This is a genomic window from Mesorhizobium humile, from assembly GCF_033977215.1.
Taxonomy (GTDB): Bacteria; Pseudomonadota; Alphaproteobacteria; order Rhizobiales; family Rhizobiaceae; genus Mesorhizobium; species Mesorhizobium humile.
Genome location: NZ_JAVIIV010000004.1, coordinates 55,959 through 421,878 on the forward strand (window position 1 = coordinate 55,959; position 365,920 = coordinate 421,878).

At 64.4% G+C, this 365,920-nt stretch carries 400 protein-coding genes, 3 tRNA genes, 3 pseudogenes and 3 riboswitches (1 of these 409 running past the window's edge); of the genes and pseudogenes, 214 read left to right on the top strand and 192 right to left on the bottom strand.

Going from position 1 to position 365,920, the window contains the following annotated elements; all coding sequences use genetic code 11:
* On the bottom strand, positions 1-856 hold the 5' portion of the coding sequence (locus RFM52_RS07855) for a LysR family transcriptional regulator (protein ID WP_320296338.1). It extends 23 nt beyond the left edge of the window; 856 of the gene's 879 nt are visible here — the first part of the coding sequence; its start codon is at positions 854-856; the stop codon falls past the left edge of the window.
* A gap of 117 nt (positions 857-973) precedes the next feature.
* On the opposite strand from RFM52_RS07855, the gene RFM52_RS07860 reads away from it, so the two are divergent.
* From RFM52_RS07860 to RFM52_RS07895, 8 genes are all read left to right on the top strand, one after another.
* Positions 974-1,771, top strand: coding sequence for an alpha/beta fold hydrolase (locus tag RFM52_RS07860; RefSeq protein ID WP_320296337.1), 798 nt, complete (start codon positions 974-976; stop codon positions 1,769-1,771).
* 86 nt (positions 1,772-1,857) lie between these two features.
* Entirely contained in the window at positions 1,858-2,847 is a 990-nt protein-coding gene (locus tag RFM52_RS07865) for a 3-oxoacyl-[acyl-carrier-protein] synthase III C-terminal domain-containing protein (protein ID WP_320296336.1), read from the top strand.
* Positions 2,848-2,851: 4 nt separating this feature from the next.
* The gene (locus RFM52_RS07870) at positions 2,852-3,835 is read left to right on the top strand and encodes an NAD-dependent epimerase/dehydratase family protein (RefSeq protein WP_320296335.1); all 984 of its coding nucleotides are present in this window, start codon (positions 2,852-2,854) and stop codon (positions 3,833-3,835) included.
* Positions 3,832-4,656 carry an MBL fold metallo-hydrolase gene (locus RFM52_RS07875; RefSeq protein WP_320296334.1) on the top strand — a complete coding sequence of 275 codons (825 nt, stop codon included), beginning with the start codon at positions 3,832-3,834 and terminating at the stop codon, positions 4,654-4,656. The genes RFM52_RS07870 and RFM52_RS07875 overlap by 4 nt, the downstream gene beginning before the upstream one ends.
* On the top strand, positions 4,653-5,909 hold the full coding sequence (locus tag RFM52_RS07880; protein ID WP_320296333.1) for a F390 synthetase-related protein: 1,257 nt from the start codon (positions 4,653-4,655) through the stop codon (positions 5,907-5,909). Before RFM52_RS07875 ends, RFM52_RS07880 begins: the two co-directional genes overlap by 4 nt.
* Positions 5,906-7,048: a GNAT family N-acetyltransferase gene (locus tag RFM52_RS07885; protein WP_320296332.1), complete on the top strand. Its 1,143-nt coding sequence runs from the start codon at positions 5,906-5,908 to the stop codon at positions 7,046-7,048. The genes RFM52_RS07880 and RFM52_RS07885 overlap by 4 nt, the downstream gene beginning before the upstream one ends.
* Positions 7,045-8,040: a Rieske 2Fe-2S domain-containing protein gene (locus tag RFM52_RS07890; protein WP_320296331.1), complete on the top strand. Its 996-nt coding sequence runs from the start codon at positions 7,045-7,047 to the stop codon at positions 8,038-8,040. The genes RFM52_RS07885 and RFM52_RS07890 overlap by 4 nt, the downstream gene beginning before the upstream one ends.
* A gap of 36 nt (positions 8,041-8,076) precedes the next feature.
* On the top strand, positions 8,077-8,358 hold the full coding sequence (locus tag RFM52_RS07895) for an addiction module antidote protein (RefSeq protein WP_320296330.1): 282 nt from the start codon (positions 8,077-8,079) through the stop codon (positions 8,356-8,358).
* 198 nt (positions 8,359-8,556) lie between these two features.
* Here RFM52_RS07895 and RFM52_RS07900 read toward each other — a convergent pair whose 3' ends face one another.
* The 3 genes from RFM52_RS07900 to RFM52_RS07910 all read right to left on the bottom strand — a co-directional run bounded on the left by RFM52_RS07900 (position 8,557) and on the right by RFM52_RS07910 (position 11,367).
* Entirely contained in the window at positions 8,557-9,717 is a 1,161-nt protein-coding gene (locus RFM52_RS07900) for an ATP-grasp domain-containing protein (protein WP_320296329.1), read from the bottom strand.
* 108 nt (positions 9,718-9,825) lie between these two features.
* The gene (locus tag RFM52_RS07905; RefSeq protein ID WP_320296328.1) at positions 9,826-10,326 is read right to left on the bottom strand and encodes a DUF995 domain-containing protein; all 501 of its coding nucleotides are present in this window, start codon (positions 10,324-10,326) and stop codon (positions 9,826-9,828) included.
* Positions 10,327-10,455: 129 nt separating this feature from the next.
* On the bottom strand, positions 10,456-11,367 hold the full coding sequence (locus tag RFM52_RS07910; protein ID WP_320296327.1) for a glycoside hydrolase family 26 protein: 912 nt from the start codon (positions 11,365-11,367) through the stop codon (positions 10,456-10,458).
* Between the two features lie 569 nt (positions 11,368-11,936).
* Between RFM52_RS07910 and RFM52_RS07915 the strand changes: the two genes are divergently transcribed.
* From RFM52_RS07915 to RFM52_RS07925, 3 genes are all read left to right on the top strand, one after another.
* Positions 11,937-13,820, top strand: a complete 1,884-nt coding sequence (locus RFM52_RS07915) for a glycosyltransferase family 2 protein (protein ID WP_320296326.1) — start codon at positions 11,937-11,939, stop codon at positions 13,818-13,820.
* 25 nt (positions 13,821-13,845) lie between these two features.
* Entirely contained in the window at positions 13,846-16,272 is a 2,427-nt protein-coding gene (locus RFM52_RS07920; protein WP_320296325.1) for a sulfatase-like hydrolase/transferase, read from the top strand.
* A gap of 234 nt (positions 16,273-16,506) precedes the next feature.
* Positions 16,507-16,911 (top strand): hypothetical protein, encoded by a 405-nt coding sequence (locus RFM52_RS07925; protein ID WP_320327839.1) that lies wholly within the window; start codon positions 16,507-16,509, stop codon positions 16,909-16,911.
* A 134-nt stretch (positions 16,912-17,045) separates the two neighbouring features.
* Here RFM52_RS07925 and RFM52_RS07930 read toward each other — a convergent pair whose 3' ends face one another.
* Together RFM52_RS07930 and RFM52_RS07935 are read right to left on the bottom strand one after the other, a co-directional pair.
* A complete protein-coding gene (locus RFM52_RS07930) occupies positions 17,046-18,122 on the bottom strand; it encodes a glycosyltransferase family 2 protein (protein WP_320296323.1) in 1,077 nt (358 codons plus the stop codon).
* Between the two features lie 5 nt (positions 18,123-18,127).
* Positions 18,128-19,045, bottom strand: coding sequence for a lysylphosphatidylglycerol synthase domain-containing protein (locus tag RFM52_RS07935; protein ID WP_320296322.1), 918 nt, complete (start codon positions 19,043-19,045; stop codon positions 18,128-18,130).
* Positions 19,046-19,313: 268 nt separating this feature from the next.
* Between RFM52_RS07935 and RFM52_RS07940 the strand changes: the two genes are divergently transcribed.
* Both RFM52_RS07940 and RFM52_RS07945 read left to right on the top strand, forming a co-directional pair.
* A complete protein-coding gene (locus tag RFM52_RS07940; RefSeq protein WP_320296402.1) occupies positions 19,314-19,496 on the top strand; it encodes a hypothetical protein in 183 nt (60 codons plus the stop codon).
* A 328-nt stretch (positions 19,497-19,824) separates the two neighbouring features.
* A complete protein-coding gene (locus tag RFM52_RS07945) occupies positions 19,825-20,316 on the top strand; it encodes a DUF995 domain-containing protein (RefSeq protein ID WP_320296321.1) in 492 nt (163 codons plus the stop codon).
* Between the two features lie 256 nt (positions 20,317-20,572).
* Here the strand turns inward: RFM52_RS07945 and galE are convergent, their stop codons facing one another.
* From galE to RFM52_RS07965, 4 genes are all read right to left on the bottom strand, one after another.
* A complete protein-coding gene (galE, locus tag RFM52_RS07950; RefSeq protein WP_320296320.1) occupies positions 20,573-21,700 on the bottom strand; it encodes a UDP-glucose 4-epimerase GalE in 1,128 nt (375 codons plus the stop codon).
* A complete protein-coding gene (locus tag RFM52_RS07955) occupies positions 21,697-22,755 on the bottom strand; it encodes a UDP-glucuronic acid decarboxylase family protein (RefSeq protein ID WP_320296319.1) in 1,059 nt (352 codons plus the stop codon). The genes galE and RFM52_RS07955 overlap by 4 nt, the downstream gene beginning before the upstream one ends.
* A gap of 496 nt (positions 22,756-23,251) precedes the next feature.
* Complete coding sequence (locus tag RFM52_RS07960) at positions 23,252-23,599, bottom strand: hypothetical protein (RefSeq protein ID WP_320296318.1); 348 nt, start codon at positions 23,597-23,599, stop codon at positions 23,252-23,254.
* Positions 23,600-23,840: 241 nt separating this feature from the next.
* Positions 23,841-24,314 carry a carboxymuconolactone decarboxylase family protein gene (locus RFM52_RS07965; RefSeq protein WP_320296317.1) on the bottom strand — a complete coding sequence of 158 codons (474 nt, stop codon included), beginning with the start codon at positions 24,312-24,314 and terminating at the stop codon, positions 23,841-23,843.
* 135 nt (positions 24,315-24,449) lie between these two features.
* Between RFM52_RS07965 and RFM52_RS07970 the strand changes: the two genes are divergently transcribed.
* From RFM52_RS07970 to RFM52_RS07980, 3 genes are read left to right on the top strand one after another with little or no spacing between them, the layout of a single operon-like run.
* Positions 24,450-25,067, top strand: coding sequence for a TetR/AcrR family transcriptional regulator (locus RFM52_RS07970; protein WP_320296316.1), 618 nt, complete (start codon positions 24,450-24,452; stop codon positions 25,065-25,067).
* Between the two features lie 42 nt (positions 25,068-25,109).
* Positions 25,110-25,736 (top strand): hypothetical protein, encoded by a 627-nt coding sequence (locus RFM52_RS07975; protein WP_320296315.1) that lies wholly within the window; start codon positions 25,110-25,112, stop codon positions 25,734-25,736.
* Between the two features lie 58 nt (positions 25,737-25,794).
* On the top strand, positions 25,795-26,643 hold the full coding sequence (locus RFM52_RS07980) for a 23S rRNA (adenine(2030)-N(6))-methyltransferase RlmJ (RefSeq protein WP_320296314.1): 849 nt from the start codon (positions 25,795-25,797) through the stop codon (positions 26,641-26,643).
* A gap of 109 nt (positions 26,644-26,752) precedes the next feature.
* Here RFM52_RS07980 and RFM52_RS07985 read toward each other — a convergent pair whose 3' ends face one another.
* On the bottom strand, positions 26,753-27,508 hold the full coding sequence (locus RFM52_RS07985; protein ID WP_320296313.1) for an AraC family transcriptional regulator: 756 nt from the start codon (positions 27,506-27,508) through the stop codon (positions 26,753-26,755).
* 178 nt (positions 27,509-27,686) lie between these two features.
* Here RFM52_RS07985 and RFM52_RS07990 point away from each other — a divergent pair, with 178 nt between their 5' ends.
* The 3 genes from RFM52_RS07990 (at position 27,687) to RFM52_RS08000 (ending at position 29,081) form a co-directional block, all read left to right on the top strand.
* Entirely contained in the window at positions 27,687-28,109 is a 423-nt protein-coding gene (locus tag RFM52_RS07990) for a VOC family protein (protein WP_320296312.1), read from the top strand.
* A 34-nt stretch (positions 28,110-28,143) separates the two neighbouring features.
* The gene (locus RFM52_RS07995) at positions 28,144-28,521 is read left to right on the top strand and encodes a DoxX family protein (protein WP_320296311.1); all 378 of its coding nucleotides are present in this window, start codon (positions 28,144-28,146) and stop codon (positions 28,519-28,521) included.
* Positions 28,522-28,628: 107 nt separating this feature from the next.
* Positions 28,629-29,081 (top strand): hypothetical protein, encoded by a 453-nt coding sequence (locus RFM52_RS08000; protein ID WP_320296310.1) that lies wholly within the window; start codon positions 28,629-28,631, stop codon positions 29,079-29,081.
* A 225-nt stretch (positions 29,082-29,306) separates the two neighbouring features.
* On the opposite strand, the gene RFM52_RS08005 is transcribed toward RFM52_RS08000, so the two are convergent.
* The 3 genes from RFM52_RS08005 to RFM52_RS08015 all read right to left on the bottom strand — a co-directional run bounded on the left by RFM52_RS08005 (position 29,307) and on the right by RFM52_RS08015 (position 31,725).
* Entirely contained in the window at positions 29,307-30,554 is a 1,248-nt protein-coding gene (locus tag RFM52_RS08005) for an RNA polymerase sigma factor (RefSeq protein ID WP_320296309.1), read from the bottom strand.
* Positions 30,551-30,955, bottom strand: coding sequence for a YciI family protein (locus RFM52_RS08010; protein ID WP_320296308.1), 405 nt, complete (start codon positions 30,953-30,955; stop codon positions 30,551-30,553). The genes RFM52_RS08005 and RFM52_RS08010 overlap by 4 nt, the downstream gene beginning before the upstream one ends.
* Before the next feature lie 179 nt (positions 30,956-31,134).
* Positions 31,135-31,725, bottom strand: a complete 591-nt coding sequence (locus tag RFM52_RS08015) for a TetR/AcrR family transcriptional regulator (protein WP_320296399.1) — start codon at positions 31,723-31,725, stop codon at positions 31,135-31,137.
* 104 nt (positions 31,726-31,829) lie between these two features.
* Between RFM52_RS08015 and RFM52_RS08020 the strand changes: the two genes are divergently transcribed.
* From RFM52_RS08020 to RFM52_RS08035, 4 genes are all read left to right on the top strand, one after another.
* On the top strand, positions 31,830-32,360 hold the full coding sequence (locus tag RFM52_RS08020; RefSeq protein WP_320296307.1) for a DinB family protein: 531 nt from the start codon (positions 31,830-31,832) through the stop codon (positions 32,358-32,360).
* A gap of 401 nt (positions 32,361-32,761) precedes the next feature.
* The gene (locus tag RFM52_RS08025; protein ID WP_320296306.1) at positions 32,762-33,148 is read left to right on the top strand and encodes a hypothetical protein; all 387 of its coding nucleotides are present in this window, start codon (positions 32,762-32,764) and stop codon (positions 33,146-33,148) included.
* Positions 33,149-33,420: 272 nt separating this feature from the next.
* Complete coding sequence (locus tag RFM52_RS08030; RefSeq protein WP_320296305.1) at positions 33,421-34,017, top strand: glutathione S-transferase; 597 nt, start codon at positions 33,421-33,423, stop codon at positions 34,015-34,017.
* A gap of 100 nt (positions 34,018-34,117) precedes the next feature.
* On the top strand, positions 34,118-34,492 hold the full coding sequence (locus RFM52_RS08035) for a TfoX/Sxy family protein (protein ID WP_320296304.1): 375 nt from the start codon (positions 34,118-34,120) through the stop codon (positions 34,490-34,492).
* Between the two features lie 94 nt (positions 34,493-34,586).
* On the opposite strand, the gene RFM52_RS08040 is transcribed toward RFM52_RS08035, so the two are convergent.
* On the bottom strand, positions 34,587-35,228 hold the full coding sequence (locus RFM52_RS08040; RefSeq protein WP_320296303.1) for an outer membrane protein: 642 nt from the start codon (positions 35,226-35,228) through the stop codon (positions 34,587-34,589).
* A gap of 410 nt (positions 35,229-35,638) precedes the next feature.
* Here RFM52_RS08040 and RFM52_RS08045 point away from each other — a divergent pair, with 410 nt between their 5' ends.
* The 6 genes from RFM52_RS08045 (at position 35,639) to RFM52_RS08070 (ending at position 40,541) form a co-directional block, all read left to right on the top strand.
* Positions 35,639-36,403 carry an SDR family oxidoreductase gene (locus tag RFM52_RS08045; protein WP_320296302.1) on the top strand — a complete coding sequence of 255 codons (765 nt, stop codon included), beginning with the start codon at positions 35,639-35,641 and terminating at the stop codon, positions 36,401-36,403.
* Entirely contained in the window at positions 36,400-38,484 is a 2,085-nt protein-coding gene (uvrC, locus tag RFM52_RS08050) for an excinuclease ABC subunit UvrC (protein ID WP_320296301.1), read from the top strand. Before RFM52_RS08045 ends, uvrC begins: the two co-directional genes overlap by 4 nt.
* A 165-nt stretch (positions 38,485-38,649) precedes the next feature.
* Entirely contained in the window at positions 38,650-39,246 is a 597-nt protein-coding gene (pgsA, locus tag RFM52_RS08055) for a CDP-diacylglycerol--glycerol-3-phosphate 3-phosphatidyltransferase (protein ID WP_040984724.1), read from the top strand.
* Positions 39,247-39,251: 5 nt separating this feature from the next.
* Positions 39,252-39,509 (top strand): molybdopterin converting factor subunit 1, encoded by a 258-nt coding sequence (gene moaD, locus RFM52_RS08060; protein ID WP_041001878.1) that lies wholly within the window; start codon positions 39,252-39,254, stop codon positions 39,507-39,509.
* A 1-nt stretch (position 39,510) separates the two neighbouring features.
* On the top strand, positions 39,511-39,990 hold the full coding sequence (locus tag RFM52_RS08065; protein ID WP_320296300.1) for a molybdenum cofactor biosynthesis protein MoaE: 480 nt from the start codon (positions 39,511-39,513) through the stop codon (positions 39,988-39,990).
* A gap of 134 nt (positions 39,991-40,124) precedes the next feature.
* The gene (locus tag RFM52_RS08070) at positions 40,125-40,541 is read left to right on the top strand and encodes a YbaY family lipoprotein (RefSeq protein WP_320296299.1); all 417 of its coding nucleotides are present in this window, start codon (positions 40,125-40,127) and stop codon (positions 40,539-40,541) included.
* A 33-nt stretch (positions 40,542-40,574) separates the two neighbouring features.
* On the opposite strand, the gene RFM52_RS08075 is transcribed toward RFM52_RS08070, so the two are convergent.
* The gene (locus RFM52_RS08075; protein ID WP_320296298.1) at positions 40,575-41,054 is read right to left on the bottom strand and encodes a cupin domain-containing protein; all 480 of its coding nucleotides are present in this window, start codon (positions 41,052-41,054) and stop codon (positions 40,575-40,577) included.
* Positions 41,055-41,156: 102 nt separating this feature from the next.
* Here RFM52_RS08075 and RFM52_RS08080 point away from each other — a divergent pair, with 102 nt between their 5' ends.
* From RFM52_RS08080 to RFM52_RS08095, 4 genes are all read left to right on the top strand, one after another.
* Positions 41,157-41,573 (top strand): MarR family winged helix-turn-helix transcriptional regulator, encoded by a 417-nt coding sequence (locus RFM52_RS08080; RefSeq protein WP_320296297.1) that lies wholly within the window; start codon positions 41,157-41,159, stop codon positions 41,571-41,573.
* Between the two features lie 36 nt (positions 41,574-41,609).
* Positions 41,610-41,672: riboswitch (Fluoride riboswitch) on the top strand.
* A 97-nt stretch (positions 41,673-41,769) separates the two neighbouring features.
* Complete coding sequence (crcB, locus tag RFM52_RS08085; RefSeq protein ID WP_320296296.1) at positions 41,770-42,183, top strand: fluoride efflux transporter CrcB; 414 nt, start codon at positions 41,770-41,772, stop codon at positions 42,181-42,183.
* Positions 42,184-42,201: 18 nt separating this feature from the next.
* The gene (gene crcB / locus RFM52_RS08090; RefSeq protein ID WP_430700519.1) at positions 42,202-42,609 is read left to right on the top strand and encodes a fluoride efflux transporter CrcB; all 408 of its coding nucleotides are present in this window, start codon (positions 42,202-42,204) and stop codon (positions 42,607-42,609) included.
* A 115-nt stretch (positions 42,610-42,724) separates the two neighbouring features.
* Positions 42,725-43,069: a DUF190 domain-containing protein gene (locus RFM52_RS08095; RefSeq protein WP_320296294.1), complete on the top strand. Its 345-nt coding sequence runs from the start codon at positions 42,725-42,727 to the stop codon at positions 43,067-43,069.
* 15 nt (positions 43,070-43,084) lie between these two features.
* Here the strand turns inward: RFM52_RS08095 and RFM52_RS08100 are convergent, their stop codons facing one another.
* Positions 43,085-43,234, bottom strand: coding sequence for a hypothetical protein (locus RFM52_RS08100; protein WP_320296293.1), 150 nt, complete (start codon positions 43,232-43,234; stop codon positions 43,085-43,087).
* A gap of 129 nt (positions 43,235-43,363) precedes the next feature.
* Positions 43,364-43,786, bottom strand: a complete 423-nt coding sequence (gene ndk / locus RFM52_RS08105; RefSeq protein ID WP_041010781.1) for a nucleoside-diphosphate kinase — start codon at positions 43,784-43,786, stop codon at positions 43,364-43,366.
* 177 nt (positions 43,787-43,963) lie between these two features.
* Between ndk and RFM52_RS08110 the strand changes: the two genes are divergently transcribed.
* Positions 43,964-44,197: a hypothetical protein gene (locus RFM52_RS08110; RefSeq protein WP_320296292.1), complete on the top strand. Its 234-nt coding sequence runs from the start codon at positions 43,964-43,966 to the stop codon at positions 44,195-44,197.
* Positions 44,198-44,200: 3 nt separating this feature from the next.
* Here the strand turns inward: RFM52_RS08110 and RFM52_RS08115 are convergent, their stop codons facing one another.
* The gene (locus RFM52_RS08115; RefSeq protein WP_320296291.1) at positions 44,201-44,497 is read right to left on the bottom strand and encodes a DUF1905 domain-containing protein; all 297 of its coding nucleotides are present in this window, start codon (positions 44,495-44,497) and stop codon (positions 44,201-44,203) included.
* A gap of 21 nt (positions 44,498-44,518) precedes the next feature.
* On the bottom strand, positions 44,519-45,211 hold the full coding sequence (locus tag RFM52_RS08120) for a glutathione S-transferase family protein (protein WP_320296290.1): 693 nt from the start codon (positions 45,209-45,211) through the stop codon (positions 44,519-44,521).
* Between the two features lie 54 nt (positions 45,212-45,265).
* Between RFM52_RS08120 and RFM52_RS08125 the strand changes: the two genes are divergently transcribed.
* The 3 genes from RFM52_RS08125 to RFM52_RS08135 all read left to right on the top strand — a co-directional run bounded on the left by RFM52_RS08125 (position 45,266) and on the right by RFM52_RS08135 (position 47,983).
* On the top strand, positions 45,266-45,778 hold the full coding sequence (locus tag RFM52_RS08125; protein WP_320296289.1) for a DinB family protein: 513 nt from the start codon (positions 45,266-45,268) through the stop codon (positions 45,776-45,778).
* Positions 45,779-46,107: 329 nt separating this feature from the next.
* Positions 46,108-46,698, top strand: a complete 591-nt coding sequence (locus RFM52_RS08130) for a hypothetical protein (protein ID WP_320296288.1) — start codon at positions 46,108-46,110, stop codon at positions 46,696-46,698.
* 499 nt (positions 46,699-47,197) lie between these two features.
* Entirely contained in the window at positions 47,198-47,983 is a 786-nt protein-coding gene (locus tag RFM52_RS08135; RefSeq protein ID WP_320296287.1) for a GGDEF domain-containing protein, read from the top strand.
* Between the two features lie 179 nt (positions 47,984-48,162).
* Here the strand turns inward: RFM52_RS08135 and RFM52_RS08140 are convergent, their stop codons facing one another.
* A complete protein-coding gene (locus RFM52_RS08140) occupies positions 48,163-48,582 on the bottom strand; it encodes a hypothetical protein (protein WP_320296286.1) in 420 nt (139 codons plus the stop codon).
* Between the two features lie 181 nt (positions 48,583-48,763).
* On the opposite strand from RFM52_RS08140, the gene RFM52_RS08145 reads away from it, so the two are divergent.
* On the top strand, positions 48,764-49,579 hold the full coding sequence (locus RFM52_RS08145) for a sterol desaturase family protein (protein WP_320296285.1): 816 nt from the start codon (positions 48,764-48,766) through the stop codon (positions 49,577-49,579).
* Between the two features lie 60 nt (positions 49,580-49,639).
* On the opposite strand, the gene RFM52_RS08150 is transcribed toward RFM52_RS08145, so the two are convergent.
* The 3 genes from RFM52_RS08150 to RFM52_RS08160 all read right to left on the bottom strand — a co-directional run bounded on the left by RFM52_RS08150 (position 49,640) and on the right by RFM52_RS08160 (position 52,439).
* Positions 49,640-49,942 (bottom strand): DUF982 domain-containing protein, encoded by a 303-nt coding sequence (locus RFM52_RS08150; protein WP_320296284.1) that lies wholly within the window; start codon positions 49,940-49,942, stop codon positions 49,640-49,642.
* Between the two features lie 141 nt (positions 49,943-50,083).
* Complete coding sequence (locus RFM52_RS08155; protein WP_320296283.1) at positions 50,084-52,165, bottom strand: ATP-dependent helicase; 2,082 nt, start codon at positions 52,163-52,165, stop codon at positions 50,084-50,086.
* 106 nt (positions 52,166-52,271) lie between these two features.
* On the bottom strand, positions 52,272-52,439 hold the full coding sequence (locus RFM52_RS08160) for a hypothetical protein (protein WP_320296282.1): 168 nt from the start codon (positions 52,437-52,439) through the stop codon (positions 52,272-52,274).
* A 134-nt stretch (positions 52,440-52,573) separates the two neighbouring features.
* On the opposite strand from RFM52_RS08160, the gene RFM52_RS08165 reads away from it, so the two are divergent.
* Complete coding sequence (locus RFM52_RS08165) at positions 52,574-52,747, top strand: hypothetical protein (protein WP_320296281.1); 174 nt, start codon at positions 52,574-52,576, stop codon at positions 52,745-52,747.
* Positions 52,748-53,006: 259 nt separating this feature from the next.
* Here RFM52_RS08165 and RFM52_RS08170 read toward each other — a convergent pair whose 3' ends face one another.
* Entirely contained in the window at positions 53,007-53,975 is a 969-nt protein-coding gene (locus tag RFM52_RS08170) for a LysR substrate-binding domain-containing protein (protein ID WP_320296280.1), read from the bottom strand.
* A gap of 112 nt (positions 53,976-54,087) precedes the next feature.
* On the opposite strand from RFM52_RS08170, the gene RFM52_RS08175 reads away from it, so the two are divergent.
* The 5 genes from RFM52_RS08175 to RFM52_RS08195 all read left to right on the top strand — a co-directional run bounded on the left by RFM52_RS08175 (position 54,088) and on the right by RFM52_RS08195 (position 57,377).
* The gene (locus RFM52_RS08175) at positions 54,088-54,921 is read left to right on the top strand and encodes a hypothetical protein (protein ID WP_320296279.1); all 834 of its coding nucleotides are present in this window, start codon (positions 54,088-54,090) and stop codon (positions 54,919-54,921) included.
* The gene (locus tag RFM52_RS08180) at positions 54,921-56,063 is read left to right on the top strand and encodes a DMT family transporter (protein WP_320296278.1); all 1,143 of its coding nucleotides are present in this window, start codon (positions 54,921-54,923) and stop codon (positions 56,061-56,063) included. Before RFM52_RS08175 ends, RFM52_RS08180 begins: the two co-directional genes overlap by 1 nt.
* Complete coding sequence (locus RFM52_RS08185; protein WP_320296277.1) at positions 56,053-56,265, top strand: hypothetical protein; 213 nt, start codon at positions 56,053-56,055, stop codon at positions 56,263-56,265. Before RFM52_RS08180 ends, RFM52_RS08185 begins: the two co-directional genes overlap by 11 nt.
* A 356-nt stretch (positions 56,266-56,621) precedes the next feature.
* Complete coding sequence (locus RFM52_RS08190; RefSeq protein ID WP_320296276.1) at positions 56,622-57,062, top strand: Ros/MucR family transcriptional regulator; 441 nt, start codon at positions 56,622-56,624, stop codon at positions 57,060-57,062.
* Between the two features lie 3 nt (positions 57,063-57,065).
* Positions 57,066-57,377, top strand: a complete 312-nt coding sequence (locus tag RFM52_RS08195) for a hypothetical protein (protein WP_320296275.1) — start codon at positions 57,066-57,068, stop codon at positions 57,375-57,377.
* A 97-nt stretch (positions 57,378-57,474) separates the two neighbouring features.
* Here RFM52_RS08195 and RFM52_RS08200 read toward each other — a convergent pair whose 3' ends face one another.
* The 3 genes from RFM52_RS08200 to RFM52_RS08210 all read right to left on the bottom strand — a co-directional run bounded on the left by RFM52_RS08200 (position 57,475) and on the right by RFM52_RS08210 (position 59,119).
* A complete protein-coding gene (locus tag RFM52_RS08200; RefSeq protein WP_320296274.1) occupies positions 57,475-57,675 on the bottom strand; it encodes a hypothetical protein in 201 nt (66 codons plus the stop codon).
* Positions 57,676-57,972: 297 nt separating this feature from the next.
* Positions 57,973-58,683 (bottom strand): lysozyme inhibitor LprI family protein, encoded by a 711-nt coding sequence (locus tag RFM52_RS08205; RefSeq protein WP_320296273.1) that lies wholly within the window; start codon positions 58,681-58,683, stop codon positions 57,973-57,975.
* 199 nt (positions 58,684-58,882) lie between these two features.
* Positions 58,883-59,119: a hypothetical protein gene (locus RFM52_RS08210; RefSeq protein ID WP_320296272.1), complete on the bottom strand. Its 237-nt coding sequence runs from the start codon at positions 59,117-59,119 to the stop codon at positions 58,883-58,885.
* Between the two features lie 135 nt (positions 59,120-59,254).
* Between RFM52_RS08210 and RFM52_RS08215 the strand changes: the two genes are divergently transcribed.
* The 8 genes from RFM52_RS08215 to RFM52_RS08250 all read left to right on the top strand — a co-directional run bounded on the left by RFM52_RS08215 (position 59,255) and on the right by RFM52_RS08250 (position 68,856).
* A complete protein-coding gene (locus RFM52_RS08215) occupies positions 59,255-61,132 on the top strand; it encodes an ABC-F family ATP-binding cassette domain-containing protein (protein WP_320296271.1) in 1,878 nt (625 codons plus the stop codon).
* Positions 61,133-61,252: 120 nt separating this feature from the next.
* Positions 61,253-61,447 carry a zinc ribbon domain-containing protein gene (locus RFM52_RS08220; protein ID WP_320296270.1) on the top strand — a complete coding sequence of 65 codons (195 nt, stop codon included), beginning with the start codon at positions 61,253-61,255 and terminating at the stop codon, positions 61,445-61,447.
* Positions 61,448-61,623: 176 nt separating this feature from the next.
* Positions 61,624-63,729 carry a molybdopterin oxidoreductase family protein gene (locus tag RFM52_RS08225; protein WP_320296269.1) on the top strand — a complete coding sequence of 702 codons (2,106 nt, stop codon included), beginning with the start codon at positions 61,624-61,626 and terminating at the stop codon, positions 63,727-63,729.
* Positions 63,730-64,211: 482 nt separating this feature from the next.
* The gene (speB, locus tag RFM52_RS08230) at positions 64,212-65,015 is read left to right on the top strand and encodes an agmatinase (RefSeq protein WP_320296268.1); all 804 of its coding nucleotides are present in this window, start codon (positions 64,212-64,214) and stop codon (positions 65,013-65,015) included.
* A 74-nt stretch (positions 65,016-65,089) separates the two neighbouring features.
* Positions 65,090-65,866 carry a 4-hydroxy-tetrahydrodipicolinate reductase gene (gene dapB / locus RFM52_RS08235; RefSeq protein WP_320296267.1) on the top strand — a complete coding sequence of 259 codons (777 nt, stop codon included), beginning with the start codon at positions 65,090-65,092 and terminating at the stop codon, positions 65,864-65,866.
* A gap of 173 nt (positions 65,867-66,039) precedes the next feature.
* Positions 66,040-67,053: an ABC transporter substrate-binding protein gene (locus RFM52_RS08240; RefSeq protein ID WP_320296266.1), complete on the top strand. Its 1,014-nt coding sequence runs from the start codon at positions 66,040-66,042 to the stop codon at positions 67,051-67,053.
* A gap of 103 nt (positions 67,054-67,156) precedes the next feature.
* On the top strand, positions 67,157-67,966 hold the full coding sequence (locus RFM52_RS08245; protein WP_320296265.1) for an ABC transporter ATP-binding protein: 810 nt from the start codon (positions 67,157-67,159) through the stop codon (positions 67,964-67,966).
* 11 nt (positions 67,967-67,977) lie between these two features.
* The gene (locus tag RFM52_RS08250) at positions 67,978-68,856 is read left to right on the top strand and encodes an ABC transporter permease (RefSeq protein ID WP_320296264.1); all 879 of its coding nucleotides are present in this window, start codon (positions 67,978-67,980) and stop codon (positions 68,854-68,856) included.
* A 28-nt stretch (positions 68,857-68,884) separates the two neighbouring features.
* Here RFM52_RS08250 and RFM52_RS08255 read toward each other — a convergent pair whose 3' ends face one another.
* Together RFM52_RS08255 and RFM52_RS08260 are read right to left on the bottom strand one after the other, a co-directional pair.
* Positions 68,885-70,258, bottom strand: a complete 1,374-nt coding sequence (locus RFM52_RS08255; RefSeq protein WP_320296263.1) for a sensor histidine kinase — start codon at positions 70,256-70,258, stop codon at positions 68,885-68,887.
* Positions 70,255-70,932: a response regulator gene (locus RFM52_RS08260; RefSeq protein WP_320296262.1), complete on the bottom strand. Its 678-nt coding sequence runs from the start codon at positions 70,930-70,932 to the stop codon at positions 70,255-70,257. The genes RFM52_RS08255 and RFM52_RS08260 overlap by 4 nt, the downstream gene beginning before the upstream one ends.
* 483 nt (positions 70,933-71,415) lie before the next feature.
* On the opposite strand from RFM52_RS08260, the gene RFM52_RS08265 reads away from it, so the two are divergent.
* From RFM52_RS08265 to RFM52_RS08285, 5 genes are all read left to right on the top strand, one after another.
* Positions 71,416-71,655 carry a DUF680 domain-containing protein gene (locus tag RFM52_RS08265; protein ID WP_320296261.1) on the top strand — a complete coding sequence of 80 codons (240 nt, stop codon included), beginning with the start codon at positions 71,416-71,418 and terminating at the stop codon, positions 71,653-71,655.
* A gap of 54 nt (positions 71,656-71,709) precedes the next feature.
* Positions 71,710-71,916, top strand: coding sequence for a DUF680 domain-containing protein (locus RFM52_RS08270; protein WP_320296260.1), 207 nt, complete (start codon positions 71,710-71,712; stop codon positions 71,914-71,916).
* Between the two features lie 54 nt (positions 71,917-71,970).
* Positions 71,971-72,177 carry a DUF680 domain-containing protein gene (locus RFM52_RS08275; RefSeq protein ID WP_320296259.1) on the top strand — a complete coding sequence of 69 codons (207 nt, stop codon included), beginning with the start codon at positions 71,971-71,973 and terminating at the stop codon, positions 72,175-72,177.
* A gap of 321 nt (positions 72,178-72,498) precedes the next feature.
* A complete protein-coding gene (locus RFM52_RS08280; protein WP_320296258.1) occupies positions 72,499-72,705 on the top strand; it encodes a DUF680 domain-containing protein in 207 nt (68 codons plus the stop codon).
* A gap of 275 nt (positions 72,706-72,980) precedes the next feature.
* On the top strand, positions 72,981-73,229 hold the full coding sequence (locus RFM52_RS08285) for a DUF680 domain-containing protein (protein WP_320296257.1): 249 nt from the start codon (positions 72,981-72,983) through the stop codon (positions 73,227-73,229).
* 70 nt (positions 73,230-73,299) lie between these two features.
* Here RFM52_RS08285 and RFM52_RS08290 read toward each other — a convergent pair whose 3' ends face one another.
* From RFM52_RS08290 to purM, 4 genes are read right to left on the bottom strand one after another with little or no spacing between them, the layout of a single operon-like run.
* Positions 73,300-73,815 (bottom strand): SixA phosphatase family protein, encoded by a 516-nt coding sequence (locus RFM52_RS08290; RefSeq protein WP_320296256.1) that lies wholly within the window; start codon positions 73,813-73,815, stop codon positions 73,300-73,302.
* Complete coding sequence (locus RFM52_RS08295; RefSeq protein ID WP_320296255.1) at positions 73,806-73,985, bottom strand: hypothetical protein; 180 nt, start codon at positions 73,983-73,985, stop codon at positions 73,806-73,808. The genes RFM52_RS08290 and RFM52_RS08295 overlap by 10 nt, the downstream gene beginning before the upstream one ends.
* Before the next feature lie 20 nt (positions 73,986-74,005).
* A complete protein-coding gene (gene purN / locus RFM52_RS08300) occupies positions 74,006-74,713 on the bottom strand; it encodes a phosphoribosylglycinamide formyltransferase (RefSeq protein ID WP_320296254.1) in 708 nt (235 codons plus the stop codon).
* Positions 74,710-75,789: a phosphoribosylformylglycinamidine cyclo-ligase gene (purM, locus tag RFM52_RS08305; protein ID WP_320296253.1), complete on the bottom strand. Its 1,080-nt coding sequence runs from the start codon at positions 75,787-75,789 to the stop codon at positions 74,710-74,712. The genes purN and purM overlap by 4 nt, the downstream gene beginning before the upstream one ends.
* Positions 75,790-75,981: 192 nt before the next feature.
* Here purM and RFM52_RS08310 point away from each other — a divergent pair, with 192 nt between their 5' ends.
* From RFM52_RS08310 to hdaA, 3 genes are read left to right on the top strand one after another with little or no spacing between them, the layout of a single operon-like run.
* Positions 75,982-76,614, top strand: coding sequence for a CDP-alcohol phosphatidyltransferase family protein (locus tag RFM52_RS08310; protein ID WP_320296252.1), 633 nt, complete (start codon positions 75,982-75,984; stop codon positions 76,612-76,614).
* Positions 76,511-77,776 carry an AI-2E family transporter gene (locus RFM52_RS08315; RefSeq protein WP_430699260.1) on the top strand — a complete coding sequence of 422 codons (1,266 nt, stop codon included), beginning with the start codon at positions 76,511-76,513 and terminating at the stop codon, positions 77,774-77,776. The genes RFM52_RS08310 and RFM52_RS08315 overlap by 104 nt, the downstream gene beginning before the upstream one ends.
* 1 nt (position 77,777) lies before the next feature.
* Complete coding sequence (gene hdaA / locus RFM52_RS08320) at positions 77,778-78,482, top strand: DnaA regulatory inactivator HdaA (protein WP_320296398.1); 705 nt, start codon at positions 77,778-77,780, stop codon at positions 78,480-78,482.
* A gap of 128 nt (positions 78,483-78,610) precedes the next feature.
* On the opposite strand, the gene RFM52_RS08325 is transcribed toward hdaA, so the two are convergent.
* The 5 genes from RFM52_RS08325 to RFM52_RS08345 all read right to left on the bottom strand — a co-directional run bounded on the left by RFM52_RS08325 (position 78,611) and on the right by RFM52_RS08345 (position 82,550).
* The gene (locus tag RFM52_RS08325) at positions 78,611-78,871 is read right to left on the bottom strand and encodes a hypothetical protein (protein ID WP_320296250.1); all 261 of its coding nucleotides are present in this window, start codon (positions 78,869-78,871) and stop codon (positions 78,611-78,613) included.
* 379 nt (positions 78,872-79,250) lie between these two features.
* Complete coding sequence (locus RFM52_RS08330; protein ID WP_320296249.1) at positions 79,251-79,973, bottom strand: LCP family protein; 723 nt, start codon at positions 79,971-79,973, stop codon at positions 79,251-79,253.
* A 60-nt stretch (positions 79,974-80,033) separates the two neighbouring features.
* Positions 80,034-80,110 (bottom strand) — tRNA-Pro (locus RFM52_RS08335).
* Between the two features lie 159 nt (positions 80,111-80,269).
* Entirely contained in the window at positions 80,270-81,445 is a 1,176-nt protein-coding gene (locus RFM52_RS08340) for a flavin-containing monooxygenase (RefSeq protein WP_320296397.1), read from the bottom strand.
* Positions 81,446-81,581: 136 nt separating this feature from the next.
* Positions 81,582-82,550: an NAD(P)H-dependent oxidoreductase gene (locus RFM52_RS08345; RefSeq protein ID WP_320296248.1), complete on the bottom strand. Its 969-nt coding sequence runs from the start codon at positions 82,548-82,550 to the stop codon at positions 81,582-81,584.
* A gap of 248 nt (positions 82,551-82,798) precedes the next feature.
* Between RFM52_RS08345 and RFM52_RS08350 the strand changes: the two genes are divergently transcribed.
* The 5 genes from RFM52_RS08350 to RFM52_RS08370 all read left to right on the top strand — a co-directional run bounded on the left by RFM52_RS08350 (position 82,799) and on the right by RFM52_RS08370 (position 84,014).
* On the top strand, positions 82,799-83,104 hold the full coding sequence (locus RFM52_RS08350; protein WP_112101520.1) for an ETC complex I subunit: 306 nt from the start codon (positions 82,799-82,801) through the stop codon (positions 83,102-83,104).
* Between the two features lie 54 nt (positions 83,105-83,158).
* Positions 83,159-83,235, top strand: a tRNA-Arg gene (locus tag RFM52_RS08355).
* Positions 83,236-83,319: 84 nt separating this feature from the next.
* Entirely contained in the window at positions 83,320-83,598 is a 279-nt protein-coding gene (locus tag RFM52_RS08360) for a type II toxin-antitoxin system RelE/ParE family toxin (RefSeq protein ID WP_320296247.1), read from the top strand.
* 27 nt (positions 83,599-83,625) lie between these two features.
* Positions 83,626-83,934, top strand: coding sequence for a HigA family addiction module antitoxin (locus tag RFM52_RS08365; RefSeq protein ID WP_320296246.1), 309 nt, complete (start codon positions 83,626-83,628; stop codon positions 83,932-83,934).
* Between the two features lie 7 nt (positions 83,935-83,941).
* Positions 83,942-84,014, top strand: a tRNA-Thr gene (locus RFM52_RS08370).
* Between the two features lie 82 nt (positions 84,015-84,096).
* On the opposite strand, the gene RFM52_RS08375 is transcribed toward RFM52_RS08370, so the two are convergent.
* Complete coding sequence (locus tag RFM52_RS08375) at positions 84,097-85,023, bottom strand: hypothetical protein (RefSeq protein ID WP_320296245.1); 927 nt, start codon at positions 85,021-85,023, stop codon at positions 84,097-84,099.
* A 140-nt stretch (positions 85,024-85,163) separates the two neighbouring features.
* On the opposite strand from RFM52_RS08375, the gene RFM52_RS08380 reads away from it, so the two are divergent.
* Positions 85,164-86,006 carry an FkbM family methyltransferase gene (locus RFM52_RS08380; protein ID WP_320296244.1) on the top strand — a complete coding sequence of 281 codons (843 nt, stop codon included), beginning with the start codon at positions 85,164-85,166 and terminating at the stop codon, positions 86,004-86,006.
* Between the two features lie 87 nt (positions 86,007-86,093).
* On the opposite strand, the gene RFM52_RS08385 is transcribed toward RFM52_RS08380, so the two are convergent.
* Positions 86,094-86,879, bottom strand: coding sequence for a hypothetical protein (locus tag RFM52_RS08385; RefSeq protein ID WP_320296243.1), 786 nt, complete (start codon positions 86,877-86,879; stop codon positions 86,094-86,096).
* Between the two features lie 467 nt (positions 86,880-87,346).
* Between RFM52_RS08385 and RFM52_RS32790 the strand changes: the two are divergent.
* Both RFM52_RS32790 and RFM52_RS08395 read left to right on the top strand, forming a co-directional pair.
* Positions 87,347-87,562: pseudogene (locus RFM52_RS32790) on the top strand (DapH/DapD/GlmU-related protein); the annotation flags it as partial.
* A 112-nt stretch (positions 87,563-87,674) separates the two neighbouring features.
* Positions 87,675-88,640 carry a glycosyltransferase family 8 protein gene (locus tag RFM52_RS08395; protein WP_320296241.1) on the top strand — a complete coding sequence of 322 codons (966 nt, stop codon included), beginning with the start codon at positions 87,675-87,677 and terminating at the stop codon, positions 88,638-88,640.
* Between the two features lie 287 nt (positions 88,641-88,927).
* On the opposite strand, the gene RFM52_RS08400 is transcribed toward RFM52_RS08395, so the two are convergent.
* Complete coding sequence (locus tag RFM52_RS08400) at positions 88,928-89,170, bottom strand: DUF982 domain-containing protein (protein WP_320296240.1); 243 nt, start codon at positions 89,168-89,170, stop codon at positions 88,928-88,930.
* Between the two features lie 273 nt (positions 89,171-89,443).
* Between RFM52_RS08400 and RFM52_RS08405 the strand changes: the two genes are divergently transcribed.
* On the top strand, positions 89,444-89,608 hold the full coding sequence (locus RFM52_RS08405) for a hypothetical protein (RefSeq protein WP_320296239.1): 165 nt from the start codon (positions 89,444-89,446) through the stop codon (positions 89,606-89,608).
* A gap of 148 nt (positions 89,609-89,756) precedes the next feature.
* Here RFM52_RS08405 and RFM52_RS08410 read toward each other — a convergent pair whose 3' ends face one another.
* Positions 89,757-90,002, bottom strand: a complete 246-nt coding sequence (locus RFM52_RS08410) for a DUF982 domain-containing protein (RefSeq protein ID WP_320296238.1) — start codon at positions 90,000-90,002, stop codon at positions 89,757-89,759.
* A 107-nt stretch (positions 90,003-90,109) separates the two neighbouring features.
* Entirely contained in the window at positions 90,110-90,304 is a 195-nt protein-coding gene (locus tag RFM52_RS08415; protein WP_320296237.1) for a hypothetical protein, read from the bottom strand.
* A gap of 428 nt (positions 90,305-90,732) precedes the next feature.
* Between RFM52_RS08415 and RFM52_RS08420 the strand changes: the two genes are divergently transcribed.
* The gene (locus tag RFM52_RS08420; protein ID WP_040988334.1) at positions 90,733-91,092 is read left to right on the top strand and encodes an ArsR/SmtB family transcription factor; all 360 of its coding nucleotides are present in this window, start codon (positions 90,733-90,735) and stop codon (positions 91,090-91,092) included.
* Positions 91,093-91,570: 478 nt separating this feature from the next.
* Here the strand turns inward: RFM52_RS08420 and RFM52_RS08425 are convergent, their stop codons facing one another.
* From RFM52_RS08425 to RFM52_RS08445, 5 genes are all read right to left on the bottom strand, one after another.
* A complete protein-coding gene (locus RFM52_RS08425; RefSeq protein WP_320296236.1) occupies positions 91,571-92,377 on the bottom strand; it encodes an ABC transporter permease in 807 nt (268 codons plus the stop codon).
* A gap of 5 nt (positions 92,378-92,382) precedes the next feature.
* Positions 92,383-93,216: an ABC transporter permease gene (locus RFM52_RS08430; RefSeq protein ID WP_320296235.1), complete on the bottom strand. Its 834-nt coding sequence runs from the start codon at positions 93,214-93,216 to the stop codon at positions 92,383-92,385.
* Positions 93,217-93,233: 17 nt separating this feature from the next.
* Positions 93,234-94,349 carry an ABC transporter substrate-binding protein gene (locus tag RFM52_RS08435; RefSeq protein ID WP_320296234.1) on the bottom strand — a complete coding sequence of 372 codons (1,116 nt, stop codon included), beginning with the start codon at positions 94,347-94,349 and terminating at the stop codon, positions 93,234-93,236.
* A gap of 71 nt (positions 94,350-94,420) precedes the next feature.
* Entirely contained in the window at positions 94,421-95,515 is a 1,095-nt protein-coding gene (locus RFM52_RS08440; RefSeq protein ID WP_320296233.1) for an ABC transporter ATP-binding protein, read from the bottom strand.
* 368 nt (positions 95,516-95,883) lie between these two features.
* A complete protein-coding gene (locus tag RFM52_RS08445; RefSeq protein WP_320296232.1) occupies positions 95,884-96,780 on the bottom strand; it encodes a LysR substrate-binding domain-containing protein in 897 nt (298 codons plus the stop codon).
* Positions 96,781-96,862: 82 nt separating this feature from the next.
* On the opposite strand from RFM52_RS08445, the gene RFM52_RS08450 reads away from it, so the two are divergent.
* From RFM52_RS08450 to RFM52_RS08460, 3 genes are all read left to right on the top strand, one after another.
* Positions 96,863-98,458, top strand: coding sequence for a zinc-binding metallopeptidase family protein (locus RFM52_RS08450; RefSeq protein WP_320296231.1), 1,596 nt, complete (start codon positions 96,863-96,865; stop codon positions 98,456-98,458).
* 32 nt (positions 98,459-98,490) lie between these two features.
* On the top strand, positions 98,491-99,423 hold the full coding sequence (locus tag RFM52_RS08455; RefSeq protein ID WP_040988460.1) for a dimethylarginine dimethylaminohydrolase family protein: 933 nt from the start codon (positions 98,491-98,493) through the stop codon (positions 99,421-99,423).
* Positions 99,424-99,591: 168 nt separating this feature from the next.
* Complete coding sequence (locus RFM52_RS08460; RefSeq protein ID WP_320296230.1) at positions 99,592-100,314, top strand: 3-keto-5-aminohexanoate cleavage protein; 723 nt, start codon at positions 99,592-99,594, stop codon at positions 100,312-100,314.
* A gap of 146 nt (positions 100,315-100,460) precedes the next feature.
* On the opposite strand, the gene RFM52_RS08465 is transcribed toward RFM52_RS08460, so the two are convergent.
* The 4 genes from RFM52_RS08465 to RFM52_RS08480 all read right to left on the bottom strand — a co-directional run bounded on the left by RFM52_RS08465 (position 100,461) and on the right by RFM52_RS08480 (position 104,044).
* Positions 100,461-100,862 (bottom strand): GFA family protein, encoded by a 402-nt coding sequence (locus RFM52_RS08465; protein WP_320296229.1) that lies wholly within the window; start codon positions 100,860-100,862, stop codon positions 100,461-100,463.
* 107 nt (positions 100,863-100,969) lie between these two features.
* Positions 100,970-101,962, bottom strand: a complete 993-nt coding sequence (add, locus tag RFM52_RS08470) for an adenosine deaminase (RefSeq protein WP_320296228.1) — start codon at positions 101,960-101,962, stop codon at positions 100,970-100,972.
* A gap of 136 nt (positions 101,963-102,098) precedes the next feature.
* A complete protein-coding gene (locus tag RFM52_RS08475) occupies positions 102,099-103,157 on the bottom strand; it encodes a Gfo/Idh/MocA family protein (RefSeq protein WP_320296227.1) in 1,059 nt (352 codons plus the stop codon).
* Between the two features lie 101 nt (positions 103,158-103,258).
* Positions 103,259-104,044 carry a ThuA domain-containing protein gene (locus RFM52_RS08480; protein WP_320296226.1) on the bottom strand — a complete coding sequence of 262 codons (786 nt, stop codon included), beginning with the start codon at positions 104,042-104,044 and terminating at the stop codon, positions 103,259-103,261.
* A gap of 212 nt (positions 104,045-104,256) precedes the next feature.
* Between RFM52_RS08480 and RFM52_RS08485 the strand changes: the two genes are divergently transcribed.
* Positions 104,257-105,015, top strand: coding sequence for a bestrophin-like domain (locus tag RFM52_RS08485; protein WP_320296225.1), 759 nt, complete (start codon positions 104,257-104,259; stop codon positions 105,013-105,015).
* Positions 105,016-105,017: 2 nt separating this feature from the next.
* Here the strand turns inward: RFM52_RS08485 and RFM52_RS08490 are convergent, their stop codons facing one another.
* Both RFM52_RS08490 and RFM52_RS08495 read right to left on the bottom strand, forming a co-directional pair.
* Entirely contained in the window at positions 105,018-106,265 is a 1,248-nt protein-coding gene (locus tag RFM52_RS08490; RefSeq protein WP_320296224.1) for a glycosyltransferase, read from the bottom strand.
* A gap of 246 nt (positions 106,266-106,511) precedes the next feature.
* Complete coding sequence (locus tag RFM52_RS08495; protein WP_320296223.1) at positions 106,512-108,044, bottom strand: tlde1 domain-containing protein; 1,533 nt, start codon at positions 108,042-108,044, stop codon at positions 106,512-106,514.
* 574 nt (positions 108,045-108,618) lie between these two features.
* On the opposite strand from RFM52_RS08495, the gene RFM52_RS08500 reads away from it, so the two are divergent.
* Together RFM52_RS08500 and RFM52_RS08505 are read left to right on the top strand one after the other, a co-directional pair.
* Complete coding sequence (locus RFM52_RS08500; RefSeq protein WP_320296222.1) at positions 108,619-110,139, top strand: multicopper oxidase family protein; 1,521 nt, start codon at positions 108,619-108,621, stop codon at positions 110,137-110,139.
* On the top strand, positions 110,136-110,699 hold the full coding sequence (locus tag RFM52_RS08505; RefSeq protein WP_320296221.1) for a cytochrome c: 564 nt from the start codon (positions 110,136-110,138) through the stop codon (positions 110,697-110,699). The genes RFM52_RS08500 and RFM52_RS08505 overlap by 4 nt, the downstream gene beginning before the upstream one ends.
* A gap of 12 nt (positions 110,700-110,711) precedes the next feature.
* Here the strand turns inward: RFM52_RS08505 and RFM52_RS08510 are convergent, their stop codons facing one another.
* On the bottom strand, positions 110,712-111,194 hold the full coding sequence (locus RFM52_RS08510) for a DUF2127 domain-containing protein (RefSeq protein WP_320296220.1): 483 nt from the start codon (positions 111,192-111,194) through the stop codon (positions 110,712-110,714).
* 38 nt (positions 111,195-111,232) lie between these two features.
* Here RFM52_RS08510 and RFM52_RS08515 point away from each other — a divergent pair, with 38 nt between their 5' ends.
* From RFM52_RS08515 to RFM52_RS08530, 4 genes are all read left to right on the top strand, one after another.
* Positions 111,233-111,775: a phosphatase PAP2 family protein gene (locus tag RFM52_RS08515; RefSeq protein ID WP_320296219.1), complete on the top strand. Its 543-nt coding sequence runs from the start codon at positions 111,233-111,235 to the stop codon at positions 111,773-111,775.
* 94 nt (positions 111,776-111,869) lie between these two features.
* Complete coding sequence (locus RFM52_RS08520; RefSeq protein ID WP_320296218.1) at positions 111,870-112,094, top strand: hypothetical protein; 225 nt, start codon at positions 111,870-111,872, stop codon at positions 112,092-112,094.
* Positions 112,095-112,202: 108 nt separating this feature from the next.
* On the top strand, positions 112,203-112,349 hold the full coding sequence (locus RFM52_RS08525) for a hypothetical protein (protein ID WP_320296217.1): 147 nt from the start codon (positions 112,203-112,205) through the stop codon (positions 112,347-112,349).
* 536 nt (positions 112,350-112,885) lie between these two features.
* A complete protein-coding gene (locus tag RFM52_RS08530) occupies positions 112,886-113,083 on the top strand; it encodes a hypothetical protein (protein ID WP_320296216.1) in 198 nt (65 codons plus the stop codon).
* Between the two features lie 132 nt (positions 113,084-113,215).
* Here RFM52_RS08530 and RFM52_RS08535 read toward each other — a convergent pair whose 3' ends face one another.
* Positions 113,216-113,632, bottom strand: a complete 417-nt coding sequence (locus tag RFM52_RS08535) for a winged helix-turn-helix transcriptional regulator (RefSeq protein ID WP_320296215.1) — start codon at positions 113,630-113,632, stop codon at positions 113,216-113,218.
* Between the two features lie 101 nt (positions 113,633-113,733).
* Between RFM52_RS08535 and RFM52_RS08540 the strand changes: the two genes are divergently transcribed.
* Positions 113,734-114,321, top strand: coding sequence for a dihydrofolate reductase family protein (locus tag RFM52_RS08540; RefSeq protein WP_320296214.1), 588 nt, complete (start codon positions 113,734-113,736; stop codon positions 114,319-114,321).
* A gap of 91 nt (positions 114,322-114,412) precedes the next feature.
* Here the strand turns inward: RFM52_RS08540 and RFM52_RS08545 are convergent, their stop codons facing one another.
* Together RFM52_RS08545 and RFM52_RS08550 are read right to left on the bottom strand one after the other, a co-directional pair.
* Positions 114,413-114,637, bottom strand: coding sequence for a hypothetical protein (locus RFM52_RS08545; RefSeq protein ID WP_320296213.1), 225 nt, complete (start codon positions 114,635-114,637; stop codon positions 114,413-114,415).
* Between the two features lie 151 nt (positions 114,638-114,788).
* Positions 114,789-116,054, bottom strand: a complete 1,266-nt coding sequence (locus RFM52_RS08550; protein ID WP_430699259.1) for a cytochrome-c peroxidase — start codon at positions 116,052-116,054, stop codon at positions 114,789-114,791.
* Positions 116,055-116,260: 206 nt separating this feature from the next.
* On the opposite strand from RFM52_RS08550, the gene RFM52_RS08555 reads away from it, so the two are divergent.
* Positions 116,261-117,793, top strand: coding sequence for an acid phosphatase (locus tag RFM52_RS08555; protein ID WP_320296212.1), 1,533 nt, complete (start codon positions 116,261-116,263; stop codon positions 117,791-117,793).
* 73 nt (positions 117,794-117,866) lie between these two features.
* Here the strand turns inward: RFM52_RS08555 and RFM52_RS08560 are convergent, their stop codons facing one another.
* On the bottom strand, positions 117,867-120,299 hold the full coding sequence (locus tag RFM52_RS08560) for a putative bifunctional diguanylate cyclase/phosphodiesterase (protein WP_320296211.1): 2,433 nt from the start codon (positions 120,297-120,299) through the stop codon (positions 117,867-117,869).
* 250 nt (positions 120,300-120,549) lie between these two features.
* Here RFM52_RS08560 and RFM52_RS08565 point away from each other — a divergent pair, with 250 nt between their 5' ends.
* The 4 genes from RFM52_RS08565 (at position 120,550) to RFM52_RS08580 (ending at position 124,494) form a co-directional block, all read left to right on the top strand.
* Positions 120,550-120,972 (top strand): OsmC family protein, encoded by a 423-nt coding sequence (locus RFM52_RS08565; RefSeq protein ID WP_320296210.1) that lies wholly within the window; start codon positions 120,550-120,552, stop codon positions 120,970-120,972.
* Between the two features lie 4 nt (positions 120,973-120,976).
* Entirely contained in the window at positions 120,977-121,501 is a 525-nt protein-coding gene (locus tag RFM52_RS08570; RefSeq protein ID WP_320296209.1) for a carboxymuconolactone decarboxylase family protein, read from the top strand.
* Between the two features lie 265 nt (positions 121,502-121,766).
* The gene (locus RFM52_RS08575) at positions 121,767-122,510 is read left to right on the top strand and encodes a 2OG-Fe(II) oxygenase (protein WP_320296208.1); all 744 of its coding nucleotides are present in this window, start codon (positions 121,767-121,769) and stop codon (positions 122,508-122,510) included.
* Between the two features lie 361 nt (positions 122,511-122,871).
* Positions 122,872-124,494, top strand: coding sequence for an ABC-F family ATP-binding cassette domain-containing protein (locus RFM52_RS08580; protein WP_320296207.1), 1,623 nt, complete (start codon positions 122,872-122,874; stop codon positions 124,492-124,494).
* Positions 124,495-124,503: 9 nt separating this feature from the next.
* Here the strand turns inward: RFM52_RS08580 and RFM52_RS08585 are convergent, their stop codons facing one another.
* The 3 genes from RFM52_RS08585 to htpG form a co-directional block, all read right to left on the bottom strand.
* Positions 124,504-125,631: a serine hydrolase domain-containing protein gene (locus RFM52_RS08585; protein WP_320296206.1), complete on the bottom strand. Its 1,128-nt coding sequence runs from the start codon at positions 125,629-125,631 to the stop codon at positions 124,504-124,506.
* A 24-nt stretch (positions 125,632-125,655) separates the two neighbouring features.
* Positions 125,656-126,336 (bottom strand): type 1 glutamine amidotransferase, encoded by a 681-nt coding sequence (locus RFM52_RS08590; protein ID WP_320296205.1) that lies wholly within the window; start codon positions 126,334-126,336, stop codon positions 125,656-125,658.
* Positions 126,337-126,459: 123 nt separating this feature from the next.
* The gene (gene htpG, locus RFM52_RS08595; RefSeq protein WP_320296204.1) at positions 126,460-128,346 is read right to left on the bottom strand and encodes a molecular chaperone HtpG; all 1,887 of its coding nucleotides are present in this window, start codon (positions 128,344-128,346) and stop codon (positions 126,460-126,462) included.
* 504 nt (positions 128,347-128,850) lie between these two features.
* Between htpG and RFM52_RS08600 the strand changes: the two genes are divergently transcribed.
* Entirely contained in the window at positions 128,851-130,275 is a 1,425-nt protein-coding gene (locus RFM52_RS08600) for a coiled-coil domain-containing protein (RefSeq protein WP_320296203.1), read from the top strand.
* 36 nt (positions 130,276-130,311) lie between these two features.
* Here RFM52_RS08600 and RFM52_RS08605 read toward each other — a convergent pair whose 3' ends face one another.
* From RFM52_RS08605 to RFM52_RS08615, 3 genes are all read right to left on the bottom strand, one after another.
* Positions 130,312-131,205: a hypothetical protein gene (locus RFM52_RS08605; protein ID WP_320296202.1), complete on the bottom strand. Its 894-nt coding sequence runs from the start codon at positions 131,203-131,205 to the stop codon at positions 130,312-130,314.
* Between the two features lie 94 nt (positions 131,206-131,299).
* Positions 131,300-132,958, bottom strand: coding sequence for an acyl-CoA synthetase (locus RFM52_RS08610; RefSeq protein ID WP_320296201.1), 1,659 nt, complete (start codon positions 132,956-132,958; stop codon positions 131,300-131,302).
* Positions 132,959-133,060: 102 nt separating this feature from the next.
* Positions 133,061-133,759: a helix-turn-helix transcriptional regulator gene (locus RFM52_RS08615; RefSeq protein WP_320296200.1), complete on the bottom strand. Its 699-nt coding sequence runs from the start codon at positions 133,757-133,759 to the stop codon at positions 133,061-133,063.
* Positions 133,760-133,879: 120 nt separating this feature from the next.
* Between RFM52_RS08615 and RFM52_RS08620 the strand changes: the two genes are divergently transcribed.
* The 3 genes from RFM52_RS08620 (at position 133,880) to RFM52_RS08630 (ending at position 136,845) form a co-directional block, all read left to right on the top strand.
* Positions 133,880-134,284, top strand: a complete 405-nt coding sequence (locus RFM52_RS08620; protein WP_320296199.1) for a VOC family protein — start codon at positions 133,880-133,882, stop codon at positions 134,282-134,284.
* Positions 134,285-134,445: 161 nt separating this feature from the next.
* Entirely contained in the window at positions 134,446-135,546 is a 1,101-nt protein-coding gene (locus tag RFM52_RS08625) for a KamA family radical SAM protein (protein WP_320296198.1), read from the top strand.
* A gap of 423 nt (positions 135,547-135,969) precedes the next feature.
* Positions 135,970-136,845, top strand: coding sequence for a BA14K family protein (locus tag RFM52_RS08630; protein WP_320296197.1), 876 nt, complete (start codon positions 135,970-135,972; stop codon positions 136,843-136,845).
* Between the two features lie 226 nt (positions 136,846-137,071).
* Here the strand turns inward: RFM52_RS08630 and RFM52_RS08635 are convergent, their stop codons facing one another.
* The 3 genes from RFM52_RS08635 to RFM52_RS08645 all read right to left on the bottom strand — a co-directional run bounded on the left by RFM52_RS08635 (position 137,072) and on the right by RFM52_RS08645 (position 139,047).
* Positions 137,072-138,457 carry an FAD-binding oxidoreductase gene (locus RFM52_RS08635; protein ID WP_320296196.1) on the bottom strand — a complete coding sequence of 462 codons (1,386 nt, stop codon included), beginning with the start codon at positions 138,455-138,457 and terminating at the stop codon, positions 137,072-137,074.
* A 150-nt stretch (positions 138,458-138,607) separates the two neighbouring features.
* Complete coding sequence (locus RFM52_RS08640) at positions 138,608-138,799, bottom strand: hypothetical protein (protein ID WP_320296195.1); 192 nt, start codon at positions 138,797-138,799, stop codon at positions 138,608-138,610.
* A 41-nt stretch (positions 138,800-138,840) separates the two neighbouring features.
* Positions 138,841-139,047 (bottom strand): hypothetical protein, encoded by a 207-nt coding sequence (locus RFM52_RS08645; protein ID WP_320296194.1) that lies wholly within the window; start codon positions 139,045-139,047, stop codon positions 138,841-138,843.
* Positions 139,048-139,344: 297 nt separating this feature from the next.
* Between RFM52_RS08645 and RFM52_RS08650 the strand changes: the two genes are divergently transcribed.
* The 7 genes from RFM52_RS08650 (at position 139,345) to RFM52_RS08680 (ending at position 141,600) form a co-directional block, all read left to right on the top strand.
* On the top strand, positions 139,345-139,779 hold the full coding sequence (locus tag RFM52_RS08650; protein ID WP_320296193.1) for a hypothetical protein: 435 nt from the start codon (positions 139,345-139,347) through the stop codon (positions 139,777-139,779).
* 57 nt (positions 139,780-139,836) lie between these two features.
* Positions 139,837-140,193 (top strand): hypothetical protein, encoded by a 357-nt coding sequence (locus tag RFM52_RS08655; protein ID WP_320296192.1) that lies wholly within the window; start codon positions 139,837-139,839, stop codon positions 140,191-140,193.
* A 66-nt stretch (positions 140,194-140,259) separates the two neighbouring features.
* Complete coding sequence (locus RFM52_RS08660; RefSeq protein ID WP_320296191.1) at positions 140,260-140,496, top strand: hypothetical protein; 237 nt, start codon at positions 140,260-140,262, stop codon at positions 140,494-140,496.
* The gene (locus RFM52_RS08665; RefSeq protein WP_320296190.1) at positions 140,493-140,819 is read left to right on the top strand and encodes a hypothetical protein; all 327 of its coding nucleotides are present in this window, start codon (positions 140,493-140,495) and stop codon (positions 140,817-140,819) included. The genes RFM52_RS08660 and RFM52_RS08665 overlap by 4 nt, the downstream gene beginning before the upstream one ends.
* Positions 140,816-141,091, top strand: coding sequence for a DUF1488 family protein (locus RFM52_RS08670; RefSeq protein WP_320296189.1), 276 nt, complete (start codon positions 140,816-140,818; stop codon positions 141,089-141,091). The genes RFM52_RS08665 and RFM52_RS08670 overlap by 4 nt, the downstream gene beginning before the upstream one ends.
* An 81-nt stretch (positions 141,092-141,172) precedes the next feature.
* Positions 141,173-141,355: a hypothetical protein gene (locus tag RFM52_RS08675; protein ID WP_320296401.1), complete on the top strand. Its 183-nt coding sequence runs from the start codon at positions 141,173-141,175 to the stop codon at positions 141,353-141,355.
* 95 nt (positions 141,356-141,450) lie between these two features.
* On the top strand, positions 141,451-141,600 hold the full coding sequence (locus tag RFM52_RS08680) for a hypothetical protein (RefSeq protein WP_320296188.1): 150 nt from the start codon (positions 141,451-141,453) through the stop codon (positions 141,598-141,600).
* A gap of 307 nt (positions 141,601-141,907) precedes the next feature.
* Here the strand turns inward: RFM52_RS08680 and RFM52_RS08685 are convergent, their stop codons facing one another.
* Both RFM52_RS08685 and RFM52_RS08690 read right to left on the bottom strand, forming a co-directional pair.
* A complete protein-coding gene (locus RFM52_RS08685; protein ID WP_320296187.1) occupies positions 141,908-142,156 on the bottom strand; it encodes a DUF982 domain-containing protein in 249 nt (82 codons plus the stop codon).
* Between the two features lie 452 nt (positions 142,157-142,608).
* Positions 142,609-143,043, bottom strand: a complete 435-nt coding sequence (locus RFM52_RS08690; protein WP_320296186.1) for a hypothetical protein — start codon at positions 143,041-143,043, stop codon at positions 142,609-142,611.
* A gap of 262 nt (positions 143,044-143,305) precedes the next feature.
* Between RFM52_RS08690 and minC the strand changes: the two genes are divergently transcribed.
* The 3 genes from minC to minE all read left to right on the top strand — a co-directional run bounded on the left by minC (position 143,306) and on the right by minE (position 145,411).
* Positions 143,306-144,220 (top strand): septum site-determining protein MinC, encoded by a 915-nt coding sequence (gene minC / locus RFM52_RS08695; protein ID WP_320296185.1) that lies wholly within the window; start codon positions 143,306-143,308, stop codon positions 144,218-144,220.
* A gap of 106 nt (positions 144,221-144,326) precedes the next feature.
* On the top strand, positions 144,327-145,142 hold the full coding sequence (gene minD, locus RFM52_RS08700; protein ID WP_042638294.1) for a septum site-determining protein MinD: 816 nt from the start codon (positions 144,327-144,329) through the stop codon (positions 145,140-145,142).
* Entirely contained in the window at positions 145,139-145,411 is a 273-nt protein-coding gene (gene minE, locus RFM52_RS08705; RefSeq protein WP_042638296.1) for a cell division topological specificity factor MinE, read from the top strand. The genes minD and minE overlap by 4 nt, the downstream gene beginning before the upstream one ends.
* Positions 145,412-145,816: 405 nt before the next feature.
* Here minE and RFM52_RS08710 read toward each other — a convergent pair whose 3' ends face one another.
* The 4 genes from RFM52_RS08710 to RFM52_RS08725 are packed head-to-tail and all read right to left on the bottom strand — an operon-like array spanning position 145,817 to position 150,906.
* On the bottom strand, positions 145,817-147,589 hold the full coding sequence (locus RFM52_RS08710; protein ID WP_320296184.1) for an ABC transporter ATP-binding protein: 1,773 nt from the start codon (positions 147,587-147,589) through the stop codon (positions 145,817-145,819).
* Positions 147,586-148,617 (bottom strand): glycosyltransferase family 2 protein, encoded by a 1,032-nt coding sequence (locus tag RFM52_RS08715; protein ID WP_320296183.1) that lies wholly within the window; start codon positions 148,615-148,617, stop codon positions 147,586-147,588. Before RFM52_RS08715 ends, RFM52_RS08710 begins: the two co-directional genes overlap by 4 nt.
* Positions 148,618-148,657: 40 nt before the next feature.
* Positions 148,658-149,767: a glycosyltransferase family 2 protein gene (locus tag RFM52_RS08720; protein ID WP_320296182.1), complete on the bottom strand. Its 1,110-nt coding sequence runs from the start codon at positions 149,765-149,767 to the stop codon at positions 148,658-148,660.
* On the bottom strand, positions 149,764-150,906 hold the full coding sequence (locus tag RFM52_RS08725; RefSeq protein ID WP_320296181.1) for an acyltransferase family protein: 1,143 nt from the start codon (positions 150,904-150,906) through the stop codon (positions 149,764-149,766). Before RFM52_RS08725 ends, RFM52_RS08720 begins: the two co-directional genes overlap by 4 nt.
* Before the next feature lie 511 nt (positions 150,907-151,417).
* Here RFM52_RS08725 and RFM52_RS08730 point away from each other — a divergent pair.
* The 3 genes from RFM52_RS08730 (at position 151,418) to RFM52_RS08740 (ending at position 154,073) form a co-directional block, all read left to right on the top strand.
* Positions 151,418-152,305: an EamA family transporter gene (locus RFM52_RS08730; RefSeq protein WP_320296180.1), complete on the top strand. Its 888-nt coding sequence runs from the start codon at positions 151,418-151,420 to the stop codon at positions 152,303-152,305.
* 375 nt (positions 152,306-152,680) lie between these two features.
* Positions 152,681-153,187 carry a hypothetical protein gene (locus RFM52_RS08735; RefSeq protein ID WP_320296179.1) on the top strand — a complete coding sequence of 169 codons (507 nt, stop codon included), beginning with the start codon at positions 152,681-152,683 and terminating at the stop codon, positions 153,185-153,187.
* 370 nt (positions 153,188-153,557) lie between these two features.
* Positions 153,558-154,073, top strand: a complete 516-nt coding sequence (locus RFM52_RS08740) for a hypothetical protein (protein WP_320296178.1) — start codon at positions 153,558-153,560, stop codon at positions 154,071-154,073.
* Between the two features lie 106 nt (positions 154,074-154,179).
* Here RFM52_RS08740 and RFM52_RS08745 read toward each other — a convergent pair whose 3' ends face one another.
* The 3 genes from RFM52_RS08745 to RFM52_RS08755 all read right to left on the bottom strand — a co-directional run bounded on the left by RFM52_RS08745 (position 154,180) and on the right by RFM52_RS08755 (position 156,937).
* Complete coding sequence (locus tag RFM52_RS08745; protein ID WP_320296177.1) at positions 154,180-154,824, bottom strand: response regulator transcription factor; 645 nt, start codon at positions 154,822-154,824, stop codon at positions 154,180-154,182.
* Positions 154,821-156,218 (bottom strand): sensor histidine kinase, encoded by a 1,398-nt coding sequence (locus tag RFM52_RS08750; protein ID WP_320296176.1) that lies wholly within the window; start codon positions 156,216-156,218, stop codon positions 154,821-154,823. The genes RFM52_RS08745 and RFM52_RS08750 overlap by 4 nt, the downstream gene beginning before the upstream one ends.
* A gap of 422 nt (positions 156,219-156,640) precedes the next feature.
* Positions 156,641-156,937, bottom strand: a complete 297-nt coding sequence (locus RFM52_RS08755; RefSeq protein ID WP_320296175.1) for a hypothetical protein — start codon at positions 156,935-156,937, stop codon at positions 156,641-156,643.
* Between the two features lie 333 nt (positions 156,938-157,270).
* Between RFM52_RS08755 and RFM52_RS08760 the strand changes: the two genes are divergently transcribed.
* The gene (locus RFM52_RS08760) at positions 157,271-157,654 is read left to right on the top strand and encodes a hypothetical protein (RefSeq protein WP_320296174.1); all 384 of its coding nucleotides are present in this window, start codon (positions 157,271-157,273) and stop codon (positions 157,652-157,654) included.
* Positions 157,655-157,673: 19 nt separating this feature from the next.
* Here the strand turns inward: RFM52_RS08760 and RFM52_RS08765 are convergent, their stop codons facing one another.
* The 3 genes from RFM52_RS08765 to RFM52_RS08775 form a co-directional block, all read right to left on the bottom strand.
* On the bottom strand, positions 157,674-157,856 hold the full coding sequence (locus RFM52_RS08765; RefSeq protein WP_320296173.1) for a hypothetical protein: 183 nt from the start codon (positions 157,854-157,856) through the stop codon (positions 157,674-157,676).
* Positions 157,857-157,985: 129 nt separating this feature from the next.
* Positions 157,986-158,363, bottom strand: a complete 378-nt coding sequence (locus RFM52_RS08770) for a YkvA family protein (RefSeq protein ID WP_320296172.1) — start codon at positions 158,361-158,363, stop codon at positions 157,986-157,988.
* Positions 158,364-158,422: 59 nt separating this feature from the next.
* Entirely contained in the window at positions 158,423-158,605 is a 183-nt protein-coding gene (locus RFM52_RS08775) for a hypothetical protein (RefSeq protein WP_036258067.1), read from the bottom strand.
* A gap of 254 nt (positions 158,606-158,859) precedes the next feature.
* Between RFM52_RS08775 and RFM52_RS08780 the strand changes: the two genes are divergently transcribed.
* Entirely contained in the window at positions 158,860-159,009 is a 150-nt protein-coding gene (locus RFM52_RS08780; protein WP_140831573.1) for a hypothetical protein, read from the top strand.
* A gap of 55 nt (positions 159,010-159,064) precedes the next feature.
* Here the strand turns inward: RFM52_RS08780 and RFM52_RS08785 are convergent, their stop codons facing one another.
* Complete coding sequence (locus RFM52_RS08785; RefSeq protein WP_320296171.1) at positions 159,065-159,400, bottom strand: hypothetical protein; 336 nt, start codon at positions 159,398-159,400, stop codon at positions 159,065-159,067.
* Between the two features lie 138 nt (positions 159,401-159,538).
* Positions 159,539-160,441 (bottom strand): GNAT family N-acetyltransferase, encoded by a 903-nt coding sequence (locus RFM52_RS08790; protein ID WP_320327840.1) that lies wholly within the window; start codon positions 160,439-160,441, stop codon positions 159,539-159,541.
* A gap of 412 nt (positions 160,442-160,853) precedes the next feature.
* Here RFM52_RS08790 and RFM52_RS08795 point away from each other — a divergent pair, with 412 nt between their 5' ends.
* Together RFM52_RS08795 and RFM52_RS08800 are read left to right on the top strand one after the other, a co-directional pair.
* A complete protein-coding gene (locus RFM52_RS08795; RefSeq protein ID WP_320296169.1) occupies positions 160,854-161,111 on the top strand; it encodes a metal-sensing transcriptional repressor in 258 nt (85 codons plus the stop codon).
* A gap of 8 nt (positions 161,112-161,119) precedes the next feature.
* A complete protein-coding gene (locus RFM52_RS08800; RefSeq protein WP_320296168.1) occupies positions 161,120-162,460 on the top strand; it encodes a cation diffusion facilitator family transporter in 1,341 nt (446 codons plus the stop codon).
* A gap of 55 nt (positions 162,461-162,515) precedes the next feature.
* Here the strand turns inward: RFM52_RS08800 and RFM52_RS08805 are convergent, their stop codons facing one another.
* Both RFM52_RS08805 and RFM52_RS08810 read right to left on the bottom strand, forming a co-directional pair.
* On the bottom strand, positions 162,516-163,463 hold the full coding sequence (locus RFM52_RS08805) for a DMT family transporter (protein ID WP_320296167.1): 948 nt from the start codon (positions 163,461-163,463) through the stop codon (positions 162,516-162,518).
* Between the two features lie 228 nt (positions 163,464-163,691).
* Complete coding sequence (locus RFM52_RS08810) at positions 163,692-164,096, bottom strand: VOC family protein (protein WP_320296166.1); 405 nt, start codon at positions 164,094-164,096, stop codon at positions 163,692-163,694.
* A gap of 102 nt (positions 164,097-164,198) precedes the next feature.
* On the opposite strand from RFM52_RS08810, the gene RFM52_RS08815 reads away from it, so the two are divergent.
* Positions 164,199-164,831 carry a TetR/AcrR family transcriptional regulator gene (locus RFM52_RS08815; RefSeq protein ID WP_320296165.1) on the top strand — a complete coding sequence of 211 codons (633 nt, stop codon included), beginning with the start codon at positions 164,199-164,201 and terminating at the stop codon, positions 164,829-164,831.
* Between the two features lie 85 nt (positions 164,832-164,916).
* Here RFM52_RS08815 and RFM52_RS08820 read toward each other — a convergent pair whose 3' ends face one another.
* The 3 genes from RFM52_RS08820 to RFM52_RS08830 all read right to left on the bottom strand — a co-directional run bounded on the left by RFM52_RS08820 (position 164,917) and on the right by RFM52_RS08830 (position 166,600).
* Positions 164,917-165,540 (bottom strand): hypothetical protein, encoded by a 624-nt coding sequence (locus RFM52_RS08820; RefSeq protein ID WP_320296164.1) that lies wholly within the window; start codon positions 165,538-165,540, stop codon positions 164,917-164,919.
* 6 nt (positions 165,541-165,546) lie between these two features.
* Positions 165,547-166,287, bottom strand: coding sequence for a CbtA family protein (locus RFM52_RS08825; protein ID WP_320296163.1), 741 nt, complete (start codon positions 166,285-166,287; stop codon positions 165,547-165,549).
* Positions 166,288-166,390: 103 nt separating this feature from the next.
* Positions 166,391-166,600 carry a CbtB domain-containing protein gene (locus tag RFM52_RS08830; protein WP_112100494.1) on the bottom strand — a complete coding sequence of 70 codons (210 nt, stop codon included), beginning with the start codon at positions 166,598-166,600 and terminating at the stop codon, positions 166,391-166,393.
* Positions 166,600-166,745, bottom strand: a riboswitch (adenosylcobalamin (AdoCbl) riboswitch). Its footprint overlaps the gene before it by 1 nt.
* Before the next feature lie 84 nt (positions 166,746-166,829).
* Here RFM52_RS08830 and RFM52_RS08835 point away from each other — a divergent pair.
* Together RFM52_RS08835 and RFM52_RS08840 are read left to right on the top strand one after the other, a co-directional pair.
* A complete protein-coding gene (locus RFM52_RS08835; RefSeq protein ID WP_320296162.1) occupies positions 166,830-167,405 on the top strand; it encodes a histidine phosphatase family protein in 576 nt (191 codons plus the stop codon).
* A gap of 145 nt (positions 167,406-167,550) precedes the next feature.
* On the top strand, positions 167,551-167,823 hold the full coding sequence (locus tag RFM52_RS08840; protein ID WP_320296161.1) for a PilZ domain-containing protein: 273 nt from the start codon (positions 167,551-167,553) through the stop codon (positions 167,821-167,823).
* A gap of 231 nt (positions 167,824-168,054) precedes the next feature.
* Here the strand turns inward: RFM52_RS08840 and RFM52_RS08845 are convergent, their stop codons facing one another.
* The gene (locus RFM52_RS08845) at positions 168,055-168,576 is read right to left on the bottom strand and encodes a DUF6428 family protein (RefSeq protein ID WP_320296160.1); all 522 of its coding nucleotides are present in this window, start codon (positions 168,574-168,576) and stop codon (positions 168,055-168,057) included.
* Between the two features lie 42 nt (positions 168,577-168,618).
* Here RFM52_RS08845 and RFM52_RS08850 point away from each other — a divergent pair, with 42 nt between their 5' ends.
* Genes RFM52_RS08850 through arsC form a run of 3 tightly spaced genes read left to right on the top strand, consistent with a single transcriptional unit; the run spans position 168,619 to position 170,100 of the window.
* A complete protein-coding gene (locus RFM52_RS08850) occupies positions 168,619-168,969 on the top strand; it encodes an ArsR/SmtB family transcription factor (protein WP_320296159.1) in 351 nt (116 codons plus the stop codon).
* 34 nt (positions 168,970-169,003) lie between these two features.
* On the top strand, positions 169,004-169,696 hold the full coding sequence (locus tag RFM52_RS08855; RefSeq protein WP_320296158.1) for an MIP/aquaporin family protein: 693 nt from the start codon (positions 169,004-169,006) through the stop codon (positions 169,694-169,696).
* A complete protein-coding gene (gene arsC, locus RFM52_RS08860) occupies positions 169,693-170,100 on the top strand; it encodes an arsenate reductase (glutaredoxin) (RefSeq protein WP_320296157.1) in 408 nt (135 codons plus the stop codon). Before RFM52_RS08855 ends, arsC begins: the two co-directional genes overlap by 4 nt.
* 8 nt (positions 170,101-170,108) lie before the next feature.
* Here the strand turns inward: arsC and RFM52_RS08865 are convergent, their stop codons facing one another.
* Positions 170,109-170,627 (bottom strand): GNAT family N-acetyltransferase, encoded by a 519-nt coding sequence (locus RFM52_RS08865; RefSeq protein ID WP_320296156.1) that lies wholly within the window; start codon positions 170,625-170,627, stop codon positions 170,109-170,111.
* A 46-nt stretch (positions 170,628-170,673) separates the two neighbouring features.
* Between RFM52_RS08865 and RFM52_RS08870 the strand changes: the two genes are divergently transcribed.
* Complete coding sequence (locus tag RFM52_RS08870) at positions 170,674-171,867, top strand: MFS transporter (RefSeq protein WP_320296155.1); 1,194 nt, start codon at positions 170,674-170,676, stop codon at positions 171,865-171,867.
* A gap of 322 nt (positions 171,868-172,189) precedes the next feature.
* Here RFM52_RS08870 and RFM52_RS08875 read toward each other — a convergent pair whose 3' ends face one another.
* The 13 genes from RFM52_RS08875 to RFM52_RS08935 all read right to left on the bottom strand — a co-directional run bounded on the left by RFM52_RS08875 (position 172,190) and on the right by RFM52_RS08935 (position 186,302).
* On the bottom strand, positions 172,190-173,140 hold the full coding sequence (locus tag RFM52_RS08875) for a S1/P1 nuclease (RefSeq protein ID WP_320296154.1): 951 nt from the start codon (positions 173,138-173,140) through the stop codon (positions 172,190-172,192).
* Positions 173,141-173,347: 207 nt separating this feature from the next.
* Positions 173,348-173,632: a hypothetical protein gene (locus RFM52_RS08880; protein WP_040980340.1), complete on the bottom strand. Its 285-nt coding sequence runs from the start codon at positions 173,630-173,632 to the stop codon at positions 173,348-173,350.
* An 82-nt stretch (positions 173,633-173,714) separates the two neighbouring features.
* Positions 173,715-174,128, bottom strand: a complete 414-nt coding sequence (locus RFM52_RS08885) for an MAPEG family protein (protein ID WP_320296153.1) — start codon at positions 174,126-174,128, stop codon at positions 173,715-173,717.
* Between the two features lie 58 nt (positions 174,129-174,186).
* On the bottom strand, positions 174,187-174,672 hold the full coding sequence (locus RFM52_RS08890) for an SRPBCC family protein (protein WP_320296152.1): 486 nt from the start codon (positions 174,670-174,672) through the stop codon (positions 174,187-174,189).
* Positions 174,669-174,986: an ArsR/SmtB family transcription factor gene (locus RFM52_RS08895; RefSeq protein ID WP_320296395.1), complete on the bottom strand. Its 318-nt coding sequence runs from the start codon at positions 174,984-174,986 to the stop codon at positions 174,669-174,671. Before RFM52_RS08895 ends, RFM52_RS08890 begins: the two co-directional genes overlap by 4 nt.
* Positions 174,987-175,105: 119 nt before the next feature.
* Positions 175,106-175,429 carry a DUF2934 domain-containing protein gene (locus RFM52_RS08900; protein WP_320296151.1) on the bottom strand — a complete coding sequence of 108 codons (324 nt, stop codon included), beginning with the start codon at positions 175,427-175,429 and terminating at the stop codon, positions 175,106-175,108.
* A 115-nt stretch (positions 175,430-175,544) separates the two neighbouring features.
* Positions 175,545-176,654 (bottom strand): mandelate racemase/muconate lactonizing enzyme family protein, encoded by a 1,110-nt coding sequence (locus RFM52_RS08905; protein WP_320296150.1) that lies wholly within the window; start codon positions 176,652-176,654, stop codon positions 175,545-175,547.
* Between the two features lie 53 nt (positions 176,655-176,707).
* Positions 176,708-179,146, bottom strand: a complete 2,439-nt coding sequence (locus RFM52_RS08910; RefSeq protein WP_320296149.1) for a GcvT family protein — start codon at positions 179,144-179,146, stop codon at positions 176,708-176,710.
* Positions 179,147-179,289: 143 nt separating this feature from the next.
* Entirely contained in the window at positions 179,290-180,288 is a 999-nt protein-coding gene (locus RFM52_RS08915) for a L,D-transpeptidase family protein (RefSeq protein ID WP_320296148.1), read from the bottom strand.
* 307 nt (positions 180,289-180,595) lie between these two features.
* Positions 180,596-180,823, bottom strand: coding sequence for a hypothetical protein (locus RFM52_RS08920; protein ID WP_320296147.1), 228 nt, complete (start codon positions 180,821-180,823; stop codon positions 180,596-180,598).
* 110 nt (positions 180,824-180,933) lie between these two features.
* Positions 180,934-181,305 carry a response regulator gene (locus RFM52_RS08925; protein WP_320296146.1) on the bottom strand — a complete coding sequence of 124 codons (372 nt, stop codon included), beginning with the start codon at positions 181,303-181,305 and terminating at the stop codon, positions 180,934-180,936.
* On the bottom strand, positions 181,262-185,293 hold the full coding sequence (locus RFM52_RS08930; RefSeq protein ID WP_320296145.1) for a chemotaxis protein CheB: 4,032 nt from the start codon (positions 185,291-185,293) through the stop codon (positions 181,262-181,264). The genes RFM52_RS08925 and RFM52_RS08930 overlap by 44 nt, the downstream gene beginning before the upstream one ends.
* An 85-nt stretch (positions 185,294-185,378) precedes the next feature.
* Positions 185,379-186,302 (bottom strand): transcriptional regulator GcvA, encoded by a 924-nt coding sequence (locus RFM52_RS08935; protein ID WP_320296144.1) that lies wholly within the window; start codon positions 186,300-186,302, stop codon positions 185,379-185,381.
* 135 nt (positions 186,303-186,437) lie between these two features.
* Here RFM52_RS08935 and RFM52_RS08940 point away from each other — a divergent pair, with 135 nt between their 5' ends.
* The 3 genes from RFM52_RS08940 to RFM52_RS08950 all read left to right on the top strand — a co-directional run bounded on the left by RFM52_RS08940 (position 186,438) and on the right by RFM52_RS08950 (position 188,153).
* Positions 186,438-186,899 (top strand): VOC family protein, encoded by a 462-nt coding sequence (locus RFM52_RS08940; RefSeq protein ID WP_320296143.1) that lies wholly within the window; start codon positions 186,438-186,440, stop codon positions 186,897-186,899.
* A gap of 35 nt (positions 186,900-186,934) precedes the next feature.
* Positions 186,935-187,666 (top strand): SDR family oxidoreductase, encoded by a 732-nt coding sequence (locus tag RFM52_RS08945; RefSeq protein ID WP_320296142.1) that lies wholly within the window; start codon positions 186,935-186,937, stop codon positions 187,664-187,666.
* Between the two features lie 154 nt (positions 187,667-187,820).
* Positions 187,821-188,153: a hypothetical protein gene (locus RFM52_RS08950; RefSeq protein WP_320296141.1), complete on the top strand. Its 333-nt coding sequence runs from the start codon at positions 187,821-187,823 to the stop codon at positions 188,151-188,153.
* An 11-nt stretch (positions 188,154-188,164) separates the two neighbouring features.
* Here RFM52_RS08950 and RFM52_RS08955 read toward each other — a convergent pair whose 3' ends face one another.
* Positions 188,165-189,058: a LysR family transcriptional regulator gene (locus RFM52_RS08955; protein ID WP_320296140.1), complete on the bottom strand. Its 894-nt coding sequence runs from the start codon at positions 189,056-189,058 to the stop codon at positions 188,165-188,167.
* Between the two features lie 172 nt (positions 189,059-189,230).
* Between RFM52_RS08955 and RFM52_RS08960 the strand changes: the two genes are divergently transcribed.
* Genes RFM52_RS08960 through RFM52_RS08975 form a run of 4 tightly spaced genes read left to right on the top strand, consistent with a single transcriptional unit; the run spans position 189,231 to position 192,351 of the window.
* A complete protein-coding gene (locus RFM52_RS08960; protein ID WP_320296139.1) occupies positions 189,231-190,430 on the top strand; it encodes an MFS transporter in 1,200 nt (399 codons plus the stop codon).
* On the top strand, positions 190,427-190,894 hold the full coding sequence (locus tag RFM52_RS08965; protein ID WP_320296138.1) for a cyclophilin-like fold protein: 468 nt from the start codon (positions 190,427-190,429) through the stop codon (positions 190,892-190,894). Before RFM52_RS08960 ends, RFM52_RS08965 begins: the two co-directional genes overlap by 4 nt.
* A 19-nt stretch (positions 190,895-190,913) precedes the next feature.
* Positions 190,914-191,309 (top strand): (R)-mandelonitrile lyase, encoded by a 396-nt coding sequence (locus tag RFM52_RS08970; protein ID WP_320296137.1) that lies wholly within the window; start codon positions 190,914-190,916, stop codon positions 191,307-191,309.
* A gap of 25 nt (positions 191,310-191,334) precedes the next feature.
* Positions 191,335-192,351 carry a zinc-dependent alcohol dehydrogenase family protein gene (locus tag RFM52_RS08975; RefSeq protein WP_320296136.1) on the top strand — a complete coding sequence of 339 codons (1,017 nt, stop codon included), beginning with the start codon at positions 191,335-191,337 and terminating at the stop codon, positions 192,349-192,351.
* 18 nt (positions 192,352-192,369) lie between these two features.
* Here the strand turns inward: RFM52_RS08975 and RFM52_RS08980 are convergent, their stop codons facing one another.
* Positions 192,370-192,909, bottom strand: coding sequence for a hypothetical protein (locus tag RFM52_RS08980; protein WP_320296135.1), 540 nt, complete (start codon positions 192,907-192,909; stop codon positions 192,370-192,372).
* Between the two features lie 79 nt (positions 192,910-192,988).
* Here RFM52_RS08980 and RFM52_RS08985 point away from each other — a divergent pair, with 79 nt between their 5' ends.
* Complete coding sequence (locus RFM52_RS08985; RefSeq protein WP_320296134.1) at positions 192,989-193,519, top strand: cupin; 531 nt, start codon at positions 192,989-192,991, stop codon at positions 193,517-193,519.
* A 131-nt stretch (positions 193,520-193,650) separates the two neighbouring features.
* Here RFM52_RS08985 and RFM52_RS08990 read toward each other — a convergent pair whose 3' ends face one another.
* The gene (locus tag RFM52_RS08990; RefSeq protein WP_320296133.1) at positions 193,651-194,010 is read right to left on the bottom strand and encodes a hypothetical protein; all 360 of its coding nucleotides are present in this window, start codon (positions 194,008-194,010) and stop codon (positions 193,651-193,653) included.
* 189 nt (positions 194,011-194,199) lie between these two features.
* On the opposite strand from RFM52_RS08990, the gene RFM52_RS08995 reads away from it, so the two are divergent.
* Complete coding sequence (locus RFM52_RS08995) at positions 194,200-194,514, top strand: EthD family reductase (protein WP_320296132.1); 315 nt, start codon at positions 194,200-194,202, stop codon at positions 194,512-194,514.
* Between the two features lie 210 nt (positions 194,515-194,724).
* Here RFM52_RS08995 and RFM52_RS09000 read toward each other — a convergent pair whose 3' ends face one another.
* The 4 genes from RFM52_RS09000 to RFM52_RS09015 all read right to left on the bottom strand — a co-directional run bounded on the left by RFM52_RS09000 (position 194,725) and on the right by RFM52_RS09015 (position 196,406).
* Entirely contained in the window at positions 194,725-194,904 is a 180-nt protein-coding gene (locus RFM52_RS09000) for a hypothetical protein (RefSeq protein WP_320327841.1), read from the bottom strand.
* Positions 194,905-194,911: 7 nt separating this feature from the next.
* The gene (locus RFM52_RS09005) at positions 194,912-195,229 is read right to left on the bottom strand and encodes a DUF2934 domain-containing protein (RefSeq protein WP_320296130.1); all 318 of its coding nucleotides are present in this window, start codon (positions 195,227-195,229) and stop codon (positions 194,912-194,914) included.
* Positions 195,230-195,292: 63 nt separating this feature from the next.
* A complete protein-coding gene (locus RFM52_RS09010; RefSeq protein WP_320296129.1) occupies positions 195,293-195,844 on the bottom strand; it encodes a DNA-3-methyladenine glycosylase in 552 nt (183 codons plus the stop codon).
* Positions 195,834-196,406, bottom strand: a complete 573-nt coding sequence (locus tag RFM52_RS09015) for a TetR/AcrR family transcriptional regulator (protein WP_320296128.1) — start codon at positions 196,404-196,406, stop codon at positions 195,834-195,836. The genes RFM52_RS09010 and RFM52_RS09015 overlap by 11 nt, the downstream gene beginning before the upstream one ends.
* A 185-nt stretch (positions 196,407-196,591) precedes the next feature.
* Between RFM52_RS09015 and RFM52_RS09020 the strand changes: the two genes are divergently transcribed.
* Positions 196,592-197,044 (top strand): hypothetical protein, encoded by a 453-nt coding sequence (locus tag RFM52_RS09020; RefSeq protein ID WP_320296127.1) that lies wholly within the window; start codon positions 196,592-196,594, stop codon positions 197,042-197,044.
* A 69-nt stretch (positions 197,045-197,113) separates the two neighbouring features.
* Here RFM52_RS09020 and RFM52_RS09025 read toward each other — a convergent pair whose 3' ends face one another.
* The 3 genes from RFM52_RS09025 to RFM52_RS09035 all read right to left on the bottom strand — a co-directional run bounded on the left by RFM52_RS09025 (position 197,114) and on the right by RFM52_RS09035 (position 200,379).
* Positions 197,114-198,100 carry an NAD-dependent epimerase/dehydratase family protein gene (locus RFM52_RS09025; RefSeq protein WP_320296126.1) on the bottom strand — a complete coding sequence of 329 codons (987 nt, stop codon included), beginning with the start codon at positions 198,098-198,100 and terminating at the stop codon, positions 197,114-197,116.
* Positions 198,101-198,181: 81 nt separating this feature from the next.
* The gene (locus RFM52_RS09030; RefSeq protein WP_320296125.1) at positions 198,182-199,330 is read right to left on the bottom strand and encodes an amidohydrolase; all 1,149 of its coding nucleotides are present in this window, start codon (positions 199,328-199,330) and stop codon (positions 198,182-198,184) included.
* Positions 199,331-199,401: 71 nt separating this feature from the next.
* A complete protein-coding gene (locus RFM52_RS09035) occupies positions 199,402-200,379 on the bottom strand; it encodes a GNAT family N-acetyltransferase (protein ID WP_320296124.1) in 978 nt (325 codons plus the stop codon).
* A gap of 180 nt (positions 200,380-200,559) precedes the next feature.
* Here RFM52_RS09035 and RFM52_RS09040 point away from each other — a divergent pair, with 180 nt between their 5' ends.
* The 3 genes from RFM52_RS09040 to RFM52_RS09050 all read left to right on the top strand — a co-directional run bounded on the left by RFM52_RS09040 (position 200,560) and on the right by RFM52_RS09050 (position 205,482).
* Positions 200,560-202,518 carry a putative bifunctional diguanylate cyclase/phosphodiesterase gene (locus tag RFM52_RS09040; protein ID WP_320296123.1) on the top strand — a complete coding sequence of 653 codons (1,959 nt, stop codon included), beginning with the start codon at positions 200,560-200,562 and terminating at the stop codon, positions 202,516-202,518.
* Between the two features lie 130 nt (positions 202,519-202,648).
* The gene (locus tag RFM52_RS09045) at positions 202,649-204,805 is read left to right on the top strand and encodes an ATP-binding cassette domain-containing protein (RefSeq protein ID WP_320296122.1); all 2,157 of its coding nucleotides are present in this window, start codon (positions 202,649-202,651) and stop codon (positions 204,803-204,805) included.
* 341 nt (positions 204,806-205,146) lie between these two features.
* Positions 205,147-205,482: a nucleoside hydrolase gene (locus tag RFM52_RS09050; RefSeq protein ID WP_320296121.1), complete on the top strand. Its 336-nt coding sequence runs from the start codon at positions 205,147-205,149 to the stop codon at positions 205,480-205,482.
* 68 nt (positions 205,483-205,550) lie between these two features.
* Here RFM52_RS09050 and RFM52_RS09055 read toward each other — a convergent pair whose 3' ends face one another.
* From RFM52_RS09055 to RFM52_RS09065, 3 genes are all read right to left on the bottom strand, one after another.
* A complete protein-coding gene (locus RFM52_RS09055; protein WP_320296120.1) occupies positions 205,551-206,087 on the bottom strand; it encodes a hypothetical protein in 537 nt (178 codons plus the stop codon).
* Positions 206,084-206,917, bottom strand: a complete 834-nt coding sequence (locus RFM52_RS09060) for an SPFH domain-containing protein (protein WP_140804921.1) — start codon at positions 206,915-206,917, stop codon at positions 206,084-206,086. The genes RFM52_RS09055 and RFM52_RS09060 overlap by 4 nt, the downstream gene beginning before the upstream one ends.
* A 99-nt stretch (positions 206,918-207,016) precedes the next feature.
* Complete coding sequence (locus RFM52_RS09065; RefSeq protein WP_320296119.1) at positions 207,017-207,529, bottom strand: hypothetical protein; 513 nt, start codon at positions 207,527-207,529, stop codon at positions 207,017-207,019.
* Positions 207,530-208,128: 599 nt separating this feature from the next.
* On the opposite strand from RFM52_RS09065, the gene RFM52_RS09070 reads away from it, so the two are divergent.
* The 8 genes and pseudogenes from RFM52_RS09070 to RFM52_RS09105 all read left to right on the top strand — a co-directional run bounded on the left by RFM52_RS09070 (position 208,129) and on the right by RFM52_RS09105 (position 214,517).
* On the top strand, positions 208,129-208,551 hold the full coding sequence (locus tag RFM52_RS09070; protein WP_320296118.1) for a DOPA 4,5-dioxygenase family protein: 423 nt from the start codon (positions 208,129-208,131) through the stop codon (positions 208,549-208,551).
* Positions 208,552-208,893: 342 nt separating this feature from the next.
* On the top strand, positions 208,894-210,933 hold the full coding sequence (locus tag RFM52_RS09075) for a hypothetical protein (protein ID WP_320296117.1): 2,040 nt from the start codon (positions 208,894-208,896) through the stop codon (positions 210,931-210,933).
* A 55-nt stretch (positions 210,934-210,988) separates the two neighbouring features.
* A complete protein-coding gene (locus RFM52_RS09080) occupies positions 210,989-211,516 on the top strand; it encodes a hypothetical protein (protein ID WP_320296116.1) in 528 nt (175 codons plus the stop codon).
* Between the two features lie 50 nt (positions 211,517-211,566).
* A pseudogene (locus RFM52_RS09085) lies at positions 211,567-211,875 on the top strand (DOPA 4,5-dioxygenase family protein); the annotation flags it as partial.
* A gap of 242 nt (positions 211,876-212,117) precedes the next feature.
* A complete protein-coding gene (locus RFM52_RS09090; RefSeq protein ID WP_320296114.1) occupies positions 212,118-212,393 on the top strand; it encodes a PepSY domain-containing protein in 276 nt (91 codons plus the stop codon).
* Entirely contained in the window at positions 212,371-212,967 is a 597-nt protein-coding gene (locus tag RFM52_RS09095) for a cytochrome b/b6 domain-containing protein (RefSeq protein ID WP_320296113.1), read from the top strand. The genes RFM52_RS09090 and RFM52_RS09095 overlap by 23 nt, the downstream gene beginning before the upstream one ends.
* Before the next feature lie 126 nt (positions 212,968-213,093).
* Positions 213,094-213,630: a cytochrome b gene (locus tag RFM52_RS09100; protein WP_320296112.1), complete on the top strand. Its 537-nt coding sequence runs from the start codon at positions 213,094-213,096 to the stop codon at positions 213,628-213,630.
* A 281-nt stretch (positions 213,631-213,911) separates the two neighbouring features.
* Entirely contained in the window at positions 213,912-214,517 is a 606-nt protein-coding gene (locus RFM52_RS09105) for a flavodoxin domain-containing protein (protein ID WP_320296111.1), read from the top strand.
* 105 nt (positions 214,518-214,622) lie between these two features.
* Here RFM52_RS09105 and RFM52_RS09110 read toward each other — a convergent pair whose 3' ends face one another.
* The 4 genes from RFM52_RS09110 to RFM52_RS09125 form a co-directional block, all read right to left on the bottom strand.
* Entirely contained in the window at positions 214,623-214,868 is a 246-nt protein-coding gene (locus RFM52_RS09110) for a MoaD/ThiS family protein (protein ID WP_224513361.1), read from the bottom strand.
* A 172-nt stretch (positions 214,869-215,040) separates the two neighbouring features.
* Complete coding sequence (locus RFM52_RS09115; protein WP_320296110.1) at positions 215,041-217,305, bottom strand: xanthine dehydrogenase family protein molybdopterin-binding subunit; 2,265 nt, start codon at positions 217,303-217,305, stop codon at positions 215,041-215,043.
* A 2-nt stretch (positions 217,306-217,307) separates the two neighbouring features.
* Entirely contained in the window at positions 217,308-217,784 is a 477-nt protein-coding gene (locus tag RFM52_RS09120; protein WP_320296109.1) for a (2Fe-2S)-binding protein, read from the bottom strand.
* The gene (locus RFM52_RS09125; protein ID WP_320296108.1) at positions 217,784-218,644 is read right to left on the bottom strand and encodes an FAD binding domain-containing protein; all 861 of its coding nucleotides are present in this window, start codon (positions 218,642-218,644) and stop codon (positions 217,784-217,786) included. Before RFM52_RS09125 ends, RFM52_RS09120 begins: the two co-directional genes overlap by 1 nt.
* A 197-nt stretch (positions 218,645-218,841) precedes the next feature.
* Here RFM52_RS09125 and RFM52_RS09130 point away from each other — a divergent pair, with 197 nt between their 5' ends.
* Positions 218,842-219,678: a tetratricopeptide repeat protein gene (locus RFM52_RS09130; protein WP_320296107.1), complete on the top strand. Its 837-nt coding sequence runs from the start codon at positions 218,842-218,844 to the stop codon at positions 219,676-219,678.
* Between the two features lie 70 nt (positions 219,679-219,748).
* Here the strand turns inward: RFM52_RS09130 and RFM52_RS09135 are convergent, their stop codons facing one another.
* Positions 219,749-220,462 (bottom strand): hypothetical protein, encoded by a 714-nt coding sequence (locus tag RFM52_RS09135; protein WP_320296106.1) that lies wholly within the window; start codon positions 220,460-220,462, stop codon positions 219,749-219,751.
* 99 nt (positions 220,463-220,561) lie between these two features.
* A complete protein-coding gene (locus RFM52_RS09140; protein ID WP_320296105.1) occupies positions 220,562-221,095 on the bottom strand; it encodes an imm11 family protein in 534 nt (177 codons plus the stop codon).
* Positions 221,096-221,280: 185 nt separating this feature from the next.
* Between RFM52_RS09140 and RFM52_RS09145 the strand changes: the two genes are divergently transcribed.
* On the top strand, positions 221,281-222,261 hold the full coding sequence (locus tag RFM52_RS09145) for a GlxA family transcriptional regulator (protein WP_320296104.1): 981 nt from the start codon (positions 221,281-221,283) through the stop codon (positions 222,259-222,261).
* 61 nt (positions 222,262-222,322) lie between these two features.
* On the opposite strand, the gene RFM52_RS09150 is transcribed toward RFM52_RS09145, so the two are convergent.
* Together RFM52_RS09150 and RFM52_RS09155 are read right to left on the bottom strand one after the other, a co-directional pair.
* Positions 222,323-223,021, bottom strand: a complete 699-nt coding sequence (locus RFM52_RS09150) for a hypothetical protein (RefSeq protein ID WP_320296103.1) — start codon at positions 223,019-223,021, stop codon at positions 222,323-222,325.
* Between the two features lie 57 nt (positions 223,022-223,078).
* Positions 223,079-223,924: a coiled-coil domain-containing protein gene (locus RFM52_RS09155; protein ID WP_320296102.1), complete on the bottom strand. Its 846-nt coding sequence runs from the start codon at positions 223,922-223,924 to the stop codon at positions 223,079-223,081.
* A 723-nt stretch (positions 223,925-224,647) separates the two neighbouring features.
* Between RFM52_RS09155 and RFM52_RS09160 the strand changes: the two genes are divergently transcribed.
* The 5 genes and pseudogenes from RFM52_RS09160 (at position 224,648) to RFM52_RS09180 (ending at position 229,837) form a co-directional block, all read left to right on the top strand.
* Positions 224,648-225,967, top strand: a complete 1,320-nt coding sequence (locus RFM52_RS09160) for an aspartate aminotransferase family protein (RefSeq protein ID WP_320296101.1) — start codon at positions 224,648-224,650, stop codon at positions 225,965-225,967.
* 17 nt (positions 225,968-225,984) lie between these two features.
* Positions 225,985-227,157 (top strand): NAD(P)/FAD-dependent oxidoreductase, encoded by a 1,173-nt coding sequence (locus tag RFM52_RS09165; protein WP_320296100.1) that lies wholly within the window; start codon positions 225,985-225,987, stop codon positions 227,155-227,157.
* A gap of 212 nt (positions 227,158-227,369) precedes the next feature.
* Positions 227,370-227,651, top strand: coding sequence for a hypothetical protein (locus RFM52_RS09170; protein WP_320296099.1), 282 nt, complete (start codon positions 227,370-227,372; stop codon positions 227,649-227,651).
* Positions 227,652-227,746: 95 nt separating this feature from the next.
* Positions 227,747-228,064 (top strand): annotated as a pseudogene (locus RFM52_RS09175) (EamA family transporter); the annotation flags it as partial.
* A gap of 222 nt (positions 228,065-228,286) precedes the next feature.
* Entirely contained in the window at positions 228,287-229,837 is a 1,551-nt protein-coding gene (locus tag RFM52_RS09180) for a bifunctional AfsR/SARP family transcriptional regulator/alpha/beta hydrolase (protein ID WP_320296097.1), read from the top strand.
* Positions 229,838-229,856: 19 nt separating this feature from the next.
* On the opposite strand, the gene RFM52_RS09185 is transcribed toward RFM52_RS09180, so the two are convergent.
* From RFM52_RS09185 to RFM52_RS09205, 5 genes are all read right to left on the bottom strand, one after another.
* Positions 229,857-230,312, bottom strand: coding sequence for a MaoC family dehydratase (locus RFM52_RS09185; RefSeq protein ID WP_320296096.1), 456 nt, complete (start codon positions 230,310-230,312; stop codon positions 229,857-229,859).
* Positions 230,309-231,604: an NAD(P)/FAD-dependent oxidoreductase gene (locus tag RFM52_RS09190; protein ID WP_320296095.1), complete on the bottom strand. Its 1,296-nt coding sequence runs from the start codon at positions 231,602-231,604 to the stop codon at positions 230,309-230,311. Before RFM52_RS09190 ends, RFM52_RS09185 begins: the two co-directional genes overlap by 4 nt.
* A gap of 11 nt (positions 231,605-231,615) precedes the next feature.
* Positions 231,616-232,842: a flavin-containing monooxygenase gene (locus RFM52_RS09195; RefSeq protein WP_320296094.1), complete on the bottom strand. Its 1,227-nt coding sequence runs from the start codon at positions 232,840-232,842 to the stop codon at positions 231,616-231,618.
* 61 nt (positions 232,843-232,903) lie between these two features.
* Positions 232,904-233,482, bottom strand: a complete 579-nt coding sequence (locus tag RFM52_RS09200; protein WP_320296093.1) for an OsmC family protein — start codon at positions 233,480-233,482, stop codon at positions 232,904-232,906.
* 233 nt (positions 233,483-233,715) lie between these two features.
* Positions 233,716-233,964 carry a DUF1127 domain-containing protein gene (locus RFM52_RS09205; protein WP_320296092.1) on the bottom strand — a complete coding sequence of 83 codons (249 nt, stop codon included), beginning with the start codon at positions 233,962-233,964 and terminating at the stop codon, positions 233,716-233,718.
* Positions 233,965-234,220: 256 nt separating this feature from the next.
* Between RFM52_RS09205 and RFM52_RS09210 the strand changes: the two genes are divergently transcribed.
* Positions 234,221-234,436 carry a hypothetical protein gene (locus RFM52_RS09210; protein ID WP_320296091.1) on the top strand — a complete coding sequence of 72 codons (216 nt, stop codon included), beginning with the start codon at positions 234,221-234,223 and terminating at the stop codon, positions 234,434-234,436.
* A 58-nt stretch (positions 234,437-234,494) separates the two neighbouring features.
* Here RFM52_RS09210 and RFM52_RS09215 read toward each other — a convergent pair whose 3' ends face one another.
* Genes RFM52_RS09215 through RFM52_RS09230 form a run of 4 tightly spaced genes read right to left on the bottom strand, consistent with a single transcriptional unit; the run spans position 234,495 to position 238,518 of the window.
* On the bottom strand, positions 234,495-235,652 hold the full coding sequence (locus RFM52_RS09215) for an ABC transporter ATP-binding protein (RefSeq protein ID WP_320296090.1): 1,158 nt from the start codon (positions 235,650-235,652) through the stop codon (positions 234,495-234,497).
* Complete coding sequence (locus tag RFM52_RS09220; RefSeq protein WP_140804969.1) at positions 235,645-236,787, bottom strand: ABC transporter substrate-binding protein; 1,143 nt, start codon at positions 236,785-236,787, stop codon at positions 235,645-235,647. The genes RFM52_RS09215 and RFM52_RS09220 overlap by 8 nt, the downstream gene beginning before the upstream one ends.
* The gene (locus RFM52_RS09225; RefSeq protein WP_320296089.1) at positions 236,784-237,626 is read right to left on the bottom strand and encodes an ABC transporter permease; all 843 of its coding nucleotides are present in this window, start codon (positions 237,624-237,626) and stop codon (positions 236,784-236,786) included. Before RFM52_RS09225 ends, RFM52_RS09220 begins: the two co-directional genes overlap by 4 nt.
* A 13-nt stretch (positions 237,627-237,639) precedes the next feature.
* Complete coding sequence (locus RFM52_RS09230; protein ID WP_320296394.1) at positions 237,640-238,518, bottom strand: ABC transporter permease; 879 nt, start codon at positions 238,516-238,518, stop codon at positions 237,640-237,642.
* A 176-nt stretch (positions 238,519-238,694) separates the two neighbouring features.
* Here RFM52_RS09230 and RFM52_RS09235 point away from each other — a divergent pair, with 176 nt between their 5' ends.
* Positions 238,695-238,988 carry a hypothetical protein gene (locus RFM52_RS09235; RefSeq protein WP_320296088.1) on the top strand — a complete coding sequence of 98 codons (294 nt, stop codon included), beginning with the start codon at positions 238,695-238,697 and terminating at the stop codon, positions 238,986-238,988.
* A 32-nt stretch (positions 238,989-239,020) separates the two neighbouring features.
* Here the strand turns inward: RFM52_RS09235 and RFM52_RS09240 are convergent, their stop codons facing one another.
* From RFM52_RS09240 to eglC, 3 genes are all read right to left on the bottom strand, one after another.
* Entirely contained in the window at positions 239,021-240,337 is a 1,317-nt protein-coding gene (locus RFM52_RS09240) for an HlyD family type I secretion periplasmic adaptor subunit (protein WP_320296087.1), read from the bottom strand.
* A gap of 3 nt (positions 240,338-240,340) precedes the next feature.
* Positions 240,341-242,062 (bottom strand): type I secretion system permease/ATPase, encoded by a 1,722-nt coding sequence (locus RFM52_RS09245; protein ID WP_320296086.1) that lies wholly within the window; start codon positions 242,060-242,062, stop codon positions 240,341-240,343.
* 133 nt (positions 242,063-242,195) lie between these two features.
* The gene (gene eglC / locus RFM52_RS09250) at positions 242,196-243,644 is read right to left on the bottom strand and encodes an endo-1,3-1,4-beta-glycanase EglC (protein ID WP_320296085.1); all 1,449 of its coding nucleotides are present in this window, start codon (positions 243,642-243,644) and stop codon (positions 242,196-242,198) included.
* 578 nt (positions 243,645-244,222) lie between these two features.
* Here eglC and RFM52_RS09255 point away from each other — a divergent pair.
* From RFM52_RS09255 to RFM52_RS09265, 3 genes are all read left to right on the top strand, one after another.
* Positions 244,223-244,666 (top strand): SRPBCC family protein, encoded by a 444-nt coding sequence (locus RFM52_RS09255; protein WP_320296084.1) that lies wholly within the window; start codon positions 244,223-244,225, stop codon positions 244,664-244,666.
* An 85-nt stretch (positions 244,667-244,751) separates the two neighbouring features.
* A complete protein-coding gene (locus RFM52_RS09260; RefSeq protein ID WP_320296083.1) occupies positions 244,752-244,982 on the top strand; it encodes a hypothetical protein in 231 nt (76 codons plus the stop codon).
* 70 nt (positions 244,983-245,052) lie between these two features.
* Positions 245,053-245,283: a hypothetical protein gene (locus RFM52_RS09265; protein ID WP_320296082.1), complete on the top strand. Its 231-nt coding sequence runs from the start codon at positions 245,053-245,055 to the stop codon at positions 245,281-245,283.
* A gap of 44 nt (positions 245,284-245,327) precedes the next feature.
* On the opposite strand, the gene RFM52_RS09270 is transcribed toward RFM52_RS09265, so the two are convergent.
* From RFM52_RS09270 to RFM52_RS09280, 3 genes are all read right to left on the bottom strand, one after another.
* Complete coding sequence (locus tag RFM52_RS09270) at positions 245,328-246,032, bottom strand: SDR family oxidoreductase (protein ID WP_320296081.1); 705 nt, start codon at positions 246,030-246,032, stop codon at positions 245,328-245,330.
* Positions 246,033-246,266: 234 nt separating this feature from the next.
* Entirely contained in the window at positions 246,267-247,505 is a 1,239-nt protein-coding gene (locus RFM52_RS09275) for a patatin-like phospholipase family protein (protein ID WP_320296393.1), read from the bottom strand.
* Between the two features lie 136 nt (positions 247,506-247,641).
* Entirely contained in the window at positions 247,642-248,541 is a 900-nt protein-coding gene (locus RFM52_RS09280; RefSeq protein ID WP_320296080.1) for an SMP-30/gluconolactonase/LRE family protein, read from the bottom strand.
* 101 nt (positions 248,542-248,642) lie between these two features.
* On the opposite strand from RFM52_RS09280, the gene RFM52_RS09285 reads away from it, so the two are divergent.
* From RFM52_RS09285 to RFM52_RS09315, 7 genes are all read left to right on the top strand, one after another.
* Positions 248,643-249,362, top strand: coding sequence for a FadR/GntR family transcriptional regulator (locus RFM52_RS09285; RefSeq protein ID WP_320296079.1), 720 nt, complete (start codon positions 248,643-248,645; stop codon positions 249,360-249,362).
* Positions 249,362-250,564: a mandelate racemase/muconate lactonizing enzyme family protein gene (locus RFM52_RS09290; protein ID WP_320296078.1), complete on the top strand. Its 1,203-nt coding sequence runs from the start codon at positions 249,362-249,364 to the stop codon at positions 250,562-250,564. The genes RFM52_RS09285 and RFM52_RS09290 overlap by 1 nt, the downstream gene beginning before the upstream one ends.
* A 23-nt stretch (positions 250,565-250,587) precedes the next feature.
* Complete coding sequence (locus tag RFM52_RS09295) at positions 250,588-251,565, top strand: sugar ABC transporter substrate-binding protein (RefSeq protein WP_320296077.1); 978 nt, start codon at positions 250,588-250,590, stop codon at positions 251,563-251,565.
* A 79-nt stretch (positions 251,566-251,644) separates the two neighbouring features.
* Positions 251,645-252,622, top strand: a complete 978-nt coding sequence (locus tag RFM52_RS09300; protein WP_320296076.1) for an ABC transporter permease — start codon at positions 251,645-251,647, stop codon at positions 252,620-252,622.
* A gap of 3 nt (positions 252,623-252,625) precedes the next feature.
* The gene (locus RFM52_RS09305; RefSeq protein ID WP_320296075.1) at positions 252,626-253,357 is read left to right on the top strand and encodes an ATP-binding cassette domain-containing protein; all 732 of its coding nucleotides are present in this window, start codon (positions 252,626-252,628) and stop codon (positions 253,355-253,357) included.
* A 12-nt stretch (positions 253,358-253,369) separates the two neighbouring features.
* Complete coding sequence (locus RFM52_RS09310; protein WP_320296074.1) at positions 253,370-254,125, top strand: SDR family oxidoreductase; 756 nt, start codon at positions 253,370-253,372, stop codon at positions 254,123-254,125.
* Positions 254,126-254,133: 8 nt separating this feature from the next.
* Positions 254,134-254,985 (top strand): aldose 1-epimerase, encoded by an 852-nt coding sequence (locus tag RFM52_RS09315; protein ID WP_320296073.1) that lies wholly within the window; start codon positions 254,134-254,136, stop codon positions 254,983-254,985.
* A 109-nt stretch (positions 254,986-255,094) separates the two neighbouring features.
* Here RFM52_RS09315 and dinB read toward each other — a convergent pair whose 3' ends face one another.
* The 3 genes from dinB to RFM52_RS09330 all read right to left on the bottom strand — a co-directional run bounded on the left by dinB (position 255,095) and on the right by RFM52_RS09330 (position 257,533).
* Positions 255,095-256,357 carry a DNA polymerase IV gene (dinB, locus tag RFM52_RS09320; RefSeq protein WP_320296072.1) on the bottom strand — a complete coding sequence of 421 codons (1,263 nt, stop codon included), beginning with the start codon at positions 256,355-256,357 and terminating at the stop codon, positions 255,095-255,097.
* A 333-nt stretch (positions 256,358-256,690) separates the two neighbouring features.
* The gene (locus RFM52_RS09325; RefSeq protein WP_320296071.1) at positions 256,691-257,071 is read right to left on the bottom strand and encodes a cupin domain-containing protein; all 381 of its coding nucleotides are present in this window, start codon (positions 257,069-257,071) and stop codon (positions 256,691-256,693) included.
* A gap of 264 nt (positions 257,072-257,335) precedes the next feature.
* On the bottom strand, positions 257,336-257,533 hold the full coding sequence (locus RFM52_RS09330) for a hypothetical protein (RefSeq protein WP_320296070.1): 198 nt from the start codon (positions 257,531-257,533) through the stop codon (positions 257,336-257,338).
* A gap of 352 nt (positions 257,534-257,885) precedes the next feature.
* On the opposite strand from RFM52_RS09330, the gene RFM52_RS09335 reads away from it, so the two are divergent.
* A complete protein-coding gene (locus RFM52_RS09335) occupies positions 257,886-258,176 on the top strand; it encodes a polymerase (protein WP_320296069.1) in 291 nt (96 codons plus the stop codon).
* Positions 258,177-258,205: 29 nt separating this feature from the next.
* Positions 258,206-258,442, top strand: coding sequence for a hypothetical protein (locus RFM52_RS09340; RefSeq protein WP_320296068.1), 237 nt, complete (start codon positions 258,206-258,208; stop codon positions 258,440-258,442).
* Positions 258,443-258,468: 26 nt separating this feature from the next.
* Here the strand turns inward: RFM52_RS09340 and RFM52_RS09345 are convergent, their stop codons facing one another.
* Positions 258,469-259,686 (bottom strand): TadE/TadG family type IV pilus assembly protein, encoded by a 1,218-nt coding sequence (locus RFM52_RS09345; RefSeq protein WP_320296067.1) that lies wholly within the window; start codon positions 259,684-259,686, stop codon positions 258,469-258,471.
* Between the two features lie 350 nt (positions 259,687-260,036).
* On the opposite strand from RFM52_RS09345, the gene RFM52_RS09350 reads away from it, so the two are divergent.
* The gene (locus RFM52_RS09350) at positions 260,037-261,230 is read left to right on the top strand and encodes a pilus assembly protein TadG-related protein (RefSeq protein ID WP_320296066.1); all 1,194 of its coding nucleotides are present in this window, start codon (positions 260,037-260,039) and stop codon (positions 261,228-261,230) included.
* A gap of 17 nt (positions 261,231-261,247) precedes the next feature.
* Positions 261,248-261,676 carry a TadE/TadG family type IV pilus assembly protein gene (locus RFM52_RS09355; RefSeq protein ID WP_320296065.1) on the top strand — a complete coding sequence of 143 codons (429 nt, stop codon included), beginning with the start codon at positions 261,248-261,250 and terminating at the stop codon, positions 261,674-261,676.
* On the opposite strand, the gene RFM52_RS09360 is transcribed toward RFM52_RS09355, so the two are convergent.
* Positions 261,673-261,840 (bottom strand): hypothetical protein, encoded by a 168-nt coding sequence (locus tag RFM52_RS09360; protein WP_320296064.1) that lies wholly within the window; start codon positions 261,838-261,840, stop codon positions 261,673-261,675. The two genes, RFM52_RS09355 and RFM52_RS09360, sit on opposite strands and share 4 nt — an antisense overlap.
* Positions 261,841-261,851: 11 nt before the next feature.
* Between RFM52_RS09360 and RFM52_RS09365 the strand changes: the two genes are divergently transcribed.
* Together RFM52_RS09365 and RFM52_RS09370 are read left to right on the top strand one after the other, a co-directional pair.
* On the top strand, positions 261,852-262,223 hold the full coding sequence (locus tag RFM52_RS09365; protein WP_320327842.1) for a TadE/TadG family type IV pilus assembly protein: 372 nt from the start codon (positions 261,852-261,854) through the stop codon (positions 262,221-262,223).
* Positions 262,224-262,396: 173 nt separating this feature from the next.
* Positions 262,397-262,687, top strand: coding sequence for a hypothetical protein (locus tag RFM52_RS09370; protein WP_320296062.1), 291 nt, complete (start codon positions 262,397-262,399; stop codon positions 262,685-262,687).
* 77 nt (positions 262,688-262,764) lie between these two features.
* Here RFM52_RS09370 and RFM52_RS09375 read toward each other — a convergent pair whose 3' ends face one another.
* The gene (locus tag RFM52_RS09375) at positions 262,765-263,043 is read right to left on the bottom strand and encodes a hypothetical protein (protein ID WP_320296061.1); all 279 of its coding nucleotides are present in this window, start codon (positions 263,041-263,043) and stop codon (positions 262,765-262,767) included.
* A 363-nt stretch (positions 263,044-263,406) separates the two neighbouring features.
* On the opposite strand from RFM52_RS09375, the gene RFM52_RS09380 reads away from it, so the two are divergent.
* Positions 263,407-264,162: a hypothetical protein gene (locus RFM52_RS09380; protein ID WP_320296060.1), complete on the top strand. Its 756-nt coding sequence runs from the start codon at positions 263,407-263,409 to the stop codon at positions 264,160-264,162.
* A gap of 575 nt (positions 264,163-264,737) precedes the next feature.
* Here the strand turns inward: RFM52_RS09380 and RFM52_RS09385 are convergent.
* A complete protein-coding gene (locus RFM52_RS09385) occupies positions 264,738-265,280 on the bottom strand; it encodes a J domain-containing protein (RefSeq protein ID WP_320296059.1) in 543 nt (180 codons plus the stop codon).
* 486 nt (positions 265,281-265,766) lie between these two features.
* Between RFM52_RS09385 and RFM52_RS09390 the strand changes: the two genes are divergently transcribed.
* Together RFM52_RS09390 and RFM52_RS09395 are read left to right on the top strand one after the other, a co-directional pair.
* Positions 265,767-266,732: an AraC family transcriptional regulator gene (locus RFM52_RS09390; RefSeq protein ID WP_320296058.1), complete on the top strand. Its 966-nt coding sequence runs from the start codon at positions 265,767-265,769 to the stop codon at positions 266,730-266,732.
* Between the two features lie 274 nt (positions 266,733-267,006).
* Positions 267,007-267,990: an AraC family transcriptional regulator gene (locus tag RFM52_RS09395; RefSeq protein ID WP_320296057.1), complete on the top strand. Its 984-nt coding sequence runs from the start codon at positions 267,007-267,009 to the stop codon at positions 267,988-267,990.
* Positions 267,991-268,274: 284 nt separating this feature from the next.
* On the opposite strand, the gene RFM52_RS09400 is transcribed toward RFM52_RS09395, so the two are convergent.
* Positions 268,275-269,090, bottom strand: a complete 816-nt coding sequence (locus RFM52_RS09400) for a GGDEF domain-containing protein (protein ID WP_320296056.1) — start codon at positions 269,088-269,090, stop codon at positions 268,275-268,277.
* Positions 269,091-269,733: 643 nt separating this feature from the next.
* Between RFM52_RS09400 and RFM52_RS09405 the strand changes: the two genes are divergently transcribed.
* Complete coding sequence (locus RFM52_RS09405; protein ID WP_320296055.1) at positions 269,734-270,141, top strand: heme-copper oxidase family protein; 408 nt, start codon at positions 269,734-269,736, stop codon at positions 270,139-270,141.
* 81 nt (positions 270,142-270,222) lie between these two features.
* Here the strand turns inward: RFM52_RS09405 and RFM52_RS09410 are convergent, their stop codons facing one another.
* Positions 270,223-270,570, bottom strand: a complete 348-nt coding sequence (locus RFM52_RS09410; RefSeq protein WP_320296054.1) for an exopolysaccharide production repressor protein — start codon at positions 270,568-270,570, stop codon at positions 270,223-270,225.
* 269 nt (positions 270,571-270,839) lie between these two features.
* Positions 270,840-271,670 (bottom strand): DUF1236 domain-containing protein, encoded by an 831-nt coding sequence (locus RFM52_RS09415; RefSeq protein ID WP_320296053.1) that lies wholly within the window; start codon positions 271,668-271,670, stop codon positions 270,840-270,842.
* Between RFM52_RS09415 and RFM52_RS09420 the strand changes: the two genes are divergently transcribed.
* From RFM52_RS09420 to RFM52_RS09430, 3 genes are all read left to right on the top strand, one after another.
* On the top strand, positions 271,669-271,866 hold the full coding sequence (locus RFM52_RS09420; protein ID WP_320296052.1) for a hypothetical protein: 198 nt from the start codon (positions 271,669-271,671) through the stop codon (positions 271,864-271,866). The two genes, RFM52_RS09415 and RFM52_RS09420, sit on opposite strands and share 2 nt — an antisense overlap.
* A 49-nt stretch (positions 271,867-271,915) precedes the next feature.
* On the top strand, positions 271,916-272,215 hold the full coding sequence (locus RFM52_RS09425) for a DUF1236 domain-containing protein (protein ID WP_320296051.1): 300 nt from the start codon (positions 271,916-271,918) through the stop codon (positions 272,213-272,215).
* 211 nt (positions 272,216-272,426) lie between these two features.
* The gene (locus tag RFM52_RS09430; protein WP_320296050.1) at positions 272,427-272,648 is read left to right on the top strand and encodes a hypothetical protein; all 222 of its coding nucleotides are present in this window, start codon (positions 272,427-272,429) and stop codon (positions 272,646-272,648) included.
* Positions 272,649-272,818: 170 nt separating this feature from the next.
* Here RFM52_RS09430 and RFM52_RS09435 read toward each other — a convergent pair whose 3' ends face one another.
* The gene (locus RFM52_RS09435; RefSeq protein ID WP_320296049.1) at positions 272,819-273,124 is read right to left on the bottom strand and encodes a DUF982 domain-containing protein; all 306 of its coding nucleotides are present in this window, start codon (positions 273,122-273,124) and stop codon (positions 272,819-272,821) included.
* Positions 273,125-273,383: 259 nt separating this feature from the next.
* Between RFM52_RS09435 and RFM52_RS09440 the strand changes: the two genes are divergently transcribed.
* From RFM52_RS09440 to RFM52_RS09450, 3 genes are all read left to right on the top strand, one after another.
* Positions 273,384-273,683, top strand: coding sequence for a DUF1236 domain-containing protein (locus RFM52_RS09440; RefSeq protein ID WP_320296048.1), 300 nt, complete (start codon positions 273,384-273,386; stop codon positions 273,681-273,683).
* Between the two features lie 126 nt (positions 273,684-273,809).
* Positions 273,810-274,019, top strand: coding sequence for a hypothetical protein (locus RFM52_RS09445; RefSeq protein WP_320296047.1), 210 nt, complete (start codon positions 273,810-273,812; stop codon positions 274,017-274,019).
* Between the two features lie 109 nt (positions 274,020-274,128).
* Positions 274,129-274,374 carry a DUF2934 domain-containing protein gene (locus tag RFM52_RS09450; protein WP_320296046.1) on the top strand — a complete coding sequence of 82 codons (246 nt, stop codon included), beginning with the start codon at positions 274,129-274,131 and terminating at the stop codon, positions 274,372-274,374.
* Positions 274,375-274,616: 242 nt separating this feature from the next.
* Here RFM52_RS09450 and RFM52_RS09455 read toward each other — a convergent pair whose 3' ends face one another.
* Positions 274,617-274,826: a hypothetical protein gene (locus RFM52_RS09455; RefSeq protein ID WP_320296045.1), complete on the bottom strand. Its 210-nt coding sequence runs from the start codon at positions 274,824-274,826 to the stop codon at positions 274,617-274,619.
* A gap of 203 nt (positions 274,827-275,029) precedes the next feature.
* On the bottom strand, positions 275,030-275,374 hold the full coding sequence (locus RFM52_RS09460; protein WP_320296044.1) for a hypothetical protein: 345 nt from the start codon (positions 275,372-275,374) through the stop codon (positions 275,030-275,032).
* A gap of 208 nt (positions 275,375-275,582) precedes the next feature.
* Positions 275,583-275,695, top strand: a riboswitch (TPP riboswitch).
* Here RFM52_RS09460 and RFM52_RS09465 point away from each other — a divergent pair.
* From RFM52_RS09465 to RFM52_RS09480, 4 genes are all read left to right on the top strand, one after another.
* A complete protein-coding gene (locus RFM52_RS09465; RefSeq protein ID WP_320296043.1) occupies positions 275,686-276,294 on the top strand; it encodes a YkoF family thiamine/hydroxymethylpyrimidine-binding protein in 609 nt (202 codons plus the stop codon). (Overlaps the previous riboswitch by 10 nt.)
* Before the next feature lie 152 nt (positions 276,295-276,446).
* Positions 276,447-277,220, top strand: a complete 774-nt coding sequence (locus RFM52_RS09470) for an ABC transporter permease (protein WP_320296392.1) — start codon at positions 276,447-276,449, stop codon at positions 277,218-277,220.
* Positions 277,217-277,990: an ABC transporter ATP-binding protein gene (locus RFM52_RS09475; RefSeq protein WP_320296042.1), complete on the top strand. Its 774-nt coding sequence runs from the start codon at positions 277,217-277,219 to the stop codon at positions 277,988-277,990. The genes RFM52_RS09470 and RFM52_RS09475 overlap by 4 nt, the downstream gene beginning before the upstream one ends.
* A complete protein-coding gene (locus tag RFM52_RS09480; protein ID WP_320296041.1) occupies positions 277,987-279,000 on the top strand; it encodes an ABC transporter substrate-binding protein in 1,014 nt (337 codons plus the stop codon). The genes RFM52_RS09475 and RFM52_RS09480 overlap by 4 nt, the downstream gene beginning before the upstream one ends.
* A 586-nt stretch (positions 279,001-279,586) precedes the next feature.
* Here RFM52_RS09480 and RFM52_RS09485 read toward each other — a convergent pair.
* Together RFM52_RS09485 and RFM52_RS09490 are read right to left on the bottom strand one after the other, a co-directional pair.
* Positions 279,587-280,462, bottom strand: coding sequence for a DUF2167 domain-containing protein (locus RFM52_RS09485; protein ID WP_320296040.1), 876 nt, complete (start codon positions 280,460-280,462; stop codon positions 279,587-279,589).
* A 135-nt stretch (positions 280,463-280,597) separates the two neighbouring features.
* Entirely contained in the window at positions 280,598-281,230 is a 633-nt protein-coding gene (locus RFM52_RS09490) for a LexA family transcriptional regulator (RefSeq protein ID WP_320296039.1), read from the bottom strand.
* Between the two features lie 161 nt (positions 281,231-281,391).
* On the opposite strand from RFM52_RS09490, the gene RFM52_RS09495 reads away from it, so the two are divergent.
* From RFM52_RS09495 to RFM52_RS09510, 4 genes are all read left to right on the top strand, one after another.
* Positions 281,392-281,685: a hypothetical protein gene (locus RFM52_RS09495; protein ID WP_320296038.1), complete on the top strand. Its 294-nt coding sequence runs from the start codon at positions 281,392-281,394 to the stop codon at positions 281,683-281,685.
* 107 nt (positions 281,686-281,792) lie between these two features.
* Positions 281,793-282,590, top strand: a complete 798-nt coding sequence (locus tag RFM52_RS09500; RefSeq protein WP_320327843.1) for a GcrA cell cycle regulator — start codon at positions 281,793-281,795, stop codon at positions 282,588-282,590.
* Positions 282,591-282,756: 166 nt separating this feature from the next.
* A complete protein-coding gene (locus RFM52_RS09505) occupies positions 282,757-283,353 on the top strand; it encodes a DUF6456 domain-containing protein (protein ID WP_320296036.1) in 597 nt (198 codons plus the stop codon).
* A gap of 81 nt (positions 283,354-283,434) precedes the next feature.
* Positions 283,435-284,307 (top strand): NmrA family NAD(P)-binding protein, encoded by an 873-nt coding sequence (locus RFM52_RS09510; protein WP_320296035.1) that lies wholly within the window; start codon positions 283,435-283,437, stop codon positions 284,305-284,307.
* A 330-nt stretch (positions 284,308-284,637) separates the two neighbouring features.
* Here the strand turns inward: RFM52_RS09510 and RFM52_RS09515 are convergent, their stop codons facing one another.
* From RFM52_RS09515 to RFM52_RS09530, 4 genes are all read right to left on the bottom strand, one after another.
* On the bottom strand, positions 284,638-285,903 hold the full coding sequence (locus tag RFM52_RS09515) for a DUF763 domain-containing protein (RefSeq protein ID WP_320296034.1): 1,266 nt from the start codon (positions 285,901-285,903) through the stop codon (positions 284,638-284,640).
* A gap of 136 nt (positions 285,904-286,039) precedes the next feature.
* A complete protein-coding gene (locus RFM52_RS09520) occupies positions 286,040-286,354 on the bottom strand; it encodes a hypothetical protein (RefSeq protein WP_320296033.1) in 315 nt (104 codons plus the stop codon).
* Between the two features lie 125 nt (positions 286,355-286,479).
* Entirely contained in the window at positions 286,480-286,821 is a 342-nt protein-coding gene (locus RFM52_RS09525; protein ID WP_320296032.1) for a hypothetical protein, read from the bottom strand.
* 169 nt (positions 286,822-286,990) lie between these two features.
* Complete coding sequence (locus RFM52_RS09530; RefSeq protein ID WP_320296031.1) at positions 286,991-287,305, bottom strand: hypothetical protein; 315 nt, start codon at positions 287,303-287,305, stop codon at positions 286,991-286,993.
* Positions 287,306-287,559: 254 nt separating this feature from the next.
* Here RFM52_RS09530 and RFM52_RS09535 point away from each other — a divergent pair, with 254 nt between their 5' ends.
* Together RFM52_RS09535 and RFM52_RS09540 are read left to right on the top strand one after the other, a co-directional pair.
* Positions 287,560-289,590, top strand: a complete 2,031-nt coding sequence (locus tag RFM52_RS09535; RefSeq protein WP_430699258.1) for an AI-2E family transporter — start codon at positions 287,560-287,562, stop codon at positions 289,588-289,590.
* A gap of 724 nt (positions 289,591-290,314) precedes the next feature.
* Positions 290,315-290,668 carry a cupin domain-containing protein gene (locus RFM52_RS09540; RefSeq protein ID WP_320296030.1) on the top strand — a complete coding sequence of 118 codons (354 nt, stop codon included), beginning with the start codon at positions 290,315-290,317 and terminating at the stop codon, positions 290,666-290,668.
* 52 nt (positions 290,669-290,720) lie between these two features.
* Here the strand turns inward: RFM52_RS09540 and RFM52_RS09545 are convergent, their stop codons facing one another.
* The 4 genes from RFM52_RS09545 to RFM52_RS09560 form a co-directional block, all read right to left on the bottom strand.
* Positions 290,721-292,709: an acyltransferase family protein gene (locus tag RFM52_RS09545; RefSeq protein ID WP_320296029.1), complete on the bottom strand. Its 1,989-nt coding sequence runs from the start codon at positions 292,707-292,709 to the stop codon at positions 290,721-290,723.
* Positions 292,710-292,975: 266 nt separating this feature from the next.
* A complete protein-coding gene (locus tag RFM52_RS09550; protein ID WP_040980560.1) occupies positions 292,976-293,197 on the bottom strand; it encodes an alkylphosphonate utilization protein in 222 nt (73 codons plus the stop codon).
* Between the two features lie 87 nt (positions 293,198-293,284).
* Complete coding sequence (locus RFM52_RS09555) at positions 293,285-293,770, bottom strand: RidA family protein (protein ID WP_320296028.1); 486 nt, start codon at positions 293,768-293,770, stop codon at positions 293,285-293,287.
* Between the two features lie 304 nt (positions 293,771-294,074).
* Positions 294,075-294,296 carry a hypothetical protein gene (locus RFM52_RS09560; protein WP_320296027.1) on the bottom strand — a complete coding sequence of 74 codons (222 nt, stop codon included), beginning with the start codon at positions 294,294-294,296 and terminating at the stop codon, positions 294,075-294,077.
* Positions 294,297-294,531: 235 nt separating this feature from the next.
* On the opposite strand from RFM52_RS09560, the gene RFM52_RS09565 reads away from it, so the two are divergent.
* From RFM52_RS09565 to RFM52_RS09575, 3 genes are all read left to right on the top strand, one after another.
* On the top strand, positions 294,532-295,464 hold the full coding sequence (locus tag RFM52_RS09565) for a hypothetical protein (RefSeq protein WP_320296026.1): 933 nt from the start codon (positions 294,532-294,534) through the stop codon (positions 295,462-295,464).
* 176 nt (positions 295,465-295,640) lie between these two features.
* Entirely contained in the window at positions 295,641-295,736 is a 96-nt protein-coding gene (locus RFM52_RS09570; protein ID WP_320296025.1) for a putative RiPP precursor, read from the top strand.
* Positions 295,737-296,559: 823 nt separating this feature from the next.
* On the top strand, positions 296,560-296,682 hold the full coding sequence (locus RFM52_RS09575) for a hypothetical protein (protein ID WP_263497842.1): 123 nt from the start codon (positions 296,560-296,562) through the stop codon (positions 296,680-296,682).
* A 46-nt stretch (positions 296,683-296,728) separates the two neighbouring features.
* On the opposite strand, the gene RFM52_RS09580 is transcribed toward RFM52_RS09575, so the two are convergent.
* Positions 296,729-296,956, bottom strand: a complete 228-nt coding sequence (locus tag RFM52_RS09580; protein WP_320296024.1) for a hypothetical protein — start codon at positions 296,954-296,956, stop codon at positions 296,729-296,731.
* Between the two features lie 515 nt (positions 296,957-297,471).
* On the bottom strand, positions 297,472-298,371 hold the full coding sequence (locus RFM52_RS09585) for a LysR family transcriptional regulator (RefSeq protein WP_320296023.1): 900 nt from the start codon (positions 298,369-298,371) through the stop codon (positions 297,472-297,474).
* Positions 298,372-298,503: 132 nt separating this feature from the next.
* On the opposite strand from RFM52_RS09585, the gene RFM52_RS09590 reads away from it, so the two are divergent.
* Positions 298,504-299,991: an MFS transporter gene (locus RFM52_RS09590; protein ID WP_320296022.1), complete on the top strand. Its 1,488-nt coding sequence runs from the start codon at positions 298,504-298,506 to the stop codon at positions 299,989-299,991.
* 108 nt (positions 299,992-300,099) lie between these two features.
* Here RFM52_RS09590 and RFM52_RS09595 read toward each other — a convergent pair whose 3' ends face one another.
* Positions 300,100-300,501, bottom strand: a complete 402-nt coding sequence (locus tag RFM52_RS09595; protein ID WP_320296021.1) for a low affinity iron permease family protein — start codon at positions 300,499-300,501, stop codon at positions 300,100-300,102.
* 318 nt (positions 300,502-300,819) lie between these two features.
* On the opposite strand from RFM52_RS09595, the gene RFM52_RS09600 reads away from it, so the two are divergent.
* The 5 genes from RFM52_RS09600 (at position 300,820) to RFM52_RS09620 (ending at position 305,990) form a co-directional block, all read left to right on the top strand.
* Positions 300,820-301,014: a hypothetical protein gene (locus RFM52_RS09600; RefSeq protein ID WP_320296020.1), complete on the top strand. Its 195-nt coding sequence runs from the start codon at positions 300,820-300,822 to the stop codon at positions 301,012-301,014.
* 127 nt (positions 301,015-301,141) lie between these two features.
* Positions 301,142-301,450 carry a hypothetical protein gene (locus RFM52_RS09605; protein ID WP_320296019.1) on the top strand — a complete coding sequence of 103 codons (309 nt, stop codon included), beginning with the start codon at positions 301,142-301,144 and terminating at the stop codon, positions 301,448-301,450.
* Positions 301,451-301,636: 186 nt separating this feature from the next.
* Positions 301,637-303,004, top strand: a complete 1,368-nt coding sequence (locus tag RFM52_RS09610) for an NfeD family protein (RefSeq protein WP_320296018.1) — start codon at positions 301,637-301,639, stop codon at positions 303,002-303,004.
* The gene (locus RFM52_RS09615; protein ID WP_320296017.1) at positions 303,001-303,759 is read left to right on the top strand and encodes a slipin family protein; all 759 of its coding nucleotides are present in this window, start codon (positions 303,001-303,003) and stop codon (positions 303,757-303,759) included. The genes RFM52_RS09610 and RFM52_RS09615 overlap by 4 nt, the downstream gene beginning before the upstream one ends.
* 311 nt (positions 303,760-304,070) lie before the next feature.
* Positions 304,071-305,990: a diguanylate cyclase gene (locus RFM52_RS09620; protein WP_320296016.1), complete on the top strand. Its 1,920-nt coding sequence runs from the start codon at positions 304,071-304,073 to the stop codon at positions 305,988-305,990.
* Positions 305,991-306,034: 44 nt separating this feature from the next.
* Here RFM52_RS09620 and RFM52_RS09625 read toward each other — a convergent pair whose 3' ends face one another.
* The 3 genes from RFM52_RS09625 to RFM52_RS09635 form a co-directional block, all read right to left on the bottom strand.
* Positions 306,035-306,523 (bottom strand): hypothetical protein, encoded by a 489-nt coding sequence (locus RFM52_RS09625; protein ID WP_320296015.1) that lies wholly within the window; start codon positions 306,521-306,523, stop codon positions 306,035-306,037.
* A gap of 66 nt (positions 306,524-306,589) precedes the next feature.
* Positions 306,590-306,979, bottom strand: a complete 390-nt coding sequence (locus tag RFM52_RS09630; RefSeq protein ID WP_320296014.1) for a VOC family protein — start codon at positions 306,977-306,979, stop codon at positions 306,590-306,592.
* A 38-nt stretch (positions 306,980-307,017) separates the two neighbouring features.
* Positions 307,018-307,227 carry a hypothetical protein gene (locus tag RFM52_RS09635; RefSeq protein WP_320296013.1) on the bottom strand — a complete coding sequence of 70 codons (210 nt, stop codon included), beginning with the start codon at positions 307,225-307,227 and terminating at the stop codon, positions 307,018-307,020.
* Between the two features lie 223 nt (positions 307,228-307,450).
* Here RFM52_RS09635 and RFM52_RS09640 point away from each other — a divergent pair, with 223 nt between their 5' ends.
* Positions 307,451-307,828: an SgcJ/EcaC family oxidoreductase gene (locus RFM52_RS09640; protein WP_320296012.1), complete on the top strand. Its 378-nt coding sequence runs from the start codon at positions 307,451-307,453 to the stop codon at positions 307,826-307,828.
* Between the two features lie 100 nt (positions 307,829-307,928).
* On the opposite strand, the gene RFM52_RS09645 is transcribed toward RFM52_RS09640, so the two are convergent.
* Entirely contained in the window at positions 307,929-308,858 is a 930-nt protein-coding gene (locus RFM52_RS09645) for a LysR family transcriptional regulator (RefSeq protein WP_320296011.1), read from the bottom strand.
* Positions 308,859-308,957: 99 nt separating this feature from the next.
* Here RFM52_RS09645 and RFM52_RS09650 point away from each other — a divergent pair, with 99 nt between their 5' ends.
* Positions 308,958-309,968 (top strand): zinc-dependent alcohol dehydrogenase family protein, encoded by a 1,011-nt coding sequence (locus tag RFM52_RS09650; protein WP_320296010.1) that lies wholly within the window; start codon positions 308,958-308,960, stop codon positions 309,966-309,968.
* Between the two features lie 148 nt (positions 309,969-310,116).
* On the opposite strand, the gene RFM52_RS09655 is transcribed toward RFM52_RS09650, so the two are convergent.
* Positions 310,117-313,782: an autotransporter outer membrane beta-barrel domain-containing protein gene (locus RFM52_RS09655; protein ID WP_320296009.1), complete on the bottom strand. Its 3,666-nt coding sequence runs from the start codon at positions 313,780-313,782 to the stop codon at positions 310,117-310,119.
* Between the two features lie 222 nt (positions 313,783-314,004).
* On the bottom strand, positions 314,005-314,952 hold the full coding sequence (locus RFM52_RS09660) for an AraC family transcriptional regulator (RefSeq protein WP_320296008.1): 948 nt from the start codon (positions 314,950-314,952) through the stop codon (positions 314,005-314,007).
* 293 nt (positions 314,953-315,245) lie between these two features.
* Here RFM52_RS09660 and RFM52_RS09665 point away from each other — a divergent pair, with 293 nt between their 5' ends.
* The 3 genes from RFM52_RS09665 (at position 315,246) to RFM52_RS09675 (ending at position 318,137) form a co-directional block, all read left to right on the top strand.
* The gene (locus RFM52_RS09665; protein WP_320296007.1) at positions 315,246-316,391 is read left to right on the top strand and encodes a LuxR C-terminal-related transcriptional regulator; all 1,146 of its coding nucleotides are present in this window, start codon (positions 315,246-315,248) and stop codon (positions 316,389-316,391) included.
* A gap of 110 nt (positions 316,392-316,501) precedes the next feature.
* The gene (locus RFM52_RS09670) at positions 316,502-317,344 is read left to right on the top strand and encodes an outer membrane protein (protein WP_320296006.1); all 843 of its coding nucleotides are present in this window, start codon (positions 316,502-316,504) and stop codon (positions 317,342-317,344) included.
* A 73-nt stretch (positions 317,345-317,417) separates the two neighbouring features.
* Positions 317,418-318,137, top strand: coding sequence for an outer membrane protein (locus RFM52_RS09675; RefSeq protein WP_320296005.1), 720 nt, complete (start codon positions 317,418-317,420; stop codon positions 318,135-318,137).
* Between the two features lie 87 nt (positions 318,138-318,224).
* Here the strand turns inward: RFM52_RS09675 and RFM52_RS09680 are convergent, their stop codons facing one another.
* From RFM52_RS09680 to RFM52_RS09690, 3 genes are read right to left on the bottom strand one after another with little or no spacing between them, the layout of a single operon-like run.
* Entirely contained in the window at positions 318,225-320,519 is a 2,295-nt protein-coding gene (locus RFM52_RS09680) for a xanthine dehydrogenase family protein molybdopterin-binding subunit (RefSeq protein WP_320296004.1), read from the bottom strand.
* Positions 320,516-321,499: an FAD binding domain-containing protein gene (locus RFM52_RS09685; RefSeq protein WP_320296003.1), complete on the bottom strand. Its 984-nt coding sequence runs from the start codon at positions 321,497-321,499 to the stop codon at positions 320,516-320,518. Before RFM52_RS09685 ends, RFM52_RS09680 begins: the two co-directional genes overlap by 4 nt.
* Entirely contained in the window at positions 321,496-321,957 is a 462-nt protein-coding gene (locus tag RFM52_RS09690) for a (2Fe-2S)-binding protein (protein WP_430699262.1), read from the bottom strand. Before RFM52_RS09690 ends, RFM52_RS09685 begins: the two co-directional genes overlap by 4 nt.
* A gap of 561 nt (positions 321,958-322,518) precedes the next feature.
* On the opposite strand from RFM52_RS09690, the gene RFM52_RS09695 reads away from it, so the two are divergent.
* Positions 322,519-323,115: a TetR/AcrR family transcriptional regulator gene (locus tag RFM52_RS09695; RefSeq protein WP_320296390.1), complete on the top strand. Its 597-nt coding sequence runs from the start codon at positions 322,519-322,521 to the stop codon at positions 323,113-323,115.
* Between the two features lie 15 nt (positions 323,116-323,130).
* Here the strand turns inward: RFM52_RS09695 and RFM52_RS09700 are convergent, their stop codons facing one another.
* Positions 323,131-323,403, bottom strand: coding sequence for a hypothetical protein (locus RFM52_RS09700; protein WP_320296001.1), 273 nt, complete (start codon positions 323,401-323,403; stop codon positions 323,131-323,133).
* 223 nt (positions 323,404-323,626) lie between these two features.
* Between RFM52_RS09700 and RFM52_RS09705 the strand changes: the two genes are divergently transcribed.
* Entirely contained in the window at positions 323,627-324,457 is an 831-nt protein-coding gene (locus RFM52_RS09705) for an aldo/keto reductase (protein WP_320296000.1), read from the top strand.
* Positions 324,458-324,464: 7 nt separating this feature from the next.
* Here RFM52_RS09705 and RFM52_RS09710 read toward each other — a convergent pair whose 3' ends face one another.
* The 5 genes from RFM52_RS09710 to RFM52_RS09730 all read right to left on the bottom strand — a co-directional run bounded on the left by RFM52_RS09710 (position 324,465) and on the right by RFM52_RS09730 (position 328,707).
* Positions 324,465-326,549 carry an alpha/beta fold hydrolase gene (locus RFM52_RS09710; RefSeq protein WP_320295999.1) on the bottom strand — a complete coding sequence of 695 codons (2,085 nt, stop codon included), beginning with the start codon at positions 326,547-326,549 and terminating at the stop codon, positions 324,465-324,467.
* Positions 326,550-326,633: 84 nt separating this feature from the next.
* Complete coding sequence (locus RFM52_RS09715; protein ID WP_320295998.1) at positions 326,634-326,993, bottom strand: hypothetical protein; 360 nt, start codon at positions 326,991-326,993, stop codon at positions 326,634-326,636.
* A 125-nt stretch (positions 326,994-327,118) separates the two neighbouring features.
* Positions 327,119-327,418, bottom strand: coding sequence for a hypothetical protein (locus tag RFM52_RS09720; protein ID WP_140831796.1), 300 nt, complete (start codon positions 327,416-327,418; stop codon positions 327,119-327,121).
* A 175-nt stretch (positions 327,419-327,593) separates the two neighbouring features.
* Positions 327,594-328,379, bottom strand: a complete 786-nt coding sequence (locus RFM52_RS09725; RefSeq protein WP_320295997.1) for a DUF2270 domain-containing protein — start codon at positions 328,377-328,379, stop codon at positions 327,594-327,596.
* Positions 328,380-328,500: 121 nt separating this feature from the next.
* The gene (locus tag RFM52_RS09730; RefSeq protein WP_320295996.1) at positions 328,501-328,707 is read right to left on the bottom strand and encodes a hypothetical protein; all 207 of its coding nucleotides are present in this window, start codon (positions 328,705-328,707) and stop codon (positions 328,501-328,503) included.
* Positions 328,708-329,047: 340 nt separating this feature from the next.
* Here RFM52_RS09730 and RFM52_RS09735 point away from each other — a divergent pair, with 340 nt between their 5' ends.
* The gene (locus RFM52_RS09735) at positions 329,048-331,342 is read left to right on the top strand and encodes a cation:proton antiporter domain-containing protein (RefSeq protein ID WP_320296389.1); all 2,295 of its coding nucleotides are present in this window, start codon (positions 329,048-329,050) and stop codon (positions 331,340-331,342) included.
* Between the two features lie 65 nt (positions 331,343-331,407).
* Here the strand turns inward: RFM52_RS09735 and RFM52_RS09740 are convergent, their stop codons facing one another.
* Complete coding sequence (locus RFM52_RS09740) at positions 331,408-332,616, bottom strand: MFS transporter (protein WP_320295995.1); 1,209 nt, start codon at positions 332,614-332,616, stop codon at positions 331,408-331,410.
* A gap of 436 nt (positions 332,617-333,052) precedes the next feature.
* On the opposite strand from RFM52_RS09740, the gene RFM52_RS09745 reads away from it, so the two are divergent.
* Positions 333,053-333,472: a VOC family protein gene (locus RFM52_RS09745; protein ID WP_320295994.1), complete on the top strand. Its 420-nt coding sequence runs from the start codon at positions 333,053-333,055 to the stop codon at positions 333,470-333,472.
* A 3-nt stretch (positions 333,473-333,475) separates the two neighbouring features.
* Here RFM52_RS09745 and RFM52_RS09750 read toward each other — a convergent pair whose 3' ends face one another.
* A complete protein-coding gene (locus RFM52_RS09750; RefSeq protein WP_320295993.1) occupies positions 333,476-333,904 on the bottom strand; it encodes a DUF1127 domain-containing protein in 429 nt (142 codons plus the stop codon).
* On the opposite strand from RFM52_RS09750, the gene RFM52_RS09755 reads away from it, so the two are divergent.
* A complete protein-coding gene (locus RFM52_RS09755) occupies positions 333,896-335,350 on the top strand; it encodes a LuxR C-terminal-related transcriptional regulator (protein ID WP_320295992.1) in 1,455 nt (484 codons plus the stop codon). The two genes, RFM52_RS09750 and RFM52_RS09755, sit on opposite strands and share 9 nt — an antisense overlap.
* Here the strand turns inward: RFM52_RS09755 and RFM52_RS09760 are convergent.
* On the bottom strand, positions 335,347-335,940 hold the full coding sequence (locus tag RFM52_RS09760; RefSeq protein WP_320295991.1) for a DUF922 domain-containing Zn-dependent protease: 594 nt from the start codon (positions 335,938-335,940) through the stop codon (positions 335,347-335,349). The genes RFM52_RS09755 and RFM52_RS09760 overlap by 4 nt on opposite strands.
* Before the next feature lie 117 nt (positions 335,941-336,057).
* Here RFM52_RS09760 and RFM52_RS09765 point away from each other — a divergent pair, with 117 nt between their 5' ends.
* The 3 genes from RFM52_RS09765 to RFM52_RS09775 all read left to right on the top strand — a co-directional run bounded on the left by RFM52_RS09765 (position 336,058) and on the right by RFM52_RS09775 (position 338,384).
* Entirely contained in the window at positions 336,058-336,291 is a 234-nt protein-coding gene (locus RFM52_RS09765) for a hypothetical protein (RefSeq protein ID WP_320295990.1), read from the top strand.
* 86 nt (positions 336,292-336,377) lie between these two features.
* The gene (locus RFM52_RS09770) at positions 336,378-337,475 is read left to right on the top strand and encodes a flavin-containing monooxygenase (RefSeq protein ID WP_320295989.1); all 1,098 of its coding nucleotides are present in this window, start codon (positions 336,378-336,380) and stop codon (positions 337,473-337,475) included.
* 279 nt (positions 337,476-337,754) lie between these two features.
* Positions 337,755-338,384 carry a glutathione S-transferase family protein gene (locus RFM52_RS09775; RefSeq protein WP_320295988.1) on the top strand — a complete coding sequence of 210 codons (630 nt, stop codon included), beginning with the start codon at positions 337,755-337,757 and terminating at the stop codon, positions 338,382-338,384.
* A gap of 31 nt (positions 338,385-338,415) precedes the next feature.
* Here RFM52_RS09775 and RFM52_RS09780 read toward each other — a convergent pair whose 3' ends face one another.
* From RFM52_RS09780 to RFM52_RS09790, 3 genes are all read right to left on the bottom strand, one after another.
* Entirely contained in the window at positions 338,416-339,417 is a 1,002-nt protein-coding gene (locus tag RFM52_RS09780; RefSeq protein WP_320295987.1) for an aldo/keto reductase, read from the bottom strand.
* Positions 339,418-339,483: 66 nt separating this feature from the next.
* Positions 339,484-340,767: a D-tagatose-bisphosphate aldolase, class II, non-catalytic subunit gene (locus tag RFM52_RS09785; RefSeq protein WP_430699257.1), complete on the bottom strand. Its 1,284-nt coding sequence runs from the start codon at positions 340,765-340,767 to the stop codon at positions 339,484-339,486.
* Positions 340,764-341,741 (bottom strand): tagatose kinase, encoded by a 978-nt coding sequence (locus RFM52_RS09790; protein ID WP_320295986.1) that lies wholly within the window; start codon positions 341,739-341,741, stop codon positions 340,764-340,766. The genes RFM52_RS09785 and RFM52_RS09790 overlap by 4 nt, the downstream gene beginning before the upstream one ends.
* 286 nt (positions 341,742-342,027) lie before the next feature.
* Here RFM52_RS09790 and RFM52_RS09795 point away from each other — a divergent pair, with 286 nt between their 5' ends.
* From RFM52_RS09795 to RFM52_RS09810, 4 genes are all read left to right on the top strand, one after another.
* The gene (locus tag RFM52_RS09795; RefSeq protein WP_430699256.1) at positions 342,028-343,341 is read left to right on the top strand and encodes an ABC transporter substrate-binding protein; all 1,314 of its coding nucleotides are present in this window, start codon (positions 342,028-342,030) and stop codon (positions 343,339-343,341) included.
* Between the two features lie 252 nt (positions 343,342-343,593).
* Complete coding sequence (locus tag RFM52_RS09800) at positions 343,594-344,364, top strand: L-iditol 2-dehydrogenase (RefSeq protein WP_320295984.1); 771 nt, start codon at positions 343,594-343,596, stop codon at positions 344,362-344,364.
* Positions 344,365-344,460: 96 nt separating this feature from the next.
* Positions 344,461-345,471: a zinc-dependent alcohol dehydrogenase family protein gene (locus RFM52_RS09805; RefSeq protein ID WP_320295983.1), complete on the top strand. Its 1,011-nt coding sequence runs from the start codon at positions 344,461-344,463 to the stop codon at positions 345,469-345,471.
* Positions 345,472-345,575: 104 nt separating this feature from the next.
* The gene (locus RFM52_RS09810; protein ID WP_320296387.1) at positions 345,576-346,586 is read left to right on the top strand and encodes a LacI family DNA-binding transcriptional regulator; all 1,011 of its coding nucleotides are present in this window, start codon (positions 345,576-345,578) and stop codon (positions 346,584-346,586) included.
* A 47-nt stretch (positions 346,587-346,633) separates the two neighbouring features.
* Here the strand turns inward: RFM52_RS09810 and RFM52_RS09815 are convergent, their stop codons facing one another.
* The 3 genes from RFM52_RS09815 to RFM52_RS09825 form a co-directional block, all read right to left on the bottom strand.
* Positions 346,634-347,131, bottom strand: a complete 498-nt coding sequence (locus RFM52_RS09815; RefSeq protein ID WP_320295982.1) for a GNAT family N-acetyltransferase — start codon at positions 347,129-347,131, stop codon at positions 346,634-346,636.
* A 343-nt stretch (positions 347,132-347,474) separates the two neighbouring features.
* The gene (locus RFM52_RS09820; protein ID WP_320295981.1) at positions 347,475-348,755 is read right to left on the bottom strand and encodes an FAD-dependent oxidoreductase; all 1,281 of its coding nucleotides are present in this window, start codon (positions 348,753-348,755) and stop codon (positions 347,475-347,477) included.
* Complete coding sequence (locus RFM52_RS09825; protein ID WP_320295980.1) at positions 348,752-350,284, bottom strand: glucosamine inositolphosphorylceramide transferase family protein; 1,533 nt, start codon at positions 350,282-350,284, stop codon at positions 348,752-348,754. Before RFM52_RS09825 ends, RFM52_RS09820 begins: the two co-directional genes overlap by 4 nt.
* 246 nt (positions 350,285-350,530) lie before the next feature.
* Between RFM52_RS09825 and RFM52_RS09830 the strand changes: the two genes are divergently transcribed.
* Together RFM52_RS09830 and RFM52_RS09835 are read left to right on the top strand one after the other, a co-directional pair.
* Positions 350,531-352,624, top strand: coding sequence for a GumC family protein (locus tag RFM52_RS09830; protein WP_320295979.1), 2,094 nt, complete (start codon positions 350,531-350,533; stop codon positions 352,622-352,624).
* Position 352,625: 1 nt separating this feature from the next.
* A complete protein-coding gene (locus RFM52_RS09835; protein WP_320295978.1) occupies positions 352,626-353,945 on the top strand; it encodes a VpsF family polysaccharide biosynthesis protein in 1,320 nt (439 codons plus the stop codon).
* Between the two features lie 30 nt (positions 353,946-353,975).
* Here the strand turns inward: RFM52_RS09835 and RFM52_RS09840 are convergent, their stop codons facing one another.
* A complete protein-coding gene (locus tag RFM52_RS09840) occupies positions 353,976-355,178 on the bottom strand; it encodes a TCR/Tet family MFS transporter (RefSeq protein ID WP_320295977.1) in 1,203 nt (400 codons plus the stop codon).
* Positions 355,179-355,360: 182 nt separating this feature from the next.
* Between RFM52_RS09840 and RFM52_RS09845 the strand changes: the two genes are divergently transcribed.
* Positions 355,361-355,999 carry a TetR/AcrR family transcriptional regulator gene (locus tag RFM52_RS09845; RefSeq protein WP_320295976.1) on the top strand — a complete coding sequence of 213 codons (639 nt, stop codon included), beginning with the start codon at positions 355,361-355,363 and terminating at the stop codon, positions 355,997-355,999.
* A gap of 40 nt (positions 356,000-356,039) precedes the next feature.
* On the opposite strand, the gene RFM52_RS09850 is transcribed toward RFM52_RS09845, so the two are convergent.
* Both RFM52_RS09850 and RFM52_RS09855 read right to left on the bottom strand, forming a co-directional pair.
* Positions 356,040-357,311, bottom strand: a complete 1,272-nt coding sequence (locus tag RFM52_RS09850) for a glycoside hydrolase family 5 protein (RefSeq protein WP_320295975.1) — start codon at positions 357,309-357,311, stop codon at positions 356,040-356,042.
* Positions 357,308-358,495, bottom strand: coding sequence for a DUF1972 domain-containing protein (locus RFM52_RS09855; RefSeq protein ID WP_320295974.1), 1,188 nt, complete (start codon positions 358,493-358,495; stop codon positions 357,308-357,310). The genes RFM52_RS09850 and RFM52_RS09855 overlap by 4 nt, the downstream gene beginning before the upstream one ends.
* Positions 358,496-358,844: 349 nt before the next feature.
* On the opposite strand from RFM52_RS09855, the gene RFM52_RS09860 reads away from it, so the two are divergent.
* From RFM52_RS09860 to ligD, 5 genes are all read left to right on the top strand, one after another.
* Positions 358,845-360,029 (top strand): glycosyltransferase family 4 protein, encoded by a 1,185-nt coding sequence (locus RFM52_RS09860; protein WP_320295973.1) that lies wholly within the window; start codon positions 358,845-358,847, stop codon positions 360,027-360,029.
* Positions 360,026-361,333 carry an MATE family efflux transporter gene (locus RFM52_RS09865; RefSeq protein WP_320295972.1) on the top strand — a complete coding sequence of 436 codons (1,308 nt, stop codon included), beginning with the start codon at positions 360,026-360,028 and terminating at the stop codon, positions 361,331-361,333. Before RFM52_RS09860 ends, RFM52_RS09865 begins: the two co-directional genes overlap by 4 nt.
* Positions 361,334-361,342: 9 nt before the next feature.
* On the top strand, positions 361,343-362,572 hold the full coding sequence (locus RFM52_RS09870) for a GNAT family N-acetyltransferase (protein ID WP_320295971.1): 1,230 nt from the start codon (positions 361,343-361,345) through the stop codon (positions 362,570-362,572).
* A gap of 96 nt (positions 362,573-362,668) precedes the next feature.
* Entirely contained in the window at positions 362,669-362,893 is a 225-nt protein-coding gene (locus tag RFM52_RS09875) for a hypothetical protein (RefSeq protein WP_320295970.1), read from the top strand.
* A gap of 246 nt (positions 362,894-363,139) precedes the next feature.
* Positions 363,140-365,638, top strand: a complete 2,499-nt coding sequence (gene ligD / locus RFM52_RS09880) for a DNA ligase D (protein WP_320295969.1) — start codon at positions 363,140-363,142, stop codon at positions 365,636-365,638.
* Positions 365,639-365,920 lie beyond the last annotated feature (282 nt).

The following is a 365,920-nucleotide window of genomic DNA, read 5'->3' on the forward strand; positions in this document are numbered from 1 at the left end:
ACGCCTTGGCCGCCGGTCCGTGCGGTTTGTCGCGCCGCCGGACAGCGGCGACAGTCTCGGTGCGGCCGGGGATATGCCGGCCGGCGATCGAGAGCAGTCGTCCGTCGCGCAGCTCATCCTCGATCAGCCATCCCGGCAGATGACCCCAGGCGAGCCCGTGCAGGATCAGTTCTTTCTTCATCGCATGATCGGGCACGGAGCAGGAATGCGCCCCGTCGAGGACGAAGAAGTTTTCCGATGAGGGACGCCGCGCGGTGTCGCGGATCACGCATTGGGTAAAGGGCCGCATCGCTTCCGGCGTGACGTCATGCCCGATTTCGAGCGGCAGGAACCCGGGCGCCACCACCGGCATGAAGGCGACTTCACACAGATCGATCCGCTCGAGGTGCGGGTCGGACGGGTTGGCGCGATGGAAGACGAGATCGGCCTCGCCGTCCATCAATCGCTCGACCGGCCCGCTGATCGCTTCATAGTCGAGATGCAGGCGCGTGCGCGGCCGCCCGGCGAAGAAGCGGCTGAGCAGGCCGAGTATTCCGGGTCTCGGGCAGACGTCGCCAATGACGACGCGCAAAATGGTTTCCTCGCCGCTCGCGAGCTGGCCGGCATAGTCCTTCAGATGCTCGACTTCGCGCAGCGCCAGTTGCGCGCGGCGGTGGAACAGGCGGCCTTCTTCGGTGAGGTTCACCCGGTATCCGCCGCGGTCGAGCAGGGTCAGGCCAAGCTGCTCCTCCAGCCGCGCGACCGCGGCGAAGATAGAGGGATGCGTCCGGTGCAGCGTCTGGGCCGCGGCCTGGAAGCTGCCGCCTGTCGCGACGGCATCGAAACATCTGAGATCGTGAAGCTTCAAATCGTCCATAGTCGAAAAATCCTACAGAGATTGTCAAATCATAGTAATTTTCTTCGATGATCGCCAGTCTTAGCTTTGCCCCATCGAAAGCTGCGGGAGCTACCCGCCAACCACGATGAGGATCAAATGACCGACACACTTCACTTCACGGCGGGCGATGGCGCCCGCATCGCCTACAGGTTGGACGGTCCGGAGGATCGGCCGGTGCTGATGCTCTCCAATTCCATCGCCACGACGTTGCATATGTGGGATGGCCAGGTTCCGGAACTCGCCAGATCCTTCCGCGTGCTGCGCTATGATTTTCGCGGCCACGGCGGCTCCGACGCGCCGGCCGGCGCCTATTCGCTCGACCGCCTGGGCCGCGACGTGCTGGAACTGCTCGACTTTCTCGGCATTGCTCGCGTGCATTTCCTCGGCCTGTCGCTTGGCGGTTTCGTCGGCCAGTGGCTGGGCATCCATGCGCCGGAACGCATCGATCGCCTGATCCTCTCCAACACCTCGCCGCATCTCGGTCCGGCGTCCTATTTCGACGAGCAAATAGGCAATGTGCTTGCGGCAAGCAACCTGTCGGCCACGGCGGACATGTTCATGCGCAACTGGTTCCCGGCTTCGATGCTGGCCGCTCAAAACAGGACGGTCGAGCCGTTCCACGCCGCGATCCTGGCCATGTCGCCACAAGGGCTGGCGGGATGCTTCGCCGCGGTCCGCGACGCCGATCTGCGCCGTCCGATTTCCTTGATCACCGCGCCGACGCTGGTGATCGGCGGCGAGGACGACAAGGTGACGCTGGCAAGCCACAGCGAGGCGATCGCGGCGACGATCCCCGGCGCCGAGCTTCTGCTTCTGCCCGGCGTCCATCTGCTCAATGTCGAGCGTCCGGCGGAGTTCATGGAGGCGGTGGTGGGATTCCTCCGGAGCCGATGATCCGGCAGTGCGGAATGAGTTTGGGAAACGTCGCCTCAAATCGCTTTTTGCGCTAGATAGGGCCGAGCTCATGCGGCGGGGGGAGAATGCGGATCAGGATCGTCGGAACCGGCAGGGCGGTACCGGCTGAGCGCCTCACCACGCGCGCCCTGGAGGCGAAGCTGAGCCTCGGCGAGGGCGTGCTGGAAACCGTCACCGGCGTCGTCGAGCGGTATGTCTGCAATGCCGAATCGCAAATCGATCTCGCCTGCGCCGCGGCCACATTTGCGCTTGCCGATGCCGGCATCGAGTCCGGCGCCGTCGACCTGATCATCGGCGGCTGCGGCGTGCCCTACCAGCCGCTGCCGGCGACCGCGCCCCTGGTCATGCAGCGCCTCGGCCTGGCGGACGGCTCGGCCGCGGCTTTCGACGTCAACAGCACCTGCCTTGGCTTCCTTACCGCTTTCGAGACTGCCGGCCGCATGATCGAGGCCGGGCAATGCGAGACGGCGCTGGTCTTTTCGTCCGAAGTCGCCTCGCGCGCCTTGCCGTGGGGCGACGCGCCGGAAATCGCCGCGCTCTTCGGCGACGGCGCGGCGGCGGCTGTGCTGCGCAAGGCCAAGCCAGGTGAGGGCAAGGTGGCGGCGAGCCTGATGCGCACTTATCCTTCAGGCTGGGAGGCTTGCGGCATCGGTTCGGGCGGCACGCGCTTCGATTTCCGCAAGGAGCAGGAAGCATTCGCCGCGCACAGCCTGTTCCACATGGACGGCAAGGAATTGTTCCGGCTCACCGCGCGCCACTTCAACGGCTTCGTCGATGCTCTGCTCGATCGCGCCGGCTGGCGGCATGACGATGTCGACCTCGTCGTGCCGCACCAGGCGAGCCCCTTCGCGCTTGCCCACATGGCGCGCCAGACAGGCTTTGCGGCGGAAAGACTGGTCGACATCTCCGCCCGCTTCGGCAACCAGATCGCGGCCTCCATACCTTTCGCGCTGGACGTCGCGCGCCGCGAGGGCCGTGTCGCGCCGGGCACGAAGCTGCTCTTCCTCGGCACGTCGGCCGGCGTCTCCTTCGGCGGCATGGCGCTGGAGGTCTGAGGCGATGGCCGTGCTCGTCACCGGCGCCAGCGGTTTCTTGGGCTCGCATGTGCTCGAGCGGCTGGCCGCGTCCGGCACGCTGGCGCTCGGGCTCGGCCGCGATGAAGCACGCTGCGCCGCGCTCGAGCCCGCCGGCCATCGCATCATCCGCCACGACCTGACCGAGCCGCTCGACGGCACGCTCGATCCAAGGCTCAGCAGGGTCGAGCGGATCATCCATTGCGCGGCGCTCTCTTCGCCCTTCGGTCGCCTCGCGGATTTCGAGACGGCGAATGTGACGGCGACGCGAAACCTCGTCGATTTCGCCAGGCGGCAGGGCGTCAGCCGCTTCCTCCACATCTCCAGCCCGTCCGTCTGCTTCGCCTTCCGCGACCAGGTTGGGCTCAGCGAGGACGCGGCTTTACCGGAGCCCGTCAATCACTATGCCCGCACCAAGCGCGAGGCGGAGAAAATCGTGCTCGGCCAGCCCGCCATCCATCCGGTGGTGCTGCGGCCGCGCGGCATTTACGGCGCGGGCGATCGGGCGCTGCTGCCGCGGCTGATCAAGGCCGCGAGGAGCCGGCCTTTGCCGCTGTTTCGCGAAGGCCGGGCGGCCATCGACCTCACCCATGTCGACGATGTCGTCGACGCGGTGATGGCGGCGCTCGCGGCGCCCAGGGAGGCGGAGTGCCAGATATTCAACATTTCCGGTGGCGAGATGCTGCCGGTCCGCCGCATCGCCGACGAGGCCTGCAGCCGCGCCGGTCTCAAGGCGCGCTGGCGGCCGACGCCGCTGATGCCGGCGATGCTGGCGGCGGGCGTGATGGAAGCGGTGGCGCTTCGGCTGCCCGGTCGGCCCGAGCCGCCGGTCACCCGCTATGGGCTTGGCCTCTTCGCCTATGCGCAAAGCCTCGATCTTTCCAAGGCGAAGCGGATGCTCGACTGGGCACCGAAAATCTCGTTCGGACAAGGGCTTGACCGCACGTTCGCCGATGAGGCCGGGTCATGAAGATCGTCTTCGCCAACAGCGCTTGGGTGAGCGCCGCCGAGCGATTGATCCTGCGCGGCGGCGGCTGGCAAAGTGTCAGGCTGCGCGTCCGCTACGGACTGATCTTTCACCCGGCTGCCGGGCCGGTGCTCATCGACACCGGTTACACACCGGAAGCACTGAGCGACGATCGGCGCGGCCGGATGCTGCGGCTCTACGGCGCGTTGCTCAAACCGCAGCTCAACGCCGAGGAGCAGGTCCTGCCGGTGCTGCGGCGCTTCGGCCTGTCGCCCGATGATATCCGCACAATCATCGTCACCCATTTTCACGCCGACCACGTTTCAGGCCTGTCCCTGTTCCGCAACACGCGCTTCATCGCCAGCGATGCCGCCTGGGCGCGGGTCAAGGCGCGCGGCCCGAGGCAGAATCTGCGCCATGGCGTCTTCACCGAACTGTTCCCGGCGGATTTTGAGGCGCGGCTGGAGGGCCTGTCCTCGAAGCAGTGGGTCGAGGCGCGCGAGGATGTACCCGGCGGCGCCGATCTCTTCGGTGACGGCAGCGTGATCGCGGTCGATCTTCCTGGACATGCCGATGGCCAGTTCGGCCTGTTGTTTGCCGGGCTCGATCGCCCACTACTCTACGCCGTCGATGCGCAATGGCTGCTCACAGCCCTGACCGAGAACCGCACGCCAGGCTTCCCGGCCACTCTGATCGCCGAGGATGCCGCGGCAATCGAGCCGACCAGCGCCATGCTGCGCCGCTTCCTCGCCACCGGTGGCGAGGTGATGCTTTGCCACGATCCCGCGCCGACATCCTATGATCTCGCGCCGGAGGCCGCATGAACGGGCTGGCGGAAGCGGCAGGCTCCTTCGCCCTGACACGTTGGGTCTCGCGCAAGACCCGGCCCGGCTTCGAACGCTGGCAGGCGGCCGCCTTGCGGCGCTTCCTCGACCGCGACCTGCCGCGCGCGCCCTTCTACGGCAAGGCGCCGGCGCGCCTCACCGATCTGCCGGTCATCGACAAGGCGCTGCTGATGGCGCGCTTCGAGGATTTCAACGTCCACGGCCTCACCGCCTCGCTAGCCTGGGCAGCCCTGGCGCGCGATGGCCGGGCTGGCGCGCTCACGGTCGGCGCAAGCACCGGCACGTCGGGCAATCGCGGCCTGTTCGTGATTTCGGAAGCCGAGAGATATCGCTGGCTGGGCGCGATCCTCGCCAAGGCGACGCCCGATCTTCTGTGGCGCGGCATGCGCGTCGCCGTCATCCTGCCGCAGAACACCGGGCTTTACGACAGCGCCCGCAAATCGCGGCTGATCAAGCTCGCCTTCTTCGATCTGACGCTGGGACCGGAAAGCTGGCGCGGCGCGCTCGAAATGTTCGACCCCACGATCATCATCGCGCCGCCAAAGATCCTGCGGCATTTCGCGGCCGAGAACTTTGGGCTTCGGCCGAAGCGCGTCTTCTCCGCCGCCGAGACGCTCGACCCCGTCGACCGTCCGGTGATCGAAGCCTTCTTCCGGCTGCCGCTCGACCAGATCTACATGGCAACCGAGGGCCTTTTCGCCGTGACCTGCCGGCAGGGCGGGCTGCATCTCGCCGAAGACTCCGTCTTCTTCGAATTCGAGCCGGCGGGTGAGGGGCTGGTGGCGCCGCTGGTGACGGCCTTCCGCCGCCAAACCCAGATTATGGCGCGCTACAGGATGAACGACCTGTTGCGCCTCTCGGACCAGCCGTGCAAATGCGGTTCGCCGTTGCGCTGTGTCGACGAAGTTGTCGGTCGTATGGACGATGTCTTCCGGCTTGGTTCGGCGGACGGGCCGATCCTCCTCACGCCGGATGTGCTGCGCAACGCCGTGCTCAAGGCCGATCGCCGCATCGATGATTTTCGCCTCGTCCAGATCGGGCCTGACAGGGTCGAGCTCGGGCTTCCGCCGACGCTCGCGGACGATGCGGCGGCTGCCGCTCGTCAAGCGGTGCAGACATTACTGGACACACGAAAGGCGGTCGTCACCGTCACGCTCGTCCGCGCGCCGCTGCCGCTGGAGACAGGCCGTAAGCTGCGCCGTGTCGAATGCCGCCTGGAGCAGGCGCGATGAGCCGCGCCGCGACGATGAACAGGCCCGCGCAGCAGGCCGACCGCGTCGAGAACAAGCCGGCAAAAGTCGAGGCTTTCGTGAGGCTTTTCAACGAGATGCCGGTGCGCAATCTCATTGCCAACCTCAAGACCAAAGTGGAGGTTTTCGAAGTCGCCGGCCGCGTTTTTCCGCTGACGTTGAACGAGAGTGAGGCGCCCAACTGCTATATCTGTTGCCCGACCAGCGCCTATATCGATTACGCGATGGACGAGACACGCAACTTCGCCGCCCGCCCGCTGCTGCGGCGCGCGCTCAACGTGCTGATTGGCGCCTGCGCGCCGCTGGTCGGGGCAAGCGGCCTCGACCATCAGGCGCAGCTCAACAACTGGCTCTATTCGACCAATCCGGTTCCGCTGCTCGACCGGCCGGCGGTCGCGGCGCTGCGCGCGGCCCTGGCCGCGCGTTTTCCCGATCGCGCTATCGTCATCCGCTCGCTGAACGATATCGCCGATCCGGCGACCATTGCCGCCTTGAAGGCCGAGGGGTTCCGCATGCTGGCGGCGCGTCAGATCTACATCTTCGCCGACCGCAGCGCGGCGCCGGCGATGACGCGCGACATGAAGCGCGATCGCGCCCGCCTGCGCGCGACACCGTTCGAGTGGGTCGGCGATGGCGATTTCGCCGAGGCCGACTATGCCCGCGCCGAGCAGCTCTACGATATGCTCTACCTCGACAAATACACGCCGCTCAATCCGCACTACACCGCCCGCTACATCGCCGAGATGCACCGGCGCGGCATCATCAGCCTGGCGGGGCTGCGCAGGCCGGGCGGCGAGCTGGTCGCCGTCACCGGCCTGTTCGAAAACGGCGGCACGCTGACCCAGCCCATCGTCGGCTACGACACGGGCCTGCCGGTGGCCGATGGGCTTTATCGCATGATGATGGCGGTGGCGCAGGACCACGCCACGGCACGCGGCCTGTTCTTCAACATGAGCGCCGGTGCCGCTGGTTTCAAACGGCGGCGCGGCGCGGTCGCCGCGATCGAGTACAACGCCGTCTATGCCGGGCATCTTCCGCTTCGCCGGCGGATAGCGGTCCGCGTCATGGAGACGGTGCTGGCGCTGGTCGGCATTCCCCTGCTCAGGAGGTTCGAACTGTGAGCGAGCGCCGCGGGGAGGATCATTGGCAGGCGGTGGCGTTGTCCGCCGACATCGGCAGGCGGCCGAGGCGCATCCTGTTCGACGGTCAGCCCGTGGTGCTGTTCCGCTCGGCGCATGGCATCGCCGCGTTGTTCGACCGCTGTCCTCACCGGCTGGTCGAGCTGTCGACCGGCAAGATCGTCGGTGGCGAGATCGAATGCCCCTACCATGGCTGGCGTTATGACGGCGAAGGCCGTTGCACCGCGATCCCAGGCCATGTCGGCGCCATGCCGCATTACCGCGTCCGCCGCTACGCGGCGATCGAGCGCGACGGCGTGGTCTTCATCTCGTCCGGCGCGCCCGAAGGCGAACCTTACCTGCACTGCATGCAGGGCAGGGACATCATCGTGCGGCGGGTGCGCTCATCGACCCAGTCGACGGTGATCGACGCGGCGGAAAACATCCTCGATGCCACCCACACCCACTTCACCCATAAGGGCCTGCTGCGCGGCCTCACCTCCAAGCGCCACCTTGTGCGGGTCGAGGTGACCGGCGGCGAGGGCTGGGTCGAGGCCAGCTATTCCGGCGAGGACCGCCAGCAGGGTCTGATCAGCCGGCTGCTGGAAGGTGAGCGTGCGAAGACCATCGGCCGCTTCCGTCATCCCGGCATCGCCGAACTCGAATATTGGGGCAAGGACGGACTGGTTTTGGCCACCACGTTCCATCTTCGCCAGGCAGACGAGCGCACCGTCGAGGGCATCGGCTGGCTGATCGGCCGGCGCCAGGGCCTGCTCGGCGAGCTGAAGGCGCTTGCCTTCAAGCCGCTCTTCACCATCGCCCTGCATCAGGACCGCCGTGTGTTGAAATCGGCCAGCGACAACGCTCGGCTGCCGCCGCAGGCCTTGCCAGTGATCGGCCCGCTCGATTTCCTGCGCCGCGATATCGCCGCGATCATGGAGGGGAAGATGCCGGGGGCGGCGAGCGAGTCGAGGGTGTATGAGATCGAGCTTTAGATATAAGCTAAGGTGCGAGGAGCTGGAGATAGTGCGATGCCCCTTGAGACGACACGCTTCGATATTCTTGATTATCTCAAGACCCCCGAAGACCGCCTGGCTTTTATCGAGACGGCATTTGAGGATGGCGAGTCCGTCGGTGTCGCCCATACCCTAAGCAGTGTGGCACGCTCTATCGGCATGAATGCCGTTGCAAGAAAAGCTGGAATGACACCGGAGGCGCTTGACGAGGCTTTGAGCGACAGCGACCCACCGCTCAGTACATTGCTGGCGGTGCTCAAGGCGTTAGGCCTACAGCTTTATGTGAAGCAGGGTTGATACGACGGCAACGTTGCATTCCTTCACACCCCCCTCTGTCCTGCCGGACATCTCCCCCGCAAGGGGGGAGATTGGATGTCGCGACCGCTTTCGCCAATCATCGACGTTGCAGGAAAGGCGCCGTCGGCGGAGCTGCTGATCTCCCCCCTTGCGGGGGAGATGGCCGGCAGGCCAGAGGGGGGTGCTGTCCCGCCGACGTCACCGATTCGTCCCGTTCCACTCGATATCCCGCGTCGACGCCGACTGCAGGCTGATCCCTTGGCGCAACGCCACGCCCGCGATCTCCGCTAGCGCCGCCCATTGCGCCCTGACCGGCGCTGAATCGCCAGGCCAATCGAGCAACTCCTCGCCCTCGCGCATCGCCTTGCGAAAGTGGGCGAGGCCGCCTGAACGCAGCGCCGCCGGCAATCCATAAATCCACATCGCGAGTTGCACTGTTTGCGGCGCGGTGACGTCGGGCGTGACTTCCGGACCCTCGCCGAGCGCGGCATCCACGAAGCGCGCCGGATCGCGGAAGAAATGCAGGCCGCTCACGGCGCGCGGGTTGCATTCGAGCGGCAGCACGCGGCCATCCGCCTCGCGCATCAGGTCGAAGGAGATCTGCCCGGTCCACGCGGTGCCCGCGACGACGCGCTCGACAAGCTCGCGCGCGGCCGCGTCCTCGACCCGCTCGAAGAAGATGCCGGCACCCTTGCCGGCGCGATAGAGTGAGCGGTAGAGCGCCAGCGCCTTGAGCTGACCGTCGCGCGCCACCGCATAGGCGCTGATCTCCTCGCCCTCGACGAAACGCTGCGCCACCCAGGGCATGGCGGGCGAGGGCGCGATCGCATCGAGGAAATCCGGCGTCGGACGCAGCAGAACGTGGCTGGCGAAGCGCGACCAGACCGGCTTGAACACCAGGTCGCGCGAGCGGCCACGCACCGCCTCCAGATCGTCGCGGGAATTGAGAAGCGTGGTCTCCGGCACCGCCAGGCCAAGCTGTTCAGCCAACCGGATGAAGCCGTGCTTGTTGTGAACCTGCGCCAGCAACCCGAGATCGGGGGCGAACACTCTTGTCGGCATGGTCCTGCCGCGCCAGGCGAGCGCAAGGTGAAAGACTTCCTCGCAGGTCGGGATGACGAGGCCGATGCCCTCAGCCCGTATCAGCGCCTCCACCGCGTCGGCATAGCTCCGCGGCTCGAAGCGCGGCGGCGGCAATCGATGATAGCGCGCGCAGGCCTTGCTCGCCGCCGCGATGGGCCGTGCCGGCGTGTCGGCCAGGATAACCCTATGACCCGCGCCGTGGAGAAGGCGCGCCAGATGCAGCGCCACCGGCGCGCGTGCCCCGGTAATCAGCACTGTCTCGTTAGCCCCCGGCATCAGCTCATACGGTCATTTCAGCCGCGACGACCGTTGCGCGAAATCGCCGTGCTCGGCAATTGCGCTATTTCGCGCCGACAGAGATGCGTGTTTCCGTGTGGGGAGAGATTAGAACTTCGCCTTGAAGCGTTTCACCTTCCTGCTGGCGTAGTCGCCATTGCGCAGGTCCGATTTGCCGTGTCGGTCCCTGAACTCATACCAATCTCCGTTGGCAGATTTGCGCTGGTAGATCACCTTGCCGGCCTGGCGATGCTCGAAGCAGCTCAAGGACGTCTTGGCGCCCCATGAGCCGTGCCAAGTTGCCCGGAAACACAGCTTGCCGCTACCGGGGATGAACCAGATACCCTCGCCGTAGCTCTTGCCACCTTGAGTGGACCAGGCCGTGAACTGCCGTTTCTGCACTGCAAAATATGCCGCGCCGTGATTGCCCCAGCGCCAGGAACGGTTCTTGTAGAGCTGATAGACGCCTTCGTCAGAAACGGCGGCGGCCTTCGCCGCCTTGTCGTCGATCCTGTTCGCGGCCTTGGCCATTGCCGCACCCTGCAGGCCGACAACAAAAACGGAGCAGGCGAGCGCCGCTCCGACAAACTTCCCCACTGCACTTTTCACGATTTTACTCCGCGGACTGATTACGCAACACTGTTCACCCACCACCGAGCCAGCTCGGCGGCAACCCACTTTAACACCTTTAGCTGGAGCCCGTCCCCACCTGACCGGGACGGGCATGCTTGCCATGCCCTATGGCAGGACGTGCTGCGTCACCCGCCAGTCGGGTAGCCCATAGCCTCCCAGCCACGGCCACACTTCTTTCTGGTTGAAGTAGACGACCGAGGTCAGGGCTGGGAACTCCGCGTAGGACTTGCGGGAATCATCCGCCCATTTCGAAACATAGTCCTGCTTGCCGACATAGCCGAGCTCGGCCACGACCACAGGCTTGTTGAACTTGGCCACGCGGTCGTAGCCCGGCTTCAACGTTTCCTCGAAGGTCCGGTCGCGGCCGACTTCGTCATTGTCCTTCTTCTGCAAGCCGAACACCGACAGGCCGATGACGTCGACGTAGTCGTCGCCGGGATAGTATTTTTCAAGGCCCTCGATACCCTTGGGCGACCACATGTATTTTGCTGCGGGCGCGGCCTTGCGGCAGAGATCAACCTCGCGCTTGTAGGCGGCGATCCAGTCCTTCGGCGCCCAGTTGGCCCAGGTAAAGCGGCCATTGGTGTCTTCCATTTCCTGGGCCCAGCGGATGGTGACCGGGCTCTTCATCTGCCCGACCAGGTTGCAGATCGCCTGCATGTTGGCGTCGTATTTGCCGCCCAATATGCCGTTGCGCAATTCAGGCGGTGTGATGCGCCAGTCCTTCGACCAGGTCCACGGCTCGATGGTGATCAGCAGCGAGCGGCCGCGTTGCTGCGCATAGGCGTCCGCCAGCGGCAGCGTCGACAAATCGACGTCTTCCCAAGGCAGGAACAATTCCTCGATGCTGGCCGACTTGTCATTGCTGAAATCGCCGTAAGGATCGTAGGAGCCGAACGCCGACGCGGCCGAGCTCGTCTTGATCGGGTCCGTCCCGGCCGGCGATCCGGCCGATGCCGGTAAGGCCACGCCGAGAATGAGCGCCGACACAAGCGCGGTTGCTGTGGAGAGTTTCATATCCGCCTCCCATGGCTTCAACATCCCGCCGGACCTTGAAGCTTGCCACGACGTGCCGACCCAAACCGGCACGCAAACCCAAATATCGGTCTGCCGACGTGAAATGCGGGTTTTCTGAGCGACTGGGACTGGCGCGTTTCACGCTGTGCCGTCCACTATTGCGGTCTCCCAAGCCCTATACCTGGACTTTGAGACGATGTCGCCGCGATACTCACAAATTCGCGTCAACGTTACGATATTAACCCTTCCTCATATAAGAGCCTATGCTCGATCAGAGTCAAGCGCAATTAACCGTTACTTAACCTTATCGCCGCCGGCATGGTTAATAACGGAGATAGTCTGCCGCCCGGCGTGGGGATGGTGCTTGTTCAAAGCCGGCAAAGGTTGGCCGCCACGGCATCGCCCGGTAGGGCAAAAGGGTGTGGAGGCAAGGGGTTAGGTTAACCAGTTCCCAATAAGCTTGGTTAACGAAAGACTAATTTTGTTGACTCTGCATTAGCGCTCACTGATTCTATGGCGGGGTAAATGCGTTCGGCCGGCTTGGTCGGGCGAGCAGGGCGGCGGGTAGTATGGGCGTATCTGCGGATGCCGTTGTTGTCGGCGGCAAAACGAGGTCATTGGACCGGGCTGCCGAGGTTTCGACCGGACTTGGCCCCAAGGGTCCTTACCTTGTGCCTGTTCTTACCCCCCGCCAGGAACTGTTCTTGCGGCTGGGCCTCGGTTTCTGGTTCGTCACGCTGATCATCTTCTGGTCCTGGTGGCTGCGACCCGCGCATATCGACCATGTCGGGCCCTTTGCCTTCGCCACCATAGTGTTGGCCTGGCTCACCCTGATGCCGATGTATTTCCTGCTCAACGTCCATGCCTCGAGGAAGTCGTCGAAGCTGCACACGATCCCGAAGCGTTCGCGCGTCGCCATGGTGGTCACCAAGGCGCCGTCCGAGCCCTTTGCGGTGGTCCAGCGTACGCTGGAGGCGATGCTGGCGCAGGACTATCCGCATGACACCTGGCTTGCCGACGAGGATCCCGGCGAGGAAACGATTGCCTGGTGCGACGCGCATGGCGTGCTGATTTCGACGCGCCGCGGCCGCGAGGACTACCACCGCAAGACCTGGCCGCGGCGGACCCGCTGCAAGGAAGGCAATCTGGCTTTCTTCTATGATCACTACGGTTACGAGCGCTACGACTTCGTCGCCCAGATGGACGCCGACCACGTGCCCACGCCGACCTATCTGAGGGAAATCCTCTATCCATTCGCCGACCCCGGCGTCGGCTATGTCTCGGCGCCCAGCATCTGTGACAACAATGCCGACGAAAGCTGGGCGGCCCGTGGCCGACTGTTCCCGGAAGGCATGTTCCACGGCCCCTTGCAGTCCGGCCACACAGGCGGCGGCGCGCCACTCTGCATCGGTTCGCACTACGCCGTCAGGACGCGGGCGTTGCGCGAGGCGGGCGGCCTTGGCCCGGAACTGGCCGAGGATCATTCCACCTCGATGCTGATCAACGCCGCCGGGTGGCGCGGCGTGCATGCCATCGACGCCATCGCCAACGGCGATGGCCCGCAGACCTTCGCCGATCTCGTCACCCAGGAATTCCAGTGGTCGCGCAGCCTGGTGACGATCCTGCTCGAATACACGCCGAAATACTTCGCCAAGCTGACGCCGCGGCTGAAGTTCCAGTTCCTGTTCTGCCAGCTCTGGTATCCGCTGTTCGCGGTCTTTGCGCTGATGATGTATGTGATGCCGATCTATGCGCTGTTCACGGGGCGCAATTTCGCCAACGTCATGTATGCCGAATTCGTCTTCCACTATGCGCCGAATTCGGTGGCGCTGGTCGGGCTGGTGATCATGCTCAAGGCCTTCGGCCTGTCGCGGCCGACGACGGCAAAGACGCTGAGTTGGGAAGGCACGCTGTTCCTGTTCTTCGCCCGCTGGCCGTGGGTGCTCTGGGGCACGCTGTCGGCTGTGCGCGACTATATCACCAGATCCTTCGTCGATTTCCGCGTCACGCCGAAGGGCAGCGGCCCGAAGCAGCTGCTGCCCGCGCGCGCTTTCGCGCCCTATGTCGTGCTGGCGATTGGCGCGGCCCTGCCGGTGCTGCTGGTCAAACATCCTTTCGATGCCACCGGCTTCTACTGGTTCGCCGCCTTCAATGCCTTCCTCTATGGCCTGCTCGTCACGGTGATCATTGCCAGGCATGTTCGTGAGAACGGGATTTCGCTGCGCGCCAACGCCGCGAAACTCGCCCTGCATGCTTGTCTCGCGCTGATCGCGCTCGGCGTCCCGATCGCGGGTTTCTACGATCGCGGGCTTGAGGGTATCTATGGGTTGCAGCAGGGGGCCGGCGGTTTTCGCATCGTCAGGATCGCCTATGTGATATCCGGCGCCGGCATGGGCGACATCGGCTCGCGCAATTTCTATTTCGAGCCCGGCTGGGACAACAACTCCAGGTAGCTCGTTGGCACGAGGGCCGATGAAAATGCATAACCAGTCCGTGGACAAAATGCGCTTTGCCCGCGCCAGTTCGATTGTCGTCTTCACCGTGCTGTTTGCGTGGCTGCTTCTCGGTGCTTTCCGAAGCATGGTCGTCGACCCGCAGACAACGCTTCAAGGGTTTCTGAAAGCGGTTCCCCTCGGGGTGGCCTCAAGCTACCACGACCAGATTTTCCTCGCGAGCCTGACCGCGGTCGCTCTGTCGTGCCTGTTTGCCGCGAAAGCCAGCCGATGGGCAACTGGCGCTATCCTCGCTCTGTTCTACTCTGCGCTGGTCGTCTCGATCTGCTGGGGATTCGCAAACATCAATCTGGTCAAAATCCTGGGTGAGCCGTTCACCTTCCAGTGGCTGGTCTACGGCGATTTTCTCCAGAATGAGGACGCCAAGAATGCAATGGGGGATGCGTTCAACCTGTTCGATCTCTCGATCATATCCATCTCGGGGCTGTTGACGCTTGCCCTCGGGCAGGCGGCCGCCCGACTTTCACTCAAGCTTGCGCCGATGATCCAACGGGTCGTGCTTGCCGCGGTCGTCGTGTGTTTCGGCGCCGCGCTCTACAGCACGCGCTCCTACGTGACGGCGGAAGCCCTGCCGGCCGCGAAGATCGAGAACCCGATCGTCCATTTCGCGGAATCGGCCATGTTCAACGAGACGCCCGTCGTCCTGACCATGAAGACGAGCACCGACAACACCGATGTCGCCACGGTCGGTGAACGTCCGCCCGAAACATCGCGCTTCAAGGCGCCTTCACCGAATTCGATAAAGAACGTGCTTGTTTTCATGATGGAATCGGTGCCCGCGCGATATGTGGAGACCTTCGGAGGCAAGTATCCTGTCACGCCGACCATAAAGAGATATGCCGATAGATCGATTCGCTTCGACAATATCTATGCGAATGCGCCGTCCACCAATTATACGTTATTCTCGCTGTTTAGCTCGATGTACAACGACATTTCGTACTACGGAATGACGTACAGTCACCCATACCTCCGGCTAGATTCTATCTCCAATACGTTGTCGACAAGCGGCTTTCGCACGGCCTTCTTCTGGAGTGCGGATTCACGCTTCCAGCGCGTCGATGAGTTCCTGCTCAATAAAGGTCTTGACGTCGTCCAGGATTTCAGAGGGCAGAAGTGTGCCGAGCCTACATTCAAGCTCAGTACGAAGGAATGGAAGAATTTCGACTACATCAGCGACTTCTGCTCCGCGCAATCGATCTCCGACTGGATGAATGCCGATCCGGAGAAGCCGTTCTTCGGCATCATGTTCACGGCGATGACCCACTACCCCTACATCGTCAACAATCCCATGTTCTCGGCGCGCGCACTCTCATCCGTATCCGGCACTGAGACGCACTATGCCGACGACGAGAAGTTCAATGCATATCTCAATGCGTTGAAGATAGGCGATGCAGCACTCGGAAATGTCCTCGATTCCCTCGATCGGTCCGGCAAGCTGGATTCGACGCTCGTGGTCATCTTGGGAGACCATGGCGAGGCGTTCGGCGAACATGGCACCTACGTCCATGCCAGCGCGCTCTACGACGAGAACGTCCATATACCACTCATCATGATCAACAGGCATCTGTTCCATGGCGACCTCGATCATTCGGTCGGCGGGATCATCGACATCGCGCCCACGATCCTCGACATCCTTGGCCATCCGCTTCCGAAGTCATGGCAGGGCCGCAGTCTGTTCAGCGAACAGCGCCCGAACAGGACATTCTTCTTTGCGCCTTGGAACGGATATCAGTTCGGCTATCGCCAGAACGACAGCAAGGTCCTCTTCAATTCCTCCACTGGGAAGCTCGAACAATATGATCTCAAGTCCGATCCCGGTGAAAAGGCCAATCTTTTCACCGGTGACGTGGGCGCCCGCGACGCCTTGATCCAACCGATCGCACGATGGGTGCAGTCGCAGAGGCGTCGAGTTGCCGACATGGTTGCCTTCCAGAAGAAAGACACCTCACGTTGCGCCGCTACCAATATCGAGTTCGACGCTGCCGGCACGAACTATCGGGGACCACCGACGCTTGACGTCCTGGTCAACGGCAAGGTCATCAGCCGGTTGGATGTCCCGGGCAAGGAGAGCACGGCATCGACACCCCAAGCCATCGTCAAGGAGCTGCAGGAGGCTTCCTCCCATACCACGCCATTTGACGTCGATATCAGCAGCGTGCCGGATCCCCAGAGGATCGAGCTTCGCTTTGTAAACGACCTTTGGGCCGGAGACGCAAAGGGCGGTGACCGCAACATTTTCATCAAGGATGTCAAAATAAACGGACAAGTACAGGCTACCGCCAAGCTCCATATCGAGGAGAAAGATGCAGGCTCCATCGACGACATCGGAGCCAGCCTCTACGGCAATGGTGCGATATGGTTCGATGGTCCGTTCGTCGAGGCCTGTCGCTAGAACAATTGTTCGCGCAACGGCCGGGTCGCCTTGCGCAATAGTTCAAATTTGAATCGTATCCGATGTTGCGCCGCAAGATCGCGCTCATCATGTCGTTTGCGCGAAATTTAATAAGTACCGTCTAATATTAAGCCACGATGCGGATGGCTTCTGGCCGTTCGCGCCGCGCGAAGGCCAAGGAAAGAGAAGTATATCCGCGCTGAAGAAACGCCTATTTCGTGGCAGGGGACGAGAATGAATAATTTCATGAATGCAGAAGTGACTATCGGCAAAAGGTATGCTTGCGCCATTGTCGCCATTGCACTGGCCTCGATGGTGTCCGGTTGCCAGAGCATGGACACGATGAAGACCAGTTCGGTCGGCATCACCCCGGCAGCCCACATCGCCGCCAAGAAGGTGCGATACCTCAAGCAGCAGCGCTTGCATCGCGTTCACCGCAAGTCGCTGACGCAGATGTCCAGTGTGATGCGCATCCGCGAGGAGGCCTATGCCGCCTTCGTGCGGCCGCAGCGTGCTCGCCTGCCCGTGCCGGTCAAGATTTCCTACAACATGGGCGGCGTCGGTCCGCTGCTTGGCCACTCGCCGTGGATCTGCGGCCCGAGCGGCTTCGGTCAGCGCTCGGCCTGCCGGGCGCGCTAAATTAGGCCGGGCAGTTTCGCAGCCCCGGTGTCACGACGTGATCGTGGCGCACGGGCACGGTTCGCCGTCAGCGTGCCACCTCTTGCCCTCCGGTCGCCCGCGCGTTGCGGTGCCGGCGGACGGGCGGTGGGAAATCATTTCCGGCGCGGCGTCGCCTTGACGGCCGCCGGCTTGCTCGGCCAATGCCAGCCGTCGCCTTCGCCATGCGAGGGCTGTGGCCGCGCCACATAGGCGAGCGCGCCATTGGCCTCGAGATAGACTCTCGACAGCATTTCGGCGAGCACGCCCGACGTCACCGCCTGCAGCCCGGCGATCACTAGGAAGAAGCCGGTGATGAGCATCGGCCTGGTGCCGATATCCTGTCCCCAGAAAACCTTGATCGCAAACAGATAGGCAAGGATCAGCGAGCCAAGCACGCCGAGCACGATGCCGATGCCGCCGAAGAAATGTCCGGGCCTGGTGCGGTAGCGCAGGAAGAAGAACATGAAGACGAGGTCCAGCACCACGCGGAAGGTGCGCGAGATGCCGTATTTCGACTGGCCGTGGATGCGGGCGTGATGCGTCACCACTTCTTCGGAGATGCGGCGCGGCGTCGTCACCGTCGCGAGCCACGCCGGGATGAAGCGGTGCATCTCGCCATAGAGCCGCACGCTGCGGATGACGCTGCCGCGGAACACTTTCAGGCTGCAGCCATAGTCCTTGAGCTTAACGCCGGTGACGCGCGCGATCAGCCTGTTGGCGATGCGCGAGGGCAGGCGCCGCATCCAGAACCCTTCCTTGCGGTCCTTGCGCCAGCCGGCGACCAGGTCGAGATCCTCGGTCAGCAGGCGATAGACCATGCGGGGAATGTCGAACGGATCGTTCTGCAGGTCGCCGTCGAGCGTCGCGATGACGTCGCCGCGCGCGACGTCGAGGCCGGCCTGCATGGCGGCGGTCTGCTTGTAGTTGCGCACCAGCTCCACGCCATGCACATGCGGCCCATATTGGGCCGCCAGCCGCCGGATCTCGGCGGGAGTGGCGTCGGTGCTGCCGTCGTCGACCAGCACCACTTCCCAGGGCTGGCTGTAGTTTTCCATCGCCTGATGGATCCGCACCAACAGCGGCTCGACATTGTCGGCCTCGTTGTACATCGGGATGACGATGGAGAGCTTGTGTTCGGGCATGACGGCGCCCTCGGGCAATCCGGAAGCCGGAATGGGAAGCACGTTCATGGCGGTCATTTCCTTGCCGGTCCCGCCGTCGGGGTTTCCGGCAGCGTCGATTTCGAGGGAAACAGCCAGGCGATCGCACCGGTTGCGACCGCCGAGCAGAGGATGAAGAGATGCAGCGCCAGCGCCGCCTGCAGGCCGTCCTTCATGGCGATGCCGGAATAAAGCAGTGCCGCCGCCGCGCCCGCCTCATAGGTGCCGAAGCCGGCGACGCCCTGTATCGGCAGGATGGCGGCCGCCTCCGCACCGACAGCACCGGGAAAGGCGGTCTGGAACGAGGTGTTAAGCAGCATGGCGAGCAGCCAGCCCTGCACGCCGAGCTTCAGCGCCCAGTTGGCGATCGTCCACCACCAGCCATAGCGCGAGCGTCCCGTCGCTTCGGTGAAGATGTCGCGCAATTTGCCGAACTTCGAGACGACCCCGCCGCCGGCCGTCCAGTTATGCGGCCCGCGTGCCCAGCGCGGCAGATACCAGGCGACGGCGATCAGCGCCGCGATGCCGGCGGCCCTGAGCGCCGGATGCAGGCCCGGCCAGACCAGGCAAGCCAGCACGCCGACGACGAAAGCGTCCTGCAGCCTGAACCATAGGAGCGAGGCGCTGGCGCGCGTGATCGATACCCCGAACACCTGGCGCAAGAGGATCGGGAAGGCCGTCTCGCCGCCGCGGAACGGCACGACGTTGATCATCGCATTGTGGATCAGGATGACGCGAAGCACGGCGCCGAAGCGGCCGTTCACGTCGTCGCGGAACTCGTCGCAGACGCGCAGCGCCCTGAGCACATAGGTGACGAACAGCGCCGCCGCGACCGCCGCGAAAGCGCCGGGCGTGATGCTGGCGAAGGCATCGCCGACCATCTTCCAGCGTTGGTCACTGGCAAGCCACGCCAGCAGCGCCAGAGTGACGACTATCGATATCGCTCGCTTCAACCAATTCTCCGATGGCGCCACCGCCGCGTTGGTGCGGCTTGTCCGGTGGCTCGACAATTCACGCCTTTATCGCGGATTGCTTCGCCGGCGCGCCTTGAGCGGCGCGCCGTCACGGGGCGCGTGATCCTATAGACCAGCATCGTATCCGAATCCACAAGCTTGGTCGCAGTCTTGCCAAGGTGGTCGATCATCCCGTCATGATGTTTTACGCCAGCATCGATGGATCAGGCAGCAACGACCTGTCGATCATCGCCCAAGGCATCAGCGCATGGGCGAGCGCGGCCGCATGCGCATGACCTCGTCCCAGCAGAGCGCGGTCAGCCTGTGCAGCGAAAACACCGTCACCATGTCGAACAGCGGGCGTCACCTGTCATCTAAGGCCGCGCCTCTGGTCGAAGTTGTTTTGACGCAACACATCGCCAAACAGCGTCACAACAACACAGGATTGTAATATCCGTGGTCAGCTAACGGTGTGCGGCGACCACTTAGACTTGGAATGAGTTGACATCGCAACGCGCGCCGCTGTTAATAAGTTCAAGGGCGCTGACCGCGCCGCCATCGGGCCGACAGGCCCGGGCATCGTGACGGATCGCGGAAAGCCCGAAGAAACTCTTCCAGATCATGATTCCTCGACCTGGCCTTGTCAGGGTCGAGAGGGGGCTATGGATATGCGAGCAATCATCGTGACGACAGCCAGGACCACTTTGCCATCCAAACCGGGTTCGGTCGCGCCGGGCAGGGGCGGCAAGCCTATCAGGCGCGTTTGGACGGTTTTGCTCATGGCCGTCTGCGGCCATCTTGCCTTGTTCAGCACCGCCGAAGCGACCAAGAGCAATGCGCCTGTCGAGGTGGCCGCCAAGCCGGACATCGCTCCGACGGCCTTCGAGTTGCAACTGCTCTACGCCGATCGCACTTGGAACTGGGAAAATGGCGCGGCCTATTTCGGGATGGATCGACACCTCCAGGCATGGACGGCTGGACAGGACTCATCCGCGGTCGCCGAGGGCCGCTGGCTGGTGACCGACACCGGCAAGATGTGCATGGAGCTTGCCTGGAGATCCAAAACATACAAGACCAAGCCGCGGCGCACCTGCTACAGTCACCGTGTCGAGAACGGCAATATCGAGCAGCGCAAGGACCCGGACGGCGCCTGGTACGGTTTCAAGCACGCCAAGGACGATCCCGCCGACGAACACAGGAAGTTCGAGGCGGGCAACACCAAGGGCGCGCAGTTCGATGAGACCCGCAAGCTCATCGACACCAAGGGCTAATGCATGCCGCTCAGCGGTCTGGGGCAACGACATGCATCAAAACAAAGACTTAAAGCGCGTCGCCTGAATCCGGTTCAGCGTGACGCGCTTTAGAGCAATTCCAGGAAAAGTGTGATCGGTTTTCCGTTCGGAATTGCGTAAAAACAAAGAGATAAAGCGTTTCGCCGTTTCCGTGAAACGGTGAAACCTTCTAGGGTCGAGGAAGGCGCAGGGTGAGCCCCGGGACCTCCAAAAATGGTGGCTCGCTGAGCCGGCCTTAGCCGAACTCAGCGAGCCCACGCCCCGACACATTACTCACAGGGCCGACCGCCGGCCTTGCGGGCCGGCGTTTCTGATTGACGTTCGCGCCACGCGGCACGCGCAATGCGCGCGGTAGGGCGGCCGAAGCGCCGGAATTGAGCAAGGCCGGGCCGAGCCCGAAGAAGGGGGCGGCCGTCCTGACGATGGTGTCGATGTCGGAAAGTTGTGCCACAAAGCCCAGCTGCTCGCGGGCAAGGCTGGGGTCGGCGAAAAGCCCTGCCGGGTCGCCAGGACGGCGCGCCTTGTACGTGACCGGGACCGGCCGCGATGCGATCCGCTCGACCGCCTCCATGATCTGCCTGATCGAGACCCCGCGGCCGGTGCCGAGGTTGGCCGCAAGGCTTTTGCCGCCGGCCTCGAGATGCTGCAGGGCCTTGAGATGCGCCCGGGCGAGGTCGCTGACATGGACGTAGTCGCGCACGCAGGTGCCGTCCGCGGTCTCGTAGTCGGTGCCGAAGACCTCGATCGCCTCGATCATGCCGGACGCCGCCATCAATACCCTGGGGATGAGGTGGGTTTCCGGCGTGTGCCATTCGCCAAGCTCGCCGTCGGGGTCGGCGCCGCTGGCGTTGAAGTAACGCAGGATTGCGTATTTCGTGCCGTAAGCCGAGGCATGGTCCCTGATGATCTGTTCGCCCATCAGCTTGCTACGGCCGTAAGGGCTGATCGGGTTCTGCGACGAGGTCTCGCGCACGGGCAGCGTCTCGGGCATGCCATAGGTCGCGCAGCTGGAGGAGAAGATGATGTTGCCGATGCCGTTCGCCCGCGTGGCCTCGAGCACGGCGATCGTGCCGGCGACATTGACCGAATAATAATCCGCGGGATCGCTGACCGACTCGCCGACATAGGCAAGCGCGGCGAAATGGATGACCGCCTGCGGCCGGTGGATGGCGATGGCTCGCTCGAGCGCGTCGCGGTCGCGGATATCGCCGACCACCAGTGGGCCCCAGGCCACCGCCTTCTCGTTGCCGCGGCTGAGATTGTCGTAGACCACGGGCAGATAACCGGCCGCGGCCAGTTGCTTGCAGGTATGGCTGCCGATGAAGCCTGCGCCGCCCGTCACCAGGATTGGGCGGCCACTCATAGCGCCAAAGCCTCGCCGGAGGACAAATGGCCTCCGCGGGAGGTCCCGGGCTGCTGGCGGCCCAGCAGGGCTTCGAAATAGCCGGCGGTGTAGGCCAGCCCCTCGCTCAGCGCGATCTTTGGCTGCCAGCCGAGCTGTTGCTCGGCAAAGGTGATATCGGGCCTGCGCTGCCGGGGATCGTCGACCGGCAACGGCCTGTGCACGATCCGCGAGCGGGAATTGGTGTAGTCGAGGACGAGTTCGGCCAGTTCCATGACGGTGAATTCGCCGGGGTTTCCGAGGTTGACCGGATGTTTCGGCGCCGCCGGCGACCGCATCAGCCGCACGAACCCTTCGATGAGGTCGTCGACATAGCAGAAGGAGCGCGTCTGCGTGCCGTTGCCATAGACGGTGATATCGTCTCCGCGCAGCGCCTGGACGATGAAGTTGGACACCACGCGTCCGTCATCGGGCTGCATGCGCGGCCCGTAGGTGTTGAAAATGCGCGCGACCCGGATATCGAGGCCGTAGGTTCGCGAATAATCGAAGAACAGCGTTTCGGCCGAGCGCTTGCCTTCGTCGTAGCAGGCGCGCGGGCCATGGGTGTTGACGTTGCCGAAATAGCCTTCGGGCTGCGGATGCACCAGCGGATCGCCATAGACCTCGGAGGTCGAAGCCTGGAATATCTTGGCGTTGTGGCGCCGGGCGAGTTCCAGAAGGTTGATCGCCCCTAGCACGCTGGTTTTGAACGTGTGGATGGGATCGGCCTGATAGTGGGGCGGCGAAGCTGGACAGGCAAGGTTGTAGATCTCGTCGACGGCGATATCCATCGGCAAGGTATCGACAACGTCGTGGCTGACGCAGGTGAAAGAGGCGTCTCGCGCGATGCCGGCTAGATTGTATCTTTTGCCGGTGTGGAAATTGTCCAGGGCGATGACTTCATAGCCGTCCGAAAGCAGCCGCTCGCACAAATGAGAACCCAGGAACCCCGCTCCGCCGGCGACCAGGGCCCGGCCACGATCGATACTCTTTCGACCCGACCGGACTGGTTTCAGAACTTTGATGACCTTATTCATGGCAACCTCGTACGCACACACGCTACCGCTCCGGGACGGGCCTTGCCCGACCAGGTCACAAAGGCGATTCCTCCGCATATGCGGAACCGCCTGCACTGATGTGCGTCGTAAGTTTCTGAGTTTTGCGGGGCTTGTTGCTCTACGGCTTGTCTCCGCCGCTAAGCGTCCCTTGCGCCCCTAAGTCGCGATCCACGAGTCGGTTGCCACCACCGCAGACTGCTCGCCCAAATTGCACACCCAACACATACAAAGATATACCTGTGTCGAGGGTAGTCAACTAAATTAGCGTTTCGTTAACCTCGCAGCTTAGCGAGTGGTTAACCGTGAAGGGTGTTCACCTGGTTCGTTAGCGATGAAAAGCTGCTTCCAGGCCGCCTTGTGACCGGAGCCGCGTTCCATCGAATTGCGCAAGCATGTCGGGAGAGGCCTTCGGCCTCATGCTCCGAGCCTCGAAGCAACACCACTAAGACGCGTGGTCGAAATTGTCTCGTCGTGTCTAGATGTTCTCGGCAGGCGCCCCGGCACTTCTAGCGAAGCAATGCGATTGCTGTCCAAAGCCGCTCGGGCCGCAGATAAAAGCAGCGTTCCCAAGATAAGGGTTGACCCTTACCACGGGGCGAGACAGGTTCTTTGTCAGGGTGGGTCGGGTTGGTTTCAAGTCGATCAAGGCGGCGTTGCCGCTTTGCGATACGTTGAATGTAGTCGACTGGCCGAAGTTGAAGTATTGGCAACCGGAAGTTGCCACCAACGTTCCCAAAACAAAAAGACGGGGCAGGGCCTTGGTCGGCATGCGAAAATTCTTGTTGGGGTAGGGCCGGCTTAAGCCGCGATAAGCCATGGGCATGAAGTAGTATCCCCTCAGCAAGTGGCGCTTATGTTCGAATCATTGATCAGCCACCCACCCAACTCATTATGGCAAAGCTGGTTAATTTAGCGATAGCTGTTTTGAGCTCTTCCACGGATTTTCTGTTGCCGCAAGAGGGTGGGACGCTTGAAGAGCGGACACGGGGCTGGCCGCGGCCAGAAAAAATGGCCCGCGTGGCCGCGGGCCATTTCGTCATCTCCGGTGTCTGGCGTCTGAGCCCTTACTGCCCGCCCATCTCTTTCTTGAACTGGTCGAAATCGACCTGCATGCCGTTGAAGATGGTGCTCCAGTGGCGCGTCAGCGCCGACATGGCGACGGCCTCCTGGATCTCCTGGTCGGTGGCGCCGGCGTGCTTGGCGTTCTCGGTGTCCGACCAGATGCAGTAGCTGCACGGGATCTGCGCCGCGACCGCCAGCGAGATCAGCGACTTTACCTTTGGTGTCAGCGCTGTCTTGTCGCTGAGCTCGATGGCCTTGACCTCGGCCCAGGCGCCGGGCAGACCGGCTTTCGGGAATTGTTTCACGAAGCTCGGCACGCCGCCCATCGTCGACTGGATATCCTTGAGGGCGGTGTCGTAATCATCGGCCCGGGCCGGCGCGGAAGCGAACACTGTGGCAAACACGCCCGCGGCGGCGATGAGCGAGGCGGAACGAAGGCAGGAATGCACGGTTGAGACGATGCGAATGACTGACATGATGTTCTCCTCTGGTTTTTGTTAGCCTTACGATGTAAGGTATGTGGAAGATGAACCTTACAGTGTAAGTTGTCAAGCGCAGCCATGGATGCATCGAGCAAAAAAAAGCGGCCCCGCGGAAAGCTGTCCCGCGAGATGATCGAGGACGCCGCCTTCGAGGTGATCGAGCGGGAAGGGCTTTCCGGCTTTTCGATGCGCAAGCTCGCCGCCAGGCTCGGCTGCGAGGCGATGAGCATCTACCACCACTTCCCCTCGCAGGCGCATCTCTACGAGGCGCTGGTCGACCGGCAGATGAGCGGGCTCGTCATTCCCGACGACAGCCTGCCCTGGCGCGAGCGGGCCCGCGTCGGCATGCAGGAGTTCCGCCGCGTCGCCACCGAGCATCCGGCCTTCGCGCCGTTCATCGTCGTCTACCGCATGAATTCGCCGCCCTGCCTCGCCAAGCTCAACGCCATCATCGGCCTGTTCGAGGATGGCGGCTTCGGCCCCGAGCTCAGCGCCCGCCTATTCCGCGCCGCCGGCTATTATCTGATGGGCGCGATCCTCGACGAGACGGCCGGCTACGCCAAGGGGCCTTCGGCGGTCACCACCGTCAGCGCCGAGCAGTTGGCGCGCGACTATCCGAGCGTCGTGAAGGCCGGTGCCTATTTCGGCACCGGCGGCTTCGACAAGACTTTCGAGCTTGGCCTGGAAATGTTTCTGGACGAGATGGAGCGGGTTCGCGAAGCTGCCCGAGACAAAAACCGCTCGTAAGGGCGGCAGCCGCCAGCCGAAAGAAAACAGCCAAGGGTTTGAATGCGCTTCCTCTCAGTCCTTCTCCTCATCGCCGGTGCCGCCATCGGCATCTTCTATCCCTGGGCGATGAGCAATTTTTCCGGCCATGCGATCGGCATTTACCGCGTCTATGAGGGCGGCCGCTTCCGGCCCGCCACCGTGCAACTCGCCGCAAGCGACGCTCCGGTGCGGGTGCTGGTCGACTTGACCGCGCGGGCCGAGCGCGTCGCGGGCCAGCAGCGCACGGTGCTGACGCTGACCGCGGCGAGCGGCGGCCGCACCGCGCTGGCATCGGCGCTCTCCTTCAATCACACCGACAATCCGCGCCAGGCCAGCCCGCAACTGCCCGACAAGATCTTTCGCGACGCGGCCGGCGTCATCGATAAGGTTACGCCCGGTCCTTACGTCTTCACCGTCGGCCCCGGCGATGCCGACGGCATCGACATGCGCGCGGTCGATCTCATCCTGCGCGCCGGCACCGGCTCGATCGACGAACGCGCGCAGCCGGCAGGCTATACGCTGATGGGTGTCGGCCTTGCCGGGCTGGTGCTGTCGCTGCTCTTTGGGCGCCGCGGCGGCGGCCGTCCGCAAAATCCCAATTCACAGCCGCCGCCGCGCTGGGGCCGCAACGGTTCGCCACGAGCATGATGCCGAAAAGTGTGAAGCGGTTTTCGGTCGACATCATGCTCCTTAGAGGTCGGCGCGCATGAACTATCGCCACGCCTACCACGCCGGCAATTTCGCCGATGTCGTCAAGCATGCCGTGCTCGCGCGCCTCGTCGAATATCTCAAGCAGAAGGACAAGGCGTTCCGCGTCATCGACACCCATGCCGGCATCGGCCGCTACGATCTTGCCTCGGTGGAGGCCGGCAAGACGGGCGAGTGGCAGGGCGGCATCGGCCGGCTGGCCGAGACGACGCTCGAGCCAAAAGCGGCGGTGCTGCTCCAGCCCTATCTGGAGGCGGTGCGCGCGCAAAATCCCGGCGGCGGCCTCAAGCGCTATCCCGGCTCGCCGCTGATCGTGCGCCATCTGCTGCGCAACCACGACCGGCTGACCGCGATCGAATTGCACCCCGCGGATGCATCTCGCCTGAAATCGGTTTTCGCCGGCGATTTCCAGGCAAGGGTGATCGAGCTCGACGGCTGGCTGGCGCTCGGCGCGCAGCTGCCGCCGAAGGAAAAGCGCGGCCTCGTCCTCATCGATCCACCCTTCGAGGAGGAGGGCGAGTTCTCCCGCCTCGTCGAGGGCCTGCAGAAGGCGCATCGGCGCTGGCCGGGCGGCATCTATGCGCTCTGGTACCCGATCAAGGATCGAAGGGCGGTGACCGCTTTCCGCGCGGCGCTGAAGGATACCGGCATCCCGAAGCTGCTCGACATCGCCTTCGAGATCCGGCCTGCCTCGGACGAGCCCAGTCTCGATGGCAGCGGGATGGTGGTGGTCAATCCGCCCTACACGCTGGAAGGCGAATTGAAGCTCCTGTTGCCCGCCCTCCACAAGGTGCTCGCCGTCCGGCAACCGTCGCGCTGGTCGCTCGAGTGGCTGGCGGGCGAGTAGGGTCGACCGCGCCGCTTAGAGCAATTCCAGGAAAAGTGCGTAGCGGTTTTCCGTCCGGAATTGCGTAAAAACAAAGACTTAGAGCGGTTCGGCGATTCCGTGAAACGCTCTAAGCCAGCGCCGTCGGCGTCACACCGGTCAGCCGCCGGCTTTCGCGGATCAGATGCGCCTGGTCGGCATAGCCGGCCTCGATGGCGAGCAGCGCGGTCGAGGCCTCGCCCTGCTGCCGCTGCAGGCGCCGGAAGCGGTGGAAGCGCAGGATGCGGTCGAGCGTCTTCGGGCCATAGCCGAAGGCGCCCTCGAAGCGGCGTCGCAGCGTCCGTTCGCTCATATGCAACTGGCGCTGCAGGAATGGAACCAGGGGCGTTTCCGGCGACAGGCCCTCGTCGAGGACACCAAAGGCCCGATCCATCTGCGGGTCGAGCGCATTGCCGCCTTCGGTGCGCATGCCGACCGTCTCTTCCAACTGCCGCAGCATGGCCGGCAGATCGGTCGCAGCCTTGATGCGATCCGACAGTTCGCGGGCACGCGTGCCCCATAATTCCTGGAGGTCCAGCCGCCCGCCGACGATTTCGCTGGCCGGCACGCCGAGCCAGCCGGCGGCCGCGCCTGGCCGGAAGCGGAAGCCGACGATCACCGCGCCGGCCGGCGGCGTCTCGATCTGCGGCTCCTTGTCCGGTCCGGCCACGCGGAAGCGGCCGTCGATCCATTGCAGGTCGATCGTCGCGTCAGGCGTGATGACGATGGGCGGAACGGCGCGCTCGTCCATGCGGTGGACCCAGATCGCCGAGAAGGCATCGGCCAGGCCTTTGCCGGCGGGCCGTTCCCGGAAGAAACCGGTTGTCTGCGCCAGGACCGGTTGCATCTCTTCTCCGATCTGCTCCGGCGGATGCCGGGTCGGTGCGGGTCATTTGGCCGAAATCTTCAAGGCCGGCCATGTCATCCATGGCAAAACAGACGCAACCTGATGGCGCCCATCGGCGCGTTTGCCAACCAGGTCCGATTTCGGACGTTGGTTTCGAATATAGAAAGGAGTGAGAGAAATGAAAGCTCGCATCACTGTATTGACGCTCGGCGTCGATGATCTGGAGGCCTCGCTCAAATTCTATCGCGACGGCCTCGGTCTGCCGACCGAAGGCATCATCGGCCGCGAATTCGAGCATGGCGCCGTCGCCTTCTTCGATCTCGCCGGCGGCCTGAAATTCGCCATCTACGAGCGCGCCAACATCGCCTGGGATGCCGCGGTGCCGCAGAGCGGCCGCAGCCCGACCGAGCTCACCATCGGCCACAATGTCGGCAGCGAGGCCGAGGTCGACGCGGTGATGGCCGAGGCCGTCAAGGCCGGCGCGCGCGTGGTCAAGCCGGCGCAGAAAACCTTCTGGGGCGGCTATGCCGGCTACTTCCAGGATCCCGACGACCATCTGTGGGAGGTCGTCTACAACCCGGCCTTCGTCCCCGAGGACTGAACAGAGCGACGCACGTCGTCGAAAGGAGGCCGCCATGCCTGTTCAAACCGTTCAAGCGCTTGGCGCTCTGCTCATCGGCGGCGTGTTCGTCTTCGCCGGCACCGAGCATTTCCTGAAATTCGGGGCGATGCGCGACTATCTAGCCGCGCAGAAATTTCCGGCTCCGGCCTTGATGCTGGCCGTCGGTTCGGCTGTCGAGATCATTGCAGGCTTCCTGCTTGCTGTTGGCATGGCCCGGCCCTTCGCCGCCGGGGCGCTGATCATCTTCACGCTGGCGACGAACCTCATGCTGCTGCGTTTCTGGGCCAGCGAGGAACCTGAGCGCCAGGTGCTGCGCAATGCGTTCCTGATCAACATCGCCGTCATTGGTGGGCTGCTGCTTGCCGGCACCATCTCAATGCAACTCAATTAGCCGGCGACTTTCGGAACGAAGTTTTGCGGGAACCATTGTTTTGCCGCCCGCTTGACCGCCGCCGAGCGAATCCGCACAGTGCGTGCAATCGATCCTGAGAGGCTGTCATGACTCGCTTCGCCCATTCCGCTCTTGCCGCGCTGGTTGCGCTGTCCACTCCCGTTGCCGCGCCGCTGGGCTTCACCCAGGCGGCTGAGGCCGCCGATCTGTCGACCTACAGCGGCGATGATGGCAGCGTCTGCGGCGAAAGCTGGGTGCTGAGCAAGATCACCGACCGCTTCTCCTACCAGGTGCATCACGTGCCGCATCTGCCTGACGTCGCGATCACCGATTTCCGCAACATCCGCCAGCATCGCTACGAGCCGGCGAGCGACGAATGGCCGATCGGCCGCCACTATTGCCGCGCCACCGTCAACCTGTCGGACGGCCGCGACCGCTCGATCTTCTACCTGATCGAGGAAGGCCAGGGCTTTGCCTCGATCGGCGACAATGTCGAATTCTGCGTCTCGGGTTTCGACCGCTGGATGGTCTACAACGGCCGCTGCCGCGTGCTGCGATAAGGGGAGAGGCGCTACCGCTGAAGCTGCCAATCTCCCCCCTTGCGGGGGAGATGCCCGGCAGGGCAGAGGGGGGTGCTGTCCCTCCAGCCTTGTTCGTTTGGCTTTTTACCAGCGACGACAACGCCCTTTGAACGGCGGTCTCAAAGCTCGGCGATCCTTCACACCCCCCTCTGTCCTGCCGGACATCTCCCCCGCAAGGGGGGAGATCGGATAATTGTGCTGGCCTCAGCCGATCGCTCCAGCCCGCGCCAGCAGCAGCTCACGCTCCCGCTCATTGCCGGTCAGCGCGGCGGCGCGGCGGAATTCGGCACGGGCTTCCTCTATCCGTCCGAGCTTGGCCAGAAGGTCGCCGCGCACCGTGGGCAACAGATGCGTATCCTTCAGGCGCGGTTCGTCCCGCAGCGCATCGGCGATCGCCAGTCCTTGCGCCGGCCCGAACGCCATGCCGGCGGCGACCGCCCGGTTGACCTCGACGATGGGCGAGGGAGCAGCCAGCGCGAGCGCCTGGTAATAGGCGGCGATGGCGATCCAATCGGTGTCGGCCGCGCTCACCGCGCGGGCATGGCAGGCGGCGATCATCGCCTGCAACTGATAGGGGCCGGGCGTCGGCGTGAGCGCCATCGCGTGTTTCAGCCCGTCGAGGCCGCGCTGGATCAGCGACCAGTCCCAGCGGCCGCGGTCCTGGTCGAGCAGCAGGATCGGGTTGCCCGCTCCATCGGTGCGGGCGCTGAAGCGCGAGGCGCCGAGCTCCATCAGCGACAGCAGTCCGATCGCCTCCGGTTGCTCCGGCATCAGCGCCACCAGCAAGCGGCCGAGGCGCAGTGCCTCGTTGCTGAGATCGGCGCGCAGCCAGTCCGGTCCGGAGGATGCGACATAGCCTTCGTTGAAGATCAGATAGATCACCTCCAGCACGGCGCCCAGGCGCTCGCGCCGCTCCTGCCCGCGGGGCGGCTCGAAGGTGATGCCGGCGTCGCGCAATGTCCGCTTGGCGCGCACGATGCGTTGGGCGACGGTGGCCTCAGGTACCAGGAAGGCGCGTGCGATCTCCGCCGTCGACAGCCCGCCCAGCATCCGCAGCGCAAGCGCCGCGCGCTGCTCGGCCGGCAGCGCTGGATGGCAAGACGTGAAGATCAGCCGCAACAGATCGTCGTCGATATCCTCGTCGAGCGCAGCCTCGACGTCGGGCATCGCGCGCTCCAGCTCGGTGAGATCGACGGCCAGCTGGCGATGCTTGCCGTCGATCAGCACGGTGCGGCGCAGCCGGTCGAGCGCCCGGTTGGTGCCGACCCTCGTCAGCCAGGCGGCAGGGTTGTTCGGTATGCCGTCGCGCGGCCAGCGCTCCAGCGCCTGAACGAAGGCATCCTGCACCACCTCCTCGGCCAGCCCAACATCGCGCAGCATGCGGGTGAGCCTGGCGGCGAGCTTCGGCTGCTCGATCCGCCAGACCGCCTCGATCGTCGCAGCCGTGGTCAATCCTTGAGCTCGTCGAACCCGTCGACGACCTTCTGGACGTCCTCGGGAAAATCGTTCATCTCGAAAACGCGCCGGACCTCGATGACGTCGTTCTCGCCGGCGGGGCAGCGGCGCGCCCATTCGACGGCTTCCTCGGGCGAGCGCACGTCGATCATCCAATAGCCGCCGAGCACTTCCTTGACCTCGGCGAACGGGCCGTCGGTGACAGTCGGCTTGCCGCCCTTGAAGGAAACCCGCGCGCCCGAGGACGGCGGATGCAGTCCGTCAAGAGCGAGCAAAACGCCGGCCCGCTTCAGCTCTTCATTGTATTTCATCATCGTCGCCACGGCCTCGGCTTCTGGCCTGACGTCGGGAGCCGCGGTGGCGTAGCCGCCGGGGATCATCAGCATCATGAAACGCATCTCGAATTCCTTCGGTTCGGTTGGTTGCGATGATACGACGAACGAGGCACGGCGGAATCGACAGGCGGTGCGCAAATTATTTGCGGCGCCGGTGGTCGGTCGAAGACGCACGGTGGCGCGCAGGTCGGCGCCGGCCTCTTCTGCTTGCGCTCACTCAGGCTGGCTTGCCGCCCGATGGGTCAGGTAGCCCGGCTACCTGACAGATAAACCTCGATCAGCTCGACGAGCTGCTTCTGCAATTCCGGCGCGTCGAGCATGTTGCGGCGCGCCGCGTTGTGGATCACGCCCTCGATCGCCGAGGAGAGCACGCGCGCCATCGTCTCGGTATCCTTGCGGCGCTTGCGATACCGCGCGACGGCCGCCGCATAATGTTCGAGATAGCGCGTCTGGAACGAGGCATGAGCGGCGCGTGAGCCACGGTCGCCGGGCGCCTCGTCGAGCAGCACCTGGTGCAGCGTCGGATGGATCGAGTGCGCGCCGATCATGCCGCGCACCAGCTCGCGCGCGAATTGCCTCAGCGGCTTCTCGTCGGCCGCCGCTTCGCGAATCACCGACAGCACATGATCGAAGTGACGGCGCCGTATTGCTTCGACCAGAGCGAGCTTGTCGGGAAAATATTGATAGAGCGAGCCGATGCTGACGCCTGCGGCCTCCGCTACCTTGTTCGTGGAAAAGCCCGCCCAGCCGAGCTCGCTCAGAACGTGAGCACCGGCTTCGATGATCGCCTCGACGGTGGCGATCGAACGCGCCTGGCGCGGCTGCTTGCGCATGCGTGCGGCCGGCTTTGCAATGCGAGTAGACATGCTGGCCCGTCTCCCGAGAATATAAACAGGATACTCACATTCATTTCACCAACGCAAATGGGGCCGCGAAGATGAGTGCCAAGACCTTGCTGAAGGGCATGCTTGCCTATCAGGCCCGGGCGAATGATGAGCTCGCGGAGAAGCTTGCCGGATTGGACCCGTCGAGCAATGCCGGGGAACGCCACGCTGCGATCCGTCTTATGAATCACATCCATGTCGTGTCGCAGATCTTTGCCGCGCACTTGAAGGGCGTTGCCCATGGCTATGCGAGCGACAACACGCCGGACACGCCCGAACCGGGCGCGTTGCGCACCGCCTTGGCCGAGGTCGATGGCTGGTATCTCGACTATCTCGGAACGATTGCGGAGCAAGAGCTTGCCGAACCGGTCGCCTTCACCTTCACCGATGGCGACCAGGGCTGCATGACGAGGCAGGAGATGCTGACCCATGTCGTCCTGCACGGCGGCTACCATCGCGGCGAGATCGGCCGCATGCTGGCCGGGATCGCGGTTTCGCCGCCCTGGGATACCTACGCCGTCCATCTGCATCGCGTCGAGCCGGCGCGACGCCTGCAGCGCGGTCGCCGACCGGCGGACGTTTAATCACGGCATCTGAATATGAGCTTAAAGCTCACTTTGCGCACCGCAAGCTTTCGCCCGTTCGCCTGCCCGGTTCATCTGTAGATGTTTTTGCTGGACAAGATGAAGCGAACGCTCGGCCGGTCATTCTTTATTGTGAGCATTGCGCTCACATTCCGATATAAGGTTATGCTGTGAGCCCATGGATGATCGGGCGATAGAAGCAGCACGAAAATCTGTGCGGCGGGCCGTCACTTCGAAAGTGATAGATTCGCTCACAATTTTTCAGCGGGATGCGTTTCCCGTAACCAAAATTCAATAACTGAAAATCATTGTGTTGCTTCGCTGGCTAGACAGTCGCGAGTCAGATATGCATAGACACGCCGGGTCACTCACGACCATAGGCAAAACGCAAGGGGCATCGCATGGCAAAGACGACAACCAAGGCGCCGGCGGCGAAAGCGCCGGCAAAGAAGCCGGCAGCTAAGGCTGCCGCGAAACCTGCAGCAGTGAAGAAGGCAGCGGCACCGAAGGCAGCCGCCAAGGCTCCGGCCAAGGCAGCAGCGAAGCCGGCGGCCAAGGCGGCAGCGAAGCCGGCCGCCAAGGCTGCGGCTAAGCCGGCCGCGAAGGCCGCGGCGAAGCCTGCCGTCAAAGCAGCGGCAAAGCCGGCGGCTAAGCCTGCCGCCAAGAAGCCGGCAGCCAAGGCCGCGGCCAAGCCCGCCGCCAAGGCTCCGATGAAGGCAGCCGCCGCCAAGGCGCCGGCCGCTGTGAAGAAGGCCGCTCCGGCGAAGAAGCCGGCCGCCAAGAAGTAATCGCGTAGCTTCGCTTGGCTGGCGCAACAGGTGAGGGCGGGTGCCACCCGAGCACCCCTCTCGCCAATTCGGTGTCAGAGCGAGCGAAGTCGGAGCGCACGCTCCTCCTAAAGCTCTCGGAAATTTTGCCGCCAGGCAAAAACTTCCGGGAGCTTTTTCTTTTCAGGTGCCCGCGCCTGCAAGACGCATCGGCCAATCCGGATTGGCCGGCTGGCCGTTGCCCTTCGGACCCTGATCGGTCAACAGTGCCGTAAACAACTGGGAACCCGATCATGCCGAAACTGCTCTACGCTTCCACGTCCCCCTACAGTTCGAAGGTCCGCATGGCGGCGCTGTATGCCGGCATCGCCGTCGACCTCGTGCCGGTCAAGACGGAGGACAAGCCCGCCGAACTGATCTCGGCCAATCCGCTCGGCAAGATCCCGGTGCTGGTGCTGGAGGACGGCCGCGCGATCCATGACAGCCGCGCCATCACCCAGCATCTCAACCGGCTGTCGAAGAACGCGCTCTTCCCGCGCAATCCCGACAAGCGGCTCGAGGCGGAGGTTCTCGAGGCGCTGGCCGACGGCATCTGCGACTGCGCGCTGTCGATGGTCTATGAGCGCCGCACGCGGCCCGAGGCTTTTGTCTACCAGCCCTGGCTCGACCGCCAGTGGACCAAGATCGCCACCGCGCTCGACCTCATCAACGCCAACCCGCCGAAATTGCCGAAGAAGATCACCGCCGGCCACATGGCGCTGCGCGCCACTCTGGGCTATCTCGCGTTGCGCTTTTCCGGCCAGTGGGAGAAGGGCCGCAGCCGGCTCGTGCGCTGGGCTGCACGCTTCGACGAGAAGTTTCCGGAATTGAAAGGCAGCGTGCCGGGGTGAAGCATCTCCCTTCTCCCACAAGGAGAAGGGGAGGACGCACCACCTTGAACCCCGTCCGCTTCCATGCTTGCCTGACATCATCGAAGTCGGAGTGGTGAGCATGGCAAAGCCCTCAGCCAGCGTCGCGCCGGACCCGATGGTCGCACGCCTGCGCGCTGCCCTCGGCCGGCGCGCCTTCACCGAGCAGAAGATGTTCGGCGGCACCTGTTTCATGATCGATGGCAACATGCTGATCGGCACCTCGAAGCGTGGGCTTCTGGTGCGCGTCGGCAAGGGCGCGCATGCGGCCGCCGCGGCACATCCTCATGCAAGCCCGATGGAGATGGGCGGGCGCTCGATGGAAGGCTACATCCGCGTCGCGCCGGAAGGGACGGCAACCGACGCCGATCTTGCCGGTTGGCTCGAGCGCGCGCTGGCTTTCGTCGAGACGCTGCCGGCGAAGGCGAAGGTGAAACCGCCGAAGCGCTCGAAATGAGGACCGACTGAGGAGTTCGCAGCCCTTCTGTTTTTCGCGGACACAAAAAAGCCGGGCGCAAGGCCCGGCTTTTCCGTGTCGTGGCTTGGACGACTTAGAACTTCATACCGACGCCGAACGTGACGCGGTTGTCCGAAGACTTGACCTTGCCGACGTTGTCGAAGTTCTTGCTGCCGTAATCGGTGTAGCGGTACTCGACGCGGCCGAACACGTTGTCCGTGATCTTGATGTCGGTGCCGGCGCCGGCCGTCCAGCCGAACATACCCTTGCTCTCGCTGGAGATGCCGTCATCGATCTTCTGGTTCTTGGCTGCGAGACCGCCGGTGCCATAGAGCAGGATTTCCGGGGTCACGGCATAACCGAGGCGGGCGCGCAGCGAGCCTTCAATGCCCGACTTGGCGCTGTAGAGAGCGGTCGAACCCTTGGTGCCGTTGTAGCCGAGATCGGCTTCAGCACCGTACACGAAGTTCTCCTGCTGCCACTGATAGCCGCCGAACACGCCGCCGACGAAGCCCTTGGTCTTTGCATCGTCGCCCAACGCCTTGGCATGGCCGCCGAAGCCATAGCCGGCGCTCAGACCGACATAGGGGCCGGCCCAGGAAGCAACCGGAAGCTCGGCGACCGGGGCGGGAGCCGGCGGCTCTTCGGAAACGACGTCGGCCGCGAAGGCGGTACCAGCGAAGGCGAACAGCCCGAGCGCAGCGGCAAGCGGCGCGAATTTAAGATTGGTCTTCATGTTATACTCCTTAAGCCACAAGACACTTAGGCTTGTTTGTTCATGAAACGCCCCGGCCCGTCCGGGGGGATAAACGGGCTTGGCGTTCAACGGTTCCAAATGTCGTGCTGAAATGCGGCTGAAGCGAACCTGAACTTGGGTCATTCCCCGGCGCGAATGAGGCCGAAAGTTGACGTTGCATCTTCGCAACAGCGAATGTCAGCAGGCTAAATATGTTGCGCTGCACACCGCTTGGTTCAAGGGGTCCGGCGACATATATTGCCAAGAACGATGCCCCGAATCCGGCGGGGCGGACGCGCGTCCGGGCCGCTTCGCCACATTCCTGCCCCAGGTGGAAATGGCATTTAACGCTTGGCCCGTCATATTGTGCCGGCTTCCCGGAATCGTGAAGCCGATTGAGGATTGACAAGATGAGACAAGCCACGGCCGTCGCGCTGGTGACGGGTGGAGCAAGACGGATCGGCAAGGCGATCGTCGAGGATCTGGCCGACAATGGCTTCGCCGTCGCCATCCATGCCAACCGCTCCGGTAACGAGGCTGAGGCGCTGGCGGCGAAGATCGTGGGCGAGGGCGGCCGCGCCGCCGTGGTCGCCGCCGACCTTACCGACATGGATGCCGTCAGCGATCTTGTCGGCAGATCAGAGGCCGCGCTCGGACCTGTCACGCTGTTGGTCAACAACGCTTCCCTGTTCGTCGACGATCGTGTCGAGGATTTCGACTGGCAGGCCTGGGACCGCCATTTCGCCATCCATGTGAAGGCGCCGGCGCTTCTGGCGCAGAATTTTGCCCGCGCCCTGCCGGAAGGGCAGGAAGGGCTGATCGTCAACATCATCGACCAGCGCGTCTGGCGGCCGACGCCGCGCTATTTCTCGTATGCGCTGTCCAAATCGGCACTGTGGACGCAGACCGAGATGCTGGCGCAGGCGCTCGGGCCGCGCATCCGCGTCAACGCCATAGGCCCAGGCCCGACATTGAAGAACAAGCGTCAGGACGACGATGATTTCGAAAGCCAAGTCGAGGGCCTGATCCTGAAGCGCGGCCCGCAATTGTCCGAATTCGGCGCCACCATCCGCTATCTCTGGCAGGCGCGCTCGGTGACCGGCCAGATGATCGCGCTCGACGGCGGCCAGCATCTTGCGTGGCAGACGCCCGATGTGACAGGCATGGTGGAATGAGTCCCGCAGCTCAAAGACATGGACGCAACGGCCCCGCCGACGATCTGCCGCCCGATCTCGACCCCGATATCGAGGACGAGGCGGCGGAGGAGATCGTCGAGCCCGAAGCTTTGCCGACCGGCCCCGATGTCGCCTTCACCGCGATAGACTGGACGCCGCATGCCGGCGATGCCGACGGCATGGTCGGCGCCGAGGTGATTCAGACCTTCGTCAAGCGGCTGCCCAACCAGCCCGGCGTCTACCGCATGATGAATGCCGCCGGCGACGTGCTCTATGTCGGCAAGGCGCGCAGCCTGAAGAAGCGCGTCACCAATTACGCTCAAGGGAGGTTCCACACCGCCCGGATCGGCCGCATGGTGCGCGAGACGGCGACGATGGAATTCGTCGTCACCCGCACGGAGATCGAGGCGCTGCTGCTCGAGGCCAACCTCATCAAGCGGCTCAGGCCCCGTTTCAACGTGCTGATGCGGGATGACAAGTCCTTCCCCTACATCCTTTTGACCGGCGACCATGTCTCGCCCGGCATCTACAAGCATCGCGGCGCGCGATCGCGCAAGGGCGACTATTTCGGCCCCTTCGCCTCCGCCGGCGCGGTCGGCCGCACCATCAATTCGCTGCAGCGCGCCTTCCTACTTCGAAGCTGCACCAACTCCTTCTACGAGAACCGTACGAGGCCCTGCCTGCTCTACCAGATCAAGCGCTGCGCCGGTCCCTGCACCGGCGAGATCTCGCATGAGGGCTATGCCGAACTGGTCGCGGAAGCCAAGGATTTCCTCTCAGGCCGCAGCCAGAAGGTGAAGACCGAAATCTCGGCCGCCATGCAGCAGGCCTCGGAAGAGCTCGATTTCGAGCGCGCCGCCATCTACCGCGACCGGCTTGCGGCGCTGTCGCATGTGCAGGCGCATCAAGGCATCAACCCACAGACGGTCGAGGAGGCCGACGTCTTCGCCATCCACCAGGAAGGCGGTCAGACCTGCATCCAGGTGTTCTTCTTCCGCACCGGCCAGAACTGGGGCAACCGCGCCTATTTTCCCAAGGCCGATCCGGCGCTGGAGCCGGCGGAGGTGTTGGGTTCGTTCCTGGCGCAATTCTATGACGACAAGCTGCCGGCGCGCACGCTGCTGCTCTCTCACACGGCGCAGGAACAGGAACTGCTCGCCGAGGCGCTCTCGACCCATGCCGGCCGCAAGATAACGATCTCGGTACCGCAGCGCGGCGAGAAGAAGGATCTGACCGATCACGCCCTGCAGAACGCGCGCGAGGCGCTCGGCCGCAGGTTGGCCGAGACCTCGACCCAGGCACGGCTGCTCTCGGGCTTCGCCGAGACCTTCGGCTTGCAAAAGCCGCCGGTGCGCATCGAGGTCTACGACAACTCGCACATCATGGGCACAAACGCGGTCGGCGCGATGGTCGTCGCCGGGCCGGAAGGTTTCGTGAAGAACCAGTACCGGAAATTCAACATCCGCTCGACGGAGATCACGCCGGGTGACGATTTCGGCATGATGCGCGAAGTGATGCAGCGGCGCTTTTCGCGACTGCTCAAGGAGCATGGCGACGTCCAGCCCGGCTCTGCCGTCGAGGATGAAGCCGGCGAGGAGGATCTGATCGCCGGCAATGGCGGCTTCCCGGCCTGGCCCGACGTCATCCTGATCGACGGCGGCCAGGGCCAGATGACGGCAGTGCGCCAGATCCTGGCCGACCTCGGCGTCGAGGACCGGGTGGTGGCCATCGGTATCGCCAAGGGGCCGGACCGCGACGCCGGCCGCGAGCGCTTCTTCGTCAAGGGCAGGGACTCTTTCATGCTGCCGGTGCGTGATCCGGTGCTCTATTTCGTCCAGCGCCTGCGCGACGAGGTGCACCGCTTCGCCATCGGCTCGCACCGGGCGCGGCGCAAGAAGGAGATGGTCAAAAGCCCGCTCGACGAGATCGCCGGCATCGGCCCCGGCCGCAAGCGCGCGCTGCTTCACGCCTTCGGCACCGCCAAGGCGGTCAGCCGCGCCGCGGTCGAGGACCTCGTCAAGGTCGACGGCATTTCAGAGCATGTGGCGAAGCTGGTCTACAATCACTTCCACGAGAGCTGAGGGCTGGTCGCGAGCACGCAAGGTTGACTTGTTTTGACCACGAGCCGCAGAGGCCCGGGCCGATACAAATGCTATTTTTGCCTGGTCAATCGAATCTCGACTGTTGACCCCCTACATTGGCTTCTGATTTGAGTACGTCTGGCGGAGGAGATTTCCCGAGACGACATGGCACAGCGCGCGTTCAACCTGCCGAACATCCTTACCTATGCCCGCATCGTCGCGGTGCCGCTGGTCGTGCTGTGCTTTTTTCTTGAAGGCCATCTGAAGTCGTCCGACTTCGCCCGCTGGTCGGCGCTGGTCATTTTCCTGCTCGCCTCGATCACCGATTACTTCGACGGCTATTTTGCCCGCGCCTGGCAGCAGACCTCCAACATCGGCAAGATGCTGGATCCGATCGCCGACAAATTGCTGGTCGCGACCTGCCTGCTCCTGCTTGCCGCCGACACCGACCGCCATGGCGGCATCGCCGGCTGGTCGCTGTGGGCGGCAATCATCATCCTGTGCCGCGAGATCCTGGTTTCGGGCCTGCGCGAATATCTGGCCGCCTTGAAAGTCTCGGTGCCGGTGACCCAGCTCGCCAAGTGGAAGACCACGATCCAGATGGTCGCCATCGCCTTCCTGCTGGTCGGCCCGGCCGGCGACAAGATCTTTCCGCTGACCACCCAGATCGGCCTGGTGCTCTTGTGGGTCGCGGCGCTCGTTACGCTCTACACCGGCTACGACTATTTCCGCGCCGGCCTCAAGCACATCATGGACGAGTGAAGACAATGTCCACGAAGCTCATCTATTTCGCCTGGGTGCGCGAGCGCATCGGCAAGCCGGAAGAGGACGTCGAATTGCCTTCCGGCATCGAGACGGTCGCCGATCTGCTGCGCTGGCTCAAGTCGCGCGGCGAGGAGTACGAGAACGCGCTGCAATACCCCGACGTCATCCGCGTCGCCATCAACCAGGAACATGTCGGCCACCGCGAGAAGATTGCGGGCGCGCGCGAGATCGCCCTGTTTCCGCCAATGACCGGAGGCTGAGATGGCTGGCGCCGTCGTGCCCGCCATCCGCATCCAGCGCGAGGATTTCGACGTCGCCGCCGAGATCGCCGGCCTGACGAAGGGCCGCGCCGATATCGGCGCCGTGGTCACGTTTTCCGGCCTTTGCCGCGACGAACAGGGCGCGCTGTCGGCGCTCGAGCTCGAGCACTATCCCGGCATGGCGGAGGCCGAGATCGGCCGCATCGCCGCCGAGGCTGTCTCGCGCTGGCCGCTGCAGGGGCTCACCGTCATCCATCGCCATGGCAAGATAGCGTCGGGCGAAAACATTGTGCTGGTGGTCGCGGCCTCGTCGCATCGGCAGGCGGCCTTCGAGGCGGCGAATTTCCTGATGGATTATCTGAAGTCGCGCGCGCCCTTCTGGAAGAAGGAGCACCTTGCCGACGGCTCCCAGGGCGGCTGGGTCGACGCCAAGGAAGCCGACGATCACGCGGCGGATCGCTGGAAGAAACAAGGCGAATAATGCATGTCGCCCAGAAGTGTGCAGCGGTTCTGGGGCAACGACATGCATCAGAAAAAACTCCCGTTCGGCCATCGAACGACCGCAATCCTTTCCAAGCTTGCCGCTCGGTTTGATTTGCTTGGCGGAGCAATCTCATGCTGGACAGGATCGCGGAGTTCTTCATCTTCGGGCTGGCGCCATTGGTCGTCGGCGTGCTTGCCGTGCCCGAAGTGACCAAGGCCGGCGAAAAGACGATCGCGGGCGAGGTCACCTATCGCGAGCGCATCGCCCTGCCGCCCAACGCCGTGCTGATGGTCGAACTCGCCGATGTTTCGCTGGCGGATGCGCCGGCAACCGTGATCGCCAAGCGCAGGATAGCGCCCGCCGGCCAGGTGCCGATCAAATTCGAGATCGGCTTCGACCCCAAGGCGATCCAGAAGGGCCGGACCTATGCGCTGCAGGCGCGCATCACGGTTGATGATCGGTTGCTTTTCGCCAACGATGTCCGCCACCATGTCGATCCCTTGAACGGCAAGTCGCAGACCGTCGTGCTGAAGATGGCGGCGAGCTGAGCTTCACCAAGCGAACTCGGGCATCTGCGAAGATCAAGCCTGCGGCGGCGGTGCCGGCGTCAGGCCGTGGCGAAGCATGATCTCCATCATCTTCGCGCGGTCAGGCGGGCCGGCCATGGCAGCGTTCAACAGCGCGAAGGTTTCGCGGAAATACTCCGGTCCGATCGCCGCCGGCGTCACCACACAGAGCACCTTGGCGGCCTTTTCGCCGTTGTTGTCGAAACGATGGACCGCTCCGCGCGGGATGCACAGCGCTTGTCCTGGGCCGACATCGTGCCGGTGGCCGTCGACTGTCCAGGTAAGGGTTCCCTCTACACCGTAGATGGTTTCCTCGTAGCGGTCGTGACTGTGAGCCGGGGCGAGCAGGCGCTTCGAGCCCGGCACCGTCACCTCGAATGCCGCTATGCTTCCATTGGACTGCTGGCCCGTGAGCAGGAAGCGCACGATCACTCCGTCATGGCTGAACGTCTCGTCCGCTGGATTGATGTGGACCTGGCTGGCTTCGTCTAGCATTGCATCCTCCCATGTGGTAAACGTAATTTACCAAATGAGTAAACTCAATTTACTAGAGTGTCAATGCCGCCGCTTGATGAAAGTCCGCTGAAGAAGCCTCCCTTGATCGGCGCGTTGCTACGCGTGCCGGCGATGGCCATTCACCGCAGGCTGATCCGCGAGCTTAGGGCGTCCGGGTTCGATGATCTGACTCCGCCGCATATGGCGGTGATCCAGTATCCCGGACCGGATGGTATGCGGCCGAGCGCGCTTGCCGAGCGTGCGGCAATGAGCAAACAAGCCATGAACCAGTTGCTGAAGACGCTGGAAGGAATGGGCTACATCACCCGCGGAGCGGCACCTGGAGACGCCGGCGGAACCGTCGTCAGCTTCACGGACCGGGGCAGGGCCGCCTACCAGAAGATGGCCGACATCCTGCTCGACATCGAACGCGAATGGGCCGAGGTGCTTGGACCGAAGCGCTTCCGTGAACTGAAGGCGCTGCTCGGCGACCTCTGGGACACGCCGCTGGTTCGCTGACCTGATTGACCCTGCAGAAGCGAGCCCTTAGGTTGCCGTAAAAATGGGGATGGGGTTCCCCCGAAACCGCCCTTATGGGCTGATGACTCCTGCCAGGCGTGCCCTTGCGCGGCAGGATTTGTTTTTCCCGCCCGTATCATGCCTGATTTCGTGAAGTGATTCCGTCTGGAATCGCGTTTGGAAAGGCATTGAAGCGATGACCCTTGCGGCTTGCGCCCTGGTCCTGATCGGCGGGTTCCTCGGCGGCATTTCCCGCTTCTTCCTCTCGGGCGTGGTCGGCCGCGGTATCGGCGAGACCTTTCCCTGGGGCACGCTGGCGGTCAATGTTTCCGGTGCCCTTGCCATCGGCGCCTTCGCCGGCGCGGCGCGTGCGGTGGGCGGCGTCTTCGCCAGCGATCTTGTGCGCGACCTGATCGTCGTCGGCCTGTTCGGCGGCTACACCACCGTGTCGTCCTTCTGCCTGCAGACGCTCAACCTCGCGCTTGACGGCGAGGGCCGGCTCGCCGCCTTCAACGTCGTCGCTTCGTCGGTGCTTTGCGTGCTGTTCGTCGCCCTCGGCTTCTGGGCGATCGTCTGGGTTTCTGGGCTGGCCACCGGCATGGCGGGCTGAACGATGACGGACAGGCGAATGGCGATGCGGCTTTATCTGGCGGTCGGCTGCGGCGCGGCGATCGGCTCGCTGTCCCGCTTCCTGTCGGGCTATGTCATCGTCTCGCTGCTCGGCCTGAACGCGCTTTGGTCGACCGCTTTCGTCAATGTCGTCGGCTCGTGGATCATCATGGCCTTCGCCACGTTGACCGGGCCGGACGGGCGCATGATGGTCGGCCCGGCCGCGCGCATCTTCGTCATGGCCGGCTTCTGCGGCGGCCTCACCACGTTTTCGGCGATGAGTCTCGATACCTTCATCCTGCTGTTCGAGGGCGACTGGCCGCTGGCCGCGACCTATCTCATCAGTGTGGTCGGGCTTTCGCTCGCCGCCGCGTGGCTGGGCTATCTCATGGCGTCCAGGCTCAACCGCTTGCCGGTCGCCAAGTGATCAGAGCATGATCCCGAAAACTGGGAACCGGTTTTCGGAGAAGATCATGCTCCAACAGAGAGTTAGGATCAGGATGGCGATTCAACGAAACGTCATCCTGATCTAGGAGGAAAACATGGAACTTCCCGCGCAATGCGCGCTGCTCAGGATCTTTTTCGGCGAGGACGACAGGTCGGCCGACGGCAAGCCGCTGCATGAGGCGATCGTCATCAAGGCGCGTGAGACCGGCATGGCTGGCGCCACCGTGCTGAGAGGCCCGCTCGGCTTCGGCCGCTCCAGCGTGCTCCACACCGCCAAGATCCTGCGCCTGTCGCAGGATCTGCCGATCGTCGTCGAGATCGTCGACGCGCCCGAGAAGATCGACGCGCTGATCCCCGAGATCAAGGCGCTGACGAAGGCAAAGAGCTGCCTGATCACCAGGGAGAAGGTCGAGATCATCCGCTACGGCGACGGAGACTGACCCTGCCGGTGCTGGTCAGCCGGCGCGAAGACGGCGGCCGATCGTCGCTTCGTCGAAGGTACCCGCGGAAAACAGTCTCATGGCCTCTATCGCCAGGTCCGATGCCGCAGGGCTTCCCGCGGTGATGCCGCGCCCCTTGCAGACCTGGTCATAGACACGCTTCAACAGGACGAGATCGTCCGGATAGGCAACGCCGCTTTCAGATACATGAGGTTTGGTCGTCCACCCGAAAGCAAAGAGGCGACCCGGCCGGGCCGGGTCGCCTCTTATCTTGAAACCGGAATTATCTTCCGCTCAGCCGACGATCTCGGTGTCCGAGAACCAGTACTTGATCTCCTGCGCGGCGGTCTCCGGCGCGTCCGAGCCGTGCACGGAGTTCTCGCCGATCGACAGCGCATGCACCTTGCGGATGGTGCCCTCGGCGGCATTGGCCGGGTTGGTTGCGCCCATCACTTCGCGGTTCTTGGCGATGGCGTTCTCGCCTTCCAGCACCTGCACGATTGTGGGGGCTGACGACATGAATTCCACCAGCTCGCCGAAGAACGGGCGATCCTTGTGGACGGCGTAGAAACCTTCGGCCTCGCGGCGGCTCATCCACACGCGGCGCGATGCGACGACGCGCAGGCCGGCATCTTCCAGCATCTTGGTGATGGCGCCGGTGAGGTTGCGTCTGGTCGCGTCTGGCTTGATCATGGAGAAGGTGCGTTCGATCGCCATAGGGTCGTCCTTGTTCTGGGAATGGAAATTGGAGTGGCGGGCTCTATACAAGTCGCCCGGCGGCTTGCCAAGGGGAGGCGGCTTCTGGTCAAGGCGAGCGCTTTGCGGGATAATTAGGCGGCTGCCAACGCTCGTCGCATGGAAGTCCGGGGCGTTGCGGCAGCGGAGCCTAAGGCGATGAACTGGCCCTATCTCACACGCGGCGATATGGCTGGCCTTCTTTTCGTGGCCGTATTTTTAGCCGCTGTCGTCCTTGCCCTGCTTTTCTTCCCACACCGCGCAGAGCAGAATTTCGGCTTCGGCCCGGAATGGCAATGCGTGCGCATGGAGCAGGGCGATCCGATCTGCGTGAGACTGTCCGATAGCAATGCGCCGGACGGCGACGCGCGTGATAAGGGCGCGTCAAAGTAGACTCTAAAGCTCGATCTCGATGGTCACTGTCGGCGCGTCGCCGGCCCCGAGGCCTTCGCGCTGGCGCACCGAGGTCTTGACCGGCAACAGCAGGCTGCCGGACGCCTTGTCAGGGAAGAGCGATGTTTGCCACCTGGTTTTGCCAGTGCTCGCCGTGACACCGAGCGAGCCCCAAGGGCGCGCCAATCCCACCATCGCAGCCTTGATCCGCGTCGCGACGTCCGTCGGCACCGTCATGAAATGCCAGCCGCCCTTACCGGGATAGACCCAGATCTCGGCCTGCATCTCGTAGCGCAACATGGCAGCTCGGTGCTCGGGTGTTTAAGCCGCGGCCGCGACCTGCCGGCCGATCCCGCCATGCAGGTCGAGGCAGCGCTCGAACCAGCGGGCGACGCCGTCGTCGTCGTCGAGCAACTGGAAAGGCGATGCGATGCGCCCCCATTGCAGCGCCCCGAACACGATGTAGTCGGCAAACAGCGGCGTCTCGCCGCCGAGGAAGGGTTGATAGGTGAGCGTGGAGCGCAGCGGCTCCAGCGCGGCGCGAAACCCCGAGAGCCCGGCATCCCGGTTGGCCACGACGTCTTCCAGCCGCTTGCCGTAACGCTGCTCGCGGCTTTCGCGGAAATAGGCGGCGTTGGGCTCGTCTTGCATGTCATGCAGGTCGGTCAGCGCCACCGTCGCGACGTAAGGATGGATGGTGAGCTGCGACCATCGCTCGATGAAGCGCGCCATCGCCTTGCCGCCCTCGCCGGAAAACAGCGTCGGCCGATCCGGATAGGCCTCGTCGAGGTAAAGCGCGATGGCGAAGGAATCGGCCACCACACGCTCGTCGTCGCGGATCACCGGCACCGTCTTGGACGCGCCACCCTCGACTTTCGGCACCTCGAGGAAGCGCGTCGGCACCTTGGTGGCGGCGAGCCCCTTATGCGCCAGCGCCATCTTCGTCTTCCAGCAATGCGGACTGAACGGGCGTTGGCTGTCATGGCCGACGAGATCATAGAACAGAATGGTCATTGCGGTTCCTGCGGGTTACGAAGAGCGGGGATTCGTTGCGAGCCGGATGTAAGAATGAAACAGCATTTCATGATGTTTGCGGCCTACAATCAATGGGCCAACGGTCGCATCTACGATGCCGCTGCCGACCTCGGCGACGAGGAATTCAACCGCGACACCGGCGCCTTCTTCGGCTCGATGATGGGAACGCTCAACCATATCCTGACCGCCGATCGCATCTGGATGAAGCGTTTCACTGGTGAGGGGCACGCACCATCGTCCCTTGACGCCATTCTCTACAAGGCGTTGCCACCTTTGCACAGCGCGCGCGAGGCCGAGGACAAGCGGATCATCGACTGGGTCGGTGGCATGAGTGAGAAGGCGCTCGCCGGCCGCTTCTCCTACATGACGCTCTCCGACATGCGCACCGTCTCGCAGCGCCTTTCCCCGGCGCTCAGCCATTTCTTCAACCACCAGACCCACCATCGCGGCCAAGCGCACATGGTGCTGACCGTGCTTGGCCGGCCCTCGGTGTCGCTTGACCTGGCGCTGTTCCAGCGCTCCGAGGAAGGTCGCGCCTACGCGTGAAGGTACCCAGGCAGAAGGGGTGTCTTCAACCGGGCGCTGTGCCTAGCGAAAGTCGAACAGTCCCGCGATCGCCCCTCTGTTCGGCTGTAGTTTCAATTGAGGTTTTACACTGGTCTAGCATTCCTCTCAAATTTTAAATATTTAAATAAAGTAGCGTATATTTTTAAATCTCCGGTATATATTTCAAAAACTACAACTTATTCTTGCAAATTCGGGCGCGAAACCGGAGTGCCATCTTGCGCGTAGGTATTTATGCGCCAAGCACATGCGAAACATTAGTTTTGGCACGATGCAGCGCAGCAAATAATGAAGTCAAAGAGGAGAGTGTCATGTCTAGTATTTCTAAAAATATCGCTAGGGCTCTGTCCTGTGGATCGATTATCGTTATTTTGGCAGTTCCAGCGAATGCTGCAAGTCTCGGGCTCGGCGGCCTCGGCGGCGCGTCCGTCGGAGGTAACGGCGCCAGCGCCAATGTGGGCGGCGCAAGCGGTGCCAATGCGGACGCTTCGTTTGGTGGAAGCAGCACCAGTGCAACGGCTTCCGTCGGCGGCACCGGCGGCACCGGCGGCGCCAACGCCGCCGTTTCGCTTGGCGGTGGCCAGTCAGCGGACGCGGCCGTGTCCCTCGGCGGCGCCAGTGGCACCGGAGCCACCGCGTCGATCGGCACCAACGGCGCCAATGTCGGCATCGGCACGCTTGGAGCTTCTGCCGGTGTGGGGGTCGGTATCGGCACGCCAGGCATAGCGGGAGTTCCGGGTACCCCCGGCACACCAGCCACCATTGGTCAACAACGTGCCATCGCACAGATGTCGAGCGCTCAGCTTACGCGCATGAAGAAGCGCTGTGCCGATGTGCTGTCCAGCGAAGGGACTTACGACTCCGATCTGAGGGCGCTTTGCCTGATGATCGCGCGTCGCTGAATGCATGATCCCAGCCGAGGTTTCGGCAGGATCATGCGCCAGGTCAGAGTGCCATGCTGTTCCTGACGCCGCGAGGCAGTGCAGGTAACGGCTCAGCCGGGAGTGTCCAACAAGGCCGTGAGGCTCTACGGCACTCTCCTACCGTGTCGCCGGTCGCGGCTGACGACACGCTGACGAGAACCTCCGGCCAGTCGGAAAGCCCGCCACATCCGTGGTGGGCTTTCTGGTTTTGTGTTGGCGGCGTTGCCCGATCGGCGTGGCCGCCCGGCCTAGAGCAAGTCCAGGAAAAGTGTGAGCGGTTAGGCTCGGCGACTTCGGTGTCGCTTCCGTCGGAATTGCGTTAAAACAAGGAGATAGAGCGGTTCGCCGTTTCCGTGAAACGGTGAAATGCTCTGGCGCCGCTGGCTGAGAATTAACCAAGTTCGCAGGGCGGCGCGTGTATTAGCAGTTCGTTTGCCTTCCTCGCGGCATGATGGCCCGACGTAACGGGAGCAACGGCATGCGCATCGATTTGTCCCCGACAAGTTGGGGCAGGGTCGTGGTGGTCACCGCCGCCGGCACCGCCTTTTTCATTGCCGCCGCCTTCTTCGTCGATTCCTTCAATTTCCCCTCGCTGTCGCCGCAGGCGCTGCTGTGGGCGCAACTCACGGACCTGTTCCTGCCGCTCATCCTTGGCGGCTCCTTCCTGTTCTTCCTGATGTGGAAGATGCGCCAGCTTGCCATCACGCAGAAGGAACTCAGCATCATTGCCGCGACCGACAGCCTGACGGCGGTCTTCAACCGCGGCGCCTTCTCGATGCTGGTCGAGGCCTATCTCGATCGGGCGCGCGGCCAGACGGTCGCCGATGCCGGCGCGCTGCTGATCGTCGATGCCGATCACTTCAAGTCGATCAATGACCGCCTCGGTCACGATTGCGGCGACCAGGCGCTCAGGTTGATCGCCGCGACGATCAAGGGGCAACTGCACGGCGCCGACATTGTCGGACGCATCGGCGGCGAGGAATTCGCGGTCTTCCTGCCCGGCGCCGACGCCGCGCGCTCCTTTCTGGTCGCCGAATCCATCAGGCGCCGCATCCGCGAGGCCGAGTTTGCACCCGGCGGGCGGCCCTGGCCGCTTTCCGTGAGCATCGGCGGCACCGCCTTCAGCGGCCCGACCACCTACCATGACATGTTCCAGGTCGCCGACCGCCATCTCTACAGGGCCAAGTCGAATGGCCGCGACCAGGTGAGCTTCGAGAGCCCGCGCGGCGGACCGGCGGGCGACGCCGCTGGCACGGTCCACTAAAGCGCTTCGCGCTGAAACGGATTCAGGCGACGCGCTTTAGGTCATTTGTTTGATGCATGTCGTTGCCGCAAAACCGAGGTCACTTTGCGCGACATGCATTAATCAATTCCAGGAAAGGTGTGATCCGCTTAGGCTCGGCGACTTCGCCGTAGCCGTCCTTGCGGCCTTGGAAGCCAGGGTCAACGGTGGCTGCGGTTGAGCAGCGGCCTGTGCTGGCGGATCAACTGGCGCTCGACATCGAGATAGGGCCTGATCAGGCCCGCCGCGGTCGGGGTCGGTTCCGGCCGATGCACCACCGCGGTCAGCATGCCGTGTTCGGTGAGCACGTTCAGCCACTTCAGCGCTTCCCATTTGGGCGTCGCGCCACCACGACCGGCCAGGCTGCGGTTGATATAGCCGGGATAGGAAAGCAGGCGCTTGCCCGCCGAGGCACCGCAGGTGCCGATCCTGACCGGCTTGCCCCCTGTGGTGATCCAGGCATAGACGGCCTCGCCGAGTTCGCACAGCTTGGGGTCGGTTATCGCCACGCGGATCGACGATCTGTCCCGGCTGAGCCGCATTTCGGCTGCCGGCTTGAAACGCTCGCGATCGAGAAACATCCAGCCTCCTTGCCGCGCGTCCGCACTGACATGGGGAACGCGAACGGTCCGTGCGGTGTTTCACGCAGCGGTCGAAAAGTTTCACGGGATGTCGCGGCGCCGCGCATGCCTGCCGTCAACGGTCCGTTCATCCTTTGACGGCTAGTGTCGGTGGCTGACCTCAGCCGATCCGCGAGCGACCGTGTTCGATCTTATCGACTTCAAGGCGGTGCTCGTCATCGCCCTCATCTTCATCCCGCTCGAGCAGCTCCTGCCGCTGCATGCCGAGCAATCGGCGACGCGCCGGCATTGGCTGAACGACGTTGTCTACCTGCTCTTCAACGGCATCGTCATCAAGCTCGGCATGTTGCTGGTGGTCGGCGCGGAGATGCTCCTGGCGGAGCGTTTCGTTCCCGAAGCGCTCACCGCCGCCATCCAGTCGCAGCCTTTATGGCTGCAGGCGATCGAGGCTCTGCTCATCGCCGATATCGGCTTCTACCTTGCCCATCGCGCTTTCCATGCGGTGCCGTTCCTGTGGCGCTTTCACGCCATTCACCACTCGATCGAGGAGATGGACTGGCTGGCCGCGCACCGCGTGCACCCGGTGGACCAGATACTGACCAAGTCGGCTTCGTTCCTGCCCCTGTTCACGCTGGGTTTTTCCGGCGAAGCGGTTCTCATCTACGTGCTGATCTATCACTGGCAGTCGGTGTTCATCCATTCCAACACACGCATCAAGTTCGGGCCGCTGAAATGGCTGATTGCCTCGCCGCAGTTCCATCACTGGCACCATGCCAACGAACGCCAGGCCCATGACAAGAATTTCGCTGGACAGTTGCCCGTTCTCGACCTGATCGGGGGCACCTTGTTCATGCCGCAACGAATGCCGGAAAAATACGGTGTCGACGAGCCGGTGCCGCAACTCTACCACCAGCAGCTCGTCTATCCCTTCGTCGCCACGGCCGAACCGGCCGCGCCGATCGTCGAGGCCGCGCCCGCCGCCGCCAAGCCGGACTGACGGCACGGAAAAGCCCGCCAGGGCGGGCCTTTCCGGGAGGGTCGTCCTTTGCCGTAAAATTCAGGCGGCGAAGCCGCCATATCCGCGCGCCACCGGCTTGACCGAGACGACCGGCAGCTCCGAGGGCCAAAGCACGCCGGCCGTCACCGCGAAGGTGATCAGCGCATCGCGCGCGGCCTCGACCGAGATTTCCCCATTGCGCGCGGCCTCGCAGGCCTTCACCGCGGCGCCGTAGCTGAGGCGGCGGCGCGACGGCGGAAACTCGATCAGGAAGTCATGCATGTCGAACAGCGAGGCGATCATGCGCTTGTGGCCGGCGCCGACGCTCAGTGCGACCGGTGTGAAGAACGTCCTGTCGTACATTCGGACCTCGTCTATTGGCAGTGGAAGCGGCGGAGCTGCCGCCTCCGGTCTAGGGGAGGGACGCCCCACAACGCGGCTTGCGGCGACAGGTTCCGCGCGTGCCGATTTTTCCGTATTGGACTTGATCCGCCGGACAGGCGGCTATTTCCACATCCCGCGCATGCGGGCGCCGAGATCGACCTTGACGCCCGGCTTCTGGCGCGGGTCGTCCTTGAGCGCGGCGCTCGCCCAGGACGACTGCTCGAAGGCCGAAAGCATCGAGGCCGGGATGAAGCGGGTGCGCGAGGCATAGACATGGCGGTCGCCGCGCGCCGGCTGGTTGTGCGGATAAAAACGCTGCGGCACGACGAGATGCAGGCTGTCCTTGGCCCTGGTCATCGCCACGTAGAGCAGGCGTCGCTCCTCCTCGATATCCTCCTTGGTGCCGACGCCGAGATCGGCCGGGATGCAACCGTCGACGGTGTTGAGCACGAAGACGTTCTTCCACTCCTGGCCCTTGGCCGAATGGATGGTCGACAGGATGAGGTAATCCTCGTCGCGATGCGGCGGGCCGGCCTGATCGCTGGTGGCGTCGGGCGGATCGAGCGTCAGCTCGGTCAGGAAGCGCTCGCGCGACGGATAGGTCGACGCGATCTGTTCGAGCTGTATGAGGTCGGCCCGGCGCGTGATCGCGTCCTCATGGATGCGTTCCATATGCGGCTCGTACCAGAGCCTGATCCGCTCGAGGTCGGCCGGCCATTTGGCGCCGGCGCGCAGCCCGCTATAGATGTCGAGGAACACCGGCCAGGCTTCCGCGGTGCGTTGCGGCGGGCGGAAGCGAGCAAGGCCCAGCGTCTCGTCCAGCGACGTCGCCATCGCGTCCACGATCTGCGAGGCGGCGGATGGGCCGATCCCCGGCATGAGCTGCAGGACGCGAAAACCGGCGACGCGGTCGCGCGGGTTCTCGGCGAAGCGCAGCATCGCCAGCATGTCCTTCACATGCGCGGCGTCGAGGAATTTCAAGCCGCCGAACTTGACGAAGGGGATGTTGCGGCGCGTCAGCTCGACCTCCAGCGGTCCGCTGTGGCTTGAGGTGCGGAACAGCACCGCCTGCGCCTTCAGCGCCGTGCCGGCCTCGCGCTCAGCCAAGATCGCCTGGCAGACATAGTTGGCCTGCTCGGCCTCGTCGCGCACACTCACGAGCTGCGGCTTGTGTGATGACCGGCGCTCGGTCCACAGGTTCTTGGTGAAGCGCTCGCTGGCCTCGCCGATGACCTTGTTGGCGGCGGCCAGGATCGTCTCGGTCGAGCGGTAATTGCGCTCCAGCATGACGATCTCCGCGCCCTGCGCGAACTGCTTCGGGAAATCGAGGATGTTGCGCACTTCCGCCGCGCGGAAGGAATAGATCGACTGCGCGTCGTCGCCCACGACGGTCAAGCCGGCGCCGTCGGGCTTCAGCGCCAAAAGGATCGAGGCCTGCAGCCGATTGGTGTCCTGGTATTCGTCGACCAGCACGTGGTCGAAACGGCTGCCGAGGTGGGAGGCGATCTCCGGTTCCGACGCCATCTGCGCCCAGTAGAGCAGGAGGTCGTCGTAATCGAGCACGTTCTGCGCCTGCTTGGCCTCGACATAGGCTGCGAACAGCTCCTTCAGCTGGTCCGCCCATGCCGCGCACCATGGGAAGGCTGCGCCCAGCACTTCGCAGAGCGGCGCCTGCGCATTCACTGCCCGCGAATAGATCTGCAGGCATGTGCCTTTCGTGGGAAAGCGGCTTTCGGTCTTGGAAAAGCCCAGCTCGTGCCGGGCAAGGTTTATCAGGTCGGCGGAATCCTCGCGGTCATGGATGGTGAAGGCCGGATCGAGGCCGATCTGCTCTGCATAGTCGCGTAAGAGTCGCGCGCCGATACCGTGGAACGTGCCGGCCCAGGCGAGCGCGTCGGCGATGATTGCGGCGTCGCGCCCCAGAACCTCGCCGGCGATGCGCTCGACGCGCTTGGCCATCTCGGCAGCGGCACGGCGTGAGAAGGTCATCAGCAGGATGCGGCGCGGATCGGCGCCCTTGACGACGAGATGGGCGACGCGATGCGCCAGCGTGTTGGTCTTGCCGGAGCCTGCGCCGGCGATCACCAGCAGCGGCGTGGTCACCTTGCCGTCGCCATGCACCACCGCCAGCCGCTGCTCGTCGTTCAGCCGGGCAAGATAGGCGGGCGTTTCGAAGGACGAATCACGAGCGGCGATGTTCATCGCCCATCAAGCATCGTTTCCGCTTTGTTCGCAATACAGCTGATCTTGCCCTGGTGCTCGTGATCGGTGAAAGCCGGCGAGATAGCTGACCTCCCCACGGCTAAAACTACCGCCTCGGCTCCACTCCCATCGCCGCCGACTGGCGCCGCAAATTGCGTCTCTCGTCGCCCGGCATGTCCAGCGGCGCGATATCGCCGGGCACCTCGTCGATAATCCTCACGGCGACACGATAGGCGGTGTAGGCGAACAGACCTGTAAGCAGCAGGCGTATCATGATCGTCTCCTCGTACGGTTCGGTGGGTTCAACCGAACTCACGCCGGTTGGTTCCCCACCCCACGCAACCAAACTGTAGCCGCTTCGTTGCCTTTGAGATCTTGAGATCAAGGAGCGAACGAGAGGAGGTCGTTATGATGAAGCTTCCTGCGCTGCTGGCTCTTGCGGCAGGGCTCGCGGTCGCTGCCTGCGACAACAGCGTACCGCCCACCAAGGCGCCCGCCGATCAGAACCCGCAGGTCGACAAGAATCCGGTGCCGAAATCGACCTCCGGCGGCGACCAGCCGGGCACGCCGCAGCAGCAATAGCGACTTACAGGTCTGGCGGATTCTCGTGGGCTGAACGAAGAAGGCCGGCGCTGCTTGGGAGGAAGCTCGATAGCGCCGGCCAAGCGGGAAAGTCAGGCCCGCCGCACAATAGAAGATAGCTGAGTCTCCCCCTTGCGTCATGGTGCGATCGCGCTAGCCGGCTACGCAACTGCGGAAAATCACCGGAAAATCCTGAAATTCTGCAAAGCCCCGCTGCGGTGGGTGTCCGTCGGTTCAGCGTTGATGGAGGAGTAACCCCTCACGCCATGGCCGAGCGCCGCACCGGGGCGTTGGCGATCTCCAGGTCCAACTGGCGCTGCGTCAGCGCCGCCTCGGCCATGATCCACTGCTTGAACAGCTCCACCTTGCGGGCGCCGAGCGCCTTGATGGGGCTGACGAAATACCAGCCGGCCGTGTTGGGGTGGTGGACGGCGAAGGGCGCCACCAGCCGTTCGGCACGGATGTCGCTTGCCATGTAGGCACGGTTCGCGACGGCAAAGCCCATGCCCGCATTGGCCGCCTCGTAGGACATCATGCAGGAATCGAAATAGACGCTCCTGGTTTCGCCAAGCACGAAGCTCGCGCCGGCAAAGCCCAGCCAAGACTGCCAGTTCTGCGTGCACGTGTCGGAGTGAAGCAGCGTGAAATAGCGCAGATCCTCCGGCGTCACCTTCGACAGCGGTTTGTCGCCCAGCACGTCGTGAAACAATTTGCGGCTGCACACCGGCGTCAAATCCTCCCTGAACAGGAGTTCGGCGGTGAGGCCGGGGAAATTGCCATCGCCATAGCGGATCTCGAGATCGTATTCCGAGGTCGAGAATTCATGCGTGGCATAGGAAGTCGACACCCGCATCTCGATGTCCGGATACTGGCGCTGGAAGGAAGACATCCGCGGGAACAGCCAGCGTGCCGCGAAAGTCGGCAGCACGCAGATCCGAAGCACATGCGCCTGCGACTGGCCGGTGGCCTCCATGCTGGCCGCCACGATCCGCTCCAGCGCCTCGCGCACGCGCGCCACATAGGTCTCGCCCTCCGGCGTCAGCGACACTGCATTGCCGCCGCGCTCGAAGATCTTGAAGCGCAACTGGTCTTCCAGGCTCTTCACGCGCTGGCTGACGGCGGAAGCGGTGATGAATTGCTCTTCACCGGCGCGCGTGAAATTCCTGTGCCTCGCGGCGCTCTCCACGATTTTCAGCGAGTTGAGGTTGACCTGACTGAGCAGACGCACGGGCTTTCGACCTTAAGCTGCGCTTACGCTACCATCAGCATTCCTAAATTTACAGGGGTAGGCGTTTAAATGACTGCTAACCAAGTGTTGCCCCCACCTTGGAGAAAGTAGAATGAACGCCCATACAATTCCCGAACTGCGTTGCGCAATGAGCCGCGAGGCCATCATTGGTCATGAGACCTCCTGGAAAGTGTCGGGTTTCGGCGTCGCCCAGTATCGTCACGGTTACGACCCCGCTCTGCTTGCCGCCATCGAGGAAGCCGCCCTGAAGCTGAAGGCCAGCCATGCCGTGCACAAGCACCTCGACCTCACCTTCATCACCGGCGCCGACCGCTATATCCCGGAGATCAAGGAGCTCTTGCATGACAAGCTGCGTCTGGAAAGGCTGTCCGACATGATGGGCACCAAGCTCGAGCCGTATCCGCTGTCGATCGTCGGCTCGACCGTCACCTTCATGAATCCCAAAGACGGCGCGGTCGAATGGCATTGCGATGGCGTTCCGGTGACGGAGCTCATTCCGCTGTCGATCAGCGACCCGCTCATCGGCGGTCACCTTGAAATCTATTGCGACGATTCCGAGACCGGCCGCTCGATCCTGGAATCCGGCCGCGACCTGCCGCGCAACAAGATCATGCGCATCGACCACAAGATGAACTACGCCACGCTCGGCCAGTTCCTCGGCGTGCTCCATCGCACCGCGCCGATCCAGCTCGGCGAGCGCGTTACGCTGGTGCTCAACCAGCGCTCGGCGACCAAGCCCTATGTCGACGACAACCGCATGTTCTACCTTGCCGCCGACAACGACCATGACCGTGCCTGGGTGAACGAGCTGGCCGAGGATGTCTGGACGAACCAGTTGCCCGCCTACCGCCGCTATGCCGAGGAGCATCCCGTGCCGCAGCCGACGGCGGAAACGGTTGCCGGCGGGGCGAGGGAGTCGTGGTAATGAGCCACGAACCGGTCGAGCGTCAGCCGCCTTCAGTGTCGCTGCGCCTCGGCCCGGTCGTGCCGGAAAGCCAAGGCCGTTCCGGCGCCGCCCTCGGGGCGGCGCTTGCCTTCGCCCTCGGCGCCGTGGCGCTGTGGGCTACCAACGCCCTGGTCGGCAAGACGCTGCTTGCCGCCTATCCGGTATCGCAAGTGCAGTTCCTGCAATTTTGCGGCGCGGCGCTGGTCTTTGCGCTGATCCGGCTGACGAGCGCTTCTCCTTCCCCCCTTGCGGGGGGAGGTGGATCGGCGCGTAGCGCCGAGACCGATGAGGGGTGTTCCAGCGAAGTGAGACGTTGGCGTTCCCTGGAACACCCTTCATCCGACCTCGCTTCACGAGGCCACAGCCCGGAGGCGAGACCCGCGGCTCGCCCCGTCCTTCGGACCCCACAAGAGGAGAAGGGGAGATCCGCGCTTGCCGCCTACGCCGTTGGCTTCATCGGCCTGGTTGGCACGATGGTCCTGCAATATATCGGTTTCGCCTCGATGCCGGTTATCGAGGCCAACCTTGTCGCCTACACTTGGCCGCTGATGACCGCTGCGGCGGTTATCGTGCTTGGCCGTCCGCGTCGGCCGCTGTTGCTCGGGCTGGCGGCGGCGCTGGGCTTCGTCGGCGTTGTGCTGGTGATTTCCGGCGGCCGGGCGCAGAGCTGGTTCGAAGGCAGCCTCGTCGGCTATCTCGCCGCTTTCGGTTCGGCGCTCTGCATGGCCTTCTACTCTCTCGCCGTCGGCCGCCTTGCCGTGTCGCCCGAGCGGCTGCTTTTGCCCTCGGCGCTGATCGGCGTCGCGCTCACCTTTGCCTGGTGTTTGCATGACGGCGTCGTACGCCCAAGCGGCGCGCACCTTCTGCTCGGCCTCTATCTCGGCGCCGGCCCGATGGGGCTCGGCTACTATTGCTGGTCGCGCGCGGCAAAGCTCGACCACGGCGGCAGGATAGCGGTCGTCGCTTATCTCACGCCGATAGCTTCCACGTTTCTGCTGACGCTCTCGGGCGAAAGCCTGTCGATGACGGCGGTTGCCGGCGCCGTCCTCGTCATCGGCAGCTGCCTTGCGGTCGGCATCGAAGGTACGGAGACCAGGCACGATGTCCAAAATGACCGTTGACGAGGATGAACGCCGCGCCAGGCAGGAGGCGCACTGGCTGGTCAGGGAGTTTGGCGCGGAGGCGCCGCTCTATGCGGCCATGAAGGCCGAAAAGGCCATCGAGCAGAAGGATTTCGGCCGCTGCGCGCGCTGGAAGCGCGTGCTGGAGATCCTCGCGGACGAGCCGCCCGTCGAGCTCAGGCGCGGTGTCAGCGCCAGATAGCGATTTGCCATGGGGCCTCCGAATCGCGCATGGTCGACTATCCGGCCGGCGGATTATCGTTGCCGTGCTGGAACTTGGCCTGAACTTCGATTTTTCAGCAACTTCCATCGCAAATCGAAGTGCTATAGCGCATTTTACGCATCCAGGCGGACCGCCGGTGCTATAGAATGTTGGCTATAGCTATTAGAATTCCTAACTTGCGCGTTTCCAGTCCGCGTAGAAACATCACCCGGTATTGAGTGTCGTAGCTTTACTGACTCTGGACGGTCCGTTGGGGGACATTTGTCCAATTCGATACACCGACGAAAGTCTTAAAAAAGAGCTGGCGATTTGAGGGCCAGCAGAAGGTGAAAAAATTGTCCAACATCGACGACAAGACTGCAATCGAACTGACCGCCGACATTGTCTCGGCCTATGTCGGCAACAATCCGCTCCCCGCCTCCGGCCTGCCCGATCTGATCGCCAGCGTCAGCGCCGCGGTGCGCAAGCTCGCCGGCGGCAGCGTTGTCAAGGAAGCGGTGGCGCTGACGCCCGCCGTCAACCCGAAGCGCTCGGTTTTCCCCGACCACATCGTGTGCCTGGAGGATGGGAAGAAGTTCAAGTCGTTGAAGCGCCACCTCGCAACCGATCACGGCCTGACGCCGGACGAATACCGCGCGAAATGGGGCCTGCCCGCCGACTATCCGATGGTGGCGCCCAGCTATTCGGCGACACGCTCGGCGTTGGCCAAATCGTCCGGCCTCGGCCGCAAGCCGGCCGGCGACGCGGGCAAGGGCAAGCGCAAGGCCAAGGCCTGAGGCGTGCCCGCAACGGATGACGTCGCGCCATGGCCATGGCGCGACCATCCGGCTGCCCTCGGCGCTTTGCGCCGCGGGGTAGCCGTCCAGTCCTCGGTGGATGCGGCTGACGGCGTCAAGGCGCGGCGCATCCTGTTTTCGCTGGGAGAGCCCTCCGGCGAAATACTTGCCGCGCTCGACGCGCTAGACCGGTTCGAGCGCACCATCGTCGAATGCGACAACCCGTCGGCCATCGAGACGCGCAGGCTGAACTGCCTGGTCATTCTGGATCGCCTTGCAGCTAAAGGGTCAGTCGCGCGCGAGCTGTTAGATTAGAGCAATTCCAGGAAAAGTGTGAGCGGTTTTCCGTCCGGAATTGCGTCAAAACAAGGAGATAGGGCGTTTCGCCGTTTCCATGAAACGGTGAAACGCACTAGCGGCGGGCCTGAGGCGGCTTGACCGGCAGGGTGCGCTTGGAATCTGGCTCGCCGGCAAGGCTCTCCGCCTCGACAGCTGTCATTTCAAGAAGATAGACAAGCATCTGGTAGCGCGTGCGCGAGAGCATTTTTGCCAGCTTGCGCGTGATTTCCGCGATATATCTCAATGTTCTTGAGTCGCTGGGCGCTCCATCCATCGTGAGCTCCTGACAGGCCAGCTATTTGGGCCAAGTTACGTGAACCAAGTTATCGTTGGCGCCTACTCGCGACTCACGGCGCATCTACAGGTTTGCAGGTTTGCGATAAAACTGAAATCAATTTTGATAAGCATCGTGCTTGGTCAGGAAGATTTTGCCGTCCTTTTTTGGTGGCATCGCCACTTGCCACGTCAATATTGCACCAAAGCGCGACTTGCGGTTGTCTTGCCGCCCCGGGTTGATCTTCCGCCAGGAAATGTTGATCGCAACAGGTTGGCGACGGGCGGTCAGAGCCGTTCAGTCTTTATAGGCGGAGCAGAAGGCCGGCGGGTTGTCGTTGCCGATCATGGCGCAGCCGCGCTTGATCTCGTCGATCATCATGCTGCAGGCATTCTGCCCGTTGCAGGGCGGATTGGTTGCCGGCGACACCTGGACGCATTGCGAGACATACTGGTCCGACTTCGCCTTGCCGGCGGATTGCACGCATGGCCGCGTGTCATTTTGGCTTGCCTGGGCAGGGGCCGCAGGCGCGGCCTTGGCGGGCGCGGCCTTCGCAGGCGCGGCACTGCCGCCGCTTTGCCGCACGCAGGAGAGGTCGCCTTGCGGACACTGCAACTGGTGCTGCAACTGCGCCAGCCGCGCCTTGGTCAACTCCGTCTTGCAGGTCGCGACGAGGGTCGAATACACCGAGCCGCCGGCATAGGGCTGGGTGCGGAAGGCGCACTCCTTGTCGCGGAACGGGATCCAGGCGCGTTGCGCGTCGCGCAGGCGCTCGAGGTCGGCGGGAGCGAGCCGTCCTGCCAGCGCCTTGTAGACGGCGTTGAGCCCAGCGTCGGCCGAAGCGGCATTCCCGGCCGTGCAGGTAGCAAGGTCGGCCTGCGTCTTCGCTGCCGCGCAGTCGATGGCCGCACGGGCCGCAGGGGTGGTGAGAAGAATGGCTATCCCGGCGGAGACTGCGAAAATCGCGACCGCCAGCAAGGTCGATAGGAACGAGGTCTTGCCCGACATTCGATCTACCCTGTGTTTTGAATCGGCCCTGCCGCTCGCCAGCCTAGGTTGAGGCAATAGGCCAAACCTGTGACGTGGCAAGCAAAGTGTGACCTTGATCGGCGAAAGCGAGGAGCGAACAATTTCCCCTTTGTGAGGGAGATGCCCGGCGGGGTAGCGGACGCGCTGCGCCAGGGACTCAGTGATTCATAGGCGAAGCCTAAGATGCTTTTCCTGAATAGATTTGGATCAACAGGTGTTCCGGCTCCCGCGTCTCTGGCCGGCTCGCTATCTGTCCCGATTGGGGGGAAGTTAGTTGGACCTGCGGCACGCTCTCGGATTCAGTGGGGAGGGTAACATGAGCGGTTTCGTCCTCGAACAGAACCACCTGCGTCGCCAGCGCGGTTGTGGTGGCGACCTGGAAGAAGATGAAGGCTAGGGCGAGATAGCGGATCACGGGCCTCCAAACGCTTCGGCCGGCAACTGGTTCCAGCCTATCAGGCTTTTTTTGACGGATGGCCGCGGTTCTGCGCGCCGGCCTCATCGGGCCTGGCTCTTGCGAAGCGCCGATCTCCCGTGCAAAAGCCCGCTTATGCTTATCATCAACGACCTTACGCTGCGCATGGCGGGGCGGCTGCTTCTCGATCATGCCTCATTGACCCTGCCGGCCGGCACCAAGGCCGGCCTCGTCGGCCGCAACGGCACCGGCAAGACCACGCTGTTCAAGGCGATCACCGGCGATTTCCCGTCGGAGACCGGCTCGATCAGCCTGCCGAAGAACACCCGCATCGGCCAGGTGGCGCAGGAAGCGCCCGGCACCGAGGAGCCGCTGATCGAGATCGTGCTGAAAGCCGATGTCGAGCGCCAGGCTTTGCTCGAAGAGGAAAAGACCGCCACCGATCCGCACCGCATCGCCGAGATCCACACGCGGCTGGCCGATATCGACGCGCATTCGGCCGAATCCCGCGCCGCCACCATCCTCGCCGGCCTCGGCTTCGACGACGCCGCGCAGAAGCGTCCGGCTTCGGCCTTCTCCGGCGGCTGGCGCATGCGCGTGGCGCTGGCGGCCGTGCTCTTCTCCGAGCCCGATCTTCTGCTGCTCGACGAACCGACCAACTATCTCGACCTCGAAGGCACGCTCTGGCTGGAGAACTATGTCTCGAAGTATCCGCACACGGTGTTGCTGATCTCGCACGATCGCGACCTGCTCAACCGCGCCGTCAACTCGATCGTCCATCTCGACCAGAAGAAGCTGACTTTCTGGCGCGGCGGCTACGACCAATTCGAGCGTCAGCTGACCGAGCAGCGGGAACTGCAGGAAAAGAGCCGCGTCAAGCAGGAAGCGGCACGCAAGCACATGGAGTCCTTCGTCGAGCGTTTTCGCGCCAAGGCTTCCAAGGCCAGGCAAGCGCAGTCGCGCATCAAGGCGCTGGAGAAGCTGAAGCCGATCGCTGCGATCGTGAACGACACGGTGCGCCCGTTTTCTTTCCCGGAGCCGGTGAAGACGGTGGCCTCGCCGATCGTGGCGCTGAACGGCGTCAATGTCGGCTATACCGAGGGCAGCCCTATTCTGAAGAAGATGACGCTGCGCATCGATGCAGACGACCGCATCGCGCTGCTCGGCGCCAACGGCAACGGCAAGTCGACCTTCGCCAAGCTGCTCGCCGGCCGGCTCAAGGCCGAGACCGGTTCGATGACGGTCGCGCCGGGCCTGAAGGTGGCGATCTTCGCCCAGCACCAACTCGACGATCTGCGCCCCGAGGAAAACCCCTACGAGCATGTGCGCCGGCTGATGCCGGACGCGCCGGAATCCAAGGTGCGCGGCCGCGTCGCCCAGTTCGGCCTGTCGACCGAAAAGATGAACACGGCGGCGAAAGATCTGTCCGGCGGCGAGAAGGCGCGGCTTTTGATGGGCCTGTCGGCCTTTGAGGGGCCGAACCTTTTCATCCTCGACGAGCCGACCAACCATCTCGACATCGACAGCCGTGAATCGCTGATCCATGCGCTGAACGATTTCCCAGGCGCGGTGATCCTGATCTCGCACGATCGGCATCTGCTCGAAGCCACTGCTGACCGCCTCTGGCTCGTCAAGGACGGCGCGGTCAATCCTTATGACGGCGACCTGGAGGACTATAAGACGCTGGTCACGGGCGTCTCGTCCAACCGCCGCGAGCAGAAGGAGGCGGACAAGGCGTCCAAGGCCGACCGCCGCCGAGAGGCGGCCCAACGCCGCGCAGCACTTGAGCCTTTGGCCAAGGAAATCCGCGCCACCGAGGCGCTGATGGACCGCATCCGCAAGCGCATCGACCTGATCGAGGACGAGCTCGCCAATCCGGCCGTCTACGAGAAGGATCCCTCGACCGCGACGCGGCTGGCCAAGGAGCGCTCGCAACTGGCGCAGACGCTCGCGCAAAACGAGGACAAGTGGCTGACCATGTCGGCCGAGTATGAAGAGGGGATCGCGGAGTAGGGGGGGTCCCCTTCTCCCCTTGTGGGAGAAGGTGGATCGGCGCGCAGCGCCGAGACGGATGAGGGGTGTTGGACGGAGTGAGGCGCTGGTAAATTGTGTAAAGGGGCGCAGGAAACTTCGATGTCCAGGGAATTGTGGATCAAAGCAGGTAGCCTTCTGGCAACCGACCCGAAGGCAAGTATCAAATGTCCGGAATGCGATGAGGCGGACCTTGAAGTCTGCGACACCAAAGCAGGCGATGATCATGTCGAGCGACACATGCGCTGCCCGAAATGCGGCGCGTATAACGCGCTCTATAAAAGCATCGCCGAGTAGCCGATCTTAGGAGTGCTGCAGGCTTGGCAGTTGCCTCGCAAGGAACCGTCTCACTCCGTCACCCACCCCTCATCCGTCTCGGCGCTATCGCGCCGATCCACCTTCTCCCACAAGGGGAGAAGGGAAGGCTCCATCTGGCCCTACACCTCTCCGCCAAAACCCGCTAAACACCCCGCATGAACCAGCACGCCAAGCTCCGGATCGGCCATTCGGCCTGTCCGCATGATTGCCCCTCCACCTGCGCCCTCGAAGTCGAGCTGCTCGACGACAACCGCATCGGCCGCGTCCATGGCGCCAAGTCGAACAGCTACACGTCGGGCGTCGTCTGCGCCAAGGTCGCGCGCTATGCCGACCGCGTCCACCACCCCGACCGGCTGCTGAGGCCGCTGGTGCGGGCGGGCGGCAAGGGGGAGGGCGTCTGGAAGGAAGCGAGCTGGGAAGCCGCGCTCGACCTCGTGGCGGAAAAATTCATAGCCGCCGAGGCGAAATACGGCTCGGAGACGGTCTGGCCCTATTTCTATGCCGGCACGATGGGGCTGGTGCAGCGCGACGGCATCGAGCGGCTGCGCCACGCGAAAAAATACTCGGGCTTCTTCGGCTCGATCTGCACCAATCTGGCCTGGACCGGCTGGATGATGGGGGCGGGCGCCTTGCGCGGGCCCGACCCGCGCGAGATGGCCAAGGCCGACTGCGTGGTGATCTGGGGCACCAATGCCGTGGTCACGCAGGTCAATGTCATGACCCATGCGATGCGGGCACGCAAGGAACGCGGCTCCAAGATCGTCGTCATCGACATCTACGACAATGCAACGATGAAGCAGGCCGATCTCGGCCTGGTCTTGAAGCCCGGCACCGACGGCGCGCTCGCCTGCGCCGTCATGCATGTGCTGTTCCGCGATGGGCTCGCCGATCGTGCCTATCTCGAAAAATACACTGACGACCCGCGCGGGCTGGAAGAGCATCTGCGCACCCGCACGCCCGAATGGGCGGCCGCCATCACGGGCTTAAGCATCGCCGAGATCGAGGCATTCGCGCAGATCGTCGGCACGACGAAGAAAACCTACTTCCGTCTTGGCTATGGCTTCGCGCGGCAGCGCAACGGCTCGGTCAACATGCACGCCGCCTCCTGCATCGCCGCCGTCACCGGCGCATGGCAGTATGAGGGCGGCGGCGCCTTCCATTCCAATTCCGGCATCTTCAAGCTGAACCAGGATGTGCTCGAAGGCACCGCGATGCGCGACCCGAAGGTGCGCTATCTCGACCATTCGCGCATCGGCCCGGTGCTGACCGGTGCGGCGGACGCGCTCTATGGCGGCCCGCCAGTGACGGCGATGCTCATCCAGAACACCAATCCGGCGAATGTCGCCCCGGAGCAGCGGCTGGTGAAACAGGGTTTTATGCGCGAGGACCTGTTCACTTGCGTGCACGAGCAGTTCATGACCGATACGGCCAAGCTCGCCGATGTCGTGCTGCCGGCGACGATGTTTTTAGAGCATGACGACATCTACAAGGGCGGCGGCAACCAGCACATCACGCTCGGCCCCAAGCTGATCGAGCCGCCGGAAGGGCCGCGTACCAACCACTACGTCAATGAGGAACTGGGCAAGCGGCTGGGCGTCGGCGACCGTCCGGGCTTCGGCCTGACCGAGCGCGAGCATATCGACATCATCCTCGGCAAGCGCGGGATCGGCAGCTTCGACAGCCTGAAGGAACAGAAGTGGGTCGACCTGCAGCCCGATTTCGACGACGCGCATTTTATCAACGGCTTCGGCCATGCCGACAGGAAATTCCACTTCCGGCCCAACTGGACCGGGCAGTCGGCGCCCAACCGGCCGCCGAAAAGCATGGGCCTGTTCGGCCCGGTCGGGCGACTGCCGGAATTCCCCGACCATGTCGAGCTGATCGAGGTGGCGGACGAGGAGCATCCGTTCCGGCTGGCGACCTCGCCGGCGCGCAACTTCCTCAATTCCAGCTTTGCCGAGACGCCGGTATCCAAGGCCAAGGAAGGCAGGCCGGAGCTGCTCATCCACCGCGAAGATGCCGAAGCGCTCGGCATCGAGGATGGCAGTCGCGTCGAAGTCGGCAACCGGCGCGGCGACCTTGTGCTGCACGCCAGGTTCTTCGACGGTGTGAAGCGCGGCGTGGTGATCGCCGAAGGCATCTGGCCGAACAGCGCGCATGAGCGCGGCGAGGGCATCAACGTGCTGACCGGCGCCGATGCGCCGGCACCCTATGGCGGCGCCGCCGTCCACGACAACAAGGTGTGGCTCAGGGCGCTTTGACGCGTTCTTGAAGCAATTCCAGGAGGGTGATGGCGAGGTTTCAAGCAACCTGCCCATTAATGCATGTCGCCCAGAAGTGTGCAGCGGTTCTGGGACAACGACATGCATCAAAACAAAAGCTTAAAGCGCGTCGCCTGAATCCGTTTCAGCGCCACACGCTTTAGTCCGTTTTTTCGATTTGCCTTGTTTTTCGGCGTATACGGCCTAATGCGTCCAGAACCCTCAAGCGCTTCAACGGGATCCCATCATACTCTGTAAGAGAACGGCGACCGCCGCGATCTACGACGGTCAGCACTGCCCCGGGCCTGCCTCTGTTGACATAAAAAGCAGCTAAGAAGCTCCGGAAGTCAGTCGCCTCTGCGCCGTTTTTCTTGCAGAATTCGGGAAAGGCTTGCCCGAGATCTGGCCCAAGCGCCTCTCGTCGCGCCCGCCAGCTCCGGCGTCTATAGAGGCTCCTTGTCTCGGCAACGAGGGAGGATGTCGTGGCCAAGGTCTCGCTTCTGGGTATTCCGCATGACGAGAACTCGTCCTATCTGCGCGGCCCGACCGAGGCGCCGCCGCTGATCCGGCGCGAGCTTCACAGCGACGCCTACAGTTCCTGGACCGAAACCGGCTTCGACCTGACAGGCCGCTTCATCGATCACGGCGACATCGATTTCAGCCAACCCGGCGACCCGTGGCAGCGGATCGAAACCGAGGTCGGCCGTGCGCTCGACGCCGGTCACCCGCTGATCTCGCTCGGCGGCGACCATGCGATCTCCTGGCCGGTGCTGCGCGCGGTGCGCCGTCGCCATACCAGCCTCACCATCGTCCACATCGACGCGCATCCGGATATCTATCATTCCTATGACGACAACCCGCGCTCGCACACCTCGCCCTTTGCCCGCATCATGGAGGAGAAGCTGGCCGACCGGCTGATCCAGATCGGCCTTCGCACCGTCAATGATCACCATCGCGACCAGTTCAAGCGCTTCGGCGTCGAGGTGGTGGAGATGCGGCATTTCAGGGAAGGCCTACAGCTCGACCTCAAGACGCCCGTCTATATCTCGATGGACATCGACGCTCTCGATCCGGCCTTCGCTCCCGGCGTCTCTCACCGTGAGCCGGGCGGCTTCACCACCCGTCAGGCCATCGGCCTGATCCAGGCAATAGACCAACGAATAGTCGCGGCCGACGTCGTCGAATACAATCCGCGCCAAGACCTCTCCAACGTGACGGCGCTGGTCGCCGCCAAGCTGGTCAAGGAAATCGCCGGCATGATGCTGAAGAGCAACGGCGCCGCCTGAAGCAACGCCTGAATCAATTTGCCAAAGCGGCGTGCTAGAGGATTGTTCCGAATAAGCTTTCGAAAAGGATTGTCATGCCGCAGCCGCTCAGGATAGCCATCGCCGGCGCGCTCGGCCGCATGGGCCGGCAGATGGCGGAGACCATCGCGGCCGATCCGCGGCTGCAACTCGCCGGCCGCTTCCATCGACCAGGCAGCACGGGCGAGGGACTGGTGCGGCGCGACGAAGCGCTGGCGCTTGCCGATGTGGTCGTCGATTTCACCACGCCCGCGGCGTCCGCCGAACTGGCAACGGCCTGTGCGTTGCGCGGCGGCCCAGCGCTGGTGATCGGCTCCACGGGTTTCGATGGCGCTGAACTGGAAGCGATTGCCGAAGCCGCGAAGACAATCGCCGTCGTGCGCTCCGGAAGCTATTCGCTGGGGCTCAACATGCTGACCGGGCTGGTCGAGCAGGCGGCGAGGGCGCTTGGGTCCTACGATTGCGACATCGAAATCCTCGAAGCGCATCACCGCATGAAGGTCGACGCGCCGTCGGGCACGGCGCTGATGCTGGGCGAGGCGGCAGCGCACGGGCGCGGCGTCGAGCTGGACGATGTGGCGAAGCGCGCCCGCGATGGCCTCGTCGGGCCACGCTCAACCGGCGAGATCGGCTTCGCCGTGCTGCGCGGCGGCAGCATCGTCGGCGAGCACAGCGTCAGCTTCCTCACCGAAGGCGAGACGCTCACGCTCTCGCATGCTGCTGCCGATCGCTCGATGTTCGCGCGCGGCGCCGTTGCGGCCGCGCTCTGGATCGCCGGCCGGCCGCCCGGCGAATACGACATGCGCGACGTGCTGGGGCTCATCGGCTCGTGACCGGCAATTTCGCCAGATTCCATTTCAACGGTCGCTAAAATGGCTGAAAGCCAGCTGAAAGCTTGGCCATGCCATGACAGTTTTGTGGCGCTCGCCACGTGATCGGCCTGGGAGGGCCGGCAGGAGGAAATGCGGTTCAGCCGGACGGCGGCCGCCAAGGTGGAGGAAGTTACGTGACCGGTTTCATCTCTAAATGCGCCCTGGGCTCGGCGCTGCTGACGCTTGCCACGCTCGCCGCGGGCGCAACGACGGCATCGGCCGCCGACAAGATCTCGATCATGGTGGGTGGTTACGAAAAGCAGATCTACCTGCCCGCCAAGCTTGCCGAGGCGCTCGGCTATTTCAAGGACGAAGGCCTCGACGTCGAACTGCTCAACGAGCCGGCGGGTGTCGATGCCGAAAACGAGATGCTGGCGGGCGCCGTGCAGGGCGTGGTCGGTTTCTACGATCATTGCATCGACCTGCAGGCCAAGGGCAAGTTCGTCGAATCCGTCGTCCAGTTCAGCCAGGCGCCGGGCGAGGTCGAACTGGTCTCTTCCAAGCATCCCGAGATCAAGTCGCCGGCCGACTTCAAGGGCATGAGCCTCGGGGTCACGGGCCTCGGCTCCTCGACCAATTTCCTGACCGAGTATCTGGCGGTGAAGAACGGGTTGAAGCTCGGCGAGTTCACTTCGGTGCCGGTTGGCGCCGGCAACACCTTCATCGCCGCCATGCAGCAGGACAAGATCCAGGCCGGCATGACGACCGAGCCGACGATCACCCGGCTCTTGAAGACCGGCGAGGCGGCGGTTCTCATCGACATGCGCACGATGGAAGGCACGAAGGCCGCGCTTGGCGGAACCTACCCGGCCGCTTCCCTCTATATGCAGACCGAATGGGTCGATGCGCACAAGGACACGGTCCAGAAGCTCGCCAATGCCTTCGTCAAGACGCTAAAGTTCATCAACACCCATAGCGGCGCCGAGATCGCCGAAAAAATGCCGAAGGACTATTATGTCGGCGACCAGGAAGGCTATGTGAAGGCGCTCGACGCCGGCAAGGCGATGTTCACCGCCGATGGCGTGATGCCGCAGGGCGGCCCCGAAACGGTGCTCACGGTTCTCTCGGCCTTCAAGAAAGAACTGCAGGGCAAGCAGATCGACCTTTCGAAGACCTACACCACGGAATTCGTGAAGAACGTGAAATAGCGATCAAGCCGGCACGAGGTTCAGGCTTCGTGCCGGCATCCTGATCTGTTTTCCACGCCCGGCGATCCCCGCGCGGCGGTCGCCCGCTATTGGAGTTCCAACCATGGCTGTCGAAAAGACCGCTCCGGCGATAGAGCTGATCAATGTCAGCCGCCGCTTCCTTTCCCCCACCGGCAAGTCGCTGACGGCGATCCGAGATTTTACCATGACGGTCGGGCGCGGCGAATTCGTCGCCGTCGTCGGCCCGACTGGCTGCGGCAAATCAACGACGCTCAACCTCGTCACCGGGCTCGCCAGGCCGAGCGCGGGCGAGGTCCGCGTCATGGGCGCGCCGGTCAAGGGCATAGACCCGCGCATCGGCTTTGTGTTCCAGACCGACGCGCTGTTTCCGTGGCGCACCGTCATCGAGAACGTGATGGCCGGACCGCTGTTTCGCGGCAAGTCGAAAGCGCAGGCCCAGGCCTCCGCTCGCGACTGGTTGGCTCGCGTCGGCCTTGCGCGCTTCGAGCAGCACTACCCGCATCAGCTTTCCGGTGGCATGCGCAAGCGCGTGGCGCTCGCCCAGACCTTCATCAATGGTCCCGAGATCCTGCTGATGGATGAGCCGTTCTCGGCGCTCGACGTGCAGACCCGCGTGCTGATGCATGAGGAGCTTTTGCGCCTGTGGTCCGAGGCGAAGGCGTCGGTGGTCTTCGTCACCCATGACCTCGAGGAAGCGATCGCGCTGGCCGACAAGGTCTATGTGTTGACGGCCGGGCCGGCGACGGTGAAGTCCGTCTACACGATCGACCTGCCACGCCCGCGCGTCGTCGCCGACATCCGCTACGAGCAGAGCTTCATCGACTATTCGCGCACCATCTGGGCCGACCTGAAGGAAGAGGTCGAGACCAGCTACGCCCGCGCGGCCGCTTAAAGGAACCCGATATGACAGACGCCACCGTCAATATCTCGACCGCAAGCTTCAGGCCGGGAACTTCGGACGCCGAGATCGAGGCAGCCGCTGCCAAGGCCGCCGCGCATCGCCGCCACGCCGTCATCTTCTGGCGGCTCGCCATCCTCATCATCTTCCTCGGCCTGTGGGAGATCGCCGGCCGCATGGCCTGGATCGATCCTTTCTTCTACGCCATGCCGAGCACCATCGCCGGGCGGCTCTATGAATGGACCACGCAGGGAACGTCGGAAGGGCCGCTCTGGTACCACCTCTATGTCACCATGGAGGAATCGGTACTGGGCTTCGTAACGGGCTCCGTCGCCGGCATCGTCATCGGCGTCGCGCTCGGCCGCAACCGCATGGCCGCCGACATCTTCTCGATCTACATCAAGGTGATCAACTCGATCCCGCGTGTCGTGCTGGCGCCGATCTTCATCATGATCCTTGGCCTTGGCCTTGCCTCGAAGGTGGCGCTGGCCTTCGTCATGGTGTTCTTCGTCGTCTTCCACAACGCCTTCCAGGGTGTGCGCGAGGCCGACCGCGCGATGATCGCCAATGCCCGCATCCTCGGCGCCTCCGACTGGCAGCTGACGCGCTCGGTCATCGTGCCGTCGGCGATGAGCTGGATCTTCGCCAGCCTCCATGTCAGCTTCGGCTTCGCCATCATCGGCGCCATCGTCGGCGAGTTCGTCGGCTCGCGCTACGGCATCGGCCTGCTGATCAACATCGCCAAGGGCTCGTTCGACGCCGCCGGCATGTATGCGGCGATCGTCATCGTCATGGTGGTGGCGCTCGGCGCCGAGTACCTGATGACGCTGGTCGAGAGCAGACTGGCGAAGTGGCGGCCGCAGCCGCTGCACGAGACGCAGTGATGGCCGCGGCAGGTTTCACAGCTGGATATTAGCCGCCAGCCAGCGGCAGCCGCACCTCGACGATCAGCCCGCCGGCCGCGCCATCTCCAAGAGTGACGCGGCCGGCGGCGTTCTCGACAACCTCGCGGACGATGGCGAGCCCAAGCCCGCTGCCCTCCTCTGTCGTTCCGGCAACGCGGTAGAAGCGCTCGAACACATGCTCGCGCTCGTCCGCGGGAATGCCGGGTCCATCGTCGGCGACCGTGAGCTGTGCCTCGCCATCGACGGCCGCCAGCTTCACCGTGACGCTGCTCCCGGGCGCTGAGTAGCGCAGCGCATTGTCGACGAGGTTGACGATCATCTCGCGCAGCATGGTGCCGTCGCCGATGACCGGCACGGGCCCGGTTTCCTCCAGGCCGAGATCGATATTGCGACCAACGGCGACCGGCGCATGAGTTTCGAGCACTTGCCGCGCCGCTTCGGTCAGGTCGATGCGATCGGCGCGCGGCCGCCTGCTCCCGGGCTCCGCCCGCGACAGGGTGAGCAACTGCTCGGCCAAACGCGCCAGGCGACCGGAACTTGCCTGCAGGGCCACAAGCGCTTCATGTCGGGCATCGGGGACAGTCTCCCGCAAGGCATAGCTTGCCTGCGTCGACAGCAGCGCCAGCGGCGTGCGCAACTGATGCGCCGCATTGGCGATGAAGCGGCGCTGCGCCGCCATCTGGGCCCGCACACGCGCCATATAGGCATTGAGCGCCTCGATCAGCGGCCGGATTTCGGTTTGGGCGCCCGAGACCTCGACCGGATCCAGATCGCTGCGGCTTCGCGAACGCACGGCGTCGCGCAGCCGCAGCAGTGGCGCGAGGCCTCGGCGCAGGCCGAGCAGGACGAACACGCCGGCAATCACCACCAGCGCCAGCTGCTGGCCGAAGGCGCTTAACCACAGACGCCTCACCATCGCGTCATGCCCGGCGAGAGTCACGCCGACTGTGACCGTGATCGGCGAATCCTTCCCGGCGCCGATTACGGCATGGCCGAGCGTCGCGAGCCGCAGACGGTGCTCGCGAAAGCCGGTCTCGATGCTGCCGCGCTGAGTCGCCTTGGGCAGGTCGGGATAGCCGGTAAGCAGGCGTCCGCCCGCGGTCTCGACATGGTAGTAGACTCTGTCGCGGTCGCCGGTATCGAACATTTCGATCGCCGCCGGCGGAATTGTGGCGTCAAGCACGCCGTCCTTTACCGCGACCTGCTCGGCGATAGCGCGCGCCGACGCCATCAGCATCCGGTCGGTAATCAAGTCGGCGGTCGCGAGCGCATTGCCATGGCTGGTCCACAAATTGATGGCGGCGAGCCCGGCCAGCGGCAGCACCACCCAGGCCAGCAATTGCAGGCGAAGGCTGCCGATCCGAAACCTGCCGATCCTCATGGCGCCGGATCGTGGTGACGCAACAGATAGCCGAGGCCGCGCAAGGTGGCGATCTGGACGCGCGATCCCTCCAGCTTCTTGCGCAGCCGGTGCACGTAGATCTCGATGGCGCTGGGATCGGCGTCGGTTTCGAAGTCGTAGATCGCCGTCGAGAGCGCCGCCTTGCTCACCGTGCGGCCGGCCTTGACGACGAGTTGTTCCAGCACGGCGTGCTCGCGCGGCGTCAGCGACAGCGTCGCGCCGGCAAGCGAGAACAGGCGTGTGTTGGTGTCGAAGACCAGATCGCCGCAGGAAATGACCGGCGCCGTGCGGTCGTTGGCGCGGCGCAACTGCACGCGGATGCGCGCTTCCAGTTCCTCGATCTGGAAGGGTTTCGCCAGATAGTCGTCCGCGCCTTCGTTGAGGCCCTTGACCCGGCCGTCGAGGCTGGCATTGGCGGTGAGCACGATCACCGGCACAGGATTGCCGCGCGCCCGCAGCCTTTTCAGCACCTCCATGCCGCCCATGCGGGGCAGGGCAAGGTCGAGGATGATCAAGGCATGGTCGCCCGCGGCCAAAGCATGCTCGACATCCTCGCCGTCATGCACGACGTCGACGACATAGCTCGCCTGGCGCAGCGTCTTGCTCAGCCAATCGGCCAGTTCGCGATTGTCCTCGACAAGCAGCAGCCGCATCGTTTGTCGCTGTTTCCTCCCAATGGCGTCGACCGTCGCCATAGGGCGGCAGGCGGCGTCCGAATTGGTCCTCAGACCAACCGATAGTATCGATCCGCGCGCAAGGCAAACGTGGTTTGCCGGCGATCGCCATCCTGGTCGTGGCGCCTGCCTAGCCCCTTGTTCGGTCCGGCAAGCGATTAAATCGAACCGTTCGGTTCAATTAATGTTGACGGTTCGTGCAACCAGGGTGAACACCGGCAGCCCGCATTAGGGTGCCGCATCTCAAGGCGTTCGCCGTAACCAGTTGATATCAAAAGATAAGAATGTGGCCGCCGCGTCACTCGCATAATTTCAAGATCGAACCGAACGGTTCGGTTCACAACTTTTCGTGATTGGAAATGGCAACAGGGCCGACCCATTTCGGGGTGGTCCGAGCGACGCGAATTTCCATCAAGGCACGCCACTAGACGGACATGACTTTTGAAATCTGGAGTACCTAAAATGAACAAGATTGCTTTTGCCGCCGCCGCTTTCCTCATTGCCACGGGCAGCGCTTTCGCCGGCAGCGACCATTATGGTTCCGACAACGTCAACCAGCCGGCCGTCACCGCTCCCGCGGGCAAGGTCGACAACACCGTCACCGGCTCGATCCGCAAGCTCGACAAGTTCGAACAGCGCGACCTCCACATCACGCCTGATCAGAACCAGCCGCAGTCGGGCCAGGGCATCTGGGGCCGTTAATCGGCCCCTCCTGATCCGCTTCAAACCAACAACCTTGAATCTGGAGTAACTCAAATGACCAAGATCGCTCTTACCGCCGCCGCCCTTCTCGTTGCCACCGGTGCCGCTTTCGCCGGCTCGGACAACTACGGGTCGGCCAATGCCAATCAGCCGGCCGCTTCGGTCGACACCTCGTCCACCGCTTCGATCACGAAGTCGGACGCGGATGCCCAGAAGCCGGTCGTCACGGGCGCCAACCACGACCTGTTCGGCAACCGCTAAGCGGTTCGCCACGCGAACCTTCAATCGACAACCTTCAAATCTGGAGTAACTCAAATGACCAAGATCGCCCTTACCGCCGCCGCCCTGCTTGTCGCCACTGGCGCCGCTTTTGCTGGGTCCGACCACTACAACCCCAACGAGGCCAACCGGCCGGCCGCGTCGGTCGACACCTCGTCCACCGCTTCGATCACGAAGTCGGACGCTGATGTCCAGAAGCCGGTCGTCACGGGCGCCAATCACGACCTTTTCGGCAATCGCTAAACGGTTCTGTCCTCGACGGACCTCAAAGCGGCGGGCTTGTCCCGCCGCTCTGCTTTTGTGGAGCCGGCTACTCCCAGGCCGCCTCCTAGGTTTGATCAAGCATTTATCACGAAGCGGTGATGCCTGTAACGGGACCCCCCGGTGGCTCCGAAGTGGAGGCAAGGGCCGATAGACGGGGCCGATCCAGGGAAATTCAAACGAGTGCAGCGAGCGGGCAGCCCCGGGCGATGTCGGGGGCCGTCCTGTACCGATCCACTGGGTCATCGGATCGTCAATCGCTCCCGATCGATAACGGAACAACCCGGAACAGGAGTATTTGAAATGACCAAGATCGCACTTACCGCAGCCGCCATTCTCGTCGCCACGGGCACTGCTTTCGCCAGCTCCGACCATTATGGCGCTGCCAACGCAAATCAGCCGGTCGTCACCATCGACCGGACTGTGACGGCCTCCATCACGAAGTCGGATACGGATGTCCATAAGCCGGTCGTGCAAGGCACCAACCACGACCTGTTCGGCAACCACTGATCCGGTCCGAAAGGTACCAGGCGGCGGGCTTTGTCCCGCCGCTTCGCTTTTGTGAAGCCGGCTACCGGCAACATCATTCACTTCACACGTATGTGTATCACAAGTATTTGTAATCGTTTTCCTTTTCCCGGGCGAAGTCGAATCCGACGCTGCCGTGGCCGCTGAAAACAGCGGCGCGCCGGGAATAAATCCTGGCTACCTCAGGTCTTCTCGGCAGCGGGGCCATCCTCCCAAGGCTACCGCCGATGAAACGACACGGAACAAGGAAATCGAACATGACCAGGATTGCATTCGTCGCGGCCGCCATACTTGTCGCCGCCATAGGCACCGCATCCGCCGGCAGCGATCACTACGGCGCTGACGGCGTCAACCAGGCAGCCATCGGCGCTGACACCAGCGTCACGGCTTCGATCCCGAAGCACAAGATGGCCAAGCCGGCTCCCAATGTCGACACCGCGATGAAGACCGGAGCGACCGACCCTGCGAATTGGCCGGGTCCGCCTGCGGATAATTGGGGCAATTGATCAGCTTCTCTGAAAATACTGAAGGCGGCGGGCTCGCCCGCCGCCTTTTCGGCAAGCTTCTGGCTCTACCCTAGTCTAAGTCTTTCGGCCTCACGCAATGCGTCAGCCGCGCGCCGCGAAAGTCGAGGTCCGCCCAATCCTCGTCCAGCGTGAATCGCGCGAGCGCCGCCGTCGGGAACTTCGCTTCGATCTTCTTGAAGACAGCCTCGTCCGATCCGGCGCCGGCCAGCCGCAGCACAAAATGCTGCAGGCCGGGATTGTGGCCGATCACCAGCAGGCTCGTCGCCTTGGCCTGCCGCACGCGCGCCAGGATTGCGCCGGCCTCCGCCTCATAGAGTTCCTCGGCAAATTGCGCCGGCACGTTCTTCGGCAGTTCCTGGGCGACCAGTCGCCATGTGTCGCGGGTGCGCAGCGCCGGCGAGACCAGAGCGAGGTCGGGAAGCCAGCCGCGCCGCGCCAGCTCCCGCCCCAGCAGCGGCGCCGTCTTCAAGCCGCGTGGGGCCAGCGGCCGGTCGAAATCGGCAAGTGCGGAATCGTCCCAGCTCGACTTGGCATGGCGCAGGATGAGCAGCTGTTTCACGGGCATCGATCAGGACCAGGGAAACCAATGAGACGAGCGCGAGCCTTCTCTTTGATTGCCTCGATGTCAAAATCATCGAACGGATCGCTGGCCAGCCCGTCTTCCCAAGCCTTGCGCAGTCGGTCTGCTTCAGTTCGGCTTTGCGGTTGGTTCGTCGGTTCTGAGTTGATCGCCATACTGCTGCTTCCAGCCAAGGCTACGGCGTGATCCGCGCCAGCTGTTCGAGGTCCGTCTCCTCGCGCAGCGGGTCCGGCGCCATTACGACCGAGCTGGCGTTGTCGGCGTCGTCGGCGAAATGGGCAAGCACGGTGTGACCCTTTTCCATGGACGCCTTGCCTTCGGCGACGAGACCCAGCGCCAGCGGGTAGAGCCGGTGCTCCACCTTGAGCACGCGCGCGGCCAAGGTGTCCTCGTTGTCGCCGACCATCACCGGCACGGCGGCCTGCGCGATGATCGGACCGTCATCCATTTCGGGCGTGACGAAATGCACCGAGCAGCCATGGATGCGAACGCCGGCGCGGATGGCGCGCGCGTGCGTGTCCAGCCCCTTGAAGGCCGGCAGCAGGGCAGGGTGGATGTTGACCATGCGCCCCTGCCATTTCTCGACGAGGCCGCGGCCGAGGATGCGCATATAGCCGGCCAGGGCCACGATGTCGGCGCCGAAGCCGGCGAGCGCGGCATCGACCGCGGCGTCATAGGCATCCTTGCTCGGATGGTCGGCGCGCTGGACCACCTTCGTGGCGATGCCGCGCGACTGGGCGATGCCGAGGCCGGCCGCGTTGGCGCGATCGGAAATGACGCCGACGATCTCCGCCGGATAGCTTGGATCGCTCGCCGCCGCGATCAGCGCCGTCATGTTGGAGCCGCGTCCCGAGATCAGGACGACCGTGCGTTTCCTGCTCATAGGCCGATCGAGCCCCTGTAGATGACGCCGGCATCGCGCCGCGGCACGATGCGGCCGATCGGCGTCACCGTCTCGCCGGCTTCCTGCAGCACCGCCGCGACCTGCGCCGCCTGGCCGGAGGCGACGGCGAGGATCATGCCGATGCCGCAGTTGAAGGTGCGCATCATCTCTTCCGGCGCGACGCCGCCGGTCTTGGCCAGCCACGCGAACACCGGCGGCACGTCGATCGCCTCGAGGTCGAGCTCGGCCGAAAAATCCTTCGGCAGCACACGCGGAATGTTCTCCGGAAAACCGCCGCCGGTGATGTGGGCGAGCGCCTTGATGCCATGCGTGTTCCGGATCGCCTTGAGGATCGACTTCACATAGATGCGCGTCGGCTCGAGCAGCGCCTCGGCGAGGCTTAGTTCGTCGTTGAACGGCGCTGGATCGCTCCAGCTAAGCCCGCTTGCCGCCATGATGCGGCGCACCAGCGAGAAGCCGTTGGAGTGCAGTCCGGACGAGGCCAGGCCGAGCAGAACGTCGCCCTCGACGATGTCGTCGGTCGGCAGCAACTGGCCGCGCTCGGCAGCGCCCACGGCGAAGCCGGCAAGGTCGTAATCCTTGTCGTGGTACATGCCGGGCATTTCCGCCGTCTCGCCGCCGATCAGCGCGCAGCCGGCCTGCCGGCAGCCTTGCGCAATGCCGCCGACGATCGCAGCGCCCTGATCCGGGTCGAGCTTGCCGGTGGCGAAATAATCGAGGAAGAACAGCGGCTCGGCGCCCTGCACGACGATGTCGTTGACGCACATGGCGACGAGGTCGATGCCGATCGTGTCGTGCTTGCCGGCGTCGATGGCGATCTTGAGCTTGGTGCCGACGCCGTCATTGGCCGCGACCAGCACCGGATCGGTGAAGCCTGCGGCCTTCAGGTCGAACAGACCGCCGAAGCCGCCGATCTCGCCGTCGGCGCCCGGCCGGCGCGTGGCGCGCACCAGCGGCTTGATCTTCTCGACCATCAGGTTGCCGGCATCGATATCGACGCCCGCCTCGGCATAGGTGAGCCCATTCTTGCGCTTGGCCTGGTCGCCCTTGCTCATTGCCGGCTCGTCCCTGTTTCCATTGCGGGCTCTTCGCATGAATGGTTTCGGGGAGCAAGGATGACGCGCGGGTGAGGGAGTTTGTTCCCGAGGAAAGTGCGGGGGTGATTGGCAGCTTCGCCGCTCCGCTACTTGCGCCCACCTCCCATCTCCCTCATCTTTTTCCCAACAAAAGACACGACGGGACCTCATGTGACCCTTCCCAACATGATCACGATCATGCGGCTGCTGCTCGTGCCTGCGGTGGTGCTGGCCATGCTGCAGTCGCTTTGGGGCTGGGCCTTCGCCGGATTCCTCGTCTCCGGCATCTCCGATGGTGTCGACGGCTTCATCGCGCGCCGCTGGAACCAGTCGTCGCGCCTCGGCGCCTATCTCGATCCGATCGCCGACAAGCTCTTGCTGGTCTCGGTCTTCGTCGTCATGGGCTTTGCCGGCGAACTGCCGCTCTGGCTGGTGGTGACCATGGTCTCGCGCGACGGGCTGATCGTCTGCGCGGTGCTTTTGTCCAGCGTGATGAGTCATCCGGTCGAGATGAAGCCGCTCTTCGTGTCGAAGGCCAACACCGCCGCGCAGATCGTGCTGGCGGCGCTCGTGCTGGGCGAACTCGCCTTCTCCGTGCATCTCGGCGCGCTGCGGACCGCTCTCATATTGCTGACCGGGGTCTTGACCGTGGCTTCGGCCGCGGCCTATCTCGTGGCTTGGCTAAGGCATATGAGCGGCTATGGCGAAGGCTCCCGAACGAGCAACTCCCAGAACGACGACATCAAGACCGGCGACAGCAAGTCGGGCATCGGCAAGTCGGGCGGCTCCTGCACGGACGCCTGACAATGACGGCGCGGTGATCGCCGCTGACGACGGCTCGGGCGGGCTTCGCCGCCAGGTCTTCTTCTGGCTGGCGACGGCAGTCCTGCTGGCGCTGTTCCTCTATCTTTTCTCCGGTATCCTGCTGCCGTTCGTGGCCGGCATGGTGCTCGCCTATTTCCTCGACCCGGTCGCCGACTGGCTGCAGCGGCTCGGCCTCTCGCGCCTGATGGCGACGGTGGTGATCCTGATTGCCTTCATCGTCGTCGTGGTGCTGGCCTTCGTCATCCTGGTGCCGGTGCTGGCCACCCAGATGGCCGATTTCGCCCGCAAGCTGCCGGAATATCTCACGCGCCTGCAGTCGCTGATCACCAGCTTCGATCCGAAATGGCTCGAGCAGCGCTTTGGCGTCAACGCCGCCGGCCTGCGCGACGGGCTGAATTCGCTGCTGACGTCCGGCTTCAGCCTGCTCACCACCGTCTTCACCTCGATCTGGAGTTCCGGCGTCGCACTGGTCTCAGTGGTGAGCCTGTTCGTCGTCACCCCGGTCGTCGCCTTTTACATGCTGCTCGACTGGGACCGCATGGTCGCCGAAGTGGATGGCTGGGTGCCGCGCGACCATGTCGAGACGGTGCGCGCGCTGGCCCGCGACATCAACACCGCCACCGCCGGCTTCGTGCGCGGGCAGGGCACGCTCTGCCTGGTGCTCGGCGCCATGTACGCTACGGGCCTGACGCTGACCGGCTTGAACTTCGCCATCCTCATCGGCTTCTTCGCCGGGGTGATCTCCTTCATCCCCTATGTCGGCTCCTTGACCGGGCTGGTGCTCGCCGTCGGCGTCGCCTTCGTCCAGTTCTGGCCGGACTGGACCATGGTGGTGCTGGTCGCCTGCGTGTTCTTCGTCGGCCAGTTCATCGAGGGCAACATCCTGCAGCCGAGGCTGGTCGGCAAAAGCGTCGGCCTGCATCCGGTATGGCTGATGTTCGCGCTATTTGCCTTCGGCGCGCTGTTCGGCTTCGTCGGCCTTTTGATTGCCGTGCCGGCCTCGGCCGCGATTGCCGTGCTGGTGCGCTTCGCCATAGCCCGCTATCTCGAATCGCCGCTTTACAAGGGCCACGCCGCCCAGCCCGTGCCGCCATTGCCGGCCGATCGTGGCGGCGGCCATCGTTCGAAGCCGCGTGGCTGACGTGTCCGCAGAGCGATCCGATCCGCCGCGCCAGCTGCCGCTCGACCTCGGCCACGGCACCGGCTATTCGCGTGACGAGCTCGTCGTCTCGGGCACCAACGCGCAAGCGGCATCGCTGATCGACCGCTGGCCGGACTGGCCGTCGCCAGTGGTCGTGCTGGCAGGGCCGCCCGGTTCCGGCAAGACCCATCTCGCCCGGATATGGCAGGATCGGACGCATGCCGTCGCCATCGATCCAGGCCGGATCGGCGAGCACATTGCCGGACTCGGCACCAGGCCTGCGCTCATCGACGATATCGACAAGGGCCCGATCGACGAGCAGGGCCTGTTCCACCTGATCAACGCCGTGCGCGGCGCGGGCTCAACGCTGCTCTTGACAGCGCGGCGTTTCCCCTCGGCCTGGCGCGTCGTGCTGCCCGACCTCATTTCGCGGCTGAAGGCGGCGGCGACGGTCGAGATCCACGAGCCCGACGACCTTTTGCTGGCCGGCGTCATCACAAAGCTGTTCGCCGACCGCCAGGTCGAAGTCGAGCCGCATGTGGTGCAATATCTGGTGCGCCGCATCGAGCGCTCGCTCGGCACCGCCATGCGCATCGTCGAGCGCCTCGACCGCGCGGCGCTGGAACGCAAGACGCCGATCACCCGCGCTTTGGCCGCCGAGACGGTCAGCGCCATGGACGAAGGGCAGGGCGAGTTCGATATCTAGAGCAATTCCAGGAAAAGTGTGAGCGGTTTTCCGCCCGGAATTGCGTAAAAACAAAGAGATAGGGCGTTTCGCCGTTTCCGTGAAACGGTGAAACGCACTAGAGGGAGACCCCGCTCGCGGCGCGCCCTTTACGCCCATAGCCTGGCCAGATGCCGGGCCAGCAGATAGACGCCCATATGCGCCGTCACATAGCAGGCGGCGACAAGGATGAAGAACATCAGGCTGGCGGACCGCGACCGGGCTACGCCATTCCTCTTGCTGGGCCGGTTGTTCCAAACCCAAAGAGCAGCGCACAGAATGGCCCAGACGACTGCGACCGGAACCGTAAAGCCGTAATAGGCCAGATAGGCCGGGCCGATCAGCGACAGCAATGCCTCCAGGACAGGCATCGAACCCCCTTTTGTCCGAAGTCTAGACCGGCGACAAAGTTGGAAGCGAGGAGATTATTCGATTCGCCCAGGCGTTCCGTGATCAACTCGTGGGAGCATGCGGCGTAGCTGTCCCATTCCGGAGCAGCCTTTCAGGCATCGTTCTTGCAACGCAGACAATGCCGGTTGATCCCGGTCCCGGTCGCGTTCCAGATCGGGTTGTAGGCTCGCCGGGCTCGAGGTGTTGGGGTTCTCGCCCGGCGGGTTTACCGTCGATGCGACCGCGCCGTTGGAATGGCTAATGCATGTCGCGCAAAAGTGACCTCGGTTTTGCGGCAACGACATGCATCAAGCAAGGCGCTAAAGCGCGTCGCGTGAATCCGTTTCGACGCGACGCGCTTTAGTCCCGCTTCATCTTGAGCCTGTCCCGCAGCCGGCGCAATTGCCGCCGCCACCATGGCTTCGGCTTGCGCGGGACCAGGACCATCTTGCCATCGATGACGGCGTCATCCACCCAGTCATGCACCTGCATGCGCCAACTGGCGCTGACCCGGGCAAGCAGCGGCAACGGATCCTCGCCAGCGACGCGCACCAGCTCCGGATTCTTCAGCGCCGAGCGGAAATCGAAACCCTGGGCGATGAGCGCGCGCAGGAACACGATCTGGCGCTGCATGCGATGGAAGTCGGTGCCCTTGCCATTGACCATGCTGCGTGCGCCGATCCACTGATGGAGACGCACGCTCGTGAGTGTCTCGACGGGCGGGCGGAAGGAAACCTGTTGGCGCCCGTCCTCGAGGCAGCTCGTCGGCGTCAGCGGATACCAGAAATCGAGCGGCTCACTGACCGGCACGTTCACGCGGGCGCCGGCAAGCGCAGCCTCGCTCGCGCCGCGCCTGAGGCAGACTGCGCTGCGCGCCGAAAAGCCCAGTCCCGCAAGCGCATCGAGCAGCAATCTGCCGCCACCCATGGCGAAGGCCGCGTTGACGCGGTCGCTGATGAGGGGAGACCACAGATCGCGCGGCACCCATGTCAGCCGCCGCCTCGAAACGTCCACGACGACGATGATGTCGGTGTTGGCGTTCCAATTGTCCCTGTCGAGGATCGCTACAACCACGGCTGCCAAGATATGCACCCTCCGGTCGGGCTTACGGGGCCGGCCTGGTTGTCTCTGGGGAAGAAGCGATGGTCGGAGTGGCGTGATTCGAACACGCGACCCCCTGATCCCAAATCAGGTGCGCTACCAGGCTGCGCTACACTCCGACGTCCCGCGGCGTATAGGGGGCGCACGCCCGGAAGGCAACACAAAAACGGAGGCCTCGCAATTCGGCCGATGCCGCAGTGTTGAAGAGCGCCGGACCGCGGTTTCGTTGACAAGGCAACAGCGCTGCCTTCTTGGACAAATGACCGTCGGGCTGCCGATCAGCGCTTCTGAGAGGCGATCTTCCTGGCGATCGCAGCGGCCTGGATTATTGAATTGGCAAAGCAGCCGCGAATGCTCGGCCGCATGCCGGTGAACCAGAGCCCGGGCAGGTTCGGGTCGTTCGCGGCGCCGTTGAACAGCGGCACGCCCCTGGCGTCGAGCACACCGAGCCGGCCCAGCATCGTCTCCAGCCCGGTGCGGTAGCCGGTGGCGGCAATGACGATGTCGGGCGCGATCACCTGGCCATTGTCCAGCACGACGCCGTCGCGCTTGAATTCGCGCAATTGCGGCACCACGATGATGCGCCCGGCCTTGATGGCGTCGACCGCGCCGTCGTCGGCGGCGATCGCCGTGTAGTCGGAGCCGAGCCGGCTGGCGCCGCCCGCCGGGGCAGGGGGCAGGCCGTAATTCGTCAGATCCCCGAACACCAGGCGCTGCGTCGCCGCCATGACCGCATCCGCGAGCCTTGTCGGCAGCCTCGCCATGAGCGGCGATATGCGATGCACGGCGATCTTGCCGATACGCTTGGGCAGCAGCGAAGGTCCGTTGCGCGCCGAAAGCCACATCTGGCCCGTCTCCACGCGGGAAAGATGGTTGAGCGCGTCGAAGCCGGAATTGCCGGCGCCGACCACCAGCACCTTCTTGCCGGCATAGTCGCTTGCCCTGCCGAAATCGGCCGAATGGATGATCTTGCCTGAAAAATCCTCCATGCCCTTCCAGGCCGGGATGAAGGGTTGCCGGTCGCGTCCGGTGGCGATCACCACATGCCGCGCCGCCTTCAGGCCGGCGCTGGTCAGCAGCAGCCAGTGATCGCCGCGAAATTCGATCTCGTCGACCTTGACGCCGAAGGCGATCGGCAGCCGGTGCGTCTCGGCGAAATCGTTGAAATGGCGGATGACGGCACTGCGATGCGGGAAGGCCGGCGTTCCCGCGGGATAGGAAACGCCCGGCAGCGAGGAGAGGTCGCGATGCGTGTTGAGGTGCAGGTTGTCGTGGCGGCGATGCCAGGGCTCGGCCAGCCGCTGCTCGCGTTCCAGGATCTGCGTCGTCACGCCGGCCTTGGCCAACGCATAAGCGGCGGCAAGCCCGGCGGCGCCCGCGCCGATGACAATCGCGCCTTCCAGTATCGCTGGCTCGCCGACCCCCGACGGCAAGACTTTCGCTTCCGCGTCCATCCGTGTCTTTATCGTCGTCATCATGCCTTTAACTGGCACGACCATGTATCTGACATATGCCGCCCACGGGCCAAAAGGAATAGGCCGATGTTGCAAAGACTTCCGACATTGTGTCGCGGATTTTTGCAAGCGCCGGCTAATGAACCGGGTCGGCGTGGCGATGCACCAGCTTGAACGCGCCATCTTCCAGTCGGAACACTTCCGTCACTCGCAAGGTCATATCGGTCGCCTCGCCGTTCTTGCCCATGCGCGCCTTGGCATGCTGCAAGCCGCTCCAGAAGGCCAGATCGCCGCTTGCCGACGCCTGCAGCACCTCAAGATCGGTGTTGCCGCCCTTGTGGAAGCTCGCCGCGTCGCGTTCGTAGCGGCCGGCAACCGCCTCGGCGCCTTCGAGGTGGTCGCCGCGTGGCGAGAAGAACGTCGCCGGCCCGGCGCGGGTGACGATCGCCTTAAGCGAGGTGGCATCGCCATTGACATAGTCCTCCGCGATCTTCTCGCGCTGCTTCATGAAAGCATCGAATGATGAGCCACCAGGATGCATCGTCCTGATCCACATCTCCAGGCTGGTCATGAACTTCTCGAGGAAGGCGGCGGTGTCGGCGTTGGTCACCGCGCCTTTGTCGTCCAGCAACTCCGTGACATTGCCGATATAGGCCTCCGGCTGCTGCATCACCGGCATGTCGAGGAAGGCGAAGGTTTGCCTGAGCGCATGGTTGGCGCCGAATGCGCCGAGCTGGTACGGCGTGACGCTGACCACGCCGGCCGGCAGGCCCTTGAACACGCTCTTGCCCGAGGGGCGCGAGCCGACATCGAGCGCATTCTTCAGGCAGCCAGGGATTGAGCGATTGTATTCCGGGGTGACGAACAGCACCGCGTCACACTCGCGTATCGCCGCGCGGAAGCCCGACCACGCCGCCGGCGGGCGGTCGCCGTCCAGGTCTTCGTTGTAGAGCGGCAGGTCGCCGATCTCGATGAAGCGGCAGCGCACGGAGTCCGGCGCGCGGGCAGCGAGCGCCTTGGCGATCTTGCGGCTGAAGGATTGGGCGCGCAGACTGCCGACAAGAACGGCGAGCTGCAGGACGGCGTGTTCGGTTGCATTGGTCATGGCGAAACGTCCGTTTTGGCAGTGGCTCACGGGGAGAGGCGGCACGGGGTCTGCCCGCCCGACATTCCGATAATGTCGCCGGCGCGACGAGGTTCCCTGCGCCGTGGGGGCGCAGGGGACGCTTGCGGCCTTGCCGCCGCGGTCATTGCACAGTAATGACGGATTGGCGCAAGATCGGGGTTTCCCGCAGAATCCCCGGAGACGGCGCTGAACGAGGTGCCCGGTCTTCGGGCGGCAACGAGGTGGCCATGTCCGCGCGCATTTTCAGTCCAGCCAAAACCGCGATGCAGTCCGGCAAGGCCAAGACCGGGCATTGGGTGCTGGAATTCGACCCCGCCCAGCGCAAGAAGATCGACCCGCTGATGGGCTACACTACCTCGGGCGATATGCTGAGCCAGGTGAAGCTCACCTTCGACACGAAGGAAGAAGCGGTGGCTTATGCCGAGAAGGAAAAGATCGCCTATCGCGTCGAAGAGCCGAAGGAAGCCAAGCGCCGGCAGATTTCCTATTCGGACAATTTCCGCTATGACCGCAGGACGCCCTGGACGCACTGACTCCTATCTTGCGTCGCCTGGCGTAACGCGTATCAGCCGGCCCGGTCGGCCGACGGTCCCGTAGCTCAGCTGGATAGAGCACCGGCCTTCTAAGCCGATGGTCGCAGGTTCGAATCCTGCCGGGATCGCCATTCTTTGGCTTTCTTGTCGATTGCAAATGTACGCTTTTTGCTTACGCGAGCTTGACTTGTGTACGCTATCTGCTTACGTGAGGCATGATCAAGTCATTCAAGAGCAAAGCGCTGGCCGATTTGTTCGAGACCGGGAAAACCGGAAAGATTGACGTTAAGATGCATAAGCGCATCCTAGTCAGACTTGACCGTCTCGAGGCTTCCGAGCGGCCGGAAGATATGAACCTGCCAGGATTTGATTTTCACGCGCTGAAAGGCTTCGACCCGACCCGCTATACGGTTCACGTGAACGGCCCGTGGTGCATCACATTTGAATTCGACGGCGAAGACGCCGCCCGCGTCGATTTCGAGCAGTATCATTGAGGCGGACAGACTGGGGAAGTTTGGTTGATGAGCGAGCACAAGCCGAAGCGTCCGATTGAGCGTTGCCCGTCCCACCCGGGAGCGCTGCTTGAGGATATCATCCCGGCGACTGGAAAGACTAAGGTGGAAATTGCCAGGCTGCTCGGAATCTCGCGACAGCAGCTCTACGATATCGCCCGGGAACGGAAGCCGGTTTCGCCGGCCGTTGCGGCTCGGCTCGGAAAAATGTTCGGCGACGGCGCTGCAATCTGGCTTCGAATGCAGGCGGCCTATGATGCCTGGCACGCCGAACGGGAAGTGGATGTGAGCGCTATACCGACCTTGCACGCGGCTTAACAAAGTTTGCTCGGCGGTCCCTTAGAGCACCGGCTTTGTAAGCCGATGGTCGCAGGTTCGAAATCCTGCCGGGATCGCCATTTTCAAAGCTTGCCCGGAAACGGCCGTGTGCATCACAAGCTGCTGCATGGCGTGTTTCGGGCAGACAGGCCCGCGTAGCGCCTAGAAATCTTGGGCTACCCTGCCACTCGTGCCGCCAAGGTATGTATTCCAGACATAGTCGCGGATCAGTTCTCGATGGTCAGCTGTTCTGCGGTGATAACTGGGACGGTCAGGATAGGATACCCCGGCAACATGGAAGAATGCGTCCTCGATGATCTCATGGTGCCCAACCGCCCCTGCCATCGTCATCGGGTTCTCCCGAGAGGCAGCTATGCCAACGTCACGTGCCCTATCCAAATGCGAGTAAAGGACGTTCCAGTTTGCGCCGCCAGTATCGAGCCCCATGTTCAAGCGGGGTTCGAAGTTCAGCTTTCGCCCCGCCGTGGCGGAGAAGCGATAGAAGCAAAAGCCCGCCCATAAATTCCAGTGCCGATCGGTCGGCTTCGGCTGGTGGATATGATTTCGACCTGGAAGGAACAGCTTGCCGTAGACAGCCTTGCCGTCCATCCTGGCAGGGATGTCAAATGGCACCACCGGGAAACAGTCATGATCAATGAAACCGAATAACTCGGGCTCCAGGTGCCGTATGATGTTGTGATAGGCCCAGCTTATCGCGGTTCCGTGCGATCTGGACAGATGTTTTTCCACCCGCATCGGAAGCGCCAAATAAGGCACGTCTCTCACCTTGCAGATGCTTTCTATCGCTTCTCTCGATGCCTGATCGGTCGAATTGTCGACAACTGCCAGGGTCATTCCCGGCGGGTGCATTTCCCAGGCCTTGGCCAGTGCATCTATGACCCAGGGCGTATTGAACGCCACCGTAAAGCAGATACGCGATGTATCACTAGCCTTGAGGCGATCTGCAAAAGCGCGTCCAGCAGCTCTGCCGCGATGCTCGAAGGCCTTGTATACTAAGCCATTTCTGACTTCCTTCGTCGCGATGACTGCCGGCGCTCTGGTTATGATATCGACAATCTTCAAACCCATTTGGCCTGCATAACTTGACGTCAGGAGAAAGGGAAGTCCGCCTTTCAATCCCTTGATGTCGGACGTTATGTGACGGCTTGGACAGAGCCGTTGTGCTTGAACGCTTGCCAACAGGGGAATGGCATTCAATAAGCAGCCGCATGAAGATTTTCGTGCCAGTAGAAGAAGCGATTCGTCGCTTCCGCGACGGTTTGTTCGCACGACTCCGGTCCTTCGACTGGTTTCAAACTGCCAGCCTGTTGGCCCTCAAAGACGACATCATTCTCGTTACGAAACAGTTTGATGATCACATTCTAATGTTCTCGCCGCGAGAAACCATCGGCAAGGACCTGTTCCGGAAGGGGCACTACCAGCGCGATTTGGCCAATCGGGTTCTTGACCTTGTCGGAGTTCCGAAGGGGAAGGTATTGCTGGAACTCGGCGCGAATATCGGCACGCACACCGTCTATCTGATGCGCAGCGGCAAATTCGATCGAGCCGTCTCTGTCGAGCCGGACCCACGCAATCTGAAGCTACTGAAGCACAATCTGTCGCTCAACGAGCTTTCGAATGCGGTGACTGTCTTTGAATGCGCCGCCGGTGACAATGAAGGGTCGATCGACCTCTATTTCGGCGATCACAATTTTGGCGCGAGCAGCGTGATCAAGCCAAATGGCAGCTCACGATCGGTTCGGGTGCCGCTTCGTCGTGTCGACGACATTCTGGCTGAGGCCAAAGTTAGTCCTGGGGATATCGGTCTGGTGTGGATGGATATCGAAGGTGCGGAGTCGGAAGCACTAAAGTCCATGGCTGAATTGGTGCGACTTCAAGTGCCCATTCTCATGGAATACGGTCCTTGGCGGTATGGACCAGAAAGAACTGATGAGATAGCCGAATACCTTGCCAGCCACTACAGACGATGCATCGTCTTCGGTGGCAAATCCGAAAGGGAAATGGATATTCGCAATGTGCTGGATCAGCGAGACATTCTTCTTCTACCGTAAGCCACTCTTTGGACCAAATACCTTAGGCGTCGATATTTTAATGCCTAAGCGTCTCGTCGTGCCGGTGAGAATTTGGCAATAGCCGAATTACGGCGACTGCCTATGCCGCTGGCGCCATACGTCCAAAGGATTTCGCCAGAGCCGGTACCGACCAGCTCGCCTGATTTGCTCGGCCATCGGCGCGTCACCATGTGTTTGGAAGAACTGTAGGACGCGTGGGCCGGCAAACGCCTTCTTGCCTCGCGTGTTGTAGTTTCTGATTGGCAGTCGATGCGGGCTGATAGCCCGGCCATTCTGGGATAGAGCTATTCCAATGCAGAACTGTTCCGCGGCATCTATCTTTGCAATCTCATGGACGGCGATCATCGGCGGGTAAGCGTCGATCAAGGCGGCAAGATTGTCCCTGTGGACGCCCAAGATGCCGCTATTCCACATCGGCTCATGGCCTGTCAAAACGTAGTCGCCGATCCGAACATCTTTGCCTTCCAGTCGCGGGCACCACGCATGCGGTCCCTCGCAGAGGCGCATGATCGATTGGCGGGGCGCAATCCTTTCGAATGATCGGGAGATGTTCCCGACTGGATACATGTCAGTGTCCATGAAAAGCAGGCGGTCCGCCTGCTTCAGGATCTCGATTAGGCACCTAGCCTTGATGCCGAAATGATAGCGCCAACCGAAAGACATCACCTCTTTCTGGTCGGCGGTTATAGTAATCGTCTCGATGGGGTATCGGCGAAAAAGCTCAGGCCTGTCGGTAGCGACGATTATTCTGGCGCCAGGGCAATTGTCCAAGAGCTTAAGCGCGCTGAGCAGCGCGCCAAAGTGATAGACCTTGTTATCGCCATACGCGATATAACCAAAAACGTCGTTCATTCGATCAATGGGGGATGTGTCAGGGACGCTCCAACTACCAACACACGCATCTGCAATCCACTCGAAACTTCACCAACGCCGGCGCGCGGTTTAGCGGATTCCCGTGGATCTGGTCCTGTAGCCGTCCAAAGTTCCCAGTTGATGGTTCTACCGGTCCGAGGCTATGTCGCAGGAGCGTTGGGGGAGGGATCTGAATGTCGACATTTTCCAAATGGCTGAGGGAAGTCCGTTCCAAACTGCCGGAGCATGTGACGGTTGGCCGTCACACCTACGGCGTGAAATGGCAGAAGGTCATGTTTCCCTCGAAGGACGCTCCGCTGAAAATCGGAGCCTTCTGCTCCATCGCGGGCCAAGTGCGTTTCATGTGCTCTGGCCAGCATCAGACCGACAGCGCAACGTCGTTTCCGATCTACAGCCGCTTGCTGAAGCAGCCCGAGCCGATCCCCAATGGCGGCAAGCCGGCTGGCATTACCATCGGCAACGACGTCTGGATCGGCAATGGCGCGATGATCCTGCCGGGTGTGGAGATCGGCGACGGTGCGGTCGTCGGCGCCGGTGCCGTCGTTACCAAAAATGTGCCGCCCTATGCCATCGTCGGTGGCTCTCCGGCCAGGCTGATCAGGTACCGCTTTTCGCAAGACGTCATCTCACAGCTGCTAGCCATCCAATGGTGGCATTGGGATGACGAGAAGATCAAAGGCGAGGCGGCTGCGCTGACAGGTCCCATAGAAACTTTCGTAGCCAGGCATTCTGTGGCAAGCACCGCCACCAAGCCGGTCGGATAGACGAAGACGAATGACGAAATCCTGTTTTTTCATAGCGGCCGACGCCACGTATTTTCCTTATGCCTGCCTGGCGGCGCGCCGGATATTGGACGTTTCGCAAAAACCAACGGACGGTTTCATTCTTCATCTCGGAGCAAGCGAGGCTGACAAGAGCGTCGCCGACCGTCTGTTGGGAGGCCGCATTCAACTCATTGACGTAACGGAATTCATGGCGGCCTCCGGGTACCGTTTTCGCCCGGGCAGCGTTGCCACTTTCATCCGGCTCTTTGTCGATCAATTTGCGGAGTTCGCGTCTTACGACCGCATCGCGCACGTCGATTGCGATGTTCTTTTCAACCGGGACATAGCCGACTTGGTGGAGCAGCCCATTCAAGCGGCGCTCCTGGCGGCGCATGACGACTACATGTATTTCCGGCCATCTTATCGGCAAAAAATGTCCATGCAGCCGGGCGCGCCTTACTTCAACGCTGGCATCATCGTGTTCAACATGGCGCCGGTGCTCGAACAGGGGCTTATGAAGCAAGCCCGGAAACTCGCCGTCGAAGGTCAGATGAACGATCAGAACGCGCTCAACATCGTCTTCGAGGGCAAATGGCAGACGATGCATCCGAACTGGAATTTGCAATCGCTGGGAACCAGCGAGTTCCGCTTCTCGCAAGCCTGGGCAAGGCATTTCGCCGGCGGCAAGCCGTGGGGCAATCAGGTCGGGGTCGAGCTCGAAGCGCTGTGCATCTGGCGCGACCTGGCCAAGGACACGCCCTGGCAAAAGCCGTTCGAGCAGCGCATACCTTTCGAGCGCGGCGTGATGAAGCGTTTCTTCCGGCGCTTCGATGCTGTTGCCGGTCTTTTGGGCAAGGACGTGCAACGCCGCCGGGCCAGATATGACGGCACGAAGATGCATCGGATCTACGCCCGGCAGGCGGACGAAGGAGCGATGGCGGTCCAGTTTCCGGAAGTGCTTGGCGGATTTGGCTGATCGGTCCGCCGCGACGCCTGTGGATAGTAACCCCTCGTTTACCACGCGCAGGCGCTCGCGTTGCGGCCCGGCATCCGACTCGCCGAAATGGAGCGGCCTGAATCCGTCAGGCAACCCCGAAGCCCAGCGGCCGGCGTTTCATGTGCCCCAAGGGATGCGTGCTTGAACGTGTTCCGCAGTATGCGCCGGCCGTCGCTTCGCCCTCATGGAAAACAAAAGCCCGCCGCGGCAATGGGAAACCGCGACGGGCTTGGCGCCCACGATGGGACGCCATGGGGAAATCGAGGCTACGCCAGCAGGCCGGCGACCTTGGCCGCCTTACGCAGCGTCTTGCGGGCTTCCACCGGGCTGCGCAGACCGTCGAGCGCGTCCCGGCAGACGCGGCTCGCCGAACGCCAGGCGCCGTCGCGCGCCCGTCCGGGCCAGCGTTGGTCGAGGCATTCCATCGCCTCGAAGCAACTCGAAACCTTGCGCTGGCCGTTTGGCTGGAAATCAATCATGACCGGTTCGGAAAACCAGACATCGTTCATCACTTTCTCCGTTTCTTATGATCGTCTTTTGGGCAAGCAAGCGGCGCTGGATGGCGCCGATGCAGGCCGAGGGCGATTGCCAACCCGCGCGTTAACCAATCGCCGCCCATTAGGTTCCGAAGAATTTTCACGGCGAGGGCGGGCTGCGCCCCAATGGCTTATGGACCGACGAATCCGCGATAGCTGAAAAATTGCGTGACCAAAGTCACTGACGCACCCTCGCGGGCGGCGCTAATGAATCCGGCAGGCTGATGAAACGCGGGAAGACCTCTCATGCTTATCGCCGTGCTCGCATCCACCATGACAGTCGCCACCTTGATGGCGACCGCTTTCGGGCTCTACGAGGAAGCGCGGCTGAGCCGTGCGCAGGCTGAAGCGGATCGTGCGCGCACGTTTCGAACGGCGTGTCGGTTTTCCGTCAAGTCGCGAGATCGATAGGTCCGACACCGCCAGGCATGTTCACGCCGCTTCACTTGGCCATGTGCATCTTTCGGGCCGGAATCCTGCTTTCGCCGGCGGTGTTCGCGGTGCTGGTGCTGTTATGGCTTTACTATCGATAGGCGGGCCTTGGAACGCCGCTAATGCTCTATTCCACCAGCACATGCGCCTCGCGCGCTGCGATGACGAAAGCCTCCCTGGCGTTGTCCGCCGCGACGTCGCCGCGGATCGCCCGCCGGCAGGCGCGCAGCGCGGCGCCATGCGGCGCGCTGCCGGCATCGCGCCATTGGCCGGTCAGCAGTTCGACGGCTTGCTCGGCGTTGGATATGTGGCGGATCGAGCCGGAAACGCCGACGGCGACTTCAACTGGCTTGGAAAACCATCCCTGGATCATAGTGAAAGCTCTCCCGAAATATGTCGGAACACGATATTTTACCGCATGGTTCCGATCCGAAACGTCAACTTAACGTGAAGCCATCTCACGAAGACGACTTATGCTGCTCATCGCCCAAGCGGCCTCCGCGAAAGCTCGATCAGCTCCGCCTCGTCGGTGATGCCCGCCATGTAGTTGGCGATGATGCGCGAGGCGCGCGCTTCCTTCTGCTCGGCGGTCTCGCCCTCGACATTGCCGTTTTCATAGACCCGGCCAAGCATGGCCGTCTCGTCGGGGGTGAACGTGTTGCGTATGACGGACATGGCTTCCTCCTCCAGCCCGGTCCCTTTGCCCGACTAATACTAGCACGCTTCGAGATCGGGAGTGAGTCGCGGCAACATCGCGGCCGAGGTCTCTTCGTCCGGGCACGTCGTCTGCTGTGCTTGCTTGCCTGCGGTTGGCCGCTGCTTTGCCGGCCTCGTTATATTCTTGCCGAATGAGCGCTTCGCTGATACGCATTAGCAGCGTGGAATTTTTCCGAGTCTGCATTGACTTGCGCCCAGAAAAGCGCCGCGCGTTCTGTCCGAGACCAACAACCTCGACGTGGTGGCAACCGGGTTACGAAGGGGTTCTGGTTGAAAAGAAGCAGGGCAGGTCCCGTGTGCAAATCGGGGCATGCTCACCAACGCTCTGGAACTCTGAAGCCATTGCCCCCATGGCCTTCGGAAGAGCATGAAGCATGGGGAAATCGATGGTCACCAAGAAACTTACCGCCAACGCAGAAAGCGCGGCAGCCTTTCTCGCGGTGATGGGCAACGAAAAGCGTCTGCTCATCATGAACTACCTGGCCGAGGGCGAACTCTCTGTCGGCGTGCTCGCTGACAAGGTCGAACTCAGCCAATCGGCGCTGTCGCAACACCTGGCCAAACTGCGCAGGTTTGGCCTGGTCGAAACCCGCCGCGATCGTCAGATGGTCTATTATTCCTGCAAGTCTTCGGCAGCGCGCGAGCTTTTGGCGCTGCTCGACGGCCTGCTGGCCATGGACAAGCCGCTTGCCGGACCGGCAAGGCAGGCATTTGTCGAGAGGATGCGGCGGCCGCAAGCCGCCTGAACTGACTGCTACGCACGGACGAGGCCGGGGGGCCTTCGTCCGGCGCGGTGCCTCGATGGCGCAACACCACGAACAAGAGCCGCACGGCGGTGCCGCTGATACTTTCCTGCGCCTCAAAGCCGAATCCGCCGCGCCGCTTGTAGGACGGACGGTTCATCACATTTGTTTGAGAGACGAGCCTCAAAGTTTCGGAAAGCTCATTTTAAGCTATTGGTATAGAATGATTTTCTTGCGAAAGTCGGCGCCGGATCCGGCCCAAGATTACAGATTCGTAAGTCGCCTCGCAGGCCTCCGCTGGCTAACCTTCTGAGTCGATCCACACCCCCGGATCATGACGGGCCTGGGCATCGCTATCGAGCCGGGGCAGCTGGTCATAACCGGCACTTGCGTTAAGCCGATAGAGGTCGAACCCGGCGATGAAGTCACCGGCGACCTCGGGAGATTTGGCCGCGTTTCGATCAGGTTTGTCTGAGCCGTTTCAGCGTGCGGCGCGCTGCCTCGTGACGACGCTGCGCACGGCGAGCACCAGCACGGTGATGATGATCAGGATCACCGAGAGTGCCGCGATCGCGGGATCGATGTTGTCGCGCAGGCCCATCCACATCAGCCGGGGGAGGGTGATGGCGTTGACCGAGGTGATGAACAGCGTCACGCCGATCTCTTCCCAGGAAAGCACGAAGGACAGCAGCGCCGCGGTGACGATGCCGAATTTGATGTTGGGCATGATGACGCGCGTCGCGCGCTCCCACACGCTGGCGCCGAGCCCGCGCGCGGCAAGGTCGATGCGCCGGTCGAGTTGGCTGAGCGACACCAGGATGAGCACCGTGGCGAAGGGCACCGTCATCACCGAATGGGCCATGGCGACACCCAGCCAGGTGTCGTAGCCGAAGAACGACGTGAGACCGGAGACCGAGGTGAGCAGGAAATAGAGCGTCACCGCCGAGACCACAGGCGGCACCACCATCGGCAGCAGCACGAAGCCGACGAGGGCAGCGGTGAAGCGTGGCTGGAACATCCACACGCCAAGGCTGAAGGTGAGGGCAAGCGCGGTGGAAAGGATGCTGCTGACGATGCCGATCCTGAGCGAAAGCAGGATCGACTCCAGCCAGCGCGGATCCTCGATCAGCGAGCGGTAGTGGCGCAGCGACAGTTCACCCGTCGGCATGGTCAGCATGCGGCTCGGCGTCAGCGACACCGGGATGACGGCCAGCAGCGGCATCAGCAGGAACAGCGCCACCAGCACGGCCAGGATCAGCGAAACGGGGCCGGGGCGATAAGTCGGCATCTTGGCTACACCAATTGCTTCGGTTTGACGTAGCGGAACATAAGCGCCATCAGCGCGCCGACGAACACCACCAGCACGACGCTGATCGCCGCGCCCAGCCCCCAGTCGGGACTCTGGAAGATGCGAAGATAAATCAGCTCCGCGATCATCACACTGCGGCCGCCGCCGAGGATCGCCGGCGTGACGAAGAAGCCGAGCGAGAAGACAAAGGTGATCAGCGCCGAGCCGATGATGCCCGAGCGCGTCATCGGCACGAACACCGTCCAGAAGGTGCGCATGCGGCTGGAGCCCAGGCCGCGCGCCGCGAGCAGCACGCGCTCGTCCAGGCTGCGCATGGCCGATGCCAGCGGGAACACCGCGAAGGGGATGAGGAAATGCGACATGCCGACAATGACGCCGAACTCATTGCGCACCAGGGTCAGCGGCTCCGAGATGAAGCCGATCGATTGCAGCCAGGTGTTGATCAGGCCGCGGTTGGAGAGCAGCGCCACCCAGCCGAAGGCGCGCGTCAGCACCGAGATCCAGAACGGCACCAGGATGCAGAACTCGGCGAGCACGCGCTGCGCCGGACTGCCGCGCACCCACACCACGGTGATGGCATAGGCGGCGGTGACCGAAACCACGGTGACGATCGCCGCGATGCGCAGCGTGCGGATGAACACCGACTGCACCAGATCGTCGGTGAGCAAAGCGTGATACTGGCCGAGCCCGGGCGTGGGGAGGGTGAAACTCCACTTCACCACGCCGAGGAACGGCCATGCATAGGCGAGGACGAGGAACAGGAGCAGCGGCGCCATCAGCAGCGCCGCGCCCGTCCTGTCGGAGAGGAGGCCTCTCATTAGAAGCTCTCGGCCGGTCAGGCCGAGATGATCTTGGTGTATTCGTCGAGCGCTGCGCCGTAGTTCTTGGCGTACCACTCCATGTCGAGCGGAATCTGCTTCTTCATGTTTTCCGGATCGACCGGGTTGATACGCTTCTTGTCGGCCGGGATCAGCGCGTCGGTCGCCGGATTGGCCGGGCCTTGGCCAAGCTTGTCGAACATCACCAGTTCCTTCTGCGGATCCTGGGTGCTGGCAATGAACTTCATCGCCGCGTCCTTGCCGCCGGGGTTGTTCTTGAGCACGGCGAGCGCGCCGGGCGAGATCAGGCCCTGGTCCCAGATGAACTTGATCTGGCCGCCGGAATCCTGCTCGATCAGCGAGGCGCGCGTCGACCACACGATCGCCATCGAAGCCTCACCGTTGAGCAGCACGCTCTGGCTTTCGGCCCCGCCGCCCCAATAGGAGACGACGTTTTCCTTGAAGGCGGCGATCTTGTCATGTGCGCGCTTCAGATCGAGCGGATAGAGCGAGGCGGGTGCTACGCCGTCGGCCAGAAGTGCTGCTTCCCAGCTCGACACGCCCCATTTGTAGAGCGAGCGCTTGCCGGGGAATTTCTTGACGTCGAAGAAGTCGGCCATGCCGGTCGGCGCATTGGAGCCGAACTTCTGCGAGTCGTAGGCGATCACATAGGAGAAGAAGTAGGTCGAGGCGGCATATTCCCAGCCGAAACCCGGCCGCATCTTGCTCTTGTCGACGATCTTGTAGTCGATCGGCTCGAGCATGCCCTGGCCGCCGAGCGTGATGGCCGAGAACGGGTCGACGTCGACCAGGTCCCAGGTCGGCGCGCCGCTCTTGTACTGCGCGGCGATCGCGCCTTCGGTCGGGCCCGAGCCGTCCATCTTGACCGGGATGCCGGTGTCCTTGGTGAAGGCCTGGCCGTAGGCTGCGTCGTAAGCCGTGATGGCGTCGCCGCCCCAGTTCACCAGCACCAGCCCTTTGGTCTCGGCGAAAGCGCCGGTCGAGCGCAAAAGCAGCGGCGTGCCGGCGAGCACGAGGCCCGCAAGCTGTGCGAACTGGCGTCGTGAAATCTCACCGCGCTTCGCCCGCTCGGCGAGGTTTTCCATTGCCTGTTTCTTCGTATCGTTCGTCATGTCAGTTCCCCTTGTTGTCGTTGATTTGAACCGGAAGCCGATGCGGCCGAATTCGGGCCGCAGCGGCGCTCTCATTGTCCTCCGTCCGGAAGGAGGAAACCCTTTTCGGCCGGCCATGTCAGCCAGACGGAATTGCCTTTGCTCAAAGCTGCCGCCGCGACCTCGTTCGGCACCGAGACGGTTACCTTGGCGCCCTGGCGCGTGGTGAGGTCGAGCTTGGTCGCAGCCCCCAGATAGGTCGAGGCGACAGCGGTCGCGGCGATGCCGTTCTCGTTGACTGACGCTTCCGGCGCGATCGACATGTCCTCGGGGCGGATGGCAAGAATGGCGTCGCCCTTTATCACTTCGGCCTTGCAGCGCATGTTGACCGCGCGGTCCTCGCAGAGGCCCGTGGCGCCATTGTCGGCGGGGCGAACGCCCTTCACCGGCAGCATGTTGATCTCGCCCAGGAACTCGGCGACGAAGCGGTTGGCGGGCCGGTCATAGACCTCATCCGGCCTGCCGACCTGCAGAAGCTTGCCGTGATTGAAGATGGCGACGCGCGACGACAGCGCCAGCGCCTCGCTCTGGTCGTGCGTGACGAAGACGAAGGTGGTGCCGGTCTCCTGGTGCAGCCGCTTCATCTCGGCCTGCATCTGGCCGCGCAGGCTCTTGTCGAGCGCCGAGAACGGCTCGTCGAGGAGCAGCACGCCCGGTTCGAACACCAGCGCGCGGGCCAGCGCCACGCGCTGCTGTTGGCCGCCGGAAAGCTGCGCCGGCAGCTTCTTCTCATGGCCGTTGAGGCCGACGCGCTCAATCATCTCGCCGACACGGCTTTTGATCTCGGCGGCCGATTTCTTGCGCACCTTGAGCGGGAAGGCGATGTTCTGTTCCACGCTCATATGCGGAAACAACGCGTAGCCCTGGAACACCATGCCGGCAGCGCGTTGCTCGGCCGGCCGGTTGGTGATGTCGACGCCGTCGCTGAAAAGCTTGCCTTCGCTCGGCTGCACGAAGCCGGCCAGGATCATCAGGAAAGTGGTCTTGCCGGAGCCGGAGGGTCCGAGCAGCGTCAGGAACTCGCCGCGGCCGATATCGAGCGACAGATTATCGAGCGCGCGGAACGAGCCGAAGCTCTTGCCGATCCCGTTCGCCTTGATTTCTGCGGCCCGGCCGGGTTGCTGCATCCTGGCTCCTTCCTCAGTTCCCAGAGAAATCGTAGGCATGGCGCGCGTTCACCGCAACCGAATAGTTTTCGCCTGATCGGCAAATTTGATTCACGGGTGGCCGACATTGGCGGGTGATTGGGGCGTCTATGGACGCGGGCCTTCGGCGCTCACCGGCGTTCGCGATTGGCGAAAGCGTTCACGCCGTCGTCATTCCAGGGCGGAGCAAGGAGCGAAGCGACGCGCGCAGACCCTGGAATCCATGCCGTGACCTTATACGCGTCGCAACGGTGCAGAATTCTGGTCCGCCGTGTTCGACGGCAAACGTCACGGCATGGATCCTCGGGTCAAGCCCGAGGATGACGAAAGCGAAGGGCACTCGCCCCGCCTCAATACTTCGCCAGGCTGCTCTCCGACAACTTCGCTCGCAGCCAGTCACTGAAGGCGTTGAGCACCGGGTGTCCGGCCTTGGCGTGTTCGAACACCAGGAAATAGGCGCGCGGCGAGGGGACCGACGCTTCGAACGGCTTGACCAGCCGGCCCTCGCTCAGCGCCCTGCGGCCGGTCAACTCGTCGCCGAGCGCAATCCCCTGGCCGGCGATCGCCGCCGAGAAGACGAGGTTCATGTCAGAAAAGAAGATGCCGCCTTCGGTATCGGGGTTCTCCACCTTGGACAGCGCCAGCCAGCGCGCCCAGTCCTCGGTGTCGGAAAGATGCAGGAGATTGGCGCGCAGCACGTCGGCGGGTTTGGAAAAGCCGCCGATCTTGTTGAGCAGCGTCGGGCTGCAGAGCGGTGTGAAGTGGACTTCGCAGAGCAACTCCACCGCCCGGTTCGGCCAGTTGCCGACGCCGAAGGCGATGAAGGCGTCGGCCTCCGGGTTGGAGACGTCGTCGAGCCGCCGCGGCGTGAGCACCGAGAGCGCCACATCCGGATACATCTGCTGGAATTCGCCGATATGGGTGCACAGGAACATCGAGGCGAAGCCCGGCGGGCAGGAGATGCCGAAGGAGCCGCCGACGCCGGCGCCGCTGTTTTGCGTTCCCGCGTCGCCGAGCACGGTCAGCGCCTTGCGGACATCCGCCGCGTAGCGCTGGCCGCGCGGCGTCAGCGCCACACCCTTGCCGATACGCTGGAGGAGATCGAAACCGAGATCGCGTTCAAGCAGCCTCAGCTGGTGCGAGACAGCGCTGCGGGTGAGGTGGAGCTCGTCGGCGGCGCGCCACACGCTGCCATGACGGGCGAAGCTGTCGAGGGCGCGTAGCGCCTGTGTGGAGGGTATTCGCAAGGGACCTCAGGTGAACCGAATTTGCACGAACCGGGAAAACATATCACTTTTTGATGAGCCGCTTCACTGCTTTCTTGGGTCCATGGAGAAACCGGTGACGACCCCGGCGCAAGAAACCGCGCTTGCCTGTATCGACAGCATCCAGCCGCTGCTGTCGGCCTGGACGCGCACCATCTTCGATTTCGGCGAGACCGCCTGGCGCGAGTACCAATCGGCCGCCTGGTATGTGGACCGGCTGAAGCGCGAGGGCTTTTCGGTCGAGGAAGGCTCGGGCGGCATGCCGACCGCCTTCTGCGCCCACTGGACCAATGGCGACGGCCCGGTGATCGGCATGTATGGCGAGTATGACGCCGTACCCGGCAACTGCCAGGACGCCGCGACGGTCAAGCGGCCGCGAGAAGGGTTGGGCGTCGAGGCCGGCGGCCACACCGATCCGCATTCGGGGCTCGGCATCGGCAGTCTCGGCGGGCTTCTCGCCACCAAGGCGGCGATGCTGGAGCACGGCATCAAGGGTACGCTGCGCTTCACCGGCGAGCCGGCCGAGAAGGTGAGGGGCTCGAAGCCGATCCATGCCGCGAAAGGCTACTATGACGGCCTCGCCGGCATGATCTCCTTCCATCCTTTCTACATGCTGCCGCTCTGCAACACGGCGCGCTGGGACACGCATTGCGGCGCCGCCTATTCAATGATCTACCGCTTTGTCTGCGACGAACCGGAGAACTGGACCCGCGCGGCAACCGATGGCGCGCCGATCCCGCAGGCGCATTCGGCGGTCAGGGCGCCGGGCGCCAACGACGCGCTGATGATGATGTACATGGCCTCCAAGGCGCTGCGCGATTCCATGCTGACGCATCAGGGCGGCTGGTCGATCAGCGAGGCGATCCTGACGGCCGGCCAGGCGACCGCCGACAATTTGCCGGCCGGCCTCGCCGAGATCCAGTACATGATCCGCGTGCCGACGATCGCGATGGCCGAGCAGGTGAGCGCCGTGCTCGATCGCAATGCGGAAGCAGCGGCGAAGATGAGCGGCTGCCGCTACGAGCGCCACTGGGTCTCGAAGTCGCGCCCGGGATTGGCCAACCACGCCATGGCCGACATCACCTACGCGGCGCTCTCCACTGTCGGCGCGCCGCGCTGGGACGAGGCAGCCAAGGCCATCGCTCGCGAAATCCAGGTCAATGCAGGCGGCGAGCTGGCGGAAAACCCGTTCATCGACGAGCTGGAGCGGCTGATTTCGCCGCAAGAGGCCGAGGCGATCCTGCGCCGCGACCTGCCGCCATCGCAGGTGAACTCCACCTCCGACGACTACACCGACATGAGCTGGCACGCGCCGACGTCGCGCTTCTACGTTGCCCGTCCGGCGCTACGCGCGGCCAAGGGCCATACTTATCCGGCCTGGGTGATGAACGCGCTGGGCGGCATCCCCGCCACCATCGATCCGATGGTTACCTGCGCCGCGAAGACGGTCGCGCTCACCGCGCTGCGCCTGCTGGAAGACAAGGCCGCGCGCGATGCCGCGATGGACGAGTTCGTCAAGCGAACCGGCGGCGGCGTCGGCGGCTCGAACTGGATCGCGCCGCTCTGCGACTATGAACCGCCGATCCATTTCCGCTGGCCGGAATATGTCACCACGCCGCGCGGGCGCGACTGGTGGATTCCGGCCGCTTTGACCGCATAACCGATCAACAGAACAGTCCAGAGGAGAACACCATGACCGTCCATGACCGCATCGTCGCCGAGCCGTTCTCGCTGCAGCGCCGCAACCCCAATGGCGGCACCAAACCGCTGACCGCCTGGGGTTTCGCCAACGAAACCGACGTCTTGACCGACGTGCTGCTCGGCTCGCCCAATTTCCTGCGCCATCTGTCGACCAGCTCACTGTCGCGGAAACATCTGCGCGAGGCGCCCTGCAACGTCCAGATCGCGCAGGCGCAGCACAAGGACCTCGTCGCCGCCTACGAGCATTTCGGCGTCAACATCCACTGGCACGAGCCGACGCCGGAACTGCCGATGCAGGTCTATTCGCGCGACTCCAGCGTCATGACGCCTTACGGCGCCTTCATCACCGCCATGGCCAACTGGTGGCGGCGCGGCGAGAACTACGCCGCCATCCGCACCTATGAAAAGCTCGGCATCCCGATCTACGACATGGTGACGGCCGGCACCTTCGAGGGCGGCGACTTCAACGTCATCGAGGAGGGCGTGGTGCTGATCGGCTGCGGCGGCGCCCGCACCCAGGAAGAGGGCGCCCGCCAGGTGCAGGACTGGTTCGAGAAGGAAGGCTGGGAGACACGTCTTGCCTTCATCGACGAATATTACGTCCATATCGACCTGATGGTGGTGCCGATCGCCGAAAAGCTCACTGCCGTCTGCCTCGCCTGCACCGAGCCCGGCATCGTCGACTGGCTGAAGGGCAAGGGCCACGAGATCATCGACGTGCCCTTCCAGGACACGATGGCGCTCGGCTGCAACTTCATGTCGCTCGGCAAGGACAGGGTGATCGCGCCGACCTCCAGCAAGACGCTGATCGAGAAGCTGAAGGCTCAAGGCTTCGAGGTCGCGGCCGTCGACATGAGCGAAATCTCCAAGACCGGCGGCGGCATCCACTGCATGGCTCAGGCGCTGAAGCGGGTGCCGGCGTAACGGACTTTCGAACTTCGGCAATCGTCCACGATGAAAGCCAATCCCTCTGGCCGACAGGCCAGGGGGATGTTTCTTGCGCGGCTTGTCAGGAAATTTCCGTCTCTCCGGTTCCGGCCAATCCGATCCTGCGCTAGGCTCCCCGCCAGCCGAAACAGGATTGCCGCGAAGATGATCGTCCAGGCGTGCATCAACGGCGCCCGCCCCGCCGATTTCCATCCCGCGCTGCCGCTCGATCCTGAGGCGATGGCGCGCGACGCCGCCGCCTCGATTGCGGCGGGCGCCGCCGAGCTGCATGTGCATGCGCGCGGCACTGATCGCCGCGAGAGCTTGGCGCCGGAAGCGATGGACAGGACGGTCGCGGCACTCCGCCGCGCCTGCCCGGGCACGCTGATCGGCGTCTCCACCGGCGCCTGGATCGAGAAGGATGATTTGCGCACCCTGGTCGCCATCTCCGGCTGGCGCGAACTGCCCGATTATGCCTCGGTCAATCTCAGCGAGACGGCGGCGCCGGAAGTGATGGAGGCCCTGCGCGGCCGCGGTGTCGGCATCGAGGCTGGGCTTGCCTCGATCGGTGATGCTCTAAGGCTCGCTAGCCTCGACCATGGCGGCCGGGTGCTGCGCGTGCTGATCGAGATTTCCGAGCAGGCGCTGGACGAGGCCTTCGCCGTCGCCAACGGCATCGGGAAGGTGCTTGAGCGCGCCGGCATCCGCCGCTCCATCCTGTTGCATGGTGAGAACGCCACGGTCTGGCCCTTCGTGGAGAGGGCGGCGGCGAGGAAACTTTCGACGCGGGTGGGGCTGGAGGACGGCAAGGAATTGCCGGACGGCAGCATAGCCGATGGTAATGCCGCGCTGGTGGCGGCGGCGGTCGGGATTTATCGCGGAGCGTGACCCTGATTCCTCGCCCCACGCAGTGGGGAGAGGTGGCTCGGCGAAGCCGAGACGGAGAGGGGAGCACCCTACGAAGGCCCCCGCTCCGTCCGCTTCGCGGACACCTCTCCCCCGCCGCTGGCGGGGGCGAGGAACCAGCTCAGCACTCAGCCAATTTTCGCCAAAGGCTCGGCTTTTATCTCGACCCACTCGCAGCGGCGGCTGTCGTGGTAGAAGGACTGGAAGGGCGGCGGAAACGACGGGTCCGCGAACGCGCCTACCGGAATGGCGGTAAGGCCGGGTTGCGTGTCGATGCGATAGTGGACGGTGGTTCCGCAGTCCGGGCAGAAACTATAGATGACACGGCCGCCCAGCTCGCCGACGCGCGTAAACTGTGCCGACCGCCCCTCTATCGAAACGTCCGCCTCGGCAAATCGCACATTGTAGCTGAAGGCGCTGCCGGTGCGCCGCTTGCAATCAAGGCAATGGCAAACCGAAATGCGCACCGGCTCGCCCGAACAGGTGGCTGACAGCTGACCGCAGGAACATTCGGCGCGACGCGTGACCATGCTGGCTCCCTTCAGCTCCTGCTTCCCGGTGGGACCAATGAGCAACAGCTTATTCAGCTCTACGGCGCGGCGAAAGGACGTGCCGGCCGGTCAGTCCGCCCGGTGCATCACGCCTGCCAAACCGCCAGATCCGCCAGGATGCGCGCCTTCACGCCAGTGTCGGCATAGCTCGCGTGCACCGATGTCGCGGCGAGCTGGCGGATGGTTTCGCCATCCCAGGCGAAGGTCTCGGCGCAGGCGGCGTAAGAGGCTTCGAGCGTGGTGTCGAGCAGCGCCGGATCGTCGGTGTTGATCGAGACGGGAACGCCGGCCTTGCGCAGCGCGTCGATCGGGTGCTCGGCAAGCGATGGATAGACTCCGAGCGCGATGTTGGAGATCGGGCAGATGCCAAGTGGAATCTTCCTCTGCGCAAGCAACTCGACCAGGGCCGGCTCCTCGATTGCCCGCACGCCATGGTCGATGCGGTCGGCGCCAAGCAACTCGATCGCGTCGCGGACACCTTCGGGGCCGCTCGACTCGCCAGCATGCACGGTTCGGCGCAGTCCGGCCGCGGCCGCGCGGCGAAACGCCTCGGCGAAGCGCGGACCAGTGCGGCCGGCGGCCGCCTCGTTTCCGTCGATCGAAAGGGCAACGACCCGCCGGTGCCTGATCCTGCTCAGCAATTCCACCAGCTCAATGGCGTCTTCGGCAGACTGGGTGCGCAGAAGGCTGACGCAGAGCCCGACCGGCGGGTATCCGTCCTGCTCGGCGGCCGCGAAGCCAGCGTCGAAGGCGTCGATCATCCCGGGGATGTTCCGATGCCAGTGAGGCCAGTGGGTCGGGTTGACGATGGCGTCGGCGTAGCGCACGCCGCTCCTGGCCATTCGTGCAGCAAATTTGTAGGCAGCGACAGCCAATTGCTCGCGCGTGCGGAACGTGCCGCACACCCAGTCGAGCATCTCGAGGAAGCTTTTCAGGTCGTGTGCTTCGAAGAGCCTGTCGCGCGGCGCGCGCAGCAGAATGCCGGCCTGCTCGCAGTTGCTAATGACGTCGTCGGCCTCGAAGCAACCCTCGATATGGATGTGCACCTCGGCCTTCGGCAATGCGACGTAGTCAGTCAATGAAGCCTCCTCCCGAACCCGTGGCGTATCCAACCACGAAACACCGGGTGCACGCTTCAAGAAATGCTTGAAAGATTTGTGTGGCGTCGCGCGTGAGCTGGTTCCTGTCCCTGCTTGGTGGGGGGCAAGGGAGGGGCTACTGCGTATCCGCGTTGGCCCTCAACTCGGCGCGTTTCTCATCCGACACCACGGCGAGGTCCAGCACCTTCTGCAGGCCTGCCGCGTGGCGGAAGGTCGGTTCGGTCTGCACGCCGCTCTTCACCGCTTCGACGAAACGCTGGTAGTTGGTCGGCACGGAGCCTGCATCGAGCTCCTCCCATTTGGCGCTCTCTATATTGTCGCCGATACAGGCCCTCAGAGCCGAGCCTTCGAGATTGTGCACCACCTCGATGCCGCCCTTGTCGCCATAGATGCGCAGGCGCAATTCGTTCATATGGCCGGTCGCCCAGCGGCTGGCATGCACCACGCCGAAGGCGCCGTTAGCGAAGTCGAGCGTCATCGCAAAACTGTCATTGGCGTCGAGCTGGTACTCGCCGATGCGGTTGCCCGGCGCCTTGTCGAAGGCGCGCAGCCGGCAGAAGACGTGGTCGATGTCGAGCGCCGCGCCATAGCTGGCGAAATCGAGGATATGGATGCCGACATCGCCGAGCACACCGTTGGAACCGTGGCGGCGCGACAGCCGCCACAGCCATTTCGGATCGGTGCGCCAGTCGCCCCAGAATTTCGACACCAGCCAGCTCTGCAGATAGGAGGCTTCGACATGGCGAACCGTGCCGATCTCGCCGGCCTGCACCATCTGGCGCGCTCTCTGCAGCGCGGCCACGTTTCGATAGGTGAGGTTGACCATGTTAACGACGCCGGCGGCTTCCGCGGCATCGGCCATTTCGCTCGCCTTGCCGAAATTTTCCGCCAGCGGCTTCTCGCACAGCACCGGCTTGCCGGCGGCGACCAGGGCCATCGTGGTCGGGTGGTGGATGCGGTCCGGTGTGACATTGGCGACCGCGTCGAAGTCGCCCCAGTCGAGCGCCGCCTCCAGCGAGGTGAAGCGGTTCGGGATCTTGTAGGCGTCCGCGTATTCATCGACGCGGGCCGCATCGACATCGACCGCGCCGACGATGTCGATGCCCTCGATGGCGCCGAAGCGGCGGGCATGTTCCTGCGCCATCCAGCCGGTACCGAGTATCAAAAGCCGCATTTTGCTTCCTTGAGCGATTTGGTTCGATTCAATCGTGTGAGATGAATGTGACCCAGGCGCTGTTTCCGCGCAATCCCGCACGAAGTAGGCAAGCGCCTTTTTTAGCGGAAGCCGGCCTCGCCATGCGCGTGCAGCTTGGCTCCGCGCTCCTCGATCGGCTCCAGCGCCTTCTCCACCGGCACGTTCGGCGCATCGAGGATGGCTGGCTTCGACCCTTGCGGGTTGTGCGCCCATTTCACCGCGTTGCGCAGCACCTTCTGCACCGTAGCATCGTGATAGGTCGGGTAGGTTTCGTGTCCGGGGCGGAAGTAGAAGACATTGCCGGCGCCGCGCCGGTAGGTCAGGCCGGAGCGGAACACCTCGCCGCCCTGGAACCAGGAGATAAACACGGTTTCCAGCGGCTCCGGCACGGCGAACTGCTCGCCATACATCTCCTCGTTCTCCAGTTCGAAGAACTCGCCGACGCCTTCGGCGATCGGATGGTTGGGGCTCGTCACCCAGAGCCGCTCGCGCTCGCCGGCTTCGCGCCATTTCAGCGTGCAGGGCGTGCCCATCAGCCGCTTGAAGATCTTCGAGAAATGGCCGGAATGCAGCACGATCAGCCCCATGCCCTGCCAGACGCGGCGAGCGACGCGCTCGACCACCTCGTCGGCCACCGCGCCATGGTCCTTGTGGCCCCACCAGACCAGAACGTCGGTTTCGGCGAGGCGGGATTGCGGCAGGCCGTGCTCCGGCTGCTCCAGCGTGGCTGTCGAGGCGGAGATCGCCTTGTCCGTGTTCAGCGCCTTGGCGATGGTCGCGTGCATGCCTTCCGGATAGATGGAGGCGACCACCTCATTGGTCCGCTCATGGATGTTCTCGCCCCAGACGACAGCGCGAATTGTCATGGATTGCCTCGTGAGTGATTGGGAGCCGCCCCGCGCCATAGATAGCGCCTTCGCCCGGTATTGAAAGCGGTTTTCGAGCGCCGCCCCGATGCACCTGGAGCCTGACACGAAAGTCTCCATGCCGGCCAACGACATAGGCCGTTATGCTTCGATGTTGATTCAACCCTGATCAGCCAATTGGCAAGCGTCGTGCCTCGGCTACAATGTCAGCTATGGGCGAAGTGCTTGTAGGGATAGCGATTTTTGCGTGCCTGGCCGGGGCCTCGCTGGTCAGCTTGATGATGCATGAGCGATTCCCCGCCCACCACCTTGGGGACGACACCAGCGCGGTGATACGGCTTGCCGCGAACCTTTTCGTGGTGATGTCCTCGCTTATGCTCGGCCTGATGATCAACTCGGCCAAGAACACGTTTGAGTCCATCAACGGCAACGTACACACTTTCGCCACCGAGATCATTCTGCTCGACCGAACGCTCCGGCATTACGGGCCGGAGGCCGACAGCGCCCGGCAGTCGCTTGCCGCCTATGTCCAGCGCGTCGTCGACACCTCCACCGCCAACAGCGACACAACCGTCGTTCCGAACAGGCTGTCGGAACTGCTGCTCAATCAGGTCGGAGACATCCTGGCGGGATTGACGCCCATGGATGCCAGGCAGACCGCCGCCCAACAGGCCGCGGCGCAGCAACTCCAGAAGCTGATCGAGCAGCGCTGGATACTGGCCGAGCAGTCCGAGGGCGCCATCCCTGCGCCGCTGATCGCGCTGCTCGTGGCATGGCTGACGCTTATCTTCGCCAGCTTCGGCTTCAGGGCGCCGACCAATGGCACCGTCGTCTTCACATGCCTCATTTCCGGAGCGCTGGTGGCGGCAGCGGTCTATTTGATCATCGATATGGACAGTCCCTTCTCAGGCCCGATCCAGGTCTCGCCAGCGCCCCTGCAAAGGGCGCTGGCGGAACTGACGGCACAATGAGGTCACCGGCTGGATTGCCCCACCAATTCAATCAGCCGCCGCGCCGCCGCCTCGGCGCCGTCGGTGCGGATCATGCCGGCCACTGCCGCTGCACGAGCGCCGGTCTCGGCCGCCAAGGCCACCTCCAGCGCCGCCGACAACGACTCCATCGTCGGTGCCGGACCGTCATGCGCGGCGCCTATCCCCAGTTCGGCCGCCCGCTTCGCCCAATAGGGCTGGTCGCCGATCTGCGGCACGATCACCTGTGACGCTCCCGCCCGCGCCGCGGCAACGGTCGTTCCGGCGCCGCCATGGTGGATGACGGCGGCGACGCGGCCGAACAGCGCCTGCTGGTTGACCTCGCCGACGGCGAAGCAGTCGCCGCCATTGTCGATGCAGCCGAGCCCGGCCCAGCCATGCGCGATGACCGCGCGAAGGCCATTGGCGCGGATCGCTTCGATGGCCGCGCGGCCGGCCTCGCTCGCGACCGATATCGAGCCGAAGCCGACATAGACCGGCGGCGGTCCGGCGGCGAGGAATGCTTCGAGATCATCGGGGAGGGCCCGTTCGTCCGGCAGGATGAAGGCGCCGGTCTGAGCGGCATCGATCAGGTCCGAGCCCGGCCAAGGCCCCAATGTCGGGTCGCAGGCGAGCAGGACCCTCTTGCCATAGACATAGTCCCGGACGTTTTCCACCGGGGGCAGTCCGAGCGACGCGCGCTGGCCGTTGATCGCCTCGCCGAAGAGGGCGTTCTTGGTCCGGACATCCATCTCCCACAGCAGGCGGTTGTCGGTCACGCCGGGCGGCAGCGGATGGCTTGGATATTCATGCGGCCGGTTGTGCGGCGACGGCAACCAGATGGGACAGAACGTGCCGAGCATGTAGCGCATGCCGCATTGCTCAGCGACCATCCGCGCGGCGGCGCAGGATGGGAAGAGACCGAACGCCACCACGGCGTCGCAGCCTTCGGCGGCCGCGCCGAGCGCCTCATATTGCCTGGCGACGATCTCGGCCGCCTGGCCGGCAATGAGCCTGGCCCGGTCTTCGGGCGACGCCGATCGCGACCGATTGATCATTTCCTTCGCCCATTCGCGCACAGGCGAGAAGGCCGGGGCCAGCGGCACGCCGGCGCGGGCCAGGAGGGCGGCAAACTCGGTGTCGCCCGGCGCGCTCACTTTGGCCTCGACGCCGTGCGCCTGCAACGCCGCGCCCAGCGCCGCCAGCGGCTCGACATCGCCGCGCGAGCCGTAAGTCGATAACAAGATCCGCATTCCATGCTCCGTTATGGTTTTTCGGAGCAGCGTTGATACGCCATGGCCGGGGGCTTGCCGCAAGCCCGGGCTGCGCCATATCTATATCCTGGGAAGGGTCGTTATCGCTTCCTCATGCGAGGCAGCGATTGTTGCCATGGCTGGAAGCGACGGCAAACACCCGGGCGCGTCTTGGCGCCAGGCCCTTCGGATCAGCAAGTGGGGATCGATAACAGCCGGCGACCAGCGCGCCGGCTTATGTAAGGCTTAACCCTGGCGGCCTTCCTGGGCGACCCGGGTGGGGGAGCTTGTCAGGCGCGGGACCACGACAAGGCGCTTGATCTTGCCGTTTTTGTAGGCGGCGAGGAAGCGGTGATAGTCCTTGAAGACGACGCAGCCATTCGACTCGGCGCGCCCGCCGCGCAGCATGTAGGTGTGGGCGAGCAGGCCGTTGCGGCCATATTTGTTGCTGCCGCTGGTCGGCGTCAGCCGGATCGCCTCGACGCCGTGAAAGCGCGATTCACGCATCGACAGATTGTAGGTGTCGGGCGGCGTCGGGCCGACATTCTTCTTGTTGACGAAGCGTGGCTGGTCGACCATCGAGCCCAATCCCGAATGCGCCTCGAGCCTGGAGCCGTCCGGCATGTAGACCGTCTTGGCCGAGATATCGTAGACGGCGACGCCATTGCCCGTCGAGGGTCCGTTGAAAAGGTTGCGGAACGCACTGCCGAGCCCGCCGCGCTCCGGCGTATCCGGCTTGGCATAGGCGAGCATTTCTGACGCCTGCGCCTTGCGCTTGCTGGGCTTTGAGTCGGCCACGACCGGCTTCGAGCCGGCTACGCCCGGTAGGGCCTGGTCGCCGCTTCTCGGCGAGACGGCCGTCGGTGCGCTTTGCGCGGTGTCGGCTGCGGCCGGCTGCGGCTTGGCCTTGGCGGCCTGCGGCTTCGTGGGTTCGGGTTTCTGCGCCTTGGCCGCGTTCTGTTCGGGCGTCTCGGTGGCGCGTTCGAGCGTCGTGCGTGGCCGAAGGCCGGGCACGGCAATCGCGTCGGGCAGATCGTCCTGCGGCGGCAGCGAGGCGACCTGGTACTCGCCCTCCTGGCCCTTTTCCGTATTCTCGGCAACATCGGGCGCATCGCTGTTTTGCAGCGCGACGGCAGTCGGGACGTCCGCCGTATCTTCAGGCGCGATGTTGGCAAGCGCCAGCGCCAAGTCGGAAGCGCCGCCGATTTCGGCCGGCTGCGAACCGAAGCGGGCTTCGATCGGGGCGTTCGGCTGCGCGCCGCCGAAGCGGCTCGCCGAAGGCAGGCTGGCGAGCAGGAACGGCGCCTTCTCGGCGCGGGCAAAGGCATCGGCAAGCTTTTGCGGCGAAAGCGCCGCGCGCTTCACCACGCCGTCGAAACGGTCGGCGGCTCCGGCCGCCGAAGCCACCACCACGACCTTTTCCTGCGCGACGCTGTCCGGCGACGGCAACTTGAGGCGCGCCATCTTGCCGTCGAGGCCTTTATTCTGCAGTTTTTCAGCTGCTTGGCTGTCATGTCTGAAGCTTGTCGCGAGGCTGAAGCAGCCTGCGTCGCAGCTGCCGATGAGCGAGCCTGCCTGGTAGCCGCCGTTGGCGGCAAGATGCGGCGCCCAGGCATTGGCGAGCTGCCGGCGCTGGTCGCCAAGCCCGATGCTACGCCCGGAAAGCAGGCCTTGCGGCAATCCGTTGGAAGCTGCGGTCAGCGAGGTGCTCACCGAATAGAGCCCCGCCAAGGTGGCGACGGACCATAGGGCGAGGGCGGCGCCGATAGCAGGCACCACGACCCAACGATGACCAGACTTTTTCGAAGTTACCTCCCCATGAGGAGCGTCACCCCGGATTTTCAAACGCAAAAACGCCATACGACCACTCTCAATCGGCATGCCGGTTTGCGGACCTGGCACCCGTCACGATCACAGTTCGCTGGTGCCCCCTGCACCTACTCGCGTCTGTTGCCGATTGATTCAAAAGATGGACAAAGTTGGTTAACCAATCCCTCCACCAATCGCCGATTTGGCGACGGTCCATACGAAAAAAGAGCCCTCCGTGGTCTTTGCCACGGTAGAAATGCTCTCCCTCACCCGCTTGCTGCCCGTTTTTCCAGCCTCTGTCAAGAAAACGTGAGGGCTGGAACCGCAGCGTCTTCAGCCGGCTAGAGGGCGATTGGGGTTAAAAAACGGCGGCGTGAGCATGTGGCGGGGCTGTCCCGGCATTTTCTTTTGGGCGAAGCCAGACACGGACCTCGGCGTACCTGCCTGCTCGATTTTCGCTTGACCTTCCAGTTGCTGGAACCCGTAGCGTGTTGGAGGGTCGTCCAGGCGGCGCCCTTCCCAAACACGATCGAGGAGACGGAAAATGCACCGACGCGGCTTTCTGATGGCTGGCCTGGCAACGGCTCTGTCGGGTTCTCGCGCGCTGGCGCAGATGAAGATGGACAGCATGTCCGGCATGGACTCGATGCCGGGAATGGGCAGTCATGCGGGCCATGACATGGGCGCCATGGCGCAAGCGCCCGTCACGCTGGCCGAGGGCGAGGGGCTGCGCCAATTGCCGCTGCTTGCCAACGAGGCCGGCCGGCCCGGGCTGTTCCAGGCGAGGCTGACGGCGGAGGCGGCCACGGCGCGCTTCGTCGAGGGCCAGGACACGCCGATCCTTGCCTATAACGGCACGAGCCCGGGGCCGCTGATCGTGGCCTATGAAGGCGACCGCGTCGAGATCACCTTCGCCAACCGGATCGCGGGCGAGCAAAGCACCATCCACTGGCACGGCATGCCGGTGCCGGCAGACCAGGACGGCAATCCGATGGACCCGGTGGCGGCGGGCGCCGACCGTGTCTACGCCTTCGAGCTGCCCGAGGGCTCGGCCGGATCCTACTGGTATCACCCGCATCCGCATGGCCGGACGGCCGAGCAGGTCTATCGTGGCCTTGCCGGCGGCTTCGTCGTCAAGGCCAAAGCCGATCCGATCCCGGCCGCCTATGGCGATACCGTGCTCATGTTCACCGACCTTCGCCTTGCCGCGGACGGCTCGATGCCCGACAACACCATGACCGACCTGATGAACGGCAGGGTCGGCGATCATGTGTTGGTCAACGGCCAGAAGAACCCGAAGCTGGCGATGGCGCGTGGCGCGAAGCGGCGCCTGCGGCTCTACAACGCCACCAATGCGCGCTTCCTCAGGCTCGCTTTCGCCAACGCCGCGATGACCGTGATCGGCAGCGACGGCGGTCTCCTGGAGGCGCCAGTTGTGGCCGAGGAGATATTGCTCAGCCCGGCCGAACGTGTCGAACTGGTCGCCGCCTTCGACCGGTCGGGCACTGCCACCCTCACCACGCTCGACTATGACCGCGGCTGGATGGGTCCTGGCCGGCCCACGGACGCCGGGCTGACGTTGCTGACGGTCGATGTCTCCGACGCGCCGGCCGAGGCGATGCCGCCGCTGCCCGAGCGGTTGAGGCCGATCGCGCCGCTAGGGGCTCCCACGGTCAGCCGCCGCCTCGTCTTCACCGAGACCATGGCGATGAACGCCACCGGCATGGAGATGGGCTTCCTGATCAATGGCAAGGCGTTCGACATGGGGCGCGTCGACATCGTCGCCAGGGCCGGCGACACCGAGCTCTGGGAAATCGTCAACCAGGCCGACATGGACCATCCGTTCCATATCCACGGCACCCAGTTCCAGGTGGTCGAACGCGAACGCGACGGCAAGGTCGCCAAGCCGCCTTATCTAGCGTGGAAGGACACGGTCAACGTAGCACGCGGCGAGACGGTGCGGCTCCGCACGCGCCAGGAACGGCCGGGCACGCGCATGTATCACTGTCACATCCTCGAGCATGAGCAACTCGGCATGATGGGCATCGTCGACGTGCAGGCATGAGGTTGCGCGTCGCTTTCGGGGCGGCGATGCTTGCGCTCGCCGGCCCCCTGGTCCTTGCCCCAACGCTGGCAGCGGGTCCGGGCGATACCATCGTGCCGGCGCGCCAGGCCTCGATGAAGGAGATGGCGGCCGCCGCCAAGGCGATCGCCGAAATGTTCGGCGGCAAGCGCGGCTATGAGCCGGTGGCCTTCAAGGCAGCCGCGGACACGCTCAGCGCCCGCACCGGCGCCGCCCTGGTCGCCGAATTCCCGCAAGGCACGCTTGGCGCGCCGTCTGGCGCCAGGCTGGAGATGGAGGAGGCCCGGCCGGAGTTCGAGGCGCTGGCACGCCATATCGGTCGGCTCGCCGACGCGCTCGCCGCCAAGGCCGCGAACGCGCCGGCCGGGATCACCGCCGACATGCGGATGACCGGCCCGCCGATGGATGGCGGCAGCCTGCTCGGCAAGCGCCCGGGCGCCGTCGAAGCCGATCCGGCAACGATGCCGGCGGAACATCTCCTGCACCTCATCCTGCAGGATTGCACGAGCTGCCATTCGAAATTCCGGCGGAAAATCGAGTGAGGGCCGGCGCGATCAGGGCGCGATATGGCGGCGCACCGTCTTCCACTCCTGCCAGACCAGCCACATGACGATCGCATCGAAGACGGTCAGCACGAGCAGGCCGGGCGAATGCGTGTAGGAGTAGCGGTAGACCTGATAGGCCATGAAGGCGCCGAGTGCCACCAGCGAGGCCGGGTAGGACCAGAGCTTGCCGCGCAGCAGGCCGATGACCAGCAGAAGCTTAATCAGCCCGTGGCTGAGCAGGTAGAAGGCGTAGAACTCCTTGCTGTCCAGCGAAAACTGGCCGGCCATCCGCGACAGATAGCCAGCTATGAAATCGTTCGGATCTTCGATCAACTCTTCCTGGGTGAACATGTTGACCCAGGAAGCGATGGTTTCGGTGGTGACAACGTAAAGCAGGATGCCGCCGACGCACTCGATCAAGGCATGGGCACCTTTTAGCCATACGCTGACCTCAAAGAGTTGGTGAATGCGGTGCTCGCCGGCGGGCTTCAACGATCGACCTCACAATAGACCAGGGAAATCAGGCTAGAATGGACGTTTCTCTCACGCACTGGATCAATTCAGCTGCCGGCATCAGCCCACCCCTTGATAGGACAATGATCGCCATCTCACAAATCGGTGTGCCGCTGATGGTGATCGTGGTGGCCCTGCAATGGTGGTCGAGGAGCGACCGCGCCCATGTGCGCCATGCCTGCCTGTCCGCCGGCCTTTCCTTTCTGCTAGGGTTGGCGATCAACCAGGCCATCCTGCTGTTTGTCCACCGGATCAGGCCATACGATGCCGGCGTCACGCATCTTTTGATCGCGCCCAGCGCCGACTGGTCGTTCCCGTCCGACCACGCGACCGCCAGCATCGCCATCGTCGCCGCCTTCGCCATGCAGGCGCTGCCGCGCCGCACGCTCGCCTTGCTCGTCATGGCCGTGCTGATCTGCTGGTCGCGGCTGCATATCGGCATCCACTATGCCGGTGACATCGCCGGCGGCGCCGCTACCGGGATTGCGGCCGCTATGGTCGTTCGGCTTTGCTACCGCGAAAATTCACGGCTGGACGCTTTCGCCACTAAAATTCTCTAGAAAGACTGGCTCCGACTCCATCGGCGCATCACAAAAGTGACGCGCTCGACCCGCTATATGCTAGGCTCCTGCCGCCAAAACAGGGCTCATCGTCATGGATGCCAACGAATTGCAGGCCATAGGTGATACGCTGATGCGCGTCGTCACCCCGGATATGAAACCGAAAGACCTGCTCAAGGCGGTGCGAAAACTGCATCCGGATGCCAAGAAAAAGGATATCGCCCGGGCGGCCTTCCACGCCATCATCGCCAACGCCGACCAGGATCCTGGCAAGTCGCGCAATCTCCAGGCTTTTGCGCTTGCCGAGCGCACCCAGTAGTCGGAATAAATTGCCGCGAATTGTAGCGTTGGGCTTGCCGGAAACTTAATAAGCGACTTCTAATTTAATGGACCAGCCGGCAGCTAGCCCCCAACCGGTAATGAGTTCATGACCAAAAACCTCGGCAATGCCAAATCCAGCGCTCCTGCCAAGGAGATAAACCCCTCGCTGTTCAGCAGGGCGGCGCCGGCGCTGTTTCCGTTGGTCGTGGCGGCGCTCGGCTATCTCCTCGGTCGGCATTTCTTGGGCTTTTGACGCGGCCGGCGTTCGGCACGTTTCTTCCCAGTCGTCAAAGCGCAACTGGTCCTGTCGGCCATGTCCTTGCAGCTTTGGTCCTAGGGCCTAGGTCGTTCTTGTCCTTGGCTGAGCCCGAGCGCATGTTTATGACAGCCGGCGGCCTCGCAAACTCCGGTCAGGCCCGGCCGCCGAACCCAGTATCACCCCCCAAGGCGACCGGGCCGCAGCCGCGCGGCGAATTCGTTCGCGCTCCCGCCCGCCCAAGCGCCAGACTGCGCAATCTGCAAGTCCGCTCAGACGCTTTCGAAATGCGCTGCCGTATCGTATCGCAGACCGAACTCGATATCGAAGTCGAATTCCAATGAGCTGGGGCGCAACGGCATCCCTTCGTCTCCATGCTCGTTTTTGTTCATCACGATCCGCAAATATATCGGATATTGGCGAGTACCCTTGCACTAAAGACTAATAAGCCCCGCTTTCCGGCAACTCCAGGCGCTCTAGATCGTATTTGGTCGGAGGCAGGAAGTTCTTCGAGCGATGAGCAGGGGCTGTATATGGTAACAAGCGAGCCAGACAGTGTCCGCGTAAAAACCCTCAATGGCCAATGGATAGTGCGGGTCGTCGATGGCGGCAGGCTGACGCAGCAAGTGTTCGACATTCACGCGCAGGCCGAGATATTCGCCGAGGAGGAGCGGCTGCGACTGGGGTTGCCCGGGGAGCCGCCGGCCGAGGAGCCGGTAGGGCTGCAGTGACACGGACGGCCTCGCTGACAGGCGAGGGGGGATTGTTGTCCAATGTTTGTCGATCGGCTCGCGGACAGCCGACGCTGGCGGCCGCCTCGCCGCAGCATTGGACGGCCGGTGCGCCGACAGCACGCCGCCCCGTTACCCCAGATGCTCGGTTTTCAGCTTTTCTTTCATCTGCTCGAGCGCCGGCTGGCCGCCGGCCGCGAGCTCACCAGCGATCCGGGCGAGGTCGTTGTCGGCCTTGCGATATTTGCTGCCCCAGGCGCCCAGTGCCGCCAGCATCGGCAAAAGGTCGATGCCGGCATCGGTCAGCCGATAGATCGCCTTCAGCCCATGGCTCGGGTCGTCGCTGCGGGTGAGGACGCCTTCGTCGACCAGCGTCTGCAGCCGCTCGGCCAGCGTGCGCGACGAGATGCCTTCGGCGGATTGCAGGAACTCGCGAAAATGCCGTTTCCCGGCAAAGGCCAGGTCTCGGATGATGAGCAGCGTCCAGCGGTCGCCGAGCAATTCGAGCGAGAGGCTGATCGGGCAGCCGGACCGTCCCTTGGTCGACATCGGTATGGTTCCATTTTTAAATCACTCTACTATTGACATCATTTCCCGATCTGGGTCAAATGGTTCCGAAAGTAAAGCAATTAAGCGCGAGGGGACCGGACATGAAGAAGCTCATCCTGCAGATGCAGATGTCGGTCGACGGTTTTGTCGGCGCCGACGAGGGGCATCGCTGGCAGCTCTGGGAATGGGGCGATGACAGCGCCTGGGACGAGGAGCTCAAGCGGGACTTCAACGCCGCCTTTGCTTGTATCGACACCATCCTGTTGAGCCGCAAGATGGCTGAGGAGGGGTATCTGACCCATTGGGGCAACGCGGCGAGGAAATTTCCGAAGGACCCTTTCTACGCCTTCGCGCAGCGCATCTTGGAGGCTGAGAAGGTTGTGGCGAGCGGCAAGCTCGAGGCATCGCGCTGGGAACGCACGCGGCTCGTCAGCGGCGACCTGCCACGCGAGGTCGCTGCGCTGAAGCAAGGCGAGGGCGGCGACATCGCCGTGTTCGGCGGCGCGGGCTTTGCCGCCGCGCTGATCGCCGCCGGCCTGGTCGACGAGTTCCAGCTCTTCGTCAATCCTGCGGTTCTGGGCAGCGGCCGCCGCATCTTCGACGAGGGCGGTTTTGGCAGGCTGAAGCTCCTCGGCTCGAAGCCCTATGCCAGCGGCATGGTGGTGAGCCGCTACGCACCGGCGCAATGAGGGCAACACCGAAGTCGCGCTGCCCTGAATCAATCCGCTTGAATCAATCCGGCAGCGCGGCTTCTCAACCGCCTGTTTGGCCGTGCCTTTCCTAGATCGGCTGCGAGCCGCCTCCGCTGACCAGCCGCAGTTGCGCGGCTGGCCGGCCGGGCCGTGGCCAGGCCGCCTGGTCGTTGCCTGCGGCAACGAACCAGCTGGCCTCGCGCGATGTCAGGCCGATAAGCACCCGGCCGGCATATTCGGCCGGCGCGCCATTGCCCGCATCGAACACCGCCCAACTGCTGCCGGGCGGCTCCTGCACCGCGACGAACCTCATCGGAGACTCCATCTGTGAAGAGATGGGCAACATAGCAGACGCGACTTGGCGTTCCTATGACGTGGCTCACATTGGCACACATTTACGGTGGATAGACGGCCCCGGCTGCAAGCATGCCGTGCGCCCCCATCAATCGCCTTGGCCGCTTGCCTTACTGCCCCGCCTGGTCGGCGTCGGTCAGCGTGCCAAGGAAGGCGACGATGTCGTCGATCTCGGCGTCGCTCAGCGCCGGCTTGTCGCCGGGCTTTCTACCGTTGAACGGCGGGTCGGTGTTGAGGTTCGGCCAGTAAGCCTTTGGCAGGTCGTCGAATTTGTCGACCGTGCCGTCCGCCATCGTCGGATACCAGCGCGCCGGATCGCTGTCGCGGCTGGCGTAGAAGGCGACCGCCTCGCGCAGGGAGTGGAAATAGCCATTGTGGAAGAAGCTTTTGCGCAAGGCCACGTTGCGCAGGGTCGGCGTCTTGAACAGGCCGCAATATTCGGCGCGTCCCTTGAAATCAGTGCGCAGCGGACCGCACAGGCCAAGGTCGACGTAATTGGGATCAGCATTGGCGGGGATCGCCGGGTTGCGCGGCACGCCAATCGCGATCAGGCCGTAGTCGGTGAATTGCGGCGGCTCGCCGTCATTGGCCGGCTCGCTCAAGTGACAGCTTGCGCAATTGCCCTTGGTCTCGTCCTCGAACAGCATGCGGCCGCGCAGCTCCTGTGCGGAAAGCTGCGCCTTGCCGGCGAGGAAGGCGTCGTAGCGGCTGGAATAGGGATAGAAGTCGGCGCTGCTCTGCTCGAAGGTGCCGAGCGCATCCACCGCAGCCTCGAAAGCGTCCTGCGGATGGTCGAAGACATCGGCGCCGAACGCCGCCTTGAAGGTGCCGGCATAGGAAGCCTTGCGCAGGCTGGCGGCCACCTGGGCCTCGTCCTTGTTGCCCATCTCGAAGGGCGACAGCAGCGGGATCCTCGCCTGGTCCTTGCCGTGATCGGCGCGGCCGTCCCAGGTCAGGCCGCCGGTCGGCCCATTGTCGACGCTCTCGTCGCCTTCATCCTCGGAGTCGTAAAAATGCTCGGTGAAGGCCGGCGCCGCCTGCAGGTAGCGCAGCGATGGGACAGTGCGGACGCCCGGCTGGTCGAGCTTTGCCCCGCCTATCTCGACCGGCGAAGCCGAGGCCGGTCCGAAGGCGTGGTTGGGATCGTGGCAGGACGAGCAGGCCTGCTTGCCCGAGGCCGAGAGCGAAGGGTCGAAGAACATCTGCCGCCCGAGCGCAGTCAGCGCGTCGGCGCGGGCAAAAGCGTCCTGGCGCGACATGGGGCCGGGATGGACGCCGGAAGGTTCCGCGGTGTTGGCAGGCGCGGTCAAGCCGACCGTCAGGGCAGTCAGAAGGGCGATCGTGTGATTTTTCCGTCCCATCGTCTGTGGCGACATCCCTGATTTCCTTCGCCAGATTTCGTTCGCGACGTAAGGATCGAGTGCAACGGATTGATGACCGGCGTATTCGCTCACGAAACCGTGTTCGGCCGGGGCGGAACTGTCACAAAGGTGACAACGCACCGAAGTAGCTGGGCATAGATGCAGGTTGCTTGCCTGCATTGCCGTCCTCCAGCCATTCCCAAGCCACGAGGCATTTCCCGATGACCCGGTCCTTTCTCTCGCTCTGCCTCGCCTCCACGGCGCTGGCATCGCTCTCCGTTGCTGCCCACGCGGCTCCTCCCGGCTACGACAAGATCGACACCGTCGTCGTCATCTACGCCGAGAACCGCAGCTTCGATAACCTCTATGGCGGCTTCCCCGGCGCCAACGGCCTGGCCAATGTCTCGCTCGACCAGGCGCGCCAGCTCGACCGCGACGGCAAGCCGCTTTCGGAATTGCCGCCGGCATGGGGCGGACTGACCGGCAAGGGCGTCACCCCGGCGGTGACGGAAGCGCAGAGCGCGCATCTTCCCAATGCCGCTTTCGCGATCGACGACCCCAAGGGCTTCAACGAGAGCACCAACGTCGTCACGCACGACCTCTGGCACCGCTTCTACCAGGAGCAGATGCAGATCGACGGCGGCCGGAACGACAAGTTCGTCGCCTGGGCCGATTCCGGCTCGCTGGTCATGGGCCATTACGACGGCTCGAACCTGCCGATGTGGGCGATCGCCAAGAAATACGTGCTGGCGGACAACTTCTTCCAGGGCGCCTTCGGCGGCTCCTTCCTCAACCACTTCATGCTCGCCTGCGCCTGCGCGCCTTACTATCCGAACGCCGACACCAGCCCGGTGAAGGGCCAGATCGCCGTCGTCGAGCCGGATGGCGTGACGCTGAAGCCGGCCGACAATTCGCCGCCCTCGGCGCTTGGCGGCGTGCCGAAATTCGCCAATGACGGCGCCATCACGCCCGACTTCTACGCCGTCAACACCATGCAGCCGCCTTACCAGCCGAGCGCCAACAAGCCGGCGGAGGGTGGTAACAAGGCGCTGGCCGATCCGGCGCAGCCGACCACGCTGCCGCCGCAGCACGAGATCACCATCGGTGACCTACTGTCGCTGAAGGGCATTTCCTGGGCCTGGTATTCGGGCGCCTGGCAGGCGGCGCTCGACGGCAAGAACGCGACGCCCGTGCCGAATTTCCAGTTCCACCACCAGCCCTTCAACTATTTCGCGGCCTATGCGCCGGGCACGCCCGCTCGCGCCGAGCACATCAAGGATGGCGGCCTCGACGGCGTCGAGTTCATCAAGGCGATCGACGACGGCAAGCTGCCGGCCGTCACCTTCTACAAGCCGCAGGGCAACCTCAACGAGCACGCCGGCTATGCCGATGTGACCTCTGGCGACCAGCATCTGGCCGACCTCGTCGCGCATCTCGAAAAGAGCCCGCAATGGGCGCATATGCTGGTCGTCGTCACCTATGACGAGAATGGCGGCTTCTGGGACCACGTCGCGCCGCCCAAGGCCGATCGCTGGGGCCCGGGCAACCGCATCCCGGCCTTCATCATCTCGCCCTATGCCAAGATGGGCATGGTCGACCACACGCAGTACGACACCACCTCGATCCTGCGCTTCATCACCAACCGCTACAACCTGCCGGTGCTGCCGGGCATCGTCGCCCGCGACAAGGCGCTGCGCAACAACGACCAGCCGCCGATGGGCGATCTGACGGCGGCGCTCGATCTGACGAAGTAGGCGTTGAACACCCAACGAAAAGGCCCGCCTCGGCGGGCCATTTCGTTGGCCTGGCGCCGGACCGCTGAACCACCTATGCGGTCAAGGCTGCGTGCTGCTCGAAAAGCACATGCAGCTGGGAGGCCGGCATAGGCCGCCCGAACAGCCATCCCTGGACATCCGTGCAGCCGTTCTCCCTGACCAGCAGATACTGGTCTTGCGTCTCGACGCCCTCCGCCGTGGTCGTCATGCCGAGCGTGCTGCCGAGTTCGGCGACGGCCTTGACGATAGCCCGGCTTTCGCTGCTCTCGCACATCAGGCTGACGAAGCTGCGATCGATCTTGATGCGGTCGAACGGAAACGACCGCAGGTAGCTCAACGAGGAGTAGCCGGTGCCGAAGTCATCCATGGCGATGCTGACGCCAAGGTCGCGCAGGCCGTGCAGCGTTTGGATCGTATGCTCATTGTGGGCCAACAGCACCGACTCCGTGATCTCTAGCTCCAGCCGTGACGGCAAGAGATTGGACGTGGCGAGCGCCGAGGCAACCTGAAGCGGCAGACCCTGCTGCTTGAACTGGGCCGGCGAGAGATTGACGGCGATCTTGACCGGCTGAGGCCAACTCGCCGCGTCTGCGCAGGCTTGCCGCATGATCCACTCGCCAAGCCCTTCGATAACCCCGGTTTCCTCCGCGAGCTGGATGAATTCGCCCGGCGGCAGCAGGCCGAGCCGCGGATGGTTCCATCGCACGAGGGCTTCGAAGCCGGTAAGCTTGGAGGTCTTTGCGTCATGCAGAGGCTGATAGTGCAGCACGAACTGATCCTGCGCCACGGCAAGCGCCAGTTCCGCTTCGAGCAGGCGACGCTCCTGCAGGCGCGCATCCATTCCCGGCTCGAACGACCGGCAGGTGCCTCGGCCTTCCATCTTGGCCTTGTAGAGCGCGAGGTCGGCGTTGCGGATGAGGATTTCCGAGCTGTCGCCGTCGTCGGGAAACACAGCGATGCCGACGCTGGCGCCGATGCCGATCTTGTGTCCCTGGATCACGAATTCCGCCGAAAGCGCGTGAATGGCCCGGCTGGCCAACCCGCCGGCCTGCGCGTCGCTGTCAAAAAGCAATTGAATGACGATGAATTCGTCGCCGCCGACCCGCGCCACCATCGCGGTTTCGCCGGCCTGCTGCCTGAGGCGCTTGGCCACGGCCACGAGAAGCTCGTCGCCCACCGGATGGCCGAGCGTGTCGTTCACCGGTTTGAACCGGTCGAGGTCGATGCAGTGTACCGCCAACTTTTCGCCGTCCCGCAAGCTCCGCAGCGCGTCGTCCATCGTCTCGGCCAGCAGGCCGCGATTGGGCAGTCCGGTAAGAATATCGTGTGTCGCAAGATGCTGTATCTCGGCGGTGCGTTCCTCCACGCGCCGCTCCAGGGTTTCGGCAGCCTCCGCCTGCATCGACATGCTCCGCGCGATCGCATACCAGCACGCCAGGGCGAGCAGCGTGACGACGGCAATGGCGGCGTAGCCCGCCAGCTCGAATTGCTTCACCGACTGGACATCGACGTCGCTTTCGAACCGGCTGTTGGGAAAGCCGGCCCACAGCCGCCATGCGCTTCTGGGATCGTTGAGCGAGAGCGGAATGACTTCGGAATAGATCAGCTTGGAATCTGGCGCCGTGAACGATTTTGTGTCGGCCGCCAGGGCTGTCGAAAGCCGGTGCTGGTCGGATTCGAAGCCATAGTCGGAATTGACGATGACGTAGTCGCTGCTGGGCAGCAGCTTGCGCAACGCCGAGGTCAGCATGATCGCCGAGACCGAGCCGCGAAGGGTGCCGTCGGCCGCGAAAACGGGAACCGAGAGGATGAAGCCCGAGCGGTCGGCATCGTTGCCGCTGTGGATGAAATCGGTGTTGTCGCAGGTGATCAGTTCCTTCGTGCCGATGATCGGCACGTTGAGACCGTCGATGCCACTTGAATCCGGATAATTCGCCTTCAGCCAGGCAAGCTGCTTGGCAAGTTCGTGGTACTCATAGGTCTCGACCTCCTCCGCCGGCCGCTGAAGCGATTGATTGTCCAGCTTCCTCGGCTTTCGATCGTCGGCATCGGCCCTTGCCCTGGCGTTGACGATCAGCTGGTCGAACTGAAGGATCGGCTCCTCGAGCTTGCCTGTCACCGGATCGAAGCGGTCGGGGTCGAAGTCCAGCGGCAGGAAGTAGACTTCGGAAATGGAAACGTTGCTGGCCAGGTTGTTGTAGATCTGCTGGATCGTGGCACGGCCCTCGTCGCCGAGGTTGGTGCCATGCCGGTCGAGGTTTTGAACGCTGGGCAGATAGGTCAGCGTCCGGACATTCTCGTAGATCGATCGCAGCGCATCCTCGACGGTTTTGGCGGTCGCCCTGGATCCGGCCTGCGAATTCTCAAGGTAGCGTTGCTTGGCAAGGGCGAAATTGCGCTCGGAGTCGATGCGCAGCGCGGCCAGCGTCACAGCCCCTGTCAACAGGATCAGCACAAATCCGGCCATTCGCCTGAAGGCGCTCATCGACGACTCCACCGCTAATCCGCAAGGCATACCCCTTTGCGGTTTAGGAAGCGCTAATGATCCGCTGCCGTCGGCGCGGCGGGTGGACGATTTTCGCGCGCCGGACTGGCACGAGGGTGGCTGAAATCCATCTTGTGCGAAGTAAGGGATACAATATGAAGTGCGAAGGCACCGTCATGAAGTGCGAAGGCATCGGCGCGCCTGGGCGTGGAGCGCCCTCGCGGCGGCCCCGGGGCGGAAAGGACAGTTGATGAGTGGGCTCAAGGTGAGGACCAGAACGACCGGTGCGCTGGCGGCCCTCCCGCCTGGTAGGTTGCCGACGGTGACCACACCAACCGGTGGCACTGTCGATGTGGTGACGTCGGTCAGCGCTCCGGGCTTCAATCCGCTCGACCTGCTTTACGCTTCCCTGGCCGCCTGCATGGTGCTCAGCGCCCGCATCGCCGCCAATCGTCTCGGCGTCGCCGACCGCCTGGGCGAGGTGAGGGCGGAGGTCACCGGCGAGAAGGCGAAGGACGAGCCGTCACGGGTCGAGACATTCGCCGTCAGGTTGGAGATTGCCGGCGACCTCGACGCCGCGACGAAAGAGCGGATATTGGCGGACGCCGAGGACATCTGCACCGTCTCCAACACGCTGCGCGGCGCCCCGACGCTTCACGCGACGCTGGGGTGAGCGCATGGCGCATCTATCCCCTATCGACTACGCGACCGCCTCCGAAGAAATCCGCGCCGAGCACGACCGCGAGCTCGCGCTGCGCGGCCGCATGACCAACATGAAGCGCGTCTTGCTGCACTCGCCGGCCGCCCACCGCATCTACGCCGAATGGTTCACGCTGCGTGACCTTCTCAAGCCCACACTCGACGACCGCGCCATCTGGCTGTTCTCGAAGGTGATCGCCGAGACGATGCGCGCCGAGATCCCGGTCACCTTCTTCCGCCGCGCGCTGATCGAGAACGGGGTCGATCCCGAGGGGATCGAGCCGTCGGCCGACGAGACGCTGCTGATCGGCTTCGGCAAGGCGGTCGCGGCCGACGCGAATGCCGTCCCGGACGAGACCTGGGCCGCGTTGAAGGCCCGCTATGACGAGACGCTGTTGGTCAACCTCACCGCCTTCGCCGGCATCATGGTGGCAACCTGCGTGTTCACCAATGCGGTGAAGGTGGAGCTTGATCCGGAGTTGGAAGGATATCGCAAGCGGTGAAACGCGGCCTTTCCTTCTCCCCTTGTGGGAGAAGGTGGATCGGCGCGATAGCGCCGAGACGGATGAGGGGTGTTCCAGCTTGGCAACAAGTGTGAAATTGCCGCCGCCTCATTGCTTCCAACACCCCTCATCCGACCTCGCTTCGCGAGGCCACCTTCTCCCACAAGGGGGAGAAGGGGAAGTCGGCGCGTCGCCATCTTGTCATGTATCGGGTGGTTCCAACGTCGCCTCCGCCCCACTTTGACACCAAGCAAAGGAGGCGCCCATGACCATCCATTCCCTCAACACCAAGCGCGCCAGCCGCTCGGCCGAATCCCGCGTCGCGGCGCAGGATTGGCGCGCGCTGGTGTCAGATCTCAATGCCCAGGGCTGCGCCGTCATGCCCGGCCTGATGTCTTCGGAAGAATGCGCCGATGTCGCCAGCCTCTATCCGCATCAGGAGCATTTCCGCAGCCATGTCGTGATGGCCCGCCATGGCTTCGGCAAGGGTGAATATCGGTACTTCAAGTATCCGCTGCCGGACCTGATCGAGGGCCTGCGCACAGCCCTCTATCCGCGCCTCGCCACGGTCGCCAATGACTGGAACGAGAAGATGGGTGTCGCGCAGCGCTATCCCTCCGACCACGCCGCCTTCCTGAAGCGCTGCCACGACGAAGGCCAGGTGAGGCCGACGCCGCTCCTGTTGCAATACGGCCCCGGCGACTTCAATTGCCTGCACCAGGACCTCTACGGCGCGCTCGCCTTTCCGCTGCAAGTGGCAATCCTGTTGTCCGAGCCGGGCGAGGATTTCACCGGCGGCGAGTTTGTGCTCACCGAGCAACGCCCGCGCATGCAAAGCCGCGCCGAGGTGGTGCCGCTCAAGCGCGGCGATGCGGTGATCTTCGCCGTGCACAATCGGCCGGTGCAGGGAACCAAGGGGTATTACCGGGTCAACCTGCGCCACGGCGTGAGCCGGTTGAGATCAGGACAACGACACACCGTGGGCATAATCTTCCACGACGCGAAGTAGAGTGATGCGCCAAAGCTGCTGATCTCCCCTCAAGTGGGGAGATGCCCGGCAGGACATAGGGGGTGCTGTCCCGCCGGCCTTGAAGGCTTGGGTTCCTCGCCCCCGCAAAGCGGGGGAGAGGTGTCCGCGAAGCGGACGGAGAGGGGGCCTTCGTAGGGCGTTCCCCTCTCCGTCTCGGCTTTGCCGAGCCACCTCTCCCCCACCTTCGTGCGGGCGAGGAACCTTGATCCTGCTGCGCCGCGTTCCATCGGCAAATGCAAGGAGGCGCATCTGCGGCGTTTGCGCTCTTCCCCTGCCGCCTGCATTCGCGTACACGCCCGGGCAAATCCCGCCACGTCAGCGCAGTTTCCCGGACCGCCCCATGATCCGTCTTGAAAATATCGGCAAGCAGAACGGCCGACAGATCGTCTTCATCGAAGCCTCGGCCGCCTTGCAGAAGGGCGAGAAGGTCGGGCTGGTCGGCCCGAACGGCGCCGGCAAGACGACTTTGTTCCGCATGATCATCGGCCAGGAACAGCCGGACGAAGGCCAGGTCTCGGTCGATCGCGGCGTCACCATCGGCTATTTCAGCCAGGATGTCGGCGACATGGGCGGCATGAGTGCCGTCGCCGAAGTCATGGAGGGCGCCGGGCCGGTGAGCGCCGTGGCGGCCGAGATGCGCGAGCTCGAGCACGCCATGGGCGATCCCGACCGCGCCGACGAGATGGACGCAATCATAGAGCGCTATGGCGAATTGCAGCACCGCTTCGAAGAGCTCGACGGTTATGCGCTCGACGGCCGGGCACGCGAGGTGCTGGACGGCCTCGGCTTCAGCCAGGAGATGATGGACGGCGACGTCTCAAAGCTCTCCGGCGGCTGGAAGATGCGCGTCGCGCTGGCCCGCATCCTGTTGATGCGGCCCGACGTCATGCTGCTCGACGAGCCGTCGAACCATCTCGACCTCGAAAGCCTGATCTGGCTGGAGAAGTTCCTCAAGGATTACGACGGCGCGCTCTTGATGACCTCGCACGACCGCGAGTTCATGAACCGCATCGTCAACAAGATCATCGAGATCGATGCCGGCGCGCTCACCTCCTATTCCGGCAATTACGAATTCTACCAGGAGCAGCGGGCTCTCGCCGACAAGCAATTGCAGGCGCAATTCGAACGCCAGCAGGCGATGCTGGCCAAGGAGATCGCCTTCATCGAGCGTTTCAAGGCGCGCGCTTCTCACGCAGCTCAAGTGCAGAGCCGGGTGAAGAAGCTTGACAAGATCGACCGCGTCGAGCCGCCGAAGCGCCGCCAGACGGTGACCTTCGAGTTCCAGCCGGCGCCGCGCTGCGGCGAGGACGTGGCGACGCTGAAGGGTATCCACAAAGCCTATGGCAGTCGCAATATCTATTCCGGCCTCGACTTCCAGATCCGACGCCGCGAGCGCTGGTGCGTGATGGGCGTCAATGGCGCCGGCAAGTCGACGCTGCTGAAGCTGGTCGCCGGCGCCTCCGAGCCGGACACGGGTACCGTCGCGCGCGGCCCGAGCGTCAAGATGGGCTATTTCGCCCAGCACGCCATGGAACTGCTCGACGGCGAGCGCACCGTCTTCCAGACGCTTGAGGATAATTTCCCGCAGGCCGGCCAGGCGCCGCTCAGGGCTTTGGCGGGCTGCTTCGGCTTTTCCGGCGACGAGATCGAGAAGAAGTGCCGCGTGCTCTCGGGCGGCGAGAAGGCGCGGCTGGTGATGGCGCTGATGCTGTTCGATCCGCCCAATTTGCTGGTGCTCGACGAGCCCACCAACCACCTCGACATCACGACCAAGCAGATGCTGATCGAGGCGCTGTCGCAATATGAAGGCACGATGCTCTTCGTCTCGCACGACCGCCATTTCCTGGCGGCGCTGTCGAACCGCGTGCTGGAGCTGACGCCCGAAGGCATCCACACCTATGGCGGTGGCTACACCGAATATGTCGCGCGCACCGGCCAGGAAGCGCCAGGGCTGAGGAGCTAGAGACGTAACTCAAAGCGCGTCGTAGACGGCGTCGATCAGGGCCTTGCGGCGCGGGTCGACATCGTCGAACCCCACCATACGGTTGGTGACGTAACCGAACCCCACGCCGGCGTCGGGGTCGGCAAAGCCGATGGCGCCGCCCCAGCCGGTATGGCCGAATGCTTGCGGCGATGCGCGGCCGGCATAGACAGGATCCTCGATCTGAAAGCCGGCAGCGAACGCGGCTGGCAGCGCGAAGCTGTCGTCCATGCCGCGAAAGCGCGGCATGGCGGCTTCTTCGATGGCCGCGCGGCCAATCAGGGCCCTGCCCTCAAAGGTCCCGCCCGCCGCCATCATGCCGTAGATACGCGCCAGCGCAGGCGCCGTGGACTGGCCGTTGCCGCCTGGCACCTCGGCGGCGCGCCAGGCGCGGTCGTTGGGCGCCAAGGCGCGGGGCGTTGGGTTGTCGCATGCGTGGGGAAAGGGCGAAGCGCGCACGAAGTCGACCCAGTCGGAGGTCTTCGGTCCCTCGATCATCTCGGCGGCCCGGGAGTCCTCGGCTTGGGGCAGGCCGACATGGAAATCGGCTCCAAGCGGATCCGCGATCTCTTCTGCGATGAAGCGGCCTATGCTGCGCCCGTCGACACGCCGCACCAACTCGCCGGCAAGATGGCCGTAGCTTAGGGCGTGGTAGATACAGCGGCTGCCGGGTTCCCATAGCGGCGCCATGGCGGCAAGCGCGTCGATATAGGGCGTCCAGGCGAGCATGCCTGCCTCGTCCATCGGCACGGCGAGACCGTTCAGCCCGGAGCGGTGCGACATCACCTGGTCGAGCGTGATGCGCTGCTTGCCGCCGGCCGCGAATTCCGGCCAATAGCGCGCGAGCGGCGCGGCATAGTCCAGCTTGCCGCGCTCCACCAGCATGGCGATCGCCAGCGCCACGACGCCCTTGGTGGAAGACCAGACATTGACCAGCGTGTCGCGCCGCCACGGCCGGGTGCGCGCGGCATCCGCATGGCCGCCCCAAAGGTCGACGACGGTCTTGCCTTCGGCCACGACCGAGATGCCGTCGCCATGCTCGAGGCCTTCAGCGAAACACCAGGCGAACGCGTCGCGCACCCCGGCAAAACGCGGATCGCAGACACCCTCTATGTTCATAGGCGAATTCCCACCAAAAGCGCCTTAGCCGAACAGCTTGGTCACAAAGCCGCTGAACCAGGCAAGTTGCGCCGCGTGGTGGGCTTCCATCAGCCGGTCCTGTTCGTCCCGGTCCTGCGCGCCGAGCGTTCCGTAGGGCGCGCCTTGCCGGTCCTGCCAGCGCCGGAAACCCGGCGGGCCTTGCTCGGCATGGAACTGCAGCGCATAGGTCTTGTCGCCGATCCGGAACGCCTGGTTGGGGAAGGTCTCGCTCGAGGCGAGGTGCACGGCGCCCGCCGGCAGGGCGAAGGTATGGAAGTGGTTTTGGGGCAGGAAGAGCGGCCGATCGAGGAAGTCGCCGGCCTCGGCCGTCGGCCTGATCTCGAAATAGCCGAACTCCCTGATGCCGCTTTCCACCGGCCCGACATCGGCGCCGAGGTGCCAGGCGATCTGCTGCGCGCCCTGGCAGATGCCGAGCAGCGGCAGGTCGTTCGAAAGGCAGTGCTCGATGAGCCCGGCCTCGTGGTCGAGGAATGGATGTTCGTCGGTGTCGAAGACGTTGAACGGGCCGCCATAGATCACGGCCCCGTCGACAGCGTCGAGATCGATCGCCTCGCCCTTGAACGGCATTGCGGTCGTGACCGCATGGCCGTTGGCCATGAGGGTCGTCTGGACATGGTCGTCGCCCGGTTCTTCCGAGTGCCTGACGAGAACGATGCGCTTCATCGGGAGGCTCCTGCCGCTCACTCCACCGGGGAATACCCGATACAGCTTAGCGGCCTGTCGGAAATGTGCCAGCGCCCAGTTACCGCTGGACGCCGGCAAGCCGCTCAAGCGTTGCGCCGGGGCTCACCCCTTCGCCAAGCCGCGATCGATCAGCCGGGCAAGGCGCGCCGAGAAGGCCTTGGCGTCGGCCGGCTTGTCGCCGTCGAGCACCCGCGCTTCGTCGTAGAGCAGATGCGCGGCGTCTTCCTTGAACGGCTTTTCGTCGTCGCCGAGCTTTGCCAGCGCCGCGACGCGCTCATGGCGCGGGTTGATCTCGAGGATCGGCTTGGCGGCCTTGTCGAGCCGGCCGGCGGCGTTGAGCAGGCGCTCGAACTGGCGGTCGGGGCCATGCTCCGGCGCGACCAGGCAGACGGCACTTTCGGTCAGCCTGTCGGAGGCTTTCACGTCCGACACCTCCTCGCCAAGCGTCGTCTTCACGAAGGCGAGGAACGCCGCGATGTCCGATGACGTCTCGGCATCCGGCTTCGCCGCATCCTCGGGCAACGGGACATCGGCAAGCTCGGCCGCGCCCTGCGTCACCGACTTGAACGGCTTGCCGTCGAATTCCGGCGTCATCGTCACCCAGAAACTGTCCACAGGATCGGTGAGGAGCAGCACCTCGATACCGCGCGCGCGAAAACCTTCGAGCTGCGGCGAGGCCTCAAGCCGGGCACGGTCGTCGCCGGCCATGAAAAAGATCGCCTTCTGGCCTTCCTTCATCGCCGCCACATAGTCGGCAAGGCTGCGCCAGCCTTCGCCCGAAGCCGTCGAACGGAAGCGGGCAAGCTTCAGCAACTGCTCGCGCCGCTCGTAATCCTCATAGAGGCCTTCCTTCAGCACGACGCCGAAGTTCTCCCAGATTTTCGCATAGGCTTCGGCATTGTTTTCGGCGAGTTTTACGAGATCGCCGAGCACGCGGTTGGTCACGCCCTTGCGGATCGAGGCGAGCAGCGGGCTCTCCTGGATCATCTCGCGCGAGACGTTGAGCGGCAAGTCGGCCGAATCGACCAGCCCGCGCACGAAGCGCAGGTAGCGCGGCAGCACGTCGGCGTCGTCGGTGATGAAGACGCGCCGCACATAGAGCTTCATGCGGCCCGTGCGGTCCTGGTCGAACAGGTCGAACGGCCGCGATCCAGGCACGAAGGCGAGCACGCTGTATTCCTGCCGGCCTTCGGCGCGGAAATGGATCGTGGAAGCCGGCTCGTCATACTGGCCGGCGATGCTGCGGTAGAAGTCGGTATATTCCTCGGGCTTGATCTCGCTCTTCTGCCGCACCCACAGTGCCGTGCCGTCGGCGATGTCGCGCGGCTCGGCGCCGGGTTTTTCGACAAGCGTGATCGGCACCGGCACATGGCCCGACTGCGTCTTCGCCAGGCTATCGAGCCGATAGGGCGTGGTGTAGGAGGAAGCGTCTTCCATCAGGTGCAGCACGACTCGCGTGCCGCGCTTGGGCGCCGCCTCGAGCGGCGCCGGCGCGATTTCGTAGGTGCCCTTGCCGTCGGACGACCAGCGGAAGGCCTCGTCGCTGCCGGCCTGGCGGCTGATGACGTCGACCCGGTCGGCGACCATGAAGGCCGAGTAGAAACCGACGCCGAACTGGCCGATAAGCTGCGTGTCAGCCGCCGCCTTGCCGGCCTCGACGCGCTCCATGAAGGCGCGCGTGCCGGAGCGCGCGATGGTGCCCAGTGCCTCGGCCATCTCGTCGCGGCTCATGCCGATGCCGTTGTCCTCGACGACAAGCTCCTTGTTGTCCGGATCGGCGGCAATCGTGATGCGCGGCTTGGCGTCGTCACCCAAAAGCTCGGGCCGGCTCACCGCCTCGAAGCGCAGCTTCTCGCAGGCATCCGCCGCGTTGGAGATCAGCTCGCGCAGGAAGACATCCCGGTCCGAATAGACCGAATGCACCATCATGTGCAGCAGCCGCGAGACGTCCGCTTCGAATGTCCTGGTTTCCGTTTTCTGATCCGTCATCTCGACTTTCCCAAATCTCCACTCTGCCTGACGCGCCGGGGCGTTCAGGATCTCATCCCACGATTGTTCAATTATCTCGCGGCCCGCGCGGGACCGGCTTCGGCAGGACAATATCGGGATGGCAGGCGAAGGCAACAAGAGGCGGCGAGAGTTAAGTGGAAAGGCCGATTCCATCGAACGCTCCACGGTAGGGTCGATAGGGGAGCTCTGCCTTTATGCTCGTTTGCGGCTTTTAAAGTCTTCGCATCGGTCATGTGAATGATGACAAGCAGCTCATTGTCTTTCTCTTTTGCGGCGCGTGGTTTCAGCCCATACCCTGAGAGAAGATTGAGATACGCCAGGAGCGGAAGAGGGGATCACTTGGCAGCGGATCCGCATAAGATTGGGAGCGGCGATAACCTTAATTTCGGTTTCTTTTACAGAGGCTTTCCGAGCGGAAGGTAAAGGGATAAATTAGCAATTCGTTAAGTACGACTTGGGGGCAAGCGTAAGGGATGTGCCGTGATGAATTTCAAGTCTCTGATCAAGCGGGCCGAGGACGTCGATAAGGAATTTCAGGAGCTCCAATCGGATCTGGCGGAAGCATTCGAGGACGTTCTTGCCGATGAGGAAAAGGCACCGTCGGAGGACGATGCCGTTGCCGGTCAGGAACTGGTGGCAAGCGACGAGAATCCACCGCCTGAACAGCAGCCCGACGCAGCTCCATCGCGGCTGACGCCGCATACCCAGACGCGGCTGGCCGCCCTGGAGGCCGTTGCCGGGCTTTTCCGAGATGGGCAGGGGCATCTGCAGGAGATCGAGGCGAAGCTTGCCGAGATCGCGACCGCGCATCACATGACGCGTGAGGTCCTCAACGTCTTCCATCGCGACGTGTTGCGCTCCAACGAACTGGAACTGGCAAACCTCGCTCTTACCACCGAGCACAAGACGCTCTCGGAACAATTGCTCGAGGCCGGCCGTAGGCAGCGCGAACGCGACGGCGCGGCCGAGGCCTGGCAACAGCGCGAGGCGAGCCTCGTCCAGGACCGGGAGCAACTGCGCTCGGCGCTTGCTGCCGTGCGGCTGGAGCTGGTCGAGACGGGCAATGAGAGCGCCAGGCGCGAGACCGAGTTCGGCGAGATCGTCAAGGCTCTGACGACCAAAACGGTAGAACTCGACAGACGCGGCGCCGAGAACAAGCTGCTGCGCGAAAAGCAGGTCGGCCTGTCGGTCGATCTGGAGCAGGCGCAAAAGCGCGAGGCGGAAGCCCGGCACAAATTCGACGAGTTCGCGGCAACCCACGCCAGCGAAACCGCCCATATCGCCGAGCTGATGGCCCAACTCGGCAACCATGAAAAGGAAGAAACCCGACTGCAGAAGACGCTGGAGGCGACGCAAGCCAAGCTTGCCGAAACAGCCGAAGCGGCGCGGATCGCCGAAAGCGACAGCATCGCCGAATTGGCGCGCAGCCAGGCGGAAATGCGCGGTTTGCGTGCCGAGATCCGGGAACTGCAGTCGCGTCTGGATCAGGTCTCGTCCGCTAATGGCGAAGCCACGGCCGAGATCGTCGGGCTCAAGGCGCAGTTGAGCGATGCCGTCACCGAACGCCAGATTGCGGAGGAAAGGCTGGCCGTTCTCAAGGAAGAGAGCGAAGCCGACAAGAAGAGCCTCTCGGTGGTCAGCACCAATCTCTCACAGCTTTCGATGCAGCAGGCGTCCGAGCAGATCCAGCTCGATATCCAGAAGCAGGAATGCGAGGATCTGCACGCCGAGGTTGAAGCGCTCAATGCCCGCATCCGGGAATTGCTGCCTTACGAGCGGCTGCACCGGGTGACGGACGCCAGATCGCGCAAGGATGCCGCGCCTCCGGCCAACGGGATCATCGCGGAGGCGGGACGTCCCGCTCCGCGGCGTGTCCCGCGACGGAACCTGCGTGCCAACGCGAGCTGAGAAAAACCGCCGCGTACCTGTAACCGGTCTGGCGGACTATTTGCCCGCCATGCCGTCGGCAAGGTCCTGCGCCTGCTTGAGCAGCGCCGGAAAGGACGGATCGCCGGGCAGGCGCTTTGCCATGCAGGCGCGGTAGTCGGCATCGCCCTTTTCCCAGGCGGCGTTGGCGGGGTCGGAAGCCGAGCCGTCGTCCTGGTTCGCATCCTGATCTGTCTGCTGGGCTTTCTGCGCGGCGGCGTCCGCAGCCGCCCAGATCGAATCACATTCGGCGATCTTCGGCACCGCCGGCGAAGCGGACGCCTCGGCGATCAGCACGCGGTCGCCTTTGACGACCGCCACCACGACGCGCTGGTCGTAGATCGGCCCGATGTCCTGTGTCCAGCCGCCGAGCCGGGCGACCACCGCATCGGCGCCATCGGGCTTCTTCAGTGAAAAGTCGAGCGTGCCCGAGAAGGCCGCGTCGCTGCCGATGGCCTGGGTGTAGAAACTGTCGAGCTTCAGCGCCGCGCCGATATCGGCGGGCAGCTTGAAATCCGCTTCCGCTTCGGCCGATTTGGATTTCAGCCAGCGCTCGGTCAGACCGCGTGTCGAGGCGACGATGCTCGGGCTGTCGTCACTCTGGGCATATCGCAGCCCGTCGAGCATGCCGTAGCCGATGTCGGAGGAGTTGAGGCTTTCGATATTGTTGACGCCGGTCGAGGGAAAACCCTTGACCGACAGCGGGCCGAGGATGGCGGCCAGGCGCTGCTGCAGATCGGCAAGGGCCTTTTCGTTCTGGGCATCGATAGTTTCGATCGCCGTGTTGGCGCTTGCCTGCGCGGTGATATCGGCAATCGCCTTGTCGCGTGCGGCGATATAATCGTCTTCTGGCGAGGCGGCGAGCGCCGTGCCGCCCGCCAGTGCAAAGAGAAGCGTTAAGACCAACCGCATGCTGCAACCCCAAGATTAGCGATCAAGAGTCCCTGGCAGCCATCGCCCGACTTGGCGGCTTTTGCGTGGCGGAAATCAGGGCTGCGGCAAATCTTTATTCCGTCTTGCGCTTCTCCACCTCGGCCTTTCTCAGCAGGAACCGCTGGATCTTGCCGCTCGGCGTCTTCGGCAACTCGCCGACGAACTCGATCTCGCGCGGATAGGAATGCGCCGACAGCCGCTTCTTGACATGCTGGGCGAGCTCTTCGGCGAGCGCCTCGCTGCCCTTGAAGGCAGGCGCCAGCACCACGAAAGCCTTGACGATCTCGGTGCGCTGCGGATCGGGCACGCCGACCACCGCTGCCTCGTTCACCGCCGGATGCTCGATCAGCGCGCTCTCGACATCGAACGGCCCGATGCGGTAGCCGGACGAGGTGATGACGTCGTCGGCGCGGCCGATGAAGGAGACCGAGCCGTCCGGCTCGTATTCCACCGTGTCGCCGGTGCGGTAATAGCCGCCGGCGATCGCCGGCGTCTCCGCCTGGTGATAGCCGCCGAACCAGCGCAGCGGCGATCTGGCGATATCGACGGCGAGCACGCCCGGCTGGTTGGGGCCGAGTTCGTTGCCCGCATCGTCCAGCACCACCATGCGGTAGCCCGGCATGGCGAAACCGGCCGAGCCCGCGCGGACAAGATGCTTAAGCCCGTGATGGTTGTTGACCATCATGCCGTTCTCGGTCTGGCCGTAATGGTCGTGGATCGGCGCGGCGAGGTTGGCGTCGAACCAGCGGATCACTTCCGGGTTGAGCGGCTCGCCGGCGCTGCTCACCACGCGCAGCCTGCCTTTGACGCGGGCCGCCGCCTCCGGCCCTTCCGCCATCAGCAGGCGATAGGCCGTCGGCGAGCCGGCAAGGCTGGTGACGCCGAGGCGCTCGATGATGTCGTAGGTCGATTTGGCGTTGAAGGCGCCTTCGTAGAAGGTGGTGGCGATGCCCAACTGCAGCGGCCCGGTGATGGCGTAGTAGAGCCCATAGGCCCAGCCGGGATCGGCGATGTTCCAGAAGATGTCGTCGGGCGTAAGCCCGATTGCGTCGCGCATATAGGCGCCGAAGGCAATCAGCGCGCTGAGCGGCACCGGGACGCCCTTCGGGTGCCCGGTCGTGCCGGAGGTCGACATCATCATGAACAGGTCCGAGCCCTTGCGCATGACCGGCTCGCAGCCGGGGGAGGCGGCTGCAATCGCCGCGCGGAAGTCGATGTCGCCGGCGGGCAGCGTGTCGCCGGGGCCAAGGATGGTGGCGATGCGCGGACGGTTCTCCACCTCGTCGAGCTTGCCGCGATTGGCGGGGTTGGTCACCACCAGCTTCGCCTTGCTGTAGCTCAGGCGATGCTCGATGGCTTTCGGCCCGAAAGCGGTGAACAGCGGCTGGTAGACCGCGCCGACGCGCCATGTGCCGAGGATCAGCGCCACCAGCTCGGGAATGCGCGGCAGCATGCCGGCAACGACGTCGCCGGGGCCGACGCCGAGCTCCTTGAGCATAGTGCCGACGCGGCCCGACATATCGGCCAGATCATCGAAGGAGTATTCCCGCAATTCGCCGCCGGCCGAGATCGCGCGCAGCGCCAGCCTGTTTTGGCTGGTGTAGCGGCCGCAGCATTCGACATAGGCGTTGATGCCGGTGGCGGGATCGCCGTGAAGGCGCGCGATCTCGTCCTCGATGCGGAATTGCGCAACGGCATCCTCATAGCGCGGCAGCGCTTGCGTGCTGGTCATGGCATCCTCCCTCGGCGGTGGATCATCTCCCCAAGATCGCCGCTGGGAGAGATTGCCTGAAAAGAGGGCGCTGGTCGATTGCGGCGAAAGTCGGCCCCTGGCTCAAGGCAGACGCACCCCTTGCGCCTGCATGTGCCGTTTCCAGCGGTTGCGCAACTCGGCGGGACGGCAGCCGATACGCTCGTCGAGAAAGATCGCGGCGGATATCCGGTCGGTGCGGAAATGGCGGAAATCTTGGCGCAACTCGCACCAGGCGGCGAGCAGGCGCACCGTCTCGGCATAGCCGATCATGGTCGGCCAGATGACGCGTTCGCTCTCTTCGTCGCGTTCGTTGCGGTAGCGGATCCGGATCTTGTGACCTTTGCGGATCGATTCTCGCGCCCGCGAAATATCCAGCCCGTCCAGCAGGCTCGCGCGGCTGAGCGGCGCGCCGACGGTTGGATTGCTGACGAAGGGGCGCAGCCGCTCGGGCACGACGGTGGCAATCTTGGCGATCAGGTCGCGCGCGGCGCTGGCCAGCACAGCGTCGCCCTTGTCGGCCACCCATTGCGCGCCGAGCACCGCCGCTTCCAGTTCGTCCGGCGTCAGCATCAGCGGCGGCATGTCGTAGTCGCGGTCGAGCACATAGCCGAGGCCGGCCTCGCCCTGGATCGGCACGCGCTGTCCGATGAGATCGGCGATGTCGCGATAGACCGAGCGGCGCGAGATTTCGAGCTCTTCGGCAATCTGGCCGGCGGTGATCGGCCGGCTCGATCGCCGCAGGATCTGGATGATCTGGAACAGTCTGTCGGCACGGCGCAAAGCATGTCTCCTGTTGCCACTATGGTGGCAGCAGGCCTGGTCCACAAGTCGGGGCAGGGCGCCTGAACGGGCGCGTCCAGCCGCGGAGATGTCCGTCGGCCAGCCACGGAGAAGACTTGGATGAATTTCGTTTCAACCCGTATCATCACCGCCGACGTCAAGCGGCTCGTCGCCTTCTACGAGACGGTCACGGGCATCAAGCTCACGCTCTACACCGAGGATTTCGCCGAGCTCGTCACGGGAGCCGGCACGCTGGCGATCGGCAGCACGCGCACGCTCCGGCTCTTCGGCGGCGACCACGTCGCGAGCCCCGCCGAGAACCGCAGCGCCATCGTCGAGTTCCGCGTCGCCGATGTCGATGACGAGTACCGGCGGCTGGGCGATTTCATCGACGGCGCGCTGGTGCAGGCGCCCACCACCATGCCCTGGGGCAATCGCTCGCTGCTGTTTCGCGATCCCGACGGCAATCTGGTGAATTTCTTCACGCCTGTGACGGCGGAGGCGATTGCGAAGTTTGAAAGGTGAGGGTGTTCCAAGTAAGAGCCGGTGCCGAAGCTGCCAATCTCCCCCAAGAGAGGGAGATGTCCGGCAGGACAGAGGGTGCGCGAAGGAACGCGGCGTAACGTGGTAAGCGGTTGACCACATCGACCATCCGGCCGATAGGGACGGCGAACCAGAGAGCCGCGATGACCACCGACCTCAAACAACCGGCCCCCGACGCCGCCTGGCAGGACGACATCCGCGCCGGCGTGCGCCATGTCCGCGACCTGGCGTCCCTGCCGCTCTCGCCGGCCGAGCGCGCCGCCGCGCAGGAAGCCGCGGCCGCGCACAAGGTGCGCGTGCCAAAGCCCTATCTCGACCTCATCGACTGGAACGACCCAGCCGACCCGATCCGCGCCCAGGTGATCCCATCGCCCGACGAACTGGTCGCAGCGGAGGGCGAGCTCGACGATCCGATCGGCGACCACGCCTTCAGCCCGGTGCCCCGCCTGACCCACCGCCATGCCGACCGCGTGCTTCTGTTCCCGACCTATCAGTGCGCCGTCTATTGCCGCTTCTGCTTCCGTAAGGAGTCGCTGACATCGATCGGCCGCGGCTATACGCTCGAGGCGCTGGAGCCGGCGCTGGCCTACATCGCCGGGCACCCGGAAATCCGCGAGGTGATCCTGACCGGCGGCGATCCGCTATCTCTGCCCGACAAGGCGCTGGCCGAAATCCGCGCCCGCCTGGAGGCGATCCCGCATCTCAGGCTTCTGCGCATCCACACCCGTGTGCCTGTGGCGCTGCCGTCGCGCATAACGGCTGGCCTGGTCCAGGCCTTGCAGGGCCGGCTGATGGTAACGGTGGTGACCCACTTCAACCACGCGCGGGAAATCACACAAGCCACAGAGGCGGCCTGCCGTACCATGCGGCAGGCGGGCTTCGTGCTGCTCAACCAGAGCGTTCTGCTCAAAGGCGTCAACGACAAGGTCGAGATGCTGGAGGAGCTCTGCCGCGAGCTGATGTATCGGCTCGGCGTAAAACCCTATTACCTGCACCATGGCGACCTCGCGCGCGGCATGGCGTACCGCCGCACAACGATTGCCGAAGGCCAGGCGCTGGTCGCCGAGCTGCGCCAGCGCCTCTCCGGCATATGCAACCCCACCTATGTCATCGACCTGCCGGACGGCGGCGGCAAGGTGCCACTGGCGGCGAGCCATATCGAGGGCCGAGACGGCGACACCTGGCGGATCAGAGGCCAGGACGGCAGGGTGCGGGAGTATACCGAGGTGGTGGTGGACTCATGAAAGGAGGGCCGGGCGCCGCTAGCAAGCGGCCCGACAGCTCTGTTTCGGGGGAAGGTGCTGGGTGGCCGGGCCTAACCGGCGGCATGAACGCTGGCTAAACAAGCTGAATCCGACCCGTCAATGCTGCGCCATGTGAACGAAGTATTTGCTGTTCCTTCGTTCGGAGGATGCGGCGGTCCAGGAAAAGTTCGACACTGACGATGATCCTCTTGATCATCGTTGATCCTGTTGGGATCATCAAAAGTCTACACAGTGAGAGTCCCCTGCCAGGTGCCTTCCTGGCGATCCTTGGGCCCCGCCTGCTTCTCCCCGGAGCACGCGGGGCCTCCCGTTCAACGCGGCCTGGTCGCAACATTGCCCTCTTCCTGTGGGAACCGGGTTCCTCGCCCTGCATTCTATGAGCGGGAGCTGAAGGAGCGTTGCGTGAAGGCTTTGTTGGGAATTGCCGGCGGCTTCGTGCTGACGCTCATCGTGTTTGCCAGCGGGCTTGCCTTCGCCACCTGGCTGCTCGCCGCCAAGCCGGTGCGCCAGGCAACGCCCGCGATCGGCGTTTCCGAGCTCTGGACGAAGGATGCGCAGCCGGTCGATCAGCAGAAGCAGAACCTTGAACGCATTCCCGCCCGGCAGCTTGCGGCTGCACCCGCCAAGACTGGCGACAAGACTGGCGAACCGGCCCCAGGCCAATCGATCAAAACGGATAGCGGAGCGCAGACCACCGCGCTCGCAGCGCCGGCGCCTGCGGTAGCGCCGCGACTGCAGCCATTGCCCAACGTCTCTGGCCCGGGCCAGCCCACGCCCGATGCCGGCGCGGCCCAGCGGCCGGCGACAGTCGACCAGCAGGCCGAGCCGCAACTGCCCGTTGCCCATCTGCAATGGTGCGCCGCGCGCTACCGCAGCTACCGCCCGGCGGAAAACAGCTACCGCTCCTATGGTGGCGAGTTGCGTCCCTGCATCTCACCCTACTACGACCCTGGCGGCGACCGCACTGCCTCGACCGGCCAGAACGATCAAGCCGACGATCAGGCAGCAGCGAACGATCGCCAGAACGCCACCACCGACGACTGGACGGGCGATGATCAGGCCGAGATGGAAGGCTACGCCCCATCACGCGGCGGCTACGCCACAACCTATGGCGGCCCGCCGGAAGAAATCTCGCCGGAGGCTGAGGCCGCCCAGGCGTCGGGCCGCGCTGTCTCGGGCGACCACGTCGATTACTGCTTCAGCCGCTACCGCTCCTACGATCCGCAAGACAACACCTACCAGCCCTTCGACGGCGGCCCACGCCGCCAGTGCGAGTAGGGGAGGAGTCGCGTTTCTGAGATGCTGGCGCGAGGCGCCCCCTCTGTCCTGCCGGACATCTACCCCGCTTGGGGGGAGATTGGCAGATCCGACGCCGCGCTCACCTCTGCAGCGTCGGTGATTGGCGAAATCCGGCGTGACATCCGATTTCCCCTCTTGTGGGGGAGATGGTCGGCAGATCAGAGGGCGCGCTGTCCCGCCAGCCTCTCGCGCCAACCCGCCAACATCACCCCACAACCTTCCCGGGATTGAGGATGTTGTTGGGATCGACCAACTGCTTGATCGCCTTCGCCAAATCCTGCTTCACGGGATCCGCATGCCGCTCATAGGCGTCGCGCTTGTCGAGTCCCACGCCATGCTCGGCCGAGAATGAGCCGCCGGCCTCCCGCAGCCCCTCGTAAAGCACGTCCTCGATCGCCTCGTGCCGCTCGTGCGAGACAGGGCCGTCGCAATTGATCGATATGTGCAAATTGCCGTCGGCGAGATGGCCGTAGACATAAGGCGCGTAAGAAGCGTCGACCTGCTTCAGCCCCGTCTCGATGCGCGCCACGTAGGCGTCCAGCCCGCCGCCGGGCGCCGATACATCGAAGGAGGGCGCCATGGGATGCGCGCGCTCGATCTGCTCCGTCTCCTCGCGCAGCCGCCACATCGCGGCGGCTTGCGCCTCGGAGCTCGCGACCAGCCCGTCGATGATGCCTGCCTCTTCCCAGATCGCCGCCAGCCCGTCCTCGAGCGCGTGTCGCGCCGCCTCGATATTGTCGGCGCCGAGCCCCAGCACCAGAAGGCACGGCGCCTCGAGCGGCAGGCTGCCCGGCGCATAATTCAGCGCCCGCTGCATCAGCGAGGCAAAACTACGCCACAGGATTTCGGCAGCGGTGAGCCGGGCGCTGGTCGAGGCCAAGAAATGCCGCACGATCCGCTGCGCGCTGGCCGCATCCGGCACGCCGACAAGCGCGGTGGCGCTGGCCCTGGCCACCGGGTCGAGCCGCACCGCCACGCGTGTAACGATGCCGAGCGTGCCCTCGGCGCCGATAAAGAGATGTTTCAGGTCGTAGCCGGCGCTGGTCTTCAGCACCCGGGTGAGATCGGAAAACACCCGCCCGTCCGGCAGCACGGCCTCCAGCCCGAGCACGCGGTGGCGCATCGTGCCGTTGCGAAACGCCATGATGCCGCCGGCATTGGTGGAAACCATGCCGCCGATGGTGGCGCTGCCGCGCGCGGCAAGGTCGATGCCCGGGTCGAGCCCATGCTCAGCCGCCGCTTCCTGCAGCGCCCCCAGCGTCACGCCCGCCTGCACGATCGCCACGCGCGCGAACGGGTCGATCTCCTCGATTTGGTTGAGCCCGCCGAGGTCGCAGATCACCTGACCCGCTGAAGTCGCCGCCCCGCCCGCCAGCCCCGTGCGCCCGCCCTGCGCGACAAGGCTGACGTTGTGCTCCGTACAAAAACGCACCAGGGCCGCGACTCCCTCGACATCGCGCGGCCGCACCAGCGCCGAAGCGCCGAAATTGCGGGCATCGAAGCCGGGATCGCGGGTAGCGAGTTCGGTGGCGTCCCAGATGGTGGCGGTGGGGAGGGCGGCGCGGAGGGAAGATAAAAGGCCGTCGCTCACGCTGGCGGACTCCTTCTGAAGCTGAGCCTCCAACCTATAGAGGCGGTGGCGCGGTTGAGCCACACTCGGACAATGATTGCAGGGCTAAATTTCGCTCGTGCCAGCCGCGCTGCTTCGATTGCCGTGTGGCAACTTTCGCATCGACGCGGATCAGGATGTTCTGCCGGCCTGTTCGCGCCTTTGGGCATCCAGGCTATTCAGCTTGGCAACAAGCTTTTCCGCGCGCCGCGTCCTGATTCCAACCGTCGGCTTCTGCTCGAACTCGGCAGGTTGGCCGGTAAAGACATCGAAAACGGTCCAACTGTTCGGCTCGTCCATCCTCAGTGCGTAGCGGTTTGCCATGCTTGCATCCTTCTGGTCTCGCGCCGGCTAGACGAGCCCGCTCAGGCCCGTAGGACAAATACCGACGCCAGCACAGCTGCAATCCACAGCGCAACATAAAGCGTCAAGGCGAGTCGTCCGTGTGCGAAAAGCGCTCCGCGCATTGTCTCCGCGGCATTTTCCATGCGTTTCGATCTGGCCGGCTTCACCGCGGCCTGAGGCTCCGTCGCGCCAAACTTGCCGAAGCCACGGGAGATCCGCTTGGCCATGGATACGACCTCGAATGTTGTTGCAATGCCGGAAGTGGAGAGCGGAGCGGCGGACGACCACATAGCGGCTATGTGCTCGGATTTCTCGATGGCCTTTTCGGGAAAAGCCTGCCGTCTTATAGATGGCTTTGGATGTGGCGGATAGGAGTGAAAAAATAATTACAGGGAAGCCCAAAAATATTTGGGTGAAATAATTTGAAGATTTCAGCGCTTGCAAATCGATTTACCGCTGTTTCAGGCCCGGATTTGTGATTTCTATTTATCCGGGAAAAAAATATTTGGCGTGTAAGTCTTGCTTTGAGCGCAATTGAGGCGCATACAAAAAGTGTTGATTTGGTTGAGTTTGGCTTTCGCCCCGTCGGAGCCGCGCCAATCCTTTCCGAATTTTCGATAGCGAAGCGTTGCGTCGTTCCGGCGCGGCAGCTTGCTCGTTTGAACCCTGGAACGATGCAGGGCGCTGACCACGGATGTACTGGCAGCACCGCAAACCGTTCCAGCGGTTCGACCGAAATAATGCGGAAATCCATCCTGGCATGTTTTCACAGGAAAGCTGCAATCGTGGCCATTCGCGTCGTTCGTCGCTTCGGCTCTGCCGCTTCAGACGGGCCGCAACCGCAGGGTATTTTGCTGATCTCGACGAAAAGGCCTGGAAGGGTCTTTCCCGCGCCGCGCAACGCGGCCGCTTTCATTCACCTGCCGGCGATCGTCCGCACTGTGGGGCTCGCACGGTAAAAGTATCGATCAACCGGCCTCTCTCGAGGCGGCGCTCGATGACGACCGGAGACAATCATGACAAGCCTTATGCAGCGCAACACACGGCCGATACGGCACGGCGCCCCGCCGCGGTTGTTCGACATCGGACAGGCGGTCCGTCTGAAGGGAGATTTCCGGACATCGACCGCGGAAGTCTACCACGTCACCGGCACGCTGCCGCCAAAAGAAAACTCGCCGCAATACCGCATCCGCAGCGACACCGAACCGCATGAGCGGGTGGTGACCGAGGACAGGCTGGAATCGGCCGGAACCCCGGCGTCGGACCTCGGCCTGATGCTGATCGAAAGGACGTTCGGACATGGCCAAGGGACAGCAGCGCTCCAATCGCGAGGTGAGGAAGTCAACGCAGGAAAAAGTTCCGACCAAGCCTGAGAGCCCGTTCAATCAAGGTACTGGCCTCAGCGCGAAGGGCTCGATGCCGTCGCGCGGCGGGTCTCGATGACGGTCGTGATCGAATTCTATCGCACGCGCCTCACCGACGACGCGCATGCCGTTATCGGCCGCGAGACGGTGCTGGCAACCGATCTCGACGATGCAATCGAGATCGCGCGGCTTCTGGCGAGGACGCTGAACATGCCGCAGTGGCCGGACGCGGTCACAATCTCCGAAGCGGACGGTGCGGCGCTTTATTCGGAGATTATTGCCGCGCAGGAACGCGAGGAAAGACCGGTATGAACAGCCCCATGGCCAATGGCGAAATCGAGGCCGGTCGCAAGGCCGTATCCGGCTGCTCGCAAAGCGATGGAGGCCTGTCAGCCTACGTCTTCAGGGATCGTCAATACGGCCGCCGCGTCGAAGCGGATCATTCCTGGACGGTCTACCATGTCTTCACTGGAATTCCAGCGCATGTCGACGGCGCTCCGATGGTCGGGCTAACGCGTGCGCATGCGACGAAGAGCATGCTGGATCTCAACCGTCGCAATGTCGAGGCTCGAAAGGAATGGAACAGAGCCCGGCCGGCAACTGAATATGCCGAAATAAAGGTGGGCAACCCATGACGCTCTCCTTTCCAAATCCCAGCCGGAGCTTCGATCAAACGCGCCACGCCGTCTGCTTCATTGGCCATGACGGCATGTTCCAGGTTCGCTTCTTCGTCGAGGTCGAGGCCCTTGGGACATTTAACGACAATGCTGGGGGTGGGGAAACGGCCGAGACGGCATACCTTTCGGCATTCGACGCCCTGCGCAGTTCCATCCAGGACGCCGCCAGCAAAGCATATGCGCGCGAGCGCCGAAACTCCTACACGCTCACTGCTTCCGGCTTCCGATAGGCAGGAAGCCAATATCGCACGAAAGAGCACGCAACCGCGAATAGCCTTAGCCCTTGGCTGCTATAAGAAAGGATAATGCTGATGCGTTCCATGAAAACTCCCGAGTCGCCGCCGGCCGCGATGAAGCCGAGCGTCAGGCCGTCAAGCATCATGTCCGCACGGCTGACGATCAGGAAGGACGAAGCAGCAAGGCGCAAGCTCGCTGACACCGACGGCACTGTGCGGCGGGCACGCCAGATCGCGGAACGCAATCGCCTGATTTGACGTACGGCCACCGACAAGTGTCTCGGGAGCTGGCTTTCCCGGTCCTAGGCATGTCCAATCCCAAGGCGTTCATGCCCTAACCCGGGAGAAATACCATGGCGATAAAGCCCAACTATCGATACGAGCGCAGTCAACGCGACAAGGCGAAGGCGGCAAAGAAGGAAGCCAAGCTCGCGGCCAAAGTGGCGAAAGAGAAGGTAGCGGAGCGGCAAAGCGAGCGGGAGCAGAGCACTGATAGCGGATAACGTCGCGTTAGGCCGGCCGGCCTTGGAACCGAAAATGACAAAACGAGAGTCGGATCACTTCGAAATCGATGTGGAATGCCCTCGGTGTCGGCACCAGGCGAAAACGCGCGTGGGCTGGATCCGTGCTCACACCCAGATGGAGTGCGAAAATTGCGGCGAGATCATCGACATCGAAAGTAGGAATTTCAGAGCACGCGAACAGCCTTAAAGCATGTCTCCCGAAAGTGGGGCCCGGTTTCGGGACAAAGACATGCTTAAAATCAAAAACTTAAAGCAGGTAGCGTGATCCATTTTCACGCGAGCTGCTTTAAGGCGTCACAAGAATGGCCGCCTCGCGGGCTGCGGCAATGAATGCCTTGCGCGCGAATGAAGCTGGTCGGCGTCCGCTGTTTGTATCTGTGCAGGCCTGAATGGCTGCACGGTGCTTATCGCTTCGCTTGCCGCGCCATCGTCGCAGCAGGAAGTCCAGGCAGGCGGCCGCATCGCCGATTGCCTCCTGTCCGCCGGCCGGATCAGCGATGATCGTTACCGGCTGGTCGAATTTTTCATTTGCCATCACTGCGCTTAGGCCGGGGCGCGCAACATAGCAAGCGCCTTTGTTTCCTGTGTGGCCAGTGGAACCGCTGAAAATGAGAGCCGTTGAGTATCAAGGGGTGCCTTATGGCGAACGATTACGGTCAGCCGCTTGACGAGATTGTCAAAGCGGCTGATGAAGCAGACGGGCATTACCGAGGCTCAAGCGCTTGAGCTTGTCTATCGTGTTGGCTTGAATTGGCCGTCTCTCGTTAGACAGGCGAAGGCGCTTAAAGTCGGGAAATCATAGCAGCGTCTCTCAGGGTGCGCCTGGAATTGAATGCGCGAAGCAGATGCTGAAAATTGTGATGCGGCCCGCGACAAAATTAGTCGCGCCGTTTCGTTGGCGATTCCGAGCCCTGACGCCGGTACCCTAGCCGTCCACTGCGACCTCTTCAGAGGTTCGATCGCATCGGCAATTCGGTTCCCTAATTCCTAACCCGCCCAGATCGAGCATCCCACCTTCTGCCCCGTAGCCGCGTCCCGCGTCGCTTTCGCGAACACCCGCCGCAGCCCAACCCTGTTGGCCTTCACTTCATCGCTGGCGAGGTAGGTCGGATCGCCGATCTCCCAGTGGTAGCGTGTGTTGGCCGGCGCGCGCCTCCAGGTGAATTTCGACAAGTAGGCCACCTGTCCCGGCGTGGTGTCGGCGAAACGACAGTCGATGGTCGCCGGCATCAGGCCTTTCGCGCTCATCGCATTGACGACCTTGTCGGCGTCGGCCGTCGCCAGCCATTGGTCGATGCCGCTCGTCTGGTATGCGTCTATGCCCCTCGGCTGGTGCGTCATGCACCCGGCAAGCAGCATCAGCGCGGCCATTGTTGCAATTGCCTTGCCTGCACGCTTGCTGTCTTCCCGATCGATGCCCATTGCCCGTCTCCTTGTCCGAAAGTATGGAAAGTCCCGGGCAAAAGGATGGTCCGCGCGCACCGCTTCGTATATTAGCCGTTTCACATGCTTGCGCTGTCCGGCCCTCAGGTCCTCGGCGGATCGCGGGTGGAGGCGGGCGCTGTGACCGCGCCGCCACAGAAGTTAGCCGCGTCAGCCGTTAACGGCTCCAATCCCCAAAATTAACCTTTTGTTAACCATTCGCTCGGCACCCTTTAACCATTGAGTAAGGATTCGCTTGGACGTGACCTTCGCCGCCCCTTTGCACAACAAATCGATCCGCTTTCGCGCCCGCTCATTCGTCGCTTTCACGCTGACGCCGGAGGCGCCGATCGCCGACTGGCTGGAGGGGTTGGATCACTGGATCGCCAACTCGCCTGGCTATTTCAACGGGCGCCCGGTGGTGCTGGATCTAAACGTCCTGCAGCCGGGGCCGGAGGAGATTGGAGCGCTTGTCGGCGTGCTCGGCTCGCGCGGCATACGCGTCTATGCCGTCGAGCTTGAGGGCGCCGAGCTCGGGCCTGAATTGCCGCCGTTGCTCGCCGGGGCCAAGGAGGCGACTGCCGAGGGGCTGCTGGGCCGGGCCGCACGCAAGGCGCGGGCGGAAGAGCTGGAAATGGCCGTCGCCGAGGAGCGGGCGCAGGTGGCCCAAGAAACTATCCAGGCGGCGGCGCCTGCCGAGGTTCTGCAGGCCACCGGCGATGAGCCGGTGGACCCCGAACTGGCAAGGCTGGAAGCGGTCAGGATCGAGCCGGCCCTAACCGAACCGGAAAGGCCCGGACAGGCCGAACCGGAAAAGCAAGGGCAGGGCGCGGTCCCGGCGCCTTCCGCCGGCACGCTGATGATCAAGGCGCCGATCCGCTCCGGGCAGTCGGTCTTCCATCCGCATGGCGACGTGATCGTGCTGGGCTCGGTCGCATCCGGCTCGGAGATCGTCGCCGGCGGCTCGATCCATGTCTATGGCACGCTGCGTGGCCGCGCGATCGCCGGCTCGGAAGGCAATATTTCGGCGCGCATCTTCTGCCGCAAGAACGAGGCCGAGCTGCTCGCCGTCGACGGCTGGTACACCACGGCCGAGGAGATGGAGGGCGTCTCGCGCGGCAAGGCCGTGCAAGCCTTCCTCGACAATGATGCGCTGTGCGTGGTGCCGCTCGGCTGAGTTTTGCGTCGCAAGCTTCGGACCGGTTTCGCGTGCGAGGCTGACAAAGAATCCCGCCGTGCCCGGCACGGCCAGAGAATAAAAACCGCCAATGGAGGCTGGATATATGGGCAAGGTAGTCGTGGTCACTTCGGGCAAGGGGGGCGTCGGCAAGACAACCTCGACGGCCGCGCTCGGCGCCGCCGTGGCCAAGACCGGCAAGAAGGTGGCGCTGGTCGATTTCGACGTCGGCCTGAGGAACCTCGATCTCATCATGGGCGCCGAGCGCCGCGTGGTGTTCGACCTCGTCAACGTCATCCAGGGCACGGCGAAGCTGTCGCAGGCGCTGATCCGCGACAAGCGGCTGGAGACGCTTTACCTGCTGCCGGCCTCGCAGACGCGCGACAAGGACGCGCTGACCGAGGAGGGTGTGGCCGAGGTCATCGCCCGGCTGCGTTCGGTGTTCGACTATGTCTTCTGCGACAGCCCGGCCGGCATCGAGCGCGGCGCCCAGCTCGCCATGCGCTTCGCCGACGAGGCGGTCATCGTCACCAACCCGGAAGTGTCGTCGGTGCGCGACTCCGACCGCATCATCGGCCTGCTCGACGCCCGCACCATGAAGGCGGAGCAGGGCGAGCTGGTGCAAAAACACGTGCTGGTCACCCGCTATGACGCGGCGCGCGCCTCGCGCGGCGAGATGCTGTCGATCGACGACGTGCTGGAGATACTCTCCACGCCGCTGCTCGGCATCATCCCGGAAAGCCAGGATGTGCTGCGGGCCTCCAATCTCGGCTCGCCCGTCACGCTCTCGGAACCGCTCAATGGTGCCGCAAAGGCTTACCTCGAAGCGGCAAGACGCCTGGAAGGCGAGGACCTGCCGGTGGTCGTCCCCTTCGAACGCAAAGGCTTCCTCGACCGGCTTCTCGGAAGGAGGGCCGCATGAGCATCCTCGACCTCTTCAAGCGGCGCACCAGCGCGCCGGTGGCGCGCGAGCGGCTGCAGCTGCTGCTCGCCTATGAGCGCCAGAGCCGCGGCCAGCCGGATCTCGTCTCCATCCTGCGAGAGGAGATCATGGCGGTCATCGCCAAGCATGTGCAGATCGACCAGGACTACCTCCAGGTCTCGATGGACCGCGGCGCGACGATGTCGACGCTGGAGATCGACATCCAGATCCCCAACAAAAGCGCCGCGCCGCTCGCCATGGCGGGGTAGGACTTGGGTTCCTCGCCCTCGCCAAAGGCGGGGGAGAGGTGCCCCGCGCAGCGGGGCGGAGAGGGGACCTACGACGTTGGCGGGTTTTCTCCGATTGCTTTCCAGGGCCGGCGCGTTTCCGTGACTGGCGTGACTGGTTGGCCGAAGGGTTGATTGCCACGTGGTTCCCCCAATCCGTCGCTGCTTCGCAGCGCCACCTTTCCCCCCCCTCCGGAGGGAAAGGAAGGGAGCGTTGCTGGACGAGCGTTGACGGCAAAAAGCTTGGTGCCTTTCCTCTACCCCGTCGATCGGGGGAGAGGTGTCTCGGCGAAGCCGAGACGCAGTGGGGGGTCGACCAGCGCGGCATAAGAAATGCATGCGCCAAGCTGCCATGCACGCTTGAAGCGCCGCCGTCCCGCACGCCCCTCACTCCGGCCGGTACAGCTCATCCATGCTGCGCGCCGCCAGGTCCGCGAACGGCGCCTGCTTCTTCACCCGTCCATGCTCCAGGATCACCAGATCGTCGCAGAACGAGATCGTCGAGTGGTGGTGGCTGATGACGATCGTCGTGCGGCGGCCGGCGCGCGATTTCAGCGTTTCCACGATCGCCGCTTCCGACAGCCCGTCCACCGCGTTGGTCGCCTCGTCGAGGATCAGGATGTCGGGATCGCGCACCAGCGCGCGGGCGAGCGCGATGCGCTGCCTTTGTCCGGCCGACAGGTTGACGCCGCGATAGCCGACGACCGTCTGGTAGCCTTGCGGCAGCCTCTCGATGAATTCATGCGCCTCGGCAAGCTCGGCGGCGCGCCGCGCCTGTTCCATGCTAGCCATGTCCTTGCCGTAGGTGATGTTGTCGAGAATGGTGCCGTCCACCAGTTCCAGCTCCTGGCTGGCCAGGGCGATATGCGCCCGCCATGCGACCGGGTCGATCTCGCCGAGCGCCGTGCCGTCGACGAGGATCCGGCCCTCGTCCGGGTCGACGAAGCGGCAGAGCAGGTTGACGATGGTGGTCTTGCCGGCGCCGGAGCGGCCGATCAGCGCCGTCGAGCGACCGCTTCGGATGTCGAAGCTTGCGGCATGCAGCACCGCCGCGCGCTGCTCCTCATTGGCATAGCTGAAGCTCACACCCTCGAAGGCGATTTTTTCGCTCAAGGCGGCGAAGCCTCGGCTGCCTTGCGGGGGATCCGGCTTGCCCGTTGGGTCGAGCAGCCAGTTCACCTCTTCCAGCGAGCCGGAAAGCCCCTGCAACTGGCTCCAGGTCATCTGCAGCGCTCGCACATGCGGCTGCAGCCGGTAGAGCAGGATGAGGAAGGCGGCCACCAGCGGGAAGCTCAGGCCCGCGAGCCAGGCGCCGATCACGACCGCCAGGAACAGCATGGCGTGCAGCACTTCGGTAAGCGGTCCCAGCGCGCCCTGGCGGTTGGCAAGCTGGAAGGCCGCCCGGCGCACGCTGTCCGACGCCGTCTCGAATGCCGCCTTCTCGCGCGCTTCCTGGCCGAAGATGCGGATCAGTCGGCCGGCATGCACCAGATGCAGCATCCGCGAGGCCAAGGCGCTGTTGCGCGCGGCAACGCTTCGGCTCGGCTTCCTCAGATGCGCCGACAGCGCCATATGCGCCATCTGCACCAGAGCCAGCCCGAGCATCACCAGCAGCGTCATCTGCCAGGAGAGCAGCATCAGGAAGACGAGCAGGATGAGCGCCGCCGAGGCGCTGACGATCGAGCCCAGCATCGCCTGGATGGCGTCCGACGCCCGCCAGGATTCGCTGGAGATGATGTTGAGCAGCCGCCCGGGGCTCTCCCTCAGGAAGAACGTATAGCCGACCTCGAGCAACCGCCCGGCGAGCGCGCCGCGGATCGCCTGGCTGGCCTTGCCGTAGATATGGGCGGTGAGCACCGAATTGGCGAAGGCGAGCAGGTTCTTGAGCAGGATCGAGCCGAGGATCGCGGCCGCGATGGCGATCAGCCGCTCGCGCTCGCCAAGCCCTGCGCCGACCTTCTGCAACAGGGCCGAGAAGCCCGCCATGCCGGCGGTGTCGCCATGCCCCATGATGATGCCGAGCAAAGGGATGATCAGCCCGATGCCGAACCCTTCCAGCGCCGCGCTCGCCAGCCCGAGCGCGACGACGATCGGCAGCAGGCCGAGCTGCCGGCGGCCGAGCGCCTGGCGCAGCATCGACAGTGTCGGGCGCTCGCTCATCGCGCGCCGGCCTCCGCGCTGGCCTCGGGCGTTTCCTGGGCGCACCGCGCGTGTCGCGGCGGCCGCCTGGCCAGCACCAGAAACGCGAATTTCGCCGCGCCCGCGAGGTTCATCAGAACGATGGGCCAATGCGATAGCCTGAGATCGCTATCGAACCTCGGGCCGCCGGCAAGCTCGCGCAGAGCGGCGCGTGCGGCCCAGTAGAAATGTCGCAGCAGCCAAGGCGCGTGGCCGATGTGCTTGAGGCAGAGCGCGCCGTTGCCGAAATGATAGTCGCGGTGCAGCCGGTCGATCGCTTCGCGGTCGCGCCGGCCATGATGGTGGAAGATCGTCATATCGGGCACGTACTCCACTGCCACGCCGGCAAGCATGGCACGCACCAGATAGTCCGTGTCCTCGGCCGAGCGCAACGCCCCGCCGGCGCCAAAGCGCTCGTCGAAGGGACCGATCAAGGCGGCGACCTCGCGGTGCATGGTCATATTGCAGCCCAGCACGAAGCCGCCCGGATGGACGGCGGGCGTCAGTCGCTCGCGTTTGTCGCAGCGCTTGATGGTGAAGGGCAGGTCGCGCGCGTCGCCGATCTCGACGCGGCCGCCGCGGATCAGCCATTTCTCGCCGTTCGCATAGTGCCGTTCCAGGTCGACGAGGTAGTTGCCGTCGAGCCGGCAGTCGTCGTCGACGAACACCAGCACCTGCCCGCGTGCCCGCGCCAGCCCCGCATTGCGCGCTGCCGCCAGCCCGGGCCGCGGCTCCGAGACTGCCGTCAGCGCGATGTCGGAGGTCGCGGCGGCCGCCGAAATGTACTCGGCCGTGCCATCGCACGAGCCATTGTCGACCACCACCAGTTCGGCCGCGAAGGCCGGATGCGCCCGGCAGGCGGCGCGGATCGAGTCGATGCAGGCTTGCAGCACCGCGAGGCGGTCGCGCGAGCACACAACGAAGGAGACCTGAGGCCGCTGCCCCGGCCAGGAAGGGACGGGCAGGGCGGGGCGAAGATGCCGAAGCAGCGGGTGACGCTGATCGCTCATGGCGAGGCCTCGGCGTCAAGACGTTGCAGGACGCCCGTTCTCATGCCGTCCCCGTCCTGTAGGGTGCGAGCACCGACGCCTCCGGCGCGGATTTGAAGCGGTAGGCCACCCAATCGGCGCGCTTGCCCGCCCACATCGAGGCCTGGCTCAGCCAGGGCGCCCGGACGCCGGGGCTGAGCGCATATTTCTCGCGGCGGCGGATGGCGTTCCATTTCCCCGTCAGTGTCAGCAATTCATGCGACAGCGCCGGCTGCTCCTCGTCGTTGACGAGTTGGTAGAGGAAATAGAACAGGTTCAGCGCGCCGGCCTCGAAGCCCGGCCTCGTCGTATCGGGAAGGGCGGCGATCCGCTCCTCCAGGGCACGGATGAAAGCGGCTGCCCGGGCCACGGTGTCGAAGGTGACCGTCTCGCCGATGGCGCACAGGCTCCGGCCGTCTTCCGTCAGCCCCTCGCTCTCGAGATTCTCGCCGACAATCTTGAGATGCGTGCGCCGCATCTCCTTGCCGTGCATGCTGGTCACGCTGCCGGGATGGACGCGGTAGACCAGCAGGCTCTCGGGCATCAGCGCCGCCGGATAGCGCTCGGCCAGCCGCCGGAAGAGGTCGAAATCCTCGGCATGCCGATAGAGCTGGTCGTAGTGGAGATCGACCTCGGCGATGACCTTGCGGTTGTAGACCACTGTCGGGTGCATGAAGATGGTGAAGAATTTCGACAGCACGGGCAGACCGAGGCGGAACACCGGATCGAGCCGGCCCGGGGCGATGCGGCCGTGCAGCAGCGTATCCACGAGCGCGCCGCAGAAGCCGAGCTCCGGCCGCGCCGCAAACAGCGCCGCCTGACGCGACAGCCGCCAGGGATAGGCGAAGTCATCGGCGTCCATGCGCGCGACGAGCTCGCCCTGCGCGACCGCCAGTCCCTCGTTGAGGCTGGCGACGAGGCCGCGGTTCTCGCGTGAGATGATGGAAACGCGGCTGTCGTCCCTGCGGCAACGTTCGAGGATCTCCAGCGACCTGTCGGTCGATCCGTCGTCGATGGCGATAAGTTCGATCCGGTCGTAGTCCTGCCGCAGGATCGACTGCATCGCGGCGGCCACGTAGGGCTCGGCATTGTAGACCGGCAAAAGCACGGAGATGAGGGGCGCTGCGGTCATGGTCGGCCCCGGTCCGTCGGCCGCAGGTCGAGTGCCGGGGCGGTGCCGAACCCGCGCGTCTCGCTCGCGCCGCGCCGACGCGAGGGCGCGACATAGGGAAAATAGCGCTTGAGACCGTTGAGTGGCTTTTCGAAGAACACCCAGGAGAGCGAGGCGACGACCAGCGTGGCGGTGCCCGCGACAATGAACCGCCCCGGCCCCTGCTCCGAGACGTCGACCGGGATCCATGACTGTGCCCTGACGGTCAAGGCGAGAAGGATCGAATGATAGAGGTATACGCCGTAGCTGATGCGGCCAAGCGCTAGCAGCGGGGGGAACTCGGCCAGCCGGCCCAGCGGGCCGCGCAGGCCGTTCGAGCACGCGGCGACGATAGCCAGCATCGGTACCAGCGGCAGCACCTGCACCAGCGTCCAGCGTGGCCACTCCCAGGCGGAATTCGCTGGCCCAGGATCGGACCAGACGACGAACAGGAACATCGCGGCCAAGACCGGCCAGCCGAGCCGCATCCACTTCGGCGCATCCGCGCCCCTGGCGCGGCGGACGGCAAGCAGCGCGCCGCAGCCAAGCGCATCCATCGAGGCCGGCGGCAGCAGGTCGCGAGCGAGCGCTGGGTTGGCGGCGATCGGCCAGTAGAACCGGTAGGCGAGCGAGAAGGCGATGACGGCGATGGTGATCGCCTCGAGGCGCTTGCGCGGCGCCAGAAGCACGATCAGCGGCCAGACCAGGTAGAACTGCTCCTCGATGCTCAGGCTCCAGAAATGGCAGAGCAGCCAGGGCGTCCAGTCATTATGCCGCGCATACCAGAAATTCGAGAGGTAGAGCGCGTGCCAGGCGAGCGAGGGCCTGGATTGCTCCGAGGCGAGCCACACGAGCCCCAGCACCGCGAAATAGGGCGGGAATATCCGGATCATGCGTCTGGCATAGAAGGAACGCAGCGCCGGCCCGACCTCGAACAGGGAGGCATCGCGCGCCTCCAGCAAAAGCCGGGTGATCAGGAAGCCGGAGAGTACGAAGAACAGCCTGACCCCGAGATGGCCGACGAAGGACGAGCCGCCGGCGGCGAGGAGATGCGAGTAGAGCACCAGCGTCACAGCAATGGCCCGCAATGCGTCCAACTGTATGTCGCGCGCGTTCGCCATCGGCGGCTTCCGCTGCGCATCGTGCGGGACGCTGTCGCTGCGGCTCAGCGGAATGCCCATCGGGGTCAACGTAACGGCATCCTTCACTGCATAACCGTCAAGGGTTTCTCGCGGTCCATATTGCAGCGCAACACAAAATGCTTATGGCTTTGAAATAAATATGTGATGGATGGAGGCGGGGATAATATTTGCCAGGTGAAAATATTCGCTGAGATGCCCAATGGTCCCATATGTTTATGGGCAGTTGGTCTGATTTTTTGAAAAGCACTTATCGCTGATGGTGTTGATAAATTGGTCGGCAACCAGAGCGAGAGCGTTGGAAATATCAAAACTGTCGGCTTTGTACCTCGCAAATCTATTCGAGGATCCGCGAAAAGAATCTTGAATTTCAAAGCTTTGTGCGCTGCAGCGGACGGATGCCTTGTCCCACTATCCGTCCGCTCGTGCCTCACGACAGCGCGACCGCCAGGCTTTATCTCCCGCGACACGCGGGCAAGGGGATGGAGAGAAAGTGACGTCGACGCCAATTGCAAAACCGGAGACCCCTGTCGGCGCCATGCCGGTGCTTGGCCTGCTCGGCGCAATGCTCTCCGTGCAGGTCGGCGCCGCCTTTGCCAAGGGGCTGTTCCCGGTTCTAGGCCCGGAAGGCACGACCATGCTGAGGCTCGCCATCGGCGCGCTGATGCTGGCGGCGGCGCTGAGGCCCTGGAAGGTGCTGCCGTCGCGCCGGAACCTACCCTGGCTCGCCGCCTACGGCATCACCGTCTGCGCCATGAACATGTTGTTCTATGCCGCGCTCCAGCGCATTCCGCTCGGCGTTTGCGTGGCGCTCGAGTTCACCGGGCCGCTGTTCGTCGCCACGCTCGGTTCCAGGCGCCTGCTCGACCTTGTCTGGGTGGCGCTGGCCGTCGTCGGCATCGTGCTTTTGTCGCCTTTTGCCGGCATCAGTCGCGGGCTCGATCCGATAGGCGTGGCGCTCGCGCTGGCGGCGGGCGCCTGCTGGGGGCTCTACATCATCTTCGCGCAGAAGGCCGGCGCCGAGCTCGGCGTGCGCACCTCCGCCTATGGCATGGCGATCGCCGCGGTGCTGGCGCTGCCTTTCGGCTTCAGCGCCGCTCAGCCCTATCTCGCCGACCCGCACATTATGGCGGGCGCCGCCGTGGTCGGCCTGTTTTCAAGCGCTCTGCCCTTCTATCTGGAAATGCTGGTGCTGGCCCGCATGCCGGCCAAGGTCTACGGCATGCTGGTATGCCTGGAGCCGGCGGGCGGCGCGCTGACCGGCTTCTTGTTCCTGCATGAGAAGCTCAACCTTGTGCAGTGCACAGGCATCGCCGCAGTCATTGCCGCCGCCTTCGGCACGGCGGTTGCGGCACGGCGGCCGGTGGCTTTGCCGGCCTGAATCCATCTTCCGAACCCGGTGGTTCCAGGAAATTGGCGAACGGTCAGGCCCGGCGCCTTGCCGTGGCCTTCCGTCCGGAACTGCTTGAAAACAAGAGGTGCGGTGTTTCGCCGTTTCCTCGAGGCCTCGCAATGCCGTGGTCGCTAAGGGATTGGTCGGCTTTGGAAAAACACCGCTGCGGTGGCAACGTCCGACCGCATCCGGTGGTTGAAATAAGACTTAGGTCCTATAACAGAATTGCAATAGGTCCGAGTGGACAAGACAAGGGTCGTGGGCCACTTCCTTATGCCTTGCTGATTGGGGATGCTTATCATGCGACATTGCCGGTGGGGTAGTTCGGCCGACGGGCTGAAGGGCTGGCATGGGGAGAACGGAATGCGCGCATCGCGCGTGGGCTGCAGGCTAGTCTTGCCGGCGCTGGTTGCGTTGGCGCTTGTCGTCACGCCTTTCAGTCTCTCCATCGATGGTCTCGTTGTGACTAAGGCCTATGCCGGCAAAGGCGGCGGTGGCGGTGGTAATGGCGGCGGTGGTGGTGGAAACGGGAACGGCGGCGGCAACAGCGGGAGCGGTGGCGGGAATAGCGCCGGCAACGGCGGAAATGGCAACAGCGGTAACGGCAATAGCGGCAACGGCAACAATAGCAAGAGCAACAACGGCGCGAGCGGCGCCAGTGCGACAAGTACCGGGGATGTCGATAGCCATGTGAACGCCGCTACCGGCGACAAGGTCGAGGCCACCAGCAACAGCATCCAGGTCACGCACCGCAATGGAATGAAGGAGACGATCGAGAACGGCCGGTTCAGGATGGAAGACAAGTACGGACGCACCATCGTCGACCGCATGGCTACCATGGTCGATCTCAATCGCCTGAAGAATTTGTGAGACAGAGTTTGTGAGAGCGAGGTTTTATCCGGATTAGATCTTAAGGGACCGAAGGTCAGCGCTGCAAAATCAGGTTGCCACCTTTTGCTTCGTCTCTACGGTCCTGATCGTCTTGCGGTAGAACCTGGCTACTCACCTTACCCCCGCCTTCGTGCGGGGGTAATTTTTTGCGCGGCAAAGCTTAGCCGCTGCGACATTGGTCAGCGATGGCGCCGGAAATGGTCCGACGGGCCGGGGCAGGGGTCGTGGGCCGCTTTCGTCGCCCCGTCGGATGTGAATTCCTGCCCGGGTCAGGACAACGGTTCCGCCTTGGCTGCGCCGTGAGCGGAACTTCGGCCATGCCGAGGTGGAATCGGAATGTAGAGAAGATATGCGAAACCGCCCCTTCAGCAGGCTTGCTTGGCTCGGGCTGCGTGTGCTTGGCGCGCTGGCGCTGACCTTTGCGCCATGGCACGTCACCTTTGATGGCGCGCCGAGGATTGCCGCCGCCACGGCCGATGCCGGCAACGGCAACAGCGGCGGCAACGGCAGTGGCGGCAATTCGGGTTCCGCCGGCGGCTCGAATTCCGGCAATGGCGGCAACAGTGGAAACAGCAATGCCGGCGGCAATTCCGGCAACAGCAATGCCGGCGGCGGCAACCCTAATGCCGGGCCGGGCAACAACAGCGGCAAGGGCAATACCGATCCCGGCGGCAAGAACAGCTACACCAACGCCGCGACCGGCGACACGTTGTCCATCGATGGCGACAAGATCACCGTCGTTCATCGCAACGGCATGAAGGAGCAAGTCCAGAACGGCCGTTTCGAGATGACGGACGCGCAAGGCCGCACCATCATCGAGCGGCAGGCGACGGAGGAGGATCTGTCGCGCCTGCTGAATCTGTGAAGGGATCAGAACTGGGGAACTGACGAACTGGGGAATTGAAGAATGAACCTCGTTCCTCAGTTCCTCAATTCTTCAGTTCCCCAATTCCCCAATTCCCCAGTTCCCCTCAATTCCTTTCCCTCGCCTCGTGCATCAGCAGCGCCGCCTCGGTGCGGTTGCGCACGTTGAGCTTGGCCAGCACCCTGGTCATGTGATGCTTGACCGTCTTCTCCTGCAGCGACAGCCGGGCGGCCACCTCCTTGTTGCTCAGCCCCTCCGCCACCAGTTTCAGGATCTCGGCCTCGCGTCCAGTGAGTTGGCTGAGCGGGTCGGGCTTGCTTCCGGTGGGCTGCAAAAGGTCGGAAAGCAGCCTGGCCGAGAGGCTCGGCGATACGTAGCTCTGGCCGTTCGCGACGTCGCGCAGGATCTCGGCCAACGCCTTGGAGCCGACGCCTTTCAGCACATAGCCGCGTGCGCCGGCCTTCAGCGCCTGGGCGACGTCGGCATTGGTCTCCGAAACCGTCAGCATGACGATCTTCTGCTCGGGCATCGCTGAAAGGATGCCAGCGAGTGCGTTGAGGCCGCCGCCCGGCATGCTGATGTCGAGCAGGAGAATATCGGGCGTACTGGCGCGCGCCAGCCTTTCGGCGTCCTCGGCGCTGGCGCCTTCCCCGACAAGTTCGAAGCCGCCGATCTCGCTGAGGCTGCGCGCCACGCCCTCGCGAAACAGGGGGTGGTCGTCGACTATTGCAATGCGGATGGATGTGCTCACGGTTGCTCCTCGACAGACAAGCTGATCACCAGTCTTGTTCCTCCCGGACCGGACAGCGTCTCGAACTGTCCGCCGATGCTTTCGATGCGTTCCCTGAGGCCCGCAAGCCCAAGGCCCTCGCTTCTGGCCGGGTCGAAGCCGGGGCCGGTGTCCAGCACCTCGACCAGGAGTTTGCCGCCCTTCGTCGTGGCCTTGACCTGCTGGCCCTTGCCCTTGCCGTGGCGGTAGGCGTTGTTCAGGCCTTCCTGCACGAAGCGGTAGATGCTGATCTTTTCCGAGGTGCCGAGTTCCGGCAAGCGCTCAGGCAGAGTTAGCAACACATTGGTGCTGGTGCGGCGCTCATGCTCGCTCACCGCCAGCCGCAGGATGTCGGTCACGGCCTGCGTCTCGATCTGCGGCAGCACCAGCCCGTTGCAGATGCCGCGTATCTCGCGCATTGCTTCGCCGAGCGTCTTGTGTATGCCGGCGATTTCCGCCTCGCGCAGCGTGCTCGACGTGGCCGGATCGACCAGCACCGGGCTGTCCATCCTGAGCGCGGCGAGCGCTACCAGCTGCGCCGGTCCGTCATGCAGGTCGGCGCCGATACGCCGCAGATACCGCTCGTTGATGGCGGTAGCGCGGCGCGAGGCGCGCTGCACGCGCTGGCGCAGCGACGAGTTCTGCGCCAGCGCGGCCTGCAATTCGGAAACCTTGGCCTCGAGCGCTGCCTGCTGCGTGACGATGGTGCGGCTGCCGCGGAAAACGATGCCGGAGAGCAGCGCCAGCGCCGCCGCCGTGGCGGCCGCCACCACCAGCCAGCTCCACCACAGCGCCGAGTGGAGCGATTCCTCGAAGTCGCCGGACAATTCGTAGAACTCGGTCACCGCCACGACCTCGCCTGACCAAGGCTCGCGCACCGGGTTGTAGATTTCCAGCAGCGGGGCGCCCATCGACCGCTCCTTGTCGTCTTCCTGGTCCTCGAGCCTGTTGTATTTGACCATGACATTGCCCGCGAAAGCGGCGATGAGATTCGCGTTGGGCGTGATCTGCCTGCCGATGAGGCTGGCATCCTTCGAATAGAGGATCGTGCCGTCGCGCCGCCACAGCTTGAACGACACCAGCCTTTTCCCAAGCGCACCTTGGCCGAGCGTCTCGTCCAGCGCCCGCTTGACGGTGTCGTCGAGCTCCTGGCTCTTGCGCATGTCAGGCAGCAGCGGCGCGATCACGCTGTCGACATAGAGCGCGGTGGTCGCGGCGGCATTGTGCATGACGCCGTCACGGATCTGCGACGTGACCCACAGTCCAACCACGAGCATCACGGCCAGAAGGCCGATGCCACCCGCGATCACGAACTGCCAGGCCAGCGAAAGCCTGCTCCAGATTCGCGCAAGTCGCTTCAAATATCTCCCGAACATCGGCCCTGTTCACCCACCCGCTTGCAAGATTATAGGCGAGGGAAGGCAATTGCGACACCGACCTTGGTCCGTGCCGATGGGGGAAGGTTAATGGCGGGCGGCTTGCGCGCTCGCCAACGGGCAGGCGCTTGGCTTCGCAAGCGGCGAGGGTGGCGCTCCCGAGCGGCAAAAGCCCGCGTCATTCCTCTTGGCGGAGAAGACGCGGGCCGGCTGCCACCTGAAATTACAAATGGTTTTTGCGATGCCAACACAACCACCAATCGAGCTCCGGGTCCATACCAAAAGACGTATAACTTGCAATACAGCGCCACGCCGCCGATGCCTCGGCCCGAGACGGTGTTCTTATCGGCCGTTGTCGGTGCAGACATATAGCGGCGGACCTGCCGGATGGACGGCTTGCAAACCCTGTTCGCATCGGCAGGTCAGGCCCGGCAGAAGACGCGGACGCGGCGGCAAAATTTGCCCCCAAAAGAAGTCAGGACCAGGATGTTGATGGGTCGAACAGCCACCGCATATACATGGGTATGCATGATGAGCTTCACCCGGTTCTTGGCAACGTTATGGACGCCGGCACAAAAAAGCAAAAAAGAAACCAGCGGCTGTCGGTTTTTGAGCTCGAGGCTCTGCGGGAAGCTTTCAGGCAGTCCGTTCGCGACAACGACGTTGGGGAAGCGGAATGGGCGCAGCACGCCGAGCTTTTCGTCAAAAGAGCGCTTCAAAAAGGCAGCCGTCTAACGCAGGCTTGAACGGCCGGGCGTAGAGCAATTCCAGGAAAAGTATGAGCGGATAGGTTCGGCGTCTTCGCCGTAGCCTTCCGTCCGGAACTGCGGCATCACGCTTCCAGCCGGTCGGACCATTGCGCCGGCGCATAGGACCTCAGCGACAATTGCGGGCGCAACGGGAAACGGACACGTTATCCCTGCGCCGGCTCTCCCCCCAAGGAAACCCAATGGCCGGCGCTTTAGCCCGGCTTGTCTGTCAAAGAGCCGTACTCTTTTACCGCCAAGGCAAGCCGGGCTACCCCAACCGCCGATTCGGTTGGCCGTCGCTCGATGCTGCTTGAGAGACGGCGCAAATTAAACAAATACGCGTGCGGTACGGGCATTGTAGCGCGCAAAAATCCTGGCGCGTCACCTCAAACAGGGGGCGCGTTATTATGGAGCATCCGATCCTTCACTTTCGACGGAACGAAAGGCAGGGCAAGCGCGTTTTCCGCCGCTATGTCGAGGATACTTGACCGACACAAGGCCGAAAGGCCTTCTCAGGTTACCGAGGCCGAGCGTCTGGCACGCGTGCAAAAGAATGCCAGGCTGAAGCAGCTTCGCACCCACGCTTCGTGGCTGGTGCTCGATCCGCAGGCTCACTTTCAGGAGGAGATCGACTGTTCGGCGTTGCTCGGCGACATGTCGATCCGAAAGGTCGTCCGCGATGGCTGAACCCTTGCTGCTTTCAGCCTCAGGCCGCCTTCAGCCCGGTATCCTCGCGCGATATTTCGACCAGCCGCGCGATCGCCCATGGCGCCATCAGCGCAAAGAACGCCGTGACATCGAGAAAGCTCGACCGCGCAAGGTCGAACCCGCTGTGGTCGTAGCAGACTGCGAACTCCATCACGCCTGATCCCTTGTTGACCCCACCCATTGCGCATGTCGTTTCACGCGCTCGACGAGCATGATCCTGATTTGCAACAAATACAAGTGGACGCTAATTTAGAGGTGCATATCTATTGATGTGCTCCTCAGATATGCGAGGCCACGCTGGCTGAAGCATCTAAGCCTTGGGCCAGAACAGCCGGGCGAGCGCCAGCGCCGCCAGCACCCAAAGCGTGATGATGAAGGCGAGCCCGGCCTTGCTCACCGGCTTCTCGCGCCGCATGGCCTCTTCGCGGAATTCCTGCATCAGATCGGAGGGGACCAACTTGACCGCGAGCATGATGCCGACAGGCACGATCAGCAGGTCGTCCAGGTAGCCGATGATCGGGATGAAATCCGGGATAAGATCGATGGGGCTCAGCGCATAGGCAGCGACGGCGCCCGCGGCGGCTTTTGCATACCAGGGCACACGCGGATCGCGGGCTGCAATCCAGAGCGCAACCACATCGCGCTTGATCTTGCGCGCCCGCCGCTTTGCCGCATCAAGGATAGACATGCCGCTTATATATGGATGCTTGGGTCGTCAGGCCATTGAGCTGTCGATGGCTCGGCCTCTCAGGCGCAATCCTTCAACTCGACCACCTCGACGCCGAGGCGGAAGGCCTGGCCATCGGCATAGGAGCGCGCATATTGCTCGGCTTCGAATGGAAAGATGAGCGTCGTGCCGTAGGCGGTAACGCGCACCGTCCACTTCTGGCCCCTGACGAGTTCAACGCCGTGAAGCTTCGCCGTAACCATCTCACCCTCCTCAGATCCGGCACTCCAGCGACATCCGCATAACGTCGCTAAAGTCATTTGAATACAAATAATCCGACTTAATCGTGTCGTTACGGTGTCGATTCCGACATTGGGTCGTTTGCGTCCGTGAAATGGTTCACCGAGAGCGGCGCTTTTTTGCGGCCGGCCCGCAAGCGGACGGGATGGCTCGCCTGGAACCGCGACGGCCCAGGCGGGTTAGGTTCATGATTCACATGGTTCACAAGGAGATCGCCATGATCCGTAAGCTGAAATCCGGCGAATACAGGCTCTATTCGCGCAAAACCGATCCGAGAACCGGCAAGCGCCGCAATCTGGGCACCTTCAAGTCGCGCGAAGCTGCGGAAAAGCACGAACGCGAAGTGCAATATTTCAAGCGCCATTAGGCGCTTGAATTTGCCAGAACGCGAAGGGCGCGAGGGGAAGGGCCGATATCCCTGTTTACCCATGCGGTGTCGGCGGGGTGCGCGGGCGAGGGTGGCCAGGCACGTTAGAGCCGATATGATCGAGGTCACAACGCCGCGTCACCATCTCGACCGACTTGGTGTCGACGGTCACCCGTCCCAGCACCTGCACGGTCGTGCGTCCGAGATCCTCATCGATATGCACGACGTCACCCTCGAGTCTGAGCTTGTCACCCGCCTTGGCATTGGGCTCGACCATCGAATATTTATGGCTGTCGCCGTCGAGCCTCAGCGTCACGCGGTCGCCGGTGCGTTTGACCACCGTGGCGATGACAGCCACCCTGTCGCCTATCTCCACTGCCGGCCGTGTCATCTCGGGCTCCTTTCCGCTCCGTGCGGCATCTCATCCGACGGAGCCGGCTGGCGCCACGCCGAGTGCCGGCAGCCGCTGAAATAAACGGCAAAACAAGCATTTGGTTGCCGCCGACTGCCTACAGTCGCGGGCGGCCGATCACATGAAGCCGGGATTTCGCGGCAGATATTGCGTCCAGTCGCCAAAGCCGGGCGATGCCATCAACAGCATCGGGAAGGTGATGCGCATGCCTTGATCGACCGCAAGGCCGAGCGCGCTCTGGCATGTGCCCGGCAGGAAGGCCGATACCTTTTCTGCCGAGCGATCCGCCGCTACCAGCAACGCCGTTGCAAAGGCATCCCGAAGGATATCGGGCCGCGTCACCGCCAGGGGGCCGATATGCCCGCTCGCGCTGAGGTAGCCGTAGCCGACAGCATCGCTGCCGGCGAGGAAGAAGACGCCTGTCGTCGAAGGATCGGCGCGCAGGTAGCGATGATGTTTCTCTCGCGAGACACCCAGGGCGCGGACGTCGATCTCGACCAGTTTTTTCATCGTCGCGGCGCTACCGTCCATTTCGACGGCGCGCAATCGCGGCTGAGGCAATGCCTTGGTCACGCGTTCGCGCGCGGCGCTGAGAAGGTAGATCGGCGTTTTGGGAAACAAGCCGTGCCGCATGTAAAGTCCCTGCGACACACGATTGAAGGTGAACGTGATAAGCGCCTTGTGGGCTGCGCCTGATCTGCGGGCATGCTCCATAGTCCGTTCCAGCAGCGTGTTTCCGATGCCGTGGCCTTGTCGGCCAGGATCGACGAACAACTGGGCGAGGAACCAGATATCGCCGCACGCCCAGCTCCAGGCGAAGCCCACAATGTCCCCGCCGGCTTCCGCCACCCACAGGCCGCCAGGGTCGTCCTCGAGCGAAAACAGCTGGAAGTTGGGAGGGCTCGTCGCCGCCATCGGGCCAAAGCCGTGCCGAACGGTAAGCTCGTTGATGCTGTCGACCACCAGCGCATCGGTCGCGGCCAGGTCATCGGCGCGAGCAGGTCTGTAAGCGAGCGACATTGAACAACCCCAACCACAGAGCGCGAGCCGCAACGCCGATCATATCAGCTATCCATGCTTGCCGTCTCGGACACAGTCAGCGGTATCATCATGGGTACCGGAGGCCACGTTGCCCCCCGGCGTTGCCCGCTGCCCGTCAGGCCGCCCGTGATAGTGCGTTTCACCGTTTCACGGAACCGGTGAACGCCCTATCTCTTTGTTTTTACGCAATTCCGGACGGGAGGCTACGGCGAAGTCGCCGAGCCCGACCGATTACACTTTTCCTGGAATTGCTCTAGCGACAGAGCAGGGGCCACGCTGCCGACGGCGTGAGCCGGCCGACACTTGCCATTGCGGGCGACGTATCAAGGAAGCGAAGTGGCCGGGCTCGGTTGCACGTTGCCATATCCTACCCTGGAGGATAGGATATGGCATGACAATACACAGCCCTCATCCCGATATCATCGCCCGGCTCAAGCGCGCGCACGGCCATCTTGCGGCCGTGCTCACCATGTTCGAGCAAGGCCGGTCCTGCCTCGACCTCGCGCAACAGCTTCACGCCGTCGAAAGCGCCGTCGGCAACGCCAAGCGGGAACTGATCCACGACCATATGGAACATTGCCTTGTCGAAGGCGGCGAGCCTACCAGGGACGCGCTCAAGGAGCTGAAGCAGCTCACCAAATATCTGTGAGGCATTCGATGTGGAGAAAAATTCCGGACTGGTTCGGCTTCGGCCCTCACAGATACGACCACGGCGGGCACGACCACGGCGGGCACGGCCATGACCATCACGGACCGCATGGGCATACACATGGCGTGATCGATGCGACGATCGCCACGACGGAGCGCGGCATCTGGGCGATCAAATGGTCGTTCGTCATCCTGGCCATGACGGCCGCGCTGCAGATCGCGGTTGTCGTCTTTTCAAGCAGCGTGGCGCTGCTCGCCGACACCATCCACAACGTCGCCGACGCCACCACGGCAATCCCGCTCTGGATCGCTTTCGTGCTGGCGCGCCGCAAGCCGACAAGAACCTTTACCTACGGCCTTGGCCGGGTCGAGGACCTTGCCGGCATAGTCATCGTGCTCATTATCCTGGCCAGCGCGCTGGTCGCCGGTTACGAGGCGATCAATCGCCTGTTCAATCCGCAGCCGGTCCAGTTCCTGGGCTGGCTTGCCGCGGCCGGCATCATCGGCTTCCTCGGTAATGAGGCGGTGGCGGTATTCCGCATCCGCGTCGGCCGTCAGATAAACAGCGCAGCCTTGATCGCCGACGGCTATCACGCCCGCACCGACGGGCTCACCAGCCTCGCCGTCGTTGCCGGCGCGCTCGGTGTCTGGTTCGGCTATCCGCTGGCGGACCCGATCGTCGGCCTTTTGATCACCGTCGCCATCTTCGGCATCGTCTGGCAATCGGCGCGCTCGGTGCTGACGCGCATGCTGGACGGCGTCGAGCCGGGTCTTGTCGATGAGGTTCATCACGCCGCCGAACATGTCGCCGGGATCGAAAGGGTGGTCGGCGCCAAGGCCCGCTGGCTCGGCCACAAGCTGCACGTCGATGTGGAGATCGCGGTGAATGACGGGCTGCTGCTTGCCGCTGCGAACAACATCGCCGCTTCGCTTAAGGCCGAGCTCTTCGCGCATATTCCCGCGCTCGACGTCGCCACCGTGCGCTTTGCCGAGCCGGAGGCGGAGGGCGGCCACCATCACGCGCCGGATCCTTTCCTGGTGTCCGGCAAGCTCGCCAGCGGGCTGCTCGAAATCGTCGACACACCGCAGGGCGAGCGCATGCGGCTGCGCCTGTCGCGTCACGCCGAGGGCTTGCAGGCCGGCGTTGCCATTGAGCGGCCGGGAGGCATCGAGCGGCTGGTGCTGTCTCCGGTCGGCGGCGACCATCACTATCTGCAAAGCCTGGTCGCTCCGGCCGAACCGCACGAATTCAGCGCCAGGCTGCAACTGGCGGCTGGTTCCGACAGCGAGGACCTGCCCTTCATGATGGCCGAGCCGGCGGGCCATCATCACGAGCACGCGCACGGCTGAGACAGGCGCTCTTTTGAATGCTGGCGCGGGATTTACGAAATGGTGACGGCTCAGCTCATCTCGCGCTGATTAGCGCCGTGCCGGCGATCGCGAGCAGGGCGCCGGCCCAGGCGGCTGCGGTCGGCCGCTGACCGCTGCGCAGCCACACCATCGGCAGGATGATCACCGGCGTCATCGAGGACAGCGTCGAGATGATCCCGACATTGCCGGTGCGCAGCGCGGCCATCAGGCAGGACATGCCGAGCGAGGTGCCGACGAAGGCGGAAAGCACCGCAAGCCCGACCGTACCGAACTGGACGGCTTCCCGCTTGCCCCTGCCGAATGGCGTTGCAGCGAGCGCGATGAACAGGATCACGGCGAGGCCCGAGCGCAGCGCCATTGCGCTGAACGGTTCGACGCCGGCGGCCATGGCCGGCCGCGCCAGAAGGGTGCCGATCGCCTGGCCGAGCGCCGTCGTGACGCCGAGCGCGATGCCTGGTCCCATGCGGCCGGTGAGCGGCGGCCCGGGCGCGGTGCTGACCGGCACGGTGGAAGGGGTGACGACCGGCATCGCCGGCGCCAGGTCGCCGCGCTTGAGGAAGCGCCGCGGCATGCCGATGGCAAGCACGATGCCGGCCAGCACCAGCGCCACGCCCAGCGCCTGCCAGCGGCTGATGGTTTCACCGAGCACGAGATAGCCGAGCGCGAGCGCGAAAGGCGAGGTGAGCGAGAACAGCAGCGCCGTGATGCGCGGGCCGACCGAATAGATGGTGGCGAAATAGGTCGTGCTGGCGATGCTGATGCCGGCGAAGCTCGATCCGGCAAGCAGCCAGAACTCCCTCGGTCCGATCGTGTGCCAGCCGCCGATCGCCAACGACACCGAGCCGGTCATCACGAAGGTTGCGAGCATCTGCCAGCGGGCAAGCTGGAGGAGGGGAACGCGGCCCTTGAGCTCGCTCAGGAACATGGAGCTCAGCGCGCTGCATATAGCGGCGGTGACGGCGAAGGCTTCGGGGGCGGACATGGCTGCTGGCGGCTGCGAATCCGGAGGCCGGACAATTGCCGATGCTTACGCCAGCACGCCGCGATGCGCTAGTCGGACTGGCGACGGCACGCCGCAGGCGTGGGCGCGGATACAGAGATGCCAAGGTTGGTCGAGGACAATGGCAGGCATTGCCCGGCCACGGCAGCGACGGGACGAGTGCCCGTCGCTTCCATGGCATCATTCCGGCATAGGGGTGCTACAAGCGCTCTATTGCATGGCTGCGGGGTTCATCCACAGGAACTCCCAGACATTGCCGTCCGGATCTTCTATGTGGCGGTTGAACATGAAACCGAGATCCTGCACCGGGTTGGGATCGGCGCGGCCGCCGGCCGCAACGCCTTTGTCGATTACCGCATTGACCGCGTCCTTGCTGTCGACGGTCAGCGCGATCAGCATCTGGCTCTCGCGCTTGGCGTCGCCGATCGGCCGGGCCGTGAACTGGCTGTAGTGTTGGTGCGTCAGCAACATGACCCCGATCGATTCGGAGAACATGATCGAGCTGGCCTGGTCATTCGAGAACTGCGGGTTGAGCGTGCCGCCGATCGCGAGATAAAACGTCGTCGCTGCCTGCAGATTGCGCACCGGCAGATTGAGGAAGAGCATCTGGGTCATCGGGTTGGACCTCCAGTTCATTGACGGGTACTAGTCAGTCTAGTACTGTGGCGATGACTATCATGCGGGAACGGTACCGTCTAGTACCGATCGAGAGGCGCTATGGAAATTACCGTTGAGACCAGATCGGCCCGCAAGGATCGTGAGATCATCGAGGCGGCGACCGCCGCGTTCATCGCCAAGGGCTACGATGGGACCAGCATGGAGGAGATCGCCACCAGGGCGGGCGCTTCCAAGCAGACCGTCTACAAGCATTTCAAGGACAAGGAGACGCTTTTCAGTGAAGTTGTGGAGTCCACCGCTTCCCAGACCAACGACGTTGTCGAGTCCGTGACGATGCTGCTTTCCGAGGCGAAGTTCCTGGAGGGCGGCCTGCAGCAGCTTGCCCGGCGATTGACCACCACGCTGATGAACGACGAGTTGCTGAGGCTCCGGCGTCTGATTATCGCCAATGCCGATCGGATGCCGCAGCTTGGCCGCAGCTGGTACGACAAAGGCTTTGAGCGCATGCTTGTCTCGGTGGGGGCGTGCTTTCAAAAGCTCACCAGCCGAGGCCTGTTGCAAACCCCTGATCCCCGTTTGGCGGCCAGCCATTTCTTTGGGATGCTGCTTTGGATCCCGATGAACGAAGCCATGTTCACCGGAAGCAACCCGCGCTCGAAAGCCGACCTCGAGCGCCATGCCGATGCCTCGGTCGAAGCGTTCCTTGCCGCCTATGGGGTGCGCTCGAAGTAGTCGCGCTGCCCGGCGCGATCTGCGCAGCACAACGAGCCGCGTTACTTCGCTTGGTATCTCGACGCGGTCAGCCGGCCTGAGTCGGTTAAACAGCGCGTACCCGTCTCGCGCCGAAGATCGACCACGCAGCCGTCATCAGCGCCGCGGTCGTGGCCAGGACGACGGCCAGGCTCGGCAGATGGAAGAACATGTCCCGCCATCTGGGCTCGACGACCGCGCCGGTGCTGAAGGCCTCGCCGCTATACTGGCACAGGATCCAGGACGCGCCGCCGCGCACCATGTCGGCATCGATGTCTGAGATCAGCGCCTTGGCCTGACGCGTGGCCGCCGGCATCGTCGCCATGTAAGTGAGCAGCGCCTTGGCGGTGGCGAGATAGGCATGGCTGCATTCGTTGAAGGGGCTTTCCTCGTCGCCGAGGCTTCCCGGCATCAGGCCCCAGAGGCAGTAGGTGTATTGCAAATTGCCGTGATTGTAGAGCCGCCGGAAGGTCGGGTCGGTCACGGTCTGGCGCCGGGCAAGATCGATGATTTCACCACGGTAGCGCGCGATCACCGCCATCTGGCCATGCGTGAGGCTGGGGATCTGGATGCCCGGAGGAGGCGGGGCCGAGGATCCGCTATGCGCCTCGGCCGGAATGGCGATCAGAAGCGACTGCCAGATCGTCAAAAGGAAAACCGCCAGGGCAAACAGCCGTGGCGGCCGATGCATCGGAATTCAGGCGTAGCGGCGGGCAGGGCCGCGCTGGTCGCGCACCGCGACCACGCGCTCGGCAACCGCGCCGAAGCCGAGCCCGACGACGGTCCAGAGCACGAGCTGGATGCCGAGCGAGGCGACGCGGAACTGCCACAGCACCGTCGCCGAGAAGCTCTCCGGCACCTCATTGATGTCGGGAAGTGCTGCCTTCACCAGAGCGAAGACCACCAGGAAGGCGAGCCCTGCCACGATCGAAGCGTTCCAGGCGCCGAGCCGGTTCCACAGCCGCTGCGCCAGCCCGGCCGCCGCCACCATCGCCGCGATCGAGATCACGATCATGATGAAGAACAGTTCCGTGCGGTAGGCGATGGTCTCGGGGTTGCCGACGGCCGGCGGGTTCGCCGGATATTTGAGGCTGGGCACCACGATCACGGCCAGGAAGCCGAGCAGCGCCAGTAGCGCCGAGGTCCCGCGCGGCCCAAGCGAGCCCAGGCGGCCATAGGCATAGGCAAAGACCAGCGAGAACAGCCCGCCGAGCGCCGCGCCATAGACCAGCACGCCGGTAGCAAGGCCGATGCCGGCCTGCGTGGCGCGGCTGACCATCTCAGGCTCCGGCGCTTCGCCGGCGGCCTGGGCCTGCTGTTCCTCGAAGGCGATCGCCTTGTCGACCTGCGGCTCGCCATAGACGCGCGCGAAGGCAAACGCCAGAATCCCAGCGACCAACCCGACAAGCATGCCGCGCAGCAAAAGTTTTCCGACCATGTCAGCAGCCTTTCAAACAATCCGACCGAAAAACGCATAGCGATTTTCCGTCCGGAATTGCGTTAGACCAAACCTTAGGACGGTTCAGCGATGCCGAACCGCTTTAGTGGCAGGGGAAGCCGAGCAGGTGGCGGCCGTCATGCACGAATTCGTGCACCGCCGTGCCGCGGATCAGCGACGTCGCGCCTTCTTCCGCGCCGACGAAATAGATCATCAGCATCAGCATCAGGCCGGCGAAGATTGCCCAGGGCAGAAGCTCGCGGACCGGAATAGCAACCGGACCGTAGCTGGGGGCGAAGGTGGTGTCGGACATATTGACCTCCCGTGGGATACTGCGTCCCGTTGATCGAACAAATGCTGCGGAATAAGGCCTGACTTTCGGCTGGTGCCGATCACAGTGGCGCGACCGTGCCGGACTCGCACCGGCTTCCAATCCCGTATAGCGCTAAAACACTTGTCAGCACTTCGTTCGCCTGTCAACGACATGTAATGGCCAACAGGCTTCGCGCGGCCGAAATTTCACTGGACCACGGAGTTTTGGGATGCTCGCCCGCCTGACGATGATTGCAAGCGGTGCGACGCAGGCCACGCGCAAGGGTCGCTTTCCGAACGACGAGGCGCCGGAGCCGCGGGCTCTCGATCGCGCCGGCGCACTGGCCGCTTCGCTGCGCCGCGCCGACCGCGTCTGGACGAGCCCGGCGCTTGCCGCGCGGCAGACCGCTGAGGCACTCGGCCTTGACGCGACGGTCGAGCCGCTGCTTGGCGAGCAGGATTTCGGACGCTGGGCCGGCCTAAGCTTCGAGGAGGTGCAGGCCGAGGACCCGGAAGGCATGGCGGTCTGGTTCGCGGATGTGGACGCAGCACCCCATGGCGGTGAGTCGCTTGCCGCCGTCGCCCGGCGGGGTGCCGCGCTGATGGAACGCCTGGCCTCCGAGAGCGGCCACACCATCGCGCTCACCCATCCCGTGCCGATCCGCGCCGCCATCGTGCATGTGTTGGGCGCGCCGCTTTCCTCGGTCTGGAAGATCGACATCGAGCCGATGTCGCTCACCGAGTTCCGCGGCGACGGCCGCCGCTGGGTGCTGCACGCCAGCGGGGTCGTTGTTGGCACGAAATAGCGCTGGGAACCGCCCACCTGCCGACCGGCGGCAGCAGGCCAGGCCGAGCTTCGCCGTTTCAGTGATCGCTAACGGAACGGAAACGCCTCGCGGCTATTATACTGGTTCGTGGCAAGGAGGACTTTGCCTGAGGAGCCCGCCGGATATGGCCGACTATCCCGAGACCGAGCGTCGTCTTCATGCGCGCGAATTCGTGCTCAAGGAAGCCACGATCATTGCCGCCGGCGTCAGGATCGGCTGCTCGGTCAGGAACCAGCACGAGCAGGGCGCCGAATTGCGCGTCGGCGCCGATGTGGAGATACCGGACCGCTTCCTGCTCGAGGTTCCGGCCGACGATATGGTCTATCGCGCTTTGGTGCGGTGGCGGCGCAACGACCGCGTCGGCGTGGCGCTCTACAGCAACGCGCCGAAGGACTGACGCGCGGCCGTCTCACCAATTCGTCACTTGATCCTGCCCCAGGCGACGTGCAACCCGATACACATGGAACGCTACCGGGCCGAGCGCGTTCATTGCCGGATCAACAGGTATTTGCGAATGAGCAGGACAGCTGTTTGGGTGGCGCTGATCGCCATCGTTCTCGTGGGCCTTTACCTGTTGCAGGCCAATGGCATGATCAGATTTTAGCAGCGCCGCGCGACCGTCGCAGGATCAACAGCAGCGGTTCGCGCCGCAGCAAGGCTGGCTTGCCGCCGCCTGTTGCTTGAGCCAGCGGTCACGCGGCTTGCAGCTTGACGGTCGTGGCGACAGCTCGACCTCGACGGCCCCGCCGACAAGGCTCGGCTGGGCTGCCCGGTGCAGTTCCATCGGGCGCACGCCGTCGCTGACCTCGAAGGTCAGCTTCGCAGCCTGATCGAGCGCGACATGGTCCGCCACCTTGCGGATGATCGCTGCGAACTTGCCGGCCGGCATGTGGACCGGCCCGCCTTCGTCCACGTCCCATAGCTGGACGAAGATTTCCGACCATGATTCCGGATTCGCCTCGCAATCCAGCGCCGAGAACTGTCCCGCTTTCACCTCGGTGACATGGTAGCCCGGCTTTACCGGCCGCCCGTCATAGCGGAACACCAGCGGCCTGTCCTTGTGATCGGCCAGTGCCATCAGCAGGTCGCCGATGGTCAGGTCGGATGGATCCGTCGGAGCGACGTTTTTCCGATTGTCAGAAGAGAGCATGTCGGCTATTCCTCATTTCAATATTTCAAGGATTATTGAAACGTGGATGAACGTCAAGCCCTGATCGCCTTTGGCGCGCTGTCGCAGGAAACGCGCCTGCGCCTGCTGCGCCTGCTGGTCGTTGCCGGACCGGAAGGTATTGCCGCCGGTTCGCTCGCCGAAAAAGTCGAGGTCTCGCCTTCCAATGTCAGCTTCCACCTCAAGGAACTGGAGCGTGCCGGCCTCGTGACCGCGCGACGTGATGCCCGCTCGATCGTCTACAGCGCCGAATACGACGCGCTGTCCGGGCTGATCCGTTTCCTCATGGAGGATTGCTGCTCGGGTCGCCCGGAAATCTGCGCACCGGCGCTTGCCGCCCCTTGCTGCCGGCCGGGCGAGAGGAGCCGGCAATGACCGCCGCACCCGTTGCCCGGCCGAAGGCCAGCCGATGAATGCCTTCGATCTCTCGCGCCGGTTCGTGGCTGAAGCGCTGGGCACCGGCTTGCTGGTGGCGACAGTCGTCGGCTCCGGTATCATGGCCGAGACCCTGACGCATGACACGGCGCTGGCGCTGCTTGGCAACACGTTGGCAACCGGCGCTATGCTGGTGGTGTTGATCACCATCCTCGGGCCGATCTCCGGCGCGCATTTCAATCCGGCCGTTTCGCTGGTGCTCTGCCTCAACCGGTCGCTGCCAGCCCGCGATCTTCCCGCCTATCTCGTCGCGCAGCTCGCCGGCGGCATTGCCGGCACGATCGCTGCGCATCTCATGTTCGCCCTGCCGATGCTGGAGGTCGCAACGAAGATGCGCGCCGGGCCGGCACAATGGTTCTCCGAAGGTGTCGCGACATTTGGGCTGGTCGCCACCATCCTTGCCGGACTGCGCTTCGATCTCAAGGCCGTGCCCTGGCTAGTCGGCCTCTACATTACCGCCGCCTACTGGTTCACCGCTTCGACGTCCTTCGCCAATCCGGCCGTCGCCCTGGCGCGTTCGCTGACCAACACGTTTTCCGGCATCAGGCCGCTCGATCTGCCCGGCTTCGTCGTCGCCGAACTGCTCGGCGCCTTGATCGCGCTGGCGCTGATGGGTTGGCTGCTGCGGCCCAGGATCATCCAGCAACCTTCGAAAGCAGAGCCATGACGGTCACCATCTATCACAACCCTGACTGCGGCACCTCCCGCAACACGCTCGCCATGATCCGCGCCAGCGGCGAAGACCCCGTCGTGATCGAATATCTGAAGACGCCGCCGGACCGCGAAAGGCTGCTCGAACTGATCGGCGCGATGGGCATAACTCCGCGCGAACTGTTGCGGGAGAAGGGAACGCCTTACGCCGCGCTCGGCCTTGCCGACCCGAAATGGAGCGACGACGAGCTGGTCGATTTCATGCACGCCCATCCGATCCTCATCAATCGACCCATCGTCGAGACGCCGAAGGGCACAAAACTCTGCCGGCCGTCGGAGGCGGTGCTCCCGCTGCTCGACAATCCGGTGCGCGAATTCGTCAAGGAGGATGGCGAGAAGGTCTACACGCCAGCTACCTGAAAACAGGGCTAGGGCGTTAGATGCTTCATGAAATAGATCGAGGCTCTTGGCTTGCCGAACGGGTCGACGAAATGATGCGGCACGACGCCGACTTCCCGCCAATTCATCCGCCGATAGAGCCGCTCGCTCGCTCCGCCTTCGGCGGTGTCGAGAAGGAGCAGGGAGCGCGTTCTCTTCCTTGCCTCGTCTTCGACGGATGCCATGAGCGCGGAACCGATGCCTTGCCGTTGAAAATCTCGATGCACGAGAAGCATGTAGACCTCCGCCCGGTGCAGCGCATTCGGCTCCGGCGACAGATAGAGCTGAACGGTGCCGACCAGCTTGTCCTCGAGATAGGCGCAGATGAGCAGGCGCTCTCCTTCCGCCACGGAGCTGAAGACCTCTTGCCAATAGGACTGCGCCTGTTCGGCGCTGAACGGCAGGACGAAGCCGACAAGCGCCCCGTCCTCGATGCTCTGCATCAATATCTCGGCGAGGGAGCCGATCTGGGCCTTTGCCTCTGCCTCGTCGATCACCGCGATACGCATGTGTTCTCCCATTTGAGCTCGACAGATAATGGGCTTTGAGCGATCCGTGAAGGCCGAAGCGCCTGTTTCGACTGCGCGCAATCGCCATGTCCTCGTTTCCGCCCTCGGCATCACGCAGATTCTCGCCTGGGGATCGTCCTACTACCTGCCCGCCGTGCTTGCCGCGCCGATTGCCAGGGATACCGGCTGGTCGCTCGCCTCCGTCGTTGCCGGCCTATCCTGCGGGCTCCTGCTTGCCGGACTTGCGTCTCCCTTCACCGGGCGGCTGATCCAGCGCCATGGCGGCCGGCCGGTGCTTGCCGCGAGCTCGTTGCTGCTGGCGGCCGCGCATTTGTTGCTGGCGACGGCAACCGCTTATCCCGTTTACCTGATTGCCTGGCTGCTCATGGGGCTGGGCATGTCGAGCGGCCTCTACGATGCCGGCTTCGCCACGCTGGGTCGGCTCTATGGACAGGGCGCGCGTGGCGCCATCACCAACCTGACGCTGTTCGGCGGCTTCGCCAGCACCGTCTGCTGGCCGCTCAGCGCCTTCCTTGTCGAGCATGGCGGCTGGCGCATCGCCTGCCTTGCCTATGCCGCGATCCATCTGGCGATCTGCCTGCCGCTCCATCTCTGGATGATACCGGCGCCCCCGGCCGCCGCGCCCGCGCCGATGAAAGACAGGCCGAACGAGGCCTCGGCTTCGGGCAGGACGCGGGCACGCTTCATTCTCCTGGCTTCGATCCAGACATTGGCCGCGATCATCGCCTCGATGCTTTCCGTCCACCTGCTGACGCTGCTGCAATTGCGCGGCGTGGGCCTGGCAGCCGCCGTCGGCCTCGGCGCCTTGGTCGGCCCGTCACAGGTCGGCGCGCGCGTGGCGGAACTGCTCATCGGCCGCAACCGGCATCATCCGATCTGGACAATGCTGACATCCGTATCGCTGCTTGCCGCCGGCATCTGGCTGCTCCTGGCGAGCCAGACATTCGTTGCTCTCGCGTTGATCCTCTATGGCGCGGGCAACGGCATCCATACGATCGCGCGCGGCGCGCTGCCGCTGGTGCTGTTCGATCCACACCAATACGCCGCGCTGATGGGCAAGCTCGCAACGCCGAGCCTGATCGCCCAGGCGGCGGCGCCCTCGATCGGAGCGCTGCTTTTGGGCGCGGGCGGCGGCAATCTCGTCCTGATCGCGCTCGCGGCTGCCGCCACCGTCAATGTGGGGCTCTGTGCCGGTCTGATGGCGGCAGTGCGCCGATGACCAAGTCCGCCTGCCCACCCGCCGGCGCCCCGTTGAGCGCGGGCGGATGCAGCCCGCGGGGCTGGCAAGACGCCACGACACAGAAATGCTCGGTGGTTTCCACCAAGCCGGACGGCAAGAAAATTGACCGATGCCGGGACGAAAGCCTACACGTCCCAGGCCAATGCCGAAAAGGCGCTGAAGCTGCTCAAAGACTGCAAAGTAAGCTTGCCGCTTTGAAAACTTTCTCCCGCTCCGGCTTGCCGGAGCGGGCTTTTCTCCGCCGGGATCGCTTCGGCAAGATATCATCGACGCACGGTCGGCCGGGGCCCATCGGCTCCGCCTACTTGTCCGCCGCCAGCGTCTCGTTGAGCACGGCGGCCAGGTGCAGGCCGCCGAGCGCGAGCTGCTCGACCGCCACCGGTGAGAACTGGTCGAAATAGGCCTGGTCAAGGATCACCGCGTGCGGATTGTCGGACTTGATCGTCGTGCCCTTGGGCAGCGCGCGATAGGCGTCTTCCGCTTTCTCATGGCATTCGGTCAGCCATTTCTCCGGCGTCTGGTCGGCCACCGGCATGGCGGGCAGATGCGGGATCACATCGGTTTCGAGGTCGAGCGCGACCTTGCCCCAGTCGTAGTATTTGAACAGGATGAGGCTTGAATCCCACACCGCGTGGAACGTCGTAAGGTCGCGGTAGGTCGAGCCGTCCGGCTTCGGCCGGTAAACGTTGAAACTCACCGTCAGCGTGTTGCCGCCCTGGTCGCCCTGGCTGCCGTCCAGGCGCTCGACGCAATGCAGCGGCTGCGACAGATCGCCGGCCAGATGGATGACGAAGGCCAACGCCTGCCAGCGCTCCTCGTCGCTCTTTGCCGGATCGGCCAGGATCTTCTCCTGCGCCGGCAGCGCCCGCATCAGGCAGAAGCCGAAACTCGTATTGTCCTTGCAGTCGCGCGCCGGATCATAGGCGGTGGCGCTGGCGCTCGCGTCGCCGGGTTTGGAGGCCAGCGGAATGTCGATGAAATGCCAGTTCGACGTCTCCTTGTGATTGTCGGCGCGATAGTCGTCGGCCCAGCTTGCCACCGAGGCCAGCGAGACGGTGGCCGGCGGCTTGAGCTTCAGGTGCGAGCGCAAAAGCTGCTCGATGACGTCATAGGCGTTCTGGCTGAGCCTGTGCTGCGCGATCTCGGCGATCACCGCATGCCCCTCCTGGCCCCAGGCCAGCGCCTGGCCGCAAATCGCCAGGCTCGTCGACATTGCCGCCAGGGAAAATGCCGCCGCAGCTTTCCACCGCATCGCCTTGCCTCCTCCAGGGTTCGATCCGTGAAGTACAATAGAGGCCTGTGACACGGACATGAACAATCTCACGGACGCAAGATTTTGCGACGCAGGAGGCAATCTGCTTTGACGCTCGTCAGGCGCCAAAATGTGCCGCGTAGCGCAAAAAACGACCCGGCAAATTGCCGGGCCGGTCTTCTGAACACTCACGATCGCGAAGCTTCGTCAGTCGCGATGCTCCGGCATCGCCTTGAGTTGATCCTTCGTCCAGCTTGTGACGGCATGCACGTCGCCGTCCTCGTCGCGCATGAAATCGAGTTGGCTGGCGGTGACGGCCACCGGCTTGGCGCCGATGCCGAGGAAGCCGCCGACATCGATGACGACCTGGCTGCCGTGCAGGTGGTCGACCGAGCCGATCTTCTCGTCATCCGGGCCGTAGATGGTGGCGCCTTCGAGGATGTCGGGCGTGAGCTCTGCGTTGGTCAGTCTTACGTGGCTGGTGTGGTCCATGGCGCATCTCCTGTGGTTGTACAGGGATGAACCTCTTTTCGGGCTCCGGGTTCCGGCGACGGAGCGAAAAGCGGGGCGCTGCTCAGCGAAGCGCCGCCCAGCCTGTCACGAGGATGAGGACAAGCGTGACCAGCGCTCCGGAGACATAGAGGATCGTCCTGACGCTGCCCCCCTTGGCCGCGTTCCCGCCGCGCAGGTAGATGATCATGTGGACGAGGCGTATCGCCACGTGCGCCCAGACCAGCACGGCCAGCGTCAGCGGCCCGACGCCGACCATCATCGCCAGCACCACGGGCACGACAAAGGGGGCCAGCGCCTCGACCGAGTTCATGTGGACGCGGTCGATCCTGTAGAGCGGGTTGTCGTCATCCGCCGGGATCACCGGTCCCGAAAGCTTGCCCGCAAATCCCTTGGACGAGCCGGAATGGACCGCCAGCGCCACCGACAGGAGACAGAGCGCAAGCACGCCGAGGGTGCTCAACCAATAGGCTTCCATTCTTTGCGCTCCTCGATCGCTGCCGTGCGGGCCATACCCCTCGAGCACGGCGCTGCCGTCACCCCGCCCGGAGAAAAAGCGCCTGGAACCGCTGCAGGTAGAGCGGCCAGCCCTGGTCGCTGTCGACCCCGCCGCGCACGCTTTCCCAGCCCTGGCCGTGGCGCTCGATATGGCGGTGCTCGATTTCGACCCGGGTGCGGTTTTCCGCCTCGGCGGTGAAGCGGACCTCCCACTCGCTTGTCCTGGCGAGGTCGGTCTCGATCTGCCAGCGCGGGTTGATGTCCCAGCTCAGAAGCAGCCGGTTGGGCGGCTCGTAGGCCAGCACGCGGGCGAAGCGGCATTCGCTACCGTCGACGCCGCGGTCGTAGACGTGGCCGCCGACGCGCGGCTCGAAGATCGTTTCCGCGATCGGGACGGCAAGCAGATTGTGCTCGCGCGGCTTGAAGCTGCCGAAATCCTCGGTGAACACCTTGAAGGCGCGCGCGATCGGCGCCTCGACGACGACCGAATGTTTTACGGGAGCAGGCGCCGGTTGCTTGATCATGTCTCGTCCTTTGTCGGTTGCTCGACGGTCAGCTTGTATGCGGCGAGCGTCTTCATCCAGAACTGGTCGATCTCCGCGCGAAACGCCGCGAGCCCATCCGGATCGATCCGGTAGATGCGCTCCTTGCCCGAGCGCGTTTCGGCCACCAGTCCGGCATCCTTGAGAACCTTCAGGTGCTGCGAGACCGCCGGCCGCGTCACGGGCAACGCACTAGCCAGCCCGCTGACCGAACTGGGTCGGTTGACCAGCAGTTCAAAGATCGTGCGCCGTGTCGGATCGCCGAGTGCTGCCCAGTATTTCGCGTTAGTGGCCACTAACGCGAAGCTAAGGCGCGATGATTGTCCTGTCAACCCGGATTGGGAGCGCACGCGCGTAGCCGCCAAGGAAGTGCCCGGGGCATGCCAGTCGTTCTGATCCTGGAACGCAGCCGCGATCAGCTGCGCCGTTTCGCCTTGAGATTACGCGCCGCCTGCTCGATCGCCGCGCGGTCGTTGCCCAGCCTGTCGAGCAGTTCCTGCGCCTCGTCGCCCGAGATGCCGGTGCGCATGGCAAGCGCTTCCACCGTCAGCACGTCCGCGCTGTCGATCTCGCGCGTTTCGGGCAGCGCATCGTCCGCCGTCATCGGCAACGCCGCCTCGCGGTCGATCTCCATCTCGGCCTGCTGCCAATGCCGTTCGTGATTGCCGAGGATGCCGCCCTCGCGTTGAAAGATCTCATAGGCGCGCTGCCTGATCTTCTCGGTCCGATCGTCGTCCATCACCGTTCCTCCTTGCGTGTCACAAGAACGCAGGACAGGGCGGAACGATCCACGTCGTTCTCGAAGTGATCGACCGGCGCAATCCAGGCCTCCATCGCGCGACTCGCGCGAAGGGTTACGGCCCGTAAATGGCCACCGGCTTGCCGAACATGCCGGGCTCCGGTTTCACGCCCAGCCCCGGCCGCTGCGGCACGGCGATGTGACCTTGCTTGATGACGACCGGGTGCTTCTGGTCGAAATGCCCCTTGATATATTCCTGGGCGATCCAGGCACCTTCCATGCGGCGCGGCTCCGCCGTGGCAGCCAGATGCACGCAGGCCGCCGCGATGATGTCGCCGCCCCAGGCGTCGTCGCAGCTGTGCGGTAGCGAGCGGATGGCGCAAAGATCGCGCACCGTGGTCATCTTGGTGAGCCCGCCAAGGCGCGTGACCTTGAAGCCGAAACCGTCTGCAATGCCGAGCGAGATCGCCCGCAGCACCGCGTTCTGATCCTCGGTGCTCTCGTCGAGATAGACCGGATGCGTCACGCGGCCCTTCAGCGTCGCGATCTCGTCCATCGTGTTGCAGGGCTGCTCGAAGACGAACGGGACTTCCTGGCAGAGCCGGTCGAGATGGATCGCGGCGGCGACCGTCAGGCCCCGGTTGCCGTCGACGGCGATGCGCGCTCTGTAGCCGACCGCTTCCCAGACCTTGTGGACGACGGCCACGTCCTCTTCGAGATTGCGCCCGCCGATCTTCACCTGCAGGCGCGGATAGCCGGCCTTCACCTTGTCGGCGGCGATTTTTGCCGTCTCGTCCGGCGGGCCGACGATCAGCGAATAATAGGTGGGCACGCGGTCGGTCAGCGCGCCGCCCAGAAGCGTCGAGACCGGCACGCCGAGCTTCTGGCCGAGCAGGTCGAGGAAGGCCATGTCGAAGGCGGCCTTGGCATAGCCGTGGCCGTTGAGCCGCTCGTCCATCTGCTTCGCCAGCAGCCTGATTGAGGCGATCTCCAAGCCGATAAGGCCGGGCGCGATTTCGGCGATCGCGGCGCGGGCGCCGAGCGCATGATGCGGCTGGTAGACCGGGCCGATCGGGCAGGTCTCGCCCCAGCCGGCGAAACCGTCATCGGTGACGATTTCGACCAGCGTCGAGTCCAGCGCCTCGACATCGGCGCTGGCCATGCGGTAGACGCCGTTCTTGACCGGCAGTTGTGCCGAATAGACGTTGATCCGATCGATGCGCATACCCGGCTCCCATCAAGGAATGCATGGACGACGGGGCCTCAAGCGGGCCCGTCTTACATCCGCGCCCTGGCCGAGGTCGGATCGTAGGGCGAATCCGCCACGACCTCCGCGACCTTCCAGTCGCCGAGGATCGCGACATCGAGCTTCGTACCGGGTTTCGAAAAACGCTCCGGCAGCAGCGCCAGCGCCACGTCATGCCCCAGCGCATAGCCATAGCCGCCGGACGTGATGCGGCCGACCAGTTTGCCGTCGCTGTAGAGCCCCTCATTGGCGAACGTGCTGGCGCCGTCGGTGTCGATCCTGAGCGTGACCGACCGGCGCTGGTCGTTGCGCTCCTTGTATTTCAGAACCGCGTCGCGCCCGACGAAGTCGCCCTTGTCGAGGCGGATGAAGCGCTCCAGCCCGCTCTCCAGCGCGTTGAGCTCCGGGTTCATGTCGCGATACATGGCACGATAGGATTTTTCGAGCCGAAGCGACTCCAGCGCGTGCAGCCCGACCAGCCGCATGCCGTGCTTCTCGCCCTGCTTCAGGATCGCATCCAGCAACTGCCGCTGATAGGGCAGGGGGTGGTAGAGCTCCCAGCCGAGCTCGCCTTCATAATTGACGCGCAGCAGCCGCACGTCGCTGGCCAGAGCCACGCTGCCGGTCTTCACGCCGAACCAGGGGAAGCTCTCGTTCGAAAGGTCGATCTCGGTCAGCGGCTGCAGCACTTCGCGCGCCTTGGGGCCAACGACGGTGAAACACCCGCGATCGTTGGTGACGTTCTTCAGGGATACGCCGCCGTCGGCCGGCAGCAGTCTGGAAAGATCGTCGAAATTCCAGCGCTCGGCGCGCGGCGTCGAGATCAGGTAGAACAGGTCCTCGTTGAGACGCGCCACCATATATTCCGCCTGAACGCCGCCGCTCGCCGTGAGCTGATGCGCCAGCGTCACCTTGCCGACCGCGGGAAGGCGGTTGGCGATGATCCTGTCCAGCCAGGCGGTCGCGCCTGGTCCCGACACCTCGAACTTGGTCATCGGCGTCATCTCGACCAGGCCGACGGCATTGCGCACGGCGAGCACCTCCTCGCCGACAAGGTTCCCCTTCTGCGTCCAGCGCCAGCTGTACTGGTCCTTGGCCTCGACGCCGTCACGCGCGAACCAGTTCGGCATCTCCCAGCCGTTGAGCACGCCCCAGACGGCGCCCAGCTCGGTCAACCTGTCGTATGACGGCGCGGTCTTCTGCGGTCGCCCGGCGGGCATGTCCTGCCCGGGATATTTCTGCTCCGCATGCGTGCCCCAGGCCTCGCGCACCTTCTCGCGTGTCCAGGCCTTGTTGGCGTAGTCGCCGAAGCGGCGCGGGTCGAGGTCGGAGACATCGAGGCTGTTGCCGCCCTCGACGATCCGCTCCGACAGGTAATAGCCGATCGTGCCGCCCCACAGGATGCCGCCCGGCACGCCTTCGGCCAGCCACACATTGGGCAATCCCCAGGCCGGCCCCATCAGAGGCAATTCGTCCGCCGTCATCTGGAAAGGGCCGCGCACATTGGCCTTGATGCCGACGCGCCCGAGCGCCGGGACCAGTTGCAGTGCCTGTTCCCAGTTCCACGACACCGCCTCGAAATCCTCTTCCAGCAGATCGGCGCCGAACCAGGAGGGCACGCCGTCCTCGGCGAACAACTTGAGGTGCTCGGTGCGTTCGTAGGGTCCGAACATCAGCCCGTCGCCTTCCTCGCGCAGATATCCCTCAAAACCCTCGTCGCGCAGGATCGGCATTTCGGGCCGGCCAGCGCGCTTGCGCTCCACCACCTCGGGCACCGCTTCGGTGATCCAGTACTGGTGCAGGATCGGGATCGCCGGGATGTCGAGGCCGAGCAGCGCGCCGGTCTGGCGCGCGTAATTACCGGTGGCGCAGATTACATGCTCGCAGGTGATGTCGCCCTGGCTCGTCTGCACCAGCCACTCGCCGCCCGGCGTCCGCTTGAAGCCCGTCACCTCGGTGTTGAGATAGACTTTTGCGCCAAGATCCCGCGCGCCCTTGGCCATTGCATTGGTCACGTCGGCCGGCGCGATATGGCCGTCATCGGGATGGTAGAGCGCGCCAAGCATCTCTTTGTTGTCGAGCAGCGGCCAGAGTTTTCGCGCTTCGTCGGGCGTCAGCAATTGCGCCCGCATGCCCTGCACCTCGGCGACGCTCATATAGCTCTTGTATTCGTCGAGCCGGTCGCGCGAATTGGCGATGCGCAACTGCCCGCATTTATGCCAGCCGACCGGCTGCCCGGTCTCGGCCTCGAGACCTTCATAGATCTCGATCGTCTTGTTGATCATGCGCCCGACATTGATGCTGCGGGCGTAGGACGGAATCAGCCCCGCTGCGTGCCAGGTCGAGCCGGCGGTCAGCTGCGTGCGCTCGAGCAGCGCCACGTCGGTCCAGCCGCGCTTGGCCAGCCCATAAAGGATACCCGCGCCGACGCAGCCGCCGCCTACGATCACCACCCGCGCATGTGTCTGCATCAAATCACCAATCCGACCGTATTGAGAAAACCGCGGTCGAAGCTACAGGCGGCGAAAGGCCGTGTAACGTCTTCAAAAATTAGGGATGACAATAAATTGGGCTTATGCAGCCGCCCTATGCAAGACCATGACCTGACGGTGCCTTACTGAGCCTGCCCGTCCTGCGCCGTCTCGTCCTTGAAGTCGACTTTGGTGCCCGGCTTGACCATGGCGGCGAGGTCTTCGGCGTCCCAGTTGGTCAGCCGGATGCAGCCATGCGAAAAGGTCGTGCCGATCTTGCCGGGATCGGGCGTGCCATGGATGCCATAGCTGTCGATCGAGAGGTCGATCCAGACTGATCCCACCGGATTGTTCGGCCCCTTGGCGATGGTGAAAGGCCGCTTGCTCTTGACGCCCTTGAAGGCGAATTTCGGATTGTAGTGATAGGTCGGATTGCGCACCACGCGCCTGACCTCCGCCGCGCCGCTCGGCGCCGGCTTTTCCTCGCTGCCGATCGAGGCGGGATAGACCGCGAGCGCTTTGCCTGACGCATCGAGCGCGCGCACCTGGCGGGTGCCCTTGTCGACCTCGACGCTGGCGACGGCCGCGGGGGGACGGCCGCGGCCGACATCAGGCACCACCAGCGTGGTGTCGGCCTTCCTGAAACCGGTTTTGGGATTGAGCAGCCTCAGCAATTGTTCGCTGACATGGAAGCGCTCCGCCAGTTTTTCCCGCGCGTTGCGATAGCCGAGCCGCTTCAGATCCGCCATCCGCTCCATGCGGGCGGGGATGCGCCTGGTGAATGGCCCGCGCACATCCTTGGCCGTGACCTGGTAGTTTGTCAGCACCGGACCGGCGAAAGTCGCCGCCAACTTGTCCCAGGTCTCCCGCGTGAGCTTGCCGTCGGAGGGCAGTCCGTTCGCCGCCTGGAAGGCCGCGACGGCCTTGGAAAAACTGTTGGAAAGGCGGCCGTCGATCAGGCCGGGGGAGAAGCGGGCGCGGTCGAGCAGGATCTGCGCCCTGAGCAGCATCGGATCGGCGCCTTTCGGCTCGCTTTCGCTGAATTGCGCCTGGTTGACGGCGGCGACGTCGAGCTTGGCTGCCAGCGTCCCGCCGCACGCAAGCGCGAGCGCCAATGCAACGACAACAAGCAGCCTGACCATCGGTGTCACTCCAGGATCGCGACAAGAGCCTGTCTCTATGACGCGGCACGGCCGATGTAGTTCCCGTCGCAGGGAACCGCACGAAGATCATCACGAGCGTGCGCTTTCTCCCATAGATGTTTGAATTTTAAGCTGGAAACCAGTTCCCATGAACGCAAAGAACTGGCATTATCGCGCCAGGGCCTGCGCATTTTTCTGATTCCATGGCCCCTCGTGCTGGTAACCGACGGCTCCCCTACGCCCCCCGCCCATGCCGTCGGTTGCCCTGTTGGCGTCTTCCCGTCTGAGCCCCGTCAACGGTGGCTGGTCATCGGCTTGAATTGAGCTTCTGGATACGCCCCTTATCCAGCCGGAATACGCCGTCCGTGCCGCCTTGCAGCTCGAAATCGGTTTGCAGCTCATCCCATGTGCCGAGGTATCTGCCGCACTCGGCGCAACGGATCGCCGTTTCGGGTTGAGCATCGGCTGGAATTTGCAAACGGATGGTGCCGCAAAACGGGCATTCCAGTTTGTGGTCCAGATACTCGCCAGCCATGGTTACGCAGCATTGCGCAATCGGCGTGCCGGCGCAAGTCGGCGGGTGTCGGCAGAGGCTGACGCGCCAATTTCATGCGTTCGGCGCGCAAATCAATGCCGTCATGCCGGTCAATCGCCGACCCGCGCGGATGCTTCCGCGATTGCCCGCTCCAGTTCGGCGGGCTCGTATGGCTTCCGCAGGGTGAGTTCGTTTTCGAACGCGCTGGTCAGGCCAGGGGAACCGTAGCCGCTGGCAAACAGGAAAGGGATGCCGCGCCGCCGCAGGATTTCGGCCACCGGGAAGGATGTCGCGCCTGCGAGGTTTATGTCGAGAATGGCAAAGTCCAGATCCGCGTGCTCGGCGAACTTCACGGCCTCGGCCACTTGGGCAAAAGTGCCGGCTACTTGATGCCCCATTTCGGACAGCAGGTCCTCAAGCAGCATGGCGACGAGGAACTCATCCTCGACGATCAGAATCCGCCTTGCGCTCGGTTTCCTCACCCCGCTCTCCAAGCAATTGGTGCCCGGCAGGCAGGGGTGCCACGATCGTGCACACAAGGCCGGTGGACGCGTAATTAACGCCCACGTCGCCTCCAAGTTCCGATGCCAGCGCGCGCTCGATCAGGCGCGAGCCAAAGCCCTTGCGTTTCGGTCTCTCAACCTCAGGACCGCCCGTCTCTTCCCAGTGCAGGACGAGCCGGCGATCGCCCTCGGCGCCCTCGATCCGCCAAACGATAACCACGTGGCCGTCTTTGGACGACAGCGCACCATATTTGGCGGCGTTGGTGCTGAGTTCGTGCAGCGCCATGGAAATTGCCAGCGACGCGCTTGGCGTGAGCCGGACGTCTGGCCCTTCGATCCGGAAGCGGTTTTCTCCGCCGCCATGCGGCTTGACCGTGTCGGCAATGATGTCGCCCAGATTGGCGCTCTGCCAGCTTTCGCGCGTCAATACGTCGTGCGCATTCGCAAGGTTGAGCAGCCGAGAGCTGAATGCTTCGCGCGCTTCGTCCAACGACGACGCGTGATTCAGCGTCTGGGAGGCGATGGACTGGATCACCGCCATCGTGTTCTTGACGCGGTGGTTGAGCTCGGCCATCAACGTCTTCTTGTGTTGGTCGGCGCGGCGGCGCTCGGTCATGTCGCGCGCGATTGTGGATGCACCTATGGTCTTGCCGGCTGCGTCTTTTATCGGGGATACGGTCAGCGAAACCCAGACGACGCTTCCATCCTTGCGCTGGCGACGCGTTTCGTAATGGTGGATATGCTCGCCTCGCTGGAGGCGGCCCAGAATATCCTCCTCCTCCTCGCGGCGATCCGGCGGCGCCAGCGTCATGATGGACTTGCCGACGATCTCTTCGGGTTCGTAGCCGAACAATCGCCGGGCGCCTTCGTTCCAGCTGGTTATGGTGCCGTCGAGGGTTTTGCTGATGATCGCGTCGTCGGAGGATTCGACGATCGAGGCAAGCTGTTTTGCCACGTCCTCGGCGTGTTGTTTAGCCACGCCCTCGGCACGTTTGCGCTCGGTGATGTCCTCGATGGCGAGCAGGATCAGTTCGTCGCGGCCGCCGCCCTGACCGAGCCTGCGGGCATTGAGCAGCATGTGGCGCCGGCCGATATCACCAAAGCCGTGTTCGACCTCATAGTCGGCGACTTCCCGGTTCTTCGCCAGGACTTCTTCGAGAAGCGTGCGCAGGATGGGAATGTCCCACTGTCCGTTGCCAAGGTCGTAAAGCAGGATGCCCACGGTTTCCTTCGCCGTGACCTTGAACAGATCGTAGAAGGCCGGATTGGCGGACTGGATACGCAACTTGCCGTCGAGGACGAGGAGCGGCTGGCGCACGGCCCCGACAATGGTCTCGGCGTATACTCTGGCCTCGTTGACCGCCATCGCGGCCGCCCGCCGCTCGGTGATGTCGTTGAAAGTGACGACGACGCCGGCAATGCGGTTGTCGCGCGTGCGGTAGGGCAGCATGCGCCGCTGGTACCATCGTCCAGCGTCGCTCGGGACCTCGGCCTCGATGGTGATGAGCCTCTTCAGCACCGTCTCGGCATCCTGCAAGAGATTGTCGTCCGAGAATTTGCGCGCGAAGTGGGCGATCGGCCGGCCGATGTCGGACGCCACCAGATCGAACAGTTCCTTCGTCGCCGGCGCGAACCACTTGATGGCGAGCTTGTCGTCCAGGAACAGTGTCGCGGTTTCCGACCCCGCCAGCAGATTGTTCAGGTCGTTTGTCTTCCATTCCAGCTCCGCGATCTTGTGCTGGAGCTGGCTGTTGACGGTGTTCAGTTCCTCGTTGAAGGACTGCATCTCCTCCTTGGAAGTCTCCAGCTCCTCATTGGTGGACTGAAGTTCCTCGTTCATCGAGGTCGCTTCCTCGTTCGACGCCTTCAGCTCCTCATTGGCGGTCTCCAGATGCTCGATCGTGTTGCGCAACTCGGTGCGCATCGAAGCGAGCTCTTCCTGTAGCGCATGGTCGCCTGCTTTGATCTCCCGTGCATCCTTACGGCGAGCGGGTTGCTTCGGTTTGGCAATCGGCAGCCCCGGGGCGAAACTTACCAGGATGAATTTACTCCCCTGCGGCGAGGCTGGCAGCGGCACCACGGTCATGGTGACGTCTCGCGACGATCCGCTCTGATGCACGCGCCCATGAACCACAACGCTCTTGTCGCCTCTGGTGGCGTCGCGTATCGCCCCGCGAAGCTTCAGGCTCAGTCCATCGCGGGCCATCGCCAAAAGGTCCCTGGTGGGCTCGCCCGGCGGCTGTTCCAGAAAGTCGCGCGTCGTTCCATGGAAGTAGACCACGCGCCCCCTCTGGTCGAGAAGCACGGAAGCCGGGGCATAGCGCTCCAGCAAGGCGCGGCGCGCTATGTCGGCGACCGGTGTCGAGCCTGCTTCCTGTGGCGCGGTCAGTGGCTCGCCCGCCGTTTCTGTCGCGGGCGAACCACGCAGCGGTCGATAGTCGACAAGGTCGTGCCTTGTCGGTCCGATCCGCCGGTATATCCGCCATTTCTTCGATACGGTTTCGAAAAGGTCGTCATGCCGCCCGATCGTCTCGGCATTGCCGAGAAACAGATGCCCATCCGGACGAAGGGCGAAATGACATTGGGCGATGATACGCTGCTGTGCTTCCGGGACGAGATAGATCAGGAAATTACGGCACGAGACGATGTCGAGCCGCGAGAACGGCGGGTCGCGCAAAAAATTATGCTGCGCGAACACCACCATGTCGCGAAGTTCTTTGCTGACCTGGAAAGAGCTGTCGATCCTTTCGAAGAAGCGGCGGACCCGTTCCGGCGGGAAATCGGCCAGCGCGGCCGCCGGGTAGATGCCGTCGCGCGCCTTGCGCAGATTGTCTTCCTGGGCATCCGTGGCGAAAACCTTGACGTCGAAGCGTTTCCCGGCGGCTTCGGCGTGCTCGGTTATCAACATGGCGATCGAATAGGTCTCTTCCCCGGTGGCGCAGGCGGGTACCCAGATCCGTACCGGTCGGCCGTTTTCGCGCTCGGCGACGAGGGGCGCGATCACCAGCTCGCCAAGCGCCCGCCATGCCTCGGGATCGCGGAAGAACCCGGTGACGCTGATCATCAGGTCCGCGACAAGGGTGGCCACCTCCTCGGGATTGGCATGCAGTTCTTTCAGGTAGTCGGCGAGCGTCTCGATGTTCCTCAGCCCCATGCGGTGGTGGATGCGCCGTCTGAGCGTGTTGCGCCTGTAGTAGCCGAAATCGTGCCCGTCGCGGGAGCGCACGATATCGAGGACCTGATCGATCGTCGCTTCGCCCAGCGGCGAGACGGACTCGGCCCGATCAGAGGCCGCGACGTAGTCGTGATGGATATAGGCGAGCAGGGTTTCCGGCATCCTCTCCGGCGCCAGCACATGGTCGGCGAGACCGGCGGCGATCGCGCTCCTCGGCATGCCGTCGAACTTTGCCGTTTCCGGCGCCTGCACCAGGCTCATGCCGCCCTCGGCCCTGATCTCTTTCAAGCCCTCGGTGCCGTTGCTTCCTGTGCCCGAAAACACGATGGCGACCGAGCGCTCGCGCTGCTCCGTCGCAATCGAGGCAAACAGGACATCGACCGGGTGCCGCTGGCCGCGCGGCTCCGACGGTTGGGAAACTTCCAGCCTGCCGCCGTTCAGTTTGATCTCGGTAGCGGGGGCGATGACGTAGACATGGTCGGACAGGAGTTGCATGCCGTCCTCAACCTGCGCCACCGGCATTTTGGTATGAGCGCGCAGGATGCGGGCCATCTCGCTTTCCCGTTTCGGGTCGAGATGCAGCACCACGACAAACGCGCAGCCGCTGTCGGCCGGCATCGCGTCGAAGAAACTGCTCAAGGCCTCGATGCCGCCCGCCGAAGCGCCGATGCCGACGACCGGAATAGCCTTGTCTGAAACCCTGTCGGCGGCCTCCTGCATGGCGGCATCGCCTGGCTTCGCCTTCAGGTCGCGGCGCGAGCGGTTTCCTGGTTTGTCTGGTCGCTTTGCCATGGGCGCCCTCACGATGCGACTGCATCATATAACGACGATCGCCACGTTCCCTAAAAAACGCGTCAAACGCTATAGGGGACGCCATTTATCGCATCAAGATCATTGAGTTCCGCTCGGTGACTTCAGCCGGCTCGATCTCCGAAAACAGCCAGTCGCGAAACGCCTTCACCTTGCGCTGGCGGATCGCTTCCGGCGGATAGACCAGATAGAAGCTGGAAACCGCCTTCAGCGCATGGTCGAACGGCCGCACCAGCCGGCCAGTGGCAAGGTCGGCCGATACCAGCATGGTCCGGCCGAGCACCACGCCTTCGCCCTGCACCGCCGATTCCACGGCGAAGGTGGCGGAATCGAAGGTGAGCCCGCTGTTCGGGTCGACGCCTTCGACGCCGGCGCTGGCCAGCCACGCCGCCCAGTCGATGCGGTAGCCGTCGCGGATCAGCGTGTGGTGCTTGAGGTCCTGCGGCGTCCTGAGCGGATGCGGCCCCTTCAGAAGCTTCGGGCTGCAGACGGGAAACACTTCCTCGCCGGTGAGGAATTCGGAAGTGAGCCCATGATAGTGGCCGCCGCCATAGCGGATGGCGACGTCGATGCCGTCGCCTCGGAAATTGGTCAGCTTGCCGGTGGTCGAGACGCGCACGTCGATGTCGCCATGCGCGCGGTGAAAACGGTATAGCCTCGGCACCAGCCATTTTCCGGCGAAGCCGTCCGAAGTGCTGACGTTCAGCGTCGAGCCGGAATGGCGCGAGGTCGCTGTTTGCGTCGCCAGCGCCAACTGGTCGAGCGCCTCGCGCACGGCAGCCGCATAAGGCTCGCCGACCGGGGTGAGCCGCACCGAGCGCGTCGCGCGCTCGAACAGCTGCACGCCGAGCTGGTCCTCCAGATGTTTTATCGCCCGGCTGATCGCGCCATGGGTGAGGTTGAGTTCGTCGGCGGCCCTTGAAAAATTCAAATGCCGTGCAGCGGCCTCGAAGGCCGGCAAGGCGTTGAGCGGTGGCAGTCTGCGGGCCATGACGACAAAGCCATTTGTGAGTTATGGTAACAAATACTTGCCAAACTTTGGTTTGTCCGTCGAGCTTTTTCCAGCCAAAAATCCTCACAGAATTTGTGATCAACGCTCACTTAAGATCAAACCTGCGAGGACAATATGGCCACCGTTCATCCCTTCCTCTGGTTCAACCTCGATGCTGAAGCCGCGCGTGATTTTTATCTCTCGGTCTTCAAGAACGGCCGGGCGCTGCAGACCATCGAGTTCACCGATAAGCCGCACGCGATCTTCGACTTCGAGCTCGAAGGCCAGCGTTTCACCGCGCTCAACGCCGGCGGCGTGCCGCCCTTCAACGAGCGGATTTCGCTCTACATCGAGACCGAGGACCAGGCCGAGACCGACTACTTCTGGAACGCGCTGACCGCCGGCGGCGGCTCGGAACAGCCTTGCGGCTGGCTGAAGGACAAGTTCGGCGTCTACTGGCAGGTCATTCCCGAACCGGCGCTGCGCCTGATGAACGACCCCGACCGCGTCAAGGCCGACCGGGCGCGGCAGGCCATGTATTCGATGAAGAGGATCATCCTCGCCGACATCGAAGCGGCCCATGCCGGTCGCGCCTGAACTAACCATTCCACAACTGAAGACGGAGAAGACCCATGACCAATCTCACGGGAAAGAAGATCATTGTCGTCGGCGGCAGCTCCGGCATTGGTTTCGGCGTCGCGGCGGCTGCACTGGAGAACGGCGCGGAAGTCGTGATCGTCGGCCGTTCGGCCGACAAGCTGAAGGCCGCCGAGAAGAGGCTGGGCGGGGCAGGGCGCGTGACCGGCATCTCCGCGAACATGGCTAGCGAGACGGACGTTGCCCGCCTGTTCGAGCAAGCCGGCGCCTTCGATCATCTGGTGGCGACGGCCGGCACGCCGCCGCCCAATTATCCGGTCGGCGAGGCCGACATGGATTTCGTGCGCCAATTCGTCGACGGCAAGCTGATCGGCGCGGTTATGCTTGCCAAGCACGCCGCGCGCAAATTGAACGAGGGCGGCTCGATGATCTTCACCTCCGGCATCAACAAGGACCGCCCGCCGGTCCCTGGCGGCTCGGTGGTCGCGGCGGTCGCCGGCTCCTTCACCTACTTCGCCCGTGCACTGGCGCTGGAGCTTGCGCCGACCCGGGTCAACATCGTCTCGCCCGGCTGGGTGGACACCGAGATGTGGGACGAGATCGTCGGCGCGGCCAAGACCGGTTATTTCGGTGAGATGGGCGCCCGCATCCCGGCGGGCAGAATCGCCACACCCGCCGACATCGCGCCAGCCTACCTCTATTTGATGCAGAACGAATTCATGACCGGCGAGACGGTTCATATCGATGGCGGACAAAGGCTGGTTTAGCGGGCAGGGCCGGACCTCGGTTTGAGGACCCGGCCTTTACCTTTTTGCTGTCCACAAGGCCGTTTGCCGGACTTTGCTAAGCATGGCGCTTCCGGCGGAACGCTAATATACAAGACGCTTGAATGAGCAGCACCTCCGCCTCGTCGAGGAATGCATGCGAAAGATCGTCGTCACAGCCATGTGCCTTGCCGCCGCGACAGGCGCCGACGCCCATGACTGGTACCAAAACAAGGTTGACCCGGTAACCAACTTCAAGTGTTGCGGCGGTACGGATTGCCGCCCCATACCGGAGTCCACGGTGCAGCCCAGGGCCGACGGCGGCTACCTTTACGTGCCCGATGGGTTCAACATTCCGCCGGACCGCGTGCAGGAATCGCCGGACGGCCGCTACCATATCTGCGAGAACCACTACGTCATAACCAACCAGCCCTATTTGCGCTGCTTCTTCGCACCGCGCCTCAAAGTCTCGCGGTTGCTCCCGCGCTGACCGCAGGCTCCTCAGCTTCGGTGCCGAAGCGCCGCGACGATCACCGCCATCGCCGGCGAGAGCTGTCGCCGGCTTGGGTAGTAGAGGTGATAGCCCGGGAAGGGCAGGCTCCAGTCGTCGAGCACGAGCCTCAGCCGGCCCTCGGCCACGTGCCGGCTGACGAGGTCCTCCGGGACATAGGCGATGCCGTAGCCGGCAAGCGCGGCGTCGACCATGGGAAGGGTCGTGTTGAAAGTGAGCTGGCCTTCCACCCGGACGCGGAGCTCGCGGCCCTTTTTCTCGAACTCCCAGGCATAGAGCCCGCCGAACGTCGCCTGCCGCAGGCAGATGCAGTCATGCGCGACCAGATCCTGCGGTGTCTTCGGTACGGGGCGGCGCGAAAAATAGTCCGGCGATGCCACGGCCACCAGCCGCCAGTCGGGGCCGATGCGCACCGCGATCATGTCCTTGTCGACGCTCTCGCCCAGCCGCACGCCGGCGTCGAAGCGTTCCTCGACGATGTTGCGCATGCCGTTGTCGCTGTAGAGCTCGACGCGCAGGTCGGGATAGTCGCGCAGCGCCGGCTGCAGCTTCGGCCAGACGATCATCCGCAGCGCGTGGTCCGACAGCGTGATGCGCACCGTGCCGGCGGGCCTGTCGCGGAAGGCCACCAGGCTCGAGAGGTCGGACTCTATGCCTTCGAACCGCGGCACGAGCGACTGGTAGAGCCGCTCGCCCGCTTCCGTCGGCGCCACGCTCCGCGTCGTGCGAGTCAAGAGCCGCACGCCGAGCCGCGCCTCCAATTGCTTGATGGTATGGCTGAGCGTCGATTGCGACGTCCCGAGCTCGGCCGCCGCTCTGGTGAAGCTGCGCTCCCTGGCCACCGTCAGGAACCACATCAGATCCTTCAGATCCTCGCGCTGCATGACGACGCTCCGTTTTGGCCGCCCGCTCGAGCCGCAGCGATCCATGCCTTCGGTCAATTCATATCAAGAATGGATAAGTCCATGCAGATTGCAACGGCTAATCCGGATAGTGCCGGTGATTTATATAGCCGCCAGCGAAATGACTGGAGGGCCCGACGGCGGGCCGCGGCACATGGATACGACCTACGACAGTCAACTGGTGAAAGCCCAGGAGGCGAAAAAACCAAGCGCCTGGGGAGCGGTGACATGCCTGTCGCTGCTCACCTTCGTGCTGGTGGCGTCGGAGTTCATGCCGGTCAGCCTGCTCACGCCCATCGCCAATGAGCTCGCCATCTCCGAAGGGCAGGCCGGTCAGGCGATCTCCGTCTCGGGCTTCTTCGCAGTCCTCACCAGCCTGTTCGGCAACGCGCTCTTGTCGCGGCTGGACCGGCGCACCGTCATCGTCCTCTACACGGCCATCCTCGTGGTCTCCGGCCTGGCGATCACCTTCGCGCCGAACTATCTCGTCTTCATGCTCGGCCGGGCCCTGATCGGCGTGTCGATCGGCGGCTTCTGGTCCTTGTCCACCGCCATCCTGGCCCGTATCGTGCCTGGCGCCGACCTGCCCAGGGCGATCGCCATGCTGCAAGGCGGGACGGCCTTCGCCTCGGTGATCGCGGCGCCGCTCGGCAGTTTTCTCGGCGGCCTGATCGGCTGGCGCGGCGCGTTCTTCATCGTCGTTCCGATCGGCCTTCTTGCGATCGTCTGGCAGCTTGCCGTCCTGCCGAAAATGCCCGCCGGCGAACAGGCCTCGGTCGGCAAGATGTATCGCCTGCTCGGCAATCGCATATTCGCCATCGGCATGGCCGCCACCACGCTCGCCTTCATGGGGCAGTTCGCGCTTTCCACCTATCTGCGCCCCTTCCTCGAAAACATCACCGGCCTTGAAGTGAACGCGCTGTCGATGGTGCTTCTCGGCCTCGGCCTCGCCGGCCTGGTGGGCACGTCGCTGGTCGGCTTCATCCTTCGCACCCATCTCGCAGCCGTGCTGATCGGCCTGCCGACGGCTCTGGCGATCATCGCGCTTTCGCTGATCGCGCTTGGTCCGTCGGCAATCGCGACGGCGTCCCTGCTGATCGCCTGGGGCCTGTTCACGACGCCGGTCCCGGTCGCCTGGAACACCTGGATGACCCGGGTGATCCCCGACGATCTCGAAGCGGGCGGAGGGCTGCAGGTCGCGCTTATCCAGTTCGCCATCACCTTCGGCGCGTTCGCGGGTGGACTGCTGTTCGACAGCACCGGCTGGTGGAGCCCCTTCGCGCTCGGCGCAGTGCTGCTTTTCGGCTCGGCTCTGTTCGCCGTGGCGGCAACGACACCCGGGGGTCGCCATTGACGAAGCGACGACCGATCAGCCGCCGAACGCTGCTGTGCGCCGCGCTCGCAACCGTGGTCCCGGTGAGAGCGGCCAACAGCCAACAGGGTAGGGACCCGGCCAACCAGGAGCCGACCGATATGCGGATCAGGATGACCTTCGACGGTCGTATCATGACGGCCACGCTGTATGACAACCCGTCTGCGCGGGATTTCTTTTCCATGCTGCCGCTCCATCTCACCGTCAGCGACTACGCCCACAATGAAAAGATCGCCTACCTGCCGCGCAAGCTGACCGAGGAGGGCAGCGGTCCGTTCGGCAACGAACAGCCCTACGACCTCTGCTACTTCATGCCGTGGGGCAATCTGGCGATGTTCTACGCCGATTACCGCCATCCCGGGCTGATCAGGCTCGGCCGCTTCGACGAGGGTGAACAGGCGTTGCACGTGCGCGGCGAGTTCCCGCTTCACATAGAACGCATCTGAGGACGCAAAGGAAATCATCATGGACATTCTTCGCGCAGGCAGCAGGCCTTCCGGCAAAGGTCCGGCAAGCTGGTTCACCGGCACGGTGCGGATCGATCCGCTCTTCAATCCTTTCGACGCCGAGCGTGTGCAGGGCGCGCAGGTCACCTTCGAGCCCGGCGCCCGCACCGCCTGGCACACGCACCCGCTGGGCCAGACGCTGATCGTTGTCTCCGGGCTCGGCCGCGTGCAGCGCGAGGGCGGGCCGGTCGAGGAGATCCGGCCCGGCGACGTCGTCTGGTTCGCGCCCGGCGAGAAGCACTGGCATGGCGCGTCGCCCGAAACCGCCATGACCCACATTGCCGTCCAGGAGGCCAAGGACGGCAAGACCGTGGACTGGCTGGAACATGTCAGTGACGCCGACTACGGCACCTGACCCGATCGACGAAAGGAAAGCAAAAATGCTCGCAACCGTTCTTCACAAGCCCGGCGACATCCGCTGCGAGGAAGTCGCCGACCCGAAAATCCTGCGACCGACGGACGCCATCATCAAGCTGTCGGCAAGCTGCATCTGCGGCTCGGACCTGTGGCCTTATCGCGGATTGCAGCCGGTCGACGACCCGCAGCATATGGGCCATGAGTATTGCGGCATCGTCGTCGAGGTTGGCGCGGAGGTGCGCACGGTTCGTCCCGGACAGTTCGTCGTCGGCTCCTTCTGCCTCTCCGACAACACCTGCCCGCATTGCCGCTTCGGCTTCCAGTCGTCCTGCGAGCAGCGCGAGTTCATGAGCGGCGCCCAGGCGCCTTACGCCCGCGTGCCGCTGGCCGACGGCACGCTGGTGGCGACTTCCGAGGTTCCGCCGGCTGAGCTCATCCCTGACTTGCTGGCCGTGTCGGACGTGCTCGGCACAGGCTGGTACGCGGCTGATGCGGCGGAGGTCCGCGAAGGCTCGACGGTCGTGGTCGTCGGCGACGGCGCCGTCGGCCTGATGGGCGTGCTCGCGGCCAGGGAGATGGGCGCCGGGCGCATCATCGCCATGAGCCGCCATGCGAGCCGCCAGAAGCTCGCACGCGAATTCGGCGCCACCGATATCGTGGCCGAGCGCGGCGAGGAGGGCATTGCGCGCATCAAGGAACTGACCAAGGGGATCGGCGCGGACTCGGTGCTGGAATGCGTCGGCACCGGAGAATCCTTCGACCAGGCGCTGGCCTGCTCGCGGCCCGGCGGCACGATCGGCTATGTCGGCGTGCCGCATGGCGTGAGCTTCGACGGCCAGAAACTGTTCTTCGGCCAGAAGCGCATGCTGGGCGGCCCGGCGCCGGTGCGCCGCTTCCTGCCCGACCTGATGGAGCGCGTGCTGCAAGGCCGCATCAAGCCCGGCAAGGTCTTCGACCTGAAGCTGCCACTTGCGGAAGTGGCGGAAGGCTACCGCGCCATGGACGAGCGTCGCGCGATCAAGGTCATGCTTGAGGTTTAGGCGCGCCCTCGCGGTGTCTCAGCGTTCGGGAACCACCGCCCACAGCTTCTTCGCGAAGCCGCGCTTGTCGAGCGCCCATGTCGAGCCCGTCACCACCGCCTTGCCGTTCCGGCATTTATACGCATAGACGGCGTCGTGGCCGGTCGCGAAGGCCGGCACGACGTCTTCGTTCGGACTGGTCTTGCAGAATTCGTCGGCGCCCGGATTGTCGCGCTGGGCGTTCATCTTGGCGCAGGGCAGGTTGGCCCCGACGAAACAGGCCAGCAGCTTGCCGTTCATGCAGCGGTAGCTGGCCTGTGTCTGCAACTCGGACTCCTGCAGCGTGCCGTTGGCGTCCGGAAACAGCTTCTTGAACGCCTTGACGGTGCCATCGTAGAGCTCATGTGAATAGGGGCGGACCGTGTCGTCGTTCTTCACTTGGCGGCAGAGCTTGTGGAGGTCCTGCGCAGGCGCGGCCTTAGCCGTCGCAGGCGCGGCCACGGCGCCTGCGGCGGCGACAAGGAACATGAGCAGCGCCGGCACAAGAAAGCGGGTTGTCGAAAGGCGAAATGCGGTCATGGAGACCTCCTTGCGCTGACGGCAGCAAAACCCTCGGAAAACCGTTAGACCCGATACGGGGACGCAGGAAGCGGCAAGGATGGCACAACTCACCGACAAACAGGAGCCTCTCACCTTCCGCTTCGCCGATGACGGGCTGGTGCCCAATCATCCGCGCTGGCCGATGCTCGTCTATCCCGGCGCGGTGATATTGCCGGACGATGTCGACCCGGCTGCCGTCTTCGAGGATATTTTCGGCTCGAATGGCTGGGGCGACAGCTGGCGCAACGGCATCTACGGCTTCGTCCACTACCACTCGCGCATCCACGAGGTGCTGGGGATCGCGCGCGGCGCCGCCGAGATCCGCTTCGGCGGCGACAAGGGCAAGGTGCTCGAGGTCAAGGCGGGCGACGTGGCGGTGCTGCCGGCCGGCACGGGTCACCAACGCCTGTCCGCCTCGGCCGACCTTCTGGTGGTCGGCGCCTATCCGCCTTTCGGCACATATGATCTGTGCCGGAGCGCCGAGCAGCACGCGGAGGCGCTGCGCACTATCCCGCAGGTCCCCCGCCCCGACAAGGATCCGGTCCACGGCGGCGACGGGCCGCTGCTGAAAGCATGGAGCGAAGGCTGAAATGGCAAGGATCGTCGCCATCGAGCATTTGACGCTGGACGGCGTCTTCCAGGCGCCGGCGCGTGCCGACGAAGACACGCGCAACGATTTTGCGCATGACGGCTGGGGCAGTCCGGGCAGCGGCCCGTCGCTTACGGATAATGTGTCTTCTTCGGCGCGTACGTTGCCGGATCGAAATCCAGTTCCTTCGGCAGCGGCTGGCTTGAGCACTGGAGGTGCATCTGTCGGGCAAACAGCCGTCGCTGCTGCTGCTCATGCTCCTTGACCGCAGCCACCATGCCCATGCTGTAAGGCCCAAGCAGCACGCCCATGCCCCAGCCGGGATGGTCCTTCTCGCGCTGCGCATAGTCCGCGGCGGCGGCGCGGGCCTGCTGGCATTGCGGCGATGCCCATTTCGGGTCCTGCTGCGACAGCGACGCGCCATAGTCGACTGGCGAGGACGCGCATCCAACCAGTGCCGCGCAGAGCGCGATGACCACCGCAATTCTCATGCTTGAGTCTCTGCTAATTTAAGGCGGAGAGAGCACGGAACGTGTCTTCGCACAAGCGAGATGGCGACGAAAAGCCAGGGTCAGGCGACCGCCGTGACCGTCGTTACCTGAAAAATTCTCCGACGCCTCGTTCCGTTTCCACTTGCCATTTCGTCCTTGGTTCGTCCGCAACGAAAAAGGAGAGCCGCAATGGCTGGAATGGTCGTCATCTACAAACAGCCGGCTGACCCGGAAGCGTTCGACAGACACTATTTCGGAACGCACATACCACTGGCCAAGAAGATCCCGGGCCTCAGGAAATATGAGGTCAGCCAGGGGCCGATCACCACGGTGGCCGGTCCGTCCGATGTTTATCTCATCGGGACCCTGCATTTCGACGATCTCGACACCATGAAAAAGGGGATGGCGAGCCCGGAGGGAAAAGCGGCCGGGGCCGATCGCCGGCTTTACGCACCTGACGAGTCAGGCGTTCAGATGTTCCTTTTTGACAGCAGGGAAGTTTAAATCGCGTTGCTATAGCCAATGCGCCCGCCCTGTCCTGCCACCGGCAACCTGGGCATGTCGGTCAGGCCAGCTCTATTTTGGCGACGACACCGGCGGCAGCGCTTAAGACGTATGCCAGTCGACAGCACCCTGATCATGATTGAACGCCGGCCGGCTAATGCATCGTTGCTGGCGCGCCCCCGCAGATTGGCGTTTGCCAATCCTGCGTGTTCACGCGGACTTTTCCCGATCGATCTCGGTGCGTTTTTGCTCCGCCGCGGCGATCGCGTTTGCCATCACCGCATCCAGATCGGCCATCGCTTCCAGGTGGCCGTGATCGACGATCGACTTGCGCAGCATGCGCATGGCCAAAAGCGCCTCGTCCAGTGCCTGTTCGACATTGATAACCATGGCCGCTTCAGCTTTTGCGCCGGCTGCGTTTCGTTGACGCCGGATTGTCGGCGGCCGGTCCTTCAGGTCGGTTGTCCGCCGCCTTGCGCGCCAGCGCCTCGGCTGCCAGCGGGTCTGGTTGGCCCGCCGGTATCGTCACCGCGCCGGGCATCGCGGCGCCCGGCTGCTCACCGAAGCCGTTGTCCTCGCGCTCGATCTCTTCGCGGGCTTGATGCCAGTGTTCTTCGTGCTGGCCATGCGCTTCGCCGCTGCGCTGCCAGATCTCATAGGCGCGTCGCTTGATGCGTTCGTATTTATCGCTCGCCATTGTCTGCTCCTCGGTCATTGACTTCAAACGTGCGCTGGCCGCAATCGATCCATGAAGGAGGCTGGAGAAGATAAGTTGGGTTCAGAATTTCCGGCTGAGATAGGCCGACCCGGCAAGTCCGAACCGCCAATCGAATTCCACCGCCTTGGTGAGGCCGATCCGGCGGCCGCTGACGATGGCGGCCGAGTCGGTCTGCGATCGCGCAAACTCGAAGGGCGGCGCGGTCAGCGGCAGCCGATTGTGCGAGCCGTCGATGCCCAGCGCCTGGCAGAGCTTGCCGGGGCCCGAACAGAGCAGCCGCTCGTCATCCATTCCGCGCCGTTCACGCATCGCGGCCATGCCAGAGAGCGGTTGGAGCGCCCGGATCAGCACGGCGCTACCAGGCAGGCACACCGCGTTCAGGCACCAATGCAGGCCGTAGGAGCGGTAGACGTAGGCAGTGCCGGGTGCGCCAAACATCGGCGCATTGCGCGGTGTCTCGCCGCGATAGGCATGCGAGGCGGGATCGTCGGGCCGGTACGCCTCGGTCTCGACGATGATGCCGCCGACACCGGCTAGCTCAAGCCTGGCGCCGATCAGCGCGCGCGCCACCACGAGCGCGTCGCGGGCGAAGAAGTCGCGATCAGGCGGCATAGGGGCGGGTGCTGGTCAGATAGGCCATGATCATCCTGTGGCATTGGCCGATCGCCCGCTCGCCCCGAACACTGACCGGATGCCGCTCGATGGCGCGATGGACGACGTTTTCCAGGAGCGTCTCGATGAGCGCGGCTGCCTCGCCGAGATCAAGGTCGGGCGCGATCTCCTGCCGGTGCCGCGCCAACTCGCCCTTGACGGTCGCCGCGATCCGGTCGCCGACCTCGCGGACCTTTTCCGCGCGATAGCGCGGCGCCAGCTCGTTCAGCGCCCGGTGCAGCTTCGGGTCGTGCGGATGCGCGACCAGCGCCACCTCGATCAGGGCATCGATCGTTTCCTCGAGCGTGTCATGCACGGGTGTCACCACCGCTTCGACAAAGGCGGCCTCGAACTTGTCGGCATAGTGGTCGACCACGGCGGCCGCCAGCGCCTGCTTGTTTGGAAAATACTGGTAGAGCGAGCCGACGCTGACGCCGGCGCGTTCGGCAACCCTGGCGGTGGTCAAGGCCTCGAAGCCCACATCGGTCAAAAGCTGAGCCGCCGCCTGGACTATCGCTTCCAAAGTGGCTCGCGCGCGCTGCTGTCGAGGAAATTTGCGTTGGATTACATCCACTTAGCCGGCCGTGCTGAATCAAATCCAAAAGCGAATACAAAACCTGACGAAATCGTCACATATTCGCTGGCGCATTGCAAGCAAGTCGCCGCCCGTCGGCCGCTTCGGTGTCAGCCAGCTCGGAGAAAAGGATCATGCTCTATATCAGCGTTCTCGATATTCACGCCTTCGGCATGATGTCTGCCGCGGTGCTGTTCCTGGCGGTTGAACTCCTGCTGTTCGCCAGTGGCGGGGAGGGCGTGAAAATGGCGCGCTATACGCTCAGCGCCAGCCGCGTCGGCAACCTGCTTGCAATGGTCGGCATGCTTGCCGGCATCGCGTTGGTCTATCTCGGCAGCTGGCCGCTCACAACGCCATGGCTGCTGCTGTCCTTCGCCCTGATTGCCGCCATGATGATTGTCAGCCGGCGCTTCGTGCAGCCGTGGCAAGCGAAGTTCCAGGCGGCGGTGGCGGGTGTGTCAACCCCCGATCTCGCCGCGCTGGCCGGTGACGGCAGGGCGCGTGTTGGCCGCGTCGCCGTGATTGCCTTGTTCGTGCTCGTGGCGGCGGTGATGATGCTGAAACCGGACCTGGCGCCGATGGGCTAGCGGCATCACGACACCGGCCATTTGTGCGCAAGCACCTGTCGATGTCGTGGCCCTTCGCGGCACTGATCGTCAGCCGCCTTTGCTCGCAAAGTCGTCATCGGGGCCAACGATCTTCCCGGCGGCTATAAGCGCACGGACGGACTCGTGGATCGCCTCGAAGCTCGTATAGCGGGGCTGGTAGCCGAGACGCTGGCGGCTTTTCTCGATCGAGTGGCAGGAGCTTCGGATGACGTGCCCTCGCGAGCCCACGGCATCGTCGCCTTCCAGGTCGAGGATCCATTCGTCGAAGGGTTTGAACGCGATGCGCGGCTCCTTGCCGAACCAGCGATAGACGGTTTCGGCGTAGCCCCTGAGCGTGACGGCCTGCTCGGAAACCGTGTTGAATGCCTCGCCGATCGATGCCGCCCGGTTTTCGATCGCGCGGATGATCCATTGGGCGACGTCGTCGGCGTGAACATGGTGCACCGTCTCCAGTCCGAGGTTCGGCAGGACCAGCTCATCACCACGCGCGATCAGGGAAAAAACGGCCGGATTGGCGTTGCCGATCGGGTTGATCGGATTCCATCCCTCGCCGACGATATGGCCCGGCCGAAAGCAGGTCGCGGGAAAGCCGGTCAGTCGTGCCTGCCGCAGCAGCCAGGCCTCGATCGCTGCCTTGTTCGCCCCGTAGGTGTCGATGGGATTCGGCGGGTCCGCCTCAATCGACGGAACCGCGAAGAAACGGCCATAGACCCAGATCGAGCTGCAGAACAGATAATGCTCGATCTTGCCGCGCAGCGCCTCGACCAATTGTTGGGCGCTGGGCAGATCGAACGATATCATGTCGATAACGATCTCCGGACGCAGCTCCGCGATCATCGTGCCGAACCGCCCCGCCTTCTCTTCGGCGACGCGGTCGATGACGATGTTCTCGATAGCTTGCCAGGCAAAATGCGGACGATAGGGCACCGCGGTGCCGCGGCTTACATTCACGACCTCATGTCGGAGTTCGACGAGCCGCGGCACAAGATAGCTTCCGACGTGGCCGCTGCCTCCGATGACGACGATGCGCGACATGTGTTGCTCCTGCTGGCATGATTTCAGGGATTTGGCTCCGCCGGGATGTAGCTAAGGCTTGTCGGGGCGGAAGCCAGCCGCTCATCCCAGCAAATTGCGCGCCGTACGCATGAAAATGCGCGAACCGATCGGGATCAGGTCGTCCGGAAAATCGTAGTCGGGATTGTGCAGCGAGGGGGTGCGCTCGCCGGCGCCGAGGAAGAACATCGCCGACTTGGCATTGTGGCCGAAGATGCCAAAATCCTCCGAGGCGCGCATCGGCAGCGTTTCTTCGCTGCGTAAAACGCCTTCCTCGTCGAGCGCACGGTTGAGGTGCTCGACCGCGTCCGGCGCATTGACGCTGGCGACGAAGATTTCGTGATAGTCGAAGCGCACGGCAAGACCGTGCCTGGCGGCGATTTTTGCCGCAAGCGCTTCCGCGGCGGCGACCTGCTCGGCCATGCGCTCGTCGCGGCGGGTGCGCAGCGTCGCCCACACTTCGGCATAGCCGGGCGCGATGCCGAACACGGCTTCGCCCATCGCGCAATGGGTCACGGTCACCATGCCGAAATCCTCATCGTTGAAGGTTCCGCGCCCAAGCGCTGGGAGCGCCGGCATCAGCTCGCTCATCGCCGGCATCGGCGAGGTGCCGGTTTCGGGCATCGAGGAATGCGCCGTCTTGCCTTCGAGCACGATGCGCATGCCGCGCGAGGCGCAGTTGACGGTGCCGGCCTTGAGCCGCACCTCGCCGAACGGCACGCCCGGCAGGTTGTGCAGCGAAAACGCGAAATCAGGCTGGATCTCGCCAAAGCGCGGATCGGCGACGACGCCGGCCGCGCCGTTGCCGGTCTCCTCGGCCGGCTGGAACATCAGCACGACGCGGCCGCGTGCCGGCCGTTCGCGCCCGAACTGGCGGCCGAGCGCCGCCAGGATCGCGGTGTGCCCGTCATGACCGCACATATGCGACTTGCCCGGCACCTGCGAGGCATGCGCCACGCCCGAAAGCTCCTCGATCGGCAGTGCGTCGAGCTCCGAGCGGAACAGCACCGTCGGTCCGGCCTGACCGCTGTCATAAACTGCTGCCACGCCGTGGCCGCCGAGCCCCGTCAGCACCTTGTCCGGTCCCGTGTCGGCGAGGAAGGCGACGACCTCGCTCGCTGTCTTCTCCTCCTCATTCGAGATTTCCGGCTGGCGGTGCAGCTTACGCCGCCATTCGGTCAGCTCGACGACGTCTCGATTGGTAAGGGTCATGGGTTGGGGCTCCGATTGGCTTGCCGGTCACACAAACACGATAGGGTTTTCTCACGCCGTGCCATGGCGGTCTATTCGGATGGTCCATCGGCAACCGCGAAATCAATGCCGCTATCTCCCACCTTCACCTGCGGCAGGTCGCGGCTGATCGGGCGGAAGCCGACGCCGTAATACATGTTCCGGGCGGCCGGATCCGCCGGCGCGCCGCGGCAGGCGACCAGCATGCGCGTGGCGCCGGCCGCCCTGGCGAGCTGCATGCCGTGCAATTGCAAGGCGGTGCCCAGGCCGCGCCGGCGAAAATCGCGATGCGTGCCGACGGGCTCGAATTCGGCGGTCCGCGTCGCCTCGTCCAGCCAGATGATCGCGGTGGCGGCCAGCGTGCCGTCGGGCGCGGCGACGAGCACATGCAGGTCGCCTCGGTACGGCCAGGTCCGCCGCACGCGCTCGAACGTCGCCTCGTTGAAGCGCGACGCATGCCAGGCCTGGCGATGCGCCTCTACCGCGTCGGCTGCCGAAACGTCGTTGGCGTTCAGGAACCGAAACCCTTCGGGCAGCGCCGGATCGGGCAGGTCAGTCAATTCCCGTGTGTTGAACTGCACCCAGGGGCCGTCATCCGCGCCGGCTTCCGCATCGAAGGCGTAACCATGCGCGGCGACAATACGCTGCGCCTCGATGTCGGCGGATTGCACCGTCAGCAGCCGGTCGACGCTGCCGGCGACGTCGTCGTACCAGTCGAGGATTTCGCCAAGCATCGCAGCGCGGTCCGGATGCGTCTGCCAGGTCAGGTTGGCGGTCTCGACCTCGAGCACGGTGCCGTCGCCGCGCGGCACCCGATGAGGCAGGCAGGCCCACCCCCACGCTGCCAGCCGCCCATCGGCGAACCACATGCGGTGGTGCCAGAACGGGCAGAGCGCGTCGAAATCCTTGGCCCAGACCCAGGCCAGCTCGCCGACGGTCGCATCGCCGTTGAGCAGTTCCGGCCGCAGCGCCGTCACGCCCTGCGCGAGGCCTTGCATCAGCCTGAGATCGGTCGGGCCAAGAGTTTTCATCTCGACATCTTTTGCGAGAGCGCTCGTCCTGTCCACTCGGAACGCCGCCTGTTTTCTCCCAGCTCCTGGCGCCGGGCGACCTTGATCGAAAAATGCGACGTAAACCGCTGAAATCCTTAACACGATTTTCATTCCGCTCGCCTAACCACTAGAACCATGGCGAAGCATGACGAGCGGCTGATGGCAGGTCTCTCCTCCGAGGGGCGCAGCGAAGCCGTTGAAGCAGGCATCCTGCGCGATCAGCTCGCCGACCTGGCCAAGGGCGTCTCCATCTCGATGCCCGTCGGCACGGTGCTCTCGGCCCTGATCCTGACGGTTCAGCTCTTGTCGGGCGGCGGCTTTGCCGCGGTGTTGTGGTTTATTGCGATCGCCTTGATCAATGGCGCGCGGCTGGTGCTTGCCGTCGCCCAATCGGACGCGGCCGACGACAGGCCGGAGGCGGTGGGCGCCCGGCTTTCCCTCTATGGCTTGCTGGCGCTTGCCTCGGGCGTCGCCTGGTCGTTCCTGGCGCTGCTGAGCGACGGATACACCACGGCCCAGGCGCCGCTCTATCTGATTGTGCTTGCCGGTGCCTCGGCCGGTTCGGTCACCTATGGAACCTCCTACGCGCCGGCTTCGATCAACTTCATCGTGCTGCCGCTTCTCACCGCCGCCGGCTGCGTGTTCGCGAAAGGCGGCGTCGAAAATGCCGTGCTCGCCTTCACGATCCTGCTTTTCCTCGGCGGCATGATCCGAAGCGCGCTGCTCGGACAATCCCGTTTCCGCGAGACGAGCCGTCTCAAATACGAGGCGCGCGAATTCGCCGCCGAGATGGAGCGCAACTCAAGGCGCGACCCGCTGACGAACTTGCTCAACCGCTATGGCCTGGAGCAGGCGATCGCCAAGCTCGGCCATTCCGACGGCCCGTTCGTGGCCATGCTGATCGATCTCGACGGCTTCAAATCCGTCAACGACACCTATGGCCACAACATCGGCGACGACCTCCTAGTCAAGGTGGCGCGCCGGATCGAGGGCCACGCCCCGCAAGGTGCCACGATCGCGCGCATCGGCGGCGACGAGTTCGTGCTGCTTTTCTCGACCGGCAGATGTCCGCAGCAGGCCGGAGAGCTTGCATCGGCCATCATCGCGGCCATCGCCAATCCGGATCCGGAGCTGAATTCGGTGCGGGTCGGCGCCTCGATAGGCATCTATCAGGCGGAAAAGCCGCGCCTGACGGAAATGCTGCTCAAGGCCGACTTCGCACTCTATGCGGCCAAGCGCGGCGGCAGGAACGAATACTGCCTCTTCGACGCGGGGCTCGACGCGGCGCTGGAACGCAAGAACCGCATCGAGCGCGACCTGCGCGGCGCGATCGAAGCAGGCCGGCTCTGTTCCTGGTTCCAGCCGCTGGTGCGGCTCGACACCAGCGCGGTCGTCGGCTTCGAGGCGCTGCTGCGCTGGCATCACGATGTCCATGGCGCCATCTCGCCGCCCGAGATCGTCACCGCCGCGCGCGAAACCGGCCTGCTTTCGCTTTTGACCGAGACGGTGTTCCTCAACTGCTGCGCCATGATCGCAGAGCTGGTCAAACAGGGGCGCCGCGACGTCCGCGTCGCGATGAACCTTTCACCGCGCGAGCTGGAGGCCGGCAATGTCGACGACATGATCCTTACAGGCCTGCGCAAGAGCAATGTGCCAGCCGCGATGCTCGAGATCGAGATCACCGAGGAGGCGCCGGTCGACCGCGATCGGGTCGACGAAAAGGTCGGGCGCCTGGCGGATGCCGGCATATCGATCGTGCTCGACGATTTCGGCACCGGCTTCTCGACCCTGGTGTCGTTGAAGGACAGCCGCATCCGCAAGATCAAGATCGACAAGGATTTCGTGCACGACCTGGCGAAATCCGTGGAGGACCAGGCGCTCGTCGAGGCGGTCATCGGCCTTGGCCGCACGCTGGGCATCGAGGTGATGGCCGAGGGCGTCGAGACCGACGCCGACCGCATGATCCTGCGCTCGCTGGGCTGCATGATCGCGCAGGGCTATCTGTTTTCGGCGGCGCTGCCGATGCGCGACGCGCTGGCCTTCGACGCGGCCCGCAAGTCTGCCGCCGAAGCTCATTTTGAGCCGCTGCGCAATCCCCGGAGCGGCAACGCCGCCTGATCGGCCGCCCGAACGAGGCCGCTTACGCGCGCACCCGGCATCGTCCGGCCAGCAATGAGCTCCGAAAGGGCAGAGTAGCCGCGCGAGCGGTAGCGATGAAACCTTTTGATTTGCAGGCCGTTGTCGCGCGATGCCCCCGGCCAAGTCCAAACCGAAACCGACCGACAAAGCCACACCGCGCGCTGCAGGCAAGCCGCACCCGGCGAAGTTGCGCCACGAGAAGCCGCGCAAGGTGCAGGCGCGCGGCACCCCGAAATCGCGCCCGGACAAAGCTCAGGAAGACAAAGCGCTGGAAGACAAGGTGCTGGAAGGCAAGGCGCAACAGGAGAAGGCGCCGCCACCGGCCGACAAGAAGCCGCGCGAAGAGCAGCCACCTGCCGCCGATGCCGCGCCGGAAGCCATCGGCCATGCCGGGTCGCCGCCGCCCGAGGCCGCTGAACCGGATCCCGAGCTTTCGCCCGAGGAGGCCGAGCGGGCGCGCAAGAAGTACCTTTTGCGGCGCTTCTGGATCAGCGGGCGCGGCTATTGGGGTTTGCGCGGCGACAGGCTCGCCTGGCCGCTGACGATCGGGCTGCTGACGCTGATCTGCGTCAATGTCGGCTTCCAGTATGGCATCAACCGCTGGAACCGCGCGATCTTCGACGCCATCGAGCAGCGCGACGCCCACACCGTCTATTGGCTGAGCGCCATCTTCCTGCCGTTGGTCGCCGGCAGCATCAGTCTGGTCGTGGCCCAGGTCTACCTGCGCATGACCATGCAGCGCCGCTGGCGTTCCTGGCTGACCACGGCGGTCATCCAGCGCTGGCTGGCCAGCGGCCGCTACTACCAGCTCAACCTCGTCAAGGGTGACCATGCCAACCCCGAGGCCCGCCTGACTGAGGATCTTCGCATCGCCACCGAATCGCCGGTCGATTTCATCGCCGGCGTCCTCAACGCCTTCCTGTCGGCTTCGACCTTCATCGTGGTGCTGTGGACCATCGGCGGCGCGCTGAGTTTTACGCTGAGCGGCTCCACGATCACCGTGCCCGGCTTCCTCGTCGTCACCGCGGTCATCTATGCCGCGATCACCTCGACCTCGATGTTCTTCATCGGCCGCCATTTCGTCGAGCTTTCCGAGGAGAAGAACCAGACGGAAGCCGAGTTTCGCTATGTTCTGACACGCGTGCGCGAGAATGGCGAAAGCATCGCGCTGCTCGGCGGCGAGGAGGAGGAGAACGCCGGCATCGACCGCTCCTTCGCCGCCGTGCTCGCCCGCTGGGCGCGGCTCACCGGCCAGCACATGCGTACCGCACTCGTCTCGCAGGGCTCCAGCCTGTTCGCGCCGGTCGTGCCGGTGCTCCTGTGCGCGCCAAAATTCCTCGACGGCTCTATGACGCTCGGCCAGGTGATGCAGGCGGCCTCCGCTTTCGCCATTGTGCAGGGCGCCTTCGGCTGGCTGGTCGACAATTATCCGCGCCTGGCCGACTGGAATGCCTCGGCGCGCCGCATCGCCTCATTGATGATGTCGCTCGACGGGCTGGAGCGCGCCGAAGAGAACGACACGCTCGGTCGTATCCAGCGCGGCGAGACCGCGGACGGCGCCATGCTCAGCCTCAACAACCTTTCTGTGACGCTCGACGACGGCACCTCGGTGGTCAAGGAGACCGAGGTGGCGATCGAGCCCGGCGAGCGCGTCCTGGTCTCGGGCGAATCCGGCTCGGGCAAGTCGACCCTGGTGCGCGCTATCGCCGGCCTGTGGCCCTGGGGCAGCGGCAGCGTCGATTTCCACCCGGGCAAGCGGCTGTTCATGCTGCCGCAGCGCCCCTACATCCCGTCCGGCACGCTGCGCCGCGCCACCGCCTATCCTGCCGCCGCCGACAACTGGAAGACCAAGGAGATTGCCGCCGCCCTCGACAAGGTCGGCCTCTCCTATCTGAAGGACCGGCTGGAGGAGGAGGCGCCCTGGGACCAGACGCTGTCGGGCGGCGAAAAGCAGCGCCTGGCCTTCGCCCGCCTTCTGCTGCACGCGCCCGACATCGTCGTGCTCGACGAGGCGACCTCGGCGCTGGACGAGAAGAGCCAGGACAAGATGATGCGGACGGTGATCGAGGAACTGCCTAGGGTCACCATCGTCAGCGTGGCACACCGCGCCGAGCTGGAAGCGTTTCATACGCGCAAGATCACGCTGGAAAGGCGCCAGGGCGGCGCGCGGCTGGTGAGCGATGTCGATCTGGTGTCGAGGAAGCGTAAGCGCGGCCTGCTGCAGCGCGCGCTGTGGGGGAGCGGGGCGAACGGCGGCAAAGGGTAGGGGAGCTCCAACGTTGTATGCAATCGCCGAGGGCGCTCCCCCGCTCCGTCTCGACGCTGCGCGCCGAGCCACCTCTCCCCCACCTTTGGCGGGGGCGAGGAAACGCCAATCGACGGGGGCGAGGAAATGCCAATCACCGAGGGGCACGACTTCGCAAGCTTGGGTTCCTCGCCCCCGCCAGGGCGGGGGAGAGGTGGCTCGGCGAAGCCGAGACGGAGAGGGGGCAGCGCCGGCATCCGCGATATTGGACCCACCTCTGCGCCAACCAACAAACCTTGACGCCACAAGCCGCCCCAGTCTGTAATCTCGACAGACCCGGCCGACAGGAGGAGGACGCCATCATGGAAAAAATCATCCTGGATTGCGATCCGGGGCATGACGACGCCATCGCCATTTTGCTGGCGGCCGGCAACCCGAACATCGACCTGCTCGGCATCACCACGGTTTCGGGCAACCACAATGTCGAGAACACCACGCGCAATGCGCTGGCGACATGCACGGCCTACGGCATCAAGGTGCCGGTGGCGAAGGGCTCGCCCGGCCCTTTGGTCAGCGATCAGGTGCTGGCGATCGAGATCCACGGCGAGACCGGGCTCGACGGCCCCGAGCTGCCACCGGCCTCCTTCGATCTCGACAGGCGCCATGCCGTCGACTTCACCGGAAGTTCTGCGACCTGATCGTCGACGCGGTCGAGCGGCTGAGCCGGCAAAAGGCGTGAGCCGGCCGGGGCCGGGTCACGCCGACCTCACAGCAGGAACGTCTGCCGGTCGCGCAAGGTCGTCGCGATGGCGGCGATGCCGGTCTCTATCTCGCTTTTGCTGGCCAGGATCGTATCGGCCGCAGCATTCTCGACCAGCGAGCGCAGCAGCTCCGCCTGGCCGACCAGCACCGCGTCCTTCTCGGCGAGCGTGGCGAGCGTCGCGGCCTCCTGCCGGTAGCGCTGCGCCATGCGGTCGTTCTCCGGCACCGGCTGGTGGCGGATCAGCCCCTCCAGCCCGCCCACCTCGCGGCCCAGCCGCTCCAGCGCCTGGGCGTTGGCGACGACGGGCGGGTCGGGGAAGGGGTTGGCGCGGGTAGGGGGCGCGATGTTCTCGCGCCGGTAACGGCTCTCGGCCTCGTCGAGCCCCGCGCGCGCCCGGCCAAGCAGCGAGCACGCCATCTGGCGCACCCGCTGGTCGTCGGCCCGCAGCTGGTTTTCCTGCCGGTAGAAATTGTAGCCATAGCCGTAGAACAGGTTGATCCCGACCTGCGCCAGCGGCCCGGCCTCGTAGAAACGGCTCATCGCGTCGCGCCCACTTCGTCACCCAGCGGGTAAAAGCCGGTCGGCTGGCCGCCGATCTGGAACGGCACGCCGGCCGCCGCGTTCGGCGCCGAGACCAGGCCCTTGTCGGCCATGCGCAGCGCCAGGTAATAGCGCACCGCCTCGATGGGGGTGAGCCCGATCGCCTGCAGCGAGATCAATTCGCGCATGCGCTCGTCGCGCGGCATGATCAGCACCTTGAGGTCGTTCAGCATGATGCCGTAGACCTTGAGGAAATCGGTGAGATGCGCCTTCACCGCCTCGCGCACGTCGCTAATGCGCTCGTTGACGTTCTCCATCTTGGTGACCTGGATGATCTGGTTGATCGCCTGCTCGATCGCCGGGCCGGCATAATCGGCGATCTCCTTGGTATCGATCACAGCGCCCGCGAACGGCATGTGGGTGATGAGGTCGAGCGCCTCTTCCTTGCTGTCGATGTGGATGTAATAGTCCACCACATAGGACATCTCCGCCATCTCGGCGCTGGTCGCCACGCCCTCGTTGCGCACCAGGAGCTTCGAGCGGTTGATGTAGATCACCTCGTAGACCCAGGGCGACGAACCGCCGAAGAAGCCTTGCACCACCGAGCCGACCAGCGGCTTGTCCGGCGTCTGCAGCGCGTACTGCCCCGTCTCGTAGACATTGAGCACCGCGCCGCGCGATTTCAGGATGCAGAAATGGTTGCTTTCGACGGTGAGCAGCGAGCCCGAAACGATGCTCTCGTCGACGATCTTCATCGCCACGGTTCTGGTGCCGAGCGCATCGGTACCGTCGCGCTGCAGAGACGTGATGACCTGCCTGGTGATTGCCATTGGACTTTCCCTCGCTTGGTTGGAGGCGCACCCGCCTCATGGATTTACGTTGCAAAACAGAGAGTTGGAGCGGACAGACGATTCAGGATGGCAGCCGCGCTAACGCGGCGAACAGAGGCCCTTGCCCCTGAAGGATTGTTCGAGCCGCGCGGTGCGGTCGCTGCGCTGTCGGTAGCCGCCATCGCCGTCGAGCAGATATTTGGCGCGCTGCTTGCCTTGTGCCTGCGCTGCCGCCTTCTTCGACTGCTTGGCCGACGCCTGCCTGAGCGGCTTCAGCACCTCGGCCGCCCTGCGCTCGATCTCGCCGGTGAGGCCTGACTCCTGCAAGGCGCGGCTGACGGCCTGCCCGAGCAGTTCCCGCCCGGTCTCGCCAAGCAGCCCTTCGCCAAGCAGGCCTTTTTCGCCGAGGAAGCTCGAAACCGCTTCGGCGACATCGGCGATCTCGTCGCCTTCGGCATCGTCGTCGGTGTCGTCGGAAGAAGCGGTCCGCTGCGCAGCGCGCCGGCCGCCCTCCGGTCGAACGCTTTTCGGTCGAACCCCTTTCGCCCGACCCTTGGCGAACCACTGCCAGGCGACGAAGCCGAGCGCGAGCACAAACAGAAGATGCGACATGCCAAACCCCGATGAAATCGCCAAAACTCAAAATCGAAGGGAGTGGGGCAAGCGGTAGTCAACAACGAGACCCGGGACTGTGCCCGATTTCACAATGTCGCGGGGTGCCGTTTCGCTCGGCTCCGCTCGGTGGTCCGCCTTGGTTGCCCGCTTTGAAGATGCCGGAACGCGCCCGCTTCAGCGCGCGTTGCCGCCCGTTTCCGGGCGCCAACGGCCACGCCTGAGGCGTATCAAAAGCCGTTCCGTCGCCGATCCCCCTCCATCCCTTGCCTCATTCACAAAGACATTCTCTTCGCCGGACGGGGCTGTCCGGGAACCATGGATGGCATGCTGCCATCGTTGATAAGCGAAGACTGAAATACCCGCCATACACATTGTCGCGAGCGGCCGGCGGCGCCCCTTTTCCTCGCCCCCGCAAAGCGGGGGAGAGGTGGCCGCGTAGCGGACGGAGAGGGGGCAGCGCCAGCGTATGTCATCACGCGCCAACCATGCCGATGCTAAACAGTCTTTAGAGCGGCTCGCCGTTTCCAGGAAGCGAAGAACCGCCTAGAGTTCCGCTACGAATGACGGACTGGAACCACCGGGAGGGGAACATCGCGATGAAAGACGCCACGCCACTAAATCCGAGACCGCTTGCTGAGATCGCCAGCTATCACGCCCACATCTACTACGGTGATGCGGCCCAGCGCCGGCAGGCTGAATGGCTGCGCGAGCGCATCGGCGAGCGTTTTCGCGTGCGGCTGGGCAACTGGCGCGACGAGCCGGTCGGCCCGCATGAGCAGGCCATGTACCAGGTCTCCTTCGCCACCGAAACCTTCGCTACGCTCGTCCCCTGGCTGATGCTGAACCACGGGGGCCTGAGCATCCTCATCCACCCCAACACCACCAACCCCAAGCGCGACCATTTGATCGACCCGATCTGGATCGGCCGCGCGCTCAGCGTGCATGGCGAGGCGCTGGGAGAGGCGGACGAGGCGGAAGAGGCGCTGGAGGTGAATACGCAGCCGACGCTGGGGGCGTGAGGGGGCGCGTCCTCGCAGCCATGCACGCGGGACGAGAGAGCCAGAGCCCACGTCCCACGCGGCGTACCCCGGAAGCATCGGCCGGAATCAGCTACATATATGCAGCTTAGCTAAAATATGCCATTCTCACATGGCGTGTTTGCCCAGTTACGATTAGAGCTGCGCAAGGGACAGCATAATCCAGGCTGGAAAAGCACTGACCACAGATCGGCCGTTACTGATGATGTGCTCGAAACACACCCGCGATAAAGAGCTGCGGCGAGTGGTTCTACTGCTTGCCAAACTGACGGCCAGCACATAAGCCTGCATATCTGCGATCATTGATCCTCGGGGGAGGGGCTTGTGGCGAAAACAAAACAACTCGCGACGAAATGCGCAGTGTTGTGCCTGGGCGCGGCGATCCTCGCCGTGCCTGTCGCCGAAGCGCTGGCCGACAACGTCGTAGCGGACGACCAGATCGTTCAGGGAAGCCTCTGCGTGGGCCTTGATTGCGTCAACAACGAGACCTTCGGGTTCAACACGATCGTCGTGAAGGAAAACAACACACGCATCTATTTCGACGACACGAGCGCGTCGGCCGGATATGCCGCCAACGACTGGGCGCTGATCGCGAACGATGCCGCATCGGGTGGCGCCAACTATTTCGGCATCCAGGATGCGACGAACAACAAGATGGTGTTCCGCGTGGATGCGGGCGCTCCCGAGAATGCGGTCTATGTCAATAGCTCGGGGAATCTCGGGCTGGGCACGTCCAACCCGGCGCTTGGCCTGCAGATAACCCGAGGCGATACGCCCGCGATCCGCCTGGAGCAGACAAACACCGCCGGCTTCACGGCGCAGACCTGGGACATCGGCGCCAATGAGGCGAATTTCTTCGTTCGCGATCTGACGAACGGCAGCCAGCTTCCTTTTCGCATCCGGCCGGGCGCGCCGACGAGCAGCCTCGACATTGCCGCGAACGGCAATGTCGGTCTCGGCACCGCTTCCGCCACCAGCAAGCTGCATGTCTACGGCGCTGCCTCGGAAGACACTTTCGAGACCATCGGCGTGTCCTCGGCGGCCAACGCGGACGGGCTGACGCTCGGCTATGGCGGCGCCAGCTTCGGCGTCGGAACCTCGCTGATCAACGCCCATTCGGCGACCGGATCGAGCGGCCGGCTTCTCCTTGCAACCGATGGCGTGACGCGCATGACCATCGATGGAAATGGAAATGTGGGCATCGGCACGGATACGCCGGCCGCGGGCCTCGATGTCGTGGGCACTGTCCGCTTTGCATCGCTTGCGGGCTGCTCGTCCGGCATCGGCACCAATGCTTCGGGCGATCTGACCTGCATCACCGGCGGAAGCGGAAATCCGCCCTATTACGACACGACCTCCTCCGGCACGCAGCCGAACGCGAGCGGGACCAATTCCACCGCGGCCGGCTCGGGAAGCAACGCCAGCGGCACCAACGCCCTGGCCGGCGGCACCAACAATCAATCGCAGGGGGACAACACCACCGTCATCGGCTCCAACAACAGCGTCACGGGCGACGACAGCGGCGCCTTCGGCACCGGCAACACCGTCAAAGGCAGTGGCAGCTACGCGATCGGCGATCCCAACGTTGTCAATGGCGACAAGTCCTTCGTCTACGGCGACGACAACGCCGTCAACGCCCCGGATGTCGCCGGCAACGGCGACGGTATCCAAGTGTTCGGCTCGAACAACACTGTCGCAAGCACCACCAATTCCTCCGGATCGGTGGTGATCGGATCGGGTAACACGGTCAACGCCGCCAACACCATCGCGCTCGGCAATGGAACGACGGTGACCGGCGCCAATGCAATCGCCATGGGAGCGGGCGCATCCTCGGCCGGCCTGAACGCGGTTGCGATCGGCCCGGGTGCCAGCGCCGGCTATGCGGGGTCGGCCGCCTATGGCTCGGGCGCCGTCGCGACAAGGCAGAACGAGCAGGTGTTCGGAACGGCGAGCAACACCTATGCGATGCCCGGCTTGACGTCGGCGGCGAGCTCATCCGCTCAAACCGGCGCGATCGAGATCGTCACCACCGATTCCAGCGGCAATCTCGCCTCGGTGACCCCGGGCGCTCTCGGCTTTGCCGACCCTGCGCAATTCAACAGTCTCAACTCGCGCATCGACAGCGTCGGCAGCCGCGCCTATTCCGGCGTCGCCATGGCGATGGCGCTGGCCAGCGCCCCGACCGTGCTTGCGGACGAAAAATTCGTCACCACCTTGAACTGGGGCACGTTCGAAGGAGCCAACGCCTTTGCGCTCAGCGCGGGCGCCCGGCTCGGCTCGCAGCTCCAGTTGAATGGCGGCATCGCCTTCGATCCCAACCAGCGTATGGCCGGCGGACGGCTGGGCCTGAGGATGAGCTGGTAGGAAGCGGACCCGCCGGCTGGACATGATGATCCCAATGCGAACAGTCACAATCCTCTTGGCGGCGACGCTGGTCGTGTGCGCCGCCGGACTTGGCTTTGCCCAGACGCAGACTCAGGCGCCGGCGTCGGGCAAGAAGAAAGCGTCTTCGCCGGCCGCACCGGCCGCGCCAGCCTGGCCGGCAAATGCCGCGCAATCGATCTATCTCGCCCGCAGCACGATGATGGCTCTGCAACAGGCCGTGGAGACAGGCAACTTCACAGTGTTGAGGGACATGGGCTCGCCGGGCTTTCGCGCCCAGAACACCGCGGCCGACCTTGCCATCAGGTTCCAGGCGCTGCGCCAGTCCGGCGCCGATCTGACGGCGGTTGCCGTCGTCGCCCCGCAACTGTCCACGCCGCCCTTTCTCGATCCCCAGAAGCAGCTGCACCTTGTTGGCCTGTTTCCCACGCAGCCACTGGAGATCGATTTCGACCTCTCCTTCGAAAACGTCGACAACCGCTGGCGGGTCTCCGCCATCGGCGTAACGGCTGCCCCGGCGCCGAAAGCGCCGGATGCGGGCGATAAGGGTAAGGCGGCGAAATAGGCTGCGCGGCTGGCCACGATATTCCAGAGGAAACCAGCACGACGCCGCCGCGCCGGCGCATCGGCGAACGTTTTCGCGTGCGGCTCGGCAACTGGCGCGACGAGCCGGTCGGCCCGCATGAGCAGGCCATGTACCAGGTTTCCTTCGCCACCGAGATCTTCGCCTCGCTCGTCCCCTGGCTGATGCTGAACCACGACGGCGGTCTGAGCATCCTCATCCACCCCAACACCAGCAACCCCAAGCGCGACCATCTGATCGACCCGATCTGGATCGGCCATGCGCTCGGCGTGCATGGCGAGGTGCTGGGCGAGGCGGAAGAGGCGCTGGAGGTGAATACCGAGCCGACACTGGGAGTGTGAGGGGGTTCTATCGCGCCGGCCAAGCGCGCGCGGTTGCTTGTCGCCGATGGTCGGCGCTTGGGCGCCTCCGTGGTCGTCCTGGCCAGGCATGCTGGCCGCCGGCATTGCCGGCTTCCGGAACGATTGTCAGGCGGTTGTCAGGTTGGATTCGCTATGCCGCGCCAATGACGTGCGCAAGCCGTCATGGCCTGTCGGCCGAAATACCGGTCGCACGTCAACTTCCCCAACCGAATGGAGCTCTCATGTATCGCACTCTCGTTCTTGCCGCCCTCGCGGGCCTGATCGCCGGACCGGCCCTGGCTGCCGGCACCTGCAGCACGGCCGCGAAATCGAAGTTCCAGCCCAAGACGACGCTCGAGGCCCAGTTGAAAGGCGAAGGCCTGACCGTGCGCCAGATCAAGACCGAGAAGGGCTGCTATGAGGTCTATGCGGTCGACAAGGACGGCAAGAAGGTCAACGCCGCCTACAATGCCGAGACCCTCGAGAAGCTCGACAATGCCGAAGCCGGCGAAAACTGATCGAGCCTTGCTCCCACAAGCAGGCGCGCGCCCGTCTCACGATGTGGTGCGCGTCTGGGACCGGATCGTGCGCGGCTTCCATTGGGCGCTCGTGCTGAGCTTCGCCGTCGCGTGGATCACCTCCGAGGGCGCCGAGGACATCCACCACTGGGCCGGCTACGCCGCCGCCTCGCTTGTCGCGCTGCGGCTGGTGTGGGGCGTCGTCGGCACGCGATATGCGCGCTTCTCGCAATTCGTGCGCAATCCCGCCACGGTGCTGCGCTATCTCGCCGCCATAATCAAAGGCAGCGAAGCCCGCTATATCGGCCACAACCCGGCGGGCGGCGCGATGGTGGTCGCACTGATGGTAATGATGGCCTGCGTGGCGCTCACAGGGTGGATGATGACGACGGACGCCTATTTCGGCGTGTCCTGGGTGGAGGATGCGCACAGCCTGGCCGCGCACGGCCTGCTGGTGCTCGTGTTCCTCCACATTGGCGGCGTGGCGCTGGCAAGCCTTCGCCATCGCGAGAACCTGGTTCGGGCGATGATCACCGGGCGCAAGCGCAAAGCGGCGTCCGCCGACATCGCCTGACCGCGCCTGAATGGCAACCGCGGGCGCCTGCCTGGGAGCCCGCGGGAACATAATATCAGCTCGCGCGATTATTTCGGGCGCTCCCGGCCCTGGATACGCGCGAGCCTTGCAAGACGGAGAAGCCCGATGCGGCGCTACACACAGATCACCATCGCCATCCACTGGCTTACCGCCGTGCTGGTCGTCATTGCCTGGTTCACCGCGGTCGGCGGGCGCCATGCGCGCACCGACCCCTCCTATGTGCATTTCACCGTCGGTCTTGCCGTGCTGGTGCTGGTGGTGCCGCGCCTCCTGGCGCGCTGGCTGGGGGCGGCGCCCCATGTCGAGGACCCGCAGAGCCGCTGGATGGACCTTGCCGCGCGCGCCGGACACACGCTGCTCTATCTGTTCCTCATCGCGCTGCCGCTCAGCGGCTGGTATGCCGCCTCGCGCCTCGGCCTCCCGGTCTCCTTCCTGGGGCTGGACCTGCCGGCCCTGGCCACGCCCGTGCAGGGCGCGCCCGGCCAGATCGCCGACCTGCACGAAACCGGCGGCACGCTGATCCTGTGGCTGGCAGGCGCCCATGCGCTGGTCGCGATATGGCACCAGTTCATCCTGAAGGACGGAACGCTGGAGCGGATGAACCCGCTCGCGTCGAGCGACCTCGCCGACAGCCGCGAATAGCCGCCGAAAGGGCAGAGCGAGGGGCCGCGCCAGCGCATCGGCGAGTATTTCCGGGTGCGCCTCGGCAACTGGCGTGACGAGCCGGTCGGCCCGCATGAGCAGGCCATGTACCGGTCTCCTTCGCCACCGGGATCTTCGCGACGCTGGTTCCCTGGCCGCGCGCACCGCGGGGGGCTCGCCAGGCAGCGATGCGGACCGCCAGTTCAGTCTTCGTTGCTTGGTTGCTCCAGCACCCAGGCCGCAGCGAAAATCGGTTCGTGAAGCCTGTTCCATGGGCTATAATGCCGCCGTTGGAGTACCGGCATGCCGGGCGTATCGATCGTCCCCATCAATGTCTCTTCCACTGTCGGAGGGATATCATGAACGTTCTGATAGTCTTTGGAACGACGGAAGGGCAGACGAAGAAGGTTGCCGAGCGGGTGGCAGCGCATTTTCGTGGGCGCGGGCACCATGTGGAGTTGCAGGATAGCGCGGCGCTTGCATCCGATTTGGAGCTTGGACATGTCGACGCATTCGTCATCGCCGCATCGGTCCACCAGGAGCACCACCAGGAAGCCGTCACGAACTTCGTGTTTGCGCATCACGACCTGCTGAGCACCAGGCCTTGCGCCCTCATATCCGTCAGCCTGTCGGCGGCGCTGGAAGGCCACGAGGCATACGCTCAAAGATACGTGGATCGCTTCGTCTCGGTGACGGCGTGGCAACCGCGCATGACCCTGCTTCTCGGCGGCGCCTTGCGCTTCTCCAAGTACGATTTCTTTCAGGAGCAGTTCGTCAAATTCGTCGTCATGAAGAGCGGCGATCCGAACATCGAGCGCGATCACGAATTTACCGACTGGAACGCGCTCGCCAACTTCGCCGATCGATTCCTTGAGACGATCGGCTAGAGCGTTTCAGCAGGTGTCGCAGATGGCAGGCGCTGATTTGGCACTATCCCGAAGTCCGCACGACAGCCAACTCACAGACATCGAGACTGCGATCTCGTTCTCCGCCTATCCCCCAGCCAATCTCGGCAGCAAAAAAATCTCCGCCCCCGGCGGCAGTTCCTTGCTCCACGTATCGCGATAGATCGTCCCGTCGATCGCCACCGCGATTCCGCGGTCGATCCATGGCTCGATCCCGGGATACTGTTCCGCCAGTTTGCGGAACAGTTCCCTGATGTCCTTGGCCTCGATGTCGTGCTTGGCCTTGCCTCCGGCGACGGCGCTGAGCGAGCCCCAAAGGGTAACTTCGACCATCAGACCCTCAAGCTGCGTCGATATTCAGGTGAGGCCGGCCTGCGAAGGACGGCTTCCTGCGCTTCCGGTGCTCACGTACTTCAAGTACGCTCCGCTCCGGTTCTCGCAAGCCATCATTCTCGGCTCGGCCTGACCTGAATCTCAACACAGCTTACCCTAGCTTGGCTACCTCTCAGCCTTCCCGCTCCGCATCCAGCGCCGCCAGAATCCTCGGCGGCGACATCGGGATGTGGGTCATGCGCACGCCGACCGCGTTCGACACCGCGTTGGCGATCGCCGCCAGCGGCGGCACGATCGAGGTTTCGCCCACGCCGCGCACGCCATAGGGGTGGTTGGGATTGGGGATTTCCAGGATCTGCGTGTCGATCATCGGCAGGTCGGAGCACACCGGGATGCGGTAGTCGAGGAAGCCCGCATTCTGCAGCCGCCCGTCCTTGCCGTAGATATACTCCTCGTTGAGCGCCCAGCCGATGCCTTGCGCAGCGCCACCCTGGTACTGGCCCTCGACATAGGTCGGGTGCACCGCCTTGCCGGCATCCTGCACCACCGTGTAGCGGATCACCCGGGCAGCACCTGTCTCGGGGTCGACCTCGATGTCGCAGATATGGGTGGCGAAGGAGACGCCGGCGCCGTCGGCGACAAGCTCGCTATGGCCGGCGATCGGGCCGCCGGTGGTGCCCGACTTGGCCGCGATGTCCTTGAGCGACAGCGGCGACAGGTTGCCGTATTTCTCGCCCTTGGCGATGGCATGGCCCTTTTCCCAGGTGACGTCGTCGACCGGGATGTCCCACATTTGCGCCGCGCGATCCCTGAGGATCTTGATCGCGTTGCGCGCGGCCGAAATCGTCGCCATCGAGGAGGAGAAGGTGCCGCGGCTGCCGTCGGTCATGTCGTTGTAGCCGAGCGAAGACGTGTCGGCGACGATCGCCTTGACGTTGCCGTAGTCGATGCCGAGCTCCTCCGCCGCCACCAGTGACAGCGAGGCGCGGGAGCCGCCGACATCGACGGTGCCCACGGCCAGCGACACCGAGCCGTCCATGCCGATGTTCAGGTCGGTGCAGGTCTGGCCGCCGAAGTTGAACCAGAAGCCGCAGGCCATGCCGCGCCCCTGGTTCGCCTTGAGCGGCGCCTTCATGTGCGGATGCTTCTTCACCGCCTCCAGCGTCGGGCCGATGCCGATCGGCCCGTAGACCGGGCCGTAGGAGGCGCGCGTGCCTTCCTGCGCTGCGTTCTTGATGCGGAAGTCCACCGCGTCCATGCCGAGCTCCTTGGCGAGCTCGTCGATCGAGCTTTCCACCGCGAAGGCCGCCATCGGCGCCGAAGGCGCGCGATAGGCCGCCGTCTTCGGCCGGTTGACCAGCACTTCGAAGCCGACGGTCTTGACGTTCTCCAGCTTGTAGCAGGCGAACGCCGTCATCGCGCCGATCTCGGCCCAGGAGCCGGCATAGGGGCCGGCGCTGTAGCGCAGCGTCGCTTCCGCGGCGGTGATGGTGCCGTCCTTCCTGGCGCCTATCCTGACGTCGATCGAGGTGGCGCTGGTTGGCCCTGAGGCGCGGAACACCTCGTCGCGGGTCATGACAAGCTTCACCGGCCGGCCGGCCTTGCGCGACAGCGCAAGCGCCACCGGCTCGGCCCAGACATGGGTCTTGCCGCCGAAACCGCCGCCGATCTCCGACGAGGTGACGCGCAGCTTGGAGGCTTCGAGCCCGAGCAGTTGGGCGCAGTGCTGGCGGTAAACGAAATGGCCCTGCGTGCAGACCCAAAGGTCCGCCGTGCCGTCCGGGTTGACGCTCGCCACGCAGGCATGCGGCTCGATATAGCCCTGATGCGTCTGCTCGGTCTTGAAGGAGCGCTCGACGATGAAATCGGCCTGGGCAAAGCCCTTGTGCACATCGCCATGGCCGAACTGCGTGCGCTTGGTGACGTTGGAGGGTTTCGCCGGCTTTTCCTCGAGGCCCTCGGTGAAGACCTGGTCGTTGATCAGCGGCGCGTGGTGCTGCGCGGCCTCGTCGACATCGGTGACATGCGGCAGCACCTCATAGTCGACCTCGATCAGCTTCAGCGCCTGGCGGGCGATGCGGGCGTCGATCGCAGCCACCGCGGCCACCGCATGGCCGTCATAGAGCGCCTTCTTGCGCGCCATCGAGTTGTCGAGGATGTCGTACATGGCGGCGTCGCCATCGGTGAGGTCGGGCAGGTCCTTCGCCGTAATCACCGCCTTCACGCCGGCGAGCTTTTCCGCCTTCGAGGTGTCGATGCTCTTGATCACCGCATGCGCGTGCGGGCTGCGCAGCACGCGGCCGACCAACTGGCCGGCCATGTTGAAGTCGGCGCCGTAGCGGGCGCGTCCGGTCACCTTGTCGATGCCGTCGGGGCGGATCGGCCGCGTGCCGACCGAGGAGAAATTGCGTCCGGTAAAGCGCGGATCGAAATTCATGATCAGGCTCCCTTCATCACAACAGCGGCGTCCTGGACGGCGCGCACGATCTTGTCATAGCCGGTGCAGCGGCACAGATTCCCCGCGAGACCGAAGCGGATTTCCTCCTCGGTGGGCGAGGGGTTCTTGGCCAAAAGGTCCTTCGCCGCAATCAGGAAACCTGGCGTGCAGATGCCGCATTGCAGGGCCGCATGCTCCAGGAACTTCTGCTGCAGCGGATGCAGCTGGTCGCCATGCGCCATGCCTTCGATGGTCTCGACCTTGCGGCCCTCGGCTTCGGCGCCCAGCACCAGGCAGGAGCAGACCAGCCTGCCGTCGACGATGACGCTGCAGGCGCCGCAATCGCCGGTGCCGCAGCCTTCCTTGGCGCCGGTCAGGCCGAGGCGATCGCGCAGCACTTCCAGCAGCGTCTCGTCAGGCTGGCAAAGATATTCGACGGCGTCGCCGTTGATCGTGGTTGATACAGCTACACCGGCCATTATTTGCCTCCCGCACGCTTGTAGGCGATCGCGGCGGCTCTTTGCGCCAGCACGCCCGCGACTTTTCGTCTGAATTCGATGGTGCCGCGCTTGTCGTCGATCGGCCGGCAGGCGCCGGAGCAGATCTTGGCCAGCCGCTCCAGCGTTCCTTCGTCGAGCTTCGAGCCGACCAGCACCTGGCCTGCTTCCTCGACCAGCAGCACTGTGGGTGCGGCGGCGCCCAGCGCCACGCGGGCGGTCTTGATCGCGCCCTTCTCGTCCAGCGTCAGGTTGACGCCGGCGCTCACCACCGCGATGTCCATCTCGGTGCGCGGAATGAAGCGCAGATAGGCGTCGCCCGCATGCTCAGGCCGCTTGTCGAGCAGGATCGCCTCGATGATCTCGCCCTTGGCGAGAGACGTGCGGCCCGGTCCGGTCGGCACGGTTTCCACGGCAATGGTGCGCTTGCCCGAAGGCCCGACGACCACCGCCTTCGCGCCGGCCGCCACCAGCGCCGGCACGCTGTCGGCTGCAGGCGAGGCGTTGCACAGATTGCCGGTGATGGTGCAGCGGCCCTGCACCTGCTTCGAGCCGATCAGGTTGGCCGCTTCGACGACGCCAGGCCATGCCTTGCGCACCGCCTTGTTCTCGCCCAGCACCGCGCAGGGCACCGCGGCGCCGATACGAAAACCGTCGGCCGTTTCGCTGATGTCGGCCAGACTGCCTATGCTCTTGATGTCGACGATCAGCTCGGGCTCGATGAAGCCGCCCTTCATCCTCACCAGCAGGTCACTGCCCCCGGCCAGGATCGCGGCCGGGCCTACCGCCTTGGCGAGCTCGCCAACGGCATCTTCTATTGAAAGCGGACGTATGTAACGCATCGTCTCCCCTTGGTGGTCATAATCAGATCGCCCGTTATAAAGTGTCTGTTTATAATGACCATCCCGTTCGTGCATTGCACCACCCAAGTCAGGCAGGTTGGCCCTAATCCTGGCCTAATCTTCCAGGCTTGGCCGCCGGCACCACTCGTCTGCGTTGAGCCGGCCAGCCGCGCCACCATGGAGGGAGCTTCGATTTCATGACCAGCACCGGTCCAGTTGGCAGCGAGGATCTGGTCCGCCGCGCGGTGGCCGCTTTCAACTCCGGCGATCACGCCCAGGCGACGGATCTGTGCGAGCTTGGCCTGAAGCGGCACCCTGGCGATCCTGCGCTTTGCCATCTGCTGGCTGCGGTGTTGTTCGCCAGATCGGACCTGCCGGCGGCTCGGGCGCGGATCGAGGCGAGCCTTGCCAGCCGTCCGGACAATGTTCCCGCCCTGATCCTGGCGGGCAGGATCGCCCGCGCTGAAGGCCGCTTCGACGCGGCGTTGCAGATGCTCGATCGCGCCGCACGGCAGTCGTCCCGCGTGGAAATCCTTCTTGAGCAAGCGCGAACCTTCGATCAGGCGAGCGATGCCACGGCGGCAGGCGCGGCCTGGGACCGGGTCCTGCAAAGCGATCCGAAATCCGTGGAGGCGCTGGCGCGCCTCGGACGCCTGGCGTGGGAGCGTGGCGCGCCTGCCGAGGCCGAGGGCTTCCTCGTACGCGCCGTCGCTGGTGGCGGGCATCCGGCGCAATGGTTCGACCTCGGGCTGGTGCGTCAGGACATGCGCAAGTTCGAAGCCGCCGCCGAGGCCTACCGGCAGGTGCTGGCGAAGAGCCCGGACGCGGCGGAAGCTGCGGCCAATCTAGGCGTCGTCCTGCAGGAAATGGGTGACCTCGATCGCGCGATGGCGGCTTATTCGCAAGCCTATCGTCTCAGCCCGTCCACCTTCGGCATCATCGCCATGGCGCTCACCTCGGCGCCAAGCGGCCGGCTATGGCTCGATGAGGAAGCGCTGCGCCGCTTACTAGAGCAATTCGAGGAAAACGCGTAGCGGTTTTCCTTCCGGAATTGCACGAAAACAAAGGGTTGGAACAGTTCGGCGATTCAAGCGCTGAACCGCTCTAACCGGTTGAGCGTCCGCGCCTGGCGCGGAACCGCTTGCGGTAGACACCCGGTGTTGACAGGACATCCGCGACTGTCTGAGTGTAAGCGGCCTGGCGGTTTTCGTCGAACACCTCGTATTCCAGTTGCGGCGCGGCGCGTGGAACCGCGAAGCATTGCGCGACCGGGGTTCCCTTGCCGAGCACGCCGCAGAATTCGGGCTCCTTCCAGATCGCCGGGAAATTGATGCCGCCATCGCTGAACCGGTCGGAATCCACCAGGCCCGTCACCAGCCTGAAGGGAAGATCCTCGCGATTGACGGGATGCGTCGCGTAGAGCGACCAGCCATCCTCGACCTCGATGGTCCAGAAACTGTTGAATTTAAGCGCGGCCTGGCCAGGCCTGGCGAAGGGGCTGCCGGCAAGCTGCCCCGGCGTGTGGAAGCTCAGCGGCGCTCGCGGGTGGTTGCCGGTGGCCGGTTCCGGGATATTCCAGTCCCAGGAAAACTTGCCCCGGTCGACGACGACGTCGCAGGGCAGCAGGATCATGAAGCCGTAGGTCATCGCATCGACCACCGGCGGGCACTGCTTGAGGGTGCGGATGTCGCGGCCGTGGATCGCCGAATAGGCGGTGGCGGGCATCGCGCGCAGCCAGTCCGGCAACACGCCGCGCGCAGGCACCGGGCGCGGAAGGTGCTCGGCCAGCATCGGGTCACATCGGAAAATGACACGCATCGTCGCCTCCGGCCTTGCGATAGCATGCCTGCCGCCCGCGCTCCAAGCGGCGCCTGGTCAGTCTGCCGCCTGCGCCGACATCTGCGTCCTGGTGAGGCGTCAATCTGTCGTGCCCGATGTCCACACCGGCTCGAACGACACATTGCGCAACCCGGCCTTGCGCACCCGGTCAACGAACACCTCGTTGACGAAGACCGGGGAAGCCCGCATCGGCAGCTTGAACACTTCCGAGCTCCCGATGCTTTCAGCGTCGAAGGCGTAGCGCTCGATCGCAAGAATGTCGCCGTCCTCGAACCGCACGATTTGCGACCGCGCCTCGTCCAGCGCGTCGATCACAGTCGTGACGTTGAGCAGCCAGACCTTCTCGCCGCGCAGCGCGACGAGCTCGCCATAGGGGCGCAGCGCCGCCGCCAGCGCATCGACGGCCGGCTGGCGCAACAGCGGCGCATGTTCGCCCAGCCAGGGGAAATCGGAATAGAGGCGCTCGCCTTCTTCGACACGCCGCATCACCGGCGGCTCCCAGCCCTCCAGCGAGCGCCCGTCGAGGCCGAAGAACACCTCGTAATACTCGTTATCGGCCGGCAGCACCCATTCCTGCCCCTCGTACACAGCGAATTGATGGATGGTCGTCATCGCTTGATGGCTCCGCCGTTTCGACTGAGGACCGCGGCACCCGGCGGCCGCTGAAAGCGCGCGGACCATGCACCGAGCCAGGGCGCCGTTCAAGGCCGCGCGCTATCCAGCCCGCTTGCCGGTTGATAAACGTCGCTGGTCGCCAGGATGGCGCCTGGCTCGAATGAAAGTGGGATCGCGAAAGAATGGCCAAAAAATTCGCATTTCTCCTGGTGCGCGATTTCACTTTGTCGCCGCTGTCGCTGTTCATTGACACGCTCAGGCTGGCCGGCGACGAGGGCGACCGCAGCCGCAGGATCGAGTTCGACTGGGAGATCGTCGGCGAGCGCGGCCTGCCGATCCGCGCCAGCTGCGGCGTCGAATTGCTGCCGACCCGGGCGATGGGCAATCCGGAGGATTTCGACAATGTTGTGGTGGTCGGCGGCCTGCTCGACACCAACCGCAGGCTGAGTTCGGAAAAGGAGGCGTTCCTGATGCGCGCCGCCGGGAAGGGCGTGCCGCTCACCGCCCTCTGCACCGGCAGCTTCGTGTTGGCCCGCTACGGCCTGCTCGACGGCTACAGCGCCGCGGTCAGCTGGTTCCACATCAAGGATTTCCGCGCCGAGTTCCCGGATGTGAACGCCCATGCCGACAGCCTCTATTCCGTCGACCGCGGCCGCGCCACCTGCGCCGGCGGCACGGGTGCCGCCGACCTCGCCGGCTATTTCGTCTCGCAATTCATCGGCCAGAAGGCGGCGGAGAAGGCGGCCAAGATCCTGGTGCTCGATCGCATCCGCTCCAGCCGCGACGTGCAGCCGGTCGGCGACCTTTTTCCCGCGGCCGCGAGCCGCGCGGTGAAGCGGGCGCTGCTCCTGATGGAAAGCAACCTGCAGGAAACGCTCTCCGTGGCCGAGATCGCCGCCAGGCAGAATTGCTCGCGTCGCCAGCTCGAGCGGCTGTTCGGCGCCGAGCTCGGCATCGGCCCGATGGCCGCCTATCTGGCGCTGCGGGTGCATTACGCCAGGTCGCTGCTGGAAGGCAGCGATCTCGCCATCGGCGAGATCGCCTATCGCTGCGGCTTTGCCAATGCCGGCCATTTCAGCCGCGTCTTCCGCCAGCAGACCGGCATCACGCCGACCCATCTCAGGCACCCGAACCGTATGGCGGCGAATGGCGTTGCCAAATAGCGCTCGCGGTGCACAACCCCGGCAAGGTGGCATCTCTGCCGATGGCCAGGACGGCCGGTCGTTACGTTACCGCGATGACCTTGCCTGTTGCATCAAGGCGACACAGGACTTTCGCCTGTCGCACCTGGACGCCACCTCGGAGCGCATAGTCTATTCGCACCTCGATCGGCGCCGCTAGGCCGGCGTGGCGTTGGCGCATCGGGCCGGCGCTGACCGCGGATACGCGCACCGCGCCGAGCGGCCTCGCGGCGGATACGATCGCCGCGCGGCACGCGCTCACGACTTTGGGCGGCGTGCCAGGCCTCGCTTTCAGCGACACCAGGGGCGCAAAGGGATAGCCCGCCTTAGATCGCCCAAACTCGCCGCCACGTGTGCTGGAAGGCTTCAGGATGGATGGGAGGCTGATCGCGGTTGTCGCGCTTTTGGCGGAGAAAACCGCGAGGTTGTCGGGGGCCGCGGTTTCCGGGCTGCCTGGAGTTGCTGTGCCGGCACCTGCCGAAACGCCTGCGCCGATCGATCCGGTATCGGCATTTGTGGCCGCGCCAGCGCTAACGCCGCCTGAGCCCGCTGACGCGCCAACGCGTAGGCCGCCCGACCAGCCGACACTTGCCCCCACCCCTGCGGAAACGCCTTGCGAACCGACGCTCACTCCAGCGCCAACGCTCGCGCCGCCGATTTGGCCGCCTCCACCGACATCAAGGGCCGCTGCTGGTCCAGTGGCGGCTGCGATCATCAAGGCGACTGCCACGTATTTGTCCATTTCGGAACCCTCCTACGGCCTGCGTTAGCGCTATTCCAAATGCGCTCCTGGCCATCTTCATCGAGGCGGGGTCGGAAGCAACGCGTCGGGGAGAGTAATCGTCGTCGCCACCAAAACCCGTTTCGGTGTTCTCGCAATCTTCGTTTTGTTTTTGTCCGGCAAACCTGTTTGACGGGCGGGTTGGCCATCCTGGCTGGCAAGTCGAACCGCGGTGGAACGCGCCCGCGGCGCGTGCTCGATCTGCGCTGTGCGGCGCGCGCTTTGCACCTTGACAAGGTCGATCGCCTTTCGCGCGGCGGTAAGGGCAACGGACATGTCGGTCAATTTTTGACGCTCTTGCTCCAATGCGACGCTGAAGTCGGCAGAAGCCTGCCTTGCCGCGTCTCTTTCCCGACGGGCAATCTCGACATCACTTGCGGCCGAAGCTGCGCGCGCGCGTTCCATATCCAATGCCTCGTTGGCATGTGTTGCGGCGGCGACAGCCAACTGGAGGTCCTTCAGCGCATCAGCCCGCTCCGCCACAGCCAAATCTGCGCGTCTCTCATTGGCGTCGCCAGCCTGATGGGCCATGGCGAGTTCGTGTTCGGATTGCTCGAGCTTATCCCGCCCTTCGGCTAGCGATTGATTTGCCTCGGCCAGGGCCGCATCCTTGGCATTACGTGCTTCGTCCAAGGAAATGGCTTGTGCTTTCAAGCCTTTGATCACGCGCCGAGCCGCTTCCAGGTCGAGTTTGAGAGCTTCGTTGCTTTGGTTCGCCACATGGAGAGCGTTTGCTTGCTCCGCCGACGTGCCGGCCAGCACTCTTGCCTGCGCGCTTGCTGTGCGCTCGGCGTACTGGCTCTGGCCCAGTTGCGCTTTTGTCGAAGCCAGTTCACTTCGCGCCGCGGCGATCTGTTGCTGCATTTCGGCGCCATTGTCCGCCGGAGATATTAGCGCCAAGAGCAGGATGCATCCGGGAACGGCGCTCCACCTCCAGTGGCTCATGCTGAAGCGGACCCATGCCGGGCGCGGGTCGCCCTCGAACTCGTCATAAGATCCATGTGTGAATGTCACGGGCCTCCGTCCTCTGTCTGCTGGACATCCCTCGCGATTCTCAAGAACACGCCATAGCGGCTGTGCGTTCCCGGATACAACTTCAGGCGTAGGAAGCATCATCCAAATGAACTAGGTACCTTGGCTGGCCGTATCCGAGCAGAATTTGCCGACGGCGGGTTGACCAATGTCGGACGGTGGAAGCGAAGTGATGCTTCGCACTAATTCGCTTGCCGGTTTCGCCGGTGGAAAGGCGAGGGACTTCAATTCAACCAGTTCGGCTATCTGCAACGTCCCCGGTCACTGACCGACGCGTCAGCGACCTGGCGACCGGCGAGATCGCCTATCGCCGCGGTTTTGCCAATGCCGGCCATTTCAGCCGCGTCTTCCGCCAGCAGACCGGCATCAGGCCGATCCATCTCAGGCACCCGAGCCGCGCGCTGCGGCCGCCGCGAAATGATGCCGTCCGGCGACGCCCTGGTCGGGTCGCATGTCCGGCCTGGCCGATTGCGGCGGCGACAGCGCGAACCGTAGCTTCGTGACGAGCGGCGGTTGCGCCGCTGTTGCAACAGTCGAATTCGCCTTCGGAGAGCCATGCCGCATTATCCAGACGCCATGCCCGGATCGAAGACCCTGTTCGAGCGCGCCAGGAAGGTGATGCCGGGCGGCAACACGCGCACCACGGTCTTCGTCGACCCGTTTCCGATCTACGCCGCGCGCGGCGCGGGGTGCAGGGTCTGGGATGTCGACGGCAATGCCTATTACGACTGCATCAACAATTTCACCGCGATGATCCACGGCTACGCGCATCCCGATGTCACGGCGGCCGTGGCCGAGCAACTGCCGCTCGGCACGGCCTTCGGCGCCCCGACGCTGAGCGAGATCGAGCTTGCCGAGCTTCTGGTCGAGCGGCTGCCTTCCGTCGACCAGGTCCGCTTCACCAACTCCGGCACCGAGGGCGTGATGATGGCGATCAAGACTGCGCGTGCCTTCACCGAACGGTCGAAGATCGTCAAGATCGAGGGCGCCTATCACGGCTCCTACGATTTCGCCGAGGTCAGCCTGGACTCATCTCCCGCCAATTGGGGCGACCTGCCCAGATCGACGCCCTATGCCAAGGGAACGCCGCGCGGCGTGCTGGACGACGTGATCGCCGTGCCCTTCAACGACACCGAGGCGCTGCGCGCGGTCTTCGCCGCCGAGGGCGGCGGCATCGCGGCCGTGCTGATCGACCCGATGCCCAACCGTGCCGGCCTGATCCCGGCGCGCCGGGATTACCTCCTCGCCATGGCCGAGATCGCCCACGCGGCGGGGGCCTTGGTCATCTTCGACGAGGTCATCTCGTTTCGACTCGGATGGTCGGGTGCGCAAGGATTGTGGGGCATCGAGCCCGACCTGACGGCGCTCGGAAAAATCATCGGCGGCGGTTTTCCGGTCGGCGCCGTCGGCGGCCGCGCCGATGTCATGGCGGTGTTCGATCCGACCGCCGGCAAGCCGGCGCTTCCGCATGGCGGCACCTTCACCGCCAATCCGGTCACCATGCGCGCCGGCCTTGCCTCGATGCGGGCGCTGACCAAAGAAAGCTTTGCCCATCTCGATCGTCTTGGCTCGTTCTTGCGCGACGGCGTCACCGCCTCCTTCGAAAAACATGGGCTCGACGGTCAATGTGTCGGCCTGGGCTCGCTGTTCAAGGTTCATTTCACGTCACATCCCGTCACGGATTACCGCTCCATCTATCCCGGCCAGGCCGAGCGGAAAAAATTCGACGCTTTCCACAAGGGCCTGCTCGGTCGCGGCGTGCTCTCCGCCAGCTACGGCCTGTTCGCGCTGTCGACGCCGATGACCGGGGAAGATGCCGGCGCCATCCTTCATGCGATCGACGAGACCCTGGGCGAGATCGCCGCGCAGTGCTGAAAGCAGGTGGACTACAAATGACGGCTTCTCCTCATGTCGTGGTGATCGGCGCCGGCACGCTGGGCATGTGCACGGCGCTCAACCTTGTCGAGCAGGGCGCGCGCGTCACGGTGCTCGAGGCGCAGTCGATCGCTTCCGGGTCGAGCGGCAGGTCGGTCGGCGTCGTCGGATCGCAATTCACCGATCCGTTCGAGATCATGCTTCGCGTTCATTCGCTGCGCCGGTTCCGCAAGTGGGAGGGCGAGGGGCTTCAATTCAACCACATCGGCTATCTTCGGCTGGCGCGCACGCCCGAGCAGATGGAACTGTTCGCGAGATCGGTCGAGATCCAGGGCGAGGCGGGCCTCAGGTCGCGCCTGATCCAGGCAGACGAACTCAGGCAGCTCGTTCCGCACATCAACCCTGACGGGCTCGAAGGCGGATTGTTCGGGCCCGACAACGGATTCCTCGATCCGCACGAGATGTGCAATTTCCTGGCGGGCATCGTGCGCGCCAAGGGCGGCGAGATCCGCCAGTACCGCAAGCTGCTCGGCGTAGAACGGCACCCGGGCGGCTATGCGCTGGAAACTGGCGGCAGCCCGGTCGATCGCGAGCGACGGCTGATCCACTGCGATGCGGTGGTCAATGCGGGCGGGGCCTGGGCGCCGCAGGTCGCCGCGCTCTTCGGCCAGCGCCTGCACATCTGGCCCGAGCGCCACGAGGCCGTCGTCATCCATCTCGACGAGCCGCTCGGCTACACCATGCCGATGGTCATGGACCTGGTGAACGGCGAAGGCAGCGGCCTCAATTTCCGCCACGAAAGGCCGGGCGAGCTGATCGCCGAGATCCACAAGGTGAACTCGGCCGCGCCGGAAGACCCCGACAATTACAACGAGCAGTGCGAGGAGCAGTCGAAGGTCGATCTGGCGGAGCTGCTTTTGGAACGCGTGCCCGATCTGCCCGGCGCGCGGCTCGGCCGGGGCTGGGCGGGCCTTTACCCGGTCACGGCCGACCATCGCCCCTTCGTCGGGCCGATCGATGCCTCGGAGCCGACGCTGATCACCGCCGCCGGCGCCGGCGGCTACGGCATCCAGCTCGCCCCGGTGATCGGCCAGATCGCCGCCGACTGGGTGCTTCAGGGCGCGCCGGTTTCGGTGCCCGGCTCGCAGAGCCTGGCGCCATCTGCTGAACGCAATATCCCGGGCCACTGACCGATGCGCCACGCCGGCTCGGATGCCTAAGATGCCACCGTTCCCGTTAACCATCGATTAACTATCCGGTGGCCTTTAATAGGGTTCTGGAGGATACTGATTTTGGCCGCGAGCAATGATCTCGCAGCTGCCGAAATTGGAAAAGAAGCGGCGGGGATACCGTCGCCGTCTGCCGGGGAGGCGCCCAGCATCTTTGATGAGGGAGCGCCGGAATGAATATCGAGGAAGCAGTCACTGCGGCGACAGCGGGGTCGGGCGCGCTCCTGTCCTGTCTTGGCCAGCCCGTCCTGGCCTATCACGTCACGGCCATCATGCGTGAAACCGACGCGAGGCATGCGCGGCAGATGCAACTGGCCTTGCTGCGGCGGAGCATCGAGGCGCTTGTCGACGACGGCCTCGAAGGCACCGAAGCCGAACGCTTTGCATCGCAGTTCGACGGTCGCGTCGGCTCAGCCTGGGACCTGCTGCATACGGCCGGCGACACCTCGCACTGATCTCCTACAGACGGCTTTATCAGGGCCGTATGTAGCTCTTGCGGCATGAGGTAGACTGCCGGCTGCGTCTGACGTTCATTGAACGGGGGCATGCGATGCAGGCGATACCGATAGCGCATCCGGCGGGCCAGCCTGCCGCCGTTTCGATACCCTCGCTCGGCGGCTATCCCACCGCTGTGCTGTGCTGGCTGCTCTCGGCCGGTGTCTATATCGCGGCCAAATGGGTGGCGCCGGAAATGCCGCCCTGGGGACTGTGCTTCTGGCGGCTCTTGCTGGCCTGCGCCATCCTTTTGCCGATCGTGCACCGCCATCACGGCGCGATGCTTGCGCCTCTCAAATCCCGACCGCTGGAGATCGTCGCGGTGGGGGCGATCGGCCTGACGCTCGGCGCGGCCTTCATCGTCGTCGGGGTCGTGCTGGCGACGGCCATCAAGCCGAGGGCGGTTGCGGCAAAGGCGTGAGGGAGCGACAAACGCGTCGATCGGCTGTTCGCATGGGCAAGTCGATTTGGGTTCCTGGACCGTGAGCCGTCCGGGCCAAGCTTTCCTAAATTAGCCGATTTTGCTATTGGCTGCCCTTCGCAGCGCCGGTCAGGGCCGAAGGGGGATCATGGCGATCGACAAGCGTGTGAACGCATGAACGGCGGCCAGCACATGCTGGAGCTGCGCGTGCTTGGCGATTTTCAGGTGGTGCGCGACGACCAGCCGGTTGACCTGCCGCCATCGCGCAAGACGCGGGCGCTGCTCGCCTACCTCGCCGTCACCGCCCGGCAGCACCAGCGCGAGCGGTTGTGCGAGATATTCTGGGACATTCCCGACGATCCGCGCGGCGCCTTGCGCTGGAGCCTGTCCAAGATCCGCCAGGTGCTGGGCGGCGACGGACTCGCGCTCGTCGCCGATCGCAACGCCGTCGCGCTCAACATCGATACCGATTACGCGCGGCTGGCGCCGCTGGTGAAGGCCGACCTTTCCTCCCGCACGAGTGAAGAGCTGGAAGCCGTCTTGGCCTCGATCCGCGGCGGCTTTCTTGCCGATCTCTCGCTCGAGCGCTGCTTCGACTACGAAAGCTGGCGGCAGGCCATCGCCAGCGAGGTGGAGATCGTCGAGCTCGGCATCCTGCGTGAGTTGGTCGAGCGCCTGGCGGACCAGCCGCGACGAGCGCTACCGTTCGCCCAGCGCCTGCGCGGCCTCGTGCCCGACGATGCGCGGCTCGCCGCCGAGATCGAGGCGTTGGAGGACAGGGTCCGGTCGGCCACCGCTCAAGCCCCGGGAAGCGCGTCGCAATCCAGCTCCGCCCGGCCGCCGCAAACGGCGTCGAAACCTGCGTCATCGCAGGATCCTGGCCGCGCCGTGCAATTCTGCCGGGCTCTCGACGGCACAAGGCTCGCCTATGCCAGTACCGGCAGCGGCCCGGCGATCCTGCGCGCCGCGCACTGGATGTCGCATCTCACCTTCGACTGGGACAGCCCGATCTGGCGGCACTGGATGCGCGAACTGTCGCGCCAGAACCGGCTGGTGCGTTACGACGAGCGCTGCAACGGCCTGTCGCAGCGGCACGTCGTCGACATTTCGTTCGAGACCATGCTGTCGGACCTCGAATGCGTGGTCGAGGCGACGGGACTCGACCGCTTCACCTTGCTTGGCCTGTCGCAGAGCTGCGCGGTTTCGATCGCCTATGCCATCCGCCATCCCGAGCGGGTCTCGGGCATGATCCTTTATGGCGGTTACGTCAAAGGCTGGCGGGCACGCGGCGACGCGGGCGAGATCGCGACGCGCGAGGCCGCCGCGACGCTGATGCGCGAGAGCTGGGGCAAGCCGAACCCGATGTTCCGCCAAGCCTTCTGCTCCATGTTCATCCCCGGCGCCACGCACGAACATTTCGCCTGGATGGACGATCTGATGCTGCGCACCGTCTCGCCCGACGATGCCTGGCGCCTTCAGAGTTCCTTTTCGGTGATCGATGTCAGCGACTTGCTGGACAAGGTGCGCGTTCCGACGCTGGTGCTGCACGCGCGGGACGACAACGTCGCACCCGTCGAATCCGGGCGCACCATGGCAGCGGGCATTCCCGGCGCGCGCTTCATCGAGCTCGAGAGCCAGAACCACATCCTCCTCGAAGGCGAGCCCGCCTTCGAGGAGTTCATCGACCACGTCCGCGCCTTCATCGCCGAGACGGCGGGCGGGTAACCGGGCGCTGGCGCAGCTCTCAGCTCTTAGCCAATGGCACGGTGAAGACCGTCGCGGTGCCGGTGAGGCAAAGCTCACCGGCTTCGTTGCGCACCGATGTCTCCAGCTTGGTGATCGGCTTGTCGGCGCGCACCTCCTTGACCTCGACACGGCCGGTGATCAGTTCGCCGACGCCGACCGCCTTGACGAATTTCCACGACACTTCGAGGAACACCGAGCCGGGGCCGGGCAGGTCTTCCGCCACCACTGCATTCAGGATGCCGGACGTGATGCCGCCCTGCACGATGAGCTTGCCGAACACCGAAGCTTCGGCCAGCGCCTTGTCGAAATGCAAGGGGTTGCAGTCGCCGGTCATCTCGGAGAACGCATCGATATCCTGAGGCTGCGTGCGCCGCGAGCGCTCGGCGAAGGCGCCCACCTTTGGTCGACCCTTGATGACGCCGACCCACCCGTCCTTCATCACATGCACAGTCATGGTCTTGCTCCGGTTCGGTTGCGATTGAGGTTCGAGCCGGCCGAGGCCGGCGGTTCGTCCTGGTTGGCCGGTGCCCGGTGGGCCGTCGGCCGCGATGCAGAGGAAGGGGCGCGGCGCACCGGCGCCGGCTGCCCGGCCAGCGCCTGAACCTCGGCCTTCAGCACTGCGCTGAAGCGGCGATGACGCTCGCCGAGATCGTCGAGCGTCCAGTCGAAGCCGGCGATCGCGTCGGTGGTGTCGAGGATCTGATTGGCGATCATGTCGCGCTGCCGCTGCCAGATCGCGAATGCCGCGTCCGAGCCGTCGAGGATGGCGCGCGCGAGGCCCTCCGCATCGCGCAGCGCATCGGAAATGCCGTGCGAGGTGATCGGATCGCGGAAGAAACCGGCATCGCCCACCAGCGCCCAGCCGGGGCCGTGCGCCTGGCGGATATAGCCAGGCACGCCCCGAAACGCCTGCAGGCGGGCATCCTTCGGCGCTCTGGCCGCCTGTGCGGCCAGCGCCGGCGAAAGCGCCTCGAGCACATCCATGCGGGCGCGGGCGTGGCCGAGGCGGAAGCGCTGGTCGAACAGGCTCGTCGGCACCGAGGCGACGATGCAGGCGAGGCCGTCATTGCTCGGGATGAACGAGCCCGCGATCCCGTCGCGGAAGTACCAGTGGTAGCCGGTGCCGGGCTCGACCGGCGCATAGCCATAGACATGGGCGGCCGACACCGCGCCGCGCCGCAAGGGCTGGGCGTCGACGCATTTTGCCACCAGCGAGCCGACGCCGTCGGCGCCGACCACGATATCGGCGCTGACCCGGAGCGACGCGCGGCCGGCGGCGCGTATTTCGATGCCGCGCACGCCCCCGCGCGTGTCTGCGAAGAGATCGCCGACCGCCACCTCGTGGAGGATTTCCGCGCCGGCCTTGCGCGCCGCATCGACCAGGATGCGGTCGAGCACGTTGCGCCGCGGCGCGATCAGGCCGGGAATGTCCGAACCGGCGGCGAGCGGGATGGTGATCTCCTCATCGCCATAGTGGAAGGTCGTCGTCTCGATGAGCGGCGTGCCGGCCTCGAGCAGCGGCTTCAGCAAGCCCCAGCGCCACAATTGCAGAACGGCGGGCCGCATCAGCGCATGCGTTGACAGCGTGTCGGAGCCATAGGGCTTGCGGTCGATCGCCAGCACCTTGAGGCCCGCGCGGGCGAGCAGCATCGCGGTCGCCGCACCCGCGCAGCGCGCGCCGACGATGATGGCGTCATAATGGCCCCGCTTCGGAACGGCCATGAGGGAGATCGGGTTGCTTGCCATGGTCTTGGTCCTCAGGCCGCCCTGCGGCCTTTGCAGTCGAGATGACGGGAGATTTCAGCGGCGATCGCCTCGGCGTCCGTGCCGGCGCCGCCGATGAAGTTGGAATCGCGCTTGCGCAGGAAGCGAAAGCCGAGCGCGTAGAGGCCGGGCACGCTGGTGACGCCGCCCTGATGCGCGAGCTCGCCGTCGGCGCCGAGCGCCAGCGGCTCCAGCCAGCCGAACGAGCGTGCGTAGCCGGTCGCCCAGATGATGGTGCGGATCGATCCGTCGGTCAGCGAAAGCCGCTCAACGCCGGCCGCCGGCATCGCCACCGGCTCGGGCCGGTATGGTGTCGGCGTGCCTGCGAAGCGGTCGATCTGGTCGAGCAGGCGCGCCAGCTTCGCTTCCGCCGCCGCGATGTGCTGGCCGAGATCGCCGGCAAGGGCGATCTCGCGGTCGCCGACGCCATGCACCCGCCCGGTCAGCTCCACGCCGAGCGCCTGCAGCGTGGCGAGATCGACATCGGCCCTGTCGGGCCGGCCGGCGAGCTGCAGCGAAGGCTGGCGCCGGGCGCTTTCCGGATCGGCGAGGTCTTCCTGGCGCTGCGCCATCAGGCCCATTGCGCAAAGCCAGAAGAAGATGTCCTGGTCGCGCCATGTTCTGGGTAGGCGCGTATGCTTACCGACCGAAAGCATCACGCGCCGCCCGGCACGGGCGAGTTCGTCGGCAATCTGCACGCCGGAGGATGAGGCGCCGACGACCAGCACGCCGCCGCTGGGCAACTCGCCAGGCGAGCGATATTGCGAAGCGTGGATGCTGAGCGGCCCGCGAAGGGTCTCGGCAGAAAAAGGAATGACCGGCCGGTCGCAATGTCCCGTCGCGACGACGACCGCGCGCGCCGACCATTCGCCGGCGCTGGTGCGCAAGGCAAAGCCGTCGCCGGTCCGCTTTGCAGATATGACCTCGACATTGGTCTCGACGGGCGCATGCCATTGCCAGGCGTAGCGCTCCAGGCTTTCGACGAAAGCCCCTTTGCTCATGAAGCCGTCGGGATCGTCGCCCTCGTAGGGCGAGCCGGGCAGGGCGTTCAGCCAGTTCGGCGTGAGCAGCCTCAGTGAACGCCAGCTCTGCGAGCGCCAGCGCTCGCCGATCCGGCCGCGCTCCAGAACGGCATGGTCGATGCCGGCCTGGCCAAGGCAATGGCTGAGCGCAAGGCCGGCCTGGCCGGCGCCGATGATGACGACGTCCGCGCGTCTCATAGGTACTGTTCCGTCAGTGGGAGCGGAGGCGGCCCGGATTGGCTCCGGACCGCCTGCCGACTTACTGGATGGTCTTTATGCCGACGGTGACGGGCACACCCTTGGTCAGCACGTCGAACACGGCCGAACGGGTGCGCGACTGCTCGACCAATTGCTGGAGCTTCTCGGCCGGCGCGTCGCCTTCGATCTCGAACGACACCTGGATGTTCTGGAAACCGTTGCGGACCTCGTCGGAAATGCCGAGGATGCCGCGCAGGTCGATGTCGCCCTCGACCGAGCATTTCACCTTGGTGAGCTTGATGCCGCGCGCGGCAGCAATGTTGGCGACGCCCGCCATCAGGCAGCCCGCCAGCCCGTGCAGCAGCCACTCGACCGGGGTCGGCGCATTGTCGGCGCCGCACAGGATCGCCGGATGGTCGGCGTCGGCATAATGGGGCTTCTCGTGCTTCTGCTCGTTGCCGGCGCCGAAGAAGCCGTTCATGACGGTCTTGCTGTGCGTGCCTTCGATCCATTCATTGTGGGCGCGGAACTGGAACTTGGCCAACTCGGGCTGCCCGGCGACGAAATTGATCGTCGCCATCAGGTTCGGCGTGTCGACGCCATTGAGCGGAAGCCGTGCAGGTTTGGTGTTGGGTTGCATCTTCATCTCCAAAGGTTCGTTTGCGGCTTGGTTGCCGTGACGGCCTCTGTTTGCCGATGAAGCGTTTGAACGAGAGTGGGTGCGATCGTGGAATTTTTCATACGCCTACCGTGGAAATTGCGTTGGACGTATCGTTTGAAACGAAGCGTCGGCGCCGCCTGACCGAACGCAAAAGCCCGGGCGTGGGGAAGCCCGGGGCTTGGCGACAGCGTGGTAATGATCGCCATCGGCTGTCATCCGGCGTTGCGGATATCCATCCCATCGGCGCCGGACGCGGCGTAGTGCATCGAGGTGTAATGGTCGATTTCCGAACGGGCGATACCCATGTCCTTGAGCAGATAGTCGGGCATGGCCTGCATGGCGGCGCGGTCACTGCGCATCCTCATCGCACGGTAGACAAGGCTAAGCGCGCGGCCGGCAAAGCCGGTAAGGCTGAAGCCCGCGCGACCGGTTTCATAAGCGGTATGTTCCAAAGTCGTCATCGTTGTCTCCATCGTTTTGCGGCGCGATCCTTCGCGTCGTCGATGGGACGGCTTGTGGCTTACGACCGGGGGAACCAGCGTTGGAGCGGGCGTCGAAATCGCCGTGGAATCCGGCGTTGTCTCAGTTTGAAAATATCATCCTTTTCCAATGCAGCACGGACCGCGTCGTGGCGAAGTCCTTAGACTTTCGCTTATATCAGGATTCGCGTATATAAGGGCTGCGTTACTATGCTGATTTTCAGAGGGGAATTAAATCATGCGCAAACAGCAATCGCTTGGACTGGCGCTTCTGGCTTCCATATCGCTTTTCCTCACTGAGGCCGCTTTGGCGAAAGATGCCTACAAAACACCATGCAGGGCGGATGCCCAGCGACTGTGCAAGATGGTCGACAATGCAAAGGGGTTGAACTGTCTTAAACAGCACATCAGTGAGCTCACGCCTGCCTGCAAGGCGTTTCTCTCCAAGAAATGAACTGCGACCAAGACCGAATGCGTGGCAAACGCCCGGGCCTGCAAGAAGGCGGCCGCCGTCAGGAAATCCGCCGCCCTGCTTGGTCCAGTAGCACGCAGTCGTCCGGGTCGAAGCCTAGCTCGATTGTCTCGCCTTCTGTGAGCACGCGGCCATCGATCGGGGCGTTGGCGCGGATGTTCGCCGCGCCGCCTATGTCGACCTCGTAGATGGCGCTGCCGCCGAGATAGGAGGCCGACACGACCCGGCCGGGCAACCGGTTGGCGCTCGCTCCGCCGACCGACAGTTTCTGCGGCCGCACCACGACGGTGACGGCGCTGCCCTGCGCCAGCGCTTTGGGTGAAAGCACTCTGACCGTCTGGCCGCTGGCGAGCGTGACCGCTGTCGGCCCGTCGGATCTGCTCACCGTCCCGGAAAGCATATTGGCCTTGCCGAGGAAGTCCGCCACGAAGGCGGTGGCCGGCCGCTCATAGACCTCTTCGGGCGTGCCGATCTGCTCGGCCGAACCGGCATTCATCACCACGATGCGGTCCGACATCGACAGCGCTTCTTCCTGGTCGTGCGTGACGAAGATGGCGGTGATGCCGGTTTCCTTCTGGATCTTCTTGATCTCGACGCGCATTTCCTCGCGCATGTTGGCATCGAGCGCCGAGAGCGGCTCGTCGAGCAGGAGCACCTGCGGCTCGAACACGATGGCGCGGGCCAGCGCGATGCGCTGCTGCTGGCCGCCCGACAATTGCGAGGGCAGCTTCTTCTCGCTGCCCGGCAGCCGCACCATGTCGAGCGCCTGGCCGACCTTGCGGCTGATCTCGGGCTTGGCGACGTTGCGGTATTTCAGCCCGAAGGCGACATTGTCGAACACGCTCTTGTGCGGAAAGAGCGCATAGCTCTGGAAGACCAGCCCGATGTTGCGCTTGTAGATCGGCACGTCGTCGACGCGCCGGCCGCCGATCATGATCTGGCCGGCCGAAATGTCGACCAGCCCGGCGATGGAGCGCAGGATCGTCGTCTTGCCGCAGCCCGAGGGGCCGAGCAGCGTGACGAAGCTGCCCTTGCGAATCGATAAAGAGAAATCGCGGACCGCGACGAACTTGCCATAGGCGATGTCGATGTTGCGGAACTCGACCGCCGGGCTGCTCGCCTCGGCGGTCGCGATCGCGCCTTCCGCCCCGGCCGAGGCCGGCCGGGGATGGATTTTCGTGTCCTGGCTGTCAGGCACCTTTCGAGATCCTGTTCCACTGCTTGGTCCAGGCGTCCTCGTTGGTCGCCCAGTAGGTCGGATCGGCGAAGGTCAGCGCCTTCATCGTACCGGTCGGATCGAAGGCCGGCAGCTTCGCGATCTTGTCGGTGAGCTTGACCTTGGTCGGGTCGAGCGACGGCGGATAGCTCTGGCCCTCTGCCACCGCGATCGAGGTCGCCGGGTCGAGCATGAAGTTGATCAGCTCTTCGCATTCTGCCATCGGCGAGCCCTTCAGGATCAGCATGTCCTCCATCCACGCATAGGAACCGGCCGGATCGAGATAGCCGATCGGATGGCCCTGGTCCTGCAGCGCCGCGACGCGGCCCGACCAGGCGTCGGTCACCACGATCTCGCCCTTGGAAAGCAGGTCCATCAGCTCCGCGCCGGAGCTCCAGAACTTCTTGGCGAGGTCGCGCGTCTCGCGCACCTTGGCCCAGATCGTGTCCATGTCCTTGAGGTTGTTGGGGTCCTGGCCGGTGGCCAAAGCGGCGTACCAGACGCGCGTCGTCATGTCGGAATAGCCGCCGACCTTGCCGGCATATTTCTTGTCGAGCAGCAGTGCCGCGCCCTTTTCCTTGGCCTCCTCCGGCGAGATCACCTTGGTGTTGTAGGCAATGCCGGTGGTGCCGTAGTCGTAAGGCACGGCCGACAGCTTCGGCGTCAGCTTGCGGAACGGCTCGATCATCGGCTGCAGCACATTCACCATGTTGGGAATGTTGGCCTCGTTGATCTCCGAGGTCAGGCCGCCATTGACGTATTTGATGTAGTAGTTGACGCCCGAGGAATGGATGACCTGATAGTCGCCGGGCTTCGCGGTCTTGATCTTGGTGATGATCTCGTCCTCGTCGCCGAACGTGCCTTGCACCACCTTGATCTTGGTTTTGGCCGTGTAGGGCTGGAAGGCGAACTTGTCGATCGCGTCCTGCACCGTGCCGCCCCAGCCGTCGAAGCGGACTTCCTCGACCGCGGCGAGCGCCCGTCCCATCCACGGCATGGAAAGTCCCGCCGATGCTGCCGCCGCGGCGGTCAGCGTCAGGAAAGTGCGGCGGCTCAGATCGCCATTGGCATACCGGTCGTGCAGCCGTTCAAGCCGCTTGGTCGTCGTCAGTTTCATCGTACTTCCTCCTTTGGTTCGCCGCGTCTCTTTAACTTCGTCAGGCTCTGCAGGATCAGGCCGCCGATCAACGGGATGCCGACGGTCACCAGGATCATCACGGTGCCGAGCGCATTGATCTCCGGGCTGATCGAGATTTTCAGCATGGACAGGATTTGGGTGGGCATGGTCTCGACGCCCGCCGGTCGCCAGAACAGGCTGGCCGAGGTGTTGTCGAACGAGATGGTGAAGGCAAGCAGCGCGCCGCCGACGACCGCCGGGATGAGCAGAGGCAGCGTGATCTCGCGGAAGGACGAGAAGCGCGATGCGCCGAGCGAGAGAGCTGCCTCCTCATAGACGCGCCTTATGCCCACCATGCGTGCCTGCGCGATCAGCACGACATAGGGCACGGCCAGAAGGATATGGCCGAGCACCAGGAGCAGCATGGTGCGCGGCTGGTCGATCGCCTTGATCAGCACCAGAAGGCCGACACCGAGGATGGTTTCCGGCACCAGTGCCGGCAGGATCACCAGCGTGCTCAGCGCCTGCTTGCCGGGGAATTCGAAACGCACCAGCGCGAAGGCCGTGACGACGCCGATGGCCGTGGTGGCGACTGCGGTGACCAGCGCGATCCACAGCGAGGTGCGGAAGGCCGTCAGCACCGCGTCATTGTTCATCAGCTTGGCGTACCATTGCAGCGAAAAACCGGTCATCGGGAAGCCGCCGAACATCGAGGCGTTGAACGACAGGATGACGGTCGCCACGATCGGCGCGAACATGAAGATGTAGACGCAGAGCGTGACGAAGCCGGTCAGCCGCCAGGCCCATCTGCCTTCCTCCTTGCGCCGCGTGCCGCTCATCCGCCCGATTTCCTCATCCACCAAGCCCTTTGACGATCTGCGACATGCCCATGTAGCGGGTGTAGATGGCGGCGAAGAAGCCGAGCACGACGAACAGCACGATCGACAGCGTCGCGCCCATCGGCCAGTTCAATTCGCCCATGATCGTGTCGTAGATCAGGTTGCCGAACAGCGCGTCGCGGCCCGAGCCGAGCAACTGCGGCGTCACATAGCTGCCGGCCGCCAGCACGAAGCAGAGCAGCAGCCCGGCCGCCAGGCCGGGCAGGGAGAGGGGCAGGGTCACCTCGCGGAACGCCTGCGCGCTGGTGCAGCCCATCGAGCGCGCCGCCGCAATCAGCGTGCGGTCGATCCCCTCGAGGCTGACATAGACGTTGAGGATCATGTAGGGCAGGAGGAAATGCAGCAGTCCCAGGATCACCGCGCCTTCGTTGTAGAGCATCTGCAGCGGCTCGTTGATGATGCCCATCTTGAGCAGCGCGACGTTGATGACGCCCTGTTCGCCCAGGATGTTGATCCAGGAAAAGGTGCGGATGGTAAAGCTGATCCAGAACGGCACGATGAGCAGGAGCAAGAGCAGCCATTTGTGCCTGAAGCTCGTCGCCCAGATGAAATAGGCAGGGAAATAGCCGAGCACGCCGCACAGCAGCGCGGTGATCGCGCCGACCCTCAGCGTCTTCAGAAGGAAGCCGGAATAGTAGCTGTCGGTGAAGAATTCCTGCCAGTTTGCGGGGGTCAGCGCGCTGGTTTCGACGCCGGCGGTGACGAAGGTGAAGAACGTATAGGCCGCCATCACCGCGATCGGCAGCACCAGGAAGAAGATCAGCAGCAGAAGCACCGGTGCAACCAGCATCCAGGCCAGGCGTGGATCGTACAAGGTCCAGCGATTGTTCATGCGCACCCGGAGGTAGGCGTCTTCTTCGACGCGCTTATGTTCCCACAGTGAAGATTGTTTCATTGCCGCCGCGATGTCTACAGGCGGTGATTGAGCCAGAGCGGTCGCGTGTCCGCGATTGCCGTCAGGCCCCTCGAACCGGCGCAGCAGTGAAAAGGGACGGCAGGAGCAACCAGATGCATCTCTGGGCGTTGAATGACAGCTGCCGGCTCACGAGGCCGCAAGCCGTGGGCCGCACCCTTTTGGGAGCAGGGCTCATGCCTTCACTGGTGCTCTTTGTGATCAAGAACATCGCCATAGGGGCGATCATCGGGTTGATCGTAGCGTGCTGGCTCGTGGCTTTCGGCACGGTCGGCAGCCATATATCGTCAGGCAACGGGGGCTACGTGGCTGTCGGTATGATCGCCTATTCGATGGCGTCTTCCTTCGGAATGGGCTTCTTGGCCACGGCGCTAATGTTCCTGGAATAGGCCGTCCGGCCGCCGCAACACGCCGTCCGCCCCTATCTTTCCGCAAACGCCCTTGCGAACGAGTCCATCATCGGGCGCACCAGATATTCGAAGAAAGTCCGGTCGCCGGTGCTGATGAAGGTGTCGACCGGGGTGCCGGGATAAAGCTGTTCTCTCTTCACGCCCGGGGGCAGGGCGTCGGCGATCTTCAGCCTGGCACGGAAATAGGGTTCGTGGGTGGCCTGGTCGATCAGCCGGTCGGCGGAAATCTCGCTCACCGTGGCCGGGACTTCCGGCGTAAGACGCGTGTTGAGCGCGGAGAGCCTGAGCTTTGCCTGCTGGCCGACATGCACCTGGTCGATATCCTTCGGCCGCAGCCTGGCGTCCACTACCAGGCCGGATGACGTGGGCAGGATCTCCATGATCTTCTCGCCGGGCGCCACCACGCTGCCTTGCGAATTATAGGTCGAGGACACGACGATGCCCGCCGCCGGCGCGGTGATCGTCGTGCGCTTCAGCACCGCTTGCGCCGCGCGCATCCGCTCCTCGATATCGGCGAGGTTGGTGCGCACATCGTCGAGCTTGGTCAGCGCTTCCTCGACGCGCTGGGTCGTCGCGCGTTCGGTCTGCGCCTCCGCCTCGACGATCTGCGTGTTGGCCGAGGCGAGGTCCGCCTCCAGCGCGCCGGCCTGGCCGACGAGATCGGCCTCCGAGCGCAAGAGTTGCGAATACTCCGTGCGATTGGTGAGGCCCTTGCCCAGAAGATCGGTCTTGATGCCGAGCTCCTTCTTCACCACCTCGGCCTGCTGCTCGATTGCCAACTTTTGCGCGTTCAGCCCTTTGACCGACTCGCGATGCATGGCGACGCGCTGCGCCAGGATCGACTGCTCCGAATGGAACCGCGCAAGCCTGGCGTCGAACTCCTTCTGCTGCTCGCGGATGAGGTTTTCGAATTCCTGCTGGAACGGCGCAGGCGCTGGCTCGGCGATCGGCGCCAGCGTGGCGAGGCCGTCGCGCTCGGCCTCCAGCCGTGCGGCGCTTGCTTTGAGCGCGATCCACTGCCTTGTCAGTCGGTTGAGATCGGCCTCCGGGGCGGTCCGGTCGAGCAGGATGAGGTCCTGGCCCTCCCGGACATGGTCGCCTTCGCGCGCCAGCAACTGCCTGATGATGCCGCCCTCGCGGTGCTGGATCAGGATGTTGCCGTCGGTTGCAGCGATCGTGCCCTGGGTGATCACGGCGCCGGCAAGAGGCGCTTTGGCCGCCCAATAGCCGAAGCCGCCGGCGAGCAGCGCGATCGCCGCGTAGCCGGCGAAGGCCGTGCGGCGGAAATCGGTGCGCGGGCGGCTTTCGAAGATGAGGCTCTGCGTCATCGTTCAGGACCCGTAGCGGATGGTCGGCGCGGCGCGGATGGTTGGCGCGAACGATCCCGTGACCACCGTGCTCCGCTGCGCGCCCTTGCCCGGTTGCCGCAAGATCTCCGCGCTCGGTCCGAACGCCTCGATGACGCCGCCGCGCAAGACCATCACGCGGTCGCAAGCCGAGGCGATCGCGGGGCGATGCGTGATGACGATGGTGGTGACGCCCGCGGCGCGCGCGGCAGCGAGCACCGCTTCCAGTGCTGTCTCTCCGGCGCCGTCGAGATGCGTGCTCGGCTCGTCCAGAACCAGGATGCGCGGATTGCCGTAGAAGGCGCGCGCCAAGCCGATGCGCTGCCGCTCGCCGCCCGACAGCGTTCCGGCGACCGTCGTCTGATAGCCGTCGCGCAGCGAAAGGACCAGCTCATGCGCCTCGGCGCGTTTTGCCGCCTCGATGATCGCCGCGTCGTCCGCGTCCGCGTCGAAACGGGCGATGTTGTCGGCGATGGAGCCCGGGAAAAGCTCCACCTCCTGCGCCAGATAGCCGACATGCCGTCCGAGCTGGTTCTCGTCCCAGGTCCTGAGCTCGGCGCCGTCGATCCTGACCGTGCCGCCGCTCGGCTGGGCAGCTCCGACCAGCAGCCGCGCCAACGTCGATTTGCCGGCGCCGCTCGGGCCGACGATCGCCACCGCTTCGCCGGCGCTTATGGCGAAGCTCAGCCGCTTCAGGATGGGCTCGGCGCCGAATGTGGCGTCAGGCGCGATGAAGAAAAGATCCTGCGCGGCAATCGCGCCGGTCGGGTCGGGCAGGATGAGCCTGCTCGCCGCTGCCGGCTGCGCCGCGAGCGTGGCTGCCAGCCGCGACCATGCGCGCCTGGCGTCGGCGAGCTGCCGCCAGGAACCGATCAGCTGGTCCAGTGGCTGCAGCGCGCGCGACGACACCAGCGAGGACGCGAAGATCATGCCGGCCGTCATCTCGCCCTTGAGCACCAGCCAGGCGCCGGCGCCGAGGATCGCCAGCTGCAGCATCATGCGCAACGCCCGCGACGCGCCGCTGAAAAGCGCATTGGCGCCGGCCGAACGGTCATGCAGGGCAAGCGCGGCCGCCACATGCCGCCCCCATGCGCGCGCGGCGTTCTCCACCATGCCCATGGCGCGCAGCGTCTCGGCGTTGCGGGCAAAGGCCTGCTCGGCCCGGCTGGCCAGAGCCGAGCGCTCCGCCGAGAGCGCATCGTTCCCGCCGATGGCAAGCTGGTTGGCCACGACCAGCACGACCAGCAGCGCCGCGCCGCCGAGCGTCACCCAAAACAGCACCGGATGGATCAGATAGAGCAGGCCCAGGAAGACCGGCGCGAAGGGCAGGTCGAACAGCACCGAAACACCGCGCGAGCGGATGAAGGCGCAGACCGCGGCGAGGTCGGCGAGCGGCGACGGCGCGCTCCGGGCGCCGAGCGAAGCGGCGAACATCCTTGCGCCCAGCCTGTCGTTGACCGTCGCGGCGATGCGCTGCGTGTAGACCGCGCGGATGGCGTCGAGCAAGCCAAGGAAGCCAAGCGCCGCGACCGCGATAATCGACAGATAGACAAGCGTCTCGACGCTGGAGGAGGGCAGGACGCGGTCATAGACCTGCAGCAGGTAAAGCGGGATCACCAGCAGCAGCAGGTTGATGAGCAGCGAGAACAGGCCGACATCGGCGATGGCGCGACGCAAGACCGGCCGCAATCCCGACTGTCCAGCCATTCCCGCACTCCCTGTCGAAGCCCATTGGCCGATCGCCTGATGCATGTCCGTCGGGAAACCGGGAACCGGTTTCGAAAAAGACATGCGCAATATCAGAAGCCTGAAGCGCGCGATCCGAAAGACCGCCCTCGCTTCAGACCGTATGCTCGCTTGTCGTGCTGCTTGCGGTGTGGCTGGTCAGCGCCGCCGCCTGGCTTGGCAGATCGTTCAGCGTATAGGCGTGGATATAATCGATCTTCATCTGCGCCGGTGTCGCCAGATGGTCCGGCGGCGCGCCCGCCTGGCCACCCACCGCGAGATCGACCAGCATGTACATCGGCTTGTTCATGTCGGACGGCGTCGCCGCCGCCGCGACCTGCACGCCGTCATAGGTCCAGATCAGCTTGTCCGGCGTCCATAAGAGGCCATAGGTGTGGAAGCCTGCGGTATCCATGACGTTCACCGTGGATCCGACCGTCGTGTGCTGGCCCGTCTGGTTGGTATGCGCGGTCATCAGCAGCGAATTCGGCTTCTGGCCATACATCTCCATCACGTCGAGCTCCGGCGGCCACGAGCCGTCTTCCGGCAGCAGCCAGAAGGCCGGCCAGGCGCCGGCGTTTTCCGGCAGGTCGGCCTTCATTTCGAAATAGCCGTAGGTCTGCGAGAACGAGTCATGCGTGGTCAGGATGCCGGATGTGTATTCGTAATTGTTGATCAGCGGCTTGATGTCGGCCGGCGCCTGCGCCGCGGTGATGGTGAGAACCCCGTTCTGCACGCTGAACGGATGCACGGAGCTGGTCGGCGCGTAATTGGCGTCGATGTACCACTGCAACTCGCCATTGCGGGTCAGCGTGCTGCCGTTCGGCGCGCCCCACCAGAAGTTGGTGTCCCAGGTGCCGCCCTGGTTGCTGTGAAGGTTCAGCGTGTTGAACTCGTCGCTGAAGGACAGCGTCATGCCGGACTTGTCGATCGGCAGCTGGAAATTGTTGGCCTGCAATTTGTCGATCGTGGTGTTCTTGAATTCGAGGATTTCGCTGGATCCAAGGTTCAGCACCACATTCGGTCCCGCCTGGATCATCGCGTCGTGGACGGCGGCGAACGACGTGAATCCGTAGCCATCGAGCCGGACGGCATCGTTCGAGGCGAAATTGACGATCGAGTCGCTGCCGTTGCCCTTCGCGATGATGAAAACATCGGCGCCGCCGCCGCCATCGATCAGCACATCGTTGCCCGCCCCGCCGTCGATCGTCTGGCCGCCCGCCGTGGCGGTGATGATGTTGTCCAGCGAATTGCCGAAGGCATAGTTGTGGGCGTTGGTGACGACGAGGTTCTCGACATTGTTCGGCAGCGTGTAGCTCATCCATGTGTTGATCGTGTCGATGCCCTCGCCAGGGTTCTCGACCACCTTGTTGCCCGCCGAATAGAGGTAATAGATGTCGTCGCCTTGGCCGCCATACATGGTGACGTTGACGCCGCTGGTGCCCCAGATGGAGTCGTTGCCTGAGGTGCCGTTCATCGTCCCGGGCGAGGACGCCGAAAGCCAGTGATTGGAAGCGCCGCTGTAGTAAAGAGGAACGCCTACCGCGTTGACAACGAAGCTCATCGGACACTCCTTTCTTGGTGGCGCCTGATTTTCAGGCCAACCTGCAAGCCGGCCTATGGTTCCAAGGATTCGCGTTACAGTACAGACAAAAAATTACCACTCATCGATTAATGATTAGAAATAGAGATAATAAGGTGGTTCTAATACAATTTATACGCGATAATTACACGTTGAATTGCTCAATTTTACTCAATATTGCAAGGCTCATGCTGAAATATTGGGCAAGATGCAGCGCGTGACCGCAATCGGCCAGCGTGGCCGCGCGGTGATCGAGGCGCTGAGTCGCCATATTTGCGACGTTGGACCTCCGAGCCGGAAGCGATTTCGGTCTGCTCTAGAAAAGCGATCAACCCGAACGAACAGCGATGCCCAACGATGTCACACATCGCGTTACGCTGCGCCCGACCAGCCCGCGCCGCCGACGATGCCCGGCCTGATCGAAGCGCTCATGTCCGCAGCCTCCGTTGCAAGGGTGGCAGGTAGCCGCCGGGCAAAAAATTTGACAGCTTCTGTCGGATCGGCTGGGGGCCGCCCGTCCTTGGGGCATCGATCAACGAAACCTGAGAGGATATCGAGACATGCCGAGCACCATCCAACTGCACCGTGTCCTGGCAACCAAGCCGGAGAAGGTTTACCGCGCGTTCGTCGAGGCGGACGCGCTGGCGAAGTGGCTGCCGCCGAACGGCTTTACCTGTACGGTGCACGAGTTCGACGGCAAGGTCGGCGGCGCCTACAAGATGTCCTTCCGCAACTTCACCACTGGCGACAGCCACGCCTTCGGCGGCGAATTCGTCGAGCTCGTTCCGGGTGAGCGCCTGCGCTACACCGACCGCTTCGACGACCCCAACCTGCCGGGCCAGATCGAGGTGACGGTGACCTTGAAGAAAGTGTCGGTCGGCACCGAGATCAACATCACCCAGGCGGGCATCCCGGACGCCATCCCGGCCGAGGCCTGCTATCTCGGCTGGCAGGAATCGCTGCGCAACCTGGCCAAGCTCGTCGAACCCGAGATCAACCAGTAAATGAGGCAGGCGGCTGCCGGTCTTTCGGCAGCCGCCTTACCCAAGGTAAGTAAAATTTCACCAAGCGCTGTTAAAAGCCGCTTCCATGGATCGCAACAAGAACAACGACCTGTTTGTCCTGATGGCGGCGCTTGCCGCCATCGCGATCTACAACATTGCCTGCGGCATCAGGACAGGCGAAGTCCGGGGCAAGTTGCATTGGGTCGCCCTCGCAGACGATCCGACGCGCTTCTGGAACATCGTGGTCGGCAATTCGATTGTCCTGGTGGCTTCGATAGCCTTTCTGTGGGTGCTCAATTCCCGTAGACCGGGATGACTTGAGGCGACGTCCTCGTTACCTGCACGGCGATAAGCAAAATTTCATCGGGCGCAGCTACACGTGCTCCATGGATCGCAACAAAAACGACACCGTCTTTGTCCTGGTGGCGGCACTCGCCGCCTTCGCGATCTATAACCTTGCTTATGGCCTGAAGACTGGCGAGATCCGGGGAAGGCTTAGCTGGATTTCGTGTGTGGACGACCCGGCGCGTTTTTGGAGCAACGTTTTCGGCAATCTCGTCGCTGCCGTTGCTCTGCTGGGCTTTCTTTGGCTGCTGCATCTTCGCGGTCGCAAATGACTTGGCGCCCGGCAATGCCGGGCGCCGTCCTGCTGTCGCGTGGCTTACAGCGCCCTTGTGATGCCGCCGTCGACGCGGATGTTCTGCCCGGTGATGTAGGCGGCTCCATCGGAGGCGAGGAACGAGATCGTCGCGGCGATCTCTTCCGAGGTGCCGTAGCGCTTCATCGGCACGCTGTCGCGGCGCTCGTTCGTCGTCGGCAGGCTGTCGATCCAGCCGGGCAGCACATTGTTCATGCGGATGTTGTCGGCCGCATAGCTGTCGGCGAAGATCTTGGTGTAGGCGGCAAGCCCGGCGCGTGCCACGGCCGAGGTCGGGAACATCGCGCTCGGCTCGAACGCCCAGGCGGTCGAGATGTTGATGATGACGCCGCCTTTCTGCTTCTGCATCACCGGCGTCACCAGCCGGGTCGGGCGCACGGCGTTGAGGAAATAGGTGTCGATGCCCTTGTGCCAGTCCTCGTCGCTGATCTCGATGATCTGCGCGCGCGGCCCGTGGCCGGCACTGTTGACCAGCACGTCGATGCGGCCCCAGCGCTCCAGCGCGCCGTCGGCAAGGCGCTTCAGGTCTTCGTTCGACTGGTTGGAGCCGGTAACGCCGAAGCCGCCAAGTTCCTCGCCCAGCGCCTCGCCCTTGCCGGAGGGCGACAGCACGCCGACCTTGAAACCGTCCGCCGCCAGGCGCTTCGCCGCCGCAGCCCCCATGCCGCTGCCGCCCGCCGTCACCAGAGCTACTTTTTCTGTCGCCATGTCGCTGTCCACTCGTTGGAATTGTGAAAGCGCCTCTGTTAGCATGCAGAGGGCAGGGCACGAACCGGATTGGATTGCGCCAGCGTATGAAGGCTGGGGTTCCTCGCCCCCGCCAAAGGCGGGGGAGAGGTGGCCGCGAAGCGGACGGAGAGGGGGCCTTCGTAGGGCGCTCCCCTCTCCGTCTCGGCTTCGCCGAGCCACCTCTCCCCACTGCGTGGGGCGAGGAAAAGGGGCTCAAACCTTGAACACACTCATCAGGGCCTTCGACACTCGCGCGCAGCGTCCCGGCTTCACGTCGCCCGGCTTCAGCGGCACGCCCTTGCCGGCAGCGACCGCCGGCTCGTACCAGCCGCGCAACGCCTGGTCGGCGGCGCAATAGCCCCAGTTCACCAGGTCGACGGTCTCTTCGCTGCCCAGGAAATGCAGCGACGTGCCGATATCGGCCGGCGCGGTGGCAGCGGTCTGCACGAAAGTCGGCTCGGTCGCGCCCGGCTTGCTGGCGATCGACCAGAAGACGCCGCGCGTCGCCGCATAGTCGGGCCGGGGCGCGTCATTGGGCAGGCCGCGATCCTCGGCGTCCTTGGCCGCCAGGAAGCGCGCCACCAGATCCCGGCGCCGCAAAGAGCGCACCTGGTTGTCGGTGGTGTCGGCGACGCGTTTCAACTGCGAGAACCAGTTCCAGTAACCGGCGTTCGAAGCCCGCCAGGGCGCGCCGGCGTCGCTGACCAGCAGCCAGCGGCATCGCTTCAGCGCCGGCTCGATACCGTGATTGTCGTAGACGCCGCCATCGGTGAGCACGGCGCGGGAAGGCGGCACCGGCGCGCCGACGCTCGGGTCGAGCTTGTCGTTGCGCCATGCGAACGCCGTGAGGTCGAGCCGGAGCGGCGACAGGAAAGGCGGAAAGGCCGACGAGGCGGCAACCGCGAGAGCCACCGGCAGGTCGGCCTGGTAGGCGACGCCGATGCGGTAGTCGGCGATGTAGCGCCGCGACAGCCGGAACAGCGAGCCGGTGTCGAGATTGCTGGAGCAGAACACGAACCAGGGTTTTTCCGGCAGGCTTTTCAGCATCGGCCTCGAGCCGGCGAACAGATGTTTCTCGTAGCAGGCGGCGACTTCGCGCGCGGCGCTGGAAAACGGGTTGAACAGGCCCTTGAAGATCGACGGCGCGTCGAGAAAGACCTGCGAGAACTCCAGTACCCTGTCGAGATAGATATCGAAATTGGCGGCGATGCCGTCGACGAAGGTGAAGTGCGGCCAAAGCACCGCGAGCAGCCCGGCCGCGATGGAACCGCCAGAGACCGAGCTTACCATATCGAGTTTCTGGAGCAGCCCGGCCTCGTTGAGGCGGCAGAGCGCGCCCGCATGAAACAGCATGGCGCGATAGCCGCCGCCCGACAGGCAGAGGCCGAGATCGTAGCGCTCGGCCCTGCCGTCATCCGCGTCCGGTGCTGATCCAGCCGGAACCGGCTCCATCGCGGCCCCTTCTGCCTGTCTGGCGTCCTCGAGCTTGGCTTTGGTCAATCCAGCCCAGCGCCGGCATTCTTGCAAGTGGGGGAACGCGTAACTTCACAGATCGGAAATCGGACCGCGTGCCGACCTATTGGGGAGATTATCCGAAGCGGTTGGCCGGCACGCCGCGAACGCCGGGCTTGAGCGCGAACAGGCCGCCCTCTGAAGGATGCGCATCGAGATGCTCGGCGCTCATCGTGAAGCGCGCGGAGGTCACGAACAGGGTGTCGAGGCCTGCGCCGCCGAAGGTGCAGCTTGTCGGCCAACTGCAAGGCAGCTCGACGATCCGGTCCAGCCTGCCGTCGGGCGCGATACGGGCGAGGCAACTCCCGCCCACCACCCGGCAGTTCCAGACATAACCCTCGGCGTCGAGACATGAGCCGTCCGGCAGGCCGCGCTCGAAACCGGTGAAGAAGGGCAGGCGTTCGCCGAGCCGTCCCGACTTCTTGTCCCAGCCGTAGCTGTAGAGCGCGTTCCTCATCGTGTCGGCGGTGATGAAGCGGCCGTCCGGCAGCCACGCCATGGTGTTTGTGATGCCGAAGCGGTCCTCGCTGAGCGACGTCGCCTTGCCGTTGGAACCGACCCGGTAGAGCCGGCCCTCGTCGCTCATGATGGCCAAGGGAGCGTCGTCCGGCCCGATATTGTTGGCCATCGTGCCGACCCAGAACGAGCCGTCCGGCGCGACGACGCCTTCGTTGAGCCTCGTGCCGGGCCGGTCCGCCTCGATCGTCGCAAGCGTTCGCAACGGCCCGCCGAAATCCCAGAGCGCGACGCCCTTGCGCAGGCCGATGATGGCGCCGCCATCGGCGCGCAGGCCGACCGAGGTGACGAGATCGCCCGTTGGCCAATTCTCATGCGCTCCGGTCGACGGGTCCAGCCGATGGATTCGGCGGCCGATGATGTCGACCCAGACCAGTCTGCCGCGGCGGTCGTCCCACACCAGGCTTTCGCCGACCACGTCGCGCGCGTCGAAGATCAGGGCGGCATCGGTTTCGGGCATGGGGCTCCTCCGTCTCCCGGGAAATGCACTTGACATATATCTTTCGGATCAAATATGAGCAATTCGATAATAACCTGTCATACAGGTTTTGAGGGAGCGCAATGCAGGAGCAGACGGACCCACCGGGTGAGCCGAGCCCCGGACTGGTCAGCACGGCCATCCAGGCGATCACCCAGCACATCCGCTCGGAGGGCCTGGCGCCTGGCGATCCGCTGCCCAGCGAAGCCGCCATGACGCGCCAGCTCAACGTCTCCCGCACCGTCGTGCGCGAGGCCTTCCGCTCGCTGTCAGCGATGCGGCTCATCGACATGAGCGCCGGGCGCCGTGCCACCGTCGCCAAGCTCGATACCGGCGCGATGTCGATGGTGATCGAGCACGGCATCACCACACAGCAGATCAGCGTGCAGCAGGTCTATGACGTCAGGCGCACCATCGAGATGCGCACGGTCGCGCTCGCCGCGCTGCGCCGCACCGACCAGGAGGCTGCGGCGATTGCCCAGTCGGCCCGGCTGATGCGCGAGAATTTCACGAACCCCGAGGCCGTCATGGAGCACGACATCGCCTTCCACGAGGCGATCGCGGCGGCCTCGCACAACCCGGTCTTTTCGCTGATCGTCACCGCTTTCAGCGGCGTCACGCGCCGCACCTGGGTGATCGGCTGGCGCACCCGCTCCTCGGACGAAGCCCAGCTCAAGATGATCAAGGGCCATGAGGACATCGCCGACGCCATCCTCAAAGGCGATCCACGGCTGGCGGCCGAGCACATGGCCGAGCATTTCGACAAGAGCGTCAAGGCGCTGCTCGACGCGGGGATTGCCTGATGAAGATCCGTGCCATCGAAACCGTCCGCATCGAGGAGCGGCCCAATTTGCTCTGGGTCGAGGTCCATACCGACGAGGGCATCACCGGGCTCGGCGAGACCTTCTTTTTGTCGCGCACCGTCGAGGAATATCTGCACGAATATGTCGCGCCGCGGGTGATCGGCCGCGACCCGCTGCAGATCGACCTCCTGGCCGCCGACCTCGTCGGCTATCTCGGCTTCCGCTCCAGCGGCGCCGAGGTGCGCGGCAACTCGGCCTTCGACATCGCGCTGTGGGACATTTTCGGCAAGGCCACCAACCAGCCGGTCGCGCAATTGCTCGGCGGCTTCAGCCGCCGCTCGATCCGCACCTACAACACTTGCGCCGGCACCGAATACATCAAGGACGCCAAGGGCCAGACCACGGCCAATTACGGCATCGGTGCCGGGCGCGACTATGACGACCTCAACGCCTTCCTCACCCGCGCCGACGACCTTGCCGGGGAACTGCTGGAGGACGGCATCACCGCCATGAAGATCTGGCCGTTCGACCACGCGGCGGAAAAGACGCGCGGCAACGACATTTCCGCCGCCGACTTGAAGGCGGCGCTCGAACCGTTTGAAAAGATTCGCAAAGCCGTCGGCGACAAGATGGACATCATGGTCGAGTTCCACTCGATGTGGCAGCTCTTGCCGGCCATCAGGATCGCGCAGGCGCTGAAGCCCTACGCCACCTACTGGCACGAGGACCCGATCCGCATGGATAGCCTCGGCGACCTCAAGCGCTATGCCGCCGCCAGTCCGGCACCGATCTCGGCCTCGGAGACGCTGGGCAGCCGCTGGGCTTTCCGCGACCTGCTGGAGACGGGAGCGGCCGGCATCGTCATGCTCGACATCTCCTGGTGCGGCGGCCTGTCGGAGGCGCGCAAGATCGCCTCGATGGCCGAGGCATGGCGGCTGCCGGTGGCGCCGCATGACTGCACCGGTCCGGTCGTGCTCGCCGCCTCGACGCATCTTTCGCTCAACGCGCCGAACGCGCTCGTCCAGGAAAGCGTGCGCGCCTTCTACCGCACCTGGTACCGCGATCTGGTCACCGCGCTGCCGGAAGTGAAGGACGGCATGATCACCGTGCCGCCCGGGCCGGGGCTGGGGCTGGCGCTCAGTCCGGAACTCGGCCGCGCCTACACCGTCCATCGTCGCGTCAGCGACAGGACAAGCATCTGAAAAATCCAAAGGGAGGAACAGACATGAAGAAACTCACCGCAATGCTATTGCTCGGCGTCGCCCTGATCGGCGGCCAATCCGTGGCCCGCGCCGACGGGCTCAACATCGTCTTCACCCATCATTCGTCGGCCTCGAACACGTTCTGGCAGGCGGTGAAGAAGGGTTTTGACGATGCCTGCGCCAAAGTCGAAGCGAACTGCAACATGGTCTTCACCCAGACCGAGGGCTCGGTCGAGCAGCAGGTCGCGAACATGCGAGCAGCACTTGCCGCCAAGCCCGACGCGCTTTTGACCTCAATCGTCGACGATCACGCTCTGGATGACGTCGTCAAGGAGGCACGCGACGCCGGCGTGCTGGTGATCGCCGTCAATGTCGACGACACCGAGGGCGCCAAGGGCAATGCGCGGCAGGCCTTCGTCGGCCAGGGCTTCAAGCCGGCCGGCTATTCGCTCGCCAAGGCGATTTCCGAGAGTTTTCCGAAAGACGGTCCGATCAAGGTGCTGGTCGGCATTTCGGCGCCCGGCCAGAACTGGTCGGAAAGCCGCGGCGCCGGCGTCATGCAGTTCCTCGAGGAGTACAAGGCCGCTCATAAGGACCGTGACGTGTCGTGGGAGCGCATCGACAGCGGCACCGATCTGGCCATCACCTCCGACCGCGTCGGCGCCTATTTGAACGCCCATCCCGACACCACGGCCTATTTCGACACAGGCTTCTGGTGCGCCGGCGTGGCGCGCGTGCTGGCCGACCGCGGCGTGGCGCCGGGCAAGGTGCTGCTCGGCGGCTTCGACCTGGTGCCCGAGGTGCTGCAGCAGATGCAGAAGGGCTATGTCCAGGCGCTGGTCGACCAGCAGCCCTACATGCAGGGCTTCATGCCGGTGATGGAGGCTTATCTGAACAAGAAGATCGGCCTTGCGCCTTCGGACATCGACACCGGCCAGGGCATCGTGCGGCCAAAGGAGGCCGACAGCATCATGGCGCTGTCGGCCCAGGGGCTGAGGTAGCTCTCCAAATACCGAGACCTGCATCGGCGGCGCCGGCCGTCGCCGATGCGTCTGAATCCCGAACCACCGGAGCCTTGCGTTGAAGCGCCTGTTCAAGACCTATCTCGAAAAACCGGAGCTGGCCGGGCTGATCCTTCTGGTTCTGCTCATCGTGCTGTTCCAGGTGCGCTCGCACGGCGTGTTCCTGAATGCCGACAATCTGCGCGGCGTCCTCGGCATCCTGCCGGAGGCCGGCCTCGTCGCCATCGGCGTCACCATCCTGATGATCAGCGGCGAGTTCGACCTGTCGGTCGGGTCGGTGTTCGCGTTGATGCCGATGTCGATGGCGGTGCTGATGGTGCATGGCTGGCCGTTCCCGCTGGCGCTGCTCGCCGGACTGCTGGTCGCCGCGGCGATCGGCTTCATCAACGGCTACATCACCATCCGCTTCGCGATCCCGAGCTTCATCACCACGCTCGGCATGCTGTTCATGGCGCGCTCGCTCACCGTGGTTGTCTCCGGCGGCTTCCCGCCGCTGCTGCCCGCCGACCTGCCCAACTGGCTGTTCACCTCCTTCGTCGGGCCGGGCAACATGTTCCGCATGTCGTTCCTGTGGTTCGTGGCGGTCGCGGTGCTGACCTCGCTGATGCTGTCGCGCACCAATTTCGGCAACTGGATCAAGGCTACCGGCGGCTTCCTGCCGGCCGCGGCCTCGATGGGCATCCCGACCGCCAGGGTCAAGATCGTCTGCTTCATGCTCTGTTCGGTGCTCGCGGGTTTTGCGGGCATGCTGCAGGTGCTGCGGCTGGGCTCGCCGCTGCCTTCGATCGGCGAGGGGCTGGAGTTGCAGGCCGTCGCGGCCGCCGTCATCGGTGGCGCCTCGCTCACCGGCGGCATCGGCACGGTGATGGGCGGCATCATCGGCACGACGCTGATCCGCGTCATCGACAACGGACTTGTGCTCAGCCACGTCGACGCCAACTGGTTCAAGTTCGCCATCGGCTTCCTGACCATCTTCGCCGTCGTCGCCAATGCCTGGATGCGCAAGCGCGCCAAGGCCATCAAGATGGAGGGCTGAGCCGTGGGCGATGCGATCATCTCGGTGCGCGACCTGCACAAATGGTATTCCGGCGTACATGCGCTGAAGGGCGTCTCGCTCGATTTCCGGCGCGGCGAGGCGCTCGGCCTTGTCGGCGACAACGGCGCCGGCAAGTCGACCTTGATCAACATCCTGTCCGGCGTCCACCGCGCCGATCAGGGCGAGATCCAGGTCGAGGGCAGGGCGGTCAGCATCGCCACGCCGCGCGACGCGATGGATCTCGGCATCGAGACCATTTACCAGTACAACTCGATGGTCCCCACCATGTCGATCGCCAGGAACCTGTTCATCGGCCGCGAGCCGACCCGCTTCTCGATCCTCGGCGTCGGCATCCTCGACCAGAAGAAGATGGCCGAGGAGAGCATTCGCGCCATCGCCAATGTCGACCTGCATCTGCGCTCTCCCGACGCGCTCGTCGGCGAGCTCTCCGGCGGTCAGCGCCAGGGCGTCGCCATCGCGCGCGCCATGCATTTCAAGTCGAAGGTGATGATCCTCGACGAGCCGACCAACCACCTCTCGGTCAAGGAGACCAACAAGGTGATCGGCTTCGTGCGCGGCTTGAAGGAGCAGGGGGTGACCGGTGTTTTCATCAGCCACAACATGCACCACGTCTTCGACTGCTGCGACCGCATCGTGGCGATGGCGCGCGGCGAGGTGGTGCTGGACAAGCGCATCGAGGATACCTCGATCGATGAAGTGCATGGCGTGCTCTAGGGAAACTTGGCAATGAAGGTGCTTAACGGTCGTAAGGTGCTGCTGACGGGCGGCCTCGGCTCGCTCGGTCGTGCCCAGGCGGCGACGCTGGCGCGGGCCGGCGCGCGTGTGCTGGTGCTCGATCGGCCCGAGGTCGAGAACGGACCGGACATCGTCGCCGGGTTGGCCGGTCAGGCCAGCGGCGACGTCGCCTTCATTGGGTGCGATCTCAACCGGCTGGCCGAGGCGGAAGCGGCCGTTGCCGCGCTGGCGGCGAAGGAAAGCGGCATCGACATCCTGATCAACAACGCGGCGCTGATCATCAACCGGCCGTTCGAGGAATTCTCTCTCGCCGAGTATGAGGACCAGATCCGCGTCAACTCCTCGGCCGCCTTCGCGCTGGCGCGGGCCTGCGCTCCCGGCATGAAGGCCAAGGGCTACGGCAAGATCGTCAACTTCTGCTCGATCACGCTCAACGGCCGCTGGGACGGCTACGTGCCCTATGTCGCGTCGAAAGGCGCCATGCTCGGCCTCACCAAATCGCTGGCGCGCGAGCTCGGGCCGCATGGCATCAGGGTGAACGCCGTGTCGCCGGGCGCGGTGGTCTCGGAGGCGGAAGAGCGCGTCTTCGGCGACCGGCTGGAGGAGTACAATGACTGGATCCTCGCGAACCAGAGCCTGAAGAAGCGTATCGAGCCGGCCAACGTTGCCGACCTCGTGCTGTTCCTCGTCTCGCCGGCCTCCGACATGATCAGCGGCCAGAACATCGCCGTGGACGGCGGCTGGTGACGGCCGGCATGGCTGAGCTTCGAGACGGCCGCGCGCGGCTCGTGCTCGCGCCCGACAAGGGTGGTGCGATCGCCCGTTACGATGCGCTTGTCGGCAGCGCGCGGGTTCCGCTTTTGAGGGCAGGGGACGGCACCGGCACATCCGGTTGCCAGCTCCTCGTGCCGTGGTCGAACCGCATTTCCGGCGGGGGCTTCACCTTCGACGGCCTCTTTCATGCCATCGAGCCGAATGTGCCCGGCGAGACTTTCCCGATTCATGGCGACGGCTTCCAGAAGCCGTGGCGGCTTGCCAGCCATACCGACACCGAGGCGGAGCTGACGCTCGATGACGGCGCGATCGGTCCTTACCGCTATGCGGCGTCGGTTACCTATACGCTGCAGGACGGCGCGCTGGAGGCGCGGCTGATTGTTGAAAATCGCGCCGGCATGCGCTTGCCGTATGGCCTCGGTTTCCATCCCTGGTTTCCGCGCGGCGCCAGGACCACGCTCGAAGCCAAGGCCGAACGCGTCTGGCTTGAGGACGAGCGTCATTTGCCGGTCGGGGTGGCGCCTGTCGCCGAGCATCCATGGTGGGATTTTTCCCAAACCTCGCTTTTGCCGGCGGGCTGGGTGAACAACGGCTTCTCCGGCTGGGATGGACACGCGACCATCGTGCAACCGGGGCGGATTTCCGTTTCGCTCACCGCCTCGCCAACGCTCGATGTCTATATCCTCTATTCGCCGTCATCCGATGCCGGCTTCTTCTGCTTCGAACCGGTCTCTCACCCCGTCGGTGCGCATCACGGCGAAGGGCTGACGGTGCTGGAGCACGGGCAAGCGATGAGCGCGACGATGCGGTTGGACTGGACGGTGACCGATTGAGCGTGCCGCCGCTGGGACTGCTGATCTCCCCCTTGCGGGGGAGATTGGACGTCGCGTCGGCTTCGCCAATTTCCAACGTCGCAAGAGGACACGCCGGAAACAGCCCCCTCTACAACTCCTTCTCCGCCAGCTCCCTGAACCCGTCCGGCACTGAGCGCGCGCCTTCGAGCGCCACCGTGCCGTAGCCGACGGCCTCCTTGCCGAAACGCTGGCGTATCTTGTCGATGGCGCGGTCGGCTCCGAAGCGAGCCAGCCCCTTGCGGCTGCCGGGCCTGAGCTTCTCATCCGCCAGGCCGAGTGGCAGTTCGAGCTGCAATTCGGCATGTTCCTCCAGATGCGAGACGGAGATGGCGAGCAGCGAGATGTCCCGCTCGCCTGGATGGGCGGCCAGCACGCCGCGCACCAGTTCTTCGGCGATCTCGGCCAGCATCGCTGTCGCCTGGATCGGCTGGTCGAGCGTGATCGAGCGGCTGACCGCGCGCATGTCGGCGAAGCGCACGCGCACCGTGATTGTGCGCCCGGGCCGGTCCTTGGCGCGCAACCGGCTGGCGACGCGGTCGGCCAGATGCAGCAGCGTCGGCACGAAGACGCGCGGCAGCGCCGGTTTCCTGCCCAACGCCGATTGCGCGCCGGCGGAATGTGCTCGCCGATGCGTCTCGAGTTTGCGCGGGTCGCGGTTCCAGGCAAGCGCGGCAAGTTTCTGGCCGGCGGCGTGGCCGATCAGCCGCTCCAGCGCGCCGCTGTGCGTGCGCGCCAACTGCCCGATGGTCTCGACGCCGATCTCGGCGAGCCTGGCCTTGGTCGCCGGGCCGACGCCCCACATCAGCGTGACGGGCAGGTCGTGCAGGAAGGCGAGCTCGGTGCCGGGCTCGACCACCACCAGCCCGTCTGGCTTGGCCACCTGCGAGGCGATCTTGGCCAGATGTTTTGTACGCGCCACGCCGATCGAGATCGGCAGGCCGAGCTCGGCCATCACGCGGTCGCGGATTTTTCGCGCGATCTCTTGCGGCGATCCGAACAGATGCGTGCAGCCGGCGACGTCGGCAAAAGCCTCGTCGATCGAGATGCGCTCGACCAGCGGCGTGAAATCGCCGAGCACCTCGATCGCGGCGTCGCCGAGACGCTGGTACTCGGAAAAATGACCGCCGACGAAGATGAGCTGCGGGCAGAGCTCGCGCGCTTTGCGGCCGGGCATGCCGCCGCGCACGCCGAAGACCTTGGCCTCATAGGAAGCCGCCAGCACCACGCCGCCGCCGACTGCAATCGGCTTGCCGCGCAATGACGGATCGAGCAGCTGCTCGACCGAGGCGTAGAAGGCGTCGAGATCGGCATGCAGGATGGTGGCGGCCGCAGCGGCGTTTGTGGCGAGCATCCCGCGCTCCATCTCCATCCGGTCCGCATTGCGGCAGCGCAGCATTAGCTGCGTCTTTCGTAAGGGATTTTAATCGGAACATAAAGAGAACAAAAGCGGTCTCTCGTCAAGTCGGCGGGGCTGTACACCAGAACAGTTGCAACCGTGCACAACCGAGACGTTTGCCGGCCGGTTGTGCGCGACGCCTCGCTCTTGAGGGGACATGGTCGCAAGCGGCCATGGGAGCCTCGCGTGTGAAGCGCGGCGGCTTTGCAACGCCCAAGAACGGCGTTCCACGCGGGGCGACCCCTCTGCCGCTTTGGCGCCCCCGGTCTGAGGGGCGATTGCTTGCGCTTATGCCGGTTTGGCGTATTGCTCGGCGCTCAGCACCTCGATGCACTGGAACGGCTGGTTGCCTTCCACCCAGGCGTCATGGCCGGGCGGGATGGTGTAGGAACTGCCGGCCTCGAAGGTCTTTTGCGTGCCGTCGGTCATCCGCACCGTGATCGAGCCGGATACGACATAGCCGACATGCGAGACCTGGCAGCTATCGGTCTTGACCACCGGCTTGACGCATTCGGACCATTTCCAGCCCGGCTGCATGTTCATCCGCCCAAGCGTATAGCCCGGCAGCCGGACGATCTCGACACGCGTCTTGGCGGGCGCGCGGACCTCGTCGGGATTGTTGTGCGATTTGGATTCGAGCTTCGTCACCTTCACGGCAGTTTCGGCCATGGCATCCTCCCATGTGAAGCGGAGCCTGACGCGACCGTCGGCGACCGCTGGCTTATTCATACGCCTCGTTATGAGGGATTGCTAATATAATTGCCTGAAGCTTGCCGCGCGGGCTGAAGCGGTCGAGGGCAAGTAACGCCTGGAGCGGCTCGACGCCATTGCAGAGGCGGAACCGCTCCAAGGGCAGCCCGCGCCTCCCAAGAACACGCGGGCCGACAGCGCGACAACCAGGGCACCTTTGACAACTGGTTGCGTTCGCCAGGGTCAGCCGCCGCTCGCGGGAGCCGGGGCAGGCGCCGGAGCAGCGGGTGCCGTCGATGGCGTCTTGGTCGGCGCCGGCGGCGTGCCGGCCTTTGGCGCCTCGATCTTGGGCGTGTCGATCTTGACGTTGACATCGGTCGATCCGCCGCCACCGCCACCGACATTGATGATGCCGGTGAAGAACAGCAGCCCGACGATCACGATGATGGCGAGAACGATTGCGACCGCGGTTCCGCCGCCGCCACGCCGCCCGTGTTTACAACTGTAGGTCCGTCGGCCATGACTTCCTCTCCTTTCGCCGATTTCGATTGCCGGGCAACGGCACCGGGAAGCGATTGTTCCGGCCCTCGGGCGACGGTCCAGGGCCGTGTTCGGACTGAAGTCTCACTCATTGAACGCAGAGGCCCGAGGCGCCGATTTTCTAGAAACAAGAAGGGCATTATTTCATTTGGGCTAGCAAGCCGCCGGACAAAGTCCCTTCATCGGCGGTCGACGACGGGGTGCCCGCCATTCCTGCGATATGGCGGGCACTCCTCTCCCTTTGGAAACTGTCTTGGAGCTGCTGGCCGTGCTACCCGGCAACATGATCGCGAACCTGTTTGCCGCGCTGCTTTTGGCGGGATTTGTCGTCGGCGTCTTCCTCCTGGTCGGCAGGCCCCTCTGGCCACAGCGCCATGCCCAGATGGTGGTCCTTCTCCCAATCGACACCATGGCCACCGGATCGGTGCGCAAGGCCTATGTCGAGCCATGGTTGCCTGCTCGCTTCGATCTCAAGCTCGCGCCCGTCAGGCCACTCGACGAAGGCAGGCGAGGGAACCAGTCCGCGCCTCATACCGTTGATTGAGCGAAGGGATGGCGCTGGCGGAGGCCGCCATGCATAATTTCGAACTCATCGATCTTCTGTGCGTCATCGACGCATGCGCGAGCGACCGTTTCGCCGGACGTCTCGTGCCTATGTCGAAGGCCGTCGAGGAATTGCGCGTCCTGACCGGCGATTTCGTTTCGTCGGATAGGGATGCGGCCAACGCCTTGACGCAGGTCGCGCTCGAGCGCGGCTGCGCGGTGCTCTTCGACGAGCAGCCGGGCGCGGATATCGTAGGCGAGCTGTAATCCTTCCCTCAAGGGGAGATTGGCGCTCATTTCGCCAGGGTGATCATCCGTCCCGCATACACCGCGCGGTTGCCGAGCTCGGCGCTGCAGTCCGACTTTACGGCGGAGCTCCCCGTCATTGTGACAGTGTCCCCGACCAGCCGCAGGCAACTGCCCTGGGCGTTCATGTCCGAATTTCCGGCATAGGCGATAGCGGCGTCCGGAGCGTAGATGAAACCGCTCACCACCGAGCCGGACCCGCCGTTGAGCGTCAGCGCCTGCGTGTTGCCATGCGCCTGGTAGATGGTGATGCCGGCGTAGGGGCCGCTGGTCGGCGGCGACAGGTTCACCTGTTCGTTGGCGTTGATGTAGAGCTGCGAGTTCTCCATCAGGAAGATCGTCACGCCCTGGCCGCTGAGGCTGCCGTTGCCGCCTGGTTTTATAGTGACGTTGCGCATGATGTAGGTACCTGGATCAAGGGTGATCTTCCCCGACAGGGTCTTGTCGCAATAGGTGCCCGGCGAGAGCGTTATCGTCTTGCCGTTGGGCACGGGCAGGCAGAGCGTGTAGGGAGGCGGAACGACGTCGGCCAGCGGATCGAACGAGGCATACTGGTTTTCCTGCGCCGCGCCGCAGGAAAGGGTGGCGCTGGGCGGCGTCAATCCTTGCGTGCCGCCGACCGTCGAGACACAACCGGCGCTGACGATCGCCGAGCCGCCTCGGTTGACGGCGTCGGCGGCGTCCGAATTGGCCGCGATCACGCAACCGCTCATCGCCACATTGGTGGAGCCCTGCAGGCTGACCGCGCTACCGGCATGCGGATCGAGCGCCAGCACGCAGGCCTGCGCGCCGGGCTTGATCTTGACCGAGGCGGAGCGCGTCGCCGGCCAGGCCGGCATGCCGGGGACGAAGGACGGTCGGCTGATGCTCGACGACAGCGAAATGAAGTAGGCGCCGGGATCGCCGCTGGCCCCGGCCTGGAAGGCGGCGACGCTGCCCGAATATTCCTGCGTATCGGCGGTGCTCATATTGGCCGCGAAGAAGGTCTGGCCGAGTTGCTGCACGTCGCTCGCCGACATGCTCGCCTGGTATTTCGTGCCGATCGCAAGGCCGGCGGCGTCCAGCGAGTTCTGCAACTGAGCGGCGTCGCCGCTGGTGCCGATCACGTTGACGGACCCTGCCACGGCAAGCATCAGCGGTACCATGGCCACCGCGGTCGCGACCGCGAAGTTGCCGCGCCTCGAAGCCCAGAAACGTGCAAACATGGAAGTCCGCCCTCGTCGTATATGCGAGAGTGATAGGCACGCTGTCTCTACGGGTGATTTCCAAAAAAGATAAAATGCAGAAAGTGCTAAAATATATGGTTTTACTGATGGTTACATCTTAAGTCTGAGTGTCTTTGGGCCTTAAGTCTTAGTGCGCGCGGCGCAAGGCGGAGGTGGCCGCCCGATGCGGTCCTAACAGCGCAAGTCGAGTGAAATAATTAGCCATTCCTTCATATGGCAATGATGACGTCATGGCTGGGATACCTTGGGTGCGCTCGGCCATGGCCTTTTCAGGTCCGTTCTTCCGAAATCTTTTTTCTCGACTGGCCCCTCGACGCTTTTGCGAAGGCATGGGCGGCAACGTCGCGACCATCTTCGCGCTGACCCTTCCGGTCGTCGTCGGCGGCGCGGGGCTGGGTGTCGAGACGTCCTACTGGTACTATTCGAGCCTGAAGCTGCAGGCGGTCGCGGACGCGGCCGCCTACGCCGGCGCGCTGGAAAAGATCCAGGGATCCGACACGACGGCGATCACCGCGGCGGCTACCTCATCGGCGGCCTCGAACGGGCTGGGCGCCGGCACCATCGTCGTCAACACGCCGCCAACCTCAGGGCCGAACACGGCCAAGAAGGCGGTGGAGGTGATCCTCAACCAGAACCTCGACCGGATGTTCACCTCCATCTTCACCCAGACGAAGGTGCCCGAACAGGCGAGGGCGGTGGCGCTGATCACCGACGCTTCAAAAGCCTGCGTGCTGGCGCTAAATCCCTCGGCCTCGCAGGCGGCGCTGTTTTCCGGCAGCACCAGCGTCAAGCTCACCGGCTGCTCGGTCATGTCGGATTCAATCGCCAATGACTCCATCAAGGTGCAGGGCTCGGCAGGGCTGCAGGCCGATTGCCTGATTACTGCCGGCGGCGTTTCGCTGAGCAATCCGGTGACCACGATCTGCAAATCGCCGATCACTCAGGCCTTGCCTGCGTCCGATCCGTTCGGCAGCTTGCCGGCGCCCGCGGCGACCAACCCATGCAAGAGCGTCAACGGCAACAAGACGTCGCAGACACTCCAGGCCGGCACATACTGTAGCGGCATGAGCCTCAACGGCAATGTCGCGCTGTCTTCCGGTACTTATGTCGTTCAGGGCAATTTGAAGATCAACGCCGGCGCCGTCGTCACCTGCGCCGCACCCTGCACCGGCGTAACCATCTACATGGCCGGCAGCAACACCGTCAGCATGAACGGCAACGCCACCGTGACGCTGAGCGCACCGACCTCGGGCACCTATTCGGGCGTGCTGTTCTACGGCGACAGGACGGGGACTGCGGCGCAGAGCACCTTCAACGGCACCGCGGACTCGCTGTTGACCGGTGCCATCTATTTTCCCAGGCAGCAGGTCAATTATCTCGGCAATTTCTCGGGCCAGAATGGGTGCACGCAGGTCGTCGCCGACACCATCCAGTGGTCGGGCAACTCGACCATCAACCAGGACTGCTCGAGCCTTGGGATGAAGGATATCCCGGCCGCGCAGTCCGTAGCGGTCGTCGAGTGAAATCCCCGGCCCGTCGATTGATCCAGGCCATTCGCGATGAAACGGGCATCGCCGCGGTGGAACTTGCTCTGGTCTTGCCCGTCCTGTGCGCGGCGTTACTCGGTACCATGGACGGCTGGTCCTATGTCACCAGTTCGCTGTCGATGCGCGCCGGCGTGAAGACGGCCGCCAACCTCGTGATGGCTGGATCCTCCGACGACACGGCGATCCAGGCCGCCGCGCTGGCGAGTTGGGAAAACAAGCCGTCCGACGCCCAGGTCGTCATCAGTCGCATCTACCAATGCGGAACGACCGTCGTCGATGCTTCCACCCTGTGCAGCGGCCCGAAAGCGCCGTCTGTCTATGTCCAGATCCAGGCAACTGGCACCTGGACCCCGCCCTTCACCTTCGGCCCTTACCCGGACAACACCACTCTCGGCCATTTGCAGGTAGTCCGTGTTCGCTAAAGCAATTCCAGGAAAAGTGCGCAGCGGTTTTCCGTCCGGAATTGCGCCGTCATGCAAAGCAATTCCAGGAAAAGTGCGCAGCGGTTTTCCGTCCGGAATTGTGCCGTCATGCAAAGCAATTCCAGGAAAAGTGCCGAGCGGTTGGCCTCGGCGGTCTTGGGCATTTGCCGGCAACGTGTCGGGCGGAAGCGCCATTGAATTCGCCCTGGTCGCGCCTGTCCTGATTATGCTCTTGTTCGGTATCTTCGCCTTCGGCTGGTCGATGAACACCACCTCCAGCGTGCGCTATGCGCTGGAGGCCTCGGCGCGCTCGCTGCAGCTCAACAACACGCTGACGCAGGCCGATATCCAGGCCATCGCCACGCAGAAGCTGAAGGCGCTTGGCCTGCAGAATGTCAACGTCACCATCACTACCGATCCGGCGAGCGGCGGCTTCCGCATGGCCCATGTCAACGCCAGCTACGCCTTCGTCATCAGCTTCCCCTATTTCAGCGATTATCCGATCAACTACACGACGTCCGTGACCGTGCCGCTCGTCGGCGGCTAGAAGGGCAGGGGCAAACCGGACATGAAACCCGTCTCCTCGGGTGGTGCCGGCGGCGTACGCGCCGCCCATCCGCTCCGGCCGGTCGTGCATCATCTTAGCAATCTCTAAAGTCGCAAGCTTGACGCCAGCCAGGAATGCTAGGGATTTGCCGTCGTCCTATCAGGAGCGCAGCCATGACTTCTCGCGTCGGAAGCCAGCATGGTGCTGGCATCGTGCATCGTTCGAGCAAACCTCAGGGATCGTCGGAAACCTTCCCGGGCAACAGCGCGGAAAGCGTCGGCCACCTTGCAAAGGCCTCGGTCTCCGAGACGGATACGGGCGAGCCGAACGCGCAAGGAAAAGCCGCGTCCCGCATCGCCCGCATGGATCTGACCGTGCTTTCTCCAACCGGTTCGGGGGAGAGTGAGGAACCGGATACCGCGACCGACGCGCCGACGATTGCCGGTGACGTGGAAGCCGCGTGAAACGGCTTTCCGTCCGGAATTGCATCAGAACCAGACGATAGGGCGGTTTGCCGTTTCAGTGGGAACGGCGCAACGCTCTAGCAGCCTTGGCTTGTCGTTTTCATCTGGCCGGGAGCGTTCGATTTGGCGCTGGTATCCTGCTGGCCGGGGGCGGCCTGCTTCGCGCTGCCGGTCGTCTGTTGTCCCGGGGCGCAATCCTTCGCCGAGTTTGGACTGGTCGAGTTCGCCTGCGTTTGGTCCGTGCTCTGGCTGCTGGGCATCGTCGTGGATGAGGAAGTCGACGAAGCGCCCGACTGCGCTGTTGCCAGCCCTCCGGAAAGAGCAAGCAAGGTGGCGACAAGAAGAATCCGTTTCATGACGACTGGTCCTTTCGGTAACGCCCTTCGGTTGCTTAACCCCGGCGGGGCAATAGTGTTCCGATGGGCCCAAATGCTCCGGATTTGCGGGACTTTCGTGGATCTGGATAACCTTTGGGACCATGGTCTGGCGAGACAAGGGCCCTCATTGTTCCAAACGGCCCAAGGGGGCTCGGCCCTTTGTATTGTCGTTGAATTTCAATATGTTAACGCAATATTTTGCGAGAATTATTGGACAATGGTCGCGGTGCTCTCATTTCGCGACCGCAATTGCCTAAAGTTTATCCGACGCCGTTAGGAAATTCTCATAAGAGGCTGCCTAGCGGTTGGGCTCTGGTTACGATTCATCTGCGGAGAAGCACAATGACATTGCGTAAGACACTTCTGGCATCCCTTGCCATTCTGGCGCTCGCGGCGGCCCCCGCGCTCGCCGGCAACGGCCATGGCGGCGGCAATGGCGGCAGCCATGGCGGCGGCAATGGCAACGGCGGCGGCAATGCCGGCGGCAAAGGCAACAGCGGCGCCTCGCATGGCAAGTCGGCCTCGGCCCCGGGCCAGAACAAGAGCACCGACGACACGACCACCGACAACACGACGACCGCCGCCACACCGAGCATCCATTCCAAGCTCGGCCGGCTGAACTCCTTGCAGCGCAACATCAACGCGTACATGAATTCCAAGAGCAAGAAGTTCGCCGGTATCCAGGCCTATGTGACCCAGGCTGCTGCAGCCCAGAACGCGGCGGCCAAGCTTGACGCGGCGAACACCCAGCTGGCCGCCGACCAGACCAAGCTCGCCGATCTCACCAAGCAGCTCGCCGATCTCAACGCGACTAACACGACCGGCTTCTCGACCGCACAGCTGGCGGCTCTCGATGCGCAGAAAGCCGATGTTCAGAGCCAGATCGATGCTCAGAATACGGCAATCACCGCCGACAATCAGGCGATCACCGACGCGCAGGCCGCGGTTGCCGCTAACCCGGCGCCCACGGACGCCTCCTTGGATGCGGCCCTCACCGACATGGCCAACAAGCCGGTCGACGCCGACGTTACCGCCTGGGCCAAGGATACGCTGGCGGGCAAGATCGACGCCATGGCCGCGGCCACGACAACCCCATAAGGCCGGCCGAACCGACCAGGGGTGAACGAAACGCCGCCGGGCCTCGCCCGGCGGCTTTTTTGTCCGCCATCGCCGGGCCTTCACGATCTCCGGCCGGGCGGCAACTACCCTCATTCCAGCTGTCGCTCAGGGACAGTTCGATCGCCGTCATCGCCGCGAATCCTGAAGGCCTGTGCCTCCACGATCATCGTCGTCGGATCCTGGCAAGTCGGGCCAAAAACGTCGGCACGTCAGACCTCGGTCGCCTTGTATTCGGCAACACGCAACGCCAATGTAAAGGCGCACTCCTCATCCTTGCCCGCCATGGTGCATGGCTTAGACTCCGCCGCCCCCGGCGAACCGAGCCCAGATATGGGGAGTTGAGAAGACGGCAGTCGATTCCTCAGGGATGTAGCTGTGCCTTCATCGAGCCCGCCACTGGTTCAGGCGCCAGTCGGCGGGCTTTTGATGGTCGGCATAGAGCCGTTTCACGGAAACGGCCAACCGCTCTATCTCTTTGTTTTTTACGCAATTTCCGACGGAAGGCTGCGGCGAAGGCGCCGAGCCTGACCGCTCACACTTTCCCTGGAATTGCTCTAATCCGCGTGATCGAGCAGGCGGGTGGCGTCGGGGCGATCCCGGCCCCGCCTGACCCCGGCGTGATCGATGCCTTCCACGGTGATGGCGAATGTCCCGTTCTCGGTCCTGCCGATGAAGCCCTTCGACTTGAGGTACCAGAGGTGGAACTCCAGGTGCTCGCGAGGGCAGCCCGACAGGCGCTCGAGCTCGTCGTCGCCGATGCCCGGATTGTTGACGTCCCGCCGGCGCCTCACATAGAGAAGCGACAGCAGATTGGCTTGGATGACGGTATCCCTCTCCATGCCGCCGCCGTCGCGGGCTCCTTCCGTGAGCTCGTGACGAAGGCCCAGATGCTCGCGGTAAAGGATGTCGTACTGAGCCCGTTTGACCGGGTCGCGCAGTGTATTGTGGGCCTCGACGATTTCGCTGAAACGCGACTCATTGCCGGTCTCCCGATTGTCGGGATGGTAGCGCATGGCAAAGTAGCGGAAGATCCGCTCGATGGTCTCAGAATTGGCGTTCGGGCTTATTTCCAGAATTTCGTAGTAGTCAATGAACATGTAATCGTGCTTCCGAAATCACGGAAACCATTCCCCCGTCGCCAAGCATTGCTCAAATGCCGCGCGCGTGCAAGCGCCTGGCCTTGCCGCGCCCATGGCCATGCGAAGGAGATCGAAAGAGTTGGGCGTGGGGGAGCAGTTCGACAGCATTTTTCCGCGCCAATTGTCTTGTGCTGCGTGTTTCGTCTGTCGAGTCTTCTAGGGGCGGGCAAAACACGAGTTAATCTGCGGCAAGTTAGGTTGCTGAGCGTGAGCTTGGATGGAGGTAACGTTGGGTGCCACCACGCGCGCTGAAGTATTTAAAGCGGTCCACCACCGGAGTGAGACGGCCGGCGGGGGCGTCTCCGGCGGGGTGTCACTGAAATGTGCCGCCGTACTATTGGAATGATATAACATCACGTTATAAAGAGGATGCGAGACGGGGTTTGCCGCGATTTGGGCGCCACGAATTGGTGGTGGGAGGCTGGCGAAAGGGGTATCGTCATAGTGGAGCAGACGGATCAGCACTCGATACTTGAGCCCAATGGAGTCAATGACGCTGGTCAGCAGTTCCTGGCGTTTGGCGGCACGCGCGAATTCAGTCGTGCGCAAAGCTCGCTGCACGTCCACCCCGACGTCACTGTCGTTAAATCCAGCGAGGGATTTGGCTGGACCGACCTCTATGCCGCCATCACCGATGAGCGGCCTCATCTGGCGATCCGCAGGGCCATTCCGGACATCTGGTTCGCATCGACGCTGACGGGCATTGAGTTGCGCCGCACGGTCGGCGATGAGCAGCTCCATGGTGTGCTCTCGTCGAATCTTGTGACGATTACGCCCGCGGGCATCGCCGTGCGGGATGAGATTGCTGTGCCCGTCAATGCCCTGCACGTCTATCTCAAAGGCGATGCGATGCAGGAGGTCGCCGACGACCTGTTTGCAACGCACCGCTCGGATCGGGCGATCATACCCGCATTCGCCAGCGAGGATCGTATGCTGTTTCTTCTGTTGCATGCGATCAGGGCCGCCCTCGATGAACCGCCTCGCAGCAATCTGCTGAAGGTGGAGCTTCTTGCCAGGGTGCTTGCCTCACACGTTCTGCAGATCCACTCGACGGATGGTGTAGCGCGGACCCGGAGTGCGGACAGGCTGGGATCGAACCAGCTTCGGCTTGTCGTTGACTATATCGAAGCCAATCTCTGCGGCGAAATCAGTGTCAACGAGCTGGCCGCCATCACCGGGCTCAGTCGTGAGCAGTTCTTCCGTCGCTTCAAGGCGTCGCAACGGATTTCGCCGCATCGCTATGTGATGATGGCGCGCATCGAGCGGGCAAAGGCCTGCCTTGCCGACCCGAAGCTTGAGCTTGTGTCGATCGCCTTGATGTGCGGCTTTTCGAGTCAAGCGCATTTCGGCTCCGTCTTCAAGCGCTTCATGGGAACATCTCCCGCCCGTTATAGACGCTCGATCGCGTAGCCATCGGAGACAGGCCCTCGCGTGGCAAGCGCGACGCGGGGAATGATTTAGGCGTTCTAGCCGCCCGAATTTGATATCCTTGCCACGAATTTGAAAGAACTCCGGCAAATTTCCCGGTATTTGCGGGACAACATTTACCCCTGATGACGACTGGGCCCACCCCGCCCTTCGGGTTCGCGGTCCGCGGCACATGTTGAGCGCCTGGAGCGGCCGGGGGGCCGCGCAGGCTTTTTTTGTTCGTGCTTACCCTTGATCGGAATGATGAGGAGACGTCATGCCGGAACGGGCACTTGCCCGCTCGCGCCAGTTAGTAGTGAATTTTGAGCTGCAAGACGCGGACGGTTTAGCGGACCACATCAACCAACGTTTTTCGCCCGTCAGAATCGAACCGGTGCGGCCGGCCGATCGGTTCAGCATGTCCGGGACCTACGGGCAGGTCGCCGGCATCGACTTCAGCCGAAGCCGGGTCCAAGGGGAATTCAGGGTATTTCCCAAGCGCCTCTATGACGGCGTGTTCTTCATTTTTCCGACGGTGGGCAGTCTCGTCTTCCATCAGAGCCGCGAGAGTTTTGCGAGCTCGCCCACCATCGCCGTCGCTGCCGAAGGGATGGCATGCCGATCGATGGATTTCCTTTTCGACACCACCTTCTGCGGTGTGGTTATTGATCGGCCGGCGCTGGCCGCTCGGATGTCGGCACTGCTTGGCCATCCGGTCGTCGAAAAGCCGATCTTCCAGCCATCGCTGGATATGGCGTCTGGCGGCGCCAGTGCGCTGAAGTCTCTTGTGATGTGCATCACGAGCCCAGAATTCGGCCCGCAACTCAACCGAGCGAGCCTCACCGCAGAGCGGATTCGCGAAACGCTTGTCGACCTTGTGCTCGAAACGTGGCCGAACAGCTACTCGGAGATCCTACATCGACCGCCGCCGATGATCGCGCCTCAGCATGTGAAGCTCGCCGTGGATTTCATCCATGACCACGCGCATATGCTTCCGAGTGGGACGGAGCTCGCAGCCTTGTCGGGCGTCAGTCTTCGTGCGCTGCAGGCCGGCTTCCGGCGGTTTGCGGGTACCTCAATCGGTGCGTACCAGCGTCAGATCAGGCTGGAGCGGGCGCGCGCCGATTTTCTGCGCGAGCCGGGGGCCTCGGTCGAGGATATAGCCTTGAGGTGGGGATTCACCAATGCGGGGCGCTTCAGCCGATATTTCAAGGCGGCCTATGGCGTGTTCCCGACGGAGCTGATCCGCCGACAGCGCTGATCGCCCGCCGCGAGGTCCATTGCCGAAGGCAGACGAGCAGCCGACGATTCTGAAGATCGCGACACGAATCTGAAATATCCGGACTGCCGACAGCGGTAGACTGCTTGGGCGTCGACCCCCGGCTTGGCTGACCCGGGGCCGAGGGTCGCATCGAGGGGAGCCGCCCTTCAGGTCGCCGCATCTGCGGCTCGCCCTCCTCCTGTGCGGTGGGAGCCCCTCGCCACCGCACAGGAGTCTTCTTGTGGTTGGTTGCGGTCGCGTGCTCACGAATGGCGGAGTGCGAATTACGCCACGGCACGGCGGTCTCTGCGTTCCGTGGCGTTGCGGATGGAGCTGGTTTCCGTGACCTGCACCGGATCGTGCGCTGCGGCGATATGATAGCGATCGCGGCCGGTTCTCTTGGCGTGGTAGAGCGCTTCATCAGCAAGTTTCATCGTTTGCTCGAGCGTGATTGCTGGGCAGTATTGGGCGACGCCAATGCTGATCGTGAGATTGATATCACGCCCGGCGATCACTTTTCCTGAGTGCCGCATTGCTTCGCAGAGGCGGTCAGCCTCGCGCCCTGCATCGCAGCTCCTGAGCTCCGGAAGAAAGACGCCAAATTCCTCGCCGCCAAGGCGCCCCACCAAGGCTTCGGGCGGCAGGGCGGTTCTCAGAACCTGGGCGAGGCATTTGAGAGCCTCGTCTCCGACATCATGCCCGTAGGTATCGTTGACCGATTTGAAGTGGTCGGCATCGATCATCAGGAACGAGCCGCCGCTTGCGAGTTGTTCGCGCATCTGGTTCAGCAGGTAGACGCGGGAGAGCACACTCGTGAGCGGGTCGTAGCGAACGCAATTGTCGAGACGATCAATCGTCATGGTGAGGAGCCTGAGGATGCTCAGCGCGCCGATAGCGATCGGCGGTGCAATCAGCAACGGAATGACCGCTGCGAGTGAGAGGACGCCCCAGAACGCCTGCCGCGGCAGCCCGGGCACAAAGGCGAGCGCCGTTGCGACCGACACGACTGGAGCTGCTACGCAAAGGAGTGTAATGAGCGCCAGCAAACCCCAAGCGTAGCGGTTCGATGTGATACGAAAAAATGGTAGCAACTTGTCCATGCGGAAAGTCTTGGAACGATGTGCTTAATCCTGCGGTTTCTTAATTCTGTAAATTTGTAGGTAACGAGGACCGTCTGCTCGCTTTGCAGCGCGATCTGTCTGCGCGTTGCTCAACGCGTCTGACATCTGGGCGGGTTGTGACTTTTCCGCGGTTTGGATTCTCCCGCGGCGCGCTGGCAACCAGCAACCACCGATCTTAGGCGGGGTGGTCTATCGGCGCCTCATCGCGTCATGCGATGTCGAACGACAGCGAATAGCGGCTTCGCACGAACTTCAGGAAATGGCGAAGTGCGGGGTTCGTATTGTCTGTTCGCCAATATCCGGAAGTCCCGATCGTCGGCCGGCAAAGGCCTGCGCCGCTCGGCTTAGAAAACTTTGCCGCATCAGTCCGCTATTGCGGTGGAATAGATTCCGGGCTCTGTTAGTTAGCTCCGTTTGAAATTCAGGTGGCAACCTGGATGGGGCCGACCTCAAGCCGGTTCCCTTTTTTGGCTCGCCTCGAAGGAGGCGAGCCATTTTTTTGCCAAACGCCTCGCGGCTTTCGCCCGAAGGCCGCACCGACTTAGGTGCGCCATGGCTAATATGGGTTGCAGGATGTAGACTTCGCAGAGTCGGGTTTACAGAGGCATTGGGAGGACAAAAAATGCCACGGATATCGGAACTCTTCTTCAAGACCGCCATCATCTTTTTCCTTCTGGGCATCGCCATCGGCATCAAGATGGGCATTTCGGGCGACCATGGCGCCTTCCCGGCGCATGCGCACTTCAACCTTCTGGGCTGGGTCACCAGCGCCATCTTCGGCGGCTACTACGCGCTCAATCCAGCCAAGGCCGAGAAGCGCCTCGCCATGATCCATTACGGCCTCTACACGCTTGGCCTGGTGGTGATGTTGCCGCCGCTTTACCTGAAATACGCATACGCGATGGACGCCGTTGAGCCGATCCTGGGCATCGGTTCGCTGATCGTCGCCGCGGGCGTGCTGGTCTTTGCCGTCATGGTCTTCTCGTCGGCCGAAACGGTACGCTCGACGACGGCTGCTACAGCCCGCTGAGGATTTGCCGATCAAAGCCGAGCGGCTTTGCGCCGCTTGGCTTTTCACGCCGAGCCATGCGGCGCACTTGTCGCCTGTGGCTCAGGGTAACCTTGGAAAGAGGCGCGAGATCAGGGCCTGGATGATGCCGTCTCGCTCGAACGGGCCCGGCAGCTTGGCGGGCGAGGCGGTGCCTTCGTTCGACTTGGTCTCGTCGGTCACGCGCGTCTCACCGTGCACGAGCCATAGCACGGCCGCGAAATAACCCGCCTGCAGGATGACAGCGGCGAGCACCGTCCAGCCCAATGCCGCCCAGGCCGATCCCGTGGACGTGTATGTCCAGCCGAGGATCACCAGAAGCGTAGCCACCATTCCCACAAGAAACTGCGGAAAATACATCTGCCCAACCGAGCGTCGCGACCACATTCGGTCATCGACGATCTCGCCCATGTCTCTACCCATCTTGACCCATGCACCTTTTCCGAGTGGTCCGCAAGCTTGAACGATCAGGAGGCGGGCCCATCGCCCTTTCGTCCGGCCCTTATAGGACGACGGACGCAGGACTTCCGTTGTGACAACTGGGAATGGCGCAAGATCGTTCCCGAGGCGCAGCATTCAATGCATGCCTAATGGACAGACGTCGTCTCGCGTGTTCGGACGTCTCTGCACGCAAAAAAGGGCCCGCCACGTGGCGGGCCTTGTCCGTCATGCTGACCGGATCAGGTCAGGATCAACACGATCTTGTAGGTATCGGGGTCGACGATGACGATACGTCCGTCGGCCAGCACGAAATACTCGTAGGTCTCGTACGCAGGCACGATCTTGACGATACGCGCCGGCAGGCGGTGCAGCCGGATCTTGTGCCGCGGTACCTCGACGCCGACCGATATGTCGAAGCTGACGTCGCGGACCGGCTCGACCTTGGTCTCGTGGATGATCTGCGTGACCTGCGTCTTCTGCTCCACCGTCACGTTGTTGATCGAGGCCGTCTTGTTCTGGTCGGTCTCGACATTGGTGTTGCCCTGGGCGTTCTGCTCGGTCTGCATCTTGGTATTGCCCTGAGCATTCTGCTCGGTGGTGGCGCCGGCCTTGCCCTGTGCCTGCTGCTTCTTCTTCAGTTGGGTATTGTCCTGGGCATTCTGCTCGGTGCTGGTTGCGGCCTTGCCCTGGGCGTTTTGCTCGGTCTGCATCTTGGTATTGCCCTGAGCATTCTGCTCAGTGATGGCGCCGGCCTTGCCCTGTGCCTGCTGCTTCTTCTTCAGCTTTGTATTGTCTTGGGCATTCTGGTCGGGGTTGGTGCTTGCCTGACCCTGGGCCTGCTCATCGGTCTTCATTTTGGTCTTGCCCTGGGCCTGCTCCTGCGTGTTGGCACCGGCCTTGCCCTGGGCCTTCATTTCGGTTTTCGATTTCATCTCGCCCTGGGCCTGCCCGCCGGCTTTGCCGCCCTTCTGGCAATCCGCCGTGCCGGCCGCGCAATTGTCACCGCCGCTCGGCTGCGCGGACTCTGTCTGCGCCATCGCGGCGCCGCACCCGACGCCGAGCGCGATCATGCTTGTGATCAGCAGATGTTTCATTGGATTTCTCCTCGGAGAGTTGGGTCCCTTCACTGAGAAAACCCCGCCCGAAAAGCATTGTTCCGAAATTGTCGCGCCCGGCGCAGGCGACGTTCGCGAAAATAACGGCGTCAGGTTTTTGCAGGAACAAGGCCTGCCGGCCGGCGTTACGGACAACGCCTACCGGCTGTGAAATCGCAGGCTCAGCGTGAGAGGCAATCATCCAAACGAGGAGAACATCGATGAAACTGCATCTCACAACCGCTGCGGCGGGCCTGCTGCTCCTGACGGGTATCGGCGCCGCCACTGCCCAGGACGTCATCATCCAGCCCGAACAGGAAACGGTCATTCGCGAGTATGTGCATAAGCAGCCGCTGGCCTCCGTCGAGGTTCCGGGCGTGAAGCTCAGCATCGGCAGCGTCCTTCCCGACACTGTCGAGCTCCATGAAGTGCCAAACGTGAAGTACCGCTACGTTGTCGTCGACAACCGGACGGTCATCGTCGATCCCGGCACGCGCAAAATCGTCCAGGTCATCGAGTAGGGATTCATTCGCCGCTGGGTAGCGGCCTGCCGCCGGCGGCAGGCCGCTAGCCAGTATTAATTCGTTACCTACTGCTAATGGAACCTTTCGCCCAGGGCAGACGTTGCCGCCTCTGTGTTCAAGTTTGCCTCATAGAGAACACAAGCATGCGCAGGATGCAGGAATTGGGCGGCGGCGAAACAGGCACCGGTTGGGGAGGAGACTGACCAACATGTCGAAACGAGAAATTGGGACATCCCGTTCGCTCGGGATGCGGGTGGCCGATCTTAAGGCCAGGATGCGGGATGCTCGCATCACCGAACATGAGATGAAGACCTTCCAGAAGGTCGCGGCAATCATGGGGGGCGGCGAGGGCTCCCTACGCATAGACGCGGACGATCTGATCGCCGCGTCTTTCGTTACCGAGGCGCTGGGCGAATCGTCGCCGAACTGACAGCGGCCCACCAGCCGAAAATCCCGGATCGATCCAGTCAGCCGGCGTGGCGGCGGTTCATAGACGAACGGACGCCAGGCGGCGCCCTTCCAGGATATGGCGGCTAACCCGAAAACTTGTAGGCAAGGCCGATGCGCATGGCGTTGAGTCTGAGTGCGCCGAGGCTGGCTCTATCCAGGCACGTGTCGGTTTTGGGCGCGGCTTTCGCGCGCCCGGCTGCGCCTGATCTTGGCTTCGCGCAGCACCGCGACCGGATCGGCGCCGGTCCACTCGATCCCCGCCTTCTTCGCGAAGACCAGGAATGCCTGACGCGCCTTGTCGAGATCGATCTCGCCGGCCCGCGCGGCTTCGCAGGCGCGCAAAGCCATGCCGTAGCTCTCGCCCTGACAGGCCGATGGCCATTCCTTGAGAAAGTTCTGCATCGCGGTGAGCGAGGCGATCTCGCGCTTGAAGCCGGCGCCGACGGCGATGGTCACCGGAGCCCGAAGTTCTATGTCGCTTCTGATGGAACCTTCTCGCATGACGACGGCACCCCATGGATTTCAAAGTCTTGGGCAGTTTCAAAGCCTTCCAATGCGGAGCCGATGCGAAGGTTCCGCCAAATCAATTAGTCATCGCTGACGGAACAACACCTTGCCGGCGACGTTTGCCCCTGGAGCTCCCATGTTCGACCTGCCGATGTTTCCGCTCCCGCGGAGGCAAGGCGGAGCTCGCCAACGCAACAGGAGAGAAACGATGAAAACCATCCTCATTCCAGCTGTCGCCGGCCTGGCTCTGATGGCCGGCATCGGCATCGCGGCCGCGGACGAGGTGATCGTCACGCCCGAGCAGCAGACCGTGGTCAAGGAATATGTCCACAAGCATCCGATTGCCTCGGTCAACGTGCTTGGCCTCGAGCTGGGCGTTGGCTCGACCGTGCCTGACACCGTCGAGCTGCAGCAGGTTCCGGACGTCAAGTATCGCTATGCGGTCGTCAACGACCACACGGTGCTGATCGACCCCGGCACGCGCCGCGTCATCCAGGTGATTCAATAACGCTTGGTCTGAATGAGCCCGATCCTCCCGCCGAAGCATCGGGGAAGGATCGGGCTCTTCTCGCATCCGGATATGAGGCCTAAACTAGACAGCGGTTTGGGAGGCAGCGAAGAAGGAGTCGTTGCCATGCATCATCCACACGTCGAATCACCAAGTATCGCCGCCATGGTTGACAAGCTGCTGGCCGAGCACAGAACTGGCCTGCTGTCGATGAAAGAGGCAATTTCCCTGCTGCGGCAGCGCACGGGGACGGATCGCTCTGATGCGGACTTAGCCGGATTGATTACAAAGAAGGCAGCGTATCTGGGTGTCGCCGTCATCACCGACGGACACTGAGCGAAATTTGCCGTTTCTGTCGCTCGCTCACGCGCGATACCGAAGACGCCACGGGAAAATTCGGCTAATGTTCGCGCCGGGGAACGGTCCCAACCTTTAGGAGGCGACAGTGACGGACGACAGGCACGAACGCATTCGCCAGCGCGCGCACGAGATCTGGGAGCAAGCCGGCCGGCCGGAAGGTGCGCATATGGAGCATTGGGACCAGGCGGCGGCCGAGGTCGATGCTGCGAGCAAGCCAAAGGCGAAGACCCCGAAGAAGGCCGCCGCCGACAAGCCGAAAGCCGCCAAAGCGGAGAAGCCGGCCAAGGTGCCCGCCAAGGCGAAAGCGACCAAGCCCAAAGCCAAGGCCTGAGCCCGCCAAGCCTCATTTGGTCCGTCGGAAGGTGAGGCTATGTCACGCCCTCCGATAATTCTGGGCCGCCCGCACCCAACTGGGGCAATGCCGGCTGTGTCAATGCCTTCGTCATCACCGGCGCAGCGGTGCTGAGCGAAGGCTTCGCCTATGGTGGCCGGCTGACCGGCACGCTCGGTACCGCCTTCGCCGCCAGCCAGGTCGGCGGCAATGCGGGGCTGCAGTTCAGCTGGTAGGGGAAGCTACCGGGTCCCTTGCTTTCCGGCGTATCGCGCGACCGCGCAGAGGAAGGCAAGCGCTGCCATGTCGCAGGCAGCGCGTGACGGCGACGGACCCTTCGCGAAAAGGACCGCGTCGGCAACCGGGACCGTTAGACCGTGCTTCCGGGCGAATGAGATGACTTCGTAGGGCTGATCGTCGGGCTGCATGCCGATGTCGATGCGCTGATCCATCAAAACGAGTTCCTCCCTGGTATGCGGCTTTACCCTCCTGCGCCTGCGGAGAATTAACGCCCGGCCGCTCGCCCGCGTCCACCAATTGGCGATTGTGTGAAACGATGCATTTCCGGGAGCACGGCCAAGAGTTGCAGCGGCTGGCGGAGAGGGCGCGATGCGGCGGGCTTCTTGCTTCTTCCACAGGGAAGATGGCGCTTCACTCACCAGGCATCGCTCGACCTGGCAAACCTCATCCCCGCCGCGATCATCGCGCTTTCGCATTCGCTGATCAGCCTGAGGTTCTGCAGATACCGCGCCACCGTCTCCGGGAGCCAGGCGGCGCAGGCTTCGATATAGGCGCGGCCGTGCACCAGCGTGCCGGTGGAAAGCCGCTCATCCTTCTCGGCGATCACTTTCAGATATTGCCGAATGAAGCGGATGTCGTCGGCGATGTCCTGGCTCGCCATGCGCCAGGCACCGGCGAGGCGTTCGCGCTCGGCGAGCGGCAGTGGCGAGAGCAAAGGGCGGGAGAGGTCGGCGAAAGCGGCATGGTTCGCGGTGTTCAAGCAAATCCCCTCAACGGAAGGGAGGTATCGTACTTTATGTACGAAAAGTAATCAAGCGAGATTCGTACGGTTTGAACGATATAGCAGTTATAAGAAATCCGCGAAAATCTTATAACCACCGGCATCTCCCATAGGGAGATGGGGCGCCCGGCCCAACTGACACCGTAAAAAAACCGCTTTCCCAGCACTGCAAACAATGCTTTAACCCCGCCATCCACAGGGGTGCTCCGTACGGTCGGGGCTGAGATGGCGGCGGCAAGCCTCCGGACCCTAAAGCTGATCTGGATAATACCAGCGGAGCGAGGCGGGCCATGTTTTCCGGCGCACAGATTTCCCTTTATCCCATGACCGACGATTTCGTCGGCGTCATCCTTGGCGCGCTCGGCGCGCTCGATCCTTACCGCGACAGGTTGAGGATCGAGACCGATGACATCTCGACGCTGCTGGTTGGGCCGCCCGAAGTGCTGTTCCCCGCCATGCGCGACCTCTTTGCGGCGGCGGCCAGAAGCGGCAGGCATTGCGTGCTGTCGGCCGCCGTCTCGCGCGGCTGCCCCGGCGAACCGGACGACCCGATCTGCCGCTCCGACGAGATCGGCGGCCCGGCGATCCCGCTCGACGAACGCAAGCGCGCGGCGCTCCGCGCCGTCGAGACGACGCCTTCGACCGACCAGCCGGTGGCGGCGCAATTCTCGCTCTACGTGATGGGCAACGGCGGCCACATGGACGAGATCTATGGCTGCATCGACTTCCTGAAGCAGTCCGGCGTGTTCGAACGCTCTAAGCATTTCTGCACCAAGCTGCGCGGTGACGCCGGCGCGGTGTTCGCCACGCTGAACGAGGCGTTCTGCCGCTTCGGCCCCGGCGCTGGCCATGTGACGCTCGACATAACGATTTCGGCGAACAGCCCGACCGCGGTTTGAGCGCACGCAAAGCGCCGTCGAGGTATGTCATGGCTGTCGAATTAGATTCCACACCGCAAGAGGCGTTTGGCGAAAGCCAAGACGACAGCCAATCTCCCCCGTTGCGGGGGAGATTGGCTGTGGCATCCGCCTTCGCCAAATTAGCTCCCGTCATATTTTCGTTGACCCTCCTCCTCACCGCCTGGGAGCTCTACGCTCGCCTGGGCGGCATCGCTCCCACCATGCTCCCAGCGCCCTCGCGGGTGCTGGCGCAAGCCTGGGAGAACCGCGCGGCACTGGCCGACAACACACTGCCCACCATCCGCGCCACGCTGGCGGGCTTTGCCTGCTCGCTCGCCGCCGCCTTCATCCTCTCGGCGCTGGTCGACTTCTTGGCTCCGCTGCGCCGCGCGCTGTTCCCGCTGTTGATCGCCAGCCAGACCTTGCCGCTGGTGGCGATCGCGCCGCTGGCGGTGCTGTGGTTCGGCTTCGGGCTGCTGCCGAAGATCCTGCTCGTGGCGCTGGTCACCTTCTTCCCGATGATGGTGGCGCTGGTCGAGGGCTATGCCGCCACGAGTCCGGAAATCAGCCAGATGCTCGCCGCCATGGGAGCAGGGCGCTGGCGCATTTTTTGGCTCGCCCGGTTGCCGTCGGCGCTGCCCTATTTCTTCGCCGGGTTGCGCATCTCAATCACCTATGCCGTGGTGGGCGCCATCTTCGCCGAATATGCGGGCGCCGCGAAGGGGCTGGGCATCTACATGCTCAGCGCCAAGAACAATTTCCGCCCCGACCTGGTGCTCGCCGCCGTAGCTCTCAGCTCGGCACTGACGCTGGCGCTCTTCGGTCTTGCCGTCCTCGTCCAGCGTCTTGCGATGCCTTGGGAAAATGCAGACGGCGAAAGGGCGCGTTACGTCGGCGGCGAGCCTGTCGGGAAGGGCCGGCCATGACAAGGCTCGAGCTCCGCAACGTGCAAAAAAGCTTCGGCGCGCTTAAGGTTCTGGCCGGCGTTTCGCTGCATGTTGCTGCGGGCGAGTTCGTCTCGATCCTCGGGCCATCTGGCGCCGGCAAGTCGACATTGTTCCAGTTGCTCACCGGCGCAATCCGGGGCGAGGGCGAGATGCGCTTCGACGGCGCGCCGCTCGATGGCGCCCGCTTCGCCTTCATGCCGCAGCGTGACGCGCTGATGCCGTGGCGGCGCGTCATCGACAATGCGACGCTGGGGCTCGAAGTGCAGGGCATGAAGCGCCGGGCCGCGCGGCGACGCGTGGCGCCTTTGTTCGCCGAGTTCGGCCTTGTCGGCTTCGAACATGCCTGGCCGGCCGAGCTGTCCGGCGGCATGCGCCAGCGCGCCGCGCTCCTGCGCACCGTCGTGCAGCAACGCGACATGCTGTTGCTTGACGAGCCCTTCGGCGCGCTCGATGCGCTGACCCGCGCGGCCATGCAGCGCTGGCTGGAGACGATGTGGCGAAACCATCGCTGGACGGCGCTGCTGATCACCCATGACGTGCGCGAAGCAGTGCTTCTGTCCGACCGAATCTATGTGCTGTCGGCGCGGCCCGCGCGCGTGGTGCGCGAAGTGGCCGTGCCGCTGCCGCGCCCGCGCACCGAGAGCGCGGTACTTGCCCGCGAGGCTGCGGCGATCGAGGCCGGCATCCTCGACACGCTGCTTGGCCAGCCCGATTCGAATTTCCGACCATGCGATGGAGAATTGAAATGACCGACCTGACCCGCCGCCAGGCGCTGTTTCTGGCCGCCGGCCTGCCCTTTGCCGGAGCCATCACGCCAGCCCGTGCCGCCGCCCTGCAAAAAATCACCGTCGCGCTCGACTGGACCGTCAACACCAACCACATCGGCCTGTTTGTCGCCCGCGACAAAGGCTTTTACCGCGATGCGGGCCTGGACGTTGAAATCCTGCCCTATGGCGATACGGGTTCGGGCACGCTGGTTGCCAACCGTGTCGCCGATTTCGGCATTTCCGGTTCGCTCGGCTTGTTCACGCAAAAGAGCGCCGGCGCCGACCTGAAGGCTGTCTATGCCGTTGTCCAGTCGGAGACCGGTCGTGTCGTCTTCAACGCCGATCGCTCCGCGATCAAAAGCCCGAAAAACCTCGACGGCCTGACTTATGGCGGCTTCGGCAGCGCCTGGGAAAACACGCTGCTGCAGACCATCATCCGCCACGACGGCGGCAAAGGCGATTTCTCGACCGTGACGCTGGGAACGTCCGCCTACGAGGCCTTGGCCAACGGCGCGGTCGATTTCACGCTGGAAGTCTCGACATGGGAAGGTGTCGAGGCGGAGCTGAAGGGTCTCAAGCAACGCACCTTCCGCTACGCCGATTACGGCGTGCCGGACGAGCACACCACGCTGATCGTCTCCAGCAATGCTTTTCTCGCGACCAATCCAAAGGCCGCCGCGGCCTTCGTGCAGGCGACGCGGCGTGGCTATGCATTCGCAGTCGATCAGGCAAAGGATGCAGGCGAGTTGCTGGTCGCCGCCAACAAGGACACGCTCACCAACCCCGCGCTGATCCAAGCCTCGCTGAAGGCGCTGAACGACGGCCACTTCCTGAAGGGCGCTAACGGCGCCATCGGCACCATGGACAAAGCCAAGATGGAAGCGATGGGCGGGTATTTGTTCGCCTCGGGAATACTGCTCGACGGCAACGGCAAGGCGCTCGCCATGCGGCCAGACTTTTCCACCTATTTCAGCGATGAATTCCTGGGATAGGGTTGAAGCCCCAGGAAGGCCGTCGGGCCTGACCAGCCGCGCCAGGGCACGCGCTGACGGGTTCGACCAGCCGTGCCGGCGTCCTGCAATCGAGGGATGAAGCCTTTGAAGGCCGGCACTAGAGCAATTCCAGGAAAAGTGCGTAGCGGTTTCCGTCCGGAATTGCGTAAAAACAAAGACTTAGAGCGGTTCGGCGATTCCGTGAAACGCTGAACCGCTCTAGCTTGCTGTTGTGCATGGCACTCGAAGCCCTTGCACTCTTGAGCGCCGGTTTTGGAGTAGCTGCCCCACTCCTTTGTCAGGTTGCCAGTCGGCCGGCCCTCTCATCGCCCGCTGCCCACGCCTCGCGCAGCAGGCCTTTTCACGGAAAATGTGGTGGCGGCCCGGCGCCGTCGCTGTTGGGGTATGAACGGGAGGCGCCGAGCCTAACCGGCAACGGGTAAGGGACACCGCGTTGCCGGCTAAGAATGGATTATGCGTAATCGCTAATATGCGAAGCATGCGATCGAACGAAAAATGCAGACTTTCGCGCCCTGGCTCGGGCGAATCCAGTGGGAATTTCGGGTAACCGTCGCGCGTCCGTGCCTTAGCTGTCCGCCTTCTTCCTGCGGCTGAACAACCGTCTCAGCCAGACCAGCGGCAGAAGCAGGATGAAGGCGCCCTTTTTCAACACCACCAGGGCGAGCGCGATGAGCCCTGCGCTGGCGGCGCCGCCATATTTGACGCCGAGCATGGTCGCCAGCACGCCCAGCGCGCCGTAGCCGGCGATCTTGTCGCCGCTGGAAAAATCAAAATAGGCCGCGCCGGCCTGCGGCTTGTAGGCGGCGGCCGACGCCGCGACGATCTTCTGCACGTCGTCGCTTGTCACGTTGCCGTTCACCGGCACGATCTTCATCGGAACATAGCCTTGCCGGTCGAAGATCGACATCGATATGTTGATCGTCCTCTCGCCGCCCCAGTTCAGGATGTTGGCGTAGTAGAGAATGTTCTTGGCCTTGTCGATTTGCGGATAGACAAGCCAGCCGTCGAAGCGGATCTCCTGTCCGGACCGCTCCGATTGCGCTTTCACCGATTCCTTGAAGGTGTCTTCGATCGAACTGATTTCCGCGCTGCAGTCGCTGCTATCCCAGTCCGCCAGGCTCACATAGCCGTCCGACACCGGCTTCTCGACGGTCAGATTGTCGATCTCCGGCGTGAAGCCGAAGATCAGCTGGTCGATCGTACCGCACTGGTCGCGGTCCCAGCCGAATTCCTTCACCACCAGATCGCAGCGGTCTTCCGGCTTCAGATAAAAGGCATCTCCGCCCGCCGGATTGATTGTGCCTCTCGCCGCACTCAAAGGCTGGGTAAAGCTCTGCGGATGATAGTTCGCATCCTCGGCACGCACGATGGCCGCCTGCGCCAGGAAACAGCCGCTCGCCACCACAATGAAAAACAGGTTTTCCCGGACCGATTTGTTCATGACCCCCTCCCGTAACGGGACCCAACCCCACCCAGCCGTGATCTAAGGGGATTTTGAAGGCAAGTACAAGTCTAAAAGTTCCCTTTTTGTTCTTCTGCAGGGTTGTGACGTTATTGCGACGCGACGCCCTAACCCTCACATATCGATCATCGAGCGCTTCACCCGCCCGATGATGGTGATCGCGCCCTCCAGCTCCGGCGGCGGGATGTCCATATAGGACGCCGGCTGGAACGGCGGATTGTCGTTCGGGCGGTAGCGCTTGTAGGTGGCGCGTCCCGACTCGTCCGAGATCACGTAGCAGCCATTGGTCACCAGCCGCTTGTCGCGCAAATTGACGAAGATGATCGAATCCGGCGGTGAGATCTTGTTCATCGACGGACCGTCGACGCGCAGCGCGATCCATTCACCCTCCTCGAGGTCGGCGGTGGGGATCGTCGGATAGTCGGAGAGGTTGACCACGCTGTCCTGGCTGCCGAGCTCGCCGGCGCTGATCCAGGACACGATCGGCACGTCGACGGTGACGGGCGAGGAGGCGAGGCTGACCGGTGCTGCTTCCGCACCATCCGCGTTGAACAAGAGCCAGCCGGGGTCGACGCCGAACAGCCGGCCGTATTTCTCCGCCGCTTTCCGGGACAATGGCCGGTTGCCGTTCTCGTGGCTGATCAGCGTGTTCTTGTTGATGTCGCGCAAGGCTCGCGCCGCATCGCTGGGCGAGGCATAGCCGGCCTGGGCGCGCGCCTGCTGCAATCTGTGCCGGGAATCCATCATCGTACAAAATGCCTGAAAATAGTCGTCCAAATTGTACGATTTCGCTTGCGCGCATTTCGTACATAACGTACGCTTAGCGCATGAATGAGCCTCCCGCAAGCATTTCCGCACTGCCCGTGATTCCGACGCTGTCCGCGAGCCTCCCAGGGCTGATAGGCGGCATGAACGCGCGTCCCTCGACGCATCAATTCCCATCGTCCGGACTGTCCTCCTCCCCGGTCCGGGCGCATTCCGGGGCGCTTGCCCCGGATCCGGTTGAACCGCCCGCACCCCGGTTCACCGGAACGGCCGGAGCCGTTCCTCCCCCGGCTCCGGCCCCCAATTCCGGCATAAGCTGTATCCGCACCGAGGACGGCACCGTCATCCTGTTCGACCGGATGACGGGCCGGGCGGTGTCGGGCCTGACGCGGGCCGCCGCCGAGGCCGCCCTTCTTCGACTGACCGGCGCGGCCTGACCCCTCAACGCTGATCTGACCACCAACGGCCTCGCGGCCGAACCCTGGCGCCTGGCCTGAAGCCGGGCGCTTCGCCCCAAGCGCTTCGCAATCAATGGAACGAGATGATGGCAGCCGCCTACACCGAGAAGGAAATCGACGAGATCGCCGCCTTGCTGAAGGAGGGGCTGTCGGCCTCGCGCATCGCCGGCCGCTTCAGCGCGCTGCGCGGCAGTCCGGTCTCGCGCAACGCCATCATCGGCATCGTCCACCGCAACGCCGGCTTAAGCGCCATCGGCTTCGCCAACCCCAAAGGCGGCCGTGCCGGCGGCAGGCCGAGGAAGCACACCCGGCCGGGTCGCCCCGGCCGGCGGGGCAGGATGGCCGCCGGAGGGGTGGCGCTGTCGGAGCCGACTGTGCTTTCGAGATACGCCGAGCTTGTAGAAGGCGCCAGCGCGGAAGCTGCCAATCTCCCCCCAAGCGGGGGAGATGCCCGTCAGGCCAGAGGGGGGCGCTGTCCCGCTGACGTATCCGCCTATGGCACCTCGGTGAGTCAGGACGTCGTCACCGTCCGCACCCCCACGCCAAAAAAGCCCAACGCTCGCAAGCCCGCGCGCACCTTGCCTCCGGCCTGGCTTGCCCCAGGCGAGCGCCAGAAATCCGAAGCACATCTCTACAAGCTCCCGGCGCCGCCGCCTCCGGTGAACCCCGGTCGCCAGCCGCATGTCGCGGCCATGCGCCTCCTCGACTGCCTGTTCGGCCGCTGTCGCGCGCCGCTCGATCTGGCGCTGCGCGAGGATGCCGAAGACGATCCCGTCGGCGCCCGCCCGGGACCGGATATGCTCTGCTGCGGCCTGCCGACGTCGGCCACGCGCTCCTACTGCGCGCACCACCATGCAAGGTTCCACGGCCACCGCGGAAGGTGAAGGTGAAGCCGGGCGAATTGCCTGGTGCCATTTCCTCCCCCGCAGAGCGGGGCGGCGCGGCGAAGCCGCGACGGAGCGGAAGACCGTCGCCGACAATCAATGACAGGCCAGCCGGACAGCGCCCTCCAACTTTCCAATCGCCATTTTACTGAGCAAGGACCCGCCCATGCCCCGCAAAGCCGCCAAGAAACCCCGGCCGCCAAAGCTTCCCAAGGGCGAGGCGGAGCAGGTGCGCATCCGCCGCGAGCTCGGCCATGACTTTGCGCTGAAAACCGACGCCTTCGGCCGCCAGCGCCTCACCCCGGACACGGCCGAGGCGCGCCGCGTCTACGAGGTGTCGAACGGCGGCTACACCTCCACCGGCGGCATCGTGCGCCTGCGCAATGTCGACCCGCTGGTCGGCATTACTTCGCTCAGCCGCCAGCAGCGCGAGGCAGGCGGGCGCTTCCGCGACGATTTCGAGCGCAGCCAGCGCGAAGGCCTGCAGCCGCAATCCTGGAGCGAGCGCATCGACAGCGGCCGGGTCGGCGGCGGCATCCCCGACCGCGTGCTGTCAGCCGGCCGGGCCTATGCACATGCAGCGTCGGCGCTGGGCCATTGGGAGGTGGCGGAGGTGGTACGAAAAATCTGCCTCGAAGGCCGGTCGGTGAAGGCCATCGCCGAGCGCACCGGCGACGGACGCGACGTGGTGGTAAAGTTGCTGAAGCTCGGGCTGGACCTGCTGGCGGTGCACTACGGGACGATGGGGAGGAAGGCAGGGTGAGCGTCACCACCTGTCAGCATCGTTTGAACCCTTCGCGCCGCCTGCCATTAACCCGGTATGGAAAAACGCGAGGACCAATCCATGCATATCATTCTGGGTGGCACTGGCCATGTCGGCTCGGCCGCGGCGGCGACGTTGCTGCGCCACGGCGAGGCGGTGACGGTGGTGACGCGCGATGCGGGCAAAGCGGCGCATCTCGTCGAACAGGGCGCCGAGGTGGCGGAGGTGGACGTGCGCGATGTAGAGGCGCTGCGCAAAGTGCTTAAGCGCGGCCGCCGCGCCTTCCTGCTCAACCCGCCTGCTGATCCTTCGACCGACACGGATACCCGGGAGCGCGAGACCGTGGCGGCTATCACCGCCGCGCTTGAAGGTTCGGGGCTGGAAAAGGTGGTGGCGGAATCGGCCTACGGCGCGCAGCCGGGCGAGGGCATCGGTGACCTGTCGGTGCTCTATGGCCTGGAGCAGAAGCTCGCGGCGCAAGCGCTTCCCGCCAGTATCATCCGCGCCGCCTATTACATGAGCAATTGGGATGGAGCGCTGGAGACGGCGCGGCGCGACGGCGTTGTCAACTCGTTCTTCCCGGCCGATTTCCAACTGCCCATGGTGGCGCCGCGCGATCTCGGCGAGGCAGCCGCGCGGCTGCTGCTGGAGCCGGTCGGGCAGACCGGTATTCATTATGTGGAAGGTCCCAGGCGCTATTCATGCGCCGACGTCGCGCGTGCTTTCGCGGAAGCGCTGGGCAGGGATGTGCGCCTGGTGTCGACGCCGCGCGAGCGGTGGGTGGAAGCGTATCGGCAGCTTGGTTTTTCCGAGGCAGCGGCCAAGGCTTATGCCCGCATGACCGCCGCCACGCTGGACGAGCCGGAGGAGCCTGAGAGGCCGGAGCGCGGCAAGATCAGCCTGGAAAACTATATCGCGGCCCTTGTGGGCAAGCAGAGCGCGCTTGCGATGTGAAAACAGACGCTTGGGGCGGGTAGGTGATCGAAGTTTGGGCTGGGGCGCGAGTCTGCTCAGCATCGGCGCTGCTCTCCATCCGCCCTTCTGGCACCTTCTCCCCGTAACTAGAGCAATTCCAGGAAAAGTGCGTAGCGGTTTTCCGTCCGGAATTGCGTAAAAACAAAGACTTAGAGCGGTTCGGCGATTCCGTGAAACGCTGAACCGCTCTAGGGCGAAGGATAGGGCGGGGCGCCCGGGGCAGCCATTTCTCCCCGTTCACTTCGCGGGGAGAGGTGCCCGGCAGGCAATGAGGGGCGGCGCCGACCTGCGAGACTTTGCGGGCGAGCCTCAAGCATCTTTCTTCGGCGGCTTCAAATCACCTTCGGGCGCCTTCTCCCACCCGAACACGCTCCGCCCGCCCAGCAGGTGCGATTGGTCCATCTCGCCGGCGACGATCTCCTTCAAACTCGGCCCCGTCACATACCGTTCCATCCGGCGTGACTCGCCGTCCAGCCGTCTGAGCGCTTCCAGCTCTTCGCCTCGCCCGAGCTTTGCCTTCCCCACCGCCGATTTCAGCACGCCGATCGTCTCGTCATAGACCTTCAGCGGCACGGGGAAGGGGTGGCGGTCCTTGCCGCCATGGGCGAGCGAGAAGCGGGCCGGGTCTGAGAAACGGTAGGGCGCGCCGTGCACCACTTCCGAGACCATGGCCAGCGCCCGCACCGTGCGCGGTCCGACGCCGGGGACCAGAAGCAGTTCGGGGAAATCCTTCGGGCCGCTTTCGATCGCCGAGGCGATGTTGCCGTGCAGGCGGCGCATGACGATGTCTGACTCGCGCACGTCGTGATGCGCCGGCATGACGAGGTTGGGCAACAGCGGCTGCGCGGCGGGCTCGGGTTCGGGTTGCGGCTCCAGCACGGCAAGCTCGGTCAGGATCTTTTCCGGGCTCATCGTCTTGAGCAGCTCGATCTGGCCGCCGCGGGCTTTTTCGGCGCGCCGGTCGGTGAGATTGACGATCTCGCCTTGCGCCGCGCCCTCGATCGCCGCATGCGGCTGGTCGACGAAGCTTGTGAGCCCCTCCGACAGCCAGTGGTAGCGGCGCGCCTGGCGGGCGTCGCCGTTCATGCCTTGCTGCACCACCACCCGGCGCCCGTCATCAGCGACGATGAAGCCGTGCAGATAGAGGTCGTAACCGTCCTGCACGGCGGCGCTGTCCACCTTGGCGACGAGGCGGCTGGCGGTGGCCAGAGCCTCGCCGTTGAGGCCGACACGGTCGCCGATGGCCAGCAACTCGCCTGGCGTCTTGCGCGAATGCGCGCCGCGCCCGCCGCAGACATGGACCCCGAGCTCGCCCGAGAGCGGGTTGAGCCCCCGCTTCAGCGCGCCGATGACCGAAGTGGTGATGCCCGACGAATGCCAGTCCATCCCCATCACGGCGCCGAAGGACTGGAACCAGAAGGGATGCGCCAGGCGCCGCAAAAGCTCGTCACGGCCGTAATGGTGGATGATGGCCTCGCATAGCACCGCGCCCAGGCGCGTCATGCGCTCGCCCAGCCACTTCGGGACCCGCCCGCCATGCAGCGGCAGATCGGCGCTGCCGCTTCGCTGCGTCACCCTTTGTTCTCCTCGGAGCTGGCGACTTAGATGGCATTTCAGCAGGGATTTGCAAGGCGTGGCAACTGCCGCTCTCCCCTTGTGGGGCTCCACAAAGGGAGATCAGCCCGTCGCCGGCCTCGTCAACGCCTGCCACCTAGTACCTGTAATAGTGCCGGTGGTGATGCCTGTGGTGGTGCCGGTAATGGTGGTAGTAATAATAGTGCCTATGGTGGTACCGGTGATGATAATAATAGTACCTGTGGTATCGGTAGTGCGGGTACACCATGTAGCTGGGATAATAGTCGTCATCGTAATAGTTGCGGTAGCCGCCGTAATACGGGCCGCCATAGAACGGATAGGGCTCGTAGCCGCCCATGCCGAGGCCGAAGAACACGTGGGCGTCTGCCGGCGCGACTGTAGCCACCGCCGACGCAACGGCGATTGCCGAGGCAAGTAGAAGCTTTTTCATGGCAACCTCCTCCTGAAGGTTCACATTAACAACGCTTTACAAGCGGAAAAGCTGCCAAGGGCTGTAGGCCTCGCGCGAAAATTACCGGGATGTGAAGCCGCGCCTGCTTCCGGCGGCGGATACGGCTAGCCGCAGACGCGCACTTCCCGCATGAACCTGTGGCCATGGCTGCTGGTTCTCACCGCTTCGATGCGGCAATGGCGGCGGGTGTGCACGACATTCGGCGGGGCGACATAGCTGCTGCCTTCGTTGCCGTAGGCTGGTCCGTAGCCGGGTCCGTCATCAAGATAGGAGCCGCCCCAATAGGAGCCATAGACCGGGGCATAGTTGTAGCTGTCGTAAAAATCGCCGAAGGGGCCATAGTCGAAATAACTGCCACCGAGGAATACGTTGCCAGCATTCGCCGGCGCGACGATGGCGACCGCCGAGGCGAGGGCGATGACCGAGGCAAACACAAGCTTTTTCATGGCAACCTCCTCCTGAAGGTTCACCCATGATAACGTGCGGGCACGCTGAAAAATTGCGCCGCCATGCGCAATCAGCAACATTTGAAGGCCACGTGAGCGCTCGATGCGGCCTACGGCAAACGGTAGCGCGGAGCGGACGAAAGCCGTTCCGCGCTATACCATGGCCCGTTTAGTAGCCGTTGTAGCCGTTACCGCAGATGCGCACTTCCTCCACCACGCGGTGGTGATGGCGCCAGTGGCTCACCAGTTCGGTCCGGCAATGATGGCGATGATGATAGCGCACCACATAGCCGCCATTGTCGTAGTCGTCATTGTAGACGTGCCGGTAATAGCGGTGCGGGTAATACCCGCCGTAGTCGTTGTAGTACCCGTCATCATAGCCCGGACCGATGCCGATACCGAGCTGCACGCTGCCGGCGCTGGCCGGCACGATCGCGAACGCCGAGGCGATGGCGATCATCGAAGCAAGCAGAAGCTTTTTCATCGCTGCCTCCTGTGTTGGACGCCCCTTCGACAAGACAAACGGTTTCAAGCCGTTCATGTTCCAGAAAACCCCGAGGTTGCTGCCCTCGGACAGGACCTGGACCAAGTCGCCGGCAGCCTGAACCGGCGCATTGCTTCCTCTCTGTAAAGTCATGGCCCCAGGGTATTTATTAGCGTATCTGCAACCGACCTGCCCTGGGAGCGTTGCACGCCGGCGAAATATCTCTGATCATTGCCAGGCAGCAGGGAGGCTCGATGGTGGCGGCCAATCGTCGGAATGGGGTGGGTGGCGCATCGGAGTCGCGGCTGGCGAGCCTGCTCGCCGCCTCCAGGGGCCACCCGCGCACGGTGCTGCCGACGGTGGCGAGCGTCGTCACCAGCGTCGCCGCGCTTTATTTCGGGCGCGAGGTCTTCCTGCCGATCGCTGTCGCCCTGCTCTTGACCTTCGCCATCGCGCCCGTCGTGTCCTGGCTGAAGCGCGCCGGCGTCCCGCGCATCGCGGCGGTCATCGCCAGCGTCGCCGGCGCGTTCGCCGCGCTGTCGCTGTTCACCTTCGTCGTCGCCACCCAGGTAAGCGACCTCGCGCAGAACATCCCGGTCTACCAGATCAACATCCTGACCAAGGTCCGCGCGTTGAAGGAAAACGGCCTCGGCGGCGGCATCATCTCGCGCCTCAGCGGCGTCATCGAGCGTGTCGGCCAGGAGATCGACCGGCAGGAACCGCAGTTGCCTTCGGCCGCCGAGGCGCCGAAGCGCGATCCGATCCCGGTCGAGGTCGTTTCGCATGAAAAGCCGCTCGAAGTGCTGCAGAACCTGATCGGGCCGCTGATCAGCCCGCTGGCTTCCGCCGGCCTGGTCATCATCGTTGTCATCTTCATGCTGATGGAGCGGGAGGATCTGCGCGACCGCTTCATCCGCCTCGTCGGCTATGGTGACCTCCATCGCACCACGCAGGCCCTGCAGGATGCCGGCAAGCGCGTCGGCCAGTACCTGCTGATGCAATTGGTGGTGAACATCATCTATGCCGTGCCCATCACCATAGGCCTCTGGGTGCTGGGCATCCCCAACGCGCTGCTCTGGGGCCTTTTGGCGCTGGCGCTGCGCTTCGTGCCCTATATCGGCCCGATCGTCGGTGCGCTGCTGCCGCTCTTCCTGGCTTTGGCCGTGGCGCCCGGCTGGTCGCTGCTCTTGTGGACCGCCGCGCTTTTCATCGTCGTCGAACTCGTCACCGGCAACGTCATCGAGCCGTGGCTTTATGGATCGCACACCGGCCTGTCGCCGCTTGCCATCATCGTGGCGGCGATCTTCTGGACCTGGCTATGGGGGCCGATCGGCCTGGTGCTGTCGACGCCGCTCACCGTCTGCTTGGTTGTGCTTGGCCGGCACGTGCCGCAATTCGAATTCCTCGACGTTTTGTTCGGCAATGAGCCGGTGCTGGAGCCGCATGCCCGGATGTATCAGCGGCTGCTTGCCGGCGACCCTGACGAGGCGACCGACCATGCCGAAGAAATACTTGAGGAAAAATACCTGTTCCAGTTCTATGACCAGGTCGCCATCCCGGCGCTCTTGCTTGGTGAGCAGGACCGTGGGCGCGGCGTGATGGATGACGAGCAGCGCAGGCAGGTCGCCGACAGCGCTATGACGCTCGTCGCCAATCTCGACGACAGCGCCCAGCAGGAGGCCGAGGAGGAAGAAACCGAACAGGCCCCCGCCGGCGAGAAGGCAACCGACAGGAAGGCAAGTGAGAAAAAAGCAAGTGAGAAAAAGGCGGGCGAGCCGGCCGAAGAGAGCGCCGACGAGGAAGATCTCGACCTGCCGGACGGCTCCGGCATCACCGTTCTCTGCAGCGGCGGGCGTGGCGAGCTCGACGATGCCGCCGCAGCCATGCTGGCGCAGGTGCTGGAAGTGCAGGGGACCTCGGTGTCGAAGGCGAGCTTCGCGGACCTTGAACCCTCGGCGATCCGCCGCCTCGACCTGGGGGCCACCGACGCCGTCGTCATCGGCTTCCTCAACCGCCAGTCCAGCCAGCACGCGCGCTTCATGGTGCGCAGGTTGAAGCGCATCAAGCCAAAGCTGCGCGTCGGCATCGTGTTCTGGTCGGAAGTCGGCAATGGCGATGGCGAGGCCGCGGCAGAGCTCGCCGGCACCCTCAACGCCGACTTCGTCGCCTTCGGCATGGTCGATGCCGTGACCGGCGCCCTGTCCAAAAGGGCCGCCGTCACGCTGAAACCAGCCCACCGCCGCCGTCAGCCGGCGCGTCGAAAGCAATTGCAGGCCGCGCAGTGAGGGCGGGGCGCCAGCCAGTTGGCATGACAGTGAAGAAAGAAAACTCGCCGAGCCTAACCCTAATGCCCAAGCCCACAGGCCCGGCGAGATTTAACCTGATCCCCCGATCAGGACCGGCGGGAGGACACCGGCAATCTCTTTATAGCAAGACGGATGCCAGTCCCGAAACGGGACAGCGATGCTCAATGCCGCAAGCTCTGCAGGATGTCCGTTAAGTGTTGCTAATGTGCTACAGCCTATTACCTCAGCCGGCTATAGCTTCCTAGCATTGCCTGGCCGCGCCCACATGCGGACCGGCGAAGCCTTGAAAGGGGGGCACCTTGAAGAAAACCTATGAGAAGCCTGTTCTGACCAGACGCGAAAAGCTGAGCGTCATCACTGCAAGGCCGCAATCTTCTTCAACCTGATCTGGTCGGAACCTGAAAGCCCGCCATCCGGCGGGCTTTTTGATTCCAGATGGAACGCAGTGGAAACACACGGGATGTTCAGCCGCCCGGCGAACGCCCTAAAGCATGTCTCCCGAAAGTGGTCCCGGTTTCGGGACAAAGACATGCTTAAGATCAAAGACTTAAAGCAGGTTGCGTGAATCCTTTTTCACGCGACCTGCTTTAGTCATCGCAACCCGTCGCCACTTTGCCTGCCATTGTCGCATCGCCGCGTGCAACGCATGCGGTCATCGGCTATGCCGTCGCCAGCCAATTCCGGCGAACCGCAGGAGCATTCGATGACCAGACCCACCATTCTCAAATTCGGCGCCGTCGAGCATGCCGAGGCCGGCGACCTGCCGGGCTGGGTCGTCGTCGAGGGCAGGCCGACCATGCAGACGGCCGTGCAGCACACCACCGAGGACGGCAAGGTGATGTCCGGCACTTGGCGCGCGTCGCCCGGCACCTATCACGCCACCTACACCGACTATGAATTCGTCCATATGATCGCCGGCCGCATCATCATCACGCCCGACGGCGGCGAGCCGGTCGAGGTCGGCCCGGGCGATGCCTTCGTCGTCGAGGCCGATTTCAAGGGCACCTGGAAGATCCTCGAGCCGGTGACCAAGCATTTCGTCGTCGTGGTGGGGTGAGGGCTGGCTCGCGACTAGCTGATCTCCCCCACGAGGGGGGAGATTGGCAGCTTCACCGCCCCACCTTGGAAATCACCCTCTTCTCCACCTCCGGCTCCAGCGATTCAGCAAAGGGCGTCGCCATATGGTGCTGGTCGCGGAAGGCGAGCTTGCCGTCGATGAAGACGTGGCAAATGGTGGCGCTGCAGAAGCGGTCGGTGAGGTCGACGTAAGCGGCGTTGGGGATGCTGTCGACGATGTCGCGCTCCACCGCCGCCATCTGGTCGTTGGCGGCATAGGCGCGCGTCTGGTCGCAGCGTGAGGGTGTTTCGTCCCGCCAAAGCGCGCGCGCCACGCAGGTGTCGACATTGGCGTTGTTGAACGGCACGTCGCGGATGAAGGCGACCTTGAGCCCGGCCTTGCTCAGGCTGGTGAGGGTGGAACGCAGGCCGGCCCGCCAGTCGGCGTCCTGGCTGTCCGTGTCGCCGCCGCGGCCGGCCATCTTGCGTCCGCTGGTCAGCGCCAGCTCCGAGATGACCACGAGCGCCGGCCTCGCCTGGATGATCTCGGCGATTGCCTGCTCGCGCCAGCGGTCGCACTCGCTGTAGGGACGCTTGAGTTCGGACGACCAGACGCTGATGCGCGAGGCGCGGCAGGAATTCTTCAGCCAGGTCACCACCCGGTAGCCGTTCTTCCGGCCCGCCTCGATCAGCGGCGTCGACCAATGGTCGGCGTGGGAGTCACCGAAGAGCGCGATGACGCGTTGGCCATCGCCGAACACGCAAGGCTTCGGCGTCACCGTCTCGTTGTCCTGCACGCAGCCCGCCCTGGCGCGCGCCGTCGAAGGTTCGGCTGCGCTCGCGGCGATGATGCGCTGCTCGAAGTCCAAGTCATGCACGGCCAGCCTGGCATTGCCGTAGGCGGCTGCGACGCCGGTGCCGGTCAGGAGGAGGGCCGGCACCAGCGCCCGCGCCGCATTGGCCATCAGCCAGCCGTTGCGGCGGATCGGGTTCTCGATGAGGTGGTAGCTGAGGGCGGACAGCGCCAGCGTCAGCGCAAGGCAAAAAAGCCGCTCGGCCGGCGTCAGCTCCGGCGCCAGCATGCCGGCATAGACGATGACCGGCCAATGCCAGAGATAGAGCGAATAGGAGAGCTTGCCGATCCATTGCAAAGGCGGCAGCGCCAGGGCGGCATTCACCCAATTCCGTTCGGAATTGCGCAAACGGCCGTCCCTGGCGCCGGCCGCTCCCGCCTTGAGCAGAAGGACCGTGCCGGCCACCGGCACAAGCGCCAGAAAGCCGGGGAAGGGAGCGTCCTCGCTGAAGGTGAGATAAGCGGCCCCGATCATTGTCAGGCCGGTCAGGCTCAACGCTCGCCCCAGCAGCGGGCGTTCCTGCAACAGCCGCGCCGGCGCCATCGATGCGAGGCCGCCGGCGGCAAATTCCCATGCGCGCAGCGGCGAAAAATAGAAGGCCCAGGGCTGCGACACGCTCGTCAGCCAGGCGCAGAAGACGAAGGAGATGAGGCCGGCAGTGCCGATCACAACGACGATGCCGCGCTTGCCCGGTCTCACCCAGGCCGCCAGCATCAAGAGCGCCGGCCACGCGAGATAGAATTGCTCCTCGACCGACAGCGACCAGTAGTGGATGAACGGGTTGCTCGTGGCATCGCTGGCGAAATAGTCGAACGACCAGCGGATCAGCCACAAATTGATCATGTAGGCCGACGCGAACATGGCGCCCTTGGAATAGAGCGCCTGTTCCTCCGGCGACAGGATGACCGCGCCGGCCATAAGCGTCACGACGATGACGAAAAGTGCCGCCGGCAACAGGCGCCGTGCGCGCCGGGCATAGAAGCGCAGAAGGTCCAGCCGGCCGGTGTCGGAGATCTCGGCGACGAGATGGCGGGTAATCAGATAGCCCGAGATGACGAAGAAGATGTCGACCCCGGCAAAGCCGCCGGGCAGCGCCGTCAGGCCGAAATGGTAGGCGACGACGCCCGCCACGGCCACCGCCCGCAACCCTTCGATGTCGGCCCGGAAATCCTGCGTTGATACTGACACGAATACGAACCTCGCAAACGTCGTTCGTATCCCGCCTGCCTCAAAGCCTCGGCCCTATGGGATGATATCGCAATGCAACAAATCTAACGCGGTGCAACATTTGGGGAGAGTCCTTCCTTCTCGCCGTTCACGGGGAGAAGGTGCCCGAAGGGCGGATGAGGAGCAGCGCCCTGCCCATGTTGGCGAGGCTCCGTTGCTATCGTGCTTTCGCCAATCGCCAGCCGCCCTCGGCTTCGACCGGGAGGGGGTAGGGCCTCGGCCCGCCATCACGCCTTCTTCAGGAACTCGGTCTTCAACACCAGGCCCTTGACCTGCTTGGTGTTGCATTCGATCTCGCCGGGATTGCCGTTGAGCCGGATGTTCTTCACCAGCGTGCCGCGCTTGATCGTTTCGGACGTGCCCTTGACCTTGAGGTCCTTGATGAGGGTCACGGAGTCGCCGTCTTTCAGCGGCGTGCCGTTGCTGTCTTTCACGATAGGGTCCGTCATGGCGGGTCTTTCATTGGTTGGATGGCCTCGGCCCGCCTATCGCGCCGACCACGGTTTGGTCAAGCCGCGCTTGAACCAGGGTGAGGCTCACCGCCCAAGCATCACTTCGGCCTCGATCTCGACCGGGAAGTTCAGGGGCAGCGCGGCGACGCCGATCGCCGTGCGGGCATGGCGGCCGATTTCCAGTCCGAAGACTTCGAGGATGAGGTCCGAAAAGCCGTTCATCACCCCCGGCGTTTCGGTGAGGCGCAAAGCCGAATTGACCATGCCGTGCACGCGGCACCAGCCGGTGATCCGGTCAAGGCTGCCGAGCTCGCGTTTCAGGCTGCCGAGCATCGACAGTCCGACCTTGCGGGCCGATGCCCGTGCTTCCTCCAGCGACACGCTCTCACCGACGGCGCCGAACGGCCCGGCGAGCGATCCGTCCGGCTCCTGCGGTCCGTGGCCGGAGATATAGGCGCGGTCGCCGCGCACATTCACCCAGGGAAAGGGCAGCACCATGCCCGGCGGCAGTTTCAGCGGCGGTGGCAGCACGATGCCGAGCGCGGTAAGCTTTTCGTCGGCACCCGGCATGGCATGTCCTCCCTCGTCGCAGTCGCCGTTGCGGCGCCACAGCCGAGCTTTCCGGTTCGCGGGGCATTCGTCAAGAACGGCTTGGATATGAAGAAGAATGATCGGGGGCTGGCTGGAAGCATAGCCGGCGGCGCCAAGCCCCCAGCCTTCAGGGTGGCCGGGCGGCTGTTGGTTCGGCCGTCCGGCCGCTGCTTTTTCCCAGCCGATCCCGGATGGTGAACTGGCTATGGGTCCCCTGGAATGGCTACCTTTTGTCTTACGCGGTTCCAGACCAAAACCGCCGAGCACAGCTTCCGAAATTGATTTAGAAATGAAGGTCCAGCGGCTGCGGATAGGCTTGGCCTGGTTCAGCGCTCTTCGACCGCAGGCCCGCCGAAGGCACGATGCCGCCGGTGGCCGTCTGATCGAGCGGCGGCCGGCTCTTCTCGTGGCCGGTCTTTGCCTCGGTCGGGGGGATTTTCGTTTTGGCTTCGGCGGCTTGCGACAACGCAAGCGCCATAACAAGCGCGGATAGAACGAGTTTCATGACAGCTCCCCTGTATTCATCCCGGAACGAGCGTAGCGCTGCCTGTCCATCCGCAAAGGTCGCGCGCGCGGAACATTGTGGAATTCTCTGGAATTCCAGTAATATTAGCATATGGAAATAAGATAGATGGAATGGAGGCCATTTGCCGGCGTGCTAACCCGGATCGTTGGGGAAGCTCGGTGATTCCTGCCGGACGCCGACATCGTTAGGCGACGAAAAATAGCGGGGCTAGCGGATGGCGCAGCACATCGCGCAAAAACTTAGGCTGACTTCGGCCTTGCTGGGAACCGTGACCCGCAAGGATCTGGCGGCGGCGTTCCGCGCCGTCAATCCGAACACCGCGTTCGATCTCGGTCGCGCCGACAAATGGCTGCAGGGCCGCGCGCGGCCGCGCCAGATGAGCGTCTATGACGACTGGGCGAGACTGCTCGAACTGGAACAGCCCGGCGCCTGGATCGCCGAGAGCGAGCTACCGGCCTTCAGCGCCGCGATCGCGGCCCGCCACGGCATCGACAGCGCCGAGCTGGAGCGCCGCGCCGGCATGCAATTCGATGCTTCCGGGCACGATGAGCGCGGCCTTGGCTCCGGGCTTGCCGCAACCTATGCATGCTATTCGCGCGCCTGGTCACCCTATTATCGCGGCCAGCTGATCAAGGGCCGCCTGTCGATCGAGGCCGGACCGGGCGTGCACGGGCTGACGGCCACCTATGGCGAGACCTTGCCGACCGGGCATTTGCAGCTGGTCGGCCCGGTGATGCCGGCACAGCGCGGCCTCTATCTGCATCTCAAGGATGTCGGCGGCGACACGCAGTTCTTCCTATGCCTGTTCCCGCAGACACAGCCGGTCAGCGCGCTCGGCGGCTATATGTGCGGCTCCGCCGTCATCGGCCCCGAAGCGCAGCCCTCGCTGACCCGCATCCTGCTGGTGCGGCTGCGCGATGCGGCATCCGGGATCGGGACATGGGGCGGGTACCTGCCGGCCGGCGGTTCGATCGCCGCCGACCTGGCAAGCCTCGGCGTCGCCCTGGAACATCCGGAAGCGGTCGACCGCCAGCTCGACAAATTCCTCGACGCCTACAGCGACGACGGCGCTATCCAGATCCCGCCGGCCGAGTTTCGTGCTGTCCTCGAGTTGTTCGACCGCCATTGGCTGCAGCATGCGGGCTGACCCGGGACGATCTTAAAGCTGTCTCGCGGCGGCGTCGGATGTTGCCGGCCAGCCACAGCCCGCGTCCTTTCGGTTGCAGTCAACCCGCATTGCACGTCGATCACGCAAATGTTCTTTGACGCGACTCCGATTCGCGCTGCGTGCTGCACGCGCTAAACTTGGGCAAAGGGGTGCCTATGAAGAAGACTTACGAGAAGCCGGTGCTGTCGAAGCGCCAAAAGCTGTCGAGCGTCGTCGCGGCCGCCGTCGCTGGTTCGAATCCCGCGCCGTAACGTCGGCGCACGGACAGGATCGGCTGGCGCGCCTATCGGTTCGCCGGCCAGTTGTTTGAAACCGGTTTCCCGGCGGCCAAATTGGCCTCCTCGCTTGACGCGGCGGACACCGGGCATATGTTGCTGTCCTGTTTTCATCGCCGACCGGGCCCCGATGAAGTAGACAGCCGATGAAGAAGCCATATTGCAAACCAACGCTTGCCAGACGTGACAGGCTTTCGGCGGTGACCGCCGCAGTGCCGTCCTCCGGCTTCACGTTCTGATTTTCTCGGGAACGCGCCATCGCTTCAAGGCAAGCGGTTTTGAAGCTGAAAGCCGGCCCGGCCAGGAGCGGGCGGTACACCGCGCAGGTGCCCGCCCGTCCGGCGCCGCCGCCAAGCTGCTGAAACCCCGTCCGTCCCCAACAGCAACGGTCATGGCGTGACCAGTGGTTTGCGCATTGCCATTGGCGCGGAGGCCTGTCAACGCCGCCGGCGAGCGGCCTGGCAGCACCTTTTTAGCCGCCTTTTCGTACCCGAAGCACGCTTTGCGGTCATGCCGGAGCCAAGCCAAGAAGCCCTGAAATGGCGGAATTCCGGGCTTTTTCGATGGCCGACAGACCGCGTCGCATATATATGCGTATCCGCTTGAATAAGCTGATTTTTCGCGGTCGGATTGGCCCTTCGACCCCGACTTTTTTTGGGCGCAATTCGGCAGTGCAGCATCGGCGCCCGGCGACGACGGGTTTCGCCTTGAAAGCAGTATCGGGCGCATCTGTGAGCCGTTTTATGATCCGCTCATGAAAGACGTGATACAATGTCGGCAACGAATGGGGGAAGTTGCGATGGCCAATCGGTTGTTCGAGGTTCTTGCCAGACGGCGGTCATGGCTGGATCGGGTCGCATTGGGGCTGCTTGTCTTCCTGGCGACCTTGGTCGCCGCGCTGATGGGCGGCGCCAGCACCTGAAAGCTACTCCGGGAAAAAACGCGAAGCGTTCAAAGCCAAGGATCGCCTATTTCCTCTGTCCGATTGCTTTGAATTCGAAGGTCGTGGGCCTGAGTCTGACCGGCCTCGGCCGCTCGGTGAGGTCGACGACGCGGACCCACCTGTCGGCACCGGCACGCAAGGTCACTTTCTGGCCAAGCGCCTTCTCAGCCGCCTCGAAAGGCGTCTTGGCTTCGGCCGCATGGACCGCGACTACGGTTTCGCCGTCAATTTCCTCGACGCGATAGGCCTTCATGCGCGCCTCCCGGGGCGCCGCTTTGCGTTTCTCGCGTGGGCATCTTTATATTAGAAATTACAAATAAAGGGCAAGGTTGCACGCTCCTGCGCCTGACCAGGGATTGATAGGCTCACTCCTGCAGGACAGAGGGCGCGCCGTAGCCGCGCAGTCCCGTTCCGTTGCAGGCCTGGCAGGGAACCCGTTGTCCAGGACAATTGTCGTGCAGCGTGCCTGGCGGACAACATGTGCCGTTGGAGAGGGTTCGTTTCTCGCAGACGAACACCTTGCCTGCGCCTTGGCACAGAGGGCAGGCAAATTTCCTGAAGTCGCTCAATCCGCCTCCTTCCCAAGCGCCCAGCAATGTCCATGGCCGGCACTGGGTTCCGCGTGAGGAACGTTGGCGATGTCCATATTATTAGACTGATCTAATGTACCGACAATATGACTTTCGTCACGACCTCGGCGGCGAGAATTGGGGTGGTTCATTGGCCGGTCTGTGGTCCGCTCGCGACGTCCTGGCCTGTCGGAAGAGGTCAGGCGCTGCGCCCGCCACACACGTCCCGCACCAACCCGCGCAGCCAGCGATGCGCCGGATCGGCATCGAGCCTCGGGTGCCACAAGAGCGAGATCGTCAGCGCGGCGAGCTTCACCGGCAGCGTGAAGGTGAACAGGCCCGCGCGCAGGGTGCCGGTATAGCGCTCCGGCACGGTGGCGATGAGGTCGGAGCCGCGCGCCAGCGCCAGCGCCTCGGCAAAGCCGCCGACCACGGTCGTGACCTTGCGCGTCAGCCCGGCGCGTTCCAAGGCGTCGTCCACCGGGCCGCGGTCGAGGCCTCGACGCGAGATCAATATGTGCCGGCCGGCGGCGAAGCGGGCGGCGGTGATACGGCCTTCGCTCAAGGGATGGCCGGCCCGCGCGACGCCGACAAAGCGGTCGCGGAACAGCGCCTGCGTGCGTATCTCGGGTCCGGTCGAGCCGCCGACCACGCCGGTCTCCAGATCGACCGCGCCCTCGCGCATCGGGCCGCTGTCCTTGTCGGGCTTGGGCACGAAGCGCAATTGCACGCCCGGCGCCTCCTCAGCCACGCGGGCCAGCAGCGTCGGGCCGAAATTCTCGACGAAACCGTCGCTGTTGCGGAGCGTGAAGCTGCGGTTAAGCCGCGTGAGGTCGAGCCGTTCGGCGGGTCGCAGCATCGCTTCGGCCTCCGTCACCAGCCGGCCGACCTCGGCGCCGAGCTCGACGGCGCGCGGCGTCGGCACCAGGCCGCGCCCAGCGCGCACCAGCAGTGGGTCGTCGGTCGCCGCGCGCAGCCTCGCCAGCGCCCGGCTCATCGCCGAGGGGCTGAGCTTCAGGCGCCGCGCGGCCTTGGCGACGCTGCCTTCGGCAAGCAGCACATCCAGCGTGACGAGCAGGTTGAGATCGGGTCGCGACATGGCGCGACCCTAGCACGGATCCGTCAAGGAGACATGGCGTTTGGTACACTATTCAAGTGTAAATGCTGCGTGTTCCGCCATATCAGCCGCGCGCATATCTTCCCGGCAAGTTCAACCGACGGAGAAGAAATCATGGTCGACATCGCCGAAACCCGCGCCGCGGCTGGAAGCCGTTCGACAGCGGGCGCGCTGGCCAGCCTGTCGCTTGCCATGCTCATCGCTTCGCTCAGCACCAGTATCGCCAATGTCGCGCTGCCGACGCTGAGCGTGGCTTTCGCCGCGTCCTTTGCGGCGGTGCAATGGGTGGTGCTGGCCTATCTGCTCGCCATCACCGCGCTGATCGTCAGCGTCGGGCGTCTCGGCGATCTCGTCGGCCGCCGGCCGCTGCTGATTGCTGGCCTTGCGCTGTTCAGCACTGCCTCGCTTGCCGCCGCGCTCGCGCCATCGCTGGCCCTGCTGATCGCCGCCCGCGCCGTGCAGGGCCTGGGCGCGGCGGTGATGATGGCGCTGACGATCGCTTTCGTCGGCGAGACGGTGCCGAAGGAACGCACCGGCAGCGCCATGGGCCTGCTTGGCACCATGTCGGCGATCGGCACGGCGCTCGGACCCTCGCTCGGCGGCGTGCTGATCGCCGCCCTCGGCTGGCGCTCGATCTTCCTGGTCAACGCCGGGCTCGGCGCAGTCGCGCTGCTTGCCGCCTGGCGGTTCCTTCCAGCGGCGATGGCCGCCGGCGAAGCAGCGGGCATCGTCCGCCGAGCGATGGCCGCCGGCGAAGCAGCGGGCATCGTCCGCCGAGCAGCAGGCGTATCTGGAAAGGCGAGGGGGCGCTTCGATATGCTTGGCACGCTGCTGCTTGCCGCCACGCTTGCCGCCTATGCGTTGTCCATGACGACGGGGCGCGGCCATTTCGGTGGCCTGAACATCGCGCTGCTTGGCGCGGCAGTGGCCGGCGCGGCGCTGTTCGTAGTCGCCGAGGCCAAGGTGGCGTCGCCCCTGGTCAAGCTCGCGCTGCTGCGCGACCCGGTGCTGGCGCCGAGCCTCGCCATGAATGTGCTGGTTTCGACGGTGATGATGGCGACGCTGGTCGTCGGCCCGTTCTTCCTGTCCCGCGGGCTGGGCCTCGGCGACGCGGCGACCGGGGCCGTGCTGTCGATCGGGCCGGTCGTCTCGGCTCTATGCGGGGTCATTGCCGGGCGTGTCGTCGACCGCCTTGGCGCGGCCGCGATGATCGCCACAGGACTGGCGCTGATGGTTGCGGGCTGCCTCGCGCTCGCTGCGCTGCCAGGCCTCTTCGGCGTTGCCGGCTACGTGGCGGCCATCATCCTGCTCACGCCGGGCTACCAGCTCTTCCAGGCGGCCAACAACACGGCCGTCATGGCCGATGTCGACAACAACGAGCGCGGCGTGGTGTCGGGCATGCTCAGCCTCTCGCGCAATCTCGGCCTCGTCACCGGCACGGCCGTGATGGGCGCGGTGTTCGCCTTCGCAGTGGGGACGGGGAACATCGCGGCGGCGACGCCTGAGGCGGTTGCCGGCGGAATGCGGTTCACCTTCGTTGCGGCTGCGGTGCTGGTGGTGGTCGCAGGGGGGATTGCGTTGGCTGGAAGAAGGAGCGCGTGATCTCTCCCTCGGAGGGATCAAGGGAGAGATTTCAGGCTTCCGCGATCGCGTAATTTCGCCATGGGCCGCAAGGACTATCTTTGCCTGGCGGCGGTGCCCATTCCGCCTTCAGCCGGAGCCTCGGCTACCCCAACGAACCCCACCCACCGTGGCTCCGGCTTCCCTCAAGCTTCCACCGGTCGCAAGACGCTCGGCCTCCATTTCCAGTTCTGTCAATTTCGACTTGATCTCATGCGGTTCCGCATGTTCGAGCCCGACCACGTCATTGCGCGTCTGGCGAAGCGCGATCACGATCTCGTCTAGCTTGGCGTGGATGGCCGCGGTGTCCCGGTAACCCTGGATGAGGACTACCCCGGTGATGACGATCGCCGCCACCGACAAGGCGTAAGTCACGACGTTGGTCAGTCCGAAGGGCACCAGGAGGGTGCAGGCGGCCATGGCGGCGAGCATCGCGTAGAAGCCGGGCGGCCGCGACAGGAAATCGGCGGCACGAAAGAGGAGGCGGTTCATCGCCGCCTACCCGAGCAGCAAGCCGGCTATCAGCACGGTAAGCAGCATCGAGGCCGGCACGGCAAGAAGCCAGCGCGCTTCCAGAACACTGTTGTGGTCGTCATCCATGCCCGTTGCTCCAGTTGGCAGCTTGGTGCGGCGAATCCGATGCCGGCAAACGACGACGGAAGGCCTTCGTTCCGCTGATCGGGCGACGGTCCGAGAGCTTGTCGGACTGAAGTCGGACAGGCTTTCGAAGAGGGCCAGGCGCTGCAACCAAAAGCGCCGTTCGGCATTGGCAAGCGCGCCAATTTTCTCGCACGCCGAAAGGGAACCGACATGAGCCTTGATAGACCCGTGGACGATGCGGAAGACCAGCCTTACGAGCCGGCCTTCTTCGCCAGCAAATACGGCCTGCCGCCGCGGCTTGCCAAGACGATGATCGAGGCCAATGGCGGCGGGAGACGCGCCTGCGATGCCGCGGCTGCGACCTATCTCCGCTATGTCGCGCTTCGGCGCCGGCAGGGCGGTTGAGCCCGGCTGCCGGCCGCGCTGAACAGCCCGCATCGTGGCCACGTCGGGTGCACATCAGCCCGGAACCAAAGCGGCGAACAGCGGTTTAAATGGCGAAGGGATGCTTCAGGAATTGAGGAATAGAGCAATGAAAACAGTGCTTCTTGCTGCCCTGGCGCTCTGTGTCGCCGCACCCGCCGTGGCTTCCGCGGCCGAGGCCGATGTCGTCATCAGGACGCATCACAGGCATTACTACCACCACCGGCCCGCCGTCATCATCAATGACGAGGGCCACCGTCTTCATCACCGCCATCACGGCACGGTCGCTTTCTACGACAATGGCGAGCGCGCCTGGCGTTATCGCCATCACCGCCGTGAGGACGCCGTGGTCGTCACGGGTTCGATCCACCGGCACCATCACCGTCCGGTCGTCGTCGAGGGCGGCTCCGACTACTGAGGTTTCGCGGCCCGGCTCGTGCGTGTGAAGCATGGGCCGGGGCGCAAAGCGATTGCAGTGATCGGCGAAAGCGCCAGAGCGCGTGATCTTCGCTCGGGCGGCCGTCGGAGGAGATTGCGCGTTACGCCTTCAACGCCCATTGGACTTCGCCGCGACACAACCCATATTTGAGCCATGGCTTTGAGCGTGAGCATCGCGCGGGTGGCCGTTTTCGCCGCTGCTCTCATGGCCGCGGCCGTCGTTTCTCCCTTCTCTTCCGCCGGGAGCGGGAAGGTTGCGTTGAGCGTCGCCATCGACGGCGCCATCGGGCCGGCGAGCACCAGGCAGCTTGAGGAAGCGCTCGACACCGCCGCCAAACGCGACGCCGCTGTCCTCATCCTTCAGCTCGATACGCCGGGCGGCCTGGTCACCTCGATGCGCGAGATGATCGCCGACATCCTGGCCTCGCCCGTGCCGGTCATCGGCTATGTCGCGCCCTCCGGCGGCCATGCGGCCAGCGCCGGCACCTACATCCTCTACGCCACCCACGTCGCGGCGATGGCGCCCGGCACCAATCTCGGCGCCGCGACGCCGGTCGAGCTCGGCGGGTTGCCGTCGCTTCCGGGCAGCGACAAGGACAAGGACCAGAAGGACGCCGGGCAGCCGGCGGGCGACGCGATGATGGCCAAGGTGACCAATGACGCGGTCGCGCTCATCCGCTCGCTCGCCGAGATGCGCGGGCGCAATGGCGACTGGGGCGAGAAGGCGGTGCGCGAGGCGGCGAGCCTGTCGGCCAACGCCGCCCTGCAGGAACATGTCATCGACTTCGTCGCCCGCGACACCACCGAGCTTCTGCAACTTGCCGACGGGCGCACCGTCGAGGTGGCCGGCAGGAAAGAAGTGCTGGCGACCAAAGGGCTGCCGGTCGAGACGCTGGAGCCTGGCTGGTTCATCCGGCTGCTGGCTGTCATCACCGACCCGAATACCGCAATCATCCTGATGCTGGTCGGCGTCTACGGCCTCGTCTTCGAGTTCACCAGCCCGGGCGCCGTGGCGCCGGGCGTCATCGGCACCATCTGCCTGGTGCTCGGGCTCTATGCGCTGAACCTCTTGCCGATCAACTATACCGGTCTCGCTCTGATGCTGCTGGGCGTTGCCTTCCTGATCGTCGAGGCCTTCAACCCCACCGTGGTGCTGGGGTTGGGCGGCGTCGCCGCCTTCCTGCTCGGCTCGGCCATGCTGCTCAAGGTCGAAGGGCCGGGTTTTGCAATGTCGTGGGCGGTCATCGGCCCGGCCGCCGCTCTGACGCTCGGGCTGGCGCTTCTCACCGGCACCTATGTCTGGGCGGCGCGCAAGAACCCGCCGCGCGTCGGCGGCGAGGCCATGCGCGGCCTTCCCGTCGAGATTCTCGACTGGCAGGGCGGCGAGGGGCATGTGCTGGCTTTGGGCGAACGGTGGCGGGCGAAGGCAGGCGAGCCAATGCAGCCCGGCGACCATGTCGAGGCGACCGATGTCAGCGACCTCGTGCTGACGGTACGGCGTCGCGATGCAGGCAATAACGGAGCAATAAAATGATGGTCGGTTACGTGGCCTATCTCATCATTGCGGTGGCCGTGATCATTTTCCTGGCGGCGGCAATCCGCATTCTCAGGGAATATGAGCGCGGCGTGGTCTTCACGCTCGGCCGCTTCACCGGGGTCAAGGGCCCCGGCCTGATCATCCTCGTCCCCTTCGTCCAGCAGATAGTGCGGGTGGACCTGCGTGTGGTGGTGCAGGATGTGCCGCCGCAGGATGTCATCTCGCGCGACAACGTCTCGGTCAAAGTCAACGCTGTGCTCTATTTCCGCATCGTCGACGCCGAGCGGGCGATCATCCAGGTCGAGGATTTCATGGCGGCCACCAACCAGCTCGCGCAGACCACGCTGCGCTCGGTGCTCGGCAAGCATGAGCTCGACGAGATGCTGGCCGAGCGCGACAAGCTCAACAGCGACATCCAGGAGATACTCGACCAGCGCACCGATGCCTGGGGCATCAAGGTTTCCAATGTCGAGATCAAGCATGTCGACCTCAACGAGAGCATGATCCGCGCAATCGCCAAGCAGGCCGAGGCCGAGCGGCTGCGCCGCGCCAAGGTGATTAACGCCGACGGTGAGCAGCAGGCAGCGGCGAAGCTGGTCGAGGCCGGTCGCATGCTTGCAACCGAGCCGCAGGCCATGCAGTTGCGCTATTTCGAGGCCCTGCACGATATCGCCGGCGAGCGCTCGTCGACGGTGGTGTTCCCCCTGCCGGTGGAACTGCTCGGGCAGTTCATGAAAGCGCAGGGCAAGTGAGGCATTGACACTGCTCCTCCCCCAGCGGGCGGAATCAATCCGCCTCGCCTCCAGAGCCCTTGCCGCATTCCGCCAACACCTTGCCGATCGCTGCGCCAGAGCCTTTCAGGGGAAGCTCGCCTCGCCATATTTGTCCGTGGACACAGTCACGACGCCCTTGCCGCGCAAAAGCGAAAGCAGGGGCGAGGGACTTCGCCATGGGGAGGCTGTTTCTGGCCGTGTTCAGCACCTTGCCACTGCCCGCCAAGACGCAACCTGGAACCACCTTGGGTGGCGGCTTTAACCCGGAAACAACTTTTCAGGCGCTTTTAATGACCCGATTGGAAATCGGTAACGGAGCCATGTGGCAGCATCTTACTGCAAATCTCGTTGCGGTGGCGCTGTTCGTCTCCGGCTGGAACTACGTCCAGCCCTGGCTTGAGGGACGTTCGCAGAAGTTCAGGCTGCTGGCTTTCGGCTGCATCATGGGCTGGGGCGCGCTGACCTCGATGCTGCTGAGCGTCGAACTGCGGCCCGGCGTCCTCCTGGACTTCAGAACCTCGCTGGTCGCGACCGCCGGCCTGTTCGCCGGCCTGCCGGGCGCCCTGGTCGCCGCCGCCTTTCCGCTGGGATATCGCTTGGCGATCGGCGGACAGGGCCTGCCCGCCGGCCTGATCGGCATCGCGGTGGCAGTCGCCGCCGGCGTTCTCGCCAATCGCATCATGGGCCAAAGGCAACCACGCGCCTGGCAGGTGCTCTTGTTTGCGCTTTGCGTCGGGCTGGCCGTGTTCGTGCCGGCTTCCATCCTGCCGCAATCGACCGCGCCCGATATCCGCCTGATCCTGCCGCTGATCGCGCTCAACGCCGCGGCAACCGCCGTGGCCGGCCTCGTCGTGCTGCACACGCAGCTTGTCACCAAGGAGCGCGACCTGCTGCGCGCCGCCGTCGCCCAGGCGCCGGACTTCTATTACGTCAAGAATATGCGCGGCCAGTTCGTCGCCGTGAACCAGACGGTCGCCGCCCACAATGGTTACGATCATCCTGTGCAGATGACGGGCAGGACCGATTTCGACATAGCCGACGCGGCGCGCGCCCAAATCCTCTTCGGGCAGGAGCAGAGGATGCTGAAATCGGGCGAGGGGATCGCCGATTTCGAGGAACAGCTCCCCGACGTAAAGGGCAATCTCCGCTGGTTCTCGACCTCGAAGACGCCGGTGCGCGATGTCGACGGCAACGTCATCGGCCTCGTCGGCGTCACGCGGGACATAACGGCGCACAAGCAAGTCGAACAGGCGCTGCTCGAGGCCAAGAACCAGCTATCCTATGCGCTCTCGGAAATGTCGGACGGCCTTGCCATGTTCGACGCCGAAGGCGCGCTGGTCTTTTGCAATGAGCAGTACCGGGAATTCTTTCCGCTGACCGGCGACCTGCGGGTGCCGGGCACGCGACTGCGCGACATCCTCGAAGCTGTGACGGTGACCGGCGAGCAGGTGGGCATTCCCAAGGGCCACGAGAGGGAATGGATAGATGCAGTGGTCGGCGCGCTTCACACGCCCGGCGAGCAGCAGATCAAGCTCTTCGATGGCCGCTGGCTGATGTTGAGGACGCGGCCCACCGAGGCCGGCCTGGCGCTCGTGGTCGTCTCCGACATCACCGAGATCAAGAGCACCGAGGGAGAGCTCACCACGCTCAGCAACCAACTGGCGCAGCTTGCCAACACCGATCCGCTGCTTGGTGTCGGCAATCGCCGCGCCTTCGATCAGAAGCTGGCCGGCCTGGTCGCGGACGCAAGCCGGTCCGACAGGGAATTCGCGCTGCTGCTGATCGATGTCGACTCCTTCAAGGCCTATAATGACCGTTACGGTCATCTCGCCGGAGATGAATGCCTGCGCCAGATCGCCGACTGCCTGCGTCAGCGCACGCGTGCCAGCGATTTCGTGGCGCGCTATGGTGGCGAGGAATTCGCCGTCATCCTGCCCGAGGTGTCGGCGGCCGGCGCGATCCGCGTTGCCGACAATTTGCGCGCCGCGGTGCGCGAGCGGGCGCTCGAACACGATCGCAGCGAGCGCAAGGTCGTCACCATCAGTATTGGGGTCGCCACCAGCGCCCCCGCCGCTCGCCACAACCCGACCAGCCTGATCCTCCGGGCGGACAAGGCGCTCTACGCTGCCAAGGCAGGCGGACGCGACGCCACGCGTCTGGCCGAGCCGGACGTTGGCTTCCAACCAATTCCGCTTCCACGCAAGGCATGAAAAGCTAGAGTGCTCCAAAACGCACGGGCGTCGGTGCTCAGGCATCAATCCGCCTCGCCGCCCGAACCCTTGCCGCATTCGGCCAGCACCTTGCCGATCGCGACGCCGGAGCCTTTCAGCGGAAAGCTCGCCTCGCCATATTTGTCGGCGGAGACCGTCACCTCGCCCTTGCCGCGCAGCAGCAGCGAGAGCAGCGGGTCGGAGGGGCCGGAGAGCTCGGCGGTGAAGTAGTTGTACATCGCCTCGAGCTCAAGCTTTTTCGTCAGGCTCTTGTCGCCGGCCTTGAAGGTGAAGGAGCCGCTGATGCCGGGCTCCAACTGCCCGCCGGCGGCGCCGAGATCGAAACTCAGCATCGGCTTCTCGAAGCAGGTCAGCATCAGATGCGCGTCGCCCTTCGGCCCGCCGCAGACCGAAGCCGTCATCACGCTGCCGCCCTCGTCCTCCTCCATCTGAGCGGACCAGGCGCAGGACGCGGCATGGGCGGGCAGGCTGGTGAGGAGTGCCAGAATGAGTGTCGGCAATGCGGCTTTCATGATGTCCCCCTAGGCTAGGGGGGATCATACAGGGATTGGCGAAGGGCGGCGAGTGGCTGAGTGCGCTCACCTGCTCTCGGCCGGCTGGAACAGTTCCACCAGATTGCCGGAAGGATCGACCAGCAAGATCTGCTTGCCGCCTGGACCAGTCACGATTTCATTGCGGAAGGAGAGGCCGGCCGTGCGCAGCCGGGCAACCTCCGCCGCAAGATCCTCGACGATCAGATGAATGCGGTTCCAGCCTCCGGGGCCTGGCCGCTCGCCGTCAGGCATCGGCCTGCCGGCCGAGCTGGTCGGGCCGCTCAGCAGCAGCCGAAGGGCTCCGCGCGTCACATCCGCGAAGGCCGGCGCATGGCTGGAAAGCTGCTTGAAGCCAAGGTGCTGCGTGTACCAGGCCAGGGCATCCTCGACATTGTCGACCATGTAACGGACATTGACAGTCTCGGACGCGGACATGGTCTTGCCTCCCTGATCTCTTTCAAAACTAGGCCAAGCTACCGCCAGGCAGCCTCGTTCTTCTGCTCATAGTCGCGGAACGCCTTGATCAGGCCGCCCAGCACCTCCGCCGACGTTTCGAACATCGCCTTGAGTTGGGGCTCGTCAACCTTCGTTATATCATCCCGGAGGTGGTCTTGTATCTCCTGGAACGCTTTCCGCATTTTCTGGGTGTGATGCCGCGGATCGCGGTCAGCTGCGCTTGCCATTGTCCGTCTCCATTTTTGTGAAGCGCTCTGTTGCAAACGCGGGCGGCTGCGGGCGGGTTCCGTGGGTCGGCCAGCGTTTCGTTTCAAATCTGGGGTTTCTTCGGCGGGCGGGAGATAGGCGACGGCCAGTCTCCTTGCGGGGCAGATTGCACGCTCCTTCGCCGGCGCTTGCCGATATCGGCGTTTGCTCCAGCTATTTCACCGGCGTACGGAGACAAAAATCATGACCGAAGACGAAGCCGCGATCCGCCAGGTGGTCGAAACCTGGATGACGGCGAGCCGCAAAGGCGATCTGGAGACCGTGCTCGGCCTGATGACCGAGGACGTGGTCTTCATGGTTCCCGGCAAGGAGCCGTTCGGCAAGGAAGCCTTTGCCGCCGCCTCCAGGGGCATGGGCGAGACAAAGATCGACGGGGTGAGCGACATCGTCGAGCTCAATGTGCTCGGCGACTGGGCCTATATCCGCAACCGCATCGAGATGGCGGCGACACCGCCGGGGGGCGAGCCGGTGCGGCGGTCGGGCTATACGCTGACGCTGCTGAAGAAGGAGGCCGATGGGCGTTGGCGGGTGGCAAGGGACGCGAATTTGCTGGCGGGGTAGGCCGCGCCCTTATCGCCCCCTCGGATCCCGCGCCGCTCCCCCGCGCGCGGAACACCGGGTTCGCGATCGCCGGCCCGATGCCTGCGATGGGCATCCGCCATTACCTCCGCCACGGCGGTACCGGCGCGAAGCGCTTGCCGATCCAGTCGGCGAAGGCGCGGGCCTTGGCGGCCTGGCCCTTGGCCGAGGGCATGACCACATAGACCGCGCCTTCGTCCGCCAGTGTCCAGTCCTCAAGGATCGGGACCAAGCGGCCACCGGCGAGCTCGCGGCCGACCAGCCAGTCGGTGCTCATCATCAGGCCGACGCCCTGCACGGCGGCCTCGACCAACACCTCGGCATCGTCGCTGACCAGCGGTCCCGAAACCTCGACACGCGCGTGCCGGCCCTCGCGGTCGGTCATTTCCCAGGCCGGAAAAGTCTGGAAGCCGGAGAAGCCGAGGCAGGCATGTTTGAGCAGCGCCTGCGGCGTTTCCGGCCTGCCCCTGCGGGCGAGGTAGGAGGGCGCCGCGCAGAGCAGCCGGCGCCGCGTCGCCACCTTGCGCGCCACCAGGCGAGAATCCTCCAGGCTGCCCAACCGCACGGCGACGTCGAAATTCTCGGCGACGAGATCGACGAAGCGGTTGGAGAATTCGGCCTCTATGCGCACATCCGGAAACTCGGCAAGGAACTGCGGCAGGAACGGGGCTATCCACATGCGCCCGAACGTGCCGGGCAGGGCCAGCCTCAGCAGCCCGCGCGGCCGGCCCCCGGCATGCGCGGCGGCGGCCGCCTCCGCCTCGTCGATCGAGGCGAGGATGGCGCGGACGCGCAACAGGAATTCCGCGCCCGCCTCGGTCAGCGACACGCTGCGCGTCGTGCGGTGGAGCAGCCGCACCCCCAGCCGCTCTTCCAGCGATTGCAGGCGGCGCGACAGGATGGTCGCGTCGCGCCCGACTCTTGCTGCCGCCCTGGTGAAGGAGCGCGCCTCGGCGACGGCCGCGAAGGCCGCCATTTCCGCAAGGGCGGAGGGTTCAACTGATTGCTGCATGATCTGCAATACTCAAATGCGAAATCCGCCGATTATCGAGAAATAGCGCAGCAGCTAGGTTCGCTCAACCCATCAATCGACCACCCACGGAGTGAATCTATGAAAGCCATCGAACTCAGCCAGCCGAGGCTTGACGCCTTCCGCCCCGCCAGCGTCGCCACCCCCGAACCGCAACGCGGCGAGGTGCTGATCCGCCAGCGCGCGGCGAGCTTGAATTTCGTCGATGTCGCTGTGGCGAGCGGCAACTACCCTGGACCGGTCTTCCCGCTCATCCCGGTTGCCGACGGCGCCGGCGAGATCGTCGCGCTCGGCGAGGGCGTGACGGGGTTCAGCACGGGCGACCGCGTCGTCGCCCACGCCAAGCCGCGCTGGATCGGCGGCCCGCCGCGTCCCTACGAGATGACGCAGATGCGCGGCATCTCGCTACCCGGGTCGCTCGCCGAATATGTCGCGCTGCCGGCCAATTCGGTCGCGCCGATCCCGGCGCATCTTTCCTTCGAGGCGGCCTCGACCTTGCCTATCGCCGGGACCACCGCGTGGAACGCGCTCCGCGCCGCCAATGTCGGACCGGGCTCGGTGGTGGTGCTGCTCGGCACTGGCGGCGTCTCGATCTTCACGCTGCAGCTCGCCAAGGCGGCCGGGGCCACCGTCATCATCACTTCGTCTTCGGACGAGAAGCTGGAGCGGGCCAAGGCGCTCGGCGCCGATCACCACATCAACTACCGCGCGACGCCGGATTGGGACGGCAAGGTGCTGGAACTGACCGATGGGCTCGGCGCCGACCTTGTCGTCGAGACCGGCGGCACCGCCACCTTTGCCCGCGCGGTGAACGCCACCGCACCCGGCGGCACGCTGTTCACCATCGGCTTCGTCACCGGGGCCGAAGCAACGGTCAACCTGTTGCCGATCATCATCAAGGCCCTGAAGGTCGTGGGCAACAACACCGGATCGGTCTCCGACCTCAAAGACGCCGCCCGCGCCATCGGCGCCGCCCGGATCGAGCCCGTCGTCGACAAGGTGTTTTCGCAGAACGAGGCGACCGAGGCCTATGCCCACATGGCCGCCGGCGGCTTGCATTTCGGCAAGCTGGTGTTCGGCCTGGATTGGTAGGGGAGCCTCCGTCAGAGATTGGCGAAAGCCGGCGAGCAGCCGATCTCCCCCATAAGTGGACAAGTGGGGGAGATCAGCAGTTTCCAGCACAGCCGCCTGGATCAACTTCTCCAGCGTGATCGGCACCGGCCCTTTCGCCGCGTCGTCGTCAGAACCTCACATTGAGGTTTGCCTTGGCGCCGTTGTCGACGCCGTGGGAACCGAACTGGCCGGCATAGGATAGGCCTAGCGTGGCATTGGCCGACATCGGCAGGTCGAACCCGGCCTCGATCACCGCGCTGTCCCTGGCGACAGGCACGCCGGCGATGGTGAAGGCATCGCCGCCGGCAAAGGCGAAGGTCGAGCTCGTTGTGACATCGCCAAAGGCATGGCGCCAGCCGAACGTGCCGCGCGCGGTCGCGCTTATGCCGCCGAGCGCGACGTCGGTCGAGGCGCGCAGCCCCAGCGTGATGAAGGTGGCGCTGGCGGTTGAACCGGCGCTGGTCAGCGCCGCGGCGCCGCCTTTCTCGGTGAAGCCGTCGGTGTGCACGCTGACATAGGCGAGATTGGCGAACGGCTCGAACTTGAACCGTCCCGCATCGGCCTTGTAGGCGAGTTCGCCGAACACCTGCGCCGTGCCGGCATCATAGTCGGCCGACAGTTGGTCGGCGAAGCCGTTGACGGCGACCGCGCGTTTTGTCGAGATGCTGTTCCAGCTGTAGGCGGCGCCGGTGCGGAAGGCGATGGCGCCCCAGTTGGTGCCGCCGTAGAGACCGACATGGTAGCTGTCGGCGTCGCCGGAGGAATGGCGGGCGTCGGCATCGAAGGAGGAGCGGCTGTAGCCGCCGAGCAGGCCGACGCGCCAGCCGCCAACCAGTGTATCGGCGCCGGCCAGCAATCCGCCGGTGGCGCGGCTGAAGGCGGCGGCATTGCCGTCCGAGTCCGTATTGCCCCAGGAACCAAAAGCCTGGCCCCAGACCGCGAAACGGTCGGTGTCGGCGGCGACCATTTCGGGCCCGCCTTCGCCATAGGCCATGACGGGCAGGGGTGCAGCACCAGCATCGCCGAAGGCAGCAGCGATGCGATTGGTGGCGGCGTCGCGCAGGAAGCGGCTGTCTTGCACCAGCATGCCTTTGGCCGAGGCATGGATCTCGCCCGACAGCTGGTCGAAGGCGTCCCGGGCAACTGATTCGCTCGGCAACGCCATGATGGCGTCATGGAGCGTGTTGCCGCTGCCCAGGCTTGCCGCGCCGCCGGCGGTGGCGATCTGGTTGGGCGTCAGGCCGACCGATGCAAAGGACTTTGCCTGCACCACGTCGAGATAGACATGCGTCGCGTCGTAATTGGCGAGAAGACCGATGAACGGGCCGCCCCCGTTGAGCGTGTAGGTCCCGCTGACGCCGCCATCGGCTTGAAGCACCGTGTAATGCGTGCCGAGCACATAAGGCGCGGCATCCGTCTTGACCACATCGAGGATCGCGCCGGCGGCGATTGTCGCCGTGCCCGTCGCCAGCAGGAGATCGGACTGGCCGGTCGAGGTCAGTTCGACCTGGTAGGTCGAGCCCGCCGCCTGGTCGATATCGCCCGCGACATTGAGCGTGCCGATAGAATTGCCCGGCGCGATGATGCCGCCCGATTGCGCCACGATGCCGCCCACCGTGCTGTTGCCGCCCAGCACGCCGCCCGAGATCGTCACCAGCGAGTTGGCCAGCGAACCGTTCACGGCCAGCCGTCCGCCGATCACGTTGGTCGCGCCGGTGAAGCCGCTCGAATCGGCTGTCAGGTTCGTCGTGCCGGCGATCTGGTTGATCGTGCCCAGTCCGCTGACCGCCGCAGCGAAGGTGTAGTTCGCGCCGGTATGATTGAAATTGACCGCGCCGGTGCCGGCGCCGAACTGCAGCACGGCCGGACCGAAGATGCCGGCGCCCGTCGCTGCGAAGCCTGCCGCGCCGCCGATGTTGAGCGTGCCGACGGAACCGGCATGGCTGGCTATGGTGACGGTGCCGCCGACCGAAACCGTGCCGCCGTTCGAAATCGTCAGTGTACCCGCGCCGTCGACGCCGACATCGAGGCCCGCGCTGCTGGTCCAGATCGAGCCGCCGCCGTCCACCGTCGCCGTGCCGGTCGAGCCTGGATTGTAACCGAGGTAGCCCCAGGCATTGCTGACCGCGCCGCCGTTCGAGACATTCAGTGCGGCGGTTCCGAGGCTGCCGACATAGAGGTCGCCGCTGTTGGCCCAGACAGAATTCGCACCACCCACCGTCACGGTACCTGTACCCGTGGCGGTGCCACCAATGATGGCGGCTGCGCTCTTGACGGTTCCCCCGTTCGAGATCGTCAGTGTGCCGGTGCCCGCGTTGCCGACGAGCAGGGTTGAGCTGTTGAGCCAGCTCGAGCCCGCGCCATCGACCATCACCGTGCCGGTAGAGCCCCCCGAGTAACCCACCTGGCCGACAGTGTTCTTGACGGTGCCGCCGTTACGGACGGTCAGCGTGCCGATGCCACCTCCGCTGACACCGACATAGAGAGCCGAACTACCGTTCCATGTCGAGCCCGCGCCATCGACGATCGCGGTGCCAACGGAATAGTTGCCGACATAGCTCATCGTGGTGTTGACAGTGCCGCCGTTCGAAATCGTCAGCGTGCCGGTGCCATTCTGGCCGACGGCGAGAAGGTTTGCGCCATTTGTCCATGTCGAGTTCACGCCGTCGACCGTGACCGCCCCGGCAGAGCCCGCAACTTTGCCGACATAGGCCCCGTCACTCGTGACCACGCCGCCATTGGTGATCGTCAGTGTGCCCGTGCCAAGACTACCGACGGTGAGCTTGCCGCTGTTGGTCCATACAGAGCCCATGCCGTCGACCATCGCGGTGCCGATCGAGGCGGCACCATAGCCGACATAGGCCGAAGCACTGTTGACTGCGCCGCTCTTCGAGATCGACAGTGTGCCCGTGCTGAGACCGCCGACATACAGGTCCGCGCTGGTCCAGGTCGAGCCGGCGTTGGCGACGGACACCATGCCGGTCGAGCCCGTCGAATTGCCGACATAGGCCGTGAGATTGCTGACCGCGCCGCCGTTGGTGATCACCAGATTGCCGTTGCCGAAATCGCCAACAGCCAGGTTGGAACTGTTTGTCCAGGTCGAGCCGGTGCCGTCGACCGTCACCATGCCGTTGGAGCCTGCATGCCAACCGATGGTGCCGGTGGCGTTGCTGACCGCGCCCCCCTTGGTGACAACAAGCGCGCCGGTGCCATGTTCGGCGACATACAGGTCGCCGCTGTTGGTCCAGGTCGAGCCTGTCCCATCGACGGTCGCGATGCCGGTGCCGCCATAGCCGACATGACCCACGGTATCGCTGACACTGCCGCCGTTCGAGATCGTCAAGGTGCCGGTGCTGTTCGTACTCGACGCGAGGAAAAGGTCCGAGCTGTTGCTCCAGGCCGAGCCTGCTCCGGTAACGGTCACGACCCCGTTGGCGTTCGAAAGATAGCCTACAAAGCCGGCGGTGCTGGCGAGCGTGCCGCCGTTCTTGATCGTCAGCGAGCCTGTGTAGCTGTCGATGGTACCGAGAAACAGATAATGCGCGGCCGCATTCGGCCCGTTGACCACGGTCGGATTCGGGAACGTCGCATTGAGCGTAACGTCGTCGCCCGACGTCGGAACAGCACTGTTGTTCCAGTTTCCGGCGGTGAACCAATCCGTGGAGGCGGCACCGGTCCAGGTCTCGGCAGCCGAGGCAGTGATTGGCTGGCCCAGGCCGACCAGCGCGGTCGAGGTCAACGCTAGATACTTCAACGCCTTCGCCTTGCGGCTTCCAACCCTATGCTTCGGCATGCAATCCCCTGATATGACGATCATTTCGCCCTGCGCTGGCATGTCATCGGAGCCAGCCCTTGTCTTGGGCAGGGCCGCACTGGAATTGGACTGGAGCGAGATGCGGCAGCTTTTCCGTGCACTGTGATGGTTTGGCACCATCGGTCGGCTCGGGAACTGAAAGGGTTCCGACGGATAGGAAAGGAAATTGCGTCCCGCGGCCTGTTCCAGACATGTCGCGCTCTATCTGGCGCTGCTTGGCGTGTAGCCGAAGCGGCGGCGGAAGCAGCGATTGAAGTACGACACATCGCTGAAGCCGCTTATCAGCGCGATTTCGCTGACGCGCATTTCGTCATTGTGTCTTTGCGAGAGCATCCTGTGTGCTTTCTGCAAGCGCATTTCCAGAACACGCTCGGAGAAGCTGATGCCTGTCTCCTGGAGCAGGTCCTGGACATAGCGCGCCGACAGGCCGAGTTCCTTTGCGACGCCTTGCGCGGAGATGCCGGGATTGGCGAAATTGTCCGCAATCTTCGCCAGCACTGCCTGCAGCCTTGCCGCCCGAAGGCCGCGCAGACCGGCCAGTTCGGCATCCTCGCCTTTCGCGCCGGTGACCAGCCCGATCAGATCGACGATCGTTTCCGTCGCGTGGGTTATCAGGTCGGGCGAGGCGAGGGGGCGGCCGCTCTCGAGCAACTGGCAATAGCGTTTGAGAAGATCGAGGGCTTCGTTTTCAGCGCCGATCTTCAACCCAAGCCTGTCATCGATTTGTGGGAAGGTCTGGGTGAGGATTGCGCGCGGCACCACCACATTTGCCCACACATTCCAGTCGGCACCGGTCATTTTCAGCGCTTCCGCCGCCGTGACCAGGGCTGCTTCGCCACGGCCGACGCTGTACTCGCGGCCGGCCTGTGTTCCGCTCAGCACGGTGTCGGCCCTGTTGATCAGCAGCAGATATCCGTCATTGCCGTCATCGGCGATGTTGCTCGTCTTCCTCGTCGCGTGCTTGATTGTCCCGGCCATCTGGCCAAGCACCAGCGATCCGACGGCCGTGGCCTCGATCGCTGCTTCGAAAGGCAGTTTTTCCGATATGCTGTATTCGACCGACCAGATCTTGGCGACATGGATATCCTGCCAGAGCGAAAATCGATCGCGGTCGCCAAGATGCTCCGGCAAATCAGCCGATGAAAACACCGTCTTTCGTGACAAGGAAGCGCCCCCGCTAACACCCGCAGTCTCAAAAAATCGAACGCGCCGCTTTCCATTCCAGGAATAACCAGCAACATTGATGGCTTGGCGTTCAACCGGTTGAACGCCTTAGTCGTGCCCAACCACGCTTGGCGTCACCCGAAAGTATGACGCCAGCAAAATCCTTCAGGCGGGATCGGTGCCTTTGCACCGGGTCGCAGTCAAAATGTTGCTGGTTTCATCGTTTGCCCGCCACCCATCATGCGAGGGGCGGAGCATGCTGAGGTGTAGGAGAAACGGTGGAAAGGCTGAGCCGCGAAGTCCTGAGTTCGATTGTCGGCGATATCTACGATTGCGTGTTGAACCCGGAAGGCTGGACCGGGGTCATGGTCCGGATCACCGAAACCATGGACGCGGCGTATAGCACCATCGCGCTTGCCAACATTGAAGGCAATCACGGGCGCTTCGCCGCCCGGTCGCCCTGGGATGCCGAGCAGATGCGTGTGCTCCAGGAGGATTACGACTTTGAGGCAATTCCCGGACTGAAGGCCGTGGTCGTCGGCGATATCGACACGCCGGTCGCGACGCTCTCGCATATGAGCGAAGCCGAACTCCAGCGGACGCCTTTCTTCCAGAATTGGGCCAAACCGCAGGGATTGCGTGAAGGCTGCATCATCAAATTCGTCCATACACAGGATCGGATCGGCCTCATGGGTTGCACCACGCGGGCCGACCGGGAGATCATATCCGTCGAGGAGCAGCGTTTCATGGCATTGCTCTCGCCGCATCTACGCCGCGCCTCCCTCATCGGGGATCTGCTCGATCAGGCCCGCGTGACCGCTAGTCTTTATCGCGAGGCGCTCGACCACCTGGCCGTGCCGATTGTTCTTGCCAGTGCCACCGGAGCAATCCTCCATGCGAATGGGGCCGCTGAGCAGATGTTTTCCGCGCAAGGCCCTATTCTTTCCAGAAACGGCCTGCTGCAGGTGCAGAATCCCATGGCGTCCCGCGCTCTGCTGGAAGCCATCGCTAGGGCCGGGACCGCCGATGCTTCGCTCGGCGCCCGCGGCATAGGGTTGCCGATTTCAGCCCCTGGTCAACCGCCTGCCGTAGCCTATGTGTTGCCGTTGACCGAAGGAACCGCGCGCGCCGCCTTCCGCCCGGCCTGTGCCGCCATCTTCGTATCGACGACGACGTCCGCTTCCCCACTCCCAGAGGCCGTTCTCACAACGCTGTTCGACCTCACTCCCGCGGAGGCGCGTGTCCTGCGGCTGATCGGTAACGGATTGTCCGCGTCCAAGAGCGCATTGTCGCTCGGCATCGGCGAGAACACCTTGAAGACCCACCTCAACCGCATCTTCGCCAAAACCGGCACGAAGCGCCAAGCCGATCTCGTCAAGCTCGTCTCGAACATAGGCGCACCCCTCGCGGCTCCCGGATCATAGTGGTGGGGCGTCTGAATTTGCTTGCCTCCCCCTTGCGGCGGGATCAGCAGCATCGCGCCGCGCGGCACGCGCCGATCGGCTGCGGCTGATCGGCCACACCGAGCCGGAAAATGCCGCGCCGCGTTCCAGGACAATTCCAGTGCGGCTCAGCCCAAGACGCGGCCGGCGGACGATGCAACACCAGGGGCCTCGGCAAGCAGCCGGATTCCCGCAGGGCATTCCGCGGCGGGGAACGCAACATTTGGGGCAGCAACCTGACAATGAAAACCATTCTTCTCGCCACAGCCATCATTCTCGCGCCTGTCGGCATGGCATGCGCGGCGGACGTCAATGAGGGTTCGCCTGTAGCCGCCTACGACTGGTCCGGTCTCTATGCCGGCGTTCACTTTGGCTACGCGGCCGGAAAATCCAATCTCTTCATCGCCGGCGCCGGCGTTGGGGGTACCGACGTTAGCGATCCCGTCGATCCGAATGGTTTTATTGGCGGCATCCATGTCGGCGTCAACCAGGAATTGGCGAACCGTTTCGTGCTCGGTGCCGAGGCTGACCTTGCGTACAACAATGTCGATGGACTTACGACCTTCGCCAATGGCGGCAACACGTTGCTCAAGAGCGAACTCAAGTGGTCGGGGTCGGCGCGGCTGCGGGCCGGCTATGCTTTCGATCGGACTTTGCCTTACATCACCGCGGGCGTGGCCGCGGCCAAATATGAACTGACCGCGATTACCGGCACTCCCAGCGGTGACATAACACTCCACAACGAAGCCTATATTGGCTGGACTGTAGGAGCCGGCGTCGAGCACGCCTTCACCGACAAGTGGATCGCTCGCGTCGAGTATCGCTACTCCGACTTCGGCAGCAAGGCTCTCTCGGCCGCGGCCGGTCTTGCCACGGTGACGAACGTCGATCTCAAGACGCACGATTTGCGGGTCGGCCTCAGCTACAAGTTCTGATCTGTCCGAACAAAACCCCGCGGCGGCATTTTTCCGCCGGGGAAGGCGACACTTTGGGGACAGCAGACAAGCAATGAAAACAGTACTTCTCGCCACGGCCTTTCTACTCGTGCCTGTCGGCATGGCGTCCGCCGCGGACGTCGATTCAACCTCGCCCGTCGCGGCCACCTACAACTGGTCTGGCGCCTATGTCGGGGCACAAGCCGGATATGCCTGGGGCGATGCAAGGGTCGGTCAGACTTTTGCGCCTGGCAGTTTCGAGGATTACGGCTGGGGCTACAGCCCTTCCGGCGGCTTCGGCGGCTTGTATATCGGCTACGCCAAGCAGTTCGACGGCGGCCTGGTTCTCGGTGTCGAGGGCGACTACAGCTTTGCCAACGTCAAGGACACAACGGCCTATCAGGCTCTGGGGGTCGACGATCCTGCCTTCGGTGGCGTGCTCGAGCTGAAGGCGGTCGGGTCTGTCCGCCTGAGAGCCGGCTACGCGATGGATCGTTGGCTTCCCTTCCTCACCGGCGGCCTTGGGGTGGCAAACTACAAGCACGCCACCGTCAACCTTCCGAGCGGAGATGCCTATGCCGACGTCGACGATACGATTGCGGGCTACACACTGGGCGCCGGTCTCGAATACGCCGTAACCGACAATTGGCTCGTCCGGGGCGAATACCGCTTCGCCGATTTCGGCCGTCACACCTCTGTGCGTCACTCGACCTTCGATGGGGCTCCTATCAACAACGATGCGATCGAACTGACAACGCACGATATCCGCGTCGGTATCGCCTACAAATTCTGATCAGCCGTCTCGCGCGAACAGAACCCGGGCGCGTCGGGGTGCCTGAAACGCGTCCATACAGGGAGATTGGCCGCTTCAGCGCGGGCGCTAAATCAACTTCTCCAGGGTGATTGGCAGGTCCCGTACCCTTTTCCCCGTCGCGTGGAACACCGCGTTGGCAATCGCCGGCGCGATGCCGACGATCGCCAGTTCCCCGACGCCCTTGCCGCCAAGCGCGGAGGAGTGCGGGTCGGGGATGCCGACAGAGATCGTCTGGATGTCGGGGATGTCGGCATTGGTCGGCAGCATGTAGTCGGCGAAATTGCCGTTGACGATGCGGCCGTGGCGGCGGTCGACGATGCCTTCTTCCAAGAGCGCCTGGCCGATGCCCATGATGATGCCGCCCTTCCACTGGCTTTCCGCCAGCTTCGGGTTGTAGAGCCGGCCCGAATCCAGCGCTGACACCACGCGCGACACACGCACCGTGCCGAAATCCTCGTCGACGCGCACCTCGACGAAATGCGCGCACCAGGAATAGCGCGAATAGTCGCCTTCGGTGTGTGGGATCGACATGGCGATGGTGGTGTAGTTCTTGTAGCGCTCCTCCGGCGTCGTGCTTGCCGGCAGCGTGTCGCCCTTGGCCTCAATCTTTTCGCGGCCGACAGCGGACATGAACTCCGCGATCGACAGCTCCGGTCCTTCGCCGCGCGGCGAGGCGATGCGGCCGTCCCGCACCTGCAGCGTGTTCGCCTGCAGCTTCTGGAAGGGCGAGCGCGGGTCGGAAAGCGCGAGCCCGATCAGCTCGTCCAGCGCCTGGCCGGCCGCCTTGTAGACGGCGCCGGTCATGACGCCGGCAAGCCGTGAGCCGCCGGTGACGCCGGCGCGGGCGAAATGCGAGTCACCGAGCTTCACCGACACCCGCTCCACCGGCACGCCGAGCGTTTCGGCCGCCGTCTGCGCCAGGATCGTGTAGGTGCCCTGGCCCATGTCGATCGATGAGCTTTCGACCTCGACCGAACCATCGGCTTTGAGCTTCACCACCGCCTCGCCATGCGCGCGCCGCACCGGATAGGTGCCGGCCGCAACACCCCAGCCGATGAGCTGGTGGCCGTCGCGCATCGAGCGCGGCGCGTTGCTGCGCTTCGCCCAGCCGAAGGCCTCGGCGCCGGCGGCAAAGGCCTCGCGCAACTGGCGTGTTGACCACGCCTTCTTGGTGTGCGGGTCCTGTTCGGCATAATTGATCAGCCGCATCTCCATCGGATCCAGCCCAAGCTCATAAGCAAGCTCGTCGATGGCGCTTTCGATGCCGAAGGCGCTTGGGTTCTCGCCCGGCGCGCGTTTTGCCCCCGGCACCACCGTGTTGACCCGCACCACATTCTGCTTCGAGGAGAAGTTCGGCGTGGCATACATGATCGAGGTGACCGAACCGAGCGGCTCGACCCACATGCCGTCGACGGCCGTCTCGTTGACGCCACGATGTACGATCGACTGGATCTTTCCATCCCTGTCGGCGCCGATGGCAACGGTCTGCCGTGTCGCGGCGCGGCCGCCATAGGACGTGAAATTCTGCGGGCGGTTGAGCACCAGCTTCACCGGGCGCCCGAGCATCTTCGCCGCCGCCGCCGCCACCGCGCTGTGGGCGAGCGCCAGCGCCTTGGAGCCAAAACCGCCGCCGATATAGGGCGATACGAGCCGCACATTTTCGAACGGCACGCCGAACCATTCGGCATAGGTACGCGCCATGCCGTCCAGCCATTGGCTCGGCTCCCAGATGGTCAGCTCGTCACCTTCCCAGCGCGCGATCAGCCCATGCGGCTCCATCGCCGCCTGGAATTCGCGCGGCGTGTTGTAGGCCGCGCAGATGCGCACCGGCGCCTCGGCGAAGGCAGCTTGCGCGTCGCCCCATTCCTTGGTCATGGCGTCGATCGGGATGCCGTCGCCGGCCTTGCCGTCGCTGAGATCGACGATGGCCGGCGTCTCGTCATACCAGACCTTGACCAGCGCCGCGGCTGCCACCGCCTGCTCGAAGGTCTCGGCCACAACGGCCGCGACATGCTGGCCGGAGTAGGTGACCGCGCGGGCGAGGGGATTGTAGGTTGGTTGCGATGGCGGATTGCCCAGCCAGTCCGATGCACCCTTCAGCTCCATGATGGTGTCGGGCGTCAGCACGGCGAGCACGCCGGGCGCGGTCTCGGCCGCGCGCGTGTCGATGGCGTTGACGTTGCCCGCGGCGATGGTTGCGCCGACGAGCACCGCATGCGTCAGCCCTTCGAGCTGCTGCTCGACGGCGTAGTGGGCCGCGCCGGTGATCTTGGCCGGACCGTCGACGCGCGACAGGCGCCCGCCGACCGCTTCGAGCCGCGCGCTGTCCGACGCGGCGTGTTTCATGTCATGAACGGTCATGCCGTCTCTCCCAATTTGAGGATTGCGCGCGCGATCACGCGCGGCGCCAGCGCAATCTTGTAGTGGTTGGCGCCGTGGTCGACGGCGCCCTCCATGGCGAGCTCGCTCGCCTTGCGGACGATGTCTTCGTCGAGCGCCTTGCCCTTCAGCGCGTCCTCGACGGCACGCGCGCGCCATGGCTTGGTGGCGACGCCGCCCAGCGCGACGCGGATGTCGCGGATGGTGCGACCATCGCCTTCGAGCTCCAGCCCAACGGCAGCGCTTGCCGCCGCGAATTCATAGGACTGGCGGTCGCGCACCTTGATGTAGGTCGAGCGCCTGGCCGCGGCCGAGCCGGGGATTTCTATTGCGGTGATCACCTCGCCGGGGCGGATGTCGTGCTCCTGCTCGGCGGTGGCTGCTGGCGCGAGGAAGAAGTCCTCCACCTTGAGCTTGCGCTCGCCAAGATCGACCTCGGCGTCGAAGGCGACGAGCGCCACCGCCAGGTCGCCCGGATAGGTGGCGATGCAGGCCTCGCTGGTGCCGAGCACGGCATGGCCGCGCGTCACCCCGCCGATCGCCGAGCAGCCGCTGCCCGGCGCACGCTTGTTGCAGGCCGGAAAATTTTGCGGATCGCGGAAATAGGGGCAGCGCGTGCGCTGCATCAGATTGCCGCCGATGGTGGCCATGTTGCGCAACTGCGCCGACGCCGCCTGCCAGAGCGCTTCCGACACGGCGGGGAAGAGGCTCTTCACTTGCGGGTTGTCGGCGACATGGCTCATCTTGGCCAGCGCGCCGATGAAGGCGCGGTCGGCAGTCACGTCGACAGCGTTGAGCCCTTCGATGTGGCTGATGTCGATGACAACAGAAGGTTCGGCGACGCCGCATTTGGCGAGGTCGATGAGCGTCGTGCCGCCGGCCAGCAGCATGGCGCCGGGAAGGGCTGCGGCGTTGCGCGCGGCCTCGACGCTGTCGGCGCGGAGATAGGAAAAATCTCTCATGAGCGCAACTCCTGTGCGGCCTGGCGGACGGCGGCGACGATGTGCGGATAGGCGCCGCAGCGGCAAAGGTTGCCGGCCATGTATTCGCGGATTTCCTCGTCGGAGCCGGCATGGCCTTCACGGATGCAGGCCACCGCCGACATGATCTGCCCCGGCGTGCAATAGCCGCACTGGAAGGCGTCCTGCTCCAGGAAGGCGGCCTGCACGGCGTGCAGCGTGCCGTCTTCGTCGGCAAGGCCCTCTATGGTGGTGATCGAGCGGCCCTCGACCTGGGCCGCCAGCGTCAGGCAGGCGAGCACACGCTCGCCGTCGACATGCACGGTGCAGGCGCCGCACTGGCCCTGGTCGCAGCCTTTCTTGGTGCCGCTCAGGTGCAGCCGCTCGCGCAGCGCGTCGAGCAGCGTCACGCGCGGCTCGATATCGAGGGAATGCGCGCGGCCGTTGATGGTGAGATGGATGGAAAGCGCGGTGGGACTGGCCTTGCTGTTCAAGATGTGGCCGTCTTCGGGAGGATCGATGATCGTCTGGCTGGTCATAAGGCGTCGGGCTCCGATTGCTGGACGCTAGGCGGATGGAAATGGGGCTTGAGCGGAGAGGGACAAGGGCGACGTATGAGGGGAAGCGCCGGCGGCGAAGAGACTAATCTCCCCCCTTGCGGGGGAGATGCCCGGCAGGGCAGAGGGGGGTGTGAAGGAACGCGGCGTTTGCGGCTGTCGTTCACAAGCCACCCTCGCAGAGGAAGTGCCTGTCATCGGCTGAGAGGTCGGCGGGACAGCACCCCCCTCTGGCCTGCCGGCCATCTCCCCCGCAAGGGGGGAGATTAGCAGTTCCCACGTCCCACTCCAGCGGCCAGGGAAAGCTTTCCGTCCTTCAGCACGTGACATACCGCTTCCCCTGGTTATATGATAAAGGTACTCCACTAAAGCGGAGGTGCCTCCGTTTATTTAACTGGGGTCTGGCCAGTGATGGTTCAACCCCCCATATTGCGTTCGGTGGAGAAAAAAGTGCCTGACCGTGAAATGACCGCTGAAGCGACGCGCGATCCGCCGGCGCCAAAGCCGTTGCGCGCCGATGCGCAGCGCAACCGCGACAGACTGGTCGAGGTGGCGGCGCAGGCTTTCGCGGCCGACGGCGTCGACGCCTCGCTGGAGGAGATCGCCAAGCGGGCAGGGGTCGGCATCGGCACGCTCTACCGGCATTTCCCGACGCGCGAGCATCTGGTCGAGGTAGTCTATCGCCGCGAGGTGGAAGGGCTTTGCCACGCGGCCGACGAACTGGCGCGCGAGCATCCGGCCGATGTCGCCCTCGAACTTTGGATGCAGCGCTTCGTCGACTACATCGCCACCAAGCGCGGCCTCGCCACCAGCCTGCGCCTTCTGCTCACCACCAACTCGACGCTGTTCTCCGACACCTCCGGCCGTGTCTCGGGCGCGATGCGGGGCCTGATCGAGGCTGCCGCCGCCGCAGGCAAGATCCGCGCCGATGTCGACGCCTCCGATGTCATGCATGCGCTCGGCGGCATCTACTCCGCGCCGAACACGCCCGACTGGCGCGAGCGATCGGGGAGGCTGGTGAAGCTTTTGATGGACGGCTTGAGGTTTGGAGCGAAAGGATAGGGGCCAGCAGGGCGGCTATCCCTTTTCTTCCACCAGGATGACTAGGGATTCGGGCACCACGCCGTCGAACTCCATGGCATCGGCAGCTGCCTTGCTCTGCATCAGGGCTGCCAGCTTGTCCATATCCGGAACGTCCATCATTACAGCCACCCGGTCACGATTCTGCGGATCGACGAAGGTGCGGATGTTGGTTATGCCAAGCGGACCGAATAGTTCCTTGCGCTTAGGTGATGTGAGCCAGTGCTTGGCGCCTTTTTTGATATCGTGGTGGCCGATGACAGTTGGCATGAGATCCTCCCGCGGTGACGCCGGCAGGCCAAATCGACCGCCTTGTTGCGATCTACCGCCTGTCAGTCAGCGCCTTTTCCGTAGGCCTGTCAATTAGCGATTGCTGATGGACAAGAGGAGGCCGACAGCTGCAAGGACGCCCATTTTTCCGCACATCAGCTCGTCATTCCAAATCTGGAAACTACATAGGCGGGGCCAACCCACAGTGCAGAAGGAACGATTCATGCCTGAACAGTTGACATTGAACGACGCCGCCACGATCCCTCAGATCGGCCTCGGCGTGTGGCAAGTCGATCCCGACATCACCGCCAAGGTCGTGCGCTGGGGCATCGAGGCCGGTTATCGCCTCATCGATACCGCCGAGGGCTACCGCAACGAGGAAGGCGTCGGCGAAGCGATCCGCGCGGCCGCCGTGCCGAGGGACGAGTTGTTCATCACCTCCAAGCTGCGCAACGGCGCGCATCAGCGCGACGAGGCGTTGCGCGCTTTCGACGATACGATGCGGAAGCTCGGCATCGACCGGATCGACCTCTTTCTCATCCACTGGCCGGTGCCCAGCCAGAACAAATATGTCGAGGCTTGGAAGACGCTGGTTGAGCTAAAGCAGGCCGGCCGTATCAAGTCGGTGGGCGTCTCGAACTTCAACCAGGATCATCTGGAACGCATCATCGGCGAGACCGGCGTGACGCCGGTCGTCAACCAGATCGAACTGCACCCGCGCTTCCAGCAGCGCGACAAGCGCGAGTTCCACAAGAAGCACGGCATCCATGTCGAGAGCTGGAGCCCGCTGGGCAGCGGTCGGCTGCTGGCGGACCCGACGCTGGAGAAACTGGCGAAGAAGCACGGCAAGTCGGTGGCGCAGGTGATCATCCGCTGGCACCTGCAGGAGGGCCTGGTCGTCATTCCGAAGTCGATTCACCAGGAGCGCATCGCGAGCAATTTCGACGTTTTCGGCTTCGAGCTGGATGCGGGCGACATGCAGACCATCCACGGCCTGGATTCGCGTGATGGCCGCACCGGACCGGACCCGGCGACGGCGGCGTTTTTGTTCTAAACGACAGTCAGAGGCCTGGCGGGGCCCAGGTTACGGCAAAATACTGGAGCGCGCCGGGCAGGCCGCTTGCTTTCATCTCGCCTTGTTCCTCGAAGGTCAAGCCGGAGCCGACGACTAGGTCGCGCATCGTTCGCGATGCGATGATCTGGCCCGGCTTGGCATGGTCCAGAAGCCGCGCCGTGACTTCGATGGCGATGCCGGAAAAGTCCTCGCCACGCGCCTCGCACTCGCCGATGTGAATCGCCGCGCGAACCTTGAGGCCGCATGGCCCCAGGCGATTGGCGATCGCCATCGCGCATTCGATCGAGCGCGTCGGCCGCTGGAATGCGGCAAGCAGCGTGTCACGCGACCGCCTGATCTCCGAGCCGCCGCCAAGCAGCAATCCGTCGCGAACGATGTCTGCCTGCCCGGCCGCTTTCGCGTCGTCGGCCACGCCGTCGATGGCGAGCGCCAGCACCGATATCAGCACCTTTTCCGCTCGCGCCGGCGGCAGCGCACCGATCACGAAATCCCTGATCTGGTCGATTAGGCCGTCGCAGTCCTCGCCCCAGATCACGTGGTCCCTTCCGGCAAGCTCGACATATCTGGCGCCTTCGATATGCGTCGCCAGATAGCGTCCTTCCTCCGGCTTCACCCAGCGATCGCCGGTCCGCTGCAGCACGAGCGTCGGGACATGGATCGCCGGCAGGATGTCGCGCACGTCGATCTCGGTGCCCCAGCGCCAGAGCGCGATCGCGTCGGCCGGCGAGGCCGAATTTCTGAGATAGGCGGCGAACCACTCGCGCTCGACCATGTTTTCGATCAGGCTGGGCGCGGCGTTGCGCATGTCGGCGGGCTCGCCCCATTGTCGTTCGACGGTGTCGATATCCTGTTGCACCTCATCGACGGTTCGGGCCCAAGGATAATCCTTCGACCATGTGCCTCGGGCATAAGCTCCAGTGAGCACCAACGCGGCGGTGCGTTCTGGATAGGTGGCGGCAAACAATAGGCACATCGGTCCGCCCTCGGAACTGCCGAACAGCACCGGGCGATCGGAGCCGACATCGTCCAGCACGGCGCGCACGTCTTCCATGCGCTGTTCCAGCGTCGGCAGGCCGACATTGCGGTCTGAGAGGCCGGTGCCACGCTTGTCGATGCGGATCAGACGCGAGAAGGAGCCGAGCCGCTTCAGCACATGCGCGAAGCGCGGCGATGCCCAGGCCAGGTCGAGATTGGAGACCCAGCCCGGCACGTAGACGAGGTCGATCGGCCCATCGCCGGTCACCTGGTAGGCGATGTTCACCCCCGACGATTTGACATAGTGAGTTGGTGGCCGCGCGGATTCGGGTTCGGGGCTCGAAGCCGAGGGCCGGGCAGGAGACGCGATGCGGCGGGCGCGCAACTCGTCATGCAAGTGCCGGGTTTCGGCTTCCGGCATCAGCCGCAGCTCGCGCTGCAGCGCGTCGCGGCAGACCTCATATTGCTTCAGCGCCAGGTTGACGCGCCCTTGAGCCGCGTAGCTTCGCATCAGGGCACGATGGGCATCCTCGCGCAGCGGCTCCATCGCCAGCAGGCGCATGGCGGCCCGTATGCAAGCGGCGGGGTCAGCTGCGGTGGTGTAATGATTGATCAGCCTGTCCAGCGCCGCGACGGCGATCGCCCGCAGGCGCTCGCGCTCGACCCGCAGCCATTCCTCGAACGGCTCTTCCCGCAGGCCGAGCCCGTCGAGCAGGTCGCCGCGATAGAGGGCGGCGGCCTGTTCGAGATCCTCGGGCGCGGGGCCCGCGGCCAGCGCCTCGAAGCGCGCCACGTCGAAATCGATATCGTCGAGGTGAAGCGCAAGGTTCGCGCCGTCGGTGAGGAAGCGCCCCCCGCCCGCGACGCTTATCGCCTTGCGGACGGACGACACCGCCTGCCTCAGGCTCATCCGCGCCTGGGCCTCGCCATTGAGGCTCCAGAGCAGCGCCGCGAGCTTTTCGCGCGACTGCGCCTGCCCGGCCTGCAGCGCAAGGTAAGCCACCATGCCGCGCGCCTTGCGACTGAAGGCCGGAGCCGTCGCCCCGACGCCGTTAAAGTCGAAACCACCCAGCAGGTGAAGATGCGGCGCCGTCATCGGAAGCCACCCCGACCATGATCGAGGCAATTCTTTCGCTTAGCAGTCTCTAATTCAACCCGGATCTCATGCGGCCAGCATTTTTCACGATTTGATCACGCCGGTTGCTGCGTGTCTCTCACGGTCCTCCTCCAGATTATCCGCATTGGACATCAATCTGAGGAGGATGCCGTGCAACGCCCGAGCGAATGGCCAATCTGGCATGGCGACGACCAAATCGGCGGGCAGGACATCAGCGCGCCGTGTCGGCATGATATTGCGCTGGCGTGGTACCTTGACCGGCAACGCAAGCATCGGCAGGTGAGTACATCCATCGTCGACTTCGAAGGGTTCGCGCTTCGGCTTCTTGCCTTCGCGACCTGGATCGGGTCGGCACTCTCTCGGCGTGCCGAAAAAGTTTTTGCAACTAGGTTTAAGCCCAGAAGCCGCCTTCTGTAAGATCACGACAGCTAACGCCGCTTATTGGCGAAAGCCGGTGCACAGCCAATCTCCCTCCTTGTGGGGAAATGTCCCCTACTGGGGGATCGGCCGTCACGGCCGCTTGCACCAAATAGTCGGGGTAGGCCGCCTTAAATCCCATCGCCGTCCACCAGCGGCACGTCCTCACCCTCCCACGGGCTTGGCATCGACCCGCGCCCAGCGGTCGGCAGCGGCATCCAGCATCTGAGCTCCGGCTCGGCATATTCGACGACGCGGCCGGGCGAGGAGTCCGACGCCCGCCAGCCTTCCTCGCCGAACTGGTCGGCGCGCGACCAGTAGGCCATGTCGACCTCGGCCGGCCCCTGTTCGGAGGAGCGCACCGTCACCAGGATGCGGCTGCCGTCCCGCGGCGCGCTCGCCATGTTGCGCCATTGGTCGGTGTCGTCCATGCGATCTCCTCCAGAAACAGACACTTGGACCGGTTTTGCGATTCAAAGCCTGAAGCCATTGCTGGGCAGTAGGCACTAGGCAGTAGGCAGTAGGCAATAGGAAAAAGGGCGTTGCGAGGCAGCATGGAAAGCGGCTATCCCCCTACTGCCTACTGCCTACTGCCTACTGCCTCACTCACACATGCACATCGCCGAAGGACAGCTCGCCATCATCGGAGCGGACCAGGAAAGCGGCGGCAAGCAGCGCCAGATAGCAGGCGCTCACCCCGCACACGACGACGACGCCGGGGATGGGCCCCAGCGTCGCCACTCGGAACGTATCGACGAGCGAGGCGCCGAAACCGATCGGAGAGCCTTCGCGCGAGAGGCTTGGCGTGGTGATCTTCAGGATCCAGGCAAGCAGCAGGATCGTGTACATGAAGATGTAGTTGCGGCGCAGCCGGCGGATCAGCGCCGCGCGCTGCGAGATCAGGAAACGCGGCGAGCGCAGGCCTTCACCCAGTATGGCCAGCCAGTTGGAGGCATAGTCGGGCTGCGGCGAAAATATCTGCGCGAAGTAGTAGCGCTCGAACTGCCGCACGCGGGCGCGGTAGACGTCGAAGAAGCGGTAGCGCCGCGCCTCGATCCACAAAAGCAGCGTGATCAGGAGCATCGCGAACAAAAGCACGCCATGATGCGCGCTGGGAGTCGACAGCGACACCGACAGCATCGCCGCCACCACGGTGATCGCCCAGTTGCTGGTGCGGTCGAGCCGGTCGCGCCAGCCGGCCATGCGCGCAATCTCGGCGCGGTGGAAATGCGACAGCGTCGTGGTGAATTCGGCAGAGCTGAGCTTCAGCGCCAGCGTGTCGGAGGCGCGCGGAGGTGCTGCCTTCTCGGTCGATGTTGCCGGCGCGCTCGCCTCGGTGGATTTCGAGGCCGTGGCCGCGCCGGTGGATTTTGCGGCCGTCGTCTGGGACATTTTGCCATGCGCCTCCCGCTGCCATGGCCGGCCGCATCCCGACTAAGAACAGGCCGGCCACACCCCGTATAGCACAACGTGCGGCCGCCCCAAAATGTTCCCGCCTTTTCAGGCGCATAAGTCAGGATGCAAGCGGGGGAAGACCACCATTCGCGCGCCGCGGAAAGGGTAGCACATCGGCCATCGGCCTGGCATGCTGGGCTGCCGCCACCGCCTCGATCACAAGGTCGAGCGCTTGAAGCGCGGCACGGCTCGTTTCATCGTCGCCACGCAGGTAATGGCACGCCCGGTCGAGGTGCAGGTGGGCGGCGGCAAAGTCGCTTTTCATTAGCTTCTCCTTATTGCCCCGCCTGGCGGCCAACATCGTCGAGTCGCTTTACCGCGAAGCAAAAATCGGCCGTGGCATTTGATTAGAATTGTAGAAGCTTTTCCTCGCCCTTGCCAAAGGCGGGGCGAGGTATCCGCGAACCCGGACGGAGAGGATCTTTCGTAGGGCGAATGTCTTCCTCATAGAGGCGCTTTTACCGGTCGAACCGGCGTTCTCCCTCTCCGTCTCGGCTTCGCCGAGGCACCTCTCCCCATTTCATGGGGCGAGGAAAAGCCGTGCAACGATCCTCGCGCCAAACCGTTATGCCGACGCGAGGAATGAGGGGTGCATATTGTTCAACATGCTCAATCGGCGACGGTCGCTGTCGATCTGGATCGCGCTTGGTGCTGCCGCGCTCGCCCTGATGCCCGCCGTCGCCTTCGCCGCCGAGAGGACCGGCATGTCCTCGGAAGGCATCTTCGTCGCCGAGCTGATCCTGCTTCTGGTCGTCGGGCGCGGTATCGGCGAGGTGCTGGAAATACTGGGCCAGCCCGCGGTGATGGGGCAGCTGATCGGCGGTATCCTGCTCGGCCCTTCGCTGCTCGGCTGGGTCTGGCCGGAGGCCGAGCGGCTGGTCTTCGCCGGCGACGCCTCGCAGAAGTCGATGATCAACGCCATCGCCCAGCTCGGCGTTCTGATGCTGCTCCTGCTCACCGGCATGGAGACGGATCTGAGGCTCGTGCGCCGCGTCGGCCGCGCCTGTTTTTCGATCTCGGCCGCCGGCGTCGCCGTGCCTTTCGCGCTCGGCTTCACCGCCGCGCAGTTCATGCCGGCTTCGCTGCTTGCGACCGGCAGCGAGCGCATCGTGGCCGGGCTGTTCCTTGGCACGGCGCTTTCCATCTCCTCGGTCAAGATCGTCGCCATGGTGGTGCGCGACATGAATTTCATGCGTCGCGACCTCGGCCAGATCATCGTGTCCTCGGCCATCATCGAGGACACGATCGGCTGGGTAATCATCGCCATCACCATCGGCATCGCAACCAAGGGGCGGATCGAGATCGGCAATCTTGCCTTCACCATCCTCGGCGTCGCGGCCTTCATGGCGTTTTCCTTCACGCTCGGGCGCCGCATCGTCTTCGACGCCATCCGCTGGACCAACGACACGTTCCGTTCGGAATACGCGGTGGTCACCGTCATTCTCGCCATCATGGGCGCGATGGCGCTGATCACCGACCTGATCGGCGTCCACACCGTGCTCGGCGCCTTTGTCGCGGGCATTTTGGTCGGCGAGTCGCCGATCCTGTCGCGGCATATCGAAGGGCAATTGCGCGGCATCATCACCGCCCTTTTCATGCCTGTGTTCTTCGGCGTCGCCGGCCTATCGGCCGATCTCACCGTGCTGATCGACCCGCAGCTGGCATTGCTTACCGTGGCGCTGGTGGTGATCGCCTCGATCGGTAAGTTCGGCGGCGCCTTCATCGGCGCGGAAGTCGCCGGCATGAGCCGTGCCGAAGGCATCGCGGTGGGTTGCGGCATGAACGCGCGTGGCTCGACCGAAGTGATCGTCGCCTCGATCGGCCTCTCGATGGGCGTGCTGTCGCACAACCTCTTCACCATGATCCTCACCATGGCCGTCATCACCACCCTCGTCATGCCGCCGACATTGCGCTGGGCGCTGCGGCGCCTGCCGATCGGCGAGAACGAGAAGAAGCGCCTGGAGCGCGAAGAGGTGGACCAGCGCGGTTTCGTCGCCAATCTGGAGAGGCTTCTGGTGGTGGTCGACGAGGGCGTCGTCGGCCGCTTTGCCGCCTATCTTGCCGGCGTCATCGGCGCCGGCAAGCCGATGACAGTGCTGCATTCCAGCGGTGAGATCGATGCCGAGCCAACCGAGGGGCTGCATCTGGACGAGATCGAAAAAGGTGCGGAGGACAGCCGCGAGGCCGCGAAGAAATCCGACGAGAGCCCAGTGCGCGAAGCGCCGGTCACCCGCCGCCAGCATGAGGAGCTTTCGGCCGAAACGGTCGCCAGGGAGGCGCGCAAAGGCTACGGCATGCTGCTCGTCGGCCTCGGTCGCGCGGTCACCTCCAAGGGCGGCTTCTCGCACCGGCTGAACGAAGTCGCCGGCGCCTTCGATGGGCCGCTTTGCCTGGTGCTGAAACCGGCAGCCGTAGGCCGCCAAACGCCGAAGCTCGGCCCGGGATCGGGCAAGATACTGGTACCGGTCAACGGCACTGCGGTCGCCCGCCGCGGCGCCGAACTGGCCTTGGCCATCGCCGCCGTCACCGGTGCGCCGGTCAAGATGCTCTATGTCGCCAGGGTTGGTCGCGACGAGCCACGCGACACCGTCTCGCATCGCCGCAGGGAAGCGGTGCTGAAGGATATCGTCGCGCTCGCCGACCGCTACGGCGTCGAGATCGAGACCGCGATCCGCAGCAGAGCCGCAGCCGCCGATGCCATTGCCCGCCAGGCCAGCCGCAGCGTGGCGTTGATCGTCATGGGCGTGGCGCGGCGCCAGGGCGAAGAGCTGATCTTCGGCGAGACGACGACCGGCGTGCTGAGGCGAAGCCCATGCCCGGTGGTGCTGATCTCCGACGAGCGGGTGAAACGCGACGAGAGCGACCGCGAGGCGGTGCGCACGGGAACGGGGACTGGGTGATTAGCTGATCTCCGCAAGCTCGGTTCCTCGCCCCCGACAAGGCAGGGGAAAGGAACCGGTGCTGCTCACGCCATCTGCAGTTTCTGCCGGCTGGGTTGCGGCGGGAAGGCGATGGCGATGCCGGCGGCGCCGAGCCCGATCAGCGCCGAGCCGATGAACAGCCAGTGATAGCTGGCAGTGGCGTCATAGATCATGCCGCCGGCAAGCGGCCCGAGCGACATGCCGAGACTTGAGAGCATCGTGGCGGCACCTAGGATGGTGCCGATGATGCGCAGGCCGAAATATTCGCGCGCCAGCACAGCGTAGAGCGGCATCACGCCGCCATAGGTAGCGCCGAAGATGACGGCCAGAAGGTAGAACTGCTCGAGCTGGCCGACGGTGAGGTAGGCGGCGATGACCAGCCCCTGAATGGCCAGCCCGGCGACCAGCACCGGCTTCACGCCCAGCCTGTCGCCGAGCACGCCGTAAAGCACGCGTCCGCCAAGGCCGGCGAGCCCCTCGACGCTATAGATCGACACGGCCGCCATCGGCGCGACGCCGCAGGACATGGCATAGCTCACCATGTGAAAGATCGGGCCCGAATGCGCCGCGCAGCAGGCGAAGAAGGTCAAGCCCAGCACGATGAATTGCGGCGAGCGCAGCGCCTGGCCGACGCTCATGCCGGGATCGTCGGTGACAGGCGCCGGCGTGCCGTCGCTTGCCGCGACCGCCGTCGGCGGCTGGCGCACCAGGAAGACGGCGGGCAGCAAGAGCACCCAGGCCATGACGCCGATATCGAACATGGCGGTGCGCCAGTCATAGGCCGTGATCAGCCAGCGGGCGAAGGGCGAGATGGTCATCGGCGCGACACCCATGCCGGCCGAGACCAGCGACACGGCGAGGCTGCGATTGGTGTCGAACCAGGCGGTAGTGAGCGCGATCATCGGCGCGAAGAAGGCGCTGGCCGCCAGCCCGACGATGACGCCATAGCTGAGCTGGAAGGTTAGCAGCGAATGGGCGCGGCTCGCCACCACCAGCGACAGGCCGAGCAGCACCGCGCCGGCGAGCACGACGGGCCGCGCGCCGACCCGGTCATAGATCGCGCCCCAGGCGAAACCGCCGAGGCCCATCACCAGGAAGTTCAAAGTCATGGCGCTTGAAATGCCGGTGCGCGACCAGTTGGTGTCGAGCGACATCGGCTCCAGAAAGATCGCCAGCGAAAACATCGCGCCGAGCGCCACGCAGGTCATCAGCGCGCCGGCCGCGACGATGACCCAACGATAGGAATGGTTCATGGTTCTGCTCCCATGCCGAAAGGCATCCTGTTTGATGCGGCACGGTTTTTCCAGTCCACCGGGCCGTTTGCGTCCGAAGGACGTCAGGGCGGGAACCGATCCTACAATCTGGTTGCATTTTTTATCTAGTTTTTTGGCGGGTCAGAGATTGCCGATTGTCTGAGAGGCAAGTGCTCTACGGCGCCCCCTTCTGTCCTGCCGGACATCTCCCCCACAAGTGGGGAGATTGGCAGTTCTCGCGCCTGCGCTCTTTCTACGACTTAGGAGATTGGCGAAAGCCGGCGTGACATCTGATCTCCCCCCTCGTGGGGGAGATGGCCGGCAGGCCAGAGGGGGGCTGTCCCGCCAGCCTTTCTGCATGTCAGCAGTCAGAAGCACCCCGCATTGACCCCACGCCGCTCCCATCTAAATTGAACCCCTCAACAGGAGAACCCGCATGGAACTCTATCGCGGCCGGCTCATCGATCATCTCCAGCTCGTGGTGCGCGACCTCCAGGCCAGCCGGCGTTTCTACGGCGCTCTGTTCGAGGTGTTGGGCATCCCGATCGGCGGCGAAGCCGAGGACTACTTCTGGGCGGACGAATTGTTCGTCTCCAGCGCCGACAGTCGCGCGGCGCGCGGCGTGCTCACCGGCCGCCACCATCTCGCCTTCCAGGCCAGGGACCGCGCCATGGTCGATGCTTTCTACCAGGCGGGGCTTGCCGCCGGCGGCAAGGACAATGGCGCGCCGGGTGAGCGCCCCTACCATCCCGGCTACTACGCCTGCTTCCTGCTCGACCCCGACGGCAACAACATCGAGGCGGTGTTCCACGGCGAGGCCAGGCGAAGTGCCGCGGCGGTTGTGGTGAGTTTCTGAGGCCTATCGGCGCCAGAACGGTTTCGCCAGTTCCTGCCGCACCTCATCCATGGTCAGGCCGATATCGCCGATCAGATACGGCGTGTCGCGCGCCTTGAGCGCCAATTGCTCGCGGAATGAGGCGCGCTCGCGCCACACGACGAAAAGGCCGAAGAGGCCAGGGCGGCGTGGCAGGAGGCTTTCTCCGACCGGCGGTTCGCGGACATCGAGCCGCACGGCGCCGTAAAAATCGGAAATCGTGTTCAACGTCGGTTTCATCATCGGCTCCTCGGAATGAATGTCCCTCATCGAGGGCATGTGAGGAGCCTGAACCGCGGCGCCCGGCCGCGCCATCGGCCGCATGCAGTGTTTTGGGTCCTGCATTTGTAGTATTTTGCAGTGGCGGGCGTTGATAATGTTGTCGTCCGCGGGCAGGGGATCGGGATGAACCACAACGCGACGCCCACACCGGCCGCGCTTTCGCCGGGGCAGCCCCCGCCGGCCCTGTCCGATCGCGAGCGCATGGTGGCGGAGAAATTCGCTGCCGGCATGACCTATCGCGAGATCGGCGAGGCGCTGTTCATCGCGCCGTCCACCGTTCGCACCCATCTCGCCGCAATCTACGAAAAGCTCGGCGTGCGCAGCAAGGTCGCGCTGGCTATGCATATCAACGCAATCGGGACCGCGCCGGCGGGGCCACCGGCGGTGGCCGATGCTTCGCCGGTGCTTGCGATTTTTCCCATCGAATGCCTGACCGCCGACGAGCATTGGCGCCGCTTCGCCGACGGCCTGTCGTCGGACATCACCGTCGACCTTGCGCGCTACGCGGATCTGCCGGTCGTCGCATTCCACACCATGAAGGCGCTGGGCAGCAAGCCGGCCGATTTCGCCACCGACGCCAAGGCTCTGGGCGCCGCCTATATTCTGTCCGGCCAATTGCGCGCCGACGCCCTGCGGGTGCGGCTTACGATGGAATTGGCTGACGCGCGGACCGGCGTCAGCCTGTGGAGCGAACGCTTCGACCGGCCCGTCGAAGACATCTTCGCGCTGCAGGACAGCCTGACGGAAAGCGTAATCAACGTGCTTGCCGGTTGTTTCGGCGCGATCGCCACAGTGGGTCGCAATGCAATCCGTCGCAAGCCGCCGGCCAGCTTGCGCGCCTACGACTGCTACTTGCTGGGTGTCGAACAGCACAACACCTTCAGCCGCAGCGGCAACAGGGAAGCTATCCGACTGTTTTCGCGCGCACTCGAGCTTGACCCGACCCTGGTCAGGGCCTGGACCGAACTCGCCTACGCCTATTCGATCGAGGCGTGCAACGGCTTCGGCGACGATCTGAAAGCCTCGGTCGGGAAATGGCGCTGGGCGGTCGAGAACGCGCTGCGGCTCGACCCGAGCGACAGCAGCGCGCACAATTGCTTCGGCGATCTCATGGGTTGCCTCGGCGATCTCAAGGCGGCCGAAGACGCCCACCGGCGCGCCTTCGAATGTGGCTCCAACCATGCTGACACGCTGGCGCTGCTTGCCGGCAGCAAGGCGCTGGTCGCAGGCGATCCGGCGGAAGCCATCCCGCTAATCGAGCGCGCCATGCGCCTCAACCCGCTTGCCCCGCCCTGGTATTTCGGCATGCAGGGCCGGGTCCTGTTCGCGGCCGGCAGGCACCGGGAAGCCATAGCCGCGCTGCGGCGGAGCACGCCGAATTCTCCACACGTGCTGATCTTCCTCATGCTCGCTCATGCCACGCTGGGCGACGGACCCGAGGCTGCTGCCATCGCGGCCCGATTGCGTAGCGAATTTCCGGGCTTCTCGGTCGAGGGTTTCATAGCGGGCTATCCCGTCACCAATCCGGATGCCGTCCGAGCCATCCGCGAGGCAGCGAAGCTGGCGCCGATCCGCTAACCCCCGCCCAGAAACGCCGCGATCAGCTTCAGCATGTTGCCGTCCTGCCCGAATTCCAGCTTGTCGAAGTCGCGGCTGTCCTGGCGCTGCGCCTTGGAGAGCTGGTCTAGATAGGCCGTCAGCTCCGCCCGGACCTTCTTGCAGCCGGGATCGTTCTGGGCGGTGAGGCCCGTGCTGAAGGCAACGATCTTGTCCACCATGTCGACGATGCCGTTGCCGTGCACCTTCTCATGCGCGATCAGCCCGGCGGCGAAGGTGTCCCAGCGCGCCTGCAAGGCTGAGCCAAGTTTTCCCGCCGGCTTGGGCAGCGTGTAGGTGATGATCAGCTTCGGCCGCGCCGTCTTCAGCACGCAGGCGCCGCCTTGCGGCTGGTAGTCGCGCTGCCAGGTCAGCTTGAAGAAAGTATGCGCGATGACGCGCCGCGCGTTGCCGGCCGTGCCGACCACCGGTCCCTTCTCGCCGATCGAGAGATAGAGCTGCTCCGCACTCTCGCCCGAGACGGCGTAGGTGTCGATCTTTTCGATGGGCTTCCAGTCTGCGCGCGCCGGCGTGGACAGGAGCAAGGCAGCGAGGAGGAGGGCGGGCTTCATAGGCGAGCCATAGCATCGGGCCTCGTCTGGAAGAAGCCGGCCTGGGGATTTCCGGAACCCCTTCCACCGCTCAGCCGTTTCCTTGGGCAATCATCCCGACCGATGGGGGAGGACAAGATGACCCGCAACGACATCATTTCCGTGCTTGGACCGGTCGACGAGGCCGTTATCGCCGATATCGCGCTCACCGGCGCCAGCCTCGAGGAACTGCGCGAGGCCTTCGCCTGGATCGGCGCCGACGAGGCGCTGGTCAATGAGGGCCATGCCATGCCCGGCACCCGCGTGGCGAAACTGATCGAGATCCTCGAACCGCCCGAGGACGAGCCCGCGTTGCCGGGCGCGATGGAGTAGCGCGGCTCTCTCTAGGGGCTTCTCCCTACTTGTCGCCCGCACGCCTCTCGTCATAGCCTCTGCCGCTTGGGCGGGAGGAGGGGCCTTTGGACACCAATGTCGTCATCGTCGGCGCCGGCCCTGCCGGGCTCGCGGTCGCCGCCTGCCTCAAACAGGCGGGGCAGGATTTCATCATCCTTGAAAAGGCCAATGAGGTTGCGCCGGCCTGGCGACGGCATTACCGGCGGCTGCATCTGCACACGGTGAAATCCTTCTCGTCGCTGCCCTTCGTGCCGTTCCCGAAAAACCATCCACGCTACGTCCCGCGCGAGAAAGTGGTCGCTTATCTCGATGCCTATGCCGAGCGTTTCGGGCTGAGGCCGCGCTTCGGCGTCACCGTCAAATCGGTCCGCCGCGAAGGTGGGCGTCTGCTGGTCCAGACCGATGCCGGGCCCTTCAATGCCCGTAAGGTTGTCGTCGCCACCGGCAACAATGCTGAGCCGATCACGCCGGCCTTCCCGGGTATCGAGGCCTTCAAGGGCAAGGTGCTGCACAGCGCCGCCTATACCGAGGCCGCGCCCTATGTCGGTAAGGACGTGCTGGTCGTCGGCATGGGCAATACGGGCGCGGAGATCGGGCTCGACCTCGCCGAAAGCGGCGCCAGGCCCACCATCTCGGTACGCAAGGGTGTCCATATCGTGCCGCGCCAGCTGTTCGGCGTGCCGATCCAGATGGTGGGCATCGCCAGCCGCCCGATGCCGCAGGCGCTGAACGACTGGATGTTCCCCAAGATTCTCGATCTGGCGCTGGGCAGGTTGGAGAGATACGGCATCGTGCGGCCGAAACAGGGCATCCTGCAAGGGATCGAAGCCGGCCGCATTCCGGTGATCGATGTCGGCACGGTGGCAGCGATCAAGCAGGGAAGGATCGGCATTGCACCGGATATCGCAAGCTTCACAGCGGACGGCGTGAAATTCGCCGACGGGGTGGAGAAGAAATTCGACGCGGCGATTTTCGCCACCGGCTACCGCCCGGCCTATGACGGTTTCCTTTCGGCGGAACTGCGGCCGGTAAAGAGCGGCGTGAATGCCCGCGCGACGGAGCTCGGCGTCTATCTCGTCGGCTTCTACAATCCGGTCACCGGCCTGCTGCGCGAGATCGGCATCGAGGCGCAGGCGGTGGCGAAGGATATTGCGAGGCGGTGAGGGCGAAATGCGGCCAACATGTAAGGCCGAGCGCCGGACATGCCTTCCACGTTGGAGGAGATCAGTGCTTTGGCGCCGGCCATCACCTGAAAAAAGCTGACGATTGGCGAAAGCCGGCGTGGCGGCTAATGTCCCTCTTCGTAGGGGGAGATGTCCGGCAGGACAGAAGGGGCGGCGCCTCGCGCTGACTCCGGGTGTTTTGGGTTGCGATGCCTGAATCGGGTGGTGCCTCGGCATCCATCGTGGCACGCCGCGCCATCACATTAGGGGACCCACTCCATGCTCACGCTCTACGACTATCTCCCGTCCCAAAACGCCTGGAAAATTCGCGTCCTGCTCGGCCTGCTCGGCATCGCCTACGAAACCCGTATGGTGTCGATCTTCGAAGGCGAGAGCCGCACCGAGGCTTTTCTGAAGCTCAACCCGGCAGGTGCCGTTCCGGTGCTCGCCGTCGAGAATGGCCAGGCGATCGCCGAGTCCAACGCGATCCTCGTCTGCGTCGCGGAGGACACGCCCTATTTGCCGGCTGACCGTCTTGCCCGCGCCAAGGTGATGCAGTGGCTGTTCTTCGAACAGTACTATGTCGAACCGGTCATCGGCTCGCTGCGCTTCTGGACGCTGACCGGCCGCCTGGAGCGCAACCATGCACTGGTCGCGGGCAAGCGCGAGGCGGGTGTGCGGGCGCTTGGCGCGCTGGAGCGTAGCCTGCGCGACACAGCTTTCCTGGTCGGCGACACGCTCACCATCGCCGACATCGCTGTATACGCCTACGCCCACCGCGCCGAGGATTGCGGCTTCTCGCTTGCCGACCATCCGGCGGTTGAAGCCTGGGTGGAAAGGGTGGGCGAGGTGATCGGCGATGGCTATCCGGTGCATCCCTACAGCATCGATCCGCATTCGCGCGGATGAGCTGCGGCTCCTCCTGGAGAGGAAACCACGCCTACCGGTCCACCAGCGACATCGTCCGCTCGTTATACCTTGGCCCCGACACCTTGTCGGGCGTCAGCGCCATGTCGAGCCCGAGCATCTCGGTGGCGTCCAGCGTGATATCCGCCGCCGCGACATTCTCTTCCAGATAGGTCCGGCGCTTCGTACCGGGGATCGGCACGATGTCGATGCCGAAATCGGGGCCCTTGGCGAGCAGCCAGGCGATCGCGATCTGGCCGGGCTTTACCCCCTTGGCGTCGGCGATGTCGCGCACCGTGGCGGCCGCGGCGACATTCAGGTCGAAATTCTCGCCCTGGTAGCGCGGATCGCCACGGCGGAAATCGCCCTCGGGATAGTCTTCCGCGCGCCTGACGTCGCCGGCGAGGAAACCGCGGCCGAGCGGCGCGAACGGCACCAGGCCGATGTCCAATTCCTTCAGCGCCGGGATGATCTCGGGCTCGAGGTTGCGCTCCCACAGCGAGTATTCGCTCTGCAGCGCCGAGACCGGATGCACCGCATGGGCGCGGCGGATGTTGGCGATGCCGGCTTCCGACAGGCCGAAAAAGCGCACCTTGCCCTCGGCCACCAATTCGGCGACCGCGCCCGCGACGTCTTCCATCGGCACGGCAGGGTCGACGCGGTGCTGATAGAGGAGGTCGATATGGTCGGTGGCAAGGCGCTTGAGCGAAGCATCGACCACCTCGCGGATATGCTCGGGCCTGCTGTCGGTGCCGGACTGCTTGCCGTCGACGATACGGAAGCCGAACTTCGTCGCGATCGTCACTTGGCCGCGCCGGCCGTTCAGCGCGCGTCCCAGCAGTTCCTCGTTGACGAACGGCCCATAGACCTCGGCCGTGTCGAGAAACGTACAGCCGAGCTCGATCGCCCGGTGGATCGTTGCGATCGACTCCGCCTCGTCGGCCGGGCCGTAGGCCTGGCTCATGCCCATGCAGCCGAGGCCGATGGCCGAGACTTCGAGCCCCTGGCCGCCGAGTTTGTGTTTGCCGAGGCTCATCGTGTCTTGCTCCGCCGAATTTTCGATCCGGCTAAATTATAGGGCCAGGAGAGGAAGCGTCCAGCGTCAGGCCTGGCGACAGGCGGCGTCATAGTCGGCAAGCACGCTGTCGATAGCGGCGAGCAGGATCGCCTCGGGATTGCCGGCGGCGCCGAGCTCTGCCGGCAGCGTCGGCAGGAACTGCCGCATCAGCGTCTCGGGAATGGCGATGCCGCTCAGAGCTTCGCGCAGGCGCGCGACCGCAACGCTTGCCGCGGGGTTGCTCCAGTAATAGCGGATGCGGTCGCTGTAGCTGTAATGCCGCTGCAGATGGAGACTTGTCGCGTCGCCGTGATAGTGGCTGCGCCAATGGCCAGGCGCGGAAAGCATCAGCGTTTCCATCGCCTTGGCAAGCGAGCGCTCGCCATAGCCGGAGACCATTTCGGAGGCCACCAAATCCAACCCGTAAAGCGTCTCGCGCAGCGCGAAGGTCAGGCCGGGCCCAACCTTGAGGATGGGGAAGCCGTTGGCCACCAGCGCCGTTAGCGCCCAACGGCTCTGGTAATCGGTCGAATGCGCTTCGTAGACGAGAGCTGTTTCATGGTCGAGCAGCGCGGTCAGCGGAGCAGATGCCTCCGGCCTGTAGGCGACGACATTTTCGCTGCCGAATTCGACACCCGGCTGCACGACCACCGCGATGACGCGGCTGAATGCTTCCTCCAGCCCTTCGCGGGCGAAGGTGTCGCGATGGATGTCGATGGTGCGACGCGCCGCTCTGGCCTCCGTCGGCTTCAGGTCGCTGATGGCATGGTCGGCGCCGCCGGGCACCGGCACCTCGGTGCCGATGATGTAGAGCGGCATGGCGCCGCCGCGCGAGCGCGCCGCCTTTTCCGCCGCCTTGGCGAGCCGCGCGGCGCGTGTGGCGATGGTCTCGTCGTCGAGCGCCGCCGGCTCGCCGGCACAGCCCATCGAGGCGTCGAGATGGATCTTGCTGAAACCCGCCCAGACATAGGCCGTGACCATCGCTTCGGCCTTGCTCATCGCTTGTGCCGCCGGCTCCGCCCTCCACGGGTTTGGTCCCAGATGATCGCCGCCGAAGATGATGCGTGAAGCAGGGAGCCCTTCGCGGGCGGCGATCCCCTGTACGAAGGCGACGAACAGATCCGGCGTCATGCCGGTATAGCCGCCGAACTGGTTGACCTGGTTGCAGGTGGCCTCGATCAGAAGCACGGCGTCCCTGTCGGCGACGGCGCGCCGGATCGCCGCTTGGATCACCAGCGCGTGGGCCGAGCAGACCGAGGTGATGCCGTAGGGCTTGCCATTGCGGCGGGCAGTGGCGAGGCCTTGAAGCGGGTTGGTCGTCATCGTCATTTGGCCCGGTCCGTCCCGGCTATGAAGCGGTCGAGCGCGTCGAAGCCTGCCAGCCCTTCCATCGGCCCCAGCCGCGTCACATTGAGCGCACCCGCGGCATTGGCGTAAAGCAGCGCCTTGCCGGGCTCGATGCCGTTGCGGCGGCAGGTGAGATAGGTCGCGCCGAAACAGTCGCCGGCGCCGGTTGGGTCGACTTCCTCGACGACGAAGCCGGCGCAGTCGGTGCGGCTGCCGTCGGCGCCGAAGCGGGTGGAGCCGGCAGCGCCGCGCTTCAGCACGATCTCGCCGACGCCGCGCGCAATCAGCGCCGCCACTGCCTGTCGCTCGTCCGCGACGCCGGCCGCTGCGAGCAGTTCGTCGCCGGAGGGCAAGAGCAGGTCGGCGTCGTCGACCAGCGCCGAAAAATGCGCGCCGTCGGCGCCGTCGATCAGTTCCTTGCGCACATTCGGGTCGAAGGAGGTCGAGCCGCCGCGGGCGCGCACCGCCTTCGCGGCATAGGCGACGATCTCTTTCAGCCCGGCGATCGAGAGTGCCGAACCCATGACGTGGAGGTGGCCGGCGCCGTCGGCCAGCCGCCGCGCCTCTTCCGTCAGGCTGATGCGGCCGGCGGCGGATTCGGCGATGTTGTAGACGAAGTCGCGCCCGCCATCGGGTCTGTAACGCACGAAGGCGCTTCCCGTCGGATAGCGGTCGCTGACCGACACGGCCGAGACGTCGACGCCGTCGCGCCTCAGCCGCTCCAGGTTGATGGCGCCGAAATCATCGCGGCCGACGCAGGCGATGATGCCGGCGCCGCCGCCGAGCTTCGCCACCTGATCGATGAAGATGGCCGGCGCGCCGCTGGGGTAGGGGCCGGTCAGCGCCAGCGGTTCGAGGAAGCCTTGGCCACGCTCGCTCGCCATGATCTCGACCAGGATCTCGCCGGCGACGATCGTCGGCCCGGTCGCTTCGGCGGCAATCTCCCCTCGGCTCATTGATCCAATTCCTTCTCCCCAGCCGTACCGGTGCCAACGTTCACGATGGCGCCGAGCTTCGATCGAGGTAAATCGTGGCGGTGGCGATGTCAACAAAAACTACGCGCATGTTCACTTTCATGCCAACTAGAGTGCGTGTCTTCTTGGTTGAGAAAACCTGGAGGCATGAACGCGTATTGTGAAAGCTCGGATTGCGGGACTTGACTAAGCGATCCCGTAGCGTAATAGAATATGCACGCATGTTCAGTTTTGCATGCGCATTCGTAAAGGAGGAGACGGAATGCCAATGCGTAGGCTTTTGGGAATTCTCGCCGCGGCCACTGCCGCCTCGGCGCTGATGGCAGGCGCTGCCCTGTCGGAGGAAATTACGGTCGCCACGGTCAACAACGGCGACATGATCATCATGCAGAAACTGGCGCCGGAGTGGGAAAAGGCGACCGGCAACAAGGTCAACTGGGTGGTGCTGGAAGAAAACGTGCTGCGCGAGCGCGTCACCACCGACATCGCCACCAAGGGCGGTCAGTTCGATGTGATGACCATCGGCGGCTACGAGACTCCGATCTGGGGCAAGGCCGGCTGGCTGGCGCCGCTCAACGATCTCGGCGCCGACTACGACTATGACGATCTGATCGCGCCGGTGCGCAGCGGCCTCACCGTCGACGGCAATCTCTATGCCGTGCCGTTTTATGCCGAGAGCTCTTTCACGCTCTACCGCAAGGACCTGTTCGACGCCGCCGGCCTGAAAATGCCGGAGCAGCCGACCTACGACCAGGTCACCGAATTCGCCGACAAGCTCACCGACAAGTCGAAGGAGCAGTACGGGCTATGCCTGCGCGGCAAGCCGGGCTGGGGCGAGAACATGGCCTTCGTCGGCACGCTGGTGAACACCTTCGGCGGCCGCTGGTTCGACATGGACTGGAAGCCGCAGCTCAATTCCGATGCGTGGAAGAAGGCGATCGGCTGGTATGTCGACACGATGAAGAAGAATGGCCCTCCGGGCATCAGCTCCAACGGCTTCAACGAGAACCAGACGCTGTTTGCCTCCGGCCATTGCGCGATGTGGATCGACGCCACGTCCGCCGCCGGACGCGTCTATGACCCGAAGCAGAGCAAGGTCGCCGACAAGGTCGCCTTCGCCAAGGCGCCGGTCGCGGTCACGCCCAACGGTTCGGCCTGGGGCTGGGCCTGGAGCCTCGCCATCCCGACCTCGACCAAGAAGGCGGACACGGCGAAATCCTTCGTCAAATGGGCGACCTCGAAGGCCTATGTCCAGCGCGTCGGCGAGACCGAAGGCTGGGTCGCGGCACCGCCGGGAACGCGCAAGTCCACCTATGCCAGCGCGGACTACCAGAAGGCGGCACCCTTTGCCGCGACCGTGCTTGCCGCGATCGAATCCGCCGATCCAACCAAGCAGACCAAGGACCCGGTGCCCTATACCGGCATCCAGTTCGTCGCCATTCCCGAATTCCAGGGCATCGGCACGCAGGTCGGCCAGGCGATCGCCGCGGCGGTCACCGGCGAACAATCGGTCGACGATGCGCTGAACGGAGTCCAGGCTTCGGTCGAGAAGACGATGGAGGAGGCGGGCTACATCAAATAGGCGGGCCTGCTCAAGGTGAAGCCGGGAAGCGGAACGTGCGCCGCCTCCCGGCCATCCGGCCCGCCGCAGAAACTCCCTTGCGGCCGGCCGGAGGATGCGCGGATCCGCCTGGCAATTCGAGGAGAAGCGCGTAGCGTTTCTTCCTTCGGAATTGCCTGAGCAAAGGTGGGTCCGTGCGTTCCTCGAGAGCGGGCTGGATAACTGCCTGCGCCCGGCAAACATTTTCGAAACGCGGAAGAATTGGAATTTGCAATGAAGCTGAAGGACAAAATCGCCCTGATCACCGGCGGCGCGCGCGGCATCGGCCTCGGCTTCGCGCAGGCCTTTGCGCGCGAAGGCGCGAAAGTGGTGATCGCCGATATCGACATCGAGCGGGCAACACGCGCGGCACGGGAGATCGGTCAGGCGGCAAGCGCCAAGAAGCTCGACGTCACCGACCTTGCCGCGATCGAGAGCGTCGTCGCCGAGATCGACCGCGAATTCGGCGGCATCGACATCCTGGTCAACAACGCGGCCATCTTCGACATGGCGCCGATCACCGACATCACCGAACAGAGCTATGAGCGCGTCTTCGGCATCAATCTCAAAGGGCCGCTCTTCGTGATGAAGGCGGTGGCCAACGTGATGATCAAACGCGGCCGTGGCGGCAAGATCATCAACATGGCGAGCCAGGCCGGCCGCCGCGGCGAGGCGCTGGTGACGCTCTATTGCGCCTCCAAGGCGGCGATCATTTCAGCGACCCAGTCGGCGGCGCTTGCGCTGGTCAAGCACGGCATCAACGTCAACGCCATTGCGCCCGGCGTCGTCGATGGCGAGCATTGGGACGTGGTCGATGCGCATTTCGCCAAATGGGAAGGGCTGAAGCCGGGCGAGAAGAAGGCGGCGGTGGCGAAGTCGGTGCCGATCGGCCGTTTCGCGCAGCCGGAGGACATTGCCGGGCTCGCCGTGTTCCTCGCCTCGTCGGACAGCGACTACATCCTGGCCCAGACCTACAATGTCGACGGCGGCAACTGGATGAGCTGAGGCACCGCAGCAATTCCAGGAAAAGTGTGAAGCGGTCGGGCTCGGCGACTTCGCCGTAGCCTTCCGTCCGGAATTGCGTCGAAACAGGAGACGACAATGAAGGCCATCCGATTTGCCGCGGCCGGCGATGCCGGCATGGCTGAGCTCGGCATGCCCGCGATCAGGCCAGGCCACGCTCTGCTGCGGGTGCGCGCGGCGGGGCTCTGCCACACCGATATCGACGTGCTGCATGGTCGCTATGGTTCCGGCGCGTTCCCGCTCGTGCCCGGCCATGAATATGCCGGCACGGTCGAGGCGGTCGCCGAGGACGTCACATCGGTTAAGCCCGGCGACCGCGTCGCCGTCGATCCCAACATCTCATGCGGCAATTGCCCGGCCTGCCGTAAAGGCTTCACCAACCTTTGCGCCACGCTGAAGGCCTATGGCGTGACCGAGAATGGCGGCTTCGCTGAATACAGCCTCGTCGCCGTCGACCATCTCCACGCCATCGGCGATCTCGCTTTTGAAACGGCCGCGCTCGCCGAGCCGCTCGCCTGCGTGCTCAACGGCCTCGGCGCGGCCGGGGTAGAGGCCGGCGGTCACGTGCCCGGCAATGCGCTCGTCTTCGGCGCCGGGCCGATCGGGCTGCTGATGGCCCTGTCGCTCAAGGCCAGCGGCGTGGCGAAAGTGGCGGTGGCCGACATCAGCGAACCGCGTCTCGCCTTCGCGGCGTCGCTCGGGCTGGAGCCGCTTGTGTCCGGATCGCAGGACCTGGCGGCGCGGGCACAGGGCTTCGACCTCGTCGCCGACGCCACCGGCATCGCCAAGGTGGTCGAAGGCATGATCGGTCTCACCGCCGATGGCGGCACCGCGCTTGTCTTCGGCGTCTGCGCGCCCGACGCCAGGATCGCGGTCGCCCCATTCGAGATCTTCCGCCGCCAGATCAGGCTGGCCGGGTCGCATTCGCTGAACCGCAACATCCCGCAGGCGCTTGCGATCCTGAGTCGCGACGACGGCACCATGGCGAGGCTGGTCAGCCATCGACTGCCGCTCGACGAGGTGCTGCCTTTCTTCGCCAAGGGCGGCAATCCGGCGACGATGAAGGTCCAGTTCTCGGCCGAGGCTTGAACGGGGAGCACGATTGCCTGCCTTTGCGTCGCGAGGTGACTCAAGTAGACAGTCGTGACGCCGGTACCGACAGGGGCAGAAGGATGGCAAAGACGATCAGGACGATGGAGGATTTTTCCGCCTTTGTCGGCCTGTCCCGCACCACGGTTTCGAAATACTTCAACGATCCCGGTTCGGTGCGGCAGAACACGCGCAGCACCATCGAGGCGGCGCTGAAGAAATCCGACTTCCGTCCGTCCATGTTCGCGGTCAATCTGAACCGCCGCCGTTCCAACATCCTCGGCGTCATCATCCCCAATTCGACCGACCCGTTCTACATGGCGCTGACGCGCCGCATCGAGACGATCGCCAACGAGGCCGGATTCCTCGCCTTCGTGCTGTCCTCCGACGGCCGCGCCGAGATGGAGGACCAGGCGATCCAGACGTTCCGGTCGATGAACATCGCCGGCGCCGTCATCGCGCCGCTAGGCGTGCGCTCGCACCATCGCATCCTGGCCGAGCTCGGCGCTTCGATCCCCCTGATCTATGTCGACTCGCCGCTCGACGAGACTTCGTCCTTCGTCGGCACCGACAACCGGCAGAGCTTCCGGCTGATCGTCGACTATCTCTGCCGTTCCGGCGAGCCGCCCTGCTATTTCGCCATGCCGCTGGTCAACAACAACGCTTCCGCCCGGCAGCAGGCCTATGTCGAAGCCATGCATGGCTTCAAGATGACGCCCTCGATCGTGGCGGTCGAGGATGTCGGCTCCTGGGATTTCGAGAAATTCGGCCATGACGAGGCACTGCGCATCCTGAAAGGGCAAGGCTTCCCGACAGGGACGGTACTGTGCGCCAACGACCGCATCGCCTTCGGCGTCATCAGCGCCGCCTATGAACTCGGCCTCAAGGTCGGTCACGGCGCCGACTGCGATCTGCGCGTCGCCGGCCATGACGACCATCCTTTGTCGCGCTATGCCTGCCCGCCGATCACCACCGTGGCGCAGAACTATAACGAGATCGGCCGCCTGGCGATCGAGCTCCTGCTGCGGCGGCTGGACGAGAATGCGCCGGCCGCCAAGCGCGACAACGCGCGCGTCCTGCTCAACGCCGAATTGATGCTGCGCCGCTCGGCTTGAGGGGTGAGGGAGTAATTCACCGAAGGCGCCATTCCTGCAACCGTGCTCTAAGCCCTCGGCAGCATGTGGCGCATGATCAACGAGGCGTGCCCGCCGACGCCATGCGCGGCGACGCGGCGTTCGACCACTTCGAAGCCATGCTTGCGGTAGAAGGCGATCGCGCGGTCGTTGCCCTCGATCACCTCCAGCGCGATCGAGGGAATGCCGGCATGCGCGGCCAGCACCGCGTGCAAAAGGTCGACCGCGAGGCCGCTGCCGAATGCCTGCGGCTCGAGGTGCAGGCGCTCCAGCATCACGTCGCCCTTTGCGTCCATCGCCGCCATGGCATAGCCGGCGATCGAGCCGTCGGCGCGTTCGGCGACGAAGGACATCTTGTCCTCGTCCTCAAGCTCGGCCGCGAGCTTTTCCGGCGCATGTTTCTCGTCGGAAAGTCGTGCCACGGCCTCGTCGCCCATGATCGGCGCATAGGTTCGCCGCCAGGATTGGCCGAGCAGGCGCGATACCTCGACAAGGTCGTTCCTCGTCATCGCTCGGATGCGGGTCATCGTCGTTGTCCTTGTTGCAATCTCAAGATAGGGCGAAGCGCGGGGTGGGGCCAATCCCCGCGCACGTGAAAGGCGCCGATCCCGTCGGCACCCGTGCCGGGCGTTGCAGCGGATATCACGGGCGGCTGAACGATCTGAATCGGCCCAAGCGCGAGCCCGGCAACGGTGAAGAACCGGCCCGTGCATGCACCGCCCGACAGCCCGCTGCCAAACCGATAGAGGCGGCAGCGGGCCATTGGTGCGACGGGAGTGCTGTCCCGCCGAGCAGGAGACACAGCTCACCCTGTGATCTAAACTAGCGTCGCCAGGAAACGCGCTTACGGATTCGTAAGCTCACTTGCGATCATGTTCCCAGGCGCGGCCCGGCGGGCAATTCCTGACCTGCCTTATCTGTGTGGTCGAAAGCAACTCCTGTTACGCCAGGCGCGGCGTCACTCCGTTTTCCCGCCTCGCGGAACCGGCGGGCGAAGATCATCAGGTGCCGCGCGGTTTTGTTGCGCAGGCGGCGCAGGCGCCATTCAAGCCCGGTCTCGGTGGTGATGCGCCTGGCATAGATGCTGGCGCGCATGGCTCTTTCGTCGGCGGCGATCTTGACCGGATCGTCGTAGAAGGCACTGATCTTGTCGGCTGCCATGCCGGGTGTTTCGAGCCAGGCGGGAATATGCGTCGAACTGAGGCAATCGACATCGGTCAGCACCCGATGGATGCCGTCACCTTGCGCCGGGCATGTCGTGGCGAACGCATCGCCGATGAAGACGACGCCGTCGCGGCGATGGCCCTGCGTCGTCGTCAGGCTGACCTGCCTTACTTCGACCTCGCTGGCGACAGCGAAGTTGCCGCATCGCCCGGCAATCTCCGGCATGAGGTCCAGCAGCATCTTTTGCGGATTATCGCGGAACGCCCGCACCCATGGATCGGCGACGGTTCGATACACGAACATGTTCGCCCGCATCCGCTCGCCGATCCGGAAGATGGTAAGAAAGGCAATGCGATCGGCGATCCGCCTTGCGTAGAAGGTGAGGGACTGCAGCCCGAATTCCTGCGGCGTGATCGCAAGGTCGAACCCCATCGTCAGCGAATGGGCTTTCGATTCCTCGATGCGCTCTACTCCGATGGCGCGCCGCACCGCCTCGCTGTAGCCGGTGGCCACCACCAAGAGCCGGGCGTCGATGACGGAGCCGTCGGTGAGCACCAGGCGCTGCCGGTCCGGTCCGGTCGACACCTCGGTGACCTTGCCCACCGTCAGCGGCACTTGCGCCGGCAGCGCCGCGCGCATGCCGTTGACCAGCGGCGCGTAGGAAAAGGCGAACTCCGGACCTTCTTTGCGCTCGAAAAACTGGCCGAAGCGGAAGACATTGATGTCAGTCATCGGCGTGACGAGCGATCTGAAGACAGGCCCGAGTCCGAGCTTTTCGAACAGCCCCATCTGCTCCGCGCGGGTTTTCTCGGCCCGGAATTCGTCATGATGGATGCGATGCGGATCGACCAGCGCGACCTTGCGGCCGGCCTTGGCGAGCGTTATCGCCAGCACGGTTCCGGCGAGTCCCGCGCCGACGATCGCCACGTCAACCTCGGTCCGGCCCGGCGGCACGGCAGGCGTTTCGCGATCTTCTGCGATGCTCATGTCTTTTCTCCACCGCCCGCAGGCTTGGGATCCTGCCTCGGCGTGCGTTTCCAGCGCGGCGCCATTGCCGAACCGTCGATGAATTCCAGTCCGCCCGCCTCGTTGAGCGTGTGCAGCTTGCGGCCGGCCCAGCCCGCGCCGGGGTTGAGGATCGTTTCGACGACCTGCTCGAAGCCGGTATCGTCAAGCTGCGTAATGCGCGCTAGGCCGAGCGCGGCGCCGTAGCTCCTGCGGCAATCCTGCACCGGGCGCAGCAACTGGCCGCCGCGGCTGACCATGCGGCCCGCAGGACGCGCCGTGGCGATGTCGATCAGCAACGGGTTCTTCGGATGCGGCGTCCACGGCCCGCGGAAATCCGGCGCCGACCACAGATGCAACTGGTCCGAAAAGGCGCCGCCGCCGTCGCGCACGGTGGCGAACATCCACCAGCGTCCGCCATGCTCGGCGAGCGTAGCGTCGCTGGCGACGATGTCCGACAGAAGCGTCGCTTCCTTGACCCAGCCGCCAGGGAAAGCGGTGGCGCGGTAGAGGTCGACCGTCCGGTTGGCCGAGGTTTCCGGCACCATCCACATCTCGCCGTCGCGCTCGAACACGAAGGGGTAGGAGAGGTGGTAGGGTAGTTCCAGCACCGGCTTCGGGGTGCCGGCCGGCCCGTTCGGCCCGAAAGCCACGGCCGAAAGGATCGCCTTGCCGGTGCGGTGGATGTAATCCTCGACGAAGAGCGTCACCTGACCGCGATAGAGCACGGGAAACGGGTCGGCGTAAAAGCGGCTGCCGTCGTCGGCCAGGTCGCGCCAGCCCGATTGCGGATGAGCGCGAAGCGCGTAGAGATCCTTGCCTCCGGTCTCGCGCCAGCCGACCCGCCAGTGCGGTGCGTTGTAGGCGAGATGATAGATCTGCTGGACGATGCGGCGCGCCGTCGCCTTGGCCGCACGCACGCCGAGCTTGGTAGCCGACGGCATGGCCGGAACCGGCGCCTCGGATGATGGTTCGGGCAGCACCGGAAGCGACGAGCGCGCGGCGCCGTCGACCGCCGCGACGATCAGGCTGGCGCTGCGCGCCAGCATGTCCTGGAAGGACGCCAGCGCAATGCCGTGATACTCGGTGCCGAGCCGCCCTTCGGCGACCGTCGCGCCGTTCTGTTCCAGACGGGCGAGCGGGGTACGGCCGGCAAGGATCAGCGCCAGCAGGGCCTCTTCGCCGCAGGCGCCGTCATAGGCCAGGCGCCAGACCCGTCGGCCCTGCGGCTCGGCATCGCCGATGAGGTCGATGGTGAGATCGGCCGGCGCGGACGCCCTCGAATGGCCGGCCAGTGTCGAAAGTGGCACACGTTTTGCCGTCCCATCGGCGGGCAGCCGATGGATCAGCGTCTCAAGCTGGAACAGCGCTTCGGCACCGCGCGGCACGCCGCCCGCCGCCGGACGCGCGTCGATGGCAAGCTCGATGCCGGGCAGCAGCGACAGCCGCTCGGCCAGCGCTACATGGAAAGCGCGCACGCAATCGCCGTTGAGGCGCAGGTTCAGGCGCATCGCCAATCCCCGGACGACTCATATCCGGTGCCGGCGGCCCGGCCGGCCAGGTCAAGCTTCCGCCGCATGCGCACGATGTCTCCAACTTAGGCTGCACTTAAATTCTACTGCGTCGGTGCAAACTTCGTGCCAGTACGGCATCAATTTATGAACATAATTAACAGTGTTTTAATCGTTGCCGGGAATAGCTAGGCCAACGCCGCATTCACGTCTTTGCCGGCCGATGGAGCGTTGTCGGAGCGATCTTTGCAATCACCCCTGCTCATGGTGCCTCAGCAGAACGCGCCGGAGGCGGTCGTGCCGGCGCCGGCCTACTACGCACATGCGCCCGCGCATGCCACGGTCGAGCTTGGCGATCTCGGTCGCATCCTGCTGCGCCGCCGCTTTCTGATCCTCGCCATCACCGCGCTGCTCACCGTGCTGACGCTTGTCTACAGCGTCCTGACGCCGGCGCTCTACTCCTCGACGGCGCAGATCATCATCGACCCGCAGGACCTCCAGGTCGTCACCAACGACGTCAACCCAAGCCGCATCTCGCCCGATGGCGGCATCACCCAGGTCGAAAGCCAGGTGGCCGTGGCGCAGTCGAACGGCGTCCTGCTGCGCGCCATCAAGGCGACCAATTTGACCGAGAATCCAGACTTCAACGGGCAGGGCGGGCTCGGCCGGTGGCTCGGCATGTTGTTTGGCTCCGACGACGGCGACAGGACGGCTGAGACGCTCGATTCTCTGCGCCGCCGCCTTGCGGTCAAGCGCGACGACAAGGTGCTGGTCCTCAACATCATCATCACCGCCAAGAGCGCCGACCTGGCGGCGGAGCTCGCCAACGCCATCGCGCAGGCCTATCTCGACGACCAGGCGCAGGCGCGCTCGAAGGCTGCCGCCGACGCCTCGGACGCGATCAGCGCCCGGCTGGAGGATCAGCGCAAGCGCGTCGAGCAGGCGGCCAATGCCGTCGAGACCTACAAGGCCGAGCACAACATGGTGATGGCGGCCGGCAATCTGGTCAGTGACCAGGAGCTGACCGATCTCAACACACAGTTGACCGCCGCCCAGACCCGCACCGCGCAGCTCAAGGCGCAGGTCGACCAGCTGCGCCGGCAGGGCGGCGCGCCGGACGCGACCTCGGAGGCGATGCGCTCGCCGGTCATCGCCAGCCTCAGGGCGCAGGAAGCGACGCTGGTCGACCAGATATCGCAGTTCGGCACCGCGCTCGGGCCGCGCCACCCCTCGATGATCTCGGCGCAGCAGCAATTGAGCGACCTGCGCAAGCTGATTTCGCGTGAGCTCGGCCGCCTCGTCACCGCAGCGGAGACCGACTACGAGCGCGCTCTGGCCAACCAGAAGGAGCTGGAGGCCAAAGTGGCGTCGCTGAAGGGCAAGTCGCTCGACACCGACCAGGCTTCGGTCAGGCTGCGCGAGCTGCAGCGCGATCTCGAGGCCGTGCGCACCGTCTACGCCAATTACCTTCAGCGCGCCCAGGAAACGCGCGAGCAGACCAACGTCAACAGCACCAACGCCCGCATCATTTCGCAGGCCATGCCGGCGCTGAAGAAGAGCTGGCCGCCGAAGGGGCTGCTTGTGTTCGGCGCGATTTTCGGCGGGCTGGCGCTGGGCGTCGGCATGGCGCTGATCGCCGAATATCTTTCGCCGACCGTGTTGTCCGCCAACCAGATGCAGTCGGCCATCGACGCGCCGGTGCTGGGCGTGCTGCCGGGCAGGGGACGCCGTCGCTCCGGCGGCGTGGCGCAAAAGACCGACGCGGTGGCGGGGCTCGCGCTGCAGCGCATCGCGGCCGCCACAAGGCGTCCGCCGGACTGGCCGCTGGTGCCCTCCATCCTGGTGGCGTCACCGCCCGAGGACAAGGCGCAGCGGTCGAGGGTTGCATGGCAGCTCGCCAACGCCGCGGCGGCCAGGGGCCGCCGCGTGCTGTTCATCGACATCAATGCCGGCAAGGGCCAGAAGGACCCGCAGCCCGGCGTGCTCGACGTGCTGCGCGGCGAATATCCGCTCGACGCGGTCAGCCGCTATGCGCCCGGTAGTTCGGTGGCGCTCGTCGGCCGCGGACGGCCGACCGCGGTGTTCCAGGAAGCGCAGGCGCTCTATTTCGCCCATCGCATGTTGGCCGAGGCCAATCGCAGCTTCGAACTCGTCGTCGTCGACGGCGGCGCGCTGGCCGACGACCTCAACGTCCTGCCGCTGGTCGCCATGGCCGACGAGATCCTGCTCGTCGCTCGGCTGAACGCGACGCCGATGCGCGACGTCGCTTCGACCTCCGAAGCGGTCTCCGTCATGGGGCGGCTGCCGACCGGCGCCATGCTGGTCGACGAGGCGGCCTGACATGGCCTCGATCCTGGCCGGTCCGGCCCGGCCTGTTCCGGCTTCGGGCTACGCCATGGCCGGCCCGCGCACTGTCCCTGTCGACACGCTGACCCGTATCGGCATCACCGTGGCGGTGCTGCTTCTGTTTTCCGTCTCGGGCGGCATGCTGTGGCTCGCCGGCTATAATTACGACGGCCTGCAGGGCAGTCCGCTGAGCAAGATCCACCCGTCCACCTATCTCTTCGTGCTCGTCTTTGTCTGGCGCTCCTGCACCTTCGGCAATCCGGTCGGCTATGTGGTCCATGTCACCAACAAGCGGCCGGCAACGATGCTGATGGCGGTGATCTCGACGGTGCTTCTCTTCGTCGTCATCCTCAGGCAGCGCCCCGGCATGGCCGGCATGATCGACACGTTCGTCACGCCGACGCTGCTCGTGCTGCTGCTCAGCGAGGATGATGAGAAGACCTTTGCCCGGCTGCGGATCGTCATCCATGTCGTCATGATGGTGAATGCGCTGCTGGCGCTGTTCGAATTCGGCACCAAGCATCTTGTGTTCCCGTATCGGTTCGACGGCGCGGTATTCGTCAACGATCTGCGCTCGACGGCGCTGCAGGGGCACCCGCTGTCCAACGCCACGGTCACCTCCATCTATGTGCTGTCGCTGTTGTCCGGCGCGCGTTCCTTGTCGACGCCGCTGAGGCTTACGCTGGTCGGCCTGCAGTTCTGCGCGCTGGTCGTCTTCGGCGGCCGCTCGGGCATGGTGCTGACGATCCTGCTCGGCGGCGTGTATGTGCTCATCCGCGGCGTGGCGCAGCTCAGGACAGGACGCGTCAACCTTCTGGGCGCCGCGCTGGTGATCATGCTCGCCGCGCTGCTGCCGCTGGCGCTCGCGCTCGCCGGTTACTACGGCTTCTTCGACGCGCTGCTCGAACGTTTCGTCTCCGACAGCGGCAGCGCCAATGCACGCGTCGAGATGTTCGATCTCTTCAGGCATCTGGAATTGCGCGACCTGATCGTCGGGCCCGACGTCGGCCTGCTGGACAGCATGCGCCGCATCACTGGCCTGGAGCAGGGCATTGAGAACCCGGTGCTGCGCTTGACGCTCTACCAGGGCGCCTTCTTCACGCTTTTGATCTTCTTCGGCTTCGCGCTGTTCATGCACGAGGTTGCGCGCCGCTGCCATCCGGGCGTCTGGCTGCCGATGCTGGGTTGGCTCATCCTGCTCAACACCTCCGAAAGCATCGCCTCCAAGACGACGCTGATGACCAAATTCGTGGTGATCGCGCTGGCGCTGTATCGGCCGGTGAGGGCTGTTGCGCGTCAAAGGACGCAGGCGTAGCGCTCTACGGCGAAGGATCGCGGCGCAGCGTTACTGTGCCTCCGCAGCGCCCCCGCTCGCCTCTCGCCTTCTCGCCCCAAGCAACACCAGCGGCACAGCGACCAGATTGATCGCGATCACCGACAGCCAGATAGCGCCGGGCCACTGCTTCTGCGTGGCGAAGTAGACGGTCGAGAAGGCGAGCGGGGCGACGATGGAGGCAAGGCTGACCGCCGAGGCCAGCACACCCTGCAACTGGCCCTGGCGCTCCGCATCGACCTGCCTTGTCGCCAGGGCCTGGAAGGCCGGCGTGCCTATGCCGCTGAGCGCGAAGACCGGCATGATGGCGAACACCATCCAGCCTTGGTTGGCGAAGGCCATGGCGGTGAGCGCGATGCAGGCAAAGCCGATGCCGATGACGAAGGCCCTGCGCTCGCCGAGCAGCCGGGCTGCGGGGCCGGGCAGGAAGGCCTGCACCAAGGTTTGGCAAAGGCCGAACGCGCCGAGCGAAAGTCCGACCCAGAGGCCGTTCCACCGGAACGTGTCGAAACCCCAGAGCGCCCAGCAGGTGCCGTAGGCCTCGCCGGCGCCGGAAAGGATGAAATAGACTAGGACGGTGGGAAGCAGGCCCTTCATCGAAAACACCCAGCGCAAGGGCTTCAGCGGGTTGAGTGCCGCGAGATCGATCTTCTGTCGGTCCGGGAGGCGCGATTCCGGCAGGACGAAGATGGCCAGGAGCAGGTTCGCGGCGTTGAGCACGGCGGCGGCGATGAAGGGCAGCCGGATCCAGTGGTCGCCGAGCACGCCGCCCAGCACCGGGCCGATGATGAAGCCGATGCCGAACATGGCGCTGAACAGGCCGAAGCGGTCGGCGCGCTTATTCTGCGGCGTGATGTCGGTGATGTAGGCCGTCGCCACGGAGATGTTGGCGCTGGTCAACCCCGCGATGGCGCGGCCGATGAACAGCATCCAGAGCTGCGGCGCAAAGGCCGTGATCAGATAGTTGATCGCGGCGCCCGCCAGCGAAATCAGCAGGACCGGACGGCGGCCGAGATTGTCGCTCAAGGCGCCGAGCACCGGCGCGAAGAGGAACTGCATGGCCGCGTAGAGCGCGGTCATGATGCCGATATAGGCGACGATGTCGGGGCTGTGCGTCACCTCCTCGAGGAGGCGCGGCAGAATGGGAAAGACGAGGCCGATGCCGACGGCGTCGAGGCAGATGGCGGCAAAGATGACGATGAGGGGTTTGTTCATGGGGGAACTCCGGGAGCGAAGGCCATCTCGCCCGGGCGGCAGCAGGGTCGAACCTCGCCGCGCGCCAGGCGTCAAACCGTAAATATACTGAGTTTAAATATGTACTGAGTACATATCGACGATCGACGACGCAGAGTCAACGGAAATATGTACTGAGTACCAAAATCATGCTACGAGGAGCCATGTCAGAACCGTCCGACCGCCGCTCCCGAAAGCGGGCCGCCACCAGCAAGGCTATCTCCGATGCCGCCACCCGCCTGTTCATGGAACGCGGCTTCGATCAGGTGACCGTGGACGAGATCGCCGAGGCCGCCGATGTCGGGCGCATGACGGTCTTCAACCACTTCCCGCGCAAGGAGGACATGTTCTTCGACCGCGACGAGGAGGGGCGCGAGATGCTGCGCGAGGCCGTGCGCCAGCGCGCGGCCGGCGTCGCGCCGCTGGAGGCCTTGCACCTGCTCGCGCACCGGCTGGTCGCCGAACGCAGCCCGGTGGTCGAATTCTCCGCCAGAAGCGAGCGCCTGGTGCCGACGGTTGCCGGCAGCGAAACGCTGAAGGCGCGGGCGCGGGCGATCCGAGACGAACTGGCCGACCTAGTGGCGGCGGCGCTGGTCGAAAGCGTCGGCCGCGACACCGCCGATCCCGATGCGCATCTCGCGGCCAACCTGCTGTTGGCGACCTGGACTGTCGCCTTCTTCGAGGCGCATCGCACGTTCCGGCAGACCCACAACCGGGAGAAAGCGAACGATGCTTTCCTCGCGCTCGTCGACAAGGGGGCGACGGGGCTGGAAGCCGCGATGGCCGGCACGCCGTACCTGTGAGCGAAACCAAACCTTTGGCGCGGTTTGGTGATTCAACAAATCAAGCGCGCGGCATCGTCAGCCCCAGCGCCTCTATCATCGCCGGGTCGAGGGCGCGCGTGGTGTCGTCCATCATCCCCATGCCGTCGAACAGGTCCCAGAACGCCCAGGGAAAGCCGAAGGCTTCCGCGCTCTGCCGCACATCGGCGATGTAGCGGGCGCGGTCCGGGCTCGGCGCGGCAGTGTAGCGGGCATCGGTGCGCAGCGCGCCGAACTCGCCCATGACGATGCGCTCGGGCGCGATGCCGTGGGTCTGCGCCCAGTCGCTCACCTGCTTAAGGTAGCGGTCGATGAAGCGGCGGTCGGGCTGCGCGTCGAAATAGACTTTCAGCACGCGCTCGGTCTCGGCATAGGCGGCCTTCTTGGCCTCTTGGGACCTTTCCGTGTCCCCGGCCATCCTTGCCCTGACCGAGGCCAGCGTTCTTTCCAGCGTTCCGGCGGAGGCCGGCCACGGCACGTTGTTCAGCGCGCGGTAGACCGGCTCGCGCATCCACGGCGCACCCTGATGGCTGAACAGATAGGGCTCGTAAAAGTGGAAGGTGAACAGGATCGGCTCGAAATCCGCTAGCGGCGCCGGATCGAGCGCCGTCAAGCCCCGCACCATCGAGCCGCAGCCACCGGTGACGAGCAGCGGCACGCTCGGCCCCAACATCCTGGCGGCCGTCAGCAGCGAGGCCTGCACGGCCGGCCATGCCTCGGAAGAACAGTCCTGCGGCGGCTCGTTGACAGGCTCCAGCGCCACCATGCCGGCCTTCCTGCCCTGGAGCCGCCCAGCGATTTCGCTCACCAGCCTCCGATAGGATTCGAATTCCGGCGCTGTGGTGCTGGAATACATGCGGTCGGGATTCCAGTAATGCGTGGCTCCATTGGCCTGCACGTTGACGATGACGCCCAGATCGGCGCTGAGCGCCGCATCGACCGCTGCGTCGAGCATGCCCATCAGCTCGGCGCGCTGTCCCGCTTCAGCGGCAACGAACGGTCCCGGATCGACAGGCAGGCGGATGAAATCGAGGCCGCTGGCCCGCAACCGGGCAAGGTCGGCCGGCGTCGGCACCGGCCGTTGCGACTGGAAGGGCGGCCAGTCATAGTCGGTGCGGGGCGCGGGAAATTCGCGCGTCAGGGCAAACCATGGCCAGGTGTTGACGCCGCGCCTGAGGGGCCATGCGCCGGCGGCTCGCGCTTGAGATACGAACGGTGGAACCGTAGTCGCCAGTGGTGCTGTTGCCGCGCCCAGTGCCGCGCCGAGAATCCGGCGGCGCGACCAGCCGGTCATGCGTGCTTGGCGCGGTCGGCTTTCGCCGGCGCGGCGGTGGCACCGCCGAGCTGCCGCAGCGCTTCCTTTTCATAAGCGGTGAGCACGTCATCCCAGCGGAAGGCCTCGCGGGCGCGGGTCCGCGCCGCCGTGCTGCAGCGCGCCACCAGCGCATCGTCGGCCAGCACCTCGTCGATCCGTTCGCTCAGGCCATCGATGTCGTTGAAATAGATCGCTGCCTCGCCCGCGACCCACCGGTTGTAGCGGTTGTCATGCGCGATCACCATGTTGCCGGCGGCAAGCGCCTCGACCAGCGAAGGGTTGGTGCCGCCCACGGTGTGGCCGTGCATATAGGCGCGCGCATGATAGCGCAGCGCCTTCACCACCGCCTGGTCGTAGATCGCGCCCGGCATCATCACCGTGGTGCCTGCCGCTTCGCGCACGGCGCGGTGGTAGGGAATGTCGTCGTTGAGCGTGCCGAGCACCACCAGCTTCATGTCGCCGCGATCGCGGCGGCGGAAGGCTTCGATGATCGGCAAGATGTTGTTGTCGGGTTCGATCCGCGCGATCGAGACCAGATATTTGCCGGGCTCGAGCCCGAGCGCGCGGATGGCTTCCTCCGGCGCCGAGGTCACCGGGTCCGCGCCATAGGCGATCGTGGCGATAGCGCTGCGCGGCCGCCTTGTCGCCAGATGGTCGGCGATCGCCGGGTGGTCGGCGACGAGCCGGTGCGAAAGCCAGGCGCCGATCCATTCGTTGAGCCAGAACCAGCTGCGCGCGGCCGGCCCCCATTTCGGCCGCCGCCACTCGATACCGTCCATGTTGGTGATGATCTTGCGCCGCATGAGCCTGAGCCAGGTCAGGAACACCGCGCCGTTATAGCCGAGCACCAGGCATACGCCCGGCCGCCTGGCGGCGTCGAGCACGCATTGCCAGTCGAATTCAAGCGTCGCGCGCGGACCGGTGGAGGCCACTTCAATGGTGATGAGCTCGATGCCGCGCCATGTCTCGGTGCTTACCCTTTGCCCGACGCGCTCGACCTCCTTCTGGCAGTAGACGCCGACCTTCCAGCCGCGTCCGGCCAGGAAAAGCGCCAGCCGCTCGGCGAAGGTTTCGAAGCCGCCGTGAGAAGCCGGAATGCCGCGCGTCCCCAGGATCAGGATCGAAGGCTTTTCGATCAGGGTGGAAGGTCGTTCCGGTGTCAAAATAAAGGATTCCCCGGGGTCCGGTCATGTTGTTACATCAATGACATGCCCAGCAACTTCCGTGCCAGGGTACCCCCAGAATGGATATTCACATGAAGGTGTAAAATTTCTCTTCAGGTCGCATGGCTTGCTTCATTATCGGTCAACTTTCGCGACGTATCTGTATCGATACGGGGCACGGCTTGGGCTCCCTGGTCGCAGCCGGGTATTCGCGACCCGGCATGATCCTTGCTCCCGGGCCTGCAGTGGCCACCGCTGGGTAGAGCGGCGTGCGGATTTGGCATGAAGTTTCTTCCGCGCTTGAAGTCCGGTGCTGAGCGGACTCGGGGTGCAAGGTGGAAAGATAGCAATGCGCATTGCCTGCGTTCATCAGGGCTACGAGCTCTATGGCTCGGACCGCAGCTTCGCGGAGAGCGTGGCTGCGCTGCGCGCCGCGTTTCCGGCCGCCGAGATCGAGGTCGTGCTGCCGCGCGAGGGACCGATCGTCGATATCCTAAAGCCGCATGCCAGCCGCATCGTGTTCGAACCGCTCTGGGTGCTCCGGCGCCAGGCGATGCTCAAGCTCGCCACCGTCGAGATGATGCGGCTGCCCGCTGCGCTCTGGCGGGCCTGGCAGCGCATGCGCGACAACGACCTGACCTATATCAACACCTCGATCATCGCCGATTATGCGCTGGCCGCGCGGCTCCTGCCACGCAAGGCGCTGCTGCACATTCACGAGATCCCGGAAGGCGTCCTGCGCAAGGTGCTTGTCGCGCTGATGCGCTGGAGCAAGGCGGATCTGATCTTCAACTCGCGCGCCACGCGCGCCACCTTCGGCGATCCGCCGGCCATCGATGCCGGGGGACGGCGCACGCATGTCGTCTACAACGGCGTTGCCGGTCCCGCCGCGGCCCTGCCCATGACCTATGACGGCAGCCGCCCGCTCAAAGTCCTGCTGCTTGGCCGCGTCAACCGCATCAAGGGGCAGGAGGTGCTGCTCGATGCCGTCGCCACACTCCCCGCCGAATTGCGCGATCGCGTCGAGGTCCGACTGGTCGGCGGCGCCTTCGAAAGCGTCGAACGCGAGCAGGCCTTGGCTGAACTGGTCGGGCGCATGGGGTTGACCGGGCATGTCGAGGTGCTGCCTTTCGTCTCCGACCCCACCGATCATTATCGCTGGGCGGACATCGTGGCGGTGCCGTCGCGCCGCCCGGAGTCGCTTGGCCGCGTCGCTATCGAGGCGATGGGCTGGGGCCGGCCGCCGCTGGTGTCGGCGATCGGCGGGCTGGTGGAAGTGGTGACCGACGGCGAGACCGGCTGGCAGGTGCCGCCGGGCAATGCCGCGGCCCTTGCCGGCAAGCTCGGCGAGATCATCCTGCGGCCCGACCGCTGGCGCGCCTTCGCCGCCGCCGGCCGCGCGCGTTACGAGGCAGTGTTCAGCGAGCCGATCGCCGCCGCCGCGATCGTGGCGATCGTGGCCGACAAGCTGAAGGCGGCAACGCCCCGGCAGGGGCGGGCGCGTGTTGCCCGCGAGGCGGAGACGAGCCCGTGAAGTTCACCTTCCCGGCCCATCTGGTGCGGCGCCTCATGCTGATGATCGGCGGCGAGGCGATGCAGAGCGGCTTCCATTTTGCCCTCAACATTGCGCTGCTGCATCTTCTGTCGGCCGAAGGCTACGGCCTCTTCGCGCTGGCCATGGTGATGGGCGGCGTCGGCCTGTCCTATATCCGCTCGCTCACCGCCGTTCCGGCCACCATATGGATGAGCAGAAGCACCAACAGCGCCGGCGTCAACGCCAATGACGTGACCTTCGGGTCGGCGGCGCTCGTGGTGGCGCTGCTGATGGGGTTCGGCACGGCGCTGCTGATGCGCCTGCTGGGCGACCCGAGCGGCATCGGCGCCGGCTGCTTCGTCGGCGCATGGTCGCTGCGCAGCCATATGCGCACGGCATTCTTCGCGCGCCGCATGCAGCTCGTCGTCTCGATCAGCGACGCCGTGTTCACGATCGCCGGCATAGTGCTCGCGGCGGCGGCGATCTGGTTCTTCGCGGATGCGCTGCAGGCCACCTTCTACGCGCTTGCCGCGGCCAATGTGGTCGGCATCGCCGTGCTGGTGAAGCTGGCGCGCCGCAGGCTGCGCATCTCCTTCCGCGCGCCAACCTGGCGGCGCTATGCAAAGCTCTGGCCGCAGCTCTGCTGGTCGGGGTTCAGCGCCACCACCACCAACATCCAGGGGCAATGCCTGGCCCTGCTGGTCGCCGGCATCGCCGGACCCGCGGCCTACGCACCGCTGGCGGCGGTGCTGGTGCTGTTTGCGCCGCTGCGCATCATCAGCCTCGCCTTCTCCAACATGACGCAGCCCGAACTCGCAAAGCTGGTGCGCAACAAGGAGTTCGACCGCGTGTGGACGCAGGCCAAGATCTGGGCGCTCGTCATGGGGCTTGGCAGCCTGGCCTATGGCGGCGGTATCCTGTTCATCCTGCCGATGATCAAATCCCAGGCTCTGCAGCATGCCTCGGTCGGGCTGATCGGGCTTTTCGCCATCGCCAACTTCGTGCCGATCATGGCCTATGTCATGCCGCGCGTCGTTCTCGAGATCCTCGGCGATTTCCGCATCGTCGCCTTCATCACCATGGCCGGCGCGATTGTCGGGCTGGCGACGATCGGGGTCCTGCTGGCTATCGCGCCATCGACATGGTCGCTGGCCGGCGCCGCGGTGTCCGAGACCTTCGTGCTCGTCACCTCATGGTATTTCGCGGGTCACCGCATGTGGAATTCCAAGCATCCGAACGAGCAGCGCCCCAGCGTTTTCGGCGCCTGGCGCCGCGCGGCCACGCTGGCAGTGCAGAGACGATAGGAGAACGATGTGGCAAGCCAGGCAATGCCGATGGCCGCAATGACGACCGGCTTGGCCGACGACGAGGCGACAGTGTACGCCGCCGGCGCCGCCAGCGGCGCTTACGTGGCTGAGCTGCACACCAGCCTCGAAGCGATCAAACCGCTCTGGCTACGTCTCGAGACAGAAGGCGTGTGCACCGGCCACCAGCATTTCGCCTGGGCCGAAGGGATCGTCGAAGGGCTCGTGCCGCAAAAAGCCGATCTCGCCATCGTCGAGGTGAGGGATATAGGCACGGGCGAGCCGAGGATGCTTGTGCCGCTGATGCGGCGCCGCGCTTTCAATCATTGGGTGATCGAGTGGCTGAGCTGCGGCGTGTGCGACTATTCCGCACCGTTGCTCGCCGACGCGACGCCTTGGACCAGGCAGTCCGCCGAGGCTGCGTGGGCGGCCGTGCTTTCCGTGCTGCCGCCGGCGGACCGCATCCACATTGTCGGCATCCCGAAGCAGGTTGGCGGCGTCGCCAATCCTCTGGCGCTGCTTTCGCTGGCGCGCGACTCCATCCACTCGCACTATGGCATCGCCATGGACGGCGACGCCGAAACCGTCGTCAAGCGCATCTGCCGTCCGTCCTTCGTCAAGGCGCTCAACAAGGACTTGCGTCGGCTCGACCGCAATGGCGGCCTGGCCCTGGTGGAAGCCGACACGCCAGCCCAGGTGGACTCGGTCTTCGGCAAGCTGGTCGAGATGCGACTCAACCGCTTTCGCGAGCTTGGCCGGTTCGATCTCCTCGCGCAGCCGCCGGTCGTCGATTTCTACCGGGACGCAGCGCATCGCGGCCTGACGGACGGCTCGGTGCGGATATTCGGCCTGCGCGCCGGCGACGTCATGGTCGCGGTCCAGTACCTGGCGGCTCATCTGGGCACGCTGCACGCGCTTCTGATCGCGATCGACCAGGGTGCGGTGCCCAATGTTTCGCCGGGACTTTGCATCATGGGCGAGCTGATCAGATGGGGGCGGGGCGCCGGCTTCGACTATTTCGACCTGTCGGTCGGCAACCAGAGCTATAAGGAACATATGGGGGCGGTGAAGTCGGTCCTGTCCGAACTTTGCTACGGCATCACGCTGAAGGGCGTGGCCGCGAGCCAGGCCATCAAATATCGCGGTCAGGGCGTGGCTTTCGTGCGCGACAACCCGCGCCTGTTCAAGCTCGCGCAGGAAGTCATGCAGCGCTGGCGGCGGCTGCGGGCGCCGCGGTGAGTAGGCGGCCCGTACCCGGCAAATTGACTCACATTCCGCTCTCCGCCATGCTTATGGGCAGCCGTATCTCCAGCGGCAGCGTGTTCGAGTGAGGCCATGGCCAGTCCCGTCGCCAGAGAAAATGCCCGCCGCGCCGCGGTGAAGACCGCGCTCGAGCGCCACAAGGTCTATGTCACCGCGCAGCGCTTTTCCGGCGGCTCCTACAGCGCCCGCGTGCTGGTCGATGGCGAAGCCTACTGGGTCGACGAATTCCGGTTGAGCCAGCTGAAGCAGGGGCTGACGCCCGCCGAGCTGGACCTTTTGCCGGCGATCGACGATTGATCTCTCGCGCATGACAACGGCAAGGCTGGCGGGACAGCGCCCCCCTCTGGCCTGCCGGCCATCTCCCCCTCTAGGGGGGAGATCAGACGTCGCCCCCGCCTTCGCTAATCGCCAAGGTTGCAAGGGGAGCGCCGACACTGAAACTGCCAATCTCCCCCCTAGAGGGGGAGATGTCCGGCAGGACAGAGGGGGGCGCGAAGGAACGCGGCATTTGCCGTGGTCCGCTCTGCGCCTTGGCGCCTGACCATGCCCGCCAACCTCAAATCCTATCGCGCCAAGCGCGAATTCTCCCGCACTCCCGAGCCGGCGGGCAGCCTCGCCTCCGATGGCTCCAACCGCTTCGTCGTCCACAAGCACCACGCCACCGCCGACCACTACGATCTGCGCCTCGAAGTCGGCGGCGTGCTGAAGAGCTGGGCCGTCCCGCGCGGGCCGTCGCTCAATCCGGCCGACAAGCGCCTCGCTGTCGAGACCGAGGATCATCCGATCGAATATATCGACTTCGAGGGCGTCATTCCCGAGGGCGAATATGGCGGCGGGCCGATGATCGTCTGGGACACCGGCACCTGGGCGCCGATGGAGGATGTCGAAAAAAGCCTGCGCACCGGCGCCTTCAAGTTTCGGCTGGCCGGGCAGAAGCTCAATGGCGGCTGGATGCTGACCCGTCTGAAGCCCAAGCCCGGCGAGGACGAGAACAAGAAGAACTGGCTGCTGTTCAAGGAGCGCGACCTCGCTTCCGACACCAAGCTCGACATCTTGCAGGCACGGCCGGAAAGCGTGAAATCGGGCCGCCGCATCGAGGAACTGGCGGCGCCGCCGAAGAGACGCGAGCGCTTGCCGCCGAAAGCCGGTTCGCTGAAGCCCGGCGCGCTGCCTGGCGCTGTGAAAGGCGACCCGCCGACCCGCATCGAGCCGCAGCTTGCCACGCAGGCGCTGAAACCGCCGGGCGGCACAGGCCTTGCGGATGATACGGGCGAGCTCTGGCTGCACGAAATCAAATTCGACGGCTACCGCACCATGGCGCATGTCGTGGGTGGAACGGTCAGATTGATGACCCGCGCGGGCATTGACTGGACCAAACGCTATGGCGATCTCCCGCAGGCCTTTTCACGGCTGCCGGTCAGCCAGGCGATTATCGACGGCGAGATCGTAGTGCTCGACGACAAGGGCATTTCGCGCTTCGCGTTGCTGCAGGACGCGCTGGCCGAGGGCGCCGGCTCGAAGCTGCATTTCTATGCCTTCGACCTGCTCCAACTCGACGGTTGGGACCTGCGCAAGGCGCCGCTCAAGAAGCGCAAAGCCCTGCTTGCCGAGCTGCTCGCCGGCCAGGCCGCCAACGCCGCCATCCAGTACAGCGACCATGTCGAGGGCGACGGTCAGGGGCTTTACGACCAAGCCTCGGACCTTGGGCTGGAAGGCGTCGTCTCGAAGCGCGCCGACGCCATCTACATGAGCGGTCGCACCAAGAGCTGGACCAAGGTGAAGGCGCAAAAGACGGACGACTTCGTCATCGCCGGTTACACCGTCTCCGACCGGGCCGAGGGGTTGGCGGCGCTGGGCATGGCCGAGTTCGTCGATGGCGAACTACACTATCGCGGCAAGGTCGGCACCGGCTTCGACAGCGACATGGCGCGGGATCTGCTCGCCCGGCTGGAGCGGCTGACCGCCGGCGCCAGTCCGCCCGAAGGCGTCCCGCGCGAGATCATGCGTGAGATGCACTGGGTGAAGCCGCTGTTGTCGGCCCGCGTCCGCTATTCGAACCGCACCGCCGACGACGCGATCCGCCATGGCGTCTTTCGCGGGTTGCGCGATGTCGGCGGGCTGACCACGCCGGTCCCGGTCAAGCGCAAGCGGCTGATCGCCGAGTCCGATCTTGCCACCATCTGGGTCACGAACCCGGAGCGGCGGCTGTTCGGCAAGACCGGGCCCACAAAACTCGACATCGCCGTCTACTACGCGCTGGTCGGCGATTTCATGCTGCCGCATATCCTTGGACGTCCAGTGTCGCTGGTGCGCTGCCCAACCGGCAAGCCGCAGGACTGTTTCTTCCAGCGCCACGCCTTCACCGGCATGCCGCCTTCGGTGGCGGTGTTCGAGAGCACCAATTCGGAGGGCGAGACAAAAACCTATCTCTCGGTCGAGGATGCCAAGGGCTATCTGGCGCTGGCGCAATTCGGCGTCGTCGAGTTCCACACCTGGGGCACGCACCGGTCAAAACTCGACATGCCCGATCAGATCGTCTTCGATCTCGACCCGGGCGAGGGGATTTCCTGGCGCGAGGTGGTCGAGGCCGCCGTCCACATCAAGGGCGGGCTGGAAAGCCTCGGCCTTGTGCCCTTCGCCAAGACTTCCGGCGGCAAGGGCATCCACATCACCGTGCCGGTGACGCGCAAGCAGAACTGGAAGAAGCTGCACCAGGTGAGCAGCGCCATCTCCACTTTGCTCGCCGCGAGCGCGCCCGACACCTTCACCACGACGATGGGCAAGGAAAACCGCAAGAAGCGCATCTTCATCGACTTCCATCGCAACGCCCGCGGCCACACCTCCGCCGCTCCTTACTCGCTGCGCGCCCGCACCAACCTGCCGGCCTCCACGCCGGTGAGCTGGACCGACCTGGAGACGATCGATGCGCCGGAGGACCTGAACTACGCCTCGCTGCCGGGACTGCTGGAGACGTCGGGCGATCCCTGGGCGGAGATCGATGAGGCAGCGCGGGATTTGCCGGTGGTGGAGAAGGGGTGGTAGCGTGCGGATGAGGGCCGGAGCCCCTCGACTTCGTCATTCCAGGGCGGAGCAAGGAGCGAAGCGACGCGCGCAGACCCTGGAATCCATGCCGTGACCTGGAAGCGATGCGGCGGTGCAAACTATCCGGTGTCGCGAAGCCTTCGTTCTCCACCGTGGTGCCTATCATGGATGTAACGGAATGGATTCTAGGGTCTACGCTCCGCTTCGCGTCGCTCCGCCCTAGAATGATGGGTGGACGGCCCCTTGCGGCATCGAATGTGCCAAACTGGGCTGTGATTAACT

Bases quoted from the DNA above. Each gene is read 5' to 3' on its own strand.
- RFM52_RS08475 (WP_320296227.1), bottom strand. From the start codon at position 103,157: ATGCGGCTTTTGATACTCGGTACCGGCTGGATGGCGCAGGAACATGCC.
- RFM52_RS08565 (WP_320296210.1), top strand. From the start codon at position 120,550: ATGAGTGGGCTCAAGGTGAGGACCAGAACGACCGGTGCGCTGGCGGCC.
- RFM52_RS07925 (WP_320327839.1), top strand. From the start codon at position 16,507: ATGAATAATTTCATGAATGCAGAAGTGACTATCGGCAAAAGGTATGCT.
- RFM52_RS09125 (WP_320296108.1), bottom strand. From the start codon at position 218,644: ATGCGTTACATACGTCCGCTTTCAATAGAAGATGCCGTTGGCGAGCTC.
- RFM52_RS09430 (WP_320296050.1), top strand. From the start codon at position 272,427: ATGTCGAAACGAGAAATTGGGACATCCCGTTCGCTCGGGATGCGGGTG.
- RFM52_RS08575 (WP_320296208.1), top strand. From the start codon at position 121,767: ATGACCATCCATTCCCTCAACACCAAGCGCGCCAGCCGCTCGGCCGAA.
- RFM52_RS09025 (WP_320296126.1), bottom strand. From the start codon at position 198,100: ATGTCGCGCATCGTCGTCATCGGAGGCAGCGGCCACGTCGGAAGCTAT.
- RFM52_RS09510 (WP_320296035.1), top strand. From the start codon at position 283,435: ATGCATATCATTCTGGGTGGCACTGGCCATGTCGGCTCGGCCGCGGCG.
- RFM52_RS09235 (WP_320296088.1), top strand. From the start codon at position 238,695: ATGCATCTCTGGGCGTTGAATGACAGCTGCCGGCTCACGAGGCCGCAA.
- RFM52_RS09350 (WP_320296066.1), top strand. From the start codon at position 260,037: ATGGGCGGCAACGTCGCGACCATCTTCGCGCTGACCCTTCCGGTCGTC.
- RFM52_RS09150 (WP_320296103.1), bottom strand. From the start codon at position 223,021: ATGGACAAATACGTGGCAGTCGCCTTGATGATCGCAGCCGCCACTGGA.
- RFM52_RS07945 (WP_320296321.1), top strand. From the start codon at position 19,825: ATGGCCGTCTGCGGCCATCTTGCCTTGTTCAGCACCGCCGAAGCGACC.
- dapB (WP_320296267.1), top strand. From the start codon at position 65,090: ATGCCGCAGCCGCTCAGGATAGCCATCGCCGGCGCGCTCGGCCGCATG.
- RFM52_RS08250 (WP_320296264.1), top strand. From the start codon at position 67,978: ATGACAGACGCCACCGTCAATATCTCGACCGCAAGCTTCAGGCCGGGA.
- RFM52_RS08525 (WP_320296217.1), top strand. From the start codon at position 112,203: ATGACCAAAAACCTCGGCAATGCCAAATCCAGCGCTCCTGCCAAGGAG.
- RFM52_RS09415 (WP_320296053.1), bottom strand. From the start codon at position 271,670: ATGATCGCGCTCGGCGTCGGGTGCGGCGCCGCGATGGCGCAGACAGAG.
- RFM52_RS08890 (WP_320296152.1), bottom strand. From the start codon at position 174,672: ATGATCAAGCAACCGGCGCCTGCTCCCGTAAAACATTCGGTCGTCGTC.
- RFM52_RS08425 (WP_320296236.1), bottom strand. From the start codon at position 92,377: ATGCCGACTTATCGCCCCGGCCCCGTTTCGCTGATCCTGGCCGTGCTG.
- RFM52_RS09055 (WP_320296120.1), bottom strand. From the start codon at position 206,087: ATGAGCCGTTTCTACGAGGCCGGGCCGCTGGCGCAGGTCGGGATCAAC.
- RFM52_RS09325 (WP_320296071.1), bottom strand. From the start codon at position 257,071: ATGGCCGAAACTGCCGTGAAGGTGACGAAGCTCGAATCCAAATCGCAC.
- RFM52_RS09190 (WP_320296095.1), bottom strand. From the start codon at position 231,604: ATGGCAAGCAACCCGATCTCCCTCATGGCCGTTCCGAAGCGGGGCCAT.
- RFM52_RS08960 (WP_320296139.1), top strand. From the start codon at position 189,231: ATGGATACGACCTACGACAGTCAACTGGTGAAAGCCCAGGAGGCGAAA.
- RFM52_RS08065 (WP_320296300.1), top strand. From the start codon at position 39,511: ATGGCTGGCGCCGTCGTGCCCGCCATCCGCATCCAGCGCGAGGATTTC.
- uvrC (WP_320296301.1), top strand. From the start codon at position 36,400: ATGAGTCCCGCAGCTCAAAGACATGGACGCAACGGCCCCGCCGACGAT.
- RFM52_RS07965 (WP_320296317.1), bottom strand. From the start codon at position 24,314: ATGTCAGTCATTCGCATCGTCTCAACCGTGCATTCCTGCCTTCGTTCC.
- RFM52_RS08995 (WP_320296132.1), top strand. From the start codon at position 194,200: ATGGCTGGAATGGTCGTCATCTACAAACAGCCGGCTGACCCGGAAGCG.
- RFM52_RS09725 (WP_320295997.1), bottom strand. From the start codon at position 328,379: ATGTCCCAGACGACGGCCGCAAAATCCACCGGCGCGGCCACGGCCTCG.
- RFM52_RS08260 (WP_320296262.1), bottom strand. From the start codon at position 70,932: ATGCGGCTGCTGCTTGTCGAGGACAATCGCGAACTGGCCGATTGGCTG.
- RFM52_RS09805 (WP_320295983.1), top strand. From the start codon at position 344,461: ATGAAGGCCATCCGATTTGCCGCGGCCGGCGATGCCGGCATGGCTGAG.
- RFM52_RS09180 (WP_320296097.1), top strand. From the start codon at position 228,287: ATGAACGGCGGCCAGCACATGCTGGAGCTGCGCGTGCTTGGCGATTTT.
- RFM52_RS07885 (WP_320296332.1), top strand. From the start codon at position 5,906: ATGAGCCGCGCCGCGACGATGAACAGGCCCGCGCAGCAGGCCGACCGC.
- RFM52_RS09675 (WP_320296005.1), top strand. From the start codon at position 317,418: ATGAAAACAGTACTTCTCGCCACGGCCTTTCTACTCGTGCCTGTCGGC.
- RFM52_RS08605 (WP_320296202.1), bottom strand. From the start codon at position 131,205: ATGCGGTTGGTCTTAACGCTTCTCTTTGCACTGGCGGGCGGCACGGCG.
- RFM52_RS09640 (WP_320296012.1), top strand. From the start codon at position 307,451: ATGACCGAAGACGAAGCCGCGATCCGCCAGGTGGTCGAAACCTGGATG.
- RFM52_RS09555 (WP_320296028.1), bottom strand. From the start codon at position 293,770: ATGCCGGGTGCCGACGAAAAGCTTACCGCGCTCGGCATCGTGCTGCCA.
- RFM52_RS08515 (WP_320296219.1), top strand. From the start codon at position 111,233: ATGGACGTTTCTCTCACGCACTGGATCAATTCAGCTGCCGGCATCAGC.
- RFM52_RS08340 (WP_320296397.1), bottom strand. From the start codon at position 81,445: ATGGACGCGGAAGCGAAAGTCTTGCCGTCGGGGGTCGGCGAGCCAGCG.
- RFM52_RS07880 (WP_320296333.1), top strand. From the start codon at position 4,653: ATGAACGGGCTGGCGGAAGCGGCAGGCTCCTTCGCCCTGACACGTTGG.
- RFM52_RS09590 (WP_320296022.1), top strand. From the start codon at position 298,504: ATGGTCGACATCGCCGAAACCCGCGCCGCGGCTGGAAGCCGTTCGACA.
- RFM52_RS07895 (WP_320296330.1), top strand. From the start codon at position 8,077: ATGCCCCTTGAGACGACACGCTTCGATATTCTTGATTATCTCAAGACC.
- RFM52_RS09270 (WP_320296081.1), bottom strand. From the start codon at position 246,032: ATGGCGACAGAAAAAGTAGCTCTGGTGACGGCGGGCGGCAGCGGCATG.
- RFM52_RS09850 (WP_320295975.1), bottom strand. From the start codon at position 357,311: ATGACCGGCTGGTCGCGCCGCCGGATTCTCGGCGCGGCACTGGGCGCG.
- RFM52_RS08285 (WP_320296257.1), top strand. From the start codon at position 72,981: ATGACCAGGATTGCATTCGTCGCGGCCGCCATACTTGTCGCCGCCATA.
- RFM52_RS09565 (WP_320296026.1), top strand. From the start codon at position 294,532: ATGGCGCAGCACATCGCGCAAAAACTTAGGCTGACTTCGGCCTTGCTG.
- RFM52_RS08590 (WP_320296205.1), bottom strand. From the start codon at position 126,336: ATGAAGCGCATCGTTCTCGTCAGGCACTCGGAAGAACCGGGCGACGAC.
- RFM52_RS08140 (WP_320296286.1), bottom strand. From the start codon at position 48,582: ATGTTTCTCGATCGCGAGCGTTTCAAGCCGGCAGCCGAAATGCGGCTC.
- RFM52_RS09835 (WP_320295978.1), top strand. From the start codon at position 352,626: ATGGCCTCGATCCTGGCCGGTCCGGCCCGGCCTGTTCCGGCTTCGGGC.
- RFM52_RS08440 (WP_320296233.1), bottom strand. From the start codon at position 95,515: ATGCAGCAACCCGGCCGGGCCGCAGAAATCAAGGCGAACGGGATCGGC.
- RFM52_RS08715 (WP_320296183.1), bottom strand. From the start codon at position 148,617: ATGAGCGATCAGCGTCACCCGCTGCTTCGGCATCTTCGCCCCGCCCTG.
- RFM52_RS08185 (WP_320296277.1), top strand. From the start codon at position 56,053: ATGACCGTTGACGAGGATGAACGCCGCGCCAGGCAGGAGGCGCACTGG.
- RFM52_RS09090 (WP_320296114.1), top strand. From the start codon at position 212,118: ATGTATCGCACTCTCGTTCTTGCCGCCCTCGCGGGCCTGATCGCCGGA.
- eglC (WP_320296085.1), bottom strand. From the start codon at position 243,644: ATGAGCTTCGTTGTCAACGCGGTAGGCGTTCCTCTTTACTACAGCGGC.
- RFM52_RS09650 (WP_320296010.1), top strand. From the start codon at position 308,958: ATGAAAGCCATCGAACTCAGCCAGCCGAGGCTTGACGCCTTCCGCCCC.
- RFM52_RS08075 (WP_320296298.1), bottom strand. From the start codon at position 41,054: ATGCTAGACGAAGCCAGCCAGGTCCACATCAATCCAGCGGACGAGACG.
- RFM52_RS07920 (WP_320296325.1), top strand. From the start codon at position 13,846: ATGCATAACCAGTCCGTGGACAAAATGCGCTTTGCCCGCGCCAGTTCG.
- RFM52_RS08810 (WP_320296166.1), bottom strand. From the start codon at position 164,096: ATGACCCAGATGCTCTTCCTCAATCTGCCGGTGCGCAATCTGCAGGCA.
- RFM52_RS08350 (WP_112101520.1), top strand. From the start codon at position 82,799: ATGTCCGCGCGCATTTTCAGTCCAGCCAAAACCGCGATGCAGTCCGGC.
- minE (WP_042638296.1), top strand. From the start codon at position 145,139: ATGAGCATCCTCGACCTCTTCAAGCGGCGCACCAGCGCGCCGGTGGCG.
- RFM52_RS09285 (WP_320296079.1), top strand. From the start codon at position 248,643: ATGCAGGAGCAGACGGACCCACCGGGTGAGCCGAGCCCCGGACTGGTC.
- RFM52_RS07940 (WP_320296402.1), top strand. From the start codon at position 19,314: ATGGGCGAGCGCGGCCGCATGCGCATGACCTCGTCCCAGCAGAGCGCG.
- RFM52_RS09550 (WP_040980560.1), bottom strand. From the start codon at position 293,197: ATGACGGACCCTATCGTGAAAGACAGCAACGGCACGCCGCTGAAAGAC.
- RFM52_RS08675 (WP_320296401.1), top strand. From the start codon at position 141,173: ATGCGTTCCATGAAAACTCCCGAGTCGCCGCCGGCCGCGATGAAGCCG.
- RFM52_RS09070 (WP_320296118.1), top strand. From the start codon at position 208,129: ATGAAAGACGCCACGCCACTAAATCCGAGACCGCTTGCTGAGATCGCC.
- RFM52_RS09720 (WP_140831796.1), bottom strand. From the start codon at position 327,418: ATGGACGACACCGACCAATGGCGCAACATGGCGAGCGCGCCGCGGGAC.
- RFM52_RS08010 (WP_320296308.1), bottom strand. From the start codon at position 30,955: ATGCGTTTCATGATGCTGATGATCCCCGGCGGCTACGCCACCGCGGCT.
- RFM52_RS08045 (WP_320296302.1), top strand. From the start codon at position 35,639: ATGAGACAAGCCACGGCCGTCGCGCTGGTGACGGGTGGAGCAAGACGG.
- RFM52_RS08770 (WP_320296172.1), bottom strand. From the start codon at position 158,363: ATGTCTATCCTTGATGCGGCAAAGCGGCGGGCGCGCAAGATCAAGCGC.
- RFM52_RS09540 (WP_320296030.1), top strand. From the start codon at position 290,315: ATGACCAGACCCACCATTCTCAAATTCGGCGCCGTCGAGCATGCCGAG.
- RFM52_RS09655 (WP_320296009.1), bottom strand. From the start codon at position 313,782: ATGCCGAAGCATAGGGTTGGAAGCCGCAAGGCGAAGGCGTTGAAGTAT.
- RFM52_RS08095 (WP_320296294.1), top strand. From the start codon at position 42,725: ATGGAACTTCCCGCGCAATGCGCGCTGCTCAGGATCTTTTTCGGCGAG.
- RFM52_RS09160 (WP_320296101.1), top strand. From the start codon at position 224,648: ATGCCGCATTATCCAGACGCCATGCCCGGATCGAAGACCCTGTTCGAG.
- RFM52_RS08920 (WP_320296147.1), bottom strand. From the start codon at position 180,823: ATGGCTGGCGAGTATCTGGACCACAAACTGGAATGCCCGTTTTGCGGC.
- RFM52_RS09105 (WP_320296111.1), top strand. From the start codon at position 213,912: ATGCCGCCGTTGGAGTACCGGCATGCCGGGCGTATCGATCGTCCCCAT.
- RFM52_RS09010 (WP_320296129.1), bottom strand. From the start codon at position 195,844: ATGCCGCCTGATCGCGACTTCTTCGCCCGCGACGCGCTCGTGGTGGCG.
- RFM52_RS08955 (WP_320296140.1), bottom strand. From the start codon at position 189,058: ATGCAGCGCGAGGATCTGAAGGATCTGATGTGGTTCCTGACGGTGGCC.
- RFM52_RS09245 (WP_320296086.1), bottom strand. From the start codon at position 242,062: ATGGCTGGACAGTCGGGATTGCGGCCGGTCTTGCGTCGCGCCATCGCC.
- RFM52_RS08805 (WP_320296167.1), bottom strand. From the start codon at position 163,463: ATGTCCGCCCCCGAAGCCTTCGCCGTCACCGCCGCTATATGCAGCGCG.
- RFM52_RS09775 (WP_320295988.1), top strand. From the start codon at position 337,755: ATGCTCACGCTCTACGACTATCTCCCGTCCCAAAACGCCTGGAAAATT.
- RFM52_RS08365 (WP_320296246.1), top strand. From the start codon at position 83,626: ATGAGCGAGCACAAGCCGAAGCGTCCGATTGAGCGTTGCCCGTCCCAC.
- RFM52_RS09765 (WP_320295990.1), top strand. From the start codon at position 336,058: ATGACCCGCAACGACATCATTTCCGTGCTTGGACCGGTCGACGAGGCC.
- ligD (WP_320295969.1), top strand. From the start codon at position 363,140: ATGCCCGCCAACCTCAAATCCTATCGCGCCAAGCGCGAATTCTCCCGC.
- RFM52_RS09790 (WP_320295986.1), bottom strand. From the start codon at position 341,741: ATGAGCCGAGGGGAGATTGCCGCCGAAGCGACCGGGCCGACGATCGTC.
- RFM52_RS09410 (WP_320296054.1), bottom strand. From the start codon at position 270,570: ATGGGCGAGATCGTCGATGACCGAATGTGGTCGCGACGCTCGGTTGGG.
- RFM52_RS08735 (WP_320296179.1), top strand. From the start codon at position 152,681: ATGCGCGCATCGCGCGTGGGCTGCAGGCTAGTCTTGCCGGCGCTGGTT.
- RFM52_RS09440 (WP_320296048.1), top strand. From the start codon at position 273,384: ATGAAAACCATCCTCATTCCAGCTGTCGCCGGCCTGGCTCTGATGGCC.
- RFM52_RS08945 (WP_320296142.1), top strand. From the start codon at position 186,935: ATGACCAATCTCACGGGAAAGAAGATCATTGTCGTCGGCGGCAGCTCC.
- RFM52_RS09525 (WP_320296032.1), bottom strand. From the start codon at position 286,821: ATGAAAAAGCTTGTGTTTGCCTCGGTCATCGCCCTCGCCTCGGCGGTC.
- moaD (WP_041001878.1), top strand. From the start codon at position 39,252: ATGTCCACGAAGCTCATCTATTTCGCCTGGGTGCGCGAGCGCATCGGC.
- RFM52_RS08560 (WP_320296211.1), bottom strand. From the start codon at position 120,299: ATGAGCGCCTTCAGGCGAATGGCCGGATTTGTGCTGATCCTGTTGACA.
- RFM52_RS09495 (WP_320296038.1), top strand. From the start codon at position 281,392: ATGAACGCGCGTCCCTCGACGCATCAATTCCCATCGTCCGGACTGTCC.
- RFM52_RS08490 (WP_320296224.1), bottom strand. From the start codon at position 106,265: ATGCGGATCTTGTTATCGACTTACGGCTCGCGCGGCGATGTCGAGCCG.
- RFM52_RS09800 (WP_320295984.1), top strand. From the start codon at position 343,594: ATGAAGCTGAAGGACAAAATCGCCCTGATCACCGGCGGCGCGCGCGGC.
- RFM52_RS09480 (WP_320296041.1), top strand. From the start codon at position 277,987: ATGACCGACCTGACCCGCCGCCAGGCGCTGTTTCTGGCCGCCGGCCTG.
- RFM52_RS09095 (WP_320296113.1), top strand. From the start codon at position 212,371: ATGCCGAAGCCGGCGAAAACTGATCGAGCCTTGCTCCCACAAGCAGGC.
- RFM52_RS08165 (WP_320296281.1), top strand. From the start codon at position 52,574: ATGATGAAGCTTCCTGCGCTGCTGGCTCTTGCGGCAGGGCTCGCGGTC.
- crcB (WP_320296296.1), top strand. From the start codon at position 41,770: ATGACCCTTGCGGCTTGCGCCCTGGTCCTGATCGGCGGGTTCCTCGGC.
- RFM52_RS08625 (WP_320296198.1), top strand. From the start codon at position 134,446: ATGACCACCGACCTCAAACAACCGGCCCCCGACGCCGCCTGGCAGGAC.
- pgsA (WP_040984724.1), top strand. From the start codon at position 38,650: ATGGCACAGCGCGCGTTCAACCTGCCGAACATCCTTACCTATGCCCGC.
- RFM52_RS07990 (WP_320296312.1), top strand. From the start codon at position 27,687: ATGAAAGCTCGCATCACTGTATTGACGCTCGGCGTCGATGATCTGGAG.
- RFM52_RS08795 (WP_320296169.1), top strand. From the start codon at position 160,854: ATGACAATACACAGCCCTCATCCCGATATCATCGCCCGGCTCAAGCGC.
- RFM52_RS09425 (WP_320296051.1), top strand. From the start codon at position 271,916: ATGAAACTGCATCTCACAACCGCTGCGGCGGGCCTGCTGCTCCTGACG.
- RFM52_RS09195 (WP_320296094.1), bottom strand. From the start codon at position 232,842: ATGAGACGCGCGGACGTCGTCATCATCGGCGCCGGCCAGGCCGGCCTT.
- RFM52_RS08460 (WP_320296230.1), top strand. From the start codon at position 99,592: ATGATCGTCCAGGCGTGCATCAACGGCGCCCGCCCCGCCGATTTCCAT.
- RFM52_RS08015 (WP_320296399.1), bottom strand. From the start codon at position 31,725: ATGCGCAAGCAGCCGCGCCAGGCGCGTTCGATCGCCACCGTCGAGGCG.
- RFM52_RS08175 (WP_320296279.1), top strand. From the start codon at position 54,088: ATGAACGCCCATACAATTCCCGAACTGCGTTGCGCAATGAGCCGCGAG.
- RFM52_RS09290 (WP_320296078.1), top strand. From the start codon at position 249,362: ATGAAGATCCGTGCCATCGAAACCGTCCGCATCGAGGAGCGGCCCAAT.
- htpG (WP_320296204.1), bottom strand. From the start codon at position 128,346: ATGACGGATCAGAAAACGGAAACCAGGACATTCGAAGCGGACGTCTCG.
- RFM52_RS08200 (WP_320296274.1), bottom strand. From the start codon at position 57,675: ATGGATGGAGCGCCCAGCGACTCAAGAACATTGAGATATATCGCGGAA.
- RFM52_RS08380 (WP_320296244.1), top strand. From the start codon at position 85,164: ATGAAGATTTTCGTGCCAGTAGAAGAAGCGATTCGTCGCTTCCGCGAC.
- RFM52_RS08640 (WP_320296195.1), bottom strand. From the start codon at position 138,799: ATGGCAAACCGCTACGCACTGAGGATGGACGAGCCGAACAGTTGGACC.
- RFM52_RS08710 (WP_320296184.1), bottom strand. From the start codon at position 147,589: ATGAGCGAGCGCCCGACACTGTCGATGCTGCGCCAGGCGCTCGGCCGC.
- RFM52_RS09030 (WP_320296125.1), bottom strand. From the start codon at position 199,330: ATGACCCTTACCAATCGAGACGTCGTCGAGCTGACCGAATGGCGGCGT.
- RFM52_RS09060 (WP_140804921.1), bottom strand. From the start codon at position 206,917: ATGGCAATCACCAGGCAGGTCATCACGTCTCTGCAGCGCGACGGTACC.
- RFM52_RS09670 (WP_320296006.1), top strand. From the start codon at position 316,502: ATGCCGCGCCGCGTTCCAGGACAATTCCAGTGCGGCTCAGCCCAAGAC.
- RFM52_RS08225 (WP_320296269.1), top strand. From the start codon at position 61,624: ATGAACCAGCACGCCAAGCTCCGGATCGGCCATTCGGCCTGTCCGCAT.
- RFM52_RS09635 (WP_320296013.1), bottom strand. From the start codon at position 307,227: ATGGCAAGCGCAGCTGACCGCGATCCGCGGCATCACACCCAGAAAATG.
- RFM52_RS08555 (WP_320296212.1), top strand. From the start codon at position 116,261: ATGACCCGGTCCTTTCTCTCGCTCTGCCTCGCCTCCACGGCGCTGGCA.
- RFM52_RS08360 (WP_320296247.1), top strand. From the start codon at position 83,320: ATGATCAAGTCATTCAAGAGCAAAGCGCTGGCCGATTTGTTCGAGACC.
- RFM52_RS09295 (WP_320296077.1), top strand. From the start codon at position 250,588: ATGAAGAAACTCACCGCAATGCTATTGCTCGGCGTCGCCCTGATCGGC.
- RFM52_RS09230 (WP_320296394.1), bottom strand. From the start codon at position 238,518: ATGAACAATCGCTGGACCTTGTACGATCCACGCCTGGCCTGGATGCTG.
- RFM52_RS08120 (WP_320296290.1), bottom strand. From the start codon at position 45,211: ATGACCATTCTGTTCTATGATCTCGTCGGCCATGACAGCCAACGCCCG.
- RFM52_RS08035 (WP_320296304.1), top strand. From the start codon at position 34,118: ATGGCAAAGCCCTCAGCCAGCGTCGCGCCGGACCCGATGGTCGCACGC.
- RFM52_RS09045 (WP_320296122.1), top strand. From the start codon at position 202,649: ATGCCCCCGGCCAAGTCCAAACCGAAACCGACCGACAAAGCCACACCG.
- RFM52_RS08940 (WP_320296143.1), top strand. From the start codon at position 186,438: ATGGCCACCGTTCATCCCTTCCTCTGGTTCAACCTCGATGCTGAAGCC.
- RFM52_RS09475 (WP_320296042.1), top strand. From the start codon at position 277,217: ATGACAAGGCTCGAGCTCCGCAACGTGCAAAAAAGCTTCGGCGCGCTT.
- RFM52_RS09695 (WP_320296390.1), top strand. From the start codon at position 322,519: ATGACCGCTGAAGCGACGCGCGATCCGCCGGCGCCAAAGCCGTTGCGC.
- RFM52_RS09140 (WP_320296105.1), bottom strand. From the start codon at position 221,095: ATGACGACCATCCATCAATTCGCTGTGTACGAGGGGCAGGAATGGGTG.
- RFM52_RS08580 (WP_320296207.1), top strand. From the start codon at position 122,872: ATGATCCGTCTTGAAAATATCGGCAAGCAGAACGGCCGACAGATCGTC.
- RFM52_RS08830 (WP_112100494.1), bottom strand. From the start codon at position 166,600: ATGTCCGACACCACCTTCGCCCCCAGCTACGGTCCGGTTGCTATTCCG.
- RFM52_RS07980 (WP_320296314.1), top strand. From the start codon at position 25,795: ATGAACTATCGCCACGCCTACCACGCCGGCAATTTCGCCGATGTCGTC.
- RFM52_RS08785 (WP_320296171.1), bottom strand. From the start codon at position 159,400: ATGACACGGCCGGCAGTGGAGATAGGCGACAGGGTGGCTGTCATCGCC.
- RFM52_RS08030 (WP_320296305.1), top strand. From the start codon at position 33,421: ATGCCGAAACTGCTCTACGCTTCCACGTCCCCCTACAGTTCGAAGGTC.
- RFM52_RS08660 (WP_320296191.1), top strand. From the start codon at position 140,260: ATGACGGTCGTGATCGAATTCTATCGCACGCGCCTCACCGACGACGCG.
- RFM52_RS09560 (WP_320296027.1), bottom strand. From the start codon at position 294,296: ATGAAACTCGTTCTATCCGCGCTTGTTATGGCGCTTGCGTTGTCGCAA.
- RFM52_RS09735 (WP_320296389.1), top strand. From the start codon at position 329,048: ATGCTCAATCGGCGACGGTCGCTGTCGATCTGGATCGCGCTTGGTGCT.
- RFM52_RS09040 (WP_320296123.1), top strand. From the start codon at position 200,560: ATGGCAGGTCTCTCCTCCGAGGGGCGCAGCGAAGCCGTTGAAGCAGGC.
- RFM52_RS09815 (WP_320295982.1), bottom strand. From the start codon at position 347,131: ATGACCCGCATCCGAGCGATGACGAGGAACGACCTTGTCGAGGTATCG.
- RFM52_RS09155 (WP_320296102.1), bottom strand. From the start codon at position 223,924: ATGCAGCAACAGATCGCCGCGGCGCGAAGTGAACTGGCTTCGACAAAA.
- RFM52_RS08070 (WP_320296299.1), top strand. From the start codon at position 40,125: ATGCTGGACAGGATCGCGGAGTTCTTCATCTTCGGGCTGGCGCCATTG.
- RFM52_RS09860 (WP_320295973.1), top strand. From the start codon at position 358,845: ATGCGCATTGCCTGCGTTCATCAGGGCTACGAGCTCTATGGCTCGGAC.
- RFM52_RS08600 (WP_320296203.1), top strand. From the start codon at position 128,851: ATGAATTTCAAGTCTCTGATCAAGCGGGCCGAGGACGTCGATAAGGAA.
- RFM52_RS09780 (WP_320295987.1), bottom strand. From the start codon at position 339,417: ATGAGCCTCGGCAAACACAAACTCGGCGGCCAGGGGCTCGAAGTCTCG.
- RFM52_RS09385 (WP_320296059.1), bottom strand. From the start codon at position 265,280: ATGTTCATTGACTACTACGAAATTCTGGAAATAAGCCCGAACGCCAAT.
- RFM52_RS07915 (WP_320296326.1), top strand. From the start codon at position 11,937: ATGGGCGTATCTGCGGATGCCGTTGTTGTCGGCGGCAAAACGAGGTCA.
- RFM52_RS09645 (WP_320296011.1), bottom strand. From the start codon at position 308,858: ATGCAGCAATCAGTTGAACCCTCCGCCCTTGCGGAAATGGCGGCCTTC.
- RFM52_RS09120 (WP_320296109.1), bottom strand. From the start codon at position 217,784: ATGGCCGGTGTAGCTGTATCAACCACGATCAACGGCGACGCCGTCGAA.
- RFM52_RS09360 (WP_320296064.1), bottom strand. From the start codon at position 261,840: ATGCCCAAGACCGCCGAGGCCAACCGCTCGGCACTTTTCCTGGAATTG.
- RFM52_RS08665 (WP_320296190.1), top strand. From the start codon at position 140,493: ATGAACAGCCCCATGGCCAATGGCGAAATCGAGGCCGGTCGCAAGGCC.
- RFM52_RS08690 (WP_320296186.1), bottom strand. From the start codon at position 143,043: ATGGGCATCGATCGGGAAGACAGCAAGCGTGCAGGCAAGGCAATTGCA.
- RFM52_RS08280 (WP_320296258.1), top strand. From the start codon at position 72,499: ATGACCAAGATCGCACTTACCGCAGCCGCCATTCTCGTCGCCACGGGC.
- RFM52_RS08270 (WP_320296260.1), top strand. From the start codon at position 71,710: ATGACCAAGATCGCTCTTACCGCCGCCGCCCTTCTCGTTGCCACCGGT.
- RFM52_RS08205 (WP_320296273.1), bottom strand. From the start codon at position 58,683: ATGTCGGGCAAGACCTCGTTCCTATCGACCTTGCTGGCGGTCGCGATT.
- RFM52_RS08215 (WP_320296271.1), top strand. From the start codon at position 59,255: ATGCTTATCATCAACGACCTTACGCTGCGCATGGCGGGGCGGCTGCTT.
- RFM52_RS08410 (WP_320296238.1), bottom strand. From the start codon at position 90,002: ATGATCCAGGGATGGTTTTCCAAGCCAGTTGAAGTCGCCGTCGGCGTT.
- RFM52_RS08950 (WP_320296141.1), top strand. From the start codon at position 187,821: ATGCGAAAGATCGTCGTCACAGCCATGTGCCTTGCCGCCGCGACAGGC.
- RFM52_RS08535 (WP_320296215.1), bottom strand. From the start codon at position 113,632: ATGTCGACCAAGGGACGGTCCGGCTGCCCGATCAGCCTCTCGCTCGAA.
- RFM52_RS09600 (WP_320296020.1), top strand. From the start codon at position 300,820: ATGAGCCTTGATAGACCCGTGGACGATGCGGAAGACCAGCCTTACGAG.
- RFM52_RS08180 (WP_320296278.1), top strand. From the start codon at position 54,921: ATGAGCCACGAACCGGTCGAGCGTCAGCCGCCTTCAGTGTCGCTGCGC.
- RFM52_RS09570 (WP_320296025.1), top strand. From the start codon at position 295,641: ATGAAGAAGACTTACGAGAAGCCGGTGCTGTCGAAGCGCCAAAAGCTG.
- RFM52_RS08155 (WP_320296283.1), bottom strand. From the start codon at position 52,165: ATGAACATCGCCGCTCGTGATTCGTCCTTCGAAACGCCCGCCTATCTT.
- RFM52_RS08975 (WP_320296136.1), top strand. From the start codon at position 191,335: ATGCTCGCAACCGTTCTTCACAAGCCCGGCGACATCCGCTGCGAGGAA.
- RFM52_RS09310 (WP_320296074.1), top strand. From the start codon at position 253,370: ATGAAGGTGCTTAACGGTCGTAAGGTGCTGCTGACGGGCGGCCTCGGC.
- RFM52_RS08750 (WP_320296176.1), bottom strand. From the start codon at position 156,218: ATGTTCGGGAGATATTTGAAGCGACTTGCGCGAATCTGGAGCAGGCTT.
- RFM52_RS08585 (WP_320296206.1), bottom strand. From the start codon at position 125,631: ATGAACATAGAGGGTGTCTGCGATCCGCGTTTTGCCGGGGTGCGCGAC.
- RFM52_RS08295 (WP_320296255.1), bottom strand. From the start codon at position 73,985: ATGGCGATCAACTCAGAACCGACGAACCAACCGCAAAGCCGAACTGAA.
- RFM52_RS08840 (WP_320296161.1), top strand. From the start codon at position 167,551: ATGGCCGACTATCCCGAGACCGAGCGTCGTCTTCATGCGCGCGAATTC.
- purM (WP_320296253.1), bottom strand. From the start codon at position 75,789: ATGAGCAAGGGCGACCAGGCCAAGCGCAAGAATGGGCTCACCTATGCC.
- RFM52_RS09065 (WP_320296119.1), bottom strand. From the start codon at position 207,529: ATGTCGCATCTTCTGTTTGTGCTCGCGCTCGGCTTCGTCGCCTGGCAG.
- RFM52_RS09710 (WP_320295999.1), bottom strand. From the start codon at position 326,549: ATGACGGCGCCGCATCTTCACCTGCTGGGTGGTTTCGACTTTAACGGC.
- RFM52_RS08125 (WP_320296289.1), top strand. From the start codon at position 45,266: ATGAAACAGCATTTCATGATGTTTGCGGCCTACAATCAATGGGCCAAC.
- RFM52_RS08505 (WP_320296221.1), top strand. From the start codon at position 110,136: ATGAGGTTGCGCGTCGCTTTCGGGGCGGCGATGCTTGCGCTCGCCGGC.
- RFM52_RS08420 (WP_040988334.1), top strand. From the start codon at position 90,733: ATGGTCACCAAGAAACTTACCGCCAACGCAGAAAGCGCGGCAGCCTTT.
- RFM52_RS09255 (WP_320296084.1), top strand. From the start codon at position 244,223: ATGCCGAGCACCATCCAACTGCACCGTGTCCTGGCAACCAAGCCGGAG.
- RFM52_RS09785 (WP_430699257.1), bottom strand. From the start codon at position 340,767: ATGACGATGACGACCAACCCGCTTCAAGGCCTCGCCACTGCCCGCCGC.
- RFM52_RS08020 (WP_320296307.1), top strand. From the start codon at position 31,830: ATGAGTGCCAAGACCTTGCTGAAGGGCATGCTTGCCTATCAGGCCCGG.
- RFM52_RS09530 (WP_320296031.1), bottom strand. From the start codon at position 287,305: ATGAAAAAGCTTCTGCTTGCTTCGATGATCGCCATCGCCTCGGCGTTC.
- RFM52_RS08935 (WP_320296144.1), bottom strand. From the start codon at position 186,302: ATGGCCCGCAGACTGCCACCGCTCAACGCCTTGCCGGCCTTCGAGGCC.
- RFM52_RS08610 (WP_320296201.1), bottom strand. From the start codon at position 132,958: ATGACCAGCACGCAAGCGCTGCCGCGCTATGAGGATGCCGTTGCGCAA.
- RFM52_RS08720 (WP_320296182.1), bottom strand. From the start codon at position 149,767: ATGACCGCAGCGCCCCTCATCTCCGTGCTTTTGCCGGTCTACAATGCC.
- RFM52_RS08865 (WP_320296156.1), bottom strand. From the start codon at position 170,627: ATGCGTATCGCGGTGATCGACGAGGCAGAGGCAAAGGCCCAGATCGGC.
- RFM52_RS08985 (WP_320296134.1), top strand. From the start codon at position 192,989: ATGGCACAACTCACCGACAAACAGGAGCCTCTCACCTTCCGCTTCGCC.
- RFM52_RS08570 (WP_320296209.1), top strand. From the start codon at position 120,977: ATGGCGCATCTATCCCCTATCGACTACGCGACCGCCTCCGAAGAAATC.
- dinB (WP_320296072.1), bottom strand. From the start codon at position 256,357: ATGCTCGCCACAAACGCCGCTGCGGCCGCCACCATCCTGCATGCCGAT.
- RFM52_RS09845 (WP_320295976.1), top strand. From the start codon at position 355,361: ATGTCAGAACCGTCCGACCGCCGCTCCCGAAAGCGGGCCGCCACCAGC.
- RFM52_RS08880 (WP_040980340.1), bottom strand. From the start codon at position 173,632: ATGGACCACACCAGCCACGTAAGACTGACCAACGCAGAGCTCACGCCC.
- RFM52_RS09760 (WP_320295991.1), bottom strand. From the start codon at position 335,940: ATGAAGCCCGCCCTCCTCCTCGCTGCCTTGCTCCTGTCCACGCCGGCG.
- RFM52_RS08835 (WP_320296162.1), top strand. From the start codon at position 166,830: ATGCTCGCCCGCCTGACGATGATTGCAAGCGGTGCGACGCAGGCCACG.
- RFM52_RS09505 (WP_320296036.1), top strand. From the start codon at position 282,757: ATGCCCCGCAAAGCCGCCAAGAAACCCCGGCCGCCAAAGCTTCCCAAG.
- RFM52_RS08900 (WP_320296151.1), bottom strand. From the start codon at position 175,429: ATGGACGACGATCGGACCGAGAAGATCAGGCAGCGCGCCTATGAGATC.
- RFM52_RS09005 (WP_320296130.1), bottom strand. From the start codon at position 195,229: ATGACCGAGGAGCAGACAATGGCGAGCGATAAATACGAACGCATCAAG.
- RFM52_RS08670 (WP_320296189.1), top strand. From the start codon at position 140,816: ATGACGCTCTCCTTTCCAAATCCCAGCCGGAGCTTCGATCAAACGCGC.
- RFM52_RS08980 (WP_320296135.1), bottom strand. From the start codon at position 192,909: ATGACCGCATTTCGCCTTTCGACAACCCGCTTTCTTGTGCCGGCGCTG.
- RFM52_RS09000 (WP_320327841.1), bottom strand. From the start codon at position 194,904: ATGGTTATCAATGTCGAACAGGCACTGGACGAGGCGCTTTTGGCCATG.
- RFM52_RS08970 (WP_320296137.1), top strand. From the start codon at position 190,914: ATGGACATTCTTCGCGCAGGCAGCAGGCCTTCCGGCAAAGGTCCGGCA.
- RFM52_RS09620 (WP_320296016.1), top strand. From the start codon at position 304,071: ATGACCCGATTGGAAATCGGTAACGGAGCCATGTGGCAGCATCTTACT.
- RFM52_RS09465 (WP_320296043.1), top strand. From the start codon at position 275,686: ATGTTTTCCGGCGCACAGATTTCCCTTTATCCCATGACCGACGATTTC.
- RFM52_RS09130 (WP_320296107.1), top strand. From the start codon at position 218,842: ATGACCAGCACCGGTCCAGTTGGCAGCGAGGATCTGGTCCGCCGCGCG.
- RFM52_RS08435 (WP_320296234.1), bottom strand. From the start codon at position 94,349: ATGACGAACGATACGAAGAAACAGGCAATGGAAAACCTCGCCGAGCGG.
- RFM52_RS07930 (WP_320296323.1), bottom strand. From the start codon at position 18,122: ATGAACGTGCTTCCCATTCCGGCTTCCGGATTGCCCGAGGGCGCCGTC.
- RFM52_RS07970 (WP_320296316.1), top strand. From the start codon at position 24,450: ATGATCGAGGACGCCGCCTTCGAGGTGATCGAGCGGGAAGGGCTTTCC.
- RFM52_RS08345 (WP_320296248.1), bottom strand. From the start codon at position 82,550: ATGACCAATGCAACCGAACACGCCGTCCTGCAGCTCGCCGTTCTTGTC.
- RFM52_RS08760 (WP_320296174.1), top strand. From the start codon at position 157,271: ATGCTGCTTGAGAGACGGCGCAAATTAAACAAATACGCGTGCGGTACG.
- RFM52_RS08385 (WP_320296243.1), bottom strand. From the start codon at position 86,879: ATGAACGACGTTTTTGGTTATATCGCGTATGGCGATAACAAGGTCTAT.
- RFM52_RS08885 (WP_320296153.1), bottom strand. From the start codon at position 174,128: ATGGAAGCCTATTGGTTGAGCACCCTCGGCGTGCTTGCGCTCTGTCTC.
- RFM52_RS08040 (WP_320296303.1), bottom strand. From the start codon at position 35,228: ATGAAGACCAATCTTAAATTCGCGCCGCTTGCCGCTGCGCTCGGGCTG.
- RFM52_RS09485 (WP_320296040.1), bottom strand. From the start codon at position 280,462: ATGAACAAATCGGTCCGGGAAAACCTGTTTTTCATTGTGGTGGCGAGC.
- RFM52_RS09575 (WP_263497842.1), top strand. From the start codon at position 296,560: ATGGCCAATCGGTTGTTCGAGGTTCTTGCCAGACGGCGGTCATGGCTG.
- RFM52_RS08485 (WP_320296225.1), top strand. From the start codon at position 104,257: ATGGGCGAAGTGCTTGTAGGGATAGCGATTTTTGCGTGCCTGGCCGGG.
- RFM52_RS08375 (WP_320296245.1), bottom strand. From the start codon at position 85,023: ATGGGTTTGAAGATTGTCGATATCATAACCAGAGCGCCGGCAGTCATC.
- RFM52_RS08815 (WP_320296165.1), top strand. From the start codon at position 164,199: ATGGAAATTACCGTTGAGACCAGATCGGCCCGCAAGGATCGTGAGATC.
- RFM52_RS09115 (WP_320296110.1), bottom strand. From the start codon at position 217,305: ATGAATTTCGATCCGCGCTTTACCGGACGCAATTTCTCCTCGGTCGGC.
- RFM52_RS08325 (WP_320296250.1), bottom strand. From the start codon at position 78,871: ATGCCTGTCCTGGAGGCATTGCTGTCGCTGATCGGCCCGGCCTATCTG.
- RFM52_RS08740 (WP_320296178.1), top strand. From the start codon at position 153,558: ATGCGAAACCGCCCCTTCAGCAGGCTTGCTTGGCTCGGGCTGCGTGTG.
- RFM52_RS07975 (WP_320296315.1), top strand. From the start codon at position 25,110: ATGCGCTTCCTCTCAGTCCTTCTCCTCATCGCCGGTGCCGCCATCGGC.
- RFM52_RS08160 (WP_320296282.1), bottom strand. From the start codon at position 52,439: ATGATACGCCTGCTGCTTACAGGTCTGTTCGCCTACACCGCCTATCGT.
- RFM52_RS07860 (WP_320296337.1), top strand. From the start codon at position 974: ATGACCGACACACTTCACTTCACGGCGGGCGATGGCGCCCGCATCGCC.
- RFM52_RS08455 (WP_040988460.1), top strand. From the start codon at position 98,491: ATGACCGTCCATGACCGCATCGTCGCCGAGCCGTTCTCGCTGCAGCGC.
- RFM52_RS08465 (WP_320296229.1), bottom strand. From the start codon at position 100,862: ATGGTCACGCGTCGCGCCGAATGTTCCTGCGGTCAGCTGTCAGCCACC.
- RFM52_RS07955 (WP_320296319.1), bottom strand. From the start codon at position 22,755: ATGAATAAGGTCATCAAAGTTCTGAAACCAGTCCGGTCGGGTCGAAAG.
- RFM52_RS08990 (WP_320296133.1), bottom strand. From the start codon at position 194,010: ATGAGAATTGCGGTGGTCATCGCGCTCTGCGCGGCACTGGTTGGATGC.
- RFM52_RS08680 (WP_320296188.1), top strand. From the start codon at position 141,451: ATGGCGATAAAGCCCAACTATCGATACGAGCGCAGTCAACGCGACAAG.
- RFM52_RS08135 (WP_320296287.1), top strand. From the start codon at position 47,198: ATGCGCATCGATTTGTCCCCGACAAGTTGGGGCAGGGTCGTGGTGGTC.
- RFM52_RS09810 (WP_320296387.1), top strand. From the start codon at position 345,576: ATGGAGGATTTTTCCGCCTTTGTCGGCCTGTCCCGCACCACGGTTTCG.
- RFM52_RS09225 (WP_320296089.1), bottom strand. From the start codon at position 237,626: ATGAGCGGCACGCGGCGCAAGGAGGAAGGCAGATGGGCCTGGCGGCTG.
- RFM52_RS09395 (WP_320296057.1), top strand. From the start codon at position 267,007: ATGCCGGAACGGGCACTTGCCCGCTCGCGCCAGTTAGTAGTGAATTTT.
- RFM52_RS09220 (WP_140804969.1), bottom strand. From the start codon at position 236,787: ATGAAACTGACGACGACCAAGCGGCTTGAACGGCTGCACGACCGGTAT.
- RFM52_RS09585 (WP_320296023.1), bottom strand. From the start codon at position 298,371: ATGTCGCGACCCGATCTCAACCTGCTCGTCACGCTGGATGTGCTGCTT.
- RFM52_RS08540 (WP_320296214.1), top strand. From the start codon at position 113,734: ATGAAGAAGCTCATCCTGCAGATGCAGATGTCGGTCGACGGTTTTGTC.
- RFM52_RS09100 (WP_320296112.1), top strand. From the start codon at position 213,094: ATGCGGCGCTACACACAGATCACCATCGCCATCCACTGGCTTACCGCC.
- RFM52_RS09630 (WP_320296014.1), bottom strand. From the start codon at position 306,979: ATGTCCGCGTCCGAGACTGTCAATGTCCGTTACATGGTCGACAATGTC.
- purN (WP_320296254.1), bottom strand. From the start codon at position 74,713: ATGAGCAGGAAACGCACGGTCGTCCTGATCTCGGGACGCGGCTCCAAC.
- RFM52_RS08500 (WP_320296222.1), top strand. From the start codon at position 108,619: ATGCACCGACGCGGCTTTCTGATGGCTGGCCTGGCAACGGCTCTGTCG.
- RFM52_RS09705 (WP_320296000.1), top strand. From the start codon at position 323,627: ATGCCTGAACAGTTGACATTGAACGACGCCGCCACGATCCCTCAGATC.
- RFM52_RS08790 (WP_320327840.1), bottom strand. From the start codon at position 160,441: ATGTCGCTCGCTTACAGACCTGCTCGCGCCGATGACCTGGCCGCGACC.
- RFM52_RS09275 (WP_320296393.1), bottom strand. From the start codon at position 247,505: ATGGAGCCGGTTCCGGCTGGATCAGCACCGGACGCGGATGACGGCAGG.
- RFM52_RS09520 (WP_320296033.1), bottom strand. From the start codon at position 286,354: ATGAAAAAGCTTCTACTTGCCTCGGCAATCGCCGTTGCGTCGGCGGTG.
- RFM52_RS07900 (WP_320296329.1), bottom strand. From the start codon at position 9,717: ATGCCGGGGGCTAACGAGACAGTGCTGATTACCGGGGCACGCGCGCCG.
- RFM52_RS08415 (WP_320296237.1), bottom strand. From the start codon at position 90,304: ATGTCCGTCATACGCAACACGTTCACCCCCGACGAGACGGCCATGCTT.
- RFM52_RS09615 (WP_320296017.1), top strand. From the start codon at position 303,001: ATGATGGTCGGTTACGTGGCCTATCTCATCATTGCGGTGGCCGTGATC.
- RFM52_RS09200 (WP_320296093.1), bottom strand. From the start codon at position 233,482: ATGCAACCCAACACCAAACCTGCACGGCTTCCGCTCAATGGCGTCGAC.
- RFM52_RS09625 (WP_320296015.1), bottom strand. From the start codon at position 306,523: ATGAAAGCCGCATTGCCGACACTCATTCTGGCACTCCTCACCAGCCTG.
- RFM52_RS08800 (WP_320296168.1), top strand. From the start codon at position 161,120: ATGTGGAGAAAAATTCCGGACTGGTTCGGCTTCGGCCCTCACAGATAC.
- RFM52_RS09110 (WP_224513361.1), bottom strand. From the start codon at position 214,868: ATGGTCGAAGTTACCCTTTGGGGCTCGCTCAGCGCCGTCGCCGGAGGC.
- RFM52_RS07865 (WP_320296336.1), top strand. From the start codon at position 1,858: ATGCGGATCAGGATCGTCGGAACCGGCAGGGCGGTACCGGCTGAGCGC.
- RFM52_RS08430 (WP_320296235.1), bottom strand. From the start codon at position 93,216: ATGAGAGGCCTCCTCTCCGACAGGACGGGCGCGGCGCTGCTGATGGCG.
- RFM52_RS08910 (WP_320296149.1), bottom strand. From the start codon at position 179,146: ATGCAGACACATGCGCGGGTGGTGATCGTAGGCGGCGGCTGCGTCGGC.
- RFM52_RS09050 (WP_320296121.1), top strand. From the start codon at position 205,147: ATGGAAAAAATCATCCTGGATTGCGATCCGGGGCATGACGACGCCATC.
- RFM52_RS09875 (WP_320295970.1), top strand. From the start codon at position 362,669: ATGGCCAGTCCCGTCGCCAGAGAAAATGCCCGCCGCGCCGCGGTGAAG.
- RFM52_RS09135 (WP_320296106.1), bottom strand. From the start codon at position 220,462: ATGCGTGTCATTTTCCGATGTGACCCGATGCTGGCCGAGCACCTTCCG.
- arsC (WP_320296157.1), top strand. From the start codon at position 169,693: ATGACGGTCACCATCTATCACAACCCTGACTGCGGCACCTCCCGCAAC.
- RFM52_RS09020 (WP_320296127.1), top strand. From the start codon at position 196,592: ATGCTCTATATCAGCGTTCTCGATATTCACGCCTTCGGCATGATGTCT.
- RFM52_RS09405 (WP_320296055.1), top strand. From the start codon at position 269,734: ATGCCACGGATATCGGAACTCTTCTTCAAGACCGCCATCATCTTTTTC.
- RFM52_RS07910 (WP_320296327.1), bottom strand. From the start codon at position 11,367: ATGAAACTCTCCACAGCAACCGCGCTTGTGTCGGCGCTCATTCTCGGC.
- RFM52_RS08130 (WP_320296288.1), top strand. From the start codon at position 46,108: ATGTCTAGTATTTCTAAAAATATCGCTAGGGCTCTGTCCTGTGGATCG.
- RFM52_RS09370 (WP_320296062.1), top strand. From the start codon at position 262,397: ATGACTTCTCGCGTCGGAAGCCAGCATGGTGCTGGCATCGTGCATCGT.
- RFM52_RS09740 (WP_320295995.1), bottom strand. From the start codon at position 332,616: ATGAACCATTCCTATCGTTGGGTCATCGTCGCGGCCGGCGCGCTGATG.
- RFM52_RS08245 (WP_320296265.1), top strand. From the start codon at position 67,157: ATGGCTGTCGAAAAGACCGCTCCGGCGATAGAGCTGATCAATGTCAGC.
- RFM52_RS09680 (WP_320296004.1), bottom strand. From the start codon at position 320,519: ATGACCGTTCATGACATGAAACACGCCGCGTCGGACAGCGCGCGGCTC.
- RFM52_RS08930 (WP_320296145.1), bottom strand. From the start codon at position 185,293: ATGGCAAAGCGACCAGACAAACCAGGAAACCGCTCGCGCCGCGACCTG.
- RFM52_RS09820 (WP_320295981.1), bottom strand. From the start codon at position 348,755: ATGAGCATCGCAGAAGATCGCGAAACGCCTGCCGTGCCGCCGGGCCGG.
- galE (WP_320296320.1), bottom strand. From the start codon at position 21,700: ATGAGTGGCCGCCCAATCCTGGTGACGGGCGGCGCAGGCTTCATCGGC.
- RFM52_RS09345 (WP_320296067.1), bottom strand. From the start codon at position 259,686: ATGTTTGCACGTTTCTGGGCTTCGAGGCGCGGCAACTTCGCGGTCGCG.
- RFM52_RS09380 (WP_320296060.1), top strand. From the start codon at position 263,407: ATGACATTGCGTAAGACACTTCTGGCATCCCTTGCCATTCTGGCGCTC.
- RFM52_RS09455 (WP_320296045.1), bottom strand. From the start codon at position 274,826: ATGGATCAGCGCATCGACATCGGCATGCAGCCCGACGATCAGCCCTAC.
- RFM52_RS08685 (WP_320296187.1), bottom strand. From the start codon at position 142,156: ATGGCAAATGAAAAATTCGACCAGCCGGTAACGATCATCGCTGATCCG.
- RFM52_RS08520 (WP_320296218.1), top strand. From the start codon at position 111,870: ATGGATGCCAACGAATTGCAGGCCATAGGTGATACGCTGATGCGCGTC.
- RFM52_RS09840 (WP_320295977.1), bottom strand. From the start codon at position 355,178: ATGAACAAACCCCTCATCGTCATCTTTGCCGCCATCTGCCTCGACGCC.
- RFM52_RS09490 (WP_320296039.1), bottom strand. From the start codon at position 281,230: ATGATGGATTCCCGGCACAGATTGCAGCAGGCGCGCGCCCAGGCCGGC.
- RFM52_RS09595 (WP_320296021.1), bottom strand. From the start codon at position 300,501: ATGAACCGCCTCCTCTTTCGTGCCGCCGATTTCCTGTCGCGGCCGCCC.
- RFM52_RS09580 (WP_320296024.1), bottom strand. From the start codon at position 296,956: ATGAAGGCCTATCGCGTCGAGGAAATTGACGGCGAAACCGTAGTCGCG.
- RFM52_RS08780 (WP_140831573.1), top strand. From the start codon at position 158,860: ATGATCCGTAAGCTGAAATCCGGCGAATACAGGCTCTATTCGCGCAAA.
- RFM52_RS07875 (WP_320296334.1), top strand. From the start codon at position 3,832: ATGAAGATCGTCTTCGCCAACAGCGCTTGGGTGAGCGCCGCCGAGCGA.
- RFM52_RS08275 (WP_320296259.1), top strand. From the start codon at position 71,971: ATGACCAAGATCGCCCTTACCGCCGCCGCCCTGCTTGTCGCCACTGGC.
- RFM52_RS08620 (WP_320296199.1), top strand. From the start codon at position 133,880: ATGAATTTCGTTTCAACCCGTATCATCACCGCCGACGTCAAGCGGCTC.
- RFM52_RS08820 (WP_320296164.1), bottom strand. From the start codon at position 165,540: ATGCATCGGCCGCCACGGCTGTTTGCCCTGGCGGTTTTCCTTTTGACG.
- RFM52_RS07870 (WP_320296335.1), top strand. From the start codon at position 2,852: ATGGCCGTGCTCGTCACCGGCGCCAGCGGTTTCTTGGGCTCGCATGTG.
- RFM52_RS09445 (WP_320296047.1), top strand. From the start codon at position 273,810: ATGCATCATCCACACGTCGAATCACCAAGTATCGCCGCCATGGTTGAC.
- RFM52_RS07995 (WP_320296311.1), top strand. From the start codon at position 28,144: ATGCCTGTTCAAACCGTTCAAGCGCTTGGCGCTCTGCTCATCGGCGGC.
- RFM52_RS09165 (WP_320296100.1), top strand. From the start codon at position 225,985: ATGACGGCTTCTCCTCATGTCGTGGTGATCGGCGCCGGCACGCTGGGC.
- RFM52_RS09035 (WP_320296124.1), bottom strand. From the start codon at position 200,379: ATGAAAACTCTTGGCCCGACCGATCTCAGGCTGATGCAAGGCCTCGCG.
- RFM52_RS08255 (WP_320296263.1), bottom strand. From the start codon at position 70,258: ATGAGGATCGGCAGGTTTCGGATCGGCAGCCTTCGCCTGCAATTGCTG.
- RFM52_RS08775 (WP_036258067.1), bottom strand. From the start codon at position 158,605: ATGGTTACGGCGAAGCTTCACGGCGTTGAACTCGTCAGGGGCCAGAAG.
- RFM52_RS09205 (WP_320296092.1), bottom strand. From the start codon at position 233,964: ATGACGACTTTGGAACATACCGCTTATGAAACCGGTCGCGCGGGCTTC.
- crcB (WP_430700519.1), top strand. From the start codon at position 42,202: ATGGCGATGCGGCTTTATCTGGCGGTCGGCTGCGGCGCGGCGATCGGC.
- RFM52_RS08395 (WP_320296241.1), top strand. From the start codon at position 87,675: ATGACGAAATCCTGTTTTTTCATAGCGGCCGACGCCACGTATTTTCCT.
- RFM52_RS08905 (WP_320296150.1), bottom strand. From the start codon at position 176,654: ATGCGCATCGATCGGATCAACGTCTATTCGGCACAACTGCCGGTCAAG.
- RFM52_RS09280 (WP_320296080.1), bottom strand. From the start codon at position 248,541: ATGCCCGAAACCGATGCCGCCCTGATCTTCGACGCGCGCGACGTGGTC.
- RFM52_RS08825 (WP_320296163.1), bottom strand. From the start codon at position 166,287: ATGGTCGGAAAACTTTTGCTGCGCGGCATGCTTGTCGGGTTGGTCGCT.
- RFM52_RS09685 (WP_320296003.1), bottom strand. From the start codon at position 321,499: ATGAGAGATTTTTCCTATCTCCGCGCCGACAGCGTCGAGGCCGCGCGC.
- RFM52_RS08530 (WP_320296216.1), top strand. From the start codon at position 112,886: ATGGTAACAAGCGAGCCAGACAGTGTCCGCGTAAAAACCCTCAATGGC.
- RFM52_RS09605 (WP_320296019.1), top strand. From the start codon at position 301,142: ATGAAAACAGTGCTTCTTGCTGCCCTGGCGCTCTGTGTCGCCGCACCC.
- RFM52_RS08000 (WP_320296310.1), top strand. From the start codon at position 28,629: ATGACTCGCTTCGCCCATTCCGCTCTTGCCGCGCTGGTTGCGCTGTCC.
- RFM52_RS09260 (WP_320296083.1), top strand. From the start codon at position 244,752: ATGGATCGCAACAAGAACAACGACCTGTTTGTCCTGATGGCGGCGCTT.
- RFM52_RS09755 (WP_320295992.1), top strand. From the start codon at position 333,896: ATGAACCACAACGCGACGCCCACACCGGCCGCGCTTTCGCCGGGGCAG.
- RFM52_RS09400 (WP_320296056.1), bottom strand. From the start codon at position 269,090: ATGGACAAGTTGCTACCATTTTTTCGTATCACATCGAACCGCTACGCT.
- RFM52_RS09700 (WP_320296001.1), bottom strand. From the start codon at position 323,403: ATGCCAACTGTCATCGGCCACCACGATATCAAAAAAGGCGCCAAGCAC.
- RFM52_RS09265 (WP_320296082.1), top strand. From the start codon at position 245,053: ATGGATCGCAACAAAAACGACACCGTCTTTGTCCTGGTGGCGGCACTC.
- RFM52_RS08405 (WP_320296239.1), top strand. From the start codon at position 89,444: ATGCTTATCGCCGTGCTCGCATCCACCATGACAGTCGCCACCTTGATG.
- RFM52_RS07960 (WP_320296318.1), bottom strand. From the start codon at position 23,599: ATGCCCATGGCTTATCGCGGCTTAAGCCGGCCCTACCCCAACAAGAAT.
- RFM52_RS08220 (WP_320296270.1), top strand. From the start codon at position 61,253: ATGTCCAGGGAATTGTGGATCAAAGCAGGTAGCCTTCTGGCAACCGAC.
- RFM52_RS08450 (WP_320296231.1), top strand. From the start codon at position 96,863: ATGGAGAAACCGGTGACGACCCCGGCGCAAGAAACCGCGCTTGCCTGT.
- RFM52_RS08115 (WP_320296291.1), bottom strand. From the start codon at position 44,497: ATGTTGCGCTACGAGATGCAGGCCGAGATCTGGGTCTATCCCGGTAAG.
- RFM52_RS08655 (WP_320296192.1), top strand. From the start codon at position 139,837: ATGACAAGCCTTATGCAGCGCAACACACGGCCGATACGGCACGGCGCC.
- RFM52_RS08725 (WP_320296181.1), bottom strand. From the start codon at position 150,906: ATGGCGAACGCGCGCGACATACAGTTGGACGCATTGCGGGCCATTGCT.
- RFM52_RS09825 (WP_320295980.1), bottom strand. From the start codon at position 350,284: ATGCGCCTGAACCTGCGCCTCAACGGCGATTGCGTGCGCGCTTTCCAT.
- RFM52_RS09185 (WP_320296096.1), bottom strand. From the start codon at position 230,312: ATGACTGTGCATGTGATGAAGGACGGGTGGGTCGGCGTCATCAAGGGT.
- RFM52_RS08855 (WP_320296158.1), top strand. From the start codon at position 169,004: ATGAATGCCTTCGATCTCTCGCGCCGGTTCGTGGCTGAAGCGCTGGGC.
- RFM52_RS09340 (WP_320296068.1), top strand. From the start codon at position 258,206: ATGCATAATTTCGAACTCATCGATCTTCTGTGCGTCATCGACGCATGC.
- RFM52_RS08265 (WP_320296261.1), top strand. From the start codon at position 71,416: ATGAACAAGATTGCTTTTGCCGCCGCCGCTTTCCTCATTGCCACGGGC.
- minD (WP_042638294.1), top strand. From the start codon at position 144,327: ATGGGCAAGGTAGTCGTGGTCACTTCGGGCAAGGGGGGCGTCGGCAAG.
- RFM52_RS08915 (WP_320296148.1), bottom strand. From the start codon at position 180,288: ATGGTCAGGCTGCTTGTTGTCGTTGCATTGGCGCTCGCGCTTGCGTGC.
- RFM52_RS08545 (WP_320296213.1), bottom strand. From the start codon at position 114,637: ATGAGGTTCGTCGCGGTGCAGGAGCCGCCCGGCAGCAGTTGGGCGGTG.
- RFM52_RS09500 (WP_320327843.1), top strand. From the start codon at position 281,793: ATGGCAGCCGCCTACACCGAGAAGGAAATCGACGAGATCGCCGCCTTG.
- RFM52_RS09240 (WP_320296087.1), bottom strand. From the start codon at position 240,337: ATGACGCAGAGCCTCATCTTCGAAAGCCGCCCGCGCACCGATTTCCGC.
- RFM52_RS09375 (WP_320296061.1), bottom strand. From the start codon at position 263,043: ATGAAACGGATTCTTCTTGTCGCCACCTTGCTTGCTCTTTCCGGAGGG.
- RFM52_RS08025 (WP_320296306.1), top strand. From the start codon at position 32,762: ATGGCAAAGACGACAACCAAGGCGCCGGCGGCGAAAGCGCCGGCAAAG.
- RFM52_RS08150 (WP_320296284.1), bottom strand. From the start codon at position 49,942: ATGTACGACAGGACGTTCTTCACACCGGTCGCACTGAGCGTCGGCGCC.
- RFM52_RS08400 (WP_320296240.1), bottom strand. From the start codon at position 89,170: ATGAACGATGTCTGGTTTTCCGAACCGGTCATGATTGATTTCCAGCCA.
- ndk (WP_041010781.1), bottom strand. From the start codon at position 43,786: ATGGCGATCGAACGCACCTTCTCCATGATCAAGCCAGACGCGACCAGA.
- RFM52_RS08315 (WP_430699260.1), top strand. From the start codon at position 76,511: ATGGCGAAGGCTCCCGAACGAGCAACTCCCAGAACGACGACATCAAGA.
- RFM52_RS09210 (WP_320296091.1), top strand. From the start codon at position 234,221: ATGCGCAAACAGCAATCGCTTGGACTGGCGCTTCTGGCTTCCATATCG.
- RFM52_RS08875 (WP_320296154.1), bottom strand. From the start codon at position 173,140: ATGCGGTGGAAAGCTGCGGCGGCATTTTCCCTGGCGGCAATGTCGACG.
- RFM52_RS09730 (WP_320295996.1), bottom strand. From the start codon at position 328,707: ATGAAAAGCGACTTTGCCGCCGCCCACCTGCACCTCGACCGGGCGTGC.
- RFM52_RS08550 (WP_430699259.1), bottom strand. From the start codon at position 116,054: ATGTCGCCACAGACGATGGGACGGAAAAATCACACGATCGCCCTTCTG.
- RFM52_RS08765 (WP_320296173.1), bottom strand. From the start codon at position 157,856: ATGGGTGGGGTCAACAAGGGATCAGGCGTGATGGAGTTCGCAGTCTGC.
- RFM52_RS09420 (WP_320296052.1), top strand. From the start codon at position 271,669: ATGCTTGTGATCAGCAGATGTTTCATTGGATTTCTCCTCGGAGAGTTG.
- RFM52_RS08110 (WP_320296292.1), top strand. From the start codon at position 43,964: ATGAACTGGCCCTATCTCACACGCGGCGATATGGCTGGCCTTCTTTTC.
- RFM52_RS09795 (WP_430699256.1), top strand. From the start codon at position 342,028: ATGCGTAGGCTTTTGGGAATTCTCGCCGCGGCCACTGCCGCCTCGGCG.
- RFM52_RS08845 (WP_320296160.1), bottom strand. From the start codon at position 168,576: ATGCTCTCTTCTGACAATCGGAAAAACGTCGCTCCGACGGATCCATCC.
- RFM52_RS09315 (WP_320296073.1), top strand. From the start codon at position 254,134: ATGGCTGAGCTTCGAGACGGCCGCGCGCGGCTCGTGCTCGCGCCCGAC.
- RFM52_RS09170 (WP_320296099.1), top strand. From the start codon at position 227,370: ATGAATATCGAGGAAGCAGTCACTGCGGCGACAGCGGGGTCGGGCGCG.
- RFM52_RS08480 (WP_320296226.1), bottom strand. From the start codon at position 104,044: ATGACAATTCGCGCTGTCGTCTGGGGCGAGAACATCCATGAGCGGACC.
- RFM52_RS08645 (WP_320296194.1), bottom strand. From the start codon at position 139,047: ATGGCCAAGCGGATCTCCCGTGGCTTCGGCAAGTTTGGCGCGACGGAG.
- RFM52_RS09745 (WP_320295994.1), top strand. From the start codon at position 333,053: ATGGAACTCTATCGCGGCCGGCTCATCGATCATCTCCAGCTCGTGGTG.
- RFM52_RS08290 (WP_320296256.1), bottom strand. From the start codon at position 73,815: ATGCCCGTGAAACAGCTGCTCATCCTGCGCCATGCCAAGTCGAGCTGG.
- RFM52_RS09145 (WP_320296104.1), top strand. From the start codon at position 221,281: ATGGCCAAAAAATTCGCATTTCTCCTGGTGCGCGATTTCACTTTGTCG.
- RFM52_RS09535 (WP_430699258.1), top strand. From the start codon at position 287,560: ATGGTGGCGGCCAATCGTCGGAATGGGGTGGGTGGCGCATCGGAGTCG.
- RFM52_RS07985 (WP_320296313.1), bottom strand. From the start codon at position 27,508: ATGCAACCGGTCCTGGCGCAGACAACCGGTTTCTTCCGGGAACGGCCC.